This window comes from Paenibacillus sp. FSL M8-0212 (genome assembly GCF_038004645.1).
In the GTDB taxonomy this organism is placed as follows: domain Bacteria; phylum Bacillota; class Bacilli; order Paenibacillales; family Paenibacillaceae; genus Paenibacillus.
This window is the reverse complement of record NZ_JBBORP010000001.1, coordinates 2883190-3344562: the sequence shown is the minus strand read 5'-3', so window position 1 is coordinate 3344562 and position 461373 is coordinate 2883190. Positions and strand designations below refer to the sequence as shown.

Genomic DNA, 461373 nt, shown 5'->3' with positions numbered 1-461373 from the left:
TGCGGGACTGGAGTTACGTCTTTGATCAGGTTAACTTCAAGACCAGCAGCTTGCAAAGAGCGGATCGCTGCTTCACGTCCTGCGCCTGGTCCTTTAACCATAACCTCAACGGCTTTCATCCCATGTTCCATTGCAGCTTTGGCAGCAGTCTCAGCAGCCATTTGTGCAGCAAACGGAGTCGATTTACGGGAACCTCTGAATCCGAGGCCGCCGGAGCTTGCCCACGAAATTGCATTTCCGTGAGGATCCGTAATAGTAACGATAGTGTTATTGAAAGTGGAACGGATATGCGCCACGCCAGATTCAATATTCTTACGGTCACGACGTTTAGTACGTACGACTTTTTTCGGTTTAGCCATTTTCTCTTATCCCCCCTTATTATTTCTTCTTGTTCGCTACTGTACGACGAGGACCTTTACGAGTACGAGCATTCGTTTTCGTACGTTGTCCACGAACAGGCAGACCACGACGATGACGAACTCCACGGTAACAACCGATCTCCGTCAAACGTTTAATATTCAAAGAGATTTCTCGACGCAGGTCACCTTCTACTTTGACCTCTTTATCGATACTTTCACGCAATTTGCTGACTTCATCTTCCGTCAAATCACGAACACGAGTGTCCGGATTGATGCCTGTTGTGCTCAGAATTTTCTGGGAAGTCGTTTTACCGATTCCGAAAATATAAGTCAAGGCGATCTCAACGCGCTTATCACGTGGCAAATCCACACCAGCTATACGTGCCATTTTACGCTACACCCCCTTCTTTAACCTTGTTTTTGTTTGTGTTTCGGATTTTCACAGATAACCATAACATTCCCTTTGCGGCGAATGACTTTGCATTTTTCGCAAATCGGCTTGACCGAAGGTCTTACCTTCATGTGAATTACCTCCTCAAAGTTTTGCTAAGCAAAACCCTCTTCGTAAGCATTGACCTTGTTCTACTATTGTAAAACCGGCTTCGAAGCTTTCGCAAGTTTTGCCGGGCAAAACCCGCTACATAAGCTTCACAGTTCATTGCAACTGTCTACTACTATTTACGGTAAGTTATGCGACCTTTTGTTAAATCATAAGGCGACAACTGAACAACTACTTTGTCTCCAGTCAGGATACGGATAAAGTGCATCCGCAGTTTTCCGGAAACGTGAGCGAGAATTTGATGACCGTTCTCAAGCTCAACCTTGAATGTTGCATTCGGTAGCGGTTCGAGAACCGTACCTTCCACTTCAATGACATCTTCCTTGGCCATTAGTCAGTCTCCTTTCTCTTCAGCTTGAATGTTGGTGGATTCCAGAAATGAATGAACCGCGTAACGGAGCTTTCCATTTGTCACCCGACCACTCTCGTTTAAACTGTTCACAACCTCGCTGCTAATCATGGGCTGGAGTTCAAGATGAAGAAGATTCTTCTTCTTAGGTTGATCAAACTTACGTTTGTCTCCATCCGCAATATATACGAACTTACTGTCCGCTATAGCAACAATTACTGCGGCTTGGTCCGCATTGCGGCCTTTACGGATCTTCACAAGTTGACCGAGCTGCGGATTAGACTGACTGTTCATGCCTCATCACCTACGCATTCAGTTTCGTGAAAATTTCCATACCATCTGGTGTAACTGCTACGGTGTGTTCAAAGTGGGCACATAACTTACCATCAACTGTGACGACAGTCCAGTTATCTTCCAACGTTTTCACATACCGTCTACCTACGTTAACCATCGGCTCTATGGCCAGCACCATGCCCGCTTTAAGCCGTGGTCCCCGATCGGGAAGACCATAGTTCGGAATCTGTGGTTCTTCGTGCAGATCTGCGCCTATGCCGTGACCGACATATTCACGAACTACGGAGAACCCTTCATCTTCAATATATTTCTGAATCGCATGAGATATTGTAAACAAGCGAACGTCCGGTTTCACCAGCGCCAGACCTGCGTATAACGAAGCCTCGGTAACGTCCAGAAGACGACGGGCTTCTTCGGAAATACGGCCGACCGGATAAGTCCAGGCGGAATCTCCATGATACCCCTGGTACTGCGCGCCAATGTCAAACGTAACGATATCGCCCTCGTTCAACTTGCGTTTGCCGGGAAATCCATGTACCAACTCTTCATTGACTGAAGCGCACACACTGGCAGGGAAACCGTTATAACCTTTGAAAGACGGCACAGCTCCTTGACTGCGGATATATTGATCTGCCATATGGTCAAGTTCTCCAGTCGTAATACCGGGAGCGATATGCTCTGCCAAGAGACGATGCGTTTCCGCAACAATTCTCCCTGCTTCCCTCATCAAGCCCAGTTCCGTTTCGGACTTACCAATGATCATCAATTAACCTCTCAGTAAGGACACGATTTCTTGAGAAACTTGATCGATATCCTGTTCTCCGTTCATTTGACGAAGAAGACCTTTAGTCTCATAGAACGTGAGGAGTGGTGCTGTTTTGTTGATATACTCGTCCAGTCGTGTACCTACACTCTCTTCATTATCATCAGAGCGTTGATACAACTCACCAGCGCATTTATCACAAATACCTTCCTGCTTAGGCGGATTGAATACCACATGATAAGTGGAACCACAGTTTTTACAAATTCGACGACCCGTCAAACGAGCGAGCAATTTGTTGCGATCCACTTTCAGGTTGATTACATGATCGAGACCTGAGTTCAATCGCTCCAGAATGCCATCGAGCGCTTCTGCTTGCGAAAGAGTTCTTGGAAATCCGTCCAAGAGGAAACCTTCTCTGCAGTCAGGCTGCTGCAAACGTTCTTCAACGATGCCAATGGTTACATCATCTGGTACAAGCAATCCTTGATCCATATATTCCTTGGCTTTCATGCCAATGGGAGTTCCCTGTTTGATCGCGAGACGAAATGCATCGCCTGTTGAAATATGGGGAATACCGAACTCTTTCACGATGACGTCTGCTTGCGTTCCTTTTCCTGCCCCCGGAGGGCCCATGAATAGGATGTTCACGTTATGTCACTCCCTCCAAGACTACCCTACATCAACAAACAGCACAATAGGTGCCGGCAAGTAAATCTTCACTCGACCGGTACCTATTGCCTATTTATTGATAAAACCTTTGTAGTGGCGTTTGATCAATTGGCTTTCGATTTGCTTCATCGTATCCAGCGCAACACCGATAACGATCAGGAGGGATGTTCCTCCAATTTGCGCAGATTGAGGCAAACCAGAAAGTGCCCCTAAGAATACAGGCAGAACGGAAATGACTGCCAAGAAGATGGCTCCGGCCATTGTCAAACGAGTCATGACACGGGTCAGATATTTCTCGGTTGCTTTACCCGGGCGAATGCCTGGGATGTAACCGCCGTTCTTTTTCATATTGTCAGCCATCTGCTGTGGATTCATCTGTACAAAAGTATAGAAGAATGTGAAACCGAAGATCATCACGACATACAGCAACATACCAAGAGGTTTGTGTGTAGTCAGGTTCTGTCCGATCCACTGTGCCCAGAGGCGATCTGCCCAGAAGTTGGCGATGATCGTTGGGAACATCAACAGCGATGAAGCAAAGATGACAGGGATAACACCTGCTGCATTAATTTTCAGCGGGATATGTGTATTCTGTCCACCGTACATTTTGTTACCTACGACACGTTTAGCGTACTGTACCGGAATCTTCCGAATCGCCTGCTGAATGTAAATGACCCCTATGATGATCAACACAATAACAATTGCGATGATAACACCTTTAAGAATATTCATAAACAGTTGGTCAGGTTGAATGAAGTCAGATTCGATCGTTTGTTTGATAATGTTAGGCACCGTAGATAGGATACCCGCAAAGATCAAGATCGAAATCCCGTTTCCTATGCCCTTCTCGGTGATCTGCTCACCAAGCCACATCAGGAATGAAGTACCGGCCGTAAGTACAATCGCGATCAAGATATAATCTGCAAATGTAGCGTTAGGCACCATCTCTGTATTGTACAAGCGGTTGAATCCGATCGACGTACCAAACGCTTGAATCAATGCCAGCCCGATGGTTAAATAACGGGTCAACTGTGCAGATTTCTTCTTACCTTGTTCACCTTGCTTTGCCCACTCCGCTAATTTAGGAATAACGTCCATGGAAAGCAACTGTACTATGATAGACGCAGTGATGTAAGGCACGATCCCGAGCGCAAATATCGAGAACTGGAAGAGCGCTCCACCCGAGAACGTATTGAGAAGTCCAAAAACTTCTTTACCCGCAGAATTTGTCGCTTCGAACACATCTTTGTTAACTCCCGGTACGGGAACAAAGGAGCCGATGCGGTAAATGATCAGTACAAAAAGGGTAAATAATACCCTTTTGCGCAGATCTTCAACCCGCCAGATATTCTTTAGGGTCTTGAACATTAAATCACCTCAGTTGTACCGCCGGCAGCTTCAATTTTCTCAATAGCAGATTGAGAAAACTTGTTAGCTTTAACAGTCAGCTTCACAGTGACATCACCGTTACCCAGGATTTTGATTCCGGATTTAGCGTTTTTAACTACGCCATTCGTCATCAAGAATTCTGGAGTTACTTCAGTACCCGCAGCAAAACTGTTCAGGTCTTCAGTATTCACAACTGCATATTCTTTGCGAGTTGGGTTTACAAAACCACGTTTTGGCAAGCGACGATACAATGGATTTTGTCCACCTTCGAAGCCTGGACGTACTCCACCGCCAGAACGAGCGTTTTGTCCTTTGTGACCGCGACCTGATGTTTTACCTGTACCACTACTTGGACCGCGACCAAGACGTTTACGTTCTTTGCGGGATCCAGGAGATGGTGAAAGCTCATGTAACTTCATCGTTCGTTGCACCTCCTTAAAGATTTGTGGGATTAACCCGTTTTTAAGCTTCTACTTCTTTAACAGCAACCAAGTGGCTTACTTTGTTAATCATACCACGGATGGCAGGATTATCGTTTTGTACCACTTTGCTATTGATTTTGCGCAAACCCAATGTTTTCACAGTTGTTCTTTGCGTCTCCGGACGTCCGATCAAACTGCGGACGAGGGTAATTTCTAATTTAGCCATGAGAATTCCCTCCTTAACCCAGAAGCTCTTCGACGGATTTTCCGCGCAGTTTAGCCACGTCTTCAGCACGCTTCAAACGGGACAAACCTTCCAAAGTCGCATTGACCATGTTCATGGAATTCGAAGAACCCAGAGATTTTGTCAAAATGTCACCTACACCAGCAAGTTCGAGAACCGCACGTACAGGACCACCAGCGATAACACCAGTACCTTCAGATGCTGGTTTCAACAGCACGCGTCCTGCGCCGAACTTACCTGTTACCAAGTGAGGAATCGATGTTCCTACGAGTGGAACGTGTACAAGGTTTTTCTTAGCGTCTTCAATACCTTTGCGAATTGCATCAGGTACTTCGCCCGCTTTACCGATACCAGCTCCAACCCAGCCGTTGCCGTCGCCGACTACAACCAGTGCGCTAAAGCTGAAACGGCGTCCGCCTTTTACTACTTTAGCTACGCGATTAATATTTACAACTCTTTCAGTCAGTTCCAAAGTATTCGGATCTACACGCAAGTCGTTAACCTCCTTTTGAAAAATATCTTAAAACTCAAGTCCTGCTTCACGAGCCGCTTCAGCCAATGCTGCGATACGACCATGGTACAGATAACCGCTACGGTCAAATACGATGTTGGAAACACCTTTATCTTTAGCACGTTTAGCAACGAGTTCGCCAACTTTACGAGCTGATTCAACAGATGCACCATTTTTGATGTCAGTGCTCAATTCTTTGTCTACAGTAGACGCAGAAGCGATTGTTACACCAGCAACATCATCGATGATTTGAGCATACATATGTTTACCAGAACGGAATACGTTCAAACGAGGACGTGCTGCCGTTCCTTGGATTTTCTTACGAACACGAAGGTGTCTTTTCAGACGAGCCTTATTTTTATCTGGTTTCGTAATCATCTCAAAGATTCACTCCTTTCAGGTTACCTCGCTGGCTTCAAAGCAGAAGCCACGGGGTATATTAGAAACACACGAAGCAAGCAAGCCGAAAGCCGCGCAAAGGCGGTAAGAGAAATCTTATTTCTTCTTACCGGCTTTACCTTCCTTACGGATGATACGCTCGCCTTCATATTTAATACCTTTACCTTTGTACGGCTCAGGTTCACGTACGGAACGGATTTTAGCAGCGTAAGCACCTACACGCTCTTTGTCAATTCCGCGAACGATGATTTTTGTATTCGAAGGTACTTCGAATTCAATTCCCGCTTCCGGTGTAATTTCAACCGGGTGAGAGTAACCAACGTTTAAAACGATTTTATCTCCGGATTTGCTTGCACGATATCCGACCCCAACCAATTCCAGAGATTTCGCGAATCCTTCAGTAACGCCGCTCACCATATTGTTTACAACGCTACGCGTTGTGCCGTGCAAAGAACGGTGAGTTTTGTTATCGGAAGGACGCACAACTGTGATTTCGTTATTTTCAACTGTAACCTTCATGTCTTTATGAAGCTCACGAGTCAAAGTTCCTTTTGGTCCTTTTACCGTAATAACGGTGTTGTCCAGGGTGATGTCTACACCACTTGGTACTGTGATTGGTTTGCGACCAATACGAGACATATGTTGCACCTCCTATCTTGTGACGTTATATTACCAAACGTAGCAAACGACTTCTCCGCCGGATTTCGATTGACGAGCTTCTTTGTCCGTCATGATACCTTTAGATGTCGAGATGATCGCGATTCCCAGGCCACCAAGTACACGAGGTACTTCGTTGCTTTTCGTGTAAACACGAAGACCAGGTTTACTGATTCTTTTCAGACCAGTGATAACGCGCTCGTTATTTTGACCGTATTTCAGGAAAACACGGATAATCCCTTGTTTGTTATCATCGATAACTTCAGCGTCACGGATGAAACCTTCACGCTTCAGGATATCGGCGATTTGTTTTTTCATTGTCGAAGCAGGCATTTCTACCGTTTCGTGACGAACAGTGTTCGCGTTACGAATACGAGTAAGCATATCTGCAATTGGATCAGACATAGTCATTGTGAGTTAACCTCCTTCCCGTTCAGGACTTTTTACCAGCTTGCTTTTTTCACGCCAGGGATCTGGCCTTTATAAGCTAATTCACGGAAACAAATTCTGCAAATTTTGAACTTTTGCAGGACCGAATGTGGACGTCCGCAACGCTCACAGCGTGTATATGCACGTACTTTAAACTTAGGTGTACGTTGTTGTTTAACTTTCATCGAAGTTTTTGCCACTTAGCCTGACACCTCCTAAATAATTTCGGAGAAAAGGGAGTCTTTCCAGACACCCGGAAACGTTATGCCAACATTACTTAACGAAAGGCATTCCCATTTGCGTGAGCAATTCGCGGGACTCTTCGTCTGTTTTCGCCGTTGTTACGATGACAATATCCATACCGCGGACTTTATCAACTTTATCATACTCGATCTCTGGGAAGATCAGTTGTTCTTTCAGACCCAGCGTGTAGTTACCACGTCCGTCGAAAGCTTTGCTCGATACACCGCGGAAGTCGCGGACACGAGGAAGCGTAACGTTGAACAGTTTATCGAGGAAGAAGTACATACGCTCGCCGCGCAATGTTACTTTAACACCGATAGGCATATTCTCACGCAGTTTGAATCCTGCGATAGATTTTTTTGCACGAGTGATTACAGGTTTTTGACCTGCGATCAGTTGCAAATCGTTTACTGCGGAATCCAACACTTTGGAGTTTTGGACAGCCTCGCCCACACCCATGTTGATAACGATTTTCTCGATTTTCGGCACTTGCATTACCGTTGTATAGTTAAACTTCTGCATCAAAGCAGGAGCGATTTCTTGCAGGTAACGTTCTTTCATTCTTGATGCCATGAATCATAGCCCTCCTTTCTCATTCGGTTCAATTAGTCGATAATTTCTCCGGAACGTTTAGCAACGCGCACTTTCTTTCCGTTATCCAAAACTTTGTAACCTACACGGGTTACTTTTCCGCTCTTCGGATCGATGTGCATTACGTTGGAAACGTGAATCGGAGCTTCCTTCTCGATAATGCCGCCTTGCGGATTTTGCTGGTTAGGCTTCTGGTGTTTTTTCACCATGTTAACACCTTCCACAAGGACGCGGTTCTCACGAGGATAAGCAGCGATGACACGGCCTTTTTTACCTTTGTCTTTACCGCTGATCACCATAACCGTATCTTCCTTCTTAACGTGAAGTTTGTTGTTATGGGATTCCAGAACTTTTTTCACTCTTGGCATTTCGTACACCTCCTGTTTCTAACATCACGAGATTAAGCTTTAGATAACTTCTGGAGCCAAGGAAACGATTTTCATGAAGTCTTTATCGCGAAGTTCGCGAGCAACTGGTCCGAAAATACGTGTTCCACGTGGGCTTCTGTCGTCTTTTACAACAACCGCTGCATTTTCATCAAAACCGATGTAGGAACCGTCTTTACGACGTACAGAACGTTTCGTACGAACGACAACCGCTCTAACTACATCACCTTTTTTGACAACGCCGCCTGGTGTTGCTTGTTTAACAGAACAAACGATCAGATCACCGATTTGAGCTGTACGACGTCCCGTACCGCCGAGTACGCGGATACACATCAGTTCCTTCGCACCGGAGTTGTCAGCCACAGTCAAACGTGTAAATGGTTGAATCATTTAGTATTCCTCCTTTCAGCAGTGCTGCTGAGCATTAGATGATAACCGCTTTTTCTACGATTTCAGTAAGTCTCCAGCGTTTATCTTTCGAAAGCGGACGAGTCTCCATGATTTTCACCGTGTCACCGATTTTCGCAGTGTTTTCTTCGTCATGTGCTTTGAATTTTTTAGTAACCTTAATGCGTTTATGGTACAAGTTGTGTTTTTTGTAAGTTTCTACAGCAACAACAATTGTTTTGTCCATTTTATCGCTGACCACTTTACCAGTTTGCACTTTACGTGCGTTACGTTCTTCGCTCATTGTTGGCCTCCTTCCTGATTACGGACGGATTGTCCATCCTATCCCTAATTAACCGATTCCCAATTCTCTCTCACGGATAATGGTTTTAGCACGAGCTATTTCTTTCCGCACATCACGGATGCGAGTCGGGTTATCCAGCTGACCGGTAGCTAATTGAAAGCGGAGGTTAAAGAGTTCTTCTTTAAATCCGGCAATCTTTTGCTCGATTTCAGCAGAGGTTAGGTTGCGAAATTCACTAGCTTTCATTTGCTTCACCACCCAATTCTTCACGTTTCACGAACTTCGTTTTGATTGGCAGTTTGTGAGCGGCAAGACGCATTGCTTCGCGTGCAATTTCCTCCGGTACACCAGCAAGTTCAAACATGATCTTACCTGGTTTCACTACTGCAACCCATTTTTCTACGTTACCTTTACCGCTACCCATCCGAACCTCGAGAGGCTTTTGAGTGATTGGTTTGTCTGGGAAAATTTTGATCCAAACTTTACCACCACGTTTGATGTAACGAGTCATCGCAATACGAGCCGCTTCGATCTGACGGTTCGTAATCCAAGCCGGTTCCGTAGCTTGCAGACCGTATTCGCCAAAGTTCAGAGTCGTTCCGCCTTTAGCTTGGCCTTTCATATGTCCACGTTGTTGCTTACGGTGTTTTACGCGTTTTGGTACCAACATGATTAGTTGCCTCCTTCCTTAGCAGCTTGTTTCTTAGCCGTAGGAAGAACCTCTCCACGATAGATCCATACTTTTACGCCGATACGTCCGTAAGTAGTATGAGCCTCTGCTGTACCATAGTCAATGTCAGCACGCAGTGTGTGCAGTGGAACAGTTCCTTCGCTGTAGCCTTCAGAACGTGCGATCTCAGCACCGCCAAGACGTCCGCCTACTTGAGTTTTGATACCTTTAGCACCGGAGCGCATAGTTCTTTGAATTGCTTGTTTCAGAGCACGACGGAAAGAAACACGACGTTCCAATTGTTGTGCAATGCTTTCAGCTACAAGAACAGCGTCCAAGTCTTGGTTCTTAATTTCAGAAATGTTGATGTGTACTTTTTTACCGCCAGCAATTTTCGTAATTTGGTTACGAAGATTTTCAACTTCCGAACCACCCTTACCAATAACCATACCTGGTTTAGCAGTGTGAATCGTTACGTTTACGCGGTTAGCCGCTCTCTCAATTTCTACACGAGATAAAGCGGAGTCTTTCAATTTATTTTTCAGGAATTCACGAATTCTCACGTCTTCCATCAAAAGATCACCGAAGTCTTTGCCTGCATACCACTTAGATTCCCAGTCACGGATAATTCCGACACGGAGTCCGACTGGATTTACCTTTTGGCCCACACATTTCCCCTCCTTCTACTTCTCAGATACCACCAAAGTAATGTGGCTAGTACGTTTGTTAATACGACTTGCACGTCCCATTGCACGAGGGCGGAAACGTTTCATTGTCGGTCCTTGGTTCACGTAAGCTTGCGAGATAACCAAGTTGTTAACATCCAAAGAATAGTTATGTTCCGCATTCGCAATAGCGGAGTTAAGCAACTTCTCAACGATTGGAGAAGCGGATTTCGGAGTGTGACGGAGAATGGCAACCGCCTCACCTACTTGCTTGCCGCGAATTAAGTCAACAACGAGTTGAACTTTACGAGGAGCAATCCGGATAAACTTAGCATGTGCTTTTGCTTCCATTGTGTAACCTCCTCTCAAACATTAAAGATGTTCATTTATCTTCTTGTTTTCTTATCATCATCAGTATGGCCTTTGTACGTACGGGTTGGAGCGAACTCACCCAGTTTGTGTCCGACCATGTCCTCAGTTACATACACTGGCACGTGTTTACGACCATCGTAAACGCCAAATGTGTGTCCGATGAATTGTGGGAAAATTGTAGAACGACGGGACCAGGTTTTGATTACGTTCTTCTTACCTGAAGCTTCCATCTCTTCTACCTTTTTGAGCATGTAGCCATCAATGAATGGCCCTTTTTTCAAACTGCGACCCATGTGGAGATCCTCCCTTCAAACGTAGCTATTATGCATCCGCAGATGCCTCACGAGGTTATGCACAGTGTGTATTACTTCGTGCGGCGGCGAATGATGTATTTATCAGAAGCTTTATTTTTCTTACGCGTTTTGTAACCAAGAGTAGGTTTACCCCATGGTGACATTGGCGATTTACGTCCGATTGGAGCACGACCTTCACCACCACCGTGTGGGTGATCGTTAGGGTTCATTACTACACCACGAACCTCAGGACGTTTACCCAACCAACGGCTACGACCGGCTTTACCGATTTTGATGAGCTCGTGGTCTTGGTTACCAACAGATCCGATTGTCGCGCGGCAAACTTTCAAAATACGACGAACTTCTCCGGAAGAGAGACGAACGGAAACGTATTTTTCTTCTTTACCAAGCAATTGAGCTTCTGTACCAGCAGCACGAACCAATTGTCCGCCTTTACCTGGTTTCAACTCGATGTTATGGATAACAGTACCTACTGGAATGTTTTCGAGTGGCAGTGCGTTACCGATTTTGATGTCTGATTCAGGTCCGGAGAATACTTGATCTCCAACTTTCAAACCTTTAGGAGCGATGATATAACGTTTCTCACCATCAGCATAGTGAATCAGAGCGATGTTGGATGTACGGTTCGGGTCATACTCAATCGTAGCAACGCGGCCCGGTATTCCATCTTTAGTACGTTTGAAGTCAATGATACGGTATTTACGTTTGTGTCCACCACCATGGTGACGAACTGTAATTTTACCTTGGTTGTTGCGGCCTGCTTGTTTGCTCAACGGGGCCAACAACGATTTCTCCGGCTGATTTGTGGTGATTTCCTCAAATGTAGAAACGGACATGTTCCGTCTTGCCGGGGATGTTGGTTTATACTTTTTGATTGGCACTGGGTTTCCCTCCTTACTTCAAAAATTCAATTATACTGTTTCAAAGAACTCAAGCGTTTTGCTGTCTTTTGTCAGCGTTACAAACGCTTTTTTCCATTCGCTAGTATATCCGGAATAACGTCCGTACCGTTTCGGCTTAGCTGGAACACGAAGCGTGTTCACGTTTTTCACTTTTACATTGAAAATAGCTTCTACTGCCTTTTTGATCTCGGTTTTGTTTGCACGGATATCGACTTCAAATACATATTTCAAGTCGTTCATCATGTCAGCAGTACGTTCCGTAATAATCGGACGTTTTACAATATCACGAGGATCCTTCATTACGCGAGCACCTCCTCTACCTTCTGAACTGCTTCTTTCGTAATGATCAATTTGTCGTGCGAAAGCACGTCAAGAACATTAATGCCGTCAGCAGCTACGAATTTCACGCCTGGAATATTCCGTGCGGAAAGAGCTACATTATCATCATAGCTAGGAGCTACGATCAAAGCTTTACGTCCCACTTTGAGGTTACTCAAGATGGCTGCGAATTCTTTAGTTTTAGGCGTGCTCAATGTGAGAGCGTCCAAAACGATAATGTCATTGTCAAGCACTTTGGATGAAAGGGCTGATTTGATCGCCAAGCGGCGAACTTTCTTAGGCAGTTTATACGCATAGCTCCGTGGTGTTGGACCAAATACGATACCGCCGCCTTTCCATTGTGGTGAACGAATTGAACCTTGACGAGCGCGACCTGTACCTTTTTGTTTCCAAGGCTTACGTCCACCGCCACGTACTTCAGAACGTCCTTTTACTTTGTGGGTACCTTGACGAAGGGAAGCGCGTTGCATAAGAACTGCATCGTACAGAACGTGTTGGTTCGGCTCAATTCCGAAAACCGCATCGTTCAATTCAACTTCGCCTACTTGGCTACCATCTACATTGTAAACTGATACTTTTGGCATTTTGTGTTCCTCCTTTCTTCAGTGGTTATTTTTTCACCGTTTCTTTAACTTTAATGAGACTGTTTTTCGGTCCAGGAATGGAACCTTTCACGAGCAACACGTTACGCTCAGCGTCTACTTTAACTACTTCAAGACGTTGGATTGTAACAGTATCATGTCCCATGTGTCCTGGCAGGCGTTTGCCTTTAGGAACGCGGTTAGCTTGGATCGAACCCATTGAACCAGGGCCACGGTGGTAACGCGAACCGTGTGACATAGGTCCAGTGCTTTGTCCCCAACGTTTGATAACGCCGGCAAAACCTTTACCTTTAGAAATACCCGTTACGTCAACGAATTCGCCTTCAGCGAAAATGTCAGCTTTCAGTTCTTGGCCAACTTCATATTCTGCGATGTTGATACCGCGAACTTCACGAACGTAGCGCTTAGGGGCAGTGTTCGCTTTTTTAGCGTGACCTGCTTCTGGCTTGTTAGCATTTTTCTCTTTCTTATCGGAGTAACCGATTTGAATTGCTTCGTAGCCATCGTTCTCAATGTCTTTCTTTTGCAAAACAACACAAGGGCCTGCTTCGATAACCGTTACTGGAACGACGTTACCTTCAGGAGTAAATACTTGAGTCATTCCGAGTTTTTTTCCTAAGATTGCTTTCATGTTGACACCTCTTTTCCTCTATACATGGTCTTTGTTGTAGCTATATTACAATTTAATTTCGATATCTACACCGGACGGCAGATCCAAGCGCATCAAGGCATCCACAGTTTGTGGAGTCGGGTTAACGATGTCGATCAAACGTTTATGAGTACGTTGTTCGAATTGTTCCCGAGAATCCTTGTACTTGTGCACCGCACGAAGAATAGTAATGATTTGTTTTTCAGTAGGAAGCGGAATCGGACCGGATACACCAGCACCCGAACGTTTTGCTGTTTCAACAATTTTCTCCGCGGATTGATCAAGAATTCTGTGGTCGTAAGCTTTCAAACGAATACGAATTTTTTGCTTTGCCATTTTAGTCCCTCCTTCTATCGCCCAATTTTTTATCGGACATACTCCGTGAAAATTTTCTAGCCACTCTCCCATGGCAAAGGGGCCGGGTGTGCCAGTAACCTCTCACATCATCGCAACGTCACAGAACAACATTCATTATTATATAGAAAAGATAGGCGTATTGCAAGCATATTTAAGAAAAACATTTAAACTTATCTTTTCTGATGAAATGACTTCGTTTATTGCAGTGTTTATCTTCAATATCCAGGCTGCCTTGCCAATCCTTCTAAACTCGTAAATGATGTTCATTTCGTATGACGCAGGTTCCGAGCTTTAAACATAATAAAAGAGTTCTCTATCCGATGTCGGATAAAGAACTCTTCCGAAGCTTCGTTACAATACAATGTTACTCGTTCCAGTACACTGTTACATATGCTTTATTCAGCGTTAAGCCGAATTATTTTTGGATAGATGCTACGGAACCGGCACCTACTGTACGTCCGCCTTCACGAATGGAGAATTTAGTTCCTTCTTCAATCGCGATTGGGGAGATCAGGGAAACAGTAACAGTGATGTTATCACCAGGCATTACCATTTCAGTACCTTCAGGCAAGTTGATGATGCCTGTTACGTCAGTTGTACGGAAGTAGAACTGTGGACGGTAACCAGTGAAGAATGGTTTGTGACGTCCGCCCTCTTCTTTAGTCAGAACGTAGATTTGAGCTGTGAATTCTGTGTGAGGCTTAACAGAACCCGGTTTAGCCAAAACTTGGCCACGCTCGATGTTGTTACGGTCAACACCACGAAGAAGTGCTCCGATGTTGTCACCAGCTTGAGCGGAATCCAGCAATTTGCGGAACATCTCAACGCCTGTTACAACAGATTTTTTAGTTTCTTCAGTGATACCAACGATTTCGATCTCTTCGCCGACTTTAACAGTACCACGCTCTACACGGCCAGTAGCAACAGTACCACGACCAGTGATGGAGAATACGTCCTCGACAGGCATCAAGAAAGGTTTGTCAGTTTGACGCTCAGGCAGTGGGATGTAAGTGTCGATCTCTTTGAACATCTCAACGATTTTTTGAGCCCATTCGCCATCTGGGTTTGCCAGTGCTTCACGAGCGGATCCACGAGTGATTGGAGTATCGTCACCTGGGAACTCATATTCGTTAAGAAGGTCGCGAACTTCCATCTCAACCAATTCCAACAACTCTTCGTCTTCAACCATGTCACATTTGTTCAAGAATACAACAATGTAAGGTACGCCTACTTGACGGGAGAGCAAGATGTGCTCACGAGTTTGTGGCATTGGGCCGTCAGCTGCGGATACTACCAAGATAGCTCCGTCCATTTGTGCCGCGCCAGTGATCATGTTTTTAACATAGTCGGCGTGACCTGGGCAGTCTACGTGAGCGTAGTGACGAGTGTCAGTTTCGTACTCAACGTGTGCTGTGGAGATAGTGATACCGCGCTCGCGCTCTTCTGGCGCTTTGTCGATTTGGTCGAATGCTACAGCAGCACCACCGTAAGTTTTGGACAATACAGTTGTGATTGCAGCAGTCAGTGTTGTTTTACCGTGATCGACGTGACCGATAGTACCGATGTTAACGTGGGGTTTATTACGTTCGTATTTAGCCTTTGCCATTTGAACGTGGCCTCCTTAAAATTATAATTTTATGTTTTCACTGAATGAAGTGTTCCGAATTAAATTCTTATGCACTTGCATCCAGTGTGAGAAAACTACTCGGTGCCTTTTGTTTTGGCAACGATTTCTTCAGCGATGCTCTTAGGAACTTCTTCATAGTGAGAGAGTTCCATGGAGAATACGCCGCGTCCTTGAGTACCGGAACGAAGAGTTGTAGAGTAACCAAACATTTCAGACAGAGGTACCTTAGCACGGATGATTTGAGCTCCACTACGGGAATCCATACCTTCGATGCGGCCACGACGGGAGTTCAACATACCCATTACGTCACCCATGTACTCTTCTGGAACAGTTACTTCTACTTTCATGATAGGCTCAAGCAGAACTGGTTTACACTTGTCTTTAGCCGCTTTAAGCGCCATAGATCCGGCAATTTTAAATGCCATCTCGTTGGAATCGACATCATGGTAAGATCCGTCTACGATTGTAGCCTTAACGTCAACAAGCGGGAAGCCTGCAATAACGCCGTTTTTCATTTGCTCTTCAATCCCTGACAGTGCAGGTTGAATGTATTCTCTTGGAACGGAACCACCGACAACCTTACTTTCGAACTGGCTGCCTGTACCCGGCTCGAGAGGTTCGAATTCAACCCATACGTGACCGTATTGACCACGACCACCGGATTGACGTACGAATTTACCTTCAACGCGCGCTGGAGCACGGAATGTTTCACGGTAAGCTACTTGTGGTTTACCCACAGTAGTTTCAACCTTGAACTCACGACGCATACGGTCGATGATGATATCAAGGTGAAGCTCACCCATACCTGCCAAGATTGTTTGACCTGTTTCTTCGTCAGTATGAGCACGAAGAGTTGGATCCTCTTCAGTCAACTTACCGAGAGCAACACCCATTTTATCTTGGTCAGCTTTGGTTTTAGGTTCAACGGCGATTTCGATAACCGGATCAGGGAAGTTCATTGACTCCAGGATAACCGGATTTTTCTCATCACATAGTGTATCACCTGTACCCGTATCTTTCAAACCTACGGCAGCTGCAATATCACCGGAGTAAACTTCAGTGATCTCTTGACGGCTGTTCGCGTGCATTTGAAGAATACGACCGATACGCTCACGTTTGTTTTTAGTGGCATTCAATACATATGATCCGGATTGAAGAACACCGGAGTATACGCGGAAGAATGTCAATTTACCAACGTAAGGGTCAGTCATGATTTTGAATGCCAATGCGGAGAATGGCTCTTCATCAGAGGACTTACGAACTGCTTCAGTTCCATCTTCAAGATGACCAGTGATTGATGGTACATCTGTTGGAGCTGGCAAGTAGTCGATAACAGCATCCAACATCAGTTGAACACCTTTGTTACGGTATGAGGATCCACAGATAACTGGGAAGATCTTAACATCTACAACACCTTTACGGAGTACGGCTTTGATCTCATCAATTGTGATCTCTTCGCCTTCCAGGTATTTCATTGTCAAATCTTCGTCCAGTTCAGCAACGCGTTCAATCAACTCGTTGCGAAGTTCTTCAACTTGATCTGCAAATTCTGCAGGAATGTCGGTTTCTTCGATATCTTGTCCAAGATCATCTTTGTACATATGAGCTCTTTGTGCAACGATATCGATGATACCTTTGAAATCATTTTCAGCGCCGATTGGAAGTTGAATCGCAACAGCGTTCGCTTGAAGGCGATCACGCATGTCAGATACAACGTTCAGGAAGTCAGCACCGATGATATCCATTTTGTTTACATATGCGATACGAGGTACGCCGTACTTGTCAGCCTGTCTCCATACGGTTTCGGACTGAGGCTCAACGCCTTCTTTCGCACTGAATACACCAACTGCTCCGTCCAATACACGAAGGGAACGTTCAACTTCAACAGTGAAGTCAACGTGTCCCGGGGTATCAATAATATTAACGCGGTGGCCTTTCCAAGCAGCGGTAGTCGCAGCGGAAGTAATCGTAATTCCGCGCTCCTGTTCCTGTTCCATCCAGTCCATTGTCGCAGCGCCTTCGTGTACTTCACCGATTTTGTGCGTACGTCCTGTGTAGAACAAGATCCGCTCAGTTGTCGTGGTTTTACCCGCATCAATATGAGCCATGATCCCGATATTACGTGTATTTTTCAAGGAGAACTCTCTAGCCATGAAATGGGTCTCCCTTCAAAATTGAAGTTTTTTATTGTGAACTGAATCCTACCAACGGTAGTGAGCAAACGCTTTGTTCGCTTCAGCCATTTTGTGCGTATCTTCACGTTTTTTAACGGAAGCGCCTGTGTTGTTGGAAGCGTCGATGATCTCAGCCGCCAAACGCTCTTCCATTGTTTTCTCACCGCGGTTGCGGGAGTAGTTCACGAGCCAACGTAGTCCCAGAGCAGTACGTCTCTCTGGTTTTACCTCGATTGGTACTTGGTAGTTGGCACCGCCGACACGGCGAGCTTTAACTTCCAGGACTGGCATGATATTCTTGATTGCTGCTTCAAATACTTCCATCGGGTCATTACCCGTACGTTCTTGAATCAACTTGAACGCATTATACAGAATGCTTTGAGCAACACCGCGTTTTCCGTCGAGCATGATGCGATTGATCAAACGAGTAACCAACTTGCTGTTGTATACCGGATCTGGCAACACGTCTCTTTTCGTAACTGGACCTTTGCGTGGCATGGATATCCCCCTTTCTTTCTTGTTCAGCAGACCCTGTACCTTCCAGACCTAAGCCAGAAGGCTTTCAGGTTCTCTGCTTATAATGGTTTAGGCTTTTTTAGCTTTTGGACGTTTTGCACCGTATTTCGAACGAGCTTGCATACGGTTGTTTACGCCTGCAGTATCGAGAGCTCCACGAACGATGTGATAACGAACTCCTGCAAGGTCTTTAACTTTACCTCCGCGGATCAATACCACACTGTGCTCTTGAAGGTTATGTCCGATTCCCGGGATATAAGCAGTTACCTCGAGACGGTTCGTCAAACGAACACGAGCATACTTACGAAGTGCAGAGTTTGGTTTACGTGGAGTCATTGTACCTACACGAGTGCAGACACCACGTTTTTGTGGGGCACTGATGTTAGTAGATTCACGTTTCAAAGCGTTGAATCCTTTTTGCAAAGCTGGAGATTTTGACTTCTCAACTTTTGCTTGACGTCCTTTACGAACCAGTTGATTAATAGTTGGCATGTGATTGCCACCCCCTTCCTCAAATATTCATGTTTCTTTATAAACCTCTTTTCGCTAAGTCCACAGACCCAGGCGGTTCATAAAAAGACAAATGAAAAGTTTTTGCCTTGGAGAATCCCTAAAAGTTCTCGGACAAAAACGTTCCTTACACTATCATTTTACGACAGCAGCCATAGCTGCTCCCACTCCAATCCCGCAAGCTTTGCCGAGATTTTTCATTGTATCCACTTTCGTGTACTTCACATTGTGTTGTTCACACAAAGCAATGATTTTGGAAGTGAGCTGCGGATCACTATCTTCTGCGACATAGACTTCAGAAGCCATACCTGTTTGCACCATCCGCATGGTCTGTTTGGTACCTATTTTGACATGAGCATCTTGCAAGGCTTTTTCATTAGACATTGTGCATTCCTCCGAATAGAACCATGTACAATCAGCTGCCCACGCACCTTTGATATATTAGCATCTAGCGCAAGCATTGTCAATGCTAATCCTAAAACATTTTTTAAAAGTTTACGCACATCAGGATTCGTCCGCCTGCATTATACAAGCGTCCGCCTCCTGAAGTACAAAACTTTCATTCTCCTCTAAATGAGGAGGAATCTATTTAATCAACCGAAACTGGCTCAAGTTCTTCTACTGAAGATTGACCATCTTCTGGCTCAGCAAATTTGATGCTGCGGTAACGGTGCATACCTGTACCTGCAGGAATCAATTTACCGATGATTACATTTTCCTTCAGACCTAGCAACTGATCGACTTTACCTTTGATCGCTGCATCTGTCAGTACACGTGTAGTTTCTTGGAACGAAGCCGCCGAGAGGAAGGAGTCTGTTTCCAGGGATGCTTTCGTAATACCGAGCAGGATTGGTTTAGCAACCGCTGGCTCTTTATCACTAAGAATCGCAATTTTGTTAGCTCTTTCGTACTCATGCGTATCAACGAACGATCCTGGCAACAGCGTTGTATCTCCTGCATCTACGATGCGGATTTTACGCAGCATTTGACGGATCATAACTTCAACGTGTTTGTCATTGATTTCTACGCCTTGGTTACGGTATACGCGCTGTACTTCCTGCAAAATGTAGTTTTGTACGCCACGTACGCCTTTAATGCGCAGCATTTCTTTTGGATCAATGGAACCGTCTGTCAACTCGTCACCAGCTTCAATTTCCATGCCTTCGCTTACGCGCACACGGGAACCGTAGGTAACGGAGTATACTTTGGACTCCGCTTCACCTTGAATTTCAATTTCACGACGATCTTTCGCTTCGCGAATCTCTTTTACCACACCATCAATCTCACTGATCGTTGCTTGACCCTTAGGATTACGAGCTTCAAACAACTCTTGGATACGCGGCAAACCTTGCGTAATATCGTCTCCGGCTACACCGCCGGTGTGGAACGTACGCATTGTAAGCTGTGTTCCTGGCTCACCAATGGATTGTGCTGCAATGATACCAACTGCTTCACCAATCTCCACGTGTTTACCTGTCGCAAGGTTACGACCATAACACTTCTTGCAGACACCATGACTTGCACGGCAGCTGAGTACGGAGCGGATTTGCAATTTGGTGATTCCCGCTTTGATGATCGCTTCTGCTTTATCGGAGTCAATCAACTCATTGCGACCTGCAATGATTTCTTTTGTTTCCGGATGACGAACTGTCTCGAAGCAGTATCTGCCTTCAATACGGTCGTAGAGATCTTCAATAACCTCTTTACCATCCTGGATACGACTTACCGTAAAGCCTTTATCTGTACCACAATCATCATCACGCACGATTACGTCTTGGGCTACGTCTACGAGACGACGAGTCAGGTAACCTGAATCGGCTGTACGCAGGGCTGTATCCGCCAAACCTTTACGCGCTCCGTGAGTGGAGATAAAGTACTCGAGTACTGTCAGACCTTCACGGAAGTTCGATTTGATTGGGAGTTCGATAATACGACCGGATGGGTTGGCCATCAGACCACGCATACCGCCCAATTGGGTGATTTGCGATTTGTTACCCCGTGCTTTGGAGTCTACCATCATCATGATCGAGTTGTAACGATCCATGGACTTCATCAGAATCTCAGTGATGTCATCTTTGGATTTTGACCAGATATCAATGATACGGTCATAGCGCTCTTCATTCGTAATCAGACCACGACGGTACTGATTCGTAACGATTTGTGCTTTTTCCTCAGACTGTCTAAGAATTTCAAACTTCTCAGGCGGAACGATAACATCAGATACCGCAACCGTAATACCGGCACGTGTAGAGTATGTGAATCCAAGTTGTTTGATTTTATCCAAAATAACGGCTGTTTCCGTTGTGTGATAAATTTCAAAACAACGTGCAATGATGGAGCCGAGGTATTCTTTACCGACACCGCCAGCCAGAGGAGCATTCATAATAGCTTCTCTGAGATCAGCACCTTTTTCATATACAAATGAGTGATCTGCAGTACCTTGGTATAGGTTAGCACGAGTCGCATCATTGATATACGGGAAGCTTGCCGGGAAAATTTCGTTAAAGATAATTTTACCGATAGTTGTCAGCAACATTCCTTCTTGCTGTTCTTCCGTGAAGCTTGTTTTACCAAGCGCCTTAACCGGAATAGCAACACGAGCATGCAGACCAGCAGTACCACGTTGATATGCAGATACAGCTTCGTTAACTGTACGCAAGATCATACCTGTGCCCTTTTCTTCCTTGTTGTCCATAGTGAGGTAATAAGAACCAAGCACCATATCCTGGGAAGGAGTAACAACCGGTTTACCGTCTTTCGGGTTCAAAATGTTACCAGATGCAAGCATCAGGATACGTGCTTCCGCTTGAGCTTCAGCGGACAACGGAACGTGCACGGCCATTTGGTCACCGTCAAAGTCGGCATTGTATGCCGTACATACGAGTGGGTGAAGACGAATTGCTTTACCTTCAACGAGAATCGGTTCAAATGCTTGAATACCGAGTCTGTGAAGCGTAGGGGCACGGTTCAACAGAACCGGATGCTCCTTGATTACTTCTTCAAGAACATCCCATACTTCAGGACTTACACGCTCAACTTTACGTTTCGCGCTCTTGATGTTGTGGGCAAGCCCTTTATTTACAAGCTCTTTCATAACGAAAGGCTTGAACAATTCAAGTGCCATATCTTTTGGCAGACCACACTGATACATTTTCAGGTAAGGTCCAACAACGATAACGGAACGACCAGAATAGTCAACCCGTTTACCGAGCAAGTTCTGACGGAAACGTCCTTGTTTACCTTTCAGCATGTGGCTGAGAGATTTCAATGGACGGTTACCAGGACCCGTTACCGGACGTCCGCGACGACCATTATCGATCAATGCGTCAACAGCTTCCTGCAACATCCGTTTTTCATTTTGCACGATAATATCTGGCGCGCCCAGATCAAGCAGACGTTTCAGACGGTTGTTCCGGTTGATTACACGGCGATACAAGTCATTCAGGTCAGACGTTGCAAAACGTCCACCATCCAACTGTACCATTGGACGAAGTTCCGGCGGGATAACAGGAAGTACATCCATGATCATCCACTCTGGCTTGTTGCCGGAGTTGCGGAATGCTTCGATAACTTCCAGACGTTTGATTGCACGATTACGACGTTGTCCTTGCGCAGTCCGGAGCTCTTCTTTCAGGAACTCGAGCTCTTTGTCTATATCAAGGTCTTGAAGCAGTTTTTTAACCGCTTCTGCGCCCATGCCAGCCTGGAAACCATAGCCGTATTTTTCACGATAACTGCGGTATTCTTTCTCGGACAACAGCTGTTTTTTCTCCAGTGGAGTTTCTCCTGGATCAGTTACAACATATGATGCAAAATAAATAATCTCTTCAAGAGATCTTGGAGACATATCCAGAGCAAGACCCATACGGCTCGGAATACCTTTGAAGTACCAGATATGCGATACCGGAGCAGCGAGCTCAATATGGCCCATCCGTTCGCGGCGTACTTTCGCACGTGTTACTTCAACGCCACAACGATCACAGACAACGCCTTTATAACGGACGCGTTTGTATTTACCGCAATGACATTCCCAGTCTTTTGTAGGGCCAAAAATCTTTTCGCAGAACAGCCCTTCTTTTTCCGGTTTCAACGTACGATAGTTGATCGTTTCCGGTTTTTTCACTTCTCCGCGGGACCAAGAACGAATTTTCTCTGGGGAAGCAAGCCCGATCTTCATGTATTCGAAATTGTTGACGTCCAACAAGGAGCAACCCTCCTTAACCAATTCCTGTATTCTAGGTTACGCCCACTCCGGCCGAAGCCGGAGCAAGACGCGAGCCTGATGAAAAACGCCGGTCATCATGCGCTCGAAGCGGTTTATTCCGCTCCGACCTCTGTACCCTCAAGGTTGAGGCTGAGCTTATCGCTCGCAGCGTCATCTTCATCGTCCATTTCTCTCATTTCAATCTCTTGCTCATCTTCGCTCAAAATCTTAACGTCCATACCCAAGCTTTGCAGCTCTTTGATCAATACTTTGAATGATTCAGGAACACCTGGTTCCGGAACATTCTCACCTTTGACAATGGATTCATACGTTTTAACCCGACCAACAACGTCATCGGATTTAACAGTCAAGATTTCTTGCAGTGTATAAGCAGCACCGTATGCCTCAAGCGCCCATACTTCCATCTCCCCGAAACGCTGTCCACCAAATTGGGCTTTACCACCCAATGGCTGTTGCGTAACAAGTGAGTAAGGACCCGTGGAACGGGCATGGATTTTATCATCAACCATGTGTGCCAATTTGATCATGTGCATGACACCTACGGTAACTTCACGTTCAAACTCTTCACCTGTACGACCATCATACAGGACAGTTTTACCATTACGTTGCATACCTGCTTCTTCCATCGTATCGAAGACGTCATACTCCTTCGCTCCGTCGAATACAGGAGTTGCTACGTGAATACCCAGTTGCATCGCGGCCATACCCAAGTGAACCTCGAGCACTTGACCGATATTCATCCGGGAAGGTACGCCCAGTGGGTTAAGAACGATCTGAACTGGTGTACCGTCTGGCAGGAAAGGCATATCTTCTTCCGGCAAGATGCGGGCCACGACCCCTTTGTTACCGTGACGTCCGGCCATTTTATCACCCTCGGAAATTTTCCGTTTTTGAGCGATATATACACGAACGAGTTGGTTAACACCTGGAGGCAGTTCATCACCGTTTTCACGGGTAAATACTTTCACGTCTACTACGATACCGTCAGTACCATGTGGTACACGCAAGGAAGTATCACGTACTTCACGTGCTTTCTCACCAAAGATTGCATGCAAGAGACGTTCTTCTGCTGTCAGCTCTGTTACACCCTTAGGTGTTACTTTACCAACCAGAATGTCGCCAGCACTGATCTCAGCACCGATGCGGATAATACCGCGCTCATCCAAGTTACGCAACGCTTCTTCCCCAACGTTAGGGATATCACGTGTGATCTCTTCAGGTCCAAGCTTGGTATCACGTGCTTCTGACTCATACTCCTCGATATGGATGGATGTGTATACATCTTCCTTAACGAGTTTTTCACTGAGCAAGATCGCATCCTCGTAGTTGTAACCTTCCCAAGTCATGAAGGCAACAACAACGTTACGTCCCAGAGCCAATTCACCCATTTCCGTTGAAGGACCATCAGCGAGGATATCGCCAGCTTTGACAGCAGCACCTCTTTTGACAATCGGACGCTGGTTAATGCATGTTCCTTGGTTCGAACGCATAAATTTGTGTAATTTATATTTAACGATATCGCCTTTAACTTCCTGACCGTCCACTTCTTCAACACGACGGAGCCAAATTTCGTTCGCAGAAGAACGTTCAATAATTCCGTCATAATCGGAGACAATACATACACCAGAATCTTTTGCAGCTTTGTGCTCCATACCTGTTCCTACAAGTGGTGCTTTAGGAATCAAGAGTGGAACCGCCTGCCGCTGCATGTTAGATCCCATGAGTGCACGGTTGGAGTCATCGTTCTCAAGGAACGGGATCAGCGCTGTAGCGACGGATACAACCTGTTTAGGAGATACGTCCATGTAGTCAACTCGCTCACTCGGCATCGTAAGAATGTTATCCGACTGTTTGTTGTAACGTACAATGATCGCTTCTTCTTCAAATGTACCGTCTTCGTTCAACTTTGCATTCGCTTGCGCGATAACATAGTTGTCCTCTTCGTCCGCTGTCAGGTAATCAATTTGCTCGGTTACAATACCTGTCTTCGGATCAACCCAACGATATGGAGCTTCAATGAAGCCATATTCATTCACACGGGCGAACGTAGACAAGGAGTTGATCAAACCGATGTTTGGTCCCTCTGGAGTCTCGATTGGACACATACGGCCATAGTGTGATGGATGGACGTCACGCACTTCCATACCTGCACGCTCACGCGTCAAACCACCGGGTCCGAGTGCGGACAAACGACGTTTATGTGTCAACTCACCCAGTGGGTTCGTTTGATCCATAAACTGTGACAACTGAGAGCTACCAAAGAACTCTTTAATCGATGCAATAACAGGACGTATGTTGATCAAAGCCTGTGGTGTAATTACGTTAGCATCTTGAATGGACATTCTCTCACGAACCACACGCTCCATACGGGACAAACCGATACGGAACTGGTTCTGCAGGAGTTCACCCACCGAACGCAAACGACGGTTACCCAGATGATCGATATCATCCGTGCTACCAATTCCCTGCAGAAGGTTAAGGAAATAACTGATGGACGAAATAATATCCGCCGGTGTCACGTTTTTAACGGACTTGTCAATGTTTGCATTGGCAATCAGTTTGACCACTTTACCATCTTCAGTTGGTGAGAACACATCAATCGTTTGCATAGGGATATCATTGGCATCCAAAACGCCGTTACCCACGTGATACGTGCGGAATCCAACGCTCTTCTCCAGATACGGCATGATTTCATCCAACAAACGACGATCAACCATTTGACCTGCTTCAGCAATGATTTCACCTGTCTCAGCGTCAACAAGTGACTCAGCCAAGCGCTGGTTAAACAAACGGTTTTTGATGTGAAGTTTTTTATTCATTTTGTAACGACCTACATTAGCCAGGTCATAACGTTTTGGATCAAAGAAACGTGCTACGAGCAAGCTTTTCGCATTATCCAGCGTTGGAGGCTCGCCCGGACGAAGACGCTCATAGATCTCAATGAGTGCTTTCTCCGTGGAATCCGTGTTGTCTTTGTCCAGTGTGTTGCGGATATATTCGTCATTACCGAGCAGATCCAGAATCTCAGCATCTGTGCCAAAACCAAGTGAACGCAGGAGAACCGTAACCGGTATTTTACGTGTACGGTCGATCCGGACGTAAACAACATCCTTCGCGTCCATCTCCAGTTCCAACCAAGCGCCGCGGTTAGGAATAACTGTAGCGGTATACGTTTTTTTGGCGTTTTTATCTACTTTGGTACTGAAGTAAACGCTAGGAGAGCGAACCAACTGGCTGACAATAACCCGTTCCGCACCATTAATAATAAATGTGCCCGTGTTGGTCATCAGCGGGAAATCTCCCATGAATACTTCCTGCTCTTTGACTTCGCCGGTTTCCTTATTAATGAGCCGGACTTTGACCCGAAGCGGTGCTGCATACGTAACGTCACGCTCTTTCGCGTCGTCTACTGTATACTTCGGTTCACCGAGACTGTAATCGATAAATTCCAAAATCAAGTTACCTGTAAAATCCTGGATCGGCGAGATATCCTGGAACATTTCGCGCAACCCTTCCTCCAAAAACCAATCATAGGATTTTTGTTGGATTTCAATCAGGTTAGGAACTTCGAGTATCTCGTTAATTCGTGCATAACTGCGCCGAGTGCGTCGACCATATTGAACAAGATGTCCTGCCAACTTAAACTCACCCCTCAATGTCTACTCACTTTAAAAATTTCGTTGCGAACCTCTGTTTGTAACCTTATAATGGTACACATACAGAGCAAAGCAATGCATCCACAAATAAAGAAAAGCCCTTACTCGAAATGTCGTTCGAAAAAAGAGCAACTTTGATCGGCGGATGTCTTTCCAAATCATTCTTATCCCCAGTTTGCCCAAAATGTACATATTATACGCCAAACGTAGGCATAATAAGCCCGTTCGGCGTAAAAAAAGGTTGACATTTTTAGTTAGCTAAAGCCAAGTAGGGCATCTTAATACTGACATTTTACAACTATACCACGACCTGAATTTCAAGTCAATAGTCCTATTGCAAAAAAAATGATCCCCTGCTTACTTTACAAACTTGGATTCAGCTTTTAGTAGATACCTCTTCCGATTTCATCGCTTTGAAAATCCGATAGCCTTTATCCTTCGTCACTTCTTCCACTCTTCCAAACAAAGATTCCAATTTTGCTTGCGCTGACGGAGCCCCTTGTTTCTTCTGAATGACAATCCACAACGAACCGCCTACCTTCAGATGGCGATGTGCCTGTTCGAAAATAGTATGAACCGTCTCTTTCCCAGCCCGTATAGGCGGATTGGTTAGGATAACGTCAAAATCTTGCTTTTTTACTTCAGCCAGTAGATTACTTTGTAATACCGTAACATTGTTAATTCCGTTCGCTATTGCATTTTCCCTGGAAAGTTCAACGGCTCTCTCGTTGATATCGATCATGGTGACATGCCCATCCGGTACAAGTTTGGCTGCTGTAAGACCCATTGGCCCGTATCCACAACCCACATCGAGAACATGAGCCCCTGATGGCAACTCTATCGCATCAATCAATACTCTGCTGCCATAATCGATTCCGTTTTTGGAAAACACACCGGCATCCGTCACGAATCGCAGACTGAATCCGCGAAGAACCGCTTCAGTTGCTCTGCGATCATGCGCTACTTGCGGTTTGTCCGAATAATAATGATTGGACATGCCCTCACTCACTTTCCATTTACAATTACAGCAACAAACCCCTTGATATAAGTCAAGGGGTTTGTTGTTTTGTTCATCTAGCTTATAAAAGCTAAATTATTTAACTTCGATTGTAGCGCCAGCTTCTTCAAGCTTAGCTTTAACCGCTTCTGCTTCTTCTTTAGCAACTTTTTCTTTCAATGCTTTTGGAGCGTTGTCAACCAGTTCTTTTGCTTCTTTCAGGCCAAGACCTGTGATTTCGCGAACTGCTTTGATAACGTTGATTTTGGAAGCACCAGCGTTAGTCAAGATTACGTCAAACTCGGATTGCTCAGCTTCAGCAGAAGCTACTGCACCTGCAGCAGCTACTGGAGCTGCAGCAGTTACGCCGAATTCTTCTTCGATTGCTTTAACAAGATCATTCAATTCCAGTACAGTCATGCCTTTGATTGCTTCCAAGATTTGCTCTTTACTCATGAGTGAACCTCCATATATAATATTATTTTTTTTGAATTCATTTGCCGCCTAAGCAGCATTCAGATCAAGTTGCTTACGCGCCTTGTTCTTCTTTTTCTGCAACTGCTTTAACCGCAAGCGCGAAGTTGCGCACTGGCGCTTGAAGCACGCTGAGGAGCATGGAGAGAAGTCCATCGCGGGATGGCAGTTCTGCCAATGCCTTAACTTCTTCTACTCCGATTACGCGACCTTCTACTACTGCACCTTTCAATTCCAGTGCATCGTTCTTTTTCGCGAAGTCGTTCAGAATTTTAGCTGGAGCCACAACGTCATCTACGCTGAATGCAATTGCAGTAGGACCTGTAAGAACACTATCGAGTTCTGTCAGTTCTGCTGCTGCAGCTGCACGGCGAAGCAACGAGTTTTTCAGCACTTGGAATTCGATACCTGCTTCACGAAGTTGCTTACGCAACTCAGTTACTTGGGCAACGTTCAATCCGCGATAGTCAACAACAACAGTTGTAACGCTCTCGCGCAATTTTGCTGTTACTGCATCAACGGACTCTTGTTTTGCTTGAATCACTTTTGCGTTTGCCAATCTGTACACCTCCTGATCAAATTTATCCCATTAAGAAAAGCCTCCGTAGAATCACGAAGGCTTGATATATACTCATCATCGATTTGCATCGTTCTAAGTTCTATAATCACACCTCGGCAGGAAATTAAGCCAAATGGCACCTACTGTCTACGGCAAGCATATTCAAATGTCAACGGTCAGTCACTCGGACTCACAACTTTTATATCTTATCAAAAACAGGACAAGCCTGTCAAGAGATATTATCTAAAAGCTGCTGCGTTCACGCGTGCGCCAGGGCCCATCGTGGAAGAAAGACTAACATTCTTCAGATAAACACCTTTTGCTGCCGCTGGTTTAGCACGATTCAGAGCTTCCATGAGAGCTTTGAAGTTCTCATTAAGTTGCTCAGAAGAGAAAGAAGCTTTACCAATCGGTGCATGAATTTGACCTGCACGATCCAGACGATATTCGATTTTACCGGCTTTAATTTCTTGAACAGCCTTAGTTACATCGAAAGTTACCGTTCCGGCTTTAGGGTTAGGCATCAGACCTTTACCGCCGAGCAGTCGGCCCAATTTACCTACTTCACTCATCATATCTGGTGTCGCTACGCAGACGTCGAATTCGAACCAGCCTTGTTGGATTTTGTTGATCATGTCTGCATCACCAACATAGTCCGCGCCAGCCGCTTCCGCTTCTTTCGCTTTGTCACCTTTTGCAAATACCAATACGCGTTGTGTTTTACCTGTGCCGTGTGGCAAGACAACAACACCACGTACAGCCTGGTCTTGCTTACGAGGGTCTACGCCCAAACGAACTGCTGCTTCGATTGTTTCATCGAATTTTGCAGTAGCTGCCTTTTTCACAAGCTCTACAGCTTCTGAAGGCTCGTAAGTTGCTTCGCTGTCAATCAGCTTAGCAGCTTCCAGGTATTTTTTACCGTGTTTAGCCATGTTTTATTCCTCCTTTGTGGTGTTAGCGGATATACCTCCCACATCAACCGGTCGCGAATCGACCGGTTTTACGAAGCCATGTTTCTTATGAAAATTAGTCTTCGATGGTGATACCCATGCTGCGGGCAGTACCTTCGACCATACGCATAGCGGACTCAACGTCTGCTGCATTCAGGTCAGGCATTTTTGTTTCTGCGATTTGACGTACCGCATCACGTTTAACAGTAGCAACTTTTTTCTTGTTCGGTTCGCCGGATCCTTTTTCAACTTTAGCTGCCACTTTCAACAGAACTGCTGCTGGTGGAGTTTTAGTGATGAAAGTAAAGGAACGGTCCTCGAATACAGAAATTTCAACTGGAATAATCAATCCCGCTTGATCAGCTGTACGAGCATTGAATTCTTTACAGAATGCCATGATGTTGACACCTGCTTGACCCAAAGCTGGACCTACTGGTGGTGCTGGGTTTGCTTTACCTGCTGGAATCTGCAGTTTTACCATTTTAATAACTTTTTTCGCCATGATTGACACCTCCTTGCAAAATAGTGGTTAACGGGTTTTTCAACCCTCCCACAAGAAACTTGAAGAGACTATATCTTCTCCACTTGTGTGTATTCCAACTCAAGCGGTGTTTCCCGTCCAAACATGTTCACGTGCACTTTCAACTTGCTTTTGTCTACCAAAATTTCTTCCACGGAGCCTACGAAATTCGCAAAAGGACCGACTTTAATACGTACGGATTCCTTAATATCGAACTCAATTTTCGGCTTAGGTTCAACCATACCCATGTGCTTCAGAATTTGTTCCACTTCTTCAGGCAACAAAGCAGTTGGTTTGGACCCAGAACCTGTCGAACCGACAAATCCTGTAACACCTGGTGTGTTGCGCACAACGTACCAAGAGTCATCCGTCTGTACCATTTCCACCAAGACATAACCGGGGTAAACTTTACGCATAACGGTTTTTTTCTTACCGTCCTTGTTTACCACTTCTTCTTCCATAGGAACAAGAACGCGGAATATCTTGTCTTCCATGCCCATAGACTCGACGCGTTTTTCCAAATTGGCCTTGACCTTGTTCTCATACCCTGAATAGGTATGAACGACGTACCATCTTTTTTCCATATCAAGCCACCGGAACCCTTCTTAAATAATCGCTTCGATCACAAAGGAGATGCCAATGTCAATGACCCAAAAAAACAGCGTCATAACCACAACAGTACCAAGTACGATCAATGTGTAGTTGGTCAGCTCTTTACGATTAGGCCAGCGAACTTTTTTAAGTTCAGCCCAGCTTTCTGAGAAAAAGGAAATCAGAGATTTGAAACTTCGTTTCACGCCGACACCTCCAAAAACTATCTGGTTTCGCGATGAGAAGTCTGCTCGTTACAAAACTTGCAAAATTTCTTCATCTCCATGCGGTCGGGGTGATTACGCTTGTTTTTTGTCGTAGTGTAATTTCTTTGTTTGCAGTTAGTACAAGCCAAAGTAATAATTACCCGCATGATGTACACCTCCCGAAGACTTCCACATTCAAGCAGAGTCTCTAAATTGATCCTGAAAAAAAGCCATAAATTTAGGCCTACCTAAAACACTTTATCACAAGGGTATAACCATGTCAATGAAAGAATAGCCTTTCATTCACTGGGTATTACTTCCGTACAACGTACATTCGTTTCGCATCTCTGTTTTTCTCTTCTCCTGCATGGACCGAGCGATTACTAGTATAAACATTCTTAGATTTTATAAACTTGAGACACTAAAAAAAGACTCAAACACCGAGCCTTTTCCGTCAACGACAACATGTGTTTAATTATCTCGAACTTCCAGGTACTTTTCAAGTTTGCGCTTGACGCGCTGAAGTGCATTATCAATGGACTTCACATGTCTGTCCAAATCTACTGCAATCTCTTGATAAGATCTCCCGTCCAGATACAACATCAATACTTTACGTTCCAGATCACTCAGAATCTCGGACATTTTATCTTCCAGGCCCACAAACTCTTCCTGATTGATGATAAGTTCTTCCGGATCACTGACCTGGGTTCCACAAATCACATCGAGTAACGTACGATCAGACTCTTCGTCATAAATAGGCTTGTCCAGAGATACATAAGAATTAAGCGGAATATGCTTCTGACGTGTTGCTGTCTTAATCGCCGTGATGATCTGTCTTGTAATACACAGTTCGGCAAAAGCCTTGAACGAAGCCAGCTTGTCCCCTTTGAAATCTCGAATGGATTTGTAGAGGCCAATCATTCCTTCTTGAATAATATCTTCCCGGTCTGCCCCAATCAGAAAATAAGATCTTGCCTTGGCGCGTACAAAGTTACGATATTTGTTAATTAGAAACTCTAACGCTTCGCTTTCGCCTTCACGGAAAGCTTCGACAATGTCTTCGTCACTTTGGTAATCATACTTGGATAACATGATATCTTTGAGGTCGACACTCACAGACAATCCCTCCGGCTGCAACGCAAGGTACCCCGTTACTCTACTCTATGAAATATAGGATCAGTATATATGATGGTACCTCACACCGTCAACCACGCTCTGCCTAAAAAAGAACATCAATAACATAAATGTCAAGAGTTTCAATATTCTAAATTTTGTAAAAACGTGCTGTTATTCCCGGCGCCATCGCTCAAACTCTTTCAATACATCCGGACTCAACTTGCCCCCGAGTGTGTTACGCGTGGTCTTTGCCTGATCTTCTTCCAGTCGTTTCTTTAATTCTTTTTCGTTCTGCTCAACTTCAATTAGCAATTCCCTTGCAGATACACGCAGCGCTCCTTGTCCAAAAATGACATGTTGCTCTACCATATCACTCGTAGCCACATAGATTTGGCGTCTTCGCATGCTTAGTTCCCGAACGAGTCTCTCAATGCATTCGTCTGCCGTCTCTTTTTCCTTTGTAAAATAGATCTGCACTTTGCTCTGAGTAAAGGATTTACCGAGTCCAGGCACGAGGTAGGCGTCAAACACAACAATGACTCGACGGCCGGAGAAAGCCTGGTAGTCTGCAAGACGGAAGAGAAGCCTGTTACGCGCCTCTTCGAGCCCACTTTCCGCCAGTTTGGTTAATTCCGGCCAGTCGCCAATCATGTTGTACCCGTCTACAAGAAGTACATCACGGGAATCAGCCATACCTTCTATTCCTGCGCTTGACGCGAGCGGAGCACTTCGTACATGACAACCCCGGCTGCCACGGAAGCATTCAGGGAATTAATCTGACCTTGCATCGGTAATTTGATCAACACGTCGCATTTCTCACGAATGAGTCGTCCCATTCCCTTGTTCTCATTTCCGATTACCAATGCCACAGGGCCAGTAAAGACGCCATTACCAAAGACACCTTCATGAGCCGTGACATCTGTCCCTACAACCCATACACCTTCCTCTTTGAGGCGATCGATGGTCTGAGCAAGATTACTTACACGAGCCACTGGCACGTACTCCACGGCGCCTGCTGACGTTTTGGATACCGTCACGGTTACTGCTGCCGAACGACGTTTGGGTACAATAACGCCATGTGCACCCGTGCAATCTGCTGTCCGCAAAATGGACCCCAGGTTATGAGGATCTTCAATCTCATCCAGCAGAATCAGGAAAGGATGCTCATTCTTCGCTTTTGCTGCGGCAAGAATGTCTTCTACCTCCACATAAGCGTAAGGTGCAGCTTGTGCAACTACCCCCTGATGCTGAATGCCTGGTACCGTTTGATCCAGCTTACGCTTGTCCACGTGTTGAATGACAATACCTAGTTTTTTAGCTTCTGAGATAATAGGTTGAGTCAGATGTTTCTGTGCTGTATCGGCAATCCATATTTTATTAATGGTCCGGCCTGAACGCAGCGCCTCCGTCACGGAGTGTTTACCGGCGATCCATTCTTCTTCCATCGTTGTTCGATCCTCTCTGTAATGCGTTGTTTTGTTGAAATTTCTATTTTTTTGTCGGTGATGGCGATTGTTGTTCCGCGTGCTCAATGCCATGCCCGATCAGTTCAATCATGCGATCATGATGACCACTACTGTAGAGGTAACCAATGAGACATTCAAAAGCCGTGGCATGTCTGTACTCCAACACATCTGCATTTTTGGGTACACTACCCGACTTGGCATTCCGCCCTTGCCGGACGATATCCCGTTCTTCCTCTGTCAGTTCAGCCTCAATCGTTGTAAGTATGCGGCTCTGTGCCTTCGCTGATACCAACCCTGTTGCACTACGGTGCAAATGATTGGGACGCATGTTGGCCTTCGACAACAGATATTGACGAACAGCTACCTCATATACCGCATCACCAATATAGGCCAGTGCAATAGGTGGAATCAACCTCGCAGGTCTGGAAGGAGGATACGGGAACCATCCTCCCTCTGTGACCTGCTCCTGTTGTTTTGGTGTATTTGGATGTCCTTCGCTCATTTGCGCCGCCATCTCATTCCCTGCGCCGTATCTTCAAGCAGAATGCCACGTGCAGACAATTCATCGCGAATTTCATCCGCTCTTGCCCAGTTTTTGGACTTGCGTGCTTCTACACGCTCTTCAATCAGACGTTCTACTTCCTCATCCAGAAGTTCTGGCTCTGCGTCAGTATAAATGCGCAGTACAGCATTCAATTCACTGAACAATTCGAGGAGCGCGCGAATGTCTGCCGCATTAACTACTTCTTGCTGCAACAGTTGGTTGGCTTCCCCTGCCCACTCAAACATCGCAGTAATTGCATCAGGAGTATTGAAATCATCCTGCATCTTCTCGTGATATTGTTGACGAATTTGGTCGAGTCTTGCCGCAAACTCTGCTGTGATATCCTGATCAACAGTTACTGCATTCAGACGATGGTTCAGGTTACCTACCGCATTCGCAATCCGGTCCACACTGTTCTGTGCCTGCTCCATCGTATCATCCGTGAAGTTCAATGGGTTGCGATAGTGGGTAGACAACATGAAATAACGAATCGCTTCGCGTTTATATTGATTCCGCAAGTCTTTAACAAGAACACCATTACCGAGTGATTTTGACATCTTCTCGTTATCAATCCGGATGAATCCATTATGCATCCAGTAGTTCGCAAGTGGTTTACCTGTTAATACCTCGGATTGGGCGCATTCGCACTCATGGTGCGGGAACTGCAAATCCTGTCCACCCCCGTGAATGTCCAGTGTATCCCCAAGGTACTCCCGAGCCATGGCGGAGCATTCAATATGCCAGCCTGGTCGACCATCGCCCCAAGGACTGGACCAATAGATCTCACCTGGTTTGGCAGCCTTCCAGAGCACAAAATCTTCGGGATGCTCTTTGCGCTCGTCTACACCCACACGGATTCCGAACTGCAGCTCCTGCAGGTTTTGTTTCGAAAGTTTGCCATATTCGCTGAATTTGCCTGTACGATAATAGACGTCACCGCTATTTTCATACGCAAATCCTTTTTCAACGAGCTCACGGATAAAATCAATGATCAGCGGCATGTTTTCCGTTACTCTCGGATTACTGCTCGCCTTGGGAATACCCAATCCCTCAAGGTCTTCATAATAGGCAGCAATAAATTTCTCAGCCACGTGAGGAACGTCTGTTCCAAGTTGTTCTGCTTTGCGAATCAGCTTATCGTCCACATCCGTGAAGTTCACCACATAGTTCACATCATGTCCTGTCTGTTCCAGGTATCCACGAACCGTGTCGAAAAAGATAACCGGACGTGCATTCCCGATATGAATGTAGTCATATACCGTTGGTCCGCAGACATACATTTTTACTTTCCCTGGCTCTTGGGGAACAAATTCCTCTTTGGTACGACTCATCGTATTATAAATCTGAAGCGTCATGGTCACTTATCCTTTCATCCTATACTGCCTTTATTTATTGTATCACGTATCACGCACAGTCTCATTTTCACGGGCATTCTGCAGTGTACGTACTTCTTCCTGCAATCGTTCGAGTTCTTTTTGCATACTGCGCAAGGAGTCAACGACCGGATCGGGCAATTGCTGACTGAGGCGATCTACCCGTCGGCCATCCTGTTTAACAATTCTGCCCGGTATACCTACCACGGTACTATTGGAAGGGACCTCCTTAAGAACAACGGAGTTCGCACCAATGTTGCATTGATCCCCCACGCTAAATGAACCCAGCACCTTGGCTCCGGATGAGATAACCACATTATTACCAATGGTCGGATGTCTCTTTCCTTTTTCTTTCCCTGTTCCGCCCAAGGTAACCCCCTGATAGATAACGACATCATCGCCAATCTCACATGTTTCTCCAATAACGACGCCCATTCCGTGGTCAATAAACAACCGATTTCCGATCGTAGCTCCAGGATGTATCTCGATTCCTGTCATAAATCGACTAACCTGCGAAATGAACCTGGCAACCGAGAACCATCTTCGCTTGTATAAAAAATGAGCGATCCGGTGTGCCCATATCGCATGCAGCCCTGAGTAGGTTAGTACCACTTCAAACCAACCTCGGGCCGCCGGATCGTTTTCAAACACCGCCTGGATATCTGATCTGATCTTCTTGAACATGCTCGTTCCCCTCTTGTTCAGGTTCCCGTCCTCCGGCTTACCGGACGGCGCGTTCCTTGGTAGTGTACTGCACACTCGCCTAAACAAAAAACGCCCCTGCAGCATTTAGCTGCAGAGGCGTTTATCGCGGTCCCACTCTGCTCGGTTCATTCTTAAATAGAATAAGCCCTCAAGCGGTTTGGTAACGGAAACCAATCGTCACAACCTATCCTAACGTTTTCCCTTGTCATGATCGACAAAGGCGGGGCTGGATTCGGCTGTGCAGCTCACGGGCGCATTTCGACTGCTGGACAGTGGATGGCTCACAGCCACCGCAACCAAAGAAATCTTTCTTTGCTGCGGGACCATCCTCTCTGAATCTGTCCGGGTCAGTCTACTCCTCCCGATCTTTGCTGTTCTATTAGATAAATCATATCAATTATTCGTTGTGTTGTTATTATAGCGAAAAGGCCTCAGACTGACAACAGCCTCCTACGTAATCCATACATCATAGGACTGTGTTCAGATTCCAAATTAATGGAATATCCTCGATTAAGCTTATTTTACTTGCGCAAGCAAACGCTCGATCACCGTATCACGACCCAGAAGCACGATCGTTTGGTTCAGATCCCGTCCATGCGTCTGTCCAGTCAAGGCTACACGAATTGGCATAAAGAGCTGTTTGCCCTTAAAGCCGGTTTCTTTCTGTACTTCCTTGATCAATGCAGCCATTTTGCTTGGAGTAAACTCTTCGCTCGCCTGTACTTTATCCGCAAATGCCTTCAGTACGGTTGGCACCTGTTCCTCAGCAAGCACTGCTTCTCCTTCACTTTCAAGCTCCAGATTGGAACGGAAGAATACTTCCGACAATTCGACAATATCGGAGGCAGAGTTCATCTGCTCTTGGTACAGGTGTACCAGAGTATAAGCCCATTCTTTTTGTTCAGCAGACAGCTCGGAAGAAATACGTCCAGCCTTTTGCAGATGCGGAATGGCCATTTCGGCAATACGTTCCGGATCAGCGTGTTTGATATAGTGGTTGTTCAAGTGAGCCAGCTTGTGGGTATCAAATACCGCCGGGCTCTTGGACAGACGTTTCGTATCAAAAATGGAGATCAGCTGCTCTTGCGAGAAGATCTCTTCTTCCCCTTCCGGCGACCAGCCAAGCAGGGAAATGAAGTTAAACATCGCTTCAGGCAGATAGCCGAGCTGATCATACTGCTCAATAAACTGAATAACGGATTCATCCCGTTTACTCAGCTTCTTGTGATTTTCATTCACGATCAGCGTCATATGACCAAATTGCGGTGGCTCCCAGCCAAGCGCTTCATAGATCATCAGTTGACGCGGCGTGTTTGAGATGTGATCTTCCCCACGCAGAACGTGGGAGATCTTCATCAAGTGATCATCCACAGCAACGGCATAGTTGTATGTGGGAATGCCGTCTTTTTTCACAATGACGAAGTCACCGGATTCCTTGCTGTTGAACGAGATTGTGCCTTTAACCATGTCATCAAACGTATATATGCGCTCTTCCGGTACCCGGAAACGAATACTCGCTACGCGTCCTTCCGCTTCAAACGCACTAATTTGCTCCGGAGTCAGATCACGGTGTTTGCCAGAATAACGCGGTGTTTCTCCACGTGCTGACTGTTCCTCGCGCTCTTGCTCCAATTCTTCTTCCGTGCAGAAGCAAGGGTAAGCCAGACCTTTATCCAACAATTCCTGCGTATATTTACGATAGAGGTCCAGACGTTCCGTTTGACGGTATGGTCCGTATTCTCCGCCTACATCAATACTTTCATCCCACTCGATTCCCAGCCATTTCAGGTATTTCAGCTGACTTTCTTCACCACCGGCAATGTTCCGTTTCACGTCCGTATCTTCAATACGAATAATGAATTTACCGTTATTATGTTTGGCATATAGATAGTTAAACAACGCCGTACGGGCATTCCCGATATGAAGATGTCCCGTTGGGCTCGGCGCGTAACGTACACGAATTTCCGTGCTCATATGATCCCCTCCGTCACTAATTGATTGATGATATCACACACGTACAAGGCAAACAACGGATTGAGCGGCAATGCCCTCTCCCCGTCCCGGAAATCCCAGTTGCTCTGTCGTTGTTGCTTTCACGTTCACCTGTGTTACATCCGCTTCCAGTGCCTTGGCAATAACCTCAGCCATCTGTGGGATATAAGGAGCCATCTTTGGCTTTTGGGCAATAATCGTTGAGTCGATATTCCCTAGCTTATACCCGCGATCCTTCACAAGCTGCCATACATGCTCTAGCAATTTCAGGCTGTCGGCATCTTTGAATTCCGGATCGGTATCCGGGAAGTGCTTGCCAATATCCCCAAGTGCCAGCGCACCCAAAATGGCATCACTAATCGCGTGCAACAGCACGTCTGCGTCCGAGTGACCCAGCAGTCCTTTTTCATAAGGAATCGTTACTCCGCCAATAATACACGGGCGTCCCTCCACCAGCTGATGTACATCAAATCCCTGTCCTACACGTATCATCGCTTCTTCTCTCCCCCCAGCAAAAACGCAGCGTATTGCAAATCTTCCGGCGTTGTTAATTTGATATTGGTATAATTGCCTTCCACAACCTTGACCGACATTCCCTGACGTTCAGCCAGCATGGCGTCATCTGTCCCCAGAAATCCGTCCTGCTCGGCTGATTCGTAGGCGGAGAGCAGGGAAGAAAGACGAAAAGCCTGCGGGGTTTGAATGCTCCACAGACTGCTGCGGTCTGGCGTCGCCGTAACGACTCCTTCCGCATTCACTTGTTTGATCGTATCCTTCACGGGAACCGCCAGTACAGCTGCTCCACCACCGGATATGGCGGCCGCCATGCATCCCTTGATCTGCTCATGGTTCACAAAAGGACGTACCCCGTCGTGAACGAGAACCCAATCCGTCCCAAGTGCCTCAAGGCCTTTATGGACAGAATGTTGTCTCTCTTTCCCTCCGGGGATAACACGGACACGTGAATCCAGTTGGTATTCTTTTACCCAATCCTGGCAGCGTTCAACATCTGCAGCTCCTGTGACCAGCACCATCTCGCGGATCTCGTCCAGCGCAGCAAATACCTCAAGCGTATGTATGAAAACGGGCTTGTCCTGCAGCAACAGAAACTGTTTACTCTCGGTCGTCCCCATCCGGGTTCCGCGACCTGCTGCCACAATGACAACGCCCCACCCTTTATCCATGCCGCAATCCCTGCCTTGTCTGTCAGTTTATCGTCCAAAGATATACAATATCATTCAACGATACACTACCCATCATACCGCTTTATTGGGCTTTTTCCAACAGTTTCGGCTTGGCAAAAATCATTCGCCCCGCTGAAGTCTGCAGCACACTGGTCACCAGCACTTCCATCATCATGCCGATATACTCGCGTCCGCCCTCCACAACGATCATTGTGCCATCATCCAGATAGGCTACACCTTGACCATGCTCCTTACCATCCTTGATGATCTGCACCATGATCTCCTCACCTGGCAGAACAACTGGCTTAACCGCATTGGCGAGATCATTAATGTTCAACACAGATACACCCTGAAGTTCGCACACTTTGTTCAAGTTAAAGTCATTGGTGACCACTTTACCCTGGAGCACTTTAGCCAGTTTAACCAGTTTGCTGTCCACCTCGGAGATTTCCTCGAAATCCCCCTCGTAGATCAGAACTTTTACATCGAGTTCCTTCTGGATTTTGTTCAAAATGTCCAGTCCACGACGTCCTCTGTTCCGCTTGAGCAGATCCGATGAATCGGCAATATGCTGTAACTCCTCCAGAACAAATTCCGGGATTACGATCGTGCCTTCAATAAATCCGGTTTTGCATATATCAGCTATACGCCCATCGATAATAACACTGGTATCCAGAATTTTATGTTCTTCCATCCGTCTATCCTCGTCCACCTCGGGATGACCCCATCGTCCAGACATCCAGAAGGCCCCCAGATCGTCTTTCTTCGCCATGGCAAGGGCATAACCGGAATAAGCACTAATCACCGTCAGCGCCACTTGCAGCACTTCTCCTGCCGTCCCCATCCATCTCACAACAGGGTAGAGCAACAAAGCCACCAGCAACCCAGCAACGGTACCTGCGGCACCTGCAGCCAATTCGTTCATAGGTACTTTCGCCAATGAATTGATCCCACTATGCAGCCTGTCTGCCATCAATGTTCCACCAATATTACATACAGCCATAAACATTACAGCTCCCAGCAGCGTTGATATACCAGCTCCCAGTAATCCTGCTGACTGAATCCACTCAGCCATCCATGGGACCGATTTTCCTGCCAGATGATATGCCGTGTAGCCGAACCATGCACCGCACAATCCTGTAAAAGTTAAAATGCCTTTTTTCCACATTAGTCCCTGCACCTCCTTCAATGTATCTTGATCTTTATATCCAGTATGATCCAATTCCTGAATTGCTAATCCCATCCGCAAGAACTTTTTGGAAATGTTGCAATCGTCAGTTGAAAGTAGGTAAATTATTGGCATATAATGAATTCAATTCATATCCCGAGGTGAGTGGCAAAATGAGTACGCTAAGTTTACAGGCTTTCCAGGATCAAGTTTCTGAACTGTTGCTGCGTCATCGCAGTCTGATTGATGTACTGTCCAAAACGGGACAAGCCGGAGCGTCTGTTAACCGTGCCGTGTCCAAAGCCATTACCGAATGCGGCTGCATCGAGCTGCACGCCACCAAGCAGAAATATGCCCCGGAGAGCGATATCGCTCAAACCAAGGGCCTGCTGGAAACGCATGTGGAAGGTGAGTTGTGTGAGAACTGCAGAGAGGTCATCAGCTCTGAGCTAGGGCGGAACCTGTTCTACATGTCGGCTCTCTGCAATCTGCTGGACATTAACATGGAAGAGGTCGTAAATCACGAATCACAGAAGTGTTCAACGTTAGGGATGTTTAATCTGTCGTAAGAAGATATGTATGTCGTCCGCAAGGGTTTCTTTTACCGTAAATAGATCTGAATAAACAAAAAGCACGCATTCTCCAGTTCAGGAGAGTACGTGCTTTCTTTGTATACTGTCTGTACCCAAGGCGACTTAACGATCGGAAGGACGGGAAGATTTCTCATCCTTGCGCTTTTTCGCCCGACTACGCGAGGCCGCTGTTCGCACATTATGCTTCATTCCATACAAGGCGTATAACACCAGCGGAATAAAGATTAATTTGGATAACTGTTCCGGGAAAATAACGGCTACGGCTATGGCAAATAACACAACCCATGGTGCAATCCAGATTGCCTTGCGTGGCAAACCGACCTTTTTGAAATTGGGATATTTAAGCGCACTCACCATCAGATACGATAATAGCAACGTAGCAATCATCATGCTAACCGGGCCAATATCCTTATTGAACAAGGAAAGTGTAGCCAGTACCCCGCCGGCTGCCGGAATTGGCAGACCTGTGAAGTACCCGGGGATTCCCGGCCGAACATTAAACCGCGCAAGACGAATGGCTCCACAGATCGGAAAAGCCGCTGTTGCGATCCAGGCGAGGATCGGCATCGAATCTTGAAACGACACCATAAATATGATCAGGGCTGGTGCTGCACCAAAGGAAACCATGTCAGACAAGGAATCAAGTTCCTTGCCGAATTCGCTTTGGGCATTGAGCGCACGTGCCACTCGGCCATCCAGACCATCCAGCAGCATCGCTACAATGACCATAATGGCAGCCAAACTGTAATTTCCATCAATCGCAAGCAAAATTGCCATCATTCCAAGAAACAGATTACCCAGGGTAAAGAGATTCGGAATGAATCTGGTTAGCATCGTTGTTTCACCTCATCCATTTCAAGCCTTTATATAGGCAAACCCTTACATCTGTCTGTCGATAAACATTTGCTCCTGCAAACGTTTGAGGCCTTCCTTAATGGTCCGGGCACGAACTTCACCAATACCATCCACTTCGTCCAGTTCTTCAATTGTAGCCATAATAACATGAGGCAATTGTTCGAATTGATCCACCAGGTTATGGATAATGACATTGGGCAGGCGGGGGATCTTATTTAATACCCGGAATCCACGAGGTGCAACCGAATCCTCAGAAGTAGCGGCTGATGAAGGATAGCCGAGAAGACGGACAATATGATGTGCATCCAGCAACTCATCGTCCGACAATCTTTTCAGTCCCACGATAATTTCACGGATTTTGTCATCACTGTCGTCACGAGCATAGTCCTTATACAATAACCAGGCTTCTTCTTCCGTTGTACCCACGAGTTCTTCCATTTGCATGGAAATGAGTCGTCCCTCATTTCCGAGTTCATGAATATATCGTTTGATTTCCGTTTTGATCCGCATCACCATTTCGGTACGCTGAATTACATTGACCACTTCAGGAATCGTCACCAGTTCCTCAAATTCAGAGGCACTCAGATTTGTAAGGGACTGTGTTAATACCGCTTTGTATTTCTCCAGGGTTTGAATCGCTTGATTCGCTTTGGTCAAAATAACCCCGATTTCCTTGAGGGAATAACGAAGTGTTCCCTGATACAAGGTAATGATATTCCGGCGCTGTGATATGGATACGACCAATTTACCCGTTTGCTTTGCTACACGCTCTGCCGTCCGGTGACGAATCCCCGTCTCTGATGAAGAGATCGAAGAGTCCGGGATTAACTGGGTATTGGCGTAAAGAATACGCTTCAAATCCTCGCTAAGAATAATGGCTCCATCCATCTTGGCGAGTTCGTACAGGTAGTTCGGGGAGAAATCACAGTTAATCGAGAATCCCCCATCCACCACTTCCATTACTTCAGGGCTGTATCCTACAACAAGCAGTGCGCCCGTCTTGGCGCGTAGCACATTTTCCAGACCTTCGCGGAAAGGTGTACCTGGTGCGATCAGCCTTAACAATTCATTCATATTATCCAGTTGGCTCGAATCTTTCATCTTGTTATGCCCCCTAATCTAAAGCAACCGCTAGTGCATCTGCCACGGTATTCACACCGATCAGTTGTATCCCGCGAGGATGTTTCCAGCCCTTTAAGCTTTTTTCCGGTAAAATGACTCGTTTGAAGCCCAGCTTCGCGGCTTCCTTCACTCGTTGTTCGGCCCGTGATACGGCTCGAACCTCACCTGTCAGACCAATCTCGCCAAAGATGACGTCATCCGGCTTGGTCGGTACATCTCTCAAACTGGATGCAATGCTGACAGCAACCGCCAAATCTACAGCGGGCTCATCCAACCGTACTCCACCAGCCACGTTCAGATACGCATCCTGGGTCTGTAAAAACATACCCATCCGTTTCTCCAGCACTGCAATAATCAGATTTAATCGATGCAGATCTACCCCTGTTGCCATACGGCGGGGAGAAGGGAAATGGGTAGTCGAGATCAACGCCTGTAATTCCACGAGCAGAGGACGTGTCCCCTCCATACTGGCAACTACCGTTGAACCCGCTACACCCAGTGGGCGTTCTGACAAAAAGAGTTCGGACGGATTGCCCACCTCACGAAGTCCATCCTCGCCCATTTCAAAAATGCCAATCTCATTGGTTGAACCAAAACGGTTCTTCACCGCACGCAGCAGGCGATACGTATGATGCCGTTCTCCTTCAAAATAAAGCACGCAATCCACCATATGTTCTAACATACGCGGACCGGCAATGGCACCTTCTTTGGTAACATGCCCCACAAGAACCGTTGCAATGCCTCTGCCTTTGGCAATCCGCATGAACCTTGACGTACATTCCCTTACCTGTGCTACACTACCCGGCGCACTGGTAACTTCGGGAAGATATACCGTCTGAATGGAGTCGATGACAAGAAAATGCGGCTGGATCTGATCCACCGCTTCCTCTACACGTTCCATATTGGTTTCACACAGCACATACAACTCGGCAGAGAGTGCCCCGAGACGGTCTGCCCGCAATTTGGTTTGCTTGACTGATTCCTCACCGGAAACATATAACACACGCAAACCCGAGTGCGTTAAAGCATGAGACGTCTGCAACATCAACGTTGATTTACCGATACCCGGATCTCCGCCCACCAGAACGAGTGAACCTGGAACGATTCCGCCACCCAATACCCGGTTCAACTCTCCGATTCCAGTCTGTACACGCGGTTCCTGACCGCTATCTATATCTATGATAGGAAGCGGTTTATCTTTACTGTCAAACAGAGGAGAATTTCTCCCTTGTGTTTTGACCACCGTCTCTGTTTCTTCCACCATTGAATTCCATGACTGACAACCCGGACACTTACCGTACCACTTGGGGGCTTCATAGCCGCATTCCGTACATTGAAACTTGGTTTTAACTTTGGCCACTTCAGCACTCCTATAATTTAGTTTTATAACAGCATTTTGCATTATTCGACGAATTTCACCCAAACTCCCTGACGTGCAGGGTTACTAAAAGTTTACCATTGTTTGAGATTTTTCGTAAAGGATTATCGCAAACTTTACACATGTTCCTGACATAATCATGTCCGTCTTCTGTCCAAAGTGCAAAAAATCCTCCCCGGCCGAAGCCGAGAAGGATTAAGGATTAATACAAGCTGAAGTTTAACTCCAGTGCTTGCTGTATATTATTTGGTTTCAATTTCCTCATTCGAAGGAACAACCACGTCTTTTTTCGTAACAGACAATGCACCGTTCTCTTCGTCGATGAGCAATGAATCCCCTTTGGTTACGTTACCTGTGAGCAACTCTTCAGACAATTTGTCCTCGATATTCTTCTGAATTGCCCGACGAAGCGGACGTGCACCGTAAGCTGGATCAAAGCCGGCTTTAGCAAGGAAGTCCTTCGCATTGTCGGTGAGTTCGAAGTCAACCTCGTATTCACGTAGCCGTTTGCGAAGTTCCTCACTCATGAGGGTAACAATCTCTGCAATGTGTTTCTGTTCCAGAGAGTGGAATACAATAATTTCATCAATCCGGTTAAGGAACTCTGGACGGAAGCTTTTCTTCAGCTCATCCATGACTTTACCCTTCATGTTATCGTAATCCGCACCTGCATCCACAACTGCTGTGAAGCCAAGTGTAGAGTTACGTTTGATCGCTTCAGCACCCACGTTGGATGTCAGGATAATCAGCGTATTCCGGAAGTCAACAACGCGACCTTTGGAATCCGTCAGACGACCATCCTCAAGCACTTGCAGCAAGATATTGAATACTTCCGGATGTGCTTTCTCAATTTCATCGAGCAGGACAACGGAATATGGTTTGCGACGAACTTTCTCTGTCAGCTGGCCACCTTCTTCGTATCCAACATATCCCGGAGGCGCTCCGACGAGTCGGGAAGTTGAATGTTTCTCACCATACTCGGACATATCAATACGGATTACTGCATTTTCATCGCCAAACATCGCTTCAGCCAGAGCACGAGCAAGTTCTGTTTTACCTACCCCTGTAGGGCCGAGGAAGATGAATGAACCCATCGGACGTTTTGGATCTTTAAGTCCCGCACGAGCACGACGCACCGCACGGCTGACCGATTTCACAGCCTCATCTTGGCCGATGACACGTTCATGCAGAATCGATTCCAGATTCATCAGACGCTGTGTCTCTTCTTCTTTCAGTTTGTTCACTGGAATTCCTGTCCAGTTGGCTACCACTTGTGCGATATCCTCAGGTGTTACTTCGGAATCCGTGCGACCTTGTTTTTCTTTCCATTGGTTCTTCGTTACATCCAGCTCTTCACGGATTTTTTGTTCCGTATCACGCAGAGCGGCTGCTTTTTCGAACTCCTGGCTTTGAACTGCAGCGTCTTTTTCCTTGCGGATATCTTCCAGACGGCTTTCCAGTTGTTTCAGGTTTGGTGGGATCGTGTAAGAGTTCAATCTTACTTTGGAACCCGCCTCATCAATCAGGTCGATCGCTTTGTCTGGCAGGAAACGGTCTGTAATGTAACGGTCAGACAGTTTAACTGCCTGCACAATCGCTTCGTCCGTAATTTTCACGCGGTGATGCGCCTCATAACGGTCACGCAAGCCATGCAAGATTTGAATCGCTTCTTCCGGAGAAGGCTGATCTACAGTAATCGGTTGGAAACGACGCTCAAGCGCTGCATCCTTCTCGATGTATTTACGATATTCATCCAGTGTTGTCGCACCGATACATTGCAATTCTCCACGGGCCAGAGCCGGTTTCAAAATGTTAGAAGCATCGATGGCACCTTCAGCTCCGCCTGCGCCAATCAAAGTATGCAATTCGTCGATAAACAGGACAATGTTACCTGCTTGGCGAATCTCATCCATGATTTTTTTCAGACGATCTTCAAACTCACCACGATATTTGGTTCCAGCGACTACTGAACCCATATCCAGAGTCATTACACGTTTGTCGCGCAATGTTTCCGGAATCTCATTTGCAATGATTTTTTGTGCAAGGCCTTCAGCAATCGCTGTTTTACCTACACCTGGCTCACCGATCAATACCGGGTTGTTCTTGGTACGACGGCTGAGCACTTGGATGACACGCTCAATTTCTTTGCTACGCCCAATGACTGGGTCAAGGTTATTCTCTCTGGCGTAAGCCGTGAGGTCACGTGCCAGACTGTCCAGCGTTGGTGTGCTGACATTGGCAGGTGTTCCATTATGGCTGGATACAGCTTCACTGCTGCCAAGCAACTGTAACACTTGTTGACGTGCTTTGTTCAGGCTGATACCCAGGTTATTGAGCACACGTGCTGCAACACCCTCGCCTTCACGAATCAATCCGAGCAGGATATGCTCTGTGCCTACATAGGTATGGCCCAATTTACGAGCTTCATCCATAGACAGTTCAATTACTTTTTTCGCACGTGGCGTATATGCAATGTTGGTAGGTTGCTCTTGGCCACGGCCAATCAGCGTTTCTACTTCATCCTGAATTTTTTCCAATCCGAGTCCCAGGCCGATCAGTGCTTTGGCTGCGATGCCTTCGCCTTCACGAATGAGGCCGAGCAAAATATGCTCAGTACCGATGTTATTATGACCGAGACGGACAGCTTCTTCCTGCGCGAGTGCGAGCACCTTTTGGGCCCGTTCCGTAAATCTTCCAAACATCATATCTCCTGCACCTCCATGGTTTTGGATAAAACGAGGGGTTTCAAACAATCCCCGTCGTATTCTTCATATCATTTTTGTTTGCAGCCGTGCTGCGAATAAAGTCATTCGGCATTTGTACATGCCTTATTATATAAAAGCCGCAATGCGGCATGAAACCATAATTCAATACAATATCAGGCTAAGCTAGGACTGCTTCGCTGCATTGATCGTATCACGAATCAACTGAGCACGATAGATGTCACGCTCATCTGTGCGCATATCTTCCCCGAATGTTTTCTGCAGGAATCCCGGCTGTGTCATCACGTTCAACTCATTCATTACCGTGATGGACAGTCCATCCAACAAACCGAGATCCACGCCAAGGCGTACATCCGATAAGCGCTGTGCAGCTTCCTTTGAATCAACAATAGCTGCATGAGACAATATGCCGTAAGAGCGCATGACACGATCCGTAATTCGAAGTCTGGAGTCGCTCATTAACCGTTCTCTGGCAGTACGTTCATGACCAATCATCTGTAACACAACACCGTGCAGGTTCTCGATAACTTCCTGTTCGGTCTGTCCCAGTGTAATCTGGTTCGAGATCTGAAACAGGTTCCCCATCGCCTCACTGCCTTCACCATATATCCCCCTTACAGTCAATCCCACTTGGGAAACTGCGGTTAAAATACGGCCAATCTGCTGCGTCATCACCAGGGCAGGCAGGTGCATCATAACCGATGCTCTGACACCTGTACCTACATTGGTAGGACAGCTGGTTAAGTATCCTCTGCGATCATCAAAAGCATAATCCACGTGCGCTTCAAAAGCATCATCTATTGCAGAAGCTTTCTCCCAGGCTTCTTTTACCTGGAACCCCGGATAGAGGCACTGGATACGAAGATGATCCTCTTCATTAATCATAATACTGACAGACTCATCCTCACTGAGAATAACCGCACCATTTCTGGATTCATTCGCAAGACTTGGACTGATGAGATGTTTCTCCACCAGCACCCGTTTGTCGAGTTCGTCAATATCGATCAGATCCAACGTATGAAAATCCCCAAAGGCATGAACGTCATCGTATTGAAGTACTTCGCTCAGCTTATTCAGCACCTCTTCCGATTGCTCATTGGAAGCCAGCATCGGAAACGGAACATGCTGAAGGTTGCGCGCAATCCGGACACGGCTGCTAATGACGATTTCGGAATCAGCCGCATCACTGCGCATCCAGTCGCTGAGCGCCTTCTCTGTAAAGCGCAGATTAGGCATTACGCATCCCTCCTACTCATGACAAACTTTACTCCTGAGCTATTCCTTTTTCAAGCCCTCTGATCTGGTCACGGATCTGAGCCGCCTCTTCAAATTCCTCTTGGGCGATGCTCTCCTGAAGCTCACGCTTCAGATCAGCGATTTGCCGTTTCACCTTGATGCGACCACCAGCTCGTGCAGGCACTTTGCCTACATGGGACGTACTACCATGAACCCGCTTGAACAAAGGGTCCAGACGGCTGTCAAAATATTTATAACATGAACTGCAGCCAAATCGGCCTATCTTGCTGAATTGTGAGTACGTCATACCACACTCTTCACACTGAAGTGCTTTTGCAGGTGGTGCTCCTGCCGATCCACTTTTGCCGGCTGGATCAAAATCAAGCAACCCGGACAACAAGTTGTGAATGGAAAAACCGCCTGCTGTCCCAGGGATCATTTCCCCTTTTTCACGGGCACATGACTCACAAATATGGAATTCCGTCTTCTCTCCATTTACAATCTTCGTAAAATGAAGTGTCGCCGGACGTTTATTGCATTCTTGGCACAGCATATTGATGTACCTCCTTTGACCCCGATAGTTTTCATTTACCGAGCAAAGATATTAACATCGCCTTCAACATTCTGGCACGAATTTGATCCCGGTAAGGAAGTTTGACTAATATAACCTCTCTAGATACAGCAGCTCGCATCAACCCGGCTTCCCGCTTGCTCAAGAAGCGCGCTTCTTCCAATTGATAGATCAGACCTTCGGCAGCTGTCTGCCCGATCTCTTCACCAATACTATGGTGCAAATGATTATGCAGAGCTGATTGGGCCGGTAATTCAATGCGCTGTATGCGAACATAACCACCACCGCCGCGTTTACTCTCTACCAGGTATCCCTTCTCGAGTGTAAAACGTGTGCTGATGACATAATTGATCTGGGAAGGTACACATGAGAATTGATCTGCCAGATCATTACGCTGAATTTCAACCATTCCTTCGGGACTTTCATGCAAAATACTCTTCAGATATCGTTCGATAATATCAGAGATATTACGCATCCAATCATCCTCCACTGTCTGAAACGTTAAGTCAATAAGGACCCACACGCCCCCACAGAGTACACCTTCTCTACCCATTTAACCAATCAGGGAAACAGCGAATCTTGCTTCCACAGGTGTCAACAGGAGAGCGAAGGAAGCACGAAGGTCCTTTAATATTCCCTTGATCCTCCGATGAAATGAATCCCGTATATTGGCGCTCATCCATCAGATTGTAGAAAGAAAGTTACTTAAGTATTAAACCTTTAGTTGACTTTGACTTTCTTTGACTTTATAACCATTATAGCATATTTTGTGGTTTTGCCAAGTGGGGTCACTATTCATTTTTTACGATTTTACACGAAATATTCCCCAGACACAAAAAAACCTCTCCAAAATTGCTGGAGAAGTCCATTTGTCTTTCGATCACGCCGTATTTCTATATAAGCCAATCAAGTTTAAATGAAGCAGTGGGAATAGTAATAGTCATCAGAAGAAATCGAGTAAATAGGTTTCCCGTTCAGGAATCGCTTGTTCCAAAGCCTTGATTGCTGCTTCTGGTCCGTGAATTCTTCCGATCCGTGCCATTTCCGTTGGTCTGCGATACCCCATCAGCACTGCGGTAAGGGACTGAATGTCTAACTTAATACTCTGATCATCAGTAATTGGCTCCGATGTTTTCCATATGGACGCTGTTCCATTCATTGCCACGTTTAATTGCCATACCCCTTCATTCCATGGAGCGTGGGTATCCTCTACCTGTAGAACAATTTGCACTGGTGAGTCTTGGCTTGCAAATGGATACTGGGATATAAACTGCTCCACACTAACGATGCGTGCCATAAAATAAGGTACGATTTCTTGCTGAATCCGTGGGTTATCCAATTGGAAAGCAAGCGTATCACTGGCTGGTGCCTGCAACGTAACTTCCTGAATCATGGAATCATGATTGGCAATGAAGGTCCACAGCCCTTGTCTAGCCTCTTCATTCAGATAGATGATCTCTTTAATGGTAAATTTATTTTCCTTAACTTCATATAAAAGATAACCTTGTGCTGCATCAGCTTCATCGTAATATACAGCCTTCTGGCTGGTCCCATTAACAAGAACTGAATTCTCCCACCTTGCATCATCCCGAACCAGAGTTCCGTTATAACGCTCAGCATAAGCACTGTATACTTCCTTTAAAATACTGAGGCCCGGATCCCCACGCCGAATTGTTCCCGGTGTCGCTTTTTTCATAGGCAAATGAGCTGTAGGTACTTTATAACGTTTAAATTCAACATAAGTCTCCCATCCATACTTCCGATAGAAACCAAAAGAGAATGGATGCAAGAACGATATACTTTGTTTGTTACGATTCATTTCTTCCAACGCATGCTTCAGCAGACCCGCTACCCAGCCTTTGCGTCTATACTCTGGCCAGGTGGCTACACCCGCAATACCGCCCATTTCGAACGATCTGCCATGAATATAGGTTTGAAAAGGAATGATGTGAAGTTTGGCTCCTAGCTGCCCGTCCTCATATACACCCCATATATCCTGTGACGAAAATTGACTCCGCCGTTTTTCTTTTTGTTCCTCACTCATTACTACTTGAAAAGCATATTTGGAGAGTGCCATAGCCGGTTCAAAATCATCTACCGTCAATTTCTGAATTTCCATGTCGTCCTACACCCCATTCGCTAGAGTTATTATCAATCCAAATCATGGCCTGATATGTGATATATGTACCCCTTAGAGTGTGTCAGAGGATTCTTACAAAGTCAAATAAGAGATGCTTTCGCATCCCCTTAAATAAACAAATAAAAACCACCACCGAATAACATCGGCAGTGGTTCTTCGCTTGGCGGCGTCCTACTCTCCCAGGACCCTGCGGTCCAAGTACCATCGGCGCTAGAGGGCTTAACGGTCGTGTTCGGGATGGGTACGTGTGGAACCCCTCCGCCATCGCCACCAAACGCGATTTGTCGAAGCATAGCTTCTTGAAATCAGATATGGAACTGAAAATCATACACACGTTCTGTGATGTAACGATTTTCATTTCAGAGATCATTCTCTGAAAACTAGATTCGAAACGAAACATGCGATTTAGAACTTGCTAATTGGATAAGCCCTCGACCGATTAGTACTGGTCAGCTCCATGCATTGCTGCACTTCCACCCCCAGCCTATCTACCTCGTCGTCTTCAAGGGGTCTTACATACTGGGAAATCTCATCTTGAGGGGGGCTTCACGCTTAGATGCTTTCAGCGTTTATCCCGTCCGTACATAGCTACCCAGCGGTGCTCCTGGCGGAACAACTGGTACACCAGCGGTACGTCCATCCCGGTCCTCTCGTACTAAGGACAGCTCCTCTCAAATTTCCTACGCCCACGACAGATAGGGACCGAACTGTCTCACGACGTTCTGAACCCAGCTCGCGTACCGCTTTAATGGGCGAACAGCCCAACCCTTGGGACCTACTTCAGCCCCAGGATGCGATGAGCCGACATCGAGGTGCCAAACCTCCCCGTCGATGTGGACTCTTGGGGGAGATAAGCCTGTTATCCCCAGGGTAGCTTTTATCCGTTGAGCGATGGCCCTTCCATGCGGTACCACCGGATCACTAAGCCCGACTTTCGTCCCTGCTCGACTTGTAGGTCTCGCAGTCAAGCTCCCTTATGCCTTTGCACTCTTCGAATGATTTCCAACCATTCTGAGGGAACCTTTGGGCGCCTCCGTTACTCTTTAGGAGGCGACCGCCCCAGTCAAACTGCCCACCTGACACTGTCCCCGCACCGGATTACGGTACCAGGTTAGAACCTAGATACGATCAGGGTGGTATCCCAACGTTGCCTCCACGCAAGCTGGCGCTCACGTTTCAAAGGCTCCCACCTATCCTGTACAGATCGTACCCAAATTCAATATCAAGCTGCAGTAAAGCTCCATGGGGTCTTTCCGTCTTGTCGCGGGTAACCTGCATCTTCACAGGTATTAAAATTTCACCGGATCTCTCGTTGAGACAGCGCCCAAGTCGTTACGCCATTCGTGCGGGTCAGAATTTACCTGACAAGGAATTTCGCTACCTTAGGACCGTTATAGTTACGGCCGCCGTTTACTGGGGCTTCGGTTCACAGCTTCGGATTGCTCCTAACCACTCCCCTTAACCTTCCAGCACCGGGCAGGCGTCAGCCCGTATACTTCGCCTTACGGCTTCGCACAGACCTGTGTTTTTGCTAAACAGTCGCTTGGGCCTTTTCACTGCGGCCCCCTCGTGCTATTCACACTACCGGGGCACCCCTTCTCCCGAAGTTACGGGGTCATTTTGCCGAGTTCCTTAACGAGAGTTCTTCCGCGCGCCTTAGAATACTCTTCTCGCCTACCTGTGTCGGTTTGCGGTACGGGCACCATCACCTGGCTAGAGGCTTTTCTTGGCAGTGTGAGATCATGACCTTCGCTACTATAATTTTCGCTCCCCATCACAGCTCAGCCTTACAATGTGCGGATTTGCCTACACATCAGCCTTACTGCTTAGACGGACATCCATCAGTCCGCGTCACTACCCTACTGCGTCCCCCCATTGCTCATAACGGCTTACGGTGGTACAGGAATTTCGACCTGTTGTCCTTCGACTACGCCTTTCGGCCTCGCCTTAGGTCCCGACTTACCCTGAGCGGACGAGCCTTCCTCAGGAACCCTTAGGCTTTCGGCGGATCAGATTCTCACTGATCTTTTCGTTACTCATACCGGCATTCTCACTTGTATAATGTCCAGCGCTCCTTACGGTACACCTTCAACCCTTATACAACGCTCCCCTACCCCTGATGCAAAGCATCAAGCCATAGCTTCGGTGGTGTGTTTAGCCCCGTTACATTTTCGGCGCAGAGTCACTCGACCAGTGAGCTATTACGCACTCTTTCAATGGTGGCTGCTTCTAAGCCAACATCCTGGTTGTCTGTGCAACTCCACATCCTTTCCCACTTAACACACACTTGGGGACCTTAGCTGATGGTCTGGGCTGTTTCCCTTTTGACAATGGATCTTAGCACTCACTGTCTGACTCCCGGAAGTAAGTCTATGGCATTCGGAGTTTGACTGAGCTTGGTAACCCTTGCGGGCCCCGCACCCAATCAGTGCTCTACCTCCACGACTCTGTTTTCCGAGGCTAGCCCTAAAGCTATTTCGGGGAGAACCAGCTATCTCCGAGTTCGATTGGAATTTCTCCGCTACCCCCACCTCATCCCCGCATTTTTCAACATGCGTGGGTTCGGGCCTCCAGTGCGTGTTACCGCACCTTCACCCTGGACAGGGGTAGATCACCCGGTTTCGGGTCTACGTCCACGTACTATGTCGCCCTATTCAGACTCGCTTTCGCTGCGGCTCCGGCTCTTCACCTTAACCTTGCACGGGAACGTAACTCGCCGGTTCATTCTACAAAAGGCACGCCATCACCCCTAAAACGGGCTCTGACTTTTTGTAAGCACACGGTTTCAGGTTCTATTTCACTCCCCTTCCGGGGTGCTTTTCACCTTTCCCTCACGGTACTGCTTCACTATCGGTCGCTAGGAAGTATTTAGCCTTGGCAGATGGTCCTGCCGGATTCATACGGGGTTTCACGTGCCCCGCACTACTCGGGATCCGTCTCGGAGGGAACAGACTTTCAACTACAGGGCTTTTACCTTCTTTGGCGGGCCTTTCCAGACCTCTTCGCTTAACCGGTTCCTTTGTAACTCCATGTGAGACGTCCCACAACCCCAAAGAGCAAGCTCTCTGGTTTGGGCTTCTCCGCGTTCGCTCGCCGCTACTGACGGAATCACTATTGTTTTCTCTTCCTCAGGGTACTTAGATGTTTCAGTTCCCCTGGTATGCCTCTACACAACCTATGTATTCAGTTGTGAGTAACTGGAAATTACCCCAGCTGGGTTTCCCCATTCGGACACCCCCGGATCAAAGCTTGCTTACAGCTCCCCGAGGCAGTTTCGTTGTTCGCCACGTCCTTCATCGGCTCCTAGCGCCTAGGCATCCTCCGTGTGCTCTTAGTAGCTTAACCATTTTGTTCCGGTTTCGGTCGCTCGCTTCCCTTGGTTTGCTTGCGCAAAGCCAAAAGTCGCTTTCACCCGATACCATCACAAAAGCAATTTAACTACCTTTATACACTTGACTTGTTTGCACAAGTTCAGCTAAAAAGGAATGTTCTAATTCGCGTTTGTTTCGTTTCGATATCTAGTTTTCAAAGAACAAGCCAAATAGATGAAATTGTTTGGTGGAGCCAAGCGGGATCGAACCGCTGACCTCCTGCTTGCAAGGCAGGCGCTCTCCCAGCTGAGCTATGGCCCCTCAAATTCCATCAAAACTGAACAAATGGATAAGTAACTGTGTTGCTGTTGCAGGTTCTAAGAACCTGCTTATTTGAATGTTTCCGTTGCAGGAAACGATTCTCCATAGAAAGGAGGTGATCCAGCCGCACCTTCCGATACGGCTACCTTGTTACGACTTCACCCCAATCATCTATCCCACCTTCGGCGGCTGGCTCCTTGCGGTTACCCCACCGACTTCGGGTGTTATAAACTCTCGTGGTGTGACGGGCGGTGTGTACAAGACCCGGGAACGTATTCACCGCGGCATGCTGATCCGCGATTACTAGCAATTCCGACTTCATGCAGGCGAGTTGCAGCCTGCAATCCGAACTGAGACCGGCTTTGTTGGGATTGGCTCCATCTCGCGATTTCGCAGCCCGTTGTACCGGCCATTGTAGTACGTGTGTAGCCCAGGTCATAAGGGGCATGATGATTTGACGTCATCCCCACCTTCCTCCGGTTTGTCACCGGCAGTCTATCTAGAGTGCCCACCCGAAGTGCTGGCAACTAAATATAAGGGTTGCGCTCGTTGCGGGACTTAACCCAACATCTCACGACACGAGCTGACGACAACCATGCACCACCTGTCTCCTCTGTCCCGAAGGAAAGATACATCTCTGTACCGATCAGAGGGATGTCAAGACCTGGTAAGGTTCTTCGCGTTGCTTCGAATTAAACCACATACTCCACTGCTTGTGCGGGTCCCCGTCAATTCCTTTGAGTTTCAGTCTTGCGACCGTACTCCCCAGGCGGAGTGCTTAATGTGTTAACTTCGGCACCAAGGGTATCGAAACCCCTAACACCTAGCACTCATCGTTTACGGCGTGGACTACCAGGGTATCTAATCCTGTTTGCTCCCCACGCTTTCGCGCCTCAGCGTCAGTTACAGCCCAGAGAGTCGCCTTCGCCACTGGTGTTCCTCCACATATCTACGCATTTCACCGCTACACGTGGAATTCCACTCTCCTCTTCTGCACTCAAGTCACCCAGTTTCCAGTGCGATCCGGGGTTGAGCCCCGGGATTAAACACCAGACTTAAATGACCGCCTGCGCGCGCTTTACGCCCAATAATTCCGGACAACGCTTGCCCCCTACGTATTACCGCGGCTGCTGGCACGTAGTTAGCCGGGGCTTTCTTCTCAGGTACCGTCACCTTGAGAGCAGTTACTCTCCCAAGCGTTCTTCCCTGGCAACAGAGCTTTACGATCCGAAAACCTTCATCACTCACGCGGCATTGCTCCGTCAGGCTTTCGCCCATTGCGGAAGATTCCCTACTGCTGCCTCCCGTAGGAGTCTGGGCCGTGTCTCAGTCCCAGTGTGGCCGATCACCCTCTCAGGTCGGCTACGCATCGTCGCCTTGGTGAGCCGTTACCCCACCAACTAGCTAATGCGCCGCAGGCCCATCCCCAAGTGACAGATTGCTCCGTCTTTCCAGTTTCCTTCAGGCGAAGAAAACAATTATTCGGTATTAGCTACCGTTTCCGGTAGTTGTCCCAAACTTGAGGGCAGGTTGCCTACGTGTTACTCACCCGTCCGCCGCTAAGTATCAAGGAAGCAAGCTTCCTATCAACTCCGCTCGACTTGCATGTATTAGGCATGCCGCCAGCGTTCGTCCTGAGCCAGGATCAAACTCTCCAATAAAGTATTGAAAAGAGCGATAAGCTCATTTTGAATCTGACGATTCATTGTGAATCAAAAGTTACTATCCATTTGTTCAGTTTTCAAGGAACTTGTATGTCCGTTTATGTTGATGTTTGTCAACCGGACAGGAATCTTATCATATCATGTTAACTAACTTACTGTCAACACTTTGTTTTCGTCACCTTTCAAATGATTATGACAATCATTCGTTTGAAGCGACAAGAAATAATATATCATGTAGCGATTTATTTAGCAAGCATTTTTAATCTCCCCTCTGATATTATATAAATCTTCAACAACGGTATCTTGCCTTCAGCCTATATGCGACACATTAACACAATATCTGAAACAAAGATGGAACCTATTAAAGGCTACTCTTTATCAAAGAAACATGTCCTTTCTATAATATTGATTTCTAAAACCATACGTAATAAGGATCTAGATGAAGGTCAGCTAGAGTGCCCGATTGGGATAATGAGCCCTGCCCTCCTGTTGGTTTGAAGAAAGTGATCCAAAAACTCTATAATAAGGTATATAGATATAAAGATAAGGCTAAGCAATCAAGTGTACTTCTTCATACGTAGTTATGAACAATCGTTAATCGTCTCGTATGATTACCTTTACACCGATAACGCACTCCATTTGCAGCTGGCTATTACATATCAAAGTTCTGAATAAACTCATTACTAACCTATATGGGGTGATCGCACTTGAAACAATGGTTGAAGAACATGCGCAAAGGTTACGGCAAAAAGTTGGTTTCCATCCATGCTTGGAATGCCTGGATTGTTGTGATCCTTGCTATATCAGGTCTTATGCTGGTAGGCGGCTTTTGGCGAGAGATACTCGGAATTGGGCGTGTATGGTTAAAATGGCTACATATCATCGTTGGGCTAGCTATGCTGGCACCCGTGGTATATTACTTGATTTTGGCCGGAAAGCACTGGAAACAGCTTCGTAATAGACCTTGGCAAAGGGTGAACACCATCTTAGTTCTTGCGCTGCTAGTAGGCTGGCTACTCTCGGGTATTGTATTATGGCAGTTCAAGCTGGCTGGACCTCGATGGTCGAATGCTGCACTTCTGATCCATGACCTGCTGACTTGGGTGGGCTTACCTTATATCATCTATCACTCCATAACTCGAACCAAATGGTTAAAGGACCCTGCACGTCGTGCAGTTAAAACCACTACAACTTCAACACAAGTTCAAAATACAGCTGATCCATCTGATTCAATATCGGATGAAAAAGAAACTCCGGCTGCTATATCTTCTTCCCGGTTTGATCGCAGTTCCGAGAGAGATCCCCTCAAATCAGAGGAGCGACCTCAACCGTTGTATACACGACGAGCTTTCATCCGTTCTGCCGTGGGGGTTGGTCTCGCCGTGACTCTTGGTCCTACTTTTATATCCTGGGTAGGACGAAATCTCAAGATCGATAATAGTATTGATAGCATGCTGGAGAACGATCCTAACCGTATGGTTCCTCTGCCACAACCGCTATCTGCTTCCTCTCCTCCCATCGGAGGCGGAGCTGAAGGTCATTTCCGCGTATATACGGTTACGCCCATACCGTCCTTCTCCAATGCTAACTGGTCTTTCCGAATCGATGGATTGGTTGAACGGGCACAGGTTTGGAACTGGGAACAGTTTGTGAAGCTGGCCCGTACCGTACAGGTTAGTGATTTCCACTGTGTAACGGGATGGTCTGTATATAAGAATACCTGGGAAGGCATTTCTCTTGCTCAGCTTTTGAAGCAAGCCGGGGTCAAACCGGAAGCTCATAGTGTGAAGTTTTATTCCGGTGACGGTGTGTATACGGATGCCATTACGATGGATCAAGCGCAAATGGAAGATATTATGGTCGCTGTCATGCATGATGGCAAACCTATCCCGGCTGATCTTGGCGGTCCGGTACGACTCGTCATTCCTCAGATGTATGCCTATAAATCGGTAAAATGGTTAAATCGCATTGAACTCATCGACAGCGAACATATCGGTTACTGGGAAGAGCGAGGATATGATAAGGATGCATGGCTTACAGGCGCATCTCAGCGCATCCCTAACAATTTAAGTGGATCATGATCACATAAGATAAGATTGGTGAGCGTCCATTCGTTGTAAAAATATTTTAGATAAATAGCAAAAGCCCCCGATCACATATTCGTGTCTTCGGGGGCTTTCTTATATGAACTCTTTTGCTAATTCATCCTTTAACCCTGTGGGTTCAAAAGACGTACAAGTTCATCCTCATCCTCAATCGTTGGAATACCGAGATCATGGGCCTTGGTTAGTTTACTACCTGCCTTCTCTCCGGCAACAACCAAATCTGTCTTTTTCGACACACTGCCAGTCACCTTCGCTCCGAGTGCTTCCAGTCTTTGCGTTGCCTCTTCCCGAGTCAGTTGGTGCAGCGTTCCAGTCAAAACGACCGTTTTACCACTGAAGAAGGAATCTTCCACAACAGCAACGGTTGGCGCCTCAGGTGCCTGAGCTTTCACGCCCAAGTTGAGCATTTTCTCAATTGCAGCCTGTGTAAACGGATCTGCAAAAAAGTTTACGATGCTCTCTGCCACAATACCACCGACGTCGGGTAGTTCAACCAGTTCTTCCACAGTTGCATTCATAATGGCGTGCAGATCACGGTAATGATCAGCGAGCATGCGCGTTGTCGATTTACCTGTGTTCGGAATACCCAGTGAGTATAGGAACGAAGCCAAGTCTCTATCTTTACTAAGCTCAAGCGCAGCGATAAGGTTGTTCGCTTTCTTTTCCCCAAATCGCTCCAGCTTCACCAGATCATCAAACTGTAACGTATACAGGTCGGCAGGCTCACGTACGTTCAATTCATCATACAGCTGAATCGCTGTTTTCTCACTGAACGTCTCGATGTCCATGGCATCACGGGAAGCAAAATGGGAAATACGTGCCACCGTTTGCGGTTTGCAAGCCAGTCTGTTGTTACAGAATAGATGCGCTCCACGTTGCTCCAGCGGGAATCCACATGCAGGACACTGCTCAGGGAAGACGATCTCCTCGCCATCACTCTCCTCCGTCACTTTGCCCAGAATTTCAGGAATGACGTCGTTGGAGCGACGAATAAAGACCCGTGTGCCCAGAGCAAACTTCAGATTTTTGCGCTCAATATCGCCGACATTGTTCAGCGTACAGTTCTGTACCGTTACTCCGGCAAGTTCAACCGGTTCTACGCGCGCCAGCGGAGTTACTTTGCCAGTACGGCCCACATTCCATACTACAGCATTAAGAACCGTCGTGGTCTCTTCTGCCTCGAATTTATATGCTACCGCCCAGCGAGGGAACTTATCGGTATAACCCAGTACCTCGCGAGTGCGCATGTCCGTAATTTTGATAACAGCTCCATCGATCAGATAGTCCAGCTTACCCCGGTTCTCCTGTATCGCAGCCAATTGTTCCATCACATCATCAAACTCATGGAAGTACGTGATGGATGGATTCACTTTGAAGCGGTTCTCACGCAGGAAGTCCATCATCTGCTGATGATTGGCAAACTGAATGTCGTCCGAATAACCTACGTTATAAAAATAAGCATTCAGTCGACGCTCAGCCGTCGCCTTTGGATTCAGGTTGCGCAGTGCTCCCGCTGCTGCATTCCGTGCATTCTTGAGCGGTTCTGCCGCGGTCTCATTGTATCGATCCAGTACAGACAAGTTCATGATACCTTCACCCTGTACTTCAATCGTGCCGCTTGTGTAAGGAATTTTGAGGGGGACAGATCTGATCGTTCTTACCTGTGCCAGAATACCTTCGCCCACCGTACCGTTACCACGAGTAGAGGCTTGTACCAACTCGCCGTTAGTGTAGGTCAGGTTGAGCGTCAATCCATCAAACTTCAACTCAATGACATAACCTGGTTCCGGTAAAGGCGTATCGGGATTTTTACTGTTATAGTCATTAATCAGTTTCAGTACACGGGTATTCCAGCTCCGAAGCTGCTCAATATTCTGTGCTTTGTCCAGACTCCATAAGGAGGATAAGTGGCGATGCGGGGTAAACCCCTTGAGCAGTTCGCCGCCCACACGCTGTGTTGGAGAATCAGGCAGAACGATGCCGCTTTCCTGTTCCAGCGTAACCAGTTCATCGTACAGAAGATCATACTCCTTATCGCTGATCTGTGGCTGATCCATCGTGTAGTACTGATAATTATGCTGGTTCAGCTCGGTAACGAGTTGCTCCATCCGGTGCATCGGGTCCATACAGGGCCATCCCTCCGTTAATTTGATCTATATATGTAGAACGAATACTCCTATTGCACGTGAACTCCGATAACAGAATAACTTTCCGAGCGCTGTTATCCCCGGATTTCTTTTATTCATTTTAAAAGGTAGAAATCCAGGGATAAAGGCGAACGCCTTGCTTCTTCAAGTTATTTCTGTTCTCTCCGTTATCGTACAAAAGGAGGTTTCGTTCTTATTCTACTTTCGTAATTGGGGCAAATCCGGCAAGCAAACGTTTCACACCCACCGGAGCCGGGAAGGCAATCTGCAGTTCGGTATCATTACCTGTCCCTTTGACCGCAACAATGGTGCCTGTCCCCCATTTGCCATGCTGCACTTTATCTCCTGCCTTGAATCCTGCTTCACCATTAGAAGCCACCGGCTTGGAAGCCGATGATGGCGTAGAGTATGCTGGGCGAGACGTGCTCGTGGTCACACGCGAAGTTGGCGTGGATGAGGTAGCAGATGAACCACTCTTGCTTTGGTGATCGAAGAGCTTGGTACCACCACCGAAGTTACTTCCTCCACTAGAACCTAGTCCACGTCCACCATATGAGCCGCCTCCGCTGCTTCCGCGGCGGTAACGATCACGAGCCATGGAGGTGTCTTCCTTCAGCTCATCCGGAATTTCGTCCAGGAAGCGGGAAGGCGGATTCGCTGTGGTACGTCCAAACAAGGTACGCATCTGGGCACACGACAGAAAAAGTTGCTCTTCTGCACGAGTAATCCCCACATAAGCAAGTCGGCGTTCTTCCTCCAGCTCTTCATTGTCCATAAAGGCCCTGCTGTGCGGGAAGACACCTTCCTCCATACCCACGATAAAGACTACCGGGAACTCCAGACCTTTGGCGCTGTGCATGGTCATCAGGGTAACGGCATCGCTCTGATCCTCTTCATCATCGTTCATGCTATCGATGTCAGCAATCAATGCAAGATCAGTGAGGAACGATACGAGCGTTTTGTCTTCATTATTTTTCTCAAATTCCATCGTTACCGACAGGAACTCATCAATGTTCTCCAGCCGTGCACGAGATTCGAGTGTGTTTTCATTTTGCATCTCAAGACGATATTGGCTCATCTCAAGAATCTTCTCGGTCAGTTCAGTTACAGACAGATACTCTACCATCTGATGCAACGCAGCGATCATGTCATAGAACTCCACCAGCGCATTTCGCGTACGGCCTGCAAATCCAAGATCATCCACAACCTGAAGTACTCGGAAAATGGAAATACCACGCTCTCCTGCCGCAGCCGCAAGCTTCGCTACCGTTGTATCACCAATGCTACGCTTCGGTACATTAATGATCCGGGTGAGACTGATATCATCGTCGGGGTTGGATAACAGGCGCAGATACGCCAGAATGTCCTTGATCTCTTTACGATCGTAGAACTTGATGCCGCCGACAATCTGATACGGAATATCAGACTTGATCAGAATTTCCTCTATAACCCGGGACTGGGCGTTGGTACGATACAAAATCGCATGGTTCTGATAGGATTTGCCGTTCTTCACATTTTTACTAATCTCGGAGGTAACAAAATACCCCTCATCATGTTCGGAATCCGCACGGTATACCTTGATCTTCGAACCACCCTCTTTGTCCGTCCACAGTTTCTTCGGTTTACGCCCTGTATTCAGGCCGATCACTTCATTCGCTGCATTCAGGATATTGGAAGTTGAACGGTAGTTCTGCTCCAGCAAAATCGTATTTGCTTCTGGATAGTCTTTCTCAAAATTCAGGATATTGCTGATATCCGCCCCGCGCCAGCGATAGATCGATTGGTCACTATCCCCTACAACGCAGATGCGGTGGTGACTGTCAGCGAGCATGCGGCACAGCATGTACTGTGCACGGTTCGTGTCCTGATACTCGTCCACGTGAATGTACTGGAATTTCTTTTGATAAAAGTCGAGGACTTCCGGTACTTCCTTGAACAGTTGAATAGTCTGCATAATGAGATCATCGAAATCAAGTGAGTTGTTGGCTCTTAACCGTTTCTGATACATCTTATATATCTTCGCTACAATACCCTCGAAATAATCTCCTGCCTGCTTCTCATATTGCTCCGGACTAATCAGTTCATTCTTGGCCGTGCTCATCATCGATTGAACTGCTTTGGGCTCGAATTTCTTGGTATCAATATTCTGATCTTTCATACAGCTGCGAATTACAGATAATTGGTCCGATGAGTCCAAAATACTGAAGTTGGAGGTAAAGCCAATACGTTCAATATCACGACGCAGAATTCGCACGCACATGGAGTGGAACGTGGATACCCAAATGTCGCGGCCCTGGGAGCCACCTACGAGTTGGGAAACCCGGTCTTGCATCTCACGAGCGGCTTTGTTTGTAAAGGTAATCGCTAAAATGCCCCACGGGGGCGCTTTCCGTGTTGCAATGAGGTAGGCAATCCGGTGTGTCAGCACCCGGGTTTTGCCGGAGCCCGCTCCGGCCATAATCAGCAGCGGGCCATCCGTCGCCTCGACGGCTTGCCGTTGAGGGGTGTTAAGCCGTGCAACGGCATCATGTATATTTACAGGTTGCATGCATGCATGCTCCTTTCGTTGGTTGGTTGGTCGGTATACCTGATCTATCCATTACACTTGGACTTCGATTGCAGCAGCATCTTCCGATCGTCGTTATCCCCAAATTTTTTGATTCCCTTTAATAAAGGGAAAATCCGGTGATAAATACGAACACTTCGTTTCTTCAGATTGCTTCTGCACTCTCCGTTTCCGTGTAAACATAATCCTGTATACGATTTGTTGGTAAGAGGTTAAAAACCGGAAATAAAGGCGAATGCTTCGCTTCTCCAGCTTATTTCTGTCCTCTTCGTTCTAGTGTAAGAATTAGTTTAGCTTATATTTAAGGGTAGTTAAATTACAAGAGAGAACACTTCGTTCTCGTGTAAACGACATTACGCTCATATAACTTCTTTAATTAGTAAGGGCAAAGTTCTATTTTAACAGATCATAAGGGGAAAATGGGGGAATGGTAAACTAAACCGATTAATTGGTTCCTTTTACAGCCAACACTGTCTCAAGTGCCTTAGTCAAATCGCTGTACACAATGTTACCTACCACGACGGTGTCTGCCACCTGGGCAGCTTGCGTGGCTTTCTCCGGATCATCAATTCCGCCGCCGTAGATGAGGTGTGCCCGCTCCAATTGTCTATGTGTCTCACCAACAAGCTCCATATCTCCGAACGTTCCGCTGTACTCCATGTATACAATTGGAAGATTGAGCAGACGCTCCGCTGCCTGGGCATATGCCACCGCAGCTCCTGTCGTCAGATCCGTATCTGCACCAGTCAACCGCGCTACCGTGGAGTTTGCATTAAGCACAATATAACCCTCGGCAATCAGCAGATCCCATGGGATAAGATAACCGTAACGCTCTATGGCTTGCTGGTGGTGCCCAATCATCCATTTGCTGTCCGTTGCATTCAAGACCATCGGGATCAAATATCCGTCAAACCCGGGGACAACAGCCTCCAGATCGGATACTTCAAGCACACATGGCAACTCATAACGACGCACACGGGACATCAGGTCTACCGTGTTATCATAAGTAATCCCCGAAGATCCGCCAACGATAACTGCATCGGTCCCCGACATACAGACCAGATCGAGTTCTTCGTCCGTAATTTCCCGGTCTGGGTCAAGCTTAAATACATGTCTCCACTGCTTAATCATGTCTATCAACGAACATTCCTCCAGAGGTTCTTCTGCATCCTAGAAAGCTTGTAAACTAAGTCTAAGTCAGCAGACAGTGAGTGTCAATGTTCGTATAAAAAGGGGAACAGAAAAACATGAATTTTTACGGTTTCCAGGCAAAACGTGTATTCATCTCATCCAACTCCTGCTCCGTCAGCACGTCCGAGTACACCCCGTACACGCCCCATTTCTCATAGTTAGCCACCTGTTCAGTGTCATTGATGGTATGCACGTAGGTGACCGAGCCTGCACTATTCAGCTTGGCGACGAAATTCTGGTTTACTTTATATTCCGGCATAGTCACGGCATCAATATCATTTTTTTGTACAAAATCAACAACCTGATCTTCTGTATCCTGTGTGGCATATAACGTATAGATAATGGAAGGGAATGCATAGACTTCTTTCACCGTTTCAAGCATCGGTTCGTTATAGATCTGTACAACCACCCGATCCAGCACGGATGGATCATGTTCTTTGGCTGCATTCACGAGGGATCTTAACACCTGCTGAATATCCTCATCCTTCTGTTCCTTGGTGTCGGTTACGATATACATATCCGGGTACTGAGCCAGTACATCTATAATGCCATCGGCATCCATGGGTTGGTACATGCCCAAGATTGGCGTATCCATGAATTCATCATGTGTCAACGCTCCGGCCTGTTTTTCCTCGGGAAGCTCTTGGTCCTGTCCTAGCATTTTGCTCATATTAGCGGTCCATTCATGTCTGGCTACGGCTTTGCGATCCGATGTCAACATAAAATCGATCTCAAATACACGTGTGCCTTTCTCGTAATTGGCAATCATCGCTTCATAGGCGTTGGTATATGGTTGATCACGAATACTGCCCATCGCATGGGCGATTAATCTATAAGCGGTAAATCCGTCCCGTTGTTCCTCACTCTCGCTTTCATAGGCGAAAAAGAGTGTGCCCACGGTAACGATCAGTAGTATTAACACGGCGGCAATGCGTTTCATATCACATTCACATCCTCAGTACCTTTTTGATAGCTAACTACCCGAATTGATGAGGTGTAAAACAAAATAGCCGCCCTAGGCGGCTGTTAAATGGTGGGGGCAGGATTTGAATGGATTGTAAGTCCCAGTAAGAACTCTTGAGAACTCATTTTATCCTGCTTCTACATATCATCTTACTTACGGAATGCAATAAATCGTACATAGGCTCTTTGGTAGCATGAGTTCATTAAAATCCCAAATTTATTTCCTTCAATAACAATGATCTGGTCCAGATGAAACTTCACATGCTCGGCTAACTTTTGAACATTTCTGTAAGCAGAGCCATCATGCCTTTTTTTGCTCCGTTAACGAGAATTCCCGCCCACAAATAATCGAGCGAGAGTTAGTTATTGTGTTACTATGTTTATTCCTGATTTGATGAAAAGCCAATAAAATCACGCAGGCCCTCCCGCCACGAACGGAGACCAGACAAACCGTTGGTTCGAATGGATAGATGGTCCAACACTGAATTACGCGGCCTGGGCGCTGGTCTAGGAAACTGCTCTGTCGTACAAGGCTCCAATTGTGCTTGAATGGATAATCCTTTTAACTCTCGAGCTTCCTCAAAGATAGCCTGAGTGAATTCATACCATGTACAAGTCCCGCTATTGGAAGCATGGTATATTCCATACTTTTCTGTAGGCATAAGTTTTAGCAGGAATTCTCCCAAATCTACGGTATACGTAGGCGACCCTTTTTGATCATTGACAACCTGCAATTTCGGTTTTTCCTGACCTAACTTCAGCATCGTTTTGACAAAATTATTCCCATAAAGACCATAAACCCAAGAAGTACGCACAATAAACCATTTTGATGACAGTGACTGTACCATTAATTCTCCTGCTCGTTTGGATTTGCCATACACGCTTTGCGGATTCGTATTATCATATTCCTGATAAGGGTTTTCCGAGTTGCCATCAAATACATAGTCAGTACTAATATAAATTAGCTTGGCTCCAGTTCTTTCTGCCGCTACAGTAACATTGCGCGTTCCCACCGCATTCACTTTATACGCACCATCAATATCTGTCTCCGCTGCATCTACAGCCGTATATGCTGCGCAATGTATGACCACTTCAGGATGAAATGAGGAAATGACTTCAATACACTGTGCTTGATTGGTAATATCCATTTGATCCCGATCACAAGCAAGAACAAAATGTCCCCCATTCTCCAAAAGAAAAACGACATCACGTCCCAATTGTCCATTTGATCCCGTAACCAATACCCTCATTAATTATCGTCTCCCAATCGAGACCCGTATTGCTTGGCGTAGTACTGTTTATACACCCCGGACTGAATGCGAGTCCACCATTCTTTGTTATCGAGATACCATTGAATGGTCTCCTTGATCCCAGTTTCAAATGTATACTTCGGTTTCCAGCCGAGTTCAGACATTGTTTTGGTAGGATCAATGCCGTATCTACGGTCATGCCCAGGTCGGTCTTGCACATATTTGATTAAGGATTCTGGCTTACCAAGTTGCTCCAAAATGGTATTAACAATGTGTACGTTGGTTCGTTCGTTATTGCCACCGATGTTGTATACTTCACCATTAATCCCCTGATGAATTACCAGGTCGATGGCGCTGCAATGGTCTTCTACATAGAGCCAGTCTCTAATGTTTAATCCATCTCCGTATACAGGCAAAGCCTCATCTGCTAGAGCACGTGAAATCATCAGCGGGATTAGTTTTTCAGGAAACTGGTACGGACCGTAATTGTTGGAACAACGCGTAATATTGACTGGCAGACCAAATGTTTCATGATACGCTCTCACAAGTAGATCTCCACCAGCCTTGGATGCCGAATATGGGCTGTTCGGTTGCAATGGGGTTTCTTCAGTGAACAGACCAGTTGGACCAAGTGAGCCGTACACCTCATCCGTCGAAACCTGAACAAACTTGGAAATATTGTGTTTTTTAGCGGCTTCAAGCAGCGCCTGAGTACCATTCACATTCGTTCGCACGAAAACGTCTGGCTCCAGTATACTGCGATCCACATGAGATTCTGCCGCGAAGTTGACTACCACATCTACGCCTTGACCGATTAGACGATCCATATTGGCAGCCTCTGTTATATCAGCTTTGATGAAGGTATGACCCTTGTTACCTTCAAGGGACTTCAAGTTTTCCAAATTGCCCGCATAAGTGAGTGCATCCACATTGATAATTTCATAATCAGGATGCTGATTCAGCATGTACATCACAAAATTACTTCCAATAAAACCGGCCCCGCCGGTAACGAGCAGTTTCATAATTTTGAAACCTCCTGTATCCTTTACAATCCGAAATTGAAGTTAATCTCTGCGTCCTTAAGCAGTGGGTGCTTCTCGTCTTTCTCTGATAAAACCGGTTTGGAAGTAGGCCAATCTATACCCAGTACCGGATCACTCCATAATATGCCGCGATCATGCTCAGGGGAATAATATTCGTCCACTTTGTATAAGACTTGGGTATTGGGAACCAATGTGCAAAAACCATGAGCAAAACCTTTAGGCACAAGCAACTGGCAGTGATTATATTCGCTAAGGATGAAACCCTGCCACTGGCCAAACGTTGGAGAGCCAAGACGAATATCGACAATGACATCGTAAATTGCACCCGAGATGACCCGAATTAGCTTGGTTTGTGCTTTGGGATTAAGCTGGTAGTGCAAACCACGTAATACTCCCGGCTGTGCGGACAAAGATTGATTATCCTGAACAAAGTCGTAGTGAATTCCGTTCTGTTTCATGATGTGGTCGTTGTAACTTTCCATAAAGAAACCCCGATGATCCCCATGCACCAATGGTTCAATCAAACAAGCGCCTGTCAGCTTCGAAGGAGTGATCTTCAATTGTTTTACCATCCCTTCTCTTCTATAACTTTAACTTTCCAAATTCTTCACCAAAAACAACATCCTGTGCCAATTCGTTAGCCCGCGCTAATGATGCATGAGTACCCGCATCGGTCCACCAACCCTGGAGTATATCGTAAGTTAAATTTCCACTTTCAATATATGCATTGTTGACATCCGTAATTTCTAACTCTCCCCGATCGGAGGGCTTTAATGTTCGAATTATATTAAAAACCTCATTATCAAACATATATATGCCTGTGACTGCATAATTGCTTTTAGGTATTTGAGGCTTTTCTTCAATAGATACAATACGATGACCATCAATCTCAGGCACCCCGAAACGATGAGGATCAGAAACCTCTTGGATCAATATTTTAGCTCCACATCTCTGCTCCCGGAAACTAACTACATATTCTGTAATGTTGTCCTCGAACACGTTATCTCCTAATATGACAACAATCTGGTCATCACCTGCGAATTGTTCAGCCAAACCCAATGCTTGAGCGATTCCACCGGCTTCATCCTGAACTCGATATGTGAATGAGACGCCCATGTTGCTTCCGCTACCAAGTAGATTAACAACATCGCCCATATGTTCTTTTCCAGTAATGACCATGATATCGGTAAGGCCAGCTTGTTTTAATTTATATGAAGCATGAAAAATCATCGGATACTTACCCACAGGAAGCAAATGTTTATTAGTTACCTTAGTTAAAGGAAACAGGCGAGACCCTGTCCCACCCGCAAGGATAATAGCTTTCATATTTTGAGGCTCCCCTATATAGAAATTAGATTTTATTAACTGCTTAAGCAAATCTGTTATAACTAAGATTAGAACATTTAAAGGATGATTATGTCTCTTGTGATAACAAAACTATTGGGTGACCTATTCTTAATACTGTTCGCCCTCATCAAGGGTAGATCATTTTCTGATCTATTTGATTAAGGATTTGTTAGTCTGACGCCACTATCTTCTTCAGATACGCCATCAAATCATCACGAAGATCCGGGCGTTGCAATGCATAATGTATGGACGTCTCAATGAAACCTAACTTCTCGCCAACATCATGACGCAGACCATCAAAATGATATGCGAGAATCTGCCGCTGCTCATTCAATCGGGACAAGGCATCCGTGAGCTGAATTTCGCCCCCAACGCCAGCAGATTGTTGACCTAGTATCTCAAAGATATCCGGTGTAAGAATATAACGTCCCATAATAGCAAGGTTAGAAGGGGAATCTTCAGTCTTTGGTTTCTCAATTAAGCGGCGCGCGCGAAAGACACGATCATCGGTAGGAGTCAGCAATTCTCCGTCTACAATCCCGTAGCGGGATACCTCACTCCAATCAACAGGTTGTACACCAACGATCGGAGATTGCAGTTCATCGTAGACATCAATCATCTGCTTCAGGCAGGGATGGTTCGCTTCCACAATGTCGTCCCCTAACAGAACGGCAAAAGGCTCATTGCCGATAAACTTGCGGGCGCACCAGATGGCGTGACCAAGTCCCTTCGGTTCCTTTTGACGGATATAATGGATATCTGCCATCTCGGAGGGTTTGCGTACTTCGTTAAGCAAGTCCCACTTCTGTTTGTCCGCGAGATTCTGCTCCAGTTCAAAAGAATAGTCGAAGTGATCTTCAATGGCCCGCTTCCCTTTACCCGTCACAATAATGATATCTTCAATGCCTGAAGCTACGGCTTCTTCAATAATATACTGGATCGTTGGCTTGTCCACGATGGGCAGCATTTCCTTAGGCATCGCCTTGGTAGCAGGCAGAAACCGGGTACCCAGCCCTGCAGCTGGAATAATCGCTTTGCGAATACGCACACGAACCCACTCCTTTTGTTAAACAAGTTGAACTAAAGCATATTTACACTTACCACTCCGATGACAGAACAACCTTCCAATCGCTGTTATCCCCAGATTTTTTTCATTCCCTTTTTTAAAGGGGAAAATCCGAGGATAGCGTATGCTTTCCGATGCAGCTTCTTTCAGAAAGCTTTTAGGCGAACGCTTCGCTTTTTCAGGTTATTTCTGTCCTCTCCGTTATCATGTAAATGATTAGTCCATCTTGTATAGATTCATATATTTAATGATTCTTATTGCTAGGATGCTTGGACTTCATTATACCATCAACAATTCGCGGATATCCTGTTCGGATAAAGTCGTTGATCCTCCGTCTCCCGGTTCGATTACTTCGGCAATCAAGTCCTTCTTCCGCTGCTGGAGTTCCAAAATCTTCTCTTCGATCGTACCTTCGGTAACTAAACGAATGACTTGCACCACTTGTTTCTGTCCCATACGATGGGCACGGCCAATTGCCTGTTCTTCCACGGCGGGATTCCACCATAGATCATATAATATAACGGTATCTGCCCCTGTTAAGTTTAGCCCTGTCCCTCCAGCCTTCAGGGAGATTAAGAACAGTTCAGCTTCGCCCTCATTAAATCTGCGGCACATCTCAACCCGGCTCTGTGCAGGGGTCTGACCATCGAGGTAGAAAAGATTCCTTCCCTGTGCCGCAAGGGTCTGACGAATCAGGTTCAACATGCTCGCAAATTGGGAGAAGATGAGAATTCGTTTGCCTGAAGCTAAACAATCCTCGACCGTTTCCAGCAACTGCTCCATTTTCCCAGAATCGCCTTGATATCCTTCAACAAAGAGGGCCGGGTGACAACACAACTGACGTAAGCGCGTGATGCCCGCCAGAATTTTGATACGATTCTTCTGGAATCCGTTATCCTCCATGTCCTTCGATGCTTCATCCTGAAGCTGGGATAGGTATGCGGCGTACAGTTTCTTCTGTTCAACCGTAAGCTCTGACCGCTGTACCGTTTCAATTCGATCAGGCAATTCTTCCAGCACATCCTTCTTCAGGCGGCGTAGAATAAACGGACGCACCATCCGCGAGATCCGTTCCGGAGGAAGGTCGCGGAATCTTCTGTAACTTGGAAATAACCCTGGGAATACGGCTTCAAAAATGGACCACAATTCATCCAGCGAGTTCTCCACAGGTGTACCTGTGAGTGCAAAACGGCGCGGAGCCTGAATTTGTTTCACTGCCTGCGCAGTCTGGGAAGAAGCATTTTTGATTGCCTGAGCTTCATCCAAAATGAGCGTATGGAAGGTTCGGCCCAGGTAGGTATCCAAATCCCGTCGCAACAGAGGATAAGACGTCACAATCACATCTGCCTCATCCATGCCTGAAAGCATGCTGGCTCGCTCTTCTTTCTGACCGGCTGCGATCAAGACGTTCAGATGCGGGGCGAACCGTGCAAACTCATTAGCCCAGTTGTAGGTCAGCGAGGCAGGAGCCACGACAAGTACGGGAGGATGAGTAACCCTCGTTCGGATCGTCAATCCATCCTGCTGTATCGTGGACCATAAACCATCCGTATTCTCTGAAGCCATCTTATCCAATGGGAGTCCAGTTTCAGGATCGATGTCGGAAGTCGCCAACGTTTCACCACCCCATAATGATCCGCTCTCCCGATATTTATCATCGCCCGTATGGTCCATATTGTACTCGGGCTTCTCCTGAAGCACTGCTGTGATATAGGCGATGCTTTGCAACGTTTTACCAAGTCCCATATCATCCGCCAGAATGCCGCCAAAACGATAATAAGCGAGAGTACGCAACCACTGGTATCCGCTATTCTGATAATCCCGCAGGATGGGGGTCAGTGATCCCGGCAATGCAAAATCCATCCGTTCGGGATCTCTGAGATCATCGAGGAAACGTTTCAGGGAGCCTCCCCACTTCACATGACCGGAAACTTCGTCCCTGCCTGGCAATTGTAACGCCCGAACAGCTGGCAGCCGGATATGGCTGCTCTTGATGTCATCTGCCCCCAGCCCAAGTGAATCGGCCATGTGAGCGAAGCTATCTGCACCTTCATTTTCAAGCGACAGAAAGACACCGCTCTTGAGACGGAAATACGGTTTCTTTTCCACAATGCGACGCATGAGTTCCTGAAGTTCCTGCTCGTCCACACCTTCCATCTCGAATGAAATCTCCAGCCAGTCCAATCCTCTTCCCAAATCTGCTCGTACTTTCGGCGGTGTTGGATAGGATTGCACCATCGCCTTCACGGCGTTTGGCATATAGATAGCTACCTGTTTCTCAAGTTCAGGCAACAGATGATACATGACATCATAGATGGCATCTTCCCGTTCGCTCGCCCAAACACTACCATCCCTTTCGAGAAAGGATCGATCAAGCCGTTCAATCAGATTCCGCTCTTTGTATCGGTCACGCACCAAAATAACCTTTTTCTCTTCTTCATCTATTAAATACTCTGCAAGCGGATTAATAACCATGACCTCATAGTCGAATTCCAGACGCGCTGTAATACGTTCACGATAGAAGTCGATGTACAGCTTCGGTGAAAGTTCCGGTTCCGCGATCTGTTCACGCACCTGCGAATCAATGGACAGATGTCCAAGCGTACGCAGTTCTGGCACGACATGCTGTACAAACTCATCCACCTGCTGGGTCGAAATATCAATGCTTTCCTTGATTCCATATGACGTGAGCGCCCCACTCAAGTCCTCCAGACTTCGCATCTGCATCGGCTCCAACATATGCAACTGCCCTTCCACCACAGCGGCATCATAAGCAGGAAGAAGAATCAGCTCACGCAGACCCGAAATTTCAAGCTGATACCCTTCATTCGCTCCCTGGGCAATCCGGTAAAACAAAGGCAATACTCCCTCACCGAGCGTGAGTGGTCCATTGGCAAATCCTGTACCCTCCATCCGACTATCAGCCTGCAGCAGCAATTCCAGCAGTGGCTTCCATACGAGTGGAGCAATCAATATATCCCGTCCATCTGACGCCCCCAAATAACCGGAAATGGATTCGCGGTATGCCTCTTCACTCTGCCTCATTCGAATGAGCATCGAGAGAATCGCCTGATCCTGCGGAGTGAACACATGCATTAATGGATCATAGTGGAACAGTTTGGTAAATGACATGGGCTCGCCTTTTTCGATGCAGTTCAGGAATTGTTTCACTTTCTGCACCACATACAGACGTTTGTTACCCACTTTCAATTCAAGAGCAAGTTTCCCGCCACCCTTGTGAACCTGTATCAGCTTGCATATAAACTGAACCTGCAATTCTTCCCGCAGGGAGGAACGGCTGACAGGAGCAGTGTACTTACGATCAGTTCCATGCAGCGGTCTCCGATCCTTGGCAAACATGGACAGAATCTGATCCGCCGTACGGTAAGAAGGTTTATCTGCCGATCGGCCCCACCCCGAAGCTGAGCTTGGCCGACCTGCTTGGGCAAAATGAACCGGAGGACGCTCTGGAGCATCATTCAGTTGCTCTCGTTGTGAAGCGGACTGGGGGCGCTCCCACACGCTCTCTTCGACTAGCGTCCCAACCTTGGACTTGGAACCAAAGTTAGAACTGGTATTGGCTCCTTGGCCTGTAGCAGGTTGAGGAGGCTTCCCAGAGGCAATCGTGGCATTACGCTCCTGCTGCTCACCCCATTCGTGAATAGCCAACAGGACAGCAGCGACATGTTTGCAATAGTCATAATGTCTGCCGTCACCCGGACAACTGCAGCCTGCCACAACCTCACCTGATCCATCTATATCCACCGTCACCTGATAGCGCTCCGATCCACGTACCTGTGCTTCATAATGAAGCTGATCCTTACTGACCACCAGATTGGTCACCCTGCCAGATTGGTTATAATCTTCTCCGCGCTTGAATGCCGTGACCCCGCACAGCAATTTGATATCCATAATTGTGAATGGCGCCACGCTTCTTCGCCTCCTGTGTCATGATGTAAAAAAACCCCAAGAGCTCCTTAAAGCAGAGATTGGGGTTGCTTCATGCGTGATTGTAAATGTGGATGTAAAATACAATTTGTTTATTTCACCAATTGACCACGTGTAACGCCCAGTTGGTTCGTTGCTTTGAGTGTTTTCCAGACTTGTGTACCACTGATCTCGCCGCGCAGTGCACGGTTGTACAGATCAATTACTTCGCGTACCTGCTCTGGTGTCTCTTCCAGAAACTCCACACGGTAACGGGATACACCCAGATCCATAAAGTTGGTCAGGTACTCGGCACCTGACTGCTCCACTGCGTTGTATACCGTATTACGGCAGCCTTCATCCACACGTACCGGGTGGGACATACCGATCCGGTCTTGTAGTGATGCACGCTGTTCCTCACAAGGACGTCCACAGTTCGTGAAGTCCGTTCCTTCACTCATGAACGTACAATACACACAGTGCTCGGTGTGGAACATCGGCAGATGCTGATGGATAACCACTTCAGTCTGACTTGTACGGGAGTGGCCCAGCAGATCAACCATTTGTTGAATGTTCAGGTCATAGGATGGGGTAATCCAGTCACATCCGGCTTCCAGGAACAATTCTACTGCTTTGTGATTGGCGATGTTCAATGAGAAGTCGCCGATCAGTTCCGGGTGCTTCGCATCCGGGTTTTCCATCCGGTGGCGCAGGTAGAAGTACAGTGCGCCTGTATTACGAACCAATACCGCATCCGGCTTCAGACGCAGGATGTTGTTATGATATCCGTTCTCCCCAGGCATGTGAATACGCGGTGTTGCCAGCGCGATCTTGCGACCAGCGGCATGTACAGCTTCCACGGCTGCCGGGAACTGCTTGATAAACTCGAAGTCAGCATAGATCATGCCGATCCCCGCTTCAATCGCTGCCTCCACTTGTGGCAGGCTGCGACAGAGCGCGGTCAGCTCTGCTTGACCGCGAGCGACTGGCGATGCCGGTTTAACCGAATCGCCGTATACATCTACCGCCCGTTTCACGTAGACGGGTGGTTTAGGACGTTCGCCCGCGAGTTGTTCTACTGCCTGACGGCGAATGTTATTCAACTCGCGCATCGGGATGATGACGTCACCGTGCAGATTGACGTCCATTCCTTCCAACTGGAACACTGTGCCTCCCAGACGTCCGAACTGCTCTTCGAGCAATTCATGTGTCATTGGACGCTTCTGGGCGATGTCCAGTTCCATCTCGGAATCAATACGGACGGTCGTGCCTTTCTGCACGTCTGTCCACCACGTACTGAGCGGTTGCCCCGGGCTGCCGATAACTTTTACTTTTACCGGGAATACGCGGTAAGGCTTCTCGGTCTCGAAGCTTTGACGCAGACGTTTGTCGAGCGCCGGGTCATTCGTTTTCCAGACTTTGTCGCCAACTTTCACGCGGCGCAGATCTACGTCACTGCGGCCTGGCACAACGTCAACGATCCAGCCCTCTTCGGCTTCGCCTTCGAGTTTTACGCCTTTGCGACGTACATCGTATACCCGTCCGCCTTCTTCCTTCTGAGTCGGGTCTCCAGCGTCAAATACAATCCCGTCTCCACGTTTCACGGGTGCATCCAGCTTCAGGACCACACCATCGCGTAACACTTGATCTACACGACCAAGGTAGACACCACGGCTTTTCGGGAACGTTCCATCCACCAGTTCTTTGTTGTTTGTACCGCTGAGGAAACCATGTGTGAATCCACGGGAGAAGCTTTGCTGCAATTCGCGAACTTCTTCCTTGCTTGGCGGTGTGTTATCTCCATCAAAATAACGGTCAATTGCTTTGCGGTATTTGCTTACTACGTTTGCTACGTATTCCGGCGTTTTGAGACGTCCTTCAATTTTGAAAGAAGTTACTCCTGCTTCGATCAGTTCCGGCATCAGGTCAATCGCTGCCAGATCTTTCGGAGACAACAGATATGCTACATCACCCATCGGTTTGTGCACCCCATCCACCATCAGATCGTATGGAAGACGACAAGCTTGTGCGCACTCTCCGCGGTTCGCTGAACGTCCTCCCCACATTTCGGAAGTAAGACATTGCCCTGAGTAGGATACACACAGCGCACCATGAACAAATACTTCCATTGGAAGCTTCGCCTGTTCCCCGATCTTCTGGATCTGCTTCAGGTTGTTCTCCCGTCCCAGAACGACACGTTCCATATCAAACGGCTTCGTAAACTCGACCGCTTCCGGGGACGTAATTGTCATCTGTGTTGAACCGTGAATCGGGAAATCCGGCGAGATCTCGCGGATCATCTTCACCAAACCCAAATCCTGAACAATTACAGCGTCCACACCTGCATCGACACATGCATCAATCAATTCTTTGGCATCCGTCAATTCATTTTCAAAAATCAATATATTAAAGGTCAAAAAACCTTTTACGCCATAGCTGTGCAAAAACGCCATAATCTCCGGCAGCTCGTCCATGCGGAAGTTGTTCGCCCGTGCTCGTGCATTAAACTTTTCGACTCCGAAGAAAATTGCATCTGCGCCATTGGCTACCGCCGAACGCATACAATCCCAGTCACCAGCGGGTGCCAGAAGTTCAACGTCTTCTCTTCGTATTGTTGCTGTTTTCATGTAGATCCTCCCCATAACCGGCTATCCGCCGGATTTCGTCCCTATATCCTTAAACGCCTGAACATACTAAGCCTAAGATTGCACCTTATCGGGTACACCTGCATTGTCACGGTATTACAATATCTATCTATTATGTCTGTATTGCCTGAACGCCAAGCTTACAGTCATTCCTATTCATCAGATCAGCAGTCATAACTCCTGAACTAGTATAGTGTACCACTTCTGCACCGACTCTTCTACGTTTTCCTGAAAAAACCGTTTACCATTTTCATTTCCAGCACAACGAAAAAACCGAAAGGTCTTTTGACCCTCCGGCTCCACTACAATTATTTAATAAAAGTAAATGAGTTCACTGCTTTTTCCAAGGCTGCCGCCTGAACTTCTGTCTTGTTGGCATCATTCAGCCCACTTGTGATCGTATAGGTTGTTCCATCCTTTTCAAACACGATCTGCCGACCCGCATATGGCACGCCTTTGTCCAGCTCATGATACGTAAAGGAAAATGCAGGCACACCCGCAAACGTCAGCTCCTCACTGCGCAGCAGCTGGAAGTTTTTCCGCGTTTTGGTGGCTTCGGCATAAGCTTCTCTCAGTTGGCTGACCGTCATCTCGATTGACTTGTCTTCACTCGCCGCAATGGAGAATTCTCCGCCCGTAAAGGTGTACACCACAGGTGAATATTCGAATCGATCACTGTAAGGTGTCCAGTAACGCGGAATATCTACACTGTATTTATAACGTTTGGACGTACGTGTAAGTGTCTTCGTTTTGTCTGTCAAATAAGGATCTTCATCCAGCTGACCGAAATTATCGGCAACCGTATCAAAATCAATCTCCACACTCTTCATAATCCGTTCAAACCATGCCCGATCTGCACTTTGCTCCTCAGGGAACGTATACTCTGCATAATATCGATACCCATTCTTCTGCAAAAGAACATCAAACTCGGTCTGCCAGCCCCCGCCAAAGTTATAACGGAATTCATTCACCTCGGCAGTCTCTCCCGAGATATCCATCGTATATGAACCAATCGGCTCGTAACTCTCTGGTGTAAATGTCTCGCGCATCCACTTATCCAGTTGGCCGCTCCAGTCTTTTACCGTTGTACCTGCCTTCGCCGAAGTGACACGCCATTGCAGATACGCACCATCCTTGGATTCATAGATCATCTGATTGTTATCCATCGACCAGCCGGCAGGAATCTTCAACTCAATACCATAATCATCGTTCCAAGCGGAGCGCATGCCATTATCTACGGTGGATAGATCCTTGATCGTTCGATCCGATTCCGCATAGGTTGGCTGGAATGAATTGAGTAGCGCTGCACGTTTGCCCAGATCTTTATAATTCAAGGCTTCGTAATCCGCGAGATACACATCATATTGACGACCTTCGCTCAGATACTGACGCATCTCCCATAACATGCCGTCTACATCCTTCACGATAATCCGTGCATAAGGCGTTTTGCCTTTCGACACCGCTTCACGATCCAGCACCGTATCTCCCGATTGTTTGGCTTCCTGGACGAGTTGCTGCAACAAATCATCCGCATCCAGAGCCACATCCTGATCGCTGACATACACTTCAAGATAATAACTGTTGTCCGCAGCGCCGAAAGTTATCATGCGCTCCTGCTCACCGGTCTGGAAAACCATAAGGTCTGCCGGGTAGTTAATGGACCAACCGTAAAAACTGTTGCCAATTCTGGTTTTGCCTTCATCCGGATGAATACCATCCTCATCATCCACCGAATCATCGGTTTGCAACAGACGAATGACCATTTCTCCGGAACTGGTTGGAGCTAGCGTCGCTCCGATACCGGCAGCAACCGCACGAAGTGGAACCATAAGTACGCCATTCACCATCTTGGGGGCGGCACCCATTTCATGTTTTACACCATCCACCCAAGCAATCGAACTGCCAATCGTTAGGGTAACCGTGTGTGAACCTTCCTTGATTTTGACAACATCATTTTTCTCCAGCCGGATTTCACTGCCAAATGCTTTCTTGAATACACCGACAGGTACCATCGTTACACCCTTGAACTTGTAAGGTTTGGCTATGGCCTGCTTATCGCCGTTAATGTAGGCGCTCGTGCTACCCGCTTTGACACGTAGTTCACTTGTCGTCAAATCAGATGCCCATACAGGCAATGCCGCGCCAATGGTCAGCATCCCGGTTAATACACCTGTGCTTAGCACACGTATCCATGACTTTTTCATTCCGTTCTTTCGTCCTCTCTACATCCGGGCTGATCGCCGGGCTTTATTGTTCTTCATCTGCAAGGAACGCTTCATCTTCCTCGTCTACGATGTCTGCGCGATCAGCAAGCACCAACGTGCGGGTGACGATATCGCCATCCGTTTGCATCAACAGTTTTACCTTTTGTCCAGGCAGATACTTTTTGAGCAACTCATTGATATCCACCACTGAAGAGACACGTGTGCCCGCGACACTGTAAAGGACATCACCCTCTTTGATTTTGGCTTTCTTGGCTTCAGGAGACAGTACGCCCGTAATCGTTAAGGGATCATCTGTAGGCAGGCCCACAATCGCAGACCAGCTTTCTTCCAACTGTAGTCCCAGACTTGCACGTTTTATTTTGCCATATTTAAAAAACTGATCGATGATATATTGAACGGTATCCACTGGAATCGAAAACCCCAAACTTTCTACGCCGACCGCAGAAAATTTCATGGAATTGATACCAACCACTTCACCCTTCAGGTTGACCAGCGGTCCTCCGCTATTTCCTGGGTTAATCGCCGTGTCGGTCTGAATCAACCGGTAGGTCGCCTCAACACCACGATTCAAGCCGCTAATTACCCCTACGGTTGCCGAGTTGCGCAAAGAAAAGGAAATCGGCGTACCCAAGGCGATCACCGTTTCTCCAACAGTAGTTTGTGAAGCTTTGGCGAAGCTCGCCGGTTTGAGTGATTTGGCATTGATTTTGATTAGCGCCAGATCACTTAGTGCATCACTGTATGTTTTCGTAATTTTGTATGTATTGCCATCCGTCGTTACGACCACAGGGTTTATTAATCCATCTACCACGTGAGCATTTGTTACAATCCATCCATTGGACCGGATAATGACACCTGTACCATGTGCAAGATTATAGCGGTCGTCTGATGTTGCACCGTCCTGCACTTCGGTAGATTTCCCAATAATGCCTACGACCGAAGGAGATACCTTTTCGATCACTTTGGGAATGGCTTCACTTCCCTTATACGTGTACGTTCCTGATTTGGCATCATATTGTCCACTTCCACCAACTGCCTTGAGCAGATCCTTGGTGTTCACATAGACTTGACCGTCTACCACCTTCGCTTGCATTGCCGCTTTGGATTCAGCTGCACCGGCCGTTGCCGCCACACTAATCGAGAGTACAGCAGCCATCAGTATGGCTATCCCCTTTTTACCCAACACGCTCATATTCTCACCTGACCCTCTCTATACATCCTTCTTGCGCGACTCGACATCGGATTCATTGCTGAATCTATTCTCTCTTTCTCTCATCTGCAATTCCGGTATCCCTCAATGTATCATACAGAATCTGGATATACAATTGTTTTAAGTCCTATTTTAGTAGAGAAGATAGAATCCTGTTCAATCGTTTCAGTATAAATGAAAAAAACACCCTCCATGTCTCTCTGGAAAGTGTTCGTCTGTACCTCTTTTGGCTTAAATTACATTTAACGGTATTCCTACTGAGCAAACCAACCCGTTATCATCGCATAGTCTGTCATCAGAAATACCAGTAGGCTGACTACTGCAAATCCGATCGCAAACAGATTTTTCTTCGGTGCCCGTAGAAGGCGAACAACTCCGATGAAAATCAGGATCGTAAATAAGATGACAAAAATATCAAATGCATTAAAATTCGATGTACTCGCCGTGGCAGCTTCTGCAAACAGCATGGATAGACAGACCTCCTTACCATAGTTGAACAGCTAACGCATACCCTAATATCTTCCTCTATGTTATCTGTACCCTGCTTGTAATGCAAGCCCTATCATCCATAAAAATGAAAAAAAGCCAATTTGGCCGAATATTCCTGTAATGCTCGTCATCATGCATATGTAAACAATTTCACGAAATAACTATAGTCCGAAGAAAAACGGTGCATAATTCAAAATTAAAAAGCCCTTCTTCTCGGAAGCAAAGCACATCAGATCGTAATCCAACTTCTTTACCTTTTCGAAAAGAAGGGCCAATACTGCCACTTCATATTGATACAACTACGGGTTAGAGGACCTTAGTCTACTAATTGTAGTGCCTTGCTCCGCTCGGTATCCCGCTCCAGAACCGGCTTCAAGTACTTGCCAGTATAGGAAGCTTCCACTTTAATGATATCCTCAGGTGTTCCAGTTGCAACAATGGTTCCTCCACCGCTACCACCTTCCGGCCCCAGATCAACAACATAGTCTGCCGTTTTGATCACATCCAGGTTATGCTCAATCACCAACACCGATTCCCCAGAATCAACCAGGCGGTGTAATACGTTCAGCAAACGGTCGATATCATCGACATGCAAACCGGTAGTCGGCTCATCGAGGATGTAGATGGTTTTCCCGGTACTGCGGCGATACAGCTCGGAAGCAAGCTTCACCCGCTGGGCTTCACCACCAGACAATGTGGTTGCAGGTTGTCCCAGATTTATATAACCCAGACCCACATCCATCAGTGTCTGCATTTTGCGATGGATCTTCGGAATGTTCTCGAAGAATTGGGTTGCATCTTCAACCGTCATTTCCAGCACATCGGAGATATTTCTGTTTTTATATTTCACTTCAAGCGTTTCCCGGTTGTATCGTTTGCCTTTGCAGACTTCACAAGGAACATAGACATCCGGCAAGAAGTGCATCTCGATTTTGATAATACCGTCTCCACGGCAGGCTTCACAACGTCCACCTTTGATATTAAAACTGAACCGGCCTTTCTTGTATCCACGTACCTTGGCTTCGTTCGTCTGAGCAAACAGATCCCGGATATCATCAAAGACACCGGTATACGTAGCCGGGTTGGAACGTGGTGTCCGCCCGATTGGCGACTGGTCAATATCGATAACTTTATCGATATGTTCCAGACCACGAATTTCTTTATGTTGCCCCGGACGTACCCGAGCACGATTCAGATCACGAGCCAGCGTTTTGTAGAGGATCTCATTAATCAATGTGGATTTACCTGATCCGGACACGCCCGTTACCGCAGTAAATACGCCCACTGGAATCTTCACGTTCAGATTCTTGAGGTTATTTTCTTTGGCTCCACGTACTTCCAACCAACGGTCTCCTACACTTCTACGTTCTGTACGAATCGGAATGAATTTGCGTCCACTCAGATATTGACCGGTTAAGGAGTTCTCATCATTCATGATCTCCTCCGGTGTACCCTGTGACATGATGGTACCCCCGTGGATACCTGCACCTGGGCCAATATCAATAATATAGTCGGCAGCCATCATCGTATCCTCATCATGTTCAACCACGATCAACGTGTTACCAATGTCGCGCATATGCGCAAGCGTTGAGATCAGACGGTCATTATCCCGTTGATGCAGACCGATACTTGGCTCATCCAGAATATACAGTACACCCATCAGGCTGGAACCGATCTGTGTAGCCAGTCTGATCCGCTGAGCTTCCCCACCGGACAATGTTCCGGCAGCACGACTCAGTGTAAGGTAATCTAGACCAACATTCACCAGGAAGCCGAGACGGCCGTTGATTTCTTTCAAAATCAGTTTAGCAATCGTCTGCTCCTTCTCCGTCAATTCCAATGTATCAAAGAATCGGCCAGCTTCACCAATGGACAAACTAGTCACATAAGCCATGTTGTGATCATTAATCGTAACCGCAAGACTCTCGCGTTTCAGACGTTGACCTTTACACGTACCACAAGGCTTCGCACTCATGTAACCCTCAATAAATTCACGGATACCTTCAGATGCTGTATCACGGTAACGACGCTCCAGGTTATTCACGATACCTTCAAAGGTAACCAGCGCTTCCTTCCGTTGTCCAAAATCATTCTCATATCGGAAACGGATTTTCTCCGTACCTGTACCTTGCAATAACTTGTTCATCTGCTCAGCGGGCAGATCTTCGACAGGTACATTTTGCGGAATGTTGAAGTGCTCACATACTGACTTCAAGAACTGCGGATAATAGGTGGATGTGCCACCTGTCCAGGCATCAAAAGCTCCCTCTTCGATCGTCTTGCTGCGATCCGGTACGAGCAGATCAGGGTCAACGATCATTTTGACACCTAACCCATCACAATCCGGGCAAGCCCCGAAAGGACTGTTAAATGAGAACATCCGTGGTGCAAGCTCTTCAATACTGAATCCACACACCGGGCAGGCAAAGTTGGAACTGAAGCGCAGCTCTTCTTCGCCCATAATGTCCACGAGTAATTGCCCACCAGACAGATTAAGTGCTGTTTCAATAGAGTCGGCCAACCGTGCCTGTACATCATCTTTCACAACAATCCGGTCAACAACGACTTCAATGGTATGCTTTTTGTTTTTCTCCAATTGAATATCTTCTGACAGGTCACGCAGTTCGCCGTTCACCCGTACACGGACAAAACCCTGTTTGGATACATCGGCAAATACACTTTTGTGCTCGCCCTTACGACCTGAGATAATCGGTGCTAAAATCTGCAACCGGGTACGCTCCGGGTATTGCATAATACGGTCAACCATTTGTTCTACCGTTTGGGAGCTGATCTCCACGCCATGGTCGGGACAGTGTGGATGGCCCACACGTGCAAATAACAGACGCAGGTAATCATAAATTTCGGTGACGGTTCCCACTGTCGAACGCGGGTTACGGCTTGTTGTTTTTTGATCTATTGAAATGGCAGGAGATAATCCTTCGATGGAATCAACGTCCGGTTTCTCCATCTGTCCCAGAAACTGCCGTGCGTAAGCTGACAATGATTCTACATAACGTCGCTGTCCTTCAGCGTAGATGGTGTCAAAAGCCAGCGAGGACTTGCCTGAGCCACTCAGACCGGTCAATACAACAAAGCGGTCACGCGGGATGGTAATGTCGATATTTTTCAGGTTATGCGCTCGTGCGCCTTTAATGACAATGTTATCGCTCGCCAATAGTATTCATCCTCTCAAATTTACTAATCCAAACCTTTTAAAAGGCTTTTCGATCCCTCCCAAACCCTCCCTTCCAAGGGAGGGCCCCAGAGGGCGCAGCCCTCTGGACACCCGAAACAAGCGGTGCAACGGTGAGGGGTCGGGTCTTGCTATGTGAAGGGTTGTCGTGTGCCCGCGGCTCCACATAAGGTTCCGGCTCATTGCCGGAGCCTTATGTGGCCGCTCTACTGCGAGGGGACGCTCTCGGCTTCGCCACGTTCGCGGCAGGTCGCCATTGCCTTCGGCTCGGCTCCAAGGTCAACACCGGAGACGTTCTCGGCTTCGCCTTGGTCGCGGCTAGGTCGCCATTGCCTTCGGCTCGGCTCCGAGGTCAACACCGGGGACGCTCTCGGCTTCGCCACGTTCGCGGCAGGTCGCCATTGCCTTCGGCTCGGCTCCAAGGTCAAGAGCGGGACGCTCTCGGCTTCGCCTTGGTCGCGACAGGGTCGCCATTGCCTTCGGCTCGGCTCCGAGGTCAACACCGGGGACGCTCTCGGCTTCGCCTTGGTCGCGACAGGGTCGCCATTGCCTTTGGCTCGGCTCCAAGGTCAAGAGCGGGACGCTCTCGGCTTTGCCTTGATCGCGGCAGGTCGCCATTGCCTTTGGCTCGGCTCCAAGGTCAAGAGCGGGACGCTCTCGGCTTTGCCTTGATCGCGGCAGGTCGCCACTGCCTTTGGCTCGGCTCCAAGGTCAAGAGCGGGACGCTCTCGGCTTCGCATTGATCGCGGCAGGGTCGCCATTGCCTTTGGCTCGGCTCCGAGGTCAACACTGGGGCGCTCTCGACTCCCAATTGCTTTCCTATAAACCTTTTAACCAATTTCAACATTTCTATCAGTATAGACCCGAATTCAAGATTTCAACATCTCTTATTATCGGTAGATATCAACGATTTCCTTACTCAACAAGAGAACGGCCAATTGGCCGTTCCCTTGTTACAAATCCTTTACTGGAGCATATAAATGAGCAGTATCTTATTCAGCGCGAAGTTCCAGCAACGCATCGCGAAGCTCAGCAGCACGCTCAAACTGCAGGTTTTTGGCTGCATCTTTCATCTCTACCTCTAGGCGCTGAATAAGTGCCTGGCGATCTTTCTTCGACATCTTCTCGGCTGCGCCTGTAAGATAGTCTTTCTTGGATTCGGCAACTTTGGTTGCCTCAATCACATCACGCACTTTTTTGCGAATCGTCTGTGGTGTAATTCCGTGCTTCTCGTTGTACTCGATCTGAATCGCACGACGACGTTCTGTTTCCTTTATCGCCTTATCCATCGAATCCGTCACTTTGTCACCGTATAGAATAACGCGACCCTCGCTGTTCCGTGCTGCACGACCAATCGTTTGGATCAGTGAGCGTTCGGAACGCAGGAATCCTTCCTTATCGGCATCCAATATGGCTACCAAGGATACTTCGGGTAGATCGAGACCTTCCCGGAGCAAGTTAATTCCAATTAGGACATGGAAAACGCCTAATCTTAAATCACGTAAAATCGCCATCCGTTCCAACGTCTTGATCTCGGAGTGCAGATAACGAACCTTGATTCCAACTTCCTTCAGATAATCCGTAAGATCCTCGGACATCTTCTTCGTTAATGTTGTAATCAACACACGCTCGTCTTTGGCAATCCGGTCGTTAATCTCACCGATCAAGTCATCGATCTGTCCCTTCGTTGGACGCAGTTCAATGATTGGATCAAGCAGTCCGGTTGGACGGATAATCTGTTGCACCATCGTATCGGTATGCTCAATTTCATACGGGCCCGGTGTGGCCGATACATAGATGATCTGATCCATCTTGCCTTCGAACTCTTCGAATTTGAGTGGACGATTATCCAGCGCTGACGGCAGGCGGAAACCATGTTCAACCAATACCGTCTTCCGCGCTTGGTCACCATTGTACATTGCACGGATCTGTGGCAAAGTCACGTGAGACTCATCGACCACGATCAACATGTCATCCGGGAAGTAATCCATCAGTGTGTATGGGGTATCGCCGCGTTCGCGGAAAGTCAGTGGACCGGAATAGTTCTCAATCCCCGAACAGAATCCAACTTCCTTCATCATCTCGATATCGTACCGTGTGCGCTGCTCCAGTCGCTGAGCCTCCAGCAGTTTCCCCTGTTCACGCAACACTTCCAGACGCTCCTCCAGTTCACGCTCAATGTTCACCAGCGCAACCTTCATCGTCTCTTCTTGCGTTACGAAGTGAGACGCCGGGAAGATGGCAATATGTTCACGTTCGCCAATCAGTTCTCCGGTTAACACATCAATCTCCGTAATTTTCTCGATCTCATCACCGAACAATTCAACCCGAATTGCATGTTCACCCTTGGAGGCAGGGAAAATCTCAACAACATCCCCACGAACACGGAACGTCCCCCGCACAAAGTTAATATCGTTCCGCTGATACTGGATCTCTACCAGACGGGACAAAATCTGATTGCGCGGTTTCTCCATGCCTACCCGAAGGGACAGCAACATGCTTGAATACGAGTGCGGTGAACCCAAACCATAAATGCAGGATACACTCGCTACAATGATGACGTCCCTGCGTTCAAACAACGAACTTGTCGCTGCGTGCCGCAGTTTGTCGATCTCTTCATTAATACTTGAATCCTTCTCGATATACGTATCGGAGGACGGGATATATGCTTCTGGCTGAAAGTAATCATAATAACTGACGAAATACTCAACCATGTTATTAGGGAAAAAATCTTTGAACTCACTTGCAAGCTGCGCTGCCAACGTTTTGTTGTGTGCAATAATCAGCGTTGGACGTTGCAGTTGGGCTATCGTCTGGGCTATCGTAAACGTCTTACCCGTACCCGTTGCACCCAGCAGTGTCTGGTACCTCTTCCCCTCCTGAACACCCTTCACCAATTCTTTAATGGCTGCAGGCTGATCACCTTGGGGAGAAAACTCTGACTCGATTTCGAACGTTTTGTCGCTCATTATAATATCGCTCATTGCCGTATCTCACCCTATCGTCTAAAATAATAGTCACTATATATTGTCGAAGTTCCCCGAATTTTCATATGGGAAAACTTATAGTAATAGGAATATTTGTTCCCGTTTAATTATACCTCGTTCGTTTTAGTGATGCAAACGTGAAATGAAGATAGGAGTGGGTTAATTTATGGATATTGCGACACTTATCGGTATTATTGCCGGAATTGCCGCAGTCATTAGCGGTTTTTTGTGGGAAGGCGGCCAATTGTCCGGTCTCCTGCAAAAAACGGCTGCTTTAATTGTATTTGGTGGAACGATTGCTGCTGTGGTTGCCAGTTTCCCGGCGCATCGCCTTCGTACGATTCCAGCTGCCCTGCGTATGGCTTTTGGACGTAACAACAATGAATCAGGCTTGTGGGTCGAAGAACTGGTGGAGATGTCTTCAATCGCACGCCGCTCAGGTGTACTTGCATTGGAACGCAAGGTTTTGGATCATCCGCATCCATTTTTGCAAGACGGTATTCAGATGGTTGTTGATGGTACCGATCAGGATGTGGTTCGCCAGATCCTGGAGATGGAGATTGACTCCATTGAACAAAAACATGAGGGTTATGCCAAAATATTCGAATCCGCTGGTGGGTACGCTCCAACCATGGGGATCATCGGAACCGTGATGGGACTTATTCAGGTACTTGGCAGTTTGACCGATCCAACCGGACTCGGACCTGCCATTGCTGTTGCCTTTACCGCAACCCTGTATGGGGTCGCCAGTGCCAATCTTATCTTTTTGCCCATTGCCTCCAAGATCAAATCCAGAGGTGCCGATGAAGTGCAGACCATGGAAATGCTTCTCGAAGGTGTACTTGCCATTCAGAACGGTGAGAATCCCCAGCTTGTACGCAAAAGACTGGAGTCCTTCACCCTTACGCATCGTCAGCATATACGCCCCCTAGCAAAGGAGGGATTGGATGAGTCGGCGCAGTAAACGGCGCGGAAAACGTGAAACTATCGATCATCGGGATCGCTGGATGATTACTTATGCCGATCTCATAACTCTGCTTTTGATCTTTTTTGTCATCATGTATGCCATGAGCAATCTGGATTCCGGTAAATATGACGTCGTTACTCAATCGTTACAAAATACATTCAATGCGTCCGACTCTATCCTTGAGCTTGGTGAGGGACTTGGTGAGAAACCTGGTCAAACGATTACAGAGACTCCACCATCCGAGGTGCAGGGTGAAGATCCTTCAAAAGGTGAAGGAACCCCTTCCGATGCCGGAACTGCAACGCCAGATGATGATGACAAGCCCCTCACAGAACGGGAAGAACAATTCAGATCACAGGAGCAGGAATTGCAAAATCTGTTCAATGTGATTACCCAATATATCGAGGATAATAAACTGGAAAATCAGATTTTTGTTGCGGACAAGCCACAGGGCCTATCCATTACACTTAGTGACCGCTTCCTGTTTGATCAGGGCCAGGCCGCTCTAAAGGACGGTGCAGCACCAACGCTCAGTAAACTTGCCAGCCTGTTTCGGGATCTGAATACCGTTGTCAGCATCGAAGGACATACGGACAATATTCCGGTCGGGGCCAACTCCACGTACAAAGACAACTGGGAACTTTCCGGAGAACGCGCACTGTCTGTATTACGATTTTTTCTGGATACAGAGAAACTTAACCCGGACGGATTCCAGTATGCTGGATATGCGGATACTCGCCCAACGGGTGACAACACTACAGCGGCCGGAAGACAAAAGAACCGTCGGGTCGAAATAACGGTCCTGCGTCAACTCCAACCTTAATCATCTATATCTCACATAATGCATCATTTCTTATAAGCAAAAAAAGCATGTTCTAACTGAATTCAATTCAGCAGAGCGTGCTTTTTTTATGTCGTATTACCTTTATGCCTCTACACCTGGTTGGCTAGGGCGTAAAATCGCGGAGCCTACGGTCAGTAAAATGGCAGCCATGCCAAACAAAATCAATAGTGGCAGTGTGATATCCGACAATGTACCGCCAGCAGAGATCGTTTCCACCGCCTGAATCGCCCATTTCTGTGGAACGAAGTTGGCGAGCTTTTGCATATAATCCGGCATCAACGAGATCGGCCAGAAACAACCACCTATCATGCAGGTTGGCATAATGACAAGTGAATTCAGCATGTTGGCATTTTTCGGATTACGGATTAATCCTGCCACCGTACTTGCGATCCCCATGGAGACCAGCATGAATGCCGCCAATATCATGAAATGAATGCCAAAAGGAATGCCGGCATCATAATGCAACAGCCACCTGCTGACTCCTAGAACCATCACAATCTGAATCATGCCAATGACAAAGCTACCGAGGAAATTACCAAGCGCAATCTCATATGCACGGACGGGTGCCGTATATACTCTGGCCATCGTACGTTTCCTGCGATCTTCCATAATCACAGCCACTGCACTGGTCAGCAGCCCCATCATAAACATAATCGTAAATCCAGTCACATTGTTCAGGCCCCGCTTAGGATAGATCTGCAGATCCGTGACTTCACCAGCAACCTGATGCTTTCCTGTTTCCTGTAATAGCTGTTCAAACGGCTTCTGTATCTTCACCGCTATGTCATTCTCACTTGAGACACGACCCGCGGCCAACGTAACAGCTGAAGCAGATTGTTGCAATCCGCTCGTCAAACCTTCAACCGCCGCTCGTAGTGTATAGGAATCTTCACTTATACGCAGTTCCACAAGTTTAATTTCGGTTGGCTTTCCTTGTAACAGATCCTCCGTATAATGTGCCGGAATGATGATACCAGAACTTCCTTTTTGCTGAGCGATGGCTTCCTTCACTTCTGCTTCGTTTGTCATCGGCTTGAGCAGATACTCCTCTTTGCCAGCAAGTTCATGAATCATCCATGTCCCTACCACCCCTCCATCCTCGTTGACATAGGGAATAACAGTACGTGTACTCTGCTCGCTTCCAAATAGAGCAACCGCTCCTGTAACCACCAGGCAAGGCAGAAGCAGAAACGTAATGAAGCCCATTTTACGGCCAAGTGTACGTCTAATCATCAACCAGGCGATGTGTAGACTATTCATATCGGTATCCTGCCTTTCTATAGATCATTCCTGAGATGAACAGTAATACAGCGCATACCACGCCTAACATTAGAATGTTATATACAATCTCTCGTACAGGTGCATCCAGCATCATTCTCAGAAAACTCTGGAGTGCCCAGTGGTTAACCGTAAATTGGCTAAGCCGTTGTACAAAATCAATCGGAATGGGCATGAACCCACCGCTAATGAATGTCATGGCAACGATGATACCTTGTAAGGTTGCACTGGCCGATGCCGTGCTTTTGCATACCAATGCCACGATCACGCCAAGGGTCATGGATGCCAATGTGATACATACACAAGTGAGCACAATATACCAAGGATGCGTTCCCCAATCTACACCATAGAACCAATACGTCATAAGTATGATCGTTGTTGCTTGTAAGAAAGCGAGCAGACTATTACCTGCAATTTTGCCAGCGAAAATAACTCCATTGCCTATCGGCGCAGCCTGAAGGCGAATTAACGTTTTGTTATCACGCTCTCCAAAAAGGCTGGTACTTGTTGTCATGCCTGAGTACAACATGAACATCGCCAGCATGGAAGCTGCATAGTATTGGGAGGCACTATACGCCGTACCTGTCTTACCGGGATTAGTGACAGCAATAGAGGTGGAATTTGCCGTACCAGACTCCGAAGCAGAGGCCATGGCAGCAGTCACTTCCGGACCGAGCACTTTGGTAATCGCCATATGTCGGTTCCATTCATCCGTAAAACGTGTGAACAAAGTTTCACCCAAGGTATTAAGTGTGTTGTCCTTTCCTCGTATCCACTGTAACCTGGCCTCTTTCCCCGTCATCACGTTTTGCTCAAAATCCGAAGGAATCATTACAGCAAAGTCTAGCTTGCCGGTACGCAGCGAATGGACTGCCTCTTCTTCAGTCGTAAAGTTCTGCACCTTGACCATCTCAGCCACTTCCGGGGATTTAACGAATGTATCCAGCGCTTGATTAAGCGTACTTGATCCTCCACCAGATTCAGTGCTCAAATGGATGATTCCCACACGTACAGTATCCGGAATAACGTCATCCGCCGTCCCCATCGTACTGGAAAGTGCCGTGCCCAATATAAAAATCAGTAACAACGGCAAAATAAACAGGTTTAACACTACAGATCGAATCTTAAGATTACGCCTTAATTCAAAGATGCAAATATGCCATATATTCATCTCTTGTTCCCCCTAGTCCCGAAGCGTACGCCCGGTCAGATTGAGGAACAACGTTTCCAGATCGGGCTCTTCGACCTTGAGCGACTGAATGGATACTTCATGTTTGCTGCAAATGAAGAGCAGATCCTGGAGATCCTGCTGTGCCGAAGGCAGCGTAATGGTCAGTGTATTCTCTGAAACGTCTACCATCCGCACACGGGGGTGAAGTTTCAGTTCTTCCACGACGTTGGGACCAATACCGGAAGTGGAAAGCACTACTTTTTCCTCCGATGCTACTCGTTCTCTCAGCTCTGCTTCAGTCCCACAGGCAATAATTCGCCCCTGATCCATAATCGCAACCCGGTGACTAATCGCCGCCACTTCCTCCATGTAATGACTTGTATATATGATCGTTGAACCCATCTTGTTGAGTGTCCGTACCGATTCCAGAATATGATTCCGAGATTGCGGATCAATGCCAACTGTAGGTTCATCCATAATAATGAGATCCGGGCGATGTGTAATCGCACATGCGATGTTTAACCTGCGTTTCATACCACCAGAGAAGGTCGAGGGGGCATCTTTTGCTTTATCCTGCAACCCTACAAATTCAAGAGACTCCTGCACTCTTTCCTTGAGCAATTTTCCACGCAGTCCATACAGTCTGGCAAAAAAGGTCACATTCTCCGCAGCAGACATGGTTTCGTATAAAGCCAGATCCTGCGGAACGAGTCCGATCTTGCGCTTTACTTCAAGCGGTCGCTCTTTGACCGATATCCCATCTAATCTGATTTCACCCTGATCCATATTCAGGAGCCCTGCAATCATGCTGATGGTGGTACTTTTTCCTGCTCCATTGGGACCGAGCAATCCAAAAATCTCGCCTTTGCCAACACTAAGGTTCAAATGATCCACGGACAGCTTGCTGCCGTATCGTTTTACTACATGATCTACTTCAAGAATACCCATCCCTTTTACGCCCCTTTTCCGTTTCGGCCCTCGCCGCTGGATTTCATAATTTTATTGTAACGGTTCGCAATCTGTAGCGAAGGTACAAAAAGTCATGAATCGAAGGTGACTTAAGTCATCTCCTGATTCGAATGCTGCTTATGGTATAATCAAGGGCGCATTACCAAGAGATTTTCTACTCCACTTTTTATATAAAGGATGTCATTTACATATGCCGATGCGGTTTCTGCAATACGGATTAATTATCGTTCCAGCAGTACTGTACATGTTGATGCTGCCCTTGGAAAACGAAGCCATCTACACCCTGTATATCATCATCGCGCTTGGACTCTCCGTATGGAAAGATTTCAACCGTTCGAGTACACAGCAGTGGCTGTTACTTCTAGCCGAAATACTCTGGAGCTGTTGGCTGATTGCTTCGTATGGAACATTTATGGTATTCCTCTCTCTATCCGTGCTCTACGTGTATATGTACAGACTCGAGGGGAGCCGGAGGTGGTTGATGTTTGCGATTCAGCTTGTCGCTAACAATGTCGCTTTGCATTGGCATAATTCTGTCCCACAGACACCGCAGCCAGGGTTAACCACACTAAATACAACCGCCACTACATTACTCTCCGCAGAGACAACTGCGATAGTTCTTGGTAACCTGCTTCTGCTCATCACAGCGGCTCTGTCCTGGCAGGGATCAAGAACGGCGAGCAGCCGTGGACAACTGGAACAAGTCTATGACGAGCTCCGCAGTAAACATTACGAGCTACAAGAAGCGCGCGAACAGCTGCTACTATTTACAAAGCAACTTGAAGGAGTAGCTCAGGCAGAGGAACGCACTCGTATCTCCAGACAGCTTCATGATGATATCGGACACCGAATGATTCGCACCAAAATGATGTCGGAAGCCGCTTTGCTGACCCTCCCCCTGAATATGGAACAAGGAACGGAAATGGTGAGACAGATTCGCGATCAATTGGCCACCAGTATGGATGATATGCGCAGCACACTGCACAAACTGCAACCTAACTCCTATGCATCCGAAGCCTACTCGCTGGATCGTCTCCTAGAGGAATTCGGTAGAGACACCGGCGTAAAGACAAATTATGAAGTTCATGGCCTATCTCATGCGCTGTATCCCAGCATACAAATCGTTTTATTCAAAAATGCCAAAGAAGCCCTGACCAACGCACTGCGACACGGAAATGCTTCTTCGATCACAGTGGGGTTGGTATTCAGAGATCAGGAAGTCTGTATGAGCGTAAGTAATGATGGCATCATCCATCCCCATTCGTCTAAGGGAAGTGGCATAGGACAGGAAAGCATGCGTCTACGTACACAAATGGTGGGAGGAACGTTGGAGATCCAATCGGCTTTTCCGTATACAGTGATTACACGCATTCCAATAACGAACCCGATGGATATACTTTGAAAAAAGGAAGTGAGTTCTCATGCCCGAACAACTGAATGATATGAACAACAAGAATGATTCAGCCCAACCCCCACTTATTCGGCTGATTCTCGCCGACGATGACTACTTCATTCGCGAAAGCCTTAAAGTGTTGCTCGGACTGGGCTCCGGCATTACTGTTACAGGCACGGCCTCCAACGGGCAGGAAGCGTTGGCATTGCTTGAGACAGGGACGCCTGCGGACGTGGTCTTGATGGATATTCGGATGCCGGAATGTGACGGAGTTGAAGGTACACAGCGCATAAAGGCACGTTTTCCCGAAGTCCAGGTGCTCATGCTGACGACGTTTGATGACGATGAGTATATTATTCAGGCATTACAGAATGGCGCAAGCGGTTATTTGCTCAAAAATGTTCCACCCGAGCGGATCATTCAAGGCATCAAGACCGTACATAACGGCGATATGTTAATCCATCCGGATATTGCCCGCAAATTGGCAGGCTTTCTTCGTCCTGCTGCGATTCCCCTGACACAGAACCCAATCGAAGCCTATGGACTGACACGTATGGAGCTGGCGGTTGCCGAGGCCATATCGGAGGGGCTATCCAATAAGGAAATTGCCGCCAAACTGTTCCTCAGTGAAGGCACCGTCAAAAACTACGTCACGGATATTCTCGGCAAGTTGAGCTTGCGTGATCGAACCCAAATCGCCATCTTTATGTTAAAACAATAACAAAAAAGGTATTTCCCTTGCCTGCGACGGCTTTAGGAAATACCTTTTTCATTGCTTGATTTATGCAACATACTTCATCACGTATGCTTAGTGGTTACATCTCTATGGAACCTTTATCACTGGCCACAGGGGCTGGCGGTAACGCCAAGGGAGCTTCGTCCCTTTGTGGTTTTTTCAGACGGGCAAACAATTTGAGGTTGATGATATGGAACAGTGTCAGTGGACGTAACCGAATTGCCCAGACCTCGTGATTGTCCGGTGCCATAATGACCCCCAGCTGATGATGCTCCCCTTCATAGATCGCTCGTTGCATGAACTTGCTTTCTCCCTGGTGATTTCGTACCTCGAGCTTGCAAAAAGCCGGGTTCATCCGCAGAGCACGATGTAACTCTTCCGGCGAATGAACCAACTTACCATTCACCTTGTACAAGGTCTCTCCTGCTTCAATCCCCAAATCTGCAGCAGGACTCTCCGGAATAACAGCCAATACCTTCAACCCATGTTGCGGATGGACAAATACCGGACTGCGGTTTTGCTCTTCAAACGCGCTGTACCATACCAGAAATTCATGTCCAATAAATGCAATCAGCGCAGCAACCACCATGAGTGGAGACCACCATGCAGCAAGCAAACTGAACACAAGCAAAGTTGCCCCATATATCATCAACCGCTTGGATGAGATCTGTACCTTTTGTCCCGGAAGCATACTCTGCGTTATCTCACCAAATCCGAGCATAATCGGCAATGCAACCAGCATATAACTATGTCCTGCACTCATCAGTGGATTCCAAGCCAGTTCCGCGCCACTGCCTGTGACAGGGACAAGAATCAGTAGAGGAATGGCCCAGAACTGTTGCAGTTGATATCCACCAACCAGTTTCCCGCGTTTTCCCTCGAAGAGAAGCGGTGATGCCATCGATACCCCTTGCATGCGTACCAACAGGGCTTCACCCATATGTAGAAGCGCCGCCAGGACAAGCAGTGCAGGCATATCCAGTGTACGTAGCGTTTCCGTTACACTACCCATCCAACCCGATGGTTGCCAGCCTGAAGCCAGATTCAAACCAAATTGCAGCACACCCAGTAACCCTGCCGCATAAGCAAAGCACAGATACCGGATACGGAACAAGGATAGAATTAATGTTGCAGCCCATATGCATATCAGGCTTCCCAGTGTAAGATGTGCACCGAGGAATAGGGACACAATCGAGACGATGGTACCAATGAGTATGCCTCCGAGCACCGCTCGTATCGTCTGTGTTATCGAGCTTTGCAAACGAACATGGAACAATTTACGCTCCTGCAGTAACTGACGATGATAGATCAGCGCAATCAGGATCACCGCAATATAATAAAACGGCTGAATAAACAACTGCAACAAAGCTTCCCCTAATGTAGTTAACCACGGCCATACCCATTCCATTGTGGTCGGTCACCCCTCTCTTTCAGCCGGTTCAGAAAAAAAGAAGGCTGAAAATCAGCCTTCTTTATGGCTTCGACACAGCGGACGAAATATCCTTTGAGACATTTTCGATCGCGCGTTTCAGCTGTGCATCATATTGAGGATTGGCAATACGTTCAATCAGAGCCGCTTCCAGTGATTCAGCGGTTTTCTCGTCAATCTGGCCTGTAGCCTGAATGCCTTTTTGCTTCTGGAATGCCTTGACCGCTTCTTCCGTCTTCTGGTCGTAGTATCCGTCCACACGATCCGGTTTGAAATCGAGTCCTCTCAGCATCGTCTGCGCACTTTTCACATCCGTGCTATTACTGTCATATTTCAGTGGTAACTTCTCTTTATTAATCGGTGCCACCGAGAAATAATCCGGTTGGTCTACCGCAATATCCGGTTTGATTCCTTTTTCATGAATCCAGTCTCCGTTCGGAGTGAGCCACTTGGCAATGGTGATCTTCAGCAAGCTGCCGTCACCCATTTGCTTGTCATAACTCGTCTGCACGGTTCCTTTACCAAAGGAGTTTTCACCAATCAACTTAGCACCTGCTGACTGTTGTAATGCACCGGCCAAAATCTCCGACGCACTCGCACTGCCTTTGTTCATCAGGACTGTGACTGGATAAGCTTTGGCTGATCCATTGGACTTGCTTTGTTCCTTTTTGCCGTTCTTGTCTTCGACTTGCACAATAACCTTGCCTTTAGGAACAAACTGTTCAGCAATATCAATAACGACTTGCAATACACCGCCTGGGTCATTCCGTACGTCGATGACCAGACCTTTCATGTTCTGCTTCTCAAGCTTCGCCAACTCTTCCTTAAAGCGATCGCCTGTATTCAAAGAGAATTGAGTAATGGCAATAACGCCAATTCCGCCATCCTCCATGTGAGCATATACGGTCTCCAGATCAATGTCATCCCGTACAATGACAAATTCAATCAGCTCGGAAGATCCGGCACGTTTGACCTGTACCTTCGCTTCACTGCCCTTGGGACCTCTGATTTTGTTAACAGCCTTGTTCAGTTCCAAACCTTGCAAGGATTCGCCGTTGACCGACATAATCATGTCTTTTGCACGAATACCCGCTTTCTCGGCAGGGGATCCTTTGATTGGGGAAACAACAACAACGTTTCCATCCTGTGAGGATACCTCTGCGCCAATACCGGTAAATGAACCTTCGATCGACTCTTCAAACTGAGCAGCCGTTTCCTGCCCCATATAGTTGGAGTACGGATCACCAAGCGATTCCATCATGCCGTTGATCGCACCGTCAATCAATTTGGTCTGATCCACGTCTTTATAATAGTTGCTTGAGATCAAATCCATCGCAGTTTCAATCTTTTTCAAATCGTTCTTCTGCTGTGTATTGCCGGTTACACTAGCCAGCAAACCTTCGCCCGGTGTGGCCTGGCTCGCTATTCCCGGATACGTCATTAATACCAGGGTTAGCAAACTACCGCCAAGGAGACCCACAATGACAAGCAGTAGCGCCGATCTTTTCTTCATCATCCGTTTGTCACCGCCTTTAGTTTTGAAGCGTGTCCGATTCCATTGTTGCCAGAATCCATTCCCTGAACATGCCAGCTTATTATATGTCTAGCTTGTACGGAATATGTTTTTTCCATTCGAACGATGGAGCAATAATTACAAATAGTTCATCGGATTTACAGCGGTACCGTTGTCTCTCACTTCAAAGTGCAAGTGAGGTCCAGTAGAGTTCCCTGTATTTCCTGACTCAGCAATGGTATCCCCTTTGCTTACTGTGTCTCCCTTGCTGACTTTGAATCCACCTTCGCGCAAGTGACCATATAACGTCCATAGTCCACCGCCGTGGTCCACAATAACCGTATAACCATAACCGCTATACCATTCAGCCATGATCACGATTCCGCCAGAGGCAGCGTGAACTGAGGTTCCCTGTGGAACAGCAAAATCGACACCGGCATGCATTTTACCCACTACGCCCGTAATTGGATGGGTACGGGGGCCGAATCCAGAAGAAATACGTCCTCCAGATACCGGTCTTGAGAAGATACCATTACCGGATGAATACGTGACCTCACTGCTACTATCCGAACTCACTCTGGTAGGCGCCTTGGCTGCAGCTTTCGCCCGAGCCGCTGCTGCGGCTTTTGCTTTGGCTGCAGCTGCAGCCTGCTGTTCACGCAATTTATTTTTCTCTTGAAGAAGTGCCGAACGTTTGCTGGCAATCTGCATTAATACATCTTCCTGCTCTTGTGTCAGCTCTTCTGACTCTTCAATTTTAGCATCATATGAAGCGAGAAGCACTTGCTTTTCCGCTTCTTTTTCATTCAATTGGGACTTGCGCTGTTTCTTCTGTGCATACAGGCTCTTGGCTTCCGCATATTGCACATCCAATTCTGCTTTTTTGTCCACAACCAGTTGCTTGTCCGCTTTGTGCTCATCCAGCAGATGCTGATCCTGATCCACAATCGTTTTGAGTGAATCCGCACGGGTCAGGAAGTCAGTGAAGCTAGTAGAGGACAACAATACATCCAGATAGGATACAGCACCGTCCGTATACATCAGGCGCACACGTGACTCCAACAATTTTTCCCTTGCAACAATGCGTTCTTCTGCCGCTTGCAAATCTTTTTTTGTTGTACGGAGATCTTCCTCCGTGTTCTCGATCTGCAAGGATACACTCGCCAGTTCATCACTAACGACATTGATCTGTTCCATGACAACCTTCAGATAAGCGTTGGTTTTGTTCTTGTAATGCTGTGCTTCCTTTTTGTTGGAAGCCGCTTTTTTTTGCTCCTGCTTGGCAGAAGCTGCCTTGCTCTCCAGTTGCTGAATCTGTTGGTCAATATCGCTGATGCTACTCTTGGCATATCCGTCAGAAGGTTGAAGCGTCAAACTGGCCAATAACGTAAAGGCCAGCAGCGAAGCGGTTTTTTTCAAAATGATGATCCCCCATCCTATGATTTCACAAGAAAGCAACCTGCACAGGTGGTGAACAGCATGTTCTTTGCTTTCTTCAATCTTAAAAGACTCCGTCTTTCCTACATATCGTCAAACAGCGTCCATTAATGAACCTGCTTTACCATTCTTTTCGACATATTCTGCAATTCGATCGTTGAAAACAAAATTAAACGTTGAGTGATTTCCGAATGGACAGTGTACTTCCCAAAATACCTACCAGCACACCGAGTCCGATCAACAATGTTCCAAACAACAACCAGATTTCGCCCAGCGGAATCAAGTTAAGCATCTGCATGAAGACATCCTGACCAATCGTCTTCATCAACTGGCTGTATCCAACAAACAGCACCCCAACCGTAATGACCGAGCCAATAAATCCAATGAGTGCACCTTCAATAAAGAAAGGCCAGCGAATAAAGGTGTTGGTTGCGCCAACCAACTTCATAATTCCGATCTCCCGGCGACGTGCCAGAATCGTTACGCGAATCGTATTCGAGATCAGGAACATGGACATGAGACCCAGTCCCCCGACAAAAATAAATCCGATGTTACGAACAAGCTTCGTAAATTTGAACAACACTTCCACCGTTTCCTTGCCGTAGTTCACTTTCATGATTGGCTTCTCCGGGTGTTTTTCGTTCAAAGCTTCGATTTTTTGCGCCACAAAAGTGACGGTTTCCGGTTCAATGACCTCAACTTCAATGGTCTCCGGCAGTGGGTTGTTGTCCACATCGAAACCGCTAAGCACGTTATCTGCACTCTCTCCAAGACGCTCACGGAACTCCTTGAGTCCTTCTTCCTTGGAAACAAAACGAATCTCACTTACTTCAGGCATCGCGCTGATTTCTTGCTCCAGTGTGTTACGCAGGTTCTCGTCCACATTCAGTTCGAGGAACGTGCTGATCTCCACTTGGCTATCAACCTGATTCGCCATGGAGTTCACATTGAGCACCAACAGCATGAACACGCCAAGAATCAATAAGGACACAATGATGGACATGATGGAGGCCACGGACATCCAGCCGTTGCGGAATACGTTTTTGAATCCCTCCCGCAGATGGCGCAAGAGAGTACTAAAATTCATAACCGTATTCCCCTCTCATCTGATCCCGTACAATCTGTCCACGTTCAATGGCGATTACCCGTTTACGCATCGTATTCACAATATCTTTGTTGTGGGTCGCCATAACAATGGTTGTTCCCCGGAAATTAATCTCATCCAGCAGCTGCATGATACCCCACGACGTCTCCGGATCGAGGTTACCTGTAGGCTCATCCGCGATAATAACCGATGGGTTATTGACGATAGCCCGTGCAATGGCAATACGCTGCTGTTCTCCACCCGAGAGCTGCGAAGGTTCACGATTCGCCTTGCTGCGCAGTCCCACCAGATCAAGCACTTCCATCACTCGTTTCTTGATATGACGCTTCGGTGCTTCAATAACTTCCATGGCAAATGCCACATTCTCAAATGCTGTCATCCGTGGCAGCAGACGAAAATCCTGGAACACAACGCCGATGTTACGACGCACATAAGGAATCTTTCTTGGCTTCAACTTACCAATATTAAATCCGTTAATGGATATTTGTCCTTTGGTCGGAACTTCTTCTCTGTACATCAATTTCATAAATGTCGATTTACCTGCGCCGGACGGACCGACGATATAAACAAATTCATTGCGGTCGATCTTCACCGACACCCCTTGTAATGCGTGGGTACCATTGGCATAGGTCTTCCACACGTCCTGCATTTCTATCACATCATCACTTCCTGCTCGCATAGTTAGCCATTATCATTTCGACACAATCCCGGCATTTCCTTTAAAAAGACCTGAATTTCATCAGGAAAAATCCACTTCGTCCCTATTTCGTTGGTGAAGCATGGATTCATATGAAGTTTATTGTAACAAATTTGTTACCTATTGAGTACCCGAAAGTTTTCCTGCATTGGATCATATATATAGAAAGTGTTACAAAGTGCGGAACAACAGAAGTATAAAGGAGCGTACGGTTATGAAAAAAATACATGTGACGGTCATTGTTCTATTCTCCATCCTCTTGATCGGCTCCGCGTCTTATGGATTGCTGTATATGTACGTGAATCAACCTGCCCTGCCCAAAGATGTTCATGTTGGCGGTATGCTGGTGGAGGGGAAGAATCGCAAGAACGTATTGCATGAACTGCATGAACAGATCCAAAAGCTGGAGGACTGGCCTGTTACCTTTGAAGTGGCTGAACCCGACCCCCAGACGATGACGTATACCGCAGCTCAGGTGGGGGTGAGTTACAACGTTAACAGCTTGGAATCCGCGATACAGCAGCTGGAGGAAGGTAACTTATGGGAACGCGCTTATGCACGTTATCATTTTCCGAAAGAGTTCTCTCTGGATATGAGCTACGACTTACAGCCACTTCAAGAACATCTCAGCCCTGCCTGGGAAAAAGAAACCTTCGGTACACCCGCGGACGCTGTTCGCCGCATTACCACAAGTGACAAAGTTCAGTATATCCCGGAAAAGGGCGTCCGCCGGATTGATTGGGAAACACTCGGAAATCTCATTCAGACGAAGCTACACAAGGATTTCAGTGTACTGGGCCCGGATGAGAAACCTGCCCCATTGCTGATCCAGGTACCACTGTATACGCTGAAGCCTGAAGTAACCCTTGATTCGCTACGCCAGGAAGGCATTGACCGAAAGATCATCCAGTTTTCCACGGGTCTGGGCAATAGTAGTGAAGGCCGGATACATAATGTCAGCGCAGCGGCGGAAGCGATTAACGGCATGATTTTGCCACCAGATGCCACATTCGATTATGAGAAGATCATCCGTAAAGCGGAGAAGGATTATGGGTTTCGTGAGGCTCCGGTCATTGTTAATGGAAGACTAACCCCTGGAATTGGCGGGGGAATCTGCCAGGTATCCAGTACGGTGTATAACGCAGCGCTATTGACGGGTCTTGATATTATTGAACGTCGCAACCACTCCCTGCCGGTCAAATATTTGCCAAAAGGACTGGATGCCACCTTTGCCTCTGGAGCCATCAACTTTCGCTTCAAGAATAATACCGGAAAATCCTTGCTCATTCATGCAGAGGTGAAGAACCATCAATTGATGGTGAAATTTTTCGGCACATTCCCGGAGAATGTCAGCTATGCACTTGAATCTCGTACCATTGAAACATTAAGTGTTCCAGTAAAGTATGTGTCCAGTACTGTGCTGCCTGATGGTGCACAGCAGGTGCTGCAAGACGGACAGCCTGGATATATTGTCGAGACGGTAAGAACCAAGAGACTGGACGGCAAAGTGGTCGAATCCAAAACGATTACACGGGACACGTACAAAGCTCAGAATCGTCTGATTGCCCGATCCGGTCATAGCAGCCTGCCCGATCCACAGGAACCTTCTGTAGTCGAGGACGGGATTAGCGATACGAAGCAACCTTAATTTTTTTCAAAGCAACCGACAACTTACAGATCACGAAAGGGTACAAACATGGTCCTGCCGTAATTCATGGATAAGCATAAGCTGATCACACGAAAACAAAAAGACACACTTCACGTCCCTTTTGAGGATAAGCGAGAAGTGTGTCTCTACATTTTCAAGATAAGTTATTCGAGTTTTACGAATCTAAGATTAGCTTTAATACCGTAACTTATGGTTTACTGCATTACGGTTTAGTGACCGCCGGTGTATTCGCCTTGCTCTTCGCCTACAACCATCTTCTCTTTTCCCATGAAGAAGGAAGCGACCAACGCGAGTGCAGCCGGAATTACAGCCCAGGCAAATAACTGTACGATGGAAGAAGACAGGGCATGTGTGATGGTATCCAGCACCTGAGGCGGAATCGCCTGTCTGAGTTCTGGTGATAGCAACGCATGTGGATCGGTCAGATCCACTCCCTGGGGCACGCCACCCGCTGAAGCACCACCTGCTTCCGCAGCTGAACCAGCGAGAGCATCGTTCATTTTACGCGTAAATACCTGGCTCTGTACGATACCAAAGATCGTAATGCCCATCGTCATGCCGAGGGACCGCAAAAAGTTAAGTGTGGAACTCGCCGCACCGCGTCTTTGCGGTTCAAACGCATTCATGGCTGCATTGCTAAGTACGGAGAACGAAGCACCGACACCAAGACCAACCATCACCATGTAGATACGTATCGTCCAAAGGGATGAATTCTCATCCAACGTAGTCAACAATCCAAGTCCTATGACAAGCAGAGCCAACGTAGGGATCATGATATTGCGATACTTGATTTTGGTCATCAACACCCCACCCAGGGACGCCGTCACAACGGACCCAAGCATCATCGGCAATAGTACGAGACCGGAGTTGGTCGCTTTACCACCAAGTACCCCCTGTATAAAGATCGGAATGTACACGGATGCTGTAATGAACGCCGCACCACTGAACATACCAATAACGTTACTGGACCAGTAGACCCGGTTGCGGAACATGCTGAAGGAGATAATTGGTTCTTTGGCTTTTGTTTCTGCAAAAAGGAAGAGCAGCGCTAGTGCTACAAATCCGGCAAACAAGCCAAGAATCTGCCAGGAACCCCAGGCAAATGTTTTGCCGCCCAGTTCCAGACCAAAGATCAGGCACACAACAGCACCGATCAGCGTTACAGCACCCAGCCAGTCGATCTGTTGGGATTGATGCTGATGAGATTCCTTGTAGAAGAAGGCAATAAACACAAATGCAATCAAGCCTAGCGGCAGGTTGATGTAGAATACCCATTCCCATGTCGCATACTGGGTAATGTAAGCACCGAGCAGAGGTCCGAATACGCTGGACAGGCCAAAGACGGCTCCAAACAATCCACCCAATTTACCACGAGATTCTGGTGCAACGACATCAAACATGATCGTAAAGGCAATCGGCACCAAGGCCCCCGCACCAATACCTTGAATCGCTCTGTACATCGTCAATTCCACAATAGACGTTGCCGTTCCGCACAGCGCTGAGCCAAGCATAAACACAATAATACCAAATACAAAAAACTTCTTCCGTCCATACATATCGGATAGCTTACCGAATATCGGCATCCCTGCCATCTCAGCCACCATGTACGCGGAGGTAACCCAGACGAACTTGTCGAGCCCACCCAGCTTCCCGACAATGTCCCCCATAGCTGTTGCCACGATGGTGTTATCCATCGAAGCCATAAGTATGCTGAGCAGTAACCCTGCCAGCACCAATCCAATACTGTTTTTACGTGCAACCATTGTACTCAATCTCTCCATTCACGCTCTATTCATATGACTGCATTAGTATATCCGAAAAGAAGTTTTCGTTAATCAGTCCAAGGACCGATTGCTTTGCAGCAAAACTTCCGATTGCGGATGAATTTGCAGAGATGAACGGTATTCCACTGTACCAATCCGGCAGCCAGGACCGATTTTTATTTTATCGCCACGGACAATCTCGGCTTCCGTATTCTCTAATTCAATGTCGTCACCTTCGATAATCTGCGCTTTGAGAATTGATTTATTCCCCGTAAACAAGTCATTCAACCGGCCACTCTTCACCGAGATGATGGAACCGCCCATTTCTTTGACCTCGGATGGACCCATGATTTTGAGCGTCATGTGTTCAGCGCTGAGCATCCCCGCTATCGTCAAACGCCCGTTCAGCTTGATATTTTCTGCCTGACAATCCCCTGACAGATGAAGTTCGCCTACCACTTTTATATGCTCAGCTTTGGCATGCAGGCCAGATGCCTGGATTCCATCCTCAACATCGTTGCTGGCCTCTCGCTCTTTCAGTGTAAGGGTGCCGGTAATTTTAATATCTGTGGATTCAAGCGATCCGTATATGACCGATGTACCCGTACATTTGAATCGATCACAAGATAGATTGTCGTTAAAGGACGCGTCCCCTACGACCTTGATCTTGCCGTACACGCCACCAGAAGAACTGCCATCACCAACGATGCTGATATCCATTTTTTTGTCTAATGAACGCCCAGGATTGTTATTCATGTCGATCCCATCCCTTTCTCTCCATATCCAAACTTTAAATTCGCTGACTGCTGCCCACCTTGGCATCCTGATCTATCTCAAGTTCACCTGAATACTCGACAAGCCTGATGTTACAGCCGCGACCGATAAAAATGTTACTCCCCCGAACAATGTCAGCTTCGGTATCTTCCAGCACAATCTCATCACCCTCAATTAAGGATGTCTTAAAAGAAGGGGTCCCGCCCAGACCAATACTTTTCCAAAATCCATTCTGTTGTTCCTTGCGACGAATATCGATACGCTCTCCGCCAATCTCTTTAGCCGAAGAAGATGTATGCAGCCTGATCTCCACTGTTCCCGCATTCAGTAAGCCGCTGATCTTAATATTGCCTCGTACATTCAGGGACTCACATTGGACATCCCCTTCAATATCGATCACACCGCCAATATCAATTCGTTCCCCATCCACTCTTCCACGTACGGTACACTTTCCGTTCACTTCAAGCTCAGGGCTATGGAGATCTCCGTTAATCGTCGTCATGCCATCCACCCGAACACGAGAACTGGTCAAAGGACCGTTCAACGTACACATGCCGTTAATCGTTGCACTCTCGGAGCTCAAAGCGCCGTGCATCTTCAATGTTCCATTTACTTCCATAGAGGTGCAGTCCAGGTTGCCGTTCACCTTAGCCATACCATCAATAGATACACGGTGAAAATTCCCGCCTGCCGTTTGACTTATGCCCGCCACATTCAGATCATTCCGCTTATTTCGTTCTTCCATAGATGATCCTCTCCTTATCCCAATTTGAGTTTTAATTCTTCCATAAATGTTCCCATCGGCTGCCTAAGAACCACTTTCACACCATTGTCAAAATAAAACTCCGTTCCTGCTATTATCAGCATGAATGAAGGAACACCCATCTTACGAATAAGCACGAGTTCGCTGGGTTTGCCTGTAAAACGATAATAATGTTCGGACATCACTTCAATCAGCAACGCACCCTCTTGCCGAGTAATATCTCCGCTCATTAACAGCTTATCAAGGACGTAGAGCATCATAATCTGTTCCAAAGCATACAGCGGTTGTTCCCGACCTGCTTCTTTCAACAGATCCAGCGAGATTTGTGAAACAATGTTTCGATCTAACAGTTGTTGTGGAGACATTTCCACTTCACCCAACGTAGGTGAGAAGACGTCTGCCAGCTCATCCAGCGATAATCCGTCTTTCATATTAAGAATCTTGTCAATGCGCAGTAAAATCTGTTGTTTTGGAAAAAAGGTCTCTTGTCCGGTGTAGGACGACTTCCGAATGAACCATTCTTCCGGAATGAGATTTTTCCGCTTCCAACGGTATAACTGGCCGTATGAGATTCCTGTCAGGTCCAACAATTCTTTCTTGGAGATCAAATCATCCGTCATATATGGTCCCCCTTTTTATTGAAATGAGTGTAACATAACATTGTTACGTTGTAAACTAATCTTGGTATTGCATTGATTAAGCAATGCGTATAACCTGTTACATATAAACACTTTGGAGGCCTAGGCATCCGATTTCCATCCCATCGTCTCATGTCAGAACACGTGGTTAACGAACTTATGAAAGGGGTTTCTTATACTCATGGCACTTATTAAATGTGATTTTTACTCGGATACGCTCGGGCTTAGCACCAGCATGCATGTCATTCTGCCGCAACAAACCCACAATCAGATCGGTATGGAGAATGTGACCGGCAAAGGAATGCACCCAACCCTATACCTGCTGCACGGTCTGTCTGATGATGATTCCATCTGGCTGCGCCGGACTTCCATTGAACGTTATGTAGCTAACCTCGGGATCGCTGTTGTTATGCCACAGGTACATCGTAGCTTCTATACGGATATGGTGGAAGGTGGAAAGTACTGGACGTTTATCAGTGAGGAACTGCCAGCACTCGCTCGCTCTTTCTTCCCATTGTCACCAAAGCGTGAGGATAACTTCGTTGCAGGTTTATCCATGGGTGGTTATGGTGCGTTCAAGCTAGCCCTTCGTAAACCAGATCAATATGCGGCTGCTGCCAGTTTGTCTGGAGCACTCGATATGTCTGCACATATGGATAGAAATGCATCCTCAGCATTACAACAGACGGAGTTACAGCGGATTTTCGGACCCGAGGTGACAGGTACAGAGAACGATCTAATCCATCTGTTAAAAGAAAATCAATCTAGCGAAAGTCCTCGACCTTTGCTCTACCAATGTTGCGGAACGGAAGATTTCCTGTATGAGGATAATCAAACCTTCCGTCAAGCCTGTGAACAGACGAACTTCGAACTGACATACGAGGAAGGGCCTGGTGAACATGAGTGGGGCTACTGGGATGCCAAGATCCAGGATGTATTGAAATGGTTGCCTTTGCCCAAACGGGACTAGCGGAGCATAAGGAGCTACTGAAGATAAAGAAGGCTGGTACTCCGATGACAGAACAACCTCCTTCCGTTCGCAGTTGAATTGAATATATTTAAAGCATATCGCTGTAAAACACAAAAAGCAGGCCGCTGAGAACAAAGTTCTCTGGCCTGCTTTTTTTATTGTACTGTCGTATCTGTATGGTAACCTATCGTAACCGTGGCATTAACCGCGGTTCGTAATCCATTGCTCGGTAATCTCCAATACCTTCTCACTACGTCCAATGGCTTCAGCCACTTGACCCGAAGCTGTTCCGCCGTAAACATTACGAGCGTTCACTACCGCTTCCGGTTGCAGCACGTCATAGATCCGGTCATCGAACAGTGGTGAGAACTGACGGAATTCATCAATCGTCAGATCCAGCAAATACTTGCTGTTCTGGATGCAGTACAGCACTGTTTTACCAATCACTTCGTGTGCCTGACGGAAAGGCAAACCTTCGCCCACGAGGAAGTCGGCAATATCCGTAGCGTTGGAGAAATCCTGGTTGACCGCTTGACGCATCCGATCTTTGTTCACTGTCATTGTTGCGATCATTGGAGCGAACAGTTGCAATGCACCTTCCAGCGTCGCTACAGTATCAAACATGCCTTCTTTGTCTTCCTGCATGTCTTTGTTGTATGCCAGTGGAAGAGATTTTAATACTGTCAGCAAACCAATCAGGTTGCCGTACACACGTCCTGTTTTACCACGAACGAGTTCAGGAACGTCCGGGTTTTTCTTCTGAGGCATAATGCTGCTGCCTGTGCAGAACGCATCGTCCAGTTCAACGAAACCAAACTCTGTGCTGCTCCACAGTACCAGCTCTTCACTCAGACGGGACAAGTGAGTCATGATCAGCGAAGCTGCTGCCAGAAACTCAACGATGAAGTCACGGTCGCTTACTGCGTCCAGACTGTTCTCGTACACGCCATCAAAGCCCAATTGTTCCGCGACAAAATGACGGTCAATCGGGAATGTTGTGCCCGCGAGCGCACCTGCGCCCAGTGGCAGGATGTTAATGCGTTTGTAGCTGTCCATCAGACGCTCAGCATCCCGTTGGAACATGGATACATACGCCATCAGGTGATGGGCGAACAGAATCGGCTGGGCCCGTTGAAGATGCGTATAACCCGGTACGATAGTATCGAGGTTATCTTTCGCTTGTCCAATCAGTGCTTCCTGCAAGGAATGCAACATGCCTACAAAGCCAACCACCCGCTCGCGCAGGTATAGGTGCATATCCGTTGCAACCTGGTCGTTCCGGCTACGGCCTGTATGTAGTTTACCGCCTACAGGGCCAATCGTTTCGATCAGGTTTTTCTCAATATTCATGTGGATGTCTTCGTCCGATACGGAGAATTCCACTTCACCTGCACGGATTTTGTGCAAAACGGTGATCAGACCTTCTTTGATGGTCTCTACATCTTCCGCCGGAAGAATACCGCATTTGCCCAGCATCGTCACATGGGCCAGACTGCCCTGGATATCTTCCTCAGCCAAAGCTTTGTCAAAATTGATCGATGCCGTATATTCCTCAACCAAATGATTGGTTTGTTTTGTAAAACGTCCTCCCCACAGCTTGCTCACAGTGAGTACTCCCCTTTCGCTCATGGACAAAGCCGCTCCTGCCAGATGTGCAAGAACGGCCTGCCTTGTCATTTATATTGATGTAGCTCTAGTATGCAGGTTGAAATTAGTTTTTGTTTTGCTCCACGCCGGAGTTTACTTTCAAACGCAGTGCATTCAGGCGGATAAAGCCTGTTGCATCGCCTTGATCGTAGGCTTGTGTTGGATCAGCTTCCATCGTTGCGATGTCCGGATTGTAAAGGCTGACAGGACTTTTCACACCTGCGCCGATGATGTTGCCTTTGTACAGTTTCACACGAACCGTACCTGTTACGTTCTTCTGGCTTTCAGTCACCAGCGCTTGCAATGCAAGACGCTCTGGTGCGAACCAGAAACCGTTGTATACCAGTGTGCTGTAACGTGTGATCAGGCTGTCACGCAGGTTCATCACTTCACGGTCCATCGTGATGGATTCCATTTTGCGATGTGCGGTGAACAAGATTGTTCCACCTGGTGTTTCGTACACGCCACGGCTCTTCATACCAACAAAACGGTTCTCAACCATATCTACACGGCCAATACCATGTTTACCACCCAGTTCATTCAGTTGCTCCATCACTTGCAGTGGGCTCAAGCGCTCACCGTTCAGTGCAACACAGTCACCTTGTTCGAATTCCAGTTCAACATATTCCGCTTGATCTGGTGCATCTTCAGGTGCACTGCTCAGCAAGAACATGTCTTTGTTCTCATCCGCGCTTGGATCGAACCAAGGATCTTCAAGCACACCGCTCTCATAGCTGATATGCAGCAAGTTACGGTCTGTCGAGTACGGTTTAGCCGCAGATGCGGTTACCGGAATACCATGTTTCTCAGCGTAAGCGATCATCTCAGCACGTCCAGGGAACTGGTTACGGAATTCTTCCAGACGCCAAGGTGCGATTACGTTAATGTCTGGTGTCAGCGCAGCCGCGTTCAATTCAAAGCGAACTTGGTCATTTCCTTTACCTGTAGCGCCGTGAGCGATGGCTGTAGCACCTTCTGCACGAGCGATATCCACCATGCGTTTAGCGATCAGTGGACGAGCGATACTTGTACCGAGAAGGTATTGTCCTTCATAAAGGGCACCCGCCTGGAACATCGGATAGATGAAATCTTTCGCGAACTCATCGCGCAGATCGTCAATGTATACTTTGGAAGCGCCTGTTGCCAGTGCTTTTTCCTCCAAGCCATCCAGTTCATCCTTTTGTCCAATATCTGCTGTGAACGCGATAATCTCTGCATCATACGTTTCTTTCAACCATTTCAAAATTACAGATGTGTCCAACCCGCCTGAATACGCGAGTACAATTTTTTCCTTAGCCATGTTCAATGGTCCTCCCCAAGATCAGTTAAGTTAAACAGAGCCTTCATACACTGAATCCTACGAGCCAGAAAACCCTTCCGATCACTGTTATCCCCAAATTTTTCCATCCCTTTTTGATAAAGGGTAAAATCCGGGGAAAGCCTATGCTTCCGATGCAGCTTTCTTTCAGAAAGTCTTCAGGTGCACGCTTCGCTTCTTCAGGCTTTTTCTGTCTCTCCGTTTTTGTGTATGCTTCTTGTTTAATTAACTTTTTAAAGTACATTATAGATGAATCTATCATCGCGAAATCTGCGCCTAAAATCAACCCATTCAATGAAATAGCAGCTATTCGCTCATTAATGCAGCCATTAAGGCTTTCTGTGCATGCAAGCGATTCTCCGCCTGATCAAAGATCAGGGAGTTCGGTCCGTCAATTACACCGGCACTCACTTCTTCGCCGCGGTGTGCTGGCAGACAATGCAAGAACATGTAGTCCGACTTCGCGCCTTTCATCAGTTCCTCGTCCACTTGATATGCTGCGAATGCCTGCTCCCGAATCTTCTGCTCTTCTTCAAAGCCCATGCTCGCCCATACATCCGTATACACGATATCTGCATCTTTGGCTGCTTCCTGTGCACTGTACGTTACAGTCACTTCAGAACCGCTCTCCTGTGCGATAATGCGTGCCTGCTCCACAACTGCGCTATCCGGCTCATAGCCTTCTGGCGTTGCTACAGCAACATGCATACCCATCTTCGCTGCTCCGAGCATTAGGGAGTGCGCCATGTTGTTGCCATCTCCGATGTAAGCCATTTTCAGACCTGCCAGCTTGCCTTTGTGCTCCAGCACCGTTTGGAAGTCTGCCAGTACCTGACAAGGATGCGCTGCATCGCTCAGGCCGTTAATGACCGGAACATCCGCATGCTCTGCCAATTCAGTTACATTATGGTGTCCAAAGGTACGGATCATGATGCCGTCCAGGTAACGGGACAATACTTTGGCTGTATCATGTGTTGTTTCCCCGCGACCCAGCTGGATATCATTTTTGCTCAGGAAGAGCGCGTGTCCGCCCAATTGGAACATACCCACTTCAAAGGATACACGCGTACGTGTAGATGATTTTTCAAAAATAAGTCCGATCGTTTTACCTTTCAACGGTTGAAAAGGTACACCGCTTTTTTGCTTACCTTTAATCTCAATCGCGAGATCAAGCAGATAACGAATCTCCTCTGCCGTGTAGTCCGTGAACTCGATAAAATCCCGGCCTCTCAGATCAATCTTCTGAATTTTTTCCGTTTGTTGTGCTGTCATGTATAATGTCCTCCTTATTTCCGGTTCCCTGCACCCGCATGGGCAGAAGAGATAGCAACGTTAACACTTTGTCTGGATGCTTCTCGAGTTTATCCATTCCCGCCTTCTGCAATTTCACCACGCGGCTACAGGGATTCATCATCTCATTCTGCTTCGAGGCCTGTAATGGCCCCGAGACAGAAAGGTTCTCATTTTTATATTAGGCTTTCGCCGCTACATGCTCTTCGATCAATGTGCCTACCAGCGATACGGCCTCGTCGATCTCTTCTTTGCTCACATACAGGTTCGGAAGCAAACGAATCACATTCGGTCCTGCAGAGACAAACAAGATACCGCGTTTTTGCCCAGCAAGCACAATATCACCTACCGGCTCAGCACATTCGATACCGACCAACAATCCCAAGCCACGTACTTCCTTCACAAAGGAATTGCCCGCCAAACGATTCCGCAGGGAGCTCATCAGGTATTCACCCATCTCCGCTGCGCGCTCAGGCAAACGATCTTCCAGCATCGTTTCGATTGTCGCAATGACAACGGATGAAGCAAGTGGTGTTCCACCAAATGTTGTCGCATGGCTACCTGGTGTGAACGCATCCCGCAGGAAACCTTTACCCAACATCGCACCTACAGGGAAACCACTACCGATACCTTTGGCAACGGTGAACACGTCTGGCTCAATGCCATAATGTTCGTGCGCGAACAGTTTACCCGTACGTCCCATTCCTGTTTGTACTTCATCGACAATCAGAAGCAACCCGTGCTCGTCACACAGTTTCCGTACATGCTTGACGAATTCCAGTTCAACTGGATATACACCACCTTCGGCCTGAACCATTTCCAGCATAATCGCTGCTGTGTTGGGTCCGATTGCCGCTTCAAGTGCAGGGATATCATGTAAAGGTACGGTAACAAATCCGGCTGGCAATGGCAAAAATCCTTCTTTCACCTTATCCTGTCCGGTGGCTGTCAGTGTAGCGAGTGTCCGTCCATGGAAGGACTGGGCAAATGTGATCACTTCATAACGATCTGTGCCTTTCACCTTCTGGTGATAACGACGGGCTACCTTAATAGCCGCTTCGTTCGCTTCGGCACCACTGTTACAGAAAAATACTGCATCAGCGCACGTATTAGCTGTCAATAATGCCGCTGCCTTCTCCTGGCCTGGAATCTGGAACAAGTTGGACACATGCCACAACTCATCAATCTGAGCTTTCAGCTTGGCTCCAACTTTCTCCGGTGCATGGCCCAGGCTAGTTACAGCGAGTCCGCACATGAAATCGAGATAACGGTTACCCTGATCATCCCACAACCAGCTGCCTTTACCTTTGACCAGACTGATTGGATAACGCGCATACGTTTGGAAAAGCGAGCTTTCCGTCTGTCCCGCTGCACCTGTTGCTGTTGCGCCCGCTACCGCTGTGCCAGAACCTGGCTGTTCGTTGCCTTTTGCCATGACCATATCACTCCTATTGGTTGGTGCACGAGCAATTATATAAGAAACCTGATTTACACTAGATCATCCGATTGCAGAACTATCTTTCGAACGTATGCATACTTCCACTTCGATGATAGAACAACCTTCTGATCGCTGTTATCCCTGGATTTTTTTTATTCCCCTTCAATGGGGAAAATCCTGTGATAAAGGCGCACGCTCCGCTTCTTCAGGTTATTTCTGTCCTCTCCGTTATGCATTTTTATTCTTCAGATTGGTTCTGCACCCTACGTTATTATGTGTGTAAAATTAGATTTCTTATATAAAAAGCCATGCACATATTTTTTATCTTGTATAAGAACCCAAATGAACCTTATTGCATACGGATGATTTTTGTTCCGATGATTTCTCCGCCGAGCACACGGCTCAGGATTTGAGGTTCGCTGCCATCTACGATGATGACCTCACGTACTTGACCATGGATACAAGCGATGGCTGCACGTACTTTGGGAATCATGCCGCCATAGATTTCTCCGGTCTGGATCATGTCCTCAATCTCTTGTACAGATACGGATGGCAGTACTTTTTTCTCGCCACCTACGTTCTTCATGATGCCAGGGACATCTGTTACGACAATCATCCGACTTACGCCGAGATGAGACGCCACTGCACCCGCAGCTGTATCTGCATTAATGTTGTAGCGTTGTCCAGTTGCATCTACACCAACTGGTGCGATAACTGGCATGTAACCCATGTTCACGATACCTTGGATAATCTCTGCGTTCACACCAGTGACATCGCCTACCCAACCGATCTCTGCGTGGTTTGTAACAGGTTTAGCCTGAATCAGGCCACCGTCCACGCCAGACAAGCCTAGTGCACGACCACCAACACGTTGAATCAAACGCACGATCTGTTTGTTGATACTTCCAGCGAGTACCATCTCCACTACGTCCAGCACAGGTTCAGTCGTTTTGCGCAGGCCATTAACGAATTCAGTTTCGATACCAAGCTTCGCCAGGTTATCCGAGATCGCAGGACCTCCGCCATGCACGATTACCGGCTGCGTGCCCTGAGACTGCAGATCACGCAGATCCGCAAAGAAAGACTCGGGCAATGCTGCCAGCGTGCTGCCTCCACATTTCATGACAAACATCTGTTTCTCTGTGCTCGCTTCCGTTGCGGTACTCTTGTTTGGCATTGTTGAATTCATGAGGGCAAGCTCCTATCATAGTAAAAATTATATTCAAAAAAATATAACACTTTTATAAGGTCACAAAGGCTGGTAGGAGTCCATTCCGAATTCGGATTGTTCTTTTGATCGCTGTTGTCTCCAGGTTTCTTGAATTATCCCTATATAGGGGAACACCCGGAGACAAAGGCGACCGCTCCGCTTCTGCAGAATCAATTCCGTCTTCTCCATTACTATCGCTATATGTCCAACACCAAACAACAAGTTTAAATTTCATTGATAATTTTTGAAACATCTCACGAAACAGCTTCACAATAGAAGACAGCTGTTTCGCAAAACCTTTATCCAAAGGTTTATTACGTGCGGTATGCGGCGTTAATTCGGACGTAGTCATACGTCAGGTCACAGCCCCAGGCTGTAGCCGTTCCTTCGCCGTGGTGCAGATCTACCACAATGCGAACTGTATCGGTCTGCAAATAGGCCAAGGCCGCTTCTTCGTCAAACACGACTGGGCGGGACTGCGCGAGTACCGAGATATCCCCCAAACGGATATCTACTTTATCCGGGTTTACCGGCTGTCCTGCACGCCCTACGGCTGCAATAATCCGTCCCCAGTTGGCATCTGCGCCGAACATGGCGGATTTCACCAAACTGGAACCGATGACGGTTTTGGCAATGGCTTGCGCGGATTCATCACTTACTGCACCTGTAACTTCTACCTCGACCAGTTTGGTTGCTCCTTCACCATCGCGAGCAATGGCTTTGGCCAGCACTTGGCATACATAGGTGAAGCCTGCTGCAAAAGCTTCCCAATCCGGGTGATCCATCGTCAGCTCTTCATTGCCTGCATATCCACTGGACATGGCTACCAGCATGTCGTTTGTACTTGTATCCCCATCGACTGTAATCATGTTGAATGTATGATTGGTTGCCTGGCGCAGCAGGCGCTGCAACGCTTCTGCACCAATGACCGCGTCAGAGGTCATAAAAGCGAGCATTGTCGCCATATTCGGATGAATCATACCCGAGCCTTTGGCGGCTCCCGCAATCGTAACCGTCTTACCGTTAACCATAACGGAGACGCAGGCTTCCTTTTTCACCAAATCCGTTGTCAGAATCGCTTGTGAAAATTGTTCCGCCTCATTCGACTCCTTGCCCATATGCGCTGGAAGTCCGGTGATGCCTGAATGTACAGCATCCATTTTGAGCAATTCCCCAATGACACCTGTGGATGCCACAGCCACGTCCTCTTCCGCCACACCCAACTCACGCGCAGCAGCCGAACGCATCGCATAAGCATCTTCTTCCCCTTGTTGCCCTGTACATGCATTGGCATTACCACTGTTGACGATAACAGCCTGAAGGCGTCCGTTGCTCAAGCTTTCGCGCGTTACTTTGAGTGGTGCCGCTTGAAACACGTTCGTTGTGTATACAGCAGCAGCTGTAGCAGGTACATCACAGCGGATCGCTCCGATGTCATTACGAGATGTCTTTTTCAATCCGCAGTGAAGTCCACCAGCAGTGAATCCCCCAGGGGCTACAATTGTTCCGTTCTCAACCACGGTAAAGTTCTGTTGCTCCACATTCGTTCCCATATCATATCCCCCGTATGCGTTCAGCTATATGCCGATGATCCGCCTGCTTAACCTGATCCGTTCTCCCTAAGAGACTCCGAGAAAGCACTTTACACCGAATGTTCCAGTGCTCCTCCTGAGTTCCACCTTAAGGATATACCGGTGTCATGTTCAGCCCGAGGTTCTCCTCCCATCCCATCATCAGGTTCATATTTTGAATCGCTTGCCCGGAAGCACCCTTCACCAGGTTGTCGATGACCGAAATAATCGTCAAACGCCCTGTGCGAGGATCAACCGCAAATCCGATATCACAATAGTTGGATCCGTACACTTCTTTGGTCGAAGGCCAGATACCCGGTTCACGTACACGTACAAAAGGTCTGTTCTCATAATATTTACGGTACAAATCTACGATCTCCCGGTCGCTGTGTTCCCCAACGAGGTTTGCATACATCGTACTCATGATTCCACGTGTCATTGGCACCAGTTGTGTTGTAAAGGTAACCGTAACAGGTGTTCCTGTTATATCACCAAGCACTTGTTCAATCTCGGGAATATGTTGGTGTTTGTTCAGTTTATAGGCTTTGAAATTTTCATTCATCTCTGCATAATGGTTCGTCAGACTTGTTCCGCGTCCTGCACCGGATACGCCTGATTTAGCATCAATTATAATAGTAGAAGGATCAATCCAGCCTGCCTCTACTGCAGGGATCAGCCCAAGAAGTGTAGCCGTTGGATAACAGCCTGGGTTGGATATAAAATTCTGTCCCTTCACCTTTTCACCGTACACCTCAGCCATGCCGTAAACAGCTTGTTCCAGCAAATCCGCTGAAGGCGCCGGATGTTTGTACCACTCTTCGTACACTGTTCCATCTTTGAGTCTGAAATCGCCAGACAGGTCAATGACCTTAAGCCCTGCTGCCAGCAGGCTTGGTACGAGCTTTGCACTTACGCCGGACGGGGTCGCTGTGAATACCAGATCCGCACGACTCGCAATCTCAGCCGGATCTACACCGTCGAGTGGCCTGTGAATCACGTCCGTCAAATGCGGAAATCCATCTGCGATGGACTCACCACTGCTCGATGATGAGATCACCGATGTGATTTCAACCTGCGGATGGTTCTGGAAAAAACGAATCAGCTCCACCCCGCCGTAGCCGGTGGAACCGACGATTGCTACTTTTAATTTGTTATTCACTCTCGCTCCCCCAATCTCGATGTATGCGCTACTTGTGCTATGCCCTTGCATGAATGAGGCCCGAACACAGCAATTCCGTCGCTTATATGCATATTTGTGTATTATTATACGACTCTGGTTATATAAATACAACACTCTATCATCAATTTCACATGGATTTCCATCCAATCCGAACATATCTTTTTTAACATCCGGGACGAACAGGTATACTTCTGTTAAAATACGTATTAGTAGGAAACATTACAATCAGGGTCTCATTCATAACTAACCTGCTAGTCAAGGACATATGAATAGATTCATGATGGTCATTATGAGACGTGGGGGACTATAGTGCATATTGAATCCATTTTACTTATTGTACTCCTTGGCCTGAATATTATTTTTGCCGCAGCAGTCGTTTTCTTCGAACGGAAGGATGCCAGCGCTTCCTGGGCTTGGCTGCTCGTCTTGAACTTTATTCCGGTGTTTGGGTTTGTACTTTATCTTTTAACCGGTCAGAATCTGACCCGATACCGGCTTTTCCAGTGGAAGGAACGTAAGAAGCTCGGGCTAGAGGAACGTATTGAAGCCCAGCTCACGCAGTTGCACGATAACCGCACCCCTTTCCGCAACCAAGCAACCGAGAGTAGCCAGGACATGATCTATATGAACCTGAAGCAGAACGGCGCTCTGTTAACGGAGGATAATGCGGTTGAGATCATTACAGACGGAACAGACAAGTTCCAACGGCTCTTGGATGACATCGAAGCGGCCAAGGATCACGTGCACGTACAATACTACATTTATAGAGGCGACCGTCTGGGCAAAAGAATTCGGGATGCACTTATCCGCAAAGCGCGGGAAGGCATCAAAGTTCGTTTGCTGTATGACGCGCTCGGATCACGGCGGGTATCAAAACGCTTTTTCAAAGAATTGCGCGAAGCAGGCGGTTTGGTTGAAGTCTTTTTCCCCTCCAAATTCAGTCTGATCAACTTGCGTATGAACTACCGGAACCACCGGAAGATTGTCATCATCGATGGTAACCTGGGATACACGGGCGGGTTTAATGTGGGAGATGAGTATCTCGGCTTGAACTCGAAATTCGGTTACTGGCGTGACACACATCTGCGTATTCAGGGGAATGCCGTTCATGCGCTGCAGACCCGTTTCCTCCTGGATTGGAACGAAGCGTCCAAGCAACACGACACACCTTACGTTCCGGCGCATTTCCCTCATATCGAGGGTACAGGAAAGATTGCCATGCAGATTGTCTCTAGTGGACCGGATGCAGAGACCGAGCATATCAAGAACAGTTATCTCAAGATGATTAATGGTGCCAAACATTCGATTCTGATTCAAACGCCTTATTTTATCCCGGATGCCAGTGTATTCGAAGCTATTCGTCTCGCGTGTCTGTCCGGTATTGATGTTCGCATCATGATTCCTAATAAACCCGACCATGCCTTTGTATATTGGGCTACGTTATCTTATATTGGTGAGTTGTTAAAAGTTGGCGCCAAAGTATTTATATATGATAATGGCTTCATTCATGCCAAAACACTTATCATTGACAGTTTGGTTGCATCCGTGGGAACCGCCAATATTGACTACCGCAGTTTCCGGTTAAACTTTGAGGTTAATGCCTTTATGTATGATGAAACGATTGCGACAGCACTTGTACAAACCTTTGAGCACGACCTGCATGTATCGCGTGAGATGACGCTCGATGAATACCAGAAACGCAGTCTGATCATTCGCTTCAAAGAAGCCATTTCCCGTCTGCTATCTCCGATTCTGTAGTGGTGGCACTCCGATGACAGAATCGCTTTCCGATCGCTGTTATCCCCAGATTTTTTTGATTTTCTATTCTAAAGGGGAAAATCCGGGGATAAAGCCGAACGTTCCACTTCTTCAGGATATTTCTGTCCTCTCCGTTATTGGATGTTAAGTTGAACTTTTAATAATAGAAAAGCAGGTACTCCCTCACCGTTATCTCAGAGGAGGGCGTACCTGCTTTTTTTCTTAAATTTTCAAACTTATGAGCCTACACGGCTCACTCGCTGTATTTTAAACTCGTTCACACATGTTCTCCCCGCTTAAAACCTTCGCCGAGCACTTCGTGCGCGTTACTGATAATGACAAAAGCTCCCGGGTCCACAGACCGGATCAACGCTTTGAGTCTTGGTACCTCATTTTGCCCAACCACTACCATCAGTACCGTTCGTTGGTCGTCGGTGTACCCGCCCTTGGCTTCCAGTTTCGTTAAGCCACGATCCAGATCATCCAGAATCACTTTGCTAATCGCTTCTGTTTGGTTGGAGATAATATACGCCACCTTGGAGAAGCCCAGTCCCATCTCAACAGCATCGATCACTTTACCGGTAACATACAACCCAATCAGCGCATAGAGGGACTGCTCCAAGGACAACACAAATGCAGCCATAATAATAACGGTGGCATCCATAATTACGACACAGAGGGAGTAACTCAGGCCACTGTACTTCTGCACGATCCTGGCGAGAATGCTCATGCCTCCTGTTGATCCTCTACCTCGATATACAATGCCAATCCCCAGACCCACGCCAATTCCACCGTACAGTGAACCCAGAAGCGGATTCGTTGTTGGAATGGCCCAATCCTTCGTCAGATAGACTAACAATGGCAGGACAATACTGCCGAGAACTGAACGGATACCATACTGTTTGCCAATGAGCAGAAACCCTGCAATCAGGAGTGGTATATTAATTGCCCACTGAGTATAAGCCGGCTCCCAATTGAGCCATTCCTTGCCGAGGATCGATAACCCGGACACCCCGCCTGAAGCGATCTGATTCGGTAATAGGAATAAATTAAAGGCCACTGCGATTAAAAATGAACCTACAATGATGGATAACGTATCCACGACGTTTCTCCAAGGCCCGTTTAGGGGGATGAGGCTGGTTAACCTCTTTTTGCGATTATTATGAAATTGTGATCGTTGTTGCATGTTCTCGTGCTCTCCTTTGTTGTGACTGATCAATTGTTCGCTCATTTTTTCTATATCCTATAAAATTATTCAAAAAAAAGCTCCCATATACACCAGCATACGCCTACACGCATGGGTCCATACAGGAACTTCTATTAATCGGTTTCTACTTTAATCTGGCTGCGCAAATAACCATCGATGAATGCATCGAGGTCGCCGTCCATTACTGCTCCTGTATTTCCTGTCTCTACGCTTGTACGGTGATCCTTTACCATACTATAGGGATGGAACACATAGGAGCGAATCTGGCTACCCCATGAAATATCCGACTGATCCCCTCGGATTTCATCCAGCTGTTGTTTTTGCTCTTCAATTTTACGCTCATACAATTTCGAACGGAGCATCGTCATCGCTCGCTCACGGTTCTTGATCTGTGAACGTTCATTCTGACACGTTACAACTACACCTGTTGGAAGGTGAGTAATCCGTACAGCAGAGTCGGTGGTATTGATATGTTGTCCACCCGCGCCACTTGCCCGGTACGTATCGATCTTTAGGTCCTCGGTGCGGATGTCCAATTCGATCGTATCATCAATCTCCGGTACCACATCACAGGATACGAAGGACGTATGTCTACGGCCCGATGAGTCAAAAGGAGAGATCCGCACCAGTCGGTGTACACCCTTCTCGGCTTTCAGATAACCATAAGCGTTATGTCCCTTGATCGACAACGTAACACTCTTGATCCCAGCCTCATCACCTGGCAGATAATCCAGTACCTCAACCTTGAAGCCACGCTTCTCGGACCAACGTGTGTACATCCGGAGCAGCATCTGTCCCCAATCCTGGGACTCGGTACCACCCGCACCCGGGTGAAGCTCCAGAATCGCATTCATCTTGTCGTACGGCTGATTCAGGAGAAGCTGAAGTTCGAACTCTGCGACTTTGTTCACGATCGCTGTAATACTGTTACCAATCTCGGTAGCGAGGTCTTCGTCGCCTTCTTCATCCGCCAACTCTATCATCATCACCGCATCATCATAATCCTGTTGGAGTTTGGAGTATTGATCCACAGATCCCTTCACCGCGTTTAGCTCAGCGATTACGGATTGCGCCTTGTCACTATCGTCCCAGAAATCCGGGGCAGACATCTTCACTTCGAAGTTGCCGATCATCTCTTGCTTCAGATCTAAGTCAAAGAGACCCCCTAAGGTTTGTTAGTTTCTTGCCTATTTCACGCAGGTCATGCTTCACGTTTGGATCGATCATGTGCAATTCCTCTTTTCATTAAGATAAGCTCCCCGCATCCAGGGTATTCCTCCAGATCAAGTATGCGATGCGTCACCCTGGTGTTGAGACAACTGTTGTATCAGTATATCTCTTCTCCATGATCATGGTCATATTATTATAACTATGCACCATTAACCGGTTTTGCATCCTTCACTTCATCCTATGGAATACCCGGCTGCAAGGAGCCGTTCATGTCATGCTATATAAGTTGCCCTAGTAACTGTTACACCTGCACTCCGATTACAGTAGCATCTTCCGATCGCTCTTATCCCCAGATTTTCTTGATCCCCTCTTACAAGGGGAAAATCCGAGGATAAAGGCGAACGCTCCGCTTCTTCAGATTGCTTCTGCACTCTCCGTTATGGTGTAAAATCAAGGTTCAACTTATTACACTAAAGTGTATATAAAAACCATCGTACTACTCTTGACCGTGGCAGTGTTTGAACTTCTTGCCACTACCGCATGGGCATGGATCGTTACGTCCGATTTGGTCGGAAACCTTCACTGGACGTTTCTCAGCAGGTTCACCGCTTGTCGAGATCTGACTTTCCTCAACAACTGCTTGACGCTCCTGATTGCTCTCGATCTGTGCTCTCATCACATAAGTCGCTACTTCTTCCTGAATCGAAGCGATCATCTGATGGAACATCTCGAAGCCTTCGAACTGGTACTCACGCAGTGGATCTGTACCGCCGTAAGCGCGAAGGTGGATACCTTGACGCAATTGATCCATAGCATCAATATGATCCATCCACTTGCTGTCTACTGCACGAAGCACAACCACTTTCTCGAACTCACGAACCATATCTTCGCCAATTCGCTCTTCACGTGCATTGTACTTGTTCTGAACTTTCGTAAACAGGTACTCGATAATCTCTTCTGCTTCCTTGCCCCACAGATCATCTTTTGTTACCGAACCATCATCCAGCAATTTGCTGTTCATGTAATCAGCAACTTCCTGTAACTCCCAGTTTTCCGGAATATCGTCACCACAGTGAGCTTCAACGATACGTTCGATGGAAGGTTTGATCATATCCATAACGATCTGTTTGATGTTTTCGGACTCCAGTACCTCGCGGCGCTGTTTATATATAATTTCACGTTGTTGGTTCATAACATCATCATATTGGAGAACGACTTTACGCACGTCAAAGTTGTTACCTTCAACACGCTTCTGCGCCGATTCTACTGCACGGGTAATCATCCGGCTCTCGATCGGTTGGTCTTCTTCAAAACCAAGGCGCTCCATCATGTTCAGTACATTGTCTGCACCGAAACGTCTCATCAATTCATCACCCAGTGACAGGTAGAATTGTGTTGAACCCGGGTCACCTTGACGTCCTGCACGACCACGCAGCTGATTATCAATCCGGCGTGATTCGTGACGCTCTGTACCGATGATATGAAGGCCGCCTACTTCAGCTACACCTTCACCCAAGATAATATCTGTACCCCGTCCAGCCATGTTGGTTGCAATCGTTACCGCACCCGCTTGACCAGCTCCTGAGATGATCTCTGCTTCTTCCGCATGGTACTTGGCGTTCAGTACCTGGTGTTTTACACCACGGCGCTTAAGCATGTCAGACAGGCGTTCAGAGTTCTCGATGGATACTGTACCTACCAGAACCGGCTGGTTCTTGCTGTGGCGTTCCACGATCTCTTCCACAACCGCTTTGAACTTGCCATCGATGCTCTTATACACGACATCTGCCATGTCATCCCGTTTGTTCGGACGGTTAGTTGGAATCTGCAGTACTTCGAGACCGTAGATTTTTTTGAACTCTTCTTCCTCGGTTTTCGCTGTACCCGTCATACCCGCAAGTTTACGGTACATCCGGAAATAGTTCTGGAAGGTAATCGTAGCAAGCGTCATGCTCTCGTTTTGTACTTCGATACCTTCTTTGGCTTCAATCGCTTGGTGCAATCCATCACTGTAACGACGTCCAGACATCAGACGACCTGTGAATTCATCAACGATCATAACCTCTTCATCACTGACCACATAATCCACGTCACGACGCATGATTACGTTGGCTTTCAGGCCCTGTACGATGTGATGGTTGAGAGTAACGTTGGCATGATCATACAAGTTCTCGATACCAAATGCTTTCTCTGCTTTGGCCACGCCCGCCTCAGTCAACGCTACGGATTTCACCTTAATGTCTACCGTAAAGTCTTCTTCCGGCACCAAACGTTTCACAAAACGATCTGCTGCATAGTACATATCCGTCGACTTCTGAGCTTGTCCAGAGATAATGAGTGGCGTACGCGCCTCATCGACCAGGATGGAGTCTACTTCATCAATGATACAGAAGAACAATGGACGTTGTACCATTTGCTCCTTGTAGAGCACCATGTTGTCACGCAGATAGTCAAAACCAAATTCGTTGTTCGTTCCGTACGTAATATCACATGCATATGCATGTTGTTTCAAAGCATGGTCCATACCGCTCAGGTTAACCCCTACCGTCATGCCCATGAATTCATAGATTTGTCCCATTTCCTGGCTATCCCGCTGTGCCAAATAGTCATTGACCGTAACCACGTGTACACCTTTGGACATCAATGCGTTCAGATATACCGGAAGTGTTCCTACCAGCGTTTTACCTTCACCCGTTTTCATCTCGGAAATACGGCCTTCATGCAGAGCGATACCGCCCAGCATCTGTACATCGTAGTGACGTTTGCCCAGTACACGGCGTGATGCCTCACGTACGGTTGCAAATGCCTCTGGAAGAAGCTCATCTGTTGTTTCTCCCTTTTCAATACGAGCACGGTATTCGTCCGTTTTACCTTTCAGTTGTTCATCAGACAACGCCTGAAATTGTGGTTCCAGTTTATTGATCACATCGACCGTCTTCATCAGACGTTTAACATCACGTTCATTCATGTCGCCGAAGATCTTTTTGACAAGTCCTAGCATGGTATACCCCTTTCGTGCAAAACAGAATAGACCCCCTGTTGCCGCCACGCGACACCATCGGATGGATGTTGCATCCACTTGCCCGGGGGTGACAAACAATATAATTTGAGCTTAATGAAGGTTACACTTCATCAACTCAGTTGCCAGAATGTCCTTTCGATCGCTGTTATCCCCTGATTTCTTTTAAACTCTCTTCTCAGAGGAGGAAATCCGGGGATAAAGCGTATGCTTCCGATGTAGCTTTCTTTCAGAAAGCTTTCAGGCGAACGCTTCACTTCTACAGGTCATTTCTGCCCTCTTCGTCATCCGTGTAAAAATCAAATTCAAATCATATGCTAATAAGTAATATGATGAATCAACTTCAGGCTTGCCAAGGGTCCCTCATGAAGCTGATTCGGTATTCAAGCGGATTCGGTTATTAAAAATCTAGCCGAAGCCCGAGCCTTGCGAATCATGTTCATGGTGCTGTGCCTGTCATTGATTATGATTAGCGATCATTCGTTGACAATTCCTCATCAGGACAATGATTCTCTTTGCATAAATTGTAACAGTTTGTAAGGGCCGCCGCAACACGCCACGGCACACTTCTTTGAACTTCTGAGCCATATCAAATGGAGTTTAAGTGCAAAAAATCATAGTCGTTAGCGGAAGCGTTCGATTGTCATGTTTCGTTTTGCAGGATAGACAGCCCTGTCAACAAATTTTGATGGTAAATTTGGATGGAAATCTCAATATCCAGTTCTCGAATGTAGGCGTACGAATATTTCCGTAAGCATCGGAATCTGGTGGTAAAGTTGTACCGATTGTGATTCTTCATACTATCTATTAGACGCAGCAGCATGGGGAATAGTTTCACCATTTTATTTCCAAAGGTCATTTCCCAGCTCCTCTACGCACAAAAGAGCCCCATCCCCTAAGGGATGGAAGCTCTTGATAAATCTAATCCAGGAAACAATAGTCCCTGTCTTCATTATTATTAGATATTCATACGCATGTCCGTTCCGGTGATCCTGTACGTTAAGATTAACCTTGTTCGATCAATCCGTACTTACCATCGTTCCGTTTGTAAACAACGCTAACTTCTTCACTGTCAATGTTGGAGAATACGAAGAAATTGTGACCAACCATGTTCATTTGGAGGATGGCCTCTTCCACGTCCATTGGTTTCAACATAAAGCGTTTCGTACGTACAACTTCCAAATCATCATCATCCGTGTCCGCATCCAGTTCAGCTGTAGCAACAGTACCTGTTGGATCTTCAACGAAGAGTGTTTTCAGGCTGCCTTCCTGGCGGAACTTACGGTTAATTTTTGTTTTGTGTTTGCGGATCTGACGTTCCAGCTTGTCCACCACGGAGTCAATGGATGCGTACATATCGTCGCTCTCATCCTCAGCGCGGAGCACAATGCCTTTCAAAGGGATCGTCACCTCTACCGTATGCAAACCTCTCGTCGTGCTCAATGTAACAGCACCGTCAGAGTTAAGGGGTGCATCGAAATACTTCTCGAGTCTACTCAACTTTTTGTCGACATAATCCTTCAAAGCATCAGTAACCTCGATTTGTTGACCTCGAATACTTAAATTCATAGGGCACTCCTCCTTTTTCCTTTGCCACTTCATTATAACACGAATGTAAGCGCCATGTAAAAACTCCCGGTGACCGAATAATGACATCTGTTCAAGCCACATCTGCCAACGTAGGCATAACGCCATATTTCGCGATATTTCATCATATTCAGCCATAATCGTATATTTGCATGGAATGTCTTATTAGGCGCTTGATGATGTATTTAACCGTTTTTGAGCTTGCTCAATCTAATATGTAAAATGAACTTCAATCTATCTCTTGAATCTAACAGATTCATAGGAATAATGTACCTCGGATGCTCCTCAAATCTCGAATCTATCGAAACAAAAAAAGACCCCGGAAAGTACCGGAGTCTGATGCTAGCGATAATTCAATTTGGTAACCATCTAACCATATATGTAGGTCGGATTGTCCGGATGATTATAATTTGATTACGTTAGCTGCTTGCGGTCCACGCGCGCCTTCGACGATGTCGAATTCTACGGATTGACCTTCTTCCAAAGTTTTGAATCCTTCGGATTGAATTGCGGAGAAATGTACGAATACGTCGCCGCCATCTTCAGTCTCAATGAAACCGTAACCTTTTTCTGCGTTGAACCATTTTACTTTACCTTGCATGCACTAACATTCCCTTCGTCATCAAATGAAGTGAAGCTTTCGGCCTTAACCTCTGCCCACAATTCAGATAATACCATCCAAAGTTATCCATTGTCAATTGGTAAAGTAAATGTTTTCTTGGAATTTTTTGTAGATTAATTGGGGATTGTGTTGAAAGGTGGGATAACTTGAATATATCAGGTAAATGGAAGGTTGGTAAGTCTATTTTTGTGGTATTAATGACGGCAAGAAAAACCCCGTACGGAGTATTTACCCGTACGGAGTTTCGTTATAATTATAGGATTCTTTTTAGCTACTTTCGTTTATCCATAAGATAACTTTCAGAAGCATATTTGGATTCATATACCGTGCGTTGTGTTTTTGCAGTATTGCGTTGGAGCAACCATTCCTGCGCTTCGTTCTTAAGTGATGACATACGTTGCTCTATTATCTTGTCGTATGCCAAAACTTTCTTCAGCGCTTCCTTTTGCATATCACTCATCTCTTCAACGTCCAAAACTTCATGCAATTGCTGAACTAGAAGTTCACGCTCTTGAACAAATTGTTCTACATGATCAGAATCTTGAATTTCTAAATCTTTAATAAAACTCTGCGTAAGCTCAGAAAGTTGGCTCAGAAGATTGTCTATCAGAGTCTTGTTGCTACTACTCATTGAGCTGAAGCTCCCATTGCTTGTTTGCTGGCTACAACCCAGGTCTCACGCAGTTCCTGGAAATATCCCAGAGCTTCTTCCCCATGCTTGATATCTTTTTTAATATTGGCTTGAATCAGCAAATGGTTCATGTACTCGTATAGCGAGAACAAATCTTTAGAGACAGGATAAGATAGATTCAACGTAGACATTAGCTCACTGACAATCGTTTGAGCTTTACCGAGGTTCACATTTGCTTTAGAATAATCCTTCGTTTTGATTCCTTCCAGGCCCATTTTCGTAAATCGAATTGCACCATCATACAACATTATAACCAGTTGCCCTGGAGTAGATGTTTGAACTGAAGACTGCTTATACTTTTCATAAGGAGATGTAATCATGCCAAAATATTCCCCCTTTTAATTTATTGGAAATAACTTGATAGACTCGAGGACTGTGACTGGAATTGACTCATTGCCTTTTCCATAGCGGCAAATTGTTTATAATATCGAGTTTCCCAAGTAACCATTTTTCTATCTAAGTCTGAAATCCTATTGTTGTAATTTTTCAATTGTTGGCCCATACTACTCTCCGTTTTGAGAGTCATGCTTGCATCAGTGTCTGTCTTAGAAGTACCCACTTTTTTGACCAACATATCCAGGGTTGAATTCAACTCTTTTCTCAATCCACTAAATATAGCAGGATTGTTAGCGTCGGTAGAAGGGCCTCTAAAAGCACTTAGAATTCTATCGGGATTACTGTCCAACGCGCTTTTAAGTTTAACTTCATCAATCTGTAGCTTACCCTTTTCATAATATTGCCCTGTTGTTATTCCTGCCTCACTTAGCACCTTCAAGTTTCCTGTAATGACAGACCTCATCGAAGCTACGGCCGAGCTTAGAATGGTATCATTCTTCAAAAGCCCACTTTTGGCTCGCTCTTCCCAGTTTTTAATGTCATCTTCCTTCATGTCTTTCTTTTGCTCTGCAGTCAAAGGTGCGTAATCACGATACTTTTCTTCAGATAATCTTGTGTTCATCAATCCCAACAATTCATTGTAGGTATCAACAAAAGACTTGATCGTCTCTATCGCTTTTGTAGGATCGGACTGTGTTGAGACCTTGCTGGGTGAGCCTACGTTCGTTTCTAATAGGGTCAGATTCACACCATTGACTAACAACGTATCTCCAGTAGTTTCATATTTCCGGGTACCTGAAGAAGTGGTAATGTTTACTTCCCCTTTTTCCGCAGCGTTCGCTGACAAACCTAGCATACCCGATAAGGAACTCGTTTGAGGCTGACCATTACTTCCCGTCCCTACAATTTCTTTTCCATTTTCTCTTGAGGTAATCGTCAGCTTTCCACTGATTTCATCATAACTTGCGTTAGCTGTTGGGATTTCGGAATTAATACGAGATAATACAGTTGATAAAGAATCTGTATTTTTGAATTCCAACGATTTATTATTAATATGAAGTTCATATTTTTCTGGCGGGGAGCCTGATTTATCAAGTTGTACTAAGGTAGTGCTTAGGCTTGCTTTTACACTAGGTGTTCCGGTCGTTAGTTCCGTTGCATTTTGTAAATTGGCCTTTTTGGCAAGCGTCTTCACCTCGACACTCATTGTTACAGAAATCGCATCTGCATTTGCCTCGGCTCTAACCGCTGTTGTATTTCCACTAACCGTCGATTTTTGAGTGTTTGTTGCTGCAGACAAATCCATTTGTTGCAATTTGTTGCTTAACTGCACAATTTTACTGTTTAACTGTCTGTAACTATCCCTGGTCCAATCCAGAATCTGTTTCTGTTGATTTAACTTATCAAGCGGAACTCTCTTCACTGTCATAAGAGATTTGACCATACTGTCAATATCCATACCTGAGAATCCGTTAATTCGCATATTCATCTACAGTCACCTCCTATACTTTTTCATCAATTAGGATACCCGCAATTTCCATCATCTTGGCTACCAAGTCCAATGTTTTTTCAGGTGGGATCTCACGAATCAATTCACCGGTTTCTTTATTCAGGACTTTCACTAAGATTTGGTGAGTTTTTTCATGAACGCTCATCTCCAAAGTTGTTGTAGGTCCTTGAAGGGCTTTAACAGCTTTGTCGATCGCTTTAATAAGGTGTTCGTCACCATACGGAATGCTAATCCCTTGCCGTTCAAGCTTAGACATATCAACGCCGTTTCTCACCGCTTGAATGAGTTGTGTGTTCGGATTTACTGATGCTTCACTTGGTTGACTTATAGAACTTGAAGTACTGTTGTTCACTGAATTCGTTGAAAGTGAGAACTGTAGATTCATCGTTCATCCCCCGATGGAATTATTTATTATATTTATCGGCTAGTACAAACAGAGAATGAAGAGGTGTTGTAAATTAAAGCACGCCTCGGCTGTAGATCCAAAAACCAATAGAGGATCTGTTTCAAAAATCTGATTTGATAAGACGATTACGCACAGGATAAAGCTCATGGATCCAAGAAACTGCAGGGAACTTCTCCATGATCTCATTTCCAATTTTCAACATGCCTTGTTTATCATCTTTTTTCTCATAGAGCCTAAAGTTTCGTTCATATATTTCATAATTAGATTCAAAGTTTAATAATTTGGTGTAGAACATTTCTGTATCTTCAAGATAATCATTACGGAAACATAAATCTCCCAATAGACGGATAACCTCCGGATTACTAGGAGAAGCTTTAAACGTCACAATTAACATATCAATAGCTAATTCATCAAATTTAAATTCACTCAGGAGTTTACATGCCTCAAAATGATTTTTGGGATCGTTATTTATCAACTTCTCAGTGAGATCCTGGAATAAATCAAACTCTTCTATTATTATTAATTGTCTACATAATGAAAATAAAACATGCTGCAGAGCAGAACTGAGTGATCCAGTTAATGGTTCTCCCTTAAGTAGCTGTTTAATGACTTTCATCTCTTTATTTCCGAAATTCATTAAATTTTGAATTTTATTCGCTAAACTAGCTTCCTTAAAGAAGTACCCTACAAGCAAGATATCTTGCGCATTTTCTATCATGTCCATGTCATGGATCTCTTCTAGTACGGTTTTCATTTGGTTCTTATCTTTACTATAAATTTTCGCTATAGCATGAATATGAGGTTCAGTTGTAATGTTGAATTTTTTCAAATAAAAGTTCAGTAATGGATGACGCAAGCTGTATAATACGTTCATTAAGTTCTGAAGGTCATCAATATTATTCATTCTATAGTAATCTTCAACAATCTGTTTAGTGTCATCTAAAGGCTGGTTTATCCTTAGTGTAAACTGCAAGTACTCCTGTAGCACATGAGCAGAATCTCCTTTTACTTTCATAGCGTTAATTCTTGCATTGTAACTTTTATCTAACTGATTGCTTCTCTCATAAACATCTGATAATTGAAGATGCGCCATGTAACTTCCGCTGCCCTCAGTGATCAGCGTCCCTTGATCTCCTAATTCTAAACAATCTAAGAAACACTTCTCAGCGTCTTTGTAATACCCATTATTCATAAAAATAATCCCTTGAATGTATTTCATTTCTGTTTCTAACGGATATAGAACTGTAGCATCATTCAATATTGAGAGAGCATCATTAACTTGGCCAGTCTCATTAAGCGCAAATGCTAACTTAGTGAATAACTCAGGTAAATATACTTTATCCTTACCTAAAGAGTACGATTTTTGAAAATAAGGAACCGCCTTCTTAAACTCATTCATACCAAAATATGTTTTTCCCATATTAAATAAGTTATAGGCCGTTGGGTGCTCCTGAACTTCCAATTTCATTAACGGCAAATTACGCTTATACTTTTTTTCTTCAAGTATTTCCTCATCCATGTATCCTACGTGTCCGATCGTCCAGGCTGACATATCACCTACATACTTGTCGTTGTTCTCCAATATATTGAGATGCTCATGCAATCTATTTTCATATTTAAGATCAACATGATTTCGGAACATTCTCACTGCAGTGTGTGTAAAGGATCTATTGAATTTCATTTGATTCTTAATATTGAATACATAATAATCGTAGTCTTTAATCAAATCTTTTTGTAAATCGACATCTTCTTCTAGATACTCATCAGCATCCATTACTAAGATATAATCAGATTTTGCATGCTTTAAGGCAAAATTCCTCGCTGCGGAGAAATCATTCACCCAGTCAAATGAATAGATATTTTTAGTATATTTATTGGCTATATTAATAGTTGCATCATTAGAGCCTGTGTCAACAATAATTATCTCATTAACAACTTGTTTCACACTCTCTAAACAACGCTCAATATACTGCTCTTCATTTTTCACAATCATACAAAGCGATACCGATTTGGTCATTATATCCACTCGTCTCTTAATTAGTATTATTTAATCTGAGATATACATTACACCTTAAGATATAGAGTAATGATAATACTCTATTTTGATAAAATTTTTAGTTCAATTTATATATAAACGAGCCTGAGGTATACTCATCATAGACCTGAGCATATCCATCTCCCCTATTATTATTAACTTTATGTTTTTCTTTGTACCATTCTGAGTCACTTCACACGGCAACATGTCATAAAACTATCGTTTATCGCCTCATTATTTACTTTTTATACCTTTTTTTCGAGCATATCTTACGTATAACCCTATAAATTATATAACATGCATAATTTTTCTAAATATATATATATATATATATATTATTGTCAATTTGATATCTTACCCTCAATTGAACATAGTAAAAAAGGTTGTCGATATAAACATCGACAACCTTTTCTTACCATTAAATACTGACTTAAAATTAACGAAGCAATTGCAGAACAGCTTGTGGCTGTTGGTTTGCTTGTGCCAACATTGCTTGAGAAGCTTGAGCCAAGATGTTGTTTTTTGTTTGGTTCATCATTTCTTTAGCCATGTCTACGTCACGAATACGGGATTCAGCAGCAGACAAGTTCTCGGAAGTCGTTCCCAGGTTGTTGATTGTGTGCTCCAAACGGTTTTGGTAAGCACCCAGTTTCGCACGTTCTGCGGATACTGTTTCAATCGCAGTGTTGATTGTTGTGATTGCTGCATTTGCAGATACTGCACTAGAGATACTGATACCACCAGTTACAGCTGCTGCTGTTCCACCAGTTGCAGAAGAAGATCCCGTAGCTGCACCAACAGCCAAGCTTGCCGCATCCATAGCTTTAATAGTAAGCGAAATGTTTTGGTCAGCATTCGCACCAATGTGGAAGCTCAGGTTTGCTGCACTAGTTACAGTAGAACCACCATCTGCAAAACCGTTAAGTAATTTCTTAGTATTGAATTCAGTTGTGTTGGAGATACGAGTGATCTCTTTAGCCAACTCATCAACTTCGTTTTGAAGAGCTTCACGGTCTTTATCTGTGTTCGTGTCATTGGAAGATTGAACTGCCAATTCACGCATACGTTGCAGGATGGAGTGAGTTTCGTTCAAAGCACCCTCAGCTGTTTGGATCAAGGAAATGCTGTCTTGACCGTTTTTAGTAGCCATATCCAAACCGCGGATTTGACCGCGCATTTTTTCGGAAATTGCCAAACCTGCAGCATCGTCACCAGCGCGGTTGATACGCAGACCGGAAGACAATTTTTCGATAGCCTTGTTTGTGTTAGTTGTGTTTGCACCCAGTTGACGGTGTGTGTTCATTGCAGCAATATTGTGGTTGATAATCATTAGAAATTTCCTCCCTGAAAATAAGTTAGTTCCACATCCTTGTGGTAAACGCCGCAACATTAAGGTCGGCCGCCCTGCCGAAGCAGCGTCTAAACTATATATCGACAGGAAGAGAAGAACTGTTAATAGTAAATTGGAATATTTTTATTTTTTTTTGTTTTCAATGCCTTGGAGCAACTCCATAAAGGCAGCGACACTAGGCGCATCAGGTTTTGCAGACTCTCGATTAGCCTCCTGAATAGATGCATATACCTCTTTCCGGAAGATATCAATGTGCTTGGGGGCGGAGATGCCAATCCGTACCGTGTCACCTTCCACTGCCAATACAGTAACCTCAATATTATCTTGAATGATAATAGATTCTCCCTTTTTACGTGACAATACTAACATCTCAGACCCCCTCCTTCGCTGAAGTCGATTCTTCTGTCCATATGAGATGTTTAGTCACATAACCTGTTTGCTGAAGAACAACTTGTTTACCTACCCGATGTGCAGGATTGATTATGACTGGGGCTAAAAGATTCATTGTTGATTTTGTCACATCTGAATGTATAGTGACTATGGAATAAACGGCTACATCTTCTTCAATTTTGAGTTCTTCTTTATCTTCTTCACTCAGTTCAAAACTATAGTCCTGTTTAAACTCAAATGGACTGACTACCAAGAAGGAGAGCTCTTTCTCCGTTAATGATTGCAAGTAACTAAATGGCGTATCTTCCCAAGGGACCAGTGCAAAACTAGTTTCATTTTCAAAACCAGGTAGACCTCTTGGAAATTGATATGTGCTGTTTTCATCTACTTCAATTTTTCCCCATGTACTTGTCTCAATAAAAATAATAAACGCCTCCTTGGCGATGATTTTATAGAAAAAAGCTATAGCGGGGTATTATAACCGTCTATAGCTCTACATTATATATTATAATCCCATATCAATCGTAGGCGGAGTGTATTGTATAGAAGCATATTGCTGCACATAAATATCCAACTTACCACGTTGATATTCAATCTCTGGCTTGTTCACAATTACATTCATCTCGGATTCTGCTGCTTCAAATCGAATGTCTGGTGCTTGCGTAAACACACGTACATCCACATTATCAGAGGAAGCTGCCGTACGTGTCTCAGGAAACGGTTTAGCTTGCCAATTCGTTCCTACAATATTGGCAATGGTATTGCCTGGTTTGTGGATGGCTGCCATATCATTCCCTTGTTGCACACGCTCAGCCATGTTCTGCATAAATAATTGCTGAATACCCGAATAAATTCGGGAATTCATATCGATCATATTCCCACCATGATAGGCAGAAAAAGCCTTGGATTGATCCACATTCAGCTCTATTGCATGGCTTTGCACCGTTAATTTACTAGGCTTGGTATGGAGTTGGACCTCCGCCTTCGGCTGACGAATCGAATACTGACCAATGTCCGCATCGATATGTAATAGCGTGGGCGTGGTGTGTATTTGTACCACTGGAAGAGTATTCATCAGATGATCTCTCCTTTGTTATCTAAGAAAATCAACTAATGACTGAGAGATAATTTTAGCACCAGCAGAAAGTGAAGCATTATATATGTTTTCCTGGATTTTAGACTTGATTGATAACTCAGCGTAATCTGCATCCTCAACCTTTGCTTGCAAATCCGTTAAGTTCACTTCAAGATCACTTAATCGACCTTGCATGAGTTCGACGCGATTGGTTTTCGCCCCGATTTCTGCACGAATCCCGAGCATCTTGTTTGTTCGAGTATCAATGTTTGCAAGCTGATTCGACACTTCTTTTTGATCACCACTGGCGAGAGCCTGACTAATCGTATTAAAGATTACAAATAGATTATCGGCTTCCGTAGAATCACCAAACACTTCATTACCGGTTACGTTAATTGGTAATTGGATACTCTCACCCACGATAAAATTAATTTTACCCGAATCAGTAACGACGGAAGCAGCATTAGTTGTATCGAACGAACCGTCAGCACTGGTAGGAAAGTCATAAGGTTTCACATCGTAGGTTTCACCATTAAATACATACTTCCCATTCAACGTGCTGTTTGAAATATCAACAAGTTGTGCTTTTAATTGCTTCACTTCTTCATTGATACTATCTAGTGCAGATTGCGGGTTAGTCCCCGTAGCCGCCTGCACCGTCAGTTCTCTCAACCGTTGAACCACGCTGCCTGCTTGATCCATAACGGTATCATTAAAATCCAACCATGATACCGCGCTATCCACATTTTTTTGATATTGCTCATTGGAAGAAAGTTCTCCACGATAACGAAGGGAGTACGTAATCCCTACCGGATCGTCAGACGGTTTGTTGATCTTCCGTCCCGTTGCCAATTGAGTTTGTGTACTATTCATCTGTTGTGCATTCCGGTTCAAGTTAAGAATCAATTGCGAGCTCAACATATTATTCGTAATTCTCATCGTCTGTTATGTCACTCCTTTCTATTATCTGCCTACTACGCCGGTAGAGTTAATTAATTTTTCGAGCAATTGGTCATATGTGGTCATAAAACGTGCAGAAGCACTATAAGCATGCTGAAATTTAATCATGTTGGCCATCTCTTCATCCAAGGAAACACCACTGACCGATTGACGGCGAGTGTCCACTTGTTCTACGAGAAACTCAGAATTGGACGTTTGACGTGCCGCTTCCTGAGATTGAACACCCAACTGTCCAACGATTGCACTAAACTGAGCACCAATCGTTGCATTCCTCAATCCATCAACGGATTTCATTGGAGTATCCTTCAAATTAGCCAGCAGATTAGCCAGTGTATTGTTACCTTTAATTACCGATTCTGCTCCTGAAGAGTCTGTAGTGGTTCGGAGCGAAGTTGCGATCTTATTCGGATCAGCCAAGATTTCAGCATTCAATGAAATATTACCAGCTGTAATCGCTGCTCCACCACCCGTTGCTGTAAAGAAAGGTAACCCTGGCGAATTGGTTCCGTCCATACTGTATCCAAGCTGATGCAATCCGTTTAGGCCTTTGACTGTAACCTTCAGATCAGTTGCCAGTGTCCGTGCTGCACCTGTGTATGTAACTCCATCCAGTACAGTATTATCTGGCAAGACCGAACCCGCAGGAAGGGTGATCTCAATATCCCCATTGGCAAGTGTATTAGCTAAGTCGTCCATTTGCTTCTGATAATCAGTCACCAAAGTGTCTCTGGACTTTATCATGCCGTGGACCTCGCCGTTGGTGAGCGTTCCTGCTGTATAAGCAGCATTCAGAAAAGAAGAATCAACCGCTACTTGTACCGCCCCACCAGTGACGAGTGCCTGTCCATTCATCTGAATCTGGTATCCTTGCGGAGAATCCGTAACGGTAACGTTCATGATTTTGGACAGCTTGTCTGTCATCAGATCACGTTGGTCACGTAAATCGTTGGCATTGTCGCCAAGAGACTCGACTTTTACAATGGCACTATTAAGGTTCGCAATATTACCAAGGTAGCCCTGAATTTCATTGCCTTTCACAGCGATGTTACTATTAAGATCCTCGCTAAGTGCATCCAGTTGACGGCTAATCTGATTCATCGCATCGGTCAGAGCCAACGTCGTTTCTTTTACGATTCGCCGTGCTGTGACATCCTCAGGATTTTTACTCAGATCTGACCATGATTTGTAGAAATTATCCATAACGGTTCGAAAACCAGTGTTCGATGGTTCGTTTACAATAGCTTCAAGTTTCTCAAGAGTATCTCGTTGAATGGACCAACTCCCGAAGTTGGTATTTTCATTGCGATACTGGTCATCCAGAAATTTCTCACGCACACGTGTAATAGAGTCGAATTCTACCCCTGTACCAAGCTGCCCTGGTGTTGTGCTATGCAGAAATGCGAACGGCTCCATTGGAATAGATGCCTGCATGTTTACCTTTTGGCGTGAGTAGCCTTCCGTGTTGGCATTGGCTATGTTATGGCCTGTTGTGCTAAGAGCTGTCGTCTGTGTGAACAAACTGCGTTTAGCCGTTTCGATTGAATGAAATGTAGATGTCACCTGGTTTCCCCCTAATTAATCAGGCACGCGTGTCAAACAGACCGATTCGCCCTGGATTACCGTTCTTATCAGCAGGATGCTGATATGTGGCATCCTGTTCTGGTCGAGAAGCAAAGATGTCCATAGATAAGTCAATAAACATCAGCGATTGCTCGATCAACTTTTGATTCAGTTGATTAATCTCTTTTAATTCATGTAGTGTTCCCGCCAGCTTTTTCTGGACTTCAAGCAATCGCAGTTTGTCAGCCGGATCAAAAATCAGCTTCGAGATCTCAGTAATATTCAGGTTCAGCATGGATTTGATTCCACGCTCCTGTAGCAGTTCGTGAACTGCACTCTGCCGTTCGATCTCTAATGGCTCCTGTTGTTTCATGAAACGAGATTCTTTGTTGAGGAGGGCAATGAGTTCATCTACATCATTTTTGACAATGACCTGTCTCTTGACCTCACTGAGTGCCAGCATATCGCGGTGACTTTGTTCCATTTGCTGCAAAACTGCAATCAATCTGTCCAGTGCTGCCATTACGTGATCACCTATTCCTTATCAAAAGACTTAAAATACGGTAGCAACTTGTCAGCAAGCTTGCTACTATCTACCTGATACGTTCCCGAACTCACCTGTTCTTTGAGTTCCTGTATCCGTTGTATGCGTCCTGCATCCTGTGTACGACTTTGTTCCTCAAGCATCTTCATCGCCTCCGGAGAAATGGATACCTCGTCCTTACGGCGGCTCTTCTTGGCATCAGCCTGCTGATTGGATTCAACGTTCCTTTGATATGAATTGATTGCTCCAATTCTACTCGGTTCATTGATTTTCATTTAAAATGCACTTCCTTCCATGATTAGGAGTTTATGTTGATATACGTTTTTCTTACTTTAATCTTTATGTTGTCAAAATGATTAGGATAATAAAAAAAACCGATAATCTTTAATAAGTTTATCGGTACGTTTCAAAACATTTGTTATAGCAAAACATGTATTTGAGCCCTCGCTCCTATGAATCTCGTAGTTTGTCGACAGCATTGTAGGTTCGTCCGCCTACATTGTTGTTATCCTTCTGACCTACTTCACGAGCTGCTCCTGCCAAGTCTTTCGTTAAACGATTACGGCAAGAATCACACATATGACCTTCACGAATCAATGTTCCGCATACTTCACAAGGATACATCATATTCGGGGCATTCTCGATGGAAATTCGTCCCTCACGGATGAACTTGGTAATGTTTTTAATTGAAACTTCCGTTGCATCAGATAGCTCCTGTATGTTGGTGCCCTTGTTTTCGCGCAAATAATCTACACAGATCTGATATTCCTTCTCTATTTCCTTGATACAATTCGAGCATACATCTCTAAAATTCAACGCATATAATTTACCACAGCGAGGACAATTGCCTAGATTCATCGCTAAAACGCCCCTCTCAAACTTCCATTTCCGAATAGATAATAACTATACATTACCTTATTTTCTCTGATGAAGCCATAGTCTATTTACAGAACAAAAGAGGGGCACAGGATGCACATATACGAAATCCCTCTCATGGCCATTTTGCTTATTATATCGCTCCAATCTTCTCCTGCGGAGCACGCTATTCGTACATTTAAAATAAAATTTTTCCATAAATATATTAAAAGTCCATTTATTAATTAGGATCTTGCCAGTGTCAGCGTGTAAATCTCGACCGGAATCCCCATGTAAAAGCCAGCATTTAGAATACCCCGCCCACAAGCGTCCAAGGTGCTACCTGTTGTGTATATATCATCAATCAGCAGTAACTGTATGGGTTTTGCATGCGACATGCCCTTTTGTGTTGGCAGATGAGATCCCCTGTTTAGCTCTTCAATTAACTGCATGCCATCCGGGTTGATGGAAAAAGCGTTCTTCATCGTTTCAATACGCTCACCGCGTGATTTGAAGCTTTGTTTGGTGGTGTTGATCTGGCGCTGCAACAGATCAACGATGGGCAGGCGGCAGGCGGTGGCAAGTCCAGCAGCCAACCGCTCCGCCTGATTGAAGCCACGCTCGGCCAGACGCTCGCTGCTCACCGGGACATAGGTGACCGCGTCAGGCCGCCATTGCGGCTTCTTTTGTTGAGCAAGTGTGGCGGAATAAGCCACGGGGGCTGGGGGTTCTTTTGCCAAAGCAGAATTCTGCTCCTCTCTCATCGCTTGAAAGGCTTGAATCAACAGCGCGGTTAAGAGCGGCGCGTATCTTTCATGGCCTCGAAATTTGTACATTCCAATCCATTCTCTCATAAGAGTGTTGTATTGTACGGCGCTGCGGTTGGCGATAAAAGAACGGTTTTGCATATGTGGACGAGCACAGTCCGGGCATCCGACACCCCGACCACAACGCAGGCAACGGATGGAACGGATCCATGGAATCTGCTTCACACAACGTGGGCATATGCCTGGATAGGTAGAAGACAGAATCGCTCGAGTCCCACATGTCAGACAAGTCGCTCCCGGCGGGGCGAGCAGATGATGAAGACGCTGGGTCAGGTACTGCGCGTGATCGGTTATGTTGCTGAGCCAGTTGAACATAGGGGGCATACCTCCAGTCTCGGGAATGTATTGTGATATGTGGATACGAACTGGGCAGATGACAATTATGTCTGGGATGGTGGATGCAGGTAGCCTTTGCGACGAGCGATGGTGTTCATTTTCCGAATCTGTGCAACGGCCTTCACCTGAGAACGTGTCCGACGAGACGATGCAAAAACCACTCTACCCGCCGGGTCATCCATGGAACGCCCTGCTCTGCCCGCCATCTGAACCAGTGAAGCTTCATCAAAGAGACCATTGTCTGCATCCAATATAAAAACATCGCTGCGCGGAATGGTCACGCCACGCTCTAAAATCGTTGTCGTTACGAGCAGACGAATGTCGCGATCACGAAAGGCTATAACTTTGCTAGCACGATCAGGGTCCTGAGATGAGGTTCCTTCGATATGGATTCCGGGAAAAGTACGACGCATCAGGTTCACAAACGTCTCAATCTGGGCAATGCGTGTTACAAAGACAAATACCTGAGCGTCGCGCTCCAATGAAATTTGGATGTTAGTCTTCAAGGCAGAAGGAAGATTTCGTTTCTTAATACATTCAGCAACGGTAACCATCTTGATCAATCTTGGCACGGGCAAAGGATGACGGTGGAAACGTACTGGAACTTTGGCATGAGTTAGTTTCCCCTGTGCTGCTTCCCTCTGGAGCCGAGCTGGCGGTGTAGCAGATAGATAGACAAATCTCCCGTCCGGCTTACAGGAGGATGCTGCCGCGTGAGCGAGCATGGGATCGTTGTGATAAGGGAAAGCATCCAGTTCGTCAATGATGACGAGATCAAACCCCTGATAAAAACGCATCAGTTGATGTGTGGTCGCAAGCGTGAGCTGAGCGTCTTTCCAACGTTCATCACTACCTCCGTAGAGAGTAGCGAGCGAGGTGTCCGGAAAAGCTTTCGCCAGACGCGGAGCTAGTTCCAGCACCACATCCCTGCGCGGCGTAGCGACCAAAGCTCGTCCGCCACGATCCAATGTATGTTGGAGTAGAGGGAAAATCATCTCGGTCTTGCCGGCCCCGGTCACGGCCCACAGCAAGAACCGCCCCGGCCCTTCCCCTGCGGGTGGCCGGGCCAAAAACGCAAGCGCCGTGGCTGCTGCCGCGCTCTGCGCTGCGCTAAGCCCCCACCGGGCGAGCCCGCCGCCGGTGGGGGCCAAGGCCGTGCCACGCGATGCTTCGCCGCGTCGTGGCACGGCCCCTTGCGCTGCACTGCGTAGCAGCAGCGCACAAGCACGGCTGCGCCCTAGCGCGAGGCAAGCCTCGCAGTAGGCGCACGCCGCCAGGCCGCAGGCAGCGCAGGGCACGCGCTGCCTGGCTTCGCTGCCACAGCGGTGGCAGCGGGACGCGCTCCGCGCGCGTCCAAGCCACGCGTGCCGACGGCGCGTGGCAGGCCCTTCGAGGGCGGCTGTGATACTCAGCCGCCCGTGCAAGCGCGCGAGCTGCGCAGCCGCGCGCCAATCCTTTGGCGGCTGGGCGGTATCCGCCAGCAACGCCTCCGCCTCGGCCGCCAGTAATTGGCGGCCGCTGATCCGCTCAGCCAGCAGGGCCGCGTCCCGCTCCAGCTGAGCCCACTGCCCGGCGGGATACGACTCTGGCATCCCGCCTACCAAAGCACCACGCACAGCGACACTCCCCGCTGTGCCCGCTATACCTTTTCTGGCCTCTGTTTCCCCCGAGGCCAGTTCATACACATCCAGCCTCCGTGCAAAATAGCTCTGCCATTCGTACTGCCCCCACCGATCCATACCTCGCTCCATCTCAAAATGTTCAACCAACCAGGATGCCTGGCTTAACGGCACCATCTTATCTAACAGCAACCAACGCAGCACATGTCGCCCACTTCCACCCTCCAGCCACCAAGCCACATCCACTCGAATGTCGATTGATAACATCATGCTCCACCCTTCCCCTACACGGCACACATACAAAGCAACCTTCATTTACTCTCCTCCCCCATCCTACTTTCTCCTAAACGCAAAAAAAGCACATGCCAACCCGGCTGTTCGCCGGAGCATGTGCTTCATGTCCATATTTCATCTTCTTATGATTAATCTACTTATCACTATACCAATTGAATCTCTACATCACAAGATTAGTCACACAACATGATACCATCATACAATTCTGCTAATAACCAGAATCTTTCTATAAAATTGCGAAACTTTTTCCAATCTGAATCGTCTATACTTTTAAATTAAGAGTTCTGACTTCGAAAAGTTTATTTCAGTGCTCATGAACTCACCTTAACCCAGACAATAACCATAGATTGCATAAAAACCCATTTTTAATTTAAAAGCAGACTTGGCTACAATTACAAAAAAAGACTACAGCTTCTGCTGTAATCTTTTCACTGTAGATCTGCGAAATGTTAATCCCATTTTCCGTTCACATATGATTTATTGCTCTGACTCACGCAAATCAATCAGGCGAAACGTGTGATCGGTCTGTGCTACCCGTTCAATATCAGCAGGGACAGCAGGCAGATAAGATGTCTCCATTCCTTGCCTTTGCATAAGCTTTTCAATAATCGTAATCGTTTCCGCTTCTGTACGATCAGCAACAACGGTTAATCTGAAGCTCTTACCACGGTATAATAATTCCCGGCAAAGTTCTCTTACAATGCCTTCGATCCGCCCTGCCTGATTGGAAGGGATGAGCAGGATCTGCTCGAAACCTTCAGATTCCGGACGGGAAAGATGGCGCTGGTGCATGGCATGAACGGCCATTGCCGCCAGGAAGTATATGAGCAGAATCATAGTCAGATGAGCAACCATGGCAACTGCACCTCCTCGGAAGGTCATGCTCACCCATGGCGAACATCCCTGTATACAACAAGTATATGCTGTACTTCCTGAAGGGTTACAATTGCATTTCCTATCACTCATATTCCACGCTGATCGACACCGGACGAAGAAAGACAGGCCAGGTCATTCATTCACGCCTAAGCTTGAACATATGTTCCGCACAACCTTGCACTTTGCTCATTTGCAGTGATAAAGTCCATTAACCCGCAGACCAATCCAACATTCTGGAAAGGGCGCGAGTGAACACCAATCTATACTTCGTCAAGGTTGAATCAACCAATGGACTGACTTACCGTAAGAATACTGCTTTACGAAAAACATAAGGTATTAGAGCGTAACCCAACCATATTTGATCGAATTGATAACAGCTTGTGTACGGTCATCCACTTCCATCTTCTGCAGAATACTGCTGACATGGTTTTTTACTGTTTTTTCACTGATGAACAGGAATTCACCAATCATTTTATTGCTCTTACCTTCTGCCATCAAGCGAAGTACTTCAGCCTCACGACGTGTGAGCGGGTTATTGTCGCCAGCGACAAATTTAACGCCTGCTTCCTTCGAAGCTCCTTCACTCATTGCCCCTGTTTCATTAAGATACGTCATACGACGCAGCTGCATGATCAGTTTGCCTGTTACTTTCGGATGAATGAACGCATGTCCTTCATGCACGGAACGAATCGCATTGATCAGAGACTCAGCCTCCATATCCTTCAGCAAGTATCCGTTAGCCCCTTTACGAAGCGTCTCAAATACATAACTTTCATCATCATGAATGGACAAGATAATTACTTTGACATCAGGGAACAGCTCACGCAATTTCTCCGTTGCCTCAACCCCGTTTTCAATCGGCATGTTGATATCCATCAATACGATATCAGGTTTATCCTGATTGCAGAATTCGAGCACTTGAATTCCATCGCCGCATTCGCCGATGACCTCAATGTCGTCCTCCATATTTAAAATGCGTTTCAGTCCCTCACGGAACAGCTGATGATCATCAGCCAAAAGAACTTTAATCGATGCTTTACCAGTATCACGGTTTTCCATCATCCTGCTACTCCTTTCCCTTATCCACGTTTGTCGGGATATGAATCACTATTTTGGTTCCTTGATTTTCTCCGGATTCAATCTCTATTCTTCCTTCTAACAGTTCAACCCGTTCTCTCATCCCAATCAGACCGAAGTGGGTATGATCCTTGCTTTTCTTCGCAAGAAGCTCCGGTTTGAACCCAAGCCCATTGTCCTGAACGACAATTTTGACGAGCTGAGCCTGGTATGTAATTTCCACTACAACATAAGTGGGATAAGCATGCTTTGCAGCATTCGACAGACCTTCCTGCACGAGGCGGTAGATCGCTGCCTCCATCGCGGAAGATAAACGGTGTTCCTTACCTCTTGTTTCAAAAAGCGACCGGATTTTCGTTTTTACCTCAAAATCCTGCACGTACTTCCGAAGCGTTGGAATCAGTCCCAGATCATCCAGTGCCATAGGACGCAGATTGAAAATAACTTTTCTCATTTCTTCAAGACTGGAACGAACCTGGCCTTTCAAATCTACTATTTCGGCCTGGACCATCTTAAAATCCTGCTTAATGAGCATTCTTTCTACAATTTCCGTCCTAAGCACTAGATTGGCGAGCATCTGCGCAGGCCCGTCATGAATCTCACGAGCAATACGTTTCCGCTCTTCTTCCTGGGCCAAAATTATTTTCAAACCAATCATTTGTCGATTTTTGGCTGATTCGATGATCCGGGTCACTTGACCCAGTTCACCTGACAGGTACTCGAGTACAACACCCATCTGCGAACCGATGGTCTCGGCACGCTCCACAGAAGCTTCCACATTTTTGGCACGCTTCTGCAGATCATCCCGACGAGCCTTCAGATACATTTCCTTCTCACGATAAATCATCAGATCCAGCTGCAGCTGTGTTGCTTTCTCGTACGCCTGCTTGATATCATGCTCGGAATAACGGACAAAGTCGCGGCTAACCTCAGTCAGCCGGATCCGGGAACGGCGGTAGTTCAGCTCCAATTGATCTACTTTCTCGATCGTTTCCGCCGTCTCCTTCAGTACCGACTTTAACTCCTCGTTGAGTGTTTTCAGCTCATCACGAGTTGCGTCCATAATTTCGAACATTTGATATTTGCTGTTTTCCATGACTTGTATGGCGTTTTTAATGACGCGGTCTATGGCATCGGCTTGTAAATCCACGTTTGTTCGACTCCATTTCTATCGTTTCCGGTATATATCATACCATATCACGATGAGATGGTAACGGTCTTCGTTTTCTGTTCCCATTTTACAGTCAGACCAAGTTGCTCGGAAACGAGTCTTAACGGGACTAAAGTCCTACCACCCGTTACGTATGGTGCAACAGTTGCGCTCTGTCTTTTACCATTCAGAATGAATTCTTTCTGCCCTACAACCAGATCAATCAGCTTGCCACCACGTAATACCGTGATCCGCTGATTTTTGCTATCCCAGCTTGCCTGACCTCCAAAAGCATCTAAAACATGTTTGATTGGCACATACGTCGTACCATTTTTCAGGACCGGTGCTGCGTCAATCGCTTTTTTCGTTCCATTCACCGTCATCGATTTCTGTCCAAGCACAAGCGAAGCTGTACCCGTAGGCAATCCAACTTCACTGGACTTGGAAGGCATCGTGAATGCGATGTTGTCAAAAGCAACCGTACCTGATTTCGCACGCTCATCCTGACCTTCTTCCACGTTCACCACATAGACCCGCTTCAGCTTCGCCGGATAGGCGATGTTCAGTCCGTTCAGGTCCACACTCAGCTTCTTCCACCCGTTCCAGTCAATCGCCTTGGCGAGATCGGCATATACCGTTTTGCCATTGGCATCCGTGAATTCGGCACGCAGCCAGTTCAGGCTCTTATCTCCCATAACATCCATGGACATTGATGTAGCTGCTGCAGATACCTCTTTACCCGTGGAACCGTTCAGTTGTGCATATGCATACATTTTTCCTGTTCCAGCAGTCATATCATAATCGAGTTGCAGCACATTGGAGCCAGCTTTTTCACCAGTTCCTGCAGTAACAGTTGCCGAACCAGTCACACCCGCTGCGTTTGTCGTGAAGTTGATCGGATAATTCACGTTCTCGAAATTCTCCCAGATCGTTTCGCTGGCAGAAGCCGAGAGGACTACGACTGTGCTGTAACCATCGTAACGACCAATCGCATATCCCACTTGTGCACCAGAATTGACGGAAGATACGGTTAATTGGTCAGCAGTAACTTTACCTTTGAATCCGATAAATTCCCATGTCAGCGAGTCTGCCGGAACCGTAACACTTTGTCCGCTCTTCGTTGTTGCCGTTACCGGAATGGACATCGTTGTGCCTGCTTTGAGCGAACCGAGACCTGATCCTGCTGTCAGGGAAGCCAGTTCACTTCCACCCAATACCGATACTTTGATGGAGGATGAAGCTCCATTGCTCGTTGCCGTCAGCGTTGCTGTGCCTGGCTTCACGCCTTTGATTGTGCCGTTGCTTACACTCACGATGCCGTTGTTGCTGGACTTCCAAGACATACTGATATCGCCTGTTGCAATCGGGTTGTAGTAGGTGTCATATCCTTTGGCTGTGTACTTGCCCTCTTGTCCCACCAGCAACGTTTGGCTGCCACTTACAGCAAAGCCCTTCAGTGTACCTACAGGAGCCGTAGAGAACACACCCAGCGTGTTTACAACCTGACGTTGCTCGGTGCCATACTCTGTGTTAAACGTCAGACCGGCGGTTTGCTCACCTAACGGACGGGTTACCATTGTTGTGGAGCCGCCTCCGTCCAGGTTCATGCCTTTCCAGACACCCACACTGGTCATAAAGGATTGCAGTTCCGTCAGCGACATCCCGCTGCTGTTACTGTTTTTCTCCGCTGCAATGATATAGACATACCGACCATCCTGGGAGTATCCTACTGCCGTTCTTGCACGAATACCACCGATGCCGGAAGATGCGATATCACGGGAGAAGGATGCTGCCTTTCCACCGTTCACAAGAATCGTATGACCGCCAATCATCATCTCCAGATTACTTGGATCGACCGATTGCCCGGTTGTTTTGGCTTTCAGCTTGTAATCCGCATCCAAGGTTTGCCCAACGGATAGATGACTCATGATCCATGTCGCCGCTGTTCCATGCGCACGCAAAATGTACCCATCCTGCGGCACCGTCATGTTTAACGCTTTTTTATCCGAGATTTGGGTAATTACTCCGTTCTGCACGAGTACCTCTGTTGGCGTTGTGGAAGGGTCATTTGGACGTTTGGTGGATGTCCATGCCGGTGTATAAATATACATCGAGTTGGCATGACTATATTTCACCGCACCCGACTCTACTGTATAATCCTCTTTATTTATCCCACGCAAAGCAAAGGTTGAACCATCCTGTGCCTTCACGGTTCCGTCAAAAGAATACTCATCGATCATCGGCTTGCCATCCTTGGTCACCGTGAGGGCATACATGCCTGACAGTTCGGAAGGTGTGGAGACCAGTACGCCATCGGAGACCTGTCCACCAATGGGCGCGAGCTCCCCGGATACATTGAAGTAATCGCCATTCACAGCAGCTACTGCACCATTTTCCTTAGCCATGGCACCTGTGCTCTGTTTACTGTTCAGATTACCGCCCTTGCCTGTCATCACATCCAGCTTCACATAAGGGTTCTGTAGATCCACCTGAATTACATCTGCCAGTACGTTGACCTTGGAACCGGAACGTGTTGTTGTATATCTGTATTTCATGAGCTTCGCACCCGAAGTCAGAATTTCTTCACTCAACTTGCTTGTATTCGTAGATGCCGCTGCGGCCACCGATTGCCACGAAGTGCCTGACCACATCTGCCCACCTGCGCTCATCACCGGTGCAATCCAGATCACACCCGCCAGCGTCACAATTGCCCATTTCTTCACCTTACTGCCCTTAACGTCTTCCAGCTGTTTCCCATGTTTCCCCAGCATGTCTGAAACGTCTCTCCCATCTTGTATATCAATCTTAGACATCACGAACACTGCCAAGTAGGCAGCTGATAGCGAGATCTCTAGTATACTCTTCTATTAATAGACTGCTTTTTGGGGAAAAAGTTACGCCCCCAGCTAACTTTGAGGGGATTCTTGGCAAAAAGAAACCCATGTATGCAATTAGCTACTCATACATGGGAATTATCTGTATACTGATATTCGTTATATTTTCAATTTAACTCTGGGAAATGAATTTCGGGTAACATTCGATTGGGGTCCTCTTCGTTCTCACTAATGTCATGATCATAACTATAATTCCAGTGCCCATTGGCGTAATCGAGGTAGATCAGCGCCTCATACATAGAATGGTTCTGCTCTATGTTCTCTGAGATGTAGCTCCATTCCAAGGTTGCATGAACAACAGCTTGCTTCTCCCCAAGAAACACGACTCGTTCATTAGACATATGATACGTAGTGTCTCCATACTCAAAGGAAGCTCTTGTAATGTGGTCCCATGTTCTCCATTCATCAACTGCATTTGCGTTAATTCGTTCAATATCATATGGTGAAGTATATTTATACGTTAAATCAAAGTCTTTCTGATTAAACGCACTATAATATTGCCTGAGGTCAGATAGGATATTTTGTTGCTTCTCATTAAAATTCTCTTTTATCGTATGTACAGATTTATCGATATCTTCTGGAAGCGTAGTAATACTGGAAAGATATCGATCCTGAAGAATCTTCCACTGATTGTTCTCCTTTATAACTCGAAATACGACCTCATGTTGATCATTTATTACCTGATTATTATGAATATAAGTAACGTACAATAATGCCTGGTTCGCAGATTCGTATGTAATGCTTGTTATAACAACATTGTAGATTCGATCAGGGATTTCTCTTTCTTGGGGTGCAATCCAACTCTCAGTCAGATAAAATCTCTGCATATGGTTTGAAGCTAGTAGTTTTACAGTAAAAGCTCTATCATACGCCCTCACCAGATCGAGAATCGCTTGTTCTTGACCATAGCCGTACGCTACCATTCGCGCAGTGTTTGCTTTTCGATCATAAGCCACCGAATGTTTTGTATACCAAGCAGCAAATCGAATAGGAAGATAGAATTTCCCATCAATGAGTATACCTGGTTTTTCCAACTCAATATATCCTTCCTTATCATCAGAGTATCCTACATCTGGTATAAAATATGTCTCCGAATGATCCGTTCTAGCAAAAATTTCACGACTTTCTATTGAGTAGTCCGCTCGGTACCCCATTAGTTGAATAAACTCTCGAAATGGAACATACACCGTCCCTGATTTTGTTATCAGTTTAATGTCTGTAAGCTTTTCATTCACGTACAGTTGTATGGGTTCTTTATTATTTTGAGCATAAACCAATGATGGTATGGATATTAAACCTACAGCAAAGAAGAATACTAGTATTTTTTTGAGCAAATCTACACCCTCTATCCATGAAATTCATGATTTATGATATTAAAAAGCGAAACCAATCAGTTGAACTTATTCCCCTGATCGATTTCGCTTCACTAAGACAAAAAAGCTAATTACTATTACAGATATTCCAACTTATCCAAAACCCGTTTCAACATCACTGCTGCCTGAGCGCGAGTCGCGTTCCCTTGGGGTTCGAATGTTCTCGCTGTCATGCCTTGAATAATTCCCTCTTGCACCGCTTTGGCAACAGAATCCTTGGACTGAATTTTATTGCTATCCTTGAACTTGGACAACGTCGAAGTAACGGAGGATTGAAGTGAGACTGTTTTACCACCGTAATTCATCGCCCGAACCATCATAATAGCCATTTGTTCCCGAGTGATTTCACTTTCCGGTTTGAATGTACCGTCCGTGTTGCCTGTAATAATCCCGGCTTCTGCCGCGGCACCAATGTAGGCACTGGTCAGATCACCACCACGAATATCACGGAAACGACGCGCAGCAGTCTGATCTCCTTTCAAACCAAGACCTTTGGCTACCAATTCGGCAAACTCGGCACGCGTTATTTTCTGATTGGGTCCGTAATAGGAGCCGTTCGTAGCCCCAATGATCCATTTGGATGACAATTCTTTGATGACTGCACCTGCCCAATGACTGGAGGTATCCTGATAGCTCACGGAATGAGTGACAGGCACGATGGTCTGGTTACCGTTCAGTTGTCCTTTAACAACCACTCCTCCTGTTGTACTCGCAAACGTATGCGGCACATTCGCCAGGATCAGTGTAGTCGGATCAATATACGTAAACCCGGAAGTCGCTGTAGGTGTGTTTACTGGCAACTGCATCGCGAGCTGGCTCTTGATATTTTGTTCTACCCGTTGATTCGTATTTCCACTAAACGCAGATAGGTAGATGTCTGTAACATTACCGAGTTTCTGTGCTCCTGCAACGGCCAGCATTCCATCTATCGTACCTGAACTGGAGACAGGAACCGTCTCCACCTGTACATAGAAGTAGGAGGCATCCGTGTTGGTTGTGTTTCCCCCTACAGCTTGACTCATTGCGGATACATTCAGAGTGGAAAGTGGGACCATCCACAGACGATCACCATATTTGACACCAATTGAACCTGTACGGTTACTCGATGCAACCTGAGCCAATGTATTCAGCGGGAACCCTACATAAGCCGACGATTCGCTGGCAGGAACTTCAAATACAACAGGTTGTGTTGTTTTGCCAGTCGTTGTTGCGTACTGGAAGGCCTGCAAAAGCTTAGTACTATCAACATTGAACTGACGAGTAGAGCGATTGTTGCGTGACATCATGGAAGCTGTAGCTGCCGTATCCGTACTCATCACAAGCAGAGCTTGTCCATAACTTGAAGAGTCTTGTTCTGTAAGCCAAGAAGGACGGCTGTTCGTCTGGTTGCCTGTCGAGCTGCTACCATTTTGTTGCAGGGGAAGCGGCCCAAAAGCAGCAATGGTGTTGTTCAACGCATCACGTAGCGGAACTGCCCCCGGAGTATAGCTAACCGTACCTGTCTGTCCTGCTGTTGCCGAATTCGAAAGATTAAGTGTCACAATAGAACCTGATATCGAAGCATTTAGAACATTTGTTGTTGTTCCTCCAAGCTGTACACTAAACTGTGAAGCAGTTAGAGCCGTCTGAGCCTGAAGCGCATCTCGAAAGTTAATATATACTTTGTCCCCTTGAAGAGTAGCCGACAATATTTTCCCGTTACCAAAGGTATATTTTACTGGAGCCAGATTAACGTATCCCGCAGGATTATTGTTTAGATCGGTTAACCGCAGGGTACCTGGCACATAAGAAAAGGTTACGTTTTGAGTACTGGCAACTGTGTTGGCCAGCGTTAATGTAATCATATCATCCTCAATCTCGGAATCATTGACAAATACGGCTTTACCATCTACCAATACGGAATATTGGCTCTTGAGTGGTTTGTTCGTCCGGCTCAGCGGCTCATTATATCTGATCCACATCGTCGTACCACTCACTTCTGCACTCTTGAACTCGGGTGGTTTCGTATCAATACTGTTACGTACATAGAACCCGTTGAATCCAGCAAGAGCTTGACCACGACTGTCTTTCACTGGCCATGTTCCTGGCGCATAGGATACTTGTACCACTTCACCATTCTGGATGGAACGACTGAGATTGAGCGTTACCAACGAACTGTTATTGGTGGACATGCTGCTGATGCCCACCGCTGACCCATCTGCTGTAACACTGAATTGTCTCACCGCATCACTAGAGTTAATATAAACGGTCTCTGGATAATACAGACTGATTGTATTGTAATAAGCTGTACCTTCGCGCGGTTTCGACATAATGGAATCGAGACTGTTCTCTACATCTCTCGCTCCGAATGCTGGAGCCGCGTTAAGAGACAAATCCTGAATTTTACGTGTTCCTGTTCCCGGTGCATAGGCAATGCGGACAACTTGCCCTACAGCTACACCTGTATCCAGAACAACATACACACTGTCTCCAGAAACATAGGAAGAACTTACATTCCGGTTCTCTCCGTTAACCGTCACTGTGAAGCTGGAAGCAAACGGATCAAGGCTGGAGAGCAACTCATCATACGTTAATCGAATGATCGTATTGCTGTACATTTTGGCTGTTTTCAGTACAGGTGGTGTTGTGTCTACGGTCAGTGTTCTAAAGGTCCACGATGTGGCTCCATTCAAGCCAGTAAACAGATTTCCCGTTTGATCCCGGAACACATTTGCAGGAATATCAATCGTATACGTTGTGTTACTTGTCAGCGTGGTTTGCGGGATAATACGTAACTGTCTAGGGTTGGACGTACTAATTAATGTCGTCGAAGCCACAATCCCGCCGTTAGCATTCTTAACCGTAGCTGAACTTGCAAAATTCCGGTCCAGGTCTTTGTTGAATGTCAACGTAAACTCATTCGTGAGTGATACGCCTGTTGCTCCGTTTGCAGGAGACAGGGTGGTTACGGTTAATGCGGTGGGATCGGATATCACATTGAACCCCCATGTAGTTCGCTGAATGGCTCCCGTATCATTGTTCAGGTCATCACGCAAAAAACCTTCCGGCACTGCTATGTAAATCGTGCTGTTATTCGCCCAATTGTTCACTGGATCAATCGTCACCGTTGTTCTCGCCGTGTTGAAACTAATTCGGCTTGAATTGGCATCGATTTCTTCCAATAATGTACTACCACTATAGATCTGAAGCTTGCCTGCACCGACCTTCATTGCCCGATCATACGTTAGCTGGATATTGGCTGAAGGAGATACATTGGATGCCGCATTAAGAGGTGACTGCCCTGTTAATCGAGCTGTACTAACTCCTGTTGTGCGGAATGTCCACTCTTTGTTCAATCCCTCAACCGGTTGACCGTCCCCATATGCGAAAGACTGGCTACCGATCGTAACATAGAATGACCCTCCAGGCAAAGCCACAGGAAGCTGGATTTGCACACGTTTCCCCAAAGCTGCATCAATAGCAGCATCATCTGCAATGACAGTCACAGCTGCATTCGCTACGGAAACTTTTGTTACGATTGAGTCATCCTGAGCTCTGTAAACAGTAATTTCCTCAGTAGAAGCGTCGATTTTCTTCACTGGCTTAATAAAATCAATCGTCAGTGGTGCTGATCCACTTGCCTGTTGTTCGTTCACAGCAGGTGACGTTGTACTAATCCCTTTCTCCTTCAACTCATCGGCGGCATACACGGACTCTACTCCTACCCATCCGGCGAGTATCCCTTGAGTGACTAACATCAAAATCATAAGACTAGCCAATCCCTTGCGGGCCATTTTTTTCACAAACACCCAACCTTCCCCCTTATCTCAATATCCTAATTGTCTGATATACAGACCTCTATATTTATGTCGGTCAGAGGGAGATTTTCAATTAACAAAATGGAAATGTATGGTTCTTAATTTTGTAAAAAGATGCAAAAAGCCCCTGATTCCATAGCGGAATCAAGGGCTCATTGGAAGACCATATAGCGTTAGCTAACTTACAGACCTGCTTGAGTTTTCAAAAGGTCTACTTTGTCCACTTGCTCCCAAGGTACATCCAGGTCTGTACGGCCGAAGTGACCGTAAGCAGCGGTTTGTTTGTAGATTGGGCGACGCAGATCCAGCATACGAATGATGCCAGCCGGACGAAGATCGAAGTTGTTGCGTACAAGCTCAACCAATTTCTCGTCGCTGACTTTGCCAGTTCCGTATGTATCCACGTTGATTGATACCGGGTTGGCTACACCAATCGCGTAAGCGAGCTGGATTTCCACTTTATCTGCAAGTCCTGCAGCTACGAGGTTTTTCGCTACGTAACGAGCCGCATATGCTGCGGAGCGGTCTACTTTTGTTGGATCTTTACCAGAGAACGCACCACCGCCGTGACGTGCATAACCGCCGTAAGTATCTACGATGATTTTTCGTCCCGTAAGGCCTGCATCTCCCTGAGGTCCGCCAATAACGAAACGTCCTGTTGGGTTAATGAAATATTTAGTCTGCTCATCCAGCAATTCAGCTGGAACAACAGGCAAGATGACATGTTCTTTGATGTCTTTTTGGATCTGCGCAAGTGTAGTCTCTTCAGCGTGCTGAGTAGACACCACGATTGTATCCACACGTACCGGCTTGTCACCGTCGTATTCAATTGTTACTTGCGTTTTACCATCCGGACGAAGATATTCCAATGTACCGTTCTTACGCACTTCCGCCAGACGGCGTGCGATACGGTGGGACAATGCGATTGGCAAAGGCATAAGTTCCGGTGTCTCGTTCGTTGCAAAACCGAACATCAGACCTTGGTCACCTGCACCAATGTTTTCTGTTTCACGAGCGACTTGTTCCGGGTCACGATTCTCAAGCGCTGCGTTAACGCCTTGGGCAATATCAGCGGACTGCTCATTTAGAGATGTCAGAACTGCACAAGTGTTATAATCAAATCCGAATTTGGCACGTGTGTAGCCAATATCCTTAATTGTATTACGAACGATGGACGGAATGTCCACGTATTCAGAAGCTGAACTGATTTCACCGATGACAAGCACTAAGCCTGTGGCTACGGAAACTTCGCAAGCTACACGAGCATTGGGGTCGTTTGCGAGAAACGCGTCCAATACGGCGTCTGAGATCTGATCGCAGATTTTATCCGGATGTCCTTCAGTTACAGACTCCGATGTAAATAGATGCCGGCCTTTAACAGACATGAAGTTTCAACCTCCCATAACTAGTAGTATGGCGATTGCCCGAACAAAACATGACAGCGATTCGTTCACTGTACCCTCGAAGCTTTCCAAAAAGGAATAAGGACGCGGAGTCCGCAGTACCGAAGATAAGGATTTTTCAGGTAATTGCCTCAAACGAAAATCAACCTTTCCCTAGTGGAAAAGGTTGCATACCTCAAGTGCCATCTTAACGTATTTGTCAAGACGTGTCAAACGAAACGGGGTAAGGAAAATGCCCTATAAGTGCTGCTCTGCCTGACGAATTAGCCTTTTGGTGATCTCTCCACCAACCGATCCATTATCGCGGGAAGTCAGATGTCCCCACCCTTTGTATTGCCCATAAGAGTGATCACTTACTTCACCCAGTTCAGATCCAAATTCTGTATCCGCACCAGCTAAACCTCTGCCACCATAACCCACATTGAGACCAAACTCTGCAGCAATCTCATACTTCATCTGATCCAGCATTTGACGACTTTCGGGTACCACTTTACGATTGCTTCTAGCCATGGTTCCTGCACCTCCATTAATTGATTGTCAACAGTTATAGAGTGAGCAGGAATAAGGTTGGCTAGCCGTATTAATGTTTGTTAGAACTGGGTAATCTGAGCAAATGAAAAGTATGACTAATGAATAATTCCTTTAGCAGCTACAAATCCTATTTCAAAGTATATCCACCACGAACCATTACGGTTAGGCTATATTTGTTTCCTTCCAATACCGTGATTCCACGTCCATCTCTTGGAAAAGAGAGCAGGTGATTGGTCGGCGCTGCCTGTCCATTCGTCAGGTCAATCCCGTCCGTCAGATCCGCTACACCATTCGTACCTTCACTGACGATTACAGCCTTGCCGCTGCGTACAATGAACTCCGCGCCAGACTTGCCGATCAGCTGTTGCCCCGGCTTCACGGTTACGATCTCAACGGCATCAGAAGCGCCTGAGACTAGTGGAGGAAGTGAAGTGTCTCCACCTGTGCTACCGGAGTTCCCGGTTCCTGTAGATCCGGAATTATTACTGGATGAATTCCCAGAACCAGTGCTAACGCCACCACCCAATGCTTTTTGAATCAGCTGGTCAACATAACTCTTCGTTACAACTGGATCGTCTGCTGTTCCTGGCTGGCTTGTACCTGCACCGATGGCTGTATTGCTGTATACCGACCCAACCCACACGCCAACACCAATCGCGAGCGCTGCAAGGGATACTTTCATATAAGGTTTCATGTGAATCATTTTCCTCCTCTGGTAATCTATTAACTTTAACTATAGAGAAAAAATAGGGATGCGACAAGCAAAACCTCGTTTCCGTTGGGGTGGAAACGAGGTTTTGTGGACAAATCTAACGATTATTCGAATATGTGCATTTATCTCAAATCAACAGGTTCTTCCTTCGGAAGCTTGGTCAGGTCATATCCGTAACTTTGCTCTGCAAGACGAATACGTTGTCCCTGGAACTGATCATCTACGCTTAAGCGATACGAACCACCACGCAACTTCTCGAAGAAGCTATCTTCTATGCTCCAGCTCAGTGTCTGGTTGGTTCCCACTTTCAGATCGGTTCCCAAAGTCAGCTCTTTCTCATATGATTTACCTGCTTGGTCCGTCAGAGTGAGGATTAACTTATGCTCGTTCTCACCCATCTCAATCTCTTCATTACGGGATAAGCTGTAATTCATCTCGATCTGTACAGACGAACTGCCTGCCAGATATGCTCTCACACTGTTGGCAGTCCAGGAGTAAGGGTAGAGATTAATATTGGTCAGCGTGCCTTGAACACTAAAGGAAGTTGGCGGTACTTCGAATGCCAGAGCATTCACATAAGCAGTCGCTTCCCCTTCACCGGTTACAAACTTGCTGTCTGCAATACCTTCACCCACAATTAGACGCAGGTCAGAGAAGGTAACGGACTTCGGAATCTTAGCCCAGAACGTAACGATCGACTTCTGACCCGGCCCAGGCAGACGCTCTGCTTGCTTCGCAGTTGCTCTGTAATACTGGCCATCCGATGTTTTGAAGTAACCTACTAGTTTACCGAGACCACTTTGACGCAGTGATTTGTTCGTCATTTCGAATTCGGTATATACGATGTCCGATGACGTTCCCGGATAACGAATCGTTCTCCGCACACCCATTTCGGTCTCTTTATCAGCAGTACCCAAAGTATATGTCTTACCACTTCCAACATAAGATACCGGTGGAATTAATCCGGACGTATTTAACGTAATCCATTCATTCGTTTCTTCCTCACTAACTTTCTCGTTCAGACTAAGTTCCAGACGAGATATACGTAATTCAGAAGGAATCTTGGTCAACAGGTACGCCTCGGTTGTCATGCCGGCTCCAAGTAACTTGCCACTTTGTGTGTAGATTAACTTCTTGTCTCCTTCAATCTCAGCAGAATCAATCATAAACATTGCTTCAAGTTCAGGAAGTTGAACTGTTTTGTTACCTGCATTACGAATAGTCACTTTTGCGGCAATAATATCACTATCAAGCCACGGCAACCGTTGTAACGATCCAAAAGATACACCAAATGTACCTTTGTTATTTTTAATGACCGTTTCGGTCGTCAATCCATCTCCACTGGATACCGATTCAGGAATCGCATAGACACCTACAGGATAGGAGAAAACAAATCCATTTGTTGGAGAAGACGTTGTGGATTCTGTGCTTTCATTTTTGTCTACCGGACTCATTACATACAGCTTGATTTTGCTTGTATTACCATCACCCTGAAGGGTTGTACTTAGCTTAATCGTCTTGATATCGCCTGGGTTCAACTTCAAAGTATCCAGAGCTTTGGTTTCGATCGGATAGACCGTTCCGTCTGTATTCCGTACCTCGAAGGTATATGCCGGCACCTTAATGGCTTTCTTGCCTTCATTCTTTAGCTTCATTTGAAGGTTAAGACTATACTCACCATCATCGATTCGAACTTTGGCAGATTCAAGCAATGTGGACAGTCGTTGTCCTTCAACAGAGATGATATTGGGCTGATTGGCAGCAACCTCTACATTCGTCTTGCTAGCCTCTGGCAATTGCAGAGCAGCAACAGGCAGAACACTCTTCTCTTCACCCTGTTCTTCTACAAGCAACAGCTCAGACTTTTGCAGCTTCACTGACGTAGGAAGAGATGCCATCAGGCTAAGTGCCTTATTGGCCTGTGCCTGAATGCTAACATTCGTACTGTCTTTATCCGGAGTTAAGGGATAGTTCGTACCACTTGGCGTACGTAGAATCCATTTGATATTCGGATTTTCAAGCAATTTATAACTAATATTGTTTAAATTCACGCCAATTTTCACATACTGTTTCTTATCTTCACCTGGAAACACTTTAATACCTGATACTTTCACCTTCACCGCAGAATCACTCAGACGAACCGTCTTTGGTTTTCCTACAGGAGTGGTAATGCTATAGGATGCGGGCACGTTAAATTTACCCAGCGTTCGTTCATAGTTAGCTTGACTGAAATCCCATTTCACAATGAGGAAGTTCAGATCACTGAGTTTCACTTCGCGACCCACTTTCATGACATAGGTCAACTCAACGGTTGATCCCGGCGCGACTGTTTTCTTTTCCTGATCTTTTGCGATTAGTTTAGGTGAGAATGATGTTCCACCCTTTGATTTCACTTTGCTCCAGTAATCGAGCATCATCATTGGAGTACTGTCATTGTTTTTATAAGACAATGTATACGTAACCACATTGCCATCATCCTGTGCCAAGATATTTACGTCTGTTAATCTTACGGAACTTCGCGCTGTCACTTTAACAGCCGATAGGTTACCAAGTGTATGTACAACCTGTTTCGTGGTGGTTGTTGTTTTCTTCGATGTACTGCTATTTGAACTGGTGGCAGACGTTTTATTGGTTGTGCTCGCTGCCATGGCTATGCCAGCTGTTGAACTAATCAACATTGCACTTGCGAGCAAGCTCACAAACATTTTCTTTTGATTCACTTCCAAACCTCCCATAAGTTGCTTGTTGCTATTATAGTATAAACGTTTGGAATGGGGAGAAAGTTACGATGTTGTTGCAAACGACATATTAACATACTTAAATTAGAGACACTAGCACAATAATTTAAAGATTATCATCTATATCAACTGGATTGTATCATATTTTTTTGTTTGTATAAAAAAGAACCATACACCTAATTAGGTGTATGGTTCTTTTTTTAAAATATTATTAAGGAATCAAGATTTCGGATACTACACCGCTCAATGAGAATGCAGCAACTGCATTTTTAGCAGCAGAAGCATCAGTGATAACTTTAGAATCAGCATTGCTGCTGTTCAACTCTACAGTTACTACAGAATCATTAGCAAGAACGTTTTCTGTAGTGAATGTAACATTCAATACAGTAGGGTCAGTACCATCTACTTCATAAGCTACATCAGTTACAGTATTACCTGTAACGCTAAGTTTTACAACATTTGTATTCGAAACAGCTTGGATAGCTTCATCGAATTTAACTTTAGCTGTAAATTCATTACCAGTACCAGCTGCAAGTTTGATTTCTTGGCCGTCTACTTTAACAGCTTCAGGTTTAATGTTATCGATAACATTCAATCCTGCAGCTGCAGCAGGTACACTTACACGAACTCCCAAGTTATCTTGAGTGTTTGGAGTACCGACTCTCAAACCAAATTTAGCAGTAGGAGCTGCAGACAATTTATAATCATTAGCAAGTGTAAAGTTTACAATTGTTTGGCCATTTGAATAAGTAGGTTGACCATCAAGTACAACAGCACGATCAGATCCACCTGCATTCACAGCAAAGTCGTTAGCATCAACAGTATTCAAGATACCGTCAAATTTAACTGTCACTTTGTTAGTAGCAGTAGCTTTGACAGAATCAGCAACCAATGATACCGCTTGACCTGCTACAGCGATTTCTCCACTTACATAACTATTGTCAGTGTAAGCAAATCCACCATTTTGGTCTGCAACTAATGATACACGTAATTTAGCATCGGCAGCATTCAAAACTTTATCAGTGTAAGGAACTGTGATTTTAACAGTTTCAGGAGTTACCAATTCAACAGTAGCATTGCTTGGCAAAGCTTCAAATGTTGTCGCTCCAGTAGTCCATTTCAATGCATATTTGGATTTCTCCAAAGCATTACCAGTTCCTTCTGTTGCAACAGCTTTGCTGAAAGTAACGAAGAAGTTAACATCACGTTTTGTACCGTTGCTGTTTTCCTCAGTGCTCCAGAATCTATTAACTTTAAATTCAGAAGTGTTACCAACAGTAATTGCAGAAGATACAGGCACGATAGTGTTAGGCACATAAGCATTATCTTGAACTCCAGATACTTCTACAGTGTAGTTTCCTTGTGGAAGATATCCAGACAGAGTGATAATTGCTTCATTTGTGTTAACATCGTAACCAATTGTCTTAACTGGGTGTCCGCTTCCATCCAAACCATAGCCTACAACTACTTTACCATCTTTATCTTTGATAGTGTAGTTAGCTTTAGCTGTACCCGTAGTGTTAGTGTTAGAATAAACAGATTTACTGTATTTCACTTTCAACACATGGTTACCATTATCAGTAGATACCGCTACATTGCTTACTGCTGGTTTAACAGTATCCAAAGTTGGAGTAACTTTCACTTCACGAGTAGCAGTATTACCACTATAGTCAGTAGCACCTTCTACTACGATTGTGTTTTCTCCAACACTTAGAGCGTTAGTTCTTGTGAATGTTACAGTCAATTTATTACCGGAACGTGTAACTTCACCAGTTTTAGCAGCAGTACCGTTGTATACACGAGTAAACGATTTGATTGGCTCATTGAACTCAATCTCAACTTTTTGCAAATCATATGATTTTGCAGAAGTTACAGTTGGAGCTTCAGTATCAGCTGCAACAGCGAAATCAGATTCTACTGGAACTACTTTCAGTCCCGAGAAATCTTGAACGTTGCTAACTGTAAGTTTGTGGTCTCCAGTTGTCAAAGAAGTAGTAATGATAACACTGTCAGGGAATGCATATTCCACTGTACCAGAGATTACTTTACCATCAACTTTGTAGTTGGAAGTTGTGATTGCAGAAGCGCGATCAACTGGCTCGGAGAACACTACTTGGAATGCTCCTGTACCCAAACCTTTAACTTCTTTAACAGATGGTGTAGTTACATCAACTGGTGTGAAAGTAACTTCTTGTGCAATTGTTTTGGAACCGTCAGAGTTTTTGATGCCACTAACAGTCAATTTGATTGCTTTTTGGTTATCGAGTTTGTTACCACCTGTGTAGTACTCGTTATCCAAAGTCAACACTACAGTTTTCTTGTCAGCAGACAAAACTGCAGATTTGAGATCTTTGCTCAATTGATAGTTGTTAACATCTTCTGCTGTAGCAGCGTCAACATCGCCATCAAAAGTTACAGTAACTTGTTTCAAGTTGTCAGCAGTTACGCTTTGAACTTTAGTTGCTGCAGTTACTACATAAGTAACTTTCTCAGTGAACTCTTTATCTTTGTAAGTGAATTTCACTTCAGTTTCTTTGTTAGCTTCAAGAGCTTTATCCAAAGTTACTTTTACAGTTTCGCCGTCGCTGATTTTGAACTCAACTACTTTACCAGCTTCAGATACTGTGTAAGATTCTACTTTCAAGCTTTGAGCTTGATCGATAGAGTAAGCTGCACCTACCAACAATTCGCGGGAAGCATTACCAGAGAAGTTAGCGTTAGCGTCGATCAGACCTGCGTTGATCGCTGCTTGAACATAACCTTTAGCCCATGCTGCTGCATTGTTGTTAGTTTCAGTTGGGATTTCAAGATCAAGTGCACGAGTCAAGATTGTAGCCATTTCAGCTACTGTCACTTTACCATTGAAGTCGAAGATTTTTTTCTCTACGTTTTTACCTTCCATGATACCCGCAGCAGTTACTGCTTCGATGTAAGGTACAGCCCAGTTCTTAGCTGTGTAGTTTTTGTCGTTGTAAGAAAGAGTTCCAGTGATCTCTTTCAGACCCAACAATTTAGTGATAACTTTTGCGAACTCAGCGCGAGTCATCTCTTTGTCCAGACCAGCTGTGCCATCTGGGTAACCATTGAAGATACCTTTTGCTTTCAATGCGTCAAACTGTTGTTGTGGTGTTACTGCTGTGTCACCGAATGCTACAGATGCAAACATTGAGAATGCCATTGCTGTAGACAGTGCTACGGATAAAATTTTCTTCATAACCTTTTTGTCTCCTCCTTGGGCGTTCATAACATTGGAATTTTCTTTAATAGGGTCGCTCGTATTCCTCATTCTATTGTCGCACCCCCTTTCCAGAGTTATGAGCAAGTTAATATAAATGATGTCTGTGAGCATATCACAGAAACTTGTTAACAAGAATAAAAGATAGAATCATACGTAAATAGAGTAGTTTCCTAATCCTACCTTACGTATTATACAATGGGTCTCTCGTGCCGTAAAGCAATTTTTTCTAATAAATAGACAAGATTCTTCACGAGGTCATTCTTGGTAAGTTGCCCAATGTTTTCGACTCTACATCTTAAACGCAGTAGATTTCAAAAAGTTGCGGATTCCTCAAAAAAAGTTTTGAATTTCTTTATGTATTGATGCAGTGCGGGTCTTTAACGGATTCAAAACATTTAATGAAGTTGAATTCATGACTTTTTTCCGAAATCACACTGTGTAAAGAATGATGTGGACGTTTAATTATACCCGTTATTTTCCACAATGAAGCGACAAATTCTACAAAATTGAAAATAAAAAAAGAGGACCTCAGGGTCCTCTTCTTGGATCAGTGACTATAACTTAGCGGATCTTCATCGCTAACTCAATAATCTGAGCACGCATATTTGGATCGCTGTTCAATCTTAGATACATATCGTCAATTGGTTGTCTGTTCTCCCGGTATGTCTTCTCGTGCTTCATCGTAGTGTGAGACCATTCAATCAATTCATTCTCGGCCAGAACCAGACTGTTATACGCATCATGGAAGCCGGTGGACTGTACAAGTCCTTCCATAACTTCCTGTGAGATCTCTTCTGTCTTACGTGTATCTTCCAACTTTTTCTCCAGAATGACTGCCTGCTTCTCGAACTGTGTCTTTGCCTTCATGTAACCCAATTGGGCTCTCGAATAAATCGGTTTCATTAGCTAACTTCACCCTCTAGATCATTGTGTATTTACCGTTATTGTATCTTAATCTCTAGCAAATTACAAAAATAGTTATTGGTAAAAAACAGATTTCTTCTATTATAAATGAATTCTATACGAGCTATTCTAGAGTTATAAAAAGAACCCGCCCCTTTAGTAAAAGGGACAGGTCCTTCCTAAAATCATCGCAATACTGTTAGATTAGCTCAATGTTTTAGGGAATAGTTTCGTGCTCTTCTTAAGCAGTTCTACTGCAATCTTGGCTGCTTCTGCACGAGTCATATTACCTTTTGGATTGAATTGGTATTGCGTTTTGGCTGCACCTGGAATGTTTACAGGGCTTCCTTCCATGATTTTTGCTTTGGTAACCGCCACAATGGCTGGTCGTGCATAGAAATCAATAGAAGTTGAATCCAGGAACGATTTGGCCAACGTAGCCGTCAATTTACTGTCATTGGCTGCAAGCTTGGCATTCATCGCCCGTGCGATCATAACAGCTGCCTGCTCCCGTGTAACAGGCTGGTCTGGTCCAAAGAACCCATCACTAAGTCCTTGAACAATACCTGCGCGTGCTGCTGTTTCGATCGCTTCATACGTCCAACGATCCGATTTGGTGTTCTCGGAAACGTCTGTGAAGGTTGTTTTGCTTGGTTTAACCAGTTGAATATCCATACCTTTGACAAGCAAAGTAGCAAATTCGCCACGTGTTGTCTGATCATCCGCACCAAACGCATTGGTTCTCAGCGGATTCATAATTCCTTTGGAATACATCGCATTCAGCAAGTTCCGTGCCCACGGATGGTTTGTGATGTCCGGGTAGCTCTGACTTTGCTTCATGACTTTATAATAACCAAATTCATCAAACGGTACGGTAATGGTGTGACTCTTCGTATCCACTGCACCACCTATGGACACCCATTTGCCTACATTAGAATCGTCCGAGTAACGATATACCGTAATCGTAGACCCTACATCGTCAACAATGGATGGATCATAACTCAGCGTTAACGTTCCGCGCTGGGATGGTGTAAGAATACGCTCCTGAGCATATCTCGTAAACTCTCCATCTATGGAGTACGGCGTAATTCCGTTTGTTCCTGCTTTGTATCCGTTCGTACCACGATCACCCAGTTCACCCAGACCACCGTTGATCCAGTAAATATCAGATACTTGAGTAAAGTTGGCTGTATTGATCACCGAGGCGAAGAAGCTCGACAACTCGGTAGGAATACGGATGACGCTGGCACCATTGGTACTTCTGTCATCTGCATTAACTCCGATAACATTACCGTAGTCATTCTTACGTTCAACAACACCGTCTTTTGGATCAGCGATACCAAACAACAGTTTATTGTCTGGATAGAACTTCACCATGCCACTTGTTGTTGTCGATTGCAGTACCGTCCCTTTCGGGAATGAAAGCACCACATTTTTGTTAAACACAGTATATTTGTTGGCTACCTTAGGAGCCATGTACTGTGAATCAATCGCGATCGCACCTGTATAATACACATTAATCGTATCGTTGATCGTGCCGCCCTCGCGTATAATCTGAATCTTAATTGCATTATTCTTGTCTGCTTTGAGTCCTACATAATCCAATACAAAACGGTTATTCATATCTGTACGTTTAACAGCTGGCTCTTTACCGATCAATACTTGAGATGCTCCCTCAGCTTCAATATCGAAACGAACAAAGTTTTTGTTCACAACGATGTTGTTACCTACCGTAGGTTGTGGAGACAAAATGCGGTAAGAAGAAGGTTCGCGTACAATTTCCAAACGTTGTGTCGTTCTCGCACCAGTACTGTTGATCAGTTCGAGTGTGTACACATGTGTTCCTGGTACATCAAACTTAAGATTCTGAATCCGTGCCAGGAAAAGATCACTATTACCTGTAATATCATAGCTAGGCAAGCCAGTTGTAGCTGGTTGATTCACTTCAAAAATCGTTGTACTTGTCAGTTCTTTAGTGAAAATTTTATCAGAACCGAAGTAGACGTTCACAATATCAGCACCACCGCCATTAATGACGAGGTCATAATTTTCTTCACTTGTTACATACTTGTCTTCTTTGAAAGCAAATTCAGGTGTAACAGAGAAAATGCGCTTCATCTCATCATCTTCATATTGCGTGATTGGTTTGTTGATAAATTGCTGACGTGAGTCCTTAGGAATCAGCGTAGGCATGAAAGACGTCACTGTCGATTGATTTTGGTCAATGACATTGATCTTCAACGTAGTCGAGATCGTGATTGGAAGTTTGTTCGCATCCTCGTCCGTAGCACGGATCAAGATCGTATTCTCACCATAGACAATCGGTCCTGATTTCAAGACGGGAAGATCTACACTGAACGTTCCATCATCTGGTTTCGGGAACGCTTCTGTCGTTGTATATTTTTTACCATTTACAAGTATTTCAGCGACAAAGTTATTACCGCCTAGGGTTTTGAAACCAATAAAACGTCCTTTTAACGTAAGCTTTTGCGAACTACTCTTGGAGTTAAAGGTGTAGGTTTGTCCGTTTTGAAGACTCTCCACATAAATAGAGCTCGCTGTTACATAAGAAATTTTTACAATCTTAGGCAAGTTCGTCGGACTACCATAGTAAAAGCGTACCTGTTGATCTCCACCAAGGAAACCGGAGACTTTATAGATTTTTTGGTTATCTTTCAGTTTCATCGCATCAACAGTAGCGACCGGGTCAATTTTAAGCTTTGTAGTACCTGTTGGTAAATATTCACCTACAAGCGTTCCTGAGATAGGTTCACTGGATTCTACCAAGATGAAGAATTGATCGGTTTGCAGCTTAGTTCCATCAAGCTTCGTTTGGGAATCAATGGCTTCGCCTTCTTTATAATCAGGCAAATAGTAGATCTCTGTGATATCCTGTGCCCCTGGGGAGAAGGTATAACTTGCGTTATATCCTGCACTGAAATTACCGTATGCGAGACGGAGACGAAGCGTTTGATCCTTCTTGGGAGATGTGCCATCTGCGGCAAGTTCCAAGTTATACGGTGTTGTAACCTCGAATTTTACCAATCGGTACTCAATGGTTACACCATCGGAACCCGTGATTAGTACTTCTTCAGCCGGGTCCGACTCAAACACAAAATTAGTTGGTTGCGTCAAGTTGCCATTAGACAACGTGATCTCACCATTCGTCGGACTAAAGGGATTAGGGCTCGCTGAATACGGAAGCAGCACCTGTCCGGTTAACGTTGCTGTTGTTTGAGTTGTGCCCGTAAATACCGGATTACTGTCCAGAATAGATTTATTCTGGCCCCCCAATTGTACCTTCAAATCTGTGAAAGGTTGGTCTTTATCAAAATAGTAAATCGAACGTTCAGTTTCAATGGCATTGGATGCACTTGAAATTTTGAACTTCAAATTATTTAGTCCTGCTTTTAATGCTAGCTGTGGCAAGAAGAATGATCCATCTTGCAGCATGGAGGCATTGATTTCATCCCCGCCGTTCACTTTTACACTTACAAGTGTAGAGTTCTGTACTTTACCTTGAATGGACACACGTTGTGTATCTACAACCGTGTTGGAACCCTCATTCAGGTTATAGGATTTGTTACCGCCAGTAGCGGAACTGTCCGTAAATACTTGGAAGCTTTCAATAAATGGAGCCTGATCGTACAATACATAGAATGTATCTGACCGTTCAACTGATCCCTGATTACCAGAGAAAGTAACTCGGTTGAATCCTGGGAACAGATTCAGGTTATTGGCTGTGAATTTGTTATTACCACTTGGATCAGCAGTAACAGCCGTTGTGATTGATTTAGTCGAGTCTGGAACCCATTTGCTATCTGAACCGGTTGTAACCAAGTTCAGTTGTTCAACCTTAACCTTTAAGCTCGTATTGGATACAAATGCATAAGAACCTGAAATTGTAATTGCTGAAGTTGAGGTTGTATATGCATTCGACCGTGTCAAGAAAGCCTTGGTTGCATCTGGAACTATAGATAGAGCAGCGGTCTCCCGCAATGTTCTAAGATCTGGCGTAAAATATGTGGTATAAGCATTAGATCCAACCGGATCACCGTCTGCAGCCGAAGCAACAGCCCCACCGAATAGACCTTGTGGGAACAATGAGAACACCATGGTGACCAACATGATCCAGACCAATGGCCGTTTCTTTTGTTGCATTACGTATCATCTCTCCTCTTTTTAAGTCAGTTACCTTTATATATCGGCAAAAGGTTCCAATTATTTAGTAAAAACCTCAAAATAAACAAAAAACCTTATCCACAAGGGATAAGGTTGGGTCTGGAATAATATTCAAGAATAGCTGTAACCATTACATTTATCTATTTATGATTTCGATCGAGTCTCTGGGTTCATCTTGACGCGCATACGCATCAGGAAGTTAATAACCGGTCTTCTCGTTTTGCTAACAAGCCCGATGACTTCTGCTCCCACCTGAAGGAAGAACATCATGATACAGATGACCACGAATGTTACCCAGTTCGCTTCAAACATGGCAGCGGAAGATTGGATAATCGCCAGAACTCCGAAGAATGCGGCAATTCCATATATGATCAGTACCGTCTGACGGTGACTGAATCCAAGTTCACGCAAGCAGTGATGCAGGTGACCTTTATCCGGTGCGAAAATCGGTTTCCGTTGTACCGCACGACGGATAATCGCGAAGAAGGTATCCGAGAGCGGCACACCGATAATGATCAGCGGTGTAATAAAGGACACGATAGCAATTTGTTTGAATCCCAGCATGGACAGCATCGCCAGAGAGAAACCAAGGAATAGTGATCCGGTATCCCCCATGAAGATCTTGGCCGGGTGAAAATTGAAGAACAGGAATCCGATAATACTACCCAGCAATACAAGACACATCAAAGCGATCATCATGTTACCCATCAGGAAGGACATCACGGCAATGGTACCAATTGCAATACCAGATACACCAGCTGCCAGACCATCCAGACCATCAATCAGGTTAATCGCATTGGTTACACCAACAATCCATAAGATCGTCAGCGGAATGGATACCCAAGCTTCGAGTGAAGAATAGGAATCCTGAAAAGGAATGTTAACGAAATCTACCCGGATATTAAATCCGAATACAACGACAGAAGCAGCAACGATCTGACCCAGCAACTTCACTTTGGCCGACAGTTCAAACCGATCATCGAGTGCTCCGATCAGCACGATAATTGTTCCACCAATCAGAAACGCGCTAACAAAACTCATGTCCCGAGTTGTGAACCATGCCGATACAAAAGGAAGCAATGCGGCAACTGTAATAATAAAGGCCAGGAATATCCCCAGACCACCAAGACGTGGCATGATCCGTGTGTGTACTTTACGTGCATTCGGCGTATCCATTGCGCCAATGCGGACTGCGAACTTTTTGACAAGTGGTGTCAGGGCAAGAGCCAGTCCCATTGACACGATAAATCCAATGATAAAGATCGCTACCATTTGAACATTCGACCCCCAATTATAATACCTGTACGAAATTATAAATCCCCTGATCTCTTTTTATATATAAAAAATTATTGTTAGTCACTTTTGATGAAAAATTCTGTTACACGATAACGGAGAGTGCAAGGAAAACCTAGAGAAGTGTAACGTTCGCATTTATCACCGGATTTCATCCTTTGGAAAAGGATAAAAGGAAATCTGGGGATAACGGCGATCGACAGGTTGCCTTGCAATCGTAGTGCCAAGTGTAACGCTTCTGTTTTCATGGAGTGGCACACATGTAATCCGGAATGAATTATACGCTCATCACACCCGAAAAGCCATCCTCAATTTCTAGCAAAAACAAGCATTTATCTCGCAATTACCTGTTTTTAACGGACTTTCGTCACGTTTTCTTTGTCCCGCATCACCTTAACAGCGAATTTCGGAAGCGCAAGCATCCGGCCAGCCCGGCTTGGTTCACGCAATAAGCGATAGAACCACTCCAGTCTTAACTTTTGGAACAGCATAGGCGCACGTTTGGTTTTGCCCGAAATCACATCAAAGCTGCCGCCAACGCCCATGGTTACGGGAACTTGAAGTGCATCTTTGTGTTTGTGAATCCACGGTTCTTGGGTGTCTGCCCCACGTGCTACAAACAACAGATCAGGTGCAGCTTCCCGTATGGAAGCAACAACCTGTTCATCCTCAGCCGGACCAAAATAACCGTCGCGATAACCCACAATTCGAATCGCCGGATACTGCTGTTGTAACCGAACTGCCGTTTCTTGAATCACCTCAGGGGTGGAACCCAGCAGATATACGCCCCATCGATAGTTTTCTCCAACACGCAGCAATTCATGTAAAAGCTCAAAACCCGGCACACGCTCAGCTACAGGATCTCCACAATAGTTTGCAGCCCATACGACACCTGTTCCATCAGGAACAATCAAATCCGCAGCTTGCATGACTTCCATGATTGCGGGATTTTCCAGTGCAGCCATAACCATAATCGGGTTAGCTGTAATGACTTGGTGTGGTTGCTTGGACAGCACAGCTTCCTGAAGAACCTTTACCGTTTCTTTCATCGTCAGTTTGGAAAAAGGAATGCCGTAGATCGAAACGGTAGGTATTGATCCGGTCTGACTCATCTTTATCTCATCCTTTGCGGCCTAAATAGTTAATAATCTGCTGTGCAGGTACTCTAGCTTCCTGCTTCAGTTGGGTGATACCTTCTTCATGTTCCTTCAGCCACTGTGAACGTTGATCCAGCAGTCCAACAACAGTCTTAGCGAGTTTGTCGCCATCGAGTGTATCCGTATTGCCTGCTGGTTCACTATCCAGGCGAAGCAGGAATTGATCAATTTTCGGATCATACGAGATGCCCACCGGAGGCACATACTGTGATGCCGCATAGATCAGACTGTGCAGACGCATACCGATCACAAGATCACACTTGCTGACTTCCTCCAGCATAAGCTGAGGATCGGTCATATCCGGTGTGATGCTAATCTCGCTGCCTTTACTGGTCACATCACCGAGCATTTCCATAAGGAATCGTGAAGCCTGTTCATCAACTGGCAAATGGAATGGCAGAAAACGCAAGTGCACAGCTCTTTTGGAGCACAACTTTTTCAATCCTGCGGCAATAGCCGTAAGTTCCTTCCGATCTGATTCCCAAAAACGTACCGAAATGCCGATCACAGGAAGCTTGGTATGTCCTCCAGTTGAAGGTTCCACTCGATTAGCCTGGTTAACAGCATCTGCTGAAGTAGCGCCTGCTACAGCTCTCGAATTTGTTTCAGGTAATGGCAAACCCATTACGGGGTCGGGTACAACATGGATCTGATTCCACTGTAACCCGAGCCCACGCAGGTAGTCTGCAGATTGTTCATCCCGAACGGATACATAGGTGCAGGCCTTAAAGACCGATTTGATCATCGGATTAAAAATTTTACGATTCACAGGGCCAATCCCCTGTGCATAGATAAACGTTGGTTTTTTCAACATCTGAGCCAGCTTGATTACACCCAGATAATAAGGAATGGATTTCAGTCCAGTTGCATCCTGCAATAGACTTCCTCCGCCACTGATTAACCCGTCGCTCTCCTTGAGTGCTTCACGGACTTCCTTCAATTTCATGCGATGCACGGAGCGTACACCGTACATGGCGGTTGTTGACTCGGGATCACCCGAGAGAACAATAGGTTCAATGGTGACGTTCGACCTTTGGCTTTCCTCTTCCAGCGCTGTCAAAATCGACTTTAGCACCGCTTCGTCTCCGCTATTGCGGAATCCGTAATACCCCGAGATGACTAACTTTTGAGAAGTGGTGACCATTTTTTCCAACATCCTTCCGCTACTTGCCACACACCCACAGCAATGATACCGAAGATTAAGCCAAGTCCCAATCCCATCACTCCACGAATGAGTGACAATACAGCCGGCGTATGGATATGCGCGAACGTATCCACCATGGACAATTGTCCAATCGCTGCAATAATGAGCACAAAGATGACTTTACGATATTTTAAAGCGGCGAACACGCCAACGATAAATAGCGGGTGTCCCAGCATAAATTCTTTGAATCTCGGCCGCACACCGAACGTATCTTCCAACGTGGTACGAAGGAACATCTCGAATGGTGTTACTGAACCCGAGTTGCCTGTACGGCTCAAGTAATAGTACCCAACAACGGCAGCAACAAGCGCCAAAACAACCATTAACACATTAATTGGCATACGAAGCATTTCTTTAATTTTCTTAATAGAGAACGAACCCGAACCACGATAAAACACAATATAGATCGCTACCAGTGCCATAGGTGCAAAGTGCAACAGACTTACGCCGCGGAACTGGTTAATTACCAGACTGTACGTAATACTGTTAAGCAATGCGATGACAAAAGGTACCGCCAGGAACGACAGAATTGACGTTCTTACATATAATACTAATGTCTGTTTCAAACGACGACCCGCAGATGCGTCAGGTTGACGCTGCTGCTGATAGTTCACTGTACGAACGGCCAGCACCATCGCTATGGTCGGAGCCGCTATGGCCACAAGCAAGGCAATTCCTTGCTCCAGCAGCGTTGGTTTCAAGAGGAACAATCCTGCACTGCCCACCAGAGCAACCACAAATGCTATCAAAGTCAGCAGTGGGATAAAATAAGAAACCATAAGTGCAATCATGGCAATTGCACCAACAAGAGCAACCAGCTTGGCATAACGTTGAATCGAAGAATCCTTAACTGTAAATGCCTCAGCTTGTCCTAGCTCGAATCCATGCTTCGCCATGCGTTCTACCGCATGACCCGGCTCACCCAGGCTGTTGATCAGATTCTCAATTGGATCTGTAATCATGGCCTTTGCTGTATTCCGGCTTGGTGATGCATTCATATAGAGCATACGAATGTTGCGATCCTTGGTTGCGAGAACAAAACGGTCAGCAATCGTATCTACGTCCAGATTGGCATCTCCATCACTAAGCGAGTACAGACGCGTAACGTTGTAATCCGTTTTATAAGCAAGGGTCTGGAATCCAGACTGCGGTTTCTTCAAGTTCTCGATGGCTGCAAGACCAATATTGTGCTTGTTCAGCAATTGTGCGAATTGGTCGAGACTTTTCATCTCTGCATTATCATTGTACCCTTTCACAGCATCACCATCAAACAAGATGCGCTTTACGCCATTCTCTTCGAAGAAGGTAAGCAAGCGCTCCATCGATTCCTGGCTGTATGGCACACTGTCCGAGATCCGCGGCAAAATGTAAAAACCTTTATCACGCAGCATCTTCACGGCAACCGGATCGGGCTGCAAAGGCTGCATGTTGGCATTCTCCGGAGGAGTCTGCAATATTAAGCCGCTACGACCTTCATATTCCCATGGTACTACCGGAATCTGCCGATCAGCGAACGTTTGTTCAATAATAGGGGTATACGTCTGTGCGTTTTCCTCCGATGTAAATAACACATACGTGTAATTTTCATTAGAAGGAATCACATTTTTGGTCAAGTTCGCGAGATCTTGGCCATTGTACACCATTAGTCGGCGTGTCTTTCTCAGCTCGTCCAATGTACTTTCGAACACAGCCATCGTTGTTACGCCTGCGTCTTTTAGACGAGTCAATTGTTCATTCATGAAATCTTGCGGATGTGCCTGATACGCGGAGATATCCAGCAGACCTCTATAGTTGAAGACAAGCTCCACCTTTTTGGCAGAAGATTCTGTCTGCACCCGATCACTGATTACAGGGATGGACGCAACCAGACCGATAATAACGACGAGCCACAACCACTTCCGAGAAGCGTTATTCCAATAAAGCCATTTTTGACGCACTACATGTACCTCCTCAAGTGTTGGAACCAAATGCACGTTCAGCTCAAGTAATTCGTTCATTTAACATTCATACAATAGGTTACAAACAGCTTGTGTCAACAAGCCCTCTTATATGCTAGAACTCTCTACACTTTTATTTCAAAGAAAAACCCCTCCGCCAACCAACCTTACGGTGCGGAGAGGCCTTCTCATGTTCTTGCTCATTGTTGCATTCGTATTATTGTGCGTCTACACGCGACATCACTGTAGTCACCAGACGCTCGATCCGGCTTTCCGCATCTTCCAAATTCTCTCCACGCACGGCGAAGTATACTTTGATCTTCGGTTCTGTCCCAGAAGGGCGCAAGCAGAACCATGAACCGTCTGCCAAAATGAACTTCAGTACGTTCTCCTTCGGAAGACCGTCCAGACCAAGGGAGTAGTCCAGCACATCTTGTACAGCAATTCCCGCTACTTCTTGTGGTGGATTGGAACGCCAGTCCGTCATTTTGGCTTGAATCTGAGCCACACCGTCTTTGCCTTTCAGCGTACGGGACTCCAGCTTCTCCAAGAAATATCCGAATTGGTTGTACAACTCTTGCAAAACATCATACAACGTCTTGCCTTGGCTCTTATAATACGCAGCTGCTTCAGCAATCAGCATCGAGGCAAGGACAGCATCCTTGTCACGGGCATAGTTGCCGGAAAGGTAGCCATAACTCTCTTCATATCCGAACAAGAATGTATGACTGCCTGTTGCTTCGAACTGGTTCATTTTTTCACCGATATATTTGAAGCCTGTCAGTGTGTTCATCACTTCTGCACCGTAATGTTCGGCAATGACAGCACCCATCTCACTTGTTACGATTGTTTTGACAACTGCACCGTTGCTTGGCAGTGTACCTGTCTCTTGCAGGCGACTGAGCAGGTAATGTACCATAATCGCACCAGACTGGTTTCCGGACAAGACGAAATATTTGCCATCGTTGTCTTTCACAACAGCACCCATACGGTCTGCATCCGGATCTGTTCCGATCAGAATGTCAGCGCCTACGGATTCTCCCAGCTTCATTGCAAGCGTAAACGCTTCGCGTTCTTCCGGGTTAGGGGATTTCACGGTAGAGAACTCAGCATCCGGCTGTTCTTGTTCAGCCACAATGTGCACTTGCTCGAATCCGATCTGCTCCAGCACGCGACGTACAGGGATGTTGCCTGTTCCGTGCAGCGGTGTGTAAACGATTTTGAAATCACGGCCTATGCCGGATTGAATCAGTTCGCGGCTCAGACTGCGGCTTGCTACGGTATCCACAAACGCTTGGTCTTGGTCTTCACCCAACCAGATCAGGAGCCCCTGAGCTTCTGCTTCTTCTTGCGTCAGTTTCTTCACGTCAGCAAGGGAAGGCACTTCCTGAATGTACTGAATGACTTTTTCCGCTTCATTCGGTACCAATTGACCGCCCTCATGATTGTAGACTTTGTAGCCGTTATATTCCGGTGGGTTATGGCTCGCTGTTACAACAATTCCGCCAGTTGCCTTCTGATGACGCACCGCGAATGACAACTCAGGAGTTGAACGCAGGGATGGGAACAGCTTGGCTACAATGCCGTTTCCAGCCAGTACAAGCGCAGCATCCAGTGTGAATTCAGGTGAGAAATGACGGGAATCATGAGCAATGACAACAGAAGGTTTGCCTTCTTGGTCACCATGCTGCTCAAGCAAATAACGCGCAAATCCTTGCGTTGCCCGACCTACGGTGTAACGGTTCATCCGGTTGCTTCCGGCACCAATAACTCCGCGCAATCCACCTGTACCAAACTCCAGGTTTCTGTAAAAACGTTCCTCCAGCTCTTTCGGTTGATCCTGCAAGTCACGAAGCTCCTGTTTCGTTGCTTCATCAATCGAAGCATCCTCCAACCATTGCTGCAACGTCTCTGCTGCTGCTGTGCTTAACTGTTCCATTCCGATAAACCCCTTCCGTCTATATAAATTCAGGTGTGCTGAGTTACTTCAGCATCTTGCATCATTCGGTCCGTCTACGTTCCTGCATGATGTAAATGCTCACGTATGTAATCAGCTTGGGTCAGACAGTGCAAACATAATCTCGCCTTCAGCGACAACTTTGTCGTTCACTCGGGCAGTTGCTTTACCTTTACCAATAGAACCCTTCAGACGTGTAATCTCCACTTCCAGAATCAACGTATCTCCGGGCACAACTTGTCCACGGAATCGGAAATTGTCCAGTCCCGCCAAAAAGCCGATTTTGCCTTTGTTGCCTTCCAAATTCAGAATGGCTACTGCACCAACTTGTGCCAGCGCTTCTGTAATCAGTACACCCGGCATTACCGGATACTCTGGGAAATGACCAATGAAGAAAGGTTCGTTAATGGTTACGTTTTTCAAACCAACCGCACGTTTTCCATCCTCAATCTCTAGAATCTTGTCCACCAGCAGAAACGGGGGACGGTGCGGGATGATTTCTTGAATCTGTTTGATATCGAGCACAGTGTAATCTCCTCTCGGGATGTTTATATGAGCGTTCTTCATCATGGATTGACTCTTAGCGCTACGGTGGTCGTTACGGTTACGGATCGTCCCTCTGATCGCTGTTGTCTCCGAATTTTTTTGATCAACCTCAGAGAGGTCAAAATTCGGTGACAAAGGCGAGCGCTTTGCTTCTTCTGAACGATTCCGTTCCCTCCACTTACTTCGGTGCTGCAAGGTCAACCCCCACATGACAAAGTCGAAGCTCATATAAATGGTTTTTTAATTTTTAAATTTTGTATGGAAAGCATATTTTGGGTTAACACTAGTTATATCCTTCATGACTGCAGTAGTGAAGGTTAAGATAAGGGGTCTCTCTTCGCGATGACGAATGTCTTTCGCAGGGGAGGCCTCTTTTGTGACGTCAAACGTCATCCATCATTATACTGTTTTCAACGTCAAAAAGAAAACTCCTGCCTGCGCAGGAGTTTTCGCTTAACTCGTTACATTATGGAGCGAACACCAGATTATATACATGTTCCCATGTACTCCATTGCCATACGGAACCGATATCCTGTTTGCCCAGTACCACATATCCAGCTACCATTCCGCCAGCGAGGGCAAGAACAAGCAGGACCGGAACCAGGAACCATCTTGCGATGCGCCATCCACTCTTCTTCTTCTTGACTTCCTTTTTCTCTGGCTTACTGTTCTGCTGCTGTGTTTCTGTCATCACATTCACCTTTTACGCTCTCATATTGTTGGCAAGACCCAACATGGAATCACTTGATGTTAGCGCCTTTGCCGCCAGCTGATATGTCCGCTGTCCTTGCATAAGCAGAGACATCTCCTGTGTCAGATCCACATTGGATTGCTCCAGAAATCCTGGACGGATCAAGGCAGCCGCTTGACGTGTAGCTGCATTAGCGCCAAATACATCATCTTCGGTTAATCCCGCATCCAGACCAAAAAGGTTATCCGCATACTGTACCAGCCCCTCAGGGCGTTCAATGTCTACCACTTGCAGCTGTGCTCCAATGGTTGCATTTGCCTCATTACCGCGTCGGATTAACAGGTTGCCATTTTCATCAAAAGCAACTTTGCTATTATTCGGTGCCGTAATACGATTGCCTTGACGATCCAGGGCAAAGTGGCCTTCGCCATTGACCATCACCATCATATCAGGTGAATTCGGAGTAGGCTTAGGTCTTGTATCAGGTACAAAATGAAATGCACCCTGACGTGTCCACATTTTCTCCCCATTCGCTTCAACTGCAAACATCGCATTTCCCTCAATAGCCAGATCGGTCGGAAGGCCAGTCTCGTTCAAGGGGCCTTGAGACATATCCTTCGTCACATCTGCCAAACGAGCACCAAAACCGAGGTTATATCCCATCGGTGTGGAACGTCCATCCAGTTTGTATTTGTCCGGTTGTTGTTGAACCCGGGTCAGCACATCCTCGAAAGCCGCTTGTTTGCTTTTATAGCCTGCCGTATTCACGTTGGCAATATTATCGGAAATGACATCCAGACGCTGCTGTATGGCAGTCATGGAAACCTTGGCACTAATCATGGAATTATTCATCGGTGGTATACCCTCCCTTGTGTCCTGTCCACCCTCCCAAACCCTCCCTAGTAGGGAGGGCCCCAGATGGCGCTGCCCTCTGGACTCCCGAAACAGGCGGATTAGGTAAGTGGGGTACGATCTTGCTAAGTGGCGGTGGTGTGTGTGCGCCGCGACTGCCGTGCTATGATTCCCGCCATAGTTTCACATGGCTGAATCATAGCACGGCACGCTCTTTATGCGGCGTGTAGCTCCGCGTGGTCTCTCCTTGCTTTGCTTCGCAAAGGACTGTCGAGACCGTCGCTGCGCTCAGGTAATGCTGCGCATTCCTCGCATAAGCTCGGCTGCGTTTGCTTTGCGCTTCGCGTGAGCCTCTCTGCTTTGCTGCGCAAAGGGTGTTTGGCTCTCCGCTGCGCGGTTATATTTAAACGTCGGCGTTATACACGCCCGACTTCATTGACGGCTTTATCCAGACTGCGGTCGTAGAATTGTACGATCTTCTGGTTTGCTTCATACGCACGGAATGCAGCGTTCATATCAACCGTTGCCTGTGAGGCATCGACATTCGAGCCTTCCAAGTATCCCTGACGGATCTGCACATTATCACCAGCTGCCATCATCCGGGCTGTTGCCCCGTTTGCATCACTAAGACTGAAATTGCCATTACCTTGACGAACCAGTTGATTCGGTTGGTCAATGACACTAATGCCAAGAGTAACTCCTGTCGGTGCACCCGTAGCTGCGTCCACCAAACGGCCTTGCTCATCCACTTTAAATTGCTCTACGGAACCTGTCAACACTACAGGTTGTCCATTATTATCCAACACTTGTGAACCTGTTGAGCTCAGCAATTGTCCCGTTCCTGTGATCTCGAAGTGACCATCGCGTGTATATCCGGTGTTACCTTCTGCATCCTGAACTGTAAAATACGCCTGAGGCTGGTAAGTCACCGTGCCGTCGGCCCGTACAAATTTGCCTGATGCGTCAAACGGGACAGGTTGTCCAGTCTGGGGATCATTGACAGTCATATTGGATGAAATGGAAAAATCATTTTTCTGCCCAGTCTCCATAATGGTCCCCTGCAAATTCATGGACAAACTCTCTTCCGCGAACACCCCCGTGTTCAGCTTGCCCAGCCGCTTTGTTGGAAGATTTGCATCTCCGCCTACCAAAGTAATGAGCATTTCCGGGAAGGAACGGCTTACGCTGTTCACTTGTTTATATCCCGTGGTGTTCATATTTACGATATTCTGTGTTGCTGTGTCATGGCGGCGTTGTTGCGTAATCATTCCCGCAGTAGCGGTGTACAGACCTCTTAACATGAATTAACCCCTCTCCTCAAGCGCTTGACCTGCATCACAGGTTGGCTGCTTGTCCGTTCTGCTTTCCGAGCATGGCGAACCTTTGCTATTTATATCGGCAGATTAGAACTTTTTCTTAACCACCTGATCCAAATTATTAAGCATTATGCCTGTCCCCTTCACGACACAGTGCATTGGATCTTCAGCCACCCATACCGGTACATGCAATTCATTGGACAAAAGCTCGTCCAGTCCGTTCAGCAATGCACCTCCGCCAGTCAATACAACACCACGGTCGATAATGTCCGCTGACAATTCAGGCGGGGTACGTTCCAATACCGACTTCGCTGCCACGATGATGGATTGCACGGAATCCCAAAGTGCTTCCTGTACTTCATTTCCCGATACCGTTACGGTAACAGGCAGACCGGATACCATATCCCGTCCGCGAATGTCCATCTCCGTTTGATGTCCACCCGGATGTACGGTACCAATCGCAATTTTGATATCTTCAGCGGTACGTTCACCGATCATGAGCTTGTACTTGGCTTTGATAAACTTGATAATGGCTTCGTCGAACTTGTCCCCTGCGACTTTAATAGAAGAGGCGGTGACCACGTCGCCCATAGAAAGGACTGCAACGTCAGTCGTACCGCCGCCGATATCCACGACCATATTGCCGCTCGGCTGAAAAATATCCATTCCCGCACCGATCGCTGCCGCTTTCGGCTCTTCTTCCAGAAACACTTCTTTGGCACCGCTGCGTTCTGCCGCCTCACGGATGGCCTTCTGCTCCACGGAAGTAATGTTCGTTGGTGCACAGATCAGAATCCGAGGGTGGCTGTACCAGCTTCTTGCACCCACACGATTAATGAAATGTCTGAGCATCGCTTCTGTAATCTCGAAGTCCGCAATAACGCCGTCACGCAGCGGTCTAATGGCAACAATGTTACCTGGAGTACGCCCCACCATACGACGCGCTTCTTCCCCAACAGCAAGGACACGCTTCGTATCTCTTTCAATGGTCACGACGGAAGGTTCATCGAGGACAACCCCACTTCCTTTCACGTGAATAAGCACGTTCGCCGTGCCAAGATCAATACCGATATCCTTGCTAAACATAAAAGAGCCCCCAAAGTGATATTATTTGGTCAGCGTATCCTGTGAAAAAGAGTCCCTTATCACGTCACCGCTCGTTCGACAAAGTGCAACATATATATGTAAAAATCGGGCTGATAAGATGTCATAATTCGATCCTGTACCAGCTTTTAACATATCATACTTCAGGGGAGGGATTCAATGCATGTGTGAGCTTTTTGGCCTACGTCTTTGTGAAGATGCTTACGATTTGGCGGAAGCCAACACCTCACGTTTCTTGCCACTCGTTTTTTTGTATTTAATTTTGGTCGCTTCACCGCCCCGCAAATGGCGGATGGACTTGTGATACTCCAAAATGTGTTTCACCTGGTCAGCAAGATCAGGGTTGATTTCCGGCAGACGCTCCGTCAGATCCTTATGCACAGTACTCTTTGACACGCCGAATTCTTTGGCTATGGTACGGACCGTATTCCTCGTCTCAACAATGCAGCGACCAATTTTGATGGTCCGTTCCTTGATGTAATCGTGCACGCTCCCGCCTCCCTACTGTGTGGATAGTTTGGTACATTATATGAGGAGCATGCCTATATATTCGCGGTTTAGAGGTGTGACAAGCTTCGAAGGTCCCATTATTTTCTGAAAAGCACAAAAAGAGCAGAGGTTCAACCCTCTGCCCATCATGTTGCTGCGGTAAAATTCATTTATTTTTCCGGAAGATATCCTTGCGGGTTAACCGGCTGTCCGTCTTCGTACACTTCAAAGTGAAGGTGGTTGCCAAGCGTTTTACCCAATTCATTGACGCCAGCGGATGCAATCGCATCTCCCTGTTTCACTTCGTCGTCCTGTTTCACTTTGACGTCTGCCAAGCTTTGGTATACCGTCTTCAGGTTATCGCTGTGTGTGATTTCCACAACCTGACCTGTGAGCGGATTTTGCTCAACCCGGGTAACTTTACCGGCAAGCGCTGCTTTTACTTCAAATGTTTTATTATCCCCACGTGCCAGATCCACACCCGTGTTCGGGATGAATGTATCATTGTACTGCACCATCGCCGCTTCATGTTCCTCGGTTGAAGCTTCGCTATCATAGAAAGGTTTTACTACCGAAATTTCGGACGGTACCGCTACCGGCCATACAAAATTCTCCGACTTTGCAACAACTTCCACACTTTCTTCTTCGCCTACTGCTGTTCCTTCTGTACCCGCCGATGCGCCTGTTTCTACTACCCCGCTAGCAGGGTCCGAGTTCAGCGTTTTGTCGCCTGTGCCCTGATAGACCCACACTAAGGTTAGTATAATGCCTGCTGCTGCGATGTAGGCTGCCGGGAAGACCCAGCGTTTGGACATTGCTCTTTTCCATGAAGAGGGCTGGCTAGCCGGTACTCCTTGAGTTGTTTTAGGAGTTTCTTCTTGGACTGATTTTTTGTTTTGTTCATTCATGTTAATCACCTCAGTAACAAGTGTTACCGGGTGCAACTCTTTTATACACGCGCGACTCTAATTATTTTCACGGAGGTTTCAGAGAGTGCTATATAGGGTGGAAATGAGTGTTAGTTCGTGCGCCGCTTCGGGGCCAGAAAACCTTTCGACCGCTGGTTACTACCAGATTTCTTCTATCACCTTCTTCAAAGGTGAAATCCGGTAGTAAAGGCGGACACTTTGTTTCTACAGGTCTTTTCTGTCCCCTGCGCTCTCCATACGCTAGCACTCTCGGCATATATAGCCAAATCTCGAAAGCTCCGGAATGGGTGTTGGTAGACTGGTCCGGATTGGCTGTAAAGGTCAATCCTTCTATGAAGTTCATTTATCGGTGAGAGCGAAATGATATAGGTTGTGACCGGATAATACAGATTTAAGACGCCCAGGTTCTTTAAAGTGAGATTTGAGATTAGAGATAGACAGGGCGCGCCACTAATGACTGTTTCATTTAACATCTAGATTTTAAAGAAGCTGAATCATGATTGGTTACAGTATAGTTAGAAGTTGCTTGGTAGACAGGGAACATAAATCATTTTTTTAACCTTAGGGCTCGGAGACTTGATTTCAACGTTCTGGTTCTGTTTTGGTTTTGGTTCGGCTTGCTTATTGCGAATGAGCATGTGGTGAATGACAGAACCCTCAATTTTGCTCATGATTAGATAATAATATATTTCTAACGAACTCAGACGGTCTTATTGGCGGGGAAATCGCTGCTTAGGAATTCTAAAGAACCCTAGACACGCTAATTACTCTTTTGGGCGCTATTATCGGATCAGCCTCGGTGGTATATCGTGATATAGCGTGTCTGAGGTTCGTTAGAATTTTCATTCATCTTGATAACGCCCAATAAGGTCTGTCAGATTCGTTAGCGCGCCAAAGCTTATATGGGAAGCCTGATCATTTCGTCCAAACAAATCTAAACAGCTCTCATCCCCATACATTTGCACACATTTGCATCCATTCGAATTAATTTACATTTATCCATCCGTGTTCATCTCTCCTACTTCGATGCAAGCATCTTGGATGCCTGTCCGAATGAGATGCCGGTATAGTAGTGTTTGAGAATCTGGGTGGCCGTGTGTCCCTCCTGCGCCATGCCGTTTGCTCCCCATTGGCTCATGCCAACCCCATGCCCGTACCCGTACGTTGTAATTTGGACCTCATCACCTGTGGTCTTCCAACTGAACTGGCTGGATCTTAATCCAAGCAGTTTGCGAACTTCGGGTCCGCTGAATGTCTCACCTGCGATCTGCATTTCCTTAATCCGATGCCCTTTGGTTGTAGACAATACTTCCATCCACGATCCACCCTTCTGGGCGGTAACCGGAATGGCATCCAAGTTCAACTTCTGCAGAATCTCATTACGCTTCAAGGTAACGGTCTGCTTGAATCCTGGTGCCAGATTTTTGTCCCACGGACTGTCTACACTTTGCAGATACGGCACAGCGTTCCCCCATACATCCTCGGCATTCTCGGTATACCCATTACTTGTGGAAAAAAAGGATGCGGTGATTGCCTTGCCCTGATATGTCATCACCGTATCTCGACTTTCGCGCACAGCCTGTTGCAGCTTCTCCCATTCCTTTGCCTTCCCTAGACGCGTCCAATCCGCTTTCACCTGATCTGGCGGAATAAACACCTGATGGCTGACCGTATCCGTCACATCCGCCGCACCTGATGGAACTCCGCTTGTATCACTAGCAGCAAGTCTTCGCACGATAAATGTGCGAGCTGCTATCGCCTGTGCCTTTAACGCCTCCAGTCTGAATTCCGCCGGCATCTCAGCTGCCACAACCCCGGTAACATAGTCTTCCAATGGCAGATTCATCGTTGTGCCCGTTGCAGACAGGTATACGCGTACTTTAGGTTCAGGGTAGGTACCAGGAACGGCTGGTGCAGGAGCTGGGTTTCTTGTACTGCTTGAATCTGTTGGAACAGGGATCGGCTTTGGTGATTCGTTTGTCCGCGGCCATACCAGAATTACCGGAATCAGCAACGCCATTACCAATAAGGCAGATACAGCGGCAGCGGGTTGCCATCGCGTCGTATTACGTCCCCATCGGGGTTTTCGTCCAAATGTCCGCATTCGACGACGCTTCACACGGCGGAACTGGTCCAGCTCAATAACAGGTATATGAATATGCTCGGTTGTCTTTCGGTTCAGTTCATCTGTCGACACCCGTCCTGGATTGGATAATCTTGCAGGCTGTGATGGAACAGTCCTCAGGTTCAATGGGGCAGGCTTGTCTTTTTCCACTCCAGAAACGGTAGTTCCCTCCGGCTCTTGCATACCTTGACGAGGGACAAGGGGTACCTTTACCTGTACACGAGCTTCTTTCATTCGAATATAACCCTCCGTTATCTATGGCCGGTCATGTGCCGGTCGTGTTGTTCAAATCCATAGTTTAGGTTATGAGCTGGCTTGATCTGATAGAACCTGATTTAAGAGAAACGAGACCCTTTTCGTTCTGTTCAATTTCCTGTTTTCTTTTGCTATGTACATCTTAGAAACGTTGATCTGTCGCTGAATACCGGTGTTTAGCTGGACCCAACACCCTATATAAAGTTCGCTCTTTCATTTGGTTCAGAATCGATACAGAATACGATGTTATGCTATACAAGTTAGGACCAGCTATTAATAGAATCAGGTATCAAATATCTCGTTGTCTTCTTAAAAGTAAACACAAAAAAAGCCAAGCCGGATGGCTTAGCTTTATCACTTTTTTTACAATATACGTTCCATCGTATTCATAATCCACACAACTGTGTGACTCATCATAGGAGGACCATATTTTTTCTATTCAATCCAGTGTTAAGCCAAAGTTGGTTGCACCTTAAACATCGGTACTTCTTTCTCCACTTTTTCACTAGGTGCTTTGGTTGCTTCCAGCTTAGGCTCATCAACCGAGATCCGATAGATGTCAGCGCCAAGTCCGTTAAGCTTCTCAGCGAGATGTACATAGCCACGGTCGATGTGATGAACACCGCCCACTTCCGTTGTACCTTCAGCAACGAGACCTGCAATAATGAGTGCGGCACCCGCACGCAAATCGGTAGCCGTTACTTTGGCACCCTTCAGTTTGGCATTACCTGTGATGATGGACGAACGTCCTTCAACTTTGATCTCCGCATTCATCAATTGGAATTCATCAACATGCATGAATCGGTTTTCAAAAACAGTCTCTGTCACGACACTTGTTCCTTCAGATGCGAGCAAGAGTGCCATCATCTGGGATTGCATATCTGTAGGGAATCCTGGGTATGGTAATGTTTTCACATCCACAGCCTTAAGAGGACGATCTGCGATTACACGCACGCCATTCTCATCCGGTTGGATTGTAACACCCATCTCTTCAAGCTTCGCGATAACGGAGCCTAAATGATCAGAGATTGCACCTTCAATGTACACGTCGCCACCAGAGATTGCAGCAGCAGCCATATACGTACCAGCTTCTACCCGATCCGGAATAACGGTGTGTGTAACACCTGCAAGTTTCTCCACACCTTCAATGCGGATCACTCCAGTACCAGCACCACGTACGATGGCACCCATTCCATTCAGGAAGTTGGCAAGATCCACAATCTCAGGTTCTTTCGCCGCGTTCTCCAGAACAGTTACACCTTCGGCCAATGTTGCAGCCATCATAATATTTTGAGTGGCACCTACGGAAGCCACATCCAGATAAATTTTCGCGCCACGCAACCGTCCTTGGCTACGAGCTTCGATATAACCTTGGCCCAAGCTGATCTCTGCGCCCATGGCTTCAAAACCTTTCAAATGCTGATCAATAGGCCGTGTACCGATGGCACATCCACCAGGAAGTGAGATTCTTGTATGACCCATTCGAGTCAACAAAGGCCCCATGACCAGGAAAGACGCCCGCATTTTACTTACCCATTCATACGGGGCTTCACAGGAAGTAAGTTTCTCCGCATTTACGGTAATCACTTCGTCCCGGTATGTAACTCCCGCTCCCAGCGATTCCAACACCTTGTTAATCGTCATCACATCGTCTAGAGGAGGCGCGTCAATAATAACGCTTTGTCCTTCTTCCCCTAAGAGAGAGGCAGCGATGATCGGAAGAACAGAATTTTTAGCGCCGCTAACTTTGACACTTCCGGTCAACCTTTTGCCACCGCGGACGATAAATTTGCTCATCATGGTTCCCTCCGCGCTTTTATTCCCTTTTCTTCATTCCGGAATACGTAAGCCCCACTATGCTAGAAAGGACTGTTGCTGTGTGTGGAATTTCGACATATTCTGGCATATTGCCACAGATGTCTGTTCAGAAAAGAATTGGTTTTTATAATCCATATCAATGATACCATGTGCCGTGCATCTTGCTATTCAGCATGTAAAAATCAGTGTCTTACAAGCCAGCAGAGCATCAGAACAGACAGAGTGGGATGGTTATTAGCCGGCATGAACCGGATATCCCGTTTATAACTACAAAATAAGTGAACAATTGTGAATTCCCTAACTTCCATCATAACATTGTTGAATTGTACGATACAAGCATTTTTACATAAAACATCTCAAATTCATCCAATTTTACGTCACATTTTTTTCTTAATTTCTTTACCGACAACTCATACTCTAATTGTTAACACAATTAATCGATGTTATTCGACAATGAGCAGCTTGAAGAACCTAACAGATGATTAACCAACCATCTCAACATTAAAACAAATTACGCAACATTTGAGTCCAGGACAAGTAGTCAATGACAAAGCCAGCAACGGCATGCCCCAAAATGATGGCGAGCAACAAATGCAACAGTCTTCCCTGAGCACCTCGTGGTTGCCTGATGATTAAATCCAGTTTGAGATTGGTCAAAGCCCACCAAGACAATGCTATACATAACAGGGAGACGATGATTGAGACCAAGCCATTGGTGCTTAACGCCTGATTCACCTGATTCGTCAGATCAGTATCCATATATTCTTTACCTCCACATTTGTTGCAGCGATCAGCATATCATATGCCCGGCACCCATAACTTGTTAGTATACTGGAATGTCTTGAGCACAACATACTGAGCGTACTGTCAGATTTACTCCTGCCAGGCAGGAATCTCCTGATGCCCAATCACCGAGCAGCAACAATGCGGCTGTGCATGACTATGGAATCTACTACGCAGCTTCCTGCTTCTGCTGACTCTATGGAATATAGGCTCTTTCATCATACATTGTCAATTACATTGATTTCCACTTCTAAAATATTTTAATTTTAAAATGCCGGGATTTTGTGACTAAAACGACATAAAAGAGCGCTATTTCGATATCGATTCTGTCATTTCCTCGGAAATAATTTAAATTAATTCATGAAAAAAATGGTTCTCTTAGTGGTAAATGCGCCCACTACTTTAGTCCTACATTCTATTCAAATCCTCGTAATCGGTGAATATTTTGCTTAAAATACTTCTGTTTACTGAAGGGAACTTATGGATTTGTGGTCAGCCATTTTAATATATTCGATAAAACAATTCTATCAAACAAACTCAAAAAAGCCCGGCAGACTAAGCCGCCGGGCTTCCAAGAATCGTTTATTTGCCGAACACATTAATCCGGTTAACCGCTTTTTGCAGCGCAATCTCTGCACGACGGTGATCAAAGTGGTCCTGATTGCTTTGGCTTGCAAGCCGGCGTTCTGCCCGCTCTTTCGCCGCACGCGCACGATCCACATCAATGTTTTCCGGGAATTCAGCACTCTCTGCTAGTACAACAACCTTATCTTTACGTACTTCAATAAACCCGCCACCGATAGCAACTCGTTTATTTTCTTTTCCGTTATGGATATAGATCGGTGCAATCTGCAAAGGTGTAACCATAGGAATATGACCTGGCAGAATGCCCAGTTCCCCTTCAATACCACGAGCCGTAATGCTATTCACCTGTTCTGAATAGACCAAACGCTCAGGTGTTACGATTTCCAACAAAAAGGTGCTCAATTCCATCCCTCCTGAAATATCCGAAGGATAGCCCGCTTCATAAGGACAATCCTGGATTCAGACTAAACCAGTGTTTTGGCTTTCTCCACTGCCTCTTCAATTGTACCAACAAAGAGGAAAGCTGCTTCCGGAAGATCATCATACTTACCTTCGAGAATCTCTTTAAAGCTGCGCACCGTTTCTTTAACTGGAACGTATTTACCCGGAATACCGTTAAATGCTTCAGCAACGTGGAATGGCTGGGACAAGAAACGTTGGATTTTACGAGCACGGTATACAAGCGCTCTATCTTCTTCACTCAACTCGTCCATACCCAGGATTGCAATGATATCTTGCAATTCATTGTAACGTGCCAAGATACGTTTAACGCCTTGAGCTACGCTGTAGTGTTCTTCACCTACAACTTCAGGGGACAAGATCCGGGAGCTGGATGCCAGCGGATCTACCGCAGGGTAGATACCCATCTCGGAAATTTTACGCTCCAGGTTCGTCGTTGCATCCAAGTGGGCAAACGTCGTTGCAGGAGCCGGGTCAGTGTAGTCATCCGCAGGCACGTAGATGGCCTGAATGGATGTTACAGAACCTTTTTTCGTTGAAGTGATACGTTCTTGCAATTGACCCATTTCTGTTGCCAGCGTAGGTTGGTAACCTACCGCGGAAGGCATACGTCCAAGCAAGGCAGATACTTCTGAACCCGCTTGGGTGAAACGGAAGATATTATCGATAAAGAGCAACACGTCACGGCCTTCTTCATCACGGAAGTATTCCGCCATGGTCAGACCTGTGAGGGCTACACGAAGACGTGCGCCTGGAGGCTCGTTCATTTGTCCGAAGACCATTGCTGTTTTGTTGATAACGCCGGAATCACTCATCTCGTGATACAAGTCATTACCTTCACGTGTACGCTCACCAACACCCGCAAATACGGAGATACCGCCGTGCTCTTGTGCGATGTTGTTGATCAATTCTTGAATGGTTACCGTCTTACCTACACCGGCACCACCGAAGAGACCGATTTTACCACCTTTCGCATAAGGAGCGAGCAAGTCGATAACTTTGATTCCTGTCTCCAGCATCTCTGCTTGGGTAGTCAGTTCATCAAATGCAGGTGCTGAACGGTGAATCGGGTTCTTGTGCTCAGCAGCTACGGCACCGCCAGTGTCAATTGCTTCGCCGAGTACGTTAAATACACGACCCAGTGTTGCTTCTCCGACGGGTACAGAGATCGGTGCTCCTGTATCTAAAGCTTCCATACCACGAACAAGTCCATCCGTGGAGGACATCGCAATACAACGTACTCGGTTGTCACCCAGATGTTTCGAAGCTTCGAGTGTAAGGTTTACACTAACGCCGCTCTCACTTACTGTAGTGATCGTAATGGCATTGAGGATTTCCGGCAGACCGCCGCGATCAAACTCGACGTCAACAACCGGACCCATGATGCTCACAACGCGTCCTTTGTTCATCTTAACGTTCCCCTCCTACAAGCCTGCTACTTTTGCAAAAATAATGTACCGTTCGTTTATCTTTGCTCTGCAAGCCTTCATTAATAAAAAAACGGTTAGCCTTGTGCTGCGTTGGCACCTGCCACAATTTCCGTAATCTCCTGCGTAATCGCCGCTTGACGGGCACGGTTGTATGTCAATGACAAGTCGTTAATGAGTTTCGATGCATTTTTGGTTGCATTACCCATTGCCGTCATTTTCGCACCCAGCTCACTTGCCTTACCGTTCAGAAGTGCACCATAGATCAGCGTCTCCGCGTAACGCGGAAGCAAAACCTCCAGTACAGCCTCAGCAGACGGCTCGTATTCGTAGCTTGCCGTTGGTCCTTCCGCAGCAGTTACCTCAGGTGTTTCCATCGGAAGAAGTTTTTCTACCGTAGGAATCTGGGTCAACGCATTCACAAAGCGGTTATAACAAATGTACAATTCATCAAATTCAGCCAGTTCAAACCCATGAACAGCTTCGTGTGCAATGGATTTGATATCTGCAAATGAAGGCGAATCCGACAGATCCGTTGTTGTGGATGCCATCGCCATTTCACGACGTCTGAAGTAATCGCGTCCTTTACGTCCAATGACGAACAATTCGTAGTCATCCTGGGAGTTGTGGCGCTCTTTGAGCGTCTGATTAACCTGACGCAAAACGTTCGCATTGTATCCACCTGCAAGACCACGGTCCGATGTAATGATCAGGTAAGCTGTCTTTTTGACCGGACGGCTCTCCAGCATCGGATGCTGTATACCTTGCGTGCTTGATGCAATACTCGCTACAACTTCTTTCAGTTTCTCCGAATAAGGACGGGCTGCTTCCGCTTTTTCCTGCGCTTTACGCAGTTTTGCAGCAGCTACCATCTCCATTGCTTTGGTGATCTGCTTGGTGCTTTGTACGCTTTTAATTTGCCGCTTAATTTCGCGCATGCCTTTTGCCATGATTTCACCACCTTAAAGTTTTGACAGAGTCAAAACTACATCGTAAGCACAACCCTACTTTGACGGGGTCAAAGTTACTTCGTAAGCATCACCACTAGTTTTGACAGAGTCAAAACTACATCGTAAGCATCATCTTTTTTGACAGAGTCAAAGTATTACATGCAGACATGCGGAATCGGTTAGACAACTCCGCACCTGCAATCATTTATTTAGACAGAGACAGCAAAGCTCTTTCTGAACTTCTCAATTGCACCTTTCAGTGCATTTTCGTTGTCTGAAGTCAATTCTTTAGTATCACGGATAGATGCAAGAATCTCCGGATGGCTGCTCTCCATGAACGCGAGGAACTCACGCTCGAAACGAGTAACATCACCTGTTGGAATCTCATCCAGGAATCCTTTAACCGCAGTGTACAAGCTGACAACCTGTTGTTCTACAGGCAGAGGCTGGTTAACACCTTGCTTCAGGATTTCCATCATACGCGCACCACGATTCAGGCGGGCCTGAGTCGCTTTATCCAGATCGGAACCGAACTGGGAGAACGCTTGAAGCTCACGATATTGAGCGAGATCGAGACGCAGGGAACCTGCAACCTTTTTCATCGCTTTGATCTGAGCAGAACCACCGACACGAGATACGGAAATACCTACGTTGATCGCCGGGCGTTGTCCAGCATTGAACAAGTCAGCTTCCAAGAAGATTTGTCCGTCCGTGATGGAGATTACGTTCGTTGGAATGTATGCAGATACGTCGGAAGCTTGTGTTTCAATGAACGGAAGTGCGGTTAAAGAACCACCACCAAGTTCATCATTCAGCTTCGCAGCACGCTCCAGCAAACGGGAGTGCAGGTAGAAGACGTCACCCGGATAAGCCTCACGGCCCGGTGGACGACGAAGCAACAAGGAAAGCTCACGGTATGCAGAAGCTTGTTTGGTCAAGTCATCATAGATAACCAGAACGTGCTCGCCTTTGTACATGAAGTACTCACCCATCGAACAACCGGAATACGGTGCGATGTACAAGAGTGGTGATGGATCGGAAGCTGCTGCAGTTACAACGATTGTGTACTCCATTGCGCCTTTACGACGAAGAGTTTCCACAACTTGAGCAACCGTAGACTGTTTCTGGCCAATAGCCACATAGATACACTTCATGCCGCTACCTTTTTGGTTCAGGATCGCATCAATCGCGATGGATGTTTTACCTGTTTGACGGTCACCAATGATCAACTCACGTTGTCCACGACCGATTGGAACCATTGCATCAATGGCTTTGATCCCTGTTTGCATCGGCTCATGAACCGATTTACGATCCATTACACCTGGTGCTTTACCTTCAACTGGACGGAATTCCGTTGTAGCGATTGGCCCTTTGCCATCTACAGGAATACCGAGCGGGTTCACAACGCGTCCAATCAATGCTTCGCCTACAGGCACTTGCATGATTTGACCAGTACGTTTCACTTGGTCACCTTCACGAATATCGTAGTAAGGTCCCAGGATAACGACACCGACATTGCTTTCTTCTACGTTCATGGCGAGTCCCATAACACCGCTTGGGAATTCAACCAACTCGTTGGACATGACGTTCTCAAGTCCATAAACACGAGCGATACCATCACCAACCTCGATTACCGTTCCGACTTCGACTACATCGATATCGGTCTTGTATTGTTCGATTTGGCTCTTAATTAATGTACTGATTTCTTCTGGTTTGATACTCAAGTGTCCTCACCCCAATCTACTGTACTCGTCTGTTAAAAGACTGCTCAAGACGTTCGAGCTTGCCAGCCAAGCTGCCGTCATAGATCGTATCGCCAATGGCGACTTTCAATCCGCCCAGCAGAGTCGGATCAACAATGTTCTCGATACGAATCTTTTTATTCACACGGCCACCGAATTCACGGGCTACCGCTTCTTTTTCTTCATCATTCAACGCATAAGTCGAGTAGACACGTGCATCAGCGATGCCCAGCGACTCACCTTGGATCTTCCGATAATCATTCAGCAAGTCTCCCAGCAATTCAACGCGTCCGCGTTCAATTAACAACAAGACTGTACGAAGGACAGAATCGGATACCTTGCCATCAAGACTTGAGTGAATCACGTTCTGTTTGGCTTCATCAGAAATATTAGGGGATACGATAAATTTCTCGATATCTGCATCTCCGGTCAATGCACTGACTACTGCAACCAGTTCCTGTTCAACCTCAAGCACCTGCTGTTGCTGAAGAGCAACTTCGAACAATGCTTTCGCATAACGCTTGGCAACAATCGTATCGCGGCTCATTGTCGGCCTCCTACCTCATTGAGGTATTGGTTCACAAGCTCTTCTTGTGCAGGACCGTTCTCAACTTCTTTTTTGATCAACTTGGATGCAATCTGAACGGAAGCTGTACCCAGTTCGCTGCGAAGTGCTGCGACTGCTTTGTTCTTCTCGCTCTCGATTTCGCGTACTGCATCGTCTTTCAGACGATTAGCTTCAGCTTTTGCATCAGCCAAAATCGATTCAGCTTGTTTGCCACCCGTTTGTTTGGACTGTTCAATGATGTCGTAAGCATCTTGGCGTGCTTGCTCAAGAGCTTGTTTTTGTTCCTCCACATAGGCAATGGCCTGTTCCCGAGTCTGTGCAGCCTCATTCATCTGCGTCATCACGAGTTCACGACGTTTTTCCATAATGGAGAACAAAGGCCCGAAGGCATAACGGCTAAGCAGCCAGTATAAAATTGCAAATGCAACAATCGCAAGAAGCGTATTTTCCCATATGAAACTCAATCTGTTCACTCCTTCCTGGAGGTATCCTTGAAACGTCATCCGTTAGAACGGACATTACCTAAAAAGAAGGCGCGGATGGCTATGGCCTTCCCCGCCAAACCTTTAAAATTTAATTAAGCCATACCGTAGAACATGAACGCGAGTACCACACCGATGATCGGCAATACCTCGATCAAACCTACACCGATAAACATAGTTGTTTGAAGAGTGGATTTTGCTTCCGGTTGACGGGCAATACCTTCCACCGTTTTGCTGATTACCATACCGTTACCAATACCTGCGCCAAACGCGCCCAGTCCTGCAACAATTGCTGCTGCGATTAATGCCATTGCTCCCATTTGTATATCCTCCTTAAAATGATAAATCGAATTTTTTATTGTTCAGCCTGGTGAAGAAATCTTCGTAGGGCTTGAAACTTAATGCTCGTCGTGCGTCTCGATGCTCTGTGAAATGTACACCATCATCAAGATAACAAACACAAATGCCTGGATCGCGCCGATAAAGATACTGAAGCCTTGCCACACCATTAGTAGCGGAATCGCTGCAATAGCACCAAACACTTTAAATGTGGTCAGTTTCAGGATCGTTGCGATCAGTACCTCACCCGCGAAGATATTCGCGAATAGACGCATACCGTGTGTCAACAGCTTGGATGCCGTCTCAATCAAGTTGATTGGCAAGAACAAGGCGAATGGCTTAAGGTAATGCTGGAGATATCCTTTTGTGTTGCGGAACAATCCCAGTCCATGAGATACAAGGAACGCTACGAGAGCGAGTCCCATCGTTACAGACAAATCGGCTGTTGGTGATTTCCACCAAGCCAGTTCAACGTGTGGGTGTGCTTCAGGATCCTTGGCATGCGCTTCTTCAAACGCCTCCACCGCTGTAACAATCGGCTTACCGAATACCTGTGCCTGACTAACATCTGTTACCTCAGATACAGCTACGAGCGGAAGGCCTAGCATATTCCCTACAAAAATGAACATAATCATGGAAAGAGCGAGAGAGATAAAATGTTTACCTTTCTTCATATCCATTGTGCTGGAAATCAGATTGCGGACGAATTCTACTGCCCACTCCATAAAATTTTGCAGCTTGCCGGGATTTTCAACGGATAATCTCCGTGTTGCCAGTACAGCAAAAATAAAAACAATTGCACCTGTAACTACCAGCATCAACAGAACCGATAGATCCAGTCGAAATCCGCCAAGCATAATAATTGGAGCTTCATGCATATTTTTCTCACCCCTTTCTCGACTTGAAAGCTGCAGCCCTTAACATCATTCTGCTCTGCGGGAATGGACAATCCCTATAATCAGTAAGGAAAATTGTGCAATGACGAGACCGCCTGCAACCGCATATGTATTGAAGTACTGCGGAAAGCGCATCGATATGAATATACCGAGCACAGCGAGTGCCGCTCTTGTCAAAAATCCCAGGTTCACACGCTTCAAGTTACCTTCTGCCGCATCATCAGACATTTTCCTTACTTTGTAGCCCAAGTAAAATGCATTGATCCAGCTAATTCCTGTACCCAGGGCTAGTCCCAAAGCAATTGTCTCCACACGTGGCATAAAGGCCGCTGCGAGAAAACAAATCATAAGAAAGTACATGATGAAAACAGTCATCGATCTGCGGTATCTGGTTAGTTCACTCATCACTTTCCCCCATGAATTTTTTCGCGATAAAGTAGATGCTTACACCGCCTGCCGCAAGAAAAAAGAGAACGCTTACGGCGATCCATATTCCGTTACCTCCGATGGTCTTGTCCAACCAGGAGCCAGCGTAATATCCGGCAACAGCGAGAATGGCAATCTCGATCCCAAAAGCTGTCACGAGTCCCATCGCTTTCCATACATTATCGTCATGGTTACGGGATGAATTTGGTTTGTTCGAATCGGCCATTTTCCACGCCACCCTTGCAATCCCAGTTAATTTTACTGAATGATGAGAGCCTTTGTCAATTGAATGATTTTAGCGTTTTAAAGGGGAAAACGACGGGAATACAGACCCTCAAAGCCCATAAACCCGCGTAAACCGTACAGTTTAACTGTATGCTATGCCCTTTATAAATCCGTCAGAAAAAATGTATTATTTTTTGAATTTTCTGTGAAATGATTCCGGACGCTCGCTATTTACACCAAAATGGTGCAAAATCGCATTGACAATTCTTTCCGAAGCATGTCCATCACCGTATGGATTGGCAGCCTGACTCATGCTTGCATACAGGGTTTTGTCTGTAAGCAGAGCTTTGGTCCGTTCATACACACGTTCCTCTTCGGTACCTACCAATTCCAGCGTTCCAGCTTCAATACCTTCCGGGCGTTCTGTTGTATCGCGCAATACGAGCACAGGTACACCAAACGAAGGCGCTTCTTCCTGCAAACCGCCTGAATCGGTCAAAATCAAGTGAGTGTGCGGGTAAAAGTTATGCAAATCCACCACGTCTAGTGGATCAATTAATTGAATACGGGGATGATTCCCCAAAATCGCGTGAGCCGGCTCCTTCACAGCAGGACTTGGATGCACCGGGTACACGATGGCAATATCTTCGAATTCGTCGGCAATCCGTTTGACGGCCTGGAAAATGTTGCGGTGAGGCTCGCCTTGAGATTCACGGCGATGAGCTGTCATCAGCACAAGGCGTTTGCCTTGGGCCCAATCAAGTACCGGGTGTGTGTAGTCCTCCCGTACTGTATATTGAAACACATCTGTTACCGTGTTGCCTGTGACGTACGTACTAGACTCCGATTTATTTTCTTTGGCAAGATTGGAAGAAGACCAATCCGTAGGCGCAAAGTGTAGATCAGCCAGTACTCCCGTCAGCTGACGGTTCATCTCTTCCGGATATGGAGACAGCTTGTTCCACGTCCGCAGCCCCGCTTCCACATGTCCTACCTGAATCTGTTGCAGGAATGCTGCATAGCTCGCCACAAAGGTAGTTAAAGTATCCCCGTGGACCAGCACAATATCCGGCTTAGCTTCGGCTAACACCGGTTCCAGACCACCAAGCACACGAATTGTGATTTCATTCAATGTCTGACGGTCCTTCATCACATCCAGATCATAATCGGGATGAATGTCGAAAACTTCAAGTACCTGATCCAACATCTGGCGATGCTGCGCAGTTACGCAAACAATAGATTCAATAGACTCAGGGTGTTTTTGCAATTCCAAAATAAGCGGAGCCATCTTGATGGCTTCCGGACGCACCCCGAAGATCGTCATGACTTTAATTTTGTTGGACATTCGAGCAAAGCCCCTTTTCTATAAGTTCCGATTACAAGCATGCGATATGCTTATTTAGTGCCGTATAGACGGTCTCCTGCATCTCCAAGCCCTGGAACGATATAACCATGATCATCCAGACGGTCGTCCAATGCTGCTACATAGATGTCCACATCGGGATGTGCATCTTGCACAGCTTTTACGCCTTCCGGTGCTGCAACCAGGTTCATCATCTTGATTTGGGTACAGCCACGTTTTTTGAGCACGTCAATAGCTGCAATTGCCGAACCACCCGTTGCCAGCATCGGATCAATTACAATCAATTGACGCTCTGTTACGTCTGTAGGCAGTTTGGTGTAGTATTCTACCGGTTGCAGTGTTTCCGGGTCACGGAACAGACCAACATGTCCAACTTTTGCCGCTGGCAACAATTTCACAACACCATCCAGCATTCCGAGTCCTGCACGCAGAATCGGCACCAGTCCGAGCATACGTCCAGAGATGACTTTACCTTGTGTTGCAGCTACAGGTGTCTGTACATCAATCGTTTCCAGTTCAACATCTCTTGTAATCTCATAAGCCATCAACGTTGCTACTTCATCCACCAATTCACGAAAATCTTTCGTATTCGTACGCATGTCGCGTATAAACGTCAGTTTGTGTTGAATCAAAGGGTGATCACATATTACTAATTTTCCCATCTAATTTGTCCCTCCGGTAAGTTCTTCATGTTAAGCATTTCCAAATATACCTAGCCATCATTCATGGGCTCGATAAATCCTGTATATTATATCATCACCAACAACGAATTACACCATCAAAGGGCACCCAATCATTACAGATTACCGAATCCTATAAAAAACAGGACCGGAAAATGATCCATCCGGTCCTGTTTTGCTCTTGCTGTTATGTCGTTGAGTGGGAAAAATATGAATACAAGTGATGCTCCGCAAACAGATTGCACCTACGATCGCTGTTATCCCCTGATTTTTTTGATTCTCCTATAAAAGGAGAAAATCATGGGATAAAGGCGAGCGCTTCGCTTCTCCGGTTGCATTCTGCCAGCTTCGTCTTTTGTATTCCAATTTATAAAAACTCAAAAGAAAGCAGCATGAGCAAAGTTTTTTAGTATTTAAGATCTGTATAGAGCGGGAATTGGTCTGTCAGTGCAGTCACTTCTGCACGAGCTTCATCCAGCTTCGCTGTATCTTTTGGATTTTTCAACGTTTTGGCAATGATCTTACCAATAGCAACCATCGCTTCTTCGTTCATGCCACGGGAAGTTGCAGCAGGTGTACCAATTCGAATACCACTCGTTACAAACGGGCTTGTAGGGTCGAATGGAATTGCATTTTTGTTCACGGTAATACCGATGGAATCAAGCACATGCTCAGCTTCCTTACCTGTGATGTTCACACTGCGTGTATCGATCAGCATCAAGTGGTTATCTGTACCACCAGATACAATGTTCAATCCTTCAGCGATCAGTGTTTCAGCCAGAACCTGTGCGTTTTTCACAACGTTCTGTGCATATGTTTTGAACGAAGGCTGCAAAGCTTCTCCGAATGCTACCGCTTTGGATGCGATCACGTGCATCAGAGGTCCACCTTGGGAACCAGGGAATACGGCTTTATCAATCGCTGCTGCCCACGCTTTACGGCACAGAATCATACCACCACGAGGTCCACGCAGCGTTTTGTGTGTTGTTGTTGTTACGAAATGCGCATGTGGAACCGGGTTTGGATGCAAACCAGCAGCAACCAGTCCTGCGATGTGAGCCATGTCCACCATGAACAAAGCGCCTACATCATTGGCGATGGAAGCCAGCTTTTCAAAATCAATGGTACGCGGATATGCACTTGCACCAGCAACGATCAGACGAGGACGGTGTTTGAAAGCCGCTTTGCGTACTTCATCATAATCAATCAGGAATGTATCTTCCTGTACGCCGTATGCTACGAAGTTGTACAGCAAACCGGATGCGTTCACCGGGCTACCGTGTGTGAGGTGTCCACCATGGGCAAGGTTCATACCGAGTACAGTATCACCAGGTTTCAATGCTGCAAGATAAACTGCCATGTTCGCTTGTGCGCCGGAGTGAGGTTGAACATTCACGTGTTCTGCTCCGAACAATTCTTTTGCACGATCACGCGCGATGTCTTCAACGATGTCCACATGCTCACAACCGCCATAGTAACGTTTGCCTGGATATCCTTCAGCGTACTTGTTGGTCAGAACAGATCCCATTGCTTCAATTACTGCTTCACTTACGATGTTCTCGGATGCAATCAGTTCGATGTTGTTCTGTTGACGTTTCAGTTCAAGATTCATCGCTTCCAGTACTGCCGGGTCATTCTTGCGCAATTGTTCCATGATTAAATTCCTCCCAGTTTATAAGTGAATTTATAAAGTGAAACTAATGTTTACACGAAAACGGCGAGTGCAACACCAATCTGAAGAAACGAAGTAGTCGTCAAAAAGCTTTCTTTAGAAAGCTACTCCGGAAGCATAGGCTATCACCGGATTTCCCCTTTAAATAGGGAATAAAAAATCTGGGGATAACAGCGATCGGAAGATGGTGATGCAATCAAAGTCAGGAGTGTAACCCAATTAGTCTCGCTTTATATGTTAGTCACAAAATGTTGAATCTGGTTGTTCTTCCATACGATACACCGCGCGTTCGCCGCCAATCAACTTCGGACGAGTCAACGCTGTGGTCACACGTGCATCTCCAACATAGCGGAGCGCTGTACGATAGGGTACGGCTACATGCCGGAGATGCATCCCAATCATCGTCTCCCCAATGTCCAGTCCCGCATGGGCCTGCACATGTTCAGCCAGGCATGGATCGGTCAGCGAACGATATGCTGCGGATGCCATTGAACCTCCGGCCTTGGGCACGGGTACTGCACCAACCTCGGTCAATCCAAGACGAGTAAGCACAGAACGCTCCATTACCAGCGCACGGTTCAGATGCTCACAACATTGGAATACCGTGTCAAAACCGAATTCCTCCTGCACCTCGCGTATACCCGCAAGAAGCTGCTGTGCCACTTCAATGGCACCACTCGTACCAATCCGAGCGCCTGCGACTTCACTTGTACTTGTACCGATCACAACGATCTGTCCAGGCCCAAGCTGTCCAGCAAGCGCCAGTTCATGCAGAATAGACGCGGTCTGTTCCTGCAATCCGGGTTGTTCCGAATCTAACTCTATAGTCATCCTATCATCGCCTCCCGATAAAATCATGCCCGCTGTCTCTTGGTTGTCCTTCGTATTCTTGCACGGCATCTCAGGTACTATTATAGCGAATAATCAGATGAAAGACGAAAAAAAGAGCAGTCTGCGGGTAACGCAGAATTGCTCTTTTGCCCAGGCGACCGGCCGTTTGTTCCGGTGCTCCATCGTGGTTATGCCCACTTCGTCGCCAGTTACACCGGATCCCTGTTTTCCCCTTCATCATAAAACAACCCGCGGCTAAAATCAACGGTTAATTTACATCACGTGTCCTATTTCTATAACCTGCCTCGCAGGATCAGAATTATCTCAGCTTATCCAAAAGCCGGTCCAATGCCGTCCGAATCTCAGCTGCAGCTATATTGTAATCATCACGACTTCCCCCAAACGGATCAGAGATGTCGAAACTTGGAATTCGTTGTCTAATCTCAATGGCTCGCTCCCGCTCCGATGCCAGGATCTCTTGCCCAAGGGCACGTTTCATCTCCAGCGTTGCAAACAGGCTGTCCAACTCCTGGACATCACTTAATACCTGTTCATCATCCTCCACATATTCTTTCAATGTATAGGTTTTGTGGACTGAATCGGGAAAAACCTGCATGACATGCTGCTTGTGACTCCGTGTTAATGTTAGAACCAGATCGGCCCAACCTACCAGGTTAGAGCTAAGTTGTGTGGAATGAGGTGGACCTTCAACGTTATGATCTCTCAAAACCGCTTCAGCATGACGAGAGATCGGCATACCCGACGTTGCTGCCACACCTGCGGAACGAACTTCTACCTGAATGCCACGCTCCGATGCCAGTTTTCGCAAAAGCCCCTCTGCCATGGGGCTGCGGCACGTATTTCCTGTACATACGAATAAAATATGTTTCATTGTGTTAGCCTCCCCATTTTACATATGATGCGAATGATATGATATCTCAAGTTTTATTCTAAAATATAAACAAAAGTCCAAACGCAAGCAAGATTGCGCCACCAATAGCTTCGCCGTAATCCCCGAGATTCTGACTCACCCGACGGCCTAATAGCAGACCCATAACCGACATCACCCCGCCACAAAAGCCGAAAGCAAGTACGGTTAAGATCAGATCACTGCTAAACATCCCTAAGGAAACGCCAACGGAGAACGAATCCACACTTACACTGAGGGAGAACAAAACAACGCCGAGCAGGGAACGGTGGTCCACCAGCTTAGTATCGCCTTCACGGAATGCATTCAGAATCATATGAGCACCCAGCAAAACAAGTAATCCACCTGCCGCATATGTTGTAATGTCACCGAGCAGGGAGCTGACGTATTTGCCCATATACATGCCGATGAGCGGCATGATGATATGAAATAGCGCCGTTACAATACTGATTCGCAATACATCCCTCAGCCGAATGCCCTTCATGCCAATTCCGATTCCGAGTGAGAAGGCATCGAGGCCAAGCGCAACAGCCATGATCAAAATGGTTACCAACTGCCCTACATGGGCAGACACATCCCACATCCCCATACCCCCAAGTCACGTAAAGGTTCTTGTACACGATATGCGGACAAGGACCTAAACATGACCGATGAAAGGCAAACGGCGGCGACGGATCTACTCGATATCCGTGGTGCATAAAGCTAGATTGGCGTGAAAGTGGATATGGTGGTTTATTGATTGTTTTGAAAAAGAGTACGTAGCTCTCCTGATATATGATCAGGGGAGGTTAAGAGGGTTGCTGGTTGCCAACTTGTATGAGTTGGTTCCCCGCAGCCTTGAGCAGCCGATTCATGACGGCTGCTCCCAGCCCTTCGCGTGAGCAGGCTTCAGCCACAATATATGTGGCGCCTTGCTCATCGCAGCTGCGCAGCGCGGCGTATAGCCGGCGCGCTGCTTCTTCCAGCTCGCTGGCATCGCCCAGCGAGAACACGGCATCGGCGCGGTACTGCTCCGCGTGCTCGGCGAACGCCAGCACAGCGGTGCGCTCTCCGCGCTGCGCCGCCTCTGTGAGGGCGGCGCTGATCCAGGCCGCCACCGCTGCGGGCGGCCCCTCCACCACGCACAGCGCCCCTGCGGGTGCGTAGTGCGTGTACTTCATGCCCGGCGAGCGCGGCGCCGGGCTACCCACGCCATCGGCCCCCTCCGCGAGTAGCGCGGGGTCGGTGGCGACATGGGCGGCAACGGCGGACAACTGTTCCGCCGTAATGCCGCCCGGGCGCAGGATGGTGACGGTACCGTCGTCACCGACCTGCACCACCGTGGACTCGACGCCCACCCCGGTGGGGCCGCCGTCCACAATGCCGCCGATGCGGCCATCCAGATCCTCGCGTACATGAGACGCGAGTGTCGGGCTTGGCCGCCCGGAGCGGTTGGCGCTTGGCGCAGCCACAGGGCACGCCGCCGCCGCGATCAACTGCAAGGCCACCGGATGGTCCGGCATGCGCACAGCCACCGTGTCCAGACCAGCGGTGACACGCGGGGACACCGCCCCCGGCCTAACCGGCAGCACAAGCGTCAGTGGTCCCGGCCAGAAGGCCGCCATCAGCGCTTCGGCTGTTTCGTTCACTTCCGTGACCAGAGCATCCAACTGGTCACGGTGCGCGATATGCACGATCAGTGGATTGTCAGAAGGTCGACCTTTGGCGACAAATACAGCCTCCACGGCTGCCGTGCTACGCGCATCAGCACCCAAGCCATAGACCGTCTCGGTCGGAAAGGCCACCGTCTGACCTTGACGAATGCAGGCTGCGGCAGCCTGCAAGTCGGCGAGCGCCTGTTGATCGGCGCTCCCCTTTTTCACATCCAACATTTCAATATTACCCAATCCGTGATCGTTCTCAGCGCTCATCAAGACGCGTACATCCCACATCTCGGTGACCAGCTCTCCCGGAGCTTTCATATCACGTTCTTCTCTACCATCCCTCATCTCAGAGGTGTGTTGCACTGGTTCGTTTTCTCTGCTCATATATCATCATTCCTAAACTTCAAGTAGGTTAGTTCATATCCATATTCAATATAAGTAATTATAACATACCTGTACCGCCTCGGATGCCCTTCACACTTCACTCCACGCATAAGTCTCGCTATATCCTCGCCACTAATTCATATCAAAAGGGCAGCTCCCTGAATCGAAGTCGCCCTTATTCATAGTATAAGTACCTTGTTATGCGAATAATCCAGTTATCCAACTCCACAGTTTCACAGCCATATCCCACAGAAAGAATCTTGCTTCCGGTGTATCTCCCTGCACAGATGCCTCTGCATCTCCAGGTTCAGCTGCAGCGGCCGATACCGTTGAAGGTTTCGCCAGGGCATCCCCAGTCCCTGCATCAATGAAGCACAGCGGCGGGAACAACACACACCACCAGTTCTGACCTTTGCCTTCGCCCAGCGTGATCCGGACCGCTTCATAATCGCCAGCAGGATACACAGTGCCACCATATAGCTTGGTCGGGAACGGAACGGAACCCAGCTCCACCTGATACTCATAATTTAAACCGCGACTGGCCAACTCTTCTCCTACTCTATTCTCAATCTCGGACAAATGCTCACGAATAACCTTGCGCGCTTCATCCAGACTTTGCGGATTCTCCAGTTCGGCTACCCACTCACCCATCTGAGCTACGACAGCATCCCGAATCTCGCGTTTCACCAATTGATCTCCCGGTGCATCCGAGTTTGCTAGAATACGCAAGCGAATCGATTGTTCCGGAATTGCTGTGGCCGCCACAGCTGCATCCGTTTTCTGACCTTCCCACATCATGATAATCATCATAAGACATACAATAATAAGTCCAATTTGCTTTACAATTCGTCTGCTCATTCCGTTCTCCCCCTCGGCTCTCTGATCACGTTGCCTGCAACTCTCTCATGTCTATCAGTATGCCCCGGAGAATCGGAAGTAAACCTAGCATTTGCAATAAATCTACTAGAGTTTGTTCAAAAAGCCTCGAAACCTGCGCTGGTTGACCTTGGGCGAATGACCAGTCGATGTTCTAAGGAACCCAGGACGTCTTATTTGGCCTTCAGGTCTTCTTTTGAAATTGTAAGGAACATGAGGCACGTTATTTCCCAAAATCATCTAATCAACACGCTACAAAAGGCTGTTTATGTTGATATAACGTGTCTCAGATTCATTAGCTTTCTCCGGACACTTCAAATCCCCGAATAAGCCGTGTGTGGTTCGTTAGCTCCTAACACCACCTAACTCTTAACTCCTAACAGCTGGCACCTGAAGCTCCACACAATGCTCAACACTCTATTCCCAACTCTTTCAGGTTCGCCTCAGCCTACAGCAGGCTCGAAGACACCTATGCATTGCTTCTCTCATCTCTCATTCACACTTTCTCACCTATCATGTTAAAAAGGCTGATCTGCACCTGGTTACAGGGCAAATCAACCTCTTCATTCCTACGAACGATTACGTTATAAGTCCCACCACTTTACTTTTCACTGCACCGACTCAACAGTTACACAGCACTTTTCTCTTTCTTGAGCATATTCCATAAACGTTCCGACAACCGGGGTTGCTGCTCCCCCATCAGAAGTTCATCCTCCTCTTCCTGTCCATACAACTTAATGCTCATGACCACCCCAATACAAGCCATATTAATGAGCAAAGAAGTGCCGCCGTAACTGATGAACGGCAACGTAATACCTGTGAGCGGCATCAGTCCGAGGAAAGCTCCCACGTTCTCAAATACCTGATACAATAACATTCCGATAATACCTACAATGATGACGGGTCCCGCGCGATCTCTGCAAGTCAGAGCAATCAGCACCATACGTTGAATCAGAATAAAGTACAACAAAATCAGTACGGATGCACCAACAAAGCCAAACTCCTCTGCAATTACAACAAAAATGGAATCAGAATACGTATAGGGGACTCGTCCACTCTGAACGGATGTTCCTTGCAAATAACCCTTGCCCATGATGCCCCCTGAACCGATGGCTAAACCTGCATTTTTCGTATGCCAGGAAGCTTTGGAGGTAGCCTTTTCCGGTACAAGCCAGGGATCAATTCGCTCCGCCCAATGCTCCCTTTTTATCTTTTCAAGAAAGGTGAACACTTCATCATGGTAGAAAGTATAGGCTTTAACAAAGCCAAAAAACGCCACGCCCACAATCGCCAGTGCAATCAATGCGTGCTTCAACCTCATATTCCCGATCCAGAAAACTGCAGCCAGAATCACCACATACCCCAGGGCATTCCCCAAATCATTCTGAGCCATAACAAGGGCAAACGGAATAAACGCCCAGCAGCCAATTGGCACAATATCTCTCCAAAATTTCAGCGTGCCTCGTTGTCTCTTCACAATTAAATGGGCAAGGAACAGAATCAGAATCATCTTGAACAGCTCTGCTGGTTGAAAAGAAAAGTTATCGCCCAGCTTCAGCCAACCGTTGGCGTTATTGATCGAACTGCCCAGAACATTGGCCAGGATCAGCAGTATAATTCCCAAGCCATACAAATAAAACGCATATTTCACGTATAACTTGTAATTCACAAGCCCGATCACAAGCACCGCAATGAACCCGGCCACATAAAAATAAATCGTTTTGACATGATGATTCGCCAGTTTGGCATCTGTCTGCGTTCCGCTGTAAATCGCAAATACACTAATAATCATGAGCAACAGCATTACGAAGAGAATCACACCGTCCATCTTTTTCAACATTCTCACCATGACCCCGTCCATCCCCCTGAATCTAGCATTCTATGATTTCCAATTGAACTCAATATTACCATTGTATATAATTGGATAATAAAATGGAAATCTGGATCGATTCAGGGTAAAAAAGTGAACTATTCAATGGCCTGAATTACACCGTAAAAACAATAAAAACCCCAAAACATCCACCCCAATGTGACTTGGGCTGATCTGTTCCAGGGTTCTATAGTTATCTAGCTTATATACATAAATCTAACGTGTTTCACAGTTTGATTCGAGAACGTTATTGCTCCTGCTGGGATGGCTTGCGTCTTAGCAATTTCATCACCAAATCGGTAATACTTGGTTGTTCCGCAGAGCCAAGAATATCCTCGTTCTCTTCCGTGTGGACCTTAATACTCATCACAAGACCCATGCTGATCATGTTGATCATAATGGAGGTACCACCTGAACTAATAAACGGTAGGGTAATCCCTGTCAATGGCATCAGACCAATGAACGGACCAATATTGACAAAGATCTGGTAGAGCAACATCGCTATAATACCTACAATTAGATATGGCCCCGCGCGATCCTTACACTCCAGTGCAATCAGCACAAGCCTGTGAATAAGGATAAAGTACAGTAGAAGCAATACCGAGGCACCGATAAAGCCAAATTCTTCACCGATCTGTACAAAAATGGAGTCCGCATAAGCCAACGGCACCCGGTTGGACTGAATCGTTGTACCCTCCATATAGCCTTTGCCTGTAATCCCGCCAGAACCAATCGCAAGTTTTGCATTATACGTCTGCCAGAGCACATCTCTTGAGGTCAGCTCTGGTACAAGCCAAGGGTCAAAACGATCCGCCCAGTGCGAACGTCCAATGTCATTCAGGAATTTAACAATCTCATCATGATAATGAATATATGCCTGTGTACCGCCGATAAAGGTAGCCACAGCAATAATAAAGCCAATGAGGGCATGCGTAAATTTAATGTTGCCGATCCACAATAGACCCACAAGAATGACAACATAACTCAACGCATTTCCCAAGTCATTTTGAAGCAATACGAGTAGTAACGGTGGCAGAACACAGAGAGAGATCGGAATAACATCACGTCCGAAATAGAGCGGACGATTCTTCTTTCGGGCCAAAAAGGCCGATAAAAACACAATCAGGCATAGCTTGAACAACTCAGCAGGCTGCAAACTGACCCCGAAGATGGACAGCCAGCCTTTTGCACCGTAATACTCTTTACCAAAGAACATTACGAAAATGAGCAGCAGCATACCCACGCCATAGATATATAAATAATTTTTGATTATGAATTTATAGTTGATCATCGACATCCCAAAAAAGACTACGAATCCCAAAATATAAAAGATCACTGCACTTTTCGGGAGTCCCTCCAGCTTTGGACGACCAAACGTTGTACTGTAAATCGACAAAATACTGATAACCATTAGAATAACCAGTATAAACACAATAGAATAGTCTATCTTTTTAAATTTGTGCAGCATGTAATTATGTTCCCCCAAGCATTCAGAAATCTTCGGTATATCTCATTGTAGAGGATTTCACGGCAAAAAGAAAACCCGCGGAACCTTACATTTTCGTCACCTGTTCCGAAGTACGAACACCCAGGACATGCCGCTCGATTCCGGCAAGGTCCGGTACAATGATAATTTCCGGCCAATGTCCCGCCGATTCAAGCAAAGCTGCGATGTCACGAGCCTGACCCTGACCCAGCTCAAAACCAATGATCTGCGGTGGCGCAGACAGCAGCGCCAGTTGCTCCAGCATGATACGGTACGGTGCAAGCCCGTCCGGACCGCCGTCCAAAGCCATGCGCGGCTCATGATCGCGCACCTCTTGCTGTAACCCGGCGATATCCGCCGCCGGGATGTATGGCGGGTTGGACACCAGGATGTCCACCCGAGCCCCGGCGAACGGGGCCAGCAGATCGCCTTCACGGAAGTCGATCTGTACCCCGTTCGCGGCCGCGTTCCGCGCGGCCACTTGCAGGGCAGCCGCCGAGAGATCTCCGGCGCCTACCTGCCAGCGCGGGCGTAGTGAAGCCATCGTCACCGCGATGGCACCACTGCCCGTGCCGATATCGACGGCGAGCGGAGCGCCGTCAGGAAATACGCGGTCGGCTTCGCGCAGCACAGCCTCGACCAACAGCTCGGTCTCCGGCCGCGGAATCAGCACGGCCGGCGTGACCTCGAACGGCAGCCCATAGAATTCCTGGCTGCCGATAATGTATTGCGCCGGCTCACCCGCAGCCTTGCGCGTGACGGCGTCCTCCCAGCGGCTGCGATGCTCGCTGGGAAAAGGCTCCGGCTGCATCATGTAATACGCGGCGCCATAGACGCCGAGTACATGTTCCAGCAGCAGCCGGGCATTGTTTTGCGGCTCGTACACGCCGCACTTCTCCAAAAAAGAGGAAGCCTCCACGAAGGCTTCCCGACAGCTCTGTTCCGGCGTCATGACAAACTGCGCGCGGGTCACAGATTATTCTCCTCTATCCATCATCTCAGTCTGCTGAGCAATCGTCAGTGCAGACAAAATATCTTCAATCTCCCCGTTCATGATCTGATCCAGCTTGTGCATCGTCAGACCGATACGGTGATCCGTCACACGGCTTTGCGGGAAATTGTACGTACGAATCCGCTCACTGCGGTCGCCCGTTCCCACTTTACTTTTCCGCTCAACGGAGATCTTCGCTTCCTCTTCCATACGTTTCATATCGAAGATACGTGTACGCAGAACCTGCAACGCTTTTTCCTTGTTGGAGTTCTGTGATTTTCCATCCTGACATGTCGCCACGATTCCCGTTGGAACGTGTGTTACCCGTACTGCGGATTTTGTGGTATTAACCGATTGTCCACCGGCACCACTGGAACAGAAGGTATCAACACGGATGTCTTTGTCATGAATTTCAATATCAAAATCTTCGGCTTCAGGCATAACCGCAACCGTTGAAGTTGACGTATGAATACGTCCGCCAGACTCGGTTGTTGGAATACGCTGCACACGGTGTGCGCCGCTTTCGTATTTCATTTTGCTGTATGCGCCGCGTCCGTTAATCAGGAAAACAACCTCTTTGAATCCACCGAGATCATTTGTGTTAACGTCCATCAGCTCTACACGCCAGCCTTGTGCATCTGCATAACGTGTGTACATCCGATACAGATCTGCTGCAAACAACGCCGCTTCATCTCCACCAGCTGCTCCGCGAATCTCAACAATAACGTTTTTGTCGTCATTCGGATCTTTTGGCAACATAAGCACACGAATCAATTCGTCCAGTTCCTTCTGGCGAGTGCTCAGTTCGTCAATTTCCATTTTGACCATTTCGCGCATCTCATCATCCAGTTTCTCCCCCTGCATTTCCTTCGCAGCTTCGAGATCCTGACTTACCTGTTTGTACTCATTGTACGCTTCATAAGTTGGTTGCAGATCGGATTGTTCTTTGGAATATTCCCGCAACTTTTTGTTGTCGCTTGCTACATCCGGGTCACACAAAAGCTCGCTCAACTTGTCATAACGGTCGGCTAACGCCTGTAATTTATCCAACATGTATAGTCACCTCACGCATTATTTTGTCCAAGCACATCACATTTTCAATACTTATTTCAATTCAACATTAATTACATCTATAATCTATATTCCACAACGCACAGGATTCTCACCGAATCCCCTGACCGCAGCATGTATTCACATTCATGTATGATCGACGTATAACATCGCTACAACGTCATCAAATCCTTTACTTTTAAAGTGATATCAAGAAATCGTGTACCCTGTGTGAAGCCCGCTTCAGCTCATCCGTTCGAGCGCGAAATTCAACGTGGTATACGACTCTTAATTATAGCATATTCTTATGGTTCTGAATAGTAACTGTTCCGCATGCGGATGAACTAATTTTTGTGTTGCAAAATACAAAATGAAATTGTTGTTCGATGTTGTTCCGAAATGTTCCTACTGTGGTATAAGTATAGCAAGTGTAAAATAAACAAAAGCCTCGATGCGCTAACATCGTGACTTCTCTAACAAAGGCCGGTGGGCGACCAACCTAATCCCGGTGGTTTTTCTTGTTCTGCGCTACTTTCCACGCACTGCATAAGGCTGTTAACCCCACTGCAAAACTCTAAGTCAAAGACCCCACGAACTTCACGAGAAGGTCGCAGGGTCTTGTTATTAAATCTACATATAAACGAGTAACAACCTATACGTTGAAACGGAAGTGCATAACGTCGCCGTCATTTACAACATACTCTTTACCTTCAAGACGAAGTTGTCCGCGCTCTTTGGCACCGTTCATGGAACCCGCTGCAACCAGATCGTCGTAGGAAACAACTTCTGCACGGATGAATCCGCGTTCGAAGTCGGTGTGAATGACACCCGCTGCGCCTGGTGCTTTCGTTCCTTTACGGATTGTCCACGCACGAACTTCCTGCACACCTGCTGTAAAGTATGTGTACAGACCGAGCAATTTGTAAGCCGCTTTGATCAACAGGTTCAGACCGGAATCCTCGATACCGAGTTCTTCCAGGAACATTTGTTTATCTTCGCCTTCCAGCTCAGAAATCTCTTCTTCAACCTTCGCACTGATTGGCACCACTTCTGCGTTCTCAGCAGCTGCGAATTCTCTTACTTTTTGCACGTAAGCATTGTTCGCCACGTCGCCGATTTCGTCCTCAGCTACATTGGCTGCGTACAGAACAGGCTTCAGGGTAAGCAAGTGCAGATCACGTATGATCAGAAGCTCGTCATCCGTAAGTTCCATGCTGCGTGCCGGCTTGTCATCGTACAGAACAGCCTTCACTCTCTCCAATACTTCTACTTCTTGAGAGGCAGTCTTGTTGCCGCCCTTCATGTTTTTCTTGGAGCGATCGATTTTCTTCTCAACACTCTCGATATCGGCCAGGATCAGCTCCAGATTGATCGTCTGGATGTCGCTTACCGGGTCAATTTTGCCATCAACGTGTGTAATGTTCTCATCTACAAAGCAACGTACCACGTGTACAATCGCGTCTACTTCACGGATGTGGGCAAGGAACTTGTTACCAAGACCTTCGCCTTTGCTCGCACCACGAACAAGACCAGCGATATCTACAAACTCAAACGCCGTTGGTACTGTTTTCTTAGGTACAACGAGTTCTGTCAGTTTGTCCAAACGCTCATCTGGTACTTCAACGATCCCCACGTTAGGGTCAATCGTACAGAACGGATAGTTTGCCGATTCGGCACCTGCTTGTGTAATTGCGTTAAACAATGTAGATTTACCAACGTTAGGCAAACCCACGATTCCAGCTTTCAAAGCCATGTATATGACAACTCCTCATTGATTACTTGTTCGGTATGGATAATCCTATACATTATATATGACAAACCTCAAGGCATCAAGGAACTTCGCCAATTCGACCAGAGTCCCATCCGCTTCCCGAAATCCCCGGTTAATGCAGATAATTCGTTTTGCGCAGATCTTAAGTTTTGCCTAGAATATCCGCTATTAGGTTTACCCTTTGATTTCCTTATACATCGTCAGATCCGTTACCTCATATCCCATCTTGCGATACAGGCTGCTCGCCCGCACATTATGTCCAAAGACATGCAAACCAATGCGATCCACGCCAAGACTCAAGGCCGTCTGTTCAAGCGCCTGCATCGTCTCTGTTCCGTATCCCTTACCACGGTGTGCTTCTTCAACCACAATATCCAGCAAAAAAGCATCTTTTCCACGGCGATTATCCGTGATATTAAACCAGATATACCCCACGTTGCCGTCCACAGGGTGCACCAGATTGTAGAGATACGCTCCAGGTGTGTTCAAGCCTTCTGGCAGATAACGTTCATAAGATTCCTCCGCCAGTTGCTGTGCCTCTTCCTCAGCCCAGGTGCCCGCTTCTACTTTTTCCTGTGCAAAATCCTTAATCGATCGAATGCGAAAACTCGCATAATCTTCCTGATTCATTGGAGAAAGTTTCAACTTTTTCCCCTCCTTATTTCGAGTGATCTTGATTATGTATGATCTCTGTGCAGCCCTTTTTGCACTACTAGTATCTTATTGTATCCTGTTCTTCCGCTTAGCGCATGAAGAATTCTGACGATTCGGATTTCAGTTTTCATATTTATCCATTTTAATTATAACTTTTGATCTCTTCCCATCGTTTATACCTCATGAAGGAAAGGAGTGGATCACATTGAACACACGTCGCCGATTTTCCAAAAAGAAGATGATTATCTTGTCCACTATTATAATCGTCATAGGCATCATCGCCTTTAGGAGCTTGCTGAATGCAGTCGATCCCTTTCGCCACTTAAGGATCACGATCCACAACCAGTCCGACTATGATCTCACCAATATTCAGGCTAGCCTAGTCCAAGGCGACAACTCATCTAACAACAACGAGAGTGGCTCCACCTACGTATTTGATAAGGATATTCCCAGCGGAACAAACGTGAAATTCGCCCCACGGCTGAAACTTTCCGGCGAGGGCGCCATCTCCTTGGCGTTTACGGACAGCCGCGGCAAAACCTATAACAAAATGGTTTGCGGTTATACGGAATACTTGTCAGGCAATTCGTACGTTACTGTAACCAATGAGAATGTCACCGTGAAAGAGGAATGTATGTAATAATTCGGCAACAGTATTATGTAAGTAATTGAAACATTATTACATAATACTGAATAAGGAGGGAATTACATTGTTATTCAATATAATTTTAGGTACAGGTGTAGCTTTGTCTATATTACTTTCTGCACATCCAGCTAGTACTGTTGAATTAGAGTATAGAGTGAAAGATGCTTTTACTCCCCCTCCAATCACTGTGGATCCGATTGTTAATCCAATGGATGTACAGCTTATCAGACCATTCAATTACAGCAGTTACAATGCATACGAAAAATCCTTCACATTGGATCCTGACAATGGAGAAGATGCCGATGTTTGGATTCAGAACAATAGTACGGATACTATTTATGCCAAACTTACTGTGGGCAATCTTTCCCCAATTGATATTCCAATCAAAAAAGGGACTCAAAAAACAACAAGAATAGGTGTCATAGGCACAACAAACGTCAAAGTTTATATCTATAGTTCAGCAGGTCATAAAATGCATATGAATATCAGTGCCCGACAATTTTAATATTATAAACAGTGTAGAGGATACTTCTTAAATGAAGTATCCTCTACACTGTTTATGTTCCAGATTATCATAGAAAGCAATATGAGTAGACTCAAAATATATAATTAAATAACTCCAATGAAGTTTATATCATCTTCATTTTGACCCCACGCCTAACGCCGTTCCACCAGACGTGACGTCTGCTGCAAATCCTCGATCCGACCTGCGCCAATGCCAAACATCACGGTACGCAGCTCAAATTCAACCTGTTCCAGCCGCTCATTCAGCGCATCATCGGAAGCGACTGCGGATTCGAGTAGAGATCGGCCAAAACCAGCGAGATCCGCACCGAGCGCGAGGGCTTTGGCCGCGTCTACGCCCGTGTACAGTCCACCGCTGCCGATCAAGGCACCAGTAGGGTTCAGCGCACGCACTTCCTGAATACACTCCGCTGTCGGAATGCCCCAGTCGGCAAAAGCTTCAGCAGCAGCCCGGCGTACCGGGTTATTGTTACGGTACTTCTCCACCTGTACCCAGCTTGTACCGCCTGCACCGGCCACATCGATAAACGCCACACCCGCTTCATATAGGCGTTGAGCCGTCACGCCATCGATGCCAAAGCCTACTTCTTTTACGCCAACAGGCACTTCCAGCTCACGACACAAGTTTTCAATCCGCTGAAATAATCCGCTGAAATTGGTGTTACCTTCCGGCTGGAAAACTTCCTGCAACGTGTTCAGATGAAGCACGAGCATGTCCGCTCCCGCAATATCCACCGCACGTTGGAAATCAGCCGTGGTGAACCCATAGTTCAGCTGCACCGCGCCCAGGTTGGCAATGACCGGGATGTCCGGTGCCCAGCGCCGTACATCGAAGGTACTCGCCAGTTCCGGCTGTTCTACAGCAGCCCGGATCGAACCTACGCCGAGCGCCCAGCCTCTGGCGTTTGCTACTCGAGCGAGGCGCTCATTGATGGCGCCCGTTGTTTTGCTTCCACCCGTCATCGAACTGATGAGCAAGGGTGTACGCACTTTTTTGCCAATGAACGAAGTCTCCAGATGAACCTCTTCAAAATCCAGTTCAGGCAGTGGGTGATGGCGAAACGCAAACCGCTCCATACCGCTGGTTACCCCTTCTCCTGCCACATTCTCCTCAAGACAGAGGCGCACGTGTTCCAGCTTTCGTTCTCCCGTAGCCACTTCGGGAAGCAGCCGTTCGCCGGCTCGCTCTTGTTCATTCATGATGAGACCTCCTATGTGAGAATCGTGCGGATCGACAGGATAACCTGCCCGTTCCTTGCTTCTATGTATATACGTCTTTTGTACAAGACAAAAACATTAATCCTATAAGCATTGCAGCTCAGCAGTTTAACTCTATCCAGTATAACGTTCCAAACCATCTATTGAAAGGATGCCCCGACACCAAATGTCTCACTTAAATCTCGGAGCACCACTATTTTATACCTACGCAAAAGCACGGATCATCTGTCGCATCTTCAAAGCTGGTTAACACGGACGATGCACACGCACATGGGTCAACAGAATGCACTTCCACTCCATCATCTGCACAACGAACTTATCTCAAGATTTCCGATGCCAATTGCTCACCAACAAGCTGTCCGGACAATGTCACAATCGGGGTTCCCCCGCCTGGATGTGTTGTACCGCCGACGTACCAGAGTCCTTGTACATCTTTGCTTCGGTTGCCTGGTCGCATGAAGGTCTGCTTCACGGAGTTGGACGAGATACCGTAGATTGAACCTTGATGCGCCAAGGTATCCCGTTCGATATCTCGCGGCGTATATCGGATCAGCACATCAGATTGGTTCAACCCGGTAATTCCTCGTGCTGCCAATTGTTCCAGTACAAACGCACCGTAACGTTCCGTCTGCTGCTCCCAATTCCACGAATCCGACAAGTAGGGGGCATTGACTAGAATGAATAGGTTACTGGCTCCCGCTGGGGCCATGCCTGCTTCCGAATAACCGGAATAACAGATGTAAATCGTCGGATCAGCAGGCATTTTACGTTCACGGAAAATATGGTCGAACTCCGGTTCATAACGTTCCGGGAAAAACACCGTATGGTGCAGCAATGCATCATATTGTCTTCGCACTCCCGCCAACGTCACAAATCCCGAAATGGATGGCTCATACTTCTGTATACGAGCATCGCTCATCTCTTTCCGATGTTCCGGTGCGAGCAGCAGTCGATTCACGCTAAGCACATCTCCATTGGCAACCACCTGGTCGGCTTCCCGGAAACCTTGATCCGTATCCACGCCAGCCACTTTGCCATTCCGAACAACAATCTGCCGGACCTCTGTGCCAGTAATAATTTGTACGCCTTTTTCCTGTGCCAGACGAGTCATTCCTTCGATCAGTTGATAGGTTCCACCTTTGACTCCGTAGATGCCCACCTCTGCTTCCACATGACCCATCATTGCAAAGATGGAGGGCGATTGATACGGCGATGATCCCACATAGGTCGCGTACCGTCCGAACATAGCCAGCGTATGTGGATGCTGGAAATACGAACGCAGTAACTTATCCAGCTTCACCGTTGGCCGCACGCGGAGCAGGCTGCGCAGCATCTGGAGATTGTATTTGTCAGAAGGAGACAGCAGCAACTTACCGAGAAAATGACGATTAGCTTCCGCATACAGTGCAGCAGATTCATCCATAAACGCATCATAACGAGCCGCATCCTCCGGACTGTACGCTGCGATCTGCTCTTTCATCCATCCGCGATTGCCTGACAAATCTACCACTGTGCCATCTGCAAATATATTACGCGTGCGAGGCTCTAACTCATATAACTGTACGTAATCTTCCATTGCTACTCCCGCATGGTCGAAGACTGAACGAAAGGTAGATGGCATCGTGATCGTGCTCGGTCCACGGTCAAAATGATACCCGTCCCGCTCAATCTGCTGCAGCTTGCCACCTACGTGTTCCTGCCGTTCCAGAATGGTTACCTGCACACCTTGTGAAGCCAGTCGGATCGCACACGACAGACCTCCGAATCCTGCTCCGATTATAATGACGTTACCTCTCAACTGTACCGCCTACCTTTCCATACATACCCCTTGCCGGAGCGGCCTGCCTGCCAGGAAGCAAGTCCGATGGCAATGACACAAGCCATGCTGACCGGTTGCAGAAGGGCGAGCCACCAGGGTTGTCCGCCAGCATGATCCGCTACTCTTTTCACAGCCATACCTAATAAAGTTCCTATCAATCCATACAGAACGGATATCGAACTGCCCATAAGGAGTCCAATAATCAAACCTAGCGGGGGCACAATATACATCAGTGTATACATCAACATCGTGCCCAGCAGCAGCACGTCTTTGCGCCCCATACCTTCGTACATATTTTTCTTATATCCGTTCCATACTTCTGCCCCGTTCTGATACATGCGGGTATTTGTTACGTCATGCACATCGGTCAGCATCACCGGATGGCCTGCACGCTTGACTGCTTTGGCGAGACTCATGTCATCCACCAGATGCGCCTGAATGGCAGCATGACCACCGGAAGCCTCGTAACTGGAGCGATGAATCAGCAAAAAAGCCCCCGTAGCGGCCACAAACATCGGACTGGATGATCTGCGTATCATAAAAATGGGCAGATGACTGATGATGGTGAAGACCATCATGGGCACAACAAGCTTTTCCATCCACGTCTTTGTTACCTGATAAGGAAAACCGGTTACCAGCCCCCCGCTCTGCTCACACCCTGCTGCAAGAGTCTGCCGAATGGCACTTGGCTCCAGACGCACATCCGCATCCACGAACATATACCATTCTCCCTTGGCCTCCTGAACCAACCTGTGACACGCATGGGATTTCCCCATCCAGCCCTCGGGAAGATCGACACCATGCAGCAAACGCACACGCGTATCGCGATCCGCAATCGCCTGTACCATGGCCGCTGTCTCATCTTCGGAGCGATCATCCAGCACCAGCACTTCCATCCGGAATCCCGATGTCTCGCTCGCTAGTACACTTTCAAGACATCCTTCGATATGTAGTCTTTCATTTCTGGCTGGAATCAGAACCGAGACCAGCAGGCCTGGTGGTTGTATCTTGTCTGCCCGGAATGAACGTACTTTGGGCAGACAGGAGACGTTCCATAGAGCGAACAGCAACTGTATGCCCAATATGCATGTAAGCACAATCCAGAAGATTTCAGATGCATTCATGCTAACGGTTCACCCGCTTTCGTGCCGCATCGTATTTTTCACTTGTCGAACGTACATGACGAATCAGCGGAAGCGCATCTGGCAAACTTCCCTGCCCCATCCGTACAAGTGCTGATCTATGATCGTCTAACTGCTGTTCCAACACATGGCCGAGTCTGGCGGCAATCTCTTCACTCTTCAACGCCTTCCAGTCTTCTAGCACAGGCGGGCCTGCCTGCATCGATATTTCCGGTAGATCATGCTGGACCATCCCATGGCACAAGGTTACCGGTACGGCGATGGCATTCGGGGAGCGACGAAGCAGCAATCCGATGCCTGGACGGAACCGAATCGGTCTGGCCTCCTGATGCAGAATTTCTCCTTGGGGAAAAATCCAGACCCTTTTACCCGAATTCAACAGCTCACTGGTGTACTGTAGAGAGGTCCGAATACCGGACGCACTCTCCTTATTGATCGAATACGCACCCAATTTACGAAAAAAAGCATATTGCTGAAGCTGTTGCTCCTCCATCATCACATAATGATCTCCCCGCGATGTCTGTCTGGCCGCATGGTAGAGCAGCAGACCATCCCACCAGGAACTGTGGTTCATGAAATAGATCACCGGACGAGTCGGTTCAATCGTGGAGTTGTCCCTGATGTCCACCTGCGGGTCCAGTGACCCTGTGAGCGTGAAGGAGCGGAAGCGCCGACGTAGCAGATAATAGTGATTGTATAAGGCAAATATATGATTAAACGTTTTTGATTTTACGGCGCGAATCATAGAGCCAGCTCCCTTCGGCAAGAAGCACACCAGCAATGGCGATGATAAAGCTGCCTGTAATCCCTTCCTTTAGAGCAAGCAGGCCGAACAGAAGAATAAACAGCTGATACAGCCATTTTGCACGCAGCAATGAGCTACGGTCATTAGGCATGGCCGGAAGGAAGAGGGATAGGAATGCACCCATGATAAACCAGCTTATGTAATTGGTCCACGGAACACCGTAGAAACCACCTGGAGCCTGCCACTCCCAGAATCCTCTCGCATGCGCAACAGGATCGAGTACCAGGTCGAGTACAATTGCCCAGAACCCGGTCTTCAATGCTCGAAGCAGTTTGCCAGTCCATGTTGAACCACCACCACTTAACAGCGCCGAGTTACCAACCACTGCGATCCAGGCAAAACCCAGCGTAACTGGCACACTGAACATATGAATCCCAAAGAAGTCTGAGTAAGCATACTCACCAAAAGGCCAGTGCGTATGCACTCCTATCCACTCTACGCCCATACCTCCAAGCCAGATGATCACAGAGGATATCCAGAGTCCGGGTTTCAGCCAGATGACTGACTGGTCGGACAGACCTGTCCGATTACGCCCTTGGTAGATCAGATCCAGCACATACAATGCATAGAAGATTAGAAATAAACCATTTGAAAAAGACAATACGTCAGGCACACCGATCGTTAGCATCAAGGTTGCTCCAATGACATACCACGCCCAGTAAAGCCACTGGATCATCAGGATACCGCCGTTCGGGAGGCTTGATAGGCCAGCATCGGGTAACGTTTCACAATCGCACCCAGCATCTCCAGTTTCAATTCATCGCTAACATATGCCCGTTTGGTATATACGTCATAGTCGTTGCGTTCAACCGCGTGTAGAATGGTGGAGTAAAAGGCTGCTGCCAGCTCGATGGAAAACGCACTTTCCGTTGGGTACGTATCCAGACGATCCATGCCAATACGGAACCAGTTCAATGCTGCAGCTTTTAATTCATGAACAATGGCAATAAACCGTTCGTCCACGACCCCGTCTTCAAAGTCCTGCTCGGTGTAACCATGCTTCTCCATGATCTCCAGCGGAACATACCGGCGTACTCTGGCCCGATCTTCACCAACATCTCGAATAATATTAACGATCTGCATCCCTTTACCCAAAGCAATCCCGTTCATGGCTACTTCCGCGCCGTTATCATCCCGCAATACAGGCAACAACATCTCACCTACGGTTCCGGCTACCAGATAACAATAATGCTCCAGTTCCTGCATCGTTGCATAATGCGTTACTTTAAGATCTGTGAGCTGCCCTTCCATCTGACGGAAAAATGGCCCCTTATCGAGATGAGGAAAACTGCTGAACAACCATCTCAGTGCTGGCCAGATAAAGTGTCCTTCCGCGTCGTCTAGCCGATCAAACAAGTCATGGATCTCGTGAATCGTATAAGGCGAATGTTCCGGCTCGTCTACACTGTCATCAATCATGCGGCAGAAGGCATAAATGACATATACCGCTTCCCGACGTGGACTAGGCAGCCCTCTAAAAGCCTGATAAAAAGAGGAAGAACCCTTTTGCATCAACTCTTCACACCTGCTCAAAATCGCTTCATTCATGTTCCCATCTCCTTCATGAGTTGATTGACGGCCATCCGTGCACTCTGCATTACAATCGGCACTCCGCCACCTGGATGTACAGATGCTCCTGCGGCATATAATCCCTTTATATTAGGGAATGGTTTGGGTTGCGGTCGGTATACACCGGACTGGAACAATACAGGTGCTATACCAAAGCTGCCGCCCCCATAGAGCCCGTCTCGCTCTGCGTCAGCGGGTGTACGTACCTTTTTCCACTTGATCGCTGCACGAAGTCCCGGGAATCCTCGTTGCTCCGCTTCTTCCAGTACACGTTCTGCCAATGCTTCACTCTCCTGATCCCAGTCGACACCTTCAGCATCTGGTACGGGAATGAGGAAATACAATACACTCTGTCCTTGAGGTGCTGCAGTTTCATCCAATGCGACCGGATTAAATACGTAAAATGAGGACTTTGCCGGAATGCGTCGCTGATTGAAGACTTCCTGTAAACTACCTTCTAGACTCGGTGGCAAGAAGAACTGATGCGTCGTTGCATCTTCCCAGGTTTTGTCCACGCCCACATAGAGCAATACACATCCGGAAGAGGGACGATACGGTTTTCTTTTACGTGCTACCTCTGGTGATTGTCCAAGCAAACCTGATAGATGGGGGAAATCACCATTGTAGATAACTGCATCCACATTTTCTGCGCCTGCTGCCGTTTCTATACCTTCACATACACCATTTTTAATCGTGAGCCCGGTAACTTCCGCATTCAGCACGACACGCCCACCACGTGATATCAGTTCCTGTTCCAGAATAGCCGGCAATGCCGCATATCCACCTTTGACCATCCAGATACCATATTCATGCTCTGCGTAAGGCAAAAGGGAATAGATACCTGGCGTTCCAAACGGTGATCCACCGATGTATAGACTTTGCAGAGAGTACGCATCAAGCAATTCCTCGTGCTGAAAATAATCGCCAACCGCTTTCCGAACACTTTTGTGTGCACGCAATCTGCCCATGAGGGACATGAGCGAAGGGGTGAAGAAATCCCTTTTGCGCGGAAAAGCCCTTTCCAGAAACGCTGCCCGGCCTGCCGGAAACAACGTGTCCATATCTTTCATGAATCGTGTGAATCCCCGGCTCTCTCCCGGGAACAAACGCTCAATCTCCGCCGTCTGCTCTTCACGTGACGTCATCTTGGTCATGACACGACCACTGTGGTAATGCACTCTGTATAACGGATCACAGCGAAGTAACTCAATCTTCGAACGATCTACGCCTGCTTCCTCAAGTATGCCAAGTAACATCTCTGGCAGCAGCACGATGGTTGGCCCCTGATCGATCCGGTATTCCCCTTCCTGCTCATAGCCAATGCGTCCGCCAACGCGGGAACCCCGTTCATACACGGTGACATCCCATCCCTGACGGTTCAATAACAATGCAGAAGTAAGTCCACCAATCCCTGCCCCTACAATAGCGGCCCGCTTCATGAATGCCCTCCGGCTTCTGCCGTCTTCACGTACGAGGATGGTTTGGAGCTTCTGCGCGCGTCCTCTTCCTGAATCAGTCTGACACTGATTCGTGCCGACTCAAAGATCGTTGGCAACCCGCTGCCCGGATGTGTTCCGCCGCCTACCAGCCATACACTTTTCAACTCTTCAAACTGGTTATGGGGACGCAGATACATCATCTGACCCAAATTATGAGCCATATTAAACGTTGCTCCGCGATACACATCCAGTTCATTTTCCCAATCGAGTGGAGTGAACAGCATACATTCTTCAATGCGTCTGCGAATGTCTGCCAGTTCAGGAATGCCCTCCATGCGTTTCATCATGGCCTCCTGCACATTCTCACGTTCTGCTTCCCAATCGATGTCTGCGGTAAGGTTAGGCGTAGGCATGAGAACATATAAAGCGGATTTCCCTTCTGGTGCCAGCGTCGAATCGAGTCTGGAAGGGTTATGAATATATAGAGATGGATCGGCTGACAACATTTTGTGCTTCGTAATCTCATCAACGTTCAACCGGTAGTCCTCGGGAAAATAGATCGAGTGATGCGGAAGGTCCACATCACCATCCACACCCAGATACAGCATTGCTGTAGAGCAGGAATACTTTTTGCGTTTCATTTTCTCCGGGGTATATTTCTTAAGTACGCCCGGTTCGAACAGATGGTTCACCGCATGTGCAAAGTCGGCGTTCACAACCACATGGTCCGCTTCGATGCGTTCACCGTTCTCAAGCAACACACCTTCTGCACGACCATTGCGAACAATGACCTGTTTTACCGGAGTAGAAGTATGTATGCGTCCTCCGTATTCTTCCACGACATCAGCCATGGCTTGGAAGATCCGATTCACACCGCCAATGGGGTGGAACAATCCGTAGTGGTGCTCAATGAACGATAGTATGGTAAAGGTTCCCGGACAATCCCAGGCAGACATGCCAAGGTATTTGGATTGGAATGTAAATGCCCAGCGTAGACGCTCATCTGTAAAATAGCGGGACAAGATTCCGTAGACCGTATTATGGACATCAAGCTTGGGTAGAGCTGTTACCGCATCTTTGCGCAAATAGTCAGTCAGCTTGCCAAAAGGACGGCGGAGCAAAGGCATGACTTTGCCAAATTTCACTTCTTCTTCTTGCATGAACCGAAGGTAATTGTCCTCATTGCCCGGAAACAATTCCTTAATCTGTGCAGCTGTATCTTCCCGATTACGAGAAGGCGTGAACACCTTATCACCAAAGTTCAGTGCGTACAGTGGGGTTAGCTCTTTCATATGCACATAATCGGATAACTTGCGTCCCACCACGTCGAACATCTCTTCAATCAGCTGAGGCATCATCAAAAATGTAGCACCCCGGTCGAATCGATATTCACCCAGTTCCAATCTGGCAGAACGCCCCCCGATGACTGGCTGTTTCTCATACACATCTACCTCGTACCCCTGACCGGACAATAACATCGCTGCTGCAAGTCCACCTGGACCTGCGCCAATGACAGCTGCACGTTTGCGTTGTTGATTCGGTATCATGCCACTCACCTTTCTATGTAGGGAATTCCTATAGTTCTCTAGCCCCTAACCTATTATTAAACCGCCCAAGAACACTTTAAGCGGTAACTAGCAAAAACATTATACAAATATAATACAAATATTATACGGCCTTGTAAACCAAAAAATGACCCACTGGTCAAAATACGAGGATACTCCATTTATTAACGCAAAAAAACATCCCTTGATCACTTCGTCAAAGGATGTCCTGTATTCACTAACCTATTCATATCATTTGAGATTATGTTTAATTATTGGCCTGTCCGAACCTTGCACCAGGTGCTCGCTCGGAGAGATACTCACGCTCCATCCACGATTGCCAGTCCGCAGAACTCTCCGGCATAATCCATTGCGGATAACGCGCATGCTCTGCACGCTCATAGCCTTTACCTCCCAGTACAAAGCGAATATGCGGGAATTCGTTCATAATCCGCTCGACGAGCTGATCACATTTTTCAAGAAGTCCTGGACTTGTGATCGACAGGCAGACCAACTTGATCTTCTGCTCCCGGATAATCGGGAAGATGCCTTCCTCTGGCGTGTTGGCACCGAGATATAGTACTTCCGCTCCATTTTTGCGCATAAAGAGAGAGAACAGCAGCAATCCAACCTGATGGTGCTCCCCTTCCGGACACAACGCCAGAACTTTGGGCAGATGCGGATAGATCGGGAACAGATGGAAAAACTGATAAAACCGCTGTGATATCAGCTGTGTCATGAAGTGTTCCTGAGCCACCGAAGCCCTGCCTTGCTCCCATGCATCTCCAACCCGAACCAGAATGGGCACCAACACATGATAGAACATCGAGTCATACCCATACATGGTGAAACCAAAATCAATCAAACCATTGGCACGTTCACCCTGAAAGTTGTAGAGCGAGTCATAGATCTGATCTGCCATGCGTGCGTAGGCTTCTTCCATCGTAGGCACCGGAGCCATGATCGGCGTGGGCACAGCCTCGGGCGGATTTAATTTGTTTACTTTCAACATCCGTACCGCTTCCGAAATATTGGTCTGATGCAGCTCAACTTGTTCTTTCAACCAGCGCAGATCCGCAACATTCTCTTCGGTATACATTCGATAACCCGATTCCGTCCGCTCAGGGGTGACCGCACTATACCGATTCTCCCAAGCCCGGAGCGTTACCGTCGGGATACCGAGCATGGCAGCGACTTGTTTGATGGAATACACCTTATTACCCACTTTCTTTCCTAAATGTCCAGATTTCAAAGGTTATATCATTGGTTCCCCGTCCTTGTCAGGCATATGAAAACCCTAACATTCTACAAAAATAATACACTCATTATACACAACGCTCAGACACCTGTCGATTGCATCCTGCCAATTTTGCCATATGCATTTTACCGCTACATTCGTTATGCTAGCGGGTTCTCCTGCGTCAACGTTATCATCCGTGTGGTAATAGAAGTCAGCAAGTACAGAAGGGGGAGTCCACCGTTGGTCTCATTACGCCGCCATTCATCAGACCGCAAATCTTCACGCGGCAAATTTCCATACATACGAACAGGAATCGTCCTATTGATCCTATGGCTCATCGCCGTCATGCTCTATCAAACCTACAAACCATTACCAGCGGGCATTTCCTACGAAAGTCCGGAGTATCGTGTGGATCAAGTCGAGTTCCTGCATGACCTCACTTATCCTTCCTCCGACGGACAGATGGAGCACGAACAGCAGATTTTCCAGCGCATGATGCAAATTGTGGAGGAAGCAGAGCAGTTTGTCCTGGTGGATATGTTCCTGTTCAATAATTATCAGCACAAGGGACAGAACTTTCCTCCCGTGAGTACTGAATTCACCGAGGCTCTGGTCGCCAAAAAAAATCAGCATCCTGATATGGATATCTGGTTCATTACAGATGAAGTAAATACCAACTATAACTCAGCACCCAATCCGTTACTGGAACAAATGAAACAAGCAGGCATTCATGTGGTCATCACGGATGTGGACCCTTTGCGTGATTCAACTCCAGTATACTCTGCGGTCTGGCGGACCTTCTTCCAATGGTTCGGTCAATCCGGAGATGGCTGGATCAAAAATCTGATGGCGACGGATGGTCCAGATGTAACTGTACGTTCCTATCTCAAGCTGCTCAATGTGAAAGCCAATCATCGCAAAGTTGTTGTTAGTGAGAAGAAGGCGATTGTCTCTTCTGGCAATATTCATGATGCGAGTGCCTACCACTCAAATATTGCATTTGAAGTAACAGGTCCAATCATTGGCGATATTCTTCAGTCAGAGCAAGCTGTTCTCGACATCTCGGGCGGAGGCCAGGTTCCTGCCTACACAGCTCCTCCCACGGATTCCAAAACGGGAGATTTGCGAGTCCGCTATTTAACGGAAGGCAAAGTGAATGACGCTGTACTCCATGAGATCAATCAGGCTGGCAAAGGTGACACCTTATGGATGGGCATGTTCTATGTGGCCTCTCCGAAAGTATTGGAAGCCCTGCTGGAATCCGCAAAACGAGGAACCGAGATCCGGCTTGTACTGGATCCAAATGAAAATGCCTTTGGTCAGGAAAAGATCGGCATTCCGAACCGTCCTGTCGCTGCTGAATTGCATGATAAATCCGACGGTAAAATTCAGATACGCTGGTATAACACCACCAAGGAGCAATACCATACCAAGATGATCTATCTTGCCAAAGCAACCGGAGATCATATTGTACTCGGGGGTTCAACCAATTTCACCCCCCGAAACATGAATGACTACAATCTGGAGAATGATCTATGGGTTGCTGCACCTCCAGACAATAAGTTCACGCTTGATATCGCGAATTATTTCGAGCGTATTTGGAATAATGATGATGCGGAGTTTACGTTAGACCTGAATGAGTTTCAGGAGAAGACTACGTTTTTGAAAGGTATCCTATATAAGCTGCAGCTGATTCTGGGTCTTACGACCTTTTGATGAAAAACCACATTCATACCTGTTATATCCGCCTGTACTCTACTGTGCAGGCGGATATTTTCATCTTGACAGGCGATGTGAAGTGTGAAAATATAATTACCTAACGACCGTTAGGAAGGTGATTGAATGACTGCTCAATCCATTCGGGATGCAGCCCTGTTTCATTTTGCGAGAGATGGCTATGAGGGGGCTTCTCTGAGAGCTATTGCTGATGAAGTCGGGATTAAAAAACCGTCCATATATGCACATTTTAGCTGCAAGGATGACTTGTTTTTACACACACTGGCCTTTGCTTTTCACGAGGTAAAACGGCACACACTGGAATATTTCCGCGATCATGCGGATCTGCCATTGGAGCAGAGGCTGAAAGGCTTGTTGATCTGGTTCGAACAAGAATACAATGCCCATGCTTCGGCTCGATTGATGTTGCGTAATTGTTTTTACCCACCCCTTTCTCTGTATAGCGAAGTGATGGATCAGGTGTATCCGTTTATCGATGGCATGGAACGTGCTCTGAATCGTCTGCTGCAACGGGCAATGCGTAATGGAGATATACCGCCCCTTCCGGCGGAACAAGCCGCCATTGCATTTATGACGTTCCTCGACGGTATCACCGTGGAAATAATCTATGGAAGCTCACGTCGGTACAAGAGAAGGTTGGAAGCATCCTGGCCTGTCTTTTGGCATGGCATTCATCATTTGAACGAAGAGGCACAACACGTTGTGCCGGAAGGAGATTTAACATCATGAACCGCAACTGGTTATATGTATTTATCGGTGGAATTATTGAGATTGTCTGGGTAAGCGGGCTGAAACATGCCTCGAATGCCTGGGAGTGGACTTTAACGGGGATTGCCATCGTGATCAGCTTTGGACTGATCATTGCCGCTTCCAAAAGGTTGCCTGTAGGTACGGTGTATGCCGTCTTTACGGGAATTGGTACGGCGGGTACCGTCCTTACGGAAATGGTACTGTTTGGTGAGCCATTCCGCTTGGCCAAAGTATTGCTCATCGGGCTGCTGCTCTGCGGCGTAATTGGACTGAAGCTGGTTACGGATCAGCAAGAAGCCAAAGGAGGTGCAGTATAATGGCTTGGATGGCAATTGTAGGTGCAGGGATATGTGAAATTTTCGGCGTAATCGGTATTAATGGTGCTTCCACCAAGAAAGGATGGCCATACATCGTACTTATGCTGGTGTCGTTTGTGTTCAGCTTCTCGCTGTTGTCCTACGCCATGACGTCCATTCCCATGGGCACAGCGTATGCCGTGTGGACGGGAATCGGAACGGTCGGCAGTACGTTAACAGGCATGTTCCTGTTCGGTGAACGGAAAGAAGCGAAACGTATCCTGTTTATCGCAATGATTTTGGTGGCAGCCGTTGGTCTGAAACTGATCACATAATGGAACAACTGAATTACACTTTAAACTCCGGTGATAGCATATGCTTCCGAAGAAGCTTTCTTACAGAAAGCTTTAAGGCGAACACTTCGTTTCTTCAAGTCGGTTCTGTAATCTCCGTTATCGTGTAATTCTTAGCTTCCATTATGATATCTATTAAATTCTGTAATATAAAAAAGACGACTTCAATCAGGAAGTCGTCTTTTTTGGGATATGATATAAATAGGGAACCTCTTTAAACTTTGCTACGTAAGAAAGGATGTCGTAATCATGAAAAAATTATTGGCACGCATGGGCTCTTATACAGGGTATACCCTTCTGATCAGCATGGCCATCTTCTATCTCATCGCTCTGGTCGCCATTATTATACTCGCCTTGTACGCCTTCACTGGAGAAAACTAACTTATCCATTCTTGATACCTTATCCATAACGTACATACAAGCTACACCTTGTTACTTGCCGTCTCTACTTCCATTTGATCAACCTCTTTTCTCCGCTCTAATTTTCCAATTTACTCCCATTTGAATTCCTTCAACCAGATCGTTTATACTAAGTTTGACCCTAGAGTCAATTCAAGAACTCATAAGTTCCCTGATGAGGTGAAAGTATCGTTAATGAACCCTATACATGAGATGAATGAGAAGAAAAAACTCATCATTACTACAGCACTCAAGCTATTCTCGGAAAAAGGCAGTGCCGCAACCTCCATGCAGGAGATTGCAGAGATATGCGGGATGTCTAAGGGAAGCCTTTACCTTATATTCAAGTCCAAAGAGGAATTGGAAGACAGCACGATGGAGTACTGCTTATTTACACTCATAGACGAACTATCCCAGATCGAACATGAAGCTGACCTTACTCCGAGAGAACGTTCACACAAACAGATTGAGACACTGCTGGGCCATGTGTCCGAGCTAAAGGAATTTTTGCGTGTACAGATGCAAAGCATGATGATGAATGATGAGCCACATCGCAAGGAAAAATGCAGCCCGCAGCATAAAGATCTGGAGATCCTTACCCTACACGGTTTCAAGGACAAACTGGAAGATATGTACGGACCGGAGATTGAACCCTATACGATAGATCTTATTTTGCTCATACAGGGTATGTTCCTCTCCTACGTTAAGATCTGGTTTACCGAAATGCCTTCCCTTACCGTCTCCAAAATGGCAACCAATATGCTGCAAATGATTGATTATGCAGCTTACGGATTGCTCGATCAGCGCCCTGCGCCTTTGATTTTGTTGGAAGACTGGCCCGCATGGAATAGTGATCCAAACACAGACTCCACTGTGATGCGTCATCCCATTCACATCATCAAGCAAATGCAGGATATCGCTGGTTCCGAATTGCCCGCAGGGCAAACAAAGAATGATGTGCTCGAAACTATCGCCATTCTCAGACAGGAGATGATGGAATTCACGCCTCGGCGTGCCATCATTATCGGCATGATGCACAATTTGGAGAGCGTATCTGCCATCAAACCTTTGCACTCTGAGCTTAAGCACAGTCTGGATGCCAAGTATAGCCGGTTTATCCAGGCTGACTCGTCACACATATAAACAGGAGAAACAGAGAGGAGAAGAAACCATCGTATGAAAGGTATTATTAATTTTTCACTGAACAACAAGTTTGCGATCTGGATTCTGACAATTATCATCTCTTTCGCAGGTTTGTACAGCGGATTGACGATGAAACAAGAGACAATCCCGAACATCAACGTACCGTTTCTGAATGTCACTGCCATTGATCCGGGGGCTGCACCGGAGGGGATTGTTGAGGATGTCACGAAGCCTCTCGAAGTAAAACTACGCAATGTAGATGGCGTGAAGACAGTCACCTCCACTTCCATGGAAAATGCAGCATCGATCACACTTGAATTTGATTATGGAACAGATCTGACCAACGCAACTGCAACCGTTCGTGAGGCACTGAATGAAGTACAACTGCCTGACAGTGTGCAGAAGCCGACCATTTCCAAGTTCAGCATTAACTCTTTCCCGGTTGTATCTCTGAGCTTGTCCGACAAGGACGGCGGTGACCTGGAACAATTGACACGACTGGTTGAATCGGATATTCAGCCTGCACTAGAAGATATTGACGGTGTAGCTCAGGTTCAGGTGTCCGGTCAATATGTGAAAGAAGTTCAATTGAAGTTTGATCAAGCCAAAATGGCCGAGCTGGGCCTGACCGAAGATACGGTAAACGGCATCGTTCAAGGTTCATCCATTCGTGTGCCCCTTGGACTGTTTGAACTGGATAAATCCCAGAAGGCCGTTGTTGTAGATGGAAACATCGTCGACATCGATGATCTGAAAAACCTTGCCATTCCAGTAGTACCCGGCGGTGCTGGCGCTTCTGCAGGTAATGGTGCAAGCGCAGCCCCACAAGGCTCTGGAGCACCAACTGGTGAAGCTGGTCAAGGTACCGCTCCAAGTGCTTCACAAGGAACGGACCAGACTGCAGGCCAGGCTGCTGGCGGTAATGCCGGCGTGGGTAGTCCTTCGGGCGCTGCCAACGCAGCTGGTATCCCTACAGTGAAATTAAGTGAAATTGCCAAGATCGAAGTCATCGGTCAAGCGGAATCTATTTCCCGGACAGACGGCAAGGAATCGATCGGTATTTCCGTTGTAAAATCCAACGATGCCAACACGGTTGATGTCGTTAACGCAGTCAAAGATAAAGCGGAAGAGTTGCAATCGCAGTTCAAAAATGCTGATTTGACTGTACTGCTCGACCAAGGTAAGCCGATTCAGGACTCGGTGAACACGATGCTGGGCAAAGCCGTTTTTGGCGCCTTGTTTGCCATCCTGATCATCCTGCTCTTCCTGCGTAATATTCGTTCAACCATTATCTCCATTATCTCGATCCCGCTCTCCTTGCTCATGGCATTGACTGCGCTCAATATGATGGATATCACCTTGAACATGATGACGCTGGGTGCCATGACGGTTGCCATCGGACGGGTTGTCGATGACTCCATCGTTGTTATCGAGAACATCTACCGCAGATTAACACTCAAAGGTGAGAGATTGAAAGGCCGTGAACTGGTCCGCGAAGCAACTCGCGAGATGTTCATTCCAATTCTTTCTTCCACCATCGTAACAATTGCGGTATTCCTGCCACTGGCATTGGTAAGCGGTATGGTTGGTGAGTTATTCACACCATTTGCACTGACCATGGTATTTGCTTTGCTGGCATCCCTGATCGTTGCCATTACCATTGTGCCGATGCTTGCGCATACCCTGTTCCGTAAAGGGTTGAAGAATAAGCAGAATCATGAAGAAAAACCAGGCAAAATGGCGGAAGGTTACAAACGCCTGCTGAACTGGACACTGTCTCACAAACTCATCACGGTCAGTATTGCAGTGATCCTGCTGGTCGGCAGTTTGTTCCTGTACCCGTTCATCGGTGCAAGCTTCTTGCCGGAACAACAAGATAAATATGTGACCATTACGTACAGCCCACAAACAGGAGCTTTGCGTGAAGATGTAGAAAAAGAAGCACTCGTTGCCGAGAAGTGGTTGCTGGAACAACCGGGTCTGGAGAAAATGCAATATTCCATCGGCGGAAGTAATCCACTGAGCAGTATGGGTGGCGGTGGTTCCAACTCGGCTCTATTCTATATTGAATATAACGAAGATACGAAAGACTTTACTCAAGTGAAGGAACAGCTTGTAGAAGGTCTGAAGAAGGAAGTTAGCGTAGGAACCTGGAGTGAGCTTGATATGTCCGGGGGTCTAGGTGGCAGTGGCTTGAGCCTGTCCATCTATGGCGATAATGTAGAGCAACTCAAACCTGTATCGGATGAAATTCTGAAACTGGTTGAAGCGGATAAGGATAATTTTGAAAAAGCAGATACAACACTTGCTGACACCTACGGGCAGTACACGCTCGTGGCAGATCAAGAGAAATTAAGCTCCCTGGGTCTGACTGCAGGCCAACTGGCTATGGCACTGAGCCCGGCACGGGAACGTCCTGTGCTCACGGAAGTTGATATCGATAATAAAACGTATAAAGTATATGTAGAGACAGACGATAAAACATTCAGCAGTATTGATGAGATTGAGGATGAAACCGTCACTTCACCGCTTGGCATCCAAGTTCCGATCAAAGATGTTGCCAAAGTGGAAGAAGGTACGTCCCCGAACTCCATCATGCAAATTGATGGTAAGGTTGTTGTGCAAGTTACAGCCAACATCTTGGCTTCGGATGTAACGAAAGCCTCGAGTAACTTACAGGCTGAGATCGACAAGTTGGATCTGCCTGATGGCGTTGAAGTGAAGTTCGGTGGTACAACCGAACAGATTAATGATACATTCACTCAACTGGGTCTCGCCATGCTGGCAGCCATCGCCATTGTATACTTCGTGCTCGTTGTTACATTCGGCGGCGGATTGGCACCATTCGCAATCCTATTCTCCCTGCCATTTACGGTTATTGGTATTATGGTAGGTCTGTTCATCGCTGGTGGTACGCTTGACGTCTCCGCCATGATGGGTGGACTGATGCTCATCGGTATCGTGGTAACCAACGCCATCGTGTTGATCGACCGTGTTATTCACAAGGAAAAAGAGGGTATGCCTACCCGCGAAGCCTTGCTGGAAGCCGGTGCAACTCGTCTGCGTCCAATTCTGATGACCGCTCTCGCAACCATCGGTGCCCTGTTGCCACTGGTAACGGGTCTCGAAGAAAGTGCGGGTATCATATCCAAAGGATTGGGAATTACCGTAATCGGCGGTCTGATCAGCTCCACGCTGCTCACGCTGGTTATCGTACCAATTGTGTATGAGTTCCTGATGAAATTTAAAAAGAAAAAAATCGAAGATTAAGAAGTCGTTGATCGTGCTCATGTAAAGATTTGAGTACAACTTAACTACAGGCTGTACGCTCTAACCTCTCGCCCCTTAGCCCATATTGGAATGATTGAATTCCGATGTGATGCTAAGGGGCTTTTTTATTTGAGTCGAAATTACCTCACATAGACTGACATAGAACCCATTCATTTTAATCAAAATCACAAAAAGAATAGTCTCGATTGTCATTTGAAACAAATGAACGTCAGATTTCAGCTCATCGTCTGTAAATCGACTTATAATATGGATTAATTATGCAAGTTGACGGATTCCAGACTCCAGATAGATCACATGTGATTGGGGAAGGATGGTGGTTGTGTGGGGGAGACAACGCTTCATATTCAAGTCAGAGACATGTTAAAACGTCCCGTGTTTCGCAAGGCGGAAGTTTTGGCCAGTGATCGTGCACTGGAGCGGTATGTTCGCTGGGTTCATATCATGGAAGTCCCTGAGGTAGGGGACTTGCTCAATGGCGGGGAATTGGTGCTGACGACAGGCATTGGCTGGCAGGAAGGTGAGCAGCAAGGTCTGTCTTTTCTGCGTCAGTTAATTGCACGTGGGGCTGCCGGTCTCTGCATGGAACTGGGGGATCACACCAAGTCGCAGCTTGGTGCCATGAAGGAAATTGCAGTCGCAGCGGATTTCCCGTTGATCTGGTTCCACGAACAAGTCCGTTATATCGATATTACGCAAGATCTGCATTTCACCCTGATTCGCAGTCATCAGCGGATGATCGCCGAACTCGATAGTCTCACCACCTCATTTAACCAGCTTCTTCTGAATGGAGATGGCGTACAACCTCTGCTTCGATTATTGTCACGAACAACCGGATGTGCCGTGGCATTATACCCACTTGAAGGGGAAGCGAGCAGCGTTCCCTATTGCGCTCCAGAGCAGCTGGAGATTCGTCGGCAGGATTGGTTTTTGCAGCGGGGACATTTGGCTGGAGAGGATATTCCAAATGTAATGCAGCTGTCAGATAACACATTACATGCACTCAGCATGCCTGTTCGGGCGTTAGACTACACCTTTGCCGATCTTGTACTCATGCACCAAAAACTGTCCGATCACGATTCAAGCATACCCATCCAACCTTCGGATGAATTCGTCATTCAGGCACTGGAACGTTGCGCAGCCGCAATTGCCCAGGATTGGATGCGAACCAAATACATGGAAGAGAAACGCCGCTACAAAGAAGATATGTGGGTCATTGACTGGCTTAACGGACATCACTCCACGAAGGAAATCCATGAATATGTATCCACCGTTAATCCCCTTCTTGCAACAAGCAAAGCCACGATTATCTTATTCGACAGTAACCCTGCATACACAGACAGCCTCAGGCTTCAGAAATTATTGATCCAACGTAACATCGTCGCCCGTTCCGTGTTCGCTCGGGAGAATTTCACCCTCTACAGCACCGTTCTGAATCACCAGATCATCCTTATCATTCTCGACCCACTACCTGGATCTCAGCGCAAAAGCAGTCTCTGGCGCTGCATCGAACAGCTGCAGCAGCACGAGCAGGAACAGACCTACTGCCTCTTCTCAGGCCTGATCGGTATCAGTCATAACTGCACAGACCTCTCCCGTCTCAAGGACAGCCTGGAATCCGCGAAGGAGACACTTCGAATTCAGAAGGACATCGGCGAGATGCAGCAGCCCTTTTACAGCAACCTTCATTGTTATCGCATCATCGCCAGCATGAAGCAGAGTGGCAATCTGGATGATTTCATCGAAGAATATCTGGGGCCGCTCATCCGTTACGATATAGAGAAAGGAGGCCAGCTGCTACGAACGCTCAAACAATATTTGGTCCTGTGCTGCTCCAAGCAAGAGACGGCCACCGTTCTATATATTGTCAGACAGACACTGTATCACCGTTTGGACAAAATCGAAGCCCTTCTGGGAGAAGACTATATCCTCCCAGAGAAGCGGGTAGCGATCGAACTTGCACTCTATGCATATGAGTACGTACACGGCCCGATCGCATGAAGGCTTCAGTACAGACTACGCTCCCCGCTGCTCCTGAAGCTGGCGAATCAGGATGTGACTGAACCATTTCCGTCCAGACGCTGTGCCTACGTATTGCTCTTGTTTCTCTTCGGGAAGATCCGGGTGCCCCCATATGACGTGAGCACCCTCCAGATGTTCCCGTACCGCATAGATCCGATAACCCTGCGCAACCATTCGCTCTATGGCGATCCTCTCGGCTTCAAACATATCATGATCGGACATCAGCTTCTCCCTCCATTCACTGCCGTCACAGGCTGTTTCATCGGTATGGGTGCGCCTGCATCATACTTGTTGCGCTTCACATATTGGCCTGCCCCTGCTGTTCCGGCATACTGCCGATCCCGAATGACATACTCCCCGCGACACATCACCGTCACTGGACATCCCTGTACCTGCATCCCTTCAAATGCACTGTAATCCACGTTCATATGATGCGTATCTGCCGAGATCACCCTGTTTACAGATGGGTCAAAAATAACGATATCCGCATCTGTCCCTACAGCCAGAGTCCCTTTCTGCGGAAATAATCCAAATAACTTGCTCGCTCTTGTCGAACACAGATCGACCCACTGATTGAGCGTAATCCGCCCCTTGACTACACCTTCCGAATACAGAATGCTGAGGCGATCTTCAATGACAGGTCCCCCGTTCGGAATTTTGCTAAAATCATCCTTGCCCAGGTCCTTCTGCCCTTTGAAATTAAACGAGCAATGATCGGAGCCAATCGTCTGCAACTGACCACTTTTCAATGCATTCCACAACACGTCCTGGTGAGCCGCTTCCCGCAGCGGTGGTGACCAGACATACTTTGCACCCTCGAAGTCCGGCTGATCCATGATCGACTGATCCAACGTCAAATACTGAGGACAGGTCTCCCCCCAGATTCGGTATCCCATTTCACGCATACGCCCGATCTGTTCCACAGCCTCCGCACAGGTCACATGCACCACATACAACTGTGAATCCGCAAGTGCAGCCAGACGTGCCGCCCGGCCTGTCGCTTCTCCCTCCAGCATGGATGGACGAGTCAGCGCATGATGAATCGGCTCGGTGCGCCCTTCAGCGAGCGCCTGTCGAACCAGCAGGTCAATAACATCCCCGTTCTCGGCATGCACCATGACGAGTGCGCCGTACTCTTTTGCCTTTTGCAAAGTCTGGAAGAGAATCCCGTCATCGGCTTGAAACTGATTTTTATACGCCATGAACACCTTAAAGGATGACACACCCTCTTCTTCAATGATCTGCGGTAACTCTTCCAGCACCTGATCATTCATCTCCCCAATCATGAGGTGGAAACCGTAGTCGATGGAGGCTTTACCCTCGGCCTTGGCATGCCACTCCTGGAGGGATTCGATTAAGGGACGGCCTTTTTGTGTCAGGCAGAAATCAATGATCGTTGTTGTACCACCAAAGGCTGCCGCTGTTGTTCCCGTCGCAAAATCATCCGCCGTTACCGTTCCACCAAATGGCATATCCAGATGTGTATGCGGGTCGATGCCGCCCGGAATGACGTAACAACCCGCTGCATCCACGACTTCCGTTCGTTCGTCAGGCACCAGCCCGATGCCAATCTGGGTGATTTTACCCTTTTCGATCAAAATATCTGCTTCAAAGGTATCTGACGCTGTGACCAACACACCATTACGAATCAATTTGCGGGTACTCATGATATCGCCTCCTTGGTTGATTGATCTCTAACGGATTGCAGCATGGCAATCGCAGACTGACGTTCATTCCAGGTTACAGGTTCCTGCTCAGGTACAAGTTCAACCATGTCAATCGCCCCATCCACCGGGCAAACGATCGAACACAGATTACAACCAACACAGTCCTCTTCCACCACTTCCAGATAGGAGCCGGACGGGTCGGTCAACATATCAATACACTGGTGCGAGGTGTCCTCACAAGCAATATGGCATTTGTTGCAATTGATGCAGACATCGCGGTTGATGCGGGCGACCACTTTGTAGTTCAGATCGAGATTGCCCCAATCCGAGTAACGTGGAACCGTCTGACCTACCAGTTCTGCTACGCTGCTCAGACCCTTTTCATCCAGATAATCGTTCAGCCCATCAATCATGTCCTCCACAATGCGGAATCCATGATGCATCGCTGCGGTACATACCTGAACCCCTGTAGCACCCATGAGCAGAAACTCTGCCGTATCCCGCCAGTCCGAGATTCCACCAATACCCGAGATCGGCACACCCACCTCCGGATTACGCGCGCACTCAGCAACCATGTTCAGTGCAATTGGCTTCACGGCTGGGCCACAGTATCCGCCATGTGCTCCTTTGCCGCCCACATGGGGCACGGTATTCCACGAATCCAGATCCACACCTGCGAGAGAGTTAATGGTATTGATCAGAGAGATCGCATCCGCGCCACCTCGTACAGCTGCCCGGGCTGTCGCCGTAATATCCGTGATATTTGGCGTGAGCTTCACGATCACCGGTGTGGTCGCCACTTCCTTCACCCACATCGTCTGGAGTTCTACGAGGTCAGGTTGCTGACCAGAGGCGGCTCCCATACCTCGTTCGGCCATGCCATGCGGGCAGCCAAAGTTCAGCTCCAGGCCATCGACGCCGACGGCCTCCACCTTTTTGACAATCTCATGCCACTTCTCTCGCGTAGGTTCCACCATCAGTGAAGCGACAACCGCGCGATCCGGGAATCGTTTCTTGGTCTCGGCAATCTCCCGCAGATTTACTTCCAGCGGACGGTCCGATATCAATTCTATATTGTTAAACCCCGCCACCCGTTGCCCACCAAAATGGACCGCAGCGAAACGGGAGGATGTATTGATAATTGGCTCACCCAGCGTCTTCCACACCGCGCCACCCCAGCCTGCCTCGAACGCACGTTGGACCTGATAGCCCGTATTGGTCGGTGGTGCTGAAGCCAGCCAGAATGGATTGGGTGATCGAATACCTGCCAGATTAATAGATAAGTCAGCCATAACGATCCCTCCTTGGTGTTGTTTGAACTTACTATATAAGTTGAACTAAAGATTATTTACACTGACACTACGATGACAGAATAACCTTCCTATCGCTGTTATCCCCAGATTTTTTTGATTCCTTTTATAAAGGGAAAATCCGGGGATAAAGGCAAGAGTATGCTTCCGATGCAGCTTTCTTTCAGAAAGCTTTTAGCTCTCCGCTTCTTCAGGTTCTTTCTGTCCTCTCCGTTTCGTGTAAATGTTAAGTTCAATTTTTATCGTTGTACTGGATATTTGGTCGTGCTCAGGATCTCTGCGTAGAACGGGTGTTTCTAGATAGTACGCACCTAAATTCTAACGAACTATACAGCTCTTATTGGGCTCATTAGCGGCACTTTCAAAATCTAACGAATCGTAAAAGTCTTATTTGGCTGTAGTAGCTCATTTCGGCTTCATTTCAACAGGTGTTCGTCAACATAAGACGTGTGAGATTCGTTAGATTTTCCAATCCTCGGTAATTGCCACTATAAGGTGTGTAGGGTTCGTTAGCGCGTCAGGGACATTAGGAATTGATGTACCCACACTTCTTGCTCAGATCTGATCTACACCTCTATCACTCTATTAGTCCCTTGCGCCCTCCCACCCGTACTCTCCTTGGATGCTCTCATTCCACGCTTTACGTGTACTCTCCACTTCCCTTTGTCTCCCTCACAACTCACGCCGTCTCTTCCACCTGTCCAGGTAACGCCTTCATGACTGCGGCAGCTGCCAGCTTACCCTGCTGTGCAGCCGAGACAACCATTGCCTCTCCCTGGCCCTGACCAAAAATAACGTCTCCTGCCGCATAGATCTGAGGGTGCGAGGTACGAAACGTATGCGGCTCAATCTCAACGACGCCCCATTGGTGACGCAGCCCAAACGCTTCAATTAATGGTAATAAACGATGCTGTCCAATCGCCCGGATGACCGTATCACATTCAATCATGAACTCCGATCCCTCGACAGGCACAGGCAATGCACGCCCACCGCCAGGCGGGGTAATCAGTTCCATTCTCACGCATTCTACAGCCTGAACCCGACCGTTCTCGTCTCCAATGATACGCTGTGGCATCGTAAACCAGCGGAACTCCACACCCTCCTGCTTGGCAAACGTATATTCAAACGAATACGCCGTCATCTGGCTTTCCCCGCGCCGATATAACATCTGCACCCTCTCGGCACCAAGACGTACCGAACAGGTCGCTGCATCTACCGCCGTATTGCCCGCGCCAATAACGGCGACCTTTAGACCATTCAGCGCGGGTGGAACACCCTGCTTGGTAGACTCCACCAGTTCAATCGCATCATAGACACCTTCCAGTGTCTCTCCTTCAATGCCCAGCATAGGTACTGAACCCATGCCACAGGCCAGAATGACCGCTTCATGCTGCTCCAGCAACTGCGAAGCAGGGATATCCACACCGATGCGCACCCCATAACGGATCTGCACACCAAGTGCCTCCACCTGCTCCACTTCCCATAGCGCAACCGATTCGGGCAAACGGAAAGATACGATGCCATACGTATTCAGCCCGCCGCCTTTGGGTTTGGCTTCATAGATCGTCACCTCATACCCTGCGCGCCCCAGTTCACGTGCCGCCGATAATCCCGCTGGCCCGGCACCTACAACAGCAACATTTCTCCCATTGGCAGGTGCCGCCTGGAATAACGGCTCATTCTTCGCCCGTGCCCAGTCGGTGGCGTAACGCTGCAAGTCACCAATTCTAATCGGCTTTGACGATTCGTTCAGCACACATGCACCTTCACACAGTTCCTCAGTGGGACAGACACGTGCGCAGCTGGCTCCAACCGGATTCGCATCCATGATGGTGCGGGCCGAACCTTTCAGGTGCCCTGTTGATATTTTGCTAATAAAAGAAGGGATATTAATGTCGGTTGGACAGGCCTTGATACAAGGTGCATCGTAACAGTACAGACAGCGGTTTGACTCTTCCATCGCTTCCTTACCTGTCATGGCGGGTTTCATCTCGGCAAAACGACTCTCCCACCCATAATCGGATAACGTTGTTCCTGAGCTGTTCATCAATGTCATGCACCTCCTGAAGTTTGATTCGCGCTAGCTTCCAGCCACTTTTACAGACTAACCAGATGTTCGTACGTTTCCGGTCTGCGATCCCGGTAGAACTGCCATACATTACGTACCTCACGAATCATCTCCGTATCCATCTCGCCAATGACGACCTCATCCTGATCACGGCTGCCGATTGCAACCATTCTGCCTCGCGGGTCGACCAGGTACGACTGTCCGTAAAATTCACCCATATTCCATGGCGCTTCCACGCCAACCCGATTGATCGCTGCAACATAATAGCCGTTAGCTACCGCGTGAGCAGGCTGTTCCAGTTTCCACAGATATTCCGATGTACCCGCAACCGTAGCAGACGGATTAAACACAATCTCTGCCCCTGCCAGCCCAAGTAATCGTGCTCCTTCCGGAAAATGACGATCATAACAGATGTACACACCCACTCTGGCGTAGGCCGTATCAAATACCGGAAACCCGAGGTTGCCTGGTTTGAAATAATACTTTTCCCAGAACCCATTCGTACCCTCACCTGCTTCCACATGCGGGATATGATGTTTGCGGTATTTGCCCAGATACGTACCATCTGCATCAATGACGGCTGCCGTATTGTAATACGAAGCAATGCCCTCCACCTCGTATACCGGCAAAATAATCACCACTGCAAGCTCCTTCGCCAGCTCCTGAAAAAGCTTGGTCGTCGGTCCTTCCGGCACCGGTTCAGCGGATGCATACCATCTGGGATTCTGCTCTGTGCAAAAGTACGGACCATAGAATACTTCCTGCAATCCAATGATCTTGGCCCCTCGTGCAGCAGCTTCACGGACCAGCGCAATGTGCTTCTGAACCGCAGCCTCTTTGTGAACTTCAACGGGAGCCGAACCTTCAATCTCATGAGAAGCCTGGATTAATCCGATGCTGATTTTGCCCATAACGTCACAACGCCTCCTCAGGTAAAATGGTTGGTTCATTCTCTCCACTGCACATCCTCCGAATGGTGCGATACAACACTTCCGTACCCAGTCCAATATCCTCCGGCGAAGAATATTCGCTGGGATGATGACTGATGCCGTCTTTGCTGCGGACAAAGATCATGCCATAATCACACACAAGCGAAAGGGCCAACGCATCATGGAACGGACCACTCATCAGTTCTGGCAAAGGAACCCCAATCTCTTCCGCGGATGAACGTATTACCGACATGATTGGCTCTGCACAATACCTCGGCTCACTGTTCGTATCCTCTGTCAGCGAATAAGTTAGACCATATCGGAAACTCACGTCATCCAAAATGTTCATCAATCGGGCTTCAAGCCGGTTCCTGCGCTCCATCTCCATGTCTCGTAAATCAATCGTGAAGCTGACTTCCTCCGGAATAATATTCCTGGAGTCTGGAAACACCCTCAGACTACCCACCGTACCTACGGTTGGGGCTTCGGGGTCTTCTCTCACCATATCGTCAAAAGCCGCAATGACTTTGGCGCTGCCTACTAAAGCATCATGCCGCATCCCCATCGGAACGGAGCCAGCATGACCCGCCATGCCTTTCATCGTCACCGTAAGCCATAACGGGCCCGAGATGCCCGTCACCAGACCCACAGGAGCATTCAGTGCTTCCAGCACCGGCCCCTGCTCAATGTGCAGCTCCAGATAACTGCCTATGGAACCTGGCGGATAGATCGCTTCTTCAAAATCCGAAGGAGAACAGCCGAAGGCTTCCAGCGCCTCCCGACGGGTCACTCCGTTTTTATCCTGACGCTCCAGTTCGCCTTCTTCCAACTGACCGGTTATGCCACGCGAGCCGAACAAGCCTTTGTTAAAACGGGAACCCTCTTCATCACAAAAGGCAACTACCTCAATCGGCATACGTGGCTGAATGCCATTTTCGATCAAGCATTGCACCGCTTCGAGTGCGCCGAGCACACCAATCGCTCCATCATATCGACCGCCATATGGCTGAGAGTCGATATGGGAACCAATCATGAGGATCGGCAGCGCCTGATCCGCGCCTTCCAGACGACCAATCAGATTACCGAAGGGATCAAGTCGAGTCGTCAGACCGGCATTTTCCATCCAGAGACGAACCTGAATGATGCCGTCCATGTCCTCCGGGGTCAGGGCAAGTCGGCAGACACCCGTCTCCGCGATTCGGCCAATGCGTGATAACTGCTCAATTCGCTCATTCAGCCGAAGCTCATTAATGAGTTTGCCTGTTGTGGTCTGCATCCTCCCTCGCCTCCTTGCGCTTATTTATCGCGTAATGATATGAAAATCTCCAGCTCGCTTGCTAAACCGTAAACGTCTGTCGTACCTGTGTATGGCAACTAACCTGCGTCCAGACTACGGAGTGCAACGAGCAAACTTCCCGCGATCAGATCCAACTCATCCTCGGTGGTGACAAACGGTGGTGAGATTGTCAAAATGTTTGCAAACCCCGGCACGGTGTCACCGTTCTTGCCAATCAGAATGCCGTCCCTTTTACAACTGGCGAGTACCTTCATCACTTTATCCGCTTCCGCAGGAGAACCATCTGCTTCAATCAATTCCACCCCACAGGCGAATCCGAATGAACGGATATCCCCCACAATGGACAGCTCCAGCAAAGGTTCCAACTTCTCACGAAGCAGGTATCCCAGTTCCTCCGCGCGGCTGACCAGATTCTCTCGTTCCAGAATCTCCAGATTCGCCAGTGCCACCCGGCAGGATACGGGATTCCCGCCAAAGGTATTCACATGGCGAAAATGTGCATCCGGTCCGGGTTCGCGGAACGTGTCATACAGATCGGCTCGCACGGCCGTTGCTGATAATGGCGAATAGGCGCTGGTCATGCCTTTTGCCATCGTCACAATATCTGGCTGTACGCCATAGTTCTGATGACCAAACTTCTGCCCGGAGCGGCCAAAACCACAGATGACCTCATCCACAATGAGCAACACACCATAGCGTTGACAGATCTCTTGTACGGTACGCATGTAATCTGGCGGTGGGACAATCATGCCGCCTCCTGTAATCACTGGCTCCATAATTACTGCGGCAACCGTCTCAGGACCTTCCCAACGAATCACCTCTTCATAGATGGTTGCACATTCAAGTCCGCATCCATCCTCTTTTCGTCCAAACGGACAGCGGTAGCAATACGGTGGTGGAACATGAGAGAAACCTACGCCGAGCGGCTCGTACTTGATCTTGCGGGCGGCTTGCCCGGTCGCGCCCAGCGCGCCCATGGAGTTGCCGTGATAGGCACGGTGACGGGAGATGAATTTGTGCCGAGTAGGCTCACCATTCTGATGATGATACTGACGGGCTATTTTGAAAGCCACCTCATTTGCATCTGAACCCGAGTTGGAGAAGAATATTCGATATTCCCCCTCCAGCCAGTCATTCAGCTTCTCCGCCAGCAAAATCGCCGGTTCGTGACTCTGCGTCATCGGGACATAAGCGAGTGCTTTCATTTGTTCGTAGGCACTTCTCGCAATCTCCTCACGGCCATGCCCCACATTCACACACCACAGTCCGGACATCGCATCCAGATAACGTGTACCATCCTGATCAGTAATCCAGCTTCCTTCTCCACTTACCGCAATCATTGGATGATCGTTATGAGGCGAGATGTGATGCCACACGTATTTGCGATCCTTCTCCAGCCATTCTTCCTTCGTACCGCCAAGCGGCTGCGGCTGCTGATCTACAGAACTCATTCGTCATCCTCCTTCTATAAGCTGATCCAATATGCTTTACACATGCCCACTCCGATTGCAGTACCATCTTCCGATCGCTGTTATCCCCAGATTTTCTAGATTCATTTTTCCTTAAGGAAAAATCCGGGGATAAAGGCGCACGCTTCGCTTCCTCAGATTGGTTCTGCACTCTTCGGTTCTCGTGTAATGTTGGTCCACGCTTATTTCACCGCTTCTTCATAGATGCTTTTCTCCAGCGCTTCATCCAGGTTGGCCGCTTTTTTGATCAAACCATAATTCAGTGCAATATCCGCAGTCCGGGTAAATGACTCATCCACAAAGCTACCGACCTGCTGCTCCGTAAATCCTTCCGGGCGAATCAGCTTGGCAATCTCTTCGAGCATCGTGACCTGGTGTTCACGAGTGGTGCTACCCTCCGTCACATTACTCATCACGATATCCACCGTCTCATCCTGATTGTCGATGGCGTAATTCCAGCCTTTCAGAATGGCACGGGTCACTTTAACCGCAAGCTCACGGTTGTTGTCTACCCACTCCTTCTTGGCAATCAGCGTATCCTCCAACATGCCAACACCGGCATCTTCAATGTTGAAGACATCCAGATCGGATTCTTTTGTTCCACTTTCCAGCACCACGTGATATTCGTTATAGATCGTTGCCGTCGCCACATCTACCTGATCATTAAAAAACTGATCCATTGTGAACCCCTGCTTCACCAGTTCAATGTCTTTCTTCGGATCCAGGCCGTTCTTCTCCATAAATGCAAGCACCTGAAACTGCTGACTGCCAAACCAGGTACTGACCTTTTTGCCTTTCATCTGAGCGGGATCGGTAATACCTAGAGACTTCTTGGCAATCAAGCGATAACTGCTCTTCTGTGAGATCTGGGCAAGCGAGACAAGCGGCAAACCGTTATCCCTGCTGACCAGCAGACTGTCTACTCCCGTGATCCCCACATCGGCCGCGCCATTGACTACCTGCTGCTCAATCACGATATCCGGCCCACCCGGAATAATCTCGGCATCAATGCCTTCATCTGCAAAAAAACCTTTTTCCTTCGCTGCGTAAATCCCGGCAAACTGAGCCTGCGGCACCCATTTCAGTTGAATTTTCACTTTGGTTAACGGTTGATCTGCTTCTCCCGCCCCTCCTGAACTCGCAGCTACAGGCTCAGCCGCTGGCTCGGACTTCGTAGAACATGCGCTCAGCATCGTAACAACCAACAGGACCAATACCAGCAAACCCGGCTTCAACGTTTTGTACATGTACAGAACAACCCCCTGTTTATATACGATTTTTCAATCTGACAGTGTGAGGCTCTACTTCACCAGCTCTATCAATCTATGGTTGCTATCCTGATGTACGTTAGTGATCTGTGCGTGCACGATTCCATGGAATGAGTCGCTTCTCTGCCAGGACAACCGCTTCATACAGCACAATACCAAGCGCGGCGGCGATGACAATGCAGGACCAGGCCAAGGGCATGTTCGCCAGTCGAATCTGATCCGAGAGCAAGTACCCGAGTCCCTGGGAGGCGATGAAAAATTCACCCACAATGGCTCCGATAATACTGGTCGACATGTTAATCTTCAGTCCGGCGAAGAGGGAAGGCAGCGCGTGAGGCAGTCTTAGCTTCCAAAAAAACTGCATCCTGCTTGCAGCAAGACCACTCAGCAGATCACTGTACTGCGGCTGAATGGAAGTCAGTCCTTTGAACAGGCTGACAGCCATTGCTGCCATCGTAATCACCGTGACAACAGCAATACGGGACCAGATCCCGTCTCCAAACCAATTGTTCATAATCGGGGCAAGAGCCACGATCGGAACAGCGTTAAGTGCAGACAGAACCGTAACCGCCGCCCTGCCGCTTGTTGGAAAGAACGATGCACCTGCCGCTGCCAGAGCGCCTAGCAGTGAACCGAGCAAGAAACCTCCCAGCATTTCGGTTCCGCTGTACATCGCATAACGAAAGAGCATATTGGCATTTTCCTGTATCGATGCCGCAATCGCGGAAGGCACAGGCAGTTGGTAGCTTTCCAGCGCGAATATCCAATGAAACAACCTGAGCTGCCAGAGAGCGAGAAACATCACACCTGCACCCCAAGGAAGCATGCTCAGTACAATTGAGCGCCCGCGAACGCCGGTGCCTGATCCGGCCTTTTCGGCTTGTCCCTGTAGTCCATGAATTTCCGATCCGGGAGCAGATGTCATCTGTGAACCCGTAAGGGTCGTTGCCGGACCAGTTACAGCAGCAATTGCCACACCTTCATCCCGCTTCCGTTGCAAAACTCTACCTTCACTCATGTGGCATCACCTCCTTTGGCCCTGAATTCAGGCTGCCAGGGGGTTAGCCAACGTTCAGCCAGACTGATGGCCAGATACGAGATCAGGCCAATGCCAATGCTAAGCATGATGGTGGCCCAGAACATGCCAACTTGGGCATGACCGTAATATAACGAACTGACCATCAGGACGCCGAGTCCGTCGGGAGCGCCCATCAATTCCACAACGATGGAGGAAGTCACCGCGAGCGGAGCGGCTATTTTCATACCAGAAAATAGTCCCGGCAGTGCTGAGGGCAGTAGGCATTTGATATATCGTGCAGTCAGTGAAGCACCACAGGAACGCATAAGTTCCAGGTGCTCTGGTGCTGCACTTTTCAATCCTTTTAACGTATGGATAATGATCGGGAAGAAGGTGACATACGCCGCCATAACAATTCGGGCCCACTCCGCGTTGTGGATGATGCCGTACACGATTGGTGCGAGACCAATAACCGGAACCATCTGTGAGGAGACAACATATGGCGATAACGTGCGCTCCAGCCAGATAGCCCCACTCATGAGTAGAGCCAGACCCAGACCCAGCAACGTTCCCCCTGCAAAACCAATGGCGGCATTGCCAAACGTGACAGCCCCCTGCTCTGCCAGCGTACCCGAGTAACGAAACAAGGCCACAAGAACATCATGCAGATAAGGAAGGCGAGACGCCGCCTGCTGGGGTGACAGGAACAGTTGGAGCATCCAGGCGATTCCTTCCCACAGCACCAATACGGATATAATCCAGATGACGACCCAGGATCGATATCCTGGTTTAAAGAACCTCAGGGACATGAGATTCATCACGCTCCTCGTAGAAGCAATTGCGAATGGTTGTGATCATGTGGTAGAAAGCTTCCGTTTCTCTCAGTTCACTATGGCGGTCAGAAGGCAGATTAACCGAATGAATGGAATGCACCTGCCCCGGATGCGCCGAGAGTACGATGATCCGGTCGGACAGAAATACGGCTTCGGGGATGCTGTGTGTGACAAAGAGGAAGGTCTTGCCTGTTGAGCGCTTGATCTCAAGCAGCTCCAATTGAAGTTTTTCTTTGGTGAATTCGTCCAGGGCGGAAAAGGGTTCATCCATAAGCAGCAATGGCGGGTCAAGCGCAAGGGCTCGTGCAATGGATACACGTTGCTGCATCCCTCCACTGAGTTGCCATGGATAATGGTCGGCGAAGCGGGTTAGCCCTACCATTTCAAGCAGTTCACCGCTAATGCGGCGGCACTCCTTTCGGCGGGTACCGAGCAGTTCCAAGGGCAATTCCACATTGTGACGAACGGTGCGCCAATCGAACAAGGCTGGTGTCTGGAAGACAATGCCGAATTGTCGCTGTAGCCGGGCCCGCTCAGGCTCCTGACCTGCAATGCGAACGGTGCCTGAGGTGGGCTGAAGTAGATCACCCACCAGCCTGAGCAAGGTCGACTTGCCACAGCCGGAAGGGCCAAGCAGCGAGACAAACTCATTGGACTGGATCTGGAATGTAACATCCGACAAAGCAGTGACTTGTTGTGTACCTGTGCCAAAAACAACGGACACATGATCTACATCAATATGGCAGGCTTCGGGGACTGTAGCTGAGGGTGCGGAGGACATTGGCATTCTCCTTTGTGGAAGTTATTTTCATTGCACACCAAGGCTGAATGGGAGGTTTATATACACGAACGTAACAGGTTTTGCTTGTTAGATAATACTATATCGCTTTGGGCGGAGATTACATTATACAGTCTGTTTTGAGTATGGGCCTGTTCATGTTACACAATGTAAAATGAGATGGATTCTCAGGTACATCCATGTGAATTTTCTTCGTAGATAGCTAACATATATTTCACCTAACAACAAGCGCACGATTATTTGTATTTATTGAATAAATATTCGGAAAATATGACATATCCCCTCGTATTCTTGTTCATTTTCTTGTATAAAGATTGAATAGACGTACAAGGACTTCCACCTCCACGTGAGTCAAAGCTCCTGAATAATGAAGGCGGTATCACTATTCCGGATCAATCCCCACGCAGGCTGGTTTCCTTTGTCATATATCACTTTGAAAACCACATATATAGGTCTATCCAAAGATCAGTAGAACGAAGCTTTCAAATCCAGAAATCGGGGTGGTCATGATGTTTGATTGGCTGGGATGGAGAAAAGGATTGCCGCTGTGGCGATCGTATCGGTTGAACGCACATATGAAGGAAGATGTGGAACAGATTTTTGAGGGAATTGCCGAAACGAGACGGCAGCTTATGATGGACTGGGCAGATGAACAATGGAACCACCTGGATCGTTTGCTCCAACAGTTACAGTCGGTCCAATTACAGGATGTATTACGAGATTCACAGCAACTAAGCAAACTAGATGCATGGTTTCAATCCAGTTATAATCGAGCCGTTGACAGTACGGAGCTATTCATGCTGAACGAACAGAATCAGGTGGTATTCTCTACATATAAGAAACATATTGGACAGATCTATAAGGATCACGAAGCATTGATTGGACCAGGATTGAAATACTCCAGAGCAGATCGTCAGGGCAAAAAATGCTTGTATGGTCCTTATTCCGATCCACTGACGTTGGATATCGGACCGCGCTCGTCCGCTTTTCACGATGATGTCACCTTACTGTTTATCAACCCCATTCTACAGGAAGGTCGATATGTCGGTTCATTATGCAACCGTGTTCCCGCGGATGTACTGGGTGACCTGATCCAACGAGAATCAGGCCATATCTATCCCGATTCCGGTGACAATTACCTCTTTATGGCTAAGTCGATATTACGGCCCCATCTGCAACCCGGTACCGCCTTATCCCGAAGCCGCTTCGAAGACCGTACCTTTACGCATGGGGAAAACCTCAAAGATGGTGTAACCACCGAATGGGGGATCGTTTCCGTTAAGGAGCATACCGAGCTGGAACTCATGTTCACTGATCCGTCGACCGGAGAACTGCATCCCGGGGTAGCAAACACCATTCAGAATGGTTCCAATCTGTTCGTAGCCTTTCCCGGCTACTCGGATTATCGCCATATTTCTGTGATCGGCAAAGGCATCACCTTCCAGCTGCCACACTGTCCTGATCGCTGGGGAATGATGTGTGAAGGGGATCTGGAGGAAGTGTATCGGATACGAAGCATCGGCTGGCGCCAGTTTAAGCAGCACAGTCTCTTTACACTTTTGTCAGGCGTTGCAGGAGCCGCTCTTGTCTATGCCCTCACTGGTAGTGGTTGGAGTGCGGCAGCAATGGCCGCTTTTAATGTGTTATTCGGATTCTTCACTGCATTACAGCTGCATCGTAGCCAATATCGACGGGTTCATGAAGACTTACGCCGCATCAGCCGATTTATTCGAATTAACGCCGAAGGCAGGGGGGATCTGACCCAACGTCTAGACACGTCTGCTTTTGCCCAAGACGAATCGGGTGAACTGGCGAAGTGGATCAACAACATGATTGACTCTCTGGAAGGCATTATGCTGAAGGTACAACTTGCCACGGTAGACGTTATGGACAACCAGTATCAGATGCGAACTTCAACAGAGACAACCCAGGGTACGACTGAGCGTGTGAACCACAAGCTTGGTTCGATGATTCAGGCCATTCGCACCCAACTGGAAGATCTCGATCAGGCCAGAATCGCTGCCGATCACATGCGCATAACGCTGCAACAACTGGAGACCTCTGCAACCGAACAGATCGGCGTGGCCCAGCAGGAAGTGGAACGAATCGGCGACAAAATGACCCAAATCTCAGGAGCGGTATCCGATACCAACCGTACCATCCTGTCCTTCATGGATACGATGAAAGAGATTTACCGTGCACTGGCTGTCATTGATGAAATTTCAGCTCAGACCAACCTGCTGGCTCTCAATGCTACCATTGAGGCTGCACGCGTGGGCGAACATGGTCAAGGCTTCTCGGTCGTGGCAGGGGAAATCCGCAAGCTGGCCGAGTTATCCCGCTCTTCTACTGAAAATATTCATCAGATTCTGGACCGAATCTCAACGGCAGCAGGAGCTGCATCTCAATTAATCACAGAGGGTGATCAGGTACTGGCTGAAGGAACAACATTGGTTCAGGCCGCTTCGCAACTTCTGCAAAATGCTACCGCTGAAGAACCTGAGCGCACACAAGTTGTGGATCAAGTGGTCATGCTGATGGAGAATATTGCTGCAATCAGCCATCAAAATCGGGCGACTTCTGCTGAGGTAGAAGCTGAGATGATGGAGCTGATTCATGATATGTTACAGGTTCAGCATTCTTCGCATAACGTGGAAGCCATCACGGTCTTTCTGCAACAACTCGTGGGACAATTCCACCTGAACCACCCCGCCAAAAATGCTGTCATCTGACGTTATCGTTGACGCGGATTGGAGAAATAGCTAAAATTTGATGCAACTGTTCCTTTTGAAATTGTCGTATCATTTATAATAGAAGATTTCCAATCTGAACCGATGAAAGGGTGGTCTGCATGGAACTGCTTCAGGATTCATTTGGCCGGATACATGACTACATCCGTATTTCTGTTACGGACCGCTGTAATTTACGCTGTGTGTATTGTATGCCTGCAGAGGGTATGGAGTTTGCTCCACATGATGAGATTATGAGCTACGAAGAGATCGCACAGGTGCTGAAGGTGCTTGCTCCGATGGGTATGCGTAAAGTTAGGCTCACTGGGGGCGAACCGCTGGTGCGCAAGGATCTGCACAAGCTCGTCGGCATGATCTCGGGCATCGACGGGATTGACGATATTGCACTCACAACCAACGCTCTTCTACTGGATAAGCAAGCTCAGGCATTGAAAGACGCTGGATTGAACCGGATTAACATCAGTCTGGATTCCCTGCGAGCTGATCGCTTCTCCATGATTACCCGCGGCGGAGATGTGAACAAGGTACTGAAAGGCATTGAAGCTGCAACAGCCGCTGGCCTTGCTCCGATCAAGCTGAATGTTGTGCTGATGAAGGGTATCAACGATGATGAGATCAAGGATTTTATTGCAATGACGATTGATCAACCTCTCCATGTACGTTTTATTGAATATATGCCGATTGGACAGGCTTCGGATTCATGGCGCAAATCTTATTTGCCGCTGGAAGCCGTGACAGATGTATGTGCTGAAGCAGGCTGGACGGTAGAAAATACAACAGGCCCTGCGGGCAATGGCCCATCACGCAATATGAAAATTGCGGGCTCCGAAGGCACATTTGGATTGATTCATCCCGTGAGCGATCACTTCTGTGACAATTGCAACCGACTTCGGCTGACCGCTGACGGACATATCAAAGCCTGCCTGTACTGGTCGGATGAGTATAATGTTCGCCGCTTCGTGGATGATCCGGATGCCATGGCGGCGCTTTTCCTCAAAGCGCTGGGTACGAAACCAAAGAACCATGAGATGGCTCTGGCTTTGGAACAAAAAATGCAATCTCACACGCCGACGGTACGGCGCATGTCCCAGATTGGCGGATAGCAACAGTACGCATATAACACAACCGCGCATTCCTTCGTACGGGTACATATTTGTACCGTCAGGATGACCTCTTCACACAACGGATGAGATAACGCTGGCGCGGCGAACCCTTACGTAAATCAACATGGATCACGAGACATGGAGCATTCAATAGAATAAGTGGATAGCAAAGCAGACGAGAACTTGATTGTTCTCGCCTGCTTTTTCGTTATGTTTTCATAAATTCCTGAAAATCATCAATTCTCCTGTTTCATTTGTTAAAAATTTAATTAATATACCTTATTGCCCTTGTTGGGTCTTCAAGATTCCGATAATTCTGACGATGTATATACATACATCTAGATAATATGCACACATACACTATAGGAGCTGAACCTTATTGAACATTGTTGAAGCACTCGTTGCAGCGAGTCCATATTTTAAAATTATGCTCAAAGAACACGATATCATGATTGCGGTAACCGATACCGAGAAGTTCTGGTATTATGTTCCCAGCAACGAGCTTGATCTGGGCATCAAGGCAGGAGACCCCGTTTCCCTCGATGACCCTACACTCCGCCGGGCACTTATACATGGGGAAACTTCAGCGAACCGAATTGATGCAAAATTCTATGGCACATCAATCAACTCGGCGGCTACCCCACTTCGGGATGAGCAAGGAAATATCGTGGGCACGCTTGCCATTGGTTTCTCTCTTCAGAATGAGGAAAAACTGGAGTACTTCACTGAATTGATCGGCGGTATCAGCGGAAAATTAACAGATATGGTGCAGACGGTAGCTGCCCAATCCGAGCAGTTGACGGCATCTTCCACGCAGATTTTGGATAATACCCGCATGGCTGTACAGAACTCAGGCGAAGTGAATAAAGTTGCCGCATTCATCCGTGAAATCTCAGAACAGACCAATCTGTTAGGCCTGAATGCAGCCATCGAAGCGGCCAGAGCAGGTGAAGCAGGCGCCGGATTTAGCGTCGTTGCATCTGAAGTGCGTAAACTTTCTACAGGTACCAAAGAAGCTACGGTGAATATCGAACGTTCCTTGAAGGATGTTCAGCATTCCATTCAGCAGATGGAGCAAGAGATCACATCCATCTCACAGTCTAGCAGCCAACAGGCTGTGATGGTAACCGAGTTCAGCGAGGTCATTGATCAGTTGAACAGTGTAAGCCGTGATCTGAAAGTGTTTATTGAATCCATGCTGCTGAAGGCAGAATAGATCCGATTACGATGACCTTAACTCAAATGACTAACCATATATAAGAGACGCTACACCAAAGCGTTATCGAGCACTACATGTTCCAACTCAATAACTAGATCAGCAGGTTATGCTGATCACCAAATTCAGCACTCATATTGAACTCCCTGCGCGATTAACGTCACGGGGAGTTTTTTTATTTTAAACAAGACGAGCCAGATCACGGTCCTTCTATGAATAGATGAGCTTCCACAGCATCATAACCGCCAGTCCAACCATGACCACAGCGGACAACCGATTAAACACCAGACTGATGCGTCCAGTTAGATCCGTTCTCCCAACCACCCTGCCTGCGCCTGCAAGTCCCAAGAACCATATCCACGACACAGCTGCCGCTGTCAGGGCAAAATAGACGCGCTCCACCCCTTCATACTGAAGTGAACTGGTGCCAATCACAGCAACCGTGTCCAGCAGAGCATGCGGATTGAGTAAAGACACCGATGCAGCAAACGCAATCTGGCGCCCCGCTGACATTACCGTCTGCGAACCTTCCACAGATTCGGATGACCTCCAGATACTCCAAGCCATATACAGCAAAAACAAGCTTCCTGCGCCATACAACACATTCGCCAGCAATGGCCATTGCAGCAAAATGAGTGATACTCCTCCAACGGCTGCCCCGATCAACAGCGTATCACTGACCCCTGCCGTTATTACAGCAGGCAGTGCATGTATATAACGCCTCTGGCTCATGCCCTGGTTAAAAATAAATACATTCTGCACACCCAGTGGCAAGATCAGGCCAAACGCCAGAACCACTGCATGAATAACAACCTCCATCGTTCTTCCCCCTTATCTCTGTCCTCCATATTAGGGCAGATGATAACTGACGTGACCAACCACTTGGATGGCATCAGACCCAACCAAATGATATAGTGTTTGTTACAAAGAAAAACGGAGGTGATTCTGCCGGTTATGGAACGCTCTGATTCCCGGCTAAACATGGGTTGGAAGCCAAATCCTTCTCTCGACTTGCCCTTGTATCGCCAGATTGAAGCCTATATCCGGCAGAAAATCACAACGGGCGAATGGTCCGCAGGATACCGTCTCCCATCACAGCGAATATGGGCTGAGTCCATGGGCGTAAACCGCAGTACATTGGTCACTGCCCTTGATAATCTGGCCGCCACGGGTCTGCTTGAAGGCAGACATGGCGGGGGAACTTATATTTCCGGCTCCGGTTGGCATGGCATGGCTCATGGAGCGATGCCCAACTGGAATGAAGCCATCGAGGAGGGTTGGTATTACCCCAACCTGCCCGAGATCCAGCAGATTAATCAGGCTGAATTCCGACCTGGCATCATACGGCTTGGTACAGGGGAGCTTGCCCCGGAGCTGATGCCTCAGGATGCTTTTAACGACATTCTGTATGAACTGTCCCATCGTTCTCGTACACTGAACTACCTGGAACCTCAAGGAAGCCTGGAGCTTCGTGAGGCTTTATCCGCCCATTTGCAGACGACTGGCATTCAGGCCTCTCCAGATTCCATACTGATCGTATCCGGCTCTCTTCAGGCGCTGCACTTGATTTCGGTCGGACTGCTCCCTCGCGGATCAGCGGTTCTGCTGGAAAAACCGTCGTATCTCTATTCCATTCACGCCTTTCAGTCAGCAGGGTTGAAAATGAGTGGTATCCCGATGGATAACGAAGGCCTACACATTGCACGCCTGGAGGATGCTGCGCAGCATGTCAAAGATCAAGATCATATCTCGCTTCTCTACACGATCCCGAGCTTTCACAATCCCACCAGCTCTGTCATGAGTGATCACCGCCGGGAAGAACTCATGACCACCGCTCGGACATTAGGCATCTCCATACTGGAGGATGCCGCCTACGGTGATCTATGGCTGGATACACCTCCTCCGTCATCACTGAAGGCGCGTGATCAGGAAGGACGGGTGCTGTATATGGGTACCCTGTCAAAGGCAGTCAGTCCCGGTCTGCGCCTCGGATGGCTAGTTGGGCCAGAGCCGGTCATTCGCCGTCTCGCAGATATCAAGATGCAGACCGATTATGGCACCAGTTCACTCGCCCAAGAAGCTGCTGCCCTGTGGTTCGCCGAAGGACATCATGCAGGACATATGGAACGCCTTCGCCCTGAGTTACGCAAACGAAGAGACTTCATGCTGGATCTGTTGCAACAGCACTTTCATGGCATAGCGAAGTGGGAAATACCCGCTGGGGGCTTTTATATCTGGTTGCAATTCACTGTCTCCCCTCTCTCCATCCGCCAATTGTTCCATACCTGTCTGGAGCAAAATGTACTTATCCACCCGGGCTATCTGTATGACAGGCTGGACGCGAGTCACATTCGGCTCTCATACGCGTATGCTTCACCTGATGAGATGGAACGTGGACTACAATGCCTGGCAGAGGCCGTCCACAGACTTATAGACTCTAGCTCCTGACTTCGACGAATACTGTTTCCTGATTTCACCACAAAAAAACAGCCTTGACCTGGAAGGACCATGTCCTTCAGATCAAGGCTATTCGCGTAAGTTTCGTAAGTTTGTCCGAATACCAGTACGGGCAAATACCAGCTGCGCTGCGGGATACCTTTGAATGTTTTACCCTTTGACCGCACCCTCCGCAATCCCCTCCATAATAAACTTCTGGAAGAACGCATAGATCAGAATAACTGGAATCGCAGTCAGTACCAGGGAGGACAGAATCAACGGCCATTCCTTGTTATATTCACCAAACAGCATGTTCGTGGACAGAATCAGCGTATAACGATTCACATCGGTCAACATGAGCAGTGGCAGCAAGAAGTCATTCCAGATCCACAGGAAGTCCAGAATTGCGATGGTGACTGTGATCGGAAGCAGCAGCGGGAAGATAATCTGGAAGAACGTCTGGAACTCATTACATCCGTCAATCTGAGCCGACTCCTCCAATTCACGCGGAATGGACTTCACAAACCCGTGATAGAGGAAGATTGCCATGTTCACACCAAGCCCGATATAGATCAGGGCCAATCCGTACGTGCTTCCTTGCACCCCCATGCCTTTGGCTACCCGTGTCAGCGGAATCATGATTGAGTGGAACGGTACCAGCATGGATGCAACAAACAGGAAGAAGATCAGGTTGCTCAAGCGGCCTGAGGTACGTGACAACTTGTATCCCGCAAGTGAGGCACAGAAGACGATTCCCCCGATCCCCAGAAAGGATACAATCGCCGAGTTCATCGAACTGCCCAACAGATTGATTTTGTTAAACGCGTCCGAATAATTCTCCCAGTGCAACGTTGTTGGCAGCGCGATAAAGGATTGGAACATCTCACCTTGTGTTTTGAAAGAGTTCACCACGGCCATGTAGATCGGCAGCATAGCGACGAGAGAGCCCAGAATCAGCAGCAGTCGAATCAGATAACTGTTCAGTCGTTGCATCCTCATGCTTCCACCTCTTTCTTCTTCATGACGGTGATCTGGATGAGTGTAAAGATGAGCACGATGATGAACAGCACAACCGATTTGGCACTCGCATAGCCGTATCTGAAGTTGTTGGAGAATGCTTCTTCATAGATGTTCATCGTGATAACCTGCGTGGCCCGGCCCGGTCCACCACCAGTCAGTCCGTACACCACTTCGAACACTTTAAATGCTCCGTTCAACGTCAGGAAGAAACAGATGGTCACGGCATGAGTAATCATCGGCAACACCACATTGCGCAGTACTTGGAATGCGTTAGCCCCATCAATAACTGCCGCTTCCTTGAGGCTTTTTGGCACACCCTGGAGAGCAGCCAGATAGATGATCATCATATACCCTACACCGTTCCAGAGCGATACGATCAGAATGGAGTAAAATGAAAACTTCGGATCACCCAGCCATTGCTGATCCAGGAACGAAAAAGCCAATTTCTGTGCGAGCTGTGGCAACACCTGAGAGAAGATGAATGTCCACATGAAAGCACTGATGATTGTACTGATCATGTTAGGCATGAAGAACAGCGTCCGGAAAAGCCCTTTGCTGCGCGTCCGTGACTCAATCAACACGGCGAGTAACAAGGCAATTCCATTTTGCAGAATCAGCATAAATATTACATATTTCATCGTGAACCACAGGGAGTTCAGAAAGTCGGGATCTTCTTTGAACAATTCCACAAAGTTGCCCAGACCGATAAAGCTGTAATCCCGATTGAGTCCGTTCCAATCCGTCAGACTATAGAACATGCCACTAAACGTGGGATACAGCAGGAAAATCGCATAGATGACAAAGGCAGGCGCAGTGAACGCGAGCAGTGACAGATACTTCTTGAACACATTCGTAGCCATAGGTTCTCCCCCTTTTCACTCGAAGCGGATGATTGTAAACGAGGGAACGAAGATCGTTCTGCCTGCCATATCATCTGCTTGGAGACTGCGACGAAATAAAGTACCGCTAATTTGTTGACAAAACTCCCAAAACCGTTGAGATTTTGCCAACAAAAGCAGGTACTAAATTTCTCGCAACTCCTTACTTGTTGACTTTATTGTAGGATTTCCACGCCTTGTCGAGCGCATCGATAACCTGCTGTTGATTTATTTGCCCAGAGTAGTAGCCTTGCAACGCTTTGCCTGACTCGTCTTTCACCGCTTGAGGAAGGGATGGGTCCTCATAAGCTTTACCTTCACTCACATATTTCTGGGCATCGTCTACCCAAGGGAAGCTCTTGAAGTCATGGATCTTGGCAATCGGATTAAACTTGAGTGCTTCGTAGAATGCGCTTGAATCCTTGTCATCGAGAATGTAGTTCACGAAATCGAGTGCCACTTCTTTGTTTTTGCTAGATGACGATACTGCCAGTGAAGTGGAGGTGCTCAGATTGATTTTGGTATCATCCGGATTGTCATTGATCGGCATTGGTGCTACACCAAAGTTAAAGTCCGGGTTGGACTTCAGAATGGTTTCGGCAAACCATGGTCCCTGAATCCACATCGCGGCGCTTCCTGATGCGAAGGCTGCTGAACCATCATCTCCGCCCACTTCCAGCGCTTTGTCCGTTCCATTGGCATTGACGAGATCGAAGATATCGAACAATGCTTTCATATCGGAGAAGGAGCCCTGATCCTGATTCATCTTCTCCACGAAGTCTTTGTGCTCAGACTGAGTTAATGCACCCACGGTAAGTGGCAGGAATAATTGCGGAATCCAGGCTTCTTTGTAGGACAGTTCAAACGGTGTAATGTTGGCTGCTTTGAGTTTCTCCACGACCTCTTTCATTTCCGTTAACGTCGTTGGCACTTCCAGCCCTTGCTCTTTGAAAATATCTTTATTGTACAGATAGCCCCATGATACTGTTTCCAATGGAACAGCTACGATTTTGCCCTCCGCATCCGTTATGGAAGGTTTAACCGAATCCAGCAGCTTATCGACAAAAGGTTGGCCCGACAGGTCTTCCAGATAACCAGCTTTGCTGAATGGTGGAATCTCATTGACTGCATGCAGGGCGAACACATCCGGTGCATCATTGGAGGCGAGGCGAGTCTTCAGAATCTGAGGGGCATTGTCCGCTGGCGGCATCTCCAGTTGCACGTTCACCTCAATGTTTTTCTCTGCCTTCTCCTTGGCTTTGAACTGTTCTATATATTTATCGTAATGTTCTTTCAGCCGAGGTTGTGCAACGAATACTTTGAGTGATACCGTGCTGCCTGACGCCGACTCCTCCTGCCCATTGTCCGTTCCTGCATTGGAACCGCAACCTGCGAGCAGAACACTGACCAGTACCGCACTTGCTACGCTTTTCCATACTTTCATCTCTTATGACCTCCCGGTGTGTAACTGGTTTGTCTTTCATAGGCTCATTATATATCAGAAAATGAAAGCGCTTCATTGGACAAAATTAGACTTGTGTGTTGGATTATTTTAAACCTTAATCCAGCCGCAAATCCTCTCTCAAACGGCTCATTCCGTGCTACTGCCTGAATTGCCTCACATATGAGGTTGTCCCTTCCGCATCTCCCCTGGAGAAACTCCGAAATGCTTCTTGAACACCCGATAGAAGTAGGACACATCTTCATAACCCGCCATCTCGGCAACATGCTTGAACGGAATCTGTTCATCCATCACCCATTCTTTCGCTCTCGTCATACGTAATTGGACAACATAGTCGGTCACATTCACCTCATACTCCTTCTTGAATACCTTGCTGAGATATTCCTTGCTGACAAAAAAGATCTGGGCGAGCTGTTCCAGCGTAATCATCTCCATACAGTGCTGCTCAATGTATTGCTTCACCTCGTCCAGGTTCAGCTTGTTCTTGAATTTACGCTGCGCAATCAGCTGCTCCAAAGCCTGATAGTACGGAGTCGAAATCCATGCAATCGTGGATCCGATGGAAGCCAGCGCTATTGAAGGAGGTAACGCCGTTGCTTCGGGCCGCTCGTACAAGCCATTTGAGACGCACAGTTCATCCAACAAAGCCTGTAGTTCATGAGCCACCCTTCCAAGCTGTCGAGGTCTGTTAATCTCGCATCGTTCCAGCTTCTGCTGCAATTGTTGGAACCACTCACGCAGACTCTGAACGTTCAGGTCATTAAACCGCAAGCGAGCCTGCTGCTGAAACAGGGAGAACTCACCTGCGAACGTAGAAGGATACGATTCCCATGATTCAGGCGCTGATTCAACCTTTTCCAACTCTTTTGCACATTTGGCAAGTACACCATTCAGTTCATCCGGATTCACCGGTTTGAGCAGATAATCTGCAGCCCGATGGCGGATCGCATGTTTTGCATAATTGAAGTCGTCATATCCACTCACCACGATCACCTTGATCTGTGGGTACTGTCCGCTCAGCGTCTGTAGCAGCTCCACACCGTCTGTACCGGGCATGCGCATATCCGTAATGATAATGTGAGGCTGATGCTGCTTGACCAGTTGTATGGCCTGCTCACCATCCTCTGCCTCACCTGCAACGGTCATGCCGAGTTCATTCCAATCTCCCAGGTTGCGCAAAATATCCCGGTTCCACGGTTCATCGTCCACCAACAGCACTCTGTACAGTTCTTTGTTCACAAGGCTTCGCCTCCTGTATTGCAGGGGATTCGTACCGTAACGCTTGTCCCCTGTCCGTATTCACTTTCCATGCTCATCCCATATTCAGGTCCAAAATGCATTATAATTCGTGAGGCCGCATTAACCAGTCCAATACTTGTACCTGAACTCCACACCCGATCTGCCTGCAAGGTAAGCCGCTCCAGTCTGGACTGCATCTCCGTTAGTTTCTCAGCATCCATCCCCACACCGTTATCACGAATTCGAATGGTTACATCTGTAGGTTCACAGACGACTTCAATACCCAGCTTCCACTCGCCCTGTTTCTTCTCCAATCCATGTAAAAATGCGTTCTCCACAATGGGTTGCAAAGACAACTTGGGAATATAACATGCCCGAAGTTCCCCGGTAATCTCCAGGGTATATTCAAGCCTGCCGGCAAAACGTTGCTTCTGAATCAGCATATAATGCTCCAACTGATCGAGTTCAGACTGTAGAGGGACAAGTCCATCCGGCGCTCGCACAATATAACGAAACATCTCGCTTAAGGCTCGAATGACTTTGTAACTGTCAGCCGGTTTTTGCGAGTAGACCATGCCGCCAATCATCTGCAACGTATTTTGCAGGAAATGCGGATGGATCTGAGATTGCAGTGCTTTGAGCTCGGCCGTCTGCTTCTCCAGATTCATCAGGTAGTTGTCACGAATATGTTCCCGAATACGATTAGCCATGCCATGCAGATTTTTCTCCAGCAGACCAATCTCATCTACCCGACCGCTTCGTACCACTTCCCTGTCCTTGATCAGTTGAATACCCTTCATGGAATTCGCCAGTCTGACAATGGGCTTTGATGTGCGCCAGGCCACGAATACAGCCAGTCCCACAGAAATGACGGTTGCCAGGCCACCCACAACCAATCCGTATTTCATCGTTTCCAAGGCACTTTCATTAATGACATGGGCAGGTACAATCTTGATCACACGCAGTCCTGACGGCTCAATGGAATGAAAGAATACGTATTCCTTGGCTGTACGGATAAACCCCGAACTTTCTTTTGTACCTGCCAATTTCTCTAGTGCTTCTGCAGAAGGCTGAATCTCTTGATTTGGCTGATAGACCGGACTACCCGCGCTATCAGCAATGTATACCGCATAGTCTCCCCGGCTATCCAGCAGCTCCAGGGTCTGGTTGAACTCAGCCCACTTGACCTCCAAACTGATGGCGCCGATCTGTGCCTGATCCTCAAAGCGGTTCATACTGCGGGTCATGTGAAACTTTTGCGGATCGTCCGGATCATTGATAATCGTAAAATCTTTATGTTGTGCAAAAAGCTCATGATACCCTTCCGGTATTTCCGATACCGCCTTGATGCGAGAATCCATGGAGTTGAAGGTGAACAAGGTGTCCAATTCCTTCAGATACAATTCAACGCCAAATACATAATTGCCAGCAGAATAGTATACACTGTTCAGCATATTGAACATGGCCTTCTGTTCATCGAATCGGCTGGCTGCCGGTGCTTCCTGGTTCAATGCCAGATATTGATGCAATTCGTCACTGATCTGAATCGAATAGATAATATTGTTCATGCGAGCGAACTGTTCACCCAGATAGATGGAGGCCCAATTCATATTGGCTCGGTTGGTCTCCATAATCTCCTCTTCCATGGAAGAGCGGGTATTCTCGGCTGCCATAGCGGTCATGGCAATGACGGGCAGAACGGCCAGCAGCGTCATGGTAAGAATCAATTTATTGCGAATGCTGCGTTTGAAAGGATCTGTCAGCTTCCGATAACATTCGGTAAACACAGCGCATCCACTCCTAAGCTAAAATAGACAAACGCCCCAGCATGGAAGCCGAGGGCGCTTTGGTCTTTATATTCGTTTGGAAATGTTAAAATATCACGTTATACAATAGAATGAATGGTTACACGAGATCACTACGTGGTCAGAACAACCTTCTGATCGCTGTTATCACCGGATTTTTTTGATTCCCTTTTTCTAAGGGAAAAATCCGTTGATAAAGGCGAGGTGCATGCTTCCGATGCAGCTTTCTTTCAGAAAGCTTTTAGCGTCGCTTCCTCAGGTTATTTCTGCCCTCTCCGTTAACGTGTACATGTTGAATTCAACTTATATACCTATATTTATTATTTCCTATTATTGTTCAATAATCCGTATGCCCCATGGCTCCAGTTCGATCTTCTCTCCTTCAGCAATCGGAGTTCCTGCCAGAAGTTCAGTCCCTTCTCCATAAGCATTCACAAAGGATGTTTCCTCATCCGCATAATTGAAATAGTAGCGAATTGTGTTTCCTTGATCGTTCACACCGGTCTTCACAATGATAGGAAAAGCCAGCTCCTGATCCGCTCCCCATACGCCTGCTTCCTTCATGACACGTTCCAATACCTTACGGATCACCGCAGAACTGGTATAACAGCCGACATAGGTTGCTTTGCCTTTTCCATAGACATTCTGGGTAATTGCCGCATATTCACCCCAATGTGGATGATCATACCAAGCGAGTACCTCAGCCGTTGTTGGTGTAATCAGTTCCATCCAGGTATGAATCTGGTTCTGCTCTTCACCAACTCCAAATGGATCATCCCGCAGTGACACATGTTTTGGCTCTACAAAAAGGTTGTAGCTAATTCCACATGCCTCACTGATCAGGCCAGGCTGGCGGGTAGAGCGTACCTTGATATGCTCATTTGTGAATCCGCTTTTGAACGAGTAGACGATATGTCCACCATCCTGTACGAATTGATTTAATTTTTCCAGCAATGCATCCGAAGCTGCATACAGAGCAGGTACAACGAGCACATCATATTCCGCATAACTCTCAACAGACGGGTCGATGAGGTCACAGCCAATGTTCATTTTATACAATTCATCGTACATCCAGCGCACCACGTCATTGTAATTCTTGTCACTGGTGAAGTTAAAACCAAACCACTTGATGGATGTCAGGGCCTCATTGCTGAACAGCACAGCTACCCGATTCTTTTTCTTCAGATTAACGAGCTTTGGACTGAGACGGGCAAAATCCCTGCCAATCGTCTTCGCTTCGTTGTACACCGGATTCGGTTCAAAGTCATGACTGAGCAATCCTTTCCAATACGTCTCAAACGAATTGTGCAACGAATGCCAGTGCCAGTAAGCGACCATGTTCGCTCCTGATGCCAGATGACTGAATGCCTGCAAACGCAGCTGTCCCGGATACGGAACCCAATGCCAGAACGCCTGCGCTTCGGTCTCCAGTACCAGATAGTTCGATTGTTTGGTTGAACGCGCCACATCGCCGCCGAATGAAATCTCGATGCCCGTCAGATCATCCTGGGAAGGATGGTAGATGTCCACACTAGTGATGTCAAAAGGTTTCGATGCTGCAAAATGATCCACATCCCCTTGAATACCGTAGGAATATCCACGCCAATCGAAGTCAAAGTTCTGGGTAACAAACTGTCCTTCCTGTTTGTATTCATTCACGATCCCCACTTGCCAAGCCAAAAAGTTGGTTACCAGCTGTCGCTGGAACTTTGCAAATTCAGCGCCCAGACTACCGTTGATCGTTCCTACAACAGACGGGAAGTCTTCCCAGCTATTGATTCGATTGCTCCAGTAGTCGAGGCCAAATTCCTTGTTGAGTTCATCCAGAGAACTGAACTTGTTCCGCATATATTTGACGAATTGCAGTTGTACATTATCTCCGGCCGTATTGTAATGCTTCGTCTCGTTATCTGTCTGATATCCAATTACCGCTGGATGTGTGCTTACCCGAGAGATCAGCTTGCGGATGATCCGCTCGGCATAGAATAGATAGGTTGGATGGGTAATATCCATGATCTGTCTTGCGCCGTATTTACCAGGTCCCTGTGAGGTTGTAGCCAGAACGTCCGGGTGTTCCTTTACCATCCACGTTGGAACAGCATACGTTGGTGTGCCAACGATGACCTGAATCCCCGCCTCATGCATGGCATCCAGCACACGGTCTACGGAAGAGAAGTCAAATACGCCATTCTGCGGTTCATGGGTACTCCAGGTTGATTCTGCAATGCGGACCACATTGATCCCTGCATCCTTCATCATCTGAATGTCCTTGTCCAATCTTTCGTAAGGCATATATTCATCATAGTAGGCTACACCATATAATAATTTGTCCATGATTTAATCTCCTTTTTAGGTGGAAAATTTAATGATCTTGACGTGTGAAAGAGTTGACATATTCCAATCCACAATGGTAGCGTTTACATTATTATCGGTTGAAGAACTTCGATTGTTCAGCAACCACTTCAAACGCTGATGTGTTCCATGGAATATCCATGCCCGCGTTAAACTGATTATAATGAAGTATACTACGAGTGCCGACTGTATAAGGCAAGTTGTTTTTACCCTTTTCCGAGGTGAATATGATGGATATCCGATCACAGCTCCGAGAAATGCCTCACCATACGCTGGCCCACTGGCTACCTATTATCGACTGTAACATCAAATTCTATGGTGCGCACAGCCAACAAGTACCCTATGGATGGGCGATGCCGGAAGAATCACATCCGGGCTTTGAGATTATGTTGATCATCGAAGGTACGCAGGAGAGTGTGATTCATGGTTATACCTATACCGTGGAGGCAGGTTCCATTCTTCTCATTCCTCCCGGGTTCAAACATACGAATCAATGTGTATCCACGGAAGGCATGACTTATTTTAGCGCTCATTTTAATGTGGATGATCCCGTCTTCACCCTGAAGCTGATGTCACAGCATAGCCAAATCTACGCAGCAGATACAGCTGATAATAAGAAGATGCGCGTTGTGCTGGAGAGTTGGATGGGGATGATTAACGTATCTGAAGCCTACACGTCCACTGACAAAATGATCATGCAGGCCCGCATGTTTGAACTGTTCGCCCTGTTGTCCCAAGCCGCTGACAATGAACCGGAGACCACCACTTCCGTTGCTGCTTCACATGCACCAGCTCCAACAGCCATGCATTATGCGGGAGCTATAGCGGAGGCGATCAAGCAGGCATTCCATGCCCAGCTTCGAACCAAGGAAAGTAGTGTATCCACGGTCAAAGTAGAGCAGATTATATCCTCGTTTGGCATCAGCCCGGGATATGGTTTGCAGGTCTTTCGCAAGGTGTACGGGCGATCACCCAGGGCTTACCTTTCCAGCCTGAAGTTGCAGGAGGCCAAAGTACTGATCGAACAGCCAGAGCTGTCGCTCGGGGAAATTGCGTGGAAGCTCGGTTACACCCATCTGTCCCATTTCAGCAGACAATTCAAACGTTGGACAGGCCAAAGCCCGCTTCAATATCGCAATCATCATGCAGATGCATCAGGTGATCCTGTATCCTACAGATCGGAATCGAGTCCAGAATCTTGATTACGGATACGTTCGTACTCTTCCGGCGTGTTCATATTACTCATTTGCATCGCTACTTGATGAACACCCACTCTCTCAAGCTCTTCCGCTTCGACATAACAGCAACCAATCTCTTCAAGCCATCGCATTACTCGAAGATGATCCTGAATCAGACGCTGCTCAAGATCAGGGAGCACTCGTTTGTGGTAAGCCCCTGCAAGAGGGTGGACATGTCCATCCACGCGTGGAACGATAGCAGAATAAGAGTCACGCGACTCGACCAGTTTTTTTATTCCATCAAAAAAGGACGTTTGCAGGAGCGGCATATCGCAGGCGCATACCAGATTCCAGTCTGTATCGGAAGCTTCCAGTGCCGCGTGAAGACCGGCGAGTGGCCCCTTCCCCGGATAGAGATCCTGAACGCAGTCGTAGCCCATTGCACTGTAGGTTGTCACATTGGGTCCGGCAGCCACGATGATACGGGATACGGCGGGTCTCATGGCATTTGTGACATGTTGCAGTACAACGGAACCGTTCAGTTCCAGCATGGCCTTGTTGGTCCCCATGCGGCTGGATAAACCTCCTGCCAATATGATGCCTGTCCATTCCCTTGTGTTCATGATGTCTTGCTCCCTCCTGGTAACGATGTGGGCTTGTTATATCAATCGATCAACATTTTCTATAGATTGAATCCCCTTTCAACAAATGATACATTGAACAATATGCATTTGAAAGGAATGGCTTAATTGGACAGACCTGCACCTTCAAGAGGCAATACCTCATTAGTTTCTCTGAAACTATATAACTTTTTCATATATGGAGCCATCTCGATCTTTGCCGGATTCCTGCAGCTTTACCTGCAAGAGATTGGCATGACCAAACTGGAGATTGGCAGTCTCATGGCGATTGGACCCTTTGTATCCTTGTTTGCCAACCCGTTCTGGGGTTTCTGGAGCGATAAATCTCGCAACATTCGCATCATCCTGATGATTATGATGGGAGGCACATTTGTGCTCGCCCAAGGTGTATTCTATGCGCCCACGTATACATGGATCTATGTAGCCATGATTTTCTTTTATTTTTTTCAAAGTCCATTATTCGCACAAACGAACAGCCTGATTCTCGGATATATCGATGGTACAACCCAGAAATTTGGGTCATTCCGGCTCTGGGGTTCACTCGGTTGGGCACTGACTGCCGTCGCAGCCGGACCGCTCATTGACCGTTTTGGCATCGGCAGTGTATCCATTATATTTGCGTGTATGATTGCCACCGCCTTTGTATTATCCGTATTTTTACCCAGACAGCCGATTGCTTCGGATACACCCGTGGTTACTTTTCGGCGGTTTGGCAAAGTCATGTTCAATCCGTATTTTATGGCATTTATCGGCCTGGGTGTACTCGTATCGGTGCCTAATGCGATGAACAGTACTTTTATGTCACTATATATTGTAGAAATGGGTGGCGACAAACAGATGGTCGGCTGGGCCATCTTCACCTCATCCATTCTTGAAGTCGGCGTATTCCTGCTGCTCGACCGCCTACTCAAACGCAAGATGAGCATGCTCTTGGCATCTCTCATTTTGATCAGTCTGCTGTTTGCACTGCGCTGGCAGCTCATGGCACTGGCCATCAACCCGATGGAGATTGTATTCATTCAGCTGATGCACTCCATTACGTTCGGTGGGTACTTCTATGTGGGCACACAGCTGACCATGCTGTTCATTCCAAGACCTTACCGTTCCTCCGGTCAAGCGGTATATACGATGGCCTGGGGTGGTCTCTCGGGCGTTATTGCCGGTCTGTTCGGTGGCTGGCTGTTCCAGAGCTTCGGTGCGGAAATCATGTATAGCATTGGCGTATTCTTCTCGCTCATTGGCGCTGTCGGATTCGGCATCATGTGGTTGTCGAATCGCCGCAACGGCTATCAGCCGGTTGTGTTGACGGAGATGGGCAATATGGATGAGGACGGTTAATCTTTTGTTAGAAAGAATTGAAAGATTTCCACTGAAGCACTACGAGGACAGAACAATCTTTCGATCGCTGTTATCCCCGGATTTTTTGACTCCCTTTTCAAAGGGTGAAATCCGGGGATATAGCGGAGCTGTAGTTCGTTCTATCACAATATGAATACTATGCTAGTTTCTCTATAGATTTTAAAGTTGAACAAGAGACAATACACGATTTTAACTAATCATTAAACTGAACAAACACATGCATATACTTATCTAATCCTGGAAGTCCGGTCGTTTCATTGATTTCCAAAAAATTGAGTTTTTCTTCCCAATCCAATCTTTCCTGATCGGAATCGTCAGCAGCATATTCAAAAATATATACTAAGACAAAAGCATCAATACTCGAGACCCCGTTTTTCAACTGTACCCACTCTTGAGGAAGCACAACTTGATTTTTACCCGCTGTGATTTCTTTGCCAGAGAAATTAAGAATCAGTTCTTGTCCTTCATTTTTAATTGTGGTGATTTTTTTCTTTCCATCCCATTCAAACGTTGCTCCGGATCGTTTAAAAACATCTTTCACTGAGATATAAATGGAATTATAAGTTGTTTTTGTTGACTTTCCTTCCTTTATGACACTTAGTTCAACTTTTTTTAGTGATGAATTATACACATTCGCCGCACGTTCCTTAAAAGGGAGATCCATTAGGGATTGGTCCAAAGCAGCAGATGCAACGGATCCTACACAGACAACTAAAGTTAACATCAACAATAAAGAAACAAATCGCTTCATCTTGATTCCTCCTTGGAATTATTGTTCACATTAACTTAAACGTCGAAAGTTGGAAAAATGTTCATTTTAGTATCCCGTTGTATTAATAATTATTTTCTTGTGTATCCACACAGAACCAGGACTTGTACCAGTACAACCTTCTTTAGCAATTGCAGGCGCATAAGAAAAAGGCGTCTCCATTGGCTTATTGCCCTGGAGACGCCTTTTACGTTCATAGATTTAAGTTTACTGCTAACCTATCGTCCTACCTATACGCTTCACATTATGCCTTCGGCAGTTGGAATGAGCTTTTCAGGGATACGACCCGGTTAAATACCGGACGACCTGGCTCGGAATGTTTTGGATCTACACTGAAGTAACCGTGACGGAAGAATTGGAATTTATCTTGAGCATTCGCTTCCTTCATCTCTTGCTCCACATACCCGTGGACAATCTCAAGGGAGTTCGGGTTCAGTTGATCCAGGAACGTTTTCTCCGGTTGCTCTTCCACAACCTCAGTTTCAGCTCCAGCTACTGCCACTTCCACCTCTGCTTCCGGTGCTTCATCCAGGATCAAAGGCTCATACAGACGGAATTCAGCAGGTACCGCTTGAGTCGCTTCTACCCAGTGGATTGTTCCTTTGACTTTACGGCCAGTGAATCCACTGCCGCTCTTCGTCTCTACATCATAGGTACAATGAATCTCAGTTACATTGCCTTCTGCGTCCTTAATCACATCGTTACATTTGATGAAGTATGCATGTTTCAGACGAACTTCGTTGCCAGGGAACAAACGGAAATATTTGTTCGGCGGATTTTCCATGAAATCGTCTTGTTCAATATATATCTCACGGGAAAACGGAATTTGGCGATTACCCATCTCTGGGTTCTCCACATTGTTCTCTGCTTCAAGCCATTCCACTTGTCCTTCAGGATAGTTGGTAATAACCACTTTGAGTGGGTGCAGGACAGCCATCGTGCGCGGAGCTTTCAGTTTCAAGTCTTCACGTACAAAGTGCTCCAGCGTTTGCAGGTCGATAACCCCTTGACTCTTGGAAATGCCTGTTTCGAATACAAAATCACGAATGGCTTCCGGTGTATATCCCCGGCGACGCAGACCCGAAATCGTTGGCATACGTGGATCATCCCATCCATCCACATGGCCTTCGTCCACGAGCAGTTTCAACTTCCGCTTGCTTGTCACCATCTGGGACAGGTTCAGGCGACCAAATTCGTATTGACGTGGTTGGCTCTCCATCTCACATTCTGCAATAACCCAATCATAGAATGGGCGTTGATCCTCGAATTCCAGGGAACAGAGGGAATGCGTTACACCTTCAATTGCATCTTCGAGTGGGTGAGCAAAGGCGTACATCGGATAGATACACCATTTGTCGCCCGTGTTATGATGGTGTGCATGTGAAATCCGGTAAATCACCGGATCGCGCAGATTGATATTTGGTGCAGACATATCGATCTTGGCACGCAGCACTTTCTCTCCGTTCTTGAATTCACCTGCACGCATACGTGTGAACAGGTCGAGATTCTCTTCCACCGAACGATCACGGTACGGGCTGTTCTTACCCGGCTCCGTCAGCGTTCCGCGCATTGCACGGATTTCGTCGGCGCTTTGGTCGTCGATGTAGGCTTTACCCTTTTTAATCAACAAGACAGCACGGTTGTACATCTCGTCAAAATAATCCGAGGCAAAACGTTTCTCGTTCCACTCGTATCCGAGCCATTTCACGTCTTCCTGAATCGATTGAACGTACTCTACATCTTCCTTGACCGGATTCGTGTCATCAAAGCGCAGATTCGTTTTGCCGCCAAATTCGCCGCCCAGCGTAAAGTTAATCCAGATCGCCTTGGCATGGCCGATATGCAGATAACCGTTCGGTTCCGGAGGAAAACGGGTAATAACTTCCTGGACTTTCCCAGACCGGAGATCTTCGGTAATAATATTTTTGATAAAGTTAGGTGGGGTTGTACGATTGTCCACAGGTATCAAACCTTTCATGAATGGATTGGAGCCTTCGGGAATTGCAGCAATTCCGGCTATAATTCCTTAATAACGAAGTCATTTCCTGAAAAAATCTATTTTCTTGGAAAGTTTCGTACGCGTTTCATTTAAATATACCTTTAACGGGGGAGGAGTTCAATAAAGAACGGCACCAAAGTCAGGATCAGCCGTGCATAAATAGGCCCAAAACCATTTTGACGGGTTCGCTCGAATCATGTAGCATGATAGTAAAAACAAATTAAAGGGAGGGTTTCCCATTCCATCGAACTCGCTTAAACTGACCAAAGAACAACAGGATGAAGCCATTCGCACCATACAGTCGTATTTCGAAGAGGAACGTGGCGAAGAACTCGGCGATCTAGCCGCTTGGGGTGTCCTCGACCTGTTCATGACACAGCTCGCTCCCTACATATATAATCAGGCACTCCGTGACGCACGCACAACAGTCAATCAACGCATGGCCTCAATGGAAGAAGACCTGTTTGCACTGGAGCAAAAGTTACCCAAGACTTCCCGTTAATCCACCAAAACTAAACCCATACTATACAAAGAAAGAAGGTTGCATTCATGTTTACCTATTCATTGGATGAATATACCGAACTCCGGCCACTGGCCATGGAACATACCAAACCGCTGTTCGAACTGACGGATCGTTCGCGGGATCAACTGCGACATTGGTTGCCGTGGGTGGATCATGTCACAGAAGTGGAGCACACCTCAAACTTCATTACTAACGCGTTAAAACAAGGTGCCGAGAATGGCGGATTCACCGCCGGAGTATGGTCAAAAGGGGATCTCGCTGGCGTCATCGGATTCCACGAGATTAACTGGACCAACCGCTCCGTAAGCATCGGATACTGGCTTGGAAAAGGCTTTGAGGGTCAAGGCTTGATGACAAGCGCTTGTCGCGTTCTGGTAGACTATGCACTGGTGACCCTGGATCTGAATCGCGTCGAGATTCGCTCGGCAACAAACAACAAACGGAGTCGCGCCATCCCCGAAAGACTCGGATTTGTTCTGGAAGGTGTCATTCGACAGGCAGAGAAGCTGCCTAAAGGTTACGTGAACCATGCAGTATACGGCATGCTTCAGCATGAATGGGAACTATTACGCTAATTCGTTTACATAATTGAGTTACATCTAACTGAAACCGTCCATATGCCCCTTTCCTGTGAGAATTTCAAACATAGGTGAGGGGCATTGTTGGTAAGAGCACCATTTTTTACTGCCAATTAAGGTTCCACTCAGCCTACCTTCATTCTTGCTCTCTAATATAACGTTGTGGGCGTACACCCATACCAACCTACAGAAGAAAGAAGGATGATCCAGGATGAAGAGAACCAAAACATCAAGAACAGTAGTGGTTACCAGCACAATGGCTTTGACGATTGCACTCGGCGGAGGTATATTTGCACATTCAGTGGCTAATGCAGATCCGGCAGCTACTCCTTCAGGCCAGACCAAATCGGACAGCTCTTCTACATTAAATTCACATAAAATAAAACCAGAAGACGGAGTTAGAGGTTGGGGACCCGGGCTGCAGCGCCATTCGGACGAACTGACCTCCGTACTTGGCGTGTCTGCCGATGAGCTGAAAGAAGCGCGCAAAGCAGGCAGCACCATTGCCGAGATTGCAGCTACCCAAAATGTGGACGTGCAGACCGTCATTGATAAACTGGTCACAGCGGAGAAAATAGAACTACAACAGCAGTTGACCGATGGCAAAATCACGCAAACCCAGTACGATGAGCGTACAGCTACACTTACACAACGTGTGACTGACCTGGTAAACGGTAATATGAAGGAAGTTGGGGCAGGTGGACGTGGTCCGGGTGGATTCGGTGGACCAGGAGCAGAACGTTATGCCAAGGAACTGGCCTCCATCCTCGGGGTTACAACAGATGAACTAAAGGAAGCCCGTGAAGCAGGCAGTACGATTGCTGAGATTGCAGCCACCAAGAACGTGGACGTGCAGACAGTTATCGACACAATCGTTACTACCCAGAAAGCAGAACTGCAGCAACAGTTGACCGATGGCAAAATCACACAAAGCCAATTCGATGAGCGTGAGGCAGACATCACTCAACGAGTTACCGACCTCGTTAATGGTAAACAGCCAGAAGGTCCAGCAGGTCACGTCCATGGTCATGGAGCAAAACGTGACGGCGAGGCCAAGACAATGCCGAATCCGGATTCCAGCAAAGTCGACACGTCAACTAATGACAGCGGCAAAGACTTATCTTAACAAAGCAATAGGCCCAGAACGTTGGGCAAGCTCGGTTTATCTATACACCCGGTATAATTGTTGTTAACGTTGTTAGGGAGCTCGTTTTTCCACACAATGCATGAATCAAAATTAAGCCCCTCCTTCTCCACAACAAGTGGACATTAAGGAGGGGCTTAATTTTAATAATATCGTAATCCGTTTCCTTATAACTTTGAATCTGTTGATCAAACTCCTCCCTTATAGGGCTCGGACCATGCCACCATCCACGATCAATGAGGTTCCGGTAATGTACGTATTGGCCCCGGATAACAGGAACACCACCGCTTTGGCAAACTCCTCTGGTTGACCATAACGTCCGAGTGGGATCTCCTTACGAAATTGGTCAGAGACCTCTTCCTCACTGATTCCGTTCTGCTCTGCCCGTGCGGCATCCAGCTCACGGATGCGGTCTGTTGCAATACGACCCGGAGCCACCGTGTTGATCAAAATTCCGTATGGAGCCAGCTCCTGGGATAACGTCTTCGCCAACCCAAACACGCCGGTACGGAACGTGTTGGACAGCACCAGACCCGGAATCGGCTGCTTCACCGAAGTTGAAGCGATATTCACAATGTGTCCTCCGCTTTCTTTCATATAAGGAAGAGCACCACGAATGAGCCTTACATAACTGAGAACATTTAATTCAAATGCACGCTCCCAATCCTCATCCGTCAGTGACTCAAATGAACCCGATGGCGGGCCACCCGAATTGTTCACCAGAATATCAATCTGCCCGAACATTTCTGCTGTCTTGTGAATCAAAACCTCAATATCTTCCTTGCGTGTCACATCGGTTGCACAATATTCCACACGTCCGCCACCACCAAGCGCCAGAAGCTCCTGCTTCACTGCTGCGAGCTTTTCTTCGCTCCGGCTGGCAAGCATGACGTCAGCACCTTCTGCTGCCAATTGAGCGGCTACCGCTTTGCCCAGCCCGCGACTGGAAGCCAGCACCAGTGCTTTTTTACCCTGAAGCCCCATATCCATCGTTGTTCCTCCTCAACTAGTTTCTATTTGGTCTAGATAAAATAACCCATAAGAATATCGTCCACATACTTGCCTCCGATATAAAACTCGGACACCAGCCTGCCTTCCGTCACAAATCCACACTGTGTATAAAACGTGATGGCTCCCGGATTGCTGGAGAGAACGCGCAGCCTGAGCTTGCGAACGCCTTGTTCAAGCGCATGCTGCTTGATAGCATCCATCAAAGCTGTGGCAATGCCACAACGCCGATCATGAGGATGAACTGCAATATGGATCTCGTAGACATGACGGTTAACAGGCATACCTGTGGCTGGCTGGAAGCCCACATAACCACATACCCGCTCTCCCTGCACCGCAATCAATTGACTGCCTGGCGGACAATGCTGCAGGTATTGCTGTCTGGAGCGCCAATGCATCGGTGCAGGAGAGGTGTATTGGTCCCATACCAGGGTGTCCAACTCCATTAGCTGTGTTGCATCCTTAATTTCGGATGGACGAATCGTAAATGTATGGCTGGTAAGCATAATGATTCAACCTTTCGTGCTATAGTCGACAACGCTGTGCGCTACAACGTCGGGAAAGTTAAGAGAGTTAAGAACGTTGAGAAACTTAGGAATAGGAAGACATTGTTCTTTACTTCACTATTTAAGTTTTTTTGTTCTATATATTGTAGCATAGCCCCAGCTTTGACTAAAATTCCACTCAGTATTAAACCTTTTCGCAAAATGAAATAAACACTTAACCTTGCCGTAACGTCATGGTTTATACTGATTCGATAAGGAGGGGATGCAAGATGAATATCAAAGAGGCAGCAAGCAGGCTTGGTATATCAGCGAGAGCCATTCGTTTTTATGAGGAAAAAGGATTAATTCTCCCCGCCAAACAGTCTAGTAACGGCTATCGCACATACACCGAGAATGATATCTGGCGGCTTCAGACCATTGCTGCGCTGCGTGAGATTGGCATGTCGCTACAGGATATTACACACGCGCTCGGAGAGATTGATCAAGGGAATCAGCAGCGGCTGGAAGAATATCTGGAACTGCAACAGGCCGTCATGTATGCCCAGTGGATTGAGCTCAAACGTATGATGGATACAACCCAGCGCATGATTGACCTGAATCGTCAGGACGGACCGCTGGATGTCAGCCATCTACACGATCTCGCGGACAGTGCGCGTCGCCTGCGCGAAGCACGGCAGAACTGGCATGATCGGTGGAATTATGACACACAGGCAGCCATCCACGATCAACGAGTGCAAGCAGCAGGCAGAGTCAGTACTGAACAAGCCAATTCAGAGGGCAGGCATCATTCGGACAACCCCTCGCCTATAAGCGATGAGCATGAAGTTCCACACCCACATCATAATGCAGATGCAGATCATTCCGCGCCAGGCGATTCCAATGATACGGTACAGTCTTCCTTTTATCTGTATCACAACTATGACGAAGCGCTCGAACAGACAGCTCATCGGATCTCTCCCGCCCTTGGTGAGAAAGGACTCGATATTGGTACAGGCACAGGTAATCTGGCTGGGAAACTGCTACAGCGCGGCGCAAACATGACTGCAATCGACCAATCCCGGGAGATGCTACGCAGATGTCGTACCAAATATCCTGAGATGCATGTGAAACTTGGTAATTTTCTGGCGTTGCCTTTTACCGATCATTCCTTCGACTTTGTTGTATCCAGCTTTGCTTTCCATCATCTAAGTCCAGATCAGCAACTATTGGCTTTACAGGAGATGCAGCGGGTATTAACCTCGCGTGGACGTATCGGTCTAACCGATCTGATGTTTGTTGATGCGACTCACCGTGATTCCTATATTCGGGAGGCAGAAACCACAGGACACGAGGAACAGCTGCGCGCCTTGCGCGAGCGTCACTTCCCTCTGCTGGGTGAGCTATGCAGCTGGCTGGAACAACAGGGCTATGTAACCAAGCATGTGCGGCATAATGAGCTGTTGCATACGTTACTGGCGGTTCCGCTGCGGTAAGCAATCGTAAGAGCATATGGCAAAAAGGCCATCCCGCCTTTGAATAAAGGAGGATGACCTTGGTGTACATCATGTTATGAGATTACATATAGATATCAACAACCGTACGCTCAGTTGCACTGCGTGCTTGTCTGAACTCATCAAGCGAGATGCTGACCCCGCCCTGACGGTAACGGTTCGCTGTACGCTCAGTGCGAATGTCTTTGCCGTTCACCGCTACACGGCTCACAGCACCTTCGTTCAAGTGATAAATGAACGTCACCGGCTCACCTGCATACTCGAATTCGAATTGCATGCCGTTCAGCTCAGCTGGCAATACCGGGTCAATGACCAGATCGCCGCCCTCTTGACGAATGCCAAGTGCATTGGAGATCAGCTGGTTCATGTAGATTCCAGGGCCGCTGGAGTAGATTCTCCATCCGCCTTTCACTTGTACAGTCCCTTTACGAAGCTGGTCAAAATGCTCCTGTGCCTCGTAACGTGTATTAAACTTACCGTCCGAACTACTGAAGTATGAGTTCGCTTGGCGAATCTCCGCGTTAGGTACAACCTCGCCGATACCAACCGGGTTGATCATCGCGAGACCATTCCACACCTGATCTGTCTTACCCAGCTTCGCCATCGCTTCTACGTAACGGATATGAGCGTGTACATATTGCAAACCAATCTCACGTCCGAAGTTGGATGCTTGCTCTGCACGTTTGAAGTGTGTGCTTACTCCGCCAGCATATTGAGCCGGACGATTCATCAGACGCACGCCATCCGGGCACAGGAACTGTTCACGGATCAATGCGTAATGAGACTCTGCTTGCTCCGCATTCAGCAACTCACCAATCATGCTGCGCGTCATTGGCAACAGGCGATATTGGATGCCTGTCTCTGTATCCGTTGGATGAAGCATCAGCTTCGCTTGGTCCGCTTCTTCCATGTATACAAAGCCTGGAATCACATCTGTGCCCAGCATGTAACGGTTAAAGTCCTCACGAATACCTTGAGCCAGCACATCAAGCTCCTGTGCAAAGTCTGCATCCTTAAATTTCAGCGCTTGCGAGAGCACATTCACGGACTGATACGTCAATGCCACCGTCCAACTGCTCACCATGTATTGCTTCAGCTGTGCATTGGCTGGTTGGAGCGTATCATCCCAGTCGCCATCTCCGTAGGAAGACAGGAACGTATCGTGCAGGAAGTGCGAACGGATATATTCGATTTCTTTTTTCGCGTGATCCAGTACCGTTGCCGTTTCTTCCGTGAACCCGAAGCTATGTTTAACCGTATAAGGTACTTTCTCATCCAGGATTGCATAGTCGCGAGTCGCTGTCAGGTAATCCGCCAGAACTTTCAGCGGCCATACGATGATGTCGCCATGGCTCTCTTCCTGTTGGATCGCAAAGTATTTATCAAACATGAACCATTGCGGCCAGTTGCCATCATCTTCATATTGGTGAGTATAAACCATTTTGATGATATCGCGAACTTGCTCATATTTTTGCGTCGCCATAAAGTACTCCACCGGGCCTTGGCACACATCCCTCGTACCCCAAGCCGCGCCGCCATACTGCTCCAAACCGTGAGGCACAGAGTAGTGAACCAGCATGTTGTGGGTGTACCACCAAGCCAGCGCATTAACTTTGAACAGATCCTCTGCACTCTGGCCTTCTCCACGGGACAAACGGAACCCGTTCATCACACCTGCGAAGAACTCGCGGTATGCCTGCACTTCCTCTTCAAACGTAAGACTTGAGCCTGCTACCACTGCGCTATCCGCTTGGCCTTCCAGTACCCCTTGTACCTTCAGCGTCCATTCAGCACTCGCTTCCAGACTAAGTGTAACCAGTGATGCGGAACCACTGCGGATACCACTTGCCAGCAGCGTTTCGTCACCTACATTTACAGTCGCACCATCCACCGACATGCGGTATTGCAGATCCGGATACGTTCCAGCACTAATCGCTTGTGGATCAGCCTTGAAGATCAAAGTATCGCCATCCTGCGTCATATGCAGTGGATATTCGTATTCATTCACATTCATCGTAATCTGGTTTGTTACCAGGTAACGGTATGCTGTGCCACTTGTGGAGCGTACGTTCATGCTCACTTCGGTAGTATGTGCCCCTGTATAGTTCGTCACGATGATCGTATCGGATTCCGTTTTGTAGATCCAACGTACATAGTTGAAGCCAATCTCGAACAGGGAAGGCATCGTCAGCAGACGATATTGTCCGTCCATTTCCACATAGATGCGTTGTCCCGCCGTTTTCGGCACGTTTAATGCATTCCGAGCATTACTGATCATTTTATTAAAATTGGTGTTACCAATAACGAGTTGTGAGTTGAAAATACCGTACATATACGATGTCGTCGTAATAACCTGTGCTCCAAGTTGCACGTTGCCACCACTCATCAGAATGTGACCGTGCGGACGCTCTACAAGCAATTCTTTTGCTTTCAGAACGATATGTTCATAGCTGCCTGTGAAGAAGGATAACAGTTCCTCACCGCTGTGCTCTTCCTGATGACGATCAGGGAACAGATCATGAATCTCATCTTGTGTCAGATCAAGCGTAACCAGTGGTTCACCCAGGAAGGAGGACAGTTTCACCTGTTCCAACGTATCACCATTTTCCACAGTCAGAGCCTGTACTTCATTCCATGCTGCTGTAACTTCATCTCCGAATTCCAGTGCAGAGATTCCTTCCGCATGATTAGGCTTCGCCAGTCCATAAAAGACCACCTGTGCTTCTCCGTTCAGATTCAGCAGTTCAGATTGCAGCGCCGTGTAGGCAAATTCATACTGATACGTCTCATTTGCCAGCGTTGGGCGCTTCAAGCTCTCTGGTTGATTCGTTTCCTTGTACGACAGACCGAAGAATTGGAATCCATCTGTGGAGTAACCGACTGCTTTCGTCAGGGAACCTTGTTGCATATAAGGAAATGCACCGCCCTGAGGCTGGTTTTGACGGGAACAAACGACATAACCTTTCGCCTCATCTTCAAACACCGTATGGTCAATGTATTGTGACAGATAAGCTTCATTGCTGCGTACCGCACCTGGATCAGCAAGACCTACATCCTGTCCGTACACCACGTCTACGTTATGTTGTTGTCCTGTGAGCTTCACATCCCAGAACCATACACCTTGCGGTGTAGCCGTAAATACGACCTGATAGCCAATGCCTTGTTCGCTACCTTCCAGCTGGACTGTGCCCTCCCAGATCAACTGGTTGCTGGACTGTGCTTTACTTGTAATCACCTTGCTGTTCGAACGTACACCGAGCAACGGGAACGAGCTGATGTTCTCTCCCTCGTGTACACGCAGGTACAGGTTATTCAGAGATCCATCAATCTGGTTGCTGAGCAACTGGTTCAACATCGTTGTGCCGGATGTGGCCTGATACAGGTCTCCACTGTTCAAAAAGGTAAAAGATAACTCCCCGGCGCTTAACCGGATCGGTGCATTAATCATCGTTGTCATAAGGTTCACTCCTTGAATTAGTATAAAATCGAAACGTTTCGATTAATCTGAAAAAGAATAGGGGCCTCTTCAAACCGACTTTTTACAGCCCGTCCGGACGATAACCCCATCATTGAACTTTCACTTCAGCATGCAGGCATTTCTTGGTTGGTCAGACTCGGCCTAAACCGAACGTACAGAGCTGCGCTCGATCATATTAATTGTTAACGTATATGAAGGGTCAACCGCTTCGCCATTGAGCATCTGGAATAACAGATGTCCGGCGAGCGACCCGGCTTCATGCTTAGGCTGGCGTATCGTTGTCAGCGGTGGATGCACATATTCGGACAACTGAATATCATCAAAACCGATCACGGAAATATCATTTGGCACCGATACACCACGCTCTTCCAATGCCTTCAGGCCACCAATCGCCATCTCATCGTTACCGTAAAATACCGCTGAGGGAAGATCACCTTGCATGATCATCATTTTGGTTGCACTGTATCCGCCCTCACGCACAAAGTTACCGTTCAGACGCCATTTGGACTTTTCTTCAAGTCCGGCTTCCCGCATCGCTCGCAGATACCCTTGGTAACGGAGCGCGTTGTCATACGAGTTGGATGGGCCACTGATATAAGCGATCTTCTGATGTCCCGACTGAATCAGGTGGCGGGTAGCAAGGTAACCGCCCTGCTCTCCATCCACCAGCACGTTGACCAAATGGTCACTCGACAGCTGACGATCCATCACAATGATTGGAAAGCGATGACCAGCAGATTCTACCAGAATATCATCATGAATGTTATGCGCCAGGATGATGGCTCCATCTACTCTTTTTTCACGCAAAAATCGTACTGCCGTTGAATCCCGTCCACCCATAGAGCTGCACGCAATCAAGTCATACCCGTTCGCGAGGGCTACATCCTGTACACTACGGATCAACTCCGAGTAATACGGGCCCGACAGATCTGTAAGGATCAAAGCGATGGTGTTCGTCCGGCTCCGTTTCAGGTCCATGGCAAAGCCGTTCTTGCGGTAATTCAGTTCTCGTGCTGCCTCAAGCACTTTAGCCTTGGTTTTGGCACTAACCTTGCTATCCCCGCTCAGCGCATAGGAAGCAGTCGAGAGTGCTACACCTGCCAGCTTTGCCACATCCTTAATCGTTGCCATTCCACGTTCGCTCCTTCTAAACTATATATAAGTTCAACTAAAGAATATTTACACTTACCACTCCGATGACAGAATAACCTTCCGATCGCTGTTATCCCCAGATTTTTTTTAATTCCCTTCTTCAAAGGGAAAATCCGGGGATAGCGTATGCTTCCGATGTAGCTTTCTTGCAGAAAGCTTTTAGGCGAACACTTCGCTTCTTCACGTTATTTCTGTCCTCTCCGTTCTCGCGTAAAAAGTTTAGTTGAACCTATAAAGAACAAATTCAAGGTTATCTACATTCTATACGATACATGGTTAGAACAACCACTAAATCCTGTATTATCGTTTATTAATCTTTATACATATCATAGCGATGGATGTCAATCGAAACGTTTCGAGGTGTTCTCAAAAAAAATCCTCGTTCCCATCCTTATGGGGCTACGGTTGAATGCGTCCCGTTCCAATCCATACCATAAGTGATGGTCATGACACGTCTTTCAATCTGGCGCTCTATAAACAGTTCGTGCCTAATACAGTGAAACTGGCAGTAAACGCTAGATTGAAACGTTTCGACATTTTCATTATAGTCGGTGTTGATAGCGATTTCAACCACTTTATCTATTTTTCATAGAAAAAGTTGATTTGTTCAATCTGTCCATCCACGTCACTTCAATTATAGTATATACTGCATAATAGTCGAGATCCGAGAATTACGCCAGTATACAAAGGGCATGAGACGAATAATGCCCCTGCTGACTTATGTAAGGAGACAGTTATCCAATGAATATATCCAAGACCATTTATCATAAAAAGTCGCTGTCCCGCCCCGTTTCCTTGCAGAAAATTCAGTCCATCCCCGATGCCCTGTTCAAGCTGCGCCATCTGGTGCAACTTCACGACCGTGAGGCGTTCTCCCGTACAGATGAGATGTGGAGTACCCTTCATGTACTATACGTTATTACTGCTGGCCAGGCCAGGCTGATCAGTGCAGAGGGTAAACTGACACTAAATGCAGGCTGTGCAGTGGTTCGGCAAGCTGGAAGCCTGCTTCAGCACGAGAACAAGCGCGGCTCCCTGTCGCCAGTACAGGGGATTGCTATTGCTTTTGATTCTACTGAAAATGAACAGCTGTTCTGGCCGTTCGGGATACCAGCTCCCATTGTGAGTCGTACTCTCACCGATAGGGCAGTAGAGCTGGTTCAAGCAAGTTCAAAGGGGCATGGTTCCAGTCCATTCAGGCCACATATGCTTTTCTATGAGTTACTGGATATTTTGCGGGATCATGCGGCTCATTCTGCTCATGAAGATCACTCCTGGCTCGATGCCGTGCTCAGACATATCCATCAGATGTATACCCATCCGTTAACCCGCGAACAATTGGCACGGGATGCAAATGTGAGTCCTGAGCATTTTTCACGGGAGTTCAAGAAACATACAGGTCTTACGTTTGTTGAATATGTAACTCGTCTCAGAATCAGAATGGCTCAAGAACATCTGTTGTTCGCGAACCCTACGCTACAGGAGATTGCACAACTGACAGGCTACAGGGACACCTTCTATCTGAGCCGCAAATTCAAACAGATGGTTGGATCAGCACCAACACACTACCGGAAAATGCCCAAAAAGATTGTATCTTTGACTTACAACTATACGGCCTCACTTCTGGCATTGGGCCACACTCCCCACATGGGCGCCGTTGCCAGCTGGATGGAAGAAAAACTGGGGGAACATGGTCATGAACCATTTGAGCAACATTCCGAATATGAGCTGGTTAAACATACGGATCTGATTGCACACGCTCAGCCCGATGTCATTATCGGGTATGCACCGCATCCCGCTTCCGATGAACTACGTCTGATCGCACCGACCATTCTGATGCCCTTTGAGGAACTCGATTGGCAGGAGCAGCTTCTTCATCTCGGCCGAATTACCGGGCTTGAGTCCAATGCACAGGCGTTGTTAGATCGATATCATCAACTTGAGCAAGAGGCCAATCATACATTAGATCAGTGGATGGAAGGGACACGTGGTTCCGCCGTTTGCATGTTTATGATTGGAGAGGACGGCGCTTATATCTATGGTCATGGCTGGGGCAGAGCTTCTTATGTGCTGTATCAATCGCTGGGCTTCACTCCGCCGTCACGCATGGAGCAGGATGGGCAATTACTCACGGGGTACGTTCATGTTCCGTTGTCTGAGATTCACTTGTATGCAGCAGATCACATGTTTGTCGCCTACCCTGAGGAACCTGCCGAACGAGAAATGTTGGATAACCTGCTGAATCAGGAATCTTGGGGCACCCTCTCCACCGTTCGTGAAGGACGCGTATATGAAATTGATGCCGACATGTTCTATGGATTTGATCCTTTGTCCGTTATGGAGCAGTTGCAGCATATCATGCGTCACCTCACATCATAATTGTCCATGCAGTAGTGATCATAGTTGTCCATGTACAAATATCACGTCTTCCTCTATGTTATTAATGAGAATAATAATCATTATTGATTAAACATAGGGGGAACAGAAATATGTTTGCTGCAAAAAAACGCTTTTCCGGCTTGCTACTTATGCTCGCCATCATTATGGTTCTGGCTGCTTGCAGCAGCGGAACAGGTTCGACTGCCACTGAACAGACATCGGCAACGGGAACCGAAGCGACAACCGGCTCTACCGAGACGAACACAGACACATCGTCCGGTTCGGATAATTCAAATGCTACACGAATCTACAAATCATTAAGCGGGGATGTTGAGATTCCGGCTGAACCGAAACGGATCGTTACGGATATGTACGTAAGTGATCTGCTCGCACTGGGTGTGAAACCCGTTGGGGCCGTTCAATATTATTTGGAAAACCCGTTCTATGCCGATCAGGTGGCGGGCATAGAGGGTATCGGTGATCGGGCGGCTGTATCCATGGAGAAGGTTATTGCCTTGAACCCGGATCTGATCATTACTTACTCCGACCAGGCCAGCGAAATTGAGAGTTACCAAAAAATCGCACCTACCGTGGTCATTCCGTATGGTACATTCACCAATGTACATGACGAAATCCGGGGATTCGGAGAGTTGATGAACAAATCCGAAGCAGCCGAAGCTTGGCTAAAAACGTACGATGAGCGAATTGAAGCCGCTCGCGCTAAGGTGAAAACAGTCATTAAACCGGAGGAAACCTTCTCCATCCTTGAAGTATCCGACAAGAGTTATTATGGATATGGAGACAATTTTGGTCGAGGAGGACAAGCGGTCTACAGTGCTTTGCAACTTGCCCCACTCGAAATCACCAAAAAAGAACTGATGGGTGATACCCAATGGAAAGAAATTTCACGTGAAGTTGTTGGTGATTATGCAGGGGATCATATTTTCTTAACCGTTGGAGAGAACAATAAAAATTACCAAGGTGATGCCATCTGGCAATCCCTGCCGGCTGTGAAAAACAATCAGGTGTATGAGTTGCTGGAAGACCGTTACTGGTACTTCGACCCGATTGCGATTCAAGGTCAGGCTGAGGAATTCGCCGATATGATCGTAGAACGTGCCGAGCAAAACCGCAAATAACATAAGCATGAATACAGGTGTCCGGATAGGCTAATTAGCCTGCTCGGGCATTTATGTCATATTGAGGAGGACTTACATATGCTTCGTCGTTTTATGTCTTATTATCGCCCTTACAAAAGGCTCTTTATATTGGACTTTTCCTGTGCCATCGCCGCCGCGCTGCTGGAGTTAGCCTTTCCACTCGCCGTGAACCGGGTGGTCGATCAACTGCTTCCGGCTGGCAATTGGTCCATGATCTTAGCAGCGTGTGTCGGATTGCTCGGCATCTACCTGCTCAGTTCCTTTTTCCATTATGCAGTCACCTATTGGGGCCACAAGCTCGGCATTAACATCGAATCCGATATGCGGCGTGAACTGTTCCAGCGAGTACAGAAGCAGTCCTTCCGCTTCTTCGATAACAATAAGACCGGGCATCTGGTCTCCCGCATGACCAACGATCTGATGGATATTGGTGAGATCGCGCATCACGGACCCGAGGACTTATTCATCGCCTTCATGACACTGGCCGGAGCTTTTGGTATTATGCTGGGGATCAACTGGCAACTCGCTGTGATGACGTTCATCATCGTTCCGCTGATGATTTACCTGTCACTGTATTTCAGTCGCAAAATGTCCAAGGCGTTTAAGCGCATGTTTGCAGATATCGCCGATTATAATGCACGGGTTGAGAACAATGTGAGCGGCATCCGTGTGGTACAAGCTTTTGCCAATGAAAAACATGAAGTAGGACGTTTCGTCGAGAATAACGAACGTTTCCGACTCACCAAACTGATCACCTACCGCATTATGGCCTGGAACTCTTCACTCAGCTTCATTCTGATGAAATTTGTATCGCTGTTTGTGCTGGTGTGTGGAACCTGGTTTGTTATTCAAGGAAGTATGACCTATGGGGAATTCATCGCTTTTGTGATGTTATCCAATGTATTCCTCGGGCCGATTGAGAAGATTAACTCCGTCATCGAGACGTATCCCAAAGGCATCGCCGGATTCAGACGTTACCTGGAGTTGCTTGAGGCTGTACCGGATGTAGAAGATACTCCTCAGGCGCAACCGATTCCGGATGTCAAAGGAGATATTGCTTTCCATAACGTTACCTTTTCTTATGGAGAACACAAACCTACGCTGTCTCAGGTCAATCTGGATATCCAGGCAGGCCAGACGGTTGCTCTGGTTGGACCTTCGGGCGGAGGTAAAACGACGTTATGCAGCCTGATCCCACGTTTCTACGATGTGGATGCGGGACATATCTCCATCGATGGCATTCCGGTGAAGGACATGACGCTGGAATCACTGCGCTCCCATATCGGGATTGTGCAGCAGGATATTTTCCTGTTTGACGGAACGATTCGTGAAAATATTGCATACGGCAAACTGAATGCTTCCGATGAAGAAATCTGGCAAGCCATTCGCCGGGCCCAATTGGAAGAGCTAGTACAGTCCCAGCCAGATGGACTCGATACCATGATCGGTGAACGCGGCGTGAAATTGTCCGGCGGACAGAAGCAGCGTCTTTCCATCGCAAGAATGATCCTGAAAAATCCGCCAATTCTCATTCTGGATGAAGCCACCTCCGCACTCGATACCGAGACAGAAGCTGCTATTCAACTGGCGTTGTCCGAGCTGGCTCAAGGACGTACGACATTGGTGATTGCCCATCGACTGGCGACCATCAGACACGCCGATCGCATCGTAGTCGTGGAGAACGGCAGTGTCGCTGAACAAGGAAGCCATGAAGAACTGCTCGCACGTAAAGGCTCGTACAGCCGACTACATCAAGCCCAGTTTGGGTAAATACAACGACAAAACAACCTTCCCTCAAAACCAGAGGTGAAGGTTGTTTTATTCATTTCAGGTATCCTTTTGATTTCCAGAATCGCTTCGCAAATGATTCAGCAGCGTACGGCGGCTCCCCATTCAGTAAATCCTCATTTGCTTGAATGAGCACTTGGCGTCCACGTTCGAGCAATTGAACGGCATGTAGTAATTGAGAGCCGCCTATATAATGAAGTTCAAGCAACACCGGTTCTTCTTCCTCATCCTCGTCCTTCTGAGCCGAGTATTCGATCAACACACTTTCCGTGCCGTCCTCATGTTGGTGCAGGGTATAATAGTATTTCTCCACCTGCGTCTCCCCTTGAGTATCCTTATACTCTCTTCCAATACGTAGCATAGCTGGCTGGGGAATACCATCACTCAGCTGACCTGCTTGTCGAAATGCATAATACAAGTCTCCAATCCACAGCCCATGCCGGTCGTCATCATAATAATCGTCATATGGCTCCACGATCGGCAAAGCTAATAAATCACGGATCAGTTGATGCGAAATTAAGGAACGGGCATACTGATAATTCGATACAGACTGCAACAAGGTGCTCCATCCTTGCTCGCTTAACTGCTGAATATCAGCAGGTGAGTTCTCCGAAAATACGTTCCATTCCGAATTCTCATTGTGCAGATAACGATATGCACCTGAGATCATCCAGACAGGTTTACCCGGTTGTAGGATATGTTTATCAGGAGAGTTGGAACCTTGATCTGATGGCTCCATCTTAAGCAACAATGCACAGTTATGGTCATCCTGAAAATAAAGACTGCGGAAATACCCCTCCGTATGCTCATCTCCATAGACCGATACTCGGCAAAATTGCTCGTTCAACCAAAATTCATAGCTGTTGAGTAACTCATCCTCCTCTCTTACAGGCAACAAAGATGGATGAGTAAGACGCTCTATGTTCTCAGCGGTAATACGATGATCTTCGAACCAATCCGGCACATCTGGCTCTGATTCATCAGCATGAATGTACTTTCGGTTGATTACAGGTCGTCCTTGCTGCAGCCTCTTTAACATTTCTTCTCGCCAAGGAAACGGCTCTGTATCTTCATCAATCACACATTCAGGAACCAATAACGCCAACATGTCAAAGCCCCGCCATGGTCCGAGATCCTCCCATTCTTCAAGCTGACGCTTCACATTGCGCTGTCCTTGAACCTGAATCATATATTGCTCGGTACTTACCAGCAATCCACCTTCTACATTCCCTCTCACTGTCAATTCTCCATGGTTATAATCCCCCCAGAACATATCTTCCACATAGAGATTACCTGTAATATATATTTCCTGCCCACCCACGATCATATAGGGCGTTATGAGATTCCCAAGTACAACCAGATTTGAACTGGCCGCGTCGGAACTTGTATTTCCAATATAACGATCCACTGTCAGATTTCCTTCAACCAAGATCAAAAAAGGTCCTTCATCCAACAACAGTTCACTGATATGAAGGTCACCAGAATGTAACCATACTTCCTCGGCTTCAAATTCACCGTTGTGCGCTTCATTCTGAGTGTACATCCAACTTTCCTGAGGCAACTTCGTTTTGATATCAGCAAAAGACACCTTGTGACCTATCTGATGTATGGACATGTCCTGACACTCCTCATCCAATAAGATATGGATAGAATCTATCTGATCTACAGATAGACAACTGCCCATTTTTATTATACTAGAGGAAATATACACCATTCCATAACAAAAACCCTCACCCGAGTAGAATGAAGGTTGAGCTTGTGAACGACAACAGCCCCAAGCCCATTATATACATATATGATCTAGTCCATTCTTATAACTGCCCACCCAGGATGGCATTTGCCCGCTCACGGAAATCCTTCGCCGCCTGCTCAGGCGTAATTTTGCCAAACAGTAGCAGATCATACAACTCACGTAGCACCGCAGTGACCTCAGGTGCACCTACAGGATCAGGCGGGTCCATCTGAGTGCTGTTATCCACAACCCAATCAATATAGTCAAACACTTGCGCCAGCTCCGGTTCAACCACCAGCTTCATCCGCTCTTTGACACTGGATGAGACGGGCACCCCCCGCTCCCCTTTGAGAAGCAGATTGGCATCCAAATCATTCACAAAAAAGCTGATGAACTTGGCAGCTTCCTCCTTATGTCTGGAATTACCCGCCATGGAGAAAAACATGCCTGGCTTCAAGAACAATCCATCCTGGCTGTTTGGCCCAGGCATTGGGGAGATGGTTAAGGGTTTGCCATAACGCTGAGCGGTGCTGATAAATTGGTTGGAATACCCCCAGCTAAACAAAGCCTCTCCCAGATAAAACGGGTCGTTATCAGGCTGGCCAATATCTGATGTCCAGATATCCGGTGCAAAAATAAGCTTCTTCTCCGCGAGCTGCTGCATCCTGCCAAAGTATTCAATAAACAACGCATCATCTTCATAACCCAATCCCTTGCCATCCTCCGCGTACAGCTTGGAACCGTACTGTCTCAAGTAATACGCGAAAAACTGTTCGGGCGTGAAATAGGTTCCCAGATAGATGCCTTTTCCGAGCAATTGCTCGCCCATTCGGTCAAAATCCGCCCATGTCCACGTATCCGTTGGCAATTCAATATCATTGGCCTTTAACACTTCCGGATCATAGATGCTGAGCATGGCGTTAACCCCCAAACTGAGACCATAGGTCTTTCCATTCAGGCTACCACTCTCCAGCTGTTCCTTCTCAATATCTGTCGTGTCGATCAGTCCGCTCTGCATGTACGGCGTCATGTCCTCCAACAGTTGCAGCGAGCTATACTGGGACAGATAGGAGATGTCCATCTGAATAATGTCGGGCAACGCATTGCCTGCTGCATGTGGGGCAAGTTTTCTCCAGTATTCATTGAAACTGCTATATTCGTATTCGATGTTCACATGTGGATTCAACTTCTCATACAGGTCGATAACGGCTATCGTTGCATTGTTGCGGAACTCCCCACCCCACCAAGCGATTCGCAGTGTTATCGGCTCTTCGTCCACAATCATGCCTGGCCTTTGATCCAACTGGTTCACGCAGCCAGGAAGAGTCAGCATAAGACAGAGTATGCCTATCATTCGCATCCATCTTCCCATAGCTTCTCCTCCTTACCTGGTGATGGGGGTGGCAGCAGCACCGTTACTCTCGTTCCATGCCCCGGCTTGCTCTCCAGCAGAACATCATATTCTTCGCCAAAAGCCAGACGTACCCGCTCCCTGATATTCAGCAGACCAATACCTGTGCCTCTGGTTTTCACTTCACCGCGCAGCACCTGTTCCACATATTCGGGTTCCATGCCGGGACCGTGATCCTCCACGATAAGGGCCAGCTTGCCACCTGATATCTCGGCATACACTCGAATCAGACATGATCCAACCTGTGGTTCCAAACCGTATTGAATGGCATTCTCCAGTAGCGGCTGTAGGGTCAACTTGGGAATGGCACAACCCAGATAAGAAGCAGGCACATCCATACGGAAATCCAGCCGCTGCCGGAAACGGTAGGTCTGAATGGTGATGTAATGATTGACAATCTCCAGTTCTTCGGCAATGGTAATGATATTTTGCTTGAAGCTGATGGAGGAACGCAGCAAATACCCAAGTGACAGCACCATACTGGAGATTTGCTCCTGCCTGTTCTTTTTGGCGAGCCAATGGATCGAGTCCAGCGCATTATACAGAAAGTGAGGATTGATCTGCGCCTGCAGCGCCTTGAACTCCGTTTCTTTAATGACCAGCTGGCTTGCATAATTTTCTTTGATCAATGTATTAATATGTGTAATCATCAGTCGATACGTACGCTGTAGTAACCCCAATTCATCCATGTGCTGGTGTGTTGGAATGGACAGATTGGCATCCATATTCTCCAGATCCCCATACTGTACTTCCTTCATCTGACTGATGAGCTGCCTGATCGGCCTTGTCAGACTTCGTGCGAACACCATACCAAGCGCGAGAACAACCAGAATGGCGATAAGATAAACGACGACCAAACTATTTTTCAACCATATAATACGTTCAAAAATTTCATCATAAGAGGCCATATTATAATACACCCAGCCGGTGTATGCGGATTTCTTCTGGGAAAGAAATATCTCCCTCCCATCCAGATTCTTGATCTCATATCCCCCACTGCCTGGAAGTGGATTCAGTCCAGCGGACACCGCTTCAGGAAGCTGACGATAAGGATAGACAACTTCACTGCCTGCTTTTAAAATAATGTCACTGTCCTGGCTGTCAATGCCCGCATACTCCTCAACGAGTCGCTCGATATTAATACGCAGAAACAGTATACCTACAGGTTCCAGGGTCATCGGTTCGTAGGCTCGCACCTGACGCACCATAACCAGCATCGGGTCATCGTCATCCGGGTATAACCAGCGTACTGCACCATTGGCCTGCTCCGCAGCCGCAATCATCCGATCATACTTTTCCGGGGATACAGTTAGTGTCTCGCCATATTTATTCACTCTTCCCCTGGAATCAATCAGATGAACGGACTGCACATAACGTGCAGCCCCACTAATATGCTCCCATAGCCGATCCGTGATCTTTTTTCGTTCAATAAAGCTTGAATATGCGCTATCATCATCCAACAACGACTTCAAGGCTCTTTGAATCTGCGTATCGGAGATCATATTTAATGATAACGCTTCCAACTTCTGAATTTCAACATCCACTGTAGACGAAGAAAGGTTCAGAAGTCGGGACGACTTATCAAACAGCTGTTTGTCATACACCGAGTACGTATAATACAAGGACCCAAACGCCAGGATGATGATAAACGCCATCATGAACATAATCATCAGAAACATTTTCATTTTGATGCTGAGTTTGCGGTAGGCTGTCATGACCAAAGCGCTCCTTTGAACCACGTGATACTACTAGGTATATCACATGCAGGAAGGTTTTCCCAAAGTTTTAGCGCTCGATTTCTCACGTATTATTTGGACTGATATCGGTCATAGGCCGCCTGATGAACCTCAATCGCCCGGTCAATGCCCATGCTCTTGATTGTTTCGGCCATCGTGTCAAATTCGGTGATCGGCTTCTGTCCGCTAATGATGGCAGTCATCGTTTCATTCAAATACGTATTCACCTGGCTCATGATGGACGTACTTGTGGTCACCTCATCTGTTGACAAACGAATTGGAGGAAGCGTTAAAGCTGAGCTTGCTTTCATCCATTCCGCATTCGCGGCACGTTGTCCGTCGTCAAATAGTAAGGCATCCAAATAACGACTATCCTGATTGATCGGACCGTCCATAATGGATAAGGCATAAGAAGCCAGTGCCTGATCATACGTCAGACCGTTCGGATTATTAATGATGGTATCTGTGAATTTGACACCTTCCCCGTCACGAACATAACTGTCATTTTCGATACCAAAGTTGAACAGATCACTACCCTCTTCGCTATAGTTGTAGTCCATCCACTGTACAATATATTTCAGTTTGTCTTCGTCCGCGGAAGCCGTAATGGCCTCACCATAAGTCAATACTTTAGCATCCAGATTAAATGTCGCATAGGACGTTCCATCCGGAGATACAGGCCACGGTACGCCGGTTACATTAAAGTTCGGATCCGTATCTCTCATCAGATTGAAGTATTTCCCCATACCGCTGAACACACCACCCTGATATGCGCCTGCCAGATTGCTGGTGACCTTGTAATCGAAAGCTTTACCGTCATTGGTCATGATCTCGGGATCAATCAGCCCTTCCTTGTACCACTTAGCCATGGTCTCCAAGAAATCACGGTAGCCCGGCTGAATCGGTCCAAACTCCACCTTGTCTCCATTCATCTGGAAGCCACCAATTACACCAAAGGCCGCGGCAAAATCATGGAGCTTGGTCAGGTTACCCGGCCCCCAGTTTCCTGTGAATGGCAGCTCATCTGGCTTGCCGTTGCCGTTAGGGTCCTGTTCCTTAAATGCCTTGAGTACCGTATACCACTCATCAATGTTCGTAGGTACCTTAAGGTTCAATGCATCAAGCCAATCCTGGCGCATAATTAAACCGGAAGTGGCATTTAGCTTCAAAGCATTCAGCTTGAGCAGCGGGAACATATAGATCGTGCCATCATCGAGTGCAATCTGTTTCTTCACATCCGGATCGGATTCAATAATCCGCTTTAAGTTCGGTGCATAACTGTCGATCAGTTCGTTCAATCGAATGATTCGACCGTCCTTGATCATTTTTTCCGGTCCGCCAACGGCATCCGCCCAGTTATAATAAATGACATCCGGCAGCTCCTTCGTGGAGATCAGCAGATTGAACTGGTCACGCTGTTGTCCAAGCGGAGGATGTGTGAACTTCACTTTTATGCCTGTCAGCTTCTCCTTTTCCTTATAAGCCGCCATATCGCCAAAATTGTTCAAGGAAGCTGTCAGTTTGGCATCATTGGCGCGCCAATAGTCAATGGTAAATGGCTCACTTGTAATCGGTAGCGGAATCTCGGTCAACGCCTGAACCGCAGGTTCTGTTCCTTCTGCTGGCTCTGCGGTACCTGGTTCATTATCACCCGTACAGCCCGCCAGTAAAGATATGGTAAGTAGCGATGACAACAGGATGGACCCCATTCTTTTTTTCACTTAATTCGCCTCCATAGGATACATTTTTTATTGTTTCACAGCACCGATTAGAGCGCCCTGAACAAAATAACGTTGGATGAACGGATATACCAGCATAATCGGCAGTGTGGAGATAATAATAGTCGCATATTTGATGTTCTCCCCAATGGCAAATCCGGTATCGGCGCCAGCGCCCATGGCCTCTGTACTGCTGCTGATCAGAATATCACGCATAATAATCTGGATCGGATACAACTCCTGACTGCGCAGGTAGAGCATCGGTCCGACATAATCATTCCAATGGTCAACCGCATAATACAGCATCATGACCGCCAGGATTGGCTTTGACAAAGGCAGTACAATTCGGAACAAAATCAGAAAGTCATTGGCACCATCAAGCTTCGCCGATTCGATCAGACTGATCGGAATGCCTTCAAAGTTTGTTTTCATAATTAGGAAATAAAACGTGCTGATGGCACCCGGAATAATAAGCGCAAAACGGGTATCCACCATGCCCAGATTCTGAATCAGCAGAAAAGTTGGAATCATACCCCCGCCGAAAAACATCGTGAACGTAATTAACTTCATCAGCGTTTTTCTGCCCATCAGATCACCACGTGACAGCCCATATGCAGCCAGCGAAGTCATGAGCAGATTGATGGCTGTACCCACCACAACATAGAACAAGGTGTTCATATATCCCGTATAGATGCGAGTATCCTGAAATACCGACTTGTATGCTCCAAGCTGAAAACCTTCTGGAATGAGCATCAGTGAACGGGAACGCAGCATCTGGTCCGGGTCGCTGATTGAAGAATTGAACACGTACAGCATCGGGTAAAAGCATAAAACCATGATCACGAAGAGCAGCAGTGTATTAAATACATCAAAAAGTCGTTCCCCTATAGACTGTTTCATCGCTTCACCTTCCGATTACCATAGACTGGTTGAGTTAAGCTTTCTGCTGATCGCATTTGCGATAATAAGTAGCGCGAAATTAATGACGCCATTGAAAAGTCCGATGGCGGTTGAATACGTATAGTTCCCCTCCAAAATACCGGATCGATAAACAAAGGTGGATATGACATCCGATGTCTCATAGGTCGGTGCCGTTTGCATCAGCAATATTTTCTGAAAATCCGCGTTCATGACCGCCCCCATACGCAGAATTAACATGATCACAATCGTGGGCATGATGCCCGGCAGTGTAATATGTAACAGCTGTCTCCACCGGCCTGCGCCGTCAATTTTGGAAGCTTCATACAACTGAGGATCAATACCACTTAGTGCTGCCAAAAAGATAATCGAGGCCCAGCCTGCGCCCTGCCATATGTTGGACAGGATGTACATCGGACGGAACATATCTTTTTCCGCCAAAAACATGATCGGCTGCAGATCGAAAAAGTCACGAATGACGTTAAATAACCCACCGTCCAGAGATGAGAACGTTTTTAACATTCCAACCACAACGACAACCGAGATGAAATGCGGCATATAACTTATGGTCTGTACTGCACCTCTGAACCACTTCCTCCGGACTTCATTCAGTAGCAGTGCTAGTAGAATCGGAGCCGGGAAACCAAACACAATACTGTAAAAACTCAAAATCAGTGTGTTCTTAATCAGTCGCCAGAAATAATAACTTTCAAAAAACATGGTGAAGTTGTCAAATCCAACCCATTCGCCTGCCAAGATTCCTTTGATCGGGTTGTAGGATTCCTGAAATGCCATCAGTAGCCCGTACATTGGCCCATAGCTGAAAATCAGATAGTAGGCTACCACAGGAACGAGCATCAGATAAACGTATCTGTTGCGGACAAGTTCCTTTTTCACCGAACTCCATTTGCCAGCTGCCTTCAAACGCCCAGGTTCAATCCCCCGGCTTCGATTCAGCTCCATCCACTCAACCTCCACTCTCGATGTTCATTCACTAACATGACACTTCTAATGATAGAAGCGAGCGCCTTTTCTTCCCATGCTCATTTCCGATAAATGGATGTTCAAAACCGAGTTCCGTCCGACAAAAAAAGACCCTGCTGCCGATGAATGGCGTACAGGGCCCGATCACAGATTAGATGTAGATCGGATATAAAGATTAGCTATGTAGAAGCGACAGCAACGCTGTCCTAGGGTACTTTTTTATACTCGGAAGGGGAGAAGCCCGTGTATTTCTTGAACATTTTGCTGAAATACGGCCAGTTGGCACCAAACCCTGTCTGCTCGGCAAGCGAGGATACAGTGCAGTTCCCGTCCTGCTCCAGAAGTTCCAATGCTTTGCGGATGCGGTAGCTTAACACATAGTTCGTAAATTTCTCACCGGTTTCTTTTTTGAACATTTTGCCAATGTAGTCTGGATTCATGTATATTTCCCCAGCGATGGACTGGAGTGTTAATGTCTCGTCCCTGTAGCGCTTCTCTACCAACTGTTTCACACTGCCTACCATCTGCGATTGTCTGGAGCGGTGTTGTTCGTAACGGCGAAGCGTGATTTCCTTGGCAACGGCAAGCAGAAACTGTTGAAAAGAATGCAGGGTGCTGGATTCTATCATGCCTGGCAACTGGTCCATATACCTTTTCATCTCGGCAGAGCCACTGAGTCGAATCATCTCCATAAACATCTGAATAAGATAGGACTTCGTTTGGGATATATCGTATCGCAAGCTGGCCAGCAGCTGAAACATCCGGTTCAGCTCTGATCCCACTTCCTGCCAGTGTCCCGCCTTGATTGCAGTAACCATCCGCTCCGGATCGTATTCGAATTCAGGAAGAATGCGTTCTCCGGGAGAGTAAATATCCCGTTCCATAATGAGACTGCCCTCACCGAGGTAAAAGCGGTAATTGAGATAAACCAGCGTCTGCATGTACAAATGGCGTGCCTGCGAGAGGTCTCCTGGCTCGCTTAGCGCTATCGTGAGATCATCATGATAATATCGGGTAAATGTGGCGCGAATCTCATCGATATTATGGAACAACTGCGTTTCAGACAACTTATCCTCCATAATAAGTAGCACATGCCTTCCAACCGTGGCACTTAAGATCGGATTATGAAAAATATCCTCGGCAATGTTCTTCACCGCGAACAAGTGCAGATACTCATGATCCCTCTCAATCTCTACCAACAGCAATCGCACACGTTGATCCTGAAATTGTACATCGAACAATTCCTCGAAATATTTCCACTCCTTGGCCCCATACGTTCTGTTGGTCACCAGCTCTTTCAGAAAATATTCCTTTGCATGCGGCAGTACACGCTCCAGATTATATTGGATCGACTGTACAAAGCGCTCTTGATCGGTCAACTCCCGCTTCTCACTGACCAATTCACTAATAGCCTGTACAAGATGCTCCTCGCTGCAGGGCTTGAGCAAATAGTGCTTCACTCCATAATGCATGGCCGTCTTCGCATATTCAAATTCCGTAAAACCCGTAAGCATGATAAACGAGATATGCTGATACTTCTCGGCCACTGCTTCAACCAGCTGTAACCCATCCATGCCCGGCATGCGAATGTCCGAGATGATAATATCCGGACGTTGCCGCTCAATTGAAGCAAGCGCTTCCAATCCATCTTGAGCAATGCCGATCAGTTCTGTTCCTAATCGGGTCCAGTTCACAACACTGGAGATCCCGTCCGAGATCATAAATTCATCATCGACCAACAAAACCTTGTACATCGTATGCATCCCCCTGCCTTTAACCAGATCCATTCTATTATATGGGCATTATGCACAAATAGAGGCAAGGACATTGAATGACATGGAATTACATCCTAACAAGTCTGATTTCTGAACATTTGTATCACATGCGAAGTTATTGACTACTGAATCATGATCTATGTTGATCCTTCGTTCAAACCAAACAACCCTCACCCTGCCACAGGGTGAAGGTTGGTCGTTGCTATGCAAATGTGGGCTATCTAGGTAACCCTGTATGCCCAGATTGATTTATTTTTTTACCGCGTGAATGAAATGTATCGTTTCAAATGCCCTTAGATGATCGGTTCGATCCTGGAAAAACTGTTCCTGAATCGCCTCCGGAGTCAGATGCTCATAGATAAGCAATCCCGCTTCATCAAGCAAGGCCTCCATCTCCGCATATGCATACCCGGATTGCATCGGCTCACCGCCAGCTGCTGCCATCTGGATCATATGGTCCACGCGATTAGATATGCCCTTTGTTTCAAAAAGATGTTCGTCAGCGTAGTCAAAAACAATTGAACTGCCGGAAGGCAGTTTCGTAAACAACACTTGTAACAACCGGGACAAGTCTTCTTTGGTCAAGTAAAAAGAGACGCCAAGTAAACTCACAAAGGATTTCTCGCTGCTTAACTCTTCAGTCACGAGTGTTATAAGAGAATCCTTATCGGTCAAATCCATAGCTACAAAGTGCAGATTGGATGGAATAGGTAGTTTCGCGGACGACAGCCGACTGCGTTTGAATTGCTGTGTGGCTGGGATATCCACTTCAATGATGTTCAGTCTATCCTTTAATTCCGGATACCGAAACGCAAACGTATCCAGACCGGCTCCAAGTATTACATATTGCGTGCCTCCCAATGCCATTTCATGAAGCAGCACTCGTTCGCAATATGCGGCACGTGCCAAGGGGGTTGGAGCAAGCTGGGTCTGTACAATCCACCTCAGTATCTCATCCGGGTCGTCCTTGATCAGATGAGCCATGTCCGGGTTGAAAAAATGGATACCTTGAATCATATTCTCACGGATATCCGAAAACTCTTGAGGAGTGATAAGCGCACTGGCTATATAATCATCCAAAATAAGAGGTGTATCGTATTGGCAGTGGTAAGATCGACCAAAAGCCGAAATCAAGGATGTAATGCTGGACTCATTTTGCTTCATCATATTTCATCCTCCCGTACAAACAAAAATAAGATTCCCCCTGGCCAGGAGAACCTTAGTATATACGGAATATTTTAATATGTAAATTATAGCATAAAAAGATTTTTTTGTCAATATAAATCTAAGGGATAATCTGACAGGTTAAAGTAGCTTTCTTTTCTCCTCCACTCTAACCTGTCCTCTCCCTTCATCATACGACTCAGCCCAAAAAGGCTAGGCGTCCATCCCATACTCCTTCACTTCACGGTTACGGTTCAACACTGCGTGCAGTACAAAACCAAGTACCGCAATAGCTGCTGTGCCTGTTGCCAGCCACGCTACCGGAATAAGTCCCTGTTTGTCATACATGACCCCCATCGCATAGGGGCCGATAACCCGTCCAACCGCACCGATCCCACCCGATATCCCGATGTAAAAAGGGGCCGCTCTGCCGGCATGCTCCGAGATAAATGCAGGTGTTGCAGGCGAGATCAACATCTCTCCAAACGTAGCGAGTACCATTGCGAGCACCATGCCCGGATAGCTGTACATGGTAATCATCACAATGTAGGCCATGCCATAGAATACGGCACTCGCGGTCATCTGGGCAGTGGAGGTACGGGCCATGGTCCGTTTCACCCAGCTGGTAAAAGGTTGGCCCACAAAGATCAGCACCCCGTTCAGGGTCCAGAGCAGACCGTACATTCTTTTTTCCATACCCTCAGAAATGATATACGGGGACACACCTGTATTCCAGATGGAGTTGCCGAATAACAGGAAGAGCACGCCCAAGCTCATAAACAGATATAATCGGGTATTACCCAGCAATGCCCAGACGCCCGGCCCATCGGGGACGGTTTTGCGTTTGGTCAGATGTACTTCCCCCTGATCCGGTTCGACCCGCGACAGATAATACCAGAAGAAAATCGCAAACCCGGCTGAGGTCACTCCGTTCAGTACAAAGCTGAGGTGATAGGAAAAGTCAGCCAGAAAACCACTCAGCGCCGTACCAATCGCCACCCCAATATTGTTCGCCACATAGATAATATTGAATAATTCACCGCGTCGCTCCGCAAACCGGAAGCCAATAAAAGCCTGAATCGCTGGCAGCGACAATGAACTGAACAGACCAATCCAGCCCATGGCACATATAAATACGACCCAATACGCACTAATCCAGGGCAGCGCAAACAAACCTAACGCATTAAGCGCCAGTGAGCCAATAATCAGCTTCTTCACGCCCACCCGGTGATACAACGAACCACCAAGCAATTGTCCAAAGATGCCACCCAGGGACTGAATGAGGATTACAAAACCCGCGTTAGCCATCGTCCGTCCTAGCTCATCAAACACATACATCGTGGTCAGCGGCCACATCAAGGCACTGCCGGTTGCATTAACTAAACTTGCTAGTAAAAATACTCTCACTTCTTTTGGATAGTTATCCAGCCATCTCATCATCGTTAAATCATTCTCCTTAGTACCTCTGCACAAACAAATGGCCATAAAAAATAGACCTTTGCCCTGACGGCATAACCATAACCAGCCAGAGCGAAGGTTTTATGAAGTGTTACATCTATTGCACTATAATCCTGCTCAAATTCTAGCCTTTGTTCATCTTACCTCAAAAAAATCAAGCTGCAAGCACACTCATTGACGCTTCACTTCAACAGTGGCCGAGAAGAAGGTAGCACCGTTGCCCATGTCCGACAATCGGTTGGATGTGAGTGAGTTGGCCCGCTGCTTCTTCCCGTCACCATCCCACCATAAGCCTTGGCTGATGACAGTTCCCGGCAGCATGGCTTCACTTACCTTGGCGGTAAGTTCAATGCGCCCACGATCATTCCATACGACCACCGCATCTCCATCCTCCACGTTTCTGCGGGCAGCGTCTTCAGGGTGCATTTGCAATAGAGGCATCTTTTCCAAACGCTGATGTTTGGCTGAATTGCCAAAGGTGGAGTTCAGGAAATTATGGTTTGGCGGCGACAGGAACATCAATGGATAGGTATCGGCAGGTCCAGCCGGATTCTCCCCATCATATCCTTCAACCAGAGCACTATAGGTAGGGAGCGGGGGAAGCCCTCTCTGTTCCATCGTCTCGGAATACAATTCGATTTTGCCTGAAGGCGTGGGCAGCTGATCCAGATATGTAGCATGTGACGTCATATCCAGCTTCACGAATCGATGTTCCTTCAGTCCCTCCAACGTGACCCCATTCATGTAGGGGTTGCCTGTGCCCTGAAGTGCGTCCTCAATCATCTGTTCCGGCGTTTCTCCGAAGATTGCAGGATCATACCCCATAGCCTGCCCAAGCAGTGAGAACAGTTCCACATTGCTCTTGCTCTCCCCAATCGGTGCAATTACCGGCTCTTGCAGATGAACGTACTGATGCCAATAAGAGGTGTACAGGTCCGTCGCTTCAAATGAAGATGTGGCTGGCAATACGATATCTGCATATTTCGCCGTATCCGTGATGAACAGATCATGCACAACCGTGAACAGATCTTCCCGTGCAAAACCTCGCTCCACCCGCTCGGTATCCGGTGCCACCACCAGTGGATTGCTGCAGTAAACCATCATAGCCCGGATCGGCTGCTCTGCTTCCAGCAACGCTTCACCAATCCGGTTCATGTTCACTACTCGCGGCTCCGGATTCTGCCGCAGCTCCGGACGTTCCAGCGCGTCGCTATTCGTGCTCGCGTAGCTGTTGGTGCGAACAGCACCGCCGCCTTGCTTCAGCCATTGCCCTGTAATGGCAGGCAGACAAGCAACGCTACGCACGTTCATCCCCCCATTATCATGGTGCTGGAGGCCATTGCCGATGTGAATATGGGCTGCCTGTGCGTTGCCGTATAGTTCGGCCAGCTCCACAATGGTTTCCTCCGGCACACCCGTAATGCGTGCAACACGTTCAGGGGTGTAACTGCGGACATGATCACGTAGTGCCTCATGACCCACTGTATACTTTTGCATAAACGCTTCATCCGTTAGTCCCCGTTCGAACAGCACATGCATCAAACCCAGCGCTAGTGCGCTATCCGTGCCCGGATACAAAGGAATAAACCAGTCGCCCCATTGGGCCGTACGATTGCGATGAACGTCGATGACGACGATCTTGGCGCCTTTCTTACGGGCTTTCTCCGCCAAAACGACCTGGTGCATATTCGTACTGACGATATTACCGCCCCATACCAGGATGAGATCCGCATGCTCCGTATCTTCCGGCACCGTACCCCGGTTGGCGCCCATCGTATATTTCCAGCCGGTATTTCCAGCAGAGTTACAGATCGTCTGCTCCAGCACACTTGCACCAAGCGCATTGAAGAAACGTCGGTCCATGCCGTCTACGCCGAGAATGCCCATGTTACCGTAAAAGCTGTAGGGCAGGATGCTCTCCGGGCCGTAAGTCTCGGACAATGCAGTGAATCTGGTCGTAATCTCGCGAATCGCTTCATCCCAACTGATTCGTTCGAACTTGCCTTCGCCTTTGGCTCCCACACGTCTCATCGGATATTGTAGACGCTCAGGGTGATACACCCGCTCGGTCATATTTCTGACTTTATTACAAATGGCACCCTTGGTGATCGGATGATCCGGATTGCCTGCCACCTTCACAATTTTACCGTTCTCTTTATGTAGTAACAGACCACAAGTATCCGGACAATCGAGCGGGCATACCGCTGCGAAAATTCCATTCTCCTGATCGATCATCGTATGGCTCCCCCTCTTTAAAAAACTATCCCTATATCATATCTTCTTCGAGGTTAATACGTAAAGAGAACAGTATGTTTTTGCTTCATATTCACTGCTATAGCGGCGTCAAAATATTTTCAAAAAAATGTTTTTTGAGTTTGATTCAACTTCAGAATTCAGGGGTAAATTAAAAATAAGGCATTAGGCTAGTGTTTCCCCACTTCCTCCTCATGCCATATCATGGACCACTCCCGAAATTCGCCATGAACAGGTTTCGTTCCCCCGAACCTTGTCATGGCGAATTTATTTTGCGTTAAACTCCAACAAGGACCCCACACAAAAAAACGATCCCGCCTTGCTCCATCACAGCATATTCGCCATGAATCGAACAAGACCAGAATCGTCTTTACTTCTACATGAATGTTCCATTACCCATGTATACATACGTGTATATATGCCCTGCTACGCCTGCTTGCTCCACATCGCTCTGGCCTCCGTCTCCACAGCTTCGATCGACGTGGCTACCTCCGGTTTCACTTTCGGCTCAGCTTGGCGCAGGTACACCACCCAATAGGCTGCAGCTACAAACAGAGCACCACCAGTCAGATTCCCGAGCCATACCGGAATGAAATTCATCACATATTGGCCCCACGAATAATGTCCTTCGAAGATTGCCGCCGGGATGAGGAACATATTGGCCACAACGTGCTGGAATCCAATCGCGACAAACGCCATCGTTGGAAACCAAATGCCCAGTACCTTGCCACTCATCGTATCCGATGCATAAGATAGCCACACGGCCAGCGCGACCAGCCAGTTACAGCCGATGCCAGAGATGAAAGCTTGCAAGAAGCCGTCATGCAGCTTGTGCCCAGCCATATCCACCACTTTAGCCAGATATACACCCTCTCCTGTCAGACCAAGCACATGTCCAAACGCGTATGCGACAAACAAAGCTCCAACAAAGTTACCAATCGTCACTAAGGTTAGATTTTTCAACATATTACCTACGGATAACTTTCGAGCAATCGTCGCGAGTGGAACTGCCATCATGTTACCTGTCAGCAACTCGCCACCACCGATGAGCACCAAGATTAATCCAACCGGGAACACTGCTGCTCCAATCAGATTAACCAGACTTCCCCACTCAGCTGGAGCAGAAGCAATCACCCGAATATCCAGTAGAAAACCCAGCGCAATAAAAGCCCCTGCCAGAAAACTAAGCACCAGTACAGAAGACACCGGATATTGAGCCTTCTTCATGCCTGTTTGCGCCGTATATTGTGCAACCTCAAGAGGTGTTTTTGCTGCCATATCATTCATCCTCTCCTTCATTGTTTATCATTGGATAAAACCATTTGAAATTCATTAGTTATGCGTTGAATACCATATCCTAATTGTATCTCGGTCCTCAACATAACTTTGTGCAAATTATCACAATATTATTTAAAAATATGCTATAAGAGTGTCCTGAAATAGTTATGACAGCAAAGTATAGTAAGACCTTTTGAAGCTAAAAAATCACAAAAAAGACTGACGATATACTCGCCAGTCTTCTTTTTCCTATATAATCGTCCGCCTTGTTTCGAAATCCTGGCAGTTATTGTGCACCTCATGTTTACAGATAAGCATGACTTATCTTTGTATGGCGTTTATCATGCTCGCTGTTCGACCATCTATTCTTCTTGCTTACACCATTGCTGGTGCTTTTACTTCTACCGGTGGCAGTGCTTGCAGACCAGCCGTGTTCAGGAAGTTCCATGGTTTGTTGTAATGTGGCTGGAAGAAGAAGTCGATGAAGGCCAGCTCATCTACGGTCATGTTGTTTTGGATGCAGACCGAGATCGTATTAATCGATTGGGTCAGGTCAACCTGAGACATCACCTGTGCTCCGACGATCCGACGAGTTGCCTGCTCATATACCACTTTAAGCAACAGTTTCTCAGCCGTTGGCATAAACTCCGGACGGTAGCTATCTTCCAGTACGACAGATTCCACAATCAAACCTTCGTCAGCAGCAGACATTTCCGTCATTCCTGTACCTGCGATATTTTGCTCATAAATTTTGATACCGGATGTTCCTTGTGTACCCATGTATGGTGTCGTAGGACGAACCAGGTTGCGGGCTACAAGTGTACCCATCCGTACGGCGTTGGTTGCCAGCGGAATGTAAGATGCTTTGCCTGTTGGGTTGTAATGAATAGCGCAGCTGTCACCTGCAGCGAAGACGTCTTTTTGACTCGTTTGCATATATTTATCCACGACGATTGCGCCGTTTGGCAGCATATCCACTTGGCCTTTAAGCAACTCTGTATTTGGACGGAAACCAATGCACAGAATAACCAGATCGGTTTCAAACTCTCCTTTGGACGTAATCACCTTAGTTACTTTGCCATTCTCTCCAGTAAACTTCTGTACCGTTTGACCAAGAGCCAGCTTGATGCCACGCCCAGTCAACGTATCTTCGATCGCATCCGTGAATTCAGGGTCCAGGTATTTGTTCAAAATCCGGTCCACACTGTCGATCAGGGTAACTTCCTTGCCATTCATTTGGAAAGCTTCCACCAGCTCAACGCCGATATATCCTGCACCTACAACGGTAACACGTTTGGCATCTTTGGCTTTTTCAATAATCGTGTTGGAATGATTGTAGTTTTTGCAAAGTAAGATGTTATCCATCTCGATGCCTTCAAGCTTCGGAACGACAGGCCATGACCCCGTTGTCACAATCAGTTTGTCAAACGTATCTTCAAATTCTTCCCCGGTTTGCAGGTTTTTAGCCCGAAGGGTATGACCCTTGGCATCAACTGCTGTAACTTCATGAAGCATCTTGGTCTCAACACCAAGCTCTGCCAATTGATTAGGAGAAGAATAGAACAAACCGTCAGGATCTTTCACAACCCCACCTACGTAGAGCGCAATGCCACAAGATAGGAAGGAGATATTGTCATTGCGCTCATACACCGTGATGGTAGCATCCGGGTACAATTTGGCGGTATTTACGATGGCTGCGGTCCCTGCGTGTGTACATCCGATAACTGCGATTTTCATTAAAAGTTCCTCCTCGAAATATATAAATGAGTTTGAATATAACGTTATAATGGTTGTGAAATATTTCACTTCTTGTTCGAAACTGTGTATGTGATTTATTTCACTTTATACACTCATTATAATGTGATCTTTTTCACATTGCAATAGGATGAGCAAAAAAAGTTTGTCGAAAGAAGTCATTTCCCTGTATTTAAGCCTTTCTCCCCTTCATTGTATTGGTTTCATTGTCCCCGGATTGGGGTCGATTTATGCTATGCAAAGGCTTCCGCGTTCCCTGTATGGACACAGTATGGACGTATAAAATTAGAGTCCTCTCCCACATTCATGTTTTACTTGTACAAAAATAAATGCATTCAATTTCCGCTAAATTGTTGATTTTTAGATTGGTAAACGCTTACAAATTTATCCTGAAGCCAACCTTACCTGTGAAGAGAATATAGCCACGCTATATAATAATCAAAGAAGCCTATCCTTGCTTATGCAAGGATAGGCTTCTCAACGTTCATGTATTAACCGAGCAATTTCTCGATATCTGCAATCATTGTCTCCGGTGATTCTTTCGGTTCAACACGACCTACCACTTCACCTTCACGGTTAACAAGGAACTTGGTGAAGTTCCATTGGATGTCGCTTGTTTCACCTACGCCAGGTTGTTGCTCCTTCAGGTATTGGAACAGAGGATGAGTGTACTCACCATTCACATCTACCTTGGCAAACACCGGGAAATTCACACCATAGTTAATCTGGCAAAATGATTCCGCTTCCTCACTTGTACCTGGCTCCTGCCCTCCAAACTGGTTACAAGGGAAACCCAGTACAACCAAGCCTTGATCGCGATAACGATCATAAAGCTTTTGCAATTCACCGTATTGCGGGGTCAGCCCACACTTGCTGGCTGTATTAGCAATGACCAATACCTTACCTTGATACAGATCCAGTGAGACTTCTTGGTTCGCGGTGGTTACCGCCTGATATGAATATACGGACATGACTGATTCCTCCCATGACATATGTTGGTTTGGGCTGTTGCGAGCACGTTGGCATAACCAATGGACTCACAGCCTGTCCTATTATTATAGACCTGATCCAATGCGATTACCAAATCCCGGGTCTACCCGTCCCTTTTGCTCCCATGCGTTGCAAATTCCCCATGAATGCAAAAGAGCCGCGTGCGATAGCGCACAGCGGCTTCATTCTATAATGTAATGACCACATATGGCCCATTTCGTTAACTTCCTGTCGCTTGAACACGTGGTTCTGTCCGTCCTCCAGCATGAACCATCGCACTGTTCATGACCAACTGCTCTGGCGTCTTCGATTGCTGACGTTCGCCTGCAAGAGCGTAAGGCAAGCAGAGCGGTACACCGGAACGCGGATCAATCACAATATCTGCTTCAATGTTAAATACTTCACGAAGCACATCCGAATTCATAACTTCCACAGGTGAACCATGAGCAATGGCTTTACCTTTTTTGATACCAATCATGTGATGTGCGTAGCGGGAAGCATGATTCAAGTCATGTACAACCATAACAATGGTACGGTTGGCTGTGGCATTCAGTTGCTCCAGTAATTGCAATACTTCGAGCTGGTGAGCCATATCCAGGAACGTAGTCGGCTCGTCCAGGAAAAGGATATCCGTCTCTTGTGCAAGTGCCATGGCAATCCAGGCACGTTGACGCTGTCCACCGGACAGTTGATCAATCGGACGATCATGGAATTCAGTCATGGCTGTCACTTCGATAGCCCATTCAATCATGCGTTTGTCTTCCGCACGCATGGAGCCAAATCCTTTTTGATAAGGAAAGCGACCATACGATACCAGTTCAGTAACGGTAAGACCTTCAGGGGCTGTTGGATTCTGTGGCAAAATCGCAAGCTGCTTGGCAACTTCACGCGTGGACTGTTTATGGATGGACTTCCCGTCGAGCAATACATTACCTGCTTTTGGAGCCATAATACGTGCCATCGTTTTCAGGATGGTTGACTTCCCTGAACCATTGGCTCCAACAAGTGCTGTAATTTTTCCTTGGGGAATCTGAATATTCAGATCCTCTACAATTAGTCTTTCCTCATAAGCGATATCCAGCTTGGTCGTCTCCAGACGAAACATGCGATCATCCCTCTCTCATTTATCCCGGTTATGTAATCCGGCTATGACAACAAAAACGAAATTGTAATTCTGTGTATTTCCGACGCAAATATCTTCTACACTAAAGATACTGATAATCATTATCATTTGTCAACATAAAAAACCAAATTTTCTTCTCTTTTCGTGCTTTATTTGCTCTTTATGTAGCAGAAATCTCCCTCTTTTCCCAAGTGCATATGAGATCTTTTCTCATTCATTCCGCGCACTTTATCATTTCTGACTGTCTTTCAAACTCTTGAATCGCAAATTTTGTGTCTGAATTGTGAATGTGTGAGTTTTTTTCATGCGTTTGCTATATCCGCCATATCAAATAAAAAAAGATGACCTTGAAATTCAAGTTCAAGGTCATCTCACATACGCTCGTTTAATAAGGTATGAAGTCAGCATTTTTTTCATTGTTGGATCAAAAGACACTCAATGAATCTATGCAACACGCTCAAATAATATGATAATTTACAGCTTAATTAGGCTGCGGCATCAATTGGATTACCGTCATCCCGCCCTGAGTGCTCTGCACACTGGCAATGCTCTCGGCATCCATATTCGCTGGAAGATCAATCTGCAATCCATACGGATAAAGGCGATCTACCTCTCCAATAGACATCTGTGCAGGAGTGGTCGCATCCGCATCCTGTTCATTGGATACAGATGTGTCAGGTGATGTCGAACCTGTAGCTTGATCTGCATCAGTACCTTGATCCGTGTCTCCACTCGCAGTATTAGACGATACATTTGTCCCTGTATCCGTTGTTGTATCGGTAGCAGGATCTGAAGTGGAGTCACCGGATGTTGAAGGATCGGCCTGCTGATCGCCATCCTGCGTCTGCTCTGTGTTCCCCGCGTTTCCCGCTGAAGAACCATCCGTGCTTCCTTCGGAAGTACTTCCTGAGCCACCATCGGAGGTATCTTGGGTATCAGGCTCTTCATTCCGATTAAAGCTCTCCCACTTACCTGTAGCATCCAACTCTTGAGTGCTGCCATCCTTCATCGTCAATTGAAGTTTGCCTTGCTCAAACTCAGTGCTTCCCGTATCATTCCTGAAACGGATCACAAGTTGAGCAGGTGATTGCGTACCCTCCTGTTCACTCGCAGGAATCATATAAGCAATCTGCTCCGCGAGCTGCACCTCAGGTTCAGCCGGTATGACAGGCTCCTGGGTAGATGGAGGGGATGTCGCTGGCGGCTCTACAGAATCTTTCATCCATGCATATGTACCGCCAGCAATACCAAGAACCAGGATCAAGAGGATTAATCCGAACAGATTTTTCCTTTTACCCGTTAGCATCCGCACCAGTGGAGAGGACAATTCCGTCTTCGCACGATCATAGACCGGCTTCATTGTCTTGCTGGCTCTTGCATAATACGGTTTGAAAGCCGACTTCGACTTGAAAGCTTCACGGTCATGGGCTTTGAAATAAGCCACGATGGCATCCGCATATCCTTTATGCGCATTGGAACCCCGGACAAACATTCGATGATCTCCTGACCAATCGAAGAATGGATACAGCCCTTCAGCACGACTTGCATTGGTGCGGATGAATTCAATCAGGCCAGGATAATCCAACCGATTGCTGCCGCTTCCTCCCCGATAAAAAGCCATCGGCAAAGCTTCATATGCCTCGATCCCCGGATGAGCCTGCAGCTCTCCGGCAAGCCAGCGACGCGTCCAGCGCTGAAGTTCATTGCGTTCTGCCAGGGAAAGTGCCTCCAATGCCTCTTCTTCATTCCCCTCGCCACTAAGCCACGCTCTAGCTGCCAGCATCAGGTTCGTTCGAGCGGAAACATCCGAGCCCTGACGTGCCGCCCAATCCCGAACCTCATTGCCATGCTGCAAAATATCGATACTTAACAGCTGTTCACGGTTAACCCGTTCCAGATCCAGATCCTGAATCATAAACAGGTTAATGACATAAGCAAGCTTGTCTGCAAGGCGGGTTAACTCCTCCTGATATGCCGGATCTTGACTGGCAGACGGAGATTTACCTTTTTGATTAGAGCGGGCTGTAGATTCAGACTGACCAATTCGTGCCGTAATACCTGTATCATAAATACCTTCAGCGGGTTCCCGATCCAGTATGCTAACGTGCTGGAGTGCTTCATTCGCAGCTTGCACCGGATTAGGTGCAGAACATAACCGTTCACGCAGCTCACTGGCTGTCCGCTCCAGCAAGAAGCTGTAGTGGATCGCAGATGGATGGGACGTAACCCATCTACGGATCACTTCCACAACGTTCGCTGCCGATTCAGTACGTTTCAGCTGATTATCCAGATAAGGCTCGAACAATAGCTTGGTGAGCGATTCATTGGCCAGCACTTTATCAAAGAATGCCCGATTCAGCTGCGTATGCCGATCCAGCACAGCATACAGTTCCTGCACAGCACGCATACGCTTCTGGGCGCGGGCATTATTCACACCGTAGATGAAATAGTCCACAATCCAGGATTGCACCACAGGCGCGGCAACACTGAAGTATTCTCCAATGCGAGCAGCAACGTCTTCTTCGGGTACATTCTCACGCTTCACACTGTCCAGTTCTCGGCTGAGCAAGGTCAGGAACAGCTCGTTCAGGCGGGAACGTTGCCGCGATCCACCATCCGGCTTCAGATAGGTCAACAAGCCACTCAGGACATGGCTTTTGTTATCCAGGTACAGATCTTCCATGCCTTGTTCAAGAGCATAGAACACCGATAGTTCGCCATAGGCTTCAATGGAAAGCTCCCGTCCAGGCTCCATGCCAGACAGCATTTCGTCCGCAAAGGTATAGAACGCATCCGCAGCACGAGGTTCCTGCAATAAAGCCCAGGCGAATTCCGCATAAGGTAACTTCGCCACTGATGCATCCGCATGTGTCACTCTGCCGGATACCAGATCAAAGGTGAAGTCCTTCTCCGTATTCCGGTCTTTCGGACGCAACGTCCCCCGCTCTACAAACTGGATGTGGATGCCCTTCTTGGCCTGAGGCTCCTTGGAAAACGTCATGAATCCCAGCTGCCGCCGGAAGGCGTATGGTAACGCTGTGTACAGCAAACGTAACAATCCTTTGGCACCTGCGGTCACTTCTTCTGCGGGAAGGTCCAGCGCAATGTATACTTTTCTGCGTGTCGCTACAGACTGCATTACCGCATAGAGCAGGCGCTTGAACAGCACTTCGTTCATCTTCAAGGCGCTCAGCATCTGGCTTGGTGATGAATCAGGGCCGCTTCCCTGCGATATTGGCAATTCAGCAAGCGCTGGTAGAACTGTACCTTGTTCGATGTCATAGGACGTGGCGAACACGGCATCCAGCCAGCCGCCTTGTTTCATCTGCTCTTCCGAGCGTTCGGGAGACAAGACGTAATTATGTGCAAAAAAGGCACTGCGCAGCCCGGTGAAATCCGCAGCCTGGTACACATTTTGCCCAAGAATCGTCTCTCCACTCTCCAGATGAAGCAGGTGAATGGAAGCCGGAAACTTCGTCTCGTCCTTCTCGCTACGGCCTGTCAGCTCCGCTGGAGCGTCATAGACACAGTAGGGGTGAAGCACTTTTTTGATAAAAGAAGGGTCCAGTCCCGGCGATGCCGCAACCGTATCGAACCCCTCTGTTGTGCGAAACACCCCGCGCCGCTCTCGGGTATACAATTGTTGTTCAATGGGCGGGGTTACGGAAGAACGCATCATCCCACTCTCCCCTCAATGTACTTCAGTTTGTACAGCAACCACAGGAAGGGTTCATCCACGCGAATCGGGCTAACCACACCCTGCAATTTCATATCCACCGGATTGCTGCCCAGCGCAGAGACTGCGAAATAGGCTGTATCCTTGAAGTACACATCCATCGTACCCTTGAACGGACGATCCACCTTCTCGATAAAACGCCGGATCTCCCCGTCGATATTTTCAAACTCGGTTAAGTCGAACCAATCGCGATGCACCATGTTGCGGAAGACATTACTGTTCGATTTGATATAATCCCCCTCTTCATCTTTGAGGGAATGCAGCATGTCGCTTTTCGTGAGCACAACGGCTGTTGGAATATTCGTTTTGGCTTTGTCCTGATACGCGATAAAATCTCCGAACATCGTCAGCACCACATCACGCGGCTCATCGTATCGTGGCGTCCACTCTCCCGGCTCGTTGCCGAGGTTAATGCGAATTTTGTCCCGAATCGAACGAATCTGAAGCGGGTCCACCATAAACAGGATACCTGCCGAGTTCTTGATATGCTGCCCGTGAAGTCCGAGATAATCCTGCTCCACCATACCTTCACCCGCAACGTCAAAGAACACCAGGGTCAGCGGTGCTTTATCTTCGTCCTTGAACACAAATTGGAAGATAAACGGCTCCTGCAACTTCTCCTTCTGGGTGGAATCCAGCAGATCGCCCCGTTCGAACAACGGTTCTTCATAATCGGCACGGAACCGTCGGCTGATCTCCGCATTCAATGGCATGCAAGCCGCGTCAAAATGATCCGCTGTATAATGCTGCAATGTATGAATTAATGAAGTCATGTAGACGGATTTACCCACCTGGGACGCACCAATAATGGAAATGATGTTGCTCGGTGCTTTACCAGCCGTAACAGGTAGCTCGTTATGACATTGCGGACACAACCGGCGGCGTGTAACGACACCGTATCGATCGTTCAGACCCATCACGATGTTATCGGAATAAATACGATGTTCCTCCGGTACATCATGAGGTGCCAATACGGCCTCCATATCAAATACCGTGTCGAGTCCGAACCTTTCACGATACCGATTCAACTTCGCATCTTCCCCGAGTGCGTAGTCCTCATCATCATCGCGGTGATGGGCGGCGCGGAACACCACCTCTTCCGGTGAAAACTTGCTGAAACAATAAGGGCATACAATATCGTAAAACAGCGGACGTTCCTCCGGCTGTTGTCTCTTCAAAAACCGACTAAAAAAGCTCATAGCCACTCCCCTCCCCTGATCAGTTAGACTAAGGTGATTTACACTTGCACTACGATGACAGAGTAACCTTCCAATCGCTAGTCCAACTATCTAGTCTGATATAAGCCGATAGGCGGCTCCATATTTCGGTCCGTCCGTGAAGAATAATCGCACATAATCATCCTTGGCAACTTCAACGGGCGGCATCTCATTTCTTCCGGGAGCAAAATCACTCACAAAAGGATACACCGTACCATCTTCCTTATTCAGCGGAACCCCGCCCTGTTTGCGAACATAACAGAGGGCTTCCTTTGGAACAGGTACTTCCGCTGTGACGGTGATCAATACACTTTTTCGTTTCTGAAAAAAACCGCTCTTGTAGCGAATGGAAAAGCGGATATCCGCCTTCCCTGCGCTTGCAATCACCATGTTGTCCTCGTCTCGTTGACGAATCAGTACAGGTCCCTCTTCCTCCATCTGACACACATACACGGTGTACTTGATGGCACCAAAACCTGTGATCCGATCCGTGTAACCATTGCTCGCCTTATATTCCTCTCTCGTGTACAGCTTCAGCTTGCCCTGTGCAGGCTCTTCCCCGTTACGATCCTCGCTCATCATATCCAGCTCCAGCCGTTCCACATACACAGCTTCTACCCGTTCCGGCCAGAGCCAGCGAAGTGTACAACGCCCTTCGTCCACCGCAAGTGTCAGCTTTCGAATCAAGGGTGTCGAAGGGTCTGCATCCGTAAACCGCATTTCCATTGACCTCCCGACGTTAGAATCCTTTGCTGCGTGTATCTCTTGGTCTCTGACCAAACCCTTCGGCAGAAGAAGTTCCGCCGCCAGCTTCACGACGACCTCGGCTCTTCCGCGGCGTGTTCTCCTTAATCGGAACAATCCAGGAGAAGAGGGTCAATACGCCAGACAAAATGAGCATCGCACCAAGACGTACGAATGTATCACCCACGTTCGAACCGTCGAGTCCCCACTCCAGCAGAAGCCCTGCCAGTAGACCCGACACCGCACCGCCAATACCAAAGCTGAGCGCGAGATGACGGTTATCAAATACGAGTCCGAGTGACACACCCAGCGCCACGCCAATCAGTAACACGGCTGCTACACGGAAAATCGCCAGATAAACGCTATGCTCCATCATGCCTGTACGCTCCGTCACCAGCGTCCGTTCATCAATCGTATCGTAGATCTGCTGGAATGCCAGATTCAGACCACCGGAATCTGGTACATCATAGTACATGCCACCCGTTTGCTGGGCAATATTACGCAGCAAATCCGTTCCTGATGGGTCCACCAGACTGAGGCCGACTGTATTAATGGAAATCTGTTCGTTGTTATATTGGGACAAAATATCTGCCGTATCCGCTTCACTGAAGCCATCGGATAACAAGATGACAACGGTACCGCGTTTCGGGTCCTGTTTTCCCTGAATCTGCTCCATGCCTTCCCGCAACACGGCATCAAAATTGGTGCCGCCCGAAGTTGTGACAATGCCATCGATTTTGCTATAAACCTCATTCTTGGCCGCTTCACTATCCAGCGCAATAAACGGCTGTAACAACTGCGGTTGGTCATCAAACGTAATGACAGCTACCTGTTTGTCACTCTCCATTTGGCTAATCAGTGTCTTGGCGGCTTCAAAGCGTCCGTTATCCGGATCTGTCTCGCTCATGCTGCCCGAGTTGTCGATCATTAGTACGATGTCTTTCACTTGCTTCACACCGCCTGGATTGATCTGATACAACAATTGCAGAGCCAGTCCAACAACAAACAACAGAGCGAGTGTTGCCGGAACAAGCAGTTTCCACGACAGTCCCAGATATCGCAGCTTCCATGAAGCGCCATTCAGCTTGGGTGAGATCATCTCTGCGATCAAACAGAACAATCCCACACTCAGCGCCAGTACGCCAAAGTATAATCCCATCAGCAACAGACGTGGCATCTCCCCGAGCCATTGACGCAGCATGATTTCTCCTGCCGCAAAGCCCACCGCCCCGCCTATCAGGCTAAACAGGACCAGGAGAAGATTGATTTTTCGCTGCATGTCCACATGCATCCTTTCCATACCAGCCGTAAGCAGGCTGAGTTAATACAAAATTGATTCGGGTAATTATTCGATGTCCTGGATGGAAAACAGATCCGCGTCTAATCACGGAGTCACAGACAAACATCGGGTTTGCTCGGCGCAACTTCGCATCAGTAGCCAATCTGTACCTCCCTTCCATCCAGACGTCTTAACGGATGGGTGACAACTTCTCCACAAGACCTGCGGGGTGAAGTTCATAGCCATTTTCCGTATACGAGTCGTAATATACCTTACCGTTCCGATACACCATGAGATCCTCCAGATGGAAACCTCCCATCAGATTCAGCTTCTCTACACCACTGCTGCGTTCTTCGTACACCACACCCAACTTGTAGATGCGCGACGTCTCCTCGGCATGCGCCGCGTAGTCCATGAAAGCACTATGATGGTCACCAAAGAAATACTTCTCTTCATACCGATGTTCCTGCGTATAATCGAATACCCGTACCCGAACCACCGCCTGATCCTCCAGCGTGTGGTACAACCTGCGGAACAGATCATCCCGGGTTAATACGTCTTTATCTCCGTAGGCAATCGTTACATTGGCCCGCTGCAACAGCTCTTCTTCAAATGGCAATCGCAATGGCTCGGCTGTAAGCAGCAAGGAGTGACATACCTCCATCAGCCGTTTCAGCAGACGATCATCACCTTCTGTGGCGAGCCGGTTCATGTCTCCCATGTAACGGTCCTCAAACCATACATCCCGTCCGCGCTTGGCTTCCAGGTCGATGATTAGCTCTTCCGTCACTTTGCCGTAGTACTCCATCACGTTCTGGCCGATGTATTCATCGGCAGCGGCGATACTTTGGGCAGCTGTCTCTCGCAGTGTGCGTTCCAGCGCTTCAAGTGCTGCTGTGACGTGGCGACTAAAACGATGAAGTTCTTCCATCTCCGTATCGTAGATGCGCAGCAGATGTAACTCATTTTCCAATCGCAGTAATTCTACCTTGGGTACATATACTCGCTCCAGCATGCAGTCAATCAGATTGCGTACATTCTGTTTATCACGGAACAACGCTCGTTTGAACGACTGATCTTCCACTCGCTCTTGCTGACGTTGCTCCAGCAGAGCACGTGCCGATTCAAGCTGCATCGATTTATCCCGAATCAGTCCGAGCAGCGCTTCACGTACACTGCCAGGCTCACTGTCACTCCAGGCCGCCCACTGGAAGTAACCAACCTCTGGATGCTCCGCGCGGGATTGTTCGGCCTGACGGCGCAGAGAGCCACCAGAGCTGCGCTCACGCACACGCTCTTCGACAAGACGGACAACGTTATCGCGGAAGTACGCTTCAGCTCCTTGTCCAAACAACGCTCTCTCCGCTTCACGAAGTGAGAGCGGCTTCAGATCGGAAAAACTGACGTTATGCGTCATGATGCCACTCATGCCACTAACCAGATCTTCATTGGGCAGCAGACCTTCGACTTTGCGTTCCACCGAGGCCGCATCCAATCCGAAGAAAGCGAGCTTGTCCTTGATGCTCCAATCCGGCTCCTGCCGCATGCGTGCGAGCAGATACCGATACATGTGATATAACACCGCCAAGGCAATTGGCTTGTTTGGCCGCCTAATCTCGGCAAAACCCGCACTTGCATAACCATGTTGATCAGAGGTGGTACGAATATTGTTTTTAAAGGATGTATTGTTGTACGTGTTCGCTCCCGTACTTGAAACGCTACCCGAGTGATCCACATCCTGCTTCCTGTTCTTCAGCAGGCAGATGCGGCAGATGATCTCGGCATTTTCGATCCAGCCACCGGGAACGCCGGTTCCACGCTCATTTTTGTCGGACAACAGATATACCAGATCAAACAACGGCGAAGCGGGATGTGTAACAGGAATGGAGATCCCATCCTCCGTCACCAGCAGATTACCGCTGAACGTGTAGTCCAGCGACTGCATATAATCCAGTTCCCGCAGAAAAGCGAGGCCTGCTGCGCTGGCATATCCGAAGGAATCCACCTGTTCCATCTCACTGACCAATACATGTAGATCCGTCTGCACCGACTTGAAGGCTTGGGACAGAATGGTCTCCGTCAGCTTGGTGAGCTCCGGCAACAATACATTCAACGGATCATCCGCTCTGGTTACCACCGTAACGTAAATCCGATCAAATGACGAGTATAACCGTCCATATTCGGCAATCCGGTTACTTACCCGCCGAAGCGTACGATTCAGATCAAAGAGCGCCTGATCCGATTCGTGGAAACTGCGATGTACATCCTTACGCCGTGTTTTGGACGGTCGCTCTGTCTGCCCAGCGGACAAAGGCAAGCGGTGACGAGTCACCTGACCATCATCGGACGAGCCACCATTTCTCGTTTCAACCGGACGTGCTTCCTGATCTTCTGTCCCGATCTGAACGTAGACCACACCGTCTCCGTTATCCCATTTCAGCCGATTGATCTCCTGCACGGCAGACACAGCAGGCGCAACCAGATCACCCACGAATAGGAACAAAGCCGGGTAATGGATACTGCTGCGTCCATCACCCAGGCTGCCTTGACGCTCCTGCTCTATTGCATACTGCTCTGCATATTTCTCCAGATCACGCTTCAGGGTATTGTTCGAATTGAACTCCATCCCGGTCGCCATCTTACTTCAGCCTTCTGCGAATGTCGTTCAGCTTGGACGACATCGTTCTGTAGAACTGATAGATGTCTTCTCCGTTAGCCAGCTCTACCCGCTCGTATTCGAGACGATCACGCGATTCCATGAACAGCGCAGCCAGATCATCCAGCTTTGTCAGCAATGGGGTGATATCCTCAGAGGCTGTAAGATCGTTATCACGGCGGGAGGCTTTGCGCAGCAATGTACTGCGATCCTTCTCCGCCAGACCGCGGAAGTTGCCAAACACTTCATACTCGGCAAAGTTACGGCTCTTCATCAGGTTTGCGAACGGCTCCCATGCGTCTTCTTCCGGGTCACGGTCATAAACATAGAGCGCACCTTTTTTGACGATGGTATCGGTATATAACGCTTCGATGAAGCGGTCATACCACTGCTCTTCGTCCTGGTACTGGACAAGAATGCCTTCGAGTTCGGCGACTTTGGCCGAGATGGCATTCATCTTCGCCAGTTCCTCACGGACACGTGCGATCAGCTGCGGAGAGCGTACCAGGTTTTCTTTGGCCATATCTTCATTAATACTGCCGAAAATATCCTTAACGCCTACACGCGGCAACCCTTCGGATTGCAGACGTTTCAGCTCAATCACGGCCCGCTTCACTTCGCCGAGGTTCGGCGTGGTGGACGTCAGACGCATGTCGTAGGCTCCCAGTTTGGCAGACAAATCAAATGCTTCTGTTGTTACAATCGCATACCGGTTACTTGTATTTTCATCAATGGATTTGGCTATTACGATGTTGTATCCAAGCGCCTGCTCGAATTCACTACGTACACGGGCGTTATACTGCTTCACGCGGGCGTTCTCGTACACATCTCCCCATGATTTCTCCGGAATAGGAGACGGCAGATAGGTCCAGTTGTTTTTCTCCGTTTGCACCAAGTGACGACCAATGCCTTCTTTGTCCAAAATGGTACGTTCATAACTTTCCTCATATACTTTGAGCGGTGTATACACAAAGAGTGGTACCCCGTTGCGGGTGTTCAGCCAGAAAATCCGGTTACGCACTTCACTTTCCTTGACGGTAAAATGAGATTTGCCCACTGCATTGTTCTGATAATTGCGAATCCCTTTCAGAATGCCTGGCGCCTGTGCCGGTACCGATACAAATCCCCATGAAGGGAAATGCAGACTGCCCGTACTGTTGCTCAGATTGAACACTGGAACGGCCTCATCATCCAGCTTGCCAGCAATGAAACGTTCCACAAATTTCTCAACCGACTCATCCTGACCGTATTTGATTACCAGGAAATCTTCCATGGATCGCGTAATCAGATCACCGAATTTCTCACTCAGGAAGTCGGAGATGGAGCTGACGATATCAATCTCGTTTTCTTTCACCCACTGGCTGGAGTTTTCCAGCAATTCACGAGAGAAATCACGGATCAGATCATCTGTATCACGCTTATCTAACAGCCCGTCCACCACACTGACAATATCCGGTACACTTACAACGTTCCAGTAATATGTTTTGTTGCCTTTGTGATCGGCTTGTTCTTCACCGCGTGTCAGCAAATCACCATTCTTGGCGAATATCGAGCTAAGAGCGTTCAGCGTTTCGGTAAATACATTATAAATGCGGCTGTTTTCCTGGTTCAGCAACTCATACAGATCTTCATAGAACTCGATCATCTGATCGTTACGTTCCACGTCAGCGTGCAGCCAGTACTCATGAATTTTTGCTTCAATATAAGCATTCTTTTTCTTCTCTTTGGAGACAAAAGCACTCTTCGCATCGCCCAGCTTCTCTTCGGACTGCTCCTGAGCTGCTTCAATATCACGTGGAATGCGGAAGGCATTCTCACGCAGCGTTTCGATGTACGACTGAATCATCTTCAGTACACAGAAACCTTTTTCCGTATAAATTAGACGAGAGACATAGAACGGACCTTGTTCGGGATGTAAAAACATACGCCGGATCTGTTCGGTGAACTGACCGGCAATCTCGCCTGGCAGTTGTTTCTTCGCCTTGATATATTCTTCACGGGCACGCGCCAGGAAGTTCTGTTCCAGTTCGGTGTCCATATTCACAACCTGTGATTTCACCACGTTGCCATAGGATAAACGCTCACTGTTCTGATAACCAGGCAGCGGCTCTGGCACGCGCGCTTCGAAGGACTTGACCACACTTTCGAGATCAATGCCCAGCTTGCGGGCAAACTTCTCGGTATCCTCCTGGTTCGGTGCTTTGGAGAACATGGTGTTCATTTTATCGAACATGCGATACGCCAGATACGTGGTCATCTCTTCAATTGGCAGTACAGCTGAAGAGGCACCGATGATGTTGTAATCATAGTTAGCCGGGTACACCTTGTTCATCTGTGCAATGTTGGTGCGAATGTTGCTGATATAGTCATGGATCGCAAACTCCTCACCCGACTGCTTCTCCTCACTTGCCATGAAGTTGGTAATGTTCTCGGCCGTGACGTTCATGCAGTAATCGTAGGCGTTCTCCAGTAATTTGCCTTCGGTGTTCGTCGCAGAGATTAGGTGACACAGGTTAAATGGCGGCAGTGGTGAGTTAACGGTTAAAATATTGCCGTACTTCTGTGTAAACCGCTCACCGCGGCTATCCACGTTCATCCAGTAATCCAGCTCTTTGAGCGCAGCATATCCGTTCTTACGAATGTATTCGCGAGTGTGTTCGCTCAAGCTTTTGTTGGACAGGTTCACGTCTGGCGTGAACAGATACCCCAGCGTATTGACACGGTCAATCCCGGCAGAGCCGTGATCACGTTCGATAATGCCGCGTACGATATAGGAAATATCGAGGAAACAGCCGCTGCCTGTACCGCCGGACAGACCTGTCAGCAGGAACACCATCAGTTTTTTGTTGGTGCCTACCGATAAGGTTTTGATCTTTTTGTCGATGGCCTGTACGACCTGATTAATCTTCGTGAACAGGAGCAGACGTCCAGCCTGACGCACCCCTGCGGCGCCGTTCATGCCATCCGTGATGCTCAGTTCGGGAGACAGCCAGTCCGTAATATACGGTTCCAGCACGCTGCGGTTTTGTAGAAGTCCGCCGATTTCGGCATTGGATAGCAATACGAATTCATTAATCGGATCAAGTCCGATTCCTTTATACTTTTTGGCACGATCCTGTTCGTTTGTCTCAAAAGCCAGAAACTCCACATTGTCCGGCTTGTCCATTTTTTTCTTGGATACCGGGTCCTGTGGCAGCTTGAAACGACGGTTAATCTGATATTTGAGACGCAGCAGTGCGTCAATTCCCGTTCCCCCCAGGCCAATAATCAGAATGGGGTTATCAATCGTATCAACTCTGATCTTCTCACTGACAATACCTCCGCCAAGTGATACATCCAGTTGCTGAATATGTTCTCTAACAATCGGTTTCATTCTATGTCCTCCCTTTAGTTAGACCAGTTGGGCACAAACTCATTACACTTGCCACTCCGATGACAGAGTAACCTTCAGATCGCTGTTATCCTCAGATTTTTTTGGTTCCCTTTTACAAAGTGAAAATCCGGGGATAGCGTATGCTTCCGATGTAGCTTTCTTTCAGAAAGCTTTTAGGCGAACGCTTCCGCTTCTTCACGTTATTTCTGTCCTCTGCGTTCTCGTGTAAACAGTTGGTCCCAAATTTTATTGGCATCCTTTTAAACTAAACAATCAACTTAAATCAAATAATCCTTCACACCAGATATTCAATTAAAATGGTCTTGTCCGCCTGTTGCAGCGGGATGCTCAGTCGGTCACCGTTCTTCAGTTCAACGCCTGAGCTTGCATCAACTGCACGACCGGATTTCTCCAGCGTACCGCCTGCGGTGTTACGGACTATAATTCGATCCCCATTGCTGGGCGTAAATACGTATTTTTCGGTTTCCTTCAGCTCAGGGTCCAGTTGCAACAACTGATGCAGATGGAATCTGCCGCGGAAAGATACCAGCTTTTTATATTGCGGATATGACTTATCTCCCGTGTTCTCATCACGAATCTCCACGACCATCTGACCTACAAATCCCCGGTTTTTGCGTTTCAGCCAGCCCATCAGGAACCAGGCACCAACACAAACCACGATCAGGGCTATAACACCCAGGATGACAGGCAACCAAGGAAACGACTTGTCCTGTTCACCGCCTGACGTTGTTGGTTGAGTCCCACTTCCGGTTGCTCCGCTCGCGTTGATCGCAATTGGCGCACTTTCACGGTAGAAGCTGTCTTCTTCCGCACGGATGATCAATTCATAATTATGATTGTCCGGTACTTCAAACGTTCCGGCAAAACCAGAACCTGTGTTTTCCAGCGGTTGTTCCTCGCTTTTCCCTGTATCTACATCTTTCACAACCAGCGTGGCCTTCATATCTGTATACAGATCATTATCCTGAAGTGGCTGACCACCATTCTCCAGTTTGGCTGCTAGATCAACCTTATCCCCTTTGGTATAGGACTTGGTCTTAATTGGGTCCACAACGAGCTGAAGATCATAGTTGAACAACAGGTTGATATCGATGCTGTCTTTCGGAGCCCCTTTTACCCGAAGTTTCCAGTCTCCCTCTTGGGGTTTCAACAGCTTCACGAGTGAATAACTCTTCGACGTTGAGAGCTTTGCTGCGTCTGAGTTCAGGTCCACAGCTTGTCCGGAAGGGTCTGTCAATTGTACTTCCACCGGCTTCGAGGACATGATCGAAATGTTTGCTTCTAGCACACTGTCGTTTGGCACGTTCACGGTAACTTCCTGATAACTGCCGTTTCCCGTTACAGAGGGCAGCTTCACCACATTCAGTTTGGCATGATCGGCGAAGATCTCACTCAAAATCTGTGGCAGATCATCCGGCGTATCGGTAATGAATGACTTGCCTCCGGTCTGCTTGGCCAGGTCTGCAAGTGCATCCTTGTTCAGCTTGCCATCGGCGTTCAGTCCAATCGTATATACCGGGATACCCTGATCCTGTGCTTCCTTCACGGATTTTGCCAGATCAGCGTCGGATTGTGCCTGTGTACGGCCTTTGGTTTTGTTAAAGTCATTGTTACCATCCGCCAGCAGCACGATCATTGGCGAGTGGGATGGGTCTGCACCATGATTCAGTATGTTCACAGCTTCGGCGACACCAACTGAGACGTCGGTATATGGCCCCCGGCCGAGCTGATCAATAAAATCCTTCAGGCTGCTCTTGTCCGCATCGGACTGAATCTCCAGCATAGCCTTTTCCCGCTCCACCTGATCGGTATAAGCGACAATCCCTACCTTGTCCCCCTGGACTGGCAGCATATCAATAAACATTTTCATGGCTTCATTACTGATCTTGTCACGGTCACTTGTATTCATTGAGTTACTTACATCGGCTACAAGCACCGCATCGATTCCGCTTGTCTGTGCCTGAGCCGCTGCAGCTTGTGGCAGCAACGCTTGAGGTAGCAGTAGCGTTAGAATTGCCAGCAGAACCATCGTTCCGCTGAGCCAGCGTATTTTGCGTGTCCGCAGCATTGGGTGTACTCCTTCACGTTTGAGATTAAAATGGGAATAGTTTATTATAGGCGTCAAGCCTTAAGGAAATCTTAACAGTCTACTAATAAATTCTGAAAAGCACCCCTATCTTGAGTTACAGTTTTGTAATGACTGACAAAAATCGACGATTTCACGCCTGTAACTGGCACAAAAGTACCAACTATGGAAATATGATATAGTTATTGCCAGCAAACTGCAATATAACAGCGCTTGTTTACCAAGCCATAGAAGGGAACGGATTATGGTTACATACGGATGCCTCGCCATATTGTTTCTTTTTGTCATCATAAAGGTAATTGCACTGCAGCTTCATCGGCGGAAACCAATCTCCCGCGAAGACACGGATCGTACCCTCTACACTATTCTGAATGGTGAGCGTGATTGAGCATGAGTACTAAACTAGTTGTATCTATACGACCATTTCAACGAACGACATATGCCTATGAAAAGTTGCAAGTCTGCTCACGTTGTGGACAGTACACCTGCCTGTGGGAAGATGAGTGCACGGCCTGTGGCCGTGGTACCCTCAATTCCGTTCAGGCGAAGGCAACTTCCCGTGTGAAACGTAGGATTGCACGCGACCTGTTCATTACCATATTGTTCGGTGCAGGTGCCACCTATTTCGGTGAGACCATTGATCAGACCATGGCGGCAGCCAGCGTTTCCCTGCTGCTTCTGGCCTTACTGATCTTCATGCAGAAACGTTCGTTCGAGGTAGAGCAGCAGCGCGAGTTGAAGCGCACGTTGCAACAGGATGAGGAACTCATCCGCCAGGGTATTAACCGCAACTGGGCTCTGGTCGCCGAAGCTCGAAAGCAGGATGAAGCACTTGCCTATGAGATGCTCCGCGAGATCGGCTCCCTCGTCTACAATGACCGGATTCGACTGCAACAGGTTGCGCTGTTACAATCCTTTGTCCTGCGCAGTGATATGGATCTGCAACTCAAGCCCTTGCTGTTACGCAGCTTTGAACGGCTGCTCGCTGAATATATCGGTGAGATTGCGCGGCTTAAGCCGGACTTGATCCGTGAAGATGCGATTCGTTATATCGCGACCTATGAAGTGAACATTTTACAGCTTCACAATGGAATTCAGATACTTACAGCCGTAGCTGCTGCTGCCGTGCGCAAGAGCAAATATATTGAGTTATTCCCTAGTCTTATTACCCGCTACGCCCGCTTTATGCCCAAGGATCGCTTCATGCGGCTCTATCACACGATTGAACGCTATCCAAGCAAGGCACGCGGGGGTCTGGCAGAGTCGGTAGGCCGGGTGTATAACGAGAAATATCGGGATCAATACGCAGATGTTCAGCTGTAGAGATGATATATTGAGAAAGAAAAACGTAATTTAGTGCAAACTCACTCCTTGTATATAGACGAATGCAATTTCATCCATCCCTGCACACGCGTCAGCACCACAGATCGAAGGTTATGATTCTAATGATATAAGAATTAATCCAAAAACACCCCATCCTTAGGTCTAGGATGAGGTGTTTTGAAGTTTATGGCAGTCTGCCAAGTGCTATGCGAAGGACACGGACAGAAAGAAAAACTAGATGGGGAATACCTAAATGGCATCTTCCATGGATCAAACAGGCGCGCAAACAGGCACTCGCAGACGACAAAAACAATAAGCGCAAATGATCATCTGTCCTAGTGAAAAAGGGCCGCGACGTGGTTCCGTCGCGACCCTTGATCTGAGGGTTCGGTACATCTGTACCCGAACCCTCTCATATGTGCCATGCCAAACCCTGTGGCATGGCATAGTGCCTGCGCAATTGCGGCTATATCGCCGCTTGCGCCAAGGCTTTACCGTCCGCGACGAGAATCGCGACGGTCGCCCTTCGACGGTCCGCGTCCTGCGGATTCCGGACGGCGAGAGCCTTCGCTGCTGCGCCCGGAGGTGCGCTTGTCGGCGCTACGGCCAGCCCAGCCGCTGCTAGCTGCACCGCGTCCGCCTTGGCCCGCTGCACCGCGACTGCTTTCGCTGCTGCGTGCAGAACCACGACCTGCGCTGCGCTCATCGCCACTGCGACCTGCACCGCGTCCACCTTGACCCGCTGCACCACGACTGCTGTCGCTGCTGCGGCCACCGCTACGACCACCACTGCGTCCGCCTTCACTGCGTCCACCTTCGCCGCCGCGGGAACCACGACCCCCACGTCCGCCATCTCTGCGATCGTTACGGCCTGCACCGCGACGGGCACTGCCAGTTCCGGAAGAGCGTCCGCCTGAACGTTCGTCATCACCCTGACTATTAATGGAACGTCTAGCTGCTCCAGTCGAAGCAATTGGACCTTCGCTTGTCCACTGGATACGGGACAGCTTCTGGTCAATACCTTGTTCAATACGTGCAAGTTCCGGTCTGTCGTGCTCTGTTGCAAACGTTACAGCAAGACCTGTACCGCCTGCACGGCCTGTACGACCAATCCGGTGGATATAACTTTCCGCATCATGCGGCATATCGTAGTTAAATACATGCGTTACACCTTCAACATCAAGTCCACGTGCAGCTACATCTGTAGCAACGAGCACTTGCAGTTTGGCATCGCGGAACGCTTTCATTACGTTCTCACGCTTGGATTGGGACAGATCTCCATGAAGTTCATCACTTGCATAACCTGCTTCACGCAGATCTTGGTTAAGCTTGGATGCACGACGCTTGGTCCGGCAGAAAATAATTGCCAAGTATGGGCGATACGTATCAATCATGCCGCGAAGCGCTTCTAATTTACCGCGATCGGTGCATTCCAGCACTTGCTGGCGAATCTGTTTGATCGGAATAACAGATTGAGAGGATACTTTTACATCTTCCGGATCTTTCATGTAGGTCTTCGCCAGGTTGCGAATGCCCTTTGGCATCGTTGCTGAGAACAGCATTGTCTGACGTTTATGTGGCAGCTCACTAAGAATCGTTTCCACATCATCCAGAAAGCCCATGTGCAACATTTGGTCGGCTTCATCCAACACCAGTTTTTTCACATTATCCAGCTTCAACGTGCCACGGCGCAGGTGATCCAGGAGACGACCTGGTGTACCAATAACGATCTGGGTACCGTTCTGCAATTTACGCAGTTGCTTGTCCACATCCTGCCCGCCGTATACGGCAAGCACGTGCAGTTTATCGTCGTTTGCCGTGAGCTTCTTCGCTTCTTCCGTAATTTGCAGCGCAAGCTCACGCGTAGGCGCGATAATCAACGCTTGCGGCGAACGGTCGGATACGTTAATTTTCTGAATAATCGGCAGCAAAAACGCCAGTGTTTTCCCTGTTCCTGTCTGTGCCTCAGCGATAATATCGCGTCCACCCAGCAGTACCGGAATCGAACGCTCCTGTACCGGAGTCGGCACGGCGATGCCCTGATGTTTCAGGATCTCGCACCATTCCGGGCGAATGCCCAGTTGTTCAAAGTTTGCCAATCGTTACACCTCTGTATATTCATTTAGATAAGTCCATTTCATAATGACTTCTGTATCAGTATCTGCCATCAAGACTAGTTTTCCTTATATCAATCATGATTATGAAATGAATTTTTTAAAAAGCAATCCACTCGTTGCTCTTCTTCTCCATACCCTGTAGTTTACACGTTAGTCAAGCAAAACAAAAGGGGATACAGCGTTACACCCCTAACTTGTAGCACAAAATTCCAAGATCAGTGTAACTTGTATCGACCAGGTGAGTTTGAGGATGGTTTTGACAGTAACTATAGGAGCCCCTTTGAAAATGAAGATGAGTGGAACAACCTAAAGTGCCAGCTAACTCGAAGTATCACTCTGACTCTATGAATGGGATTGAGATTTCTAGCGGTTAGAAAATAGCTCTTACGATGAAACTTCCTATGCACCACTAATTCTAACGAATCCAGGACACCCTATTACGCCAATTAGAGCGGTTTGGATTTTCTAACGAACTCCAGTCACCTTATTACTCGGAAATACACGCGAAACATCATCAGTATGGGTGGAATCAGCAAAATAAGATGTCTGAGATTCGTTTAAATAACGAAAACATGAAATACCCCCATATAAGACGCGCCAGGTTCGTTAGAGTTTACACACACTCTAGTAAAAAAAACAACGACGCCCTCTCCCCCATTTACATTAGGGAAAAAGTGCGCCGCTGATAAAAAGTATCTTTATATGTTAACTACTACATAGGGCTGTCACATCTCTGCTCACCACTAGTTTAGGACAGTAGCCTTCATAACTTCATTACTTGTTTAGATCCTTAATTCCAGATTTACTAAACCGTTCATTTTTTCACCTTGTCTGCGTAACTACGTTTCGACATTGCACCTTTGTACAACAACCCTCGTTGCAACCAAGTTACGAACCGTGCCCTCCAACTGTCGCAAATCCACTCCGTTCAAGAATGCGAGTGCTCTCTTCGTTTAAACCACGCAGGTGCACGGTTTTGCCTAGCTTCGCGTATTTGAACTTCACTTTGCCGATAGCCACAACCGCAGTATTGTCCCAGATATGTGACCCTCCGAAATCAATCGTGATCTCCTTCGGATCGGCTTCCGCATTGAACTCATCCACGAAGCGGGACGAAGAACCAAAGAAGAATGGTCCGTGAACCCTGTATACTTTCTGCCCTTGTTCCTGGCTCGCCTGTACGCGGATCTTGGTCTGTTTCCAGCCAAAATGCAGCACACTGAGCACAACGCCAACCATAACCCCGATCGACAGATCGTGGGTATAGACCACAATCGCCACCGTCACGATCATGACAAAGGCTTCCGCGCGCGGCACGCGAGTTATATTTTTGATAGAACTCCAGTCGAATGTTCCGATACACACCATAAACATTACACCGACGAGCGCCCCCATCGGTACCTGTTTCACCACACCGCTAAATAACAGCAACAGGATTGCCAGAAACGCACCCGCAGTAAACGTAGACAATCTTCCACGTCCGCCAGACTTCACATTAATGACCGACTGCCCAATCATCGCACAGCCGCCCATGCCGCCAAACAAACCGTTCACAAAATTTGCGATACCCTGACCACGCACTTCGCGGTTCTTGCTGCTCTTGGTCTCGGTCATCTCATCCACGATGGTTGCGGTCAGCAGGGATTCCAGCAAACCAACCAGTGCCATGGTGAATGAATAAGGCAGCAGAATCATTATCGTGTCCCAAGTCCATGCAATATTCGGCAAGTGGAACATCGGCAGAGTACTCGTTATATTCCCCATGTCGCCGACCGTTCTTACGTCCAGATGAAACACCAAGGTAATAATCGTCATCACGATGATTGCAATCAGTGGAGCTGGAACGCCTTTGAAAAACCGCGGTAAAATATAAACGATCGCTAACGTGCCCGCCACCATCGCATACATGATCCAGTTCGCTCCCGTGAAGTGGGTTAACTGCGCCATAAAGATCAGGATAGCCAGTGCATTCACGAATCCGGTCAGTACCGAATGAGGCACAAACGTAATAAATCGCCCAACCTTAAATATGCCAAGCAGAAACTGAATAATGCCCGTCAAAATCGTAGCTGCAAAAAGATATTCCACGCCATAATCCTTGACGAGTCCAACCATCAGTACCGCCATGGCACCGGTTGCCGCCGAGATCATGCCTGGTCTTCCACCAGCAATCGAGATCACAATCGCAATTGTAATCGAAGCGTATAATCCGACCATCGGATCGACACCTGCAATGATGGAGAACGCAATGGCTTCCGGAATTAACGCCAGCGCTACCGTAATGCCTGCCAGCACGTCTCCGCGAATGTTGCTAAACCATTGTTGTTTTAAAGTATTCATATGTTCTTGCCGTTCCTCCTACGTGTATTCCTTATAATGGACAATTCTACTGAAGAGTAACGGAAGCCGTTCACACTAACCAACTACCCAGGACAGCACAAAACAACGGAATCCTCTCCGCATCATTCGCCTATGCTCCTGCCTGAATTGCATCATTCTTCACCATCCGTATAGCCTTGACGGGTTAATGTGCATTCACATTTTTTCCGTTCCAGTGTGTACCGCTGGTGTTCCATTACTGCCTCAGTTGCCTTACTTTCTGCGACATCAGGAGCTGATCCTGACGCCCATAGGTTTTCCCCTCTCAGAAAAACCGGGTCCGTTAATGTACTGACCTATTATTATAGTCACAGGACTGGATATGTACTAATACAGTAAGGGCGAAAAAACAGAACCTTTTCTTCTATTATCTTAATCTTTCTATAATTTACTCACCAATTCTCTATTCACAAAAAATAACCCGCAAAGATCCTTTGAAGAAAGTCTCTTTACGGGTATTCTTGTGATGTAATGCTGTTGCTAGAACCTTCCCGATTTGAATATTGAATAGAGCAGGAAAGCCACCATCAAAATCGCCACCAGGAAACCAATCTCAATGACCGGAATATCCCACAGCATCGTGGATTGATGACTGATGGACGAACCGATAATCAAGCCCACCATGATGATACAAAAAGCGAGTAATACGATACTGAAAGACAGCCGATTACTAATCTGGTCCATTCTACGCATGAGTGCGTCCAGTTCAGGGACACTGATCTCCAGCCTCAGCTTGCCTTTGCTAATAATGGATGATAACTGCCTTAACTGCCCTGGCAGACCAATGACACTTTCGGCCATATCGGCCGCACTTCGGAACAACCGATTCTTGATTCTTCCAGCGCTAAAACGTTCCTTGATCAGCTTCCGCCCAAAGGGTTCGGCCATATCTACAATGCTCAATGAAGGATCGAGATGTTCGATTACACCTTCCATCGTCAGCAACGATTTACCGAGCAGCAGAATATCGGCAGGCATGACAACCCGGTGCCTCTGGGCTACGCCGAACAAGTCATTTAACGCCTGACCCACACTAATCTTGGAAAAGGGAATATCGTAATATTTGCTACGCAACTTGTCCAAATCCACATGAAGACCACGCAGGTCCATGTCATCTGGCATCATGCCAAGTTTCTCAATTGCCCGGATCATACTGTCCGTATCTTTGCGCATTAACCCAATAATAAGCGAGGCAAGCTGCTGTTTCATCTCATCGCTCAGACTGCCCACCATACCAAAGTCTATAAAGGCAAGACGTCCATCCTTCAATACCATCAGGTTACCCGGATGTGGGTCAGCGTGAAAGAATCCATGAATAAAGATCTGATTCAATAATGAGTCCACTAGCCGCTCAGCAATATTGTTCAGATCATGGCCGCGTCTGACCAGTTCTTCACGATCATTGAGTTTGATACCTTCGATATACTCCATAGTGAGCACACGTGACGACGTCTGGTCCCAGTAAATTGTCGGGATTTTCACCTTGTTGTCCTGTTGGTATTGCTGTGCAATCTTTTCCGTATTCCGGCCTTCGACCGTATAATCCAGCTCAGCCATCAATGCCTGGGCATATTCTTCTACCATTTGCGGAATTTGATATTGCTTCACCCAATCCCAGCGCTTCTCGGCCATGGCTGTCAGTTCACGCAAAATATCCAGGTCACGCTGCACAATACGCGATATACCCGGCCGCTGAATCTTGATGGCTACCGATTCACCGCTTCGAAGTTTGCCCAGATGCACCTGTCCAATGCTGGCCGCAGCTACAGGGGTATCCTCGAACCGGGAAAAGATCTCCTCCAGCGGTGTATCCAATTCCTGTTCCAAAATACCCCGTGCCGTCTCGGAAGAGAACGGCGGGACCTGATCCTGCAACTTCACCAATTCACGAATGACAGACTCAGGCAATAGATCTGCCCTTGTGCTTGCGAGTTGCCCCAGCTTGACGAAAGCTGGCCCCAGCTCCTGCAGCACAAGCCTGATGCGTTCACTCAGCGTTTTGGTGGTATGTGCTTCACGCGACATCCACCGTCTGGGCAGAGCCAGCAACTGGAACAATCCCAGCTCCTCGACCATATAACCGAAGCCATGACGCACAAGCGCCATGGCAATTTCACGGTATCTGCCGACATGTTTGATTCGCACTGCCATCTACTCGATCTCGTTTCCTTTGAGAGGAGGAGGAACTTCAAGTGGAGCTGGGGATTCATCAGGTTGAAGCTGTGGTGAGTGGCCCAGTTCGGCAAGTTTTTTCTCCAGAACGGCAACGCGCTGTTCCAGACTGGTTACATCGCTTTCGGATGCCACACCAGCTTCCTGAAGCACACGCTTGACCTGTTCCTGAATCATTCTCTTGAACTGGCCTTGCTCTTCATCGCCCCGTTCCAACAGGCGTTCAACCAAAGCTTTGGATTCACCGGGCGCAAGTTCCCCGCGCTTGACCAAATCATCCACGGTTTTCTCAATTTTTTCTTTGCTTACGACAGTAAGACCAAGCCCTAACGAGATCGCCTTTTTGAACAAATCGCTCATTTTTGTCATCCTCCTCTTCGTTGATCTCTATATTATACCCCTTACACTCCGCATGCAAAAATGTCAGTCCGATCAGACGTAACGTGCAGCCCATTTGCCTGCTTGCAGGAGTAACTTGCGGTATGTTTCGTGTGCAAAAGACGGTACATGGTGACCCGGCATCAAATAAACAATACGTCCAACACCATATCGATGAGCCCATACCGCAGGCTTTGGTCCATCTTCGGATTGATATTCCAGCAATATTTTCGTTTCGGCAAAAGAACCAAATTCGAACTGATACGGCTCTTCTTCCATTGTGAAATTCGAAATGCCCTCCGTCACGGGATGGCTTTCCTCCGTTACAGTGAATTCAAGTGGTGCATACGCCGGATGATGCAGGAACTTGGCACCGATCATCTGTTTGAGTTCATAACGATTTTGAAGCGAAATGCCGTTATGTATAATGACCAGTCCACCTCCATTACTTACATAGGACAACAAACCTGCTGTCTGCTGTGGAGAGACTTTCCCCTTCCAATCGTCCATGTATGAGATACATACATCAAACCCGGTTATATTTTCTTGCAGCAGCATATTCCGATTCTCACTGCACTGCACAGTCATAGTATCATGGAAAATTCGGCTAATCTCCGCATCCACACCTTGAAGCGGGTGCCAATCCGGATGTGTATAATCGCCAAGTAGTAATGCTTTTTTACGATGATCCATTCAATCAATCTCCTTTCTTGTTCACCTCACTGTATCAATCAACTACCAGGGGAGCTTCTCGCCCTTGTAGTCCACATATGCGGGTTGATCTCCTTTAAACTGTTCATGGCGGTCGATAAGTACTGCGATATGCTGTGCAGATTGCTCGGGCGTGAGATCCGCAGCAACATCCAATTCACCCCGCATATAACTCTGTACCCAACCGGGATGCACAAGCATCACTTGTCCGCCTTCATCCTTCAGACCATTGTGCACAAGACGGGCCTGCATGTTCAAAGCAGCTTTGGACATACAATAGGCAAACCACCCATCCCGACTGCATTGCTCTATACTTCCAGCCTCGGAAGAGATATCAACAATCAGCTTGACCTGTCCTTGAAGAAGGAGGGGTAACAGGGAATGAGTCACACGCAGTGTACCTAAGGTGTTCACATTAAATACTTCAGCCATCTCCGCCATATTCAACGGCCCGCGGATATGATCCGTAATACTTCCTAGTATAGCCGCATTATTGATCAGCATATCCAAATGATTCGTATCCAGCTTCAATGTCTCCGTGAACAGAGCTACCGACAGGTCGTCCGCGATATCCAGTTCGATGGCGCGCAGATGGTCCGGATATCCTTCTGCAAGCATACGAATTCCCTCGGAATCTTCCACGTCCAGACCGGCCGCATACACAAGATACCCTCTCTTCAGCATCTGTGCCGTCAAAGCCAATCCCAATCCTCGGGCAGCTCCCGTTACACATACGGTTCTCATCATGATGTCCCTCCCTCGCATAATGATTCTGTCTTTTATTCATTCCACATATTCATCTGAAAACCTTTAATTCAGAATGGGATCGCCAACTTCACGACCAAAGACTCAGGAGGTAAAAGTGAGATTAGAGCCATTTTGCTTATTGAATTCAGCTATCTATTCAAGCTATAAATAGCTGCTATTATCTCTGTATATATCGCTCCTGCCGATAGGCTAAACAATGTTCCACCCATCTTCGAGCGGCTGCTGGGTAAGAGCCCAGATGAACGTGCGTATACCCCGCCACGATGCTTCCTGCGGCATATCCCTCTTGCTTCAAGCCACGTAACCCCTTGGTCTCATACGCATAAGGGATCGTTTCTTCATCACGATAGGTCATTGTCGAATAATGAAATTCATGACCCCTAAGTGCTTCACCCTTTTTCAGCAAAAAGGAATCCCGAACGCTACTTGCTTCACGGTAGCCAAGCGCAGCGCGCTTCTTCTGCATCTGCACCTGTGCGGGGATAATGCCCGCCATGTCGAAAGTAGCGCCCTCACGGTCGGTCAACGTTTCCCCGAGCACCATGTAACCACCACACTCGGCAAATAAAGGCATGTTGGATTGTGCCGCCTGTCGAATTCCTTCCAAGAACCCTTGGTTATCGGCAATCTCCGCTGCAAACTCCTCGGGAAACCCACCGCCCAAATAGACGCCATCCACATCTGTTGGAATGCTTTCGCCAGCGAGCGGACTGAAGTAATGTAATCGAGCCCCGGCCGCTTCGAGCAATTCCAGATTATCGGGATAATAGAAATTAAATGCCGCATCGCGCGCAACGGCTATAACAGGCTGTACCGCATATGATACATGTCGATTATTAACGTGGATCACTGAATTGGAATGTGGATCGTAATTCGAACCTGGTTCAGTATTAGCTGAATCTATGTGGGTAGTAGTCGCAGGACTCACTTTTTCTGCATTCAAAGGCGGGGCGCTTGCTGCCAGCTCCAGCAGAAGATCCAGATCGGTGCCTTCCATTAACACATCGGCAGCCCGCTGAAATAATGGTTCCAGTTCACCGCGCTCAATAGCAGGCACTAGTCCCAGATGTCTCTCCGGGATGGACATGTCCTCGTCACGCTTCAGCCAGCCAACCACCGGAATGCCGCACATCTGCTCAATGGCTTTTTTCACAATCGTATAATGACCCGCACTTCCGCACCGGTTGACGATCACTCCGGCAATATTTAATTCAGGCTCCAATTGTTGAAACCCCAGTACAATTGCGGCCGCACTGCGAGCCATGCTGCGTACATCCACAACCAGGATGACAGGGGTCTGCGTGACCAGAGCAATCTCTGCAGTTGAGCCTGTATGCTGAGTGGATCTTTGCCATCATAGAGGCCCATAACGCCTTCTATAATGGAAATATCATGCCCCGCCGATGCCTTCTCGAACGTATCTCTCACATACTCAGGCGATGTCATCCATGCATCCAGATTACGTGACGGTCTGCCTGTGACAGCGGTATGGTATGTCGGATCAATATAGTCCGGGCCGCATTTGAACCCTTGTACACTTAAACCACGCTGGGCAAGTGCTCTCATCAGCCCCAGGGTTACTGTCGTTTTCCCTGCACCACTTCCGGTGCCTGCAATGATCAGTCGGGGTCTGGTGTTACGGTTTGCAATGGTCATCTTCAATTCCACCTTTTCTTGCGATTATCGAATCCTTCAGCTCCGCTGAAAACGTATAAATTCTCTAATCTAAACAAAACCGCATCATATAGCGATGCGGTTAAGATTAATGCACACTCTTTATTCATGAAGCGACGCCAAAAGCTTTTTGTCGAACTGATCTAAAAGCAGGCCACTAATCTCTAATCTTGGCCGCACGCCCTGCTGCAAAGTAACGTCCAAGCTCAACGATGAGTGCGCCCATCTTCTCTTCCTCCGGAATGACCAGTGCCTCAATACCTTCTTCACGCATGGAGTTTGCTGTAACTTTACCTACAGACGCAGGAATTACACCTTGTCTGAAGGCTGCAAGCATCGGCTCAAGCTTGTCCTGAGAGGCCGCATATTGGGTCAGAAATCTGACCTGCGGTCCACTCGTGAACGCAACGGCATCTACCTCGAACTTTAGAATTTCATTCAATAACTGTTCCAGCTCTGCCTCTTCTGGCGGGACATGGCGGTAAGGAAGCACTTGTCTGACGATTGCACCTTGTTCTTCCAACCATGCAACGAGTTTGGGAGCTGTCTCCCCATGGAGCTGCAATATAACCTTTTTCCCTGCGAGATCATGTGGGGCGAATTCTCGAATGAGTCCTTCCGTGCTACCGTCATCATCTCGTACCAGCGGTGTTAACTTGCGCTTTTTGAGTGCATTCACCGTCTTGTATCCCCTCGCTGCAATTGAGGATTCCGATAATACATCCAACAATTGGCCTGCGACATCCATATCCTCAGCCATTTCAAACAATGCATCCAATCCCATACCTGTCGTTAACACCGCCCAGTCTGGCGGGTCTGAGATCCAGGATACCAGCCCGTCCCTGATATTCCGATCATCCAGAAATACCGTTCCCTGTGCCGGTCGCACAAGCGGAATACCGCCCATTTTTTCCACCAGTATGGACATTTCTTTCGATTTTCGCGGTCCTGTCAATGCTACACGTACACCTGCCAAATGTTGAGCCATTCATGTTCCCCCCGTTAGTCCAGCCGAATGTTCATCAGTCTGACTACAGTATACAGGGTACTTCTGCGAAGGGAAACTGCGCTTACCCTCTTTTTGCCCATTTCATCTATAACGATTTTTGATGGAATGTATCAGGAAGGCTGGAGTTCTCCACCATGAGAATCCTGCCTTTTTTTCTCTCCATTCTTCTCCGAATCAGAGGATTCTTGCTTCTCTTTCTTGGACTGGTTTCCCGATCTCTGTTGGGTAGATTCTTTTTTATCCTTTTTGCGAGGACGAAGGAAAAGAAACAGCACCATAGGGAACAGCACTTCAAAAACAATGGCGATCCATGTCCATTCCCGGGTAAAACGATAAAGCTGAATGGCGTTTCTGAAAAACCAGAATGCACAAACAAAGCCTAACAGTGCCACCGGACCTGTCATGACCTTTCCCGAAACGTTCGGAATCATTCGCTTCAGTCCCCAACAGACAAAGTACAGATCAAATGCAATCTTCGTAATCATGGCAGGCAAGGTCGCCGCTGCCAATGCCAGGTCAAACCGATCCAGAAAATCACTAATTTGCAGCTGCCTTGCCAGTTCATATGAAGGGTATACCAGTCTGGAAGCAATAGGCACACCAATCGACGTGATGGTTTCCACAAGAATCAGCATCATCAGCAATCCCGAGATGATGATGCCCCATAACACAGGCTTGAAGCGAAAATCACTGCCTTTGACGACAAAAGGCAAGGCGATCATCTCTCCATAAAAAGAAAATATGTACCAACTTCCTTTGCCTACACCTGCCACATCGACATGAAAATAGGGCATCAGATTATCCATATTCAACTGTTGAATAAGCATGAAAGGCACAATGATAGAGTTCAACAGGAACAGGGTAACATATAGTTCTGACATTCCGATCAACGAACCCAGCCCACCTCTGACGATAAATACCGCCATAATCATAAGTGACAATACCACAATGGATATCGGCGTTGTCTCTAGCAAAGTTATACTTACATAATCACCAATTAATCGGATATCTCTAGCGAATATGAAGAAAAAAAACAAAATGTACATTACGCCTGCGAGTCTCCCCATAAAGGGGAACCGCTCAACAAGCGCCTCAAATAGATCCTGATTCGGAAATCTTCGCTGAATTCGGCTTACCATCAACATGGATATAATCATCACGAGAACAACTGGCACATACGAGAGATAAGCGTGCTGCTCCGCATAAAATATGGCCTGTGCATGGGGTTGAATCAACGTGCCCGTCATACTGAGCAGCATCACGAGCAGTGCAATCTGTCGAGAAGTCACACTTTGATTCATACCATACCTCCTTTCTATCATTTAATTGGTACTCCGCACCATTTCTGGTCCGTATCTATGGAAGCGGTAAGAATCGCTGGATGACATGGCTGATCCATACCGCTACAAAAAAGGTTTTACTTAAATGGGTTACATAGAACCAAAGGCCAGTTCCTAATGCAATCAAGCCATAGGATAACCAGCGATTAATGACCGCCGCCTGCTTCAGATGTCTGAAATCCATCACAATGACGATGATGACCATCCCCAGATAGGTGAACAACAGTGGTTTAATCATGTACGATATCCTCCTCCATGACACCGATCGGTTTATTGACTACCCCTACATTTTCAATAATGACGTGGGGGACAACATTCACCTCAACATCAGGATAGATAACATCCCATCGATCCTTAAGTTTGTCCCATTCTTTAGGCAATTGTTGATGGATCGACCGACCAATCCCGAGAATATCGGCATGATATTTTTGCTGTATTAATCGAACCCCTTCAACGATATCCTCTTTTATTTTTTTGTGGATCGCGTCATTTAATTTTAAAATCTCTTTTTCACGCAGATCACCGTAATTGGATTCGTTATCTACAACCACACCTTTGGCATACAATTGAACGGTCACAGTAACCTTGTCATTCTTGACACTGGGGTGCAGTGAAGAATTGTTCTCGTTCAATTTGATGAATATATCTCCATCTCCGCGCGGAGCCTTGACCATAACTTCTGGTGCATTGGCTTCCCCCATGGCGAGAATCAGGGCATCAGCGGGAGCCTTGTCAATCATGCCAACCAGTTTATCCTTCTTGAAAATGGCCAATCCATCCAACTTGATGTTGGTTTTGGTGTCCTTCCAACTTTTCGGAACATTGTCCACTTTCGAAGCAACCGGCAGGAATGGATCTACGCCTTCACTAAGAATGGAATCGGTGAACGTTTTAAGAGAACGTGGATTACGCATATTTAGAAAGCACAACTCTCTCACCATCTCGGATGGAAACTTCTCTATAGGTGCATCCGTATCCATGACTTCATATGCCGCACCTTTCGTAACAACAGGTAATGCAGAGAATCGGTTGAGTGGGTACCGCGTAAACAAATCGAGCATCGGAGCCACGCCATCCCGGGCAAGGTCCTCTCCAATAAGCAGGGTACGACGATGCGCATAATAAATCGTTCGTGAGAGTGCTTTTTGGCCTTCAAGTGTAGTCCCCCTCAGTGTCTTCGCGGTGTTGGACAACATGAACCATGATTTGTCCCCGCTTGTACCACCGCCACCTCCCGAACTGCCGGTAGTACCGGATTGACCGGGAAGTGCAATCTGGAGACTGGATCTGTAATTGTCGTCCTCCTTATCAACAGCTACGCCAATCACAAAGGCAATATCATTAATTTCCTTACGATCCCAACATCCTGCTATGAAAAGGGTACACAGCAGTAACATCAATGCAGCGCGGAATTTACGAATAAGAAACATGTGTTCACCATCCTTCCTCAGCTTCAGGCGAACCATTGATCTTGTCTTTCATCCGTTTCTGGTTATCCTGAACCGTAGAAGGACGATTGATCATTTTCCACCACGGCACACGAATAAGAATATCCTTGGTATCTGTTTTACTGTACGGGCTAAGACCTGACAGATAAGGCACACCAAACGAAGTCATCTGTGTCAGATGCACCGAGATCAGGACCAAACCGATGACGATGCCATATAGTCCAAGCATACCTGCCAGTAACATGATCGGAAATCGGAGCAAACGCACGGTAATCGCAAAGTTAAACCGCGGAATTGTAAATGAAGCTATACCTGTCATGGATACGATAATAACCATTGGTGCGGACACAATCCCTGCCTGAACTGCGGCCTGCCCAATCACGAGCGCACCGAGAATACTTACTGCCTGACCGACTGTTTTTGGTAACCTGACCCCCGCTTCGCGGAGGGCTTCGAACGACAGCTCCATGATGAGAGCTTCAACCAGTGCCGGAAAAGGAATAGCTTCCCGTGCCCCGGCAATACTCAGTATCAATGTGGTTGGCAGCATGTCCTGGTGAAATGTCGTAATAGCGATGTACAGCGCTGGTAGAAATAGAGCAATGGCTACGAATAAAAAGCGAATCCAGCGTACCAGATTACTGATGAAGAATCGTTCATAGTAGTCCTCACTGGCCTGAAGCATCTGCCAGATCGTGACTGGAGCAATTAACGCGAAGGGCGTGCCGTCTACCATAATGGCAAACCGCCCTTCCAATAGGTTGCCTGCTACTGTATCCGGACGCTCGGAATAGTGCATCTGCGGGAATGGAGAGTACGGGTGGTCTTCAATCAGTTCCTCGATATACCCCGTCTCCAGAATGCCGTCGATCTTTATTTTTTCCAGACGTTTCTTCACGTCCCGGATCAACTTCGGATCAGCAATATCGTCCAGATAAGTCAGAACGATATCGGTCTTGGTTTCTGTGCCTAGTGTCATACTCACCATCTTGAGAGAGGGAGTTTTCAGCTTGAACCGCAGTAAAGCCGTATTCACACGGAGCGTTTCGGTAAATCCCTCCCGCGGTCCCCGAATCACGGATTCTGTCTGCGGCTCCTCCACACCACGTCTGACGCCGCCTTTGACATTGAACATCCAGGCTTTACTATTTCCATCGATCACCAGAAGGGCTGAGGATGCCAGTACCCCTTCTGTCGCAGCAGCCCAAGTGTCCACTCGCTTCACCTGTGTCAGCTCAACGGTTGTATCATCCAGTGGAACATCAGGTTCATCTGTACGTTGCTGCACCAGCCCTCGAATAATCGGACGCAGCATATGCTCCTGGATATCAGCCGAATTGACAATGCCTTCGATATAGACCAGAAGTCCTTTCACTTCAGGCGTAATCATAACGTTGCGAAAAACCACATCCGAGCAATCGGAGAATATCTCCTTTACCGCTTGAATCTGAGTTTCATGTACTGCACTAATCGGCTGCCGTAGAAAAGGCGGGGACGGCAGTCCCAAAGGGATATGTTTTTTCTCTTCTGAAGCTCGTCCCGGTTGTCGGGACTTGTCTTTCCCAGATGTTTTGTTCGCCATATGCCGCCCCTCCGTTCTTGTTTTTTATACAAGGTAGCTTGTGCCAGACAGCCGGGAATTATGTGGTCTTTTTTGCAAAATTACGATTAAATCCTCTGAGTTTTCAGACAGCAAAAAGGCCTCTGTATTTAACAGAGACCTTCCTGACACCCAACGCATACATTGTTACTTCACTTTAGTTGATACTTGCGTCCACTTCTTTAATCATTTCTTGAATGGATTCCAATCCACCGCCAGACAAGTACCAGTAATTCGGATCCAGATAGACAATATGTCCTTCTTTATATGCTGTTGTATTCTTCACCAAATCGTTCTCGATCACTTGTTTTGCCGGAGATGCCTCACCGTTACCTGCAACCACTGCACTGCGATCAACGACAAAGAGGTAATCCGGATTCTGCTCCATGACATATTCAAATGAAACGCTCTGCCCATGTGTGGATACTTCAATGTTCGCATCTGACGGAGTAAAACCAAATACGTCATGAATAACGCCAAAACGGGAACCGGCACCATAGGCGCTCAATTTGCCTTCATTTGTCAGGACGATTAGCGCATTTTTACCTGCAGCCGTTACTTTGTCACGTAGTGCCTTAACCGATGTTTCAATCGATGCAATGGCTTCTTCTGCTTCTTTTTCTTTACCAAAGATGTCCCCGAGGGTCTTCACGTTACTGGTCAGAGAATTCATATAATCTGCCGTATCTACCGCCATATATATGGTTGGTGCAATCTCACTCAGTTCTTCATACGAATCCTGGAGTCGTCCCGAGATTATGATCAGATCTGGTTTCATCGCATTGACTTTCTCAAAATCAGCTTCTTTCAGACCACCAACATTGGTGTACTTCGCATCATTATACTTGTCCAGATAAGGAGGTACACCTTCCTGCGGAACACCTGCAACTTCTACGCCCAGCTGATCCAGTGAATCCAGTACACCGTAGTCAAAAACAACGACCTTCTCTGGATTTTTCTTTACTGTTGTTTCACCCAGTTTATGTTTGATAACCACTTCTTCACTTGCTTGATCTGCGGGTGCAGCAGCTTCTGATCCTGTGCCACTGCTTGCACCTGTTTGATCTGACGCCTTATTCCCACCACAAGCTGCCAGTACAACCGACAACACCACGAATAACGTAAACAACCAACCCTTTTTCATGAATAAACACCTCTCGCTCTCTATATTGGACTCCCTTTTCACTCACGCAAAATACACACAAATCTTACGTCCATCAATCCATTGCACAGGAATGTGCATGTCATAGACACTCTGCAATACATCCGTATCGATGATGTCTTCCGTCTTGCCTTCTTTCACTACGCGTCCATCCTTAAGCGCAACAATATAGTCGGAGTAACAGGAGGCAAAATTGATGTCGTGAATGACAATGACAATCGTTTTGCCGAGTTCATCCACCATTCTGCGCAGCACTTTCATAATCTGAACAGAATGTTTCATATCCAGGTTATTCAAAGGTTCATCGAGCAAAATATACTCGGTGTTCTGGGCAATCACCATGGCGATATATGCCCGCTGCCGCTGTCCGCCACTCAGTTCATCCAGATACTTCTTGCGGAATGGGGCCAGTTCCATATAGTCGATGGCCTCCTGAATCCACTGTTGATCCTCTGGTGTGAGCCTTCCTTGTGAATACGGGAACCGGCCAAAAGCCACAAGATCCTCCACAGTTAACCGAATATTGATGTGATTGGACTGTTTGAGGACTGATATTTTGCGCGACAAGTCCTTGTTCTTCCAGCTTTCAATCTCGCGCCCTTCAATTAGGACTTGTCCTGTATCCTTGCTGATTAGCCTGGTAATCATGGATAACAAGGTACTTTTCCCAGCTCCATTTGGACCAATAAATGATGTAATCTTTCCTTTGGCAATGTTCAGTGATACGTCATCCACTACCCGGACGCCGCCGTATTGTTTTGTAACATTTCTGACTTCTACCACGACTTATTCTCCTTTAGCAGTAAATAGATGAAGTACACGCCGCCTATAAAATTTATAATGACGCTAACGGTCGTAGCAAAGGTAAACACCCGCTCTACAATGAGCTGTCCGCCAACCAATGCAACGACTGCGATCATGACCGAACCCCAGATCAACACTTTATGCCGATGTGTCCGGAATACCTGATGCGCCAGATTCACGACCAGCAGCCCCAAAAACATAATTGGACCCACCAGCGCTGTGGAGATCGAAACCAGAACCATCACCACCAGCAGCAGCCTCTTCACAATGTAATCGTAATCCACCCCGAGATTCACTGCGTGATCTTTGCCGAGAGACAGTACGTCGAGATATTTGGTAAACTTCTGCGCGTACAGCAGGATCAGAATAATCGCAGCGATTGAGATGATCAGCAGATCCGTATTCACATTGTTAAAGCTCGCAAACATCTTGCCCTGCAACACAAGGAACTCATTAGGGTCAATCAGTACCTCCATGAAGGAAGACATGCTCTGGAACAGCGTACCCAGGATAAGACCCACCAGCAGCAACAGATAAATATTACGCCCCTGTTCCCTGCGGAACATGAACTGATGCAATAGTAAAGCAAACAACGTCATGAGCAGGACAGATATTGCAAAATTAAGATTTTTGTTCACAAAGCTGATATGTGTGCTTCCAAACACAAACACCGCAAACGTCTGAAATAGCATATACAAGGAATCGAGGCCCATGATGCCAGGTGTCAGAATTCGGTTGTTGGTTATCGTTTGGAAAATAGCTGTAGAGTACGCAATGCAGGCACCTGTCAGTACAATGGCGAGAATCTTTTTTCCTCTTCGAGGCAATATGTAATCCCAGTTCCCTCCGGATTGAATGACCAGAAATATGCCGATCAATAATACTGCCGCTGCAATTAACAAGACCAACTTCCATGTATTCGCCGTATATTTCATTCTCATGATCCATAAGCCTTTCTTCGAAGCAGTAAATACAGGAATAATACACTTCCCACAACTCCCACCGTCAGACTGATCGAAAGTTGATAAGGATAAATAATTAATTGACCCAGAATATCGCAGACCAGAACGAAGATCGCACCAAGCACTGCCGTATGAGGCAATGTATCACGTAAGTTATCCCCTTTGTACAGTGTTACGATATTGGGCACGACTAGGCCCAGAAACGGAATTGTACCTACCGTAATAATCACTACCGCTGAAACCATCGCCACCAGGATCAGTCCGATATTCACAACTCGTCGATACGCCAGTCCAAGGTTGGTTGAGAAATCTTCGCCCATCCCTGCGAGTGTAAAACGATTAGCAAACAGGTACACGATAATGAGCAACGGAATACTGATATAGATCAGTTCATAACGTCCCTTCATGATGGTGGAGAAGTCACCTTGCAGCCAAGACGAGATGTTCTGGATCAGGTCGTTTTTATAAGCAAAAAATGTTGTAACGGAGCTTACAATGTTGCCAAACATAAGACCTAGCAAAGCGATATATATCGTATCCTTGAACTTGACTTTCTCCAGAATTCGCATGAAAATCAGTGTTCCCGCCAGAGCAAAGGCAAAAGCGACCAACATTTTTTGCAGAGGGGATGCTCCCGGGAACCACATTAACGTCACAAGAATACCCAATCTGGCTGAATCCATCGTTCCAGCTGTTGTTGGGGAAACGAATCGGTTGCGTGTCAGCTGCTGCATAATCAGTCCGATTACACTCATGCTGATCCCGGCGACAAGGATGCTGATCAGGCGGGGAAACCGGCTAACTTGTAATACTTGTAGCTGGACAGAGGACAAATGAAATATATCCAATGGTGAAATGTCTGAATTGCCAATAAATATGTATACGATAGACAATACAGCCAATACGATCAACATATAACGTAACTTCATCTCTCTACTAATCCCCTTACCGATCGCCGTAAAACATTTGTAGTTGCTCTACCTCGCATCATTTGATATTGATACTCATTATCAATTAAGTGAATTATATCGATATTAAATTCATCATGTCAACCTTCGATTGCTTCTTTTTTCTTAAATTTCATGAAACAACCTGAAATACATATACTATAAGATTAATAATATATAAGGAAAAAAGCCTTCCAAGTGGAAGGCTTAATATTTATATAACGTGTAGTTAATCCGCAAAATAATCTTCAGGCACATAACGAATCTCCGACTTCGCATAGATGCTTAGCGTGTGACTCTCCCTGTCGTATACTACCCGTTCACCATCTACGTAGTACCAGTGTTTCAAAAGGGGCTGATCCTTGCGTTGGACGAAGCGAAATACGTTTAACTCGTGTCTAAGCTCCATAATCTGTTCCACAATCTGCTTGTCCAGGCCCGTCACGGTAAATATGAAACCTGTACCCTCCTGTTGGAATCGGTAGGACAGGGAATCTGTTTTGCTATTAGCCAATCCTCGCCCGGTCACCGCATGTTTGACCATAAACCATTCCTGTTGCGCCATACGTGTATATCCTCCTTCATCTTGGAGTTCATTTCATCAGCCATCTACGGCAAATCAATAATCATATAGAACGTATCTTCGTTTCCTTGCAGTTCGATTGAATCCCGCTGTTCCACACGAGCCGTGTCGCCTTCGTTCAACAGGTACTCTCCATCCAATCCCAGCTTGCCTTCGATGGAGAAAATGTACATTCGGCGGCCTGCATCCTGATTAAAGGTTAACGTTTCGTCTTTGGCTAATCGGCCAAGGTAGATCGTCATATCCTGATGAATGGTCGCAACTCTTGGGCCCCCATCTGGGGATACAATCGGCACGAGTGCTCCTGCCAATGCCGCTGGATCAAATGATGTGGTCTCATAGGATGGCTCCAACCCTTTTGTCTGTGGCATGAACCAGAGCTGAAGCAAACGTACTTCTTCGATATCGGATGCATTATGTTCGGTATGAATCATGCCACTGCCTGCTGACATCCGCTGGATACCGCCAAAGCCTGTAACGGCTACATTGCCCAGATTATCTTCATGTCGCAACTTGCCGTTTAGTACGATCGATACAATCTCCATATCACTATGCGGGTGAGCTCCAAAACCGCGACCAGGCGCAATCACATCGTCGTTCGCTACCCGCATCGGTCCAAACGCCGTATTCTCCGGGTCTTGGTATTCTCCGAAAGAAAAGCTGTGACTACCACGAAGCCAGCCTCGATCGAAGCTGGAGCGGGCATCGGATGGAATGACGTTAATCATAAAATGCATCCTCCTTATTTTTTCTTAGTAGCATACTTATTCTCATTGTAACAAACCAAAGGCATGTCGTCCAAACGAAAAAAGTTCTCTACTGATCAGCCCGGTTCGCAGATACAATTCCCGAACCGGCCTGGCCAATAAAGAACCTCGTTACAGGACTCATCCTGCACTTCATTATTTTTTAGTAATCGTTAGTCAATTCAAGCACTCACATTCTGGCGAGCGCTCCCCTGTCTGGAGAACAGATAATCCACGGCCAGGAAGCGGCTTCCTGTGAAGAGCAGTGTCAGGGAACCCGCCAGCAGCAGGTAATCTAACTCGGTACCACTCAGGAACGGCTCACCCATTTTGGCTGTAAACAGAACGCCAACCATCACGATGGCAAACAGGGCAGCAAACACACGTGTTCCCAGACCCAGAATCATCGCTGCACCACCCACCAACTCAATAATGGCTACAACGGATGCAAGAAATCCGGGAATACCGATACTTTCGAAAAAACCTACTGTACCGCTGATTCCACCTTCGAATTTACTCCAGCCATGTAATACAAAGATCAATCCGATCATAATCCTTGAGAAAAATAATCCAATCTCTACACTTTTATTATTCATGTTCATCATCCTTCCTAGTGTTATACTCGAACTCACATTTAGCTAAGTTGATTCATCCAATGGACCAAACAAACAAGATAGACAGCAACAGGAAAACAGTAGCCGACATCAGAACGGCGTAGCGTGGTAACCTCAGCGTCACGTCCTGTTCTGGGTCCAGCAGACGTGAAATTCGGACATTCACCGACGTATCCGCAAATGAGGATTGAACGGTCAGTTCTTTGGCTCCCCAAGGTTCAGGACAAGCACGGAGCAGCTTGAGCAAAGCACTGCCAATGCCTGCCACATTACCTGTACGCTCAATGGCCTCATTGTCTGCCAGAATTTCTCTAACGATATTGTAATGTTTCGAAGTATGCTTCAATACGGGAATATACGGCATCATGATTGCAAATACCGATAACAGTGTCGTCTTCAGTGGGTCACGGTGCCACAGATGATGGACTTCGTGATACACAACTGCCGTCTCCTCTTCTGTATCCAGCATCGTCAGAAGCCCCGTGGAGAGTACGATACAAGGCCTCCATAAACCAATTGTAAATGCAACCGGAGAATGCTTGTCCACGACAATGAATCCTGGCTGTCCGAGATGGTGATACTTGGACTCCAATTCGCGGGACAATGCACGCACCTCCATGGAGCGGAGTTTACGTACGGCTGCTCTCGTTTTCATCATACGGACCGTTAGCAACCAGCCTGTTCCCGCAAATGTCAGCAATACCAGTGCCAGCAGGAAATGTCCCACAGATAACCATCCCAATCGACTCATCCAATGATTGCAGAGCCAGAGCAGATTAAACGGGATATCCCAGCCAAAAATTTTGTACATCGCGTACATGAACATCTGCATGAACACGAGTAACGGAATGCCAAACCCGACGGTAAACAAAAGTTTCGAGCGGGTCTTCCACATATTAATCGCTATCCTTTTTCCATTGTTTGATCTTCTGTTCCAGGCGTTCAATCAGACCCGCATCTGCTTCGTCCAGCGCATCCAGCATATGATTCAATGCCAAAGCTCCGAATTCATCCACCAACTCATGTGACAGTTCCTTGGATTGGTCGTTCATAAACTCCTCCTTACTCTGTACCGGTTGGTACAAAGATGTTCTGCCCTTCTGAGACTTTCCGAGAAGTCCCTTGTCCACGAGCCGGTTCATCACGGTCATGACTGTATTAAAATTGACGTCTTTGTCTTGTTCAAGTGCGGTCTGCACTTCACGGATGCTGCTGCCAGGACGAGCCCATAAAATGTCCATGATCTTGGCCTCCAGCGGACCGAAAAATCGGTTGAGCCCACGCTCACCCACTTTGAAATTGTGTATTCTCATGTTCTGACACCCCTCACACTACCCATTGTAGTGCCATCAAATGAGAAGTCAACCTCTATGTCAGCTATTTTATGTAAATGATTTGTAAATTTGTTTTCCATTTCAGCAAAAAAAAGCGAAGGACCGGGAAATTCCGCACGTTCACGGTTTGCCCGGTCTTCACCGAATATCAGTCTTTATGATTTTGTGAGAATATGGTCACACTGTACTTCATTTTCCATCCTGTGACGGCATATGTGCAGAAATATCCACGCCGAGTCCATGAGCCAAACGTCCGCCAAGCTGTCCATCCGCCCGGAAGAAATGGCACAGGGCACGCATTTGAATATCGACAGATACTCCCTTAAGGTCATTGATCAGATTATCCAGCAAATGCTGCTGCTCTACAGGGGTAAATGAACGGAAAAGCTCTCCTGACTGCGTGTAATCATCCGTTTTCTCGATTTTCTCGCGTGTAACATGCCCTTGCAATGGGGCCTCACTGTCCCGGTATGCCGGATCTTCCTGCGGGCTGGTTCCTGAACTGTTGGGTTCATAGTTCACCGGAGATGGATCTTGATTCACATTCATAAGTCCATCACGCTGATGATTACGAACAGGTGCATACGGGCAATTCACCGGAATTTGCAAATAGTTCGTACCAAGCCGGTGACGCTGTGTGTCCGGATAAGAGAATAAGCGTCCTTGCAGCAATTTGTCTTCGGAAGGCTCAATTCCAGGTACAAGCGCACTAGGAGAAAAGGCAGCCTGCTCCACTTCAGCAAAGAAGTTTTGCGGATTCCGATTCAGGGTCATGGTGCCCACCGTATGGAAAGGCAATACATCTTCAGGCCATGTTTTGGTTGGGTCGAGCGGATCAAAAGCAAAATCATCCATCTGCTCAGGCTTCAACAGCTGTACCTGAAGCTTCCACTGCGGGTATTGCCCGTTCTTGATATGTTCATGCAGGTCCCGGGTAGCATGATTAAAGTCCTGCCCTTGTACCTCGGCAGCTTCCTGACGAGAGAAGCCTCGTACGCCCTGTGCAGACTCCCATTTGTATTTCACATAATGGACCTGCCCTTGTGCATTAATCCATTTGAAAGCATGTACGCCGAAACCATCCATCTCCCGATAACTTGCCGGTGTGCCCAAATCTGAGAACAACCAGGTCATCATATGTGTTGATTCCGGTGAGAGGGTCATAAAGTCCCAATAACGGGCTGGTTCCTGAATGTTTGTATCCGGAGCCGGCTTCAAGGAATGTACCATGTCGGGGAACTTCATCGCATCACGAATGAAGAACACAGGCAGATGGTTGCCGACGAGATCATAGTTGCCTTCCCGAGTGTAGAATTTGACAGCAAATCCACGTGGATCTCGTGCAGTCTCTGGTGATCCCGTACCATGAATAACGGTTGAGAAACGAACCAGTACATCCGTCTCCGTACCCGGATCTTGCAGGAAGTCTGCTGTTGTATACTCCTTCATGCTCTGCTCCAGCGTGAATACGCCATGAGCACCTGCACCTCTTGCATGTACGACTCTTTCTGGAATACGTTCACGGTCAAAGTGGGCAATTTTTTCAATGAGATGGTAGTCTTCAAGCAGTGTCGGCCCTCTTCTGCCTGCTGTGCGGGAATGCTGGTTGTCACCTACAGGTGCTCCCTGATTCGTTGTCATACGTTCTGTCATCCTGTCGTCCTCCTCTAATGGGTCTCACGGCTGCTATATATCTACTATTAAAATCATATTCGGCTTCGAATTAAATATACATTTAGACTTGATCTAACTGTTAAATTGATTCTAACATGTCCTGCTCTGCTCTTGCATGAGGTTCACATGAGTTTAAGATGAGGTTCTTCAACACTTCATGAATGAAGCATGAACATGTTTTTAAGGGAATGATCCATATCTGCCTATCTATTAAGTAGTACCCGAAAAAGCATGAAGTGAAAGATAAAATTTAGGCAAAAAAAAGCGGACTAATCCGCCAGGCGGTAGCCCACTCCTCTTACTGTTACGATATATTGCGGCGAAGACGCGTTATCGCCCAATTTTTTGCGCAAGCTTTTGATATGAACATCGACCACATTACTTCCGCCCGTAAAGTCTGTCTCCCAGATATCACTGAGCATCTCCTCACGGGAAATGACTGCACCTTTGGCATCAATCAGCTTGAGTAACAGATCATATTCAGTCTTGGTTAGATGAATCCGGGTATTATCGCGTTGCACACTCATCCGTTCACGATCGAGCCACAGATCCTTGAATCCAATACGATGCCCTTCCTCAGGCAAAAAACCACGTTTGGGCAGAGCAGGACTGTTGCCAATCATGCGCTGTACCCGGTAAAGTGCTTCCTGCGGGCGTGCAGGCCACACCAGCAATTCCTCCTGAAGCATCGGTCCACTCGCGCTGCCAATCATCTTCTCACCGACCAGATACAAACAAGGCGTGGTATGTTCCGCCTCCCGGTTCAATCGGCTGCTGATCCCAGCGAATGCATCTATGGTTCCTGCAACAGACAGATCATAGATCAACAGATCAAAGACAAGACGCTCATGCAGATCCGGTTCCCAGCGATGAAAGACCAGTACATCAAAGCAGCTATCCGTTAAGGCTTTTACCAGTTCATGAACCTGCCCCGGCATCGGGCTGATCAGAATAACACGCCTTGTAACAGGACAATTGTCCACAAGCGGTGTTGAGTCGGACAAGGCTGGTTTAACCCTAAGGGGTAAACGGCGGCCAGGCAGTTTTATTTTTACTTGATCCGTTTGTTTCTGCATTCCCCGCAGACACCTCCAAAGACCACATGAGCATGATCGATTGCATATCCGGTTTCTTCAGCTACCTGTTTCATCCATTGTGGAGGAACCTCCGTCATCACCTCGTCCACTTTGCCGCACACTTCACACATAATGTGCTGATGATCATCCATACGGGCATCGTACCGGCTTGCTGTCTCTCCGAGTTTAAGTTCCCGTATCAATTCTTTGTCCGTCAGATAACGAAGCGAATTATACACCGTACCATAGGCCAGATTATATCCTTGTTCCACGAGTCGATTCATGACATCAGCAGCTGTCGGGTGATCCTCCGAATGGCGCACCACATCGTATACCGCTTGCCGTTGTATCGTCAGATTTAAAGTTCTCACAACCATTTCTCCTTTATTATTGATCCATTTTATATGAAATCAGACACTGATCTTCTACTTATGATGGTCTTCCGAAAAAGAAGGAATACATTTTGATTTAGATTAAGTATAAATCTTATTGTATATTGAAGTCAATATCGCTCTAACATCCTGTATATGCAAATAAAACACCTTTCCCAGCAATCCCCTCATAAATTTGGGATAATATGGTTCGCTACAGCACCACTTTTCAGATAAAATATAGGGATGTGCGTATAAAGGGGGAATGTCGGTTGTTTAGCACTTTTTTCATTAATATCTGTGTCATGATTACATTTATGTATGTGTCCGGGATCATCGCGAAGTTCTATAGTATCCGATTGCCTTTTCCCTCGTTACGTGTTCAGTTGATCGGCGGCTTATTATTCGGTATATATGGCACAGTACTCATGAACTATTCTTTTCCTTTGAACGAGACTACGATTGTAGATCTACGGCATCTGGCCATCGTTACCGCAGCGGTATATCTGGGAGGATTGGCTTCGGTCGTTACGGGACTAATGATCTCGATCCTTCGTATTCTGATGTTCGGCTTATCTTCCTCTGCCATAGATGCAGGATTTGTCATGACACTGATCGGACTGTCCGGTGTATACTTCGCCTATGCTCCCTGGTCCAGACTGACCAAAATAATTACAATGAATCTGCTTGGCATAACATTAATCTTTATCATCCTTATGTTGAACACGGACAGCATGAATTCATTAATGAAGGTATATCCGTTACAAATGACCATTTCCTTTGTCGGTGGATTATTTATCTATTTCATCGCTGAATTCATTAATAAATCCAATGAAATGTTATTTCTATTGGAGAGAAGAGCATCTACCGATCATCTTACCAACCTGAGCAATCGACGACAGTTCGAAAAATCACTTCAACTGGAACTTCAGCGTGCGAGGGATTACCAACAGAAGCTTTCCTTGCTTGCCATTGATATTGACCGATTCAAAAAGGTAAACGACACCTATGGTCATTCCGCCGGCGATGCGGTCCTGAAGCAACTTGGACAACTGCTCGTTGAGCATGCGCGTTCTGCTGATATTGTGTCACGAAACGGTGGGGAAGAATTCGCCATTCTCTTGCTCGACTGTGGACACCGTCAGGCCGTAGCTACCGCCGAATCTATACGGCAGGCTGTAGAGAAATACCATTTTGCTCTGCCCGATGGACACACGACACGTCTAACCATTTCCATCGGTGTAGCCGTGTATCCCGATCATTGTGATGATCATGACGATGACGATTTCTTCGAACAGGCCGACCGTGCTTTATATGAAGCGAAGAATACAGGGCGTAACCGTGTGTGTGCCTTATCTTTTCGTTCCTTGCCTCTTACACTTTAAAGTAAGATCTAACCTTTCAATAAACTAACCTTTTCAACCTTCTCAAAAAAGGGATGTCTCGCTCGCCTATTCAGGCGCACAGGACATCCCTCTTTTTATGGATCATTACATATCATCTCAGCTTGTGTGCTGACAGGAAATCAAGCAAGAATGCTCTCAATCTCTTCGATAATGGCAGCATCCAGCTTCACGCCAGATGCAGCCGCGTTCTCTTTTACCTGCTCGGGACGACTCGCCCCTACAAGTGCACTGGATACATTGTTCTGGCGTAGAATCCAGGCAAGGGCCAGTTGGCCAACCTTCAGATCCAGCTTGTCCGCCACTTCAATCAGTTGACGAACTTTCCCGATGCGATCCGCATTGATCTTTCCTTCGTCCCATCCTAGCTTAGCCGCACGGCTATTCTCTGGGATATCGGAAACGGACGTATATTTCCCCGTCAATAGACCTTGAGCAAGCGGGGAGTATACGACTTGTCCGATGCCTTTACGCTCGCCAAGCGGGATAATCTCATTTTCGATATAACGGTCAAACATGTTGTACACTGGCTGATTGACCACGATACGATCGAGGAGCAGACGATCTGCTGTACCTAATGCATCTTCCATCTGAGCCGCAGTCCACTGGCTGACGCCAACATATAAGACTTTGCCTTGGCGTACCAGATCATCAAGAGCGCGGAGTGTTTCTTCAATTGGTGTTTCAGTATGATAACGATGGCAGTAATAGATGTCGACATATTCAACGCCCAGGCGCTTCAAGCTGGCTTCACATTGCTCCTTGATATGTTTGCGAGACAACCCCTGGTCATTCGGACCATCACCCATTTTGCCAAATACTTTGGTTGCAAGTACATAAGAGTCACGGGAATATGCTTTGAGCGTCTGCCCCAGCAGTTCTTCTGCTGCACCCCGTTCGTATACATTGGCAGTATCAAAAAAGTTAATGCCTTCATCAAATGCAGTTTCAATTGATTTCACCGCATTCTCACGTTCCACATACCCTCCGTACGTCAGCCAGCTTCCCAGGCTGATCTCGCTCACTTTCAGTCCGCTTCCACCTAATCTGCGATAATCCATTGATTGCATATCCTCCTCTGTTGGTTATAAAGATGAAGTTCACTTTCTATTGTAACGTAACCAGCTCGGAATAAAAGGGCTTTGGCTCAGAAAATGGAAAATGCAAAGAAGCGCACCTATAACAGGTACGCCAATTAGTATATTCCTTCATCTGTCTGCTCGTTTAAGGCAGCGTAATACTCAATGCATTCAACAGATCAGCCTGTCTGACCGGCTTGGTCAGAACAGCATCAAAGGCTTCTGCTTCATGCAATTCAATGTGCATACCATAAGGAACAAGAACAATGACGGGCAGATTCTCCAGTCTCTGTTTCAGTTCATGTACAAAGTCGGCTGCGCCGCCTTCCAGTAATCCCATATCCACAACGGCTACATCCGGCATGAATCCTTCCTTGATCCAATCATGCGCTAATGTCAAACCCGAGGTCATGTGTACATCCATCTCCCACCTACGCATCAGGGAAGAGACGCCTTGCAGAATGTCAGGGTCCTTGGCAAGCAACACCTTTTTCCCTTTTAACCGCTGCTGAACACTTGCGAGTTGAGGTAACTCCCAGTATCTGCGTAACGGAAGGGAAATGTTGAATTCCGTCTCATTTTCCTGCACACTACTCACCTGAATACGGCCATGCATGAGAATGGCAAGATTCTGGCTTACAGCTAAACCCAGATTGCTTCCAATCAGTTTTTGAATATTCAAATTTTCATCTTGGCTGTTAAAGGTTTGTGTCTTCTTGTCCGATAACATCTGACCCGTGTACTTCACCTTGAGCAGAAGTGTACCGTTCTCTTCCAATTCTTCTCCATTCACTACTGCTGTGATCAGAACGGAACCTTCACGCGTTGAATCGAGAGCATACTGAATGACGTGTGCAAGCAACTGTCCAATCTTGACTTCATCACCAACGAACACTTGAGATACATTCAGTTCAAGATTTAATCCCAGCTCAATGTTCTTGCCTGTCGCAATACCGGCATAGAGATACACCGTATTCTCAATGGTACCTACCAGATCAAACGGATCATCATGTATAACCGTTTTACCTGCTTCATTAATATTGAAATTCATCATATTATTAAGCAAGGAAAGCAGAATATTGCCGCTTGTCTCAATCATGTTCACATATTGGGACTGCTCCTCGGGCATATCCGGTGTGCGCATCAGATCTGTCAGTCCCAAAATACCGTTCAAGGGATTGCGAATCTCGTGACTCATCAACTTCAACATCTGTGTTTTGGTCATCGCCTCAGATTCGGCTCGTTCTTTCTCTGCCTGGAGCTGTTCTTGCATTTGTTCCGAATCACTCAATTTCCGCTCCTGAACATGCAGCGTACTTTCCAGATCGACAACATAACCCAGGAATACAGCCATCGCCTTCAGTGTCTTCAAATCGGTTTCGCTGATCACATACCCAGGATCATCCATCAGACAGATGGTGCCAAATGTTTCGCCCGATCTTCTCATAATAGGCACGCCCACGAAGAAACGATTGCCAAGTCCGCTCGTAACGCCCATGGATCGTGTCATCGGATGTTCACATGTATCCGGGATCGTAAGAACACTCCCGTTGTCTCTTAATACCAGGCTGCAATATGAATCCGTAAATGGAAGTGCACTGCCTTTAACAACTAACTCTTCCGTACGATTAAAAGCCTCCAAAATGACATTGGTCACCCCGTCATTGGTGGCAACGAAGATGGTATTAACCTTCAATATACCGCTTAATACGTCTACGATATGGGCCGCAGCTTCCTTAATATCTTCATAGAAGCCTCTCGTAATGCCTTCTGCCGTCCCCATGATCCACCCCTTTTGTCTTAGCTGCACTTTCAAATCTGTATATCAGAATGTTTAATCACGTACAGGGGTTCATCAAGAATCCGAATAACTGTCACAATCTATACTTATATGATTAACACCGTAGAAGTAAAAGAGAATCATACTCCCTGCCGATAGCCTGTTTTTGGACAAAAGCAGGTCTTGAGTTGATGGTTTAACAACCAAAAATGGTTTGCAAATCGCCTTTTCAGATGGATGAAAGTCCATCTTGTCTCACTTCGAATATTATCCTTGCAGGATAACTAGAAATTATACGCTTCTACTCAGACTTTGGGAACCTTTATCCACAGCAATTAAAGGAAAGTCCACGTTGCCCACTACGTTGTGTGACCATTATCACACCCAAAAAACCACATATAGTTTATAAATGGATAATATGAATCTACATATAGTATTTAACGTGAATTGAATGATACCCAAAATCATTTTAGGAGGAACCTTACATGAACATGCTTGAGTATGCCACTCCACCGGCATCCGATCTATTATCCGACCTGGGAAGACGAATTATTGGCGCAGAAGACGCCGATACGCTGAGGGAAAATGCGAATCTGAACGGAGACTCCTTCAGCGGCAAGATGAGCAGGCTCGGTTCGGAGACAGCCAAGTGGCATGCTCTGCGTCATGTGTTGCCGGAAGAGCTTGCCCAAGCTGTGGAGAACGGGGATCTGTATGTACACGATCTGGATCAGTATGCGCTTGGAACAACCAACTGCATCTTTATCCCGTTTGACCGTCTTCTTGCTGCGGGTTTCAATACAGGCAACGGATCGGTTCGCACACCTCAGACGATCATGTCTGCAATGGCCTTGGTTGCGATCATCTTCCAATCCCAGCAGAACAGTCAATATGGCGGTGTATCGGCCAATAAGATTGACTGGGATTTGGCCCCTTATGTACAACGATCGTTCCGCAAACATTACCGCAAAGGGCAACGCCTCTTTGGTGAGCATGCCCTGCTTGAGGATGAACAGCTTTATCTGGACAGCATCGAAGCGAAAAATCAGTGCCCGCGCGCATATGCCTTCGCCTATGAAGAGACTGAGCTGGAGACAGGACAAGCTGCTGAATCACTGATTCATAACTTGAACACAATGAGCAGCCGGGCAGGTGGTCAGATTCCATTTACTTCACTGAACTATGGATTATGTACATCAGCAGAAGGACGGTTGGTATCACGCTCGTTGCTGGAAGCAACCATTCGTGGCCTGGGCAACGGGGAGACTCCCGTGTTCCCTCAACATATTTTCCAATGTAAACAAGGGATCAATCAGGCTCAAGGAGAGCCGAACTATGATTTGTTCCGCCTCGCAGTCACCTGTTCATCCCGGCGGATGTATCCCAACTTTGTCAATGTGGATGCTTCTTTCAATCTGCCTTACTATCATCCGGAAGATCCGGATACGATCATCGCAACTATGGGATGCCGCACACGTACACTGGCTGACCGGTTTGGTCGCAATCGTCAAAGTGGTAAAGGTAATCTGTCCTTCAACACTATTAACCTTGTCAAGCTCGGCATCCGGTTTGGCATCTGCCAAGGTGCCAGAGCTGTTGCTGACCGTGCCGGATTCTACACGGCTTTAGAGTCGGTTATGCATAATGCCGCTTCCGGCCTACTGCACCGCTACCGAATTCAGACAGCACAGCCTGCCAAGGCATCGGACTTCATGATGCGGGAGGGTGTCTGGGAAGGTGGAGAACAGCTTGACCCGAACGAGCCGGTTGCCGATCTATTAAAGCATGGAACGTTATCTCTTGGTTTTATCGGTCTCGCAGAATGTATGACAGCTCTCTATGGGCGCCATCATGGGCAGGACCCTCATGTACACCGCGAAGCGCTCAACATTATTCGGACCATGAGAGAGTTCTGTGATCGGATGAGCGAGCAGCATAACTTGAATATCACACTGTTTGCCACACCTGCTGAAGGGTTATCCGGCAAATTCACGAAGATCGATAGAGAACGATACGGCCTCATTGCCGGAGTTAACGATCGTGAGTATTATACGAACTCATTCCATATCCCGGTATACCACACTCTTCCAGCTTATCGGAAGATTGAACTGGAGGCCCCATTCCACACTTTATGTAACGCAGGAGCAATCTCCTATGTGGAGCTTGACGGGAACGTTCGAGCCAACACCGCAGCTTTCCTGCGAATTGTACAGTATACACTGGCGCAGGATATCGGTTATTTCTCCATTAATCATCCGATTGATCGCTGCCCTGCATGTGGTTATGAAGGCGTCATCGGGGATGTATGCCCAGGCTGTGAAGCCCACGAGAACCATGTGCACTTCCAGCGGTTACGCCGCGTAACCGGTTATCTGACTGGAGATTACAAAGTACGCTTCAATGCTGCGAAGCAGGCCGAAGTGCGGGATCGGGTGAAACACCGGTGAATCTATATGGTTACATTCCGGAATCGGTAAATGAAGGGACAGGCTTACGGGCCGTGTTGTTCATCAGCGGATGCCGACACGCCTGTCCGGGCTGCTTCAGTCCGGATTCATGGAGCTTTCGAGCGGGTGAGCCTTTTACAGAGGATCGGCAGCAGCAGATTCTGCATGAAGTGACGACCCATCCGCTGCTGGATGGCGTTACGTTATGTGGTGGTGATCCCTTTTTCTCAGCAGCAGAATGTACGTCATGGGTTCAGCAGCTCCGCGCTGCACGTCCTGATCTGACGGTATGGGCATACACGGGATTCGAATATGAGGAGCTGGTCACCGACCCTGTGAGAGCGGAGCTTGCCCGATTGTGCGATGTGATTATCGACGGGCAATACGTTGAAGCAGAGCGTGATGTCTCCCTGCCCTTCCGCGGCAGCCGGAATCAACGTTTGATTGATGTGCCTGGCACAATGGCAAGTCACACCATTGTGACGCACACACTCATATGAGGCAGTATATTATCCAAACCATGGCGAAGCGAGTACAACCGCTGTAATGAACAGCAATTGAAGCATCAGACGTGGGAAAACTGGCCACACAGCTTTGCCGCCTATGGTTAACTTCTCACGGGCCGCATGGACATTAGCCGGGAACATGACAATGAGCATGAGCAGCAACCCTGTAGAGGCAATCCATGCAACACCAGGTATAAGTAAACCAACTGCGCCTGCGATCTCCAGGATTCCAGTCCACGTGACGATTTTCTCCTTGTGAACTAATCCACGAGGAACCATCTGAACCAAATCGGATCTGCGTTTGCCCCAGTGTGCGGATGCGCTCAACAAAAACATGACGACAACCGCACCTTGCAACGCAGGATGCCAATGATTAAACATCGGAACTCCAAGCCAGCCGATCCCGCGAAGTATCATAAAAGTTGTGCATAATGCAATAAGTGGTGCCATTTCTTATCCTCCTTCATCATCTTTACTATAAAAAGATCCGTATCAGTCTTGTTGCTTAAGCATGGTAGACATGAAGTTAGCTATATCTGCAGAGTTCAAGTGTGACCTTCCGCTTGTATGCATTGAGGTGCGTACCCGCAGTCCCATGGAGAGCAGTACAAAAAGTTCTCCCATCTGCTCTGCATTAATCGAGCTATCTATCACACCATGTTTGATTCCCAACTCAATCCACTGCATCGAATAGTTGACCGACCTATCGTGAAATTGCTGTAGTGCTTCGGACACCTGAGGTTCGTCCTCTTTGCCCAGCAAATAAAGCAAGACCTTATTGGTCATTGATCCCTGCTCCTCCAGACCGACTAAATTCGCAGCGATAATCTGCATCGGACCTTCAAACGTCTTGATATCTGCTTTCGCAATGGTAGACAGAACGGCAGAGTGCACCGTCTCCAGATGCTCCATCAGAACCCAGATAAATATTTCGTCCTTGCTTCTAACGTAATGAAAAATCGCCCCTTTGGACAATCCCGAGCGTTCCATAATCTCTTTTAAGGTAATCGCATGGCAGGCTTTCTCTTGTAACAGTTCCTTGGTAGCTCCCAATAACTGAGCCGTTGTATGTTTCCGTCTGTCTTCATTCTTCAAGTACGTTTCCTCCCTTGTTTACTCCTCTACTCTTTAAAAGAATTATACAAACCGACTATCGGTTTGTAAATAAGAATAGTAATTAAGCAATCTTTAACTGGTTCTCGGACCATTTCCCGCATAATTGAAGCATTCGTAGAGACCTGCCTTAAAGAAATAGGTTTTATCCATTCTCTCTACTTCCTTCTCTATTGCATGACGATATATTATATAGGTAGTTAGTAATTTAGCATTTAAAATTTAACCGTTTACATAAGGTAGCCAGGGAGGAATCATCTTTTATATGGATATTGTTCAAGCATTAATTACATGTATGCCTTTCTTTCGAGATACGATTCGTCAGGATGTAACCCTCTCCGTTATTGATCATGAGAAATTCCTATATTTCTCAGCAGGGGAATCGTTAAAACAACTGAATTATCAACCCGGCGACCCTCTATTGGATGGAAATCGAAATTTTGCTGATCTCAACGGCGGTACAGTCAAACGATTTGATCACTACCCTAAAGATTTATTCGGTGTTCCTTTTGACGTGGCTTTTATCCCCATTAAAAATGAGAAAGGTGAAGTCATCGCCCTGTTCAACCTGCTCTACAGTATGGATGACCAGGACCAGCTGCAACAGCTCATGGATGCTACCGAAAATCTGACCAACCAGTTAATTGACAGTGTACAGCATGTAGCCGCACACTCCGAGGAGCTCAGTGCCACAACCGAAGAGATCAGGAATAACTCCAAACAAGCCGTACAGAAATCAGGCAATGTAACTCAGGTTGCCAGTTTCATTCGTGAGATCTCCGAACAAACCAATCTGCTCGGCTTGAATGCAGCCATTGAAGCGGCTCGTGTAGGTGAAGCAGGTGCAGGTTTCGGCGTAGTAGCCAAAGAAATTCGCAAACTGTCTGTCGATACCAAAGAAGCAACGGCCCGTATTGAAGATTCTCTTCTCTCGGTTCGGCAATCCATTCAAGGCATGGAGAATGAACTTGGTGAGATCACTGCAAGCTCCCAAGAGCAGGCTGAACTCGTAAATAATTTCATGAGCACAATTGAGCAACTAAATGAAACCAACAAACAATTGAAGCAATTTGTGCAAAAAATGATTACGTTTGACGGTAAATAAAAATACGTTTAATGAAACAAACGCGGTTCATATCATAGAAATTTGCATAATTCGATTCCTGCCGCTCAGGGGATTTATGCAAAATGGTCATTAAACAATAAACAAAAGCCTCCGAATAAGTTCGGAGGCTTTTTCATGAGTTATTTGACTTAACGAATCTCGAAGTGGCTGATGCGGACACCTGCAGACAACACAATATATACATCCTGCGCACCTGATGCACATGTGAGTTCCGCCTTCACGGTAGACCACTGCTGCGCTTCACCTTGTGCCAGTTCCACACGTCCTGCGAGCGTACCGTCTGGTGAACCGAGTCGAACTTCTAACACAGCGCCTGCTTGTTCTGCGGATACACGAGCTTCAATTACTGCTGCCCCACTACCCAGATCAGCATCTTTAAAGGCAATCCATCCTTGCTCTGCAACTACACGGACAGCACTTCCACCCTCTTTGCTCTCATCCAGGTCAACACCCAGGTAAGCATCATAATTCTCGGCACGAGTAGCCACAGCCAGATTACGAGCAGGGATTGTCTCTCCTTCTACCGTCAGGTCTGCAACCAGCTGAACATCAGAGGATGACTTGGCAACCATAATGGAGTAAGTTCCACTTTCCACGACATAGCGATCACGAGTTACATCCCAGATTGCCAGTTCCTGTACAGGCAAGGTGAAGTTGACTTTCGCTGTAGTTCCAGCTTCGATATGAAGACGACGGAATCCTTTTAATGTTTTGAGTGGACGTTTCACCCGGGATTTGCCTGCACGAACGTACAACTGTACAACTTCGTCACTGGCGATTGTACCGGTATTGGTCACATCTACAGTTACCGTAACGTTGTCCTCTGTACCCACTTGAGCTGGGCTAAGTTCCAAATTGCTGTATTTAAACGTTGCATACGTCAGACCATGTCCAAACGGATACAATACATTACCTTCAAAATATTGATACGTACGACCAGATTGAATAATATCGTAATCTTTGATGTCGGTCAGTTGATCTGCCGATTGTACCCATGTCATATTCAGACGGCCTGCTGGTGCATAGTCGCCATACAATACGTCAGCCACTGCGTTACCCAGTTCCTGTCCTGCGTGCGAAGTATACAATACCGCCGGGATGTTCTCCTGAACCCAATTCGATGTGAACGGATAACTACCCACGATAACAACTACCGTGTTCGGGTTCGCGGCATAGACTGCTTCAACCAGACGTTGCTGGGATTCGGCGAGATCCAGACTTGGACGATCAATCTCTTCTTTCCCGTTTACAAGCGGATTATTACCGACAAAGACAATCGCCGTTTCCGCAGCCTTGGCAGCTGCTACCGCCTCCTCAAGTCCATTCACAATCACATCCTGCTTGAACGTCTCTGTGGCACCAAAGGTTTTCAGTTCTTCGGACACCGCAAATGCATCGTTTCCACCATTAGGTGTAGTCACCGTTTTGCCATTCCAAGTGGTCAGACCTACACTTCCGTCCTGTTGTGGCAACAGGTGGAATACTTCCTTCACGAACCAGCCGTACACTTCATCTGCGGAAGCCGTTACGGTCTCTTCATCTGTGGTCAGATATTTGCCGTTGCTTTCCGCCTGCAAGGTATAACTTCCGAAGCCCCAGTCGGACACCATAAACGTCTCCGCTTCTCCCGAAGCAATCACAGGTGATTTCTCACCTTCTGCCAGTCCAATTTTCTTCCCATTGGCTACGGAAGTTAACGTAATACGATCATTACCATCCTTGAACGCTACTTTGTCGCTGCCTACTTTGCCACGAATCGCCTCAAGTGGGGATACGTTATACGGCATGGTGCCTGCATACCAGTCACGATAGACGGTTCCGCCCAATTGACCAATCACAGCCACTTTACCAGCTTTTGTTTTGTCCAGCGGGAGCATGCCTTTGTCGTTTTTGAGCAACACCACTTGTTCTCTCGCAGCTCTGAGGGACAATTCTTTTGCTTTCTCCGTCATCATGGACTCTTCACCAATAGCAGCGTACGGATTGCCTTCTTCCGGATCGAACTCGCCCAGACGGAAACGCACACGGAACGTATTAAACAACGCTTTGTCGATGTCATCCATCGTGAGTGTACCTTGTTCCAATCCTTCACGTAGTGCCTGTTTGGACAGCTCAGCATCATCGGTGATGCTATCAATTCCTGCTTTTACGGACTCTACCGTACCCGGTGTGTGGGAATCATAGTATTTATGATCGTTCTTGATGCCCATTACGTCACCTGCATCACTGACAATGAAACCATCCATGCCCCATTCGCCTTTGACAATCTCGTTCACAAATGGATGCAACAACGCTGGCGTACCATTAATGGAGTTGTACGCCGTCATCATCGACTGTGCGCCGCCTTCTTTGAACGGCTTCTCGAACGCTTTCAGATAATATTCACGCATATTGCGCGGATCAATGCTGGACGAACCACTTCCGCGATCCACTTCGTTATTATTCGCAAGAAAATGCTTCAAGGTAGCGACCGCTTTGTAATACTTTGGATGGTCACCCTGAATTCCTTTGACCAATGCTGTTGTCAGCTCGGCTGTCAGTTCCGGGTCTTCACCATACGCCTCTTCATTCCGTCCCCAGCGCGGGTCACGTTCCATATCCACTGTAGGTGCCCACAGCGTAAGACCGTTCACTGCCGGATTGCGTTTATAAAATACACGTGCCTCGTCTCCGAGCACGGAGCCAATCTCCTTCATCAGATCCGCATCCCACGTGCATGCAAGCCCCACTGGTTGTGGGAAAGATGTTGCTTCTCCAAGCCAGGCCAAGCCATGGGCCGCTTCTGTTCCGTGTTTGTATGCAGGCACACCCAGGCGTTCTACTGCCGGCTGATATTGCAGCATGGATTCAATTTTTTCATCTTCCGTCAGGCGGGATACAAGGTCCTTCACACGGGTGTCTAACTCTAGTGCTGTATCTTGAAACGGATATTTCGTTTGGTTGGTCGTCATATAAAATCTCCTTTGGTTATCGGTAGTTAATTAAAATGATAGCGAATACATATCTCAAGTAAAAACGGGGGTTAATTCGGATAAAATATTTTTTCCGGTGGATCAATTAACCCTTTTATAATCAACGTTTAAAGGTGTAAAACTTGATCTCATTTTCAAAACCTAAAACGATTTCGGTAATCTTATCATATAGCATGTTTAACAAAAAAAACAGAGGTTCTGCACAGGAAATTGTGAACATCCCCTCTTCAAAATCTGAACAACACCGTTTTTTCCTGGCATAGTCTGGCAATCATGAATAAGAGTACAACGATGTGCGCTGAACGACAATCGCATCAACCGAATGAAGATGATTAAGGAGGAAGACAAATGAGCGACAATCAGCAGCCCAAAACGGGTCTGCCCCCGGTCCCCGAATCACTGTGGCGTGCTACGCATGAATTCGACGCCTATCCTAAACTGACTGAAGATATCACCGCGGATGTAGCAATTATTGGTGCCGGTATTGCAGGCATTACTACCGCTTATCTGCTGGCACAGACGGGTATGCGTGTGGTCGTGTTGGAGGCTGGAAAAGTATTGGATGGCACGACCGGTCATACCACCGCCAAGGTATCTGCACAACACGGCGTCATATTTGATGAAATTATGCATCACTTCGGACAAGAGCAGGCTCGGATGTACTATGAAGGTAATGCCGATGCCGCCAAGTGGATGCGCAATCTGGTGAAGGAAAAACAGATTGATTGCCAGTGGGCAGAGGAAGATGCCTACGTCTACATTCAATCCGAGGAAAACATCAAAAAACTGGAGATCGAGCTGACCGCCTACGGCAAACTCAATATCCCTGGTGAGTGGGTAGATCCACTCCCTATTCCAGTTCCCGCAAGGGCAGGTATTCGCATGCCGGGTCAGGCACGCTTTGATCCACTGGCCTACCTGCACTACTTGCTCGATTCCGCTGTGAAACAAGGGGTGCGTATCTATGAGCACACCACCGTAACCGATGTAGAGGAAGATGCTTCACTACATGTCAGAACTTATGGAGATGGTCCATCCGTAACAGCGGAACATATTGTCGTGGCTTCTCATTTTCCCGTCTATGATCCCGGATTTTATTTCACACGATTACACGCCGAGCGATCGTACGCCGTATTAGTCGAACCGGAAAAACCGTATGCTGGTGGCATGTATATCTCGGACGATACACCGTACCGTTCCTTGCGTACCGTCTTGCATGACGGTAAGGAACTTATCCTCTTCGGCGGCGAAAATCACAAAACCGGACAAGGCATCTGCACCTTCGGTCATTATGAACGCCTGGAGCAATTCGCAGCGGAGACATTTGGTATCCGCAACATTCCTTTTCGCTGGTCAGCTCAGGATCTGATCTCCATTGACAAGGTGCCTTACATTGGACCGATTACCGGAAGACATGAACGTGTCTATGTGGCGACCGGGTTTGCCAAATGGGGAATGACAACGGGCACGATGGCAGGACACATTCTTGCGGATCGTATCAGTGGACGTGACAATCCTCATGCCGCTATATTCGATCCAGCAAGATTCAAGGCCGATCCTGGCATGAAACATTTTATTGTGGAAAATGTGAATGTAGCCAAGGAATTAATCTCCGGTAAAGTAGGCATTGTGCACAAAAACGTTAGTGATATTGGCGAAGACGAAGGAGCTGTCGTTCGTCTTAACGGCAAACGTGCTGGCGCCTATAAGGACACCAGTGGCAAGCTGTTTCTGGTGGATACCACCTGCACCCATCTCGGGTGCGAAGTCGAATGGAACGAGGGCGAGCGTTCGTGGGATTGCCCATGCCATGGTTCCCGCTTCGATTATGCAGGACATGTGATTGAGGGCCCTGCTGTGGAAGACCTTAAGGTTCTCGACGCACAGGATTAACCGACATTTAGCGATTAACCTGTAAACCAAAGAAACAAAAGTTCATCTCACAGACCGGATCGGAATCCGCCTCCAGGCGGAAGTAACCGATCCGGTTTTTGCGTATGCTGAATTATAGCTACTAAACAAACAGCAGCTTCAGCTAAGCGTCAGTATTAAACGAACTTCTTATCGATCAATCGTGATACAGAACTATTTTAAAGTCACTACCTTGCATTAAACAGTACTGAATGCTATGATGACTTCACTACTACTGAATAATATACACTAGCGATAAATGAAGCTATTAAGGAGGAACCTGTGTGAATGTGAACATCCAGTTCAAAAAGGGAGTATTGGAGCTGTGCGTCCTGGTATTAATTAACCGCCAGGATCGGTATGGCTACGAACTGGCTCAGGCGGTCTCCAAACATATCGAAGTTGCTGAAGGTGCACTGTATCCCTTGCTTCGCCGCCTTGTGAATGACGGTTACTGTACCACCTACCTGCAAGAATCAACTGAAGGACCGCCGCGCAAGTATTACCGACTGTCCGAGACAGGTCGCGACTACATGTCGGCACTGACGACAGAGTGGAATGATTTTGTGCGCAATGTCGCAAATCTGATTGAGGAAGGAACTCATAATGAATAGACAACAATTTATGCAGGCCATGGAAATTCATCTACGGCCGATGGAACCGCAGGAACGGGCTGAATTGCTCGCAGATTATGATCAACATTTCGAGCTTGGACTACGAGAAGGCAGACTGGAAGAAGAGATCGCTCGGGAGCTGGGACAGCCGGAAGAGATCGCCAAGGAAGCACTCGGTGAGCGTTATGACATTCATACACCGGGTTCAGATGCGTTTTATGCACCGACGTATCGCGAAATGCGATCCCCAAGAAACAGCACCAGAGCCACTCGCAACTTTTTCACAGCCATCGGCCTGTTATTCCTGAATCTGATTCTTGGCATTCCTCTTGGTCTCATGATGTGGTCGGTATGGCTTGTTATTGCCAGCCTGTCCTTGCTGGTTTTAGCTCCTGTGGCAGCGGTTGTGGACTTTCTATTCCTTAGCCAACTCGATAAAGCAGAGATCTTCGTTGCGATTGGCGCTTTCGGTGTCGGCATTTTGTTTGCCATCGCATCGAAGTATGTCTTTAGAACCTTCAAAATCGTCACTCTTCAATATATTAGATGGAATAAAAACACGATGAAAGGAGATGTTTCCGCATGAGCACCAAGAAATGGCTTGCGCTTGCCGTGATATGTATCGGAATAGGTTTACTTGGGACATCCATCTATGGCGTTCAGTTCGGGGATGAACGGGAGCATTATTCCAAACGATGGGATTTCAAAGCAGATGAATTACAGAACATTATCATGAATGCTAATTTCAGTGCAGATATTGAATTTGTTGTAAGCCCGGATTCGAATGGTTATATCGAAGTGGATGGAAAATGGGACCCTGCCGTAGTCAAAAGCTTCGAACAAGCCACTTTATCTAACGGCACATTCCAACTGGCGCAGACAGAACGTGAACGATTGCAATTTTTCACCTTGTACTGGAATGATCAAGACTCCACAATAACAGTTGCCCTGCCTGAAGGACACAAGTTAAATGAGGTTAAGCTGGACTCCTCTTCAAGTGAATGGGATCTAACGGATCTGAGTGCCAATCAGCTTGAGCTGAATAACACCTCAGGTTCCATACGTCTGGCAAACATCAAGGTACCCAATATTGAGTTGGCTCTGACTTCGGGGGACATTACCGCTTCCATGATTAATGGAGACATGACCGTGAAACAGACATCCGGAAGCTTCACTGCTGATCAGGTAGTTGGTCAAGTAAACAGTAAGATTAAATCAGGAGATATTGAGATCACTGAATTAAACGGCGCAGCCGATGTTCAATTCACTTCGGGTAGCATTCATATTGAACAGTCCCATTCCGCCCCGATTAATGCGTCTGGAACATCAGGAGATATTTTCATTCAAGCTGCACCTGATTTTGACGGAATCTACGACGCTAAGGCTACTTCCGGAAGTGTAGATGTACCTGAATCGCCAATGGTGAGCCGGGAAGTGATCAAGGCCCGTACTTCTTCTGGCAGCATCGAGATTACCAAATAGTGATGAAGCCAATTTCCGAACTGTGGGTAATAATAGTATAATTGAATGCTAGTCCATTTCTAAGGAGGAATTACCCACATGGAACTTAAAAATAAAACAGCTATCATTACAGGTGCCGGAAAAGGTATCGGCCGTGCCATCGCTGAAGCACTTGCCAAAGAAGGTGTGCACATTGGACTTATTGCACGTACCGCTTCGGATCTTCAGGCTCTTCAACAATCACTCAGTCAAGAATACGGCGTGAAAGTAACCAGTGCTGTAGCAGACATCTCGGATCGCACACAGGCGGAAGCCGCTGTAGCCGCCATTGAGATGGAACTCGGCGCAGTGGATATCCTGATCAACAATGCAGGTATTGCAAGTTTTGGCACATTGCTGGATATGGACCCGGAAGAGTGGGAACGCATCCTGCATGTTAACGTTATGGGTACATATTACGTCACACGTGCTGTCCTCCCAAGCATGATCAAGGAAAGTAGCGGCAGCATTATCAATATTGCTTCCACTGCAGGTGAGCGCGGATTCGCTACAGGTTCGGCATACTGTGCATCCAAGTTTGCGCTACTCGGCATGACCGAATCTCTGATGCAGGAAGTGCGCAAATCCAACATTCGTGTAACGGCACTGACACCAAGCACAGTGAATACGGAGCTTGCGACCAATGCCGGACTGAAAATTGGCGACGAAGATCGCATGATGCAAGCGGAAGATGTAGCTGAACTTGCACTCGCAACGCTCAAGCTGTCCGACCGTGTCTTCGTTAAAGCAGCAGGCATCTGGACGACTAATCCACAATAGACAGGTGATTCTGACCTTTCTAACAAACCTCTCGCACCTTATTGTGCTCTTTTGCAGGAAATGAGAAACGTAACGAATCTCTGCGACGTTATTTCGCCAGAAGTCTGTGGAATGTAGCCAAATTACACGCACAAGAGTGAAATAAAGCGTTTGAGATTCGTTACATCTCGATGTCTGCTTAAAATCATCTAATAGAGCTCGCTCAGTTCGTTAGAAATATAAAAGGACGTTTCCCATTGTACATGTATGCATGTTCGCATGTTCATGTACTGGGGCGACGTCCTTTTTTTATTCTATAAATGATCCAGACCCAATTCTTTGGACACAGCAATGAGTACCACCGCAGGCTCATCACCGATATTGGTCACTTCATGGGGCACGATCGCATTCCAGGTAAACGAATCACCCGCTTCCAGAATTTCCACATCTTCACCTTGTTGCGCACGAATCATACCCTGCAATAAAAGATGACTCTCTTCTCCCGCATGTTTGCTTACCCCGGTCGATGCACCTGGCGGCAACTCCACAATCGACATACGCATCGCACCTTTGGCTGTAAGATGCTGCACTTTGATCTGTCCGCTTCCGGCCGTTGTTTCCTTGCGCTCGTTCTTACGTACTACATTCATCCGTTGCTCCGGTGTCAGCAGCAAATAGGGAAGTGGCACTTCCAGATAATCCGCAATACTTTCAAGCGTAGCAATGGAAGGTGACGTTTTGTTGTTTTCCACGTTGCTGATAAAACCTTTGGACAACCCCGTTCCCTCGCACATCTGCATGATCGTAATCTGTTTCTGCTTGCGGATCGTACGAATAGCCAAGCCGATATCCATATTGCGTCCCTCCCCTTCTATTGATCTATTTAAGACACCAGTCGTCCGCGTCGCTTCTTCAGGTTATCTATTCGCCACGTGTCTCAACAAATATAATCCGATTGCCAAACGGATCTGTCACGGTCATTTCCCTTGAATTCCAAGGGGTCTCCTCGATACCGGGTCTCGCATGTTTGTACTCTTTCTGACGAAGTGCACCATGGAATGTATCCAAGTTATCCGTATCCACACGTAACGCAGCTCCAGGTGTACAATCTCCATGATGTTCGGACAGATGAATCACGATGGAATCGAGCGAAACCTGCATATATAAGGGCATATCTTGCTCAAATCGATGTTCCCAATCCAATTGGAAACCCAGGTATTCAAGGTAAAACTCTCTAGCTTTATTTTCATCAAATATTCTCAGAATAGGCACGATACTCTTTAACATCCTGATCACGTCCTCGGGAATAAGATATAAACCATGCGTAGCGATACTTCTTTTAAAACTCTTCAAGGTTTCTTATACACAACATATATTCATCATACAAAAAAAGTATTGACCCTACAATGAAACCATGATAAATTTTGTTCATAAATAAGAATATTTATTTCATATTGGTGAACTTTATTGTCTAAGCTATATATCTAACTCAATCCTCATCAGGTGGTGTTTTCAATGAATTCTCCTTATATACATGAAATCCGATTACCGTCTCATTACAATCCAGATCAACGTTATCCCGTAATCTTCGCCTTACATGGCATGGGATCAGATGAACAGGATATGCTTCGTTTAATGGAGCCTATGCAGTCTGATTTTATTATTGTTGCCATCCGTGGGCCTATCGTTCAGGGTAGTGGTTATGCTTATTTTCAGATCAAAAGCATTGGCAACCCCATCCGCGAATTGTATGATGCCTCCGTGCTGGGACTGCAACAGTTGATTGTTGATCTGTCCGCCAAATATGCTATTGATCCCATGCGGCGTTATATCGCCGGATTCAGCCAGGGCGCCATTATGGCAATGACCCTATCGCTGGTGATGGGAGATGCAATTAAAGGCATTGTAGCCATGAGTGGGTACATCCCGCAATTTGTGAAAGACGAGTACAAGCTACAACCCGATTCGGAGCTGTCTGTGTTCATATCGCATGGGGATCAGGATCATCTATTCCCGCTCCAGCTGGGCGAAGATAACGCCAATATCTTCCGTCAACATACCAATCACGTCACATATGTTCCTTACAACGGTGGACACCAGGTGACCCCCGATCTATATCAACAATTCCAACAATGGCTTCGCACGGATGCGAACCTGACTTCCGAAGACTCGAAAGGACTGAATTTATAATGATGCCATCCCTGTTTATTGCTCACGGTGCCCCATCACTAGCACTGGAGGAGAATGTGTACACCGATTTTCTGCAGAAACTCGGACAAGAACTGCCGAAACCCAAAGCAATTATATTGTTCTCTGCTCACTGGGAATCCACAACTCAGCTTGTATCCTCGGTAGCCAATTACGAGACCATCTACGATTTTGGCGGTTTCCAGCCTGAATTGTACCAGATTAAATACCCCGCTCAAGGACATGCAGAGACTACAGCCGAGGTGGAGCGTCTATTCGCAGAAGCTGGGATACCGGTACAAACGGATGATGTTCGTGGCCTGGATCACGGGGCTTGGGTTGTGCTACGCCTGCTCTACCCGGATGCGGATATTCCCGTAGTTGCCTTGTCCGTGAATCGCTATCTGACAGGTGAGCAGCAATATCAGGTCGGACAGGCGCTCGCTTCCTTGCGTGAGCAAGACATACTCGTCATTGGCAGCGGCGGGACCGTTCACAATCTGCGTCGATTGCACTGGGAAAGTAACGGCGTTGACCCGTGGGCATCGGAGTTCGACAACTGGCTGCATGACAAGCTGGTAAGTTGGGATACGGCGTCTCTCTTCTCCTATGATAAACTGGCACCTTCAGCTCAAGCCGCCGTGCCTACCCCGGAGCATTTTGTACCACTGTTGCTGGCGATGGGTGCGGGGCATCAGAACAAACAGGCATCGCTCCTGTTCAAAGCCTATCAGTATGGCAACCTGAGTTTGTCCTGCTGGAAGTTTGATTAAAGAGGACTATATAAAAGGTTAATACTACTTATATAGTAGATAAAAAATAAGCGTGGGTTACAGGGATTGTCCCTGTTGCCCACGCTTTATTTGTTGATAGGAGCGACTTTCATGAGGTTGTAGATGTTGATTGGGATGGAGCCAGGTGTGCTGATTATGCAACAACCGCCTTTGAATAATGAGACCATTGTAGCATGTAAGCAAGGACTCCGGTTTCTTGTGTGCTTTTCCGGATTATAACTATAATATGAGGTGAAATCAGGCACAGTTTGCTCGCATATTACTCACCATATTATCTGAATAGCTCATACGGAGGGAATTGGATGCCAGAACAGCGTATATATGAATTGATGGATGAACTGGATATGTTGCTGGAGGAGAAGGTACAGGATGAGGAAAACCGGGAACTCTTGGAGGCTTATCGCCAGTTTGAAGGCGTGACGGATGAGCAGCTCGACGCATTCGAGCGTGAACAAGGTATTCGTTTGCCTGCTGATTTTCGTGCGTTTTATAAACGTAAAAATGGGAGCGGTTATGCCTTTCACGTCTTGTATCCAAGCCTTGAGGATGGACAGGAATCCGAACCATTTTATCTGTTATCCCTGGAAAAAATTCAAAAGGAGCAGTCCACGCTGGTGGAGAACCGCATGGATGATTATTTTACCGAAGAAGAGATCCGTGAGCTTGATCCTCGAATCAAACCCTACCTTTTTCAAAAGAAATGGGTTACATTTGGCATGCTTGGAGGTGGCTCACTGTATCTGATGTTCGATTTTGATCCGACAGAGCAAGGAACGGTTGGGCAGATTATTATGTACGTACATGACCCGGATTTCGTATATTATGTCGCTGGGACGTTTACGGAACTATTGGAACAATCCAACCGGAATTTACGTGCCATTGAGGCCATCGAGTACTGAGAAAGTATAACGTATCAACACTGGCATCAGCCTACTCCCTATGGATCACATGATCAGCATGATGATATGACCTTTTTTGCATAATGCTGGGATATGTCAAAGCGGTTATAATAACATTTAGTGGAAATGCACATGCTATATAGATAAACTGCCTTTTCTACACCTAATACATTGATCTGGGAGGAACACACGAAGTGGCTGAACAACCGAAGTCTGAGAGCTTTATGTCTCTCGTCAAAAAAGGAAACACATCCTCCGCCGTAGCGATGGCAGGTAATGCTGTTCTTGCGGTGTGCAAAGGGGGAGCCTTCCTATTCAGTGGCAGTGGCGCCATGTTCGCTTCGGCGATGCATTCACTCGCTGATGCCATTAACCAAGGGTTTGTCTTTGTCGGAAGTGTGTTGTCCGAGAAAAAACCTACACGCCGCTTCCCGACCGGATTCGGACGGGTCATCAACATTTTCTGTATGATCGCCGTTATTGTCGTGACGATTATGGCCTATGAGACCATTCATGAGGGGATTCACCTGCTCCAGCATCCTGTTGGTCATACCGGCGGTCTCTGGATTAATATCGGAGTGCTTGTTCTGAACATTGTCATTGACGGGGCCATCCTGATCAAAGCCATGAAGGAAATTCTAAAAGAAGCACGCGCACCCAAAGCCGCCGGATTTGCCTTGGTCCCTGCTGCCATCAAAAATGTAGGCCGTGCTGCGCCACCAACCCGTCTCGTATTCTACGAAGATGTTGTAGCAGTACTCGGTGCGACACTCGCCTTGATCTCCGTTGTAGTCATTGCATTAACCAATTTTGCATTGCTCGATGGCATTGTGACAACGATTATTGGATGTCTGATGATCGCTGTAGCCTTCCGTGTCGGTTACGATAATATGATCGGATTGATTGGTGTTGCGGCTCCACAGGATATTGAGGACAAAGTGTCCCAAACCATTCTGGCAGATACACATGTTGCTGACATTCAGATGATGCGTATCATTCAGGAAGGCCGTTATTATCATGTGGAAGGTCTCATTGAGTTGACCAAAGGACTCAGCCTAGCTGATGCGGATGACATCAAGTTCCGTATTCAGGAGAAACTGATGACGAACCCCGATATCGCCGACGCTGCCATCTCCATTATTGAGGATGACGGTGTGAACAGCTGGGGCAAGAAACATTCAGATGTGGTGAAATAACAAGCTTCGTTTTGGATAAAAAGAATGACAGAACCCACTCTTCAACAGAGTGGGTTTTTAATATGTTCAACTACACACTCATCTACAAAGAGGTAGTTGCCCAAATACTTACCTAGACTTTGGTCTAGGTTCACTTTAACTCCAAAGACGGAGGATAGACTTTTCCAGTTCATGGTATGCTGTGAGTAACGAAAGTATTGCTCTACATACAACCGTTCGGAAATTGATCTTGTATTAAGAAGGAGAGATATTATGGCTAAACGTACGATCCTTGCGCCTGTTCTCATTTTGCTGGGCGTGTACCTGATTCTGAACCAGGGAGGTTCACTCGGTCCGGGTACGATCTTTGCGACCTTCTGGCCCACGTTATTCGTGATTCCACTAGGACTGTTCTTCCACTGGCTCTACTTCTCCATGATTGGCAGAGGGGTTGGACTTCTGGTTCCTGGTGGATTGCTGCTCACGGTTGGTATCGTCTGTCAGATCGCTATGCTGTTTAACAACTGGGGTACGATGTGGCCGGGCTTCATTCTGGCTGTAGCTGTTGGTTTGTTCGAATTGTACTGGTTTGGTGGTCGGAACAAATGGTTACTGATCCCCATCAACATTCTAACAGTTATATCGTTGCTATTCTTCGCTGTGATGTCGATTGGCACGATGCTGAGCAGCTTGAGCTTTATCCAACCGTTTGTGGCGATTGTGTTGATTATGGGCGGGGCATGGATCATGGTGGGTCGCAAAAAGCGCATGTAGTGGCAATTATATAAGATGAATAGGATGCGGGGTCACACTGAGCCACTCCGCGTGCAGAATAATCTTTCGATCGCTGTTATCCCCGGATTTTTTTGATTCCCTTTTACAATGGGAAAATCCGGTGATAAAGGCGAACGCTCCGCTTCTATAGCTTATTTCTGCCCGCTCCGTTAACGTTTGATCTTTAATGTTCATCTTATATGGCACTTCAAGCGCTATTGCTCTGAAGTAGGTAATAAAAAAGGGATGCTGCTCGTCATTCAATTGAAATGACGAGCAGCATCCCTTTTTGTTTTTTTTCAGAATCTAACGAACTGTTCACACGCTATTGACTCTACTTAATAAGCCACGGTGAATCGTTATCAGATGCTATTACCTCTTATTTACTGTGCATTTTAAACTCTAGGAACAGGTCGTTATAATGCGAGAGCATTTTTTTGCCCAGATTATCGTAGACCTCCAGCTTGCCTGTCAGTGTCTCGTCTGGATAGAAACGTTCATCCTCCGAGATGTCCTCTGGCAGCAGCTTAAGCGCCTCGGCGTTTGGGGTGGAATACCCGACATACTCGGCATTGCGAGCAGCATGATCCGGATCCAGCATGAAGTTGATAAACTGGTGTGCCCCTTCAATATTACTCGCTGTCTTCGGAATAACCATGTTGTCAAACCAGAGGTTCGAGCCTTCTTCAGGCACCATGTAATCCAGCTTGTCGTTCTCATCCATAATCTCCGATGCATCTCCGGACCATACAAGTCCAACTGCCGCTTCCTCGTTCGCAAGCAGCATCTTGATCTCGTCACCCACAATTGCTCTGACGTTTGGTGTCAATGTAGACAGTTTCTTCAGCGCTTCTTGCAGATGATCTTCGTTGGTATCGTTAAGGGAATACCCGAGACTGTTTAATCCCATACCAATGACTTCGCGTGCGCCATCGAGGAGCAGGATTTGATTTTTCAAACGCGGGTCCCACAGGTCATTCCAGCTATCAAACGTCAATCCATCCACCAGCTCAGGATTGTACACAACCCCCACCGTTCCCCAGAAATAAGGGATGGAGTACTTGTTGCCTTCATCAAAGGACAAGTCCATGAACCTCGGATCAATGTTGTCCAGGTGAGTTAATTTGCTATGATCCAGCGGTACGAGCAGGTCTTCTTCTTTCATTTTGCTAATCGCATATTCAGAAGGAATCGCCACATCAAACGTAGTACCGCCCTGCTCAATCTTGGTAAGCATCGCTTCATTGGAATCAAACGTCTGATAGATGACCTTAATGCCTGTCTCATCCTCAAATTCCTTGAGCAGATCCGGGTCGATATAATCGCCCCAGTTATAGATGGTCAGCGTGTTTCCGCCAGAATACCCCTGACTCTTATTCAGATACGAAGCCAGGATCATCAGGGCAAACGCGGCGACAAAAACAAGCGCAAATGTCCGTACCAGTTGCTTCATGGACGCAGCCCCTTTCCTCCGGGTGGTATCCGTGTTGCACGGCGGTTAATGAAGTAATATCCAACCACCAGCAGCACCGTGAGCAGGAATAACAGGGTAGACAGAGCATTGATGGACAACGAAACACCCTGCCTTGCTCTGGAGTATATCTCTACCGAGAGTGTGGAGTATCCATTACCCGTAACAAAGAATGTTACTGCGAAATCATCGAGTGAGTACGTCAATGCCATGAAGAATCCGGCAAAAATACCCGGTTTCACGTATGGCAGCACCACACGTGTCAGAATCTGCCATGAACCAGCGCCCAGATCGCGTGCTGCATCCATCAGTGTTGGACTCATCTCCTGCAGCTTCGGCAGTACCATGATCACAACGATCGGTACACTGAATGCGATATGAGACAGCAGGACCGAAGTGAAGCCCAGTTTGATACCAATCATGGTAAACAGGATCAGGAACGATGCACCAATGATGACATCCGGACTAACTATGAGCACGTTATTGAGTGACAGCAGCGTGTTCTTGGTCCGTTTGCGACGCACATGGTAGATCGCCAGTGCTCCTGCAACACCAAGGATCGTTGAGATCGCTGATGACAGGAGCGCAATGATAAATGTATTCAGCACAATGATGAGTAGCCGAGTATCGGCGAACACCTCTCTGTACCATTCAAGTGTGAATCCTTCGAAGCTGCGCATGTGACCGCCGCTGTTGAAGGAGTAGAAGATCAGATACGCAATCGGTGCGTACAATATGGCGAATACAACGGCTAGATAGACGTTAGACAGCTTTCCGTTTCTTCCCATTACGCACCTCCTTCTTGCCTGATCCAGTCAGGAACATAATAATCGCCATCGCAATAATCAAAAAGACGGCAATCGTTGAACCCATCCCCCAGTCCTGGGTGACGAGAAAATGCTGTTCAATCGCTGTTCCCAGCGTAATTACACGGTTCCCCGCAATAAGGCGGGTAATCATGAACAGAGACAGCGCTGGAATAAATACAGCCTGACAGCCTGATTTCACACCGCTAATCGTCAGCGGAAAGATAACCCGGCGGAAGGTCAGCCAAGATGAGGCACCCAGATCCCGCGCCGCGTAGATCAACGATGGATTCATCTCTTCCAACGCATTGAAGATCGGCAGGATCATGAATGGAATGAAGATGTACACCGAGACAAAGATAAAACTGAAATCGGTGAACAAAATCTGCTGTGTGCCAATACCCACGACTTCAAGCAGGGAGTTGGTCAGACCGTACGTTCCAAACAGGCCGATGAAGGCGTACGCTTTTAACAAAAGATTGATCCAGCTTGGCAGAATGATCAGCAGCAACCACAGCTGCTTGTGCTTCGTCCGGGTCAGCATATACGCCGTTGGATACGAGATAAGCAGCGAGAACGCCGTAATCAGAAATGCATACCAGAACGAACTGAGCGTCATCTGCAAGTACACCGGCGTAAAGAAGCGGGCGTAGTTGCCAAACGTGAAGTTACCCTCCACATCGAAGAATGAATAATAGATGACCAGCAGAACCGGCGCCACAACAAACAACACCATCCATAGTACATATGGAATCAGATACGCATTGCGTGTGCTGGCCTTAGTCTGCATGAGCGGCCTCTTGATAAGCTTCAAGTCGCTTGTCGAACTCTTCTTCGGTCTCGTTAAAGCGCATGACGTGTACAGCTTCCGGGTCAAAATAGAGTCCTATCCGCGCGCCGACAACGGCTTTCTTGGTAGAGTGAACAAGCCACTCATTGCCCGCATCATCGTATGTGGATATCTCGTAATGCACCCCGCGAAATAGCTGGGAGTCCACATTGACCTTGAGCTTGCCCTGTTCTTCGGTTGTAATCTCCAGATCCTCTGGGCGAATAACAATCTCTACCGGCTCGTCCCGCTGGAGACCCTGATCGACACACTCGTGCTGTGAGCCAGCGAATTCCACCACAAAGTCCTGCTTCATTCTGCCCGATACAATGTTCGATTCCCCGATAAAGTCTGCCACAAAACGGTTAATCGGCTCATCATAGATATCATTCGGTGTACCGCTCTGTTGGATCACGCCGCCATTCAGGACAAAGATCTCGTCGGACATCGCCAAGGCCTCTTCCTGATCATGTGTAACAAAGATAAACGTGATGCCCAGTCGCTGTTGCAGCTCCCGTAATTCATACTGCATTTCGGTCCGCAGCTTCAGATCGAGTGCTGAGAGCGGCTCGTCCAGCAGCAGAATTTCAGGTTCGTTCACAATTGCGCGTGCAATCGCAACCCGTTGTCGTTGTCCACCGGACATTTCACCAATTTCACGGTTCTCATAACCGGATAGATTGACGAACTTGAGGGCTTCCAACACTTTGCTGCGAATTTCAGCCGTTTTCATCTTTTTGATCCGCAAACCAAAAGCTACGTTCTCAAATACATTCAAATGTGGAAATAACGCATAATCCTGAAATACGGTATTCACCTGCCGCTGGTGGGCAGGCACCCGGTTGATAAGCGCACCATTAAAATAAATACTGCCCTGTGTCGGCTCCGCAAAACCGGCAATCAGCCGCAATATCGTTGTTTTCCCGCAGCCCGATGGGCCAAGAAGCGTATAAAATTTACCCCGCTCAATCTCAAAGCTGACTGCCTTCAATACGGCTTCATCCTGATCGTATTGCTGAGTCACCGCTTCGAAGCGGATAATCGGTTGTTGTTCTGACATGCTTCACATCGCCCCCTTATACTTGAGGTACCTCTTAATTCTGTACACTTTCGTTCATGCATCCTTATAGATAACCCATCTATTATATATGATTCAGGTATATCCGCAATGGTTTTGATGTAAACGCCGCGTGTCATTTCTTCTTATTTTCAAAAATTCTGCATACATTACGGGTAATGTCGATAATACGTACCCATATGGAGTGAATGAAACACGTTTAGGATTCCATTTTATGTGTGAAAGGAGTCTTGGCTCTTGGATATTCGTCGTAACCTGCCCTTGCTGATGACCATTTGTTTTCTAAGTCAGATGGGCGGATTCATGATCCTGCCCCTGTTTCCTTTGTTTATTGAGGAATTCGGCCTTTCCGGCTGGATGATGGGGGTTATTTTTGCACTCTTTTATGTGGGGAAAGTGATTGGCGGTGTTCCTGCTGCCGCAATTTATAAGAAACTCGGGGGTAAACGCACGCTCATCCTCATGCTGTTACTGCTCGCTGTCTGTATGGGTGGCTTTGCGGTGTCTACTGCTGCGGTGTTGTTCGGCCTGCTCCGGCTGCTACAAGGGTTGGCTTCCACCGGACTTACCGTGGTCGTGCGTTCCATCATCGGGGATGGGGGGAATGTAGACAACCGCGGGCTGTACAATGGGTATATCAGCAGCAGTGAAGGCGGCGGTATGGTACTTGGCCCAGTCATTAGTGGCTGGCTTGCGCTGCACTGGCCATTGTCGGTGCCTTTTTTACTCGTTACCGTATGTTGTCTGATGGCCGTGGTCGCTGCGATGGGGATAAAGACGTCGGCACCCGCTAGAGCTAATCATGAATCCGGAAGTACGTTAAGTGATCATCCATTAGAAGATCCTTCTACTACGGTGACACAAGAACCTCTGGTCAACTCAGCACACTCAGTACTCCACACGGATAAAGTTGTAGGCTCCACTACAAGTGACTCCCACCCTCATACTACTGTATCGACTGCGCCTCCTTTATCTTCATCACCGTCTGATGCAAAGCATACTCAAGATTTGTCTACAAAGCTCACACAGCGGCAACAGCTTCTCGGCTACGGCACAGTACATTTTTTGGAGATGAGCGCCTATGCGGTATTCCTCACCTATTTTGCACTGTATGCAGCTCACATCATGCATTGGGACCCGTTTGCAACCAGTCTCGCCTTCACCGTCTCAGGGATCTCTACGCTTGCCGCTGCTCCCTTTGTTGGTTATCTCTCTGACCGGTTAGGCGATCGTCTGTTACTCTGTATGCTCGGCATGTTCCTGATTGGAATCGAAGTTGTTGTATTTCTAAGCACATCCTCCCATCTATGGGTCTACGTTGGCATGCTCATTGGCGGGGTTGGCGGTGCATGTTACATGGATTCGTTCTTTGCTCATATTGGTGATCATATCCCGGACGAGAGTCGAAGCTCTGTTATAGGCAAAATTGTCTCAGCTGCCGAGATCGGCTCCATCGTATCTCCACTGGTTGCAGCGCTACTTATGGAAGTTGGATCGCTTTACTCCGTGTTTGTGTTCAATCTGGTGCTGATTGCTGTTGCCATTGTAGTTCAGGCCGTGATGCGCAGTCGGTACAAGACAAAACCGGTGTAAATGCAAAAGGGAGATGTCCACAAGTCATAAACACGACGGAGGACATCCCTTCATTAGCATAATTTTTTTCTAACGAACCGCACAAGTGTTATTCGCTTCAATTTCCACAGGGCTGTATTTTAACGAATCACAGAGGCGCTATTTCCTTGATTTATTGCTCCTGCATCGGTTTCAGGCAGGTTAATGCCGATATAACGCCACTGATGTTCGTTAAATTATAATTTCAAAATTAATCATCCCTATAAAGCGCGCTCGGTTCGTTAGCTCTACAACTCGTGAGAGAAACCATTTCGGTGGCAACCTCTCGATTATGCTTTTCCTAATAATGTTGCTATATTCTCTGCATTTTCTTGGATTTTGCTTTTTAAGTAAGGGTCGGTCGTGTCAGGTAATTCTGTTGGTTTATAAAACCTTGCTTCAAGAACTTCTACCCCATCCGGCTTCAATTCTCCCTCATACTCCGTGCAAATATAACCAATGACCACATTATAGTATTCATGCCCATTTCTTAATTTCGTATATAACTCTTTTCCTGAGAAGACACCATACAGATGAAGTTTCTTAATCTCTATCCCTATCTCTTCTCTGACCTCTCGCATTGCAGACTCTTCCACCGATTCACCAAGCTCCATAGATCCACCCGGTACTCCCCACGTATCATCCAGATGTCGAACTAATAGAATTTTATCTGTCTTGTTCAAGATCAATATACTCGGTCTCACCAAAATAACAGGAGCATTGCCAACCATTCCTCGCAACGTTTCAATATAACCCATGGATTGTTCCCTCCCCTATGTGAAGTCAAAGTCATGGCTTCATTATAGGTGTGTTATATATTTCCAGATAGAGAAAGAATCTTTTCATTTTTTCCTATTTTAAAGCCCTTCTTTTGGATAAAAAAGGATCACAAAAATAACCCGCCTGCACAATTTAATGTGCAAACGGGCATTTCATTGGTGCCTCTCCGGCCTGTGGCTGGGGATTCTCTACCTGTGCATTCTGCTGCTCGCTACTTCTCGGCTCTGCGGCAGATGCCACACCATCTTTCAGGGTATACGCCTGATCCTGATGGAAAAAGTTCGGCTTCACGATCTCATTGCGATAGGAACTGTGGAAAATATGCGTTGTCGCCGGAGATACCGGCGGAATCAGCCACACCCAATCCCCGGTCAGCTCACGCCCAGCCTTCTCTTCCCGCTGTTCAAACATAGCAAATTGCGCTGCCGCCGTGTGGTGATCCACAATGCTCACGCCTGCTTTTTTAAACGAATGCAGTACAGCCACATTCAGCTCCACCAACGCACGGTCCTTCCACAATGTCGTTTCACTCGACGTATTCAACCCAAATGCTGCCGCCACCGCAGGCAATTTGTTATACCGGAACGTGTCCGCCAGATTACGAGCGCCAATCTCGGTACCCATATACCAACCATTAAACGGCGCTGCCGGGTAGGATATACCACCAATCTCCAGACGCATATCGGCGATCATCGGCACACCGTACCAGCGTATGCCAAGCTCCGCAATCTCTTCCCGCTCTGGGTGTTCAATCATCACTTCCACAATCTCTTCTTCGGGTATAACATACCACTCTGGCGCTTGTCCTTGTGCCTGAATAATGAGCGGTAACACATCATATGAGCTACCTGTTCCTTGCCAGCCAAGTGACATCGCCGCCTTGGTCAGTTCCACCGAAGCAGGATCTCCAATAATGCCTTGCTCTGTCTCATATCCTGCATAACGAATAAGCTGATGATTCCAGACACGTACCGGAGCTCCATTCGGCCCATCCGGTGGAAGGATAGTAATCATCGGAATTACTTTGCCTCCGTTGGATGCCATATGAATATGATTCATCACCGCATCCGCTGCCGTTCCTGCCGTATCGGCATGACGGGCATCCACGATCCGAAGTTTGTCCCAGAACAGCCGTCCGATGCAGCGATTACTGTTCCGCCAGGCCATTTTGCACCCCTGCTCCAATTCTTCTGTGGTATGCACATAGGTACCCGTTGCTTCGATCTCTCCCATAACGGCAACAAGCCGGGCCTGCGCGTCTTCACGCGCATGACCCAGCTCTTCATAACATGTATATATAAACCGTTCAGCTTCTTCCTGCAATTGTTCCAGGTCTGACCGCATCATTCATTCCACCATTCTGTACATCTTGGATGCCATCATTATACGGCAAGTGCACCGGATTTGTAAGCGAACGGACACTTTGTTCACGGACTCTACATATCGTTGTCAGGATGAAGGGTAACTTTGCTTATTTGCCCAAAAATGCGTTTAACATCCAGACCTCTTTATCCAGCGCAGCGGTGAAACCAATCAGCATATCTTCCGTTGCGTTATCCTCTGCTTCTCCCGCTTCGTGAATGCCTTGATGAATCACTTCCACCATTGTACGCAGATCAGCAACCACCGACTCTACCATACGCTCAGCAGACAAATGCCCTTGTGCTTCTTCAATTGGAGAAAGACGCAGCTGTTCAGCCATCGTAGCCACCGGACGTCCACCAATAGCCAGCAAACGTTCTGCAACTTCGTCCATATTCGCCGTAGCTAAATTGTACAGCTCTTCGAATTTGGCATGCAGTGTGAAGAAATGAGGTCCTTGAACATACCAGTGGAAGTTATGCAGTTTCGTGTACAGTACAGACCAGCCTGCGATCTGACGGTTCACAACCTCTTGAAGTGCTGTGGCGTTGTTGGCAAAAGTGTTGTTTCTAGTTTGGATTGTGCTCATGGAATTTATCCCCTCTCGAATATAAAAATAGAATTTGAATGATTGTTATGGACTGTTTTAATTTAGACTTAATCTAAATCTTGTTTTAATTATAACACTGCATATCCTGTTTGGGAAGGCTTCTGCACTCTCTTGTAAATGAAGATTCCATGAAGTACAGCTTCATCCTATATCATTATATAAAGGGGAGTTATACTTGCCAGACGACTGATTAATGATGGTGTGTAGTACTGCCTGCAACAGATCCCACTGTTTATTTATACCTCCAATTACGCTCACATACTGCGAATATTCTCACAGTGCAAATAACGCAAAAACAGCCCTTTATCTCTGCGAGAATGATAGGACTGCATGAACCCACCTGTGCAATTTTATTGCTTAACAAACTCAAAAGTCAGAATACGACTGATCTCTTCATAGCTCGATGCTACAAAATGGGGTTGATGATCAGATTCCGGCGCCGCCTCCCGATGGTTGAACCAGATAACTGTCCAGCCCGCATCCATTGCGCCTACCACATCATTACGCCACGAGTCTCCAATGTAATAGCTGGAACGGGGATCTGTCCCAGACTGCTTACTCACATATTCAAACAACCTGCGATCTGGCTTGGCATAACCAGTCATACCGGAGATGAAAATCAGATGCTCGTCCACGAGACTGAGCACATCCAGTGCTTCAAGCTTGCGTCGCTGATGCTCTCCTTCTCCATTGGTTATCAGACCAACGGTATGACCTTCTGCCTGAAGCCTTCTTATCAGCTCATATGCTCCTTGAAAAGGTACAATCTCGAACTGTCTGATCAGATACTGAGCTTGCAGTTCTTCAGCCTGTCCCGATTGTAGGGGAAGTCCAAACTCCTCCATCGTCAACTCAAACCTTCGACGGCGCATTCTCTCCACCGCATCCGGCTCCGGTACAGCAGACAGATCTTCTTGTGCAGACAACCAGTCACTATAATAGCGAAAACGGTGGTAGGCCTCAGCATAAGGGAACTCATCCGGCAGGCCGAGAACTTCCTGCAACGCGCCACGAAGCGGCTGCAAGTGATCATATAAAGTATCATCCACGTCGAAAAATATGGTTTTAGCATTATTTATCTCATTCATAATCGTTGTCTATCCTCCTGCTTTGAGTCCAAACATTCTCTTCTTACTATATATCTATCCATTGGTTCCGTCCAAACAATGAAACATCGTATTATAACGATCAGATCATTACATATGAGCGTAAGCCTACACAGACAGGTATATAAGCAATTGTCTTATTCCAGTTAATGGAATATAATATATTAAAGACTCTTTTAAAGATTAAAAAGGTGGGATGAATATATGGATATTTCTGAAAAGAAATGTACTGATTGTGGAGGAACGTCTTTCGTACAAGCAACGGATTTCATCAATCTTCGTCCATTGGATAAGAAATTGGCGCTTGGCTCGGAAAGAGTATTCACGGTTTGTTTGGATTGCGGAGAGGTTCTTTCAATTAAAGTGAAAAACCCGGAGAAATTATTATAATTTAACAATGAAGCAACTGGTATAAAACATATAAACATAGCCCACTGAAAATCGCTAAGTTAGCGGTTTTTTTATTTTATGAGGACAAGTTCTTCTCCTGAGTCAAATAAGGATAGGCGAAATCGAGCGTTAGCTATATAAAGAAAAGTTCGTGGCTCTTTTATATAAATAAAGAACACCCCTTTCCACAACATACATCGTTGTGAACTGAGGTGCCCTGCTTTATCTAATCCAAATTACTCCACTATCACACAATCCAATTGAAGGTACATCACAGAATGTGTGTATTCTAATTAGATTACTAACGATACAACCTTACCTGCATTCACATCAATCAGGCCATGGTCCGTGATCTTCAGTGCCGGACTTACCGCAAGAGAGTGAGTACTGATCGACATGATCGGGTTGTAATGCACATACCCAAGAGACAACATCGCTGCTCTCAGTTCCTTCACTTGATGGGACACCACTGCAAGTGGTTCTTCCGTCAAAATGCCACCTACGGGAAGTTCCAGATGGGACAGCACCTTGCCGTCTTCCACCACACAGAAGCCACCCTGGCTCGAAATTACTGTGTTAGCTGCCAATATCATATCTTCACGATTACGTCCTACAACCAACAGGTTGTGATTGTCGTGTGAATATGTCGTTGCAATGGCGCCACGTTTGATGGTGTCTCCACCGATCAGACCATGTGCACGATTGCCGTTCACGCCATAACGTTCAAAGGTCGCGATCTGCGCATATCCGCTTTCTTCCCATAACAATTCACCATCCGCAGACTGAATCGGTGCAATATGTTCTTCCACAAAAGTAGAGCCATCCTTCACCATCATGACACGGCATTGGTACTCGCCTTCATCAGCGAGATCAACACCTGCTCCACTGACTTTTGGGTCTGACAACTGAATTGCAAAATCTGCTACGCCAAGCTCCTCCAACTGCACACTCTTATAGAAGTGAGGTGGGAATTGCCCGGTTACTCGTTCTTGCTTATACGGTTCGGAATTGTCATAAGCTTTGCGGCCGTTTTTGTACACCTGATCAATCGAAAGCTCCTCCAGGTTGGATAGCAACACATAATCGGCCACCTTGCCTGGGGCCACGCTGCCACGATCGGTCATTTTCATCCGCGAAGCAGGGGTAGATGTTGCTGCATAGATTGCATCTTCAGGACGCATCCCCATCTGAATTGCTTTGCGTACGATGTGATCCAGATGACCATGCTCCACCAGTGAATCCGGCATCACATCATCCGTTACGAAGCAGAAATGCTGCGCCACATCATGTTGAATCAGGTACTCCATGACTTCCGGGGTCATCGATTTCTCCTGAATTTCAATAAACATACCTGCCGCAATCCGCGCCTGTAATCCCTCAATGCTCTGATGGGTATGGTCGGAATCAATACCTGCGTAGATCAGTCGATGCAGATCAAGTCCAAGCAGTTTCGGTGTATGACCTTCGATCACCAGATCGGGATAGTTTTTGCGAATATGCTGTAAAATCTGGTTCGTCTTGCACTCCGGATCACGGATGACATCGACATAGTTCATGATCTCGCCGAGACAGATAATCTCGCCAGTTGCGAGCAACACATCCATATCTTCAATCTCAATCGAACCACCTGTTGTCTCCATCGGGGTTGCTGGAACCGAGCTTGGGATCGCATAGAACATGTCCACCGTCGTCTCGCGACTCGCAGCCATCATCTCCTGCACACCTTCAAGACCAAACACATTTGCCATCTCATGCGGTTCTGCGACAATGGACGTTACTCCACAGCCAATCAGACCATGGGAGAAGGTTTCAGGTGTCACCATCGTACTTTCGATATGCAGATGGATATCGATCAAGCCAGGAATCATGTATCTTCCCCGCGCATCAATGACTTCGTCTGCCTGAATCATCTCAGATCCACCGGGTCCAACATACAGGAATCTGCCGTCGAGTACAGCAACGTTGTTCATTTCAAACCGTTTATAATAACTGTTATACACATGTACATTCATAATTAGTTGATCTGCACGCATGGGGCATAATCTCCTTCTTCACAAACATTTCACCGCGATCCGGACTAGACAATGAACCTGTACTTTAATCTGACAATGCACTTGATTGCGTACCACTGCCTCGTCCGGAATCATCGTATGAATTGTCTTCTTTACTGCTCTTATCTCCTCAAGCTACTCCCTACATTCACGACTACTCTACCAATACAAGCTTGTCCTGTGGGAAAATCAAGCTAACACGCTGCCCACTAAGGTACGGTGTTTCCATCTCCTGATTTGCTGTAAAGTCACCCAGCTCCGTCTCAATTACATACTGATAACTGCGTCCCAGATACGTGCTTACTTTGATAATGCCCGGCAAGGCGTTCACGACATCCGCAGAAGTATCTCCACTAACGATCAGATCATCCGGGCGAATCGCGCCTTTACGTGCACCGGGACGTGCTGTTCCAGGATGCGCTGTTGCCGTAAATGTGCGGCCACCTGCATGCAATGTGATGAGTTCACCTACATCGCTGCGATCCGCAAATTCAATGAAATTATGGAACCCGATAAATCGTGCGACAAACTCCGTTGCCGGATATTTAAAAATCGTTTCCGGGCGGTCGAGCTGCTCGACCAAGCCTTTGTTCATAATCGCTACCTGATCCGAGATCGAGAAGCACTCTTCCTGGTCATGAGAGACATACAACGTTGTAATGCCCAGCTCTTGCTGAATCCGGCGAATCTCCACCCGCATGTTGAGGCGCAGGTTGGCATCCAGGTTACTGAGTGGTTCGTCAAACAAGAGCAGATCAGGCTCAATCACCAATGCGCGGGCAATCGCCACACGCTGACGCTGTCCACCAGACAGTTCTTGTGGAAAACGTTTCTCAAATCCATTCAGGTTAACGACTTCCAGGATTCGCATCACACGGGAAGAGATATCCTTGTCTTTCACCTTGCGCATCCGCAGGCCAAAGGCCACGTTGTCATAGACAGACAGATGCGGGAATAACGCATAACTCTGAAATACAAATCCGAAGTTCCGCTTGTTCGCTGGAACCTTCGTATAATCCTTGCCGCCGAACATAAACTTGCCCTGTGATGCTTCCAGAAATCCGGCGATGAGGCGCAGCGTAGTTGTTTTGCCGCAACCGCTCGGTCCGAGCAGGGAGAGCAGTTTACCTTTTTCCAGCTCCAACTGAAAATCCTTCAGGATTGTCTGCTTATCGTATGCCACGGATACGTGGTCTAATGTCAGCAATGCCATAGCGTTCTGCGCCTCCAATTAACGTTTAGTAAAGTATGAAAATCCGCCCATGATCCGTTCGATCACGAACATTAAGAGTCCGGTCAGTACCATCAACAGCACGGAAATCGCTGCAATCGTTGGGTCAAAATAATTCTCCACATACGTCAGCATCTGGATCGGTAATGTGCTTACCCCTGGTCCGGTCATGAACACCGAGATGTCCACGTTGTTGAAGGACTCCAAGAAGGCAATCAGCACGGCAGCGATAATTCCTGAGCGGATGTTAGGCAGCACGATCGTGAAGAACGTTCTTACCCGTCCCGCACCAAGACTCAGCGCAGCTTCTTCCACTGCAAAGTCAAAGCTCGACAGACTCGACGCGATAACCCGAATGATAAATGGAAGCATGATAATCGTATGACCGATCAACAGTCCAAGATACATCGGCAGATGGTAGATTACGATCAGGTATTTCATCAATGTAAAACCAAGCACGATTCCCGGGATCAGTACCGGGGACAGGAACAGTGCGTTCAGCACGGACTTGCCTTTGAAATCGTAACGACTAAGTGCATACGCAGCCGGAACTCCGAGCACCAGCGCCAACAGGTTCCCCAGCAGGGAAATGATGATGGACGTTTGGAATGTGCGGAGGAAACCGCCTGTGTTGAAAATATTCTCATACCAGCGGAAGGAGAACCCTTCCGGCGGAAATTTGAGTACCGTTCCCGGTTCAAACGAAGTGACCGATATGATCAGAAGCGGGCCCAGCAGAAAGATAAAGACCAGCAGACTGAACAGGCCCAGCCCGATATGTTTCTCCCGCATATGTCTACCCCTTCGGATTTAAAGTTTTGGCCATTTTGTTCATGACACCGACCACGACAAATGTAATCACAATCATAATCGCGGCAACAACCGAGGCCAGATACCAGTCGTTGAGGGTCATGGCGTTTTGATACAGGAACGTAGCAATTACACGCTGCTTGCCTCCAAGGAGGGCAGGTGTGGTATACGCCGTCAGGCTTCCGACAAAAACAAGCACGGCTCCGATCACAAGTCCAGGCACAGCCAGCGGGAACACGACCCGGCGGAATGCCGTTATGCGCGATGCACCCAGACTTTGTGCTGCTTTGAGCAGGTCACCGTCGATATTCTCAAGTACACCGACCAGAGAGATAATCATCAATGGCAGGAACAGGTGTGTCAGACCGATCATCATCGCTGCCGGTGTATACAGAATATCCAGCGGCTTGTCCACGATACCCATACCAACAAGGGTGTTATTGATCAGTCCTTTGCGTCCAAGGATAATCATCCAGCTGAACGAGCGCACGACCGGACTCGTCAGCAGTGGGAAGATCGCCAGTGCCAGCAAAATGCCTTTGCGGCGCGGCGCTTTCTGCGAGATATAATAAGCTGTCGGGAATCCGAGCACCACACAGACGATGGTGGTGACCACGCTGACTTGCAGCGTCGTAAGCAATATTTTCAAAAAGTATGGGTCTCTGAAAAAATGCATGTATCCTTCAAATGTGAAGGAGTTTTCTTGGAAAAACGTCGACCCGATCGTCAGGACAATCGGAATGATCATAAATGCCGCCAAAAACACGAATCCCGGCAGCAATAGCCAGTAGATTACTGATTTCTTCATCGCGATACTCCTGACTCTTAAAATGGTTTTATTCACACGTTTCAGTGGCGCACATTTCAAAAATAAACGTCCACGTTCATCGCACCAGCCGTTCCGGTTACGAATCGTTCTTACGATCGCTGTTATCCTTGGATTTTCTTGATCGCCTTCTTAATAGAAGGAAAAATCCAAGGATAAAGGCGAACGCTGCCGCTTCTACAGAATCGATTTCGTCCCCTCCACTACCAGCAAAATACGTGGGGTTGATTTTAGACTGAACCCCAATGCCGTGAAGATCATAACTACGCGTTTAACGCGTTGATAAACAGTTCAAGGAAGCTTTCTGCATCTACGGTTTCGCAGACGAGGGTGTTGGGCTGCTCGCCCAAACGGTTTTGGAAGTCACATACCATCTGGCCATCGCACAGGCGGCTAGCGGTTTCGACATCGACGTAATAGGATTTGCGTCCTACCAGTTCCGGGGCAAGGGCTACGCCTACTGCCAGCGGATCATGCAACGCGCAAGCGCGGACGCCGTTCATTTGTTCGTAACGGTTGATATAAATCTCCGTGCTCTGAGCAACGTACGCGCGCAGTGCAGGATCTGTGAGACGCTCAATCGTTGCTTCATTCAGCAATGTTTGACGAGTTACATCCAGTCCGACTTGAGTAAGCTTCTCGATGCCTGCGTGCAATACGATGCGAGCGGCCTCAGGATCAGCGTATGTGTTGTACTCGGCGGTTGGTGTAATGTTGCCATGTCCTCGAACCACACCACCCATGAAGATGACTTCCTTCAATAAAGAAGGCAATTCAGGACACTTCATCAGCGCGAGTGCCAGATTGGTTAATGGAGCTGTCATGATCAATGTCAGTTCGCCTGGATATAACTTGGCCTGCTCCACGATAAAGTCCGGCGCAAAACCATCCTCGGCTTGCTTGGAAACTGCCGGACCAGGCAGCGCACCGCCCAATCCGTCCTGTCCATGTACCCGGTGTTCATAATGCGACTTGCGAGTGAGCGGTCCAGCTGCTCCGGCAAAGACCGGGATCGTTGGTGCACCCGCGAGTTCAAGAATTTTGCACGTATTCTCTGTTGCCTGCTGGAGTGATACGTTCCCACAGACTGTGGTGATGCCGAGAATGTCCAACTTCCGACTTTTGACGGCCAGCAAAATCGCCAGTGCGTCGTCAATCCCCGTGTCCACATCCAAAATGATGCGATTCAGCGCTTCACTCATCCGTTCTCAACTCCTATACGGTGATTGGTTGCTTGCTGCAAATGATATAAGTTTCAACATGTGGATCAAAGATAACTATTTAGTCGGTTACTTGTTTTATTGTGCAATCTCACGGTTCCAGCGATCTGTCCAGCCTTTAACCTGTTGATTCACGAATTCCATATCCAGCTTGTTCAGCTTCTCAACAACTTCAGCGCCATATGTTACACCTTCTGCTTCTTCAGCAGTCAGTTCAACCTTTGTGTTAACCGGGGAATCAACTTTAGCTTTGGCAGATTTCGCTTGTACATCCTGGCTCAGCTGCCAGTTGATGAACTCTTCAGCGAGCTCTTTGTTTTTGCTGCCCTTCACGACATTGATCGTGTTCATAACGGCATATGCACCTTCGCTAGGTGTAACAAACTTTGCATTAGGCACGGCTGCTTTCAGATCTTTGAAATACATTTCCATGATCGGTCCGCCAGCAATCTCTTCTTGGGAGAACATGTTCACGAATTCGGACGTTTGGCTGTAGAATTTCACCACATTGCCGCTTAGTTTTTTCAGTTCAGCAAATGCCGCATCTTCATTAAACGTATCGTTTCCGGCTACACGGGAAGCTGCATCCACAACCATTGGGCCTGCTGTTGCCGTAATATTCGGGATGGTCAGGTTACCTTCGAACGCCGGGTCCCACAGGTCACTCCATGAAGTCACTTCTTTGGATACGAGATCCGGGTTATAAGCGATACCGAGCTGTCCAACCGTGTAGGCCGGGCCATAATCTTCACCAAGTGGTGCTTTGGCAATATCATAAATGTCATTTACATTTGGAATTTTGGAGCGGTCGATTTTCTCAAACAGACCTTCATCGATACCTTGTTGTGCATAATAATCAGACAGGTAGATAACATCGACATTTGATGTACCTTGACGAATTTTATTCAGACGTTCAGCGTTATTGCCGACTTCGAGCACGATGTCTACATTATGTTCTTTTTCAAAGGGACCAAATACTTCTTCATTGAAGAAATCTTCCGAGAAGCCCCAAGTGGAGATAACCAATTTGTTCGCTGCGGTTCCCCCACTGCCTGATCCGCCTGTTGCATCCTCTGTGCTGCTGCCACAACCTGCAAGTAATACTGATGTCATTGCCACTGCTGCCAAACCGCTAATCCACTTTTTCATCATGATCCTGATTCCCCCTGATATATGTGATGTGTATGAAAAAACAAAAAGAAAAGTGCTCTTGTATAAACAAGAACACTTTTCTTCGTAAACAAAGGAAAGCGACACCCGCTGCCGGTACATCATCGGTTTCTGCTTCAGAATCAATCCAAAGACAGACGCCATCATATGAAATTGTACGGAACCTGATCATGAATCGGCCATAACCTCTGTATACATCAACAAGAATTAATCCTGAAGATCCATCCTTAGGCCTGTTCCAGAATCACATTTGTGATTGCCCACTGAGTGGACGCATCATAATCCCGCAATATAGCTTCAATTGGCAAACCCATGTGTTGCTCGAGCTTCTCCCGGAATTTCTTCTTATATAAGACAGACATGCGGAAGTCCACTTCCAGCTTTAAGCCGGGGGCCTCCCCTTCCAGGGCATCAGAGCGCGGTGAACGTCGGTGCTTCGCGTAGAAGGTCACAATATTCTGGTCAATGGTCACTCTCAGGAGAGTGGTGCCAAATCCGAACAGTTCCTTCGAGATTTCGTTATAATACTGGCACATCTTCTTCTTGCTCTCATTGCTGTCCAGTAGTTCCATGAACTCACCCACATCTCTTACTACCGTACATTCGACGTGTTAACACGATTGATTATACATAAATCTTCTGAAATGAGCAACCCAAAAGATATACTTAACATGTAAATCACACACAGAAGCGAACTATAAGACATTTACCCTCAAAAACAATTCGTCTTAAACCACAGTGAATTTACATTAAAATGCCTGCATGTCAGTCCTATACTATTGTTGCTTCTAAACTACGTTTTAAAACACAGCATTCGAGTCTTCGTTTCAACTTTCTCTCTGTAGGGGTATTAATTCCTGCGAAACATAGACAAACTTCGTCATCAACCGTTAAAATGAGACACAATGTTGACATGTTTTTATTTTCTAGAAATTGGAGGCTTATACCATGAAATGTCCAGTATGTAATCATGAAAATGGAGATGCCCATTTTTGCGAGAGGTGCGGCTCTAATCTAACCCAAACCACCTCTTCGCCAACTCCTGTACCAAACCCGGAATCTGCTGCTGCTTCCGAACCCGAATATACCCGTTGGTCCAGCACGCAGGCTACCTCTTCCCAGGCATCCGCTCCATCCAACACACCATCCGTATCCATTCACAAGGAACAGGCGAGAGAATCAACAGGTACCAATGACCATGCTTCTGCAGGAGACAATAGCTCCAATCAGTGGAATAATATTGTGCAGAATGAGAAAGTTCAGCAAGCCAAAGAAGTAAGTAAACAGTATCTATCCTATTTCCTCAGTGTATTGGCCCGTCCTTATCAGACGATGAAAACCGTTGGCGACCAGCATTCACTAAACGGATGGCTAACGATGGCGCTGATTGCAGTTCTATCTTCTACATACTTCTTAATTACCTTCAGTCGCATAGGCATGGATGGCTTGTTCATTGGTGGATTTTTAAGACCGCTATTGTTCACCGTCATTATTCTGATTGCCTCCATTGCACTGATGTACGCTATTCTGAAGATTGAAAAAATAACCTTCCGTCCCAAAACACTGGTTGCCCAGTTCGGTACATTGCTTGTTCCTGCTGTCGTATCCCTTGTTCTGGCGAATTTGTTTATTATCATCTCGTATTCTATCGCAATCTCATTGCTCGCTGTCTCGTATATCATTGTCTTTGTCGCTCTGAACTCAGTACTGTTCCAATATCCATTGAATCGCACCAAAGCAGCTATAGACAGCATGTACAGCGTACTCATCGCCAATGCGGTCATATTCTTTATTCTGTATCGATTGCTCGGTGAGATTATTATTGGACTCATCAGCCTGATGCTTTCCCCGTTTGGTCGTCTGTAAAATAGTTCAGTTGGAATAAAGCTGTTTACACTCGTTACTTGGATGACAGAACAACCTTCCGATCGCTGTTATCTCCAGATTTTTTTATTCACTTTTACAAAGGTGAAAATCTGGAGATAAAGGCGAACGCTTCCGCTTCTTCAGGTTCTTTCTGTCCTCTACGTTTCGTGTAAATGGTTATTCCAATAAATATTAATTTTCCTGACTCTTTAGATTTATATTAAGGCCTTCCTTGCTCATGCCAGGAAGGCCTTTTTTAGGTTTTCTATGGCGGCGTTGCGCCGAGCATGTATCATACACTATAATGTGTAGTGCAACAGGTATGTTCTTATTTACGTAATAAACCAATCCAGTAACTCTCGTTACGTAATGAGGATTCATCGTTGCCATTAACACTACACTATGTAGTGTATTAATCACTCATTTTACAAAGAAAGCAGAGGAACTCTTCTATGGACATGACTCATATGGATCATATGCAAATGGAGCACGAGGCAGGTACATCCTACCTGTGGCTCATCGTAGGTGTAATCGTGTTTCTGTTCTCCATCGCCGCCTATATCTGGGCATCACGCACACAGGGCAAAATCCTGGGCCACATGAAAAAGAAAGAACGCGCGGACATCCACAAAAAAAGTCGCTCCCTTCGGCTGGCTGCACACGTAATGATGGCTGTGTCGATTGTTACGTTTGGTCTGTTTTTCATGCAAGGTGCAGGTAAAACCTATAATGTAGCTGATCTGGAATCCAACGCAACAATCAATGTGACGGACGATAAATATTATGGGGCTGACCATACGGAGGACCCTATCCAGTATGAGATGAAGATCCCAACTTCAGGGCCGCATAATCCGCATGATATCAAGTTTGGATTTTACACCGACTTCCCGGGTTATAATTACCTGGTACACAATCTGGAGCACGGGGATATCATCATCTATTATCGTGAGAACGCAAGCGAGGACTTGAAGGAGCATCTAAAATACCTCGTCAAATTCCGGGAAGCTGGGGCAGGTATACTTGCCGTACCAAACAAGGATATTCCCGAAGGCAGTGAAGTCGTAGTGACCGCATGGACCAAAACGATGAAACTCGACCAATTCGACGATGCCAAAGTGGGTACTTTTATCAATAGATATATTAATCAGGGACCAGAAAAGATTCCTGCCTCTGTTCGCCAGGGCGGCGGAACAATGTAATGATGTAATGACGTAATCACTTAGTCATGTGAAGCCCCTCTAAGTCGTAACCATGAGGTTTGTTCCAATGATGGGCATGGTCGATATAGGATATAAACGTAATTAGCTCCCGGATCAAATTGACACGGGAGCTAATTCTTTATGGACCGGATGCCGATATTTCAAGTAGAAAACTGTACATTTGATATATACAATACATACGAACCAAAGAAAAACGACAAGCACTACCAAGTAAAGAGACAAAGAGACGATTCATCCAACAGATCAAGGGGGAACACTTTTACCAATGAACAGTTTGTTTATGCGGATCTTTTTATTTTTTTCCTGTCTGATGCTGGCCGCGGGTGCGGTTCTTGGCATTACAATGTACCGTTCATCGGCTCAACTGGTCGAGCAGTCCATGGGGATGCAGGCACAGGCTGTGGCTGAACGGGCAGCTGCACTAATTGACACTTCTCTTTATGCACCACTCAGTACCGGACAGGGCGAGACAGCGTATTATGGCACATTACGTGAACAGCTCAGTCAACTGCGCGAGGCCAATGGGCTCAAGTATCTGTATACACTTGGTACACGCGAAGAAAATGGAACAAATACATATTACTATGTTGTGGATGGAGCTGCTGCCGATGTGGCAGAAGATGACTTCTCCCCTTACGGTTCCGCAGAAGAGAACCATTATGAAGGAATGCTGCAAGCTTTTGAACAGAATGAACCTATTCGGGGCGAACTCACACAGGATGAATATGGCGCTACCATTACTGCGTATGTGCCGATCCACGGAGATGACGGAAAAGTACTGGGGCTGGTCGGTGCGGATCTGGATTCCACTGCGGTATATGAACTGATGTCACGCAACCGGATGACCATGATCTGGACAGCCCTGGCTATTGTGCTGCTCAGTGTCTTGCTGGTGTATGGATTCGCCCACTACTTGACCCGACCATTGGTGAAGTTGAAGAAGTTAATTACCCAGGTAGGAAAAGGCGACCTGACCGTCAACGTTGAACTTAGCCGCAAGGACGAGGTGGGACAGCTCGCTTCCGAGTTCAAACATCTGGTTACAGGTACCCGGGATGTCATGACGGGCATCCGTCAAAGCTCCGATTCTCTGCTACAGGCTGCAGAAGGAGTATCGAAACATTCACAGGCAACTGCCGAAGCTAGCCAGCGTATTGCCGAGCATACGAATCATACAGCCAGTGGAGCTGCCGAACAGGTGGCTCGTGCTGGCGAAGTTACGGTAGCCATGGAAGAGATTACGCGCAGCATGCAGCACATTGCGAATTCTTCTTCTATAGTCGCAGATGTATCACAGGAAACGACCAATAACGCGGTGCAAGGTCAAGCCAACATCAACACGGCGATGGACAGCATGGATAAAATTCATCAAGCAAATGTGCAGATGGTGGCCTCCACCTCTCAGCTGGAGCAGTACTCAGGTAAAATTGAATCGGTGGCACATCTGATGAAAGGCATCGCTTCACAGACCAATCTGCTCGCACTTAATGCAAGTATTGAAGCGGCTCGTGCAGGAGAATATGGCAGCGGGTTTGCGGTGGTTGCCTCAGAGGTTCGCAAACTTGCGGGGGAATCAGAGCAATCGTCCCAACATGTAACCGAACTGATCGCCGAGATGACACGCCAGACTGCCCTGTTGTCGGAACATATGTCTGCCAGCACATCAGCAGTCCAATCCGGTCTCGCTGTTGTTCAGGAGGCAGGCCGTTCGTTTACATCCATTCATACCGGAATCGAAACGATGAATGAACGTCTCCACGAAGTATCCGCAGCATCCGAGCAGCTGTCTGCCAGTGCAGAAGAAGTGTCCGCTTCCGTGGAGGATATGGAACATATCTCACGCGAATCCTCTTCAAGTATCCAACAGGTGTCTCATGCTACCGGAAGCCAACTGCAATCCATGGATGAGATGAGTGCATCCGCCGAATCTCTGCGGGTATTGTCCAGTGAGCTGAACGGATTGATTAGTCGATTTAAAATATAGCGGGCAGCTTAGATTGTTATACAGATTGAACTAAAGAATATTCACACATGCCACTTCGATGACAGAACAACCTTCCGATCGCTGTTATTCTCAGATTTTTTGATTCTTTTTTCAAAGGTTAAAATCTGAGAATAAAGGCGAACGCTTCGCTTCTCCAGTTTTTTCTGTCCTCTACGTTCTCGTGTAAAATGATTGTTCAATCTATATTGATCAGCCCACAACAAAAAAGCCGCACGGCAGGGACGGGATTATGGGGTCAACCCCATTTCCGGACACTGCCTGCGGCTTTATTTTTGTTGTACCTTTAAGGATGGCAAGCCCAGAGGCTGCCTGAATTAGTAGCGCTGCGGAGCAGCTTTTTTACCCAAATCCGTCATGTACGTAAAGAACGCTTCCGGATCGGTATCATACACCAGTTGTACTGGACGTCCGTCTGCTTGCTCCACCGTGCGGCCCTGGCTAGGACCATCCGGGATGACAATGCAGTTTACGGTTTTCTTCTTCACGATGTCCTCGCGTCCAACGGAAGCCGTTGTCAGCACATCCCACAGATAGTATGTGGAATTTGTCTCACTGTACACCAGTGGCGGACAACCTGCGTAACAGTTACCCAAGAAGTCAACGCCTTCGAAGCGACGCTCTGCTGCCCAGCGGTTACGAACAGCTGGTGTCAGAGGTACTTTGTTTGTGCTTTCCAGTGCAACCAGATCGATCTGTATGCCGCTCTGCCACACACGATAAGCCGCTTCCGGGTCCCAGAATACGTTCCATTCAGCTGTACCATCATGCTCAGGCTCTTCTACGTTACCACGCTCAAATGTGCCACCCATCCATACCAGCTTGTCGATTTTCTCTTCAATGTCTGGTGCTTCGTCGAGTGCACGCGCAAGGTCAGTCAGTGGGCCTGTGAACAGGAGCAACGTTTTGCCTTCGGTATTGCGCACTTTCTCGATCAGATGCTGGTGTGCTGGAACAGTAGAGAGTGGTGCTTCCATTTTGCCGGATTCATTCAGTACTGGAAGTGCATCTACATAGAAGGAATGCAGTCTCCACGCCGCAGGAAATGGATTTTTCCCTCTGGAGTTGGATTTGGATACCTCTACGGAATATGTACCGAAACGATCGATAATTTTACGGCTGGCATCTGTTGCTGGCTCCAGATATCCGTCTGCCGGAATAACCGATACGCCGGTTACATGTACATTGTCCATTTGCAGAAGCATGAACAGCGATACGAGGTCATCCACGCCGCCGTCATGGTTGAAATACACATTAAGTTGGTTCGTCATGCTTGCTTTCATCCTTCCCCTGGTTGTCCCATTGTTGTTAATTCTATCGTCTGCCCAAGGCCGACGCTTCCTCTATTATGTCCCAAAACACTTGGTTACGTAAACCTTCCCCATACAAAGAAAGCCAGGATCATGCCTCATCCTGCGGATATTTTACAGTTCCACCATTCCATCTCAGGAGGACAACGGGTTGAGGTCATCATCGTTCGGAAAATAAAGAAATGGACAGCAGGCTTCAAGCACCGCTGTCCATCTCACCAATCCATGCATTACACGGACTGGTTCTGTTTCTCCTCATTCTTCTCTGCAATTGGAACATACTTGCCTGGCCAGAAAGCCCATTTGCCCAGCAATGCGGTGATAGCCGGCACCATGAACGGACGAACCAGGAAGGTATCCAACATCACACCAACAGCTGTGATTATACCAAACTGCACCAACACCTGAATTGGCAATGTAGCAAGTACCGCAAATGTTCCTGCCAAGATCAGACCTGCAGATGTAATAACAGAGCTTGTCTCGCCAACACCTTCTCTAATCGCTTGACGAAGCGGCATCGTTTTGCGTTTCTGCCAGATGCTAGAGATCATGAAGATGTTGTAGTCTTCACCCAGTGCCACGAGGAATACGAAGGAATACAGCGGAATCGCTCCCTGAATGGCATCTGCGCCAAGTCCGTAGTGAATGATGATCCAACCCAGACCCAGTGCAGAGAAATACGACAGAACAACCGTTGCAATCAGATACGCCGTAGCTACAACTGAACGCAGATATAATAGTAATAACAATGTAATCATACCGATGACCACGGGAATAATGATCTTGGCATCCCGTTCTCCAGCCACTTCAATGTCATACTGTTCAGCCGTCTGACCATCGATCCAGACCTGACTGTCCACATTAGCTACACCAGCTTCTTGAAGCGCCTGTTCCGCAGTAGCCCGCAGATCTGGAATATGCTGCATTGCCTCCATGGAATATGGATTCAGATTAAATTCCACGTCAAAGGCGGTAATGTTGGCATTCTCGGCGCCCTGCTGGGCATCGCCTACTTTGCTAATGTAATCCAGCGATTCGAGACGCTGCTTCAGATCAGTTTCTTTGCCTTCGGCATCAACGATCACTTTCACTGGAGCCAGCTCACCTTGGGAGAACTGTTCACCGATGACGGTGAAACCTTCGCGGGAAGGCACATCCTCCGGGAAAGAAGACAACAGATCATACGTGAATTTAACCTGAGTAGAAAATGCCGCCAGTCCTCCCAGCAATACCAACGTAATTGCAAGAACGGTCCATGGCTTTGTTACTACAACACGGCCAATCCAGCTTTCCTTCACTTTGCGCGGGGCAGGAGCCGGTTTTCCTTTTTTCTTCGCACGTTCCACTTCCATCTCATGTGTACGTGGTACGAACGGGTAGAATGAACCCCGGCCAAAGATCGCAAGAAGTGCCGGAACCAGCGTCAGACTTGCAATAAACATGATAAAGATGGACAGACTGAATGGTACGGCAAAGCGATGATATGCACCATATTCAGCCAGCAACAGCACCAGTAGTGCTGCAACGACCGTGAATCCACTCATGGCAATGGCGCCGGAAGATCCGGTGATTGCCTGGAAGATAGCTTTCTTTTTATCCGGCTCATGATAGAGAATTTGACGGTATCTGGAGATCATAAACAGGCAGTAATCCGTTCCTGCTCCAAATAACAATACGGTCATGATCGAGATCGACTGTGCGTCCACCGTGATCCAGCCCTGATCCGCCATGAATCCGAGAATGGGGCTTGTCACCATATACGCGAATCCAACGGCAATGATCGGGATAATCGCCAGCACTGGCGAGCGATAGATCAACAACAGCAGTACTAAAACCAGTACAACCGTAGCAATCAGCAAGGATACATCGGCGGAAGAGAATAGCCCGCTCGCATCAATGGATATCCCTACTGGTCCTGTCACACGGGCAATCAGTGTATTGGTATCATCTATGGCTACATCGAACGGGTTTGACCCGAAGATGTCTTGTGTTTTTTGCTCAAGTGCTTCAATAGCTTCCTTCAATTGTTCCGAATCGGCACCTTCATTGAAGAAAAGTGGCATAACCAAAGTACTTCCGTCTTCCGAAAGCTGGCCTTTCAATGCCTGTGGTGGTAATTGATAGAGTGGCACAACGGACTGTTGTTGTTCTACCGGATCTTGATCCAGTCGCTCCGTTAATGCCTGAATGTTCTGAATCTGCTCATCCGTCAGACCGCCGGCTTGACGCCATACGATCAGCGCGGGCAGTCCTTCACCACCAGGGAATTCCTTCTCGGCAAGTGCAGCTGCCTGAACCGATGGTTTGGATTCACTCAGATCCTGTGCGTTATTGGTTTCACGATCACCTACAGCAGGCCATACCATACCAAGCACAACGGCGATAATGATCCATACCAACAGTGTAATCCATTTGCTTCGTTTGCCGGCAACCCAGCGGCCGTAACCCGAACCTTCCTGCATTGTCTCTTCATCTCCCTATTCTGTTTCTATGAAGCCCTATTTATGTGATGGTGTAGTAATGAACCACGGGTCATAGTATAATCGAGTTAATTATATATACCGGAAGGTTAATTTTGCAATGCCTAATTTTGTGAACACTTCTAACAAGCAATTAAATACGTAAAGAGGTATGTACTTATGAGCAAAAAAACAAACATTCCCCGTTCACCGGGTAGACCCAAAACAGGTGTGGATCAAGCATCTGTGCAATCCAACATATTGATGACCGCTTCACGATTGTTTATGGAATACGGGTATGAACCCGTCTCTCTCCAGCAGATTGCTTCTTTATGCAATGTAACCAAAGCATCGATCTATTATCACTTCTCCAGCAAAGCCGATCTGTTCACTGTTGCCATTACCCGCATGATGGCGATGGGCATGCAGCAGACTTCGCTCCGTCTGGAAGAACCCGGCTCATTGCAAGAAAGGCTGGTTAAGGTTGCTGAAGCGAAGATGCAACACTCCCATATTGAAACGGAAACCATGATGCGAGAAGCCGAGAAACATCTGGACACGGAGCAACTCGCCCAGATTCGAGAAGCGGAGGTTCGCATATTTGAAGTGCTAGCCACCCATTTTCAGAAGGAGATGGACAATGGTTATTTGCGGGTCGGGAACCCCATGCTGCTTGCCCATGCGTTTACGTCACTGCTGATGCTCGCGAACCGCGAAGATGTACGCAACATGAATGACGGCAGCATTGAGGAACTTGCGCAGGAACTGGTGGCCCTGTTTCTGGATGGAGCTGTTAGGCGAAACTAAAATATATAGCTGTATCTCAAAAGCAGTTATGCCAAAAACCATCGGGCGATGTAATGAACACACCTACCGATGGTTTATTTGTTGAAATCTAATCATGATTATAGGACTCTGCTCCTGAAAGTTTTGAATTGTTCCTGTAATTACTTACCTGGTACTTAATCGACAGTGATATAAATAGATATATTAGGGCCATCACTACTATTCTCCGTATAGAATTTACCTTCACCCGTTGGTCTTCCGTTTTTAAACATGCCCACATAGACTAACTTACCGTTTAAGTACCCTTTACCTTTGCCGGTAATAGCTCCATTTTTAGCCTGCCCATCATAGATGATTACACCATCTTCGTACAATTTAATTTTGCCAGAATACGTGGGTACTCCTTTATCAAATGCACCAACATAGGCAATTTCTCCATATTGATATGCTTTACCTTGTCCCTGTGGCAAACCATTCTTAAACGTACCCTGATAGAACATTTCACCATATTCTGTATACCACTTACCTTGACCATGAAACGAACCATTCAAAAAATCACCCTTATACTTAACCGTTCCATCTGGATAATATTCGGTACCCTTACCTGAAGGAAGCCATGTTTCCTTATCCACCTTACCAACATAATTAAACTTTCCATTTGGGTAATAAGTCTTTCCCTGTCCATTAGAAATATCCGAGTACAGCTTTCCATCTGCGTTATACCTTTTTCCTTCATGAGGCATTCCCGCTACAAACTTACCTTCAAAGCTCTTCTTCCCATTTGGAAAGTAGGATATTCCTTTACCATTAGGAACACCATTTTTGACTTCTCCCACATATCTGTGTTTCTCACCAGAAAGAGTAATATAGATTTCTTTTTTCGCTGCTAAGACCTGTCCAGGTGAAGTAAACAGCGGTGTAGCCAAAATTAAAAAAACAGTAAACCACTTCAAACAATTCTCTAACTTTCGCATTTCGTTAAATCCCCATTTCTATTCTTATAGAATCTATCGGCCTGCTAAGGTAAACTGATACGTCTCTTTAAGACTATGAATGTCTGGTTTACTACAACGCAGCTATGTATACAGTACAGCAAATCAAAATATGTAATTCGAGCAGAGTAATACGAATCTTCAAACTAGGTTTCTCTTCGACTTAGCAAGCACGACAATACTTATATCGACCATTATAGCTACAAGCATGAGAAAATATGGTAGAGTGTTGTTAATTATCTATTTTCCGTTGATTAATACGATACATAACATGAATAACACTAGCCTTGAACCCATAGGAGGAACAACTAATGTCACATTCAAAACCTTCCCCACGTATCCCCCGTCTGCTAGAAACGTCGCGCATATATCTGCGTCCTTTCGAGATTACAGATGTGGATGCTTATTTCCCCGGTCTGTGTGACGCCGAGATGCGTAGGCTGACAGGAACACAGAACAGTTTCACACGCGCTCAGGTTGAACGTTATGTTGAGAATGCAGCACAGGATGACTCCAGATTGATGCTACTGATTGCTTTACAGGAGAATGACCAGATCATCGGAGATGTCGTCCTGATGGACATGCATGCCAAGAATCGCAGTGCACACATCCGGGTTGCCATCAATCATGCCGAGCATCAAGGAAAAGGTTACGGTAGCGAGGCTTTGCTGCTTATGCTGGACTACGGCTTCGGCATCTGTAACCTGCATCGAATCGAGCTTGAGGTGTACGCCTTTAACGAGCGAGCCATTCGCACGTATGAGAAACTTGGATTCCAGCGTGAGGGTGTGAAGCGGGATGTCTTGTTCTACAACCATCAATATCATGATGCGATTCAGATGAGCATGCTGGAGGATGAGTTCAGACAACGTCATATGAAAGATCAGGTAGGGAATGTTTAAGTTTCCGATCAGCTAAAATCAAACTAAAAAACCGGGGGATTTAATAACCCTCCCCGGTTAGAAACTTCAGATGACCCGTCAGCACCGACAGCTCGGCGGGTGTCTTCATATACAATTCGCCATCCGTGTCAGCTGACATCGGCGCATCTGTCTTTACTTTTAGCGTAGATGCCTTAAAGTATGAAATGCTCTCACTCTGAGGTTGCCAATCTCCCTCCGGCTTGTGTGACAGAATCTCTCGCAGCAGGGGAATGCCTGTCTCATGAATAATGAGCACGTCCAGTTCGCCATCCTGCAACGCATCCGTTGCAAAGGGCAGGGCATTCGTTCCCAGAAAACGGCCATTAGCTGCATAGATCATCACTGCTTCGCCTTCCATCTCTTCCCCATTTACTTCCAGTTGATAACGAAACGGCTCTGTATGACTAATCGTCTGCAACGTGCTGATAAAATAACTGAGCTTACCCAGCGCGCCTTTCAGATTCTCGTTAATATTCTGCGATGCATCACTGATTAAGCCAATACCGAAAAAGTTCGTGAACACCCGATCATTGGCTCGTCCAACATCAATGGATACCACCCGACCTGCAAGCATTTCTTGTGCGGCAGTCTCTGCATCCGGTGAAATGCCGAGCGAACGCGCAAAATCATTACAGGTACCTCCAGGCAATACACCAATCAACGGAGGATGTTGCAGATCAGCCAGTCCATTCACGCATTCATGTACTGTGCCATCCCCACCCAGGATAAACACCACATCGAATTGCTCCCCGCGCTCACGACACAACTTCTCTCCTTCACCCGGTTCATCCGTACGCACAATGACGAGTTCATGGACAGCGGGAGCCAGCACACCAGCCACAAGGCCCACTGTATTCTCACGATTGGCCTTACCCGAATGATGATGATGAATTAACAACGCTTTGTTAAATTCCATCCCTCTTCCTCCATTCCAATGCTTGTTACCCTTTACCCACAAAGGTCGAAGCCGTAAACAAGCCTTGCGCTAAGTACTCATCATGATTTCAAATAGGTTCCCCAACCGGATATGCATCCTAATCCTCATTCATTCGTAATAGCTATATAAGTTCAACATAAGAATATTCACACTTGCCACTCCGATGCCAGAATAATCTTCCGATCGCTGTTATCCCCAGATTTTTTTGATTTAATTTTGCAAAGGTGAAAATATGGGGATAAGCGTATGCTTCCGATGTAGCTTTCTTGCAGAAAGCTTTTAGGCGAACACTTCGTTTCTTCAGGTTATTTCTGTCCTCTTCGTTCTCGTGTAAATGTAAGGTTCAACTTATAAAGATGATCCTTTATCTTATAAAACCATTTCCTTGTTTAACCAGATGTATGCATGAGAAAAAGGGTTTCTCCACACCTTATGTCATAAGGCTGCAAATTTTGCTGGTGAGAACCCATTCAAATCGAGTCAAAACGGTTATATCTATACCATATACGAATGGAGGGATTCCCTATGATTCCGGCAACGTTGGAACAATTGGAGCAAGTTCGCAAGGAATGCCGTACCATGGTTCGCAAAAGAGCTACCGCATCTGCCGGTACAACACTCGTTCCGCTGCCCGGTACAGACGTACTGGCTGATGTGGGGATGCTGATGCAGCTGTTGCCTGCCATTAACAATAAATTCGGATTATCACAAAAACAGCTGGACGGCATGGACCCCGAGACCAAATCCATGATCTATGGATTCGTCATGTCCATCGGAAGCAAAGTCATCGGTCGTATGATCACCAAGGAATTGGTGGTACAGGTTCTGAAAAGAGTCGGCGTACGCGTAGCCACCAAATCAGTCGCCAAATTTGTCCCCTTTGCAGGACAGGGATTGGCTGCTGCACTCAGCTTCACAGCCATGCGCTATGTGGGTAACAAACATGTGGATGACTGTTATGAAGTCGTCAAACGCATGATTGAGCAGCGCGAATTGATCCCGGGTGAACCCGCTCCGTCTGCACTGGAGGAAGTGAACAGCGACGACGCAAAAGTAGAAGTGAACTCGATCTCTAGCAACGGAGCAGATGAACCTGCAAAGGAGACTAAGGATCAGTAAATAAATACTTCATATCTCAGCGTCAATCCTCTGGAGATACGACAAATAGCCGGGAACCCTACTAGGGTGCTCCCGGCTATTCTTTTTAATTACATCTGTAATCAGATCGCCTGCGGTTGTTGCTCCGCAAACTGACTATTGTACAGATCCGCGTAGAAGCCCTGACTTGCCATCAATTCATCATGATTGCCCTGTTCAATCACATTACCATGATCCATAACCAGGATCAGATCGGCACCGCGAATGGTGGACAAACGGTGTGCAATGACAAAGCTTGTGCGATCCTTCATCAGATCATTCATCGCTTTCTGGATAAATACTTCGGTCCGTGTATCCACGCTACTTGTCGCTTCATCCAGAATGAGGATGGCCGGGTTCGCCAGAATCGCTCTTGCAATGGTCAGCAACTGTTTCTGCCCTTGAGAGATGTTCGACGCCTCTTCATTCAGCACCGTATCATAACCATCAGGCAGTGTACGGATAAAGTGATCCGCATGTGCCGCAACGGCTGCCTTGATGACATCGTCTTCCGTAGAACCTTCTCGACCATACGCAATGTTGTCCCGAATCGTTCCGTTGAACAACCAGGTATCCTGAAGCACCATGCCGAACAGACTACGCAGCTTGCCACGCTCCATGTCCTTAATGTCGGCACCGTCAATCGTAATCCGACCATCCTGAATTTCGTAGAAACGCATTAACAGGTTGATCAGGGTGGTTTTACCGGCTCCCGTTGGTCCAACAATGGCTACCGTCTGTCCCGGTTTTACATCAATATTCATGTTATGAATGAGCAGTTCATTTTCTTTATATCCAAAGTTAACACCTTGGAATGCAACCGCACCTTTAGGCTGCTGTAGTTGCACGGGTTGTTTGGACTCCGGAACTTCTTCCTCTTCATCCAGCAACTCGAATACTCGTTCTGCCGAAGCAATCGTTGATTGAATGATATTGGAGATATTTGCAATCTGGTTAATCGGTTGTGTGAATTGACGGGAGTACTGTGTGAAGGCCAGAATATCCCCGATAGAGATCGATCCGCGTGTAACAAAAATCCCACCAACCACACAGATCAGCACATAACCCAGGTTACCCACAAAACTCATGAGCGGCATAATAATACCGGAGATAAACTGGGCTTTCCAGCCAGATTCATACAGTTCTTCATTGACCTTCTCAAATTGCTGTACGGATTGTTCTTCACGTCCAAATGCTTTGACAACCTTGTGTCCCGTGTACATCTCTTCGACATGACCATTAAGTTCCCCAAGGGATTTCTGTTGACCCGCAAAGTGTTTTTGCGAACGGGAAGCGACCAGCATGACAACAACCACACTAAGTGGCAGCGTCAAAATCGTGATCAGCGTCATCCATGGACTAATCGTCAGCATCATGATAATTACACCGACAATTGTGACGATAGACGTAATGAACTGTGCCAAACTTTGCTGAAGTGTATTACTGATATTGTCCACGTCATTCGTGGCACGGCTAAGTGTCTCCCCAGTTGTGCGGGAGTCAAAATATTTCAAAGGAAGACGTCCAACCTTCGCACTGATCTGCTCACGCATGTCATACACAACACGCTGGGCCACACCAGCCATCAGGTATTGCTGAACATACATAAATGCAGCACTGAACAGATACAGTCCGCCAAGCAGATATAATACTTTCATCAATGCAGGAAAATCAATCCCGGCTCCCTGTACACCCTGAAGGATGGCAATGGCGCCTTTACTGAGAATATCCGTTCCTTCTGCCATAACTTTTGGACTGATGATGCTGAATACGGTACTCAAAATGGCTGCAACCAGCACGCCTAACAGACGAGAACTATGGGGCTGGAGATAACGAATCAAACGCCGCAGTGTGCCTTTGAAATCTTTTGCTTTCTCAGCGGGAGGTCGCATGCCCATTCCGGGACCTGGACCCGGCCCACCAGGGGGACGATGCGACTTGCGTTCTGTACGTTCACTCATGCGATCTCCTCCTCTGTCAGCTGGGAGGATACAATCTCGCGATACACTTCATTGTGCTCCAACAGCTCTTTATGTGTTCCTGAACCGACAATTCGGCCCTCATCCATGACCAGAATACGATCGGCATCCATTACTGTACTTACGCGTTGCGCAACAATCAGCACAGCCGCTTCTGTCGTTTCGGACTTCAGCGCAGCACGAAGTTTAGCATCCGTTTTGAAATCGAGAGCAGAGAAACTGTCATCAAAGATATAAACTTCCGGGCGGCGAACAAGTGCGCGAGCAATGGACAGACGTTGCTTTTGTCCACCAGATACGTTGTTACCACCTTGCGCGATCAGGCTGTCATATCCCTCTTTCATCTCGGTAATGAAGTTCTCAGCCTGAGCCGTACGGGCCGCATGAACAACTTCATCCATTGTGGCATCGTCTTTCCCGTGACGGATATTCTCCGTAATCGTACCCGTGAAGAGAACTGCTTTTTGTGGTACAAAGCCAATTTTGGCACGCAGATCTTCCTGCCGAAGTTCACGCACATCCGTACCATTTACCCGAACACTACCTTCGGTCACATCATAAAATCGTGGGATAAGACTGAGCAATGTTGATTTCCCAGAACCCGTACCGCCAATGATGGCTGTTGTCTCACCTGAGCGAGCTGTGAAGGAGATATTGGACAAAGCTGGATTCTCTGCACCCGGATAACGGAAAGTTACATTGTCAAACTCAATCATACCCTGCATGGATTTCATGCCAAGAGGCTGCTCGGGATTGCTAAGATCCGGCTGCATATCAAGCACTTCGTTGATCCGTTCTGCCGATGCCGAAGCTCTTGGAATCATGACAAAGATCATGGAAACCATAATCAGTGAGAACATGATTTGCATTGCATATTGGATGAAGGCAATCAATGCACCGATATTCATATTGCCGCTGTCGATCCGCATTCCACCAAAATAAAGGATGGCAATCATCGAAAAGTTCATAACCAGCATCATCACAGGCATGATGGTCGCCATGAGCACATTAACTTTGATCGATGAATCTCTCAGTTCGGTGTTGGCCCCGTTAAAGCGCACTTTCTCATGCTCCCCACGGTTAAAGGAACGAACAACCCGAATCCCTGTTAACTGCTCACGCAGCACCAGGTTGAGACGATCCAGCTTTTTCTGAATGGTTTTGAACAAAGGTAAACCCTTGGCACCAATTAGCGCAATGGCTCCACCCAGTACCGGAAGCACGACCAGGAAAATCGTAGATAATTTGGCGTCCTGAGATACCGCCATGAAGATCCCCCCGATACACATGAGGGGAGCCATAATCATCATGCGCAGCATCATCGTAAGTACGTTCTGTACCTGCGTAATGTCATTCGTCGTACGCGTAATCAGTGAAGCAGTACCCATCTTATCGAACTCCTGTAGCGAGAAGTTCTCCACATGGCGGAAAACTCTGCTGCGCAGTTGTTTGGCAAATCCACCCGCTGTTCGAGATGAGAGGTAACTGGCGATCACCGAACACGCTGTTCCACCAATCGCGATAACCAGCATCCATCCACCAATCTGCCAGATATACGGGATATCTCCTTTAATGATGCCGTCATTCACAATATCTGCCATTAGTGTAGGCAGGTACAATTCGGCAAGCGACTGAAACAGTACCAAAACCAGAATGAAGATAATCGGTATTCGGTAAGGCTTCAGCATGCGAAACAATTTCATCATGGCGTATCATCTCCTTGTGTGGACGTCTCCGTCTGTTGGAAAACCACTGTATCAAAAAAGGTATAAACCTTGGTCAACAACTCCGTCAAATGAATGCTTTCTTCCTCACCCAAATGCTCGACGAGCTGGTTGAATGTTTGCATGCGCTCCTCATGTGCCGCCCGAATAATGTTTCGCCCTGCCTCCGTAATGGTGATACGCACAGCACGGCGATCCTTCGGGTCCATCGTTCGTTCCACCAGCCCTTCGTCCTCAAGCCCACGAATAACCGGGGTTATCGTTGGTGATTTCACCCGCAGTAACGCACTGATTTCCGATACTTTTAGCCCTGGACGACTCTCATTCAGCTCTCTCTCAAAATCTGGCGGATTATCCCGCCAATCCAGACGTTCTCCCGGATGCGTACCATGCAGCAAACAAGCCAGCACCATAATTTCATTGTGATTGCGCCCATGAGGTTTATGTTGCCTCCATTTGCCTTTATTAAACTGCATGATGGAGTACAAAAGCTTCTGAGCGACCGGATCTATATCCGTCATAATGGGTCCCTCCTTCTTTCTCTTTATCATTCCATAGATATCCAACATCATAGGACATCTATTAAATAGCAGTACAATTAAATAGATGCACAATTAATTAGGTTTACTAAGTATATTATCGCAAGAAGCCAATGTCAAACATCTAAAAATAACCAATATAAACCCATAACCAAGAGCCCACTCGCGCTTGATTATGGGGTTTATCATTTTGCCGTCATTGGAGCCAGATATACTTATTATGTGCAATGCCATGAATCCAAATTACAAAAAAGCTCCCATTCTGACTCCAGTGGATGATGACCCTGGGTAAGCAATGGGAGCATTTTTATTGTAATGGAAAATTAGAAACTAGAGAATCTCCTGTATTGCATAACTTGCATGATTAAATGCGCTTGTTAATCATCAAGACTGTGAAGCAGAGACTGTTTTAAGCACTGAGGCAAAAGGGAAATATTCTTTTGCATTGTTGTAGGCAATGCCCTGTACGATCTGACCGAGCAGCTCCAGATCCTGCGGTGCCTCCCCTTGTTCGGCCCATTCACCAATGAGGTTGCAGACGAGACGACGGAAATACTCATGCCGGGTGTAGGACAGGAAGCTGCGTGAATCAGTCAGCATGCCGACAAATCGGCTGAGCAGTCCCACATTCGCTAGTGCCTTCATCTGAGCAAGCATGCCGTCCTTTGTATCATTGAACCACCATGCTGCGCCAAGCTGGATTTTGCCCGGAATACCCCCACCCTGGAAGCTGCCGATGATCGCCGCGAGCACCTCGTTGTCCCTTGGATTCAGAGAATACAAAATCGTTTTGGGTAATGCCTGTTGCTGCTCCAACGCGTCGAGCAATCTAATCATCGCTGCGGAAAGCGGCGTATCATTGACTGCATCGTAACCGGTATCCGGCCCAAGCTTGGCAAACATCCGCGTATTGTTGTTACGGGCTGCATTAATGTGGAACTGCATCACCCAGCCTCGCTCTGCATACAGTTTGCCAAGGAACGTCAGCGTTACCGTCTTGTACTTGTCCTCTTCCTCACGAGTTACCTTCTGACCCGCAAGTGCCTTGGCAAAGATGGCACCCGCCTCTTCGCGTGTAGCCACGCCGTAAGGAACATAATCGAGTGCATGGTCAGAGACTCTGCCGCCTACGGAATGGAAGAATTCCACCCGGGACTCCAGTGCGGTAAGGAAAGACTCATAATCGGAAATCGCGGTGCCGGATGCCTGTGACAGCTTGCCCACCCATTCCACGAAGGTATCCCGGTTCAATTCCAAGCCTTTATCCGGGCGGAAGGATGGCAATACGGCGGTATCAAAGCCTTCGATCTCCTGAATCTTCAGGTGATACTCCAGAGAATCGGTTGGATCATCGGTTGTGCACACAACAGTGACATTGGATTTGGTAATTAGATCACGTGCACCGAATCCGTCACTGTTCAGTTTGGCATTTACTTTGTCCCAGATGGTTGGTGCGCTTGTCTCATTCAGTACTTCGTAGACGCCGAAATATCGCTGTAATTCCAGATGAGACCAGGCGTACAGCGGATTACCGATCATCATGGGGACCGTTTTGGAGTAAGCCAGGAAACGATCGTAATCGGTCACTCCTTCGCCGCCGGTCACATATTGCTCTTCAATTCCGTTTGCGCGCATGAGCCGCCACTTATAGTGATCACCGTATAACCAAGCCTCTGTAAGATTGCCAAAGGTTTTGTTCTCGTAGATCTCCTGAGGACTGAGGTGGCAATGATAATCAATAATCGGCATGTCTTTGGCATAATCCTCATATAACTTGATCGCCGTTTCATTGTGCAGCAAAAATTGTTCATCCAGAAAAGATTTCATTCGCCTCGCACGCTCCCTTTAGATGAGTTTACGTTCATATGGGTTCACTTCCCATCTTTACGCTACACTGTTTGCCATCAAAGTTCAATATAAAATGATAGCGTTATCAAAAAAGGTTGATTTAGGCATATATTCGGGAACAAGGTATACTGGATTTAACGCAAGGATGCTGATCTGAAGATCACACAAGGAGATGAAATGAATTGAAAGTTACTTTTCTCGGCACAGGAGATATGTTCAGCGTGGAGCAGCACCACAATAGTATGCTGGCTGAATTCGGAGACACGCATCTGGTCATTGATTTCCCAGAATCAAATGCTAAAGCACTCAAGGAATATGGGTTCGCCATGACCGATATTCACAATGTGTTCATTACCCATTTGCATGAAGATCATATTAATGGTGTACAGATGCTGGGTTATTACGCACAGATCGTAGGCGACCACAAACCTCGTCTGTTCATCCACGAACAATTGGTAGATCCGCTCTGGAACATTTTATCCCCCGGCATGCGCTACACAACGGATGGTGAACGTACCATGAGCGATTACTACGATGTCGTCCCCCTGCCAGATGGAGGCACATTCGAACTGGGCGGCGTGACGTTTGAGACGTTTCGGACCCAACATGTTCCCGGTATGGTCAGCAATGGACTTCTCGCCAAGCCTTACTTCTATTATAGTGCTGACAGTACACTCGACCAAGAACGGGTGGAGCAAGTTGCCGCCGATGTGCAGCTGATTTTCCATGAATGTCATATGCATGATCTGGTGATCAAATCCCATACCTCATTGAAGGATCTGGAGCAGTTACCCGCGGAAGTGAGACAGAAAACCGTACTGATGCATTATCATGATGAGTACGCCGATGCGGACAAACGGAAACAGTTCAACAGCGCGCATGATCTGCGGATGGTTGGTACGTTGGAATCATTTGAACTGGAGTAGGTAAACGGAGGGTATTAGATAAGTGATGGATTCGTATCGTAATCGTTCTGTATCCTAATGGAGGTAAATGCTATGGAGTATCGATTTGAACAAGGTTACTTTCTGATATATTCTCCTGCAAGAAGCACCAGTAGTGGAGACATCATGGTGGTTAAATTACTGGAAAGACCCTTTAAGGATAGAATTGAATTCCTTATTAACAGCAAAAACTATGAGTGTACTACACACCATGAATACTTAAACTTTGAGCCAACTTCTCATCATAAACCTGAGAAGCCTGGAGCATTTTCAATGGAACGAAGTGAGTTCAATCGAATGTGGGATACGATGAATCAGTATACTAAAAAGTAATAACCTTACTATCTCAAATAGATGAACCGGCAGCGTCTACTGAAATTCCTCATACGGAACAGGTATGCGCTGCTTTTTCCTATTTTTCTATCTCCCATGACTTCATATACTCATTCGTCCTTGGAGACGGCTCGGCCTGAATATAAAAATAATCTTCCGTTCGCTGATCATTGGGGCCATAGGAAATTTTGATATACATATCTGCATAACGCTGGAGGATATTGCTGTCGATCTCCGCCTTGGGCTTCAAGACGTAACTTCTGCTCAAACTCAATCCAAGCGGTTCCTTGTCAGACTCTAAACTAATCTCGTGTGTATTGCTCACATTGGAATGAAATAACTCTCCGGCATCTATTCGATTTATCATGTTGGGATCGAGGGTGAAGGACTGAATGACATTAACCATGGGCACCCGAGCCTCATTCACCAAAATCTCATAAGAAATCCGATCAACTCCGGATTCATGACTCACATCCACCATTGCTGTCAAAGTATAATCATCAGGCGTATCCTTCTGGAAGGACTCAGGTCTCTTCGTAACCCGCTCATTCAAATCTCTCCGCTCCGAATTCAATGTATACTCATCGCTCCGCTTCGGTTCGCCCGCTGGCCCCTGGTTTGGTCCCAAACTGCAAGCCCCCAGGCACACGGCTATTACAAATAGATACATGATCAACGGGGAGAAACGGTTCATCTCTCTTTTGGGACCCATGCCATCCCTCCTTTTCTCCAATCCTCTGTAAAGAATATCGCTTATTACGATCTCTCATTTTGTTTTATAACACTCCATATTTGGATTATTGTACCATATATTAGGATGTGAAACCGAACTGTTTCTTTCTCATTTCATGTTTTTACTTACAGCAGTGATTCGTTTGCCTATGGCGGCGAGCCTTAACCCACGTTAAGCTAACGAATCTGAGAGGCCTTATTCGGCTGAAATCCGAGTTACCAATATTCTAACGAATTTCAGACGCGTTAATCTGGTGATGTTGCTCCAATTGGAGCTATTTCAATCGTTTTTGAGAGTAATAAGATTACTGAGATTCGTTAGAATTCCAATAACGCTAATTCAGTGCAAATAAGGTGCCCTCGGTTCGTTAGGATGGAGTTTTAGTTGTACCTAGAAAAATGCAAAAAAAACACCTGAATACAGGCATGCATGCTCTCCTGTTCAGGTGATTCAACGATCTATATACTGTTTTTATGCGTTCGGTGTACCTTTTCTTATCCTGCCTGGCACATGCCGTTACTCAGCGTCAGCGCAGTCCTCATTCTGTTCAGGAAGGGCCCATACCGAGACGCCTCCACCGCACACATGGAAGGTGGCCCAGCCCTCTTCCTCAATGGTAATCTGATCATCACAGCTGTTCGTCAGATCCACCCAGACTTCACCAGCACGATGCTCTCCGACGAACATTCTCTTCTCACCGTCATCCCCGTTGGAGATGACCACTGCACAACCGGAGCCTTCGATTTCCTCTACGCCGCGACGCACCCAGCCAATCGTATTCGCGTGATCGAAGTAATCTTCCTGCTCTCCATATGCCTTGTTGCAGCGGGCAGACAGCAGAATGTCCAGAATCTCCTTTTTGCCATCCACAGGTTCAGGTCCACCAATGCCATAATAATCTCCGTAAAATACAACCGGATAACCATCACGACGTAATAGCGTCAAGGCATAAGCGCTCGGCTTAAACCAATCTCCAATCCATGATTCCAACGCTTCATGAGGTTGTGAGTCATGGTTATCTACAAAAGTTACCGCATGGGTAGGATGTGTCTGCACCAGGGTATCATCAAAAATTTTGGAGAGATCAAAGTCTCTGCCTGCAAGCGAAGCCTCATGCAACTTGTAGTGAAGAGACACATCAAACAGGTCGATCTGATAGTCTACCGTATCAAGGAATTCACGACATGCATCCAGGTTTGAGTTCCAGAACTCACCTACGATGTAGAAATCCTGACCGCGTTTGCGGATCATCTCTGCTGCGAACTCCTTGATGAATTCATGATTGATATGCTTAATCGCATCCAGCCGGAACCCACCGCACTGAAGGGTATCGATCAGCCATTTCCCCCAATCGATCATCTCGCGCCGAACATCCGGGTGGTTATAATCTATATTGGCGAACATCAGATAGTCATAGTTGCCAAACTCATCATCAACATTCTCATTCCATTTTTTATTCTCTCCTGCGATGCGGAATACACCTGTTCGTTCTCCCTTGGCGTCAAAGTCTGTACCGTTGAAATGTTCAGAGCTCCACTTGAAGGAGGAGTATTGATCTCCGCGACCCGGGAATGTGAATTTGGTCCAGCCCTCAATTTCGAACGGCTCAGAAATTTCCTTCGTTCGATCATTCGGATCAACCTCGATCACTTTGAACACTTCCGTCTCATCTGCTCCGGCCTTGTGATTCATAACCAGATCCACATAGACGGCAATGCCGTTCTTCTGACATTCAGCAATGGCCTCCACCAGTTCCTGCTTAGTGCCATATTTAGTTCGTACGGTACCCTTTTGATCAAATTCGCCCAGATCGTACAGATCATATACACCATAACCTGTATCTTCTGCGGACACTGCCTTGGTTACGGGTGGAACCCATACCGAGTCAATACCTTTGGCTTTCAGTTCCGGGGCCATTTCAGCCAGTCGCTTCCAATGATCTCCGTCTGCAGCCAGGTGCCATTCAAAAAACTGCATCATGGTATGATTTCTCTTCATTATAACCGACCTCCTTGATTGCTTTCGAAGCGGACCGCGGAACGGATAGGGTAATCGCCGTTGTTCGTTCGTTGCTAACCAAGTTATAACCCTTTCACCCTACCCTTCAATCATATAAAGGAAAGAAATCTGAGAAAAATGTTAAACTTCTTGGTTCAGCATTTGCCTGATTCCATTGAAATTGCTGTGGAGATGCATCATATTCAAATTCGTTTATAGTCCCGCCACTCCTCGGGCAGCAGGGAACGATACGGTTCCTGGATAAAACGATCGTCGACCAGCACCAGCACACCCCTGTCTTCCTCCGTCCGAATCAGCCGTCCACCCGCCTGCAGCACCTTGTTCATACCCGGGAAAATATAGGCGTAATTGAATCCGTTGCGTCCTGTCCGATCATAGTAATCACGTAATACGTTGTTCTCCAGACCAATCTGCGGCAGCCCCGCACCTACCACAACCACGCCATTCAAGCGATCTCCCGGCAGATCGACACCCTCTGAGAATACGCCACCCATGACGGCAAATACCAAGCGTGTTCGTTCAGGATTCGGCTGAAATCCATCCAAAAACTGCTCCCGTTCCAGTTCGTTCATGCCTTGCTTTTGTATAACCGTATCCGCTTCAATCGGAAGTTGTGCGTAGGTCTCATATATCTCGCGCATATAAGGGTAGGAAGGGAAGAACACCATTAGATTACTGCGCGGCCATTCGCTTACGAGCTGTTGTAGCATCTCTGCAATGGGACGCCGGGACTGTTCCCTGTCCTTATAACGCACAGATAAGGGCAGGAGTCTCACATCCAATTGTTCGCGCTGAAACGGCGATGGAATCTGCAATGTATAATCCTCTTCCTCTGCACCCAGCATATCCCGATAATAGCGAAGGGGTGACAATGTAGCCGAAAAATGAATGAGAGAGCGGAATCCTTTGGCCGTCTGACGAAGCAGTACGGAAGGATCAAGACAGAATAACTTCACTCTCACTTCACTTCGAACACACTCTGCATACGTAATAAAACGTTCATCATACAGCTTGGCAATACGCAGGAAATTCTGTGCCGTGAAGTAGGCATCCAACAGCAGCTGATCCGTCTCGGCATTCCCCGAGCCACCTTCAACAAGGCATTGCTCCGCGACCATGACAAAAGGTTCCAGCCGTTCAATCAGTTCCTCCGGTGCTTCCTGCTGGATGATCTTTCCTTCTTCTCCACCGTTTTTCCGAAGGGTAATCAGATACTTATCAATGGCCCCCGTGTAGTCAACAATGGCTTTGGCAGCAGGCACACTGCTGTCCAGCGACTGGAACTCTCTTTTCACATCCAGAAATACTGCCTTCTCCAGCTCGGCGGAAAACATCATTCGGCCACGATCGACCAGATTATGAGCCTCGTCCACCAGTAACACCGTCTTGCGTTTCTGCTCTTCCAACATTCTTTTCAGAGAGATCCTCGGATCGAAAATATAGTTATAATCGCAGATCACCGCATCGGCTGCATACGCCGCATCCAGTGAAAACTCAAACGGACACACCCGATGTTTGCGCGCATACTGCTCGATGACCGGACGTGTCATCAACGTCTCATGTTCCAGCATGTCCAGCACGGCTCCGTTAATACGGTCATAATATCCTTCACACATGCCGCACTGCCCCTTATCACAAGCTTCCTCTTCCTTAAAACAAATCTTGTCCTTCGCTGTCAGACTGATCACATGCATCTTCAATCCTTCCGACTGCATCCGGGCAAAAGCTTCTTCCGCCGCCACCCGTGTCGTCGTCCTTGCGGTCAGATAGAACAATCGGCTCGCTTCGCCTTCGCCAATCGCTTTGACTGTGGGGAACAGCACGGACATCGTTTTACCAATGCCTGTTGGTGCTTTGGCCATCAACCCCTGACCCTCACGGATCGTCTTGTATACAGCTCCTGCCAGCTTTCGCTGTCCCTCCCTGTATTTGCGAAAAGGAAACGGCAGCTCTCGCACACTGATATCACGCTTTTCTTCATACGCAGCGATCATCTCTGCATATGGCGCATAACCGGCAATCACTTCTGCAGCAAACCGCTCCAGTTCCTGTCGATCTGCCATTCGGCGAAACCGTCTTTCTTCATGGGTCACCGAATGCACATACGTCAACTGCACTTGCATGCGTGGTTGATCTTGCTGAACGGCGTACATGTAGGCATACATCATGGCCTGCGCCCAGTGCACTGGAAGACCTTCTCCCAGATCATCCAGATTGCCCGCAGTGGATTTGATCTCATCTACCGTCAACTGACCTTCCAGACGAATTAACCCGTCACATCGTCCCTCCACCACATAGGTCAGATCCCCATGTTGAATCTCAGCTTCGAGCACAATCTCTTTCAGATCCTCTTCCGTGTACTCCTTCTGTACCCGCTGATGGATTCGAGTTCCCTCCTGCATCGATGCGTTGGTCCGGAACCCTGGACGTATGCTGCCACTGCGGTACACATACTCCACCAAAGGTCTAACCGATATCCGAATTGTTGTTGTCATACGATCACCCGTTCTGTTTGTAGTGATTATACTTTATCATGAAATATGCTTTTGGACACAGCACCACCTCGAAGAAGTGGAAAATATTATAAAGAGAGATTGACTTCCCATCGTCCCATAAGTAAAGTTAACTTTACGTAAAGCAAACTTTACTTGTGGGAGGATATACTTGCAAAATCTAATTAGAGACAAACGAATACATATGCACATCACACAGGAAGAACTGTCTCAACGCCTAAAGGTCTCCAGGCAGACCATCATATCGTTGGAATCCGGTAAGTACAAACCTTCTCTTGTGCTTGCTCACAAGCTTGCCCAATTATTTGACTGTCAGATCGAGGAATTATTTATTTTTGAAGGAGATGAGAATATTGAGTTCTGAATTACTGAATCGGATGATCGGTATCGGTGGAATTGTAGCTGGTTTGTTATTTGCAATAATCATTATTTTTTTCACAAGGTCGATTGCAAAAAAGCACAACGGACTGGATGAGCGGTACCTCTATTGTATCACGAGAGCAAAGGCCTTCTCCTGGAATGCGACAACCATCAGTCTTGCTCTGGCTTGGATCCTTGTAGTTATCCTAGACGGGATATCGCTTTCCTTTTTCATTATTACTGCAGTGTTTGTCATTCATTGTTTATCTTCTATTGCGGCAAACCTGTACTACTCAGCTCGGAATTAGCCCACCTGTCCGATACATGTGAACCGATTGGACTCGCTGATTTCCATATGCTATCTTGAAATAGAATGTACTTAATGAGGAGGCAGCTTCTATGTATATCTATTTGGTTCCTTCACCGATTCCGGATGCACTTGCTGCATACCCGCATCTGACTTTGCGAAGCGAAGAGCAGGTACGTCTGGCTCTTGAATCCGCAGAACGCCTGATGAATATTGAGTCTGATGATAAAGTAGCCGCATATGAAGCTTTTGATGCCGCAGGCTCCTGGACTGGCGGAGGTTTTGCTGTTTTGAACAATATCCCTGTCACAGAGGATGGTCGGAACGATTTTGAAGAACGGTTCAAGAACCGTGCCCGCAAGGTAGAAGACGAGCCTGGCTTTGTCGGTATTCGTGTGCTTCGTCCTCTGAAGGATGACACATATGTCGTACTTACACTCTGGCAGTCGGACGAACATTTCAAAGGCTGGCAGGAATCCCAAGCATATAGTCACGCTCACCGTAACCGCAGTACAAGCGAAGGCCTGACCGCACAGAAGCCCACCATGTTCCCCAGACCTTCTTACGTCACAACGTACACTATAGAATAACGAATTGGGTCACATCTGGCTTTTATCGCAATAGCCCATGTTTTTTCGAACCTCTTCCTGCATGGAAGAGGTTTTTTTGCCGTCAAATGTAGAAGGCTCTCATTTTTGACACAGCCATGCTGAGATAGGATAATACTTGTTAAATGAAACTTCGGAAGGGAAGGCGGTACCTTGTCACGCAGTTCACTCACCCGATTTCTAAGCGGACCGTTTATATTCTTTACCATCATCATGATGATCAAAAGTTCACTAGCCTGGATCGTTATCTTCGATGACATCCCTGTCTGGAAACCACTGCTGACCGAATTGCCGCTCATCTGGATCGGCTTCTGTCTAATTGAGTGGTTTGCTGCCAAGCGGCGGATGTGGATATACCTTGCCATGAATTTGCTGCTCTCAGGGATTTTCTTTGCAGCCATCATGTACTACAAATACTATGGTGTAATCGTTAACTATCACGCGTTGGCACAGGTGAATCAGGTGACTTCGGTCAAGAGCAGCATGTTTTCATTGCTTGATCCCTATTATTTGTTTATTTTTGCAGACGTGCTGATCATTGGGGGAATACTCATTCGTCGTCGGATCAAACTCGGGAGTACAGAACGCCCGAACCGCATTCCGCTTGAACGACGTGCCAGAAGACGGGTTGCTTCGGTCATTCTGACCCTGTCCATGATCCTGTGCATGCTTAACATCTATCCCAATCGGGCCAGCATGAGTGAGCTTACACAAGCAGAACAGATGGGCATCCTCGGTTACGAGGCGTATACCATCCTGGATCGACCTGATAAACCTGTGCCCATTGCTCACATTGATCAGGCTGACATCGACCAACTGAAACAAACGACCGAACTTCCTGCGATTGTGGAGAAGGGTGCCGCGAGCGGACGCAATGTGATTATGCTCCAGTTGGAATCGTTTCAGAACTTCCTGATTGGATTAGAGGTAGATGGACAAGAGATCACGCCTAATCTGAATCAATTGGCTAGACAGAGCCTGTATTTTCCGAACTTTTATCAGCAAGTGGGACAGGGAAATACATCAGATGCAGAATTTGTTGTGAACACATCTTTCTACACCCCGCCGAACGGGGCAGCAACAACTGTATATGCGGATAAAGCTCTGCCGAGTCTACCCAAGCTGATGTCAGCAAACGGATATCAGACAGCTACATTCCATACAAATGATGTTCGTTTCTGGAATCGGGATCAGTTATACAAGGCACTTGGATTCGACCAGTATTATGATATTGATTATTTTGGCACACAGGACTCTATCGCCTTTTCGGCCTCGGATGAAGTACTGTATTCCAAAACACTGGATAAGCTGGAATCCATGCAGTCTTCGGGCGATCCCTTCTATGCCCATATCATCTCCATGTCAGCCCACCACCCGTACACTTTGCCTAAAAACAAGGTGAAACTGACGCTGCCAGAGCGTTACAAAGATACGTTGCCCGGTGATTATCTGATATCACAGCATTATGCAGATCAGGCGGTTGGACAGTTGATTGCTGGATTGAAAGAGCGGGGATTATGGGAAAATAGTTTGTTTGTCTTGTACGGGGATCACCTGGGGCTTCCCATCTACTCACTGGATCGGGAAGACAAAGTCGTCATGAAAGAGTTGTATGGTCGGGAATACACATCAGCAGATATGATTAATATTCCACTCATTATCTCGGCACCGGGCGTTACCCCGGGTGTTCAACTGGAACAGATTGGAGGCCAGGTGGACATTCTGCCAACGATTGCGGGACTCACCGGGGTATCGCTGAAGGACCAATTACACTTCGGACAGGATTTACTGCGTGAAGGCGGAAACCTGCTACCCGAACGTTATTACCTTCCTTCCGGGTCCGTGCTAAACGATGCTTCTCTCTTCATTCCCGCGAAAGGATACGGGGATGGGACGCATTATTCGCTAGCTGATGCGGGCAGACAGGATGCCGGACAACAGCAGATGGATGTTCCTTTAGAAGAAGCGCCGAAGATTTCGGCGGACAAAGTACCTTCAGCATTCACCACACCCAATAACAGTGGGGTGCCCTCTTCACGGTTTATAACAAAGGAACAATATGATCGAGCATTGGATCTTGCACACTTGTCCAACAGTTATTTGAGCCAGCTACCGGATCGAAAGACTACACAATAATTGAATCTTTTCACTCGAACTCATCCATGCGGCGACCTTCCTCTTTATCATAGAGAGAACGGTCGCTGTTTATATTACAGAACCAGACTAGTGGCCTATCCATTCGTGAGCAGACCATCAAAGAGCCAGTTGCCTTCCTCGGAACGAATGAAATAGAAATCCAATGCACTGTTTCCATCAGACCATACTATAGCCATATGTAAAATGACACGATCTGAATCCAGAGGATTAAATCCACGGTACTCCAAATTATTCAGGCTAACGTTCTGCAGGAAAGGAACTTCGTAATCCCCCTGTTCCAGTTTAGAAATAATGGTATTGTTCTGCTGCGATATTTCTATGTTCGGTGAAGACACCGATTCAAGATATGTATAGTTATTGGATTGCATCGCCGCCATCAGTTTAAACGTTATGTTCAGCGTTTCTCTTAAACTTTCTACTTCTTCCTGCTCTTTTGCATCTTTTTCCTTCTGAATTTGTTCGGTTTCTATGGCATCGTTGCGCTCCCTCTCCTGTACATCTGGTAGTGAAGCATCGTCACTTGAACTGCAGGCTGTTAAAAATAAAGCGAGCATCCATATCAACAAGATTCTGCTTTTTCTCATCCAATCCCCTCCTTCATAAAATAAATGAACACAAACACATATCTTCCATATTTATGGTAACGTATCCTGTTCGTTCTGAAAAATAAACTAAATAAGACCCGAACCTGTTAGTCCAGGCTCGGGTCTTTCATATGTTTACAACGGCAGTAACGCAACCGACTTGCGAGCAGTCAATTGCTCTACCATGGCAAGCCATTCTTGCGGTTTGTTCGGTAACACCGCATAGTATCGGTTCAGGAAATCAGCCACCAGGCTCGCTGGCAGTTCACCAAGCGACTCATCACCTGGCATGAAGCACAGATCCAATCCGCCAACCGCTTCGCCGTCACCTTGCCAGGATGGATGAACATATGGGAAGTCCAGACGCTGATATCCCAGATGGGACAGCACTTCGCGACGCACATACGGGTCCATCGGCTTGATGCCGCCAAACTCGTGATCCTGACTCACATAAGGGTTATAGATTTCGGCAAACATGCCGAACAATTCTTTCCCGTTTGCCGCAGCCAGCTTTTGCAGATCACGCTTGCGGTGATTCGCCAGGAAACTGCCAATTCCCAGACCTTCGCGCCCAATAATCGTGAAGTCCGTCATGGCTACGTTCCAGTCCTCGTAATAACGGTACTCTGTCGCTCCAACAACCTGTCCCTCATGCACAGCCACGAACACCCGAATACCCGGATCTTCCAGCGGTTCTTCCCACAGGGGAAAGTCCAGCACTTCTTCCCGCGGGAAGATCTCCTGCATCAACTTGTGCATTTGGGCAAACAATGGATCTTTAATGGATGTAATACGCGTGAATTCCATGACTAAATGCCTCCTCGATCGATGATGTATTGCATTTGATATTTTTTATTTGAACGGGTTCCGCCACTCCATCAGGGCCGCATAATTGCAGGACTCCTCATCGTCCAGATAATCTGCGGTTACGCCTACTGGCATGCGGCCACAACGAAGCAGGAACGATATCACCGGATCACGTCTTTCTCCCGCTGCCACCTGGTTCAGATATTCCTGCGCAGACAGTTGGTCTGCAACCAGATGATAACCTGGCATTCTGCCGGCTCCAAGTAACCGATCTATACCCTGTGCAATCACAAGGTGGTACATCGCCTGCATCATAAGCTGAGCCAGTCCCCATTTGCGGTACTTTGGACGAACACAGAGATCAACAATATACAGCGCGTTGCCATCTGGCTGGTGGTTACGAATATAGCCGTCATCCGTTACTTCGGCCCAGGTATGACTTGCTGGATGTGCGGGGTCCCACTGCATCCGCAGCGAGGTCATTGAGCCAGCCAATTCTCCATCCACTTCGATACAGATGGCACCCTCCGGGTAATGCTGCACATGACTGGTGAGCTGCTCGTGACTCCAGAGCAGCTCTTCCGGATAAGGAGGAGGGAAACTCTCCGCCTGAATACGAATGAGCTCCTCAAAGTCGGCAGTAACATAATTGCGGACGACTGCCTTTACCCTTTTGCCACTTCGCTCCGGGTCGGTGATCAGCATTTCTTTGGTATACATGTTTCCGGGTCACCCCTTTCCACTGACAAAATGAATTCCCTGCTCGTTTCGTTCGGTTTTAAGAGCAACTTGCTACTCCCAATCGGTATACAGATCAGTACGGCGGTCACGCCAAGTCGTTACCGATCCACGTTCGCGCACCTCATACAACAAGTCCAGATCCAGATCGGCGGTCACGATCATATCGTTGTTAATCTCACCCTCGGCCAGAATGCCACGTGGCGGGAACGGAATATCATTTGGTGTAATAATCGCTGCCTGTCCATAGTTAGCACGCATGAAATCAACGGTTGGCAGGTTGCCCACTGTTCCGGTTAACACAACGTACACCTGATTCTCCACCGCGCGGGCATGACTCGTATAACGCACACGGTAGAATCCGTGACGATCGTCCGTACAGGAAGGACAGAAAATCACATCAGCACCTTTGGCTTTGGCCATCCGCACAATTTCCGGGAACTCAATATCGTAACAGGTCAGCATCGCAATACGGCCTTTATCCGTGTCGAACACCTCAAGTCCATCCCCGGGAGCCATATTCCATTCCTGCACTTCGGTTGGTGTAATGTGAATCTTGTCCTGGCGCTCGATGCGACCATCCGGGTAGAACATGTGGGCTGTATTATACAGCTTCCCCTCACGTCGAATGACGTGGGTTCCCCCGATAACGTGCATACCGTACTTGGCAGCAAGTGACGTGAACAGTTTTTCATATTGCTCCGTAAAGTTCGGCAGATCCTCAATTGTCAGTGCATTGCCTTGTTTGTCCCCAATGGACATTAATTGTGTTGTGAAAAATTCCGGGAACAGCACAAATTCGGTTCCGTATTCGCTCGCTGTCCGTATGTAATGCTCAGCCTGAGCGGCGAACTGCTCAAACGAGCTGATTGTGTGCAATTGGTATTGTACAGCGGATACCCGCAGTTTCATGTTCGTACACCTCCACCATAATTATGCTTCCATTGTAACAACGATCCGGGGTCAACAAAAGAGTATTTACACTAGGCACTACAATGACAGAATAACCTTCCAATCGCTTCCTTACTCACCCAGCATCGACTGTGTGAATCCAATCCACTCTCTCGTGGCAAAAGACAGATAACGATCCTTCCGCCAGATCATGCCGAGCTGCCATGGAATCACCGGTTCCACTACCGGTATGATGCGCACGCGCATATGGTCCACCTCACGACAGATCGTCTCTGGTAATAAGGCTACACCCAGATTGGCGGCAACCATCGCGCTGAGCAGATCCCACTGAGAGCTCTCATATACCACACGGGGCTGGAACCCAGCATGCTGACAGGCCACAATAATCCGGTCATGCAATGCAAAATCTTCCCGAAACAGCACAAAGGCGTCGTTTTCCAGTTCATGCAGCGCAACCGCTTCTTTCCCCACAAGTGGATGTGAGGGGTGTACAAGCAGGTTCAGCTTCTCTTTCACAAACACAAAATGATCCAACAACTCATCCACGGTTGGCAGTACCGCAACGCCAATATCCAGTGCACCACTGATCACATCGGCCTCCACTTTTTTGGCGCCATCCTCAAACAGCTGAATGGTCACCTGCGGGTAGGCTTTGTGAAATTCACCAATAATCATGGGGAAAAAGCTTGATCCCACCATCGGCGGCAACCCAATCCGCAGATGGCCTTTCTTCAAGTTCATCAGATCGTCCAATTCGGACGACAAACTGCGGAATGATTTTTCAATCTCAAGCGCCTGCCGAAAAAACACATGGCCTGCATCGGTTAGTTCAACTTTCTTCCCATAACGGTCCAACAACGTGATACCCAGTTCCTCTTCAAGACTCTTGACCGTCTTGCTGATCGTGGGCTGGGTGATATACAGCACCTCGGCGGCTTTTGTAAAACTCTGCTGCCGGGCAACTTCCAGAAAATATTGCAAATGGCGGATATCCATCGGTTGATTCCCACCTCTCATAGATAAATGGAATAGTAAACATTCTTAATATGCATTTTACTCATGAAAGAATGCAATGTAAAATTTGTGATATCAAGTGAATCATTTTCATTTTCATAATAATTCAAAGGATTACGTTGATTATATAAGGAGGGATTGAAGTGAAAAAGTGGGGCCTTGGTATTGCACAGGTTGCGCTCTTAATGGTTTTTTCACTGCTCATGGACCTGCTGGCCCGTACTCTCCATCTTCCTGTACCGGGTTCAATACTCGGTATGGTCGTGTTATTCATTCTGCTTCAGACCCGTGTCGTGAAGCTGCGCTGGATTGAAGTTGGAGCTGCCTGGCTGCTCGGTGAACTATTGTTATTTTTTATCCCGTCAGCCGTTGGCATTATGAACTATATGCCCATGTTGGAGCATGACGGATTGCAAATTTTATTCATCGTACTGCTTAGTACTTTCCTGGTCATGTCCTGCACAGGCCTGGTTGCTACACGAATTGCCAAACGAAAGGAGCGTCACACCGGATGATTGGATTTCTCTGTCTGCTGTTAACCGTCGGTATCTATGGAGTCGCCAAACGAATGTATCGTAATCTGCCAAAAGTATATCTGTCTCCGTTGCTCATTACACCGCTTCTTGTCGTTGGCATATTACTTGCAACCGGAACGGATTATGCCACGTATAGCAGTGGCGGCAAATGGCTGAGTCTGCTTCTCCAACCGGCCACCGTGGCTTTTGCCGTTCCGCTTTATACCTTTTTCCATGTACTGAAAAAACATATTTCCGAGATTGTCTTCAGTGTCATGACCGGCTCGGTCGTTGCAGTACTTTCCTCTGCCCTGCTCGCCAAATGGTTGCGTCTGGATTCCGGTCTCATTCATAGTCTGATCCCAAGATCGATTACCACCCCAATTGCCATGAACGTTTCGGCTACCATCGGTGGCATACCCGCAGTGACAGCTGTTTTTGTTATTATGACTGGTCTGCTCGGGGTGATTATGGGCCCTTCTATCGTCAAAATGCTGCGCATCGATGGGGAGATTGCACGAGGCACACTGTTTGGAACCGGTGCCCATGGCACAGGGACATCCAAGGCGTTTGAACTGAGTTCCCTGACCGGTACCATCTCCAGCATCTCTATGGTGCTCGCTGCATTGTTCACTTTAGCGGTTGCACCCATGCTTTCCAAACTTATTTTCCCATAATAGATGGAATTATCCCACTTTTTTGAAATATTATTGTTGTATTAAAGCCCTTTCTTCCTTACAATAAGGACAGGTTTTAATTGTGAATATTGCGGGGGAGATGCGATGAAAAGAACCGGAATGAAGAGATCTCTGGACCGTCTTGGACGAATTGTCCTTCCCAAAGAAATGCGGGATACGATGGAAATCCATATCGGCGATCCGCTTGAGTTTTTCATTGAAGGGAAAGAGTTGATTTTAAGAAAGTACAAATCAACATTATGTATTTTTTGCGGTGATGTAGATACGGAAATGTATTTCAAAGAACAATTCATCTGCCGGACTTGTGCAATTCAATTAAAACACCCGGATGACTCTCCCGACTGGTTCGTACCTCAGAACAAACAGGCTCCTGCACCCGTGGAGCGTCCTGCTTCCAAATCCGCCTCAGTCTCATCTCCCGCTAGGGAAGAAGGGACCACAGCTGACAACCAAGAATACCCGGACCTGCGGCCAAAGACGGCACGCATGCTGCAACAGATGAAAGAAATTGTTGAACAGAATCCCGGTTTGGCTCAACAGCAAATTGCGGAAAAGCTTGGCATCAGCCAAGGACGCGTCTCTCAATTAAAAAAATTACTATAATCAAAATGGCATTCGATCATTTATAGTCAGAAGACCTTCCGATCAGGAAGTCCCGCTGCAAGAGAACCCGTTGTTTTTCGTGGGTTCTTCTTTTTTTATATTCATATCGTAATGGAAAGGAGTTCTATGGATAAAATTCTGTATTTATCACAATTCGACCTCATGTCCTCCTTGTCGGAGGCAGACCTGATTGAAATGGATGGGATGACTTCTATTACGACCATACCCAAAAACAAACAGATCCAGACACCCGATACGTTTACAGAAGGTTTCTATTTTGTAAAACGGGGAAAGGTTCGTTTATATACATTAAATCCGGAGGGCAAACAGTTCACTCTCGATATTTTGACGGAAGGTAACGTGTTTGGAGAAATGAACGGAATCTCACTCGGAACACGCACCGTTTATATCGAAACGATGGAGGAGTGTGATATTTGCCTGATGAACAAACAACGTTTTGAGCAGTTTCTGATTGAACATCCGAAATTCATGATGAGACTGATGAACGTACTAAGCGAGCGGATCAAGCAAATGAGTGAATTGACACAGACGCTCGCACTCGGAAACCTGCATGAAAAGGTGCTACATAATCTCTTCCGCCTGGCTGAACAGATGGGATGGATCGAAGAAGATGAGTTCTGCAATATTCAACTCGCACTGACCCATCAGGAGATTGCCTGGATGGCAGGAGCCACACGGGAATCGGTCACCGTCGCCATGCAAGAGTTAGCAAGAGCAGGCCGTATTCGTACCGGATTCAAGTCAGTTTCCCTTCATCGTGACGAAATCGCCACCCTTCGGAAAATCACTGCCCACTTGTAAGATGCCTTACATCCCTGTCCTCCAGCAAGTTGTAACGTATAACTCATGATGTTATACAACCAAGGAGGAACATACTGTTGAATGCTAAGCCAGATCTATTTATCCCTGAAGACATTTTTCTTCGCAAAGGTGCCCGTAAAGCAACGGAAATCCCTGAGCATATCCGCAATTGGCTACAAGCAGGACATATCGAATCGGTCAATCTGACCGAATGGCTGGCTGTAGATCATGTTTCTCTTTTTCAGAAGGTTACCCATGAATGGGGAATGGATGCCGAAACCAGAGCAATTACAGAGCAGTTAACACAGATGGATGAGCAGCGGATCATGAAAATCATCCCGGCCATAGCCATGCAATGGCGTAATCTGTTGAAACGTCTAACAATGAATGAACAAACGAATCTCTTTCGTTCCATTGCAGAACATCGTTCAGATAGTGTTCGCTGCTGGGCCGCTTATATCATTGGGCTGGATTCCGGTCTGAACCTGACTGAAAAGTTGGAACATATTCGGCCCTTTGCAGCAGATCATCACTTTGGCGTAAGAGAAATTGCCTGGATGGCTGTACGGGAGTCCATTTCTGCCGAATTGTCCTCAGCTTTGCACGATTTGATCCCATGGAGCGTTGACCCTGATCCACTGATCCGTCGCTTTGCCATAGAATCAATCAGACCTCGTGGCGTCTGGGCCAAGCATATTCAGGAGTTAAAAGAAAATCCGGCCATGGCCCTTCCCTTGCTTGACGCGGTGAAATCCGATGCCCATAAGTATGTGCAGGATTCGGTAAGTAACTGGCTGAACGACGCCAGCAAGACGAATCCAGAGTGGGTGCGGCAGGTCTGCGCCACTTGGACTCAGCAGTCGGATACCCAACATACGCGGCGAATCGTTACACGTGCCACGCGAAGTCTTACATAAAAAAAAGATGACCACCGCTCACTGGCAGTGGTCATCTTCTGCATAGGCATCCGCGTTTACATTCCTTTTGACAGGAATACCTTTTCCACGGTGAACAGCCCAATAACGTCCCCTCTTATCTTTAACTTACGCCTGAACTGCGTCCATCTGACCTTCTTCTTCCGCTTCCAATCTGCGCATACCCACAACCAGAACAATAATGTTAGCTACCAACAACACAGCCGGGAACGGAACAGCAGCGTATTGTGCATAGATCAGATGACTTCCCACGGCCCCAATCAGAATAAATGTCAGTATGCCAGAAGCCAGGATGCGAGTCCGTGGAATCAACAATCCTACTGCACTAAGCAACTCCGCGGCACCGAGCAGATACATCGTCCATGTTGGATAAGAGAAACTCTCGAATGTCTGAATCATCATGTCTGCTCCACTAATCTTGTTAAACCCCGTCATGACGAAGACACCTGCTAACACAACCAGAAAAACGTAACCCAAAATCTTGTTCATATGTAGATCCTCCTGTAACAAATTATATGTTCCTACTATGTAATGATTATTTTTGCTGCACATTGTAAAAAAAGAATCTATGTAAAAGTTCCCAAAGGTCACTTTGTTTTCAACCATTCAGCCCAGTTCAATTTTCAGAATAGTACGCGTTCATATTATACGTATTATTTATCACCAACTTACTTTTGTGAAGTTAGTATATAATAATAATATAATTTCTTCAAGTAATTTTTCACTGTATGATGTATAATACATACAAAAGGTATGTTACAGTATATTTTGTAGTAACCCTCATTTACTTGGATGTCCTATATTCTTAAAGCGGCAGAATCCATGTCCTTTCATATACAACCTGTGAAGAAAATAATCATGAATCGAGGTGAACACGTTGAAGCTGAAAAAAGTAAAAGCACCAAGTCCCTGTATGATCACTCAAGCCATAGACATCATAGGCAAGAAGTGGGTACTGTTAATCATGTACCAACTGTTGTCCGGACCCAAGCGGTTTACGGAGCTTGAAGCAGAGATGGCGATCAGTGGACGACTTTTATCGGAGCGATTGAAGGAAATGGAGACGGAAGGTATCGTAACCCGGCACATGTTTCCCGAGATACCTCCCCGTGTAGAGTATGAATTGACACCGAAAGGCAGAGCCATTGAACCTGTCATTGATCAGATCTACAGTTGGTCATCCGACTGGTTGAAACAGCAGAAATCCGAGTAGTTGAATTGCTGCTCAATAATCTCTACTCAACACAAATACGCCTGAATCAGGCTGATCTGCGGATCATTCCCTGATTCAGGCGTATTTATATTACCTTCAACCTTTTAATGAGAGAGATGTTTTGAAGGCTGAAGCTGTACAGGCAGACCGGAATCTGCCGATGCCAGCGCCGCCGTCGTAATCTCCTGTGTACGGCAGGCATCCGCATAATCGGACAGAATTCGTGAACGGTCTCCCGTACGCAGGGCATGAATGAACGCTTCATTCTCACGCTCGTATGGATTATGTCCTGCCGGAATCTCCAGACCTGCCATCGCATGTTTTGCGGCACTTGGCAGAAGCAAACGTTCTGGCGTCCAATCCCACACACCTGCATCCGTGTAGAACTGGAGCCCAGCGCCGCCCTCTCCGTCTGGCAACAGACATGTATTGGCGATACTGGCAATCGCTCCACTTTCCAGCTTGAGCGTCACATTCGCCACATCAGCAACGGTCACATGCTCATGCTTCTCATGCATGCTTCGCTGAGCTGCTACAGCATATACCTCCGTAACTTCTCCTGCACAATACCGAAGCAAGTCTACAATATGTGTAGTCTGCTCGACGAATTGTCCTCCTGAACCGTCCTGACGCCGCCACCAGGCGACCCCTGGCATTCCGCCCATCCAGCGGCCAAGTGCCATGCCGACCGTCTGTTCTTTCATCGACTGCTGCAGGACCTGCGCGGCCTCCTGATAACGGAAATGGTATCCTACAGAGGTTAACAATCTGCTCTTTTGCACCTGATCCAACACCTGACGCGGAACATCCATTCCGGTGCTCAAAGGTTTCTCCACCAGGAATGGAATACCGCGGCGAATTAATTCGGACTCAATCGATCCGTGAGACATCGGAGGCACACAAATATACACCGCATCCAGCTTCTCACCATCCAGCATATGTTCAAGTTCCCCGTAACCAACAGCATCATAAACGGAGGCCATAGCCTCTGCCTTTTCGAGCGATGTTCCACAGACACTCGCAACACGAACACCTTCCATCCGTGCGAGAATATCCGCGTGTACCTTACTGAACCAGCCTGTTCCAATGATTCCGATCTGTAATGTCATGGATGTAATCCCCTCTCTATGTTACACGCTTACATGTTCCATTCGACTCTCGATCTTGAAATCCTGCCTTAGATTTTGCCGGATGCTTCCAGCAACAACTGATCCAGTTCCTGTGTATGTTTAACCTCTTCCTCTTCAGACCAGTTCAAACGACCTGCCATATACGAGATAACCGCTGCTTTATAGCGACGAACTTCATCAATACGGAAGAATAAATCACCTGTTCTTCGTACCAAAAAATCAGACGGAGTTACAGCCATCTCTTCATCAATCGCGTAACTTAACATCAACAGTAGCTCCTGTGGCATGCCATGAAGCTCGGACTTGGTGCGTGGATCGGGCATTCGCTCATATAGTGCCTCCACATTGGAACCATACGTGCGGACCAGTCGCTCCGCAGCAGGTCGAGCAAGTCCCAAGGCAACACCATCCTTGATCTTGCGTTCCGCATACGATACAAATCCAGCCGATCCCCCTACATCACCCCCGGAGATGGGCATCTTCTTCGTTACACAAGGGCCTATGGAATGCCCGCTCTCCTGCTCCATCTGGCGTGCGACCAGATCAACGACCATCTCGGCCATTTTACGGTATCCGGTTAACTTGCCCCCGGCAATCGTAATCAGATTGGATTCGGATACCCAGACTTCATCTTTACGTGAAATTTCGGAAGGATTCTTGCCTTCCTCATGAATAAGTGGACGCACACCCGCCCATCCGGACTCTACATCCTCGGTGCCAATGTGTACATCTGGAAACATGCCATTAACTGCATCAATCACATAATCGCGATCCGAGTCGGAAATTTGCGGGTGTGCAGGATCATCCTGATATACAGTGTCGGTTGTTCCCACATAGGTTTTGCCATCACGCGGGACAGCAAACACCATTCGACCATCTGGTGTATCAAAATAAACCGCCTGTCTTAGCGGGAATCGTTTACCATCAAAGACCAAATGGATGCCTTTGGTCATCTGTAGCGTTTTCCCCTGGCGCGAACCATCCAATTCCCGCAGACCGTCCACCCATGGACCGGAAGCGTTGATCACCTTGCTTACTTTTAGCGTATAGGTCTGCCCATCGATCTGATCCATAGCTTCAATACCTGTAATCTTGCCATTCTCCTTCAGGAAACCTTTCGCCTTAACGTAGTTCACTGCCTGTGCCCCACGTTTGACGGCTTCTTTCATAACTTCTATGGTGAGCCTGGCATCGTCAGTCCGGTACTCCACATAGAGTCCACCACCCAACAACCCCTGTTTGCGTAATAAAGGTTCACTATCTGACACCGCTCCAGCATTCAACATTTGGCGTCGTTCACTGCGCTTCACCCCGGCGAGCCGATCATACACCATCAGTCCAATGGATGTGCTAAAGCGGCCGAACGTGCCTGCCGTATAGATCGGTAACAACATCGGTTCCGGTGTTGTCACATGTGGCCCATTCTCATAAACGACAGCCCGCTCCCGTCCTACCTCAGCAACCATCTTCACTTCATATTGCTTCAAATATCGCAATCCGCCATGGACAAGTTTGGTCGATCGACTGGATGTACCTGCTGCAAAATCCTGCATTTCTACAAGCGCTGTCTTCAATCCACGGGAAGCCGCATCCAATGCAATCCCTGCGCCTGTAATCCCACCACCAATAACTAATACGTCAAAATGTACATTCGCCATGTTTTGCAAATATTCGGTCCGGTGTGCTGACGAGAACGTTTCTGTCATTCTTGAACCTCCCATTAATTTCCTTTATGTTTCCGTAAAAAAACAAAAAAAGGACCACGTCATTCGCTCAGCAATTGCTGAGCGGCACGTGGTCCCTCCCGATCTCCAGACATCATTTTTTAACTTGTGCCTTTATCCTATCACAGATTTTTGACGGCGTGAAGTCCTGAAATGACACATTATTCAAAAAAAATTCAAAAAGTTGTTCTGCCAAAGGATGGAATTTCAAATGAATCCACTAACCTTGTATTTTTCCTTATAGTGGGTATATATTCCGCCTTCTTCAGGAAGAATAACCCTGTAAATCATGCATCATTTTCCACCAGTAAATATCATTTATAACATATGTTTAGCTAAAAAGTACAAATACCCACACCAAGAAATATTCATTTCATTCCTTTTATTTAAAAGCCATTGCTGCGTTCACTGCACGCTTCCAGCCTGCATACAGTTCTGTTCGTTGTTGCTCAGCCATAACAGGCTGGAAGACACGCTCCGTATTTTCATGATCCGTCAGTTCATCCGCACTCGTCCAATATCCAACCGCCAATCCTGCCAGATAAGCCGCACCCAATGCTGTTGTTTCATTCACCGTTGGACGTTCGACAGGAATGCCCAGAATATCACTCTGGAATTGCATGAGGAAATCATTGGCCGCCGCCCCGCCATCCACACGCAGAGCATGCACGGGAATACCCGAGTCGGATTCCATTGCCTCCAGTACATCTTTGGTCTGATACGCCAACGCCTCAAGTGTAGCACGGATAAAGTGTTCCTTCGTCGTGCCTCGGGTCAGACCAAACACTGCACCCTTAACCTCACTATCCCAATACGGACTGCCCAGTCCCACAAATGCAGGTACCATATAAACACCGTCTGTTGAAGGCACACGTGAGGCGTAATCCTCGCTATCTTTTGATGAGCGAAGCATTCTTAATCCGTCACGCAGCCACTGAACCGCAGACCCTGCAACAAAAATGCTGCCTTCGAGCGCATATTCAACCTTGCAATTCATCCCCCAGGCAATCGTTGTAATCAGTCCATGATTGGATTGTACCGGGTTCTCGCCCGTATTCATAAGCATAAAACAACCGGTACCATATGTATTTTTCATACTGCCCTTGGTGTAACAGCCCTGACCAAACATCGCTGCCTGTTGATCTCCTGCCGCTCCCGCAATCGGAATCCGATGACCGAAGAAATGATAATCTGTCGTGTGTGCATACACCTCGGATGAACCTCGCACCTCTGGCAGCATCGCCTTAGGAATGTCGAGGATATCCAACAATTCGTCATCCCATTGCAGATCATAGATGTTATAGATCAGGGTACGTGAGGCATTGGATATATCCGTGACATGTGTACCCCCGCTCAGTTTCCAGATTAGCCAGCTATCAATCGTGCCAAACAGCACTTCCCCCTTCTCTGCCCGCTCCCGGGCACCAGGGACATGATCCAGAATCCACTTAATCTTTGTTCCCGAGAAGTAGGGATCGATCAATAATCCTGTTTTGCGGCGAAAAAGGTCCCCGAGTCCCTGTGTCTTCAAATCTTCACAGATGTCTGCGGTCTGTCTGGACTGCCATACCACTGCATTATAGATGGGTCTGCCTGTTTCTTTGTCCCATACCACAACGGTTTCCCGCTGATTTGTAATTCCAATCCCGGCAATCTGGACAGGCTTGATCCCGCTCTCGGCCAGACATGAAGCCATCACGGCAAGAATGGAACTCCAGATTTCGTTGGCATTCTGCTCTACCCAGCCCGGCTTGGGGAAATATTGAGGGAATTCCTGCTGTGCAATGTGTACAATCTCTCCGCCACGGTTAAACAGAATAGCTCGAGAGCTTGTTGTTCCCTGATCCAGAGCCAATATATATTTTTCCATACAGACAACCTCCTGTTGTGGGTTCTTTTTACGGTGTAAGCGATTTCTCGAAGTGTCGGATCAGATCTGCGTTGGATGTGGTCACTGCCGTAGCCCCGACGCCAAGCGCAAGTTCAACCTCTTCCGGTGAACGGATCAATCCCCCCGCAATAATGGGTATCCCCGTACGCACAGATACTTCCGCAATAATATGCGGAATGACGCCAGGTAGTACTTCAATATAATCAGGTTGAGTTTTGGCCAGCAAGAGATAACTCTTCTCCAGTGCATGGGTATCCAGCAGAAAAATACGTTGAATCGCTGTAATGCCTTTCTGCTTTGCTTTCTGAATGACGCTCGCTCGCGTAGAGATCAGTCCTGCCGGGCGAATGTGCTGACACAGATACTCTGCCGCATACTCATCGTTTTTTAAACCCTGAACCAAATCTGCATGCAAAAGTATTTTTTTGTCATACCGCCGCGCCTCGTCCATTACACTCATAAGCTGTGCAATATGGGTTTCCAGCATCACCCCATAGGTATAAGGGCCTTCAATCATCGCTTCAAACTGCTTCATGCTCTTTGCAGCTGGCAACATACGTTGTCCCTCAAATGGCACCTTCGTTCCTCCCGCATTCATCAGATGACTATATTGTATATTCCGTACTGCGAGAACGGCAAGCCATTCCGTGAATCAGGAAAACCTGATCGCTAACCTATCATCCATACAAAAAAAGCCGCTGCTGCACTTCTCCATAACGGAGAGTACAACAACGACTAGTCAGCTAATCGAATACGTCTATTAATAATGATTAAGCCTGCGCATGCGGAAGCAGCGTATCTGCCCCAGCCCATCCATCACTTTCTGCCAAGTGACCAGAACGGTTCACTTTCGTTTGCAGGTACTTTTCGTTAAAAGCAGAGCGATCTCCCCATAGTGGAACACGTCCGCCCACATTCAATCCCGCTTCCTGCAAGGCAGCCAGCTTCCGTGGATTGTTGGTGATCAATGTAACCGGAGCAGAACGAAGCGCACGTAACACAGCAATAGCATCGTCATAATTACGAGCATCGTCCGTGAATCCGAGCTGCAAGTTCGCATCTACCGTATCCAGACCTTCTTCTTGCAAAATGTACGCCATGGCTTTGCTGAACAGACCGATGCCACGTCCCTCATGGTTCGCAAGATAGAACAGTGCGCCCGCTCCGTGAGCGGCAATCATCTTCATGGATTGCTCCAATTGGAAGCCGCAATCACAGCGTTTGCTACCAAAGATGTCGCCTGTATGACAGATGCTGTGCATCCGGATCAGCGCTTCTTGTGCTTCAGCAAAGTCACCATACACCAGAACACTGGATTGTTGACGCTCTGCCAGTTCAGCAGCAGCAAGAGATTCGATTAACTCACCGCTCTCCATCGCTTTGTCCGATTTCATCCAGCTGTACCACTGGAATGTCTTGGTCTCCCCATCGAGGTTAACCGGAAGCTTGATTGGTCCCACCAGGTATATGAACTCTTTTCCACTCGGAAAAGTCTGAATTTTGGGGGCAAGCAGTTGAATAATATGTGAATTGATCATTGTCGTTCCTCCTGTTTAGGCCAACTTGTATGTTGATTGATTCGCATCCAAAGCGAAAATGGATCACTTGGACGTTATATAGTACGTATCTATATTATTCTCATCATCATTAGTTACTTTATGTAAGTTAGTTTAGAATAAAAATTATAATGTGTCAAGTAACTTTTATTTTTAAAGTAACTACCCAATTTATGTTACGCAATCGACACAAATATGTGTTTCATTTTAGGAATATTGGGTATGAGTTTATAAACTGCTCATACACTAATGTTGTAGTCCAAAGCACTTCATGCCTCGAACTTAACGATGAGGGGGTAATACACATGATCCGCCGGAAAAGAACATGCTGGACAGCCATACTGATGGTCTGCGTCCTGCTCATAAGCGGATGCTCCATCTGGCCCGGACAGGACGATTCAGCGAACAACAAAAAGGTAGCGCTTACATTATGGTACTGGAATCGTTCCATCGATGATAAGTTGATTGCCAGGGCTAAGGAAAAGTTCCCCAATATCGAACTCACAGCTCAGAAAATCGGCGGTGATTTCAAAGCAAAACTCAAAACAACACTCGCTGCACGCTCAGGTGAACCAGACATTGTGGCATTGAACGACTGGATCATGGAGCTATTCCCCAGTGAGGACCGTTTCTATAATCTGTATGATCTTGGTGCAGGAGATATTGAAGACCAATATCTGCCGTGGAAATGGAAGCAAGGCGTTACGCCAAGCGGACATATGATTGGTTTCCCGATGGATACGGGCCCAACAGCCCTCTTCTACCGAGAAGATCTGTTCAAGGAAGCCGGATTGCCATCTGATCCCGAAGACGTTACACGCCAGATCAACAGTTGGGATGCATATGCTGCTGCCGGAGAACAGCTCAAGGAAAAATTCGGAGGCAAGGTTTTTCTAACCGACAATATTGCAACCGTTTACAATCAAGTCATTTCGCAGTCTGCGGAGCGTTATTTCCGGCCGGACGGGTCCTTTATCGGCATGGATTCCGCTACTGTGCGCAAGAGCTGGGATACAGCCGTTGCTTTCAAAGAGAAGGGACTGCTAGCCAATGCAGATGGCTGGACTCCAGGCTGGAACGCCGCGATGAATAATGGCGAAATCGCTTCTTTTGTAGGTGCTGTCTGGATGAAACAAGTTCTTCAGGAAGCCGCTCCGGATACATCCGGGAAGTGGCGGGTCGCTCGGGCACCGGGGGGAGATGGCAACAACGGAGGATCATTCCTGTCCATCCTGAAGTCGAGTGAACATCCTCAAGAAGCCTTTGAACTGGTTCGCTGGCTGCAAAGTCCCGAAAATCAACTGGAGCAATATCAGACATTGAACCTTTTCCCTTCTGCACCAGGTGTATTTGATGATCCTGCCATGAAAGAAAAAGAACCTTTCTTCGGTGGACAGGCGACAGGGCCTTTATTTGCCGAATCGGCACAGGATGTGCCGGATGCTTTCTTTGGCGAAAGATACCCATCCGTTCACAACATTATCACCCGGCGGCTGAATGATGTCGCGAAGCAAAATGCCGATCCACAGCAGGTCTGGGCGGATACGGTACACCGCGTCGAGCGGGAATTGCAGCGTTAACCTGAAGAACGTGTGGTTTCGTTATCCGCAAAGGAGGAATTCATATGGCTGTAACTGAACCTCGTCTTACTCCCGATCCCGGACATGCAAGACCTGATCTGGATCGGCAGAAGTCACTATGGGCGAGAATGTGGGAACATCGTGCACTTTATGTTGCGATATCGCCGTTTTATATTCTGTTTGCGGTATTTGGCCTGTTCCCAATCGGGTTCTCACTCTATCTGGCATTTCATAAATGGGATGGCATCGGTGTCATGACGTTTAACGGACTCAACAATTTTAAATACATGCTGACCGATGCCGAGTTCTGGCAAGCTGTGGGTAACACGTTCATGATCTGGATCTATTCGACGATTCCGATGCTCTTCTTCGCCCTGATTATTGCCTTTTTGCTGCATGCACCATTTGTGAAGTTCCGTACTCTGTTTCGGGTCGGTTATTTCCTGCCAAACGTCACATCCATCGTGGCGGTAGCCATTATCTTCGGTGCTTTATTTGCCAACAATTATGGCTTTCTCAATTATCTGTTGCAGTCGGTCGGGCTACCGGTTGTGGAGTGGCTTAATGCACCATGGGGCATTAAAGTCGCAATCTCCTCCATGGTGGTCTGGCGCTGGACCGGATATAATGCCGTCATCTATCTGGCCGGACTACAGAGTATTCCGCAGACATTATACGAAGCAGCCAAGATTGACGGCGCATCAGCGATACAGTCCTTTTTCCGAATTACAATTCCGATGCTGCGTCCAGTGATCCTGTTTACGGTCATTACATCAACGATCGGGGGTATGCAGCTGTTCACCGAGCCTCAAGTATTGGTAGGTAATGATGGCGGCGCTGGTGCAGCAGGCATGACGATTGTACTCTACCTCTACCGTGAATCCTTCATTAACAATTACTTCGGATATGGCGCTGCCGTTGGTTGGGGCATGTTCCTCATTATCGCCCTGTTCTCGATTGTGAACTGGAAGCTTGTTCAAGGCAAATCATCCTGATGTGACAAGGGGGAGCGCTTATGGCGTCCAAACACCTCAAATCGCTGGTGTTGTATACCGGTCTTATCGGGGGCATGCTCATATCCATGTTCCCGTTCTATTGGCTGATTGTAATGTCTACCCGGACAACGTCCGATATCTACAAGTTTCCACCGCAGCTCTGGTTCGGGGGTGAACTATGGAATAATATTACGCGCGTATTGCAGCAGATTGATTTCTGGGGCGCCTTTCTGAACACGTTGTTTGTGTCGGGCCTCGTGACCATACTTGTACTGTTTTTTGACTCACTGGCGGGGTTTGCGTTTGCGAAGTTTGAATTTCCCGGTAAAAAGTGGCTCTTCATCCTGCTGCTCGCGACCATGATGGTACCTTCTCAGCTGTCGCTGGTGCCTTCCTTCGTGCTCATGGCTACGTTCGGCTGGGTCGGTTCCTTCAAAGCTCTCATTATTCCGGGCATGGTGAACGCCTTCGGCATCTTCTGGATTCGCCAGTATGCAACAGAGTCCATTCCCAACGATCTGCTGGATGCGGGCCGCATCGACGGCTGTAATTTCTTCCGACTCTATTGGAACGTGGCGCTGCCAATTCTGCGACCTGCCTTTGCTTTCCTTGGCGCGTTCACCTTTATCGGCGTATGGAATGATTATCTGTGGCCGTTGATCGTCCTGACGGATGAACGCAAATACACGTTGCAGATTGCATTGTCTCAATTAAACGGGCTGTATAACACAGACTATGCGATGGTCATCGCAGGTACGTTGCTTGCCGTCATTCCGCTCATCGTTATGTTCCTGTTCATCAGCCGCCAGTTTATCTCGGATATTGCCGCAGGAGCTGTGAAGGACTAGGGTTCTGCATTTTGATCCATCCCTCAAGTCTGATATTCTTATCTATATATGAAATAACAGATGCCATATAAGTTAGATGAATAGCGCCACGTGCGCGGAGGGGACAGAAAGGGCCTGAAGAAATGGAATTAAAAGCTTTCCAGAGGAAAGCTACTTCGAAAGCATATGCTTCGCATTTACGCGATCGGAAGGCTTTCTGTACCCGAAGTGTTAACGTGTAACAGCATTCATTCACTTATATATTCAAGAAAGAGGGATGACAAAATGGCTTCTTCACCCTATATGATCGGCGTAGATATCGGCACAACCTCCACCAAGGCCGTCTTGTTCGAACAGAACGGAACCATTGTGGCTCAAGGCAGTGCCGATTATCCGCTGCACACCCCCACACCTGCGATTGCGGAGCAGGATGCGGAAGATATTTTTAAAGCAGTCATTACATCGGTTAAACAGGCCACTTCCAAAGCGGGAGTGAAGCCAGAGGAGATCCTGTTTGTATCCTTCAGTTCGGCCATGCACAGCATTCTGCCTGTCGATCAACACGGCACACCGCTGATGCGGGCCATGACTTGGGCAGATAATCGCAGTGCCGAGTGGACGGAAGTACTCAAATCGGAGATGAATGGTCACGAAATCTATCTGAGAACAGGTACGCCGATTCATCCGATGTCCCCTCTCACCAAGATCATGTGGCTCACCCGGGATCAACCGGAACTGTTCCAACAGACGCACAAATTCATATCCATGAAAGAATATGTCTTCTATAAATTATTTTCTGAATACGTCATTGATCACTCCATGGCCTCCGCCACCGGACTCATGAATCTGGAGAAACTCGACTGGGATGCAGAGGCGCTACATGTGGCGGGCATTACGCCGGAACACCTCTCCCGATTGGTCCCAACCACACATGTGCTGAAACATGGATTGCACCCGGAGTATGCCAAGGAGATGGGCATTGCGGTCACCACACCGTTTGTCATCGGGGCAAGTGATGGCGTGCTCTCCAATCTGGGCGTTAACGCCATTGATCCAGGTGTCGTGGCCGTGACCATTGGTACCAGTGGCGCGATTCGTACAGTCGTAGATAAACCGGTGACCGATCCAAAAGGGCGTTTCTTCTGTTATGCGCTCACGGAGGATGCCTGGGTCATTGGCGGACCGGTGAACAATGGCGGTGTTATTTTCCGCTGGATTCGGGACGAGTTTGCGGCTTCCGAGGTCGAGACGGCGAAAAGACTTGGAATTGATCCATATGAAGTGCTCACTCGTGTTGCGGAAAATGTACCTCCGGGTTCGGAAGGTCTCTTGTTCCATCCGTACATGACAGGTGAGCGGGCTCCGCTCTGGAATCCGAACGCCCGCGGCTCGTTCTTCGGCCTGACGCTACACCATAAGAAAGAACATATGATTCGCGCTGCGCTCGAAGGTGTATTGTTTAACCTCTACACGGTCATGCTCGCGATTGAAGAAAAGATCGGTCGTCCGAAAAAAATTCAGGCGACAGGCGGCTTCGCCCGCTCGGAGTTGTGGCGCCAGATGATGGCTGATATCTTCGATCAGGATGTCATCATCCCCGAAAGTATTGAAAGCTCCTGTCTCGGCGCAGCCGTTCTGGGCTTGTATGCTCTGGGCCGCATCGATTCCCTGAGTGCCATCTCCGGCATGATCGGATCAACGCACCGGCACCAACCAGACCCGGACAGTGTCCGTGTCTACCGTGAACTGCTGCCCATCTTCATCCGCATCTCCCGCAAATTCGAAGAAGAGTATGCGGATATCGCAGCTTTTCAGAATAAGACGATGCAAGGATAATTGCGGCAGGGGATTGCAGGCAGGATGACCGGGGATAGGACGCTGTGAGGAATAGAGGGTCAAAAACCCAGGAAGTTGTTACACGTTGAACGGCCAAACGTTGAGCGAGGAATAGGCTAACGAATCGTAGACGTCTTATTTAAAGCTTTTAACATGTTTTCAAAATCTAACGAACCTGAGACACCTTATATCGGCGTACATGCGCACAAAACTGCTCTAGAACCTAATATGTAGCCAATTAACGTGTCTGTGGTTCGTTAAAAAATTATTTTCTCCAAATATCCTCCAATAGCGCGTCACAGGTTCGTTAGAATTAATACGAGATGCCGTAAGTTAAAGAGGCCCACCCCGCCATGGTTATGTCCATATGGGAGTGGGCTTTTTTTTCATGCACAGACTATATAAACTCTATTTAGATTGGATCAAATTTATCTCTCAGCATACTTGGAGCTTCCCTTTATGTTCTATTAAAGTATCCAGGGGCCGCCACAGCAACCGTCCTAAAATAGAAAAATCTCTTTTCCAGTTCCTGATTCTCTGGTGAAAACTCGGTCAGAAACTCAACTGAATTCAACATTTCTTCGGTCATCACGCTAGGTCTCCACAAAGCCAATTGGATGTCTTTGAAAATAAAAGAAAATCCCAACTCCGCATCGATGTCTCGAGTATATGGTGTCTTACTATCTATTAGCTTAACGAGATCATCAGCCTTTGTTCGAAAAACATCAATATTATCATATGTAAGGACAACATCAGACTCATCAGGTGGATAATCGTGTGGATTACTTACTTCAAAAAAATAGAGTTTATGTTCCGAATCATACTCCAATTGGTTATAGAGCTGACTAATCTCCGGGGTGATGCACTCAATGATCTCTTCTACCTCTGATTTACTCATTCCCAACTTAAATGGTCCAATACCAACCATGGGTATGACCTCTAAAGGTTCCATGACGTTTCGGTTCCCAACTTCGTTCATGTAGTTCACTCCTCTTTATTCCAACAAATAAGAATTATAACATTCATCCCTGTATTCTAATCCTACCCTAAAAAGAATGATTGAGCATGTTGGGTATAACAAAACCCCACAGCTTGAAAAAACGGTGGAGTTAAGTTTTCCTATCTTTTATTGACTCAGATTTCTAACCACTATAGAAATAAAATCCTAGATTTTAATTATTGATTATACTTGCTGAACGCATTCTGGTCGGCTTGTACATTCTCCAGATACACAATCTGCCCCGCATCATTTACACGCGCGATATCAATGCCTGCTTTGGCATATACCGTTCCGTCCGCCGCTTGTCCGCATACTGCCCAGTTCGTTTGGTAGCTGCCGTCAGGCTGTTGCACCCACGCATCCCACATATGTTTTACATCCTTATTGTATTCGTAGAAAGCTTTCATGAAACCGTCGAATCCTGTTCGACTAGTGCCGTTAAGCACAATCTCTGCGTCAGGTGTAAACAGGGACAATAAATCCTGCATGGCGCGCTCGTCTGTGCGTGAAGCATCAAATAAACGGAAATAGTTGTTCAACATCGTAGTTGTATTTGTGGTACTCATTTATATTCCTCCTAGAATAAAAAGCCGTTTTTCAATCTTTCAGTTCGAATATTTTCGAACTATTGAAAAGAAATGTATCATACTTCTTATACTCCCCGCAAGGTATAGTTCGATTTTTTTCAAACATTGAAAGAGAAAGCCGATTATGCTAACGTCATAGATATGAGAACTCCAACAATACCTATGGCTTCGGAACTGAAGTTGACCACGGTCTGCAATGCATTGGGTGATCCGATCCGCATGAAAATTGCACACTGTCTGGCCAGCTCTGGCGAGAAAAACTGTTCAGCCTTCGAAGTAGACCATATTTCCAAATCCACGTTGTCCCATCACATCAAAATTTTACGTGAAGCTGGCGTGATTCAGCCACGCATTGAAGGTAAACAGCACTTTTATTCCCTACGAAAGGAAGAACTGAACACACGTTTTCCAGGCCTCGTCGACATGATTCTGAATACAACCGAGGAATACGTAACACAGGCCCCAGATAAATTGAACTAACCCTCTAGACAAGAACGTAGAGGACAGAAATAACCTGAAGAAGCAGAGCTAAAAGCTTTCTGAAAGAAAGCTGCATCGTAATCATACGCGATCACCAGAATTTCACCTTTTAAAAGTGAATCGAAAATTCCGGGGATAACAGCGATCGGAAGGTTGTTCTGTCATCGAAGTGGCAGGACTAATTACTCTTTAGTTCAATCTTATAGATAGAAGAACTACCACATCATCATAATCGCAATTCCATAAAGGAGGCTAACCGTATGGACAAAAAGGCGGCAAAGATACTGCTGAGCACCTTCTGGGGAGGTGGGGGCTGGAAAACAACCTCTCTACCCTTCTCCGGGGAGGAATTTGAATATGCCAAAAGCAAAGGTGTTATGTTCGATCCACTAACGATCACGCATGACGAGATAGTCCAGCGCCTATACGACATGCATCAGGATGACTCGCTCAAGGAGCGGGTCATGTCGGCCTTTTTACATAGTCTGTCCACCAAAAAAGTCTACCTGCGCAGCGCATTATCCAGCTGGGCTTTAACATCGAAGATGCCTTTGCATACCTATGCGGAACGCCCTGCCCTTCACCCTAACACCAGTGCCTGTGGGGATTGTAACTTCCTGCGTTTGCAGTCAGACAAGGAATATTCCAACGTCGACTTAAACGTCCTTAATTTTGAACGGATCAAGTGGGGCGGCGTGCGTCATGGCTGGCTTATCTATTGCCTGATGGATCTGGAATTACTGCTTCAGGACAACGATGCAAACTATGAAGTAACCCCTGAAGACCAAGCCATCCTGGTAAACCTGCTTGAAGCAGCTCAGACTGAGGACCCCAAAGACAGTGCTCGTTCACTGGAGAAGAAGTGGAAGGATCTCTTCCCTTCTAGCAAACAGGAGCGGGATGCCCTGCTGGAAATCTGGGCGGCAGCCGGCATACTGGTTCCTGGGGATAACCCGAGAAAACGCAAAGGTGGTTCCAGCGATTTTGTCTTTGCAGCAACCTGGCAAGGAGATGATGGATATAATGCGGAAGTCGCAAATCATTATTTCGGCTCCTATCTTCCTCACATGCAATAAAACCTGATATTCTGCTCACCTTGACGTGTGTCTGGTTACAATAATGACATCGACAGATTTCCTGTTTAACTCGTATAATAAGGGGAAATTGGTAGATGGGAGTGAAACAAGCGAGTTTATGGTATACATACTGGCTTTTATAGTGTCTTTTGCTGTCGTGGTTCTGCTTATTCCGCCGCTTGGTAGACTGGCTCACCGGCTCGATTTTGTGGACAAGCCCCGGGAAGATGTGGAGCGTAAGCTGCACAGGCAACCTATCCCGCTCACGGCGAGTTACGCGATATTTACTGGATTTTTCCTGACATACATTGCTCTGACCAAAGAAATCACATGGGAAACAGCGGCTCTGGTCGCTGGTGGTATGCTTCTGCTAACGATTGGTACCGTCGACGACTGGTACAAAACAAAAGGCAAAGATTTTCCTGCCCTGCCCAAAATGCTCGTACAAGTCTCTGCAGCAGTACTCGTATTTGCTTCTGGCATTGCGTTCACCGGATTCGTGAATCCCTTTAATGCGGAATATGTCATGCTTCCGATCTGGCTGCAATTCATTCTCACGATCCTGTGGATCTTCGGAGTGACAACCGTCATCAACTTCTCGGACGGCATGGACGGACTGGCTGGCGGATTATCAGCTATCTCGGCGATTACCCTGTTCATCGTGGCGCTTGCCAAAGGTCAAACGGATTCCGCACTCATGTCGATCATTCTGGTCGGTGTAACCATCGGTTATCTGAAGTACAACAAAGCTCCTGCCAAAGTGTTCATGGGTGATGCAGGTGCTACGTTCCTTGGCTTCATTTTGGCGGTTATCGCTCTGGATGGTGCATTTAAACAAGCAACCATGTTGTCCATCTTCATCCCGATTTTGGCGCTCGGTGTACCGATCTTCGACAACATCTTTGTCGTGATCAAACGTTTCATTCAAGGTAAAGCGATCTATCAGGCCGATGCAAGTCAAGCTCATTATCGGTTGCTGCGTGCCGGATTAAATCAAAATCAGGTGGTGGGTGTGCTGTATCTAGTCAGCACATGTCTGTGTCTATCCTCCATTATTCTGATGTTAGTGGAGTTATAAAACCAAAATAACGATGAAAATAATAGAAGCCACCTTCATTGCGTTGAGGGTGGCTTTCTTATGATGTTTTTTTGGATCGCTTGCCTTTTTTTCTTTTCAGTTAAAGCGGAGTGATTCTAACTTACGATTTAACAGCCCCTGCCATAGCACCTCCAACAATGAAACGTTGCAAAGCAACATACAGGACAACCAGTGGCAAGGTAACAATCAGAATGCCACACGCGAGCAGCGGCCAGTTGTTCATGTACTGTCCATAAAATGTAAAGAGCCCTTTGGTTACCGGCTGATAATTCGGATCAGATAAATAAATGGTCGGCCCGATAATATCGTTCCATACACCAATCGCGGTAAGAATAATACCTGTTGCCAGGATTGGTTTCATTAACGGAACAAGGATGGTGAACAGATACCTTGTATACCCGCACCCGTCCATGGCAGAGGCCTCATCCAGTTCAAGCGATATTGATTTGATATAACCCACAAACATGAGAAAGGCAATGCCCGTACCTGTCGTCTTCAATAAGATGTACCCGATTTGGGTGTTGTAAAGACCCAGATTATTGATCAGGGAAAACTGCGGAATGAGCGGGTTGGGAAGGTACATGGAAATCAGAAAGAAAATATAAATGAGTGTGCTGAATTTAACATATCTGCGTGCGAGCGGGAATGCAGCAAATATAGATAAAATCAACGTCAGCAGGGTGGACATCCCTGTATAGAGCACACTGTTCCACATATACTGAGAGAAGTTCCCTTTGTTCCATGCTTCGGAAAAGTTCTCAAGCCGGATCCCTTCAGTAAGAGCTACAGGATCGAGCAGATACTCTGTCTGTGTCTTCATGGATACATTGAACAGATAGAATAGAGGGAAAACGTACAACGCAAGCATGAGCAGAACGATAACGTAGCTGACCATTCTGGACGTTTGGCTCTGTTTCATTACGCTTCCACCTCTCTTCTGCGAAGATAAAATAAAGCGACCATCGATATGGTAAATACAAAGAGGAACTGAATCATCGCAACAGCAGAAGCCAAACCGTAATCAGCGGTTCCTGTGCCAAATGCTGTAGCATAAACATCAAACGCAAGCGTCGTTGTATTGAACTTGCCGCCTGTAAGTACATAGATAATATCAAAGGTTTGCAATGCCCCTATGATAGACAAGAGCATGTTAACCGTGAATGCAGGAGCAATCATGGGGAATGTAATGTTCGTAAACGCTTTCCACCCCGAAGCACCATCCATGTAACCCGCCTCATACAGATCGCTCGGAATGGACTGCAGACCTGCAAGAAAAATTGTCATGGAGTAACCCATGTACATCCAGATTTGAACAAAAATAATCAGCTCAAAGGCGATATTATAATCGCCAAAAAAGTTGGAACTGGTACCAAAGAAATTCAGAAAGGACTGGGCCGGGCCGCCCAGCGGATTTGCAACGAGTTGCCAAATGAGTCCAGACACAGTAACCCCCAGCACCACTGGCAAAAAGAATACCGCGCGATATAATTTATCGCCTCTAAGCTTTTTATTGATCAAAATCGCTATAAACAAACCCACTGCATTTTGTATGATCACAACAGCAAACGCAAAGTATAAGGATCGCCCAATAGCATCCATTCGGTCTCCAGCATTGGATGCACCAAAAAATGTTTTATAGTTTTCAAAGCCGATAAAGCTCCATTCCTGGCCCCGAACACCAGTAGCATCTGTAAACGAAAACAGTATCGTCACAAGTGATGGACCGAAGCCAAACACGACATAAAGTAACAACGGAATGCTCAAATACAGATAAGGAATAAGTCTTGCCTTACCTTTCCCAAACGGATACATCGTCCTCACACCTTTCATGGGGTAAAACTAAGACATAAGAAAACCGGAATAACAGCCTTGTCTGGCCTGAAGGCTCAGACCCGAGCGCTATTCCGGCGCATGCGGCCAACTTGTGCCATGAATATGAATGATTATGAATTACTTTGGAGCAGCAGCATCCCAGTCCGCTTGGGATTTACCTGCAAGCTCTTCCGGTGTTGCAATCGGTCCGGCTGGCTTGAGCATCTCTGCGTGAACGCTGGCCTCCGAAATGTACTGTCCTACATTCTGACGGTTAATGAACAACTGATCCCAAGAAAGTTTAAATTCCTCCAGGTAAGGCTGAATGCCTTGGATAAACTCACTTGTCATCTCCACATCAGGCTGTGTAGGTAGGAAGCCGGCTGCATTCACAAATTCCGTGTAGTTCTCTTTCTCCGATAACATATCAAGCCATTTCATTGCATAATCCTTGTTCGGTGAGTTATCCACCACCATCCAGGTCATATCGTATTTACCCGCCAGATTTTTGTTCTTGGCTGCATCATTGCTACCTGGAATTGGGAAATATCCAAACTTCAGATCAGGGTTGGCCGTTTGAATTGTTGTTGCATCCCAAGTGCCGTCAGCAATCATAGCCACCTTGCCTGTAGCGAACAAACTGGGCAATGTTCCGTAGTCAATACCCATGAAACCAGGCATTGCATTATTCATCAGATCCTGAGATTTCTGCAAGACTTCAAGTTGAACCGGATCAGTCAGCTTGGTTTCACCAGTCCATAGACCTTTGATATAAGCAAGCTGATCTTCATGAATAGAGGCCTGAAGCCCTTGCACCGCAAGACCTATTGGCCATACATCTTTACCCGCCAGACCCAGCGCTTCGACACCATTGTCTTTGAACACTTTGATAACATGTTGCAATTCATCCCAGGTTGTAGGGATCTCCAGATTATATTTTGCGAAGAGTTCCTTATTGTAGAACAGTCCTGTGAATGCCACCTTGCCCATGTTTACACCGTACACCTTATCGTTATACGTCATTGCGTTCTGTACATCCGCTTCATTGTAGTTTTTGATAAAAGATTGATCAGACAGATCACTGATTAACCCGGCATCGATCCATTGCTTCCACATCGGATCAGCAGCACCACTGGACCACTCCTGTGGTGCGCCTACAAAGCTTGATTTGAGTGGAATGATATCCACGTCCCCATTACTTCCGGCGTTCATCCGTGTTTGCATCAACTGATCGTAAGTCGCGTCCGCCGGAACCGTTGTATATTCCACCTTTACGTCCGGATATTTCGCTTCAAATTTCGTATTAAACTCTTTAATGTAGTTGTTAATATTCTCTTGCTGCCAGTGAATGATCTTCAAGGTAACTTTTTTGCTGCTGTCTGTAGCCTGAGTTCCTTCTGATTCCGAAGAGCTGCTACTACAAGCGGCGAGCACACATAATAAAGCGGTTACAAGTACAATGGTTAAAGTCATTTTCTTCATTTTCGTTGTCCCCCAAATTTTTGAATTAAATCTACGAAATTAGTTTCGTTAATTCCACCCTTATTATGACTTCAGATCTTTATTTTGTAAATAGTCATTTTGTTTTTTCCTTTCCATGCTCCAACCCGCTTGATAAAAGCTTTATTTATTGCTGTATACGTTGAAATCAAGATAACCTTTACGATAATTACGAAATTTACGAAACACAGCATATGACATAATTTCATATAGAGCCCCAGATAACCCGGTATTCCTTTAACTGGACTCAAAATCTGTAAAACAATTAAGATTACGAGCTAAAATTCGTCCTTATTTTCGTTACAAACCTCCTTGATCACTTCAAACCTATGGATGCATATTATTTCAAGTGTGGTCCCCCCCCTTTCTTCTGTTGACTCTCCGGTCTATGTAGCATAGAATACTTGCAAGAAAGCGAAAAAACCGATACAGCCCCAATTTACGAAACTAGTTTAGGAATCCGAGGGATGTTTATGAATATCAAAACGATAGCGAGTTTAGCCGGCGTGTCTGTAGCCACGGTGTCCAAGATTATCAATAACTATCCAGATATTAGCGAGGAAACGCGCCAGCGTGTGCTTAAAATTATGGAAGAGACAGGCTATCGTCCATCTTCTTCAGCCAAAACACTGGCAACCAAAAAATCCAGCCTCGTTGGCGTTGTGTTTGCAGGGAAGCTAAACGTGGATTTCAGCCACCCTTTCTTCGTACAGGTTATCAATGCGTTTAAGAAACAAATTGGCTTGCTTGGATACGATCTACTCTTCTTCTCGAATGAGAAGTTTCTGGATCAGGGTGAGGACTACTTGGCGAGATCCAAGTATTTTCAAGTGGATGGCTGTATTATTATTGCGGGGGATGAGGTCGAGAGCAGCATATTCGACCTGGATGCCAGCCCGATTCCTTGTATCGGAATAGATATCGAGCTTACAGGACAAAGCTCCTGTTACATCATGTCCGATAACGATAAGATCTCAACCAAAGTTGTAGAACAATTTTATATGAACGGTTATCGAGATGTTGGTTTTATCGGGCTGGAGCGCGCCTCTCTTGTGATGCAACAGAGAGAGATGGCTTTCAAACGTTCACTAAATCAGTTTAGTCTTGATGAAAAACCCGAGTGGGTTGTATACAGCAAAGATTATGCTGCAGCGGATGGATACGAAGCGGCCAAGAAAATGCTCGCCTGCAAGACTCTGCCACGTGCCGTGTTTGCAGCCACAGATCTACTTGCCTTTGGAGCTATTCGCGCCTTTAAGGAAGTGGGGTTACGCATTCCAGAAGATATAGCTGTAGCAGGTTGTGACGACATCGAAGCCTGCCGTTATACCGATCCACCGCTAACAACCGTCAAGCAGGATACGGACAAAATTGGGCGCCTTGCTGCCATGATTCTGTTCGATCTGATGAACAAACAAATGGATAATCGTTGCATTAAAGTGGAGCCGGAACTGGTTGTGCGTCAATCCTGTGGTACAGCCATGCTGCTGGCACAGGAAATCTGAGCGTTAAGTCTTTGGGACTGGCTGCTACAGATCAATTCACATCCTGGGCATAGCGAATTTTTCATACTATATAAATTGAACTAAACATTTACACGAGAACGTAGAAGACAGAAATAACCTGAAGAAGCGGAGCGTTCACCTTTATCACCAGATTTTCTCCTTTGTAAAGCCGAATATAAAAAATCTGGGGATAACAGCGATCGGAAGGTTATTCTGTCATCGGAGTGGCAAGTGTAAATATTCTTTAGTTCAATTTATATAGTCCACACCAAGAAGCAAAAAGGGGATGTCCCATAAGTCATGAATATGACAGGGGACATCCCTTGTTTGTGTTATTTTGTTTTAATGAACCTGAGACACGCTATTCGCTTCCATTTGCCCAGATCTGAGATCTAACGAATTACAGAGACGTTATTTCGTCGATTCGGTCGATTTTTTAGGTTTTGACAACGTTTTGTGACGTAATAGCGTTACTGAGGTTCATTAAATCTTGCAAGCGTTGATGTTCTGCCTTTTAAGGTGCGGCAGGTTCGTTAGCGTTTGGAGCGAGGCGGAATTCCTTTTGAGACAGCCCCATTTGCGATGCTGAGTGAACGTACAGTCCTGCTCTGAGATGATGGTTATATCGAGAAAGTTCCTGCTATCTGGAAGCGGCAGTAGGCAGCTTGCCCTTTACTGTCTGCAAGTCAGACCACCCCGGCCGATCAAGTTCAATGAGACGCCGGTATCGCTCTTCCCCAGCCAGCAATTGTTCGTGAGAACCCTGCATGGCAATCTTTCCATTTTCCATAAAAATAAGTTCGTCCATCTGTTCCGCACCAATCAGGTGATGGGTGACCCAGATCATCGTTTTGCCTTGCAAGCTATCCAGAATGGTTCGCATCAACTCGCGTTCAGTCACAGGATCAAGCCCAACGGTTGGTTCATCCAATATAATAACAGGTGTCTCCCGGAGCAGTACCCGGGCCAGTGCAATTCGTTGCCTTTCCCCACCGGAGAAACGCAGACCTGTCTCCAGCATCGGCGTATCATATCCCTGCGGCAAGGATTCGATCAGACCGGATAAATCTACTTGGGCGGCCACCTGACGAATCTGCTCATCTGTTGCATGCGGACGTCCAATCCGCAAATTATTGGCTACTGTGGTGTCGAACAGGTGTGGGCTTTGATTCAGCACCGCAATGACATCAGTGACACTCTCACCCAAGGTTTGCACAGGCATATTATTGATCAGAACTTTCCCCCCAGATGGACGCAAAGCCCCCTGAATCAGCTTCAACAAGGTTGATTTGCCGCCGCCGCTTCGTCCAAGAATAGCCAGACGTTTGCCTTGTGGCAGATGAAGGGATACATCCTGTACGGCATAAGTATCATCAGATGCATAGCGGTAACTAACGTGATTGATCTCGATGTCTGCTCTGAGTTTGGGTGGAATGCGAAGACGAATTCGTCTGTCCGGGATATCATTCGCAGATGGCAAGGACTCGGATGGCTGTCCAGCCATCACGTTGCCGTTTTTTACTACAGAGATCGATTCGCCCGTTCCATCCGCATCACCGGCTCCATTCTGCAACGGAAGATAATCTTTCCCTTCGAGCTGTTTCAAGCGATCCAGTGATTCCCGGTACTGTGGAAGATGCTCCACCGCATCCCCTACAGGCAGAAGTGATTCCGTAAGTGGAAATAACACCAGCACAAAAGCAGCAATCATCACGGCAGGTAACTGTCCGACAGAAGCGGCGTTCCCAGCCCATAACGTAACCGATAATACCATCAGGCCAATGACACACTGAGCCATCAGATCACGCCAGCGTGTCCAGCGCCGCAATTTGCGACGAACCGCGTCGACATGTTCTTCCGCCTCTTCCTGCTGCTGAACAAATTCCGCGGCTCGCCCACTTGCAAGCCAATCCCCCAGTCCAAGCACACCGTCGGTCAGACGGGTATACAACCTGCTATTTTCCTTTTTCAGCCGTACACGCCATTTCCACGTCACTTTCAGGGAAATCGCAGGTAACACGGCAACGAGAAATAACATATACAAGCCCATCCACACCGCAAATCCCAGATCAACACTGCCAAAGGCAATCACAGCCCCACCGTACATCACAAGCGCGGTGACGGCGGGAAAAACGGTGCGCAGATAGATATCCTGCAACCGCTCCACATCATCGGCGAGTGCTCCAAGCACATCCCCGGTCTGCATACGAGAGCGCAGGAACAGGGCCTGTGGCTCCAGAATGCGATATAACTTCACCCGCTGATCGGCCAACACCCGCAGTACGGCATCATGGCCTGCCAATCGCTCGATATATCGAAAGACGGCGCGGAATATCCCAAATGCACGTACACCAACAATAGGTACATACACCATCAGAATATTTTCAGGACGCAGCGCAGACTTGGAGATCAGAAATCCGGAGGTGAACAGCAGCAGTACCGCACACAAGGCAGCGCATGTACCTAGCGCAATGACTGCAATGAATCTCCAGCGGTACTGTGCCACATACGGAGCAATCCAGCTATTTTTTTCTTTTCCGTTACGGACGGTCTCCATGTGTTCATATCCGGACTTCATTTTATATCGCCTCCATCTGGGCCTGAATCATCTGATAATATACACCTTGTCGTGCCAGTAATTCCTGATGTGTTCCCGTCTCTGCCACTGTGCCGCCATCCATGACAATAATTCGATCCATATGCGGCATCCAGTGCAGGCGATGGGTAGCCAAAAATACAAGTTTTCCTTCAAACAGCGGCATCATCGTCTGTTTCAATTCATACTCTGTTTCCACATCCAGATGAGCTGTCGGTTCATCAAGCAGCAGGATGTTCCGTTTACTAAGCAGGGCTCTTGCCAGCGCCACCCGTTGCTCCTGCCCACCACTGAGCTGTCTGCCGCCAGCCCCAATAGGCTCATGTAGCCCACCGGATAATGAGGACAGCAGCTTGGTTAATCCAGCTGCGCTAATGGCCTTAGCCACCTCCGCATCCGAAGCCTCCGGCATGTAGAAACGAACGTTATCGGCCAGACTTCCACTAAAGATATACGGATGCTGCGGGATAGCTGCCGTCTGTCTTCGCCAGGATTCGAGCATATCCGATGTAACTGGCTGACCGTTAGCCAAAACTTGACCCGACGTAGGCAATTGGAACCCAGCCAACACATCAATCAACGTGGACTTGCCTGCTCCGCTGGCGCCAATAATACCGATTTTGCCGAGACCTGTAATCTGAAATGTGACATCCTTTAGCGAATAAGGACCTTCATCATCATGCCGTACCTGTACATCCGTTAGAGCCAATCTGCTATTCTCATTCCAAGAGAACACTGAGGAAGAGGAAGAAACAAGCTCAGGAGTAGTAGAAACAGAGGCAGGATCAGGAGCAAGATGCCCCGCAGCCGTTTTATCATTCAACACGACACGTATGGTCGAAGTAGCGGCTTTCCTTTTACCCAAAGATAATGATGGTGTAGATCCAGCCTCGTCCTCTGCCGTAACGGGATGTGCAACAACATTTGCATAGGCTTCTTTTTGTTTCTGTTCGGCGACTTTCCCCCGTTCAATCACTTGGTTGATAGCCGCTCCGGCTTCCTTACCGTCCAATGTGGCATGATAATCAGCGCCGAGCATACGTACAGGCAGGAAATATTCAGGTGCCAGAATCAGTACTGTCAGTGCAGGGCCAAGCAGCATATGTCCCTCCGTCAGACGTAATCCCAGACCAACTGCCACGGAAGCAACGGACAGCATGGTGAAGAAATCGAGAGCAAACGAAGAAAGAAAAGCCATGCGCAGGGTAGACATCGTCGCCTTCCGATACCGCTGACTGACCCGCAGAATGGACCCTTCGTGTGTTTTGCTCTGTCCCAACGTTTTCAGCGTTTCCAGACCCCGCAAGGTGTCAACAAAATGGTTAGCGAGTGCTTTGTAGGACCTGAATTGTCCATCTATCTTGCGCTGCGCAGCCAAACCAATCAGAATCATGAACACGATCAGGATTGGGAGTGTCAGCATCAGAATAACCCCGGACATTAGATCCAGCTTAAACACATACAGCAGAATGACGATAGGTGTGAATCCTATGCCCAGCATACGAGGAATGAATAGTTCGAGATACGTCTTGTATTGAGCTGTTCCCTCACGTGCCAGGGTAACCAGATGGCCTGTGCCTTCCGTCTTGGCATAACGCGGCCCGAGCCTGAACCACTGCTCCACCATCTGTCTGCGCAGATCGGTCCCTGTCCTCTCCGCATATCGTGATGTCACGAGTTGTAACCAGAAGGATAAGGCGTAGCGGGCGGCAAAAGCAGCCAGGAACAGCAGCAGTACCGGGTACTGCTCCGTTACGGATGAACCTTCAAACAATGCCGTGATGGCCTGTGCCAGCCATTTGGCTTGCATAATGATCGTCATCGCCTGTAGCAGCACCAGCGCTGAGGCCAGCGCAAGTACCGGCCGGATGCCCGGCAGCTTCATTAGCCCCCGTCCCATATCAGTACTCCAGGTGGTGCTGCTCGTTCAGACGTTTGCGGAAGATATAATAACTCCAGATCTGATAACCGAGAACAAACGGCAGCAGTGTGCAGGCTACAATTGTCATTACTTTCAATGAATAAGCGCCCGATGCGGCATTGTATACAGTCAGGTCATATGCCGCTCCAAAGGAACTCACCATCACTCTTGGGAAAAGTCCAATAAAGACCGAGGCAAAAGCAATTGCAATCACTGCCCCAGTCATCCCAAAAGCCCAGCCTTCACGCTTCTGACGAACAAAGTATGCCGCAAGTGCAAGCGAGACTGCGCCGAGTACAACCATAATCCAAAGAGCCCAGCCGCGTACGGCGAACACATCGGTCATGAAATACGTCATTAACGCGTAAACAGCGAGCAGTGCAGCCAGCGGCAGCATTAATTTTTGCGCTGTCTTCAAGGCACGCTCTCTGAGATCACCTACTGTTCGTAGTGATGCAAACAGCAATCCATGAACCAGACACAGCAGGGTTACGCTCAAGCCACCAATCACGGTGTACGGATTAACAATATCGAGGAATCCTGCACGCAGCTGCATCTCCCCATCAATGGGCAGACCTTTCATCAATGTGGCAAAGACCACGCCGAATAGGAAAGGCAAGAGCGCGCTGGAGACAACAATGATGATGTCCCACGTTTTGCGCCAGCGCTGCTGTTTCATTTTACTGCGGAATTCGAAAGCAACTCCGCGACCAATCAAGGCGAGTAACACCACTACAAGTGGCAGGTAAAAACCACTGAACAATGTGGCATACCAGTGCGGGAAGGCGGCAAACATCGCGCCCCCTGCTGTAATCAGCCATACTTCATTACCATCCCAGAACGGACCAATCGAGTTGATCAGAGTCCGGCGTTCACGATCTGTTTTGGCGATAATACCTGTAGACATCCCCACACCAAAATCAAAACCTTCCAAAAAGAAGAAACCAACAAACAATACGGCAATCAGCAAAAACCACAACTCACTTAGTGACAACGGAATAACCTCCATCCACGCCGAACGGATCGGCCGATTCATCGTGATCTTCTGGCTTCTCGACCGCAAATGGCCCTGCCTTGATCTCACGTACGAACAGGTATACCATCACGATTCCGAGAACCGTATACGCAGCGGTAAAAGCAATGGTCGAGAACAGGATCATTCCTGCGGATACATTCGGTGAGACTCCGGCTTCGGTGGTCATATAACCAAATACCGTCCATGGCTGTCTTCCAACCTCGGTCATAATCCAACCTGATGTATTGGCGATAAATGGCAAGGATATAGCGAATCCCATCAGACGCATAAACCACTTCCCAGCGACCTCCAGCTTCTTACGCATGGCTAGGAACGTACCGTATAGCGCCAGTGCAATCATCAAACCACCCGCTGCAATCATGATACGGAAACTCCAGAACGTTGTCCGTACTGGCGGGATATAGTCCCCCGGTCCATACGTCTGTTCATACTCAGCTTGAAGCTCCTTCATGCCTTTGACACTACCGGAGAACTTGCTGTAGGACAGGTAACTGAGCAATCCAGGGATTTTGATCTCACCCGTACTCTCCTGTTTATCCGGATCAATAAAAGCGACCACCGTCCATGGTGCCGGATCTTCTGTCGTTGTCCATGTGCCTTCACTGGCTGCCATCTTCATCGGCTGTGTCTCCACGAGATATTGAGCCTGGAAGTGTCCGGAGAAAGCTACACCAAACGAGGAAACAAGAGCGATAATGATCGCAATATTAAACGATTTGCGGAAGATCTCCACATCCTGCTTTTTCATCAATTTGTAAGCACTGATCCCGGTTACGACAAAAGCCCCTGTCATCAATGCCCCAAAAATCGTATGTGGGAATTCGACGAGAAGCTGACCATTCGTGATGAGTGCAAAGAAATCATTCATCTCGGCTCGGCCGTTGTTAATCTCAAACCCGACAGGATGCTGCATAAATGAATTGGCTGCCAGAATCCACAGCGCGGACAGGAATGTGCCGACAAACACCAGCCAGATGCAGGCCAGATGCACTTTTTTGGACAAACGATCCCATCCGAATATCCACAAACCAATAAATGTAGACTCCATAAAAAACGCCAGTAGCGCTTCAATAGCCAGTGGCGCACCGAACACGTCCCCGACAAATCGGGAGTACTCGGACCAGTTCATACCGAACTGGAACTCTTGCAAAATACCTGTGACTACCCCGACGGCAAAGTTAATCAGGAACAGCTTGCCCCAGAACTTGGCCATCGTTTTGTAGATTTCCTTCCCCTTAACAACGTACAACGTCTCCATAATCGCAACCAACAGTACAAGACCGATGGATAGCGGGACAAAAAAGAAATGGAAAATCGTTGTAAGTGCATATTGGATACGCGATAACATAATCGGATCCATACCGTTACCCCTTCTTTCTGTTCACTTCGCAGTATGCGTATTTGGCATTGAAGCTGCACCTTCGCTGTCTGTCCGCCAAATACGTTGATGAACGTATTGTGCCAGATTACCTATTTTATACATGTGAGAATTATCACAATCTTCGTCTCTAGAGCAAAAAAAAGTGATCCTAGTCACACAAAAGATAAAATTCAGCCTATTATCACAGCTTGCCAACTGTATCTATTCATGGAAGATACTCATGTTTGGAACGGAATGCCCATATGTTAGTCTCAGGTATATCATGCGAAGTACCGTGAGGGCTTTACATATGAAGTGAAAGCATGAAGCACATGCAGAGCGAATGACGCTCCATATTACAGTCAAGGTGAGGTGAACTATTCATGGAAAAACCTGCACCACTACCAGGTGAAGACACCGAAGCCAGCCTGGATAAGGTCAGTACAGCACAGTCCCCTGTCCGATATGTTCTCTTCCCTCGCAAAGGTGGCTGGTCATCCTTTCCCTATCCCGATATTGCTGCACTGCTGTCGATCGAGGGAGAGGTCTTCTATGTCAGCAGCCTGACGCAAACAGAAGATGTACCTCCGGTCATTACCGTCATCTCCCTCCCTGAAGCCGAGCAGCTATTGCTGGAACCTCGCACCGTAGCCGTAGTCGCCCATCCCTACTGGCTTATGGCTACAGCCTCGCTGGAGCCGGAGCTATGTATCGTCCTGCTCCCTGAGCCTGCTGGGGAAGAATCATCTTCTCCCCTATGGGAGAGCAGTATTTCCAAACTGGTCGGCATCGCCGATCTGGTAGGCACATCCTCCGAGACACGTTATATGAAGCTGTTATTCCAAGGCGTACGTGTTATCTGGCTGGGCGGCGAAGACCCTGCACCTGCGGGTACGATGCAAAAGGATGATCTCGAAGTCCCTCTCCGGGACTACGAACTGTTCTTCCTGCATGCGCTGCGGCAGGTCCTGTCAGGCACTCCGGATAGCGTCACCCTGCTCCAATGCAGTGTACGTGCCGACTTCTACCGCCAGCTTCGTGCCAAAGCAGGTGCACATGAGACGATATCCTTTTTGCTGGCAGCCTATGAATACTTACTTGAAGATCGGCGGGCCGTCCATTCGTTGCAAGAGGCCTTCACCCATGCAGTCATGAATGGTCGCAGTGATTGTGTGATCTCCCATTATCGATTCCTGTCTGCCATTCATGCCCGGGCTGGAGAGTTGGAGGACGCCCTGCGAGTGTACGGAATTAGTGCATCCGATGAGCAGGAACGGCATCATTATGAACAGTTATGTCGCTGGCTGGAGGCAGGAGAAGATCAACTTGTACGAGCGGAACTACTGCGTATGAACGATGATTACGGAAATGCCCTGCGTATCCTGGACGAACTTGGCGGAGAAACGGCGAGACATTGGAAATTCCGCATCTACCAGGAGACTGGACGTGTGGAAGAGGCACTGGCTCTGGTGCATGCAGTCGATATTCAGGATGATGCCAGTCGCCGGGATTATCAGCAATTATCCGGCAGTGCGCTGGCACTGCGAGGGGAACGGCACGGGGCAGTCCGACATTTTCTCGAAACGGCACTGGAGGATGAAGATGCGCTCGCCCGGATTGTCGAACTGGAGTTGTTGGATCATGCTGTACAGCAATTGCTTGGGGAGGTGCCATGATGCTGGACCCTAAGAAGCGTAGACAACAGTTGAATGGGCCAATGGTTCACAGGGATATCCGAACCGAAACCACCTACACGCCAATCGAAACAGTCGATCGAACACATAAAGACGCATTGGAAAATGGAGATCACACCCCGAATCATGCGCAACCAACGCAGGACATCCGAAGCCAAGTGCATCACTGGAATGATTCACAAGGTCAGGAAGAACAGAGTGCAGCTATAACACAAGAGGAAACAAGTGTATTCAAAGAGCCCTTCTCCATTCGTCGGGTTCGCAAAAGCAAAGGCAACAAGCTGACCGCCATGCTCCAGGTTCGCAATGAACGTGGCCGATACCTTGAAGAAGTATTGCATGATCTGAGTGAGTTCGTGGATGAGATCGTGATTGTGGACGATGCCAGCACAGACGGAACACCGGACATATGCAAAGCCTATCCAAAGGTGGTCCGTCTGGAGGTATTGGAGAAACCACTGTTCGCCGAGGAATGGCGCCTTCGCAACACCTTATGGCAAGCGGCTGCGGGAACACGTCCCGACTGGTTGCTTTCAGTTGATGCGGATGAGCTGTACAGCTCAGAGGCCAAGAAAGCCATACGCACTCTGATTAATCAGGAGTATGCGGACTGGTTTGCATTTCGATTCTACGACATGTGGGGTGGCCGGACCCACTACCGGGAAGATGATCTCTGGTCTCTGCACAAACGGCATACCGCTTCACTTGTACGGTATATGCCTGGATATCCTTATTTTTATCCACAACAGAATCATCACGTCCCTCGTCTTCCCTTGTCCTGCACTGTATTGCCTGGGGTCAGTACGGAACTGAAGGTTCAGCATCTCGGCTGGGCCGGCAGTCTGGAGGACCGGGTTCGTAAATATTTGCGTTACAAGCGCATTGATCCTAGCGGTGAGTGGGGTAATCTTGCACATTACGAGTCTATTCTCGATCCGGAACCTCGGCTGATTCCCTGGAAGGAGGGACCGTAAGATGGGCGTGGTGAGTATTCTGACGCATAGTTTCACCGACGGGTACAACCGGGAATTCGGTCGTGTATTTGGGGGTGGACTGGAACGCTATATTCTGGATCTGTGCAGTGTCATCCGAGGACTCGGGCATATTCCCGAGGTTCATCAGCTGTCCTATTTTGAAGCATTCCAGACTCGGACGGAGCAGATTGATGTATTCGGTTATTCGTACGACATGGATAATGTACCGGAAGCCTTTGACCGGATGGCAGCCGCAGCGCGCGGCCCAGTGATCTATGCCAGCTGTCTGTGGCAACCCATCACCTACAAACCCGGCAGTCTTGGCATCTGTCACGGCATTAACTGGGATTGTCCCGGACTGCCACTGGAGACAAAACAACAAGTAGCAGAACACATTCAGCTGGCTCTGGATGGACTCGTGCGCATTGTATCGGTGGATTCTCATTTCCAGACCTTTTGCCGAGCTGCATGCACCTATACCGATCCAAGACAGGTTGTCCTGATTCCCAATGCAGTGGATACGTCCTATTTCACACCTGCCCCACCAACGCGAACCTTTGAGCAAGAACAGGAAGACGATTGGCTTGTCGCATGGAAGAATGATCTGGCGAGTCATGAAGAAAATGTTGGTGCAGTTATATCAGGGGTGCAAGCTGTAGAAGGCCAGGGCGGAACGAGTTGTGCTGGAGCGAACAGTGGTAAGGCTAACGGAGATAGAGGTGGGGATACAGATAGCGATCAAGAACGAGAGGGGAAAGGAACGGTAGATCTCCATTTGCAGTTATCGAAACTGGAAGAAGTCGAGGCAGATGGCGAAACGTATAGGTTTGCTCATAACCACCGAAATTCAAAGGATTGGGCTACAGATATTCTAGCAGAAGCAGATGCTGAGCATCAGGTTAATGGTCCGATTCAGGGACAGGTTGAAAAGAAAGCTATTGATGCTCGTGTGACATCTCCCCGCCCAATTCGCATTATCTATCCACGCCGCATCAGCATGGAACGGGGTATTATTCCAATGATGCTGGCGGCAGATAAACTACTTGGAGCCTTTCCGGATCTGGAGGTTGAATTTGCCGGGGAACTGGTCGAAGGCAGCACGGTCGGGAGAGTCTTTCGTTACTGGCACTGTACTCATCCACATGCGGAGCGAATTAACCAGCGCACGTATGATTTCCGGGATATTCGGGAGGCCTACCATCAGGCAGATATCGCCGTAATTCCAACCGTCTTCTCGGAAGGCACCTCCTATGCCTGTCTGGAAGCAATGAGCTGTGGACTCCCGGTAATTGCCTCCAATGTTGGCGGATTAAATGATCTGATTCAGGATGGTTTTAATGGGCTGCTGGTACCTCCTGGTGAGCAGGAACTAACCGCTGCACTGGTGCGTCTTGTACAGGATCGGGCCGAGCGAGAACGACTGGGAATCTATGCGCGAGAGACTGCACTGTCGTATGATCTTGCCAGGTGGCGGAGCCGGTGGAGCACGGTGTTGGAATCTTTTTTGGCAGAGACAGGATTAAAGGAGGGAATTCGGGGATGATGGATACGCCCAAGGCAACGGAATTCATGGAATCAAGATACATTAGGCAAAGTGACCCTAAAACGGACACATTGGTCTTCCCGCTGCATCCGGCATGGTGGAGCCGTCCCTACGAATATGAATGGGCCCGGCGATTTGCACGTCCAGATGATGTTGTCCTTGATGCAGCCTGCGGCATCTCCCATCCATTCAAATTCTGGCTTGCAGAGAACTGCCGCGAGGTTCACGCCTGTGACTGGGATGAACGTATTTTGTCTGAAGAGGCGATAAGACTGGATATTGTTTCTGATTTTGGCGAGCAAGCCGCCCAGGATCTTCCGGAATCAACTCTCGTCCGATTGCACCGTGCAAAGGCTAATCTGGCCCAGCTTCCGTACGAGTCGGGTAAGTTTGATCGGGTGTTCTGTATCTCTGTATTGGAGCATCTGGATACAGGCACGATGCTGCGAGCTTTTCGTGAATTCGCTCGGGTGCTGAAACCAAACGGACAGTTAATCGCTACCTTCGATGTACCCGAGATGCGGCCGGATCTGCTGGAGACAATCATGGCTGTCACCGGATTAACCATTGAAGATAAGCTGAATGTGAAAGAGCCAGACGATGCCATCTGGTCTGATATGTACGGCACGCCGATCCGCTGTTTTCGAGCGGTGATATGCAAAGGTTGAGACAAATTGGGTTACGTTGAGTTAAGTGCAGAGTGGAAAATTGAGAGCTTGAGAGCTAAACCCATTAGCAACGGAACAATACACGGTTCGGGCAATGCTCCGATTACCTGTAGCTCCGTTGCTTTTGCAATTTCAATGGGATGGGCTATTGCGGGAATATGTGGGGACATACATGGGTTGGGGACTAGAGACTAGAAATCAGAGATTAGGGATTAAAGATCAAAGATCAAAGATCAAAGATCAAAGGAAATTATAGGTGTACCAGTAACATGTTGCACTGGTTGGTGTACTCTTTGGCAGAGGCTGCGCCGGGTGCTGTTAGGCGCAGCAGGGTGTGCAGGCCCGGCGGGATTGTCGTCGCCGGGCGACCTGTGGCGGCAGGTTGCCGCGCAGTGAGTTGGGCCGATTCGGCCCATTCACGCGCCAGGTTCTGCCGCCCGGCGAGCAGCGCGAGCGTGCCCGCGAGGAGCGTGTGAGCGATGCGCTCCGAGGCGGGCACTTCGTCCGCGTAGGGATGCTGCGCGCCGTCAGGCGTGCCGCATAGCGCAAGCAGCCCTTCGCGGACGCTCGCGGGTGCGCGCAGCAGCCCGCAGCGTGCCGCAGGCGGAAGCGCTGCGAGCAACGCCAGCGCGCCGCGGGGCGGCAGGGCTTGCAGCAGGCGCAGCCATGCGGCCCAGGCGCCTACGCCGGCGAGCGCTTGCGCAGCGGCGAGCACGTCGCCAGGCGCAGGCGTGGCCGGGCCAGCGGGCGTTGCGCCGCGGGGCGGGCTGCACGCCGAGGCGTAGCTGCCGGCCAAGGCCCCGCGCTGCAGCAGCGCCTCGGCGGCGTGGGCCGCAGCGGGCAGCGCTGCCTGCTGGCGAGCCGCCGCTCGGGCGTTGCGCCCGCCGGGCTGCTTGTGGCCCAGCGCCCACAGCGCGAGCGCCGCCTCTGGCCCGTGCTGCGCATGCGCCGCCCAGGGCTGCAAAGCCGCCCGAGCCTCGGCGTCCTCGCCCAGCTGGGCCAGCGCAAGCCCGGCGGCCAGCGGCTGTGCCCGCAGCGGGCCAGCAAGCGCAGCCGCATGGCGCAGCAGCCACTCCGGCCGATGCGCAGCCAGCGCGGCCGAGATCAACGCTTGCCATGCAGCAGGCGGCAAGCTTACCCGGGCGGCGACGCTGGCGATGGCATGCGGCCGACCAGTGGCTGCGGCCAGCAACAACAGCCGCTGCCATGCAGGCAAGCTGCCGGGTTGCATGCTTAGCGCCGCCGTGTATGCGGCTTCTGCCTCTGCCCAGCGGCCAGCCCGCTCATGCGCCATGCCTTCCAGCGTCAGGCTGCGGTAGGTTCCAGCACCAGAGACTGATGTATACCTGCTGGCTGTGGAAGCAGCGGATTTAGCCTGTTTTAACCAGTTCAAGGCCACATCCTCTCTCCCTTGATCCAGTTCTAGTACAGCACCAAGCTCCAACAAATCCGGGAAATCGTCATACACGGGTGCCCATGCTTCCACCACAGCAAGCGCCCTCTCCGGGCTGCCAATCTCTCGCCAGGCGTAAGCCGTTTTCAGCACCAGATCCGAGTGATATCCGCACTCCGGTGTAAGCTGTGCCAATAATGGCTGCAACAACCGGAGTGCTTCATCATACTTCGCTTGCTGAAACCATTCGGCAGCCAGAGCATATAACAACTCCGGTTGATCTCCCTCCTGATTCAAGGCGGAACGTATCAACTGCATGTTGCGTGCACCTTTATTTTTGGCAGTAATCGCCTGCTCCAGATATCCGTAATGAATGACTTCAAGTCCAGAATGCAGCACACCTTGCGGAGCCAGTGCCATGATGGACGAAGCAATCTCTTCATGAATTCTGCCCTGAAAGGCAATTCGGGGATCATTTCGGAATAATCGACATACCGCATCCGTCACACGCTCTTCACCGGACACACCTAGCAGACTTGTGACCTGTATCCAATAACCCCAAACGTCGTCTCTGTTTGCCGCTAACAACTGCACAAGTTCTGCCTTCATCTGTGGGGTCTGTACCCAGACTTCATCCGCATCAAGCACCAGAATCCACGGTTTCGTAGCAGCCGCCAGCGACAGATTACGGGCTTCACTGAAATCTCCGTTCCATTCCGTACGAATTACAACGGCACCATGGAGACGCGCAATTTCAGTTGTATCATCTATCGAACCTGTGTCCACAACGATGATCTCATCCACAACATCCCTAACTGCATTCAAGCACCGCTGGAGTGACACCGCTTCATCCTTCACGATCATGCACAAGCTAATCCCTATGCCCATATTCATCAACACCCCTCACCAAAGGAGTTCAGCCCCCATCCATTAGCCCGCTGAATTAAGTTGAACTCCCGCACATGCCTGATCCCTCTCAGCTCTCAAACCCGTCCGCTCCCGGCAACTCCAGCCGAATATGCTGAACGACAGGCCAACAACGGTGCCGCTGTCCATCTGCATGCTGAGCGAACACCTCCAGATGATGGTCCGCAGCACTGACCAATCCTTTCACCAGCCAGCTTGTTCCCGTCAGGGTATCCGAAGCCCCAGGGAACGACTCCATGTCACCGGCCTTCCCGTTTTCCTTTTTCCCTTCCATCTCTTTCTCCTTCTCTTCCACTCGACCGCTCTCTCCCACCAATAACCCTGCTCCCGCCAATTGCTGTCGACACATCTGAATCAGGCTATGCAGCTCTTTCCATCTCCCTGACTGTACACATCCTTCCATCATCAGTCCAAGGGCTTGCCAGCCGTCATATTCTGTTCCTGCGACCATTCCGTCTATGCTGGAGTCCATGTCCTTCTTCTTTGTCGCTCTCAGACCAACCGTTCTCCCTGTCTGCACAGCAGATTCCTCATTCGTTCCTTCACCCACCTGCGAACTACGCTTCAACCACAAGGTCAATGGATCATCTCCGTTGACTTTCTTCCCCTCGATCCACTCCAACCGTTCGAGCCATCGGGCAGACGAGATCGCAAGCAGTCCTTTTTTCCGCCTCACAGGTTCCAGTTTCAGACGCGCCTTGTTCCATCTTCCCTGTTGGATTTGGAGCATCGCCTCCGCCACAGATAAACGCTCCCTCATCTCTGCGGAAGGTTGTGAGGATATACCCGATAACAATTGCAAAGCCGCATCATAACAACGAGATTGCTCCAGAATGCCCAATACTTTGTGTGTAGCCTCTTCCGAACTGAGTGCAAAACGCTCCCTCACCAGCTCTGGAATCTGATGTTCCTGCCCGGAAACTCGCATAATGCGGAATATCCGATAGAGCGGTGGCAGCAGACTGGATTTGGCGCGCACCGCTTCCACGTAAGCATCCACCGCACCCTCCAGATCTGCCCTTCCTTCCAGCAATCGTCCTAACGTATACCACGTCTGATAGGTGCCGATGCCTTCTTCCGTATGGTATATGGGGGGAGGTGGACCCATGCGAATAGCTTCACGGAGCGAATACTCTGCCCGATCTGCATCACCCAATGCGTCTGCACATACCCCGCGATGGTGCATCAGATCCGTGTACTCTGGAAAGAGTTCAAGCGCAGCATCAATGCGATCTAATGCCTCCTGCCAGCGATTCAGATGCTGGAGACAACGAACTTCATATTTGAACAGCAAATGCGCGTAACTGGTCATCGCAGGATCAATCCCCATCCGAGCCACACCAAACGTCTCCAACGCCCGCTCCGCTTCCCCCACACGCAGATACTCGACACCCAGATTATAGTGATGGAACGGCTGATCCGGTTCTTCCTCCACTGCCTGTTGCAGCAGGCGGACATTGCGGTTCACCTTATCTTTGCGCTCCACAATCGCCGTCTGATACCCATAATGATGGATGACCATGTCCGTCACATGAAAAGCAGCCTCTGGATTCCTACGGCAAATCGCCGCCGCAATCTGCTCATGAATTCGACCTTCGAACCGATGCTCCGAGGCATTACGGAAGAGACGCAAAACTGGATTCACGGTAACTCCCTGCTGACCCGTACCTGTATAGTTATGAATGTTTAAAAACAATCCGTCACATCCGCTGACCGCCGTCCAGCTCCTGATCTGCTCACGCGCAGCCCTATCGAGCGCCTCGTCCGCATCAAGAAAGAGAATCCAGTCGCCGGAAGCCCGCTCCAGGCCAGCATTCCGTGCTGCGGCAAAATCTTCGCACCACTCAAATGCCACAACCACCGCTCCATATTGCTTCGCAATCTCCGCGCTGCGGTCCGACGAACCGGTGTCCACTACAATCATTTCGTCCACCGCTCCCTGGACACTGGCAAGACAATGAGGCAGCAACTCTTCTTCATCCTTCACGATCATGCATAGGGAAATTCGTTCCGCTCGCAAGCTGATTCCTCCTTTCCTTTGCATGGAAAAGCGTACGCCATGGGATGCCTTCGGTCGTTCGCAGCCTTTGTTCCAGTGTAGTAAATTGTGCAGAAAGTACACCTGAAGACGAAGAACGAACCATCTCCTGCTGGATGGCCTCCATTGCCAGCCGCATGTAACATACAGCTGCTCCAGCTCGGGCCTGCCGCATATCAGGCTCCCGCTCCAGAGCTTGCTCGAACAGAGACAGCGCTTGATCATTGTGGCCTTTGGCATACAGCGTTTCACCCAGCCAGAATAACCCTTCGGCATCCAGCTCACTCTCGGTCATGCACTGAATCAGGATGTTCGCGGCTACCATGGTATACCCCTGACGATACAGCAGACTTGCAAACTCCCGTCGTAAAGTTACAGCCGTTCCCCAATGATCACACATCATCATTGCCCGCAACTCATGCAGTTGCTCAGCAAGTATAAGCTGTCCTGTCTTTACGGCTTGCTGCACAACCTTTTCTGCTACCATCTCTGCCTGCGGACCCCATTGCATAAGCTTTTGTTCCTGTGACGCAGGATCCATGCTTCGCGGCTCTTTGGTTAACTGATTCAGCAGTCGATCCATGACCTTCCAAACGTTCTTTTCTTGTGGAAGCGTAGTTGCGAGGAACGCCTCGGATAATCGTAATCCGTTGGTCCAACAAGCCAGTGCCCAATCCATTCTGTGCTCCCCCAGCAGATTGACTTCATTTACACACCCTTCGCTCCAGTGTTCTTCTGCCAGTTGCAGCGCTTCGGAAACCCTATTCGCACACAACATCCAATGTATTCGATCAGCTACATGGATACGAGCGGTACGCACATCAGTATCCAGCATTTTCAATGCCTGTTCATATGCCCCACAGCCTGCTAGAACATAAATCACCTTCACCAGATGGTCCTCATTTGTCACTGCATATGAATGGAGCATTTCACCACGAATCGAATTACCGTGACCCGATTCCTCGAATCCTCGGCATCTGGCGAGCAATGTTTCTGCTATGTTCTCATCGGTTTCACCGGATTGTTGCAGCACATCTGCCAACCCTGCCCATGCCGGAGCATATGTGAACATGCTGTCCAGAGCCAGCCCGTACAGATGTGCAGACTCATTCAGGAATCCCCGTTTCTGTGCAAGTCTTGCCATGGCGGTATAAGCTCTGTAACTGTCAGAACCTGCTTCCGTTACATATGAGGCGTCTAAAGCGCTACCGCCATCACTGTGTCCAACACGGTCTATTCCCTCCCGGCAGTTCGTTGCTCGGGCATACGATTGATATGCACGCTCCTCCAAACCTTGCTGCTCCAACGTCTCCCCATACAACAGATGCAGATCAGCATAGGATGGATAACACTGTCTTTCCACAGCCAGAATTGCATTCGCCTCGTCGTAATGTTCCGATCCTACAAGGGTCTTTGCATAATCTCTAACCAGTGTAGAACGATATGGCGCGAGCGACTCTGTCAGGCGCAATGATTCACGGAACACTTCAATTGCCTTTTCGACCTGACCAAGCTGGCAATACGTTACTCCCAGATTGTACAGGTGAAAAGGCTGTGCAGGCTCATCTGCGAGTTCCCGCTCAATCAGTTTCAAATTACGTCTTGGCTTATGCTCTTGCGCAATCGTTGAGGCCAGATATCCATCATGAACCAGACATAGTGGAGCAAGCGGTTCAGTCTCGATCAATTGGCTTTGTTCATCTGTATAGGTCTCGCTCTTATTCATATCAGCAGCCTCATCCAGGACAAGCTTGCTTGGTATACAACGAACCAACTGCTCATGGACGCGTCCCGCATATCGATATCCCTGATGAGCACGGAACAGCCTCACTGGCTGAGAGATAACGCTCTCTTCCACCCCTTCACCGTATCGATTTTCTATGGTAATACGTAATCTTGAAATGCTTTTATGGACTTTGGGTAAATAATTCAGCAGTTCTTCCAATCCCTGCGTAACGTACTCATCAGCATCCAGACATAGGACCCATTCGGTGCCAGCCAGAGGCAGACTGATATTTCGTGCATGGGCAAAGTCATCTTGCCAGCGGGCGTGCAACACCGTTGCTCCATACGTTCTGGCGATCTCGGGTGTACGGTCAGATGAGCCAGTATCAGTGATAAAACATTCCGTGCTGATATGCTTCAAGCTGTCGAGACAGCGGGGCAGATGATGTTCTTCATTTTGCACAATCATATGAATTCCAAGTAAACGGTTCTTCAAATGCAACCACCTCCAATACAAAAAAGTACATGAAGTCCACCAAAGGAACTCCATGTACCTATATGACAAATAAATGGGTTATGTGCCTTGTCCATTGAAGAACACATCAATCGTGCTTGGTGCGCCGATTAGGCTGGAGCGGTAGGAAAGACGCGTATATTTGAGAAAACGCTGTGGTACCAATACATCCACTGACCCGGACAAAATGCCCGTTACTGTCGTCACATCCGTGTACCAGTTCGTTCCGTTGGCGCTGATCTCAACAAGAGCATCTACCCGGTTCACACCCGGCCCCCGGTTATATACAAAGAAAGAATACGTGCCAAATACACTGGTCGTAACCGCTGGAAGCGCTGTGAAGGTGTTGGCGGTCGGGGTGCTTATGAGTTGAGACTCCTGAAAACTCTTCTGTGAAATGGACGTCACACTGCTAAGTGTCCCCGCTGTAATTGTGGCTCCGAGCACACTGGTAATCGTTCCGTTCAACAAGTTTGTCAGTGTTCCGGCGGTGATCGTTGCCCCGAGTACACTCGTAATCGTACCATTCAGCAGGTTCGTTAATGTACCAGCAGTTACGGTTGCGCCAAGTACGCTTGTAATGGTTCCATTCAATAAGTTCGTCAGTGTTCCTGCGGTAATGGTTGCTCCCAATACACTCGTGATCGTACCATTCAGT

Annotated in this window: 386 protein-coding genes, 1 tRNA gene, 3 rRNA genes, 1 pseudogene, 1 riboswitch and 1 other annotated feature (2 of these 393 cut by a window edge); of the genes and pseudogenes, 81 read left to right on the top strand and 310 right to left on the bottom strand. The window is 47.3% G+C overall.

Annotation, left to right across the window (positions count from 1 at the left end; translation table 11 throughout):
* The 54 genes from rpsK to MKX68_RS14540 form a co-directional block, all read right to left on the bottom strand.
* Positions 1-359 carry the 5' portion of a 30S ribosomal protein S11 gene (rpsK, locus tag MKX68_RS14805; protein ID WP_017692100.1) on the bottom strand. It extends 37 nt beyond the left edge of the window, so 359 of the gene's 396 nt are visible here — the first part of the coding sequence; it begins with the start codon at positions 357-359; its stop codon lies off the left edge, out of view.
* Between the two features lie 19 nt (positions 360-378).
* Positions 379-747 (bottom strand): 30S ribosomal protein S13, encoded by a 369-nt coding sequence (gene rpsM, locus MKX68_RS14800; protein ID WP_062329455.1) that lies wholly within the window; start codon positions 745-747, stop codon positions 379-381.
* 20 nt (positions 748-767) lie between these two features.
* Positions 768-881, bottom strand: coding sequence for a 50S ribosomal protein L36 (gene rpmJ, locus MKX68_RS14795; RefSeq protein WP_003333770.1), 114 nt, complete (start codon positions 879-881; stop codon positions 768-770).
* Positions 882-1033: 152 nt separating this feature from the next.
* Complete coding sequence (gene infA / locus MKX68_RS14790; protein ID WP_017692098.1) at positions 1034-1249, bottom strand: translation initiation factor IF-1; 216 nt, start codon at positions 1247-1249, stop codon at positions 1034-1036.
* A 3-nt stretch (positions 1250-1252) separates the two neighbouring features.
* A complete protein-coding gene (locus MKX68_RS14785; protein WP_091039171.1) occupies positions 1253-1561 on the bottom strand; it encodes a KOW domain-containing RNA-binding protein in 309 nt (102 codons plus the stop codon).
* Between the two features lie 10 nt (positions 1562-1571).
* The gene (map, locus tag MKX68_RS14780) at positions 1572-2324 is read right to left on the bottom strand and encodes a type I methionyl aminopeptidase (RefSeq protein ID WP_036607191.1); all 753 of its coding nucleotides are present in this window, start codon (positions 2322-2324) and stop codon (positions 1572-1574) included.
* A gap of 3 nt (positions 2325-2327) precedes the next feature.
* Positions 2328-2972: an adenylate kinase gene (locus MKX68_RS14775; protein ID WP_340912578.1), complete on the bottom strand. Its 645-nt coding sequence runs from the start codon at positions 2970-2972 to the stop codon at positions 2328-2330.
* A gap of 90 nt (positions 2973-3062) precedes the next feature.
* Entirely contained in the window at positions 3063-4361 is a 1299-nt protein-coding gene (gene secY / locus MKX68_RS14770) for a preprotein translocase subunit SecY (protein ID WP_047841120.1), read from the bottom strand.
* Positions 4361-4801, bottom strand: coding sequence for a 50S ribosomal protein L15 (rplO, locus tag MKX68_RS14765; RefSeq protein ID WP_062836188.1), 441 nt, complete (start codon positions 4799-4801; stop codon positions 4361-4363). The genes secY and rplO overlap by 1 nt, the downstream gene beginning before the upstream one ends.
* A gap of 43 nt (positions 4802-4844) precedes the next feature.
* Positions 4845-5030, bottom strand: coding sequence for a 50S ribosomal protein L30 (gene rpmD, locus MKX68_RS14760; protein WP_017692092.1), 186 nt, complete (start codon positions 5028-5030; stop codon positions 4845-4847).
* Between the two features lie 13 nt (positions 5031-5043).
* Complete coding sequence (rpsE, locus tag MKX68_RS14755) at positions 5044-5541, bottom strand: 30S ribosomal protein S5 (protein ID WP_017692091.1); 498 nt, start codon at positions 5539-5541, stop codon at positions 5044-5046.
* Between the two features lie 27 nt (positions 5542-5568).
* The gene (gene rplR / locus MKX68_RS14750) at positions 5569-5937 is read right to left on the bottom strand and encodes a 50S ribosomal protein L18 (protein WP_017692090.1); all 369 of its coding nucleotides are present in this window, start codon (positions 5935-5937) and stop codon (positions 5569-5571) included.
* 117 nt (positions 5938-6054) lie between these two features.
* Positions 6055-6597 carry a 50S ribosomal protein L6 gene (gene rplF / locus MKX68_RS14745; RefSeq protein ID WP_017692089.1) on the bottom strand — a complete coding sequence of 181 codons (543 nt, stop codon included), beginning with the start codon at positions 6595-6597 and terminating at the stop codon, positions 6055-6057.
* Between the two features lie 30 nt (positions 6598-6627).
* Positions 6628-7026 carry a 30S ribosomal protein S8 gene (gene rpsH / locus MKX68_RS14740; protein ID WP_017692088.1) on the bottom strand — a complete coding sequence of 133 codons (399 nt, stop codon included), beginning with the start codon at positions 7024-7026 and terminating at the stop codon, positions 6628-6630.
* 32 nt (positions 7027-7058) lie between these two features.
* Positions 7059-7244, bottom strand: a complete 186-nt coding sequence (locus MKX68_RS14735; RefSeq protein ID WP_013312154.1) for a type Z 30S ribosomal protein S14 — start codon at positions 7242-7244, stop codon at positions 7059-7061.
* A gap of 73 nt (positions 7245-7317) precedes the next feature.
* Positions 7318-7860 carry a 50S ribosomal protein L5 gene (rplE, locus tag MKX68_RS14730; protein ID WP_338588647.1) on the bottom strand — a complete coding sequence of 181 codons (543 nt, stop codon included), beginning with the start codon at positions 7858-7860 and terminating at the stop codon, positions 7318-7320.
* A gap of 32 nt (positions 7861-7892) precedes the next feature.
* Positions 7893-8246 (bottom strand): 50S ribosomal protein L24, encoded by a 354-nt coding sequence (rplX, locus tag MKX68_RS14725; protein WP_017692086.1) that lies wholly within the window; start codon positions 8244-8246, stop codon positions 7893-7895.
* Between the two features lie 39 nt (positions 8247-8285).
* Positions 8286-8654: a 50S ribosomal protein L14 gene (gene rplN, locus MKX68_RS14720; protein WP_017692085.1), complete on the bottom strand. Its 369-nt coding sequence runs from the start codon at positions 8652-8654 to the stop codon at positions 8286-8288.
* Between the two features lie 34 nt (positions 8655-8688).
* The gene (gene rpsQ / locus MKX68_RS14715) at positions 8689-8955 is read right to left on the bottom strand and encodes a 30S ribosomal protein S17 (protein ID WP_017692084.1); all 267 of its coding nucleotides are present in this window, start codon (positions 8953-8955) and stop codon (positions 8689-8691) included.
* 48 nt (positions 8956-9003) lie between these two features.
* Positions 9004-9201, bottom strand: coding sequence for a 50S ribosomal protein L29 (gene rpmC / locus MKX68_RS14710; protein WP_017692083.1), 198 nt, complete (start codon positions 9199-9201; stop codon positions 9004-9006).
* On the bottom strand, positions 9191-9625 hold the full coding sequence (gene rplP, locus MKX68_RS14705) for a 50S ribosomal protein L16 (RefSeq protein WP_017692082.1): 435 nt from the start codon (positions 9623-9625) through the stop codon (positions 9191-9193). The genes rpmC and rplP overlap by 11 nt, the downstream gene beginning before the upstream one ends.
* Positions 9626-9627: 2 nt before the next feature.
* Positions 9628-10293 carry a 30S ribosomal protein S3 gene (rpsC, locus tag MKX68_RS14700; protein ID WP_076216858.1) on the bottom strand — a complete coding sequence of 222 codons (666 nt, stop codon included), beginning with the start codon at positions 10291-10293 and terminating at the stop codon, positions 9628-9630.
* A gap of 15 nt (positions 10294-10308) precedes the next feature.
* A complete protein-coding gene (rplV, locus tag MKX68_RS14695) occupies positions 10309-10641 on the bottom strand; it encodes a 50S ribosomal protein L22 (protein ID WP_024633583.1) in 333 nt (110 codons plus the stop codon).
* A gap of 35 nt (positions 10642-10676) precedes the next feature.
* Positions 10677-10955 (bottom strand): 30S ribosomal protein S19, encoded by a 279-nt coding sequence (gene rpsS / locus MKX68_RS14690; RefSeq protein WP_062836183.1) that lies wholly within the window; start codon positions 10953-10955, stop codon positions 10677-10679.
* Between the two features lie 71 nt (positions 10956-11026).
* A complete protein-coding gene (gene rplB, locus MKX68_RS14685) occupies positions 11027-11857 on the bottom strand; it encodes a 50S ribosomal protein L2 (RefSeq protein ID WP_017692078.1) in 831 nt (276 codons plus the stop codon).
* A 30-nt stretch (positions 11858-11887) separates the two neighbouring features.
* A complete protein-coding gene (gene rplW, locus MKX68_RS14680; protein WP_017692077.1) occupies positions 11888-12178 on the bottom strand; it encodes a 50S ribosomal protein L23 in 291 nt (96 codons plus the stop codon).
* On the bottom strand, positions 12178-12801 hold the full coding sequence (gene rplD / locus MKX68_RS14675; protein ID WP_017692076.1) for a 50S ribosomal protein L4: 624 nt from the start codon (positions 12799-12801) through the stop codon (positions 12178-12180). Before rplD ends, rplW begins: the two co-directional genes overlap by 1 nt.
* A 25-nt stretch (positions 12802-12826) precedes the next feature.
* Positions 12827-13450, bottom strand: coding sequence for a 50S ribosomal protein L3 (gene rplC / locus MKX68_RS14670; RefSeq protein ID WP_024633587.1), 624 nt, complete (start codon positions 13448-13450; stop codon positions 12827-12829).
* A gap of 45 nt (positions 13451-13495) precedes the next feature.
* The gene (gene rpsJ / locus MKX68_RS14665; protein WP_017692074.1) at positions 13496-13804 is read right to left on the bottom strand and encodes a 30S ribosomal protein S10; all 309 of its coding nucleotides are present in this window, start codon (positions 13802-13804) and stop codon (positions 13496-13498) included.
* A 436-nt stretch (positions 13805-14240) separates the two neighbouring features.
* Complete coding sequence (tuf, locus tag MKX68_RS14660) at positions 14241-15431, bottom strand: elongation factor Tu (protein ID WP_062836181.1); 1191 nt, start codon at positions 15429-15431, stop codon at positions 14241-14243.
* A gap of 95 nt (positions 15432-15526) precedes the next feature.
* Entirely contained in the window at positions 15527-17605 is a 2079-nt protein-coding gene (fusA, locus tag MKX68_RS14655; RefSeq protein WP_091039168.1) for an elongation factor G, read from the bottom strand.
* A gap of 48 nt (positions 17606-17653) precedes the next feature.
* Positions 17654-18124: a 30S ribosomal protein S7 gene (gene rpsG / locus MKX68_RS14650; protein WP_018753997.1), complete on the bottom strand. Its 471-nt coding sequence runs from the start codon at positions 18122-18124 to the stop codon at positions 17654-17656.
* Positions 18125-18211: 87 nt separating this feature from the next.
* Positions 18212-18634, bottom strand: coding sequence for a 30S ribosomal protein S12 (rpsL, locus tag MKX68_RS14645; protein ID WP_017692070.1), 423 nt, complete (start codon positions 18632-18634; stop codon positions 18212-18214).
* Positions 18635-18787: 153 nt separating this feature from the next.
* Positions 18788-19036, bottom strand: a complete 249-nt coding sequence (locus tag MKX68_RS14640) for a ribosomal L7Ae/L30e/S12e/Gadd45 family protein (RefSeq protein WP_047841123.1) — start codon at positions 19034-19036, stop codon at positions 18788-18790.
* A 205-nt stretch (positions 19037-19241) separates the two neighbouring features.
* Positions 19242-22856, bottom strand: coding sequence for a DNA-directed RNA polymerase subunit beta' (gene rpoC / locus MKX68_RS14635; RefSeq protein WP_091039166.1), 3615 nt, complete (start codon positions 22854-22856; stop codon positions 19242-19244).
* A 113-nt stretch (positions 22857-22969) separates the two neighbouring features.
* Positions 22970-26515 (bottom strand): DNA-directed RNA polymerase subunit beta, encoded by a 3546-nt coding sequence (rpoB, locus tag MKX68_RS14630; protein WP_091039164.1) that lies wholly within the window; start codon positions 26513-26515, stop codon positions 22970-22972.
* A gap of 394 nt (positions 26516-26909) precedes the next feature.
* The gene (locus MKX68_RS14625; protein WP_340912565.1) at positions 26910-27530 is read right to left on the bottom strand and encodes a class I SAM-dependent methyltransferase; all 621 of its coding nucleotides are present in this window, start codon (positions 27528-27530) and stop codon (positions 26910-26912) included.
* A gap of 96 nt (positions 27531-27626) precedes the next feature.
* A complete protein-coding gene (rplL, locus tag MKX68_RS14620) occupies positions 27627-27986 on the bottom strand; it encodes a 50S ribosomal protein L7/L12 (RefSeq protein WP_062836176.1) in 360 nt (119 codons plus the stop codon).
* 73 nt (positions 27987-28059) lie between these two features.
* Positions 28060-28563 carry a 50S ribosomal protein L10 gene (gene rplJ, locus MKX68_RS14615; protein ID WP_017692064.1) on the bottom strand — a complete coding sequence of 168 codons (504 nt, stop codon included), beginning with the start codon at positions 28561-28563 and terminating at the stop codon, positions 28060-28062.
* Positions 28564-28587: 24 nt separating this feature from the next.
* Positions 28588-28734 (bottom strand) — a sequence feature (ribosomal protein L10 leader region).
* Positions 28735-28802: 68 nt separating this feature from the next.
* Complete coding sequence (gene rplA, locus MKX68_RS14610; protein ID WP_017692063.1) at positions 28803-29495, bottom strand: 50S ribosomal protein L1; 693 nt, start codon at positions 29493-29495, stop codon at positions 28803-28805.
* Between the two features lie 94 nt (positions 29496-29589).
* Positions 29590-30015: a 50S ribosomal protein L11 gene (rplK, locus tag MKX68_RS14605; protein WP_017692062.1), complete on the bottom strand. Its 426-nt coding sequence runs from the start codon at positions 30013-30015 to the stop codon at positions 29590-29592.
* Positions 30016-30083: 68 nt separating this feature from the next.
* Positions 30084-30617: a transcription termination/antitermination protein NusG gene (nusG, locus tag MKX68_RS14600; RefSeq protein WP_024633599.1), complete on the bottom strand. Its 534-nt coding sequence runs from the start codon at positions 30615-30617 to the stop codon at positions 30084-30086.
* 21 nt (positions 30618-30638) lie between these two features.
* Positions 30639-30830: a preprotein translocase subunit SecE gene (gene secE / locus MKX68_RS14595; protein ID WP_017692060.1), complete on the bottom strand. Its 192-nt coding sequence runs from the start codon at positions 30828-30830 to the stop codon at positions 30639-30641.
* 17 nt (positions 30831-30847) lie between these two features.
* Positions 30848-30997 carry a 50S ribosomal protein L33 gene (gene rpmG, locus MKX68_RS14590; protein ID WP_072735843.1) on the bottom strand — a complete coding sequence of 50 codons (150 nt, stop codon included), beginning with the start codon at positions 30995-30997 and terminating at the stop codon, positions 30848-30850.
* A 304-nt stretch (positions 30998-31301) separates the two neighbouring features.
* Positions 31302-31946, bottom strand: coding sequence for an RNA polymerase sporulation sigma factor SigH (gene sigH / locus MKX68_RS14585; RefSeq protein WP_017692059.1), 645 nt, complete (start codon positions 31944-31946; stop codon positions 31302-31304).
* 171 nt (positions 31947-32117) lie between these two features.
* A complete protein-coding gene (locus MKX68_RS14580) occupies positions 32118-32639 on the bottom strand; it encodes an NYN domain-containing protein (RefSeq protein ID WP_036607162.1) in 522 nt (173 codons plus the stop codon).
* 5 nt (positions 32640-32644) lie between these two features.
* Positions 32645-33391: a 23S rRNA (guanosine(2251)-2'-O)-methyltransferase RlmB gene (gene rlmB, locus MKX68_RS14575; RefSeq protein ID WP_278298113.1), complete on the bottom strand. Its 747-nt coding sequence runs from the start codon at positions 33389-33391 to the stop codon at positions 32645-32647.
* Between the two features lie 43 nt (positions 33392-33434).
* Positions 33435-33914 (bottom strand): Mini-ribonuclease 3, encoded by a 480-nt coding sequence (locus MKX68_RS14570; RefSeq protein ID WP_076334124.1) that lies wholly within the window; start codon positions 33912-33914, stop codon positions 33435-33437.
* The gene (cysS, locus tag MKX68_RS14565) at positions 33911-35311 is read right to left on the bottom strand and encodes a cysteine--tRNA ligase (RefSeq protein WP_340912559.1); all 1401 of its coding nucleotides are present in this window, start codon (positions 35309-35311) and stop codon (positions 33911-33913) included. The genes MKX68_RS14570 and cysS overlap by 4 nt, the downstream gene beginning before the upstream one ends.
* Positions 35312-35353: 42 nt before the next feature.
* Positions 35354-36013 carry a serine O-acetyltransferase gene (gene cysE, locus MKX68_RS14560; RefSeq protein WP_340912556.1) on the bottom strand — a complete coding sequence of 220 codons (660 nt, stop codon included), beginning with the start codon at positions 36011-36013 and terminating at the stop codon, positions 35354-35356.
* Between the two features lie 537 nt (positions 36014-36550).
* On the bottom strand, positions 36551-38008 hold the full coding sequence (gene gltX / locus MKX68_RS14555) for a glutamate--tRNA ligase (protein WP_076216851.1): 1458 nt from the start codon (positions 38006-38008) through the stop codon (positions 36551-36553).
* Between the two features lie 33 nt (positions 38009-38041).
* A complete protein-coding gene (ispF, locus tag MKX68_RS14550; protein ID WP_017692052.1) occupies positions 38042-38518 on the bottom strand; it encodes a 2-C-methyl-D-erythritol 2,4-cyclodiphosphate synthase in 477 nt (158 codons plus the stop codon).
* The gene (ispD, locus tag MKX68_RS14545) at positions 38515-39210 is read right to left on the bottom strand and encodes a 2-C-methyl-D-erythritol 4-phosphate cytidylyltransferase (protein ID WP_091039159.1); all 696 of its coding nucleotides are present in this window, start codon (positions 39208-39210) and stop codon (positions 38515-38517) included. The genes ispF and ispD overlap by 4 nt, the downstream gene beginning before the upstream one ends.
* An 82-nt stretch (positions 39211-39292) precedes the next feature.
* A complete protein-coding gene (locus MKX68_RS14540; protein WP_091039184.1) occupies positions 39293-40378 on the bottom strand; it encodes a PIN/TRAM domain-containing protein in 1086 nt (361 codons plus the stop codon).
* A 173-nt stretch (positions 40379-40551) separates the two neighbouring features.
* Here MKX68_RS14540 and MKX68_RS14535 point away from each other — a divergent pair, with 173 nt between their 5' ends.
* A complete protein-coding gene (locus MKX68_RS14535) occupies positions 40552-40947 on the top strand; it encodes a hypothetical protein (protein WP_017692049.1) in 396 nt (131 codons plus the stop codon).
* A gap of 126 nt (positions 40948-41073) precedes the next feature.
* On the opposite strand, the gene pssA is transcribed toward MKX68_RS14535, so the two are convergent.
* The 12 genes from pssA to MKX68_RS14475 all read right to left on the bottom strand — a co-directional run bounded on the left by pssA (position 41074) and on the right by MKX68_RS14475 (position 56289).
* Positions 41074-41805, bottom strand: a complete 732-nt coding sequence (gene pssA, locus MKX68_RS14530; RefSeq protein WP_338588653.1) for a CDP-diacylglycerol--serine O-phosphatidyltransferase — start codon at positions 41803-41805, stop codon at positions 41074-41076.
* A 45-nt stretch (positions 41806-41850) separates the two neighbouring features.
* Entirely contained in the window at positions 41851-42927 is a 1077-nt protein-coding gene (gene disA, locus MKX68_RS14525; RefSeq protein ID WP_062836168.1) for a DNA integrity scanning diadenylate cyclase DisA, read from the bottom strand.
* Between the two features lie 13 nt (positions 42928-42940).
* Positions 42941-44308, bottom strand: a complete 1368-nt coding sequence (gene radA / locus MKX68_RS14520; protein WP_036671578.1) for a DNA repair protein RadA — start codon at positions 44306-44308, stop codon at positions 42941-42943.
* A 260-nt stretch (positions 44309-44568) separates the two neighbouring features.
* Positions 44569-47031 carry an ATP-dependent Clp protease ATP-binding subunit gene (locus MKX68_RS14515; protein ID WP_340912550.1) on the bottom strand — a complete coding sequence of 821 codons (2463 nt, stop codon included), beginning with the start codon at positions 47029-47031 and terminating at the stop codon, positions 44569-44571.
* A 183-nt stretch (positions 47032-47214) separates the two neighbouring features.
* The gene (locus tag MKX68_RS14510) at positions 47215-48285 is read right to left on the bottom strand and encodes a protein arginine kinase (protein WP_340912547.1); all 1071 of its coding nucleotides are present in this window, start codon (positions 48283-48285) and stop codon (positions 47215-47217) included.
* Positions 48286-48313: 28 nt separating this feature from the next.
* On the bottom strand, positions 48314-48838 hold the full coding sequence (locus MKX68_RS14505; RefSeq protein ID WP_340912545.1) for a UvrB/UvrC motif-containing protein: 525 nt from the start codon (positions 48836-48838) through the stop codon (positions 48314-48316).
* Between the two features lie 31 nt (positions 48839-48869).
* Positions 48870-49331, bottom strand: a complete 462-nt coding sequence (locus tag MKX68_RS14500; protein ID WP_036607135.1) for a CtsR family transcriptional regulator — start codon at positions 49329-49331, stop codon at positions 48870-48872.
* A 468-nt stretch (positions 49332-49799) separates the two neighbouring features.
* Complete coding sequence (locus MKX68_RS14495) at positions 49800-50975, bottom strand: GNAT family N-acetyltransferase (protein WP_340912540.1); 1176 nt, start codon at positions 50973-50975, stop codon at positions 49800-49802.
* 179 nt (positions 50976-51154) lie between these two features.
* A 5S ribosomal RNA gene (rrf, locus tag MKX68_RS14490) occupies positions 51155-51271 on the bottom strand.
* A gap of 144 nt (positions 51272-51415) precedes the next feature.
* A 23S ribosomal RNA gene (locus MKX68_RS14485) occupies positions 51416-54341 on the bottom strand.
* Positions 54342-54552: 211 nt separating this feature from the next.
* A tRNA-Ala gene (locus tag MKX68_RS14480) sits at positions 54553-54628 on the bottom strand.
* Positions 54629-54736: 108 nt separating this feature from the next.
* Positions 54737-56289, bottom strand: a 16S ribosomal RNA gene (locus MKX68_RS14475).
* Together the 16S, 23S and 5S rRNA genes with 1 tRNA gene alongside form the textbook arrangement of a ribosomal RNA operon.
* A gap of 710 nt (positions 56290-56999) precedes the next feature.
* On the opposite strand from MKX68_RS14475, the gene MKX68_RS14470 reads away from it, so the two are divergent.
* The gene (locus MKX68_RS14470; protein ID WP_340912538.1) at positions 57000-58373 is read left to right on the top strand and encodes a molybdopterin-dependent oxidoreductase; all 1374 of its coding nucleotides are present in this window, start codon (positions 57000-57002) and stop codon (positions 58371-58373) included.
* A gap of 128 nt (positions 58374-58501) precedes the next feature.
* Here the strand turns inward: MKX68_RS14470 and ligA are convergent, their stop codons facing one another.
* The 16 genes from ligA to uvrB form a co-directional block, all read right to left on the bottom strand.
* Positions 58502-60523 (bottom strand): NAD-dependent DNA ligase LigA, encoded by a 2022-nt coding sequence (gene ligA, locus MKX68_RS14465; RefSeq protein ID WP_340912536.1) that lies wholly within the window; start codon positions 60521-60523, stop codon positions 58502-58504.
* A 214-nt stretch (positions 60524-60737) separates the two neighbouring features.
* A complete protein-coding gene (pcrA, locus tag MKX68_RS14460; protein WP_340912534.1) occupies positions 60738-63092 on the bottom strand; it encodes a DNA helicase PcrA in 2355 nt (784 codons plus the stop codon).
* Between the two features lie 462 nt (positions 63093-63554).
* On the bottom strand, positions 63555-64250 hold the full coding sequence (locus tag MKX68_RS14455; protein WP_340912532.1) for a heptaprenylglyceryl phosphate synthase: 696 nt from the start codon (positions 64248-64250) through the stop codon (positions 63555-63557).
* 115 nt (positions 64251-64365) lie between these two features.
* Positions 64366-65241, bottom strand: coding sequence for a phosphatidylinositol-specific phospholipase C/glycerophosphodiester phosphodiesterase family protein (locus MKX68_RS14450; RefSeq protein WP_340912530.1), 876 nt, complete (start codon positions 65239-65241; stop codon positions 64366-64368).
* A 403-nt stretch (positions 65242-65644) separates the two neighbouring features.
* A complete protein-coding gene (gene rfbD, locus MKX68_RS14445; RefSeq protein WP_340912529.1) occupies positions 65645-66514 on the bottom strand; it encodes a dTDP-4-dehydrorhamnose reductase in 870 nt (289 codons plus the stop codon).
* Entirely contained in the window at positions 66514-67536 is a 1023-nt protein-coding gene (gene rfbB, locus MKX68_RS14440; protein WP_340912526.1) for a dTDP-glucose 4,6-dehydratase, read from the bottom strand. Before rfbB ends, rfbD begins: the two co-directional genes overlap by 1 nt.
* A gap of 23 nt (positions 67537-67559) precedes the next feature.
* Complete coding sequence (rfbC, locus tag MKX68_RS14435) at positions 67560-68129, bottom strand: dTDP-4-dehydrorhamnose 3,5-epimerase (protein ID WP_340912524.1); 570 nt, start codon at positions 68127-68129, stop codon at positions 67560-67562.
* A gap of 10 nt (positions 68130-68139) precedes the next feature.
* The gene (locus tag MKX68_RS14430; protein ID WP_340912522.1) at positions 68140-68883 is read right to left on the bottom strand and encodes a sugar phosphate nucleotidyltransferase; all 744 of its coding nucleotides are present in this window, start codon (positions 68881-68883) and stop codon (positions 68140-68142) included.
* Positions 68884-69073: 190 nt separating this feature from the next.
* Positions 69074-69952, bottom strand: coding sequence for a UTP--glucose-1-phosphate uridylyltransferase GalU (galU, locus tag MKX68_RS14425; RefSeq protein ID WP_340912520.1), 879 nt, complete (start codon positions 69950-69952; stop codon positions 69074-69076).
* A 297-nt stretch (positions 69953-70249) separates the two neighbouring features.
* Complete coding sequence (locus MKX68_RS14420; protein WP_340912517.1) at positions 70250-73900, bottom strand: DEAD/DEAH box helicase; 3651 nt, start codon at positions 73898-73900, stop codon at positions 70250-70252.
* 110 nt (positions 73901-74010) lie between these two features.
* Positions 74011-76524, bottom strand: a complete 2514-nt coding sequence (locus MKX68_RS14415; RefSeq protein ID WP_017692029.1) for a U32 family peptidase — start codon at positions 76522-76524, stop codon at positions 74011-74013.
* Between the two features lie 326 nt (positions 76525-76850).
* Positions 76851-78746: a stalk domain-containing protein gene (locus MKX68_RS14410; RefSeq protein WP_340912514.1), complete on the bottom strand. Its 1896-nt coding sequence runs from the start codon at positions 78744-78746 to the stop codon at positions 76851-76853.
* A gap of 43 nt (positions 78747-78789) precedes the next feature.
* Complete coding sequence (locus MKX68_RS14405; RefSeq protein WP_340912511.1) at positions 78790-79959, bottom strand: S1C family serine protease; 1170 nt, start codon at positions 79957-79959, stop codon at positions 78790-78792.
* A gap of 272 nt (positions 79960-80231) precedes the next feature.
* The gene (locus tag MKX68_RS14400; protein ID WP_017692026.1) at positions 80232-80444 is read right to left on the bottom strand and encodes a hypothetical protein; all 213 of its coding nucleotides are present in this window, start codon (positions 80442-80444) and stop codon (positions 80232-80234) included.
* 338 nt (positions 80445-80782) lie between these two features.
* Positions 80783-83641, bottom strand: coding sequence for an excinuclease ABC subunit UvrA (gene uvrA, locus MKX68_RS14395; protein WP_340912507.1), 2859 nt, complete (start codon positions 83639-83641; stop codon positions 80783-80785).
* A 1010-nt stretch (positions 83642-84651) separates the two neighbouring features.
* On the bottom strand, positions 84652-86643 hold the full coding sequence (gene uvrB / locus MKX68_RS14390; RefSeq protein WP_091013102.1) for an excinuclease ABC subunit UvrB: 1992 nt from the start codon (positions 86641-86643) through the stop codon (positions 84652-84654).
* 169 nt (positions 86644-86812) lie between these two features.
* On the opposite strand from uvrB, the gene MKX68_RS14385 reads away from it, so the two are divergent.
* The gene (locus MKX68_RS14385) at positions 86813-87610 is read left to right on the top strand and encodes a flagellar motor protein (RefSeq protein WP_340912503.1); all 798 of its coding nucleotides are present in this window, start codon (positions 86813-86815) and stop codon (positions 87608-87610) included.
* The gene (locus tag MKX68_RS14380; RefSeq protein WP_339788591.1) at positions 87594-88436 is read left to right on the top strand and encodes a flagellar motor protein MotB; all 843 of its coding nucleotides are present in this window, start codon (positions 87594-87596) and stop codon (positions 88434-88436) included. Before MKX68_RS14385 ends, MKX68_RS14380 begins: the two co-directional genes overlap by 17 nt.
* A gap of 102 nt (positions 88437-88538) precedes the next feature.
* Here MKX68_RS14380 and MKX68_RS14375 read toward each other — a convergent pair whose 3' ends face one another.
* Genes MKX68_RS14375 through MKX68_RS14365 form a run of 3 tightly spaced genes read right to left on the bottom strand, consistent with a single transcriptional unit; the run spans position 88539 to position 91854 of the window.
* Complete coding sequence (locus MKX68_RS14375; RefSeq protein WP_340912500.1) at positions 88539-89717, bottom strand: ABC transporter permease; 1179 nt, start codon at positions 89715-89717, stop codon at positions 88539-88541.
* Positions 89710-90906, bottom strand: a complete 1197-nt coding sequence (locus MKX68_RS14370) for an ABC transporter permease (RefSeq protein WP_339788587.1) — start codon at positions 90904-90906, stop codon at positions 89710-89712. The genes MKX68_RS14375 and MKX68_RS14370 overlap by 8 nt, the downstream gene beginning before the upstream one ends.
* A 12-nt stretch (positions 90907-90918) precedes the next feature.
* A complete protein-coding gene (locus tag MKX68_RS14365; protein ID WP_339788585.1) occupies positions 90919-91854 on the bottom strand; it encodes an ABC transporter ATP-binding protein in 936 nt (311 codons plus the stop codon).
* A gap of 211 nt (positions 91855-92065) precedes the next feature.
* On the opposite strand from MKX68_RS14365, the gene MKX68_RS14360 reads away from it, so the two are divergent.
* Together MKX68_RS14360 and MKX68_RS14355 are read left to right on the top strand one after the other, a co-directional pair.
* On the top strand, positions 92066-93277 hold the full coding sequence (locus MKX68_RS14360) for a sensor histidine kinase (RefSeq protein ID WP_340912495.1): 1212 nt from the start codon (positions 92066-92068) through the stop codon (positions 93275-93277).
* A 40-nt stretch (positions 93278-93317) separates the two neighbouring features.
* Positions 93318-93989 carry a response regulator transcription factor gene (locus tag MKX68_RS14355; protein WP_340912493.1) on the top strand — a complete coding sequence of 224 codons (672 nt, stop codon included), beginning with the start codon at positions 93318-93320 and terminating at the stop codon, positions 93987-93989.
* A gap of 94 nt (positions 93990-94083) precedes the next feature.
* Here MKX68_RS14355 and MKX68_RS14350 read toward each other — a convergent pair whose 3' ends face one another.
* From MKX68_RS14350 to ftsE, 5 genes are all read right to left on the bottom strand, one after another.
* Positions 94084-95412, bottom strand: coding sequence for a PDZ domain-containing protein (locus MKX68_RS14350; RefSeq protein WP_339788576.1), 1329 nt, complete (start codon positions 95410-95412; stop codon positions 94084-94086).
* Between the two features lie 64 nt (positions 95413-95476).
* Positions 95477-96949, bottom strand: a complete 1473-nt coding sequence (locus tag MKX68_RS14345) for a S41 family peptidase (RefSeq protein ID WP_289390471.1) — start codon at positions 96947-96949, stop codon at positions 95477-95479.
* A 135-nt stretch (positions 96950-97084) separates the two neighbouring features.
* Complete coding sequence (locus tag MKX68_RS14340) at positions 97085-98365, bottom strand: murein hydrolase activator EnvC family protein (RefSeq protein ID WP_036612408.1); 1281 nt, start codon at positions 98363-98365, stop codon at positions 97085-97087.
* 187 nt (positions 98366-98552) lie between these two features.
* Positions 98553-99470 (bottom strand): permease-like cell division protein FtsX, encoded by a 918-nt coding sequence (ftsX, locus tag MKX68_RS14335; RefSeq protein WP_091013078.1) that lies wholly within the window; start codon positions 99468-99470, stop codon positions 98553-98555.
* Positions 99460-100146 (bottom strand): cell division ATP-binding protein FtsE, encoded by a 687-nt coding sequence (gene ftsE, locus MKX68_RS14330; RefSeq protein ID WP_024631580.1) that lies wholly within the window; start codon positions 100144-100146, stop codon positions 99460-99462. Before ftsE ends, ftsX begins: the two co-directional genes overlap by 11 nt.
* 253 nt (positions 100147-100399) lie before the next feature.
* Here ftsE and MKX68_RS14325 point away from each other — a divergent pair, with 253 nt between their 5' ends.
* A complete protein-coding gene (locus MKX68_RS14325) occupies positions 100400-101833 on the top strand; it encodes a VanW family protein (protein WP_340912488.1) in 1434 nt (477 codons plus the stop codon).
* A 230-nt stretch (positions 101834-102063) separates the two neighbouring features.
* Here MKX68_RS14325 and MKX68_RS14320 read toward each other — a convergent pair whose 3' ends face one another.
* The 4 genes from MKX68_RS14320 to MKX68_RS14305 all read right to left on the bottom strand — a co-directional run bounded on the left by MKX68_RS14320 (position 102064) and on the right by MKX68_RS14305 (position 105774).
* Positions 102064-103617, bottom strand: a complete 1554-nt coding sequence (locus tag MKX68_RS14320) for an MDR family MFS transporter (RefSeq protein ID WP_338588675.1) — start codon at positions 103615-103617, stop codon at positions 102064-102066.
* A 72-nt stretch (positions 103618-103689) separates the two neighbouring features.
* Positions 103690-104373 carry a hypothetical protein gene (locus MKX68_RS14315; protein WP_340912485.1) on the bottom strand — a complete coding sequence of 228 codons (684 nt, stop codon included), beginning with the start codon at positions 104371-104373 and terminating at the stop codon, positions 103690-103692.
* A 34-nt stretch (positions 104374-104407) separates the two neighbouring features.
* Complete coding sequence (locus MKX68_RS14310) at positions 104408-105136, bottom strand: polymer-forming cytoskeletal protein (RefSeq protein ID WP_340912484.1); 729 nt, start codon at positions 105134-105136, stop codon at positions 104408-104410.
* A gap of 14 nt (positions 105137-105150) precedes the next feature.
* Positions 105151-105774, bottom strand: a complete 624-nt coding sequence (locus MKX68_RS14305; RefSeq protein ID WP_340912481.1) for a YhbD family protein — start codon at positions 105772-105774, stop codon at positions 105151-105153.
* A gap of 199 nt (positions 105775-105973) precedes the next feature.
* Between MKX68_RS14305 and MKX68_RS14300 the strand changes: the two genes are divergently transcribed.
* Positions 105974-106762: an alpha/beta hydrolase gene (locus MKX68_RS14300; protein ID WP_340912479.1), complete on the top strand. Its 789-nt coding sequence runs from the start codon at positions 105974-105976 to the stop codon at positions 106760-106762.
* Between the two features lie 201 nt (positions 106763-106963).
* On the opposite strand, the gene argH is transcribed toward MKX68_RS14300, so the two are convergent.
* The 7 genes from argH to argC form a co-directional block, all read right to left on the bottom strand.
* Positions 106964-108367: an argininosuccinate lyase gene (gene argH, locus MKX68_RS14295; RefSeq protein ID WP_036612430.1), complete on the bottom strand. Its 1404-nt coding sequence runs from the start codon at positions 108365-108367 to the stop codon at positions 106964-106966.
* A 106-nt stretch (positions 108368-108473) separates the two neighbouring features.
* A complete protein-coding gene (locus MKX68_RS14290; RefSeq protein ID WP_017692004.1) occupies positions 108474-109709 on the bottom strand; it encodes an argininosuccinate synthase in 1236 nt (411 codons plus the stop codon).
* 324 nt (positions 109710-110033) lie between these two features.
* Positions 110034-110999, bottom strand: a complete 966-nt coding sequence (gene argF / locus MKX68_RS14285) for an ornithine carbamoyltransferase (protein WP_340912476.1) — start codon at positions 110997-110999, stop codon at positions 110034-110036.
* Between the two features lie 199 nt (positions 111000-111198).
* Entirely contained in the window at positions 111199-112452 is a 1254-nt protein-coding gene (locus tag MKX68_RS14280; RefSeq protein WP_340912475.1) for an aspartate aminotransferase family protein, read from the bottom strand.
* A 352-nt stretch (positions 112453-112804) separates the two neighbouring features.
* Positions 112805-113644 carry an acetylglutamate kinase gene (gene argB / locus MKX68_RS14275; RefSeq protein WP_091013051.1) on the bottom strand — a complete coding sequence of 280 codons (840 nt, stop codon included), beginning with the start codon at positions 113642-113644 and terminating at the stop codon, positions 112805-112807.
* A 335-nt stretch (positions 113645-113979) separates the two neighbouring features.
* Entirely contained in the window at positions 113980-115218 is a 1239-nt protein-coding gene (argJ, locus tag MKX68_RS14270) for a bifunctional glutamate N-acetyltransferase/amino-acid acetyltransferase ArgJ (RefSeq protein WP_340912471.1), read from the bottom strand.
* A 127-nt stretch (positions 115219-115345) separates the two neighbouring features.
* Positions 115346-116395, bottom strand: a complete 1050-nt coding sequence (gene argC / locus MKX68_RS14265) for an N-acetyl-gamma-glutamyl-phosphate reductase (protein WP_340912469.1) — start codon at positions 116393-116395, stop codon at positions 115346-115348.
* A 330-nt stretch (positions 116396-116725) separates the two neighbouring features.
* Between argC and cls the strand changes: the two genes are divergently transcribed.
* Positions 116726-118174, top strand: a complete 1449-nt coding sequence (cls, locus tag MKX68_RS14260) for a cardiolipin synthase (RefSeq protein WP_133386068.1) — start codon at positions 116726-116728, stop codon at positions 118172-118174.
* Positions 118175-118451: 277 nt separating this feature from the next.
* On the opposite strand, the gene MKX68_RS14255 is transcribed toward cls, so the two are convergent.
* The 20 genes from MKX68_RS14255 to MKX68_RS14160 all read right to left on the bottom strand — a co-directional run bounded on the left by MKX68_RS14255 (position 118452) and on the right by MKX68_RS14160 (position 138400).
* A complete protein-coding gene (locus MKX68_RS14255; RefSeq protein ID WP_133386069.1) occupies positions 118452-119360 on the bottom strand; it encodes a YitT family protein in 909 nt (302 codons plus the stop codon).
* Positions 119361-119494: 134 nt separating this feature from the next.
* Positions 119495-120608 (bottom strand): peptide chain release factor 2 gene (gene prfB / locus MKX68_RS14250; protein WP_340912466.1). Its coding sequence is split into 2 segments (ribosomal slippage): positions 119495-120535 and positions 120537-120608, totalling 1113 coding nucleotides; the frame shifts between segments, so codons are not numbered across the junction.
* Positions 120609-121047: 439 nt separating this feature from the next.
* Positions 121048-123552: a preprotein translocase subunit SecA gene (secA, locus tag MKX68_RS14245; protein WP_339312668.1), complete on the bottom strand. Its 2505-nt coding sequence runs from the start codon at positions 123550-123552 to the stop codon at positions 121048-121050.
* Positions 123553-124575: 1023 nt separating this feature from the next.
* On the bottom strand, positions 124576-125139 hold the full coding sequence (gene hpf / locus MKX68_RS14240) for a ribosome hibernation-promoting factor, HPF/YfiA family (RefSeq protein WP_047840659.1): 564 nt from the start codon (positions 125137-125139) through the stop codon (positions 124576-124578).
* A 421-nt stretch (positions 125140-125560) separates the two neighbouring features.
* Positions 125561-125758: a cold shock domain-containing protein gene (locus MKX68_RS14235; protein ID WP_024631599.1), complete on the bottom strand. Its 198-nt coding sequence runs from the start codon at positions 125756-125758 to the stop codon at positions 125561-125563.
* Between the two features lie 292 nt (positions 125759-126050).
* Positions 126051-126410: a hypothetical protein gene (locus MKX68_RS14230; RefSeq protein ID WP_340912461.1), complete on the bottom strand. Its 360-nt coding sequence runs from the start codon at positions 126408-126410 to the stop codon at positions 126051-126053.
* Positions 126407-126790, bottom strand: a complete 384-nt coding sequence (gene fliS, locus MKX68_RS14225; protein ID WP_340912459.1) for a flagellar export chaperone FliS — start codon at positions 126788-126790, stop codon at positions 126407-126409. The genes MKX68_RS14230 and fliS overlap by 4 nt, the downstream gene beginning before the upstream one ends.
* 23 nt (positions 126791-126813) lie before the next feature.
* Positions 126814-128295 (bottom strand): flagellar filament capping protein FliD, encoded by a 1482-nt coding sequence (fliD, locus tag MKX68_RS14220; protein WP_340912456.1) that lies wholly within the window; start codon positions 128293-128295, stop codon positions 126814-126816.
* 13 nt (positions 128296-128308) lie between these two features.
* Positions 128309-128701, bottom strand: coding sequence for a flagellar protein FlaG (locus tag MKX68_RS14215; RefSeq protein ID WP_340912454.1), 393 nt, complete (start codon positions 128699-128701; stop codon positions 128309-128311).
* A gap of 121 nt (positions 128702-128822) precedes the next feature.
* Positions 128823-130739, bottom strand: coding sequence for a glycosyltransferase (locus MKX68_RS14210; protein ID WP_340912451.1), 1917 nt, complete (start codon positions 130737-130739; stop codon positions 128823-128825).
* A gap of 454 nt (positions 130740-131193) precedes the next feature.
* Entirely contained in the window at positions 131194-132087 is an 894-nt protein-coding gene (gene hag, locus MKX68_RS14205; protein ID WP_340912448.1) for a flagellin Hag, read from the bottom strand.
* A 144-nt stretch (positions 132088-132231) separates the two neighbouring features.
* A complete protein-coding gene (csrA, locus tag MKX68_RS14200; protein WP_024631614.1) occupies positions 132232-132477 on the bottom strand; it encodes a carbon storage regulator CsrA in 246 nt (81 codons plus the stop codon).
* Position 132478: 1 nt separating this feature from the next.
* A complete protein-coding gene (gene fliW / locus MKX68_RS14195) occupies positions 132479-132892 on the bottom strand; it encodes a flagellar assembly protein FliW (protein WP_340915393.1) in 414 nt (137 codons plus the stop codon).
* A gap of 111 nt (positions 132893-133003) precedes the next feature.
* On the bottom strand, positions 133004-133573 hold the full coding sequence (locus MKX68_RS14190; protein ID WP_340912444.1) for a DUF6470 family protein: 570 nt from the start codon (positions 133571-133573) through the stop codon (positions 133004-133006).
* Positions 133574-133591: 18 nt separating this feature from the next.
* Positions 133592-134512: a flagellar hook-associated protein FlgL gene (gene flgL / locus MKX68_RS14185; protein WP_211085531.1), complete on the bottom strand. Its 921-nt coding sequence runs from the start codon at positions 134510-134512 to the stop codon at positions 133592-133594.
* A 24-nt stretch (positions 134513-134536) separates the two neighbouring features.
* On the bottom strand, positions 134537-136093 hold the full coding sequence (gene flgK / locus MKX68_RS14180; protein ID WP_340912439.1) for a flagellar hook-associated protein FlgK: 1557 nt from the start codon (positions 136091-136093) through the stop codon (positions 134537-134539).
* A gap of 19 nt (positions 136094-136112) precedes the next feature.
* Positions 136113-136616, bottom strand: coding sequence for a flagellar protein FlgN (locus MKX68_RS14175; RefSeq protein WP_145149342.1), 504 nt, complete (start codon positions 136614-136616; stop codon positions 136113-136115).
* Positions 136617-136627: 11 nt separating this feature from the next.
* Positions 136628-136912 carry a flagellar biosynthesis anti-sigma factor FlgM gene (flgM, locus tag MKX68_RS14170; RefSeq protein WP_047840678.1) on the bottom strand — a complete coding sequence of 95 codons (285 nt, stop codon included), beginning with the start codon at positions 136910-136912 and terminating at the stop codon, positions 136628-136630.
* Positions 136913-137087: 175 nt separating this feature from the next.
* Positions 137088-137495 (bottom strand): TIGR03826 family flagellar region protein, encoded by a 408-nt coding sequence (locus tag MKX68_RS14165; protein ID WP_307415900.1) that lies wholly within the window; start codon positions 137493-137495, stop codon positions 137088-137090.
* A gap of 242 nt (positions 137496-137737) precedes the next feature.
* Positions 137738-138400, bottom strand: coding sequence for a ComF family protein (locus tag MKX68_RS14160; protein WP_340912429.1), 663 nt, complete (start codon positions 138398-138400; stop codon positions 137738-137740).
* On the opposite strand from MKX68_RS14160, the gene MKX68_RS14155 reads away from it, so the two are divergent.
* Positions 138401-138670: a hypothetical protein gene (locus MKX68_RS14155; protein ID WP_340912426.1), complete on the top strand. Its 270-nt coding sequence runs from the start codon at positions 138401-138403 to the stop codon at positions 138668-138670.
* A gap of 29 nt (positions 138671-138699) precedes the next feature.
* Here MKX68_RS14155 and MKX68_RS14150 read toward each other — a convergent pair whose 3' ends face one another.
* The 53 genes from MKX68_RS14150 to MKX68_RS13890 form a co-directional block, all read right to left on the bottom strand.
* Complete coding sequence (locus MKX68_RS14150; RefSeq protein ID WP_445671073.1) at positions 138700-140589, bottom strand: helicase-related protein; 1890 nt, start codon at positions 140587-140589, stop codon at positions 138700-138702.
* 456 nt (positions 140590-141045) lie between these two features.
* Complete coding sequence (locus MKX68_RS14145) at positions 141046-141423, bottom strand: hypothetical protein (protein ID WP_036612497.1); 378 nt, start codon at positions 141421-141423, stop codon at positions 141046-141048.
* Between the two features lie 357 nt (positions 141424-141780).
* On the bottom strand, positions 141781-142503 hold the full coding sequence (locus tag MKX68_RS14140) for a response regulator transcription factor (protein ID WP_026081439.1): 723 nt from the start codon (positions 142501-142503) through the stop codon (positions 141781-141783).
* Positions 142504-142510: 7 nt separating this feature from the next.
* Positions 142511-143671 (bottom strand): sensor histidine kinase, encoded by a 1161-nt coding sequence (locus MKX68_RS14135; RefSeq protein WP_074092506.1) that lies wholly within the window; start codon positions 143669-143671, stop codon positions 142511-142513.
* A 47-nt stretch (positions 143672-143718) separates the two neighbouring features.
* Positions 143719-146442, bottom strand: coding sequence for a stalk domain-containing protein (locus tag MKX68_RS14130; RefSeq protein WP_340912420.1), 2724 nt, complete (start codon positions 146440-146442; stop codon positions 143719-143721).
* A 230-nt stretch (positions 146443-146672) separates the two neighbouring features.
* Positions 146673-147899, bottom strand: a complete 1227-nt coding sequence (locus MKX68_RS14125) for a stalk domain-containing protein (protein ID WP_340912416.1) — start codon at positions 147897-147899, stop codon at positions 146673-146675.
* A 116-nt stretch (positions 147900-148015) separates the two neighbouring features.
* Positions 148016-151726, bottom strand: a complete 3711-nt coding sequence (locus MKX68_RS14120; protein ID WP_340912414.1) for a SwmB domain-containing protein — start codon at positions 151724-151726, stop codon at positions 148016-148018.
* Positions 151727-151917: 191 nt separating this feature from the next.
* Positions 151918-153120, bottom strand: a complete 1203-nt coding sequence (gene metK / locus MKX68_RS14115) for a methionine adenosyltransferase (RefSeq protein WP_091036339.1) — start codon at positions 153118-153120, stop codon at positions 151918-151920.
* 255 nt (positions 153121-153375) lie between these two features.
* Positions 153376-153648 (bottom strand): alpha/beta-type small acid-soluble spore protein, encoded by a 273-nt coding sequence (locus MKX68_RS14110; RefSeq protein ID WP_340912410.1) that lies wholly within the window; start codon positions 153646-153648, stop codon positions 153376-153378.
* 148 nt (positions 153649-153796) lie between these two features.
* Positions 153797-154363 (bottom strand): hypothetical protein, encoded by a 567-nt coding sequence (locus tag MKX68_RS14105; protein ID WP_340912407.1) that lies wholly within the window; start codon positions 154361-154363, stop codon positions 153797-153799.
* Positions 154364-154503: 140 nt separating this feature from the next.
* A complete protein-coding gene (locus MKX68_RS14100) occupies positions 154504-157101 on the bottom strand; it encodes a hypothetical protein (protein ID WP_340912405.1) in 2598 nt (865 codons plus the stop codon).
* A 229-nt stretch (positions 157102-157330) separates the two neighbouring features.
* Complete coding sequence (locus MKX68_RS14095) at positions 157331-160405, bottom strand: S-layer homology domain-containing protein (RefSeq protein ID WP_340912402.1); 3075 nt, start codon at positions 160403-160405, stop codon at positions 157331-157333.
* 513 nt (positions 160406-160918) lie between these two features.
* On the bottom strand, positions 160919-161260 hold the full coding sequence (locus MKX68_RS14090) for a hypothetical protein (protein WP_076332560.1): 342 nt from the start codon (positions 161258-161260) through the stop codon (positions 160919-160921).
* Between the two features lie 204 nt (positions 161261-161464).
* Positions 161465-165421 (bottom strand): S-layer homology domain-containing protein, encoded by a 3957-nt coding sequence (locus tag MKX68_RS14085; protein ID WP_340912399.1) that lies wholly within the window; start codon positions 165419-165421, stop codon positions 161465-161467.
* A gap of 165 nt (positions 165422-165586) precedes the next feature.
* The gene (locus MKX68_RS14080) at positions 165587-166714 is read right to left on the bottom strand and encodes a glycosyltransferase family 4 protein (protein ID WP_340912396.1); all 1128 of its coding nucleotides are present in this window, start codon (positions 166712-166714) and stop codon (positions 165587-165589) included.
* A 374-nt stretch (positions 166715-167088) separates the two neighbouring features.
* Positions 167089-167847, bottom strand: a complete 759-nt coding sequence (locus MKX68_RS14075) for a WecB/TagA/CpsF family glycosyltransferase (protein WP_340912393.1) — start codon at positions 167845-167847, stop codon at positions 167089-167091.
* A gap of 7 nt (positions 167848-167854) precedes the next feature.
* Complete coding sequence (csaB, locus tag MKX68_RS14070) at positions 167855-169036, bottom strand: polysaccharide pyruvyl transferase CsaB (RefSeq protein ID WP_340912390.1); 1182 nt, start codon at positions 169034-169036, stop codon at positions 167855-167857.
* Positions 169012-171033 carry a DUF5693 family protein gene (locus MKX68_RS14065; protein WP_338588717.1) on the bottom strand — a complete coding sequence of 674 codons (2022 nt, stop codon included), beginning with the start codon at positions 171031-171033 and terminating at the stop codon, positions 169012-169014. The genes csaB and MKX68_RS14065 overlap by 25 nt, the downstream gene beginning before the upstream one ends.
* A gap of 217 nt (positions 171034-171250) precedes the next feature.
* Positions 171251-172972: a phospho-sugar mutase gene (locus MKX68_RS14060; protein ID WP_076209803.1), complete on the bottom strand. Its 1722-nt coding sequence runs from the start codon at positions 172970-172972 to the stop codon at positions 171251-171253.
* A 111-nt stretch (positions 172973-173083) separates the two neighbouring features.
* Positions 173084-173515, bottom strand: a complete 432-nt coding sequence (fabZ, locus tag MKX68_RS14055) for a 3-hydroxyacyl-ACP dehydratase FabZ (RefSeq protein ID WP_036613058.1) — start codon at positions 173513-173515, stop codon at positions 173084-173086.
* A gap of 487 nt (positions 173516-174002) precedes the next feature.
* On the bottom strand, positions 174003-174227 hold the full coding sequence (locus MKX68_RS14050; RefSeq protein ID WP_017691949.1) for a DNA-directed RNA polymerase subunit beta: 225 nt from the start codon (positions 174225-174227) through the stop codon (positions 174003-174005).
* 12 nt (positions 174228-174239) lie between these two features.
* Positions 174240-175079 carry a flagellar hook-basal body protein gene (locus MKX68_RS14045; RefSeq protein WP_338588718.1) on the bottom strand — a complete coding sequence of 280 codons (840 nt, stop codon included), beginning with the start codon at positions 175077-175079 and terminating at the stop codon, positions 174240-174242.
* Between the two features lie 416 nt (positions 175080-175495).
* Positions 175496-176380 carry a flagellar hook-basal body protein gene (locus MKX68_RS14040; protein ID WP_340912384.1) on the bottom strand — a complete coding sequence of 295 codons (885 nt, stop codon included), beginning with the start codon at positions 176378-176380 and terminating at the stop codon, positions 175496-175498.
* Positions 176381-176482: 102 nt separating this feature from the next.
* Positions 176483-177481, bottom strand: coding sequence for a rod shape-determining protein (locus MKX68_RS14035; RefSeq protein ID WP_133386096.1), 999 nt, complete (start codon positions 177479-177481; stop codon positions 176483-176485).
* Positions 177482-177700: 219 nt separating this feature from the next.
* Positions 177701-177988 carry a sporulation transcriptional regulator SpoIIID gene (gene spoIIID / locus MKX68_RS14030; protein WP_024632710.1) on the bottom strand — a complete coding sequence of 96 codons (288 nt, stop codon included), beginning with the start codon at positions 177986-177988 and terminating at the stop codon, positions 177701-177703.
* A gap of 170 nt (positions 177989-178158) precedes the next feature.
* On the bottom strand, positions 178159-178896 hold the full coding sequence (locus tag MKX68_RS14025; protein ID WP_133386097.1) for a M23 family metallopeptidase: 738 nt from the start codon (positions 178894-178896) through the stop codon (positions 178159-178161).
* A gap of 1039 nt (positions 178897-179935) precedes the next feature.
* Positions 179936-181276 carry a stage II sporulation protein D gene (gene spoIID, locus MKX68_RS14020; protein ID WP_338588720.1) on the bottom strand — a complete coding sequence of 447 codons (1341 nt, stop codon included), beginning with the start codon at positions 181274-181276 and terminating at the stop codon, positions 179936-179938.
* 471 nt (positions 181277-181747) lie between these two features.
* A complete protein-coding gene (gene murA, locus MKX68_RS14015; protein WP_338595061.1) occupies positions 181748-183094 on the bottom strand; it encodes a UDP-N-acetylglucosamine 1-carboxyvinyltransferase in 1347 nt (448 codons plus the stop codon).
* A 522-nt stretch (positions 183095-183616) separates the two neighbouring features.
* Positions 183617-183874 carry a DUF1146 family protein gene (locus MKX68_RS14010; RefSeq protein ID WP_017691941.1) on the bottom strand — a complete coding sequence of 86 codons (258 nt, stop codon included), beginning with the start codon at positions 183872-183874 and terminating at the stop codon, positions 183617-183619.
* A 606-nt stretch (positions 183875-184480) separates the two neighbouring features.
* Positions 184481-184885 (bottom strand): F0F1 ATP synthase subunit epsilon, encoded by a 405-nt coding sequence (locus MKX68_RS14005; RefSeq protein ID WP_091036299.1) that lies wholly within the window; start codon positions 184883-184885, stop codon positions 184481-184483.
* 62 nt (positions 184886-184947) lie between these two features.
* A complete protein-coding gene (atpD, locus tag MKX68_RS14000) occupies positions 184948-186351 on the bottom strand; it encodes a F0F1 ATP synthase subunit beta (RefSeq protein WP_047840699.1) in 1404 nt (467 codons plus the stop codon).
* A 95-nt stretch (positions 186352-186446) separates the two neighbouring features.
* The gene (atpG, locus tag MKX68_RS13995) at positions 186447-187319 is read right to left on the bottom strand and encodes an ATP synthase F1 subunit gamma (RefSeq protein ID WP_076209796.1); all 873 of its coding nucleotides are present in this window, start codon (positions 187317-187319) and stop codon (positions 186447-186449) included.
* A 209-nt stretch (positions 187320-187528) separates the two neighbouring features.
* A complete protein-coding gene (gene atpA / locus MKX68_RS13990; protein ID WP_340912377.1) occupies positions 187529-189043 on the bottom strand; it encodes a F0F1 ATP synthase subunit alpha in 1515 nt (504 codons plus the stop codon).
* A 16-nt stretch (positions 189044-189059) separates the two neighbouring features.
* A complete protein-coding gene (locus MKX68_RS13985) occupies positions 189060-189608 on the bottom strand; it encodes a F0F1 ATP synthase subunit delta (RefSeq protein WP_036612565.1) in 549 nt (182 codons plus the stop codon).
* Positions 189605-190093 carry a F0F1 ATP synthase subunit B gene (atpF, locus tag MKX68_RS13980; protein WP_036612568.1) on the bottom strand — a complete coding sequence of 163 codons (489 nt, stop codon included), beginning with the start codon at positions 190091-190093 and terminating at the stop codon, positions 189605-189607. The genes MKX68_RS13985 and atpF overlap by 4 nt, the downstream gene beginning before the upstream one ends.
* 113 nt (positions 190094-190206) lie before the next feature.
* Positions 190207-190431 carry a F0F1 ATP synthase subunit C gene (gene atpE, locus MKX68_RS13975; RefSeq protein WP_017691934.1) on the bottom strand — a complete coding sequence of 75 codons (225 nt, stop codon included), beginning with the start codon at positions 190429-190431 and terminating at the stop codon, positions 190207-190209.
* A gap of 78 nt (positions 190432-190509) precedes the next feature.
* The gene (atpB, locus tag MKX68_RS13970; protein WP_091036293.1) at positions 190510-191328 is read right to left on the bottom strand and encodes a F0F1 ATP synthase subunit A; all 819 of its coding nucleotides are present in this window, start codon (positions 191326-191328) and stop codon (positions 190510-190512) included.
* 45 nt (positions 191329-191373) lie between these two features.
* On the bottom strand, positions 191374-191721 hold the full coding sequence (locus MKX68_RS13965) for an ATP synthase subunit I (protein WP_254847908.1): 348 nt from the start codon (positions 191719-191721) through the stop codon (positions 191374-191376).
* A gap of 22 nt (positions 191722-191743) precedes the next feature.
* Positions 191744-191998, bottom strand: coding sequence for an AtpZ/AtpI family protein (locus tag MKX68_RS13960; protein WP_024632723.1), 255 nt, complete (start codon positions 191996-191998; stop codon positions 191744-191746).
* Between the two features lie 186 nt (positions 191999-192184).
* Positions 192185-193342 carry a non-hydrolyzing UDP-N-acetylglucosamine 2-epimerase gene (gene wecB, locus MKX68_RS13955; protein ID WP_036667768.1) on the bottom strand — a complete coding sequence of 386 codons (1158 nt, stop codon included), beginning with the start codon at positions 193340-193342 and terminating at the stop codon, positions 192185-192187.
* A 50-nt stretch (positions 193343-193392) separates the two neighbouring features.
* Positions 193393-194022 carry a uracil phosphoribosyltransferase gene (gene upp, locus MKX68_RS13950; protein WP_017691929.1) on the bottom strand — a complete coding sequence of 210 codons (630 nt, stop codon included), beginning with the start codon at positions 194020-194022 and terminating at the stop codon, positions 193393-193395.
* A 424-nt stretch (positions 194023-194446) separates the two neighbouring features.
* Positions 194447-195694: a serine hydroxymethyltransferase gene (gene glyA, locus MKX68_RS13945; RefSeq protein WP_017691928.1), complete on the bottom strand. Its 1248-nt coding sequence runs from the start codon at positions 195692-195694 to the stop codon at positions 194447-194449.
* A 255-nt stretch (positions 195695-195949) separates the two neighbouring features.
* A complete protein-coding gene (locus tag MKX68_RS13940; RefSeq protein WP_076254013.1) occupies positions 195950-196543 on the bottom strand; it encodes a TIGR01440 family protein in 594 nt (197 codons plus the stop codon).
* Between the two features lie 141 nt (positions 196544-196684).
* A riboswitch (ZMP/ZTP riboswitch) is annotated at positions 196685-196766 on the bottom strand.
* 96 nt (positions 196767-196862) lie between these two features.
* Positions 196863-197435 carry a low molecular weight protein arginine phosphatase gene (locus MKX68_RS13935; protein WP_338588722.1) on the bottom strand — a complete coding sequence of 191 codons (573 nt, stop codon included), beginning with the start codon at positions 197433-197435 and terminating at the stop codon, positions 196863-196865.
* A 58-nt stretch (positions 197436-197493) separates the two neighbouring features.
* Positions 197494-198054: a manganese efflux pump MntP gene (locus MKX68_RS13930; RefSeq protein ID WP_338588723.1), complete on the bottom strand. Its 561-nt coding sequence runs from the start codon at positions 198052-198054 to the stop codon at positions 197494-197496.
* A 205-nt stretch (positions 198055-198259) separates the two neighbouring features.
* On the bottom strand, positions 198260-199432 hold the full coding sequence (locus MKX68_RS13925) for an L-threonylcarbamoyladenylate synthase (RefSeq protein ID WP_445671072.1): 1173 nt from the start codon (positions 199430-199432) through the stop codon (positions 198260-198262).
* A gap of 264 nt (positions 199433-199696) precedes the next feature.
* Complete coding sequence (gene spoIIR, locus MKX68_RS13920) at positions 199697-200356, bottom strand: stage II sporulation protein R (RefSeq protein ID WP_340912361.1); 660 nt, start codon at positions 200354-200356, stop codon at positions 199697-199699.
* Positions 200357-201002: 646 nt separating this feature from the next.
* Positions 201003-202223: an FtsW/RodA/SpoVE family cell cycle protein gene (locus MKX68_RS13915; RefSeq protein WP_340912358.1), complete on the bottom strand. Its 1221-nt coding sequence runs from the start codon at positions 202221-202223 to the stop codon at positions 201003-201005.
* Between the two features lie 268 nt (positions 202224-202491).
* The gene (locus tag MKX68_RS13910; protein ID WP_091036279.1) at positions 202492-203712 is read right to left on the bottom strand and encodes an FtsW/RodA/SpoVE family cell cycle protein; all 1221 of its coding nucleotides are present in this window, start codon (positions 203710-203712) and stop codon (positions 202492-202494) included.
* A gap of 85 nt (positions 203713-203797) precedes the next feature.
* On the bottom strand, positions 203798-204682 hold the full coding sequence (gene prmC / locus MKX68_RS13905; protein ID WP_340912355.1) for a peptide chain release factor N(5)-glutamine methyltransferase: 885 nt from the start codon (positions 204680-204682) through the stop codon (positions 203798-203800).
* Between the two features lie 24 nt (positions 204683-204706).
* Positions 204707-205774 carry a peptide chain release factor 1 gene (prfA, locus tag MKX68_RS13900; protein ID WP_076209786.1) on the bottom strand — a complete coding sequence of 356 codons (1068 nt, stop codon included), beginning with the start codon at positions 205772-205774 and terminating at the stop codon, positions 204707-204709.
* A 649-nt stretch (positions 205775-206423) separates the two neighbouring features.
* Positions 206424-207524: a redox-regulated ATPase YchF gene (ychF, locus tag MKX68_RS13895; RefSeq protein WP_062836948.1), complete on the bottom strand. Its 1101-nt coding sequence runs from the start codon at positions 207522-207524 to the stop codon at positions 206424-206426.
* A 192-nt stretch (positions 207525-207716) separates the two neighbouring features.
* Positions 207717-208187 carry a GNAT family N-acetyltransferase gene (locus MKX68_RS13890; protein ID WP_289390517.1) on the bottom strand — a complete coding sequence of 157 codons (471 nt, stop codon included), beginning with the start codon at positions 208185-208187 and terminating at the stop codon, positions 207717-207719.
* Positions 208188-208401: 214 nt separating this feature from the next.
* On the opposite strand from MKX68_RS13890, the gene MKX68_RS13885 reads away from it, so the two are divergent.
* Complete coding sequence (locus MKX68_RS13885; protein WP_338588729.1) at positions 208402-208836, top strand: hypothetical protein; 435 nt, start codon at positions 208402-208404, stop codon at positions 208834-208836.
* Positions 208837-208906: 70 nt separating this feature from the next.
* Positions 208907-209347 (top strand): hypothetical protein, encoded by a 441-nt coding sequence (locus tag MKX68_RS13880; protein WP_340912347.1) that lies wholly within the window; start codon positions 208907-208909, stop codon positions 209345-209347.
* A 152-nt stretch (positions 209348-209499) separates the two neighbouring features.
* On the opposite strand, the gene fni is transcribed toward MKX68_RS13880, so the two are convergent.
* From fni to MKX68_RS13835, 9 genes are all read right to left on the bottom strand, one after another.
* The gene (fni, locus tag MKX68_RS13875) at positions 209500-210567 is read right to left on the bottom strand and encodes a type 2 isopentenyl-diphosphate Delta-isomerase (RefSeq protein WP_340912345.1); all 1068 of its coding nucleotides are present in this window, start codon (positions 210565-210567) and stop codon (positions 209500-209502) included.
* 334 nt (positions 210568-210901) lie between these two features.
* On the bottom strand, positions 210902-212383 hold the full coding sequence (locus tag MKX68_RS13870) for a phytoene desaturase family protein (RefSeq protein WP_340912343.1): 1482 nt from the start codon (positions 212381-212383) through the stop codon (positions 210902-210904).
* On the bottom strand, positions 212380-213528 hold the full coding sequence (locus MKX68_RS13865) for a glycosyltransferase (protein WP_340912340.1): 1149 nt from the start codon (positions 213526-213528) through the stop codon (positions 212380-212382). Before MKX68_RS13865 ends, MKX68_RS13870 begins: the two co-directional genes overlap by 4 nt.
* A gap of 1 nt (position 213529) precedes the next feature.
* Complete coding sequence (locus tag MKX68_RS13860; RefSeq protein ID WP_340912338.1) at positions 213530-214291, bottom strand: lysophospholipid acyltransferase family protein; 762 nt, start codon at positions 214289-214291, stop codon at positions 213530-213532.
* Positions 214260-215027 carry a carotenoid biosynthesis protein gene (locus MKX68_RS13855; RefSeq protein WP_340912335.1) on the bottom strand — a complete coding sequence of 256 codons (768 nt, stop codon included), beginning with the start codon at positions 215025-215027 and terminating at the stop codon, positions 214260-214262. Before MKX68_RS13855 ends, MKX68_RS13860 begins: the two co-directional genes overlap by 32 nt.
* On the bottom strand, positions 215027-215899 hold the full coding sequence (locus tag MKX68_RS13850) for a phytoene/squalene synthase family protein (protein WP_340912333.1): 873 nt from the start codon (positions 215897-215899) through the stop codon (positions 215027-215029). The genes MKX68_RS13855 and MKX68_RS13850 overlap by 1 nt, the downstream gene beginning before the upstream one ends.
* A complete protein-coding gene (locus MKX68_RS13845) occupies positions 215896-217359 on the bottom strand; it encodes a phytoene desaturase family protein (protein ID WP_338588745.1) in 1464 nt (487 codons plus the stop codon). The genes MKX68_RS13850 and MKX68_RS13845 overlap by 4 nt, the downstream gene beginning before the upstream one ends.
* Positions 217356-218906, bottom strand: coding sequence for a phytoene desaturase family protein (locus MKX68_RS13840; RefSeq protein ID WP_340915388.1), 1551 nt, complete (start codon positions 218904-218906; stop codon positions 217356-217358). The genes MKX68_RS13845 and MKX68_RS13840 overlap by 4 nt, the downstream gene beginning before the upstream one ends.
* A 265-nt stretch (positions 218907-219171) precedes the next feature.
* Positions 219172-220116, bottom strand: a complete 945-nt coding sequence (locus MKX68_RS13835) for a MerR family transcriptional regulator (protein ID WP_340912330.1) — start codon at positions 220114-220116, stop codon at positions 219172-219174.
* 267 nt (positions 220117-220383) lie between these two features.
* On the opposite strand from MKX68_RS13835, the gene MKX68_RS13830 reads away from it, so the two are divergent.
* The 8 genes from MKX68_RS13830 to MKX68_RS13795 all read left to right on the top strand — a co-directional run bounded on the left by MKX68_RS13830 (position 220384) and on the right by MKX68_RS13795 (position 230110).
* Positions 220384-221859: a phospholipase D family protein gene (locus MKX68_RS13830; RefSeq protein ID WP_340912328.1), complete on the top strand. Its 1476-nt coding sequence runs from the start codon at positions 220384-220386 to the stop codon at positions 221857-221859.
* Positions 221860-221985: 126 nt separating this feature from the next.
* Positions 221986-222609: a TetR/AcrR family transcriptional regulator gene (locus MKX68_RS13825; RefSeq protein WP_338588753.1), complete on the top strand. Its 624-nt coding sequence runs from the start codon at positions 221986-221988 to the stop codon at positions 222607-222609.
* Entirely contained in the window at positions 222606-222947 is a 342-nt protein-coding gene (locus MKX68_RS13820; protein ID WP_017691902.1) for a DMT family transporter, read from the top strand. Before MKX68_RS13825 ends, MKX68_RS13820 begins: the two co-directional genes overlap by 4 nt.
* Positions 222947-223261: a DMT family transporter gene (locus tag MKX68_RS13815; RefSeq protein ID WP_017691901.1), complete on the top strand. Its 315-nt coding sequence runs from the start codon at positions 222947-222949 to the stop codon at positions 223259-223261. The genes MKX68_RS13820 and MKX68_RS13815 overlap by 1 nt, the downstream gene beginning before the upstream one ends.
* Before the next feature lie 267 nt (positions 223262-223528).
* A complete protein-coding gene (locus MKX68_RS13810; protein WP_340912324.1) occupies positions 223529-223660 on the top strand; it encodes a hypothetical protein in 132 nt (43 codons plus the stop codon).
* Positions 223661-223873: 213 nt separating this feature from the next.
* Positions 223874-224821: a TetR/AcrR family transcriptional regulator gene (locus MKX68_RS13805; protein WP_339788418.1), complete on the top strand. Its 948-nt coding sequence runs from the start codon at positions 223874-223876 to the stop codon at positions 224819-224821.
* 33 nt (positions 224822-224854) lie between these two features.
* Positions 224855-228091: an efflux RND transporter permease subunit gene (locus MKX68_RS13800; RefSeq protein ID WP_339788415.1), complete on the top strand. Its 3237-nt coding sequence runs from the start codon at positions 224855-224857 to the stop codon at positions 228089-228091.
* Between the two features lie 378 nt (positions 228092-228469).
* Positions 228470-230110 carry a PucR family transcriptional regulator gene (locus tag MKX68_RS13795; protein WP_340912320.1) on the top strand — a complete coding sequence of 547 codons (1641 nt, stop codon included), beginning with the start codon at positions 228470-228472 and terminating at the stop codon, positions 230108-230110.
* A 15-nt stretch (positions 230111-230125) separates the two neighbouring features.
* On the opposite strand, the gene MKX68_RS13790 is transcribed toward MKX68_RS13795, so the two are convergent.
* From MKX68_RS13790 to MKX68_RS13740, 11 genes are all read right to left on the bottom strand, one after another.
* A complete protein-coding gene (locus tag MKX68_RS13790) occupies positions 230126-230353 on the bottom strand; it encodes a hypothetical protein (protein WP_076332526.1) in 228 nt (75 codons plus the stop codon).
* A complete protein-coding gene (hydA, locus tag MKX68_RS13785; protein WP_340912316.1) occupies positions 230353-231798 on the bottom strand; it encodes a dihydropyrimidinase in 1446 nt (481 codons plus the stop codon). Before hydA ends, MKX68_RS13790 begins: the two co-directional genes overlap by 1 nt.
* Positions 231795-233090 carry an NAD-dependent dihydropyrimidine dehydrogenase subunit PreA gene (gene preA / locus MKX68_RS13780; protein WP_249912690.1) on the bottom strand — a complete coding sequence of 432 codons (1296 nt, stop codon included), beginning with the start codon at positions 233088-233090 and terminating at the stop codon, positions 231795-231797. The genes hydA and preA overlap by 4 nt, the downstream gene beginning before the upstream one ends.
* 697 nt (positions 233091-233787) lie before the next feature.
* Positions 233788-235155, bottom strand: a complete 1368-nt coding sequence (locus tag MKX68_RS13775) for an NAD(P)-dependent oxidoreductase (RefSeq protein ID WP_340915386.1) — start codon at positions 235153-235155, stop codon at positions 233788-233790.
* Between the two features lie 50 nt (positions 235156-235205).
* Positions 235206-236087: a nitrilase-related carbon-nitrogen hydrolase gene (locus MKX68_RS13770; protein ID WP_340912312.1), complete on the bottom strand. Its 882-nt coding sequence runs from the start codon at positions 236085-236087 to the stop codon at positions 235206-235208.
* Between the two features lie 4 nt (positions 236088-236091).
* The gene (locus MKX68_RS13765) at positions 236092-237381 is read right to left on the bottom strand and encodes a M20 family metallo-hydrolase (protein ID WP_340912310.1); all 1290 of its coding nucleotides are present in this window, start codon (positions 237379-237381) and stop codon (positions 236092-236094) included.
* A gap of 98 nt (positions 237382-237479) precedes the next feature.
* Entirely contained in the window at positions 237480-238853 is a 1374-nt protein-coding gene (locus MKX68_RS13760) for an aspartate aminotransferase family protein (protein WP_340912308.1), read from the bottom strand.
* Between the two features lie 200 nt (positions 238854-239053).
* On the bottom strand, positions 239054-240118 hold the full coding sequence (locus tag MKX68_RS13755) for an ABC transporter substrate-binding protein (RefSeq protein WP_339788403.1): 1065 nt from the start codon (positions 240116-240118) through the stop codon (positions 239054-239056).
* A gap of 100 nt (positions 240119-240218) precedes the next feature.
* A complete protein-coding gene (locus tag MKX68_RS13750) occupies positions 240219-241157 on the bottom strand; it encodes an ABC transporter permease (protein ID WP_340912304.1) in 939 nt (312 codons plus the stop codon).
* Positions 241154-241966, bottom strand: coding sequence for an ABC transporter permease (locus MKX68_RS13745; protein ID WP_340912301.1), 813 nt, complete (start codon positions 241964-241966; stop codon positions 241154-241156). The genes MKX68_RS13750 and MKX68_RS13745 overlap by 4 nt, the downstream gene beginning before the upstream one ends.
* Positions 241947-242771, bottom strand: a complete 825-nt coding sequence (locus MKX68_RS13740; protein WP_340912296.1) for an ABC transporter ATP-binding protein — start codon at positions 242769-242771, stop codon at positions 241947-241949. The genes MKX68_RS13745 and MKX68_RS13740 overlap by 20 nt, the downstream gene beginning before the upstream one ends.
* 524 nt (positions 242772-243295) lie before the next feature.
* Here MKX68_RS13740 and MKX68_RS13735 point away from each other — a divergent pair.
* The 3 genes from MKX68_RS13735 to MKX68_RS13725 all read left to right on the top strand — a co-directional run bounded on the left by MKX68_RS13735 (position 243296) and on the right by MKX68_RS13725 (position 247858).
* Positions 243296-245521, top strand: a complete 2226-nt coding sequence (locus MKX68_RS13735) for a methyl-accepting chemotaxis protein (protein WP_340912293.1) — start codon at positions 243296-243298, stop codon at positions 245519-245521.
* Between the two features lie 119 nt (positions 245522-245640).
* Complete coding sequence (gene moaA / locus MKX68_RS13730) at positions 245641-246642, top strand: GTP 3',8-cyclase MoaA (RefSeq protein ID WP_340912288.1); 1002 nt, start codon at positions 245641-245643, stop codon at positions 246640-246642.
* A gap of 379 nt (positions 246643-247021) precedes the next feature.
* Positions 247022-247858, top strand: coding sequence for a methyl-accepting chemotaxis protein (locus tag MKX68_RS13725; protein WP_124116569.1), 837 nt, complete (start codon positions 247022-247024; stop codon positions 247856-247858).
* 210 nt (positions 247859-248068) lie between these two features.
* Here MKX68_RS13725 and MKX68_RS13720 read toward each other — a convergent pair whose 3' ends face one another.
* The gene (locus MKX68_RS13720) at positions 248069-248677 is read right to left on the bottom strand and encodes a LysE/ArgO family amino acid transporter (RefSeq protein WP_340912284.1); all 609 of its coding nucleotides are present in this window, start codon (positions 248675-248677) and stop codon (positions 248069-248071) included.
* Positions 248678-248812: 135 nt separating this feature from the next.
* On the opposite strand from MKX68_RS13720, the gene MKX68_RS13715 reads away from it, so the two are divergent.
* Positions 248813-250306: an aminotransferase-like domain-containing protein gene (locus tag MKX68_RS13715; protein WP_445671071.1), complete on the top strand. Its 1494-nt coding sequence runs from the start codon at positions 248813-248815 to the stop codon at positions 250304-250306.
* A gap of 159 nt (positions 250307-250465) precedes the next feature.
* On the opposite strand, the gene MKX68_RS13710 is transcribed toward MKX68_RS13715, so the two are convergent.
* The 6 genes from MKX68_RS13710 to MKX68_RS13685 all read right to left on the bottom strand — a co-directional run bounded on the left by MKX68_RS13710 (position 250466) and on the right by MKX68_RS13685 (position 259032).
* Positions 250466-251293: a carbohydrate ABC transporter permease gene (locus tag MKX68_RS13710; protein WP_062836914.1), complete on the bottom strand. Its 828-nt coding sequence runs from the start codon at positions 251291-251293 to the stop codon at positions 250466-250468.
* On the bottom strand, positions 251290-252174 hold the full coding sequence (locus tag MKX68_RS13705; RefSeq protein ID WP_145324507.1) for a carbohydrate ABC transporter permease: 885 nt from the start codon (positions 252172-252174) through the stop codon (positions 251290-251292). The genes MKX68_RS13710 and MKX68_RS13705 overlap by 4 nt, the downstream gene beginning before the upstream one ends.
* Positions 252175-252355: 181 nt before the next feature.
* Entirely contained in the window at positions 252356-253636 is a 1281-nt protein-coding gene (locus tag MKX68_RS13700) for an ABC transporter substrate-binding protein (RefSeq protein ID WP_340912278.1), read from the bottom strand.
* 174 nt (positions 253637-253810) lie between these two features.
* The gene (locus MKX68_RS13695) at positions 253811-254893 is read right to left on the bottom strand and encodes a response regulator (protein ID WP_340912276.1); all 1083 of its coding nucleotides are present in this window, start codon (positions 254891-254893) and stop codon (positions 253811-253813) included.
* Entirely contained in the window at positions 254890-256680 is a 1791-nt protein-coding gene (locus MKX68_RS13690; RefSeq protein WP_340912275.1) for a sensor histidine kinase, read from the bottom strand. Before MKX68_RS13690 ends, MKX68_RS13695 begins: the two co-directional genes overlap by 4 nt.
* 348 nt (positions 256681-257028) lie before the next feature.
* Positions 257029-259032: a beta-galactosidase gene (locus MKX68_RS13685; RefSeq protein ID WP_340912273.1), complete on the bottom strand. Its 2004-nt coding sequence runs from the start codon at positions 259030-259032 to the stop codon at positions 257029-257031.
* Positions 259033-259280: 248 nt separating this feature from the next.
* Between MKX68_RS13685 and MKX68_RS13680 the strand changes: the two genes are divergently transcribed.
* Complete coding sequence (locus MKX68_RS13680; RefSeq protein WP_340912270.1) at positions 259281-260252, top strand: AraC family transcriptional regulator; 972 nt, start codon at positions 259281-259283, stop codon at positions 260250-260252.
* Here MKX68_RS13680 and mobA read toward each other — a convergent pair.
* Positions 260222-260851 (bottom strand): molybdenum cofactor guanylyltransferase, encoded by a 630-nt coding sequence (gene mobA, locus MKX68_RS13675; RefSeq protein WP_340912268.1) that lies wholly within the window; start codon positions 260849-260851, stop codon positions 260222-260224. The two genes, MKX68_RS13680 and mobA, sit on opposite strands and share 31 nt — an antisense overlap.
* Positions 260852-260977: 126 nt before the next feature.
* Here mobA and MKX68_RS13670 point away from each other — a divergent pair, with 126 nt between their 5' ends.
* Positions 260978-262207, top strand: coding sequence for an MFS transporter (locus MKX68_RS13670; protein WP_338588809.1), 1230 nt, complete (start codon positions 260978-260980; stop codon positions 262205-262207).
* A gap of 214 nt (positions 262208-262421) precedes the next feature.
* Here MKX68_RS13670 and MKX68_RS13665 read toward each other — a convergent pair whose 3' ends face one another.
* The gene (locus MKX68_RS13665) at positions 262422-262979 is read right to left on the bottom strand and encodes a stalk domain-containing protein (protein WP_340912265.1); all 558 of its coding nucleotides are present in this window, start codon (positions 262977-262979) and stop codon (positions 262422-262424) included.
* Between the two features lie 262 nt (positions 262980-263241).
* Positions 263242-264975 carry a glutamine--tRNA ligase/YqeY domain fusion protein gene (locus MKX68_RS13660; protein WP_338588811.1) on the bottom strand — a complete coding sequence of 578 codons (1734 nt, stop codon included), beginning with the start codon at positions 264973-264975 and terminating at the stop codon, positions 263242-263244.
* A 259-nt stretch (positions 264976-265234) separates the two neighbouring features.
* Here MKX68_RS13660 and MKX68_RS13655 point away from each other — a divergent pair, with 259 nt between their 5' ends.
* From MKX68_RS13655 to MKX68_RS13645, 3 genes are all read left to right on the top strand, one after another.
* Positions 265235-265498, top strand: coding sequence for a DUF2164 domain-containing protein (locus tag MKX68_RS13655; protein ID WP_076253656.1), 264 nt, complete (start codon positions 265235-265237; stop codon positions 265496-265498).
* A gap of 47 nt (positions 265499-265545) precedes the next feature.
* A complete protein-coding gene (locus MKX68_RS13650; protein WP_036612698.1) occupies positions 265546-266094 on the top strand; it encodes a GNAT family N-acetyltransferase in 549 nt (182 codons plus the stop codon).
* 214 nt (positions 266095-266308) lie between these two features.
* Positions 266309-267223, top strand: a complete 915-nt coding sequence (locus MKX68_RS13645; protein WP_338588816.1) for a hypothetical protein — start codon at positions 266309-266311, stop codon at positions 267221-267223.
* A gap of 219 nt (positions 267224-267442) precedes the next feature.
* On the opposite strand, the gene MKX68_RS13640 is transcribed toward MKX68_RS13645, so the two are convergent.
* A complete protein-coding gene (locus MKX68_RS13640) occupies positions 267443-268231 on the bottom strand; it encodes an SDR family oxidoreductase (RefSeq protein ID WP_340912262.1) in 789 nt (262 codons plus the stop codon).
* A 32-nt stretch (positions 268232-268263) separates the two neighbouring features.
* Positions 268264-268755 carry a GNAT family N-acetyltransferase gene (locus MKX68_RS13635; RefSeq protein WP_338588820.1) on the bottom strand — a complete coding sequence of 164 codons (492 nt, stop codon included), beginning with the start codon at positions 268753-268755 and terminating at the stop codon, positions 268264-268266.
* A gap of 269 nt (positions 268756-269024) precedes the next feature.
* On the opposite strand from MKX68_RS13635, the gene MKX68_RS13630 reads away from it, so the two are divergent.
* Positions 269025-270227, top strand: coding sequence for a methyltransferase domain-containing protein (locus MKX68_RS13630; RefSeq protein WP_340912260.1), 1203 nt, complete (start codon positions 269025-269027; stop codon positions 270225-270227).
* An 82-nt stretch (positions 270228-270309) separates the two neighbouring features.
* On the opposite strand, the gene MKX68_RS13625 is transcribed toward MKX68_RS13630, so the two are convergent.
* Complete coding sequence (locus MKX68_RS13625; protein ID WP_338588824.1) at positions 270310-273702, bottom strand: GH36-type glycosyl hydrolase domain-containing protein; 3393 nt, start codon at positions 273700-273702, stop codon at positions 270310-270312.
* Between the two features lie 162 nt (positions 273703-273864).
* The gene (locus MKX68_RS13620; RefSeq protein ID WP_338588826.1) at positions 273865-274854 is read right to left on the bottom strand and encodes a LacI family DNA-binding transcriptional regulator; all 990 of its coding nucleotides are present in this window, start codon (positions 274852-274854) and stop codon (positions 273865-273867) included.
* A 762-nt stretch (positions 274855-275616) separates the two neighbouring features.
* Here MKX68_RS13620 and MKX68_RS13615 point away from each other — a divergent pair.
* The 3 genes from MKX68_RS13615 to MKX68_RS13605 all read left to right on the top strand — a co-directional run bounded on the left by MKX68_RS13615 (position 275617) and on the right by MKX68_RS13605 (position 280184).
* Positions 275617-277254, top strand: a complete 1638-nt coding sequence (locus tag MKX68_RS13615; RefSeq protein ID WP_340912258.1) for an AraC family transcriptional regulator — start codon at positions 275617-275619, stop codon at positions 277252-277254.
* Positions 277255-277364: 110 nt separating this feature from the next.
* Positions 277365-278393, top strand: coding sequence for an iron-hydroxamate ABC transporter substrate-binding protein (locus MKX68_RS13610; RefSeq protein WP_340912255.1), 1029 nt, complete (start codon positions 277365-277367; stop codon positions 278391-278393).
* 78 nt (positions 278394-278471) lie between these two features.
* Positions 278472-280184, top strand: a complete 1713-nt coding sequence (locus MKX68_RS13605) for an ABC transporter ATP-binding protein (RefSeq protein WP_340912252.1) — start codon at positions 278472-278474, stop codon at positions 280182-280184.
* A gap of 52 nt (positions 280185-280236) precedes the next feature.
* On the opposite strand, the gene MKX68_RS13600 is transcribed toward MKX68_RS13605, so the two are convergent.
* The 21 genes from MKX68_RS13600 to MKX68_RS13500 form a co-directional block, all read right to left on the bottom strand.
* Complete coding sequence (locus tag MKX68_RS13600) at positions 280237-281817, bottom strand: hypothetical protein (protein ID WP_340912250.1); 1581 nt, start codon at positions 281815-281817, stop codon at positions 280237-280239.
* Positions 281818-282013: 196 nt separating this feature from the next.
* Positions 282014-283306: an ABC transporter substrate-binding protein gene (locus MKX68_RS13595; protein WP_340912248.1), complete on the bottom strand. Its 1293-nt coding sequence runs from the start codon at positions 283304-283306 to the stop codon at positions 282014-282016.
* The gene (locus MKX68_RS13590) at positions 283285-285060 is read right to left on the bottom strand and encodes a sensor histidine kinase (protein WP_340912246.1); all 1776 of its coding nucleotides are present in this window, start codon (positions 285058-285060) and stop codon (positions 283285-283287) included. Before MKX68_RS13590 ends, MKX68_RS13595 begins: the two co-directional genes overlap by 22 nt.
* A gap of 92 nt (positions 285061-285152) precedes the next feature.
* The gene (locus MKX68_RS13585) at positions 285153-286802 is read right to left on the bottom strand and encodes an ABC transporter substrate-binding protein (RefSeq protein ID WP_340912243.1); all 1650 of its coding nucleotides are present in this window, start codon (positions 286800-286802) and stop codon (positions 285153-285155) included.
* A 27-nt stretch (positions 286803-286829) separates the two neighbouring features.
* Positions 286830-287699: a carbohydrate ABC transporter permease gene (locus MKX68_RS13580; RefSeq protein ID WP_340912237.1), complete on the bottom strand. Its 870-nt coding sequence runs from the start codon at positions 287697-287699 to the stop codon at positions 286830-286832.
* Between the two features lie 15 nt (positions 287700-287714).
* On the bottom strand, positions 287715-288575 hold the full coding sequence (locus MKX68_RS13575; protein ID WP_445671119.1) for an ABC transporter permease: 861 nt from the start codon (positions 288573-288575) through the stop codon (positions 287715-287717).
* Between the two features lie 332 nt (positions 288576-288907).
* Positions 288908-290455: a response regulator gene (locus MKX68_RS13570; protein ID WP_340912232.1), complete on the bottom strand. Its 1548-nt coding sequence runs from the start codon at positions 290453-290455 to the stop codon at positions 288908-288910.
* A 270-nt stretch (positions 290456-290725) separates the two neighbouring features.
* Positions 290726-291640, bottom strand: coding sequence for a class I SAM-dependent methyltransferase (locus MKX68_RS13565; protein ID WP_340915384.1), 915 nt, complete (start codon positions 291638-291640; stop codon positions 290726-290728).
* 213 nt (positions 291641-291853) lie between these two features.
* A complete protein-coding gene (locus MKX68_RS13560; protein ID WP_076253731.1) occupies positions 291854-293077 on the bottom strand; it encodes an MFS transporter in 1224 nt (407 codons plus the stop codon).
* A 192-nt stretch (positions 293078-293269) separates the two neighbouring features.
* Entirely contained in the window at positions 293270-295333 is a 2064-nt protein-coding gene (locus MKX68_RS13555) for a molybdopterin-containing oxidoreductase family protein (protein ID WP_340912230.1), read from the bottom strand.
* A 444-nt stretch (positions 295334-295777) separates the two neighbouring features.
* A complete protein-coding gene (locus MKX68_RS13550) occupies positions 295778-296629 on the bottom strand; it encodes a formate/nitrite transporter family protein (protein ID WP_338588850.1) in 852 nt (283 codons plus the stop codon).
* Between the two features lie 375 nt (positions 296630-297004).
* On the bottom strand, positions 297005-298366 hold the full coding sequence (locus tag MKX68_RS13545) for an FAD-dependent oxidoreductase (RefSeq protein WP_340912225.1): 1362 nt from the start codon (positions 298364-298366) through the stop codon (positions 297005-297007).
* Positions 298367-298875: 509 nt separating this feature from the next.
* Complete coding sequence (locus MKX68_RS13540) at positions 298876-299355, bottom strand: glutathione peroxidase (RefSeq protein ID WP_340912223.1); 480 nt, start codon at positions 299353-299355, stop codon at positions 298876-298878.
* Positions 299356-299594: 239 nt separating this feature from the next.
* Positions 299595-300479 (bottom strand): ABC transporter ATP-binding protein, encoded by an 885-nt coding sequence (locus MKX68_RS13535; protein WP_036667819.1) that lies wholly within the window; start codon positions 300477-300479, stop codon positions 299595-299597.
* 499 nt (positions 300480-300978) lie between these two features.
* Positions 300979-304176, bottom strand: coding sequence for a GAP1-N2 domain-containing protein (locus MKX68_RS13530; protein WP_340912220.1), 3198 nt, complete (start codon positions 304174-304176; stop codon positions 300979-300981).
* Positions 304173-305432 (bottom strand): TRAFAC clade GTPase domain-containing protein, encoded by a 1260-nt coding sequence (locus MKX68_RS13525; protein WP_024632789.1) that lies wholly within the window; start codon positions 305430-305432, stop codon positions 304173-304175. The genes MKX68_RS13530 and MKX68_RS13525 overlap by 4 nt, the downstream gene beginning before the upstream one ends.
* A gap of 90 nt (positions 305433-305522) precedes the next feature.
* Positions 305523-306170, bottom strand: a complete 648-nt coding sequence (locus MKX68_RS13520) for a beta-mannanase (RefSeq protein ID WP_340912218.1) — start codon at positions 306168-306170, stop codon at positions 305523-305525.
* Between the two features lie 19 nt (positions 306171-306189).
* Positions 306190-307473: a vWA domain-containing protein gene (locus tag MKX68_RS13515; protein ID WP_282320032.1), complete on the bottom strand. Its 1284-nt coding sequence runs from the start codon at positions 307471-307473 to the stop codon at positions 306190-306192.
* A gap of 190 nt (positions 307474-307663) precedes the next feature.
* Positions 307664-310111 (bottom strand): transcription initiation factor TFIID, encoded by a 2448-nt coding sequence (locus MKX68_RS13510; RefSeq protein ID WP_340912215.1) that lies wholly within the window; start codon positions 310109-310111, stop codon positions 307664-307666.
* Position 310112: 1 nt separating this feature from the next.
* Positions 310113-313502 carry a tubulin-like doman-containing protein gene (locus MKX68_RS13505; protein WP_340912213.1) on the bottom strand — a complete coding sequence of 1130 codons (3390 nt, stop codon included), beginning with the start codon at positions 313500-313502 and terminating at the stop codon, positions 310113-310115.
* A 295-nt stretch (positions 313503-313797) separates the two neighbouring features.
* Complete coding sequence (locus tag MKX68_RS13500; RefSeq protein WP_340912210.1) at positions 313798-315591, bottom strand: vWA domain-containing protein; 1794 nt, start codon at positions 315589-315591, stop codon at positions 313798-313800.
* A gap of 262 nt (positions 315592-315853) precedes the next feature.
* Between MKX68_RS13500 and MKX68_RS13495 the strand changes: the two genes are divergently transcribed.
* Positions 315854-315997, top strand: coding sequence for a hypothetical protein (locus tag MKX68_RS13495; RefSeq protein WP_167483717.1), 144 nt, complete (start codon positions 315854-315856; stop codon positions 315995-315997).
* Between the two features lie 2 nt (positions 315998-315999).
* Positions 316000-316932, top strand: coding sequence for a hypothetical protein (locus MKX68_RS13490; protein ID WP_340912208.1), 933 nt, complete (start codon positions 316000-316002; stop codon positions 316930-316932).
* Between the two features lie 491 nt (positions 316933-317423).
* Here MKX68_RS13490 and MKX68_RS13485 read toward each other — a convergent pair whose 3' ends face one another.
* The 24 genes and pseudogenes from MKX68_RS13485 to MKX68_RS13370 form a co-directional block, all read right to left on the bottom strand.
* The gene (locus MKX68_RS13485) at positions 317424-319031 is read right to left on the bottom strand and encodes a DEAD/DEAH box helicase (protein ID WP_340912206.1); all 1608 of its coding nucleotides are present in this window, start codon (positions 319029-319031) and stop codon (positions 317424-317426) included.
* Between the two features lie 906 nt (positions 319032-319937).
* A complete protein-coding gene (locus tag MKX68_RS13480) occupies positions 319938-321389 on the bottom strand; it encodes a SulP family inorganic anion transporter (protein ID WP_340912203.1) in 1452 nt (483 codons plus the stop codon).
* A gap of 519 nt (positions 321390-321908) precedes the next feature.
* Positions 321909-323579, bottom strand: coding sequence for an ABC1 kinase family protein (locus tag MKX68_RS13475; protein ID WP_338588880.1), 1671 nt, complete (start codon positions 323577-323579; stop codon positions 321909-321911).
* Positions 323580-323960 carry a phasin family protein gene (locus MKX68_RS13470; RefSeq protein ID WP_091012767.1) on the bottom strand — a complete coding sequence of 127 codons (381 nt, stop codon included), beginning with the start codon at positions 323958-323960 and terminating at the stop codon, positions 323580-323582.
* 72 nt (positions 323961-324032) lie between these two features.
* Positions 324033-324671 carry a ThuA domain-containing protein gene (locus MKX68_RS13465; protein ID WP_338588883.1) on the bottom strand — a complete coding sequence of 213 codons (639 nt, stop codon included), beginning with the start codon at positions 324669-324671 and terminating at the stop codon, positions 324033-324035.
* 42 nt (positions 324672-324713) lie between these two features.
* Positions 324714-325436, bottom strand: coding sequence for an SDR family oxidoreductase (locus tag MKX68_RS13460; RefSeq protein WP_338588885.1), 723 nt, complete (start codon positions 325434-325436; stop codon positions 324714-324716).
* Between the two features lie 178 nt (positions 325437-325614).
* A pseudogene (locus MKX68_RS13455) lies at positions 325615-327113 on the bottom strand (cobyrinate a,c-diamide synthase).
* 175 nt (positions 327114-327288) lie between these two features.
* Positions 327289-328119, bottom strand: coding sequence for a uroporphyrinogen-III synthase (locus MKX68_RS13450; protein WP_340912198.1), 831 nt, complete (start codon positions 328117-328119; stop codon positions 327289-327291).
* Positions 328120-328250: 131 nt separating this feature from the next.
* On the bottom strand, positions 328251-329441 hold the full coding sequence (locus MKX68_RS13445; RefSeq protein WP_340912196.1) for a GerAB/ArcD/ProY family transporter: 1191 nt from the start codon (positions 329439-329441) through the stop codon (positions 328251-328253).
* 55 nt (positions 329442-329496) lie between these two features.
* Positions 329497-329718 carry a hypothetical protein gene (locus MKX68_RS13440; protein WP_338588895.1) on the bottom strand — a complete coding sequence of 74 codons (222 nt, stop codon included), beginning with the start codon at positions 329716-329718 and terminating at the stop codon, positions 329497-329499.
* A complete protein-coding gene (locus tag MKX68_RS13435; RefSeq protein WP_338588898.1) occupies positions 329711-330910 on the bottom strand; it encodes a Ger(x)C family spore germination protein in 1200 nt (399 codons plus the stop codon). Before MKX68_RS13435 ends, MKX68_RS13440 begins: the two co-directional genes overlap by 8 nt.
* 4 nt (positions 330911-330914) lie before the next feature.
* A complete protein-coding gene (locus MKX68_RS13430; protein WP_338588900.1) occupies positions 330915-332510 on the bottom strand; it encodes a spore germination protein in 1596 nt (531 codons plus the stop codon).
* Positions 332511-332685: 175 nt separating this feature from the next.
* Positions 332686-333672 (bottom strand): siderophore ABC transporter substrate-binding protein, encoded by a 987-nt coding sequence (locus MKX68_RS13425; RefSeq protein WP_338588902.1) that lies wholly within the window; start codon positions 333670-333672, stop codon positions 332686-332688.
* Between the two features lie 42 nt (positions 333673-333714).
* Positions 333715-334473, bottom strand: coding sequence for an iron ABC transporter ATP-binding protein (locus tag MKX68_RS13420; protein WP_091036066.1), 759 nt, complete (start codon positions 334471-334473; stop codon positions 333715-333717).
* The gene (locus MKX68_RS13415; RefSeq protein WP_340912191.1) at positions 334467-335435 is read right to left on the bottom strand and encodes an iron chelate uptake ABC transporter family permease subunit; all 969 of its coding nucleotides are present in this window, start codon (positions 335433-335435) and stop codon (positions 334467-334469) included. The genes MKX68_RS13420 and MKX68_RS13415 overlap by 7 nt, the downstream gene beginning before the upstream one ends.
* On the bottom strand, positions 335432-336385 hold the full coding sequence (locus MKX68_RS13410) for an ABC transporter permease (protein ID WP_091036063.1): 954 nt from the start codon (positions 336383-336385) through the stop codon (positions 335432-335434). Before MKX68_RS13410 ends, MKX68_RS13415 begins: the two co-directional genes overlap by 4 nt.
* 247 nt (positions 336386-336632) lie before the next feature.
* On the bottom strand, positions 336633-336968 hold the full coding sequence (locus MKX68_RS13405; RefSeq protein ID WP_339788263.1) for a hypothetical protein: 336 nt from the start codon (positions 336966-336968) through the stop codon (positions 336633-336635).
* Positions 336969-337012: 44 nt separating this feature from the next.
* Positions 337013-337714 (bottom strand): pirin family protein, encoded by a 702-nt coding sequence (locus MKX68_RS13400; protein ID WP_340912188.1) that lies wholly within the window; start codon positions 337712-337714, stop codon positions 337013-337015.
* Between the two features lie 200 nt (positions 337715-337914).
* Positions 337915-338328 (bottom strand): DoxX family protein, encoded by a 414-nt coding sequence (locus MKX68_RS13395; protein ID WP_091036057.1) that lies wholly within the window; start codon positions 338326-338328, stop codon positions 337915-337917.
* Positions 338329-338380: 52 nt separating this feature from the next.
* Complete coding sequence (locus MKX68_RS13390) at positions 338381-339217, bottom strand: M56 family metallopeptidase (RefSeq protein ID WP_340912184.1); 837 nt, start codon at positions 339215-339217, stop codon at positions 338381-338383.
* A 25-nt stretch (positions 339218-339242) separates the two neighbouring features.
* On the bottom strand, positions 339243-339659 hold the full coding sequence (locus MKX68_RS13385) for a BlaI/MecI/CopY family transcriptional regulator (protein WP_017691824.1): 417 nt from the start codon (positions 339657-339659) through the stop codon (positions 339243-339245).
* 210 nt (positions 339660-339869) lie between these two features.
* Positions 339870-341333 carry a catalase gene (locus MKX68_RS13380; protein ID WP_340912182.1) on the bottom strand — a complete coding sequence of 488 codons (1464 nt, stop codon included), beginning with the start codon at positions 341331-341333 and terminating at the stop codon, positions 339870-339872.
* A gap of 290 nt (positions 341334-341623) precedes the next feature.
* Positions 341624-342430, bottom strand: a complete 807-nt coding sequence (locus tag MKX68_RS13375) for a winged-helix domain-containing protein (protein ID WP_338588920.1) — start codon at positions 342428-342430, stop codon at positions 341624-341626.
* A complete protein-coding gene (locus MKX68_RS13370) occupies positions 342406-342801 on the bottom strand; it encodes a Fur family transcriptional regulator (RefSeq protein WP_036612807.1) in 396 nt (131 codons plus the stop codon). Before MKX68_RS13370 ends, MKX68_RS13375 begins: the two co-directional genes overlap by 25 nt.
* A gap of 272 nt (positions 342802-343073) precedes the next feature.
* On the opposite strand from MKX68_RS13370, the gene MKX68_RS13365 reads away from it, so the two are divergent.
* Positions 343074-344186 carry a GGDEF domain-containing protein gene (locus MKX68_RS13365; protein ID WP_339788248.1) on the top strand — a complete coding sequence of 371 codons (1113 nt, stop codon included), beginning with the start codon at positions 343074-343076 and terminating at the stop codon, positions 344184-344186.
* A gap of 140 nt (positions 344187-344326) precedes the next feature.
* On the opposite strand, the gene MKX68_RS13360 is transcribed toward MKX68_RS13365, so the two are convergent.
* The gene (locus MKX68_RS13360) at positions 344327-345265 is read right to left on the bottom strand and encodes an aldo/keto reductase family protein (RefSeq protein ID WP_100528312.1); all 939 of its coding nucleotides are present in this window, start codon (positions 345263-345265) and stop codon (positions 344327-344329) included.
* 163 nt (positions 345266-345428) lie between these two features.
* A complete protein-coding gene (locus MKX68_RS13355; protein ID WP_340912176.1) occupies positions 345429-347066 on the bottom strand; it encodes an ATP-binding response regulator in 1638 nt (545 codons plus the stop codon).
* A gap of 482 nt (positions 347067-347548) precedes the next feature.
* Here MKX68_RS13355 and MKX68_RS13350 point away from each other — a divergent pair, with 482 nt between their 5' ends.
* Positions 347549-349510, top strand: a complete 1962-nt coding sequence (locus MKX68_RS13350; protein ID WP_340912173.1) for an anaerobic ribonucleoside triphosphate reductase — start codon at positions 347549-347551, stop codon at positions 349508-349510.
* The gene (gene nrdG / locus MKX68_RS13345; protein WP_338588933.1) at positions 349507-350010 is read left to right on the top strand and encodes an anaerobic ribonucleoside-triphosphate reductase activating protein; all 504 of its coding nucleotides are present in this window, start codon (positions 349507-349509) and stop codon (positions 350008-350010) included. The genes MKX68_RS13350 and nrdG overlap by 4 nt, the downstream gene beginning before the upstream one ends.
* Before the next feature lie 9 nt (positions 350011-350019).
* Here the strand turns inward: nrdG and MKX68_RS13340 are convergent, their stop codons facing one another.
* Complete coding sequence (locus MKX68_RS13340) at positions 350020-350466, bottom strand: DoxX family protein (protein WP_338588935.1); 447 nt, start codon at positions 350464-350466, stop codon at positions 350020-350022.
* Positions 350467-350508: 42 nt separating this feature from the next.
* On the bottom strand, positions 350509-351111 hold the full coding sequence (locus MKX68_RS13335) for a TetR/AcrR family transcriptional regulator (RefSeq protein WP_338588937.1): 603 nt from the start codon (positions 351109-351111) through the stop codon (positions 350509-350511).
* Between the two features lie 283 nt (positions 351112-351394).
* Between MKX68_RS13335 and MKX68_RS13330 the strand changes: the two genes are divergently transcribed.
* Complete coding sequence (locus tag MKX68_RS13330) at positions 351395-352234, top strand: methyl-accepting chemotaxis protein (RefSeq protein ID WP_036612816.1); 840 nt, start codon at positions 351395-351397, stop codon at positions 352232-352234.
* Positions 352235-352383: 149 nt separating this feature from the next.
* Here the strand turns inward: MKX68_RS13330 and MKX68_RS13325 are convergent, their stop codons facing one another.
* Positions 352384-355206, bottom strand: coding sequence for a glycoside hydrolase family 3 C-terminal domain-containing protein (locus MKX68_RS13325; protein WP_340912169.1), 2823 nt, complete (start codon positions 355204-355206; stop codon positions 352384-352386).
* A gap of 369 nt (positions 355207-355575) precedes the next feature.
* On the opposite strand from MKX68_RS13325, the gene MKX68_RS13320 reads away from it, so the two are divergent.
* From MKX68_RS13320 to MKX68_RS13300, 5 genes are all read left to right on the top strand, one after another.
* On the top strand, positions 355576-357120 hold the full coding sequence (locus MKX68_RS13320) for an FAD-dependent oxidoreductase (RefSeq protein ID WP_340912166.1): 1545 nt from the start codon (positions 355576-355578) through the stop codon (positions 357118-357120).
* A gap of 302 nt (positions 357121-357422) precedes the next feature.
* Positions 357423-357752: a PadR family transcriptional regulator gene (locus tag MKX68_RS13315; RefSeq protein ID WP_338588944.1), complete on the top strand. Its 330-nt coding sequence runs from the start codon at positions 357423-357425 to the stop codon at positions 357750-357752.
* Complete coding sequence (locus MKX68_RS13310; RefSeq protein ID WP_340912162.1) at positions 357745-358338, top strand: HAAS signaling domain-containing protein; 594 nt, start codon at positions 357745-357747, stop codon at positions 358336-358338. Before MKX68_RS13315 ends, MKX68_RS13310 begins: the two co-directional genes overlap by 8 nt.
* Complete coding sequence (locus MKX68_RS13305; RefSeq protein WP_340912159.1) at positions 358335-359234, top strand: DUF4097 family beta strand repeat-containing protein; 900 nt, start codon at positions 358335-358337, stop codon at positions 359232-359234. Before MKX68_RS13310 ends, MKX68_RS13305 begins: the two co-directional genes overlap by 4 nt.
* Before the next feature lie 78 nt (positions 359235-359312).
* Positions 359313-360032: a 3-ketoacyl-ACP reductase gene (locus tag MKX68_RS13300; protein ID WP_076332439.1), complete on the top strand. Its 720-nt coding sequence runs from the start codon at positions 359313-359315 to the stop codon at positions 360030-360032.
* A 293-nt stretch (positions 360033-360325) separates the two neighbouring features.
* On the opposite strand, the gene MKX68_RS13295 is transcribed toward MKX68_RS13300, so the two are convergent.
* Together MKX68_RS13295 and MKX68_RS13290 are read right to left on the bottom strand one after the other, a co-directional pair.
* Complete coding sequence (locus MKX68_RS13295; RefSeq protein WP_340912156.1) at positions 360326-360865, bottom strand: helix-turn-helix domain-containing protein; 540 nt, start codon at positions 360863-360865, stop codon at positions 360326-360328.
* Between the two features lie 67 nt (positions 360866-360932).
* Positions 360933-361298, bottom strand: coding sequence for a glyoxalase superfamily protein (locus MKX68_RS13290; RefSeq protein WP_338588954.1), 366 nt, complete (start codon positions 361296-361298; stop codon positions 360933-360935).
* A gap of 228 nt (positions 361299-361526) precedes the next feature.
* Here MKX68_RS13290 and MKX68_RS13285 point away from each other — a divergent pair, with 228 nt between their 5' ends.
* The 5 genes from MKX68_RS13285 (at position 361527) to MKX68_RS13265 (ending at position 365840) form a co-directional block, all read left to right on the top strand.
* Entirely contained in the window at positions 361527-362201 is a 675-nt protein-coding gene (locus MKX68_RS13285; RefSeq protein WP_340912152.1) for an alpha/beta hydrolase, read from the top strand.
* On the top strand, positions 362201-362971 hold the full coding sequence (locus MKX68_RS13280; protein ID WP_340912150.1) for a DODA-type extradiol aromatic ring-opening family dioxygenase: 771 nt from the start codon (positions 362201-362203) through the stop codon (positions 362969-362971). The genes MKX68_RS13285 and MKX68_RS13280 overlap by 1 nt, the downstream gene beginning before the upstream one ends.
* Positions 362972-363294: 323 nt before the next feature.
* Complete coding sequence (locus tag MKX68_RS13275) at positions 363295-363891, top strand: SMI1/KNR4 family protein (RefSeq protein WP_340912149.1); 597 nt, start codon at positions 363295-363297, stop codon at positions 363889-363891.
* Between the two features lie 194 nt (positions 363892-364085).
* The gene (locus MKX68_RS13270; RefSeq protein ID WP_091036009.1) at positions 364086-365087 is read left to right on the top strand and encodes a cation diffusion facilitator family transporter; all 1002 of its coding nucleotides are present in this window, start codon (positions 364086-364088) and stop codon (positions 365085-365087) included.
* A gap of 252 nt (positions 365088-365339) precedes the next feature.
* Entirely contained in the window at positions 365340-365840 is a 501-nt protein-coding gene (locus MKX68_RS13265; protein ID WP_017691802.1) for a hypothetical protein, read from the top strand.
* 379 nt (positions 365841-366219) lie between these two features.
* On the opposite strand, the gene MKX68_RS13260 is transcribed toward MKX68_RS13265, so the two are convergent.
* From MKX68_RS13260 to MKX68_RS13245, 4 genes are read right to left on the bottom strand one after another with little or no spacing between them, the layout of a single operon-like run.
* Positions 366220-367293 carry an ABC transporter substrate-binding protein gene (locus MKX68_RS13260; protein ID WP_074092622.1) on the bottom strand — a complete coding sequence of 358 codons (1074 nt, stop codon included), beginning with the start codon at positions 367291-367293 and terminating at the stop codon, positions 366220-366222.
* Positions 367290-368099 carry an ABC transporter permease gene (locus MKX68_RS13255; protein ID WP_062836831.1) on the bottom strand — a complete coding sequence of 270 codons (810 nt, stop codon included), beginning with the start codon at positions 368097-368099 and terminating at the stop codon, positions 367290-367292. The genes MKX68_RS13260 and MKX68_RS13255 overlap by 4 nt, the downstream gene beginning before the upstream one ends.
* Positions 368074-368907 (bottom strand): ABC transporter permease, encoded by an 834-nt coding sequence (locus tag MKX68_RS13250; protein WP_017691799.1) that lies wholly within the window; start codon positions 368905-368907, stop codon positions 368074-368076. The genes MKX68_RS13255 and MKX68_RS13250 overlap by 26 nt, the downstream gene beginning before the upstream one ends.
* Entirely contained in the window at positions 368897-370006 is a 1110-nt protein-coding gene (locus MKX68_RS13245; protein ID WP_340912143.1) for an ABC transporter ATP-binding protein, read from the bottom strand. The genes MKX68_RS13250 and MKX68_RS13245 overlap by 11 nt, the downstream gene beginning before the upstream one ends.
* Positions 370007-370261: 255 nt before the next feature.
* Between MKX68_RS13245 and MKX68_RS13240 the strand changes: the two genes are divergently transcribed.
* Positions 370262-371617 (top strand): MFS transporter, encoded by a 1356-nt coding sequence (locus MKX68_RS13240; RefSeq protein WP_340912141.1) that lies wholly within the window; start codon positions 370262-370264, stop codon positions 371615-371617.
* A gap of 308 nt (positions 371618-371925) precedes the next feature.
* Here the strand turns inward: MKX68_RS13240 and MKX68_RS13235 are convergent, their stop codons facing one another.
* The 4 genes from MKX68_RS13235 to MKX68_RS13220 all read right to left on the bottom strand — a co-directional run bounded on the left by MKX68_RS13235 (position 371926) and on the right by MKX68_RS13220 (position 375475).
* On the bottom strand, positions 371926-372393 hold the full coding sequence (locus MKX68_RS13235; RefSeq protein WP_340912139.1) for an NUDIX hydrolase: 468 nt from the start codon (positions 372391-372393) through the stop codon (positions 371926-371928).
* 154 nt (positions 372394-372547) lie between these two features.
* Positions 372548-373759, bottom strand: coding sequence for a nitric oxide synthase oxygenase (locus tag MKX68_RS13230; protein WP_340915382.1), 1212 nt, complete (start codon positions 373757-373759; stop codon positions 372548-372550).
* Positions 373760-373886: 127 nt separating this feature from the next.
* Positions 373887-374366: a Dps family protein gene (locus MKX68_RS13225; RefSeq protein WP_340912138.1), complete on the bottom strand. Its 480-nt coding sequence runs from the start codon at positions 374364-374366 to the stop codon at positions 373887-373889.
* 371 nt (positions 374367-374737) lie between these two features.
* On the bottom strand, positions 374738-375475 hold the full coding sequence (locus MKX68_RS13220) for an HAD family hydrolase (protein ID WP_340912135.1): 738 nt from the start codon (positions 375473-375475) through the stop codon (positions 374738-374740).
* A gap of 222 nt (positions 375476-375697) precedes the next feature.
* Between MKX68_RS13220 and MKX68_RS13215 the strand changes: the two genes are divergently transcribed.
* Positions 375698-375883: a hypothetical protein gene (locus MKX68_RS13215; protein ID WP_338588982.1), complete on the top strand. Its 186-nt coding sequence runs from the start codon at positions 375698-375700 to the stop codon at positions 375881-375883.
* A 293-nt stretch (positions 375884-376176) separates the two neighbouring features.
* Here MKX68_RS13215 and MKX68_RS13210 read toward each other — a convergent pair whose 3' ends face one another.
* The 7 genes from MKX68_RS13210 to MKX68_RS13180 all read right to left on the bottom strand — a co-directional run bounded on the left by MKX68_RS13210 (position 376177) and on the right by MKX68_RS13180 (position 383763).
* A complete protein-coding gene (locus MKX68_RS13210; RefSeq protein ID WP_338588984.1) occupies positions 376177-377916 on the bottom strand; it encodes an adenine deaminase in 1740 nt (579 codons plus the stop codon).
* A 172-nt stretch (positions 377917-378088) separates the two neighbouring features.
* Entirely contained in the window at positions 378089-379147 is a 1059-nt protein-coding gene (locus tag MKX68_RS13205) for an ABC transporter ATP-binding protein (RefSeq protein WP_338588986.1), read from the bottom strand.
* Positions 379148-379165: 18 nt separating this feature from the next.
* The gene (locus tag MKX68_RS13200; protein WP_017691790.1) at positions 379166-379957 is read right to left on the bottom strand and encodes an ABC transporter permease; all 792 of its coding nucleotides are present in this window, start codon (positions 379955-379957) and stop codon (positions 379166-379168) included.
* 4 nt (positions 379958-379961) lie between these two features.
* On the bottom strand, positions 379962-380783 hold the full coding sequence (locus MKX68_RS13195; protein WP_340912129.1) for an ABC transporter permease: 822 nt from the start codon (positions 380781-380783) through the stop codon (positions 379962-379964).
* A gap of 281 nt (positions 380784-381064) precedes the next feature.
* Positions 381065-381991, bottom strand: a complete 927-nt coding sequence (locus MKX68_RS13190) for a nucleoside hydrolase (RefSeq protein ID WP_340915380.1) — start codon at positions 381989-381991, stop codon at positions 381065-381067.
* A 108-nt stretch (positions 381992-382099) separates the two neighbouring features.
* On the bottom strand, positions 382100-383170 hold the full coding sequence (locus MKX68_RS13185) for an ABC transporter substrate-binding protein (RefSeq protein ID WP_221820266.1): 1071 nt from the start codon (positions 383168-383170) through the stop codon (positions 382100-382102).
* A gap of 248 nt (positions 383171-383418) precedes the next feature.
* Positions 383419-383763 carry a Na-translocating system protein MpsC family protein gene (locus MKX68_RS13180; RefSeq protein ID WP_017691786.1) on the bottom strand — a complete coding sequence of 115 codons (345 nt, stop codon included), beginning with the start codon at positions 383761-383763 and terminating at the stop codon, positions 383419-383421.
* A 376-nt stretch (positions 383764-384139) separates the two neighbouring features.
* On the opposite strand from MKX68_RS13180, the gene MKX68_RS13175 reads away from it, so the two are divergent.
* The 3 genes from MKX68_RS13175 to MKX68_RS13165 all read left to right on the top strand — a co-directional run bounded on the left by MKX68_RS13175 (position 384140) and on the right by MKX68_RS13165 (position 388261).
* Complete coding sequence (locus MKX68_RS13175) at positions 384140-385057, top strand: hypothetical protein (protein WP_340912127.1); 918 nt, start codon at positions 384140-384142, stop codon at positions 385055-385057.
* Between the two features lie 467 nt (positions 385058-385524).
* On the top strand, positions 385525-386256 hold the full coding sequence (locus MKX68_RS13170) for a DUF3105 domain-containing protein (protein ID WP_340912125.1): 732 nt from the start codon (positions 385525-385527) through the stop codon (positions 386254-386256).
* Between the two features lie 286 nt (positions 386257-386542).
* On the top strand, positions 386543-388261 hold the full coding sequence (locus tag MKX68_RS13165) for a methyl-accepting chemotaxis protein (RefSeq protein WP_338588995.1): 1719 nt from the start codon (positions 386543-386545) through the stop codon (positions 388259-388261).
* Between the two features lie 335 nt (positions 388262-388596).
* On the opposite strand, the gene MKX68_RS13160 is transcribed toward MKX68_RS13165, so the two are convergent.
* Positions 388597-389550 (bottom strand): nucleoside hydrolase, encoded by a 954-nt coding sequence (locus tag MKX68_RS13160; RefSeq protein WP_091035973.1) that lies wholly within the window; start codon positions 389548-389550, stop codon positions 388597-388599.
* 269 nt (positions 389551-389819) lie between these two features.
* Positions 389820-392051, bottom strand: coding sequence for an MMPL family transporter (locus MKX68_RS13155; protein ID WP_340912121.1), 2232 nt, complete (start codon positions 392049-392051; stop codon positions 389820-389822).
* Positions 392052-392228: 177 nt separating this feature from the next.
* Here MKX68_RS13155 and MKX68_RS13150 point away from each other — a divergent pair, with 177 nt between their 5' ends.
* The gene (locus MKX68_RS13150; protein WP_340912119.1) at positions 392229-392855 is read left to right on the top strand and encodes a TetR/AcrR family transcriptional regulator; all 627 of its coding nucleotides are present in this window, start codon (positions 392229-392231) and stop codon (positions 392853-392855) included.
* A 155-nt stretch (positions 392856-393010) separates the two neighbouring features.
* Here MKX68_RS13150 and MKX68_RS13145 read toward each other — a convergent pair whose 3' ends face one another.
* Positions 393011-393808, bottom strand: a complete 798-nt coding sequence (locus MKX68_RS13145) for a hypothetical protein (protein WP_017691778.1) — start codon at positions 393806-393808, stop codon at positions 393011-393013.
* 329 nt (positions 393809-394137) lie between these two features.
* On the opposite strand from MKX68_RS13145, the gene MKX68_RS13140 reads away from it, so the two are divergent.
* Entirely contained in the window at positions 394138-394728 is a 591-nt protein-coding gene (locus MKX68_RS13140) for a GNAT family N-acetyltransferase (RefSeq protein WP_340912116.1), read from the top strand.
* Between the two features lie 40 nt (positions 394729-394768).
* Here MKX68_RS13140 and MKX68_RS13135 read toward each other — a convergent pair whose 3' ends face one another.
* The gene (locus MKX68_RS13135) at positions 394769-395665 is read right to left on the bottom strand and encodes a diacylglycerol/lipid kinase family protein (protein WP_340912115.1); all 897 of its coding nucleotides are present in this window, start codon (positions 395663-395665) and stop codon (positions 394769-394771) included.
* Between the two features lie 546 nt (positions 395666-396211).
* Here MKX68_RS13135 and MKX68_RS13130 point away from each other — a divergent pair.
* Positions 396212-396805: a hypothetical protein gene (locus MKX68_RS13130; RefSeq protein WP_091035960.1), complete on the top strand. Its 594-nt coding sequence runs from the start codon at positions 396212-396214 to the stop codon at positions 396803-396805.
* 101 nt (positions 396806-396906) lie between these two features.
* On the opposite strand, the gene MKX68_RS13125 is transcribed toward MKX68_RS13130, so the two are convergent.
* The 4 genes from MKX68_RS13125 to uxaC all read right to left on the bottom strand — a co-directional run bounded on the left by MKX68_RS13125 (position 396907) and on the right by uxaC (position 402892).
* Positions 396907-398784 (bottom strand): ABC transporter ATP-binding protein, encoded by a 1878-nt coding sequence (locus MKX68_RS13125; RefSeq protein ID WP_340912112.1) that lies wholly within the window; start codon positions 398782-398784, stop codon positions 396907-396909.
* Positions 398781-400508, bottom strand: a complete 1728-nt coding sequence (locus tag MKX68_RS13120) for an ABC transporter ATP-binding protein (RefSeq protein ID WP_340912110.1) — start codon at positions 400506-400508, stop codon at positions 398781-398783. The genes MKX68_RS13125 and MKX68_RS13120 overlap by 4 nt, the downstream gene beginning before the upstream one ends.
* Positions 400505-401047: a MarR family winged helix-turn-helix transcriptional regulator gene (locus tag MKX68_RS13115; RefSeq protein ID WP_017691772.1), complete on the bottom strand. Its 543-nt coding sequence runs from the start codon at positions 401045-401047 to the stop codon at positions 400505-400507. The genes MKX68_RS13120 and MKX68_RS13115 overlap by 4 nt, the downstream gene beginning before the upstream one ends.
* A 402-nt stretch (positions 401048-401449) precedes the next feature.
* Positions 401450-402892 (bottom strand): glucuronate isomerase, encoded by a 1443-nt coding sequence (uxaC, locus tag MKX68_RS13110; RefSeq protein ID WP_338589013.1) that lies wholly within the window; start codon positions 402890-402892, stop codon positions 401450-401452.
* A 203-nt stretch (positions 402893-403095) separates the two neighbouring features.
* Here uxaC and MKX68_RS13105 point away from each other — a divergent pair, with 203 nt between their 5' ends.
* Together MKX68_RS13105 and MKX68_RS13100 are read left to right on the top strand one after the other, a co-directional pair.
* Positions 403096-403839 carry an MBL fold metallo-hydrolase gene (locus MKX68_RS13105; protein WP_340912107.1) on the top strand — a complete coding sequence of 248 codons (744 nt, stop codon included), beginning with the start codon at positions 403096-403098 and terminating at the stop codon, positions 403837-403839.
* 72 nt (positions 403840-403911) lie between these two features.
* Entirely contained in the window at positions 403912-404190 is a 279-nt protein-coding gene (locus MKX68_RS13100) for a hypothetical protein (RefSeq protein WP_133386189.1), read from the top strand.
* A gap of 79 nt (positions 404191-404269) precedes the next feature.
* Here MKX68_RS13100 and MKX68_RS13095 read toward each other — a convergent pair whose 3' ends face one another.
* From MKX68_RS13095 to MKX68_RS13085, 3 genes are all read right to left on the bottom strand, one after another.
* On the bottom strand, positions 404270-404902 hold the full coding sequence (locus tag MKX68_RS13095) for a hypothetical protein (RefSeq protein WP_340912103.1): 633 nt from the start codon (positions 404900-404902) through the stop codon (positions 404270-404272).
* Between the two features lie 537 nt (positions 404903-405439).
* Positions 405440-406921 (bottom strand): alpha-amylase, encoded by a 1482-nt coding sequence (locus MKX68_RS13090; RefSeq protein ID WP_340912101.1) that lies wholly within the window; start codon positions 406919-406921, stop codon positions 405440-405442.
* Between the two features lie 203 nt (positions 406922-407124).
* Positions 407125-409437: an ATP-dependent DNA helicase gene (locus MKX68_RS13085; protein ID WP_340912099.1), complete on the bottom strand. Its 2313-nt coding sequence runs from the start codon at positions 409435-409437 to the stop codon at positions 407125-407127.
* Between the two features lie 169 nt (positions 409438-409606).
* Between MKX68_RS13085 and MKX68_RS13080 the strand changes: the two genes are divergently transcribed.
* The 4 genes from MKX68_RS13080 (at position 409607) to MKX68_RS13065 (ending at position 412866) form a co-directional block, all read left to right on the top strand.
* Positions 409607-409819, top strand: a complete 213-nt coding sequence (locus MKX68_RS13080; RefSeq protein ID WP_074092651.1) for a helix-turn-helix transcriptional regulator — start codon at positions 409607-409609, stop codon at positions 409817-409819.
* Positions 409809-410123 carry a hypothetical protein gene (locus tag MKX68_RS13075; RefSeq protein ID WP_338589024.1) on the top strand — a complete coding sequence of 105 codons (315 nt, stop codon included), beginning with the start codon at positions 409809-409811 and terminating at the stop codon, positions 410121-410123. The genes MKX68_RS13080 and MKX68_RS13075 overlap by 11 nt, the downstream gene beginning before the upstream one ends.
* Positions 410124-410214: 91 nt before the next feature.
* Positions 410215-410712 carry an antibiotic biosynthesis monooxygenase family protein gene (locus MKX68_RS13070; protein WP_340912094.1) on the top strand — a complete coding sequence of 166 codons (498 nt, stop codon included), beginning with the start codon at positions 410215-410217 and terminating at the stop codon, positions 410710-410712.
* A 231-nt stretch (positions 410713-410943) separates the two neighbouring features.
* Positions 410944-412866 carry an LTA synthase family protein gene (locus tag MKX68_RS13065; RefSeq protein WP_445671118.1) on the top strand — a complete coding sequence of 641 codons (1923 nt, stop codon included), beginning with the start codon at positions 410944-410946 and terminating at the stop codon, positions 412864-412866.
* Between the two features lie 95 nt (positions 412867-412961).
* Here MKX68_RS13065 and MKX68_RS13060 read toward each other — a convergent pair whose 3' ends face one another.
* The 5 genes from MKX68_RS13060 to cidR form a co-directional block, all read right to left on the bottom strand.
* Positions 412962-413471, bottom strand: coding sequence for a hypothetical protein (locus tag MKX68_RS13060; RefSeq protein ID WP_340912090.1), 510 nt, complete (start codon positions 413469-413471; stop codon positions 412962-412964).
* 135 nt (positions 413472-413606) lie between these two features.
* A complete protein-coding gene (locus MKX68_RS13055; protein WP_340912088.1) occupies positions 413607-414278 on the bottom strand; it encodes a GNAT family N-acetyltransferase in 672 nt (223 codons plus the stop codon).
* 45 nt (positions 414279-414323) lie between these two features.
* A complete protein-coding gene (locus MKX68_RS13050; protein WP_340912087.1) occupies positions 414324-414998 on the bottom strand; it encodes a GNAT family N-acetyltransferase in 675 nt (224 codons plus the stop codon).
* 72 nt (positions 414999-415070) lie between these two features.
* Positions 415071-415928, bottom strand: coding sequence for a carbon-nitrogen hydrolase family protein (locus MKX68_RS13045; protein ID WP_340912085.1), 858 nt, complete (start codon positions 415926-415928; stop codon positions 415071-415073).
* A gap of 111 nt (positions 415929-416039) precedes the next feature.
* Positions 416040-416924 (bottom strand): cidABC operon transcriptional activator CidR, encoded by an 885-nt coding sequence (gene cidR, locus MKX68_RS13040; RefSeq protein ID WP_340912083.1) that lies wholly within the window; start codon positions 416922-416924, stop codon positions 416040-416042.
* Between the two features lie 161 nt (positions 416925-417085).
* Here cidR and MKX68_RS13035 point away from each other — a divergent pair, with 161 nt between their 5' ends.
* The 5 genes from MKX68_RS13035 (at position 417086) to MKX68_RS13015 (ending at position 420497) form a co-directional block, all read left to right on the top strand.
* Positions 417086-417457: a CidA/LrgA family protein gene (locus MKX68_RS13035; protein ID WP_017691758.1), complete on the top strand. Its 372-nt coding sequence runs from the start codon at positions 417086-417088 to the stop codon at positions 417455-417457.
* On the top strand, positions 417454-418134 hold the full coding sequence (locus MKX68_RS13030; RefSeq protein WP_338589042.1) for an LrgB family protein: 681 nt from the start codon (positions 417454-417456) through the stop codon (positions 418132-418134). The genes MKX68_RS13035 and MKX68_RS13030 overlap by 4 nt, the downstream gene beginning before the upstream one ends.
* Before the next feature lie 105 nt (positions 418135-418239).
* Positions 418240-418758, top strand: coding sequence for an AbrB/MazE/SpoVT family DNA-binding domain-containing protein (locus MKX68_RS13025; RefSeq protein WP_076209663.1), 519 nt, complete (start codon positions 418240-418242; stop codon positions 418756-418758).
* A 126-nt stretch (positions 418759-418884) separates the two neighbouring features.
* The gene (locus MKX68_RS13020; protein ID WP_338589046.1) at positions 418885-419580 is read left to right on the top strand and encodes a Crp/Fnr family transcriptional regulator; all 696 of its coding nucleotides are present in this window, start codon (positions 418885-418887) and stop codon (positions 419578-419580) included.
* 77 nt (positions 419581-419657) lie between these two features.
* Entirely contained in the window at positions 419658-420497 is an 840-nt protein-coding gene (locus MKX68_RS13015) for a DNA alkylation repair protein (RefSeq protein WP_340912077.1), read from the top strand.
* Between the two features lie 126 nt (positions 420498-420623).
* On the opposite strand, the gene MKX68_RS13010 is transcribed toward MKX68_RS13015, so the two are convergent.
* A complete protein-coding gene (locus tag MKX68_RS13010) occupies positions 420624-421004 on the bottom strand; it encodes a DoxX family protein (RefSeq protein ID WP_211084645.1) in 381 nt (126 codons plus the stop codon).
* Positions 421005-421428: 424 nt separating this feature from the next.
* Between MKX68_RS13010 and MKX68_RS13005 the strand changes: the two genes are divergently transcribed.
* Entirely contained in the window at positions 421429-421728 is a 300-nt protein-coding gene (locus tag MKX68_RS13005; protein ID WP_026081419.1) for a winged helix-turn-helix transcriptional regulator, read from the top strand.
* A 104-nt stretch (positions 421729-421832) separates the two neighbouring features.
* Here the strand turns inward: MKX68_RS13005 and MKX68_RS13000 are convergent, their stop codons facing one another.
* From MKX68_RS13000 to MKX68_RS12980, 5 genes are all read right to left on the bottom strand, one after another.
* A complete protein-coding gene (locus MKX68_RS13000) occupies positions 421833-422837 on the bottom strand; it encodes a Gfo/Idh/MocA family protein (protein WP_339788137.1) in 1005 nt (334 codons plus the stop codon).
* Between the two features lie 68 nt (positions 422838-422905).
* Positions 422906-424564, bottom strand: coding sequence for a glycerol-3-phosphate dehydrogenase/oxidase (locus MKX68_RS12995; RefSeq protein ID WP_340912071.1), 1659 nt, complete (start codon positions 424562-424564; stop codon positions 422906-422908).
* Between the two features lie 400 nt (positions 424565-424964).
* On the bottom strand, positions 424965-426452 hold the full coding sequence (gene glpK, locus MKX68_RS12990) for a glycerol kinase GlpK (RefSeq protein WP_340912069.1): 1488 nt from the start codon (positions 426450-426452) through the stop codon (positions 424965-424967).
* A 28-nt stretch (positions 426453-426480) separates the two neighbouring features.
* Complete coding sequence (locus MKX68_RS12985) at positions 426481-427050, bottom strand: glycerol-3-phosphate responsive antiterminator (protein ID WP_339788132.1); 570 nt, start codon at positions 427048-427050, stop codon at positions 426481-426483.
* Between the two features lie 193 nt (positions 427051-427243).
* The gene (locus MKX68_RS12980; RefSeq protein WP_339788129.1) at positions 427244-428011 is read right to left on the bottom strand and encodes a GTP cyclohydrolase II; all 768 of its coding nucleotides are present in this window, start codon (positions 428009-428011) and stop codon (positions 427244-427246) included.
* Positions 428012-428334: 323 nt separating this feature from the next.
* Here MKX68_RS12980 and MKX68_RS12975 point away from each other — a divergent pair, with 323 nt between their 5' ends.
* From MKX68_RS12975 to gntK, 4 genes are all read left to right on the top strand, one after another.
* Positions 428335-429609, top strand: a complete 1275-nt coding sequence (locus tag MKX68_RS12975; RefSeq protein WP_445671070.1) for an ABC transporter substrate-binding protein — start codon at positions 428335-428337, stop codon at positions 429607-429609.
* A 128-nt stretch (positions 429610-429737) separates the two neighbouring features.
* Positions 429738-430604, top strand: a complete 867-nt coding sequence (locus tag MKX68_RS12970; RefSeq protein ID WP_036613110.1) for a carbohydrate ABC transporter permease — start codon at positions 429738-429740, stop codon at positions 430602-430604.
* A gap of 20 nt (positions 430605-430624) precedes the next feature.
* Positions 430625-431452, top strand: coding sequence for a carbohydrate ABC transporter permease (locus MKX68_RS12965; RefSeq protein ID WP_091035913.1), 828 nt, complete (start codon positions 430625-430627; stop codon positions 431450-431452).
* 264 nt (positions 431453-431716) lie between these two features.
* The gene (gntK, locus tag MKX68_RS12960) at positions 431717-433267 is read left to right on the top strand and encodes a gluconokinase (protein WP_340912064.1); all 1551 of its coding nucleotides are present in this window, start codon (positions 431717-431719) and stop codon (positions 433265-433267) included.
* A 457-nt stretch (positions 433268-433724) separates the two neighbouring features.
* Here gntK and MKX68_RS12955 read toward each other — a convergent pair whose 3' ends face one another.
* Both MKX68_RS12955 and MKX68_RS12950 read right to left on the bottom strand, forming a co-directional pair.
* Entirely contained in the window at positions 433725-434246 is a 522-nt protein-coding gene (locus MKX68_RS12955; protein ID WP_340912062.1) for a hypothetical protein, read from the bottom strand.
* Between the two features lie 197 nt (positions 434247-434443).
* Positions 434444-434833: a nuclear transport factor 2 family protein gene (locus tag MKX68_RS12950; RefSeq protein ID WP_249912775.1), complete on the bottom strand. Its 390-nt coding sequence runs from the start codon at positions 434831-434833 to the stop codon at positions 434444-434446.
* 162 nt (positions 434834-434995) lie between these two features.
* Here MKX68_RS12950 and MKX68_RS12945 point away from each other — a divergent pair, with 162 nt between their 5' ends.
* The 3 genes from MKX68_RS12945 to MKX68_RS12935 all read left to right on the top strand — a co-directional run bounded on the left by MKX68_RS12945 (position 434996) and on the right by MKX68_RS12935 (position 437488).
* Positions 434996-435334, top strand: a complete 339-nt coding sequence (locus tag MKX68_RS12945; RefSeq protein ID WP_340912059.1) for an ArsR/SmtB family transcription factor — start codon at positions 434996-434998, stop codon at positions 435332-435334.
* A gap of 260 nt (positions 435335-435594) precedes the next feature.
* A complete protein-coding gene (locus MKX68_RS12940) occupies positions 435595-436410 on the top strand; it encodes a hypothetical protein (protein WP_340912057.1) in 816 nt (271 codons plus the stop codon).
* A 118-nt stretch (positions 436411-436528) separates the two neighbouring features.
* Positions 436529-437488 (top strand): MraY family glycosyltransferase, encoded by a 960-nt coding sequence (locus MKX68_RS12935; RefSeq protein WP_237177487.1) that lies wholly within the window; start codon positions 436529-436531, stop codon positions 437486-437488.
* A gap of 121 nt (positions 437489-437609) precedes the next feature.
* Here MKX68_RS12935 and MKX68_RS12930 read toward each other — a convergent pair whose 3' ends face one another.
* From MKX68_RS12930 to MKX68_RS12920, 3 genes are all read right to left on the bottom strand, one after another.
* On the bottom strand, positions 437610-438428 hold the full coding sequence (locus MKX68_RS12930; protein ID WP_340912051.1) for a carbohydrate ABC transporter permease: 819 nt from the start codon (positions 438426-438428) through the stop codon (positions 437610-437612).
* Positions 438428-439321: a carbohydrate ABC transporter permease gene (locus MKX68_RS12925; RefSeq protein ID WP_076320327.1), complete on the bottom strand. Its 894-nt coding sequence runs from the start codon at positions 439319-439321 to the stop codon at positions 438428-438430. The genes MKX68_RS12930 and MKX68_RS12925 overlap by 1 nt, the downstream gene beginning before the upstream one ends.
* 138 nt (positions 439322-439459) lie before the next feature.
* The gene (locus MKX68_RS12920) at positions 439460-440803 is read right to left on the bottom strand and encodes an ABC transporter substrate-binding protein (RefSeq protein ID WP_340912049.1); all 1344 of its coding nucleotides are present in this window, start codon (positions 440801-440803) and stop codon (positions 439460-439462) included.
* A 491-nt stretch (positions 440804-441294) separates the two neighbouring features.
* Here MKX68_RS12920 and MKX68_RS12915 point away from each other — a divergent pair, with 491 nt between their 5' ends.
* Entirely contained in the window at positions 441295-442326 is a 1032-nt protein-coding gene (locus MKX68_RS12915; protein WP_036667984.1) for a LacI family DNA-binding transcriptional regulator, read from the top strand.
* 640 nt (positions 442327-442966) lie between these two features.
* On the opposite strand, the gene cydC is transcribed toward MKX68_RS12915, so the two are convergent.
* The 4 genes from cydC to MKX68_RS12895 are packed head-to-tail and all read right to left on the bottom strand — an operon-like array spanning position 442967 to position 449239.
* Positions 442967-444904 (bottom strand): thiol reductant ABC exporter subunit CydC, encoded by a 1938-nt coding sequence (gene cydC / locus MKX68_RS12910; RefSeq protein ID WP_340912047.1) that lies wholly within the window; start codon positions 444902-444904, stop codon positions 442967-442969.
* Between the two features lies 1 nt (position 444905).
* On the bottom strand, positions 444906-446822 hold the full coding sequence (gene cydD, locus MKX68_RS12905) for a thiol reductant ABC exporter subunit CydD (protein ID WP_340912045.1): 1917 nt from the start codon (positions 446820-446822) through the stop codon (positions 444906-444908).
* 1 nt (position 446823) lies between these two features.
* Positions 446824-447879 carry a cytochrome d ubiquinol oxidase subunit II gene (gene cydB, locus MKX68_RS12900; RefSeq protein WP_244898245.1) on the bottom strand — a complete coding sequence of 352 codons (1056 nt, stop codon included), beginning with the start codon at positions 447877-447879 and terminating at the stop codon, positions 446824-446826.
* Positions 447824-449239 carry a cytochrome ubiquinol oxidase subunit I gene (locus MKX68_RS12895; RefSeq protein WP_340912042.1) on the bottom strand — a complete coding sequence of 472 codons (1416 nt, stop codon included), beginning with the start codon at positions 449237-449239 and terminating at the stop codon, positions 447824-447826. Before MKX68_RS12895 ends, cydB begins: the two co-directional genes overlap by 56 nt.
* A gap of 383 nt (positions 449240-449622) precedes the next feature.
* On the opposite strand from MKX68_RS12895, the gene MKX68_RS12890 reads away from it, so the two are divergent.
* The 4 genes from MKX68_RS12890 to MKX68_RS12875 are packed head-to-tail and all read left to right on the top strand — an operon-like array spanning position 449623 to position 454118.
* Positions 449623-450915 carry a tetratricopeptide repeat protein gene (locus MKX68_RS12890; protein WP_340912040.1) on the top strand — a complete coding sequence of 431 codons (1293 nt, stop codon included), beginning with the start codon at positions 449623-449625 and terminating at the stop codon, positions 450913-450915.
* Positions 450915-451907: a glycosyltransferase gene (locus MKX68_RS12885; protein ID WP_340912037.1), complete on the top strand. Its 993-nt coding sequence runs from the start codon at positions 450915-450917 to the stop codon at positions 451905-451907. Before MKX68_RS12890 ends, MKX68_RS12885 begins: the two co-directional genes overlap by 1 nt.
* Position 451908: 1 nt before the next feature.
* The gene (locus tag MKX68_RS12880) at positions 451909-453450 is read left to right on the top strand and encodes a glycosyltransferase family 4 protein (RefSeq protein ID WP_340912034.1); all 1542 of its coding nucleotides are present in this window, start codon (positions 451909-451911) and stop codon (positions 453448-453450) included.
* On the top strand, positions 453447-454118 hold the full coding sequence (locus MKX68_RS12875) for a class I SAM-dependent methyltransferase (RefSeq protein ID WP_047840836.1): 672 nt from the start codon (positions 453447-453449) through the stop codon (positions 454116-454118). Before MKX68_RS12880 ends, MKX68_RS12875 begins: the two co-directional genes overlap by 4 nt.
* Positions 454119-454368: 250 nt before the next feature.
* On the opposite strand, the gene MKX68_RS12870 is transcribed toward MKX68_RS12875, so the two are convergent.
* From MKX68_RS12870 to MKX68_RS12855, 4 genes are all read right to left on the bottom strand, one after another.
* On the bottom strand, positions 454369-456375 hold the full coding sequence (locus tag MKX68_RS12870) for a glycosyltransferase family 2 protein (RefSeq protein ID WP_340912029.1): 2007 nt from the start codon (positions 456373-456375) through the stop codon (positions 454369-454371).
* A 112-nt stretch (positions 456376-456487) separates the two neighbouring features.
* Entirely contained in the window at positions 456488-458458 is a 1971-nt protein-coding gene (locus MKX68_RS12865; protein ID WP_340912026.1) for a tetratricopeptide repeat-containing glycosyltransferase family 2 protein, read from the bottom strand.
* Positions 458415-460697, bottom strand: coding sequence for a glycosyltransferase (locus MKX68_RS12860; RefSeq protein WP_340912024.1), 2283 nt, complete (start codon positions 460695-460697; stop codon positions 458415-458417). The genes MKX68_RS12865 and MKX68_RS12860 overlap by 44 nt, the downstream gene beginning before the upstream one ends.
* 78 nt (positions 460698-460775) lie before the next feature.
* Positions 460776-461373, bottom strand: partial view of a DUF6385 domain-containing protein gene (locus MKX68_RS12855; protein WP_340912022.1) — the final stretch only. 872 nt of this gene lie beyond the right edge of the window; the window shows 598 of its 1470 coding nt (coding positions 873-1470); its start codon lies off the right edge, out of view — the gene reads right to left on this strand; the stop codon is at positions 460776-460778.

Excerpts from the sequence above, each read along its gene's own strand:
- MKX68_RS13025 (WP_076209663.1), top strand. The coding sequence starts at position 418,240 with ATGAAAAGAACCGGAATGAAGAGATCTCTGGACCGTCTTGGACGAATT.
- MKX68_RS12945 (WP_340912059.1), top strand. The coding sequence starts at position 434,996 with ATGAGAACTCCAACAATACCTATGGCTTCGGAACTGAAGTTGACCACG.
- MKX68_RS13460 (WP_338588885.1), bottom strand. The coding sequence starts at position 325,436 with ATGATGAGAACCGTATGTGTAACGGGAGCTGCCCGAGGATTGGGATTG.
- MKX68_RS12980 (WP_339788129.1), bottom strand. The coding sequence starts at position 428,011 with ATGATCAATTCACATATTATTCAACTGCTTGCCCCCAAAATTCAGACT.
- rpmD (WP_017692092.1), bottom strand. The coding sequence starts at position 5,030 with ATGGCTAAATTAGAAATTACCCTCGTCCGCAGTTTGATCGGACGTCCG.
- rplD (WP_017692076.1), bottom strand. The coding sequence starts at position 12,801 with ATGCCAAAAGTATCAGTTTACAATGTAGATGGTAGCCAAGTAGGCGAA.
- MKX68_RS13100 (WP_133386189.1), top strand. The coding sequence starts at position 403,912 with ATGGAGTATCGATTTGAACAAGGTTACTTTCTGATATATTCTCCTGCA.
- MKX68_RS14025 (WP_133386097.1), bottom strand. The coding sequence starts at position 178,896 with ATGAATGAACAAAACAAAAAATCAGTCCAAGAAGAAACTCCTAAAACA.
- rplV (WP_024633583.1), bottom strand. The coding sequence starts at position 10,641 with ATGGAAGCAAAAGCACATGCTAAGTTTATCCGGATTGCTCCTCGTAAA.
- argF (WP_340912476.1), bottom strand. The coding sequence starts at position 110,999 with ATGACAGCACAACAAACGGAAAAAATTCAGAAGATTGATCTGAGAGGC.
- MKX68_RS13435 (WP_338588898.1), bottom strand. The coding sequence starts at position 330,910 with ATGTTTCTTATTCGTAAATTCCGCGCTGCATTGATGTTACTGCTGTGT.
- MKX68_RS14350 (WP_339788576.1), bottom strand. The coding sequence starts at position 95,412 with ATGGAATGGGTATGGCCGTGGTTAACTACATTAGGGGAAGCTTTGTTG.
- infA (WP_017692098.1), bottom strand. The coding sequence starts at position 1,249 with ATGGCCAAGGAAGATGTCATTGAAGTGGAAGGTACGGTTCTCGAACCG.
- MKX68_RS12890 (WP_340912040.1), top strand. The coding sequence starts at position 449,623 with ATGGAAAAACCTGCACCACTACCAGGTGAAGACACCGAAGCCAGCCTG.
- cysS (WP_340912559.1), bottom strand. The coding sequence starts at position 35,311 with ATGACGCTTCAGATTTATAATACGATGAGTCGTACCAAAGAGGAATTT.
- MKX68_RS13850 (WP_340912333.1), bottom strand. The coding sequence starts at position 215,899 with ATGAATGAAGCGATTTTGAGCAGGTGTGAAGAGTTGATGCAAAAGGGT.
- MKX68_RS13645 (WP_338588816.1), top strand. The coding sequence starts at position 266,309 with ATGAAGAGAACCAAAACATCAAGAACAGTAGTGGTTACCAGCACAATG.
- MKX68_RS13985 (WP_036612565.1), bottom strand. The coding sequence starts at position 189,608 with ATGAGCCGCGATACGATTGTTGCCAAGCGTTATGCGAAAGCATTGTTC.
- MKX68_RS12895 (WP_340912042.1), bottom strand. The coding sequence starts at position 449,239 with ATGGATCCGATTATGTTATCGCGTATCCAATATGCACTTACAACGATT.
- MKX68_RS13625 (WP_338588824.1), bottom strand. The coding sequence starts at position 273,702 with ATGACAACGATGATTAATGCACCGATCCGGTTAAGCGCCGGGGAGTTA.
- MKX68_RS13090 (WP_340912101.1), bottom strand. The coding sequence starts at position 406,921 with ATGAAGAGAAATCATACCATGATGCAGTTTTTTGAATGGCACCTGGCT.
- MKX68_RS14625 (WP_340912565.1), bottom strand. The coding sequence starts at position 27,530 with ATGTCCAATCATTATTATTCGGACAAACCGCAAGTAGCGCATGATCGC.
- MKX68_RS14175 (WP_145149342.1), bottom strand. The coding sequence starts at position 136,616 with ATGGCAGCACTGGACAGATTGATTGCAGTTTTGCAGCAAATGGAACAA.
- MKX68_RS12930 (WP_340912051.1), bottom strand. The coding sequence starts at position 438,428 with ATGAAACAGAGCCAAACGTCCAGAATGGTCAGCTACGTTATCGTTCTG.
- pssA (WP_338588653.1), bottom strand. The coding sequence starts at position 41,805 with ATGCTAACCAGATTCATTCCGAATCTCTTTACCCTGGGTAATCTGTTT.
- MKX68_RS14640 (WP_047841123.1), bottom strand. The coding sequence starts at position 19,036 with ATGTCTAATGAAAAAGCCTTGCAAGATGCTCATGTCAAAATAGGTACC.
- rplE (WP_338588647.1), bottom strand. The coding sequence starts at position 7,860 with ATGGCATCAAGAATGAAAGAACGTTACCTGCAAGAAATCGCTCCTGCT.
- MKX68_RS14310 (WP_340912484.1), bottom strand. The coding sequence starts at position 105,136 with ATGGAAGAACGAAATAAGCGGAATGATCTGAATGTGGCGGGCATAAGT.
- MKX68_RS14160 (WP_340912429.1), bottom strand. The coding sequence starts at position 138,400 with ATGCAAAACCGTTCTTTTATCGCCAACCGCAGCGCCGTACAATACAAC.
- MKX68_RS13650 (WP_036612698.1), top strand. The coding sequence starts at position 265,546 with ATGTTTACCTATTCATTGGATGAATATACCGAACTCCGGCCACTGGCC.
- MKX68_RS13560 (WP_076253731.1), bottom strand. The coding sequence starts at position 293,077 with ATGAGATGGCTGGATAACTATCCAAAAGAAGTGAGAGTATTTTTACTA.
- MKX68_RS13445 (WP_340912196.1), bottom strand. The coding sequence starts at position 329,441 with ATGAATCAAAGTGTGACTTCTCGACAGATTGCACTGCTCGTGATGCTG.
- MKX68_RS13130 (WP_091035960.1), top strand. The coding sequence starts at position 396,212 with ATGATTCCGGCAACGTTGGAACAATTGGAGCAAGTTCGCAAGGAATGC.
- rpmG (WP_072735843.1), bottom strand. The coding sequence starts at position 30,997 with ATGCGGGTAATTATTACTTTGGCTTGTACTAACTGCAAACAAAGAAAT.
- MKX68_RS13475 (WP_338588880.1), bottom strand. The coding sequence starts at position 323,579 with ATGGCAGTGCGAATCAAACATGTCGGCAGATACCGTGAAATTGCCATG.
- MKX68_RS13145 (WP_017691778.1), bottom strand. The coding sequence starts at position 393,808 with ATGCGAAAGTTAGAGAATTGTTTGAAGTGGTTTACTGTTTTTTTAATT.
- MKX68_RS13430 (WP_338588900.1), bottom strand. The coding sequence starts at position 332,510 with ATGGCGAACAAAACATCTGGGAAAGACAAGTCCCGACAACCGGGACGA.
- MKX68_RS13070 (WP_340912094.1), top strand. The coding sequence starts at position 410,215 with ATGTATATCTATTTGGTTCCTTCACCGATTCCGGATGCACTTGCTGCA.
- MKX68_RS13200 (WP_017691790.1), bottom strand. The coding sequence starts at position 379,957 with ATGCGGGAGAAACATATCGGGCTGGGCCTGTTCAGTCTGCTGGTCTTT.
- MKX68_RS14290 (WP_017692004.1), bottom strand. The coding sequence starts at position 109,709 with ATGGCTAAGGAAAAAATTGTACTCGCGTATTCAGGCGGGTTGGACACA.
- MKX68_RS14230 (WP_340912461.1), bottom strand. The coding sequence starts at position 126,410 with ATGAGTAGTAGCAACAAGACTCTGATAGACAATCTTCTGAGCCAACTT.
- MKX68_RS12870 (WP_340912029.1), bottom strand. The coding sequence starts at position 456,375 with ATGATCGTGAAGGATGAAGCGGTGTCACTCCAGCGGTGCTTGAATGCA.
- MKX68_RS14305 (WP_340912481.1), bottom strand. The coding sequence starts at position 105,774 with ATGACGGATGATTTGATCTCCAAGAAAGAATTGTTGGACCTGACAGGA.
- MKX68_RS13775 (WP_340915386.1), bottom strand. The coding sequence starts at position 235,155 with ATGAACAGCTCAGGAACAACGTTATCCGATTATGGGTGGGAGAGTCGT.
- rplP (WP_017692082.1), bottom strand. The coding sequence starts at position 9,625 with ATGTTGGTACCAAAACGCGTAAAACACCGTAAGCAACAACGTGGACAT.
- MKX68_RS13280 (WP_340912150.1), top strand. The coding sequence starts at position 362,201 with ATGATGCCATCCCTGTTTATTGCTCACGGTGCCCCATCACTAGCACTG.
- MKX68_RS13910 (WP_091036279.1), bottom strand. The coding sequence starts at position 203,712 with ATGCTGCACAAATTTAAAAAGATAGACTATTCTATTGTGTTTATACTG.
- MKX68_RS12920 (WP_340912049.1), bottom strand. The coding sequence starts at position 440,803 with ATGAAGAAAATGACTTTAACCATTGTACTTGTAACCGCTTTATTATGT.
- MKX68_RS14085 (WP_340912399.1), bottom strand. The coding sequence starts at position 165,421 with ATGCAACAAAAGAAACGGCCATTGGTCTGGATCATGTTGGTCACCATG.
- MKX68_RS13030 (WP_338589042.1), top strand. The coding sequence starts at position 417,454 with ATGATTGGATTTCTCTGTCTGCTGTTAACCGTCGGTATCTATGGAGTC.
- MKX68_RS13590 (WP_340912246.1), bottom strand. The coding sequence starts at position 285,060 with ATGACAGCCTACCGCAAACTCAGCATCAAAATGAAAATGTTTCTGATG.
- MKX68_RS12975 (WP_445671070.1), top strand. The coding sequence starts at position 428,335 with ATGATCCGCCGGAAAAGAACATGCTGGACAGCCATACTGATGGTCTGC.
- atpD (WP_047840699.1), bottom strand. The coding sequence starts at position 186,351 with ATGAACAAAGGACGCGTTGTGAGCATCATGGGTCCGGTTGTTGACGTC.
- MKX68_RS14190 (WP_340912444.1), bottom strand. The coding sequence starts at position 133,573 with ATGAATACTCTTCCAGTGGTACAAATACACACCACGCCCACGCTATTA.
- MKX68_RS12950 (WP_249912775.1), bottom strand. The coding sequence starts at position 434,833 with ATGAGTACCACAAATACAACTACGATGTTGAACAACTATTTCCGTTTA.
- MKX68_RS13495 (WP_167483717.1), top strand. The coding sequence starts at position 315,854 with ATGGTTACATACGGATGCCTCGCCATATTGTTTCTTTTTGTCATCATA.
- MKX68_RS13295 (WP_340912156.1), bottom strand. The coding sequence starts at position 360,865 with ATGGATATCGGCTTGGCTATTCGTACGATCCGCAAGCAGAAACAGATT.
- rpsJ (WP_017692074.1), bottom strand. The coding sequence starts at position 13,804 with ATGGCAAAGCAAAAAATTCGTATTCGTTTGAAAGCTTACGACCACAGA.
- MKX68_RS13935 (WP_338588722.1), bottom strand. The coding sequence starts at position 197,435 with ATGAAACATATTTTATTCGTATGTACAGGAAATACGTGCCGCAGCCCC.
- MKX68_RS13630 (WP_340912260.1), top strand. The coding sequence starts at position 269,025 with ATGAATATCAAAGAGGCAGCAAGCAGGCTTGGTATATCAGCGAGAGCC.
- rpsH (WP_017692088.1), bottom strand. The coding sequence starts at position 7,026 with ATGACTATGTCTGATCCAATTGCAGATATGCTTACTCGTATTCGTAAC.
- rplK (WP_017692062.1), bottom strand. The coding sequence starts at position 30,015 with ATGGCGAAAAAAGTTATTAAAATGGTAAAACTGCAGATTCCAGCAGGT.
- MKX68_RS13540 (WP_340912223.1), bottom strand. The coding sequence starts at position 299,355 with ATGTCCGTATATTCATATCAGGCGGTAACCACCGCGAACCAAGAAGTC.
- ispF (WP_017692052.1), bottom strand. The coding sequence starts at position 38,518 with ATGATACGTGTAGGACAGGGATTTGATGTACATCAGCTGGTGGAGGGA.
- MKX68_RS14010 (WP_017691941.1), bottom strand. The coding sequence starts at position 183,874 with ATGGATACTGATCTGACGAATCAGGTGAATCAGGCGTTAAGCACCAAT.
- MKX68_RS14325 (WP_340912488.1), top strand. The coding sequence starts at position 100,400 with ATGAAAAAAATACATGTGACGGTCATTGTTCTATTCTCCATCCTCTTG.
- rplA (WP_017692063.1), bottom strand. The coding sequence starts at position 29,495 with ATGGCTAAACACGGTAAAAAATACCTGGAAGCTGCTAAGCTGATTGAC.
- cidR (WP_340912083.1), bottom strand. The coding sequence starts at position 416,924 with ATGGATATCCGCCATTTGCAATATTTTCTGGAAGTTGCCCGGCAGCAG.
- MKX68_RS13140 (WP_340912116.1), top strand. The coding sequence starts at position 394,138 with ATGTCACATTCAAAACCTTCCCCACGTATCCCCCGTCTGCTAGAAACG.
- MKX68_RS12955 (WP_340912062.1), bottom strand. The coding sequence starts at position 434,246 with ATGAACGAAGTTGGGAACCGAAACGTCATGGAACCTTTAGAGGTCATA.
- hydA (WP_340912316.1), bottom strand. The coding sequence starts at position 231,798 with ATGAGTACCCGCAAATTGATTCGTAATGGTGTGTTGGTCACAGCGTCA.
- metK (WP_091036339.1), bottom strand. The coding sequence starts at position 153,120 with ATGTCTGTTAAAGGCCGGCATCTATTTACATCGGAGTCTGTAACTGAA.
- MKX68_RS12875 (WP_047840836.1), top strand. The coding sequence starts at position 453,447 with ATGATGGATACGCCCAAGGCAACGGAATTCATGGAATCAAGATACATT.
- MKX68_RS14040 (WP_340912384.1), bottom strand. The coding sequence starts at position 176,380 with ATGTTAAGAGGTCTGTACACCGCTACTGCGGGAATGATTACGCAACAA.
- MKX68_RS13180 (WP_017691786.1), bottom strand. The coding sequence starts at position 383,763 with ATGGAACTACTGGACAGCAATGAGAGCAAGAAGAAGATGTGCCAGTAT.
- MKX68_RS13750 (WP_340912304.1), bottom strand. The coding sequence starts at position 241,157 with ATGAGTGAAGGTAGAGTTTTGCAACGGAAGCGGGATGAAGGTGTGGCA.
- disA (WP_062836168.1), bottom strand. The coding sequence starts at position 42,927 with ATGAAAGATTCGAGCCAACTGGATAATATGAATGAATTGTTAAGGCTG.
- MKX68_RS13320 (WP_340912166.1), top strand. The coding sequence starts at position 355,576 with ATGAGCGACAATCAGCAGCCCAAAACGGGTCTGCCCCCGGTCCCCGAA.
- MKX68_RS13405 (WP_339788263.1), bottom strand. The coding sequence starts at position 336,968 with ATGGCGCAACAGGAATGGTTTATGGTCAAACATGCGGTGACCGGGCGA.
- MKX68_RS13230 (WP_340915382.1), bottom strand. The coding sequence starts at position 373,759 with ATGCGGTCAGACCTGGAACAATTGCAGGAAGAAGCTGAACGGTTTATA.
- MKX68_RS13155 (WP_340912121.1), bottom strand. The coding sequence starts at position 392,051 with ATGCAGGAAGGTTCGGGTTACGGCCGCTGGGTTGCCGGCAAACGAAGC.
- rpsG (WP_018753997.1), bottom strand. The coding sequence starts at position 18,124 with ATGCCACGCAAAGGTCCAGTTACGAAAAGAGACGTGTTGCCAGATCCG.
- MKX68_RS14075 (WP_340912393.1), bottom strand. The coding sequence starts at position 167,847 with ATGAGTCAGACCGGATCAATACCTACCGTTTCGATCTACGGCATTCCT.
- MKX68_RS13600 (WP_340912250.1), bottom strand. The coding sequence starts at position 281,817 with ATGTCCATACATCAGATAGGTCACAAGGTGTCTTTTGCTGATATCAAA.
- MKX68_RS13615 (WP_340912258.1), top strand. The coding sequence starts at position 275,617 with ATGAATATATCCAAGACCATTTATCATAAAAAGTCGCTGTCCCGCCCC.
- MKX68_RS14570 (WP_076334124.1), bottom strand. The coding sequence starts at position 33,914 with ATGAGCGAAGGACATCCAAATACACCAAAACAACAGGAGCAGGTCACA.
- MKX68_RS14355 (WP_340912493.1), top strand. The coding sequence starts at position 93,318 with ATGAACAACAAGAATGATTCAGCCCAACCCCCACTTATTCGGCTGATT.
- MKX68_RS12970 (WP_036613110.1), top strand. The coding sequence starts at position 429,738 with ATGTGGGAACATCGTGCACTTTATGTTGCGATATCGCCGTTTTATATT.
- MKX68_RS13915 (WP_340912358.1), bottom strand. The coding sequence starts at position 202,223 with ATGGTGAGAATGTTGAAAAAGATGGACGGTGTGATTCTCTTCGTAATG.
- MKX68_RS14105 (WP_340912407.1), bottom strand. The coding sequence starts at position 154,363 with ATGAAACCTTATATGAAAGTATCCCTTGCAGCGCTCGCGATTGGTGTT.
- MKX68_RS14580 (WP_036607162.1), bottom strand. The coding sequence starts at position 32,639 with ATGGCTGATTCCCGTGATGTACTTCTTGTAGACGGGTACAACATGATT.
- MKX68_RS14255 (WP_133386069.1), bottom strand. The coding sequence starts at position 119,360 with ATGCAACAACGATCACAATTTCATAATAATCGCAAAAAGAGGTTAACC.
- MKX68_RS14080 (WP_340912396.1), bottom strand. The coding sequence starts at position 166,714 with ATGGTAGCGATCTTTATCATTGGATTTATCGTGTCAATGGGACTGGCT.
- MKX68_RS13120 (WP_340912110.1), bottom strand. The coding sequence starts at position 400,508 with ATGATGAAATTGTTTCGCATGCTGAAGCCTTACCGAATACCGATTATC.
- upp (WP_017691929.1), bottom strand. The coding sequence starts at position 194,022 with ATGGGAAAATTAGTAATATGTGATCACCCTTTGATTCAACACAAACTG.
- ychF (WP_062836948.1), bottom strand. The coding sequence starts at position 207,524 with ATGGCTTTGAAAGCTGGAATCGTGGGTTTGCCTAACGTTGGTAAATCT.
- MKX68_RS13855 (WP_340912335.1), bottom strand. The coding sequence starts at position 215,027 with ATGATCCAGTGGCTTTACTGGGCGTGGTATGTCATTGGAGCAACCTTG.
- MKX68_RS13575 (WP_445671119.1), bottom strand. The coding sequence starts at position 288,575 with ATGCTCGTTCCTGTGGTAGCCTACTATCTGATTTTCAGCTATGGGCCA.
- moaA (WP_340912288.1), top strand. The coding sequence starts at position 245,641 with ATGGAACTGCTTCAGGATTCATTTGGCCGGATACATGACTACATCCGT.
- MKX68_RS13515 (WP_282320032.1), bottom strand. The coding sequence starts at position 307,473 with ATGCAGCGAAAAATCAATCTTCTCCTGGTCCTGTTTAGCCTGATAGGC.
- fliD (WP_340912456.1), bottom strand. The coding sequence starts at position 128,295 with ATGAATATGCGAATTAACGGATTCTCAGGTATGGATATTGACAGTATG.
- MKX68_RS14210 (WP_340912451.1), bottom strand. The coding sequence starts at position 130,739 with ATGACCAAATCGGTATCGCTTTGTATGATTGTGAAAAATGAAGAGCAG.
- rplN (WP_017692085.1), bottom strand. The coding sequence starts at position 8,654 with ATGATTCAACCATTTACACGTTTGACTGTGGCTGACAACTCCGGTGCG.
- MKX68_RS13210 (WP_338588984.1), bottom strand. The coding sequence starts at position 377,916 with ATGCGTGCAGATCAACTAATTATGAATGTACATGTGTATAACAGTTAT.
- MKX68_RS13450 (WP_340912198.1), bottom strand. The coding sequence starts at position 328,119 with ATGGCTCAACATTTGGCAGGTGTACGTGTAGCATTGACAGGACCGCGA.
- MKX68_RS13610 (WP_340912255.1), top strand. The coding sequence starts at position 277,365 with ATGTTTGCTGCAAAAAAACGCTTTTCCGGCTTGCTACTTATGCTCGCC.
- MKX68_RS13375 (WP_338588920.1), bottom strand. The coding sequence starts at position 342,430 with ATGCAGAAACAAACGGATCAAGTAAAAATAAAACTGCCTGGCCGCCGT.
- argB (WP_091013051.1), bottom strand. The coding sequence starts at position 113,644 with ATGAATTCAACAATGCCAAACAAGAGTACCGCAACGGAAGCGAGCACA.
- MKX68_RS14315 (WP_340912485.1), bottom strand. The coding sequence starts at position 104,373 with ATGAATAACAATCCTGGGCGTTCATTAGACAAAAAAATGGATATCAGC.
- MKX68_RS13115 (WP_017691772.1), bottom strand. The coding sequence starts at position 401,047 with ATGACGGATATAGATCCGGTCGCTCAGAAGCTTTTGTACTCCATCATG.
- secA (WP_339312668.1), bottom strand. The coding sequence starts at position 123,552 with ATGCTAGGACTTGTCAAAAAGATCTTCGGCGACATGAATGAACGTGAT.
- MKX68_RS13005 (WP_026081419.1), top strand. The coding sequence starts at position 421,429 with ATGATCACTCAAGCCATAGACATCATAGGCAAGAAGTGGGTACTGTTA.
- MKX68_RS14380 (WP_339788591.1), top strand. The coding sequence starts at position 87,594 with ATGAGTCGGCGCAGTAAACGGCGCGGAAAACGTGAAACTATCGATCAT.
- MKX68_RS14045 (WP_338588718.1), bottom strand. The coding sequence starts at position 175,079 with ATGAATAATTCCATGATTAGTGCCAAGGTTTCCATGACTGCCATACAG.
- MKX68_RS13500 (WP_340912210.1), bottom strand. The coding sequence starts at position 315,591 with ATGCTGCGGACACGCAAAATACGCTGGCTCAGCGGAACGATGGTTCTG.
- MKX68_RS13380 (WP_340912182.1), bottom strand. The coding sequence starts at position 341,333 with ATGACAGAACGTATGACAACGAATCAGGGAGCACCTGTAGGTGACAAC.
- MKX68_RS14450 (WP_340912530.1), bottom strand. The coding sequence starts at position 65,241 with ATGAAACGCATTGCCGCCGTGTTAATACTACTGATCGTTACCGTGGGC.
- MKX68_RS14345 (WP_289390471.1), bottom strand. The coding sequence starts at position 96,949 with ATGATGAAGAAAAGATCGGCGCTACTGCTTGTCATTGTGGGTCTCCTT.
- MKX68_RS13840 (WP_340915388.1), bottom strand. The coding sequence starts at position 218,906 with ATGATACCGAATCAACAACGCAAACGTGCAGCTGTCATTGGCGCAGGT.
- glpK (WP_340912069.1), bottom strand. The coding sequence starts at position 426,452 with ATGGAAAAATATATATTGGCTCTGGATCAGGGAACAACAAGCTCTCGA.
- MKX68_RS13735 (WP_340912293.1), top strand. The coding sequence starts at position 243,296 with ATGATGTTTGATTGGCTGGGATGGAGAAAAGGATTGCCGCTGTGGCGA.
- MKX68_RS14495 (WP_340912540.1), bottom strand. The coding sequence starts at position 50,975 with ATGGAAATTCAGAAATTGACGGTAGATGATTTTGAACCGGCTATGGCA.
- MKX68_RS13715 (WP_445671071.1), top strand. The coding sequence starts at position 248,813 with ATGGAACGCTCTGATTCCCGGCTAAACATGGGTTGGAAGCCAAATCCT.
- MKX68_RS13055 (WP_340912088.1), bottom strand. The coding sequence starts at position 414,278 with ATGGAATTCACGCGTATTACATCCATTAAAGATCCATTGTTTGCCCAA.
- MKX68_RS13580 (WP_340912237.1), bottom strand. The coding sequence starts at position 287,699 with ATGAAACAGTCTATAGGGGAACGACTTTTTGATGTATTTAATACACTG.
- MKX68_RS12880 (WP_340912034.1), top strand. The coding sequence starts at position 451,909 with ATGGGCGTGGTGAGTATTCTGACGCATAGTTTCACCGACGGGTACAAC.
- ispD (WP_091039159.1), bottom strand. The coding sequence starts at position 39,210 with ATGGATAAAGGGTGGGGCGTTGTCATTGTGGCAGCAGGTCGCGGAACC.
- MKX68_RS12925 (WP_076320327.1), bottom strand. The coding sequence starts at position 439,321 with ATGTATCCGTTTGGGAAAGGTAAGGCAAGACTTATTCCTTATCTGTAT.
- gltX (WP_076216851.1), bottom strand. The coding sequence starts at position 38,008 with ATGAGCACGGAAATTCGTGTACGTTACGCGCCGAGCCCAACGGGACAT.
- MKX68_RS13065 (WP_445671118.1), top strand. The coding sequence starts at position 410,944 with ATGATGATCAAAAGTTCACTAGCCTGGATCGTTATCTTCGATGACATC.
- MKX68_RS13480 (WP_340912203.1), bottom strand. The coding sequence starts at position 321,389 with ATGAATACTTTAAAACAACAATGGTTTAGCAACATTCGCGGAGACGTG.
- fni (WP_340912345.1), bottom strand. The coding sequence starts at position 210,567 with ATGAATGAACAAGAGCGAGCCGGCGAACGGCTGCTTCCCGAAGTGGCT.
- MKX68_RS14140 (WP_026081439.1), bottom strand. The coding sequence starts at position 142,503 with ATGGAAAACCGTGATACTGGTAAAGCATCGATTAAAGTTCTTTTGGCT.
- MKX68_RS13745 (WP_340912301.1), bottom strand. The coding sequence starts at position 241,966 with ATGTCCCTGAGGTTCTTTAAACCAGGATATCGATCCTGGGTCGTCATC.
- MKX68_RS13250 (WP_017691799.1), bottom strand. The coding sequence starts at position 368,907 with ATGCAGACTAAGGCCAGCACACGCAATGCGTATCTGATTCCATATGTA.
- MKX68_RS14385 (WP_340912503.1), top strand. The coding sequence starts at position 86,813 with ATGGATATTGCGACACTTATCGGTATTATTGCCGGAATTGCCGCAGTC.
- MKX68_RS13305 (WP_340912159.1), top strand. The coding sequence starts at position 358,335 with ATGAGCACCAAGAAATGGCTTGCGCTTGCCGTGATATGTATCGGAATA.
- atpB (WP_091036293.1), bottom strand. The coding sequence starts at position 191,328 with ATGCATGAAGCTCCAATTATTATGCTTGGCGGATTTCGACTGGATCTA.
- rplF (WP_017692089.1), bottom strand. The coding sequence starts at position 6,597 with ATGTCTCGTATTGGTCGCAAACCAATCACAGTACCAAGTGGTGTAGAC.
- MKX68_RS13185 (WP_221820266.1), bottom strand. The coding sequence starts at position 383,170 with ATGAAAAAGTGGATTAGCGGTTTGGCAGCAGTGGCAATGACATCAGTA.
- MKX68_RS13175 (WP_340912127.1), top strand. The coding sequence starts at position 384,140 with ATGAAATGTCCAGTATGTAATCATGAAAATGGAGATGCCCATTTTTGC.
- MKX68_RS13360 (WP_100528312.1), bottom strand. The coding sequence starts at position 345,265 with ATGGATTATCGCAGATTAGGTGGAAGCGGACTGAAAGTGAGCGAGATC.
- nusG (WP_024633599.1), bottom strand. The coding sequence starts at position 30,617 with ATGGAAAAAAGATGGTACGTCGTTCATACCTATTCAGGGTATGAGAAC.
- MKX68_RS13020 (WP_338589046.1), top strand. The coding sequence starts at position 418,885 with ATGGATAAAATTCTGTATTTATCACAATTCGACCTCATGTCCTCCTTG.
- MKX68_RS13620 (WP_338588826.1), bottom strand. The coding sequence starts at position 274,854 with ATGGCAACGATTAAGGATGTGGCAAAGCTGGCAGGTGTAGCACTCTCG.
- argJ (WP_340912471.1), bottom strand. The coding sequence starts at position 115,218 with ATGGGAACGAATGTGGAGCAACAGAACTTTACCGTGGTTGAGAACGGA.
- ligA (WP_340912536.1), bottom strand. The coding sequence starts at position 60,523 with ATGGACCCGATGCACCGGATGGAGCAACTCGTTACCGAGCTGAACCAG.
- MKX68_RS13135 (WP_340912115.1), bottom strand. The coding sequence starts at position 395,665 with ATGGAATTTAACAAAGCGTTGTTAATTCATCATCATCATTCGGGTAAG.
- spoIIR (WP_340912361.1), bottom strand. The coding sequence starts at position 200,356 with ATGAGCAGACGAATTGTAAAGCAAATTGGACTTATTATTGTATGTCTT.
- MKX68_RS13565 (WP_340915384.1), bottom strand. The coding sequence starts at position 291,640 with ATGAAGCAAAATGAGTCCAGCATTACATCCTTGATTTCGGCTTTTGGT.
- preA (WP_249912690.1), bottom strand. The coding sequence starts at position 233,090 with ATGGCTGACTTATCTATTAATCTGGCAGGTATTCGATCACCCAATCCA.
- prmC (WP_340912355.1), bottom strand. The coding sequence starts at position 204,682 with ATGACGCCGGAACAGAGCTGTCGGGAAGCCTTCGTGGAGGCTTCCTCT.
- MKX68_RS13520 (WP_340912218.1), bottom strand. The coding sequence starts at position 306,170 with ATGCGGTTTACGGATGCAGACCCTTCGACACCCTTGATTCGAAAGCTG.
- MKX68_RS13525 (WP_024632789.1), bottom strand. The coding sequence starts at position 305,432 with ATGAGCTTTTTTAGTCGGTTTTTGAAGAGACAACAGCCGGAGGAACGT.
- MKX68_RS13640 (WP_340912262.1), bottom strand. The coding sequence starts at position 268,231 with ATGGATATGGGGCTTCAGGGTAAAAAAGCACTGGTGCTGGCTTCCAGT.
- MKX68_RS14405 (WP_340912511.1), bottom strand. The coding sequence starts at position 79,959 with ATGAGCGTGTTGGGTAAAAAGGGGATAGCCATACTGATGGCTGCTGTA.
- MKX68_RS14215 (WP_340912454.1), bottom strand. The coding sequence starts at position 128,701 with ATGAATCTACAGTTCTCACTTTCAACGAATTCAGTGAACAACAGTACT.
- MKX68_RS13165 (WP_338588995.1), top strand. The coding sequence starts at position 386,543 with ATGAACAGTTTGTTTATGCGGATCTTTTTATTTTTTTCCTGTCTGATG.
- flgM (WP_047840678.1), bottom strand. The coding sequence starts at position 136,912 with ATGAAAATCAATGAACCGAGTAGAATTGGAGCAATCAATTCATATCAA.
- csrA (WP_024631614.1), bottom strand. The coding sequence starts at position 132,477 with ATGTTAGTATTGTCACGTAAAAAGGGAGAATCTATTATCATTCAAGAT.
- MKX68_RS14430 (WP_340912522.1), bottom strand. The coding sequence starts at position 68,883 with ATGAAAGCTATTATCCTTGCGGGTGGGACAGGGTCTCGCCTGTTTCCT.
- MKX68_RS12965 (WP_091035913.1), top strand. The coding sequence starts at position 430,625 with ATGGCGTCCAAACACCTCAAATCGCTGGTGTTGTATACCGGTCTTATC.
- MKX68_RS13260 (WP_074092622.1), bottom strand. The coding sequence starts at position 367,293 with ATGAAGCAACTGGTACGGACATTTGCGCTTGTTTTTGTCGCCGCGTTT.
- MKX68_RS13300 (WP_076332439.1), top strand. The coding sequence starts at position 359,313 with ATGGAACTTAAAAATAAAACAGCTATCATTACAGGTGCCGGAAAAGGT.
- hag (WP_340912448.1), bottom strand. The coding sequence starts at position 132,087 with ATGATTATCAACCACAATATTGCTGCAATGAACACACACCGTCAACTG.
- MKX68_RS14400 (WP_017692026.1), bottom strand. The coding sequence starts at position 80,444 with ATGCTGTTTGCAGAAGCTGCCACGGCGAGTACATCGAATTTTAATGCA.
- MKX68_RS13215 (WP_338588982.1), top strand. The coding sequence starts at position 375,698 with ATGGATATTTCTGAAAAGAAATGTACTGATTGTGGAGGAACGTCTTTC.
- atpG (WP_076209796.1), bottom strand. The coding sequence starts at position 187,319 with ATGGCAAAAGGCATGCGCGAAATTAAGCGGCAAATTAAAAGCGTACAA.
- MKX68_RS13705 (WP_145324507.1), bottom strand. The coding sequence starts at position 252,174 with ATGGCTACGAATGTGTTCAAGAAGTATCTGTCACTGCTCGCGTTCACT.
- MKX68_RS13570 (WP_340912232.1), bottom strand. The coding sequence starts at position 290,455 with ATGTACAAGGTTTTGTTGGTCGATGATGAATTTATGATCTCGGACGGG.
- MKX68_RS13440 (WP_338588895.1), bottom strand. The coding sequence starts at position 329,718 with ATGATTAAACCACTGTTGTTCACCTATCTGGGGATGGTCATCATCGTC.
- MKX68_RS14130 (WP_340912420.1), bottom strand. The coding sequence starts at position 146,442 with ATGCTGGGGAAACATGGGAAACAGCTGGAAGACGTTAAGGGCAGTAAG.
- rpsS (WP_062836183.1), bottom strand. The coding sequence starts at position 10,955 with ATGGGTCGCAGTTTGAAAAAAGGGCCATTCATTGATGGCTACATGCTC.
- murA (WP_338595061.1), bottom strand. The coding sequence starts at position 183,094 with ATGAGCAAATTTATCGTCCGCGGTGGCAAAAGGTTGACCGGAAGTGTC.
- MKX68_RS14090 (WP_076332560.1), bottom strand. The coding sequence starts at position 161,260 with ATGAAACCGATTTATTCGAGAGCCCAATTGGGTTACATGAAGGCAAAG.
- MKX68_RS14370 (WP_339788587.1), bottom strand. The coding sequence starts at position 90,906 with ATGAATATATGGCATATTTGCATCTTTGAATTAAGGCGTAATCTTAAG.
- uxaC (WP_338589013.1), bottom strand. The coding sequence starts at position 402,892 with ATGAAATCTTTTCTGGATGAACAATTTTTGCTGCACAATGAAACGGCG.
- cydD (WP_340912045.1), bottom strand. The coding sequence starts at position 446,822 with ATGGGACGGGGGCTAATGAAGCTGCCGGGCATCCGGCCGGTACTTGCG.
- MKX68_RS13330 (WP_036612816.1), top strand. The coding sequence starts at position 351,395 with ATGGATATTGTTCAAGCATTAATTACATGTATGCCTTTCTTTCGAGAT.
- MKX68_RS13050 (WP_340912087.1), bottom strand. The coding sequence starts at position 414,998 with ATGTATACCAAAGAAATGCTGATCACCGACCCGGAGCGAAGTGGCAAA.
- MKX68_RS13820 (WP_017691902.1), top strand. The coding sequence starts at position 222,606 with ATGAACCGCAACTGGTTATATGTATTTATCGGTGGAATTATTGAGATT.
- prfA (WP_076209786.1), bottom strand. The coding sequence starts at position 205,774 with ATGTTGGATAAATTACAGGCGTTAGCCGACCGTTATGACAAGTTGAGC.
- rlmB (WP_278298113.1), bottom strand. The coding sequence starts at position 33,391 with ATGGAAGAAGAATGGATCGCCGGTAAACACTCCGTGACGGAGGCGCTG.
- MKX68_RS13010 (WP_211084645.1), bottom strand. The coding sequence starts at position 421,004 with ATGAACAAGATTTTGGGTTACGTTTTTCTGGTTGTGTTAGCAGGTGTC.
- MKX68_RS13800 (WP_339788415.1), top strand. The coding sequence starts at position 224,855 with ATGAAAGGTATTATTAATTTTTCACTGAACAACAAGTTTGCGATCTGG.
- MKX68_RS13765 (WP_340912310.1), bottom strand. The coding sequence starts at position 237,381 with ATGCAGACCACAACAGGCAAACTCATTAATGAGCTTCGGCTGAATGAG.
- MKX68_RS13815 (WP_017691901.1), top strand. The coding sequence starts at position 222,947 with ATGGCTTGGATGGCAATTGTAGGTGCAGGGATATGTGAAATTTTCGGC.
- MKX68_RS14320 (WP_338588675.1), bottom strand. The coding sequence starts at position 103,617 with ATGGTTGCACGTAAAAACAGTATTGGATTGGTGCTGGCAGGGTTACTG.
- MKX68_RS13635 (WP_338588820.1), bottom strand. The coding sequence starts at position 268,755 with ATGCTTACCAGCCATACATTTACGATTCGTCCATCCGAAATTAAGGAT.
- MKX68_RS13255 (WP_062836831.1), bottom strand. The coding sequence starts at position 368,099 with ATGGGAAGAAACGGAAAGCTGTCTAACGTCTATCTAGCCGTTGTATTC.
- MKX68_RS13755 (WP_339788403.1), bottom strand. The coding sequence starts at position 240,118 with ATGTACAAAACGTTGAAGCCGGGTTTGCTGGTATTGGTCCTGTTGGTT.
- MKX68_RS14280 (WP_340912475.1), bottom strand. The coding sequence starts at position 112,452 with ATGGCAAAAGGCAACGAACAGCCAGGTTCTGGCACAGCGGTAGCGGGC.
- MKX68_RS13680 (WP_340912270.1), top strand. The coding sequence starts at position 259,281 with ATGGATATCCGATCACAGCTCCGAGAAATGCCTCACCATACGCTGGCC.
- MKX68_RS13710 (WP_062836914.1), bottom strand. The coding sequence starts at position 251,293 with ATGAGGATGCAACGACTGAACAGTTATCTGATTCGACTGCTGCTGATT.
- MKX68_RS12940 (WP_340912057.1), top strand. The coding sequence starts at position 435,595 with ATGGACAAAAAGGCGGCAAAGATACTGCTGAGCACCTTCTGGGGAGGT.
- MKX68_RS13555 (WP_340912230.1), bottom strand. The coding sequence starts at position 295,333 with ATGATCGATCAGGAGAATGGAATTTTCGCAGCGGTATGCCCGCTCGAT.
- MKX68_RS12935 (WP_237177487.1), top strand. The coding sequence starts at position 436,529 with ATGGTATACATACTGGCTTTTATAGTGTCTTTTGCTGTCGTGGTTCTG.
- MKX68_RS13285 (WP_340912152.1), top strand. The coding sequence starts at position 361,527 with ATGAATTCTCCTTATATACATGAAATCCGATTACCGTCTCATTACAAT.
- MKX68_RS14500 (WP_036607135.1), bottom strand. The coding sequence starts at position 49,331 with ATGCGTAATATCTCTGATATTATCGAACGATATCTGAAGAGTATTTTG.
- rfbC (WP_340912524.1), bottom strand. The coding sequence starts at position 68,129 with ATGGTAAAACAATTGAAGATCACTCCTTCGAAGCTGACAGGCGCTTGT.
- MKX68_RS14375 (WP_340912500.1), bottom strand. The coding sequence starts at position 89,717 with ATGAATAGTCTACACATCGCCTGGTTGATGATTAGACGTACACTTGGC.
- MKX68_RS14155 (WP_340912426.1), top strand. The coding sequence starts at position 138,401 with ATGTGGACGAGCACAGTCCGGGCATCCGACACCCCGACCACAACGCAG.
- rpsL (WP_017692070.1), bottom strand. The coding sequence starts at position 18,634 with ATGCCAACTATTAATCAACTGGTTCGTAAAGGACGTCAAGCAAAAGTT.
- rplC (WP_024633587.1), bottom strand. The coding sequence starts at position 13,450 with ATGAAAGCAATCTTAGGAAAAAAACTCGGAATGACTCAAGTATTTACT.
- MKX68_RS13290 (WP_338588954.1), bottom strand. The coding sequence starts at position 361,298 with ATGTTAAAGAGTATCGTGCCTATTCTGAGAATATTTGATGAAAATAAA.
- MKX68_RS13925 (WP_445671072.1), bottom strand. The coding sequence starts at position 199,432 with ATGAAAGCTCCGGGAGAGCTGGTCACCGAGATGTGGGATGTACGCGTC.
- MKX68_RS13245 (WP_340912143.1), bottom strand. The coding sequence starts at position 370,006 with ATGTCAGAACAACAACCGATTATCCGCTTCGAAGCGGTGACTCAGCAA.
- MKX68_RS14145 (WP_036612497.1), bottom strand. The coding sequence starts at position 141,423 with ATGGTTGCTCATCTGACTATGATTCTGCTCATATACTTCCTGGCGGCA.
- mobA (WP_340912268.1), bottom strand. The coding sequence starts at position 260,851 with ATGAACACAAGGGAATGGACAGGCATCATATTGGCAGGAGGTTTATCC.
- MKX68_RS13310 (WP_340912162.1), top strand. The coding sequence starts at position 357,745 with ATGAATAGACAACAATTTATGCAGGCCATGGAAATTCATCTACGGCCG.
- MKX68_RS12995 (WP_340912071.1), bottom strand. The coding sequence starts at position 424,564 with ATGACAGAAACGTTCTCGTCAGCACACCGGACCGAATATTTGCAAAAC.
- map (WP_036607191.1), bottom strand. The coding sequence starts at position 2,324 with ATGATCATTGGTAAGTCCGAAACGGAACTGGGCTTGATGAGGGAAGCA.
- MKX68_RS13395 (WP_091036057.1), bottom strand. The coding sequence starts at position 338,328 with ATGAATAATAAAAGTGTAGAGATTGGATTATTTTTCTCAAGGATTATG.
- MKX68_RS12915 (WP_036667984.1), top strand. The coding sequence starts at position 441,295 with ATGAATATCAAAACGATAGCGAGTTTAGCCGGCGTGTCTGTAGCCACG.
- rfbD (WP_340912529.1), bottom strand. The coding sequence starts at position 66,514 with ATGAGGGTATTGGTTACGGGATCAAATGGACAATTGGGACGTGATGTC.
- MKX68_RS13660 (WP_338588811.1), bottom strand. The coding sequence starts at position 264,975 with ATGAAAGGTTTGATACCTGTGGACAATCGTACAACCCCACCTAACTTT.
- fusA (WP_091039168.1), bottom strand. The coding sequence starts at position 17,605 with ATGGCTAGAGAGTTCTCCTTGAAAAATACACGTAATATCGGGATCATG.
- MKX68_RS13265 (WP_017691802.1), top strand. The coding sequence starts at position 365,340 with ATGGCTAAACGTACGATCCTTGCGCCTGTTCTCATTTTGCTGGGCGTG.
- MKX68_RS13125 (WP_340912112.1), bottom strand. The coding sequence starts at position 398,784 with ATGAGTGAACGTACAGAACGCAAGTCGCATCGTCCCCCTGGTGGGCCG.
- flgL (WP_211085531.1), bottom strand. The coding sequence starts at position 134,512 with ATGAGAATTACGAATAATATGTTGAGCTCGCAATTGATTCTTAACTTG.
- MKX68_RS14035 (WP_133386096.1), bottom strand. The coding sequence starts at position 177,481 with ATGTTTAGCAAGGATATCGGTATTGATCTTGGCACGGCGAACGTGCTT.
- MKX68_RS13410 (WP_091036063.1), bottom strand. The coding sequence starts at position 336,385 with ATGAAGTTACGTTATATGTTGATCGTATTGGCTGTATTGTCTATCGTA.
- MKX68_RS14535 (WP_017692049.1), top strand. The coding sequence starts at position 40,552 with ATGAGTACGCTAAGTTTACAGGCTTTCCAGGATCAAGTTTCTGAACTG.
- MKX68_RS13790 (WP_076332526.1), bottom strand. The coding sequence starts at position 230,353 with ATGTCCGATCATGATATGTTTGAAGCCGAGAGGATCGCCATAGAGCGA.
- MKX68_RS13060 (WP_340912090.1), bottom strand. The coding sequence starts at position 413,471 with ATGAGAAAAAGCAGAATCTTGTTGATATGGATGCTCGCTTTATTTTTA.
- MKX68_RS13275 (WP_340912149.1), top strand. The coding sequence starts at position 363,295 with ATGCCAGAACAGCGTATATATGAATTGATGGATGAACTGGATATGTTG.
- MKX68_RS13510 (WP_340912215.1), bottom strand. The coding sequence starts at position 310,111 with ATGGCGACCGGGATGGAGTTCAATTCGAACAATACCCTGAAGCGTGAT.
- MKX68_RS13860 (WP_340912338.1), bottom strand. The coding sequence starts at position 214,291 with ATGATTCGCGCCGTAAAATCAAAAACGTTTAATCATATATTTGCCTTA.
- MKX68_RS13795 (WP_340912320.1), top strand. The coding sequence starts at position 228,470 with ATGTTAAAACGTCCCGTGTTTCGCAAGGCGGAAGTTTTGGCCAGTGAT.
- MKX68_RS13160 (WP_091035973.1), bottom strand. The coding sequence starts at position 389,550 with ATGACGAACCAACTTAATGTGTATTTCAACCATGACGGCGGCGTGGAT.
- MKX68_RS13355 (WP_340912176.1), bottom strand. The coding sequence starts at position 347,066 with ATGGGGACGGCAGAAGGCATTACGAGAGGCTTCTATGAAGATATTAAG.
- MKX68_RS13700 (WP_340912278.1), bottom strand. The coding sequence starts at position 253,636 with ATGAAAGTATGGAAAAGCGTAGCAAGTGCGGTACTGGTCAGTGTTCTG.
- MKX68_RS14300 (WP_340912479.1), top strand. The coding sequence starts at position 105,974 with ATGGCACTTATTAAATGTGATTTTTACTCGGATACGCTCGGGCTTAGC.
- MKX68_RS13845 (WP_338588745.1), bottom strand. The coding sequence starts at position 217,359 with ATGAAGCGGGCCGCTATTGTAGGGGCAGGGATTGGTGGACTTACTTCT.
- MKX68_RS13150 (WP_340912119.1), top strand. The coding sequence starts at position 392,229 with ATGAGCAAAAAAACAAACATTCCCCGTTCACCGGGTAGACCCAAAACA.
- MKX68_RS13965 (WP_254847908.1), bottom strand. The coding sequence starts at position 191,721 with ATGACTGTTTTCATCATGTACTTTCTTATGATTTGTTTTCTCGCAGCG.
- uvrB (WP_091013102.1), bottom strand. The coding sequence starts at position 86,643 with ATGAGCGATATTATAATGAGCGACAAAACGTTCGAAATCGAGTCAGAG.
- MKX68_RS14505 (WP_340912545.1), bottom strand. The coding sequence starts at position 48,838 with ATGCTGTGCCAAGAATGCAATAAACGTCCGGCGACACTTCATTTTACG.
- MKX68_RS13400 (WP_340912188.1), bottom strand. The coding sequence starts at position 337,714 with ATGATTAACGTCATTCCATCCGATGCCCGCTCCAGCTTCGATCGAGGC.
- MKX68_RS14110 (WP_340912410.1), bottom strand. The coding sequence starts at position 153,648 with ATGGCTAGAAGCAATCGTAAAGTGGTACCCGAAAGTCGTCAAATGCTG.
- hpf (WP_047840659.1), bottom strand. The coding sequence starts at position 125,139 with ATGAATTTAAGTATTCGAGGTCAACAAATCGAGGTTACTGATGCTTTG.
- tuf (WP_062836181.1), bottom strand. The coding sequence starts at position 15,431 with ATGGCAAAGGCTAAATACGAACGTAATAAACCCCACGTTAACATCGGT.
- MKX68_RS13195 (WP_340912129.1), bottom strand. The coding sequence starts at position 380,783 with ATGAAGAAATCAGTAATCTACTGGCTATTGCTGCCGGGATTCGTGTTT.
- MKX68_RS14415 (WP_017692029.1), bottom strand. The coding sequence starts at position 76,524 with ATGAAAACAGCAACAATACGAAGAGAAGACGTTGAACTTCTGGCACCC.
- MKX68_RS13665 (WP_340912265.1), bottom strand. The coding sequence starts at position 262,979 with ATGAAGCGATTTGTTTCTTTATTGTTGATGTTAACTTTAGTTGTCTGT.
- MKX68_RS14235 (WP_024631599.1), bottom strand. The coding sequence starts at position 125,758 with ATGCAAGGTAAAGTAAAATGGTTCAACGCAGAAAAAGGTTACGGTTTC.
- MKX68_RS13350 (WP_340912173.1), top strand. The coding sequence starts at position 347,549 with ATGAACATGCTTGAGTATGCCACTCCACCGGCATCCGATCTATTATCC.
- MKX68_RS13535 (WP_036667819.1), bottom strand. The coding sequence starts at position 300,479 with ATGTTTCGTCTGGAGACGACCAAGCTGGATATCGCTTATGAGGAAAGA.
- MKX68_RS13550 (WP_338588850.1), bottom strand. The coding sequence starts at position 296,629 with ATGGCAGCAAAAACACCTCTTGAGGTTGCACAATATACGGCGCAAACA.
- rpsM (WP_062329455.1), bottom strand. The coding sequence starts at position 747 with ATGGCACGTATAGCTGGTGTGGATTTGCCACGTGATAAGCGCGTTGAG.
- glyA (WP_017691928.1), bottom strand. The coding sequence starts at position 195,694 with ATGGAACAATTGCGCAAGAATGACCCGGCAGTACTGGAAGCGATGAAT.
- MKX68_RS13545 (WP_340912225.1), bottom strand. The coding sequence starts at position 298,366 with ATGAAAATCGCAGTTATCGGATGTACACACGCAGGGACCGCAGCCATC.
- MKX68_RS13235 (WP_340912139.1), bottom strand. The coding sequence starts at position 372,393 with ATGGGTTATATTGAAACGTTGCGAGGAATGGTTGGCAATGCTCCTGTT.
- rplL (WP_062836176.1), bottom strand. The coding sequence starts at position 27,986 with ATGAGTAAAGAGCAAATCTTGGAAGCAATCAAAGGCATGACTGTACTG.
- rpmC (WP_017692083.1), bottom strand. The coding sequence starts at position 9,201 with ATGAAAGCTAGTGAATTTCGCAACCTAACCTCTGCTGAAATCGAGCAA.
- MKX68_RS14060 (WP_076209803.1), bottom strand. The coding sequence starts at position 172,972 with ATGGAACAGTTAAGCACAGCAGCAGCAGAGACGTTGCAGCAATGGTTG.
- MKX68_RS14785 (WP_091039171.1), bottom strand. The coding sequence starts at position 1,561 with ATGAACAGTCAGTCTAATCCGCAGCTCGGTCAACTTGTGAAGATCCGT.
- cysE (WP_340912556.1), bottom strand. The coding sequence starts at position 36,013 with ATGTTCAAGAAGATCAGATCAGATATCCAGGCGGTGTTTGAAAACGAT.
- MKX68_RS14410 (WP_340912514.1), bottom strand. The coding sequence starts at position 78,746 with ATGAAAAAGTCATGGATACGTGTGCTAAGCACAGGTGTATTAACCGGG.
- cydC (WP_340912047.1), bottom strand. The coding sequence starts at position 444,904 with ATGAAGTCCGGATATGAACACATGGAGACCGTCCGTAACGGAAAAGAA.
- MKX68_RS13045 (WP_340912085.1), bottom strand. The coding sequence starts at position 415,928 with ATGAAACTGCGGGTATCCGCTGTACAATACCAATTGCACACAATCAGC.
- rplO (WP_062836188.1), bottom strand. The coding sequence starts at position 4,801 with ATGAAGTTACATGAGCTTTCACCATCTCCTGGATCCCGCAAAGAACGT.
- wecB (WP_036667768.1), bottom strand. The coding sequence starts at position 193,342 with ATGTCCAACAAAATTAAAGTCATGACGATCTTCGGGGTGCGTCCGGAA.
- MKX68_RS13760 (WP_340912308.1), bottom strand. The coding sequence starts at position 238,853 with ATGAGTTCTGTAGATCAGCAGCCGCAGCCGCTTGGCGGTACGAAGGAA.
- rplW (WP_017692077.1), bottom strand. The coding sequence starts at position 12,178 with ATGAAGGATCCTCGTGATATTGTAAAACGTCCGATTATTACGGAACGT.
- MKX68_RS13740 (WP_340912296.1), bottom strand. The coding sequence starts at position 242,771 with ATGTCCTCCGCACCCTCAGCTACAGTCCCCGAAGCCTGCCATATTGAT.
- MKX68_RS13530 (WP_340912220.1), bottom strand. The coding sequence starts at position 304,176 with ATGATGCGTTCTTCCGTAACCCCGCCCATTGAACAACAATTGTATACC.
- MKX68_RS13095 (WP_340912103.1), bottom strand. The coding sequence starts at position 404,902 with ATGGGTCCCAAAAGAGAGATGAACCGTTTCTCCCCGTTGATCATGTAT.
- MKX68_RS14050 (WP_017691949.1), bottom strand. The coding sequence starts at position 174,227 with ATGACAGAAACACAGCAGCAGAACAGTAAGCCAGAGAAAAAGGAAGTC.
- cydB (WP_244898245.1), bottom strand. The coding sequence starts at position 447,879 with ATGAATCGGCCGATCCGTTCGGCGTGGATGGAGGTTATTCCGTTGTCA.
- spoIID (WP_338588720.1), bottom strand. The coding sequence starts at position 181,276 with ATGAAAGAAGCTCGTGTACAGGTAAAGGTACCCCTTGTCCCTCGTCAA.
- rpsQ (WP_017692084.1), bottom strand. The coding sequence starts at position 8,955 with ATGAGCGAAGAACGTAACGCACGTAAAGTGCAAACTGGTAAAGTGGTC.
- MKX68_RS14365 (WP_339788585.1), bottom strand. The coding sequence starts at position 91,854 with ATGGGTATTCTTGAAGTAGATCATGTAGTAAAACGATACGGCAGCAAG.
- MKX68_RS13810 (WP_340912324.1), top strand. The coding sequence starts at position 223,529 with ATGAAAAAATTATTGGCACGCATGGGCTCTTATACAGGGTATACCCTT.
- MKX68_RS13340 (WP_338588935.1), bottom strand. The coding sequence starts at position 350,466 with ATGGCACCACTTATTGCATTATGCACAACTTTTATGATACTTCGCGGG.
- MKX68_RS13825 (WP_338588753.1), top strand. The coding sequence starts at position 221,986 with ATGACTGCTCAATCCATTCGGGATGCAGCCCTGTTTCATTTTGCGAGA.
- MKX68_RS13505 (WP_340912213.1), bottom strand. The coding sequence starts at position 313,502 with ATGAAACCGATTGTTAGAGAACATATTCAGCAACTGGATGTATCACTT.
- MKX68_RS13225 (WP_340912138.1), bottom strand. The coding sequence starts at position 374,366 with ATGAGCACAATCCAAACTAGAAACAACACTTTTGCCAACAACGCCACA.
- MKX68_RS13865 (WP_340912340.1), bottom strand. The coding sequence starts at position 213,528 with ATGAATGCATCTGAAATCTTCTGGATTGTGCTTACATGCATATTGGGC.
- MKX68_RS13960 (WP_024632723.1), bottom strand. The coding sequence starts at position 191,998 with ATGGCCGATTCGAACAAACCAAATTCATCCCGTAACCATGACGATAAT.
- pcrA (WP_340912534.1), bottom strand. The coding sequence starts at position 63,092 with ATGCAACCTGTAAATATACATGATGCCGTTGCACGGCTTAACACCCCT.
- MKX68_RS13940 (WP_076254013.1), bottom strand. The coding sequence starts at position 196,543 with ATGACTATAGAGTTAGATTCGGAACAACCCGGATTGCAGGAACAGACC.
- MKX68_RS13605 (WP_340912252.1), top strand. The coding sequence starts at position 278,472 with ATGCTTCGTCGTTTTATGTCTTATTATCGCCCTTACAAAAGGCTCTTT.
- MKX68_RS13465 (WP_338588883.1), bottom strand. The coding sequence starts at position 324,671 with ATGGATCATCGTAAAAAAGCATTACTACTTGGCGATTATACACATCCG.
- MKX68_RS14165 (WP_307415900.1), bottom strand. The coding sequence starts at position 137,495 with ATGAATCTAGGCAATTGTCCTCGCTGTGGTAAATTATATGCGTTGAAT.
- MKX68_RS13170 (WP_340912125.1), top strand. The coding sequence starts at position 385,525 with ATGGATCATATGCAAATGGAGCACGAGGCAGGTACATCCTACCTGTGG.
- MKX68_RS13220 (WP_340912135.1), bottom strand. The coding sequence starts at position 375,475 with ATGAATGAGATAAATAATGCTAAAACCATATTTTTCGACGTGGATGAT.
- rplX (WP_017692086.1), bottom strand. The coding sequence starts at position 8,246 with ATGCCAAGAGTGAAAAAAGTTCTGGAATCCCATAACAACAAACTTCAC.
- MKX68_RS12885 (WP_340912037.1), top strand. The coding sequence starts at position 450,915 with ATGCTGGACCCTAAGAAGCGTAGACAACAGTTGAATGGGCCAATGGTT.
- MKX68_RS13415 (WP_340912191.1), bottom strand. The coding sequence starts at position 335,435 with ATGAGAATGAAATATACGGCGAATACATGGAAGTTGGTCTTGTTAATT.
- MKX68_RS13470 (WP_091012767.1), bottom strand. The coding sequence starts at position 323,960 with ATGAGCGATTTGTTCAAAAAGGCGATCTCGTTAGGGCTTGGTCTTACT.
- fliS (WP_340912459.1), bottom strand. The coding sequence starts at position 126,790 with ATGATTACATCTCCTTATGAAAAGTATAAGCAGTCTTCAGTTCAAACA.
- MKX68_RS13385 (WP_017691824.1), bottom strand. The coding sequence starts at position 339,659 with ATGAGAATACACAATTTCAAAGTGGGTGAGCGTGGGCTCAACCGATTT.
- rplR (WP_017692090.1), bottom strand. The coding sequence starts at position 5,937 with ATGATTACGAAACCAGATAAAAATAAGGCTCGTCTGAAAAGACACCTT.
- MKX68_RS13425 (WP_338588902.1), bottom strand. The coding sequence starts at position 333,672 with ATGAAAAAGGGTTGGTTGTTTACGTTATTCGTGGTGTTGTCGGTTGTA.
- MKX68_RS13685 (WP_340912273.1), bottom strand. The coding sequence starts at position 259,032 with ATGGACAAATTATTATATGGTGTAGCCTACTATGATGAATATATGCCT.
- ftsX (WP_091013078.1), bottom strand. The coding sequence starts at position 99,470 with ATGAATTTTAGTACTCTCTTGCGCCATCTGCGGGAGGGATTCAAAAAC.
- MKX68_RS14515 (WP_340912550.1), bottom strand. The coding sequence starts at position 47,031 with ATGATGTTTGGAAGATTTACGGAACGGGCCCAAAAGGTGCTCGCACTC.
- MKX68_RS14510 (WP_340912547.1), bottom strand. The coding sequence starts at position 48,285 with ATGCCTAATCTGCGCTTTACAGAGAAGGCGCTCAGCGACTGGATGCGC.
- MKX68_RS14540 (WP_091039184.1), bottom strand. The coding sequence starts at position 40,378 with ATGTGGAAAAAAGGCATTTTAACTTTTACAGGATTGTGCGGTGCATGG.
- MKX68_RS13205 (WP_338588986.1), bottom strand. The coding sequence starts at position 379,147 with ATGGCATTGCTGACATTAGACCACGTATCCGTGGCATACGATAAGCAG.
- MKX68_RS13085 (WP_340912099.1), bottom strand. The coding sequence starts at position 409,437 with ATGACAACAACAATTCGGATATCGGTTAGACCTTTGGTGGAGTATGTG.
- atpE (WP_017691934.1), bottom strand. The coding sequence starts at position 190,431 with ATGGGAGCAATGGCATTAATCGCAGCAGCAATTGTTGCAGGACTGGGC.
- MKX68_RS13770 (WP_340912312.1), bottom strand. The coding sequence starts at position 236,087 with ATGGGCAAAATCAGCATCGGATTAATCCAGGCTTCTCATGAGATTGAA.
- MKX68_RS13000 (WP_339788137.1), bottom strand. The coding sequence starts at position 422,837 with ATGACATTACAGATCGGAATCATTGGAACAGGCTGGTTCAGTAAGGTA.
- secY (WP_047841120.1), bottom strand. The coding sequence starts at position 4,361 with ATGTTCAAGACCCTAAAGAATATCTGGCGGGTTGAAGATCTGCGCAAA.
- MKX68_RS13805 (WP_339788418.1), top strand. The coding sequence starts at position 223,874 with ATGAACCCTATACATGAGATGAATGAGAAGAAAAAACTCATCATTACT.
- rfbB (WP_340912526.1), bottom strand. The coding sequence starts at position 67,536 with ATGAAACTGCTCGTTACCGGCGGGGCCGGTTTTATTGGAAGTAATTTT.
- MKX68_RS13720 (WP_340912284.1), bottom strand. The coding sequence starts at position 248,677 with ATGGAGGTTGTTATTCATGCAGTGGTTCTGGCGTTTGGCCTGATCTTG.
- MKX68_RS13325 (WP_340912169.1), bottom strand. The coding sequence starts at position 355,206 with ATGACGACCAACCAAACGAAATATCCGTTTCAAGATACAGCACTAGAG.
- gntK (WP_340912064.1), top strand. The coding sequence starts at position 431,717 with ATGGCTTCTTCACCCTATATGATCGGCGTAGATATCGGCACAACCTCC.
- MKX68_RS14095 (WP_340912402.1), bottom strand. The coding sequence starts at position 160,405 with ATGAGGAATACGAGCGACCCTATTAAAGAAAATTCCAATGTTATGAAC.
- MKX68_RS13595 (WP_340912248.1), bottom strand. The coding sequence starts at position 283,306 with ATGGGAAGATGGATGCGAATGATAGGCATACTCTGTCTTATGCTGACT.
- csaB (WP_340912390.1), bottom strand. The coding sequence starts at position 169,036 with ATGGTCACCACTTCTCAAAAGTTAGTCATCTCGGGGTATTACGGATTC.
- MKX68_RS14360 (WP_340912495.1), top strand. The coding sequence starts at position 92,066 with ATGCCGATGCGGTTTCTGCAATACGGATTAATTATCGTTCCAGCAGTA.
- MKX68_RS14150 (WP_445671073.1), bottom strand. The coding sequence starts at position 140,589 with ATGAAGGTTGCTTTGTATGTGTGCCGTGTAGGGGAAGGGTGGAGCATG.
- MKX68_RS13490 (WP_340912208.1), top strand. The coding sequence starts at position 316,000 with ATGAGTACTAAACTAGTTGTATCTATACGACCATTTCAACGAACGACA.
- rpmJ (WP_003333770.1), bottom strand. The coding sequence starts at position 881 with ATGAAGGTAAGACCTTCGGTCAAGCCGATTTGCGAAAAATGCAAAGTC.
- MKX68_RS13930 (WP_338588723.1), bottom strand. The coding sequence starts at position 198,054 with ATGTGGGATGTGTCTGCCCATGTAGGGCAGTTGGTAACCATTTTGATC.